The organism is Arthrobacter sp. NtRootA1, assembly GCF_019976975.1.
GTDB lineage: Bacteria > Actinomycetota > Actinomycetes > Actinomycetales > Micrococcaceae > Arthrobacter > Arthrobacter aromaticivorans.
In genome coordinates this window covers 339,012-798,606 of the sequence record NZ_AP024630.1, presented here as the reverse complement: position 1 = coordinate 798,606, position 459,595 = coordinate 339,012, and the positions used below count along the sequence as shown (strand labels likewise).

Sequence of the window (459,595 nt, the reverse complement as noted above, 5' to 3'; positions counted from 1 at the left end):
ATGGCCATGGTGCCAATGCCGCCGGTGGCACCGTGGATGAGCACAGTCTCCCCGGGTTGCAGCTGGGCCGTCATGATGAGGTTCGAGTAGACGGTTGCCGCCACCTCGGGCAGTGCCGCAGCTGTGACCAGGTCCACGCCGTCGGGTAGCCGCAGTACTTGCTCTGCCGGCACGGCGACCTGCTGGGCATATCCGCCGCCCGATAACAGCGCCACCACTTTGTCCCCCACTGAGAAGGCTTTGGTGACTCCTGGCCCGAACGCGGCAATGCGACCGGAAACCTCCAGCCCGGGAATCTCTGAAGCCCCTGGTGGCGGTGGGTAGAAGCCACGGCGCTGCTGGACGTCGGCGCGGTTGAGGCCAGCGGCCACGACGTCGATCAGTACCTCGCCCTCGCCCGGCACCGGAGCCGGTACGTCACGGACTTCGAGGACTTCGGGTCCGCCTGGTTCAGAAATATAGACGGCTTTCATGACGAACTCCCGGTTTCTTGCTTGTAATCCAGGCCCGGGGCAGGGACTGGAGCACGTGATGTTTTGGAACAGCCAACTCCCTATGAAACACTACTAGGCAGGGAAGGTTGTCCGAGCGGCCTAAGGAGCTGGTCTTGAAAACCAGTGTGCGGTAACCCCGTACCAAGGGTTCAAATCCCTTACCTTCCGCCAGCAAATGCCCCGGGTCTACGAACCCGGGGCATTTTTGGCTTAACACCCGGGGCATCTCGGGCTTCAAACCGGGCCAGAAGTTGGGCTGCCATCCGGATCTGAGAACTGACACCCAGAAAATCATTGAAACTGTCATAGCCCCCGCATAGTGTTCTGCTTGTCCTCGCAACCGCCCATAAACAGCCGTAGCTTCCGCCGCGGAACGAACACAGGAGCCTCACTTATGCCTACGCCTGACATCACCCCCGGCGCCCCGTGCTGGATTGATTTGATGACATCCGATACGGAAAAAGCCAAGTCCTTCTACAGCGCACTCTTTGGCTGGACTTACGAGACGGGCGACCAGGAGAAGTACGGCGGCTACATCACAGCTTCCAAAGATGGACGCATGGTTGCGGGCATCATGCAGAAACAGGCAGACATGGGTGCCATGCCTGATGTGTGGTCGACGTACCTGCGCACGGACGACATCAAAGCCACCACTGAGGCAGCTGCCGCCCATGGTGGCCAAGTCCTCCTGGAGCCCATGGAAGTTCCTGAACAGGGCAGCATGGCCATGTATGGCGACTCTTCAGGAGCTGCAATCGGGGCCTGGCAGTTCGGTGAAATGAAGGGTTATGAGGTGGCTGCCGAATCCGGCGCCCCGGCATGGCACGAACTACTCGCGAAGGACTACGAGTCAGCAGTCAGCTTCTACCAGAGCGTCTTCGGTTGGGAAACTGCCGTCATGAGCGATACGCCCGAGTTCCGCTACACCACGTTGGGCGCTGGTGACGATGCCAAGGCCGGCATTATGGACGCTGCCGGTTTCCTCCCGGACCAGGTTCCGTCCATGTGGAGCGTGTACTTCGCGGTGGACGATACTGACGCCACAGTGGAACGGGCCGTAACTCTGGGCGCTACCGTCCTGCAGGCAGCAGAAGATACCCCCTTTGGACGGCTGGCCACGTTGTCGGACCCTACAGGTGCCGCCTTCAAGGTGATCCAAAGCATGGCGCCTGCCAGCTAACCCGTGCACCTCCGGTTCCTGCGGCTGTCTCCTGACCCGAGGCAGCCGGCAGGATCCGGGCGTCCTCCATCCACCACTGGTCCACTTCCTGTTCATTCCGACGTGTTCTGCTATGCCCGATACCCAGGTTTACCCGGAGTAACTTCCGGCATATCGCCCACTTCACAAGAAAGCGGGCGTAGTCCAAAGAGCCCCACAGGGCCCCTAATGAAAGTTAGAGCGGATGCACAAAAAACACTGGAAAACAGCAGCTGGAGCAGCCCTTTCGGTTGGTTTACTTGCTGCCCCGCTGACAGCCGTTCCCGCAATTGCCGCCGACGATCCTGGATCGCCGCCCGGCAACTCCGCAGTAATCATCAATGAGGCCTATCTAAGCGGAGGCAGCAGCGGCTCTGCTTTCAAGAACAAGTTCGTAGAGCTCTACAACTCCTCGGACACTTCCGTCAGCCTGGCAGGGTGGTCGCTACAGTACCGGTCTGCAACCGCCACGGGAGCGCCCACGGGAATCACTCCCCTCACCGGCAGCATCCCGGCCAAGGGCTATTACCTGATCCAAGGGGCTACGAACAGCGGCACCTCCACGGCACCCGCCCTGCCCACCCCGGATCTGCAGGCCACCGGAACCTTGAACCCGGGTGGAACTGCCGGCACGTTGGTCCTGGCGAAGCAGAGCAACGCAGTTTCTCCGCTCGGCGTGGGCTCAGTGACGGACAATGCCGCCATAGCGGATCTCCTGGGCTACGGCGCATCAAACACTTTCGAAACTTCGGCAGCAACTGCGCCCACGGGCAACACTGACGTCAGAAGCCTCAATCGGAGCAACGGTGTGGATACCGGCTCCAATGCTGCCGACTTCAGCTTGAGCGCCACCATCACGCCCACGGCGTCCGCCGGCGGAACTCCGCCCACTGAACCCGAGCCGGCCCCCGGGTTCAAGACGATCGCCGAAATCCAGGGAACCAGCACGGCAAGTCCGCTCGTCGGCAGCACCGTAACCACCCGTGGCAAAGTAACTGCCGTGTACGCTACGGGCGGTTTCAACGGCTACTACGTCCAGACCCCGGGAAGCGGCGGGGAGGATGCAGGGGCGGCCAGGACGGCGTCGGACGCTTTGTTCATCTACTCCACCGCGACGACGGGAACGGTGCAGCCCGGCGACTACGTGGAACTCACGGGGGTGGTCAGCGAGTTCGCCAACCAGACACAGCTCACGGTTGAGGCTGCCGGCCTACAGAAACTGAGCGAAGCTGCGCCGGAGGTAAAGCCCACTGCATTCGAGATGCCCGCCAACGAGGCGGCGCGCGAAGCCCTTGAGGGCATGCTCGTCGCCCCACAAGGCCCTTACACCGTGACAGACAACTATTCGCTGAGCCAGTATGGCGAAATCGGCCTCGCGGCCGGGACATCGCCGTTAGTGCAGCCGACGGCGGTCGCGACCTATGGTTCGCCAGAATATGCCGGCGTGGTGGCAGAGAACGCCCTCCGTGCCATCAAGCTCGACGACGGCGCATCCACCAACTTCCTCAAGGACGCCACCACCAAGGCCCAGCAGCTCCCTTACTTGACTACATCCGATCCTGTTCGGGTAGGCTCCCCCGCCCGGTTCCGGACCGATGTGATCCTGGGCTACGGCAATAATTCGTGGAAATTCCAGCCCCTCACAGCGCTGACTCCCACGAATGCGGACACTGTGCAGCCTGCAAGTTTCTCCGCTTCCCGCCCGGACGGCCCCGCTGACGTCGGCGGAAACCTAAAGCTTGTCTCCTTCAATGTGCTGAACTACTTCACCACCACCGGCGATCAGCTCAGCGGCTGCATTTTTTACACCGACCGGGACGGGAATCCGATCACGGTCAAGGAAGGTTGCAATGCCCGCGGCGCTGCCAATGCTGAGAACCTCCAACGCCAGCAGAGCAAGATCGTCGCTGCGATAACCAAGGCCGGTGCGGACGTCGTATCCCTTGAGGAAATAGAGAACTCCGCCCAGTTCGGCAAGAACCGTGATGACGCCCTGTCCAAGCTCGTGGACGCCCTCAACGTGAAGGCGCCGGGCGTATGGGACTACGTGCGGACACCCGCAAACGCTCCCCCTCCAAGCGATGAGGATATGGTCCGCACCGCGTTCATTTACAAGAAGGCGGTAGCCGAGCCGGTCGGGGAGTCAATCATCCACAACGACACCGTGGCCTTTGCAAGCGCCCGCAAACCGCTCGCGCAGGTCTTCAAGCCGATCGGCGCGGACGAAGACAAGAAGTTCATCGCGATCGTAAACCACTTCAAGTCCAAGGGTTCCGCTGCCACCCCGGATGACACGGACAAGGGCCAGGGCGCCTCGAACATTGCCCGCACAGAGCAGGCTAAATCACTCCTCGCCTTCTCCAAGGACCTCCAAGCCTCCAAAGGCACGGACAAGGTCTTCCTGATCGGCGACTTCAACGCCTATGCCAAGGAAGACCCCATCAATGTCCTGACCGGCGCAGGCTACGCCGACCTCGAAGCTGGTACCGGCAAGCATTCCTACCTCTTCGGTGGCATGGTGGGCTCGCTGGACCACATCCTTGCTTCCCCGGCAGCAGCCGGGATAGTCACGGGAACCGACATTTGGAACATCAACTCTGTGGAGTCCGTGGCGCTGGAATACAGCAGGTATAACAACAATGTCACCAACTACTATGCAGGGGACGAGTTCCGTGCCAGCGACCACGATCCTGTGGTGGTGGGCATGAACTTGGGATCGGATGTGCCGGCCACTGTTGACCTGCAGTTCCTGGGCATCAACGACTTCCACGGCCGGATCGACTCCAACACTGTCCTCTTCGCCGGCACTGTGGAGAAGCTCCGCGCTGCGGCCGCCCCCGGCGCAACAGCCTTCATTTCTGCCGGGGACAACATCGGCGCTTCACTTTTCGCTTCCTCGGTTGCGAAGGACCAACCAACCATCGATGTCCTGAACGCGCTGGAGCTTCGGGCTTCCGCAGTAGGTAACCACGAGTTCGACGGCGGGTGGCAGGACCTGCGCGATCGCGTCATCGCCGACGGTACCAACGCGAAGTTTGCCTACCTGGGCGCGAACGTTTACCAGAAGGGCACCAAGACTCCGGTACTGCCGGAGTACAAGGTCCTGGATATGAACGGCCTGCGGGTGGCCGTCATCGGCACCGTCACGCAGGAAGTTCCGTCGTTGGTGACCCCGGCGGGAATCACGGATCTCGAATTCGGAGATCCTGTTGAATCCATCAACCGCGTAGCCGCCAAGATCAAGTCGGAGAACGCGGCGGACCTGATCATTGTGGAGAACCACGACGGCGCAGCATCGGGCACACCGGAGGGTGCCACACTGGAGCAGGAAGTCGCAGCCGGCGGCCCGTTCGCCAAGCTCGTCAACGAGACCAGCCCTGACGTGGCCGCCATCTTTACCGGACACACCCACAAGGAGTATGCCTGGGACGCACCCTTGCTGGATGCCAACGGCCAATCCACCGGCAAAACCCGTCCCATTGTGCAGACCGGCAACTACGGCGAAAACGTGGGAAGCGTGACTCTCACGGTCGATACCGCTACGAAATCCGTGACGGGCTATAAGGCCGCCGTCGTGGACCGGACCACGGAGACTTCAGAAAGCCTGGCTGCCGCGTATCCCCGGGTGGCGACGGTAAAGGCGATCGTGGATAAGGCACTGGCCGAGGCCGCCGTGATAGGGAACCAGCCTGTTGGCGCAGTGACAGCTGATATCACCACCGCCTTCACGCCGGATCCGCTTGGAGGTGCCCCCAAGCGGGACGACCGCGCGAGCGAATCCACCCTCGGAAACCTGGTAGCGGACTCCCTGGTGGACACGCTCAAGGCGCCCGAACTGGGCGCGGCGGAGATTGGCGTCGTAAACCCCGGCGGCCTGCGCAACGAGCTCTACTACGCCCCGGACGGCACCATCACCTACGCAGAGGCCAATGCGGTCCTGCCGTTCGTGAACAACCTGTGGACTACATCCCTCACTGGCGCCCAGTTCAAGACCCTTCTTGAGCAGCAGTGGCAGACCAACGTTGACGGAACTATTCCCAGCCGCCCCTACCAGCAGCTGGGACTCTCCAAGAACGTCAACTACACCTATGACGCCGGCCGCCCTGCAGGGGACCGCATCACCGGCATCTGGGTGAACGGGACCGTGATGGACCCGGCGAAGCAATACAGAATTGGGACCTTCAGCTTCCTGGCGACGGGAGGCGACAACTTCCGGATCTTCAAGGAAGGCACCAACACGAAGGACACCGGCCTGGTGGACCGCGATGCGTGGATCAAGTACCTCCGTGAGCACAACCCCGTGTCGCCGGACTTCGCGCGCCGGTCAGTTGCCGTGGTTAACACCACCGCCACAGAGGTCAAAGCAGGTGAGCCCATGACACTCGCTATCTCCAAGCTGAATCTCACCTCGATCGGCAGCCCGGCCAACAACACCCTCAATGCGATCTTCGTGGACAGCAAGGGCGCAGCAGTGCCGCTTGGATCGGTTCCAGTAACGGCAGGAGCAGCCACGGTGGACCTCAAGGTTCCCGCTGCGGCAGCTGCAGGTACCGGCACCTTGGTACTGACCGCCGTCGAGAGTGGAACCGTGGTGAAGGTTAGTGTTCAGGTAGCTGATAGCGGGCCCAACCCGCCGCAGTGCACTCCGCCGGTCAAACCGTCTACGTGGTACGACCTCGTGGGCTGGCTCCGCTACGCGTGGGCGTGGCTGGAGTATCAAAAGTGCCTGAGGGGCTAAACAGCCCCTTTCCTTAGGCTGCCCCAGGGGGCACCTCACGGTGATGAATCGTGAGGTGCCCCCCTGGGGTTTGGCAGCTACTTCTTTGCGAGCTCGGGCTCTTCCGCTCGCTTGGCGTCTTTCTCAAGCTCCGCTTGGAACTCCTCGTAGCGAACCAGATGCGCAGGCCGACGACGCAGGATGGACCAGGCCACCCCCAGAATCACGAACCACAGCGGCGTAGCCAGCAGCGCAGCAAAAGTGTCCGGCTGCGTGGTCAGGGTCCAGAGCACGAAGGCAAAGAATGCGAAGACCACCCACACCATCACCACGCCGCCGGGCATTTTGAACGCCGAAGAATCATGCAGGTGTGGCCGCCGCTTGCGGAACGCAAGGTAGCTGGCCAGGATGATGGACCACACGAACACGAAGCAGACAGCAGACACCGTGGTCACCATGTCGAACGCCTTGCCGATGTCCTGCCCTGCATACATGAGAACGACGCCGGACAGCAGCAGGACGCAGGAAAGGAACAGGGCGTTGCGGGGTACTTTGCGTCCTGAGAGCGCGCCGAACACAGCTGGGGCGTCGCCTTCCTTAGCCAGGCCGTAAACCATGCGGGACGTGGAGTAGATGCCGGAGTTGGCGGAGGACATCGCAGAACTGAGCACCACCAGGTTGACGATGGTGGCGGCAGCACCCAGTCCGGCCAGGGAGAACATGGCAATGAAGGGGCTGTGTCCAGCCGCGAACTGGGTCCACGGGGTGACGGACATCAGGATGATGAGGGCGCCCACATAAAAGAGCAGCACGCGGATCGGGATCGAGTTGATGGCCTTGGGCAGGTTCTTCTCCGGGTCCTTGGCCTCGGCGGCCGTGGTGCCTACCAGTTCAATGCCGACGAAAGCGAAGACGGCGATCTGGAAACCGGCGACGAAGCCCATGAATTCATTGGGGAAGAAGCCACCGTGGCTCCACAGGTTGGTGAAGCTGGCCGGTCCGGCGTCGGACTGGAAGCCGCTGAAAATCATGAACAGGCCGACGATGATGAGGGCCGCGATAGCGACGATCTTGATGAGGGCGAACCAGAACTCGGTCTCGCCGAATGCTTTCACCGTAGCCAGGTTCAGGAGCAGCAGGATACCGATGGTGATCAATCCGGGTACCCAGAGCGGAAGGGAAGGCCAGAGCTCCTTGGAGTACCCGGCGATCGCGATGACGTCAGCGATGCCGGTAATGACCCAGCAGAACCAGTAGGTCCAGCCGGTGAAGAACCCTGCCCAGGGACCCAGCAGGTCCGCTGCGAAGTCGCTGAAGGATTTGTAGTTCAGGTTGCTCAGGAGCAACTCGCCCATGGCGCGCATGACGAAGAACAGCATGAAGCCGATGATCATGTACACAAAAATGACAGACGGACCAGCGGCAGAAATTGTCTTTCCCGAGCCCATGAACAGGCCCGTGCCAATTGCACCGCCTATCGCGATCAGCTGGATGTGCCGGTTACTGAGCTGCCGTTCGAGGTGTGGTGAGTCTGCTCGATGCGAGTCGGAGGATGGTGGGCGCTGAATCGTCAAGAGGAACTCCATTGTTCAGGCGGCACTGGGTGCCACGATGATTCGGGTTCCTCCCCGCTCTGTCGTGGACCTGAGAGTTTCCGCAGGAATGGGCCTGCTTGCACCTTCGGTGAGCCCGGATGCCCGGACTGCTTTCCAGAGTTGCCTCGCCGCGGCGGTACATGGGCCTGAGAGATTCCTGGGGAGGGTTTGCTCCTACGGCGCCTGACGGGATGTACCGGCAGGACTCTCCCGCCGCAGATCAAAAGCGCGCACCACTTTGCCGGTGATGCAGCTCACACACTAGCGAAGCGTTGGACTCACCGCAAACGAAGACAGCTAACTGCCCAGAATGCTACGAGCGATTTCGTCGGCATCCCGCAAGGTTCGCTGGCCACTGGCGTAAGCCTTCCCGGTTGCCGGACGCGCCTCCGCAGCAATGGCTGTTCCCCACTGGGTCGCGGACAATTGCAGGCCCAAAACATACATCCCCTGCGTCAGAGAGCCGTTGGACGCCACAGGCCGGTACGGGTGCGGTTCCACATCCAGTCCGGTTGTCTGCACTGGCGTGCCCTCGGCACTCATCATGATTTTGGTTCGCACAAGGCCGTCGGCCATGAGTTGTTCCAGGAGCGGGGAAATATTGATGCCTACTCGGTTGGCTGGCGACATCGCTTCAATCAAAGTGGGCGCCTCCACAGGTCCATCGTGAACCCAAGGCGAGACCGCCCGGAAAACCTTGGCGCTTCTATCCACGCTGAACTTGGGATCGGGTCCAACGAAACCAACGACGCCGGCACGCGCCAAAGCTGCCAACTGCTCAGAACGCAGTGCTGGGGCTCCGCTCGCAAGGCCTTCAACAAACGATTCGAACCATCCCCGCAGTTCAGCGACCCACGATTCGTCCGTGATTCCGCCGTCCGCGACGACAGACTTGAGGATCGCCCTGCCTCTGTGGAGGGCTCCTATGGCCATCTTCACGGGGTCGGCTTCCCCGAGGGCAGAGCGCCGCGCGTCGTCGTCAAGGTAGGCCGTTATTGCCAGGTCCAGCTCCCGGCGGGACGCGAACGTCCGGCCAGCCAACGGCGCAGCGAGCCCGCGGACATTGAGTCGGCGGGAGGCAACCACGTGCTTGTCCACGAGGGCGGCGACGTCACTTTCCCATTTGGCAGTGGTGTGCGCGTGGGGCTGCAAGGCATCCTCGAGGTCCGCGAGGAACTGCGCTGCATCGCGAATGGCGGCGGGCTGCGACCTTGCCAGGGTGGAGTAGTAAGCCCACAGGGCGTCACGATGCAGGAGCGGCCAAAGGTCATGGTCGAATCCTGGCTGGATGCCGGCTGCCCTGAAGCGGTCCACTGCTGCCTCGGTCAGGTAACTCATGGTGATGCTGCTGGGGTAATACCCTGCCAAACCAGCCTTGGCCCGGTACGGGGTTCCGCGCCGGGATGCTGCGATGATCTTGGGTTCCCTGCCTGAGGGCCGGTACTCGAGAACTCCGGCTCCCGGTACGCCGGCTTGCACGAACTTGCCTCCGCGGCCCTCGGTCAGCTGGCCCATGACATCGAAGAAATTCAGTCCCATCCCACGCACCAGGACGGGCTCGTTGTCCGGCACCCGCTGCCAGTCGACGTCGGCCGGCGGTGCAGGCGGGAAATAGAGGAGGCCATGCTCATCGGCGGCCCGTTGGAACGCACGCTGCTCTGGATTCAAACGCGACTCGACGTGCCCCAGCGCGAGGACCACCGAGCCGACGGTGAGCGTAGTGCCGTCGGCCAGTTCGACGTCGAACGCTTGCCCGCCTGTGGTGCCTGAGCTTGCCGGGACCGGGCGCGCCGCTACGGCGGTCGTTTCATGGAAGGTGACCTCCACGCCGTCGGGCATTCGCTGAAGCAGCTCCGCCAAAGTCTGCCGCAGGTACCTTCCATATATGGCCCGGCTCGGAAAATCGTGGGACTCGAGCGTGGCCAACTCCGCCTTTTCGGCGTCATTCAGGCCCTGTCCATCACGACGTCGGGCGGCGCGCCACTGGTCGAAGGAACCGCCCGCGAGGGGCTGCGCAAGCTTGGGATCTTCAGGGATGAGCGTCGGATAGAACGCCTGTGTGTTCATCAGGTACAGCCTGGACTGCTCCGGCTGCCACACATGGCCGGATGCCGGTGGGAAAGGATCTACAACATGGATGTGCAGTGCGCTCCACCCTGGATCGGCCCGGTTCGCACGGCTGGTGGCCCCTGCAGCCCAATTCGCGAGCAGCCGCTCAAGGACACTCGTGCCCCGGGGGCCGGCCCCAATCAGGGCAACACGATTGATTTGCGATTTAGCCACGCTCAAGCCTAACTTCCTGTGACTTGCTTCCAGTTGAAAAGTGTTGCTTGGATGGGGCGATGACCACCACAGAAGCTGATCAGACGCCCCTTCCTGACAATGACACGGATCTGGAGACCACGTCCGGGCCTCGCCACGCTGCGACCATAGCGCCCGAACCCACGGATGAGAACGTGTGGTTGGAGGACATTCACGGCGAAGAACAGCTGGCCTGGGTCGGTGAACAAAACGCGCGAACCGAGGATTTGCTGGAGGACGCAGAGTACGCAGCGGTTGAAGCCGGCATTCTGGAGGTCCTGGATTCCACGGACCGGATTGCCATGGTGAACAAGCGCGGTGATTACTACTACAACTTCTGGAAGGACCAGGAGCACCCCAAGGGCCTTTGGCGGCGGACCACGTGGGAGAGCTACGTTTCCGAGGCACCCGAATGGGACGTACTGCTGGACATCGATGCCCTCGCCGCCGCAGAAGGCGTCGAGTGGGTGTTCCATGGAGCTGGGTTTCTCCGTCCTTTGGACGGGGACATGTACCGCTTCGCGATGGTTTCTCTGTCCCCCGACGGCGGCGATGCCAACCGTCACCGCGAGTTCGACGTCGAATCCCGCACCTTTGTTGACCCTGCCGCTGGCGGATTCGATCTGCCCACGGCAAAAGGCAACGTGAGTTGGCTGGATGCGGACACCTTGCTGGTCTCCAGTACGGCAGAGGGGTTGCCTGCAACCAGTTCCTCGTACGCCCGGACCGGTGTGAAGCTGCGTCGCGGCCAATCCCTCGCCCAGGCAGAGCAGATCTTCGAGATCCCCGAAGACCACATGCTGGCCATCGTCGCCCACGACTCAACGCCGGGCTTCGAACGGACCTTCGCCGTGGATTACATCGACTTCTACAACCGCAGGACGTGGCTGCTCCGCGACGACTCATGGGTTGCGATCGACGTGCCTACGGACGTGAACATCAGCGCCCACCGGGAATGGCTGATGTTCCGCCCGCAGAAGGACTGGGACGTTTCCGGCGTTACCTACGCGGCCGGTTCCTTGCTGGCCGCTGACCTCGAGGGCTACTTGGCTGGATCACGGCAATTTGTGGTGCTGTTTACCCCCGATGATCACACGTCGCTGCAGTCATGGAGTTGGACCAAGGACTACCTGCTGCTCAACCTCCTGCGCGACGTCTCTTCCGAAATCAGGGTGCTGGACCCTTCCCGCGTCGATTCCGACAGCGGCTGGGTTGTCACCGCCCTGGACGCGTGCCCGCCGCTTCACGACGTCAACGCCTATGCGGTGGACGACGAAGACGAATCCGGGGCCGGAAATGACTACTGGTTGGTCGCCACCGGGTTCACTACGCCAACTACCCTCACCCGCGGCACCCTCACGGCTGGCGAGGTTCCTTCATCCGGCGGATCGACTGCCGGGGTGACGAGCCAGCATGCGGTGGTGAAGCGTTCGCCGTCGTTCTTCAATGATGGTGACTATGAGGTCCAGCAGCATTTCGCTGTCTCGGCGGACGGGACCAAAGTCCCCTACTTCCAGGTGGCATCCAAGGACCTGGTCCTGGATGGACAAAATCCCACGCAGCTTTCCGGCTATGGCGGATTCGAAGTTTCCCGCACCCCCGCCTACAGCGGCACCATTGGCAGGGCTTGGCTGGAGCGTCGCACTTCCGCTGCTGCCCTGGCCGACGGTCCCGGCTCGCACACCCGCGGCGGTGTGTACGTTGTGGCGAACATCCGCGGCGGCGGCGAATACGGCCCCTCGTGGCACCGCGCAGCCCTGCAGGAAAAGCGGCACCGTGCCTACGAAGACTTCGCCGCCGTGGCACAGGACCTGATCTCCCGCGGCGTGACCAGCCGCCGTCGACTCGGTTGCGTGGGCGGCTCAAATGGCGGGCTCTTGGTAGGCAACATGCTGACCCAGTACCCCGAACTGTTTGGTGCGGTTTCCTGCGGCGTGCCATTGCTGGACATGCGCCGCTACACCAAACTCTCTGCGGGATATTCATGGATCGCGGAGTACGGAGACCCCGATGTGCCTGAGCAGTGGGAGTTCATCCGTACCTTCTCCCCCTATCACCTGCTTCATGACGGCGTCGAGTACCCCGAAACCTTCATTTGGACCGCGACCTCGGATGATCGGGTAGGCCCCGTCCAAGCCCGAAAGATGGCAGCTCGGATGCAGGCAATGGGTATCCCGAATGTCTGGTTCCACGAAGCACTGGAAGGCGGGCACGCGGGCGCTTCGGACAACAGGCAGGCAGCCGCACTCCAAGCGCGAAGCAACCACTTCCTATGGCGTGTGTTGGCCGGGAGCAACTGAGGTTCCATTTCGATGGCCCGCTGCACGCAAGGCCGTGCGAACGGCTTGGCTGGCAGCGAGTCATCGAAATGGGCAGCGGATCGAAGGCGGTTTTGCACTGAACGGCACGTTCTGCGTATCCTTGGTGGGCTAGCAATAGCAAACGGAGACGTGCCAGAGCGGCCGAATGGGCTTCACTGCTAATGAAGTGTGGGGCACAACTCCACCGGGGGTTCAAATCCCCCCGTCTCCGCGAATGGGTCCCGGTTTTCGAACCGGGACCTTTTGCGTTTAATCCCAAGCCGCCGTAAGTTACCGGCGCTTTGCTCCGTGGCTTACTTCCGCGCCAGCGTGCCGGTGCAGCGTCAGGCTGTCCACTGTGCTGACCAGCATCAGGACAGCCATGGCGATAAATGCCCCTTTGTAGGCCGCTACCTGGTCCGCCCCGAGCACATCCGTTGCCTCGAACAGCCTCAGGAACAACGCGCCCACGGCGATACCTGCCGCAGCCGCCAACTGTACGAGGGTGGCGGAGATGGCGTTGGCCGAGGGCAGCTGCCCCGGGACGATGTCGGCATACTGCACGGAGGCGTAGGCCGAGAAGCCTATGGATCGGAAAGCCCCGCTGAGCAGCAACAACGCGAAAATGAGGGGCTCGGGTGTTTGGGCATTCAGGAACGCACACAAGGCAAACGTCACGGCCGACGCCAACGATGCAAAGACGAGCACCGGTTTGAACCCGAACCGCCTTATCAGGGGTGTGGTGGCAGGCTTGATCCCGATGTTGCCCACGAAGACCGCGGCGACCATGACCCCGGCTTTCAACGGATCCCAGCCAAATCCATCCTGAAACATCAGAGGCAGCAAGAACGGAACCGAGCTGATGGTCAGCCGGTAAATGAAACCGCCCGTGGATGTCGACCTGAAAGTCCTGGTGCCAAATACGCTGAGGTTGAACAGCGGAACCCTTGCTTTGCTCATCCACCAGACGGCGCAAGCCAGGGACACCACGCCGGCAGTCACCACCACAACAGCCAGCAGATTGGATGCGTGTCCGCCCAGCGTTTCCAGCCCCACCACAAGGGAACCCACACCCAAGGTAGTCAGCAGCAGACCAAACCAGTCAAGACGGCGTTTGGCATCAAATTGAGTCCTCGGAACCAATCTCAGTGCCGCAATGAAGGCAGCCAGGCCGAGGGGGACGTTAATGATGAAGATCCAGTGCCACGACAGGAAAGTTGTGAGGGCGCCGCCCACCATGGGAGCCAGAACCGGGGCAAGAAGGCCTGGCCATACCAAATAGGCGGTGGCACGGAGAAGTTCGGACTTGGGCGTGCCCCGCAAGACCACCAGGGTGCCCACGGGAACCATCATGGCGCCGCCCACCCCCTGCGCCACTCGACTCAACGTCAACATGGTCAAGTCGGTGCTTACTGCGCAGAAAAGGGAAGCAATAGTGAACACCGATATAGCCAGGCAAAATATCCTGCGGGCGCCGAACCGCTCGGCAAGCCAACTGCTCAACGGGATCCCCATTGCCACCGTCACCAAATAGGCAGTCATCGTGATGTTGATGTCGGCCGGCGCCGCCCGGAAATCGGCTGCAATGCTGGGGATGGCCGTGGTGAGGATAGTTCCGTCGAGAAACTCCATGAAGAACGTTGCCGCCACAAGCAATGCCAAGCGCGGGCGCCAACTGGTTTCAGTGGCCGCTTCGACGTCGGTGTTGCTCGGTTTTGTGCTCATGGCTCCGGTCCAAGTCTTGTCTGGTGGCCCGCATCGGCAGGCGGGCGTTTTTGCTCGATCCTCGTCTTTGCTCGATCCTATAGAGGCGCGGTGGGAGCGTTCACAACATGACGGTTTTCAGCGCAGTACCCGCCTGCGCGCTAACCCGCCTGAGCCAGGGCGAGCGGTAGCACTGCACCTACCCCGGACCGCCTGAGCGCCCTCGCCGCAACGGTCAGCGTCCAGCGGCTGTCGACGAGGTCGTCCACCAAGAGCACTGGTTGGTCACCAATGCCTGCGAGCGCTTGTGACAGTTCCGGGCCAACCGCCAAACGGTCCCATACTCCCGCGAGCCTGTAAGCGCTGTTCCCGCCACGTGATCCTGTGGGCCCTCCGTGCTCTGGCTGCAGTTGGCCCAGGTAAGGCATCCGCCCTATGCCGGCGATCCCCTGGGCCAGGGAGTCCACAAGTTGTGGCTTGCTCCTTGAGGGAATGCTGACAACGGCCGCCGGGCGCCCCACCCCGCTCCAGGCAGTTCCGCCGTCGGCCCCTGACCATTCGCGCAGCACCTGAACGCAGGCCTGCAGCATAGCGGGGTCCACGGACCGATCGGGTGCCCCCGCAGCAAAGAGCTCGCGGAGCGCACCACCCCAGCCCAAGTCCGTCAGCCTTGCCAGGACACGGCCTTCGGAAATGCTTTCGTCCGGCTTGATCTTGCCTTTGACTCCCACACCCAGCCTGTCCATTCCGCTGGGCCATTGGAGCCGCGGCTCCACCACGATCCCGGCTCGGCGCAGCGTCTGGCCTGCTGCATCAACCGCAGCCGCTGCAATGTCCACTGGGAACCAGCGTCCAGCACAGTTGTCACAACGGCCGCAAGGGGCGGCGGTCTCGTCATCGAGCACCGAGGTGATGTACTCCATGCGACAACCTGCGGTGTCCTGGTAAATCACCATGGAGTCCTGCTCATCCACTCGGGCTTCGGCAATGCGTGCATATCGCTCGGCATCGTAGCTCCATGAGCGTCCGGTAGCCCGCCAACCGCCGCCCACGCGTTCAACTGCCCCGTCAACGGCCAAGACTTTAAGGAGGAGTTCCAGAGGCGTGCGCCGAAGGTCCACCCGGGCTTCCAGCGCCACCGTGGACATGGCGCCGTTAGCCTCACCAAGTACCCTCAGGACGGCGTCGGCCTTTTCGGCTGAGGGCATGGAGGCGGTGGCGAAATACTGCCATATTTCCCGGTCCTCGGAGCCTGGAAGCAACAGGACATCGGCGTTGGCTGCGCCTCGGCCGGCTCGACCAACCTGCTGGTAATAGGCGACCGGCGAGGACGGCGCCCCGAGGTGAATGACGAAACCTAGATCCGGCTTGTCGAATCCCATCCCCAACGCCGAGGTGGCCACAAGCGCCTTGACCTGGTTGTCCTTGAGGAGTTGTTCTGCCCGCTCCCGATCGGCCGGATCCGTCCGGCCGGTATAGGACAAGACATTGTGTCCAGCCTCGGAAAGAAGCCGGGCAGTGTCCTCTGCGGCTGAGACGGTCAGCGCGTAAATGATTCCGCTGCCGGGTAGGTCCGCCAAGTGCGTCAGCAGCCAGCCCAGGCGATCGCGGGAGTCGGACAAGTTGAGAACGCCGAGCCGCAGCGACTCGCGGCCCAGTGCACCGCGGATGGTCAACACTCCGGCGCCGAGTTGTTCCTCGATATCGTGAACAACGCGGGAGTTGGCGGTAGCCGTGGTGGCGAGGACTGGAACCGATTCGGGCAGTTGGGCAATGAGATCGGCGATGCGCCGGTAATCGGGCCTGAAGTCGTGGCCCCAATCCGAAATGCAGTGGGCTTCATCAATAACGAGCAGTCCGGTCCTCCGGATCAGCTCGGGCAACTGGTTCTCCCTGAACGAGGGATTGGTGAGGCGCTCCGGCGACACCAGAAGAACGTCTACCTCGTCAGCTGCCAACTGTGCCAGGACAGTATCCCATTCAAGTGCGTTGGCCGAGTTGATAGCCACTGCCCGGACTCCCGCCCGTGCGGCCGCTGCTACTTGGTCCCGCATGAGCGCGAGAAGAGGGGACACGATCAGTGTGGGACCCGCACCGCGCTGGCGCAGCAACAAGGAGGAGACGAAGTAGACCGCGGATTTTCCCCAACCCGTGCGTTGGACCACCAAGGCGCGGCGCCCCGCGTCCACCAATGCCTCAATGGCCTCGAACTGGCCGTCATGGAAATCTGCTTCAGGGTGCCCCACTAGCTCACGAAGACAAGCCAAAGCCCTCTGGCGGGTAGGGGATTCCACGGAGACAGCGGCATTTGGTGAGGTGTTGGCCATGGACCCAGTATTCCAGCAGCCCCTGACAGCCAGAACCCGTGGCCTTGGCTATGTGGAAAGCGGCTCGCCAGTGGGACTGGTTTTCCACATAACAGGTTCCCCGGTTCATGCTCAATTGCGCTGCCACAGTAGGATTGAGCCCGTGACTAGCGAGCAGAACAAGAACTTCGACCTCTCGGCTTCCTTCAAGGCGTACGACGTCCGGGGCATCGTGGGGGAATCCATCACGGCTGAAATCGTCGAGGCAGTCGGTGCTGCCTTCATCGACGTTTTGGGTCTTGAAGGTGAAACCGTCCTTGTTGGCGGAGACATGCGCCCGTCCTCGCCGGAGTTCAGCCAGGCCTTCGCGAACGGTGCTGCCAGGCGTGGCGCCAACGTCCAGTTGCTGGACCTGATCTCCACAGACGAGCTCTACTATGCCTGCGGTGCCCTGAACGCAGCCGGTGCCACGTTCACCGCCAGTCACAACCCGGCCGAATACAACGGCATCAAAATGGCCAAGGCCGGGGCGCAACCGATTTCCTCCGAGAGTGGCCTGAAGGAAATCCAGGCCCTTGCCGAGCAGTACCTGAACGAAGGCAGCATCCCCGCGGCAGCGGTGCGCGGGCAGATCGGTGTCCGGGACGTGCTGAAGGACTACTCCGAATACCTGCGCCAGTTGGTGGACCTCTCCGGTTCCCGTCCATTGAAGATCGTCGTGGACGCCGGCAACGGCATGGCCGGACTGACCACTCCTGCAGTGCTGGGCAACAAACTCCTCCCGGCCCTGCCGTTCGAGATCATCCCGCTCTACTTCGAACTGGATGGCTCGTTCCCGAACCACCCGGCCAACCCGTTGGAACCCGAAAACCTTCGTGACCTCCAGGCGGCAGTGATCAAGCACGGGGCAGACATCGGCCTTGCCTTCGACGGCGACGCTGACCGCTGTTTCGTGATCGACGAAAAGGGCGAGCCAGTCTCCCCGTCGGCAATCACCGGCATGGTCGCGCGCAGGGAGATCGCCCGAGCCCAGGCATCCGGGGAAGAAACCCCGGTGATCATCCACAACCTGCTCACGTCCAAGGCGGTTCCCGAGCTCGTGACCAAGGACGGCGGCCGGGCAGTCCGGACCCGCGTGGGGCATTCATTCATCAAAGCCGTGATGGCCGAAGAAGGTGCCGTGTTCGGCGGGGAGCACTCTGCGCACTTCTACTTCCGTGATTTCTGGAACGCGGACACCGGCATGCTCGCCGCGATGCACGTCCTGGCAGCCCTGGGCGAGCAGGACGGTCCCCTGTCCGAACTCGGACGCCAGTACGAGCCCTACGTCTCCTCCGGTGAAATCAACTCCGAGATCGACGACAAAGCAGGCGCCGTGGAGCGGGTTCGGGTGGACTTCGAGAACGATGACGTCGAGATCGACCACATGGACGGCAGCACTTTCAGTGCCAAGGACGGCAGCTGGTGGTTCAACCTACGCCCCTCCAACACCGAGCCCTTCCTCCGCCTGAACGCCGAAGCCAAAGACCTCCCCACCATGGAAAAAATCCGGGACCGCGTCCTGGCCCTGGTCCGGGCATAGGGAGTGTCAAACATGAGCGAGCAGCCCATCGACGACACCGGTTCCACCGGGACCATCCAAGAGCGTGAACTCCGGGAGATTCTGGGGACTGCTCTGGGAACTGCCCAGGAGCACATTCTGCAGAACGGCGGCTTTCTCCCCTTTGGCATCACACTTTCGCACGAAGGTGAGGTGCGGATTGTCATGGTTTCTCCAGGAGAGCCGGACGAGGACGGTCACATTGATGCGGGGGCAATGTTGACGGATGTCCAGGAATTACTTCGCCAGGGTCGGAACGACTACCGGGCCGTGGCCATCGCAAGTGACGTCGCGCTGCCCGAGCATGGCTCGGACGGCATCCACGGCACCGCCGAGCACCGGGATGGCGGGGTCATGGCAGCCGTAATCCCCTATGTCCACACAGCCGATGGCTTCTCCTTCGGCGCCCTTGAGCCTGACACCCATGAGCCCTCGCTCTGGGTGGACTAGACCTGACTACGTAAGCTGATGCCATGAAAATCAACGCTTTCGCAGACGTGAGCCTCCGCGCCGTCATGGTGTTGGCGTCCGCCCCTGAGGGTACGTTGCTCACAACCCAGGCTGTTGCCGACGCCGTTGGTACTCCGTATAACCATGTCAGCAAGGCTATGGTCCGATTGCGCAGCCTTGGATTGATTGATGTGGAACGAGGCCGCTTGGGTGGCTCGCGCCTGAACGAAGCAGGACGCCAAGCAACCGTTGGCCAGCTCCTTCGCCACTTGGACAGCCGGCAGGATCCCGCCGAATGCCAGTCCCCCAACCATGACTGCCCCCTCATCACAGAGTGCGCTCTCCGGCACGCAATGAACCGGGCCCGCGAAGCGTTCTATCGTGAGCTCGACATCGTCGTCATCTCGTCCCTGCCCCATGCCCGGCAGATGAATCCGGTCTTCCAAACAATAGGCCTCCGGCCGGAATTCAGGTCCCCCGCAACCCTGCCCTGACGGCATGCGGCCGCAATCGCGTTCAGCGATTTGCACATCTTTTCTACAAGGAGTAGAAATTGAGGTGTAAATATAAGCATCCGAAATGCTTGTATTGTGATGGTTCGAATGACCCAACCGGACCCCTACCCCCAGGAGAATCATGCTCTCGGAAAAATCCCGCCCCATTATTGAAGCCACCCTTCCCCTGGTCGGCTCGCGTATTGGCGACATCACCGCAGACTTCTACAAGCGCCTCTTTGCAGCGCACCCCGAGTTGCTCGATGGACTATTCAGCCGCTCCAACCAGCGCTCGGGCGATCAGCAACAGGCACTCGCCGGGAGCATCGCCGCCTTCGCAACCCATCTGGTGAACAACCCGGGCACGCTCCCGGAAAAGGTCCTGGCCCGGATCGCCCACAAGCACGCCTCACTGGGCATCGCCGAAGAGCAGTACGGAGTGGTCTACGAGCACCTTTTCGCAGCAATCGCGGCCGACTTGGCGGACGTCATTACACCGGAAATCGCCGAGGCATGGACGGAAGTTTACTGGCTGATGGCAGACGCCCTGATCAAGCTTGAGAAGGACCTCTATGCCTCCCAGTCAAACAACAAAATGTGGATGCCTTGGCGCGTGGTTTCCAAGGTAACGGCTGGCAAGGACGCCATGACATTCACCTTGGAACCTGCCGACGACACTCCCGTAACGCCGGCCCTTCCCGGCCAGTATGTGAGCGTCAAGGTCGCCCTCCCTGACGGCTTGCGCCAAGTACGGCAGTATTCACTGTCAGGCGACGCCGGCACCAGCCGGATCTTCACCACCAAGCTAAACGACGGCGGCGAGGTGTCCACCGCCCTGCATACCGCCGTCGAACCTGGCGACGTGCTCGAAATTTCCAACCCCTATGGCGAGATCACCCTCAAAGAAGGCGAGGGGCCGGTTGTGCTCGCATCGGCGGGGATCGGGTGCACGCCGACGGCCTCAATCCTGCGTTCCCTGGCTGAGGCAGGCACTGATCGCCAGGTTCTTGTCCTGCACGCCGAACGCTCCATGGACAGTTGGGCTCTGAGCGGCCAAATGACGGCAGACGCTGCGAGCATTGACGCCGAACTTCAGCTCTGGCTTGAGTCGCCCCAGTCCAGCAACGAAGTGCACCGCGCCAAGGCAGGCTTCATGTCCCTGAGGGAAGTCGACATGCCGGCAGACGCTTCCTTGTACCTCTGCGGGCCGTTGCCTTTCATGAAGAAGATTCGCGACGAAGCGATCGAGGCCGGGATTCCGGCCACCCGGATCCACTACGAAGTGTTCGGCCCTGACGTCTGGCTCGCGAACTAGTCAAAGCAAGAGCCAGGACAAAAGCAACAAGCACGACGGCGGCCCGTCACTTTTCCAGCGAAAAGTGACGGGCCGTCGTCGTTCACTTAAGAACGCCGTTGTCCTTAAGAGGTCTAGCCCAGACGGCTCTTGAGGCCGTCCAGTTCGGACTGCAGCGCCGCGGGGAGGGACTCGCCGAAGTTGGCGAACCATTCCTCGATGGATGCCAGCTCGGTGGTCCATTCGTCGGCATCCACACGGACAGCTGCCTCGACCTCGGCCGGGGTCATGTCCAGTCCTTCAAGGTCGATGCTGTCGCCGGTCGGAACGAAACCGATCGGCGTTTCCACAGCGTCTGCCTTGCCTTCGAGCCGTTCGATGGCCCACTTCAGCACGCGTGCGTTGTCCCCGAAACCCGGCCACGCGAAGCCACCGTCAGCAGTACGACGGAACCAGTTGACCAGGAAGATCTTGGGCAGTCGCTCCGGGTTGGCCTTCGCCGACAGGTTCACCCAGTGGTTCAGGTAGTCGCCTGCGTCGTAGCCGATGAACGGCAGCATTGCCATCGGATCGCGGCGGACAACACCTACGGCGCCAGCTGCAGCAGCCGTGGTTTCCGAGGAAAGCGTGGCACCCATGAAAATACCGTTGGACCAATCGCGGGCCTCCGTGACCAGCGGGATGGTGGTCTTACGACGGCCTCCAAACAGGATTGCCGACAGCTCCACGCCGTCCGGGCTGAAGTACTCCTCGGCGAGCATGTCGATCTGGTCGATCGGCGTGCAGAAACGGGAGTTGGGGTGTGCGGCCGGGGCGTCGGAGTCCGGAGTCCAGGACTCGCCGCGCCAGTCGGTCAGGTGCGCCGGAGTTTCCTCCGTCATACCTTCCCACCACACGCCGCCGTCATCGGTCAGGGCAACGTTCGTGAAGATGCTGTTGCCCTTGGCGATAGCGCGCATCGCGTTCGGGTTGGTTCCCCAACCGGTGCCCGGGGCTACGCCGAACAGGCCAGCCTCAGGGTTGACGGCGCGGAGCTCGCCTTCCTTGCCAAAACGCATCCAGGTGATGTCATCGCCAAGAGTCTCAACCTTCCAGCCCTTGATGGTGGGGTCGAGAAGCGCGAGGTTGGTCTTGCCGCAAGCAGACGGGAAGGCTGCGGAGACGTAGTAGGTCTTCTGCTCAGGCGAGGTCAGCTTGAGGATGAGCATGTGCTCGGCCAGCCAGCCTTCGTCGCGGGCCATCACGGAGGCGATGCGCAGGGCGTAGCACTTCTTGCCAAGCAGCGCGTTTCCGCCGTAGCCCGAACCGAAGGACCAGATAGAGCGCTCTTCAGGGAAGTGGACAATCCACTTGTCCGGGTTGCACGGCCACGCGACGTCGGCCTGACCGGGTTCCAGGGGTGCGCCCAGCGAGTGGAGGGCAGGCACAAAGAATGCATCGGTCTGCGTGATGCGGTCCAGGACGTCCGAGCCGATGCGGGCCATAATCCGCATGGAAGCTACAACGTAGGCGGAGTCAGTGATCTCAACGCCGAACTTCGGGTCCTCTGCGTCCAGGTGGCCCATGACGAAAGGAATGACGTACATGGTGCGGCCGCGCATGGAGCCGGCGAACAGTCCGCGCAGCTTCTGCTTCATCTCCGCCGGAGCCATCCAGTTGTTGGTAAAGCCAGCGTCGCGCTCGTTCTCGGAGCAGATGAAGGTCTGCTCCTCTACACGGGCAACGTCAGCCGGGTCAGAGAACGCCGCGAAGGAATTCGGGAACGTTTCCGGGTTCAGCCTCGTCAGGGTGCCGGCCTCGACGAGTTCGTCGGTCAGCTTCTTGTTTTCTGCTTCGCTGCCATCAACCCAGTGGATGCGGTCCGGCTGAGTCAGCTCGGCAACTTCCTCGACCCAGGCCAGCAGGCGTGCATGCGTAGTAGGTGCCTTCTCAAGCAGCGGCAGTCGCGCCAGATCGCCCATTGCGGTTCCCTTCCTCGGGTTCAGTGGTGTGTCCTAAACGATAGGGGGCGCGGACCAGACCAATTCGTTGTCAGACATCGGACCTTCGAAGGCTGCAAAACGAAAAACCCCTAGAATTCAAGGTTTCAATCTCAGAGAAGGGCGTTTTAAGTGAGGAAGGTCACATAGACCGGTCTAGTTGTGCAGATTACAGCTTTTCGATTTGGAACTTCACATGAACTTCTGTAAAGTTTATTGAGGTTCGAGGGGGTCAGAGAAACAGACCGCCGAGAATCACACGAAATGCGCCCATAGCTCAGCTGGATAGAGCGTCTGTCTACGGAACAGAAGGTCAGGGGTTCGAATCCCTTTGGGCGCACAGATGAAGACCCGCACCGGTTCGCCGGTGCGGGTCTTTTGTTTTCCCGCTCACCCAAGTAAGTAGCAGCAGTGCGCGTTTAGAGCACGCTAAACGCGCACAACTGCGACTCAGTTGGGCCGGCCGCGCGCAGAAACGCAAGGGCCGCCGTCGTACTTTCCGAAAAAGTACGACGGCGGCCCTTGCCGCCAGTGGGAACGCCTACTCCCCCACGGCCTCGCTGATGCGGCGCCGAATGCCGTCGAAATGACGGTTGAGCAGCTCGGCTGCGAGGACCTTGTCTCCCGCTGCAACGGCGGCATAGATATTGCGATGGATTGCGGCGGTCTTTGCCAGGTCCTCATTACCGGCGCCGATCTCTACGTGGATCTTCCGGTACACCTTCCAGAAAACCCCCATGAGGTTGATCAGCAGCTCGTTGTTCAGGGGTTCGAATAGCCGGCGGTGGAACTCGGCGTCGGCGGCCACGAAGTTCTCACCGGCGGCGGCGAGTTCTTCCATTTGCTTCACGGTTTCCTCGATGGACGCGAGCTGCTCCTTGGTCATCACATCGATAGAGGAGCCGATCAGCCCAGACTCCAAGGCCTGCCGCACGTCCACCAGCTGCAAGGCTTCGAGTCCTTGGTGTCGGAGGGAAAGCCGACCCCGGAATGTCAGGCCATCAGCCAAAGCATCGAAGTTGCTGGGCGCCACGAACATCCCGAAGCCATGGCGGATCTCGATCACACCCAGGGCCTGCAGCACTTTCAGGGACTCACGCAACGTATTGCGCCCGACACCGAGGGCGACTGAAAGCTCGTTCTCTGTGGGCAACGGGTCACCCGCCTCGAGCTCGCGCTCAAGGATGAGTTCCATAATGTCCGACTGCAATGCACGCAGCCGGGCCTGTGCACTGAACCGCGCTTGCGGAACGACACCGGAAGTTGTCATGGCGCTCTCCTTGCCGATGCACTCTTCCCAGAGAGGCCTGTGTACCTCGGATGCAGAAGGAGTGCGGTGTTAATATTGAGGCGAGCTTTATGCCCACCACAGATGAGTGACTCGCAACATACAATATCGGATGTCCCACCTCCTTGATAGGTATGTCTTCGGAATTCCTCGAGAATTCCGCCTTCGGGCACCCGGGCAGCGAGGAACCCGCGGGTTTCCAGCTTCCCAGGCAGCCTCACCGTGATCCATTTCTCACTTGACGTCCCCTTGTGACCACCCTTACAGTTTCAATACGAGCATCGGACGTCCTACATCCGATAACCCACGACAGTCGAATGGTGAGGCACCCTATGAGCAAGACCATCAACAGCCTGCCGCTGGTCAATGACGCCAGCCGCCGGAACTTCCTCAAGCTGAGCGGCGCAGTTGGTGCAGCCGCCGCCTTCACGGCGACCCTTTCTGCGTGCGGCGGCGCTGCCAGCACCACCACGGGGAACGCAGCGAACACCGCTGCTGTGAACAAGGACCTCATGATCGAAGCTGGCATCTCCTACGCCCTCTCCACAGGCTTTGACCCGCTGAGCTCCTCGGGAGCCACACCGATGGCAGCCAACCTGCACATCTTCGAAGGCCTCATCGAGCTGCACCCAGCTACCCGCCAGCCATACAACGCCTTGGCAGCCTCGGATCCCAAGAAAATCAACGACACCACCTACCAGGTGACCATCCGCGACGGTGCCAAGTTCCACGACGGCTCTCCCGTCACTACCGACGACGTTGCCTTTTCCTTCACCCGCGTGATGGACCCGGCGAACAAGTCGTTGTTCTCCCAGTTCATCCCGTTCATCCAGGACGTCAAACCCCTGGACGCCAAGACCGTGGAATTTACCCTCAAGTACGCCTTCCCCGGCTTTGGACCGCGTATCTCCGTTGTGAAGGTCGTCCCCAAGGCACTCGCCAGCGATCTGAAGGCCTTCGACGCCAAGCCAGTCGGCTCCGGCCCCTACAAGCTGGTGTCCGCAGTCAAGGACGACAAGATCGTCTTCGAAGCATTCGCCGACTACAACGGCCCCAAACCTGCGCTCGCCAAGGGCATGACCTGGCTCCTTCTTTCGGACGCAGCCGCCCGTGTTACTGCTGTCCAATCCGGCCGCGTCCAGGCCATCGAGGACGTTCCCTACCTGGACGTCGACGGCTTGAAGTCCAAGGTCAAGGTGGAATCCGTCCAGTCCTTCGGCCTGCTGTTCCTCATGTTCAACTGCGCCAAAGCCCCGTTCGACAACAAGTTGGTCCGTCAGGCATTGCATTATGGCCTGGACAAGGATGCCATCATCAAGAAGGCCTTGTTCGGCAACGCCAAAGCCGCCAGCTCCTACTTCCAGGAAGGCCACCCGGACTACGTCAAGGCCAAGAACGTCTATGGTTTTGACACGAAAAAGGCCGAAGACCTGCTAAAGCAGGCCGGCGTCACGAGCCTCGAATTCGAGCTCCTCACCACGGACACCGCCTGGGTCAAGGACGTTGCACCGCTGATCCTTGAATCCTGGAACAAGATCCCCGGGGTCAAGGTCACCGTCAAGAGCCTCCAATCCGGCGCCTTGTACAGCGACCGCGTGGGCAAGGGTGACTACACCGTGGTTGCGGCCCCGGGTGATCCATCAGTGTTCGGCAACGATGCGGACCTGCTGTTGAGCTGGTTCTACTCTGGCGCCACATGGATGGAAAAGCGTGCCTTCTGGACCACCCCTGAGCGCGCCAAATTGCAGGAACTCATGAACAAGGGCTCCCAGGCGTCCGGCGAGGAGGCCAAGAAGGTGGTGGGCGAAATCGTGGATATGGTCTCTGACGAGGTCCCCCTATATCCCGTCCTTCACCGACAGCTTCCCAGTGCGTGGGACGAGAAAAAACTCAAGGGCTTCCAGCCTCTGCCCACCACCGGGTTGTCATTCATCGACGTCGGACGTACCGCCTAGAAACCCGAGTTGCGAGGCCTGCTTTGCGCACTAAATCCCCAAATAGCACGCAGAGCAGGACACCCAACCAAGCAGCACACCCAACCAACCGGAGAACAAATTGGTCACGATATTGCGTCTGCTAGGCCGCAGGCTTGCAGCATTGCCATTGATGATCCTGGGCATTACGTTGCTCGTCTTCCTCGTCCTGCAGGCCGCTCCCGGCGACCAAGCCAGTTCGGCCCTCGGTGACGGCGCCAGCGAGGAAGCCAAGCAGCAGTACCGCCAGGAAAATGGCCTGAACGATCCCCTGGTCCTGCAATACTTCCGTTTCCTTGGGAAGCTGCTGCAGTTCGATCTCGGAGTCACAACCCCGCCGGCGAAGTCGGTGGCATCCATGATCGGCTCTGCGTTCCCGCTGACGCTGCAGCTCACCTTCCTGGGCGTCATTATCGCAATTGTTCTGTCCCTGGCTTTCGGAATCCTCGGTGCCCTCTACCGGGACAAGTGGCAGGACCAGTTGGTCCGCGTCTTCTCGATCGCCGCGATCGCCACGCCCTCGTTCTGGCTCGGCATCCTTTTGATCCAGTGGTTCGCACTCGGCGCCAACCCCATGTTCCCCTCAGGTGGAATTGCGACGCCGGAGTCCGGCTTTGGCGGTTGGCTCAACTCGATGGCCCTCCCGGCACTCGCCCTCGGCATCCCCGTCTCCGCATCACTGATCCGTGTGGTCCGAACCTCCATGGTGGAGGAACTTGACCGCGACTACGTCCGCACCGCCATCGGCAACGGTGTCCCCTACCGCGAAGTGGTTTCCAAGAACGTTCTCCGCAACGCCCTCGTCACCCCGGTGACCGTGCTGGGACTCCGCGTGGGCTACCTACTGGGTGGCGCCGTCGTGATTGAAATGATCTTCGCCCTGCCCGGCATGGGCCAGCTGATCCTCAATGGCATCACCAATCTGGACGTCAACCTGGTCCAGGGCGTGGTTCTCACCATCTCTGTCACGTTCGTTCTGGTGAACATCGTGGTGGACCTTCTCTACCTGCTCATCAACCCCCGAATCAGGACGGTATAGCTCATGCGCAGCAAGCTCGCAGAACGGCTAAGTGCCCCGGGCATTCGTTTCAAGGCCCTGCCCTGGGGCTCCCGTATCGCCCTGCTCTTCCTCGTCATGATCGTGCTCGCGGCCATCCTCGCGCCGGTCATCGCTCCGCACGATCCCCTTGAGACGTTCATCCCGGCAACCCCGCCCGGCGCCGAGCACTTCTTCGGCACCGACCGCTTGGGCCGCGACATCTTCTCTCGCCTGCTCTTCGGCGCACAGTCCTCCCTCATGATCGGCCTCGGCGCGGTTGGCCTCGCCATCCTCGCCGGTGCGCTCCTTGGCTCCTTCGCGGCGACGTCCAGCAAGTCGGTCAACGAGATCATCATGCGGCTTATGGACATCCTCATGGCGTTCCCGGGCATCGCGCTTGCGGCGGTACTGCTGGCCGCGTTCGGCAACTCGGTTCCCACCATCATCATCGCGATCGCCATCATCTACACCCCGCAGCTTGCACGAGTGGTCCGCGCCAACGTGCTCGCACAATATGGCGAAGACTACGTCCGTGCCGAACGCGTGATCGGCGCCGGCCGCTTCTACATTCTGGTCAAGCACATTGTCCGTAACACCGCCGCTCCCGTACTGGTGTTCGCCACAGTGATGGTGGCCGATGCCATCATCCTGGAAGCGTCGCTGTCCTTCCTCGGCGCCGGCGTGCAGGATCCTGCTCCGTCTTGGGGCAACGTGATCTCCTACGGCCGCAACCTTGTGCTCTCCGGCGGATGGTGGGCAACAACCTTTGCCGGCCTGACCATCCTGCTGACCGTGCTGTCCCTGAACATCCTCGCCGAGGGCCTCACGGACGCCATGGTGAACCCGAAGCTCCGCCGCGCCCCCGCGGTGAAGGACGACGACGGCTCCACCGCTGCTGTTGTTGTGGACACCGAAGTTGCCACTTCCGTTGCCCAGCCTTCCGTAGTTGAAGAACACGAGCTCGACGGCGTCCGTGCAGCTTCCGGCGATGCCGTCACTTCCAGTGTGGCAACCTCAGCCGTCCTCACCGATGTGAAGCTCGCCGCCGCCAACCCGCACCTCCTGTTGGACCGCGAACTGGAACTGCTGGCAGCCATCGAGGCGAAGCGCACCGACCGGCTCCCGCAGGTATCTCCGGGTGCCCGCAATGTGCTGGAAGTGAAGAACCTGTCCATCCGCTTCCCGGGCCGGTTCGGCGACATCGCAATCGTGGACAACGTCTCATTCACCGTCCGCGAAGGCGAGACCATGGGCCTCGTAGGCGAGTCCGGTTGTGGAAAGTCCATCACTTCACTGGCCGTCATGGGTCTTCTGCCCAAGACCGCACAGGTCACCGGATCCATCAAGTTCGATGGCAAGGAACTCCTGGACGCAAACACTCAGCACAGCAACCCCAAGGCTTACGAGGGCCTGCGTGGCGAGCAGATTGCCATGGTCTATCAGGATGCTTTGAGCTCGCTGAACCCATCCATGAAGATCAAGGACCAGCTGGAGCAACTCACCAAACGCGGCGGCCGCAAGACACCGGCGGAGCTGCTGGAAATGGTGAAGCTGGACCCTGTCCGGACTCTTGCCAGCTACCCGCACGAGCTCTCAGGCGGCCAACGCCAACGCGTGCTGATTGCCATGGCTCTCTCCCGCTCACCGAAGATCGTAGTGGCCGACGAGCCCACCACGGCCTTGGACGTCACCGTGCAAAAGCAGGTTGTGGACCTCCTCAACGAGCTCCGCGAACAACAGGGCTTCGCCATGGTGTTCGTTAGCCACGACCTCGCGTTGGTGGCCTCCCTGGCCCACCGAATCACGGTCATGTACGCCGGCCAAGTGGTGGAATCCGCACAGGCTTCCGAGCTTCTGCAGAATCCGAAGCACGAGTACACCCGTGGCTTGTTGGGGGCAGTCCTCTCCATTGAGGCCGACGCCGTCCGCCTGCACCAGATCCCCGGCACGGTCCCTTCACCACGGGATTTCGCTGCGGGCGACCGCTTCGCGGCACGCTCATTGCGCGCCGACGCGGATCCCAATCAGAAGCTCGTCCTCACCACGGTTGCGTCGTCCACTGGCGATGATGCGGACCACTACTGGGCCAGCCACTTGAAGGAGGATGCGAAATGAACGCCACGCCCGTGATCGAGCTCAAGGACGTCAAGGTCTACCACCACGCCCGGACCGGCGGACTCTTCCGTCCAAACATCGTCAAAGCCGTGGACGGTGTGGACTTCAGCATCAGCCGCGGCGAAACCGTGGGCATCGTTGGTGAGTCCGGCTGTGGCAAGTCCACCCTCGCTTCAGTGCTTGTGGGACTGCAACCTCCGACGTCGGGCCAGGTCTTGTTCCATGGAAAGCCAGCTATCAAGCGCAACGCTGGCATGCGCAAGCAGTTTGGCCGCTCGGTCTCCGTGGTCTTCCAGGACCCGGCTACGGCGCTCAACCCGCGTATGACCATTCAGGACATCCTCACCGATCCCCTGCAGATCCACGGCATCGGCAATGCGACAACGCGCGCCGCCAAGGTCAAGGAACTGTTGGCCCTGGTTGGTCTGCCGCAATCGGCGGCCGAGGTGACGCCGTCGCAGGTTTCCGGCGGCCAGCGCCAGCGTGTGGCGATCGCCCGCGCACTGGCCCTGGACCCGGACATCATCGTGGCGGACGAGCCGACGTCGGCCTTGGACGTTTCGGTCCGCGCGCAGGTCCTGAACCTGCTGTCGGACCTGAAGACCCAGCTGAACTTGGGCATGGTGTTCATTTCGCACGACATCCAGACCGTTCGCTACGTCTCGGACCGGATCTGCGTCATGTACTTCGGCAAGATCGTCGAGCAGGGCACCGCCGCACAGGTCTTCGACAACCCGAGCAACGATTACACCAAGAAGCTGCTGGGCGCCGCGCCGAGCCTGCTTCACATCTAGTTTTTCCCTTCACAAGTTACAAACAACGGAGATTTCTGTGTCCACTCAGTTCCAGGGCGTCATTCCCCCGGTCATCACCCCCCGCCACGCGGACGGCAGCGTCGACACCGCGTCGCTGAAGAACGTCACCAAGCACCTGATCGACGGCGGCGTGTCCGGCCTTTTCGTCCTGGGCTCCTCCGGCGAAGTCCCCTACCTCACCAATGACGAGCGGGAACTTGTGGTCTCCACCATCGCGGACGCCAACGCAGGAGCGGTCCCGCTCATCGTCGGCGCCAACGAGCAGACAACCAACCGGGTCATCGAGGAAGCCCGAAAAGTGGTGGACCTGGGCGCTGACGCGATCGTGGTGACCTCCATGTACTACGCCATCGGCAACGCCGCAGAGACCGAAACGCATTTCCGCAGCATCCACGAGGCGATCGGCAAGCCGATCTTCGCCTACGACGTCCCCGTCCGCACCCACTTCAAGCTGCCCACGGACCTCCTGGTCCGGCTTGGCCGCGACGGCGTGATTGCCGGCGTCAAGGACTCCTCCGGCGACGACGTTTCCTTCCGCCAGCTGCTGCTCGCGGCCAAAGACATCCCCAACTTCGACATCTTCACCGGCCACGAAGTAGTGGTGGATGGAGCCCTCCTAGGTGGCGCCCAAGGTGTCGTGCCGGGTCTTGGCAACGTTGATCCGGCCGGCTACCGCCGTCTGTTCGACGCCGCGCAGGCTGGCCACTGGGCCCTGGCCGCGCGGGAACAGGACCGCCTGGCCGACGTGTTCGAAATCGTCTACACCCCCAACGGCCGTGTCTCCGGGGGCGCTGCAGGCCTGGGTGCTTTCAAGACCGCCCTGCAGGTGATGGGCGTCATTGAGTCCAACACGATGAGCGAGCCCATGCTGTCCCTCAACTCCGAAGAGACGGCGCTGATCCGCGAAATCCTGGAGCGGAACGGGCTGGTCTAGTCTTCGATGACCGTTTCCCTGACCCATGTGATCGGCGTTGACCTAGGCGGCACCAAGACCGCCGCCGGGGTTGTCTCCTCTTCCGGCGAGGTGATGGTGTCGGAGACCATTCCGACGTTGAACCGGGCTGGTGGCGAGGCAATCCTTGATGCCACTGCAGCGCTGATCTCGGGCTTGGTGGAGCGCGCCGCCGACGCCGGAGTTACAGTTTCCGGCGTCGGCGTGGGCTCTGCGGGGGTCATCGACGCTGCTGCCGGGACCGTTGTTTCGGCGACGGATGCGATTCTGGGCTGGGCTGGAACAAACCTGGCCGCAGGACTTTCCGCCCGTGTGGGTCTTCCCGTCCGGGCCGTCAACGACGTCCACGCACACGCCATCGGCGAAGCGTGGCTCGGTGCTGCCGCGGGGTCCTCAAGTTCACTCATGGTTGCGTTTGGGACCGGCGTGGGCGGCAGCTTTGTCCTTGGCTGGGCTCCAGTTTTGGGGCACCGCTTTGTTGGCGGGCACGTGGGTCACTTCGCATCGCCTTACGCCACGTTTGAGGGTGTTCCGTTGCCCTGCGTCTGTGGTTCGGCCGGGCATGTTGAGGCGATTGCTTCCGGGCCCGCCATCCACGAGTCGTACCTGCGATTTGGTGGTTCGGCCGTGGATGCTGTGGACACGCGCGGCGTGTTTGCGCTCGCCTCTTCTTCCACGCCCGACGGCGGTGCTGCCGCCACTGCCAGCCGAGCCGCTGCCTTGCGTGCCATTGATCTCGGCGCGGGCGCCGCAGGTCAAGCCGTGGGCGGGCTCATCAACATTCTTGATCCTGAAACCGTAGTGATTTCAGGTGGACTAGCCGACGCCGGCGAGCTTTGGTGGGAGCCCATGGAAGCCGCCCTCCGCCAAGAGCTGCTGGCGCCTCTCGCCCAGGTCCCCGTGGCGCGGGCAACCCTCGGCAACACCGCAGCCATTGTTGGTGCCGCGAAACTCGTCCTTTAGAAGAGAGACATCATGATCCTCACCCCCGAAGGCCTCGAAGCCCTCCGTTCCCAGCTGATCGTCTCCTGCCAGGCCTACCCCGGCGAACCCATGCGCGATCCCCGCACCACAGCTCAGGTGGCGGCCTCGGCTGTCATCGGCGGTGCCGCGGCGATCCGCGTCCAAGGGTTAGCCGACATACAGTTCACGCGTGCCGCCGTCGAAGTTCCCGTCATCGGCCTCTGGAAGGACGGGCATGACGGCGTCTTCATCACACCCACGCTCCGGCACGCGCTTGCCGTGGCGAACGCAGGCGCACATGTTGTGGCGATTGACGGTACTCGACGTTCCCGGCCTGATGGTTTGTCGTTCGCGGACACCGTGGCCGGAATCCACGCCGAATCGCACGCACTGGTCATGGCCGACTGTGGCTCCTTCGACGACGCCCTGGCAGCCGTTGATGCCGGAGCGGACCTGGTCGGAACCACTCTGTCCGGGTATACCGGCGAGCGCCACAAGACCGACGGCCCGGATCTGGAGCTTTTGGAGCAGATCGCTGCCGGCGGATTGGGTAAGCCACTGATCGCGGAGGGCCGCATCCATACCCCTGCCCAGGCCCGTCAAGCACTCGATGCAGGGGCATTTGCCGTAGTTGTCGGCACGGCTATCACCCACCCGGCGTCCATCACGGGCTGGTTCAAGGGTGCGATGCACGCCTAGCCCTAAGTTGCGAGGCCCACTCTGGGCCCCAAAACCCACGCCAACCTCGCAGAGCGGGCCTCACAACGCAGAGGTAGCAGTTGTAGGCTTCTCCCATGAATGCCGAGAGCTCCCGTGAATTCGACGTAATCGTGATCGGCGCGGGTGCCGTCGGGGAAAACGTGGCGGACAGGGTGGTTCGTGGCGGACTGACGGCAGTGATCGTGGAAAGCGAACTGGTTGGCGGCGAATGCTCATATTGGGCGTGCATTCCTTCCAAAGCACTCCTCCGGCCAGGCAGCGTGCTCCACGCGGCGCAGGGAATCCCCGGGGCTTCAGAAGCGGTCACCGGAGTCATTGACGCAGAGTCGGCCCTGAAGCACCGGGACTGGTTCACGAACAATTGGCAGGACGGGGGCCAGGTCGAATGGCTGGACAGTGCGGGCATCGAGCTGATCCGTGGGCGGGGGCGCATCACAGGACCACGCGAGGTCCAGGTGGACGGGCTCGATGGCAACAGCTACGCGCTCAAGGCGCACCATGCCGTGGTTGTGGCCACAGGCTCTACCCCTACCATCCCGGATATTGAGGGCCTCAAGGACGTACCGTTCTGGACTACCCGCGGCGCCACTGCGGCAAAAGTCATCCCGCAGCGATTTGCGGTGCTCGGAGGTGGAGTGGCCGGCGTCGAATTGGCCCAGGCTTTTGCCCGCCTTGGTTCGGTGGTGACACTCATTGCTCGTGGTCGCCTTCTGAGCAGCTATCCCGAAGAGGCAGCTGATCTGGTCCTGGCCGGGCTGCGCGCCGATGGGGTGACGGTCCATCTCCACACGGATGTGGACAAAGCAGAAAAGAACGACGACGGCTCGGTGACAGTTACGTTCAACGGAGAGGCCGTCACGGCAGACACACTCCTGGTCGCGTCCGGCAGGCATCCAGCATTGGCCAATTTGGGCCTGGAGAATGTGGGCGTTGAGCCGCAGAACGGAAAACCCCTCCGGCTCACTACGGACGCCAGTGGCCTGGTGGAGGGCCCGGCAAGCGATGGCACCAGTGGACTGTGGCTGTACGCGGCAGGCGATGCCGCGGGCAAAGTATTGCTCACGCACCAGGGAAAGTACGAAGCCCGGGCTACCGGCGATGCCATCGTTGCCCGGGCCAACGGTAAGCTCCAGGGCACGCCCCGGCCCTGGACCGCGTATGCTCACACGGCCAACGAGCACGCCATTCCGAGCGTGGTCTTCACGGACCCGGAAGTTGCCTCAGTGGGTCCCAGCCTGGAGCAGGCCCTTCTTCAAGGCAAGCACGTCACAGGCGTTGAGTTGCCCATCGATGTTTCCGGCTCCCAGCTCTATTCCCGCGACTACAAAGGGTGGGCGCAGATCGTGGTGGACGAGGATCGGAAAGTCATTCTTGGTGCTACGTTCGTCGGCCCCGGGGTAGCTGAACTGCTGCATTCGGCCACGATCGCGATCGTCGGGGAAGTCCCTTTGGACAGGCTGTGGCATGCCGTTCCGTCGTATCCCACCATCAGCGAGGTCTGGTTGCGCCTCTTGGAGAAGTATGGGCTCTAGGGCCTATTTGAACTGACCAGTCAGTTCAGTTAGACTTTCAGCAGACACCATTTCTGCGAAAGGCTCATTGTGCTGTCCGTACAGCAACTCCAGATCAACGGCCGCCGGGACGATCTCCTTCCGGCAACGTCACTCCAGGCCCGTCGTGGCGAACTCTTGCTCGTGGCTGGCGAAGGCCAGGATCAGCGGACCGCCTTGGCCTTGGCACTCAGTGGCCGCATGAAACCCAGCAAGGGCGTCCTCAGTTGGGACAACAACAGCAAGACCAAAAAGATCCGGTTGGCGAGCGCCTTGGTCGATTCGCCCGGCGTCAATGAGCCTGAACAGCACCTAAGCGTTCGCGACCTCGTCACAGAGGACCTCTCCCTCATCCCCCGCCGTTACCGTGGTGCGCTGCTCAGCAAGCCGTGGCTGAAGATCAACAGCTTCGAGGACATCGCCGGCCTGTGGGTTGAACAGCTTCCCGCCGGCCGCCGGCTCGAGCTTCTGACCGCCCTCGCCTTGGCAGATCCAGCTACCGACCTCCTGGTGCTCGATTCGCCCGATCGCCACAGTGCCGATCCCGCGGCGTGGTTGCCCCGGCTTGAGGCTTTGGCGTCCGACGCCGGGCGGCCGCTCGCCGTCGTCGCCGTTGTCAGTGCCCTCCCGGACAACTGGGCTGGCCCTGCTGCGGTAATTGGCAACTCAGTCGCCCACCCGCCGGAACCGGAAACCGTTGAAGTGTCCGAGCCGGCACCGGCGACGAACGAGCAAGCGACAACGAGCCCAATCCCGGCCCGTGAGATTCCAGACGAAGCATCCGAACTTGAATTCCAAGACCTCCAAAGGACTGCAAAGTGACTGTTCTGCGGCTCGCCCGCTCCGAACTCAAGCGCATGACCGGCGGGCTCCTGCCCAAGCTGACCATCCTGGCCCTGACCATGGTGCCGCTGCTCTACGGCGCGGTGTATCTCTACGCCAACTGGGATCCGTACGGCAACCTGAACCAGATCGACGCCGCACTGGTGGTTGAAGACACGGGGGCAACCTCCAAGGATGGCACCGAGCTGCAGGCGGGCAAGAAGGTTGCCGACAGCTTGGTGGATGGTCACGTCTTCAACTGGAAGCAGGTGTCCAGTCCGGAAGCTGCGGATGCCGGCGTCCGTTCAGGCGAATACGCCTTCGCGCTGCGCATCCCCACGGATTTCTCCGCCAACCTGGTCTCCCCCGGCAGTTTCGATGCCGCCAACCAGGCAATGCTCCATGTCACTACGAACGACGCCAACAACTACCTCCTGAGCACCATCGTGGACAAGCTCACCACAGCCGTGCATTCAACGGTCGCCAAGGAGGTGGGCGAGGAAACAGCCAACCAGCTCCTCACAGGCTTCGGTACCATCCACGCCTCCATCGTGAAGGCTGCGGACGGCGCGTCCGAACTCGCCACGGGAGTGGGTCAGCTCAGTGATGGCGCTGCAACCCTGCATGACGGGACCACGCAGCTGGTCACCGGCGCCGATCAGCTCGTCACGGGTCAAACGCAACTCCGCGATGGAGCTGTGCAACTCAATGACGGCGCGAGCCAGCTGAGCTCGGGTCTCACTGAGCTGAAGAACAAAACTGCCACCCTGCCTGCCGATTCCAAGAAACTCGCCGACGGTGCGGCGCAAGTAGCCGCCGGGAACGCCGAGCTGAATGCGAAAGTCCAGGACGTCGTCGGGCAGCTGGATGCGGCAGACAAGGGCCTGCGCAATCGTGTTATCGAGTCCAATGCACGGCTGGTTAGCGCTGGCGTGCTCACCCAGGAGCAGGCCGACAAGGTACTGGCCGATTTCGATTCGACTGCAACTTCCGGCCCGGTTACCGACGCCAAGGCCAAGATCGCGGGCGACGCCGCCAAGATCCAGCAGCTCTCGGACGGCTCAGCTGCGGTGAGCGCGGGCGCATCGAAGCTTGCGGCAGCCACACCAACGTTGACCGACGCGATTTCGCAGGCAGCGGCCGGAGCGGGGCAGTTGAAAACCGGGGCGTCCGCGCTGGCCGCTGGCCAGCAGAGCGCACTGGACGGTGCCATAAAGCTCGACGACGGCGCCCACCAACTCAACGACGGCGCCGGACAGCTCGCCACTGGCGCCGTGAAGGCTTCCGATGGCTCACACACCCTGGCCACGGAACTTGCCAAGGGTGCCGGAGAAATCCCGAACCCGAACGATCAACAGAAGAGCAGCGTGTCCAAGGTGATCGCCGATCCCGTCGCGGTGGACAACGTATCGCAGGCCAAGGCAGGTTCTTATGGCGCCGGATTGGCACCCTTCTTCCTGACGCTGGCCTTGTGGATCGGAGTGTTCATGCTGGTGCAGGCGATGCGCCCCATCACCCAGCGCGCGCTGGCATCCAACGCACGCTCTTGGAAAATCGCCGTCGGTGGCTGGCTTCCGTTCTTCGTCGTCTCGGTCCTGCAGGCCACTATCCTGACCCTCGTGGTGAATCTGGGCCTCGGCTTGAACGCCGCCCACCCCGTAGGCATGTGGTTGTTCATGCTTGCCGCCGTGATGGCGTTCAGCGCCATCATCCAGGGCATCGTGGCGCTCATGGGGACGCCGGGCAAGTTCGTGGTGCTGATCCTGCTGGTCCTGCAGCTTGTGTCCTCGGGCGGTACGTTCCCTTGGCAGACTACTCCCATGCCACTTCATGTGGTGCACGAAGTCCTGCCCATGGGCTACGTGGTTACGGGAATGCGGCACCTGATCTACGGCGGGGAACTCAGCATGATCTGGCCAACAGTTCTCGGCTTGCTTGGATACACTTTGCTGGGAGCGGCACTGTCCACTCTCGCCGTCCGCAAACACAAGATGTGGACACTCAAGACGCTGAAGCCGGAGATTGCCGTATGAGTACCACCCAGCCGGCGGCCCCTTCAGAGCAAGGGCCGGCCGCAGGAACCGCGGAGAAGAAGCTGCGCCCCGGGCGCACCAACGCCACCAAGCAGCGCCTCTTCGAAGCGTCGATGGAGCTGATTGGCGAACGTGGCGCTGCCGGCGTCACCGTGGATGAGATCGCAGCCGCGGCTGGCGTGTCCAAGGGGACGGTCTACTACAACTTCGGCAGCAAATCGGACCTGATCGCGCAGCTGCTTCGGCACGGAGTGGACATCATGCTGGTCCGTCTCCAGGCAATCGAAGGCCAAACCAGCGATCCGCTCGAGTCCATGAAGAACATGGTGGGCCAGGCCATGGAATTCATGGACGAATACCCATCCTTCGCGCGGCTTTGGGTGAGTGAAAACTGGCGGACGCCGGGTGAGTGGAGTGCCGTGTTCGCCGAACTCCGGGCAGAGCTGCTCGCCGTCATCGGCTCTGCGGTGGAACGTGTGGCCGCCGGATACAAGGTGGACGAGTCCGTCGTCCGCGGCAGCCTGGAGGCGGCCATCTTCGGGGCCATCTTCGTGGTGGGGCTCGACCGGCAAACCTACAACCCGGAGCGCACCCGCGAACAAAGCGTCGCCGCGGTCATGACCATTATGCATGGATACGTCATCAAGTAGGTTCACCCTCACGTTGTGAGGCCCGCTTGACGCGCTATGAGTCGCTCTTAACGCGCAAAGCAGGCCTCACAACGGTATCCAACTGCAATCTACGACGGCGTGGCGTGGCCCGCTGGTCGGCGATGATTAGACTCATGCGTCACATGGGGAACAGCGGAAAGCTTGCGGTGGTAGCCGCTTTTATGTCCCTCGGGCTTTTGGTGCTCGCGGCCGTGGTCCTCGAAGAACTGGTCCTGTACCTGTTTCTGGGAGCGGTGCTGACCTGCTATTTGGCTTCGATAGTGCAGGTCTTCAACCGGCGGCGATACCTCGTGGTTCTCCTTGGCGCTGCCGGTACCAGCCTTTTCATCGGCTTCAGCATTGCATTCCTGCGCATGTGGGGCCTCGCGTTCAACCAGGATGCCAATGCCATGGGAAGTGCCGTGAGCACTGAGGACTCAGACATCTACTTCTATCTGGCCGCAGTGGCTGGTGTGGGGACGCTGGCTGTCCTGTTCCTCGGGGCGGTCTGGCCATCGTTTGGTTCCAGTAGGGCCAGGCAACCCACGCCGGCAGCCAAACGAAGCACAACACCAACTAAACGAGCTGCCAGCTCACGTCCAGCCGCGCCTGCCAAACGCCCGACTACATCGACGGCACGTCCTTCGGGCGCTGCCAAGGCCGCTCCGGCGAAGCGTCCCGCAGCACCCCGCACGCCTACAGCGGCGGCCAAGCGTCCGGCGTCGGGCGTTTCCACACAACGCAAACCCGCCTCGAAGCGCTAACGACCCCCAACCCCCTGCGTTGCGGGGCCCGCTCTGCGTGCTTCACGCGCGATTAGAGGCGCAGAGCAGGCCTCTCAACGGGAGTTTCCGTGCGTTTTCGTGATGCGCCGAGCACAGCAGTCGCGACTCCGACCAGCAGGATCAGCCCTCCCATAATTTCGGGCGGCGTCGGGATTTCGTTCAGGACCAGCCAGGCAGCCGTCATACCCACCACCGGAACCAGCAGCGTGAAAGGCACGACGTCGGAACTCGGGTAGAGCGTCAGCAGGCGGTTCCAGATGCCATACCCAACAAGCGAGGCGAAAACCGCAGTGTAGATGGCGCTCAGGATGGTAGGCATTTGGAGGTCCGTGATGGTCGCCCACACGGTGCCCGGGCCGTCCACCACAAGTGACAATCCCGCCAAAGGGAGAGGCACCACGGCCCCGGACCACACCACCAGGCCAAGGCCCGATGCCGCTTTCGAGTGCCGCGCAACCACGTTTCCGATCGCCCAGGACAAGGCCGCGGCCAGCACGATCATGAGAGGCAGGATAGGAGCCACGGCGCTGCGCCCCACCGCGACAACGCCAAGACCCGCGAGGCCGAGCCCAACCCCGAGCATCTGCCTGCGGCTGGGCTTCTCGCCAAGGAACCGCGCCGCGATCAGCACTGTGAACAGCACCTGCGCCTGCAAGACGAGGGAGGCCAGCCCTGCCGGCATCCCCAGAGCCATGCCCAGGTACAGCAGTCCAAACTGACCAGCGCTCATGAAAAGCCCGACGCCGATGATCGCTTTCCAGCTCACGTCGGGTTTGCGGATGAACAGAATGAACGGAAACACGACCAGCAGGAATCGGAAGGCGACGAAAAGCAACGGCGGGACATTGCGACCGTTGGCGTGCAGGCCGAGGTCTATGGCGACAAAGTTCACGCCCCAAAGGACAGCGACGAGGACGGCGAGGGCGGAGTGGCGGAGGTTCACAAGAATCACTCTGGCACTGGAATGGTTTAAGCACCAGCGTTGAATTCAGCATGAAACCAAGTAGATTTACTTCATGATCGACATTTCAGCCTTGCGTGCCCTGGTAGCCGTGGAACAGCACGGATCGGTAGTGGCCGCCTCGGACGTGATGGGTTACAGTCCGTCAGCGGTTTCCCAGCAGATCAAGAAGTTGGAGAAGCAAACCGGGGTGGCCGTCCTGGAGCGCAACGGCCGCGGCGTACTCCTTACGGAACGGGGCCTTGCCCTCGCTGGGTATGGGCGGCGAATCATGGGTGAACTCGAGGAACTGCAGGCAACACTCCTCGCCGATCCCTCGAAGCCTTCCGGGCTGCTGCGGCTCGTGGCGTTCTCCACTGCCTGCCGCGGCCTGGTGGGGCCAATGCTCGGACGCATCGGAACCAGCGATTCTGCACTTGAAATCAGCGTGCTGGCGGAGGACCCACGTGAAGCCGTCCAACGAGTTGCATCAGGCGAGGCTGAACTGGCCGTGGTGCACAACTGGAACTCCGTGCCGCTGGTCATTCCCGAGAACCTGGTGCATGAGGACCTTTGCCTGGACCAGGCCGACGTCCTGCTTAACAGCACCCACGCTCTTGCTGGACGGGCCGTCGTCGAGCGTGAAGACTTACTGGACGAAATCTGGGTCAGTACGCCGGCCGGCGCTATCTGCAACGAAGCCCTCCTGCAGATCTTCGCCGGGCTTGGGCGGGTCCCCGATATCCGGGTCTACGATCCCGATTTCTCCACCCATATCGCCATGGTGGAGCAGGCTGTGGCCGTAGCGCTCGTGCCTCGTCTGGGCAGGCCACCCCTGCCACCCGGCGTCGTTGCCGTGCCGGTCGTCAACCCCGTTCAGCAGCGAGCCGTTGGAATCGTGTACCGAAAGACCATGACTGCCAGCCCCAATATCCGGCATGCCGTCCGGCTCCTGCGCGAAGTGGCGGCCGAGCACGAGCTACCTGTACGCCCTGAACCCAAGTAGCTCGCAATAGGGGTTGTTTTGAGCCCCTTCGAAACAACCCCTATTGCCAGTCAGTTGGGCTAGGTGCGCGGCGACGGCGACGGAGCACCCCGCCTCCGCCGCCGCTCCATTCCAACAGGACTTATAGTGCCGCCAAGCTCTGGTTGTCCGCAGTTTGGCGGTGCCAATCCAGAATCTGCTCCCCCGTCATGAACACAGATCTGGCATCGGCCCGGATATGCGCCAGCGCCTGCTTGAAGTAGGTCAGGCGGTGCGGCGCGGCCATGATGTAGGGGTGGATGACCAGCGCCATAACCCTGGCCGACTCCGCCGAGTCCTCGGCAAGCTGGTCAAACTGGTCCTTTGCACGCTGGAGATATTCACGGGCGGGATGGTGCTGGATGAGCATCATTGCCACGTCATTGCACTCCTGCGTGTAGGGGATGCTGGTGATGGGCTTTGTCCGCGTGCGGAGTTCCACAGGCTGGTCATCCAATACCCAGTCACAGACGTACTCGTAGCCCTCCTCGACCAGAATGTCCGGCGTCTCCCAGGTTTCCGTCAGGCCCGGCCCCAGCCAGCCACGCGGGGCCTTGCCGGTGGCTTGGCGGATGGCGTCGGTGGTCAGCCGGATATCTTCGCGCTCGTCCGGCACTTTCTGCATGTTTTTCTGGCCATAGCCGTGGCCAATAAACTCCCAGCCGCGTTCCTTTGCAGCCGCAGTTATCGCCGGGTAGGACGCGACGGCCTTGCCGTTGACGGCCAATGCCACCGGGATGCCGAACTCATCGAGGGCCTTCAAGAGCCTCCAGAAACCCACCCTGTTTCCATATTCATGCCAGCACCAGTTGGGCACGTCCGGTGTGGGGACGCCGCCGGCCGGAGGACTCAGGACAGTGCGCGGCATCGCCTCATCGTCATTCCACTCCTCAATGTTGACTATCACCCAGACCGCTACCTTCTTGCCGTCCGGCAGAAGTCGCACTGGACGATCAACAATCGCCTCATAGTCGATTCGTTCGCTCGGTTTCATGATTCCTCCTGTTCGGTCACTGCGATGCTCAGTTTTGGAAGGCCCGTAATCTCCACGGAGACCTGGTCGCCGGGAACAATGGCCGAAACGCCCGCTGGGGTACCCGTGTAAATCAAGTCACCCGGTTCCAGGGTGTACAGGGAACTAAGCCGGGAAAGGATTTCCGGAACGGACCAGATCATCAGGCCCAGGCTCGTTCGCTGACGCTCTTTTCCATTGACAGTGAGAACCAAGGTTGCGTTTTCCAGGTCCTGCACCGATGCCGCTGGAAGGATCGGGCCGCAGGGAGCCGAACTGTCAAACGATTTTCCTGGCTCCCAAGGACGCGCTTGGGACACTGAATTTCTTTGCAAGTCCCTGCGGGTCAGATCGATTCCGGCAGCGTAGCCAAACACAGCATCGGAAGTATCCTGTGGCTGGCTGTTGCGAAGCCGCTTGCCCACTGCCACTACGAGTTCACCCTCGAACTGGAAGTCATCGGTTGATTGCGGGTAGGCGATGGCCGCGCCGTCCAGTTCGACGCAATCACTTGGCTTCTGGAAGAAGAACGGATCGTCGCGTTCGTCGCCTTCACGCATCTCGCGAATGTGGTCCACATAGTTCCTCCCCACACAGTAGATGCGGCGGACGGGGAATCCGTGCTCGGAACCGGCTACGGGAACAAGGGCTTGGGTTGTTTTCCAAAGTGTTTGCATTGGTTACTCCTGAGTGGTGGCTACGGGGTCCGGAACAGTGGCTGAAGGGGCCAGCCGACTGAAGTCGGCCGTTCGCAGGGCCAAAGCGAGCAGACCGGACGCCAAGGACAGGCCTGTGATCTGGACCAGGCCGGCGGTGCTCCAGTCGGTACTTCCGACAAGAAGGCTGAAGGCCAAACCGGCGAAACCGGCTGCCGTGTAGATGCACGTTGTGAAGAGTCCTGAAGCGCGGGATGAGTGGGATTCATTCATGCTTTTGACCAGGGAAGCGACGAGCCCAACGTAGAGCCCGGAGCTGGCCACCAAGCCAAAGAGGAACGACCATACGGCCTGCCACGCAACGGTTGCGGGTCCTGCGAACAATGCAGCACCACAAACGGCCTGCGCGACGCTCAACGATGTGATGGCAATTTTGGGAGTCAGGCGATCAACAAGCCAACCCCCCAGGGGAGAGGCGAAAGCGGCAAGTCCGGATAACCCGACGGCAAGAGCTGCATCAGCCTGTTTGAAATGCAGGTGCTCGATCAGGAAACTGGCATACATTCCTATGTAGCCAAAATCTATGAGACCGAACAGCAGCGTGATCACCGCCAGGATCAGGGGATTACGGCTGAAAAAGCTGGTTGCCCCGCCTACGTAATGGGTTGTCTCCTGGACGGAGCGCCGTTCCGTGAATGATGATCGGACGAACACCGCAACCAGAAGCGCGGCTACGATCCCGATGGCTCCGAAGGCAATCATCGGAGCACGCCAGGAATCAAACTCCTGGTGAAGGAAGACTCCGAGGTTTGGCCCCACCAGTGCGCCCGTGGCGAAGGCGACGTTTACTGAACCGATCGCGATGCCACGGTGCCTGGGAAAGGCATGCGTTGCCACAGTAAGAATGGCCACCAACTGCAAGGCTTCACCTACACCGCTGAGGACCCGCCACAGCAGCATGTCCCAGAACCCGGCGCTCAACACCGTGAGTACCGTGGCGATGGAGAAGAGGACTGTTCCCATGATCAGGACGTGTTTCCGGTTTACGCGGCGCAGGGCCATACCAGCCGGGATACCCGTAAGTCCCATTCCCAAGGCGAAGAGTGTGGATTGCAGCCCGGCCTCGGGAAGCCCAAACCCGTATTCTGTCCTGACCTCCGTCAGCAGGACCGGGAAAACCATGCGGTCCATTGCATTGACTGAGTAGGCCAGGAGGATAAGCAGGAACATGAACATGGCTCCGGAGGTGCCGAGCCGTTGGACACGCTCCGCTGACGCCGGAGGCCGTTCCTTGGGCACCGCCGTTGAGTCGTTTTGGCTTATCATCGTTGATTGCCTTCCTGATTGTTGCTGATTTATTTGTCCCAGGTTCCGGCTGCCGTTGCGCGCTGGACCAGGGCGTCGCGCCGCTCTGTGGCCGTATCAATGGCTTGGCGGGCCGTCTGTTGTACCAGTTCGCCATCACGAAGAAGAACGCGTCCATCGCTGATGACGGCGCGGATTGCCGCGGAAGTTCCGTGATAGACGAGGCTTTCGGCAGGATCACCCGTTGGAAGCAGCGAGGTACTTGACCTGTCGAAGACGATCAGATCGGCCCGTTTGCCCTGTCTGATGGATCCTGTGATGCCATCGATGCCAAGATCCTTGGCGGCACGGATGGTAGCCATCTCGAGGGCAATTCGAGGAGTCAGCGTTGCCCGTTTGGTGCGTGCGTGCTCAACGGAGAGCAACGCCCGCAAGCTGGAAAGTACATCTGCGTTTGCCGGCATGGCGAGTGTGTCCACAGAAAGTGATGTCAAAACGCCCGCTTCGAGGAACTCCGTGACCACGGGAAAGCCCATGGTGCGCATTTCCGAAAGTGGGCTCACCGAAATCCTGGTTCCTGTCCGGGCAATGGCTTCAATGTCCTCCGCGCTGGCGTGCACGGCGTGAACCACCTGGACGTCCGGTCCGAGCAATCCCTCACGGTCCAGTCTGGTCAGGCCACACGACTGACAACCAGGTTCCCGCATGCAGCGGTCGCAATGCATGGTGATGGGAACGTTGCGTTCCCTGGCACAGCTCCATTCCCGCGCAGCAAGCTCCGTGGAAGTGCGATAGGGTCCCCGCAACGCCACCCCGAAATGGATCCGCCCGTCAAGGCGGTCGGAAGTCCATCTGTTGATGGCATCGTCCAGACCGTCGAAATCCATCACTTCGTCGGCACCCGAGGAATCCCTTGGCCCGTAGGAGAATCGGCCCCTCAACCCCGAATCCAAATGCGCTTGGATGTTCGCATCTATATCCCCCGCACCGCGGACGTTGTGGTCCCAGTTATGGACGGTGGTGATTCCGTTCTGTACTGCTTCTGCCAGGGCGAACCTGGCGGACCAGTAGAAGTCATCGTCACTAAGGTGGGGGGCAAGGCCGCGCTTCACTGAGAAGTAGTCCCGTCCGGGCCCATCCCCCACTGTTCCCCGCAGAAGTGAATTCCACAGATGCCAGTGCGTGTCTACGAAACCAGGCGTCACCAGGTTTCCGGTGCCGTCTATCTGTTCCACCCCGTCGGGGAGGGCGAGGCCCTGCCCGAGTTTTTCGATAATGCCATCCCTGATCAGGATGTCCGTGGTCCCGTCGGGGACGTCCGGGTCAAGGGACAAAATAAAGGCATTTTGCAGTAGCAAGCTAGTGCGTTGAGGAAGCATGATCCATCCAAAGAACGACGAAAATGACAAGGCCAAAAATGACTACACACCGCCGCAGCAGGACATCCGGAATGCGTCGGCCCAGAACGGCACCGATCCATCCTCCGAGCAGTCCAGCGGCGGCCATCACACATGCCGCGGGCCATGCGACAGTCGCGAAGATACCGAAGAAGACAAGGGAAACAGCGCTCGCGACGGCGGACAGCACACTCTTGAGTGCGTTGAGCCGGGGAAGCCGCTCATCGAGGGTTATGCCCAAAACACCGAGCATCATGATGCCCAGCCCGGCGTTGAAGTAGCCACCATAGGTAGCCACACCCAACTGACCGAGACTGCTGGCATGCAGTCGTTCAGCTCTCACGCTTGAATTCTGAACCCCACCCACGCGTGCGACTGCCCATTTGGTCAAGACGGGCTGCGCTGCCAGCAGCAGGGTCGATGCAAGCACCAGCCAAGGAACCACAGCAACAAATGTCGATTCCGGTCCCAGCAGCAGGAGCGCTGATCCCATTGTGGCTCCAACCACGGTGGTGGTTCCCAGGATCGCGACCCTGCGGGCCTGTCCTTTGAGTTCCCTGCGATAGCCCCAAACGCCGCCCACATAACCCGGGAAGGCTGCCACCGTGTTGATGACGTTGGCCGCGACGGGCGGGTAGCCCAGCGCGAGCAGGGTTGGAAAGGTCACCAGCGACCCGCCACCTGCAACCGCATTGATTGCGCCGGCAGCTGTGCCGGCCAAAGCCATAAGGGCTACAGACCCAATGTCCATGACCACCTCCCACACTCAGCGTACGCATTGCATGCAATGAATGCAATAGGAGTTTTCGCATGCCTTGTATACTTAGGTCATGAGTTCAGACGCGGCAGGAACAGGATCAGCACGGTCAACCTACGACGTCCTGTGGGCCAGATTTCTCGACGGCACCTACACCGCCGGGGACCGCCTTCCGGAGGCAGCGATAGCAGAGGAATTGGGAGTCAGCCGCACACCCGTAAGGGAAGCACTGAGCCGCATGCTTGCCGAGGGCCTGCTCACGCCCGCAGCACGCGGCGTAGTAGTTGCAGGTTTGGACCACGACGCCAAACGCCGCCTGTTTGATCTGCGACGCAACCTTGAAGGATTCGCAGCCGAACTGACAGCCGCGCGGGCCCGCGATGGACAGATCGCTCCCGTCTGGTTCGCGCGGCTGAACGACGCAGCAACGGGCTTCGCGAAAGCCATTGAAAGCGGTGACATACGGGAGTCAACGCGAATCAACAGGCAGTTCCACGACCTGATCGTCGAAGCCAGTGGCAACGAATTCCTGGCCGATGCGCATCGCCGGGCCATAGCCAGGCTTGCGGTTTCCACCGCAGCGAATCTCGGCAAGGATGACTGGGCGCACAAGGCCGCCGAACAACACGTAGAAATTGCCCGGGCAATTGCGGACGGAGACGTAGCGTCTGCCCGCTCACTTTCGGAAGCCCACATAAGTGACGCCCAAAAGGTGGCGGATCTGGCGGCCTAAGGTCGCCGGGGGATCAGACAGCCTGGCGGGAAGTCAGCGACGCGGCACTTTGAAGTGCGTCAGACGGGCGTCCTGCCCATCCAGCTCCGCCCATGGCTTCTCAGTCTCCATCACCGTCAAAGCACTGGTTGGGTACCGTGTGGCGGCATCCATATAGGCGTCATGGTCCGAGTCGCGCGAAGCAAGATGCATGGCCAGGTCCTGGACGCCGGGCATGTGCGAGATCACCATCAAGGTGGTGACGGTGTCAGGGACATGGTTGATCACGGTCAACATCCGGTTTGCCGAGGCGGCGTACAAGCCGTCCTCGAGCTTGGGCGTCGGGGCTTTGTCCCCCAACTCATCGCACACCCACGTGCAGGTTTGGCGGGTCCTCAGCGCAGACGAGCACAGAATGAAGTCTGGAACTACCCCATGCTTGAGCAACCATCGCCCAGCCAGCGGAGCCTCACGGTGTCCGCGTTCCTCGAGGGGACGTTCGTGGTCCGGGACCCCCATGGGCCAATCCGCCTTGGCGTGGCGCATGATCACCAGGCGCCTGATGTGATGGTCACTCATTCAACAACCTTATAGCCGTACATGCTCGCGTCCCGTGATAGCGAAAGCGCCCGCCCCTTTACAGGACAGGCGCTTTCGGCTGCAGCAATAGCTAGATCGAGTATTCCGGAGCGGCCCAGACGATGACCTCAGGGTGCTCGTAGAAGCGGTAGCCCTGCCCACGTACGGTGCGTACGGTGTTGGCGAGGCGGCCCAGCTTGGAGCGGAGGCGGCGGATGTGGACGTCGATGGTGCGCTCGTTGGGCACTTCTTCGGCGTTGCGCCACAGGCCCTCAAGGAGTTCGTCGCGGCCTACCGTGCGGGTACCGTTCTCGACGAGGTAGTTGAGGAGCTCAAATTCCTTGAACGTCAGGTTCAGGGATTCGCCGTCGAGGTGGACTTCGCGGCGGGCGAGGTCGATCAGCACGCCGGAGGGGCGGGCTTCCTGTTGCGGTGCCGGGCGGGCAGCCTCGGTGCGCTGGCGTGCGGCGACCGTGGGGTCACCAAAAGTTGAACGTACGACGTCGAGCGCGGACCCGGGTGCCCCGGCCGGTGCGACGGCGACTGCAGCGTAGCTCTCAGCGCCGGTGACCAGCGACTGGGCGTAGGCCCGGATTTCCTGGGCGAGCTTGGCAATGGAGGTGCCGGCCGCTGCCGCTGTCTCTTCGTCAATACCCATGTAGAGCACGAAACCGCGGGCCACGTTGTCGTTGGCGACGGGGCGGAGGCGGTCAGACTGCGCAATGACGGGAGTAGGCGCCGTCATGGGTGCTGGCTCGTTGGTGGGAACTGCCCGCAACTGGCCATAGGAGTTGGGGTTGTAGCCCTGGGGCACATAGCCGGGAGCCTGCTGGCCGTTGCCCTGGGTGGTGGGGGCGTAGCCGGGGCGGTTGCCGAACCCGGGGCGGAGGCCTGCGTTTGAAGCGGCCTTGTTGGCGTTTCGGACGGAGATGTGGACGTAACCGGATGCAACTGACATGGAGTGATTACCTCAAAAGTGAATAGCCGTCATCGCGGCTTCGAATGCTGGTTGTCCCCGCAATGAGTTTGGGGAAGGGCGCCCAACGCTGGGCTAGGGGGCGAATGCCTGAAACTTCTTTGGGGTGGAAAGTTAGGCTTGCATTCGACAACAGCGGGTCTCGTCGCCAGCGGGTGTGCTGGACCAGATTGCTGCGGCTGCAGGTGCTGTTGAGTTCTTGTTCACATTGGAAGTGTGCAACGTAACAATGGCAACACGCAAGTAACAAAGCGCCAAAACGTCCACATTTTGAGACAAGAGGGTCTATTGTGCTGCAGATCACAATTCTTTCACCATGGAAAATGAACGTCATTTCATTCGGTGGCGATGAGAAATATTCGGCTTGGGGTGAATTTTCTTCGGCGGATAGTGCATGATGCCCTCCCTGATTCCCATCAGGCCCAAAACGACGGAATCTCAAGATCTGAAACACTTGCTGTCCAATCCCAAGCGACTCCAAGCTCGAATTTTTCCCCCAAAATCTGCTACAAGCCGTAGAAACGGCACCTGTTGGGGCGGGCGCGCTCGTGAACGCCTGCCGCCGAACTCCCACGTGGCTAGTGTTGACCTCACAGCGTCCTCACAGGACGGGCAAAGGTTCGGCAAACCAGCAGAATGGAGAGTTGTCACATGGCATCCCCGCACTCCATGACGAACAACCTTCCCCAGCTTTCCCACCCGGACGGCTCCCCTATCCGAGCCTTGGTGGTGGACGACGAGCCGAGTCTGTCCGAGCTCATGAGCATGGGCCTTCGCATGGCCGGCTGGTCCGTCGCGGTGGCAGCCGACGGACCGGAAGCTGTAAAGCTCGCCAAGGACTTCCGCCCCGACGTGCTGGTGCTGGACGTGATGCTTCCAGGATTCGACGGCGTCGAGGTCCTCAACCGGATCCGCGCCTTCGCGCCGGAAGTGCCCGCACTGTTCCTCACGGCCAAGGACGCTGTCCAGGACCGCATCGTAGGCCTTGCCGCCGGCGGGGACGACTACGTCACCAAACCCTTCAGCATGGAGGAGGTTCTCCTGCGCCTGCACCGTCTTGTACAACGCTCGGGTGTTGCGGCCATGGATACAGCGGAACTGGTGGTGGGTGATCTCACCCTCAACGTGGACACACGGGAGGTTTCGCGCGCCGGCGAGGACATCCAGCTCACGGCAACGCAGTTTGAGCTGCTTCGCTACCTCATGGAGAACCCCAAGCGCGTGGTCAGCAAGGCACAGATCCTGGACCGGGTCTGGGACTATGACTTCGGCGGGCAGGCCAACATCGTGGAACTGTACATTTCCTACCTGCGCAAGAAAATCGAAGCCAACCACCCGCCAATGATCCACACCGTCCGTGGCGCTGGCTACGTCATCAAGCCTGCGGACTGAATCTTGTCCACCCCTTCAGGCGTAACCCGCAAGACCCAGCGGAACTGGCTCAATCCCTCCACCTGGCATTTGCGCACGAGGTTGGTCCTGGTGGCGATGGCCTTGCTGGTGGCTATTTGCAGCGCAGTGGGAGTGGTTAGTTACGCCTCCATGGACATGTACTTCAACAAACAACTGGACAAGCAGTTGGAGCAGGCCTCAAGCCGCGCGAATGAATTCGGCAGGCCGCCGTCGAGCTTTCCCTCAAGCGGTCGGCCAGATCCACTGGAGGCCCGTGGCCAAGGTGCCGGGACGCTCAACGCGCGGATCGATGGTTCCGCGGTCATCAACTCGGGCTTCCTCAACGCAAACGGTCGCCGCGTGGCACTCTCGGCAGAAGACAAGCAGGTCCTGCTCTCGCTCCCCCGCGACAAGGGGCCCGTTGACCGTTCATTGTCCAACGGCGACTACCGGTTGGTGGCAGTTGAGACCCCCTACGGCGACATTATTGTGACGGGCCTGCCGTTGGCTGACAAGCAAAACGCCGAGGCCTCGCTGGTATGGACCATGGTGCTTGTTTCCCTTGGCGGCCTGGTGCTGATCGGCCTCGCGGGCACTGTCATCATTCGCAGGACCATGCGGCCACTTGAGCAACTCTCGGAGGTCGCAACCAAGGTATCGCGCCTTCCCCTCGACGCCGGTGAAGTGGCACTCGCGGTGCGCGTACCGCCGTCGGCCTCCCATCCTGGAACAGAAGTTGGCAGCGTTGGCCACGCTTTGAACCAAATGCTCAACAACGTTTCCAGGGCCCTGGAAGCCCGTCAGGAGAGCGAAACCAAGGTCCGGCAGTTCGTTGCCGATGCCTCCCACGAACTTCGGACGCCGCTGACCGCCATTCGTGGGTACACCGAGCTTCTTCGTATGACGGAGAACTTCACGGAGGACGGCAGGAAATCGCTGGCGCGGGTCCAGAGCCAGTCGGAACGGATGACCACGCTTGTGGAGGACCTGTTGCTGTTGGCGCGCCTGGACGAAGGCCAGGCGTTGAAAGTCACCGATGTGGACCTGACGCAGCTGGTGATCGAGACCGTCAGTGACGAAAAGGTGATGGCACCGGACCACATCTGGAAGCTCCAACTCCCTGACGAGCCCATTACAGTGCGCGGGGACGCAACCCAGCTGCATCAGGTGCTGGCCAATCTGCTGTCCAACGCCCGCAAGCACACCGATCCAGGTACCACGGTGGTCACAGGCGTCATGCTCTCCGCGGATGGTAGTGCGGTGGTCACAGTCACCGACAACGGGCCTGGTATTCCCGCTGGGTTCCAGAGCCGTATCTTCTCGCGGTTTGCCCGGGCTGACGCGGCGAGATCGGGGTCGGAAGGAACCTCCGGACTGGGCTTGTCAATCGTCGAATCCATCGTCCAGGCGCATGGGGGAAGTGTGGAAGTGACGTCCCGGCCGGGACACACGGAATTCGCTCTTCTATTCCCCACGGCTTTGAACGAACGCATATAACGAATCGGGCAACATGACGCGCCGTGAACGTGATCTCTGTTACCCAAATGTGACTTAAGCCGAAACCTCCTGTACCTTCGAAAGGGTGGGTCGCCCCTAACTGGCCCGCACCCGGGATGCGCCGAGCTCTGCCACTTCCCGGAGTTCCGTTCTCATTCGAGGCAGAGACGGGGGACCCAGAGTCTCCGGGCACAGTACTTTCCTTGCCCTTGGGGTGAAGCCGCAGCTACGCGCGCGGCCGGATGACCTCATCCGAACCCGACAGCTAACTCCGCAGGCGCTGAGAGGTAATCACACATGTCTGAATTCAACGATCAGACGCGCCCTTCCGCGCGTCACCGTGACGAACACACTGCTCCCCTGACGAAGTCGCAAGCCGTTCTGAAGAACGCTGCACGGCGCGGCAAGACCGGGCAACGAATGTCAGTTGTTGCAGGAGTCGTTGCCGCAGCATTGGGCGTTGCATCGCTCGGCCAGGCCGCAAACGCCGCATTCAATCTCCCCGAAACGAGCCAGGCGTCCGAGACGCAGGCTACCGCCCAGGTCAGCAACAAATCAGCGGAAATCTCTGCGTCCTTGGATGCTGCTGCCAAGAAGGGCGCTGCAGACAGGGCTGCTGCAGACCAGGCGGCTGCGGCACAGGCCGCTGCCGAGAAGGCTGCCGCGGAGAAGGCTGCGGCCGAGAAAGCCGCTGCCGACCAGGCAGCTGCCGCCGAGAAGGCTGCCGCTGATGCAGCCGCCAAGCAGGCTGCGGATGCCGCCGCTGCTGCAGCCGCGGCCGCTGCTGCGGCTCCCAAGGCCGTGGACGATCCCGCTGCTGCCAAGGCATACGCCGCCAGCATCCTTGCCAACTACGGTTGGGGTCCGGGTGAAATGACCGCCCTGAACACACTGTGGGAGAAGGAATCCAACTGGCGGACCACCGCGACCAACACCTCCAGCGGCGCCTACGGAATCGTGCAGTCATTGCCGGCCTCCAAGATGGCAACTGCAGGCGATGACTGGCTGACCAACTACCAGACCCAGATCAAGTGGGGCCTGAACTACATCAAGGAACGCTACGGCTCCCCCTCCGCCGCCCTCGCCTTCCACTTGGCCAACAACTGGTACTAAGCCAACTCAATGAGCACGTTTGAGCCCACCCCAGCGGGCTCAAACGTTCAGGGCATGATTGCCGCCCCGTTTTCCGCCGTTCGCAGCAGGGATTACTGCAGCCAACGGCGGGACCGGGGCGGTTTTCGCGTTTAACCTGCCCTCCCAGGTTTAAGAAATCGGACGACGCCGGCTTGCACCTGACGTTACGTCAGGACTTAGCGTTGTGCTCATGACGGGAACAACGGGATCCGGACCGTGGAGCATCGGTGAACTGGCCACAGCGTGTGGCGTCAGCGTGCGGACGCTCCACCATTACGACGAGATCGGGCTGCTGTCCGCAAGCCAAAGGACACCGTCCGGTCATCGCCGGTATTCGGAGGGCGACTTGCGCCGGCTATACCGGATCAGATCCCTTCAGATGCTGGGGCTTCCGCTCGCGGCCATCGGCAAGGCGCTGCAAACGCCCGAGGATGATCCGGAGTCCCTTCGGGGCCTCCTCCAGCAGCAGTTGGTCCATGTGCAGGAGCACGCCCAGCAGCTCCAAGCGCTCCAAAACCGTTTGGGCGAGCTCTTGTCACGCATGGACGGACACGCCATGCCCACCCCTGAACAATTCATGTCAACGTTGGAGATGATCACTGTGCTCGAAAACAACTTCACAGCCGAACAACGCCAGCAACTCGCGGACAAGCGGGAAGAACTCGGCACAGAAAAAGTCGAAGCCGCCAAGCAGCAGTGGGCTGCCCTGGTGGAAGAAGGATTGGCGCACGTCCAAGCCGAGAGGCCCGTCACGGATCCCTCCGTCCAGGAATGGGTGCGCTCATGGGACGGTATCGGTTCCATGTTCCACTCGAGTGAGGACACCAAAGCTGCAGCGCGTGCAGCCTGGCAGGAAAACAGCCAGGCCATCAGCGCGGGACTGCCGTGGAGCGCTGAGCAGTTGGCCGGGCTGATGGCTTACCTGGAAGAGGCGCGCTCGGCCTTGTAACAGGACGTCGCTATGCTTCCGGTTCGGCCTCTGCCGCACCTCGAACGGCTGCGATGGAGGCAGCGACGTCACCTGCGTCCGTGGACCAGTTACTCACCGAAATCCGGAGGATTTCGCGTCCCCGCCATGAGGAACCTGACATCCACACAATGCCTTCGGCCATGAGTCTCTGGGTGACGCGGTGAGTGCGGTCATCGCTGCCGAAGGCGACCGACACCTGCGTGAAAACGACGTCGTTCAGAATTTCCACGCCCGGGATACCGGCGAGGCCCTCCGCCAACGCGCGGGCGTTTCCTGCAAGCCTGTCCACCATGGCAATGACTCCGGACCGGCCCAACTGTCGCAGGGCAGCCCATACGGGAATGCCCCGGGCCCTACGGGACAGTTCCGGAACTTTGTCGAACGGATCACCCAGTCCGGTCTCCGTTGCGATGAGGTAACTCGTATGGACGCTGAAGGCGCGCCTCAGGGCTTCCGGCCGGGAGACGATGGCCAGGCCACAGTCGTACGGGACGTTCAATGTTTTGTGGGCGTCGGTGGCCCACGAATCGGCCTCCTCTACTCCAGCCAGCCGCCCGCGTAGATGTGGGCTGACCGCCGCCCACAAGCCAAATGCGCCATCCACATGCACCCAAGCCTCGCGGTCGTGGGCTACCGCAATGGCTTCGGACATCGGATCGAACGCTCCGGAATGCAGATTGCCCGCCTGCAGGCACACGAGGGAAGGTCCAGGTTGTTCATCCATGGCATCCGCGAGGGCGTCCGGCAGGATCCTGCCTTGATGGTCCGTGTCCACGGGAACGCATGCTCCCAGCCCCAGATAACGCAGGGCGAGGTCCACGGCGGCGTGCCGTTCGCGGCCGGCAAACGTGGTGATCCGCGGCGCCCCGGTCAGGCCAAGGTCCGCGAGGTCCCACCCTGCTTCGTCCATCAGGTATTGACGCCCGGCGGCGAGGCCCGCGAAGTTGGCCGTGGTAGCGCCAGTGGTGAACCCGACGTCGGATCCTCGCGGAAGATCCAATAGTTCCAGGAGCCAGGCCGCGGCGGATTCTTCGATCGCGGCGGCAGCTGGAGTCGCAAACCTGAGCCCGGCGTTTTGGTCCCATGCCGAGACAAGCCAATCTGCAGCCATGGCAGCCGGCAGCGTCCCGCCCATCACCCAGCCGTAGAAGCGTCCGGACTGGATGGCCATCAACCCCGGCTCAGCCAATGCGGCGAGCTCATCTACTACGTCCGCCGCATCCGTTGCTTCATCGGGAAGGCTTGAGAGGAGACTCGAGGCGACCTGATCGGCGTCGGACGCTGGACGCACAGAACGGCTGGGCACCGATGCAAGCCAATCCGTAGCGTGCGCCATGGCCCGCTCCAGTGCAGCACCATACGCCTCCGGCAACGCAGACATGCGCACAGCCTACTCCGGCTTCGCCGGTCGGAACAGCGGTGGCGAACAGGCTAGAGCGTGAGGGTGATGAGGTGACCGCCGTCGTCGTGTTTCACGGCCGTGACCGTCACGGCCGAGTAGTCCGGGATCCGCCACATACCCGGCTCAAGCTGCCCGCCGGCGTCGCCGACCACCACGGTTCGCATCCCGGCGGCGCGGGCGGCTGCGATACCTGCCGGAGCGTCCTCGAAAACCACGACGTCGGCTGGTTCCGCGCCCAGCAACGCTGCAGCTTTGAGGTAGCCCTCCGGGTGCGGCTTGCCCCGCGTAACACCTTCGGCGGTGACGGCGGTCGATGGCATGGAAAGTCCCGCAGCCTTCATCCGGATGTCGGCAAGGATGCGGTCCGCCGATGTGACGAGCGCGATGGCGTCCTCCGGCAGGGCAGCGAGTAGCGCTTCGGCGCCCGGGAGGGCAAGCACGCCGTCGGTTCGCGTGCGTTCCATCTGGCCAAGCTCGGCAGTCAAGGCTTCCAAATCGGCTCCTGCCGGAGCATAACGCCGCACGGTATCGCCCGCTTGCACGCCGTGGGACGTCCGCAGGATCTCGTTGTAATCGAGGCCGTATCGTTCAGCGAACTCCAGCCATACCTGCTCAACGATCGCCGTGGAGTCAACCAGTGTTCCGTCCATGTCGAACAGGACAGCACGGACAGTCAAGGTTGGCGATCGTTCGGCTTGCGCGGAAGGTGAAGTTGGCTCGGCAGGATGGCTCATAGTTCCATACTGCCGCACCATGCAGGGGTGGGAGCGAAGTGTGACTAGCCGTTGGGCCGGTGCGGAATGTACTGCACAGCCCACTTATTGCCGTCGGGGTCCGCAAAATGGACGAAGTGTCCCCAGTCCTGGACATCGATATCGCTGACGTCCACACCGTTTTCTTTCAGCTGGTCGTGCGCCTTTTGGATATCGCTGACCACGATTTGAAGCGACGGCGCCGTCCCCGGAGGGGCATCATTGAGGCCCTCCCCGATGGCAATGGAACAAGCCGAACCCGGCGGGGTCAACTGCACAAAGCGGAGGCCGTCCATGGGACGCTCATCGTAATCGGCGTTGAAACCAACTTTGTTGACGTAGAAGTCCTTCGCGCGATCGACGTCGGACACAGGGACAAACACCAGTTCAAGTTTCCAGTCCATGCGCCACAGGCTAACGGGACTAGCCGGAAAGCGGTAGGGGCGTGCGGATTAGCCGGCCACGCCATAGAGGCGGTCGCCGGCGTCGCCCAATCCCGGAACGATGTACGACCTCTCATTGAGCTTCTCGTCAATCGAAGCGAGGACTACCTTCACGTTGGCGTCCTGCAGTTCCTCCTCCAACTTGGCGAGGCCTTCCGGAGCTGCCAGCAGGCAGATGCAGGTAACGTCCGAGGCGCCGCGCTTGAAGAGGAACTTGATGGCTTCGCGCAGGGTGCCGCCAGTGGCAAGCATGGGATCCAGCACAAAGATCTGGCGTCCGGTGAGGTCCTCAGGGAGGCGCTCGGCGTAGGTGATGATGTCCAGTGTTTCTTCGTCGCGGGCCATTCCCAGGAAGCCGACCTCGGCGGTGGGGACCAGCTTGGTCATGCCCTCGAGCATGCCAAGGCCTGCGCGCAGGATGGGGACCACCAACGGCGTCGGCTTGGTGAACGCCGTGCCGATGGTCTTGGTGACAGGGGTCTCGATCTCGACTGGCTGCGTCTTGACCTCACGGGTGGCTTCGTAGGCCAGGAGGGTGACGAGTTCTTCAGTGAGTTGCCGGAAGACCGGTGAAGGGGTGTTCTTATCCCGCAGAACGGTGAGCTTGTGAGCGACCAGCGGGTGGTCCACGACGAGTGTGCGCATGCGTTCAAAACTATCATTGAGACATGAGCGCCACCGAGCCGTATCACGCAGAACACATGGCTTGGATGGGCCTTGCCTTGGACGAGGCACGGCTGGCGTTGGAAACGGACGACGTGCCGATTGGCGCGGTTGTCTTAGGGCCCGACGGCGGCGTGTTGGGTTCAGGACGCAACGAACGGGAAGCGCACGGGGACCCAACGGCCCACGCAGAGATCGTCGCCATCCGTGAAGCCGCGGCCGCCCTGCAACGCCACGCCCTCGAATTGGGCGAAGGCGGCGATGGATGGCGCCTCGAGGACTGCACCTTGGTGGTAACCCTCGAACCGTGTGCCATGTGCGCCGGGGCAATTGTCCTGGCACGGATTCCCCGCGTAGTGTTTGGCGCGTGGGATGAGAAAGCCGGGGCCGCAGGTTCCGTGTTCGACATCCTCCGCGAGCGCCGGCTCAACCACTGGGTGGAGGTGTACGCAGGCGTGCGTGAGGAAGAGTGCGCAACGCTCCTCCGGGACTTCTTCGCTACACACCGGGTACCGGCAGCGGAGCACCGCTCATCCGCATGAGCTCTATGCAAAGGAGCCAATCATGACAATCGCTTTCAACCACACCATCGTCTACGCCAAGGACAAGCACGCGTCCGCTGCGTTTCTGGCCCGCGTCTTTGGGCTTCCAGATCCACAGCCGATGTGGTCCTTTGTCACGGTTTCCTTGGAGAACGGCGTCACCCTGGATTTCCTTGAGTCTTCGGAAGCCATAGCGCCCCAGCATTATGCCTTCCTGGTTAGTGAGAAGGAGTTCGATGCGATCTTCCTGCGGATCAGCGCCGAACACATCCCCTATTGGGCCGACCCCGCACGCTCCCGTGCGCAACAGATCAATCACAACGACGGCGGCCGCGGGATCTACTTCTGCGACCCGGACGGGCACTTCCTCGAAGCAATCACCCGGCCGTATGGTTCGGGCTAGTTGTCTCCTTGCAGTCCTAGCGCCCGGCAGCAGCGTCCAGGGCGTCGATCCGCAGCTGCCGCGACGCGGATGAGTCCACATGTCAGCCGAACTCCGCCGGCGGAAGTCAGCCAAGCTCCGAGCAGGCGGCGGGCGCCGTCGTCGTCGATACGGCTGCGGCGAAGGCCCCACCTGGTGTAGGCGTAACGCAGCTGGTGACGGCCCTATTCTGCACCCTCGCCGCTGCCGAGGGCTTTCAGGACCGTTGCTGCTGTGGTGTCCCACCCGGGAAGGTTGGACCGCGCCTGGAGTGCCGCAGTTCGCCACCTGTGTTGAAGCTCTTGGTCGGTGAGCCATCTCCGGAAAGCGCTGGCAAGGGTGTTGGGCTGTGTGAGGTCAAGCGCCGTCCCCGCTCCTGTGTTCCCGAGTGCTTCCACGGCACCGGTCCCCTGCCGGACGACAACCGGGACGCCATGGGCCAAGGACTCCGTCACTACCAGCCCGAACGACTCGGACTTCGAGATGAGGATGCTGAGATCGGCTGCGCGCCACTGATCCTCCAACGGTTTGCCGGTTAACTCCCCAGTCATCATGATGCGGTTTTGGAGTTTGTAACGTTCGACGGCGGCCCTCACTTCTGCCGCGTACGCGGGGTCAGGTTGGTCTGCTCCGATCAGGGCCGCCGTCCATGGCAGGTCTTTTAGGGTAGCGAGCGCTCCCACGAGTTCCGTTTGGCTCTTGTTGGGGAGCAGGGCGGCGAGGGCGATGATGTGCGGTGGTTCCGAGCCCTTTGCTGTTTCAGCCGGTTCAACTCCGGGTTGGGCAACCACGATGTTTTCGAGGCCATGCCTTTTTTCCAATGCGGCAGCAGCATGCTCGCTTGGGCAGATAACACCTGAGGCTGCGGCCAGGGCCCTGGCTTCAAGGTCCGCGTGATCGGCCAGCGCCATGTGGGAAAGAATCCACACCCGGGTTCCTGCCCTTACCGCGCCCGCCACTTCATCCGGGGCCCCACTCGCGACCAAACCGTCGGCAATCACTGTGGTGCCGCCGTCGAGCATTTCGGCAAACCGTTGCCGGTCCGCCGCGCTCCCAACCGGCCAGCCGCCGTCGACGATGACTGTCTCTATCCCCACGCCCAGGGCTGTCAGGTGCTCGGCGAGTTTGGCGTTGTACTTGTTCCCGCCGGAGCCGTGCCGGACGTTTCCCGGCACCAGGAAGCGGATGTGCACTTACTTAACCGGGAGCTCCAGTGAATATCCTGCCCACGCATCCGGATTCTCGCGAAGGACGACGTCGATACCGTTGAGGGCTGCTCCGTCGGGGGTGTCCGTGATGTGCGCGGCAACTGCGTCCGCGATGTGCTTCGCCAATGCCTCCGTGGTGGACAACTTGCCCTTGAAGGCTGGGTGTTCGTCGAGGTTCTTGTAGTTCAGGTCTTCAAGAATTTCCTCAAGAATGCCACCTGCAGCACCGATATCCAGGACGATGGCGTCCTCGTTGAGGTCCGCGCGGTGGAAGGTCACCTCGGCGACGAACGTGGCACCGTGGAGGCCCTGCGCGGGGCCGAAGGCTTCCCGGGGAAGGCTGTGGGCAATCATGAAATGGCGTCGGACGGTCAGGCTGAACATGTCTTATTCCTCCGGCTTTGGATAGGCGACCACGTGGCAAAAGCCGCCGGGCCTTTCAAACAACTTAACGAGGCTGGTGGGCAGATTCTGAAATTGGCACTCGCTGCTGAGGAACGTGTCGAAGACCGGATCCTTCAGGATTGCTGCCGCGAGTTCGAGGCGCTGGGCGTTGGTTCTTCTGTGCCTCCTGGGCAACGCCACGGCCCCCACTTGGCTGGAGCGGATGGTGAGCCTGCGCGCGTGGAAATCCTCGCCCAGCGGCAGGGTGACTTCCTTGTCGGCGAACCACGAAAGCTCGATCACGTCGGAATCGTCGCCGGCAAGTTGGAGGCTCAGTTTGAGTCCCTCGTTGGAAGCGGAGCAGTGGAAAACGATGTCGCAATCGTTCTCCGCTTCGTCCGGGAGTGCGAAGTTGATGTTGAGTTTTTCGGCGAGATTTCTCTTGTCCGCGTCTGCATCCACGAGTTGCAGGCGGCCCAGCGGATACTTCCGGAGGATGGTCGCCAGGACGCCGCCCACCAAGCCACCACCGACGACGGCGACGCGGTCTCCCAGCCTCGGCCCGGCTTCCCACAGGGCATTGATTGCTACCTCCACGATGCCCGTGAGCACGGCACGGCGGGCAGGCACGTCCTCCGGTATGGCTGTGAGCTGGTTCGTCGGGACCACGTAGAAATCCTGGTGCGGATGGAGGCTGAAGACTGTCTTGCCGATCCAGGCGTCCGGGCCTTGTTCCACGACGCCGACAGACAGGTAGCCGTACTTTACCGGGCCCGGGAAGTCGCCCTCTTGGTGCGGCGCGTGCATCAAATCAGCCACACGCTCCGGGACCCGCCCTTCATGGACTACGCGCTCCGTGCCGCGGCTGACGCCTGAGTATAGTGTCCTGACGAGGGCTTCCTGGGGGCCGGGGGTTGGTATGGCCTCCGGGCGCAACTCACCGTGGCCCGACTCAGTGACCCAATAGGCCTGGGCCTCGTGTTCTTGTTCGTGCGAGATAGTCATGATGCTTATGAATCTATCGCTGGGCGGGTGCGGGCGGAAGTTGAGTTCACTTGTCGGCGTTTCCCGGGGGTTCGCTGGGGGTGGCTGGGGGCTCGTTTGCGGGCCGTTTTGGGGAACAGGCCCCAACTCCGGTACCCTATTTCAGTTGGTGACGTGTCCGAGCGGCCGAAGGTGCAACACTCGAAATGTTGTTTGGTGTAAAAGCCAACGTGGGTTCAAATCCCACCGTCACCGCCAATGAGAAAGGCCCTGCTTCCCTTTGTTTATGAGGGAGGCGGGGCCTTTTGCTTTGCCCGGAGGCATGCCAGCCGTCTGTGACGAACTCCGCGCGGCTCCTTTAAGGCAGCTGCAACAGGAGCGGATTGACCGGCTTGAACCGCAGCAATCGGATGGTTTGCGCGAGGATGGCGATGCGGAAAATCAAGCTGAGGACGTTGGGCATCTCCCCTGTGGTGGTTACGACGTCAACAACGTTGATGATGCCAAGGACGAGCTCAAGTCCCACCAAGACCAGCGCCGCGACCAAGGGAGCTTTGGAATTGCTGCGCCGGGTGGCAACGTTCCAGATTCCAACGGCCAGCAGGAAAGCCGTCAAAATTACGTTCTGAGCATCTGCCATTATCAGTTCGGCTCTCTCACCCTCGCTGAAAGCAGCGATTTCTGAGCCAGTTCCGCCATACGCCTGCCACAGCAGCAGCACCCACGCCAGGCCGATAAAAATCAAACCGAGGCCGACAACGGTCCGCCCATTGCGGGATCTCTTCGCTTCAAGGACGCCGGTTTCTGTCTTTGATGGAGCAGGAGACTGCGGAAACTGCATGCTCATATCGGACCCCTGAGGATTCCAGGGAGTACACGATGCGCCCCCATCGAGAACAATGTAGCAGCCTGCGTCTTCTGTCCACGGCCCGGACTGTCCAAAGGGGACCTAGGCTTGCCGCGGTCCTGTGGGCGCCTAAGCCTAACTTCCATTTCGTGACGCTAAAAACTAAAGAATTAATCAAATCCAGACTAGATCCCTAAATGCTTCTTGCGATCAAATACAGAGCGCCAAACCCGATTGTTTGAATCGGAGAAATTCATTACCTTTGAAAATCGTGCATGTGGCGCATCAAACACCCTTAGGAGCGTCATGAACTCGCTGGAACAAGCCGAAGCATCTCCGCCACATTTTCGAGCGCCGAAGCCGGCCAGCATGTCTTCAGCGGCGCTCCGAAATCCTTGATGGATCGCGTTGTCCGTTGGATTGCTGGCCCTGGCGTTCCGGGTGTTCGGCGTTCAGCGGGCAAACGATGTATTTATCGACGAGGTTACCTACGCGGACATGGTCAGAGAAATTACCGATGGGCAAATGCCATCAATTCTCGGCAACCCTTTTCCTCCATCCCCCGGCCTCGTATGCTCTAAACGCACCGCGCACGCTTGTGGCTCGAACTAAGCACCGGTTCAGTCTTCGGGCTGGCAATCGTCACCAAAGACATGACTGCTGTGTTCACTGTCGTCCCGCTCGTGGCCGCCACATTCTGGCGTAGAACCGTTCCACTGATTACAACTCTGGGACGATCCTCCCACCCATAAACGGCGGGTACCGGTGAGGAAGCGGGCGGGAGGCTGAACCTATGATGCGCCGCTCTTCCAGCCAACGATTGACATCATCTGGAAGTTGGCCAACGCATCACGAAGCATGCGGTGGCCCTGCTGCTCAAACCGTTGATCGCCGCCTTGGTAAGCCCATGCAGCGGTAGCGACCGCCTCGCGCAGCAACGCAACATTCCAGAGCTCTCTGTCTCTGGGATCTGAACCGTATCCCTCAAAAAAGGCGCCCTCCAAATGAGGATGGGACCGCCATTGCTGCACAGCCAGACGACAGAAGTCAGTGGCGGCCGGCCTGAACTCATACCTGCCAAAGTCGATGATCCTAAGCTCGGTGCCGTCCATCAGCCAGTTACGTGGTTGCCAGTCACCGTGAGTCGGGACGAGCACCACAGGCTTCGGCTGATATCCGCCGAGGATGGCCTGGACTTTCTCAACGTAAGAGCTCTCGATGCGGTGGGGCGTTCTCAGCCAGGACAACGTTTTGGAAACGGCTATCGCTTCATAGTCTGGGTCAGTCTGCGCTGCTTGCTCGTGGAACGCACGCATTAGGCGCCCGGCTTGCTGATACGTTTCCGTGTCATATTCAGCTTCGGTTCCCTCCACGAGGGAACCCTCCAGATATTCGGTCATCAAAATATTCATGGAACGATCCGAGTGAACGAGCTTAGGGGCGCGGTTATACCGGGCCCACACATTCACCGAGAACTCATGGGCTTCTATCTCACGTCCTATGTGGTGATTCAAAGACCCCGCAGCTTTGACTATGTATTTGTGGTGTTCGTGCTCTACTTCAAGGACCGCCGTATCCATGAGATTCCAGGAGAGATCCTTGCGGAGACGAACACCTGGCAGCCAGCGTTCTACGAGTTCGGCTTGGCTCACGCTCAGCCGGTTGCGGTGCCAGGATTCCATCCCAGCAGACTAATGTCTCAGTCCGCACATTCACATGCGTGTTGTCCCACTCCCGCTAGGCTGGTGACACATAGGGCCGCCACAGGGGGATTTCATGCGTCGCCGTATCGCGTTAGTGTCTATTGCCGTATTTTCGCTGGGAATGCTCACGGCCTGCGCCGTCCCTAACAGCCTCAAGCTGAATCCATCGGAAACCACTGTCGAGTACAGATTCCGCGACAGTTCAGTTCCGCCCAAATACCATCGCAGCTACACCATCAAGGCCTCTGACAAGGAAGCCAGCATCACGGTCGATTCCTACGGCGACGTGCTTCGTCAGGAAACTGCTGCCATGCCCGCAGAGACGTGGACCGAAGTGATGGACCTTGCCCGAAGCCTTCCTGAGCGCACCAAGGACATCCGCGCTCCAAAGCCTGGTTGCGCAGGCGGAACTGCGTCGACGATTGTCGTCCGTGAAGGCGAGCAAGAGCGATACTCCCAGCGAATTGAAGATTGCGGCGGAGACCCTGTCACACCACTCACGGACACAGCTGCGCCGCTCGAAGCACTTTTCGACATGAAGGATCTGCTGAAAACCGGCGCATGAGGTTTAGGTTTGCACCACAAGCGACAAAGCTAAGGCGCCGGGACCAACCTCTCGGTACGATTAGCAGCGGAGGCACCAATGTCCAGGTCAATGCAACGAACCAGCAAAAGCACCGATTACGAGTTCCTCACGGTCTGGAGAGTGGCCGGAACGCCCGAGGAAGTGGTGGATGTCCTCGGTAACGCGGGCACCCTCAAGCAGTGGTGGCCTTCGGTGTACCTCAAGGTGACACCCGTGGCCCAAGGCAACGCGGACGGCGTGGGCTCATCGTTCGATCTCCACACCAAGGGCTGGCTCCCATACACCTTGCGTTGGCGGCTCACCGTTACCGAACCCATTACCCTCCACGGATTTGCGCTGAAAGCAGAGGGCGACCTCAACGGCACTGGCCGCTGGACCTTCGAGACGGACGGCCCTGAAGTCGTCATCACCTACGACTGGCGGGTGAGCACCGCCAAGCCACTGCTCCGGAGGCTGAGCTGGCTCCTGAAGCCTGCGTTCTCGGCCAACCATCACTGGGCCATGGCGCGTGGCGAAGAAAGCCTGAAACTTGAGCTGCGCCGTCGTCGTCCCGGTGCTGATCTCAGCCGCATACCGGAGCCGCCAGGACCAACATTTGTCCGCACGAAGGGCCAACTTTCAACGCAATAAGGGCGGAGTCAACATCCCCGCACCCGCGAAAAGTATCCACATAGGCACCAATCCGAGGCCAGTCGGGCTCCGAACTCCCGATAGAATCAAGACGCTGACAACAGACAGCATCCAGCCAGGCGATCGAGGGAGGACTCCGTGCGCTCATTGCAGCCCCGGGCACCCTTCCATGCACTGCGGTCGGGCGCGATCTCGCTCGTTATCGTGCTTCTGGCAGCTGGGGCTCACGTGATCGGCGGCGGGGAACTTCCCGCTATCCCGGTTCTGTTGGCACTTGTCGCATTGACAGGATTGGCCGCGACGCTTGCCACTCGCTTCAAGCTCAACTTCACCGCCATGACGGCATTGCTGGGAACCAGCCAGCTCGCTCTCCACGAAGCCTTCACGGCTTTGAGTCCAGTAACGGCAACAGCTCCAGGGAACTCGCACCACGCTGGCGAACCTCTGAATCCCTTGCTCTACACGGCGACGCCCCACGTCCATGAGTTGGGCACAACTCTGGGCACTGCGATGTTGGTTGGCCACATCCTGGCGACGATCGGGTCTGCCGTGATCCTGGCCAAGGGCGAGGACGCCCTGTGGCAGTTGGCGGCCTGGCTGCGCCCTTTGGTTGCGCTGCCCACCCTATTGTTCAAGCCCGACGCCGGCGCCTCCCCTATCGCCGTCGACGCACCTGACGTCTTCCTGCCCCGCCCTTGGCGGAACCTGAGGCAAGACAGCCGCCGCGGCCCGCCCGCCGCCGTCGTTCTTCCCTGATTCCGCCCGGCACCAGCGCAACGCACTCAGCAGACGCCTTTGGTGACGGGCCACAAACCCGTACCCGCGCCAGTTCCGGCGCCCCGAAAGGCAATCCCATGAAGAAGTCCGCCCTCCGCCGTACCCTGTCCTCGACCGCTGCCGCTGGCGGAACCGCTGCCCTGATGATGGCCGGTCTTGCCGGAGCATCTGCACACGTATCGGCAGATCCGAACAAGACTGCTGCGAACTCGTACGCCTTGTTGACGTTCGGCATCCCCCACGGCTGCGACACGTTCGGCACAACAAAAGTCGCTATCTCGTTGCCCGAGGAACTGACCGATGCCCAGCCCACGGTCAACCCAAACTGGACGGTTGAGAAGGTGACGGAGACGTTGCCAGGGCCGAAGAAGTTGGCTGATGGCACCACCATCACCAAACGGACCAGCCAGATCGTCTACACAGCCAAGGCCCCGCTGGATCCACATCTTCGTGATGCTTTGGTTCTCTCGGTCAAGCTGCCCGACGCCGCCGGCAAGACGCTCTATTTCCCGACGCTGCAGACCTGCGAGCAGGGCCAGACTGACTGGTCGGAGATCCCGAAGGAGGGACAGGACGAGCACGATCTCAAAGCCCCGGCCCCGTCCGTCACCATCACACCTGCCGAAGCCGAAGGTGACCACCACGCAGCAAACGCGGTGTCAACAGAGCAGGCGTCATCGGTAACCGACGACGGATCACAAGCGCGAAGCTGGGCGGGCCTTATTGCCGGTATCGCCGGTTTGGGCCTGGGCGGCGCCGCATTCTTCCGCGGCCGGTCAGCAAAGACAGCAGCAGCCAAAGTCGACGCCAAGTAACACGGTGGTTGGCGTCCGGAATATCACGATCCGGACGCCAATCCGCTTTCCTTGCCGTGGCTCAATTGACTCACGTCACACCCGGCGCAAGGCTGGTGCCCATGTGGACTCAGCGCATCAAAACCGGACTTGTGACGACGACGGCCGCAGCCTCGCTGCTGCTCCTTGCTGCTTGCGGGCCAAGCCCAAGCCCCGCGGGAAGCAGCAGTGCCCCGCCCACCTCATCTTCGGCATCTCCGACGTCGGCCTCCCCCAGCGCGAGCAACTCGCCTTCGCCGTCCGGAACGGTCACCTCCGCAGCACCTGCCGAAGGTCAATGCAAGGCCGATTCCCTGACTGCCGCCACTGATTCCACTGGCGGCGGCGCTGCCGGAAGTATCTACGAAAAATTGATTCTGACGAACTCCGGAACCACGCCTTGCACCTTGGAAGGTTTCGCGGGCGTCTCCCTGACGGCCGACGCCAACGGTGCCCCTATCGGCGAGCCCGCTACCCGTGAAACCACTACGCCGGTCACCAAGGTCGAGCTTGCCCCGGGGAAATCGGCGTGGGCTGAACTGCGTTACACCCAGGCTGGAAACTACGGCGATTGCACCAAAGTTCCTGCTGCTGGTTACCGCATCTACCCGCCCAACGACACTGCGTCACTGTTCGTCGCTGAGCAACACGATGCCTGCAGCAACGCGGGCATCAAACTCCTGACCATCACTGCCTTCCAGGCTGTCTAACCATCAGCCCACGGCTCGGGCTTATTCTGTCTGAGCCGTGGGGCATGATGGAGGAATGCAGGAGCAGCAGGCGTCCATCGGCGCCATAGGCCGTTTCAGCCAAGCAACCAGGGAATGGTTCCTCGGCGCTTTTTCCGCGCCCACTCCCGCCCAGGATGGCGCGTGGAACGCCATCTCTTCGGGCTCGCATGCCCTAGTAGTGGCCCCGACTGGTTCGGGCAAGACTCTTGCCGCCTTCCTTTGGGCGTTGGACAGGTTGCATTCCACACCGTCGGACGCGTTGCCCGGATTGGAGTCCGTCTCCGACGGAAAGGGTCGCGCGAAACGTCCCAAGACCAAGACCCGCGTCCTTTATATATCGCCGCTCAAAGCACTGGGCGTAGACGTGGAGCGGAACCTGCGGGCACCGCTTATCGGGATCACGCAAACCGCCAAGCGATTGGGGCTTCCGGCACCTCTGGTTATTGTCGGCGTCCGTTCGGGAGATACGACGGCGGCAGATCGCCGCTCGCTGTTATCGAACCCGCCGGACATCCTGATCACCACGCCGGAATCCCTGTTCTTGATGCTGACTTCCCGTGCCCGGGAAACGTTGAGCGAAGTAGACACCATCATCATTGACGAAGTGCATGCTGTCGCTGGCACCAAGCGGGGCGCACATCTTGCGGTGTCCTTGGAAAGGCTGGATGCCCTTCTAGCAAAGCCTGCCCAGCGGATAGGCCTCTCTGCTACGGTGCAGCCGCGTGAGCTTGTGGCCCAGTTCCTGGCCGGCCAGGCCCCTGTGGAGATTGTTGCTCCGCCGTCCAAGAAGAACTGGAATCTCACAGTCACTGTGCCCGTGGAGGACATGTCGGACCTCCAAGGGGCTGCGGGCGCATTTGACTCCGGGCCTGCCTCGGGGCTTCAGCCGCAAGCATCCATCTGGCCTCATGTTGAGGAACAGATTGTCGATCTTGTCCTCTCCAAGCAGTCCACTATCGTCTTCGCCAACTCACGCCGCTTGGCTGAACGGCTAACCGCCAGATTGAACGAGATCCATGCCGAGCGGCAAATGCTGGCCGCGGCCGGCGGTGAGTGGGGTGCTGCCGAAAAGGAAGATGATTCGGGAAGCTGGGGCACCGGGCCGGCCGCCAAGTCTGCTGGGACCGCTCCCGTATCCACTGCGACCCCGGCGCATATGATGGCGCAGGCCGGCAACACGAGTGGAGCAGATCCTGTCTTGGCACGCGCCCACCACGGTTCGGTCTCCAAGGATCAGCGGGCCATGATCGAGGATGATCTGAAGTCGGGCAGGCTCCGCTGCGTCGTTGCCACATCGTCGCTGGAACTTGGCATCGATATGGGAGCCGTGGATCTGGTCATCCAGGTGGAGTCACCGCCCTCGGTAGCCAGTGGCCTGCAGCGTGTAGGGCGTGCCGGCCACCAAGTGGGCGAGATCTCCGAGGGCGTGTTGTTCCCCAAGCACCGGGCTGACCTCCTTCACACCACCGTCACAGTGGAACGGATGCTAAGCGGCCAAATCGAACGGCTAAGCATCCCCACAAATCCCTTGGACATTCTGGCCCAGCAAACCGTCGCCGCTACTGCCCTGGGCAGCATCGACGTCGAGGAATGGTTCAGCACTGTCCGTCGGTCGGCCCCATTTGCGAGCCTGCCCCGATCCGCGTTTGAGGCCACACTGGATCTTCTTGCCGGAAGGTATCCCTCCGACGAATTTGCAGAACTTCGGCCACGCATTATCTGGGACCGCCATGCAGGCACCATCGAGGGCAGGCCCGGGGCACAGCGACTTGCCGTCACCTCGGGTGGCACCATTCCGGACCGAGGTCTGTTCGGCGTTTACATCATCGGCACTGAAGTTGAAGGATCCTCATCCGCCAACGCCGATGGTGAAGGCCCCAGCGCCTCCGCCCGCGCCGCGAAAGGTGGTCGCCGGGTTGGAGAACTCGACGAAGAAATGGTCTACGAATCGCGGGTAGGCGATATCTTTGCCCTCGGAGCCACCAGCTGGAAAATCGAAGACATCACCCACGACCGCGTTTTGGTCTCCCCTGCTTTCGGTCAACCGGGAAAGCTGCCCTTCTGGAAAGGCGATTCGCTCGGCCGTCCGGTGGATCTCGGCCGCGCTTTGGGAGCCTTCATCCGCGAACTCTCCGCGGCCGACCCCGCGCCAGCCATGGAGCGCTGCCAAGCGAGTGGGCTCGATGCCTTTGCGGCCGGCAACCTGCTGCAATACCTGGAAGAACAGAAGCAAGCCACAAACATCGTTCCCAGCGATCGGACCTTGGTTGTGGAACGTTTCCACGACGAACTCGGGGACTGGCGCGTTGTTCTCCACAGTCCGTTCGGAATGCCTGTCCACGCGCCGTGGGCTTTGGCCGTTGGACAACGCCTTCAGCAGCGTTACGGCTTGGACGGTTCAGCCATGGCCGCCGATGATGGCATCGTTCTTCGTGTCCCCATGATGGAGGACGAGCCACCCGGTGCTGAGTTGTTCCTGTTCGATCCCGAAGAACTCGAACAGATCGTCACCGCCGAGGTGGGCGGCAGTGCCTTGTTCGCCTCCCGATTCCGTGAGTGCGCGGCCCGCGCCCTGCTGCTGCCCCGCCAAAACCCAGCCAAGCGCCAACCCCTGTGGCAGCAACGGCAACGCTCTGCCCAATTACTGGATGTCGCCCGGAAGTATCCCTCCTTTCCTATCGTGCTGGAAACCGTCCGCGAATGTTTGCAGGATGTTTATGATCTGCCCGCCCTCAAGGACATTGCGGCATCAGTCGAGCGCCGTGAACTGCGCATTGTGGAGACCACCACCCAGCAGCCTTCACCTTTCGCGAAGTCCCTGTTGTTTGGCTATGTAGCCCAGTTCCTCTACGAAGGCGATTCCCCCTTGGCGGAGCGTCGGGCCGCAGCGCTGGCCTTGGATTCCACGCTGCTCAATGAGCTTCTGGGCAGAGTGGAACTGCGCGAGCTTCTTGACGCCGCGGTCATCGATGCCACGGAACGCGAGCTGCAGCGGCTGGTACCGGACCGTCGCGTGCGCGGAATGGAAGGTGTCGCTGACCTCCTCCGGCTCCTTGGTCCGCTCAGCGTCGAGGAAGTGGCGGAGCGCCTTGAAGAAGGGCCGGACGCGGGCTCGCACCTGGCCGCTCTCCAGAAAGCCAACCGGGCGCTGAAGGTAACGATCGGCGGCGTCGAGCGTTTCGCGGCGGTGGAAGATGCCGCCCGGCTGCGCGACGCCATTGGTGTCCCTCTGCCCATGGGCGTGCCGCTCGCCTTCATTGAGCCCGTCCACGATCCCTTGGGCGACCTCGTCTCACGGTATGCGCGCACCCACGGACCATTCACAGCAGCCGAGGCCGCGTCCAGGCTGGGACTTGGCGTCGCCGTCGTCAATACTGCACTGAAGCGGCTCGCTGCCGATGGCCGTGTTGTGGAGGGCGAGTTCCGGCCACATGCCGTGGCGACGGAGAGCACCCCACTGGAGCCGCTGGACTCCGAGCTCATGTCCGTCGAGGCACCGCCGTCAAGCGAATGGTGTGATGCCGAGGTCCTGCGGAAGCTCCGGCGTCGTTCTCTGGCTGCCTTGCGCGCAGAGGTTGAGCCCGTTGACACTGCCGCCTATGGGCGGTTCCTGCCGGCATGGCAGAACGTGACGGCACCCGGGAAATCCCGGAGCCAGGCATTGCGCGGGCTCGACGGCATCATCACGGCGGTTGATCAACTCTCAGGCGTTCCCATCCCCGCTTCCGCATGGGAGCCATTGGTGCTCTCAAGCCGCGTGGCGGACTACAAACCAGCCATGTTGGACGAACTCATGGCCGCCGGTGAGTTGCTGTGGTCCGGGGCTGGGGCCTTGCCCGGAAATGACGGGTGGATCAGCCTCCACGTGGCCGACTCCGCCGAGCTGACGCTTAATCCTGCTCCGGACTTCGAGCCCGGCGACGCCCAACAACGGCTCCTGGACTATTTGGGGGCAGGAGGCGGTTACTTCTTCCGCCAACTCACTGAAGTGACGGGTGGAATGGACTCTGTGTTGAGCGATGATGCCGTGGTCTCGGCGCTCTGGGATCTGGTGTGGGCCGGCCGCGTCACGGGTGACACCTTTGCGCCGGTGCGGGCCATGATCGCCGGTGGGCGCACAGCGCACCGGCAGGTCGCCAAGGCACCTCGGGCCCGTGCCCCGAGAATGAGCAGGTTGGGGCGGTCCCACGGTACGGGCCTTCTGGGATCCCCCGGGCTAACGGGTGGGCGCTATGGTTCTGTCTCCGGCACCGCTCCCGCCCCGCCATCAGCGGTAGGACGCTGGTCTGCGCTGCCTTCGCCCGAACTTGACCCGACCATCCATGCACGCGGCACCGCCGAGCTTCTGCTGGATCGGTATGGCGTGGTCACCCGGGGCTCGGTCATGGCCGAGAACATCATTGGCGGTTTCGGACTCATGTACAAAGTTCTGGCCCGGCTCGAAGAAGCCGGGCGTTGCCGCCGTGGCTACTTCATCGAGCATCTGGGAGCGGCCCAATTCGCCGTCTCCGCAACCGTGGACAGGCTCCGTTCCTTCACCGAAGATGCGCGCATCACCAAAGCAGAACCCGCAGCCTTGGCACTCGCAGCCACGGACCCGGCCAACCCTTACGGCGCCGCGTTGCCTTGGCCGGCGCTGTCCGTCGACGCCGGTTCCGGACACCGCCCCGGACGAAAGGCCGGTGCGCTGGTAGTGATGGTCGACGGCGCGTTGGTCCTTTATGTTGAGCGCGGCGGTAAGACTCTTCTCACCTTCAGCCATGATGACGCCGTCCTGGCGGTCGCTGCCGAAGCTTTGGTAGACGTGGTGCGACGCGGAGCGGTGGACAAACTTTTCATGGAAAAAGTCAACGGTCACGACCTCCTGGACACGCCGATTGCTGCTGCGCTTGCGGCCGCCGGAGCCTACTCAACCCCAAAGGGGCTGCGGATCCGTGCCTGAGGGAGATTCCATTTGGCGTGCTGCCTCGCGCCTCAACGCCGCCTTGGCAGGACAGGTCATCACAGCGTCAGACTTCCGGGTACCGCGCTTCGCCACCCTGAACCTTGCGGGTTGGACAATGACCGAGGTGGTTCCCCGGGGCAAACACCTGCTCATGCGCCTGGTGGGACCTGCCGACGAGGAACCCGGCGCGAGCAGGAAACCCCGCGAGCTGACCATCCATTCCCATCTCAAGATGGAAGGCAGTTGGATGGTCTACCCGCCGGGAGGCCGCTGGACCAAGCCAGGCCACACCGCGCGTTGCGTGCTACGAACGGCTTCCGCTGACGCGGTCGGGTTCTCGCTGGGCATTCTCGAGGTGGTGCCAACCAGCGAGGAAGATCGGATCGTCGGGCATCTCGGACCTGATCTGCTCGGCCCTGACTGGGATGAAGAAGAAGCCCTCCGCCGGCTCCAAGCTGAACCTGACGTCCCCATCGGCTACGCCCTGCTCGATCAGCGGAAGCTGGCCGGGATCGGCAACATCTACCGCTGCGAAGCGTGCTTCCTTTCCGGAATCCACCCCGCATTGCCTGTGGGCTCGGTGCCGGATCTCGCCAAGACCGTCAACGATGCCAAGAGACTCCTGGGCGAGAATCTGGGCCCAGGCCTGCGGACCACCTTGGGTCCCCGGGCGATGAGACCCGGCTACTGGGTTTACGGTAGGGCTCGCCAGCCATGCAGGCGCTGCGGGACACCTATTCGTCGCGATGTCCTCGCAGCGCCGGATGGAACCGAGGAGCGGGACATCTACTTCTGTCCCAGATGCCAACCACGTCAATAGGACTCGAAACCCTTCAGGAGGGTCAACCATCAGGCGGCCGGCGCGGCCTCCACAGCTTCGGTGGGGGCCGGAGCCTTGGCTGGTTCCGGGACCATGAACTTCGGCAGGAGAACCTGCACAATCGGACCGATTGCCAAGGCATAGACCACCGTGCCGACACCAACGGATCCACCCAGCAGGAAGCCCACGGCCAGGACCACCACTTCAATTCCCGTCCGGACAAGGCGGACAGACCACCCCGTCCGGCGAACCAGTCCCGTCATCAGGCCGTCACGGGCTCCCGGGCCGAGGCGTGCTCCGATGTAGCAAGCGGACGCGATTCCATTGAGGATCACCGCGCCGGCCAGCAGCGCAATTTGTCCTCCCAGATGCGAGAACTCCGGGATCAGCCATAAGCCCAGATCAGCAAAGACTCCCACAAGGATGGCGTTTGCCAAGGTGCCGAATCCGGGCATTTGCCGCAGCGGGATCCAAAGAAGGAGGACGAGGAAGCTGACGGCGATCACCACAATTCCGATGCTGAATCCGGTCTTTCCCGAAAGGCCCTGGTGGAAGACGTCCCAAGGGTCAAGGCCAAGCCCGGCGCGGATGAACATGGCCAGGGAAATGCCGTACATCGCCAGGCCGATCAGGAGTTGAGTGATTCTTCGGGTCATCATGGATCCATACTCGCGAAAAACTGGCCTTGTATTCCATAGCCAGTTTGGAATACTGGTCCTATGCCCGGCTCACTGAATCCCACCGCACTCGTCCGCCTCCTGGGCTCTTGGAGCAACGGAGCGCTACCCGCCTACCGTGAGCTGGCCGACGTCGTGCGTTTACTGGTGATGGATGGGCGCATTCCGCTGGACGTCGCGCTGCCCAGTGAGCGTGCGCTGGCGCAGACGCTCGGCCTGAGCCGCACCACTGTCACCGCGGCTTATGCGAGCCTGCGCGAGCAAGGCTTTCTCACCGCCGGCCAAGGCAGCCGGGGCAGGACGAGTATCCCCCACCGCAACGCCCCAGTGAGCGTACCGGGCCTTGCCGCCCCCGAGGGACTCCTGGACCTGGCCTACGCATCGCTTCCGGCCGCCGGAGAAGTTGTGCACCGGGCGTTTGCCGACGCCCTCACTGAGTTGCCGGCGCTACTGCCCGGTTTCGGGTACGACGCCCTTGGAGTGCCAGCCCTGCGTGAGGCGATCGCGCAGAAGTACTCTGCTGAAGGAGTGCCCACTACAGAGGACCAGATCCTGGTGACGTCCGGCGCGCAGCATGCCCTGAACATCGTTCTCCATACCCTCGTCGGGAAGCAGGACAGGGTTCTTGTGGAACACCCCACCTATCCAAATGCACTGGACGCCATCCGGGCGGCTGGCTGCAAAGTGCTGCCTGTGGCGTTATCGCCTCACGCTTCCTCTGGCTGGGAAATCGACGCGTTCGTTTCCACCATGAACCAGCAGCACCCCTCAATGGCCTACATTGTTCCGGACTTCCACAACCCAACCGGGCGCATCATGTCAGACCTTCAGCGCCGCCAGTTGGCACGGGCGGCTGCTTCTGCCGGGACGGTGCTTGTGGTGGACGAGACGTTGCGCGGGTTGAACCTCGACGGCGTCCGCTCGGCGCCGATGTCAACCTTCAGTCCGAGCGTGGTTTCGGTCGGCTCGCTCAGCAAATCCCATTGGGCAGGCCTCAGGACGGGCTGGATCAGGGCGGAGGAGGCGATGATCACCCGGTTCGTGGCAACAAGGACCACCATGGATCTTGGCGGTCCGGTTGTTGAGCAGTTAGCCGCCGCGCGGCTGGTGAGGTCATTCGCAGAACCGCTGGATGCCCGCCTGCAGGAGTTGCAGCACAACCGGGAATCGCTGCTGGCACTGCTCGCTGAACATCTGCCGGAATGGGAAGCGGAAAGACCACGGGGCGGGCTTACCGTTTGGTGCCGCCTGCCCACTGCATGCAGTACCGCCCTCACCGTGCTGGCGCCGGATTTCGGGCTTCGACTGGCGGCGGGACCGAGATTCGGAGTGGGCGGCGCGTTCGAGCATTACCTGCGCGTCCCTTACACCTTGCCGCCGGCGCAGCTGGAATTCGCCGTGGGTGCGTTGCGAGCGGCCCAGGACAAGCTCGACGCTTCTCCCCAACTCCGCCGGACCCTCAAGGCTGGGCGGCCACCCGCCGTCGCAGTCGCCTAGGCGCTTTTGGCAGGCGCCGCTGCAGCTGAACCCATGCGCTGTTTCGCCGTGTTGCTGCCCGGTCCGACGGGGACATGGGAGGTGGCCTTCGCCAAGCCAAAAAGCGGCATCCCGTTGTACACCACTTCAATGCCCGACGCCGGAACCTGGTACGTCTCGTGCCACACCCCAATATCACCGCTGCCGGCAATCTCCTTCATGAACTTCCGCCACGGACCCAGATGTGGGGAATCACGGTCCGCTGCGAAGCGCCTCAGATGCTCTGGGCTTTCCCAGTAACTGAGCAGGATTGTGGTCCGCCCAAACCATTGCTCGCTGCCAAGCAACCCGGCCTCGGGGTTGGCGGCGAGGTGTCGCATCATCACGGGCATGGCTGATGCCACACGACCCACTTTGCCCATCTTCCACCAACGGTTGGCTCGCATCCCGATCAGGAAGACAGTCACTGTTTCACGCCCGATGTCCGCGGTAAAACGTCCGGGAAAGATCTCCTGTGCCATGTCGCTCCTTTTGGTGGGGAATTTTCGGGATTTCCCAGTTTCGTAACGATGTTATGAAACGATGTTATGAAACACTTGAAGGCATGGCAAGACCCGTCCTTCATGATCAGCACGTCCAGCAACGGCTTCTGGCAGTGACCGCAGAACTTGTGGACCGCGAGGGTCCCGCGCGGGTCACTCTCCGCGATGTTGCCGCAGCCGCAGACACGTCCACCTCTGCGATCTACTCGCTCTTCGGCGGGAAAGCGCAGCTCCTGACGGCCGCCGTCGACGACGGTTTTCGCTCCTTTGGGGAGTCCCAGCAGGCTGCGGCAAAAGACGGACTCCGGGGCCTGGGCAGCGCATACCGCAAGTGGGCCTTGGAGCATCCGGCCCTTTACCGGCTGATGTTCGGTGGTGCACTGGCCGCCTATGTTGATTGCAGCCCGACGCCGGAAGTCGCCTCGGCGTCCATGCTTCCCCTGGTGGAGGCGGTAGTTGCCGCCCAAACGGCCGGGAGGATCCGTTCCGACGATCCCTCCGTCATCGCAATGGCCATCTGGGGGCAGGTGCACGGGCTCGTCAGCCTGGAGCTGGCCCAAGTGGACAATCACGGCACGGATTGGGCGGGAATCTACGAGGCCTCCCTCGAAGCAGTTGCCCGCGCGTGGGCCCCGTAAACGCAAAGTGACTGGCAGTAGCGGTTGTTCCCAGCTCTGGGAACAACCACTACTGCCAGTCAGTTGGGCGGGAAACCCCTACGCATAAACGTTCTCCAAGAACGCGCCCCACGCCTTGGCAGTGAGGTCCGAGTCTCCGGATCCACCGAACTCATGCACGGTCATGCCAACCGGCGCACCGAAGGCGTTCCGGCCGAAGAAACGGTACATGGTGTCCGATGTCCTGAGCCCGAGGAAGTTCCCATTCGAGAAGTCCACCTCCCCGCTCAGCCGGCCCACGCCGTCGACGTCCACCTCAAAAGGTGTGCCGGCGGCAAGACCATCCACGCCCAAAGCCTTTTTCAGCTGCACAAATCCGTCGGGAGTCTGCGATGAAGCAGGCGCCTGGATATCCGTGAAGACCACGGGCTTCCCATCGAAATACTGCAGGTACTGACCCAGGGTGTGGAGGTAAAACTCCGTGTGCTTGCTGGCGCCGTCGTACTGTTCGTCCCAGTTGTCGGCAAAGATCCCGCTGTGGACGTAGTGGAGCTTTGCCCGGCCACCCTCCACAGGCTCCAGGACGTGCTCCAACTGGTTGAACCAACCGTTGGGACCCTCCATCCGCGACACAAGATGGGTGGGATATTCCTCCACCGTTTTCACATCGGGCCACTGATCCGTGGGGAACATCCAGGCCGACGTGTCCTTGGTGACCGCCTGCCACACCCGCTCGGGAGTGCCCGGCAGTTCGGCGTCCGCCACAATTTCGAATTTCCGATTGTCAGTCATTGCCTTGTTCCTTTTCTGCTGATTTTTCCGTTGACGGGGTCTTGAGTGCTGGGTGAAGTACGATGACGAGCCGGTGCTTGCGTGCCCCGCTCGCCACTGCGGCAGCACCGCCGTCGTGATACTTATCGACGAGCCGCGTCACCGCTACGCCCAGCTCTTCTGCGAAAGCGGCGCGTTCCGCGGCTGAACGGAAGGTAATTTCGCCGTCGATCGCGAAGCTTGCGAGCTTCTTTTTGGCGGCGGCAGCACCCGAGATGAGCTTCCCCATTTCCTGGACCGTGCGGGAGGCGAGCGCCAGGAGCCAGAAGGCGGAGAACCTGTCGGCGAAACGCTGCGGATCCGGGGCCACCGAAGCCAGGGCGACGGGTGAGATCAGGTACGAGGCCGCCGTCGCCTGAAGAACGCGTTCGGTGACGTTGCCCTTGCGGCGTTCTTCCACAAGCTCCACCAAGCCATGACGCTCGAGTGCCTTGAGGTGATAATTGACCTTTTGCCGGGGCAGCCCTACCTTGGCGGCCAGTTGAGTGGCCGACCCCGGAACGGCGAGCTCCTGCAGTATGCGCGTGCGGATCGGATCCAGCGAAGCCTCTGCGGCGGCTGCGTCCTCAATCACTTCGATGTCCAACATGCTTCCAGTATGCCTACCGACAATTTTTATTGTCAAGAACTTTTTTATCGTCGGTTTGCAGCTGCGTTGCGGGGCCTGATTTGCGTGCTCCTCGGGCCCAATGCCAGGCAGGGCAGGCCCCACAACGAGAGCCACAGTAGAATTGTCCGGTGATGCAATCCCCCCTTCCCGTGCGCGACGGCGTAAACGCAACCCGCCTGCGCCTCCCGGACGAAGGGCCATGGGATACGGCGATGGACTACATGATGCATCGCTGGGGGCACATCGACCCCCAAGGCATCGAGGACCGCTTCGATGCCGGCGAGATCGTTGGCGAAGGCGGAGTGCGCCTGAACCGAAGCACCAAGCTCGAGGACCACACCTTCATTTGGTATTACCGGACACTCCCTCCGGAGACCCGCCTGCCCGTGGAAATCAACATCCTGCACCAAGACGAAGACATCCTCGTGGTGGACAAGCCGCATTTCCTGCCCACAACGCCCGGCGGCACATACATCCAAGAGTCCGCCTTGGTCCGCCTGCGGAACCTGCTCGACCTTCCGGACCTCATTCCCATGCACCGCCTGGACCGCATGACCGCCGGCATTTTGCTGCTCTCAACCAACCCGGAAACCCGCGGCCGGTACCAGGTGCTCTTTGAGAAGCGCCAGGTCCAGAAAGAGTACGAATGCGTGTCCGCCGCGGCCCCCGCGGACGGCTATCCCGACGTCGAATTCCCTGTGGTGGTCCGCAACCGCATGACCAAGTCCCGCAGCTATCTGCTCGCCGAAGTTATCGACGGCGAACCGAACGCGGAAACGCGCATCGAAAGGGTCAGGACGTTCGACGCCGGTGACGCTACCGATGGCACGGCTACTTCTCCCCGTGCCCTGTACAGGCTTGAACCGCACACCGGCAAAACGCATCAGCTCCGGGTCCACATGGCATCGCTGGGTCTAGGCATCGTCAACGACGCCTTCTATCCGGACCTCCTGGACAAGGCCCCGGACGACTACAGCAAGCCGCTTCAATTGTTGGCCCGCGGCATCACCTTCGTGGATCCCATCACCAAGGAGCGCGTGGAATACCGTAGCCAACTGGAACTCAGCGAAGCCCACGGCTGATCCTGCCCCGGAGGGAGAACCTATTCCTTCAGGTTGGGCCCGGGTCTACCATGATTCTGCTGGGCAGCATCCGGGAGCGTCTCATGGATAGTTTCGTTGAGGTCCCAGGCGATAAGACTGCATCCGTCTTCGCCTACTCTGCCGCTGCGGTAGGCGTGGCAGGGGTTCTTACGCTTGGCGCCATGTTTGCCATTGAAGTGCCCAAGGGCGGCCCCTTCGTGTTTGGGACCATCAACGACGCCACCGGAGCTGTATTCAACGTCCTGGTCATTCCGGTGATCCTCCAAGTGCACAAACGGCTTCCCGAATCCCGTTGGAATGGGCCGTTCAAATGCATCACTGTGGGCGCTTGTGCTGCCGGCGCAGCAAGTTCCGCACTGCTGGTGTTCAAAGTGCTGGACTTCACACCATCTACCGTGGTGTCCGTTGCTGCCATTACCGTCCAGGCCGCATGGTTTTTGGTGGCAAACAACAAACTTCGCAGCGTTGATCGATACCCCCGGGAACTGGCACAACTTGGACGGTTCATCGGGGGTGCACTGCTTGTGGGGCTGCCCGTGGCCGGCCTTGGCTACCTGATACCCGGCCCGGAATGGCTGAAATATGCGCTCATGGGGGCTGGCTTCGTTGCCGGGTCGCCGTCGTGGGTGGCGTGGCCATACTGGTACTTCAAAGCAGGCAGGTTCCTGCGCCATAAAGGCGCGGTCCAACCGGCGGGCGGTGCACCTATGGGCCGTCCCGAACCCGCCTGAACGACGAGCAGCCCAGCGGCCGGTCAGGACTGAAACACAGACCGGAAGACCGCCGTTGTATCCTCGGAAAACAGGACGAACTCCACCAACTCAAGTCCGCTCCCCGTCGCGGCACGTTCTGAAGACGCAGACGAAAACGAGCCCACGGCGTCGAACGCTACTTCCGCGACCTCTCGGGCATCCCAACCATAGATTCCGGCGCTGATCGCCGGAAAAGCGACGGACCGTGCACCCACCTCCACAGCCGTAATCAGGCTTTCCCGGAAGCAAGAGGCGAGCAGAGCAGGATCGGTTTGGCCAGCGCGCCGGTTGGGACCCACAGTATGAATCACCCAGCGCGCCGGGAGCCTGAACCCGGGAGTCACGACGGCGGCGCCGACCGGCAGCCCGTCCGGCACTTTGGTGCGACGAACCTCGCGACAGGCCTCAAGCAGTTCTGGCCCGGCGGCCCTGTGGATGGCGCCGTCCACTCCCCCTCCACCGAGGAGTGACGAGTTGGCCGCGTTGACGATCGCGTCGACGTCGCGCGTGGTGATGTCCGCGTGCATGATTTTGATCCGCATTGCGCCAGTCTCCCGCCGAGCGGCGAGACCGGCAAGTGCGGTACCTTGTGCGAATGGACTTCATCGCCCCCGACACGTGGGGATCCGCGATTTACTTGTGGATCGTTCCCATGGTGCTGGGCGATGCCATCTTCCCGCCGATCCCGTCCGAAATGGTGGTCATCACCGGCGGAGCGCTGGCAGCCGACGGACACGCCAATTTCTGGCTCATCCTGCTGCTTGCAGCTTTCGCGTCCTGGCTCGGAGACATGGCGGTCTACTTGCTGTTCAAGCGGCGGGTGAGCCATGTACTGGACCGCTGGGCGTGGGGCCGGAAAGTCCACCGTGGAATCCACGAGGCCATCGCCAAGGCAGGCCGATCCTCCACTTATGGGGCTATCATCGGCGCCCGGTTCGTCCCTGGCGGCAGGCTCGCGACCTCCTCCGCTGCCGGAATCGCCAACGTCTCCGTCCGCGGTTTCAGCCTCTGCGCCGGACTGGGCGCAGTGCTTTGGGCCGTGTGGCAAGTAGGCCTGGGCTATTTCACCGGATCCGCAACCAAACTGCCGTTCTGGGCCAGCTCACTGATCGGAGTGGGCGTCGGCCTGGTCATCGGCGTAGTGGTGGGGCTGATCGTCACGCGGCGGCGCGGGAACCGCTCCCCTGTTGATGAGCCGTTCGACGGCGACGTACCCCAGCCGGAGTGACCTTTCCCTAGATCGGCGCCCAGCGTCCGCGGCTACGGCGCAGCACGTAGAGGCTCCCGGTCAGCGCAACGCGTTCGACGGCGTCGCGCATCATGGCAGCCGAGGTCCGGGCTTCGTCGTTCTCACCCGAGTAATCGCGGGCATCCACCATGAAGCGGAGGCTGAGCTGCGGGACTCCTCCCACGATATCGAGCTGGTTCGATTCGACATGATGGCGGGTTTCCAAAGCTTCGATGGCCGCCGCCATGACCGACTCGGGAGCATTGCCAGGCTTGAGGCCGGTGATCTTCAACTTGGTCTGGAACGACGGCATCCAACAACCCTAACGCTCAGGCGCAGGTGCTTTAAGCCGGAACGCTCCCCTACCCCGATCGACATTTCGAGGGGTGAGAGAGCGTTCCGGAAAAACCAAGAGGATGTGCGAGAGCGTCTAGCCTGTGTTCCGCAGGCCGGCCGCCACACCGTTGACGGTTATCAGCATGGCGCGCTGAAGGCGTTCATCAATCTCTGCGCCGGACACCGATTCCTCACGCACACGGCGAAGCAGCTCCACCTGCAAGTAACTGATCGGGTCCAGATACTGATCACGGATTTCCAGCGATCGCTTCAGGGTGGGCTGGGCGTCAAGGAGTTCAATCTCCCCGGTCAGTCGCTCGATTTCAGCAACCGTGAGCTCGTACTCGTCCCGGATCATGTGGAACAAGCGGTGCAGTTCCTCAGGAACCAAGGAAGAAACGTAGTGTCCCGCGATTTCCATGTCGGTCTTGGCCAAGGTCATTTCGACGTTGGAGATGACCGAACGGAAGAAATGCCAGCGATCCATCATTTCCATGAGCTGCTCAGCGTCACCGGCTTCCCGTGCCGCTTTCAGGCCTGAGCCCACACCAAACCAGCCGGGAACGATCTGGCGCGACTGCGTCCAACCGAACACCCACGGGATGGCGCGAAGCCCACCCAGGCCAGCACCCGAATCAGGACGCTTGGAGGGTCGCGATCCGATATTCAAGGAACCCAGCTGCTCCACGGGCGTGGACGCCAGGAAGTAGGCCGGGAGATCGGCGTCGTCGATCAATGCCCGGTAGCGTGCAAAGGCAGCATCGGAAATGGTTTCCATAACGTTCGCGTAGCGCTCGCGCTCGTTTTCGGAGGTTCGCGGAGTCCGGTGCAAGGCAGAGCCCTGCATGACGGCTGCCAAGGACAGCTCAAGGTTCTCGCGGGCAAGCTCGGGAAGTGAGTACTTGTCCGAGATGACCTCGCCCTGCTCGGTGAACTTGATTTCGCCCTCGAGCACACCATTGGGCTGGGCCATGATGGCGTCATACGTCGGACCACCACCACGGCCTACGGAACCACCACGGCCATGGAACAGGCGGACCCTCACGCCGTGCTTGGCAGCCACATCGCGCAGCTTCCGTTGGGTCTTGTGGATCTCCCACTGGCTGGTCATCACACCGGATTCCTTGTTGGAATCGGAGTACCCGAGCATGATTTCCTGGACGTCGCCGCGGAGACGGACCAGTTCACGGTAGGAGGGATCCGAGAGCAACTGATCCACAATCTCAGCGGATGCGCGGAGCTCCTCCACGGTTTCCAGCAGCGGTGCAAAGCCGATCTTGGCGTGCGCCTTTTCCCCGAAGAGGTCAATCAAACCGGCCTCGCGTGCCAGCACAGCGGCGGCCAGGACGTCGTCGGCGCCCCGGGTCATGGAAATGATGTATGTTTCCACAACGTCCGGACCGTAAGTGTGCAGGGCCTGGCGGATGCTCCGGAAGACGTCGTAGGTGCCATCCGCGGCGCCGTCGAGCTTGATCGGGTGGCCGGAGAGTGGACGGCGTGAGGCCAGCTCGGCTCCAAGGAATTCGAAACGTTCCTCACGGGTCAAGGAGGCGTATGGCTTCTCGCTACCAAGACGGTCCACGAGCTGTCCGACGGCATCGTGGTGGTAATCGGCATGCTCACGGATGTCCAGGGTTGCCAGGTGAAGGCCGAAGGCTGCGATCGCACGGCGAACACGGGCCAAGGCGCCGTCGGCAACAAGACCCGCAGCGTGGTTCCGGAGCGAGGCTTCGAGCAGGCCGAACTCGGCCAACAGCTCACTTGTGGTGGAGTAGTCCCGCCCGGGCTCATGATAGGTCGAGGCGGAAACTCGGCGGCCCGTATTGATGAGCTTGGCCTTGATACACGTGAGCTTGAGTCGATAAGGCTCCTGGGCATTGAGCTCCAGGATGCGCTTGTCCAGACCGGGGAGGTTCTTGAGGTCCACGTCGATCGAATCCAGCAACTCTTGGTCAGCCCCGAACAACGCGGTGGAGTTGGACAGGACCGAGATCAGCTCGTCGATCAACGCGATGCTGATCCGAACCGCATTCTGGTTCTGCAACTGCAGGATTTCGCGCGTAACTGCCGCGGTAACGTTGGGGTTTCCATCGCGGTCGCCACCGATCCAGGAACCGAAACGCAGCGGCGCGCTGGCAGCCGGCAGGACCACGCCGTGCTCGGCAAGGAGTTCAGAGAGGTCAGTCAGCATCTCCGGCATGGCATCGGTGAGGATGCTGTTCAGGTAATAGATCGCGTTCCGCGCTTCATCCACGGGCGTTGGCCGGACCTGGCGAAGCTCATCGGTCTGCCACATTTGGTCGATGATTTCCGAGAGTTGGCGATCCTGGCGGCGTCGGGCAGAGGTTCCCTCTTCCGTGGGCTGGGCCAAGACGTCAGAGAGCTTGCGGACCTTGTCCAGCACTGAGCGTCGCGAGGCCTCTGTGGGATGTGCCGTGAAAATGGGCCGCACATCGAGCTCGTTCACAACGTCCTGAAGGACCTGCGGGCCAGCCTGGCCGGCAATTTCCGTAACGGCCTTCGCAAGCCAGCCGTCCTTCTCCTGTCGGGTCCTCAGCCCGCGGACCCGGTGGACCTGCTCAGCCGCATTGCTGAGGTGGAAATAGAACGCGAAGGCACGGACCAGATCCGTCGCCTGGTCCAGTGGCAGGGAGGCAAGCAACTCGCGGACCTGGGCTACGACGTCGTGCGCGCTCCATGGACCGGTCGCGTCCGCCCCGCCCCGTGCGGCTTCTTTGGATTCCTTCGTCAGCAGGCGGACCTGCTCCACGAGCTGCAGCAATTCCGGGCCGTGTTGTCGCACCAGGGACTCACCCAACAGGGTGGAAACGCGGCGCACGTCGGCCCGCAGTTCTGCTGCGAGATCGGTGTCTTGATGGGCAGTGTGAACCATGGATACTTACCTTCGGGATCTGGTTTGGCTCGTACACTGCGCTGGATACTGTGAGCCGGGTTACTAATGTTTCCTACGGGATCTTACCCGCACAGGACTCTACTGCGGGAATACGTCTCAGATTTTGGCGTCCCCGGACTGCTGCTTGGCTATCCTGTCGGCCGACGGCGGCAGGACCACCTTCCCGGCGAACAGACTGACCTCTGCGGTGCCGGGGCCGGCTACCAATTTCTCGTGCCTTCGCTGCCGCATCTCCTCGCGGGCTGCCGCGGCCTCAATTTTGGTCGGCGCACCAGTGGACGGCTCGATCATGGAAAGGACACTCCCGAGCGTGCCCGTCGCCCCCTTCGCGGAAACGCCCTTCTGCACCAGCCGCGTGCCAGCCCAAACCGACCCCACAATCAGTGCAAGGCTTACCACTGCCGCCATTACGGATTCCATGCCCATGCGCTCAGGGTACGCCTCGGGATGGGCACCGGACAGACCGTAATTACCGGGCCCAAGCGTTCCGCAAGACCTCCCAATGACCGGCGGTCATGAGGCTTGCGGGCGTCACGGACACGGATGTGGCCCCGCCTCGGGCAGCCTCGCGCAAAGCGGTTTCGAACCTTTCCGGGGAGATCGTGCCGTCATCGGACCAGAGCCCGACAGACAAGGACATGCGGGAGCCCGCGCGGCGGGTCAAGGCTTTTGCGAGATCCTTCGTCTGCGGCGAGCGCTCGGCGTTAATTCCTACGTACTCCCAAACGTGGAGCCGATCGAGCTGCTTGAGCAAGAGGTCGTAGTCATGGCCGCTGTCGGCGCGGTCCGCCGACGGTGAATCCCGCGGCGAGCGCACATCCATCTCCAGCCGGACACCATAAGGTTCGACGGCGGCTCCCACCCTGCGCACGATGTCAGCCATGGCTTCGCTGCGCCACGTGCTGATCCGGGCATCCGATTGGTCGATCCCGCCTTCGCGGTTTCTGGGCCAGTCATCTTCTCCGGTGGTGGCTTTGAAGTCATCGAAGTCTTCACTGCCAAAGGTGAAATCATCGAACATCAATTCCGTGAGATTCACCGCCGTGGGCCGGTACTTCTTCGCGACGGCACCAGCCAAGGAAGCCAGTCGGGCACCGGCCTTGCCGTGCCGCAGGGACGACACACTGGCGAAGGCTTTGGATGGCTCACCAGCGATATTCCGACCCGCCAGGGAGGGGTCCTCACTCAGTGCACGGTCCAACAGGACATCGATCGTGAGGATCACATCACGTTCCTTGCCATTTTTCGCCAATGCTGAGATCGCCTCCCCCACGAAGTCCCTGCCTGTGCGGGAAACCTCATAAGAGATCGCGTCGGTTTGGCCGGACCAGGGAAAGGCCGTCCAATCTGTGCGTCCCACGGAGATCGATACGGCGGTGGCGTCCACAGCTTCCAATCGTTCCGCCAAATCCACAAGGTGCGACGGGTCCTCGTTGATGACGTCCTCAAAGCCAAGATTCACCATGCGGTCCGTAGGACGATGCTCCGGTTCTTCTGCGCATGCAGCGACACCCGTCAACGCAACGCCAAGGAGAACGGAGCCCACCAGGGCAGCACTTAGCCTGGCAACCAGCATCGTGGATCCAAGAGCCTTCATACGCCTGCCTCGTAGCGGGGGCCGGCCTCTGTGGCAGTTACGGAAATAACGCCCGTCCGTTGGAGCTTGTTCCAGACGGCAGGGGTGCCGCGGATCTCCTTGATGATTGCGCTGGCTAGAGCCAGGCCAACGAATACCGAATACAGGGGCCACAGGGGCAGCGTCCATAGAAAGCGAAGGTCCTTCCATGAACGGTTGAGGCCAATGGAGAACACAATCAGAGCCAAGGACACAAACAGTCCCAACCAGCCAAGAATGGCGAGGACTTCAGCGGGTACGGGACCTGAACCGGCAAGGTAGAGGAACGGCAGCACCGCCAAAATGGCAAGTTGCAGCACAGGAATCACCACCATGGTGATGGCGTTGAACAAAAGAAACATGCCAAACAGCCCGTAACGCCGCCGCCCAAGCATCCCGATATGCATCCGGAGCGTCTGGAGCAGGCCCCGCGACCACCGAACGCGCTGCCGCCACAATCCGCCCATCGTTGACGGCGACTCGGCATAGACCAAGGCTGAGGGCTGGAACCTCACCCGGTAGCCGGCCTTATAGACACGCCAAGTGAGCTCAAGATCCTCACCGAGCGTATCCTCGTGAAAACCGCCTACCAGTTGGACTACGTCACGGCGGAAGGCACCTATATTTCCGGAGACGATTGGCAGGCAATGCAACAAGGACAAGGCCCTACGGACCAGGCCTGTCCCGACGTGGCTTAGAACGGCAAGCATCATCGTTTGAACGCGATTCAGGTTAACCGGCCGGTCGTCGCCGCATACCGCTCCCACCTTGGCGTGATCAAAACCCTCGAGCATGCGCATCAGGGTGTCGGGGGCAAATATCCCATCGGCGTCGACAAACATCAGGATGTCTCCATTGGCCTCGGCGATGCCATAGTTGAGCGCAGCGCCTTTCCCTGCATTCGCTTGGGAGAGAAATCGGACCCGATCATACTGATCTGCAAGTCCTGCCATGATGCTGGCGGTGGAATCAGTGGAACCGTCGTCCACCAGAATTACTTCCAAGCGTAAATAGCGGCTGGCAAGTATCGACTCGACGCAACTGGTGATCACCACGGCCTCGTTATAGCCGGGCACGATCACAGAGACCAGGGGCCGGTCAGTGATGACGGAGTAGCGATGCTTGGCAGAGTTGGAACGGTAAAGCCGGTTGAAATACAAGGCCAGTGGAACGTAGACGATCTTGACCACTCCGAAACTGAGAATCAGCACGCCCCCAACCTGGACAAACGCCAGGGCAGCATCAAGAGGTGTCACGCAGGCCTTCCGGTGATTCGACCGGCGACATATCGGTCCAGGACGTTCTCCAGGAGTTCGGGGGCGAACGCACTGTTTGCGCCGAACCGCGCGTTGATCTCCAGTACCACTGGGCTTCCGTCCTGCAGGCGGCGCACGTCCACGTCGATGGGTCCTATCAACCCGAGCGCGGTCACGGCTGAATCAGCCAATTGGGCCACGTCGGCGCTCTCGGCTCCGTCGACCCTCCTGACAGACACGGCATTCCCTACACGCCCCTCTTTGAGTTCCGTCTTCTCCAGCACCACCACAAGATCGTCCTGGCCCGGCTCAGGCCTGTGGCGGAGGACCACGGGCGCGTACTCCGTTCCAGGTGCGAATCGTTGCACAATCCAGGAATCGTCCAAGAAGGACCAGACGTGGGCGGCGTTCCGGCCGCCGTCGGCAGTCTTTTCCAGTACCTGAACCCCGCGTCCCCCGCGGGAAATGCGTGGCTTGACCACTAGGGATCCCCCTAGCCGCGCCATCGCCTGATCGACAGAGGCGAAATCGCCGGGCAACCCGAAATCGGGGACAGCGACGCCTGCATTGGCGAGGCACGTCATGGTGAGGAATTTGTCATTCGCGATTCGAACGGGTGCGGGGTCGGCAATAAGGACCTCGACATTAGGGGCGAAGCCTTGCCGGGCTTCGGAAACCAGGACGAGTTCATCGCTGACGGTGGGCACCACAAGATCGATGCCATGGGCGCCCACAAGTCCCCGCAGTTCCCACAGATAGTCGGGAGAACTGGAGGCCGATACCAAGGAGACCATGTGAGCCGCGGAACCGTTGACCGCTTGCATATCAACGCCCAGGACCCAATGCCCCAGTTCTCTTAGCTGGCGCGCCAAGGAGGAGCCAGCTGGTCCTCCAACGCCTGTTACGAGTACCCGAACCATCAGAACTCCCCTACGGCCGAGCCAAGCAGTCGAACAGGTTCGAAACCCTCTGCATACGTGGTCTTCACTTGCGAGCCCCTGAACGCTGCGAGGCTGCGTACTCTTTCTGCACTCATGTAAGGCTTGCCCTTTTGGTTCCGGTGCATGGCAACGGCGTGAATCTTTACGTCCACATACCCCGCGATATCCACGAAGACGCTGGGATCGAACTGCCGTGTAGATGAGGGACTCTCGAAGCACAGGATGGAGGAGTGCTGGCGGGCTGCCCGCATGGTCGCACTGTGTACGGCCTGATGGTCCTGGTGATAATCGTTACGGGAATGGGTAATCACAACGTCGGGGCGGAAATCGCCCATCACAGCCTCAATCGCCTGGACCATTTCATCCCCATGTTCCGCGAGGCTGGTGTCCGTAAAGTCGTGGACATGCACCTTGGAGGCACCCATGAAATCCGAGCCTGACGCGGCTTCGGTCACACGGATGGCGCTGTCGCCTCCCTTTCCGCCTGAGCTCATCACCATGGTTCGGACTTCATGCCCGGCATCGGCCAATTTGGCGAGGGTTGCACCGCAGGCCAATTCCAGATCGTCAGGGTGGGCTCCTATGGCCAGCACCCTTCGGGGTTGCAAGGCCACACCGTGGTGAATCCTGAAGGCGGGCGCGACAAGAAAGCCCACAATCAACCCCGCTCCTGTGAGCAGGACTACAACCTCAAGCCACGGGCGGTGCGCCGGCTCCATTGCGCATCCCACCAGTGACAGCAGCAACAGGGCGCCCAAACTTGCCATGGCCCATCGGAGGCCATGCGGCGAGCTGAACCTGCGGACGAACCATTTTTGACCGATCGGGACCAAAGCCCAAACCGCCGCCAACGCGCCCAGCAAGCCTGCAACGGCCAACAACGTTGCTTTCATATTTCCCCTAAATTGCACAGATAAAAGGGCGGCTGCCTTCTCAGGGCACCGCCTCTGAGTTAGTGGCCGTCGCAATAGGTTCGTGACGCTGTATCTGGCAATGATTCGTGGTCAGTACTTGTGCACGAATTCGCCCGCTGCAAGACCGCTCCCACTCAAGGAATATGTCAGGACACCGGCGCCCTTTTTACGCTTGGACTGGGCGGACACCTGAAAATGGAGGTCGTTCCGCCGGGCCGAAGCTGTAATGCAGGTGACGGCCGTCCGCCCCTCCATGGAGCAGGACCACCCTTCCGGGGCAAGCAGCGAACTCTCCTGGATCCGTGCATCCATCTCCACTGAGAACACGGCTTTGGCCGGGCCCAGGGACTGTGAGCCGCCGATCCCAAAATCCACCTCCATGGCCGTCATGCCCGCACCACGGTCCTTTGGTATCCGCACCGACGCTGTCACCGCTACAAGTGACGCGGGAAGGGCTGTTGCCGCCGGCGAGGCCGGGTCCGGCGAGGGAACAGACTGTTGAGGCGCCGGCTGGGATTCCACGCCCGACGGTACCGGGGCAGCGACCAAGGGTTCGGCCCCGGCGTTTGACTCCTCGCGTCCAGCGTTTGACTCCTCGGGCCCGCCGTCTGACGGCGCTGGCTCAACCGCGGCTGGTGACACAGGCGATGGCAAGCTCGGTAGCGGGGTCGCCGTGGGAGTTGGGGCGGGGGCCCCTACAAATGACTCCTGACGGGAGGAACTTGTCTCAATGGCCAACTGCTCCACGGGGACATCCGGCGTCAAGCGACCAACGATTCCAACCGCGCCTAGGGCCAGGCCCAAACCGGCCACCGCTACCATGGCCATTACCGCTGGTTGCCCAATAGCCGGCACCACGATCGCCGCCTTGATGGGGACCAGCCCGCCCAGGAAACCTAATCCGGCACCCTTGGCTGCCAAGGTGGCGAGAGGTATGCCAGTTACCAGCGGGATAAGCACAGCCCGCATGGTTCCCTGAACGTCCTTTAGTTCCGAGAGGGCGCCGGTGCATTTCGAGCAACCACTAAGGTGTTGACGCATTTTGCGTTCAGCAATCCTTGAAAGTCCTCCTCGAATGAATGTACCGAGTTTTGATGCGAATCCGGCGCACTCACTGTCCAGTTCTTCCGCCACGTGGGCCTGCAGGTATTGCCGCCTCAGGCCTTCCCGTGCCCGGAGCGCCAGTGCTGACACGGCATTCGCAGACAGACCCAGGAGTGGTGCCACCGCCGCTGGCTTCATTCTTTCCACGTCCAGATACCACAGCACGGCCTGCCACCGTTCGGGAAGGGCGCGAAATGCCTTTGCCACCGTATGCGATTCGAAGGCTTTGACTACGGCGTCGGGATCCGGCAACGTACGGTCAAGAATGGCGTCGTCACTGCTGGGCAGCGACCGCCCGGCCTTCCGGTTCCGATGATGTGACAGGCGGGTGACAGTGGACAGCAGGTACGCCCTGAAGAAGTTGTCCGGCCCCCGTCCCGCAACCAGGCTCTGCAATACGGCTTGGAAAGCCTCGGCCACAACATCCTCGGCGTCGCTTGGATTGTCCACGTTTCGCCGGGCCACTGTGGACGCGACAGACACATGACGTTCATACAGTTCGTCGAATGCGGACATGTCACCGCCACGCACTAACCCGATAAGATGACCGTCGCTCTCAACTCCTGCGCTGGAAGCGTTGTCAGTACCTGTCCCGGATGCCATTTAAGGCACCCCCACAACGTAAAAAATCGTGCCCATATGTACGCAGTGGGCACCAAGCTCAGGTCATGACGCGAATTTGTATAGACTCTTTACCAAAGAGATCCTTATACCGCTTTTCGTCATGAATCCTTATTCGGACGCACTATTCGGATATGACATCGTTCCGGACAAAATCATTCGCTGAATGCACATTTTCCCGACACCTGTTGATGCGCAGATGGCAGACCACCAGCTATCAGCATGGTTGGCGGTTCCCTGCAGACTGGTTCCTGCCCGAGGTCCGGACGGTGGTGACGTCGCTGGCCACCCGGGCCAGTGTTCCACCTCCTACAGCACGGTCCTTGGGCGCGGCGCGAGCCCGGAACGGCGTTGGAATCAGTGAAACCATGACGGACTTCCGCGCCCTCTTCCTTGCAGCAGACCGGAACATGGACATCGAGGCCCTCCAATCCCTGGCTGAAGGATGGGCAGAGGCCGCCGAATCCGCACCGCCGATTTCGTGCACGGACGTTCAGACGGGGCTGGCCACGCAAGCCCATTTCCAGCGGCGTATCCACGAACTCTCCATTTTTGGAACGGCATGTTCCCACCCGTACGCTCTTGCGATCCTGTCACTGCCCCAACCCCTTGAGAGCCGCGGCCATCGCTGGACCCTTCTGGCGCGGCTCGGCGAAACTGTTCAACGGAAGCTGCACGGGACAGGTGCTACGGCCATGTACAAGAACTCCGCTGTCCACGTGCTGTTACCCCTCTCAGCAGGCAATCTTGGGCAGCTCATGGAGTGCAGGACTGCCATGGAAAGCCTGGGTGAAGGAGCTCTCCGGCCCGCGCGCATGCAGTTCTTCCCGTTGGCAAATGCCCCTTCAGAACCAGCGCCTCAGGATTACATTCCCGAAGCAATGTGAGTGAAGCCTGTTGGTGCCGTCACGAACAGCGTCGAGCCGCCACTCACCATGCGACGAGACACGCTTCCGCATTCGAAGGACCATCCAACACATGAAGAATCAGCTCCATCTAAAGTCCGCCTCCCTGGTGGCCGCACTACTGGCTGTTGTGGTGACAGCCTTCGGACTCGCCTGGTCGGCAGGGCCAGCGAATGCTGCCGTGATCCCGGGCGCGGCGGTCACCATCAGCACGGATTCAGTGGTCACGAACCAATGGGACCAAGTAGACCTGACCTGTCAGTGGTCCGTTCCTGACAACTCGCAGCCCGGCGATACCTTCAACCTGCAGCTGCCGCCGGAACTTCGCTGGTTTGGTGCCGCGTCATTTGATCTAGACAACGCCGACGGCGTAACGGTCGCCAAAGCGGCAGCCAACGATGCCGGACAAGTGGTCTTCACCTTGACCGACTTCGTGGCGGACCATCCCAACAACGTGGGTGGGACGTGTAATTTCAGCACGCAATATGCTGTGCAGCCGGGCACCGGCGAAACGACGGAAGTGAACTTCACCGTGGGGTCCACAGTGGTACGCGTGCCTGTCCATGTCGACGGTCCATGCACCCAGGACTGCCATCCCGCTGCCCCTACTTCGGCGGGCAAGTCCATGTGGTGGGCCGACGCTCCGCAAACTGAACTTGAATCCATCTTTTACATGCCTCCAATGCCCTCAGAATCAAACGACGTCGTTGTGACGGACACGCCCGCCGCTGGCATGGAAATCGATTGCGACCACATCACTCCGCGCGTCGGCAGGGTTGTCAACAGCTCCGGAAACATCACCGAGCCAATGGACAACGAGCTATACCCCGCAAATGTCGAGTGCACTCCCCAAGAAGCAACTGTGCGGTGGACGGGCCTGCCCAGGGGTGAACGGGTAGAGCTCTTCGTCGTCACCAAAGTGACGGACAGGAAGCTGGACGTCTACACCAACAGCGGAACCGTAAATATTGCGGGTGAAGAAACCCCTGTCGGTGCCGAAACGCGGCGAACCCGTGCTGACGGAACAGGCGAAGGAACGGCAAGCCCCACGGCAACACCCACACCGACGCCGAGCCCAAGCACCGGAACACCCACAGCAACACCCACACCCACACCCAGCCCGAGCACCAGCACAGCAACACCCACACCCACACCCAGCCCGAGCACCAGCACAGCAACACCCACACCCACACCCAGCCCGAGCACCAGCACAGCAACACCAACACCCACACCCAGCCCTAGCGAAAGCACCGCAACACCCACGCCTAGCCCTAGCGAAAGCACCGCAACGCCTAGCCCTAGCCCCAGCACCACAAGCCCGGTACTTGTAGCCACGGACGAGCCGACTCAGCCCGCAGAGGTTCCGAAACCAGAGCGGCTTGCTACCACGGGAGCTCAAAGCCCGGTGTTCGTCTTCGCAGCCGCTGCACTTTTGGCGTTGGGATCGTTGCTGGGTTTCCTGGGTGTCCGGCGGTCGGCTCGTCGTCAGCACTAAATAGCAAAAGGCCGAGTCCGATGGCACCGACATCCCAATAGCCACGCAAGAATGCAAGACAAGACCGCGAGGACTCACAGGCTCCACCGCGAATGGCGCTCCAAGCGAACGATGGGCCGTGCACACGATGCGCGGCCCATCGTTGTACTCCTCCGGAAGCACGCTCGGGGTTGCACGCTTCCGGGAATGCACCGGTGCGGCGCATAGTTGAGGAGATTGCAAAGCCGCCAACCGCGGCTCACACCTGCCGAGGAGAACCATGAGCTCGCCCACCACTGCAACAGACGCCCAGCTTGCCCGTTGGGAGCGGTTCCGTGCGTCACGGAATGCAGCACTGGCCTCGGATCACGGCTGGCTGACGCTGACGTCGTTTCAGTGGCTCGAGTCGGAGCCGGCAGATGTCGAGTTTGCCCCGGGACTGTGGTCAACGGATGGCACGACTGCAACCCTCACGGCCACCACTGCGGACGGCCTGACCCTCGTTGAGACCGGCGAGAGCGTTGATGGCACAGTGACGGCGACCTTGCAGGATGAAGAGTCCCTCATGTGGGTGCAGTACGGCGGTGCCGACGGGAAGCAGGTGGTGGTGGAGCTTGCGATGCGGGCGGACAAGTATGCCATCCGGACCAGGGACGCGGGCTCGCCCGTTTTTACGGACTTCGATGGGGTTCCCACCTACGATTACAACCCGGACTGGGTGATTCAGGGTCGGTTCGAACCCTATGACCAGCCCGTGGATGTACCTATCGGAACGGCCAACCCTTTGGTGGACGGCGTTCATCGTTCGGTCGGGGAGGTGGTGTTCCGGGTTCCTGGCGTTGCCCATGAAGTCCGCCTCCATGCTGAGGAAGAGAAGCTCGGCGCCTTGAACGTGACCTTCCATGATGAGACCAACGGCGACACCACGGATGAGTGGAGGAAGGTTTTTATCCCCCGCCCACGCCCGGACGGATCCGTGGTGATCGATTTCAACCGCGCCATCAACTACCCGAGCGCTTTTACCCCTTATGGCACCTGCCCGATGCCGGTCCGCGGAAATTCCATTGATGTCCGCGTTGAGGCTGGCGAAAAGATCCCTCAGGAGTAAAGCGCCTGACTATACGATGGCAGAGACCCCCGTTACTGCCCGGCCCACGATCAATGAGTTGATCTCGTAGGAGCCCTCGTACGTGAAGATGGCCTCGGCGTCGGCAAAAATCTTGGCGATTTTGTAGTCGGTGACGATGCCGTTTCCGCCCAGGATGGAACGGCCCAAGGCCACGCTTTCACGCATCCGTGCACTGCAGTAGGCCTTTGCGAGAGCCACTTGTGCCATATCGGCACCGCCGTGCAGGGCACCTTGCGCGTCGCGGGAAATGCCCTCTTGGAGTTGGGCGATCCGCACCATCATCCCCATGCTGGCCACGGCGTTGCCGAGCATGTCCACCAGATGCTGCTGGATCAACTGGAACCTGGCAAGGGGTTTACCGAACTGCAGTCGTTCCACCGCATACTGGCGCGCGACGTCGAAGGCTGCCAGCTGTTGGCCTACCGCCTGCCAGGCAACCATGATCCGCGAGCCGCGCAGCAGATGGTTGGTATCGGCAAAACTGCTGATTCCGCCGAAACGGTCTGATTCTGCAACGTGCACGTCTTCGAAGAGGATGTCGGCGTTCTGCACTGTCCGCAGGGCAATCTTGTTCTCGATCCGGCTCCGAATGATGCCCGGCAACGAGGCGTCCACGATGAATGCCCGCACAGCGCCGTCGCTTTCGTCTTTGGCCCACACCAGCATGTAGTCGCAGAACGTCCCATTGCCGATCCAGCGTTTAGCGCCGTTAATCACCCAGTAGTCACCGCCGTCGGAGGCTGCTCTTTCCACACGCCGGGCTGTTGTCTGCATACCGCCGGCGACATCGGACCCATGCTCTGGTTCGGTGAGCGCGAAGGCCCCTGTGGTACGGAGGTTTGAGGCGTCGTCGAGGTATTTGTCCTGCTGGGCGTCGCTGCCAAAGTCGTAGAGCGACTCAACGAAGAGATCGTGGTGGACCATGAAGAACGTCGCGATGGAGGTGTCTACGCGGGTCATCTCGGCAATGACCAGCCCGGCGAACAGGTGTGTGTAACCGCGCTGGGCCGGGGCACTGAGGCGAAGGGCCGCGAGCTTGGGCAGGATGTGTTCGGGGAACTCGGCTTTGTCCCACCACTGCCCTGCGTAGGGGGCGATCTCGGAGGCAAGGAAGGAGCGGAGTTCGTTGAGTTTCCGCTGTTCCTGGACGCTGAGGAGAGACTCGAAGTCGAAGAAGTCGGCCGTGGGGAGGTCGGCCGCTGAGGCCGGCACCTTACCCACCATGCCGGCGGGTACTGGCCCGCCGCTGTAGTCGCCCATCATTTCAGGCCCATACGGATGGCGCCGTCCAGCCTGATTGTCTCGCCGTTCAGCATGGCATTTTCGACGATGTGTGCCGCTAGATTGGCGTATTCGGCGGCGCGCCCTAGCCGGGCGGGGTGGGGAACCTGCTGGCCAAGGGATTCCTGGGCAGCTGGCGGCAACCCAGCCATCATGGGGGTTTCAAAGATCCCGGGCGCAATGGTGGCAACGCGGATAAGGGAGCGGGCGAACTCGCGGGCAAGAGGCAGTGTCATCGCCGCGACAGCACCTTTGGATGCGGCATAGGCGGGCTGGCCGATCTGCCCTTCGAAAGCCGCTACGGAGGCCGTGTTGATGATGACTCCGCGCTCCGGTCCGCCCAGTTCCGTGGAAACCGGCTCGCTTTCCACCATTGCTGCTGCTGCCAGGCGGATGACGTTGAAGGTTCCGACGAGGTTGATCTGAATGACCTTGTTGAAGGCTTCAAGGGGCAGAACGCCGTCGCGGCCCAGGACCTTGCCGGGCGTCGCGATGCCGGCGCAGTTAACAACTATTCGCAGGGTTCCCAGTGAAGCCGCGGCATCGACGGCGGCCTGCACCTGGGCTTCGTTGGTTACGTCTGCGGGGGCAAAGACGGCCTTGGGATCCGAGCCTCCGCGCGTAGAACCAGTCGCGTTGGCAGAACCAGCACCGTTCAACTCCGCCGCGTAATCCTCACCGGCAGAATTTGGCAGGTCCACCAGCACCACCGACGCCCCGCCGTCGAACAAGCGTTTGGCGGTTGCCGCGCCCAAGCCTGATGCCCCGCCGGTTACCAGCGCCACCGTGCCCTTGATGTCCATCCATCCTCCTTGATGCAGACTCAAATCCGTTAATGCATGTTAACTGGAATTGTGATCCAGCGCACCTCGGACCGCCCGATAGGCTGGTTCAATGCCCACCGAAAGCAACCCCGCCGGCCAGCAACCACCCACAACGGAGGCAGCAGTGTGGGCGATTCGCGCAGACGAGGCCGCCCGTTCCGTCACGCGACTCTTCGGCCGACGGCTGCTTTTCCTCCCAGGCACCCACATCGGCGCCGTCAGCATCCCCTCCCGCGGCATCCGCAGCCTTTTCGGTCCATGGCATTACTGGTGGCAGGCGCACTACGTCGACTGCCTGGTGGATACAGGCCGCCGGGAACTGGCCACCAAGAGAAGGTTCGACGGCGACTCCCACCCGAGCGCGGGACGGCTCGCTTCCCGGCTGGTCACCACCATCCGCCTCCGGAACTTCTTCAGGTTCGTCAACGATTACTACGACGACATGGCCTGGCTGGCACTGTCCACCCTCCGATTGGAAAAGCTGGCCGAGGAGACGCGAAAGCCCGGACGCCGCCGGAATGCCTATATTCGCCGGAAGCTAACGCTCCAATTCGATTCTGCTTCCACGGATGACCTGGGCGGCGGAACATTCTGGAGTACCAAGAGGGACTTCAAGAACACGCCCGCGACAGCCCCGGTTGCCCTGTACTACGCACGAACCGATCACCGTGAGCGGGCCCAAGCCCTGGTGAACTGGCTGAATGGCAAACTCCTTCACCCCGGCCGCGGCCTTTATCTTGATGGACTTCGCATACGGAATGGGGAGATCGTCCTTGAGGACGCGGTCTACACCTACAACCAAGGGCCAATCCTTGGGGCACTCCTGGAACTGGGCGGAGAGGAGAACCTGGAACGCGCCGCCCATCTGATCGAAGCCGTTGCGAGGGAGCTAACGGTGCCGGGCACGCAGGTAATCCATGGCGATGGAACCGGGGATGGGGGCCTCTTTAGCGGCATCCTAATCCGGTACCTGGCGCTCGCTGCCAGGGATCAGCGGCTCCAGGATTCCGCCCGAGACATCGCTAAAGTGCTCGTTCTCAGCACAGCCCAGGCCTTCTGGGATGGTCGCAGGGAGTCCAGCGGTGATCCCAAATCTCCGGGCCTCACCTTCTCCCCCAACCCGTTGCGACCGGCGAGTGAAACGTATCCGGCGGGGACCGCCGTCGAGCTCTCCACCCAACTCCAGGCGTGGATGACGCTGGAGGCAGCGGCCACGCTGGAAACTTAGTCCACGGTAATTACGGCACGCAATAGTTCCGTAATTGTTGTGATCCTCATCACTTAAACCCTCGTAGCTTTGGAAGCATAGGTTTGCCTAACCTACGCTTTTCTCAGCGGGCTCCCCAAACCCGTCCCGCTCACACGGACCCAAGCCCAAACTTGGCAATCTGTTCTTTGTTCGCAGAAAGAAGCCCTCATGAAGCTCTCCAAAAACGCGCTGGCGGGAATCGCCCTGCTCGCTTCCGCCGCCCTTGGCCTCACCGCCTGTGGTTCCAACGCTGGCACTGCTCCCACCGCTTCAGGTTCAGACGCGGCTGCCTCCGGCGAAGGCATCACGGTTTACAACGCACAGCATGAGAGCCTCACCAAGGAATGGGTGGACGCGTTCACCAAGGAAACCGGCATCAAGGTCACCATGCGGCAGGGCTCGGATACCGAACTCTCCAACCAGATCGTCCAGGAAGGTGCTGCCTCCCCGGCAGACGTTTTCCTCACCGAGAACTCACCCGCGATGGCGCAGGTTGAGAATGCCGGACTGTTTGCCGACGTAGACAAGGCGACTCTGGACCAGGTCCCCGCTGAATTCCGGCCTTCCACGGGCAAGTGGACCGGCATCGCAGCCCGCTCCACGGTCCTGGTTTACGACAAGAACAAGATCAGCGAAGACAAGCTGCCCAAGTCGATGCTGGACTTGGCGAACCCGGAGTGGAAGGGCAAGTGGGCCGCTTCGCCGTCGGGAGCCGACTTCCAGGCGATCGTCGCAGCGCTGCTTGAACTCAAGGGCGAAGCCGCTACGGAAGAGTGGCTCAAGGGCATGAAGGAAAACTTCAAAGCCTACAAGGGCAACAGCACGGCAATGAAGGCCGTCAACGCCGGCGAAGTGGACGCCGCACTGATCTACCACTATTACTACTATGGCGACCAGGCCAAGACCGGCGAGAACTCCAAGAACGTCACGCCGTACTTCTTCAAGAACCAGGATCCGGGCGCGTTCCTTTCAGTCTCCGGCGGCGGTGTCCTGAAGTCGTCCAAGAAGGCAGCCGATGCCCAGGCGTTCCTGAAGTTCATTACCGGCAAGAAGGGCCAGGAAGTCCTGAAGACCGGCACCTCATTCGAGTACGCCATCGCCTCGCAGGTGGACGCCAATGACAAGCTTGTCCCGATCAAGGACCTGCAGGCGCCCACGGTTGACCCGGCCAAGCTGAACTCCACAAAGGTCACCGATCTGATGACCAAGGCAGGACTCCTGTAATTCTGTGACCACTGATCTATCGGCTCCCGACCTCCCACAGTCGCCAGGGAGCACGACGACGGCGGGCAAGGGCAAGCGCCCTCGCCCGCCATTCGGCGTTTCCACGGTGTCGTTGTTGGCGGTGTTGATCGCCCTGTTTTCCCTGATGCCCCTGGGCTACGTCATCTTCATGACGGCAGCGACAGGCTGGGACACCGCCGTCGCACTTATCGTTCGCCCACGGGTGGGCGAACTGCTGTTGAACACCATCATGCTGATGGTCCTCACGGTGCCGTTGTGCCTCATTCTGGGTGTTGGCGGCGCCTGGCTGGTGGAGCGCACCAAGCTGCGTGGAAACCGGTGGTGGGCGGTTGCCCTGGCTGCACCGCTGGCCATTCCCGCCTTCGTCAACAGCTACGCGTGGGTCTCGGCTGTACCTTCCCTGCAGGGCATCTGGTCCGGCGTGCTGATCGCCACGTTGTCCTATTTCCCGCTGGTCTATATCCCTGCGGCGGCCACGCTGGGGCGGTTGGATCCGGCGATCGAACAATCTGCCGCATCGCTCGGACTCGGTACCTGGGCCGTGTTCTTCCGGGTAGTGCTCCCGCAGCTTCGTATCGCAATGACCGGCGGCGCGCTGCTGGTGGCGTTGCACCTCCTTGCCGAGTATGGCGCTTTCGCAATGATCCGCTTTGATACCTTCACGACGGCGATCATGGTCCAGTTCCAGTCGACGTTCAACGGCACTGCGGGAAACATGCTGGCCAGTGTCCTGGTCTTCCTCTGCCTGCTTCTTCTCCTTGCCGAAGTCAAGAGCCGGGGCACAGCCCGCTACGCGCGAATTGGCTCAGGCGCCCAAGCGAAAGCAACACGGGCGCCCTTGGGCGGATACCAGGCTCCGGCTCAGCTCGCTTTGCTGGCCCTGACTGCGCTGGCGTTTGGGCTTCCTGTCTGGTTCGTCCTGCGCTGGCTTTCTGCCGGAGGCGCCGAGGTATGGGCCGCCGACGAATTCCTGCCCGCGCTGCTGCAGACCCTCGTGTACGGGGCTGTCGGTGCCGCAGTTACCACGATCGTGGCTTTTCCCATGGCCTACTTGGCAGTCCGGCATCCCAGCTGGTTCAGCAAGATGCTCGAACTGTCCAACTATGTGACCAGCTCCCTGCCCGGCATTGTGGTTGGCCTCGCCTTCGTCACCGTCAGCATCCGCGCAGTCCCCGGCATCTATCAAAGTGCCGGCGTGCTGGTGGCCGCCTATGTCTTGCTCTTCCTTCCCCGCGCACTGGTCAACATCCGCTCCGGGCTGGCCCAGGCACCCAAGGAGCTCGATGAAGCCGCTCAATCCCTTGGCAAAGCTCCGCTGGTGTCCTTCTTCAGGGTGACGCTCCGGCTCACGGCGCCGGCGGCGGCAGGCGGGGCCGCGCTTGTCTTCCTTGCTATCGTCAACGAACTCACGGCCACCCTTCTTCTTTCGCCCAATGGAACCCGCACCCTGGCGACGGAGTTCTGGAGCAAGAGCAGCGAAATCGACTACGCCGGGGCTGCACCTTATGCGCTTTTGATGATCGTGCTTTCCGCCCCGATGACCTACCTTCTTTTCCAACAGTCCAAGAAAGTAGCCGGACAGTGACCGAACAATCTCCCTCCAGGCTCCCGTCACCGCGAGTGGCTCCCTCCATTGTGCCCACCACCAACACGCACTTGGACATCGCTGAGGTCACAAAGAACTTCGGTTCCCAGGCTGTCCTGAAGGGGGTCAATCTTTCGGTGGCCAAGGGTGGAACCACGGCCATTGTTGGTCCTTCAGGCTCCGGCAAAACCACACTGCTTCGCTTGATCGCGGGTTTTGAGCATCCAGACACCGGGACCATTGCGCTGAACGGATCAACGGTTGCGGGCAATGGAGTGTGGTTCCCTGCGCACAAACGACAAGTGGGATACGTCGCCCAGGATGGGGCTCTTTTCCCGCATCTGACCGTGGGACAGAACGTCGCTTTTGGTCTGGATTCCGGAAAGCTCGACGGCGGCCGCCGGGCCGTTGCTTCCCGTGTCCAGGAACTGCTCGAAATGGTGTCGCTGGACGCCTCGATGGCGAAGCGACGTCCGCACCAGTTGTCCGGTGGGCAGCAACAGCGCGTCGCCCTGGCACGTGCGCTGGCCCGCGAACCGGAGCTCATGTTGCTGGATGAACCCTTCTCCGCTCTTGACGCCGGGCTCCGTGTAGCTACGCGCCGGGCCGTTGCCAAGGTATTGAATGCGGCAGGGGTTACCACCATCCTGGTGACGCATGATCAAGCCGAAGCTCTTTCCTTTGCCGACCAAGTGGCCATCATGCGCGGAGGAAAACTGGCACAGATCGGCAACCCCTTTGTGGTCTATACGCGCCCGGCAGACCGCGCGACAGCCGAATTCCTCGGCGACGCCGTGATCCTGGACGCGTGGATGGAAGGATCCCTGGCCACCTGTTCCCTGGGCGGAATTCCGGTCCGCCGGCCACCGGCACAGGGCAAAGTTCAGCTCATGCTCCGCCCCGAGCAGATCCGGATCGCACCCGACGGCCCGATCCGGGGCGTGGTTGTGGACACTGACTACTTCGGTCCCGAGACCACCGTTCGAATACAGCTCTCCGCTTACACCGCGGCTGACGGCGTCTTATCCGGGAATGGCCACCGTTACCCCGGCGGAGGCGAGATCATCACCATCCGGCACTGGAACGCGTCCATCACCAAACCTGGAACTGTGCTCAGCCTTCGCGTGGTGGGCGAGGGTGTGGCGTTCCCGCCCGAGGCATGATTACTTAGGCCCTGACGCTACTGGGGCCCTGACGCCGGACGCTTCTTCTGCGGGTACGGTGCCTCGTGCCGAGCAAGCATCTCCACAAAACCGGCGATCTTGCGCTCCCTCGTGTCTGCCCTCTTGACGAGGTTGGTCCGGTGTATGAGAGCGAAGCGGTTTTGGGACGTCAGGACGTCGAACATGGCCTGCGCCTCGGGAACAGCCGCGATGGCAGCTGCGAGATCATCGGGAACCACTGAATCCGCGGGTCCGGCATAGGCAGCTTCCCATCGCCCGTCGGCTTTGGCAGCGTCCACGGCGGCCCACCCGGCGGCGGTCATTTTCCCTTCCTTGTCCAAGCGGGCAATGTGCCCAACGTTGCGTGCCGACCAGATACTGCGGCGGCCCCGTGGCGTCATGCGCTGGAAGTAGCTTTCGGCGTCGCGGCTCTTGGATTGGCCGTCGATCCAGCCGAAACAGAGCGCCTCGTCCAACGCGGCGTCGTAGTCCAACTCTGTGACGTTCCCGCCCTTTTTGTGCAGGACCAGCCACACGCCAGGACTGTCAACCGCGTGCTCCTCGAGCCACGCCCGCCACTCGGTGGCATCCTTGACGATCAATTCTTCGAGCTCGATAGGCATGGGTTCATTCTGTTGCAAACCGGACGGCATAGGCTGGAGGACGGAAGCCGAAATGCCAGTGAAGCCATGCCAGGAGGACCCATGTTGCGAGCCCGCCCCATCCACTTCACCTCACGCCCGGAACAGTGGGCTGAGCTGCTGGAAGCCTTGGGTCTGGTCTCCACCTTTGAGGACAAGGATTGGTTCGAGTTCGACGCCGGCTCCGGTCGCCTTGCGCTGCGTCGCGTACAGCATGACGCAGCGGCGCACGACCCCGCAGGTCCTCAGGATGGCACCACGGTCTTCGGCGTCGAGGTTGGCGTGCTGGACGAGTTTGCCCGGCGCACGCAGGAAGACGGGACCATCGCAGAGCTCACCGAGGCTTCGCACGGCCAGACCGTTCAGGTCACGGCCCGGGATGGCTTCACATTCCTGGCTGACCCCGCCCAACGAGCCGCGGACGGCACCTGGGCCACGTCGGACAAAGCAGACCCTGCTCTTGCCGTTGTAGCCATCTGGGTGAGTCCCGGCGTCGACGATTCCGCGCAGGAGCTTCGCAACATCGGCGCCCGGCCCCGGAGCTCGGATGACGAATCAGCAACCTTCACAACCAAAAACGGCGGAATCCTGCGTGTGATCCACGGTGCGGCTGCGGAGTCCGGCGACCTCGCTTTTGAATACGACGGCGATCTGGACCCTCTGCTGCTCAGACTCCACGAAGCAGGAATAGAGGCGCGGATCAGCGAGGGCGTGCTGTACGTCGCCAACCCTGATGCTGTGGGCGGCTCCGCGCCGGCGTCAATCGTGGTTGAGCGGACGCCGGACGTGCGCAACCAAACATAGCCAGCAGCTTAATGCGGCAGCACCCGGGGGCCCTGCCACCGAACTTCGGCCTGGGATGGGGTAGAACTTAACCATGAGCGTACGTACACCCGACCCGTATCCAGGCTGGCTTTCCGACGAAGACCTCTTCGAAGCCCGCGGCCGTCTTCCCATGGTTTACGTGGAGGCAGTCCCCGTCCGCCTTGATCCGCTCGGGTACGTCAATGAAGTCGGCTCCCTCCTGCAGGGTGACGCCGACGGCAACATGGTGCGCTACCTCGTCTCCGGGCGTGTCCTCTACCGTGAAACCATCCGTGCAGCCCTGCTGCGGCACATGGAAAAAGACCTCGGCCCCCTTGCATTCCCGCAGCTTCCCATCAGCCCCGTTCCCTTCACTGTGGCCGAATACTTCCCCGCGCCGTCCCAGACGGGATTCACCGACGACCGCCAACACGCGGTGTCGCTGGTCTTCATCATCCCGGTCACTGGGGAATGCGAACCGCGCCAGGACGCCCTGGAACTCACGTGGATGACGCCGCAGGAAGTCCTGAGCGAGGACGTGCAGCAGGAGTTCGAGGGCGGCCGCGGGAACCTGGTGCGCCAGGCGCTGGCTTTCTCCGGCATCGTCCTTTAGCTCGGCATCGTCGTCTAGCTCCGTCGTCGTCCTCTAGCGGGTCCCGACCTCCCTCGGCGGCCGGAGTTTGTAGACTGGACGGCGGACCGCAAGAGAACCAAAGGACTTCCGATGACTCACAGCCCAGCCTCACAGCAATACCGCGAAAAGCAGGCTGGGGACCTGCAACCCGGAGACTTTGTGTTCCTGCCCGGAGACGGGCCCGCCGAGGAAATCGGCACTATCGAGGTCCAGAACGATGATTACGGCGTACCCGCGCTGCTGCTCGTGACAACGGTCGACGGCGCTGCGGTACGGGTCGCTCTGGGGTCCAGTGTGCCCGTGGGGGACGGAGTTTCCGCTGGCTTGGGAACGTCTGACGCTTCCGCAGTTGGTGTTCCAGAATCCGAAGCCGCCACCGGTTCCAGCACCTCCGCGGAAGACGACCTGGACCCTGAAGCTGGGCCCGCCGTCGTCGTCCCGCCGCGCCCGGAGACGCCGCCTGCGCTCGCGCCGGTCCCGGAAGAGCTTGCGCTGATCCCCGAGCCGGAGGGGACGCCTGAAGCTGTGGTCCGGGCCGCCGTCGCCAATCACAAGGGCAAGAACGGCGTCCAGGTGCTCGCCGAGAGGCTGGCCAAGGGTATCAACACCAAGTCTGGAAGCTGCCTCCGGGACCTCAGTAATTTGGCGTTCGATCTCTGCATCGTGCTGCGCGACCCGGATAATGCCCTGAGGGTGGCGGATCTCCTGAACGTGCTCCCCTTTGACGGCAACCCCGACCGCTGGGCGTCGATTGAACGCGCGCTGGCACTCTCCAGTTTTATTTGCCGGGAGGGCGGACAAACCGAACGAGCGGCTGTATACGAGAAATTGCTGCGCGCCCATGAGTCAGAGGAAACGGACCCCTTCAAGGCGCGCATCGCCGCCAAGGTCCGCCAGCGCGCACTGAACGAACCGAATCTGTACGACAAGGAAATCTTCCGCGCAATCGACAACGGCAACCATGAAGCTGAGCGGGAATGGCGCTTCCTTCGCCTGGAATCGCTGCTGTTCCTGCGGGCCCACGGTGGATCCGAAACCCTGGGAGAAGAGGAATTGGGCCGTCGGATCGGCATCGAACTGGATGCAGTGCGCGCCTGAACATTTCAAGACCTGTTTTATGGACGCGAACGGCGGTAGATTCGGGGCCATGACGAACAATCTGAGCGTTGTGGTTAATGCCGACGCGCAGCAGGTTTGGACAATGCTGCGCGAACCCTCGCTGGTGGCTCAATGGCACGGGTGGGAAGCCGATGACCTCGCCGACGAAATCAAACAGATCTACTTCCATCCCGATGTGGTGGAAAATCCGGATCACACCAAGCTGACGGTCCATGGCGGGGATGAATTTGAACTCCATCCCGTTTCCGGCGGCACCGAAGTCAAGGTAACGCGCGCAGCGCTGGACCACGATTCCGAGTGGGCTGAGTGGGACGAGGACATCACCCAAGGGTGGCTCACGTTCCTGCAACAACTCCGTTTCGCCCTTGAGAGGCACCCGCACGGTCAGCGGCGAACGCACTTCGTATCGCTTCCAGGCAGCGGTGGTCCGGCCATCGAGAAGCTGGGGCTGGGCGATCTCCCGCCGGTCGGCGATGACTACTCCCTCACACTTGGCACCGGCGAGAAAATCTCCGGCCGCGTGTGGTTCAAGAGCCGGCACCAAGTGGGCCTCACCGTACACAGCTACGCGGAGCACGGCGATGGGCTGCTAATCGTGGCGGAGCAGCTGCCGATTCCGGAGAAAAGGCCCGACGGCGGCTCCATGGTGATTGCCTCCACGTACGAGTTGGGGGCTCACACCTTGGCGGACATCCGGTCGTCGTGGGACAACTGGAAGGCTGAGAACTACAGCTCCTAGGCGGGCTCCGCAGGTTACCCGCGGTAAAGCTGGCACACTTGGTAGCGTGCCAGCTTCCGCTTTCCTGCCCTCGTCCTCTCCGTCCACTGCCTTGCCGGGTACTTCTTCACGGGCATCCGGGTTCTCCTTTTCGGTGGGCCAGCGCCTGACCGAAACGTGTTCGCCGTCGGACGCGTTGGTCGACGCCAATGGCGGCACTTTCCTGGGCCGAACCGGAACTATCACCACCCCGCACGGAACCATCCAGACGCCCGCGTTTATCGCCGTCGGGACCAAAGCGACGGTCAAGGCCGTGCTGCCCGAGTCCATTGCCGGGCTGGGTGCGCAGGCAGTGCTCGCCAACGCCTACCATCTATACCTGCAGCCGGGTCCGGAGATTCTCGACGCCGCCGGCGGGCTGGGCGCTTTCATGAATTGGTCCGGGCCGACGTTCACGGATTCAGGTGGGTTCCAGGTCATGAGCCTGGGCTCGGGCTTCAAGAAGGTCATCGACATGAAGAATGTGGACACGTCGGGGCCCGATGACGCGGTGGCACCTGGCAAGGAACGGCTGGCACACATTGATGACGACGGCGTGTGGTTCAAGTCGCACCTCAACGGGGACCGGCATCGCTTCTCCCCCGAGATCTCCATGCAGGTCCAGCATCAGATCGGCGCTGACATTATGTTCGCGTTCGACGAGCTGACAACCTTGCAGAACTCCCGGGCGTACCAGGAGGAGTCGCTGGAGCGGACGCGTTTGTGGGCACTGCGGTGTTTGGAAGAACATGCCCGTTTGACTTCCGCCCGCGTCGGGAAGCCGTACCAGGCGCTGTTCGGCGTGATCCAGGGTGCGCAATACGAGGACCTGCGCCGAAAGGCCTGCCGGGACCTCGGGGCCATGCCCTTTGATGGATACGGGATCGGCGGCGCGTTGGAGAAGGAGAACCTGGGCACCATCGTGCGGTGGTGCAATGAGGAACTTCCCGAGGACAAGCCACGGCACCTGCTGGGCATTTCCGAGCCGGACGATATCTTTACGGCAATCGAGAATGGGGCCGACACCTTCGACTGCGTCTCACCCACCCGTGTGGCCCGGAATTCCGCGTTCTATACGCCCTCCGGCCGGTTCAACCTATCCGGTGCCCGCTATAAGGCCGATTTCGGACCGCTGCAGGATGACTGCGACTGTTACACCTGCGGAAACTATTCGCGTGCGTACATCCACCACCTGTACAAGGCGAAGGAGATGGTCTCGGCGACACTGATTTCGATCCACAACGAGCGCTTCGTGGTGAAGATGGTGGACGATGCGCGGTTGGCCATCGAGTCCGGGGATTTCTTCGAGTTCAAAGCTGAGACGCTGGGCCGGTACTACTCGAAAGGCAGGGCGTCGTAGCTTAGTACGGCTAGGCCGCGACTACCCCGTAGCTCGGCTCGCGCTTCTTGATCCAGCCAACAACCATTACGGTGACAGGCACGAACAGGAACTCCACGCCGGTCTTGTAGACGAAGCCCACCAAGACGTAGTTGGCGAACATTCCAAAGTCCGTGATGCCAATGACCGAGGCCGCGATGCTGCAGAAAATCAGGGTGTCCACGAATTCACCCACCACGGAGGAACCCATAAGGCGCGCCCAAAGCGTCTTTTCACCGGTGCGTGCCTTCATCTTCACCAGGATCCAGGAGTTGATGGTCTGTCCGGCGAGGAAAGCCAGCAGCGAGGCAAGGACGATCTGCGGCACGGGTCCAAGCGCCCCCTCGATTGCTGCCTGCTTCGCGGTTCCATATTCGTCGTCGAAGCCGGGCAGCGCGATGATCACCCAGTAGCAAAGCGAGGCGAACACCGAGAGCGCGAACGACGTGACGATGGCTTTGCGCGCAACCTTGAAGCCATAGACCTCGCTCATTACGTCGCCCAGGATGTAGGCCAGCGGGAACAGGAAGAACCCGCCATCTGTGATGATGGGGCCGAGTACCACTCCCTTGGAAGCGCCAATGTTGGACAGGATCAGCACCACGGCCATGATGGCCAACATGATGCCGAAGTATGGGGAGCCGATCGAAGCGAAGCGGGGTGCGGGCTTGCTCAATGTGCTGGAGCCAGAGGGCGAGGTCATGGGTCATCCATTTCGTAGTGGTTCGCGCAGGCGCCCGTGAAGCACGGCGCCCCGCTGTATTAGCACTGTGGTTGGTGAGGCATTCAGCCCGACACCGGTTTTATTGTCCCACCCCCGGATGCTCTCTCACATCCCACACCGTTTTGGCCCATCCCTCTCTCACATAACCGAGGGCTTTTCTGGATCCTCGCTCACATAATCCCCCCGTTTGGCGAATGCTCGTTCATATCACTCGATCACGCCAATGGTCATGAGTGGCGACAATGGAAGTCGAAGTATCGGGGAACCCTGTCCGAGTAGTCAGCGTAGGACTGGCCGAATTCCCGCCGAAGCATCTTCTCTTCCCACAACGTGCCAAAGTGTTCCACCAGGATTCCAGCGGGCAAAGTAGCGAGCGTCCAGGGAGAACCTCTAAAGATCCCCACGCCCGAGTGGATCAGCCACCACCCGAGGTACATCGGATGGCGGCTGGCGGCATAGGGACCGGTGGTGACCAGACCCTCGGGGCGCTCCAACGAAAAGGTGCCGGTCGTTTGGCGCCGACGTTCCGCCACGGCCCACGCGGTAAAACCAACCCCTGCCAGAGCCAAGCCGAGGCCGACGGTTCTGCGCACGGTCCCGGGCGCTTGAACAGGAGCAGGATGCAGACGGTCAAGGGCCGCATCCAGCACCAAGCCAACCACTTGGCCCGGTGGCAGTGGGGTGGTCCGGTAGAGGCTGCCCAAAGCGCGCACTGTCCGGTCGATCGACCCGAGAACGGAGGCCATGCCTGAAGACTAATCGCACCTGGCCCACATCCACCAGCCACTCATTTGTGCTGAAAGGGACTGCCCGAAATCTCGCCCCACAGGCTTCGGAGCAAGCGGCCCTGTGTGAGACCGCATTGCCCCAAAACCGGCGATGATCTGCGAGAGGAACGCCCAAAACCGGTGGTTATCTGCGAGAGGAACGCCCAAAACCGGTGATGGTCTACGAGAGGAACACCCAAAACCGGCGACCACCTGCCAGAGGAACACCCAAAACCGGCGATGATCTGCGAGAGGAACGCCCGAAACCGGTGGTTATCTGCGAGAGGAACACCCAAAACCGGCGATGATCTGCGAGAGGAACACCCAAAACCGGCGATGGTCTGCGAGAGGAACGCCCAAAACCGGGGATCATCTGCGAGAGGATCACTCAAAACCTAAGGAAGTGTTAGGAAATCGCTTCCGGCGTTGGCTGTGCCCTGTATCACCCATAGTTTGGATCATGTCCTCTTCACCCATGGAGGACCTTTCTTAGTCGACGAAGAGCCATGCCCAAGGACGCCATGAGCACGAGCTTCATGGACAGAACGAACTCATGCAAGACACGGCCGCGGCAAAACGCTGCCGTCCAGGAAGGTTCATTGATGAGCACCCAACAAGTTGCGTCCCTCAGCGAGGCCGCACAGACACGCAAGGCCGTGAGCAATATCCTCAAGGGCTCCGCGGGCAACCTCGTGGAGTGGTTCGATCTCTACGTCTATACGGTTTTCGCGGCGTATTTCCAGTCGCACTTTTTCAACTCCTCTGACGATCTGCAGGCTGGCCTTGAAGCGATGGCGGTCTTCTCGACGTCGTTCCTCATGCGTCCCATCGGCAGCTGGTTCTTCGGCCGTTACGCCGACCGCAAGGGCCGCAAGGCCGCTCTGACCCTCAGCGTGACCATGATGTCGGCGGGTTCGTTTGCCATTGCGCTCCTGCCAACCCAGGACGTGATTGGGCTCTGGGCACTGATCCTGCTGGTCTTTATCCGCGTCGTGCAGGGCTTCTCGGTGGGCGGCGAATACGGCACCAGCGCCACCTATATGTCCGAGGCTGCCACTGCCAAGCGCCGCGGTTTCTTCTCCAGCTTCCAGTACGTAACGCTCATTGGCGGGCAGATGCTGGCCCTCCTGGTGCTGGTGATCCTGCAGAACACCATGAGCAAGGAAGACCTGACGGCCTGGGGCTGGCGCATTCCTTTTGCGATTGGTGGCGTCGCTGCGTTGGTTGTCCTCTGGCTTCGCCGGTCCATGGAAGAGACGCTTTCCGCCGATCAGCTCCGCGCCGCGCACGTGAAGGTTGAAGGCGAGGCACAGCCGGGGACCATGAAACTGCTGTTCACCAAGCACTGGAAGCCGCTGCTCATCTGCATTGGTATCACGCTCGGTGGCACCGTGGCGTTCTACACGTACACCAACTTCATCCTGAAGTTCATGAACGATACGTCCGGAATCGCCAAGACCGATACCTCCGTCATCAACTTCTGGGCATTGTTCATCTTCATGTTGCTCCAGCCGGTCTATGGCTTGATTTCGGACAAGATCGGCCGCAAGCCGCTGCTGATTTGGTTCGGCGTTACGGGTGTACTGTTCACATGGCCGTTGCTCTCCACGCTGTCCGGAACCAAGGATCCGTTTATGGCGTTCCTGCTCATGCTGGGCGGCCTGCTCATGGTTGGCGGCTACACCTCCATCAATGCGCTGGTGAAGGCTGAGCTGTTCCCGGCATCGATCCGGGCCCTGGGTGTCGGCCTGGGATATGCGATCGCGAACTCGCTGTTCGGCGGCACGGTTCCGCTGATTGGCGCCGCTCTGCAGAAGGCCGGGCAGGTGGACATGTTCTTCACCTATGTGACTGCCGCGATCTTCATCTCGCTGCTTGTATACATCTTCGCGTTGAAGAACAAGAAAGCGACGCACTTGGACGCCGAGCAGGGAAGCGCCTTCGCCGCGAAGGGCTCTGCCTCGCACGAAGCCGACGAGGACAAGAAGGACCTGGCCAACGCCTAAAACCTGCTGTGCCAGCGCCTAGAACGGCTGGCTTGTGAGGCCCGTTCTGCGCCCTTTGGACACTCCGAGGGGCGCAGAACGGGCCTCACAACGTTAAGCTCGAGTAGCGAACCAGCCCACCAGCCCACCAGCCCCAAAGGATCACACAGTGCACGTGCTCATCGTCGAGGATGACGACGCCATGGCGTCGGCCTTGAGTGCTGCCGTTGCATCCGCCGGCCACAAAGCCACAAGAGTGTCCCGTGGCGAAGACGCACTCCTGGGGCATCGGCACCACGAAGTGATCCTGCTCGATCTGGGACTGCCGGACCTGGACGGCTTGGATGTCCTACGGAAACTGCGCCAGGTAACCCAGGTCCCCATCCTGATCCTGACTGCGCGCGACGACGAGCGCAGTGTGGTCCTGGGCCTTCGATCCGGGGCCGACGACTATCTGGTCAAGCCTGTGAAGCTCGTGGAATTGCTGGCCAGGATCGAAGCGGTGACACGCCGGACCAACCGTGCTGGGCAGGCTGCACCGCACAGCATCGTGGTGGGAAACGTCAGCGTGGACCTCGACCGCCGGAAAGCAGCTGTTGGCGAAAGGGAACTCTCCCTGACCGCAACAGAGTTCGAACTCCTCAGCCTCCTGGCAAGGCACGCAGGATCCGTAGTGACAAGGGAACAGATCCTCGATGCCCTCTGGGGTGACGCTTTCCTCGCAAATTCCCGGTCCTTGGATGTGCACCTCACGGGCCTGCGGTCCAAGCTCCAACTTCCCGGCTTCATCATCAACGTCCGCGGGGTCGGTTACCGCGTCGAGCAGCCGTGAAAATCCGTGTCCTGGCCATCCTGAGCGTGATCTCAGTGCTCATAGTGGTCACCGTGTCCAGCGTGATCCTGACATCGGCCGGCAGGGAGCTCACCCAGGAACTCCAGATCAACCGCGTCACGTCATTGAACCGGTTTGCCCAGCTCGCCAATGACGCTTCGTCGGACAACGACACCACCCAGCTGCAACGCGAAATGGATCGCTATTCCGAGCTCTACGGTGAGGGCATCCTGGTCCGGCTCCAGCAGCAGACAGTGCGCTCAGGGGACCTGAGCGAGGACCGCGCCGAAGTCCGTGACGCCCTGAACCGGGCCAGTTTGAACCTCAGCGACACCACGCTCAGCCCGATCAGGCCCTTCGGATCCGGCACGGAGGTTATCTCGAGGTCCTTCGGCACAGCCAGCCAGGTGCTCGGGGAGGCGGTCCTTGAAGTCAATCCCGAAGCGGCCCGGGAGAAGCTACGGGAGCGGTGGCTCGTCGTCGGGCTTGCGGCGGTTGCGCTCGGGGCGCTCCTCCTGTTGGCAGCGGCCCGCATCACCGGCTGGGTCCTGCGGCCGGTCCATCGACTGAGCCTCGCCGTCCACGAACTTGAGACGACGGGCAAGACGAGCCACCTTCCCGACGCCGGTCCGCCCGAGTTGCGGGAGCTGAGCCGCTCGTTCACCGCAATGGCCAACACAGTGACCGAGAGCATCGATTCGCAGCGCCAACTGATCGCCGACACCTCTCACGAACTACGGAACCCGGTGGGTGCCTTGCGGCTCCGGATCGATCTGCTGCAACTGGCACTGAAGTCGGAGCCCGAGAAAGCCGCCGCGGCAGGCGTGGTTGCTGAGCTTGAGCGTGTGGAGGCAATTCTCGACGGCGTGCTGAAGCTGGCGACGGCGGAACACCGCGCTTTCGAGGGATCGACGCGCGCGGACCAAGAAGCAGAACACAAACACCATTCGGTGATCGACCCGTTCCCAATCCTGCAAGGAGAGGTGGAGCGGGCGATGCCGGCTGCTGAACGCGCGGGTTCCGTGATCACGCTGGCGCAGCCGGAGCAACCGCTCCACCTCGCCTGCAATCCGGACGAGCTAGCGCATATGGTGGGTGAACTTCTGACCAACGCCATCAAGTACGCCCCTGGCTCCCGGATCACAGTGGCAACGAACCAAACAAAAGGAGGGCTCGCCGTCGTGGTTTCCGACGACGGCCCTGGGCTTTCCGCTGAGCAGCGCACCGCATCCACAACGCGGTTTTGGCGGGCGCCGCAGCACAGCAAGATCCCCGGGAACGGCTTGGGCATGACGATCGTGGACCGCCTGGCCCATGCCAACAGCGGCGAGCTTGTGCTGGAAGGAAGACAGCCACACGGATTGACGGCAAGACTTGAATTCCGGCAGCCGTCCGGAGGCGAGGATGGATAGCCGGATCATGCCAAGGCGGGCTGCGCTCAGGGCCGGTCTGTCAGTTGGATTGGCGGGCCTTTTGCTGCCGGTATCAACCGCTTGCACTCCTGACGAGAAGCCGCAAAGGCTGACGGTCGCCGGCGGTGAACCCGGTGGCTTCTACCTGGAGTTCGCAACGTTGTTCGCGGAGTTGCTCCAACGCGAGGGTGTGGCCCAAACCGCCGTGCCGCTGACCACCGGAGGAAGCCTGGAGAACATCCGGCGGGTGTTGTCAGGTGAGGCGACGTTCGCCGTCGCCCTTGCGGATGCAGCTGCCCAGGCTGCGGCCACCCCGCAGCCTGGCGGGAATCTTGTGGCGCTCGGAAAGGTGTACCAAAACTACGTCCACTGCATCGTGCGGGAGGATAGCGGTCTTCGCTCCTTCGCCGATCTCGCCGGAAAGACGGCCGGTGTTGGCGAGGTGGGCTCCGGAACATCGTTGACTGTTCCCCGCATCATCTCCGCAGCCCCGGCTGACATGGGCCTCAAGCAAGTGAATCTCGGGCTGAACCAGGGGCTCGCAGCCCTCCGGGACGGCTCCATTGATGCCCTCTTCTGGTCTGGCGGCGTGCCAACCGCTGCCATCGCGTCCACTGCCAATGAGGTTGGTCTCCGGTTGATCGACTTGTCCGAGCACATCAAGGCCATGCGCGAGCAGTATGGCGTTTTCTACGATCGCGTCCTGATCCCCGCCAAGAGCTACGGGGACGCAGCTGCCACGTGGACCGTGGGCGTGGCCAACCTGCTCCTTTGCCGCAGCGACCTTGCCGATCACGTGGTTTCGGAGACCGTGGAACTGCTAGTGGAACGGGCCCAGGAGCTGGTCCCGAAGACGAGCACGGGCGTGCAGTTCCTCAGCCCCGAGACCCTCATCAACACCGCTGGCGTGCCCCTTCACCCAGCCGCCAAGGCAACGTACCGCCGCCTGCACGGCTAAGGCCGCTGCCAGAATCTGCCGGCAGCGAGGCAACTGGCAAGATGGAAGGCATGACTTCAGCCGTTGCCCCTGCCATTGCCCTGACCATCGCCGGCTCCGAAGCGACCGGCGGCGCCGGCGCGCAGGCCGACCTCAAAACCTTCCAGGAACTGGGAGTTTTCGGCATCGCGAACCTCACGTGCATCGTTTCCTTCGACCCACTGGACAACTGGAACCACCGCTTCGTGCCAGTGGACCAGCAGGTTATTGCTGACCAGTTGGAAGCCACGACGGCGGCCTACGGTCCCGTTTCCGGCGCACCATCTGCCCTGGACACCGTGAAGATCGGCATGCTCGGCAGCCCGGCAACCATCAGCACGGTGGAGAAGGCGTTGGCCGATGGCTCATTCGCGAACGTGGTCCTTGACCCGGTCCTGATCTGCAAGGGACAGGAGCCCGGCCACGCCTTGGACACCGACCAGGCCTTGAAAGCGCAGATCCTGCCGCTGGCCACCTTCGTCACCCCCAACCACTTTGAGGCTGAGTCCCTGTCCGGGCTGACCATCAATGACGAAGAGTCATTGAAGGACGCTGCCATCCGCATCCATGAGATCAGCGGCGCAGTAGTCCTCGCCAAAGGTGGGGTGCGGCTGGAAGGCCCTGACGCCGTCGACGTTTACTACGACGGCGAAACGCTGGAAGTCCTGCGCAGTCCCAAGGTTGGCGACGTCGCTGTGTCCGGTGCCGGCTGCTCCCTGGCCGCGGCGGTGACCGCTGAGTTGGCCAAGGGCGCCACGCCACTGGAAGCTGCCCGCACCGCCAAGGCGTTCGTGACGGCCGGGATCAAGAACCGGGTATCCTCGGGCGCTCCGTTTGATGCCCTGTGGCAGGGCGGGTCCCGCTAGACGGTGTCCGTTAGCGCGAGACCTTGCCCATGAGCGAGGCGACCGGGCGCAGGAACAGCGGGCGAGCCAGGAACCAAGCGGCCGCCGTAAAGACGATTGAGGCAGCGAAAATGCCGAAGCCCCACCAGCTGTAATCGTTGTTCGAGGCGTACATGTGGTTCAGGTTGTTCAGCGCACCCGTGGCCAGGACCAACGTGACGTGGACGATCACGAACGCCACAAAGTAGATCATCACCGGGAAGTGGATCTGGCGGGCGAGTTCGATCGGGTAGAACTTGTTGATCGCTGCCTTCTTCGGCCACGCACCGGACATCCGAAGACCGGTGATGATGGCCAGCGGGGCGGCGATGAAGACGGTGACAAAGTAGGTCAGCAGCTGCAGGCTGTTGTAGTTGTTCCAGCCGTTCTCAATGGGCCAGTTCAGCGAGGCGTACTGCAGCGCTGCGGACAGCGCGTTGGGGAAGACGTCCCAGTTGGTGGGGATGATCCGCAGCCACTGGCCGGTAGCAAACAGCAGGACGATGAAGATGATGCCGTTCAACACCCACAAGGCATCCAGCGTGAGGTGGAACCAGAGATCCAGGCTGATCTTGGACGGCGCATTCTTGGTCTTGATGAACCCCTTGTTGTTCCGGGTCCAGTAAGCCGGCGGCCTTGTGGTGGTCCGGACCTGCCAGCCGGAGCGGATGATCAGAACCAGGAAGAACATATTGAGGAAGTGTTGCCAGCCGAGCCATGCCGGGAAGCCTGTGGGGGTGCCTTCGGGGATCGCTGAGTGTCCAGGGTAGTCCACCAGGAACTGTTGAACGGGTTGCAGCGTCCGGAGCCACTGGGCGATGAGCACCAGGACCAACGCCACCACCAACGCTACGGCGGTAACGACGACGGGTTTGAACCACCTGTTCGACGTGATCCCGGACGACTTGCTTGAAACGGACATCAGGCCGCGTTCCTCTCTGGCTTTGTTTGGCATGCGACCAGTTGGCGCTCTCTCATAGCGATTCAACCAGTTGCAGCGCGACGGTAAAAACGGCACCCGGGTTTCGGGGCGTTTGACGTCAAAAATCGCAGCATTCGGATACATACCGCAACACATATTTCTAGAACAAGCTTCTAAGATTGTTTCCTTTAGTTGATTGATGGTCAAGGGGTTTGAATGCTTTAAGTCGGGGCTTGATGAAGGTACGATTCCAGAAAGAAGCCCGACGACACTCCGGCAAACTGCATGTCGCGGCGAAGGGAGCACCCTTGGTTCGGAAAACATCCAACGCGGCAGTCCCTGCTGGCTCGTGGCAATGGAGCCGGACAGCCGCCACCCGAAGAAACCTCCTGGATGCGGCCAGGGAAGTTTTCTGCGAGCACGGCTTCACCGATGCCAGCATTTCGGACGTCGTTGCCCGTTCCGGCTCAAGCGTCGGCAGCCTGTATCACCACTTCGGGGGCAAGACCGAACTGTTCCTGGCCCTCTGGGATGATTATCAAAACGAGCATGAAAGGCTCGTCGCCGCGGCTGTAGCAAAGGCCAGGAAGTCAGGCGAGAACGATCCGTTGGCACTGTTCAACGTGGGCAGCCGCAGCTACTTCGACTACACCTGGACGCACCGCGCATTGGAGCGGGTGTTCATCGAGGGCGACACTCCCCCGGGGTTCGAGGTACTTCGGCGTGAACGTGGACGCGAGTGGGTTCGGCAAAACTCCGTGCTGCTGGGCGCCAGCGATGACACTCTGGGCAAGCTCACGGTCGCGGTCATCACGGACATCATTACTCTCGCCGGACACGAGGTCGCCTTGAGTTCGTCCAAACGGCAGGCGGACGACGTCGTTGAGGCTGCGGCAGTGCTGGTGGGGCGGCTGGTTCAATAGCCAACGCTCTCTCACATCCTGGCCGGTTCCGGCGGTTCCTCTCTCACATCCCGGCGGGTTCCGGCGGTTCCTCTCTCACATCCCGGCGGGTTCCGGCGGTTCCTCTTGCACATCCCACCCCTCAGCGTGGATCAGCAACCCAACCCGTGAACAACGGCATGCCGGTTTCAACGTGCACAATCTCGTAATGGAACGGGTGGTCGAGGATGATTTCACGATCTGCAATGAGGGCGCTTGCGGCATCCCCGTTGAGCTGGGTCACCGCGGATGCGATGGTTCCCTTTTCGGCAACGGTAATGTTGGCTGCTTGTGCCGCTTGAGTAAGTTGCATTCCCTGTTGGATCGCATCGAAATCGGACTGTGTCGCCAGTGTTTTCCTGAGGCCGAGTGTTTCGAAGACCTTCCGCAGTTCAAAGGTCGTCTTGTGGTCCCATTTGGGTAGGCTGATTTGGACCATGTCCAGCGGCGCGTTTTCCAAGCGTCGGGCAACGTCAGAAAGCACCTCCGCTGAAACCGGAACTGCACCGGCGACACCCGACGCACCGCCGTCGGGCAGTACCAGCCTCATCACGAAACCTTCGGCGTACGGGAGGTCAACGGCTTTCCAGCCCGCGCCTTCGGCGTACGCCATGCTGATGCCTCCGTGCATAGTGGGAACGGAGACGACTTCCCCGCCGGCTTTGGTGAAGGGCTGAGCCGACGTGTCGTTCGGGTCGAAGGGCGTTTGCCAAGCCGCGGCGAAGTAGAGCGCGTTGAGCAAGCTGAAGGTGTTGTCGGGATCGTACTTTGCAGGTGCTTCCTTGATCCTGCCACCCGTGTTGCTGCTGACCCACTGGTCGATGGCAGGTTTGGTCACGGCCTCGTTCTGGAAGGACACCGGGTACACACCCGTGCCATAGTGCTTGGCGAGCGTGGCCAGAAAGTCCTTTCCTGTGGGGATGCCTTTGTCGACGAACAGGCCGTTGGCTGCGTGCATGACAGGTTTGCGCGGCGGGTCGTCCTCGTCCACGCTTCCGGGGTCGCCGTCATACTTTTCCAGTGCAGCGAGTACCGCGTTCATCGCTTCGTCGCGACCCTCGATGGGCAAAGCCAGGGCCGAATCCATCTCAGCGGCAGATTCTCCGGATGCTCCGGCTCGCAGCATGCTGAGCGCGATCAACAGGCTCGCGGGCGACGAAACAACATTTCCATTTGCGGCATCCCCTCCGTCCGCGAGCAGTGTAGCGCCGAGCTTGCGCGCAGAGGCATTCAGCGCCTCGCGTTGGGCAGCGTAATCCGTCGCTTGGACCGAAACCCGCGTAACGCCGTCGGCCTTTAAGAGCCCGACGTCGGCTGGTTGCGGCGCGCAGGCACTGATTGTCTCCGATCCGCTCGCCAACATGGCTGCCGCTACTACCGCGACCACTTTCCGAACTCGATACATGCCGATCCCCCCATTTGATCTTCTCCTCACATGCTGCACGCTTTGCCTTCGGAACTCACGCGATCTGAGAGAGGGATGGCCAAATGTGGCCGGAATGTGAGCGAGCATCACGGAAAAGCAGGTGGGAAGTGAACGAGCATCGGGGGAAACCGGTCAGGATGTGAGAGAGGGTCGGGTCAGCGGGCGGAGTGGGCGGCCAGGAAGCTGTACACCTCGGTTTCGTCCACGCCGGGGAACGCGCCGGGAGGCATGGCAGCCAGCAGGTGCGAATGGGCCCGTGCCGACGGCCAGGCGTTGCCGGCCCACTCGTTCGCAAGCGAGGCAGGTGGCCGCTTGCAGCAGTTCGGGTCCGGGCAGGTAGAAGTAGCACGGGCCGTGGTCTCGCGCCCACGGAACCATTTCACGTGCTGGTACGGCACCCCAATACTCAAAGAAAATTCACCCGCAGCCGAGCGCTCGGTCCGGGCTGTGCACCAGTAAGTACCCGAAGGCGTGTCCGTGTACTGGCTGTATGCGCTGAACTTGTCCGGGACATCGAACACCGCCCGCGACGTCCAGGCCTTGCACGACGGCTGCCCCTCGATTGCGCCCGTGTGATCCTGTGGGAAGGTCACGCCGTCGTTCTCGTACGCCTTGTAGATGATGCCGGACTGGTGTGTCTTCTGGAAGTGCGTGGTGATGCCCAGGTGCTTGGTAGCCAGGTTGGTGAAGCGGTGCGCGGCGGTCTCGTAGGACACAGCAAAGGCATCGCGAATGTCCTCCACGGCGATTTCCTTCGCGGCCTTCGCTTTTTGGAGGAACTCAACGGTGGCCTGCTCCGGAAGCAACAGCGCGGCCGCGAAATAGTTGGTGGCCACTCGTTGTGCCAGGAAATCGCCGTAGTTCCGCGGAGTTTCGTGCCCCAGGACATAGTGGCCGAGCGCCTGCAGAAGCACCGAACGGGGGTCATGGTCCTGGCGTTGGTTCTGCGTCAGATAAATTCTGCGGTTCTTCAAATCGGTCACAGACCGGGTGGAATGGGGCAAATCGCCCACATGGTGCAGGGTGAAACCGAGGTTCTCCGCGATGTCCGCGATGACGTGCTGGCTGAGCGGGCCGGTGGTGTAGCCCACCCCTTTGAGGACCTTCTGCGCCTCCGCCTCATACTCCGGGAAATAGTTACCGCGCTCGCGCATCATGGCACGCAACTCGCCGTTCGCGCGGCGGGCTTCTTCCGGCGTCGCGACCTGCTCGTTGAGTTTGCGTTCGAGCTCCTGAAGCAACCCCACCTGGGACTCCAGCACATCCAGCGGAAGCCGCGAGCTAATGCGGATTTTCGGCAGGTTCAGGGACTCGTACAGGGGTCCACGCTGGTACCGTTCCAGCTCGATTTCCAGGGCCGCGCGGCGGCTGGGCGGCTCGGCCCCCAACAGCTGATCGATGCTCACGCCGAGGGCCGCGGCGAGTTGCTGAAGAAGGCCCAATTTGGGTTCGCGCTTACCGTTTTCGATCAGGCTGAGCTGACTCGGCGCGGTCCCGACGGCGGCACTCAAGTCGTCCAGCGTCAGGCCGGCCTGCTTGCGCAGGTGGCGCACGCGGCGGCCAAGGCTAATGACGTCCAGTTCAGGGGACGTTGTGGAGGACGACGGCGGCGCGACTTCGCGATTCCAGCTCACAGGCGACATTTCTTGAGAATACGCGAAGAAGTGCATTTCTTTCCATAGTTTTCCTCTAGAAAGCCTGTTGTAAGTGCAGAAAAGTAGGTCTTACGAAAAAGAAATACAGACCCCGGGTAAGCCGGCCGATGCAGCAAAGGCGCAGCGGAGGCCGGCCCGGGAGCCCTTGGATATTAGGAGACATGCAATGACCGCATCATTTGAACCAGCAGAATCCGCACAGACTGCAGAGCAGCAGGCAGCAGCGCTGGAACTTGAATGGTCCGCCAACCCGCGTTGGGAAGGCGTCACCCGTGATTACTCGGCCACCGACGTCGTCCGCCTCCGCGGTCGCGTCTCTGAAGAGCACACACTGGCCCGCCGCGGTTCGGAGAAGCTCTGGAAGCAGCTCACCGAGGAAGCACCCACCGGCGGGTACACCAACGCTCTCGGCGCACTGACCGGCAACCAGGCCGTGCAGCAGGTCAAGGCCGGACTCCGCGCCATCTACCTTTCCGGGTGGCAGGTTGCCGCTGACGCGAACCTCTCCGGCCACACCTACCCGGACCAGTCCCTGTACCCGGCCAACTCGGTCCCTCAGGTTGTCCGCCGCATCAACAACGCGCTGCTCCGGGCTGACCAGATCGAATACGCCGAGGGCGTCAAGACCGTTGAGGACTGGCTGGTTCCGATCGTCGCCGACGCCGAAGCCGGCTTCGGTGGCCCGCTGAACGCCTACGAACTCATGAAGTCCATGATCACCGCAGGTGCCTCGGGTGTTCACTGGGAAGACCAGCTCGCTTCAGAAAAGAAGTGCGGACACCTCGGCGGCAAGGTCCTGATCCCCACCCAGCAGCACATCCGGACCCTCAACGCAGCCCGCCTGGCAGCCGACGTCGCCGGTACCCCGACCGTCGTCATCGCCCGCACCGACGCCGAAGCAGCAACGCTGATCACTTCCGATGTTGACGAGCGCGACCAGGAATTCATCACCGGTGAACGCACAGCCGAGGGCTTCTACAAGGTCCGCAACGGCATCGAACCCTGCATCGCCCGCGCCAAGGCCTACGCACCGTACTCCGACTTGATCTGGATGGAGACCGGCACCCCGGACCTGGAGCTTGCCCGCAAGTTCGCCGAATCGGTCAAGGCCGAATTCCCGGACCAGATGCTTTCCTACAACTGCTCCCCGTCCTTCAACTGGCGCAAGCACCTGGACGACACCACCATCGCCAAGTTCCAGCGCGAGCTCGGCGCCATGGGCTTCACGTTCCAGTTCATCACCCTGGCCGGATTCCACGCCCTGAACTACTCGATGTTCGACCTCGCCCACGGTTACGCCCGCGAAGGCATGAGCGCCTACGTCGAGCTCCAGGAAAAGGAATTCGCCTCCGAAGCCCGCGGCTACACCGCCACCAAGCACCAGCGCGAAGTCGGCACCGGCTACTTCGACGACATCGCCACCGCGCTCAACCCGAACGCATCCACCCTCGCTCTGGTCGGATCGACCGAAGAGGGCCAATTCCACTAACCACACCCGACGGCGGGACTTCCGCCGGCCTGCGGACCGGTAATGCTCTGCCTGCTATTCCCCACGTCCCGGTTTCGACCTCGCTGAGCGAGGACGGACCGGGACGCAGGGCCCCTTTTACGCAGGCTGCCGCACCACCGTTCCTCCGGTCTCTCTGGCCCACCTCACGCAAGTGCCGCCGTCGAACATTTTCATAGGAGATTTGAAATGAACAGCTTCACGGACAACTTCACTATCAATGGCATTACTTTGACCGCGCAGCCTATTTGCCGGCAAAACGAGGTCCTCACGCCGGATGCTTTGGAGTTCATCGGCCAACTGCACCGGGCTACTGCTGATCGTCGTCAGGAGCTGATGCAGGCACGGCACGCACGGCGCAATCAGATTTCCAGTGGCCAGGATCCGCGGTTCCTCCCCGAGACCGAGGCCATCCGCAACGACCCGAGCTGGCGTGTTGCTCCCCCGGCCCCGGGCCTGGAGGACCGCCGCGTAGAGATCACGGGCCCGGTGGATAAGAAGATGACCATCAACGCCCTGAACTCCGGTGCCAAGGTCTGGCTGGCCGACATGGAAGACTCCTCCACCCCGACGTGGCGCAACGTCATCCAGGGCCAGCTGAACCTGACCGACGCACTGGAACGCCGCATCGATTTCACCTCCCCCGAAGGCAAGGAGTACAAGCTCAAGCCGGCCGGAGACCTGCCCACCATCGTGGTCCGTCCCCGCGGCTGGCACCTGCCCGAGAAGCACATGCTGATCGACGGCAAGCCCATCGCCGGCGGCATCGTGGACTTCGGGCTGTTCTTCTTCCACAACGCCCGCCGCCTGCTCGCCCAGGGCAAGGGCCCGTACTTCTACCTGCCCAAGATCGAAAACCACCTCGAAGCACGCCTGTGGAACGACATCTTCGTCCTGGCCCAGGACCTCCTCGGCATCCCGCAGGGCACCATCCGCGCCACCGTGCTGATCGAAACCATCACCGCCGCCTTCGAGATGGAGGAGATCCTGTACGAACTCCGGGATCACGCCTCCGGTTTGAACGCCGGTCGGTGGGACTACATCTTCTCCCTGATCAAGAACTTCCGCACCCGCGGACCGCGCTTCGTACTCCCGGACCGCGGCCAGGTGACCATGACCCAGCCGTTCATGCGGGCCTACACCGAACAACTCGTCCGGGCCTGCCACCGCCGCGGGGCCATGGCAATCGGTGGCATGGCCGCAGCTGTCCCGAACCGCAAGGACGAAGCAGCCAACACCGCCTCGTTCGAGAAGGTCCGCGCCGATAAGACCCGCGAAGCCAACGACGGCTTCGACGGCTCCTGGGTAGCCCACCCGGACCTCGTACCGGTCTGCCGCGAAGTGTTCGACTCCGTGCTCGGCGACAGGCCGAACCAGCTGGACCGCAGCCGCGAGGACGTCACCCCGGATGACCGCGCACTGATCGACATCGCCAGCACCGAAGGCACCATCACCGAGGCCGGGGTTCGCCTGAACATCGAGGTAGGCATCCGCTACATCGAGTCCTGGCTCCGCGGCAACGGCGCCGTCGCCATCCACAACCTCATGGAAGACGCCGCAACCGCCGAGATCTCCCGGTCCCAGCTCTGGCAATGGATCCACTCCCACGCCATCACCGATCACGGCGAGATCATCAGCCGTGAATGGGTCCAGGACATGCTGGACGAGGAATACGCCCGACTGGAACGCTTCGACGGAGACCGCTTCGCTGACGCCCGCGCCATCTTCGAAGAAGTCACCTTGGCCGAGGAATTCCCCACCTTCCTGACAATCCCGGCCTACGCCCGTTTCCTCACCGAGGCCCGTGAAGAGGCCACGGAGGAGGAACTCGTCGCCGCCTAGCTGAACTGGTCAGCGACAAACCAAGCCCCGACGCTGGGCTGCCTGCACTCTTCGCAACAAGTGACCCCGATGGTCGGGGAGGCAGCCCAGCAGCGGGGTTTCTCCATGCCACCGCGGGCCCGGAATGCGACCGGCCTCGCACCGATTCGATGGCCAGCTTCACACAAGACGCTTCCTACCGTCTAATGCGCAGCGCACCCCCGAATCGGGTAGGGAAGGACAACCCCGACGGCGGCGCTCACTTACCCCTGTCGGGCCACCCAGCGCACGGACAACGTAACGCACACACAGAACGCGAGCACCGAACCGAGGATCACCAGCAGCGGCACGGTCCAGCCCTCGGACACGCCATGGACGTAGCCGATGACGGTTGGCGCCAGCGCTGCAACCAGATAGCCCACGCCTTGGACGACGGCGGACATCTTCCCTGCCGAGGCTTGATCCCTGGCGAACTTGATGATGGCAATGAACACCACCGTGATGCCGCCACCCTGCGCAATGCCTCCCATGGAAGACCACATCCACCACAAATCAGGCGCCAGGAGCAAGCCCACGGGAACCGTCAGCCATAGCGCACTCAAGGTGACGGCCACCGTCGTCGTGCTGGCGAAGCGGGCCAGGAGCGGCACACCAAGCCCGCCCACAATCGCGAAGATCTGGAACAGTGAGGAGCCTGCGCCGGCCTCGGCGGCGCCCATGCCGAGTTCGTCGGACAGGAAGCTCGGCAGCCACGCTGTGACCCCGTAATAGGAGAACGCTTGACCGGCGAAGCCAAGTGTCAGGCCTGCCGTTAACCAGCCAACTCCTACAACCGCAGTGGACGCGGACCGGTCGGGCGCAGGAACTGCGGCGGGAACCAAGGCGCGGCGGAATCCCACAGTCGGTATCCAGAACAAGATGGCTGCCAACGCCAGAAGGGCACTCGCCGCCAAGGAAAGCCGCCAGCCCACCAGTTCAGCGAGCGGTGCAGTAGCCACAGAGGTGAGGAACGAGCCAATGTTCAGGGCTGCCGTATATACGCCCATCGCCGTAGCTTGACGCCGTGGAGCGAAGTCCCTGCGGATGATGAGTGGCACGGCGATATTGCCGATCGTAATAGCCACACCGATGATGACTGTCCCCACCAGGACCGGCACGCCACCGCCGCTGGACCGGATCACGACGCCGGCCAGTACGCCGAGCAGCGTGAGCATGACGGCAAATTCGGCACCGAGCCGCCGCCCGGCCAGGGACGCCAACGGCGAGGCGAGCGAAAAACAGAGCACGGGGATACCAGTCAGCAGACCCAGTTCAACAGGCGAAAATCCGAGATCGGCCTGCAGCGAATCCACCACTGGGGCCACTGCCACGAACGGCCCACGCATGTTGAGCGCGATCAGGCCGATGCAGGCGAGGATCAACCATCCCCGGGGAACTTTGGCGAGGAACTGGCTCATGGATTGCGCTGGAAGGTGGCGGGAAACGTTTTCATCACCTTCATTGCTATCACGCCGCCACCGGCCATCCGGTCACAAACGGCGCCTATCCCGCTGCTTGGAGCGTGGCTTCAATCACTGCCGGTGAGAGAACGTACTGCGTCACCATCTGGCTGGCGCCCAGGATTGCAGCGCGATCACCGGCCATGGAAATACCGATCCGCAAGTGAGTGGTGGCCAACGGCAGCGAACGCCGGTACACAACTTCGCGAATGCCGGCAACCAGGTGTTCGCCAGCCTCTCCCACGCTGCCGCCGATGACGATCATGGAAGGATTGAGCAGGTTGACCACGGTGGCCAGCACATCGCCGACGTCCCGTCCCGCCTGCCGGAGGGCCTGGATGGCCTGCAAATTTCCCTCGGCTACCAGCCGGAGGACATCAGCTCCCGTGGCCGCTTCGAGACCTTGCGCCTTGAGTTGGCGGGCGACGGCCGGACCTGAGGCGAGTGCTTCCAGGCAGCCGTAGTTGCCGCAACGGCAGAGGACGTCGTCGCCGCGGGGTACCCGCACGTGGCCGAGGTCCCCGGCGGTGCCGTTGGCGCCGCGCTGCAGTTGGCCGCTGCTGATGATGCCTGCGCCGATGCCAGTAGCGACCTTGATGAACAGGAAATTCTCGTGGTCGGGCCAGTAGGCGGTGCGTTCGCCAAGCGCCATGATGTTGACGTCGTTGTCCACCAGAACTGGAACGGGCAGCGAGCGCTGGACATAAGGAACGACGTCGAATCCGTCCCAGCCCGGCATGATGGGTGGCTTGACCGGCCGTCCGGTGGCGTGTTCCACGGGCCCGGGCAGTCCGATGCCAATGCCCGCGAGGTCGCCGGGTTCGCGCCCGGCTTCGCTGAGCAGCTCGCGCCCGGCTTTGATGACCTGGCCAAGCACGATGTCCGGGCCCTCGGCGACTTCCTGCGTCAGCCTGCGTTCGGCGAGGACGCTTCCACCGAGGTCGGTGACGGCGACAATCACGTGGGTGGCTCCGACGTCGACCGCCAGGACGACGCGGGCGGCGGGGTTGAAGGCAAAGCGCGACGGCGGCCTGCCGCCACTGGATGTGGCCTCCCCGGCAGGCCCGACGAGGCCGGATCCGATCAGGGCGTCGATCCGGGAAGCGACGGTGGAGCGGGCGAGTCCTGTGGTGAGGGCAAGTTCAGCGCGGGTCCTTGCTTGGCCGTCCCGGAGGAGCTGGAAGAGGTCCCCGGCACGAGAAAGGTTACCGGCATCCTGCGCGGGGGCGTCTTTTACGCCTTGGTGTCCGGGTGCTGAGGTCATGCAATTAGTGAAGCACGATTGCTTATGCGTGTCATGCAGCAGAAGCTTGTCGGCAATATTTCAACTTTTGCTTGACGCTCGACAAAAGTCCCCCTAGGTTGTGAGGAGCAGCACATCACCCCCTTGGATGCCGGAAATCAACGGCATCAATTTGCCTCCACCCACAACGACGAGGAGAGACAGTGTCATATTCGATCCAGCTCTACACGGTCCGAAAGGCCCTTGAAGAGGATCTGGCGGGAACCATCCAGCGCTTGGCCGACATCGGATTCACCATGGTTGAGCCATACCGTTTCGTTGCCAAGGCCGACGAACTCAAGCGGGCATTGACGGAGAACAACCTCACCGCCCCGTCCGGCCACGCTCCCTTGCTCAGCGATGACCAGGACGCAATCTTTACCGCTGCGCAGCAGCTGGGCATCGGTACTGTCATTGACCCGCATGTCCCGATCGAGCGCTGGAACACCATCGAAGACATCAAAGCAACCGCGGAACAGCTCAATGCGGCCGCCGCCAAGGGAGCCGAATACGGTGTCCGCGTCGGTTATCACAACCACTGGTGGGAAGTTGAATCCGTCATTGACGGCAAAACGGCAATCGAACATCTGGCCGACCACCTCAACCCCGAGGTCGTCCTGGAATTGGACACGTATTGGGTAGCAGTAGGTGGCCAGAACCCTGCCGAGCTCTTGGCCCGCCTTGGTGACCGCGTCAAGTTCATTCACATCAAGGACGGTCCCGTGACCTCGGACCCGTCGAGCCAGCTCGCCGTTGGTGCCGGCCAGATGCCTATTTGGGACGTGTTGGGCGCCGCCGGCTCCCTTGAGGCAGCGGTGGTGGAACTGGACGACTTCCAGGGCGACATGTTTGACGCCGTGGAAGACAGCTACAACTACCTCAGCGCCGGGAAGGTGTCCGCATGAGTAACGCAGCAGGAATGGCCTTTGGTTCCCTGACGTCAGGCCCGGTGGGTTCAGGCCCCGTAGGCGTAGGCATCATCGGCGCAGGTGTCATCAGCAAGCAGTATCTGGACAACCTCACAAGCTTCCCCGATGTTCGCGTTGTGGCGATCGGTGACTTGTTCGAAGAGGCCGCAGCCACCCGCGCCAACGAGTACGGCATCCCCGTGCACGGTGGCATTGATGCTGTCCTCGGCCACCCGGAGGTGGAGATTGTCATCAACCTGACCATCCCCGCTGCCCACGTGGAAGTCGCTACACAGGCTGTCAACGCCGGCAAGCACGTGTGGAGCGAAAAGCCATTCTCGCTGGACCGTGAAAGTGGCCTTGGCTTGCTAAAGGCAGCCGACGCCGCCGGCGTCAGGTTGGGTTGTGCTCCGGACACGTTCCTCGGCGCCGGCCTCCAAACTGCCCGCCGCATGATCGAACGCGGCGACATCGGCACTCCGCTGACGGCACTGACCCTGATGCAGTCCCCGGGTCCTGAATCCTGGCACCCGAACCCCGCATTCCTGTTCCAGGACGGCGCCGGTCCTCTGTTCGACATCGGCCCCTACTACCTGACAACGCTCGTTCAGACCTTTGGCAGCATCCGCAAGGTAGGCGCTTTCGGTTCCAAGTCCCGGGAGGCACGTGTGATCGGCTCGGGCCCCAAGGCCGGCGAGACGTTCGAGGTCACAGTCCCTACTCACGTCAGCTCCATCCTCGAGTTCGAGAACGGTGAATCTGCGCAGAGCATCTTCAGCTTCGATTCCCCGCTCAAACGCGCAGGGTTTGTGGAGATCACCGGTTCCGAAGCCACCATCGCTTTGCCGGACCCGAACAACTTCGACGGCGACATCAGGATTTGTGCGCTCGGTTCCGACGACTGGACAACCGTCCCTTCAGTTGGCTCAACTGCCAGCCGTGGAGCCGGTGTCCTCGAAATGGCCCGCGCCATCCGTGAGGGCCGGCCACACCGTGCCCAGGGTGAACTTGCGTTCCACATCCTGGACACCATGGCCTCCATCGCAGAATCAATCGACAACCGGGCCTTTGTGGATGTGGAAAGTTCTGCAACACAGGTCCCTGCGCTGCCCGAGGATTGGGATCCCACAGCAGCAACGCTTTCAGCCTAGTTTCAGCCAGCACCAGCTCGACGACGAGAAAACCGGAGCATCATGAAGAATCCCATGAAAGTCCTATCGGCAGTTGCCGCGACAGCAGCCTTGGCACTGGGTCTCAGCGCCTGCGGTGGCGGCGGTAGCAGCCCACAAGCAAGCAGCGACACCATCACCTACTGGGCATCGGACCAAGGCAACAGCCTGGACGACACTGCAGCCAAGCTGAAGCCCACGCTGGATCGTTTTACGGAAAAAACCGGAGTAAAGGTACAGCTGGAAGTCATCAGCTGGACTGACCTCTACAACCGCATTCTTACCGCAGTTACCAGTGGCGACGGCCCGGACGTCCTCAACATCGGCAACACGTGGGCCGTGACCCTTCAGGAGACGGGCGCTTTCGAGCCCGTGGAAGGTGAACTGCTGGAGGCCGTTGGTGGCAAGGACCGCTTCCTGAAGACCAGCTGGTCCACCGGTGGCGCAGAGGGCAAGACCCCCACGTCTGTGCCGCTCTACGGCCTGGCCTACAACATGTATTACAACACCAAGCTGTTCAAGGAAGCCGGCATCGAGAAGGCCCCCACAACTTGGGACGAGTTTGTGGCCGATGCCAAGAAGCTCACCAAGGACACCAACGGAGACGGCAAGCCCGATCAGTGGGGCTTCACCGCAGCCGGTGCATCCGTTTCCGCCAACTCGCACCAAGCGTTCGTTCGTGGCCTGCAGAACGGCGGCACCTTGTTCGACGGTGACGGAAAGCCCACGTTCGACAGCGATCCGCAGGTAGAGGGCGTCAAGCAGTTCGTGGACCTGATGGCCACGGACAAGGTGATGTCGCCGTCGGACGCTGAACTGAGCCAAGGCAGCCAGAAGGTGGACAACCTCATCAACGGCAAGGCCGCCATGATGTTTGACCAGAGCCCGCTGAAGAACTTCGCTGCTCGCGACTTCAAGGACTGGGGTGTAGCCCCGATCCCCATGATGACCGCCGGAGCTACCGGTGACCGCGGCACCCAGAGCCACGTGGCCGGTATCAACCTCAGCGTCTTCAAGAACAGCGACAACAAGGCAAATGCCATCAAGCTGGCCGGGTTCCTGACCAGCGACGAAGAGCAGATTGCCCTCAACAAGGCCTATTCCTCCCTGCCGGTAGTCACCGCGGCGTCGAGCGATGCCGCCTTCCAGACCGAAGAGGTCAAGGCCAAGAATGACGCCCTGTCCAACCACTCCCTGCCCATGCCGCTGATCGCCAAGGAGGGTCAGATGGAGACCCTCACCGGCACGGCAATCAAGAACCTCTTTGCCAAAGCGGCAACGGGAACTGTTTCCGAAGACGACATCCGGGCGGCCCTCAAGGACGCCAATAACCAGATGGCCGCGGCCCAGTAACCAGGCCCAGTGAGCGGGGACGCCACCATAAAGTGGTGTCCCCGCTCCGGCAAAGGAGTTTCCATGTCCCATTCAGCATTGGACAGCGGCCCCGCCGCTGCAGGCAGCACCGCTGCCGTTGATCCCGAGCCCGGGAAACCACGGGCCGCAAGCACACCGCCGGTACGTAAACGGCGTCGCTCATTCCTCCCCTACGGCTTGATCCTTCCGGCCGCGATCCTTGAACTCCTGATCCACATCGGCCCGATGCTCCTTGGGATCTGGATTGCGTTCATCTCCCTGACGCAGCTCAACCTCACCAACTGGCTCAACGCACCGTTCGTAGGGCTACAGAACTTCATCAACGGGCTCAACCCGGACAGCACCATCGGCCAGGCCTTCTTCAGCACGGTTGGGCGCACGCTGGGCTACACCATCCTGGTGGTCGGCTTCTCCTGGATGCTCGGCATGGCAGGCGCAGTTTTCCTCTCCTCCAACTTCAAGGGACGTGCTCTTCTCCGTACGTTCTTCCTGGTCCCCTACGCACTCCCGGCCTATGTAGGAACCATTGCCTGGGCCTTCATGTTCAACCAGCGCGATGGTGCGGTGAACCAAATCCTGGTGGACACGCTTCACCTCTTCGGAGACGAACGCCCCTTCTGGTTGCTGGGCGGGAACTCCTTCGGAGCCATGGTGATCGTGAATGTGTGGCAGCTGTGGCCTTTTGCGTTCCTTATGCTCATGGCGGCCCTGCAGAACGTTCCCACCGACGTCTACGAGGCAGCGGCCATTGATGGCGCCACGCTCTGGCAGCAGTTCCGTCGCATCACGTTGCCCATGGTCCGTCCGGCCAATGGGGTCCTGCTCATGGTGATGTCGCTGTGGACCTTCAACCAGTTCAACGTCCCCTTTGTCCTGTTCGGAGCCACTTCCCCCAAGGAAGCTACCCTTATTTCCCCACTGATCTACCAAAACTCCTTCGGCAGTTGGAACTTCGGCCTGGGCGGCGCAATGAGCGTGCTGCTGCTGATCGCGTTGTTCATTGCCTCCGTTTTCTACATCCGCATGGTGCTGCCCAAGGGAGCCGACAATGATTGAGACACGCAACTTCCGGATCCTCAGGAACGTGGTCCTGACCATCCTGTCCCTCTGGGTAGCGGTACCGCTCTTCGTGGTGGTCTCCACCTCGCTGAAACCCCTCAAGGATGTCTCCGGACTCTTCCAGTGGATACCTCGCGAAATCACGGCGTCACCCTACCTGGACATCTGGAGCACGGTCCCGCTGGCCAAGTACTTCCAGAACAGCCTCATCATCACCGTCTGCGCTACAGCCTGCTCAGTGACAGTTGCCGTCCTTGCTGCCTACGCCATTGCGCGGCTGCAGTTCAAGGGAAAGCGTGCTTTCAGCCTGACTGTCCTATCCACCCAGATGTTCCCCGGAATCCTGTTCCTCCTGCCGCTTTACCTGATCTTCACGCAGATCCGTAACATGACCGGCCTGCAGCTTCAGGGCTCCTACCTCGGGCTGATCATCACGTACATGACATTCACTTTGCCCTTCGCCATCTGGATGCTCAGCGGCTACTTCGCCTCGATTCCGAAGGAACTGGAAGAGGCTTCGATGATCGATGGCACCGGCAGGATGGGAGCACTGTTCCGTGTGATCCTCCCTGTTGCCAAGCCTGGCATCATCGCAGTTGCCGTGTATTCATTCATCTCCGCATGGGGCGAGGTTCTGTTCGCATCCGTGCTGACCAACGAGGCCACAAAAACACTGTCCTTGGGGCTCAAGGCTTACGCCAGCGAATCGGATGTGTTTTGGAACCAACTCATGGCTGCTTCGGTGGTGGTCAGCCTGCCGGTCTTGATCGGATTCATCCTGGTGCAAAAACACTTGGTGGCAGGTCTGTCATCCGGGGCAGTTAAGTAGGTTCACTGTTAATAGACCGCAACCGACAGTACGAGCAACACCGAGGAACACCGGGCGATCACCGGGAAGGAAGCCATGTCCTATTCACTCCAGCTGTACACCCTCCGCAACGCCATCCAGGAGGACCTGCCTGGAACCATCAGGAGGGTCGCCGAAATCGGCTTCACGCAGGTGGAGCCGTACAACTTCGTGGCCACCGCTGCCGAACTCGGCAAGGCCTTGAAGGAAAACGGCCTAACCGCCCCATCCGGCCATGCGCCGCTCTTGAGCCAGGACCACGACGAGATCTTCGCGGCCGCTAAGGAACTGGGGATCACCACCGTGATTGATCCTTTCCTCCCTGCGGAACACTGGCAGGACGCAGAGACCATCCAGTCCACGGCCACGGCTCTGAATGCGGCAGCGAAGAAGGGCGCCGAGTACGGCATCGCCGTTGGTTACCACAACCACGCGTGGGAACTGGAGTCCACCATCGAAGGCAAGACTGCCTTGGAGTACTTCGAGGGACTGCTGGATCCGGAACTCGTCCTTGAAGTGGACACGTATTGGGCTGCTGTCGGCGGCCAGGACCCGGTTGAATTGCTGGCCCGCTTGGGCGACCGGGTGAAGTTCATCCACATCAAGGACGGTCCGGCCACCACGGACACCAAGGCCCAGCAGCCCGCTGGCCAAGGAACTATTCCGGTCCTTGACGTGATCGCCGCCGCCAAGTCCCTGGAAGTTGGCGTGGTGGAGTTCGATGACTACTCCGGCGACATTTTTGAGGGCATCACCGAGAGCCTGAGGTATCTGACGGCAGCGGCAAGCGTTCAGGCAGCCGAGGGAACTGTTTCCGAGGAGGCAGGGGCATGAGCTTCACTCCGTCAAACCGCAAGGGTCCGGTGGGCGTGGCCTTTATCGGTGCGGGCAACATCAGCAAGCAATACCTGGACAACCTCACCACCTTCCCGGACATCAAGGTCCTGGTGATCGCCGACCTGTTCGAAGAAGCAGCCAAGGCACGTGCCGAGGAATACGGCGTCCCCGAGTTCGGTGCGCCTGAATTGGCACTGAACCATCCCGACGTCGAAATCATCGTGAACCTGACCATCCCGGCAGCTCACGTCGAGGTTGCAACGGCGGCGGTCAACGCGGGCAAACACGTCTGGACGGAGAAGCCGTTCTCCCTGGACCGGGAATCGGGTCTGGGCCTGCTCAAGGCGGCAGATACCGCGGGCATCCGCCTCGGAACGGCGCCGGACACCTTCCTCGGTGCGGGGTTGCAGACAGCCCGCCGCATCATCGAGCGCGGGGACATCGGCACCCCGTTGACCGGGATGACCACATTCCAGACGCCGGGCCCCGAGTCCTGGCACCCGAACCCTGCGTTCTTGTTCCAGCACGGTGCGGGCCCCCTGTTCGACATGGGCCCGTACTACCTCACCACTCTGGTCCAGACCTTCGGCTCGGTGCGTAAGGTAGCCGCCGTCGGCTCCTCCGCAAAGGCGACCCGGATCATTGGTTCCGGTCCGAAGGCCGGGGAGGAGTTCGCCGTCGAGGTCCCCACACACGTCTCCGCGATGGCGCAGTTCGAAAGCGGTGCGTCCTCGCACAGCGTGTTCTCCTTCGAGTCCCCCCGCCAGCGAATGGGATTCGTGGAAATCACCGGCTCCGAGGCCACGCTCTCGCTGCCGGACCCGAACTATTTCGACGGCGACCTCAGGCTCTGGCGGCCCGGGGCGGAAGAACCCGAGATCATCCCCGCCACCGGACCGGCCAACGGCCGCGGCCTGGGCGTGTTGGACATGGCCCGTGCCCTGCGTTCAGGCACTCCGCACCGCGCCACCGGCGAACTGGCTTACCACGTGCTGGACACGATGGTCTCGATTTCCGAATCCGTGGAGTCGGGCTCGTTCGTAGATGTCACCAGCAACGCGCCCGCCTCCGAACCCGTCCCGGAGGACTGGGCGCCGGAAACCGCCACACTCTAAGAATCAGCGAGGAACCACACCATGACCACCCCAGTCCGCCCATCCGACCAAACGCCTGCCCCGGCACACGGCCCAGCATCTGCCCCGCTGGGTGTGGCCGCCATCGGCTATGCCTTCATGGGGAAGGCCCACTCGAATGCGTGGCGGAACGTGGCCAGCTTCTTCGACGTCCCCGCCTTCGAGCAAAAAGTCCTCGTCGGCCGGGACGCCGAATCCGTCGCGGCGGCCGCCGCCAAGTACGGCTGGGCAGAGTCCGCCACCGACTGGCGCTCGGTCATTGAGCGGGACGACATCCACATCGTCGATATCTGCGCTCCGGGCTGGATGCACGCCGAGATCGCTGTTGCCGCCCTCGCTGCCGGGAAACACGTCCTCGTGGAAAAGCCTCTGGCGAACACGATCGCCGAGGCAGAAGCCATGACCGCAGCCGCGGCCGTCGCCCGCGCGAACGGCGTCCAGTCGATGATCGGCTTCAACTACCGCCGCGTCCCGGCCCTCGCCCTGGCCCGCGAACTGATCGCCGAAGGCCGGCTCGGCACCGTCCGCCACGTCCGGGCCGCCTACCTGCAGGACTGGCTCTCCGACGCCGAATCCCCCATGACTTGGCGCCTCCGCAAGGAAACCGCCGGCTCCGGTGCGCTGGGCGACATCGCCTCCCACGCCATCGACCAAGTCCTGTTCCTCCTGGGCGATGCCGTCACCGAGGTCACGGGCCGCCTGCACACGTTCGTGAACCGCCGCCCCGGAGTGGACGGTCTGGAAGATGTCACGGTCGACGACGCGGCCTGGGCTACGCTGACCCTCGCCTCCGGAGCAATTGCCTCGGTGGAAGTCAGCCGTGTAGCGACCGGCCAGAAGAACTCCCTCAAACTCGAAATCTACGGAGACAAGGGCACCATCCTGTTCGACCTCGAGAATTTGAACGAGCTCGGCTTCCTGGATGCCACTGCCCCTGTCCGCGAGCAGGGTTTCCGGCGGATCCTGGTCAACGAACCCGAACACCCCTACCTCGAAGCGTGGTGGCCGCAGGGTCACATCATCGGCTGGGAACACACCTTCACCCACCAGATCCGCGACTTCCTGCTGGCCATTCGGGACGGCAGCCAGCCATCGCCGTCGTTCGAAGAAGGCCTGAACGTCCAGCACGTCCTCGCTGCCATCGAAGAATCCGCAGCGGCCAAGAGCTCACTGATCCAGCTTTCCCCGAAGCCAACCAGCACCGCTACCGAAGGAGCCTGACATGCCCCGCCCGTACACCCTGTTCACTGGCCAGTGGGCTGACCTGCCCTTCGAGGAAGTCGCCCGGCTTGCGTCGGGCTGGGGCTACGACGGCCTGGAAATCGCCGTCTCCGGAGACCACCTGGACGCCTGGCGCTGGGACGAACCCGGCTACGTCGAGAACAAACTCGCCATCCTGGACAAGTACAACCTCAAAGTCTGGGCCATCTCCAACCACCTCAAAGGCCAAGCCGTCTGCGATGACCCCATCGACTTCCGCCACGAAGCAATCGTCGGGTCCAAAGTCTGGGGTGACGGGGACCCCGAAGGCGTCCGCCAACGAGCCGCCGAAGAAATGAAGCACACCGCACGCCTCGCCAAAGCCCTCGGCGTGGACACCGTCGTCGGGTTCACCGGTTCCTCCATCTGGCAGTACGTCGCGATGTTCCCGCCCGTCCCGGAAAAAGTCATCGACGCCGGCTACCAGGACTTCGCCGACCGCTGGAACCCCATCCTGGACGTCTTCGACGAAAACGGGGTCCGCTTCGCCCACGAAGTGCACCCCTCCGAGATCGCCTACGACTACTGGACCACCGTCCGGACCCTCGAAGCGATCGGCCACCGAGCCGCGTTCGGCCTGAACTGGGACCCCTCCCACTTCATGTGGCAAGGCATCGACCCCGTGTCCTTCATCTGGGACTTCAAAGACCGGATCTACCACGTGGACTGCAAGGACACCAAGCTGCGCCCCACCGGCCGCAACACCGTCCTGGGCTCCCACCTGCCCTGGGGCGACCCCCGCCGGGGCTGGGACTTCGTCTCAGCCGGACGCGGGGACGTGCCCTGGGAATCGTCCTTCCGCGCCCTGGCCGCGATCGGTTACAACGGCCCCATCAGCATCGAATGGGAAGACGCCGGTATGGACCGCCTCCACGGTGCCCCCGAAGCCCTCGCCGCCCTGAAGAAGTTCGACTTCCCCGCGTCGCAGACCAGCTTCGACGCCGCCTTCAGCAGCAAAGACTAGGACAGTACCGACGTGATCCGCACCCTTCAATCCGGCCAGCGCTGCGAGGTGCGGATCGCGTCGGTGACCGGGGAAGCTGAGCTGGTCTACACCACCGACGGGATCCTGCTGGAGGCGCCCAACTGGACCCTGGATGGAAGCTCACTCATCCTCAACGGGGATGGGAAGTTATGGCGTTTGGATCTGGACGCGGGTTCTTTGGAACCTATCCCCCTCACCGGAGTCCAGGACCTGAACAACGATCACGTCCTTGCACCTGACGGTCAGGGCATCTTCGTGTCCGCGAACGACGGCCACATTTACCGTGCTTCACTGGGCGGCGGACCGGCATTGCGCATCACGGAGGACCACGGCTCCTTCCATTTCCTCCACGGCGTCAGCCCGGACGGCAAGGAATTGGCTTACGTGGGGATCGAAGCGGGAGACTTCACGCAGCCAGGTCGCCTGATGACCATAGCGTCAGACGGCGGCGCTACCGCCAGCGTTGAGGTCGGCCGCTTTGATGTCGGTTCAGGACACTGCGACGGGCCGGAATACTCGCCCGATGGGAAATGGCTCTATGTAAACACGGAATCCTTTTCCTCCACACAGGGTCACGCCCAGCTCGCCCGGATTCGCGTGGACGGCACTGGCTTCGAGCGGCTCCTCGCATCCGAAACAGTCGACTGGTTCCCCCATCTCTCCCCCGATGGCCGGTACGCCAGTTACCTTCAGTTCCCCAGTGGAACGGTAGGACACCCCGCGGACCTGTCGGTCGCCGTCGTACTTGTTTCCACGCAGGACTGGGCCACGCCGTTCCATACATGGCCACTTTTCGGTGGCCAAGGTACCCTCAACGTCAACAGCTGGTCGCCGGACTCCCGGCGTTTTGCGTATGTGGCGTACCCGCTTTCTGACTCGACGAAGGACTAAGCACGTGACCCTCAGCAACGGCACCTCCGATGGAACAATCCGCTGGGGCATCCTCGGCACAGGATTTATTGCCGGACTCCAAACGCAGGACCTGAACGAGAACGGCTTTACCGTGCAGGCTGTTGGCTCGCGCTCCTTGGAGTCCAGCAAAGCCTTCGCTGAGCTGCATGGAGTGATGACCGCCCACGGCAGCTATGAGGACTTGGTGGCGGACCCACTGGTGGACGTGGTCTACATCGCCACGCCGCACCCGTTCCATCATGCCAACGCGCTCTTGGCCCTGAACGCCGGCAAGCATGTGCTGGTGGAGAAGGCTTTCACCATGAACGCCCGCCAGGCCCGGGAGATCGTGCACCTTGCCGAATCCAAAGGCCTTGTGGCTCTGGAAGCCATGTGGACCCGATTCCTTCCGCACATGGTCCGCATCCGCGAACTCATCCAGGAAGGCGCCATCGGCGAGGTCCGGAAGGTAGTTGCCGGCCACAATCAGAGCCTTCCGAAGGACCCGGCCCACAGGCTGAATGATCCCGCCCTCGGCGGTGGGGCGCTGCTGGACCTGGGCATTTACCCGATCTCCTTTGCCTTCGACATCCTGGGTGCCCCGGAACGCATTCTTGCCAGTGCCTCGATGACGGCAACGGGCGTGGACCGGCAAACTGCCGCGATATTTGAGTACTCCGGTGGCCGGCAGGCGCTGGTTGACTGTGAACTGGACGCCGCCAGCGCCAACCGCGCCATGGTGATCGGAACAGAGGGCTACATCGACATCGAGCACACCTGGTACAACCAAGTGCCCTTCACCGTTTTCGGGGTCAACGGTGAGGTGGTGGAGCGTTTCGAAGAGCCCGTGAAGAGCCGCGGAATGCAGTACCAGGCGGCCGAACTGGAACGCCTGATCCGCGCCGGTGAGACCGCCGGCACTATCCTGCCCCCGAGTGAAAGCGTGGCCATCATGGCGTCCATGGACGAAATCCGCCGCCAGATCGGACTCAGCTACGAAGCGGACGCTGCCGTTTCAGACGCTGTTGTTTCAGAAGAAGGTGCAACGAAATGACTGAATCTGCCCGCCTTGTCGAGCTCCGCAAGCAGGAGGAAGAACTGGTCTTCGCCAGCTTTGACCACCACGACGCCTGGCGCCTCGGCTCGCTCATTGCCAACCACGCGATCGCTTCCGATTACGGGGTTGCCATCGATATCCGCCGGCACAACCTTGTGCTTTTCCGCTGCGTCCTGCCTGGAGCCACGGCCGACCAGGAAGAGTGGATCCGCCGCAAGTCCGCCTCGGTGCTGCGTTTTGAACACAGCACAGCGCTGCTGACTGAACAATTCTCCGCCCGCACCCACAGCCCTCTCGGAGGCGGCTGGCTTGCCCATGAGGATTACACGCTCGCCGGTGGCTCGTTCCCGATCCGGGTTCGCGGGGCTGGCGTCATTGGCGCGATCACGGTCTCCGGGCTGACCTCGGACGAGGACCACCAGTTAGTGGTCGATGGGATCCGGAATTATTTGAAGACGGTGGCGGGGTAGAGACTAGCCGCCCCGCGCCTTCCGGGTCGCGGCGTCGTTGGCTTTCTGCAGAGCTTCGACCAGTTCGTCCTTGGTCATTTTCGAACGGCCCTTGACGTCCAGTTCCTGGGCACGCTGATAGAGATGTTCCTTGGAAGCGTTGGCGTCCACGCCTCCGGCTGTGGGTTGCGTTGACTCAACGCCCCCTTCTGCGTGCTGATCAGAAGGACCCCGTTCTTCCTTCGCCTCCCAGTGGTCGCCCACCTTCTCGTAACTGTGTTTTACCGCGGCAAAGGCAGTGCGGGCCGCCCGGCTCTCATCGTTGTCGTAGGTCTCCATGGCGGAGTCGTAGGTCTTGGCGAAGGTATCCTGGGCCTTCTGCTCAGAGCGCTGCAGCGTGGATGGGAGTTCGTCTTTGCGGGCATGATCGTTCTTGCCGGTCTTAGGCACGGTACTCACGCTCCTTTGTCAGAAAGCCTGATCATGGACGTGCACCCAGTTTATCAATTGGCCCTTCGGCCAGGCGGGCCGCAACTGCTTGATACCGGCGTTACCGCCCCTTCAGCACATACCTTCTTTCAGGACGCCCGACGCCGTACTTCAGCCTCACTTCCAGCGCACCTTCGTCATGGAGGTACTCGAGGTAACGGCGGGCGCTCACCCGGGAGGTCCCCAATTGCTCTGCAACCTCGGCGGCGGAGACGTCGCCCGGCGCCGATTTCAGCGCGGCCTCCACGAGCTCCAGCGTCTCCACGCTGCAACCTTTGGGCAGCGTACGTTGAGCGGAATCCAGCCCGAATACCCGGTTGACATCCGATTGCTCGGCCACGTCCTTGGAAGCGTCCAGCCCTTGGTAAGCGTTCAAATAGTGTTGCAATCGTTCCTGAAGATCAGCCTGCGAAAAAGGCTTAATGAGGTAATGCACAATGCCGCCGCGCAGCGCCTTGCGAACCGTCTCGGTTTCACGGGCCGCGCTGATCACTAACACGTCAAGGTCCGGGGCAACATCCCGGAGCTGATGCATCAGGTCCAGCCCGTTAATGTCCGGGAGATGGATATCCAACAGCACCAGGTCCGGCTGCAGCCGTTGCGTCTCAAGGATGGCCTGCGCGCCGGTGTGCGCTACACCCACGACGCCGAACCCCGGGGTCCGTTGGATGAACCCTGCGTGGACCTTGGCCACCATGAAGTCGTCATCCACAATCAAGACTTTGATCATGATTACACTGCCCCTTTATTGAATCGTGCGGTGAAGACTGCCCCATGATCGTTGGCTACTGTCAGGTCGCCACCGGACCGATGGCAGATCACCCGCGAGAGCGCCAAGCCGAAGCCGCGGGCATCGCCGGGTCCCGGTTCCTTCGTGGAAAAGCCCTGCCGGAAAATGTCCTCAGCGGAGCCGGAGGGCACGCCTGGACCGTTGTCCCGAACCGTGACTGAAACACCGTCCGCTGAGTTGACCACCAACACACTCACCGCCGCCCCAGCCAGCCCCGTGACGGCGTCGAACGCGTTGTCCACCAAGTTGCCCACCACAGTGGTGAGGTCCCGGGACAGTTCCTCGTTGACGCGCGGGAGCCCGGACTGCGGGTCGATCTGCAGTTCAACGCCGCGCTCAGTGGCCAAACTGGCTTTGGCTATCAAGAGGGCTGCGAGTGCCGGGTCCTGGATGCGGCTGGTCACTTCGTCGTTGAGCCGGGTACGGTCCACGGTGGCGCCGTTGACGAACTGCACCACGGAATCGTATTCGCCAATCTGGATCAGGCCGGAAATGACGTGGAGTTGGTTGGCGAACTCGTGGGCTTGGGCACGCAAGGTGTCAGTCACGGTTCGGGTGGCACCTAATTCACTCTCCAGGGACGACAACTCGGTCCGGTCCCTCAGCGTTGTCACCGAGCCAATGTCGCGTCCACGGGACCTGAGGGCCACCCTGTTCATGACCACCAACCGGTCCCCCACGAGCACCAATTGGTCTGGGTCTGATTGTTCCCGGGTGAGTACCACCTTCAGCGCGCGGTCCACGTGAAGCGAGCCGAGTTTCCGGCCTACACAGTCCGCGGGCAGTCCAAGGAGTTGGCGGGCGCTCTCATTTGCCACGGTAATCCGCTCGTGAGGGTCAAGGGCAACCACCCCTTCCTTCAGGCCTTGCAGCATCGCTTCACGGTTTTCCACGAGTCCGGTGATCTCCCGGGGCTCCATTCCCAGCGTTTGCCGTTTGACGCGACGGGACAGCAGTAGGGAACCCACTACGCCCAGGACACTCGCAACGCCCAGGTAGGTGAGGAGGTTGGGCACCACGTCTTCCAGCCGTTCAAGGGCGGACGGGTAATTGCGGCTGATCGATGCGATGCCGATCATCTTTCCGGAATCGTCAATCACCGGCACATGGGCGGAAAGGACGGCCCCATTTGTTCCGTTGAGGACTCCCGTCCAGGCCCGCCCTTCCATCACCCGGCTCTGGCCCAACGGCAGGGGCCGACCGATCAGCCCTGGGTCCGAAGCAGTGATCACGGTGCCGTCCAGTTTCGCGAGGGCCACGTGGGCGGATCCTGAGACCGTCCGAACGGATTCCGCGACGGCAGGAAGCGCCGAGCCGCCGCGTGGTTCCGCGGAGGGCAGCAATGCGCGCACGGTAGGGTTGTTGCCCAAGGCCTCTGCCGCAGACAAGGCCCGGCGCCCCTCGGTGCGCTCGAATGCGGCAGCCGACTGTGCCAGGGAGATGGCTACAACAGCAACCAAGACCGCCAGGACAATCAACAATTGCAGCACAAGGTACTGCCCTGCCAAGGACATTCCTCTTCGTCGAGTCACTGGTTGGTTCCTTATGTGGCGCCTGCGGGTGGAGCTGCTTGGGGGTGCTCCGCGTGGCGTATCGGAACTATACCCTAAGCGCGCTGAGCACCAGCGGGGCCAGGCCCTATGAGAAGGCAAAGGCGTGAACGCAATGAACTTAAAGATCACTGCGAACACAAGAGTGATGACCGTCACGCCGGGACCTAGCATCAACTCACGAGGGCACAACGCTGATCGCCCTGCACAGAATTTCCATACTGAGAAGAGGAACACCATGCGCCAGATCCGCGCATTGCGAATCGCCGCCGTTGCTGCCGGCATCGCCTTGATGGCCACCGGTTGCGGCGCCACAGGTAAGAGCTCCACTGGTTCGTCCAGCTCCGGCGCCGCAGCCGGCCCGGTCACCGGACTCCAGATCATGGTTCCCAACACTCCCGGCGGCGGTTACGACACCACCGCACGGGCGGCTGCCAAGGTTCTCGACGACGAGAAGATCGCCAATAACACGGAGGTGTTCAACCTCGCAGGTGCCGGCGGCACGGTGGGTCTGGCCCGCGTCGTCAACGAAAAGGGGAACGGGGACCTCACCATGCTCATGGGTCTGGGTGTTGTGGGTGCCAGCTACACCAACAAGTCCGAGTCGAAGCTGACCCAGACCACCCCGCTGGCACGGCTCATTGAAGAGCCCGGCGCCATCATGGTCAGCAAGGACTCCCCGTACAAGACGATCGATGACCTCGTGAAGGCTTGGAAAGCAGATCCCGGATCCATCTCCGTGGGTGGCGGTTCCTCGCCTGGCGGCCCCGACCACCTCCTGCCCATGCAGTTGGCAGGCGCACTTGGAATTGACGCCACGAAGGTCAACTACGTCGCATACGACGGCGGTGGAGATCTTCTTCCGGCCATCCTCGGCAACAAGCTTGGCTTCGCGGCTTCCGGTGCAGGCGAATACCTGCAGCAGATCAAGTCCGGCGAAGTCCGCGTCCTGGCCACCAGTGGCGAGAAGCGTCTTGAAGGTGTTGACGCTCCCACGCTGAAGGAGTCCAACATCGATCTGGTCTTCACCAACTGGCGTGGCATGGTGGCCCCTCCGGGCATCAGCGAGGACGACAAGAAGTCACTGATTGCCGCGCTGGAGAAGATGCACGAATCCGCTGGCTGGAAAGAAGCCCTCAAGACCCACAGCTGGACCGACGCCTTCATCACCGGTGACGAGTTCCAGAAGTTCCTGACGGACCAGGACAAGCGGGTGGCGGACGTGCTCACCAAGCTTGGCTTGGCGTGAGCACTTTAGCAACAGGCCTCAAGGGCCGCGCCGAGCTGGGGGTAGCCCTCCTGCTCGGCGCGGTAGGCGTCCTTGTCTTCCTCGACGCGAACGGCCTGGTAACCCCGTATTCGAAGTCGGACCCCGTAGGGCCCAAGGCGGTTCCCTTCGTCGTTGCCGGCCTTCTGGTGGTCTGCGCAATTTTGCTGGCTATCAATGTTCTCCGCGGCGGCAAGGGCGAGGTGGAAGGCGGCGAGGACATTGACCTCGCACACCCCGCCGATTGGAAGACGGTGCTCCCGCTCGCAGGAGCCTTCATCCTCAACATCCTGCTCATCGACTGGGCCGGCTGGGTCATCTCCGGGACTGTCCTGTTCTGGGGCAGCGTACTGGCACTTGGCAGCCGGCACTATGTCCGTGACGGAATCATCTCTGTTGCGCTCTCCCTGGCCACCTTCTACGGCTTCTACCTCGGCCTTGGCATTGCACTACCCGCCGGACTCCTGGAAGGAATCCTCTGATGGACGTCTGGTCCTCTTTGATGGACGGTTTCGCCACCGCCCTCACCCCCATGAATCTTCTGTACGCCATGATCGGCGTGCTCCTGGGAACGGCCGTTGGCGTTCTCCCAGGGCTCGGCCCGGCCATGACTGTGGCGCTGCTGCTTCCGGTCACGGCCGCCCTTGAGCCCACCAGCGCCTTTATTATGTTCGCCGGCATCTACTACGGCGGCATGTATGGCGGTTCAACAACCTCCATCCTGCTGAACACACCCGGCGAGTCCTCGTCCGTCGTCACGGCTATCGAGGGCAACAAGATGGCGAAAGCCGGACGGGCAGCCCAAGCGCTCGCGACTGCGGCGATTGGTTCCTTTATTGCCGGCACCATCGGTACGGCCCTGCTGGCAGGACTTGCACCGTTGGTGGTTCAGTTCGCCGTGAGCTTGGGCGCACCGAGCTACTTCGCCATCATGATCCTCGCCTTGCTGGCCGTCACCGCAGTCCTGGGTTCATCCCGGCTCAGGGGATTTGCTTCCCTGGGACTGGGGCTGGCCATCGGTCTGGTAGGCATTGACTCCGTTACAGGCCAGCGCCGCCTGACATTCGGCCAGCCGATGCTGGCCGACGGCCTGGACATCGTTGTGGTGGCAGTGGCCATCTTCGCCGTGGGTGAAGCACTGTGGGTTGCCGCGCACTTGCGGCGTTCACCACTTCACATCATTCCCGTCGGACGGCCCTGGATGGGCAAGAAGGACTGGGCCCGCTCCTGGAAACCCTGGTTGCGTGGCACGGCCTTCGGCTTCCCGTTTGGCGCACTTCCCGCCGGTGGTGCCGAGATCCCCACGTTCCTCTCCTATGTCACCGAGAAGCGGCTGACAAAACATCCGGAGGAATTCGGCAAGGGAGCCATCGAAGGCGTCGCAGGCCCGGAAGCGGCCAACAACGCTGCAGCCGCCGGAACCTTGACCCCCATGCTTGCCCTCGGCTTGCCCACGAACGCCACAGCCGCCGTCATGCTCGCAGCGTTCACCTCCTATGGCATCCAGCCCGGTCCGCAGCTGTTCTCCAGCCAAGGTCCCCTGGTGTGGGCGCTGATCGCCAGCCTCTTCATCGGCAACCTGCTGCTCCTTCTGATCAACCTGCCCCTGGCACCCTTGTGGGCGAAACTGCTGCAGCTTCCACGGCCCTACCTCTACGCCGGCATTCTCTTCTTCGCCACGTTGGGCGCCTACTCGGTGAACCTGCAGGCGTTCGACCTGGTGATCCTGCTGGTGCTCGGAGCCTTGGGATTCATGATGCGGCGCTTCGGGCTACCTGTATTGCCCCTCATTCTGGGCGTCATCCTCGGTCCGCGCATCGAAGGCCAGCTACGCAGGACTCTCCAGCTGTTCGCCGGTGACCCCGCCGGGCTGTGGAGCGAGCCAATCGCCGTCGTCGTCTACATCATCGTGGCTATCGTCATCCTCTGGCCGCTGCTCTTCAAGCTGGTCCGCCGCAACCGTCCGGTGCCAGCAAGCGTGGTCCCGGCCCACCCCAGCGAAGTGCTCCTGGGCGAGGACGACGCCATCCAAGCCGACCAAAACAGCACACGGATCCACCACAACAGCCACCACAACAAGGAGAAGCCATGACCATCGTGGTGGGATACGTCCCCACGCCTGAAGGCGAAGCCGCACTGACCCAAGCCATTGCCGAAGCGAAGAAAAGCAACGACACCCTGTTGGTGATCAACTCTTCCAAGGGGGACGCCTTGGTGGATAACCGGTACGCGCAGGAACCGGAAATCCAGACCATCGAGGAGCGCCTTGCCCTCCAAGGCATCCAGCACATCATCAAACAGCCAGTCCGGGGCCATGATGCCGCTGCTGAGGTACTCGACGCGGCCGACGAGCACAACGCCGAGCTGATTGTGATTGGCCTGCGCCGCCGCAGCCCGGTTGGCAAACTCATCATGGGCAGTGTCTCGCAACGGATCCTGTTGGAGGCGGACTGTCCGGTGCTCGCCGTGAAAGCAGACTAAACGCTCGCTTTGACTCCGTGTCCAGCCAATGCCCTTAAGATTCGTTCTTAGGGGCATTAGCTGTCCACAAACTCAGAGAGGGACCACGTGGCAGAGACAATCCGCACAGCAACAGCAGACGACGCCGGAAAGCTGGCCGAGCTTGCGGCCGTCACCTTCCCGCTGGCGTGCCCGCCCGGCGCCTCTGCGGCTGACATCCAGGCCCATCTCGAGAAGACGCTGGCCGAGGCGAACTTCGTGGATTACCTGGCCGATCCGCACATCACAGTTTTGGTGCTCGACGACGACGGACAGCTCAACGGGTACACCATGCTGATTGCCAAGCCGGCAAGCGACCCGGATGTAGCCTCTGTGCTCTCGGCGCTCCCCTCCACGGAACTCAGCAAGTGCTATGTCCACCCGGATCACCACGGCCAAGGAGCCGCATCCCGCCTCATGAAGGCGTCCGTCGCGGACGCTGAGGAAAAGGGCGCGGCAGGAGTCTGGCTTGGCGTGAACAGTGAAAACGCCAAGGCGATCCGTTTCTATGAAAAGAGTGGTTTCCAGAGGGTGGGCACCAAGTCCTTCAAACTGGGCGACACCGTGGAACATGACTTCGTCATGGAGCACACGCTCTAGCCAGCATCCGGGCAGTTAGCCGAACAAGTCCCCAGCCAATGGCGGTCGGGGATCGGAGCGCCGCTGCAGGCCAGCCGGCAATCCCGTCACGGTGCCGTTTCCCGCGGACGCCTGGATCGTGATCCGCGAGCGCCCCAGCAGGACGTTTTCTGCCCTGAACTCCCCGAACGAGTCCGGGAGGATGGGTGCCAGGTGGAGTACTTTCCTGGTGAAATCGGGGTCGAATCGCAGGAGGATGCGAGCCAGCTGAATCGGGGCCGCAGCTGCCCACGCCTGCGGTGAACACGCCGTCGGATAGGGCACAGGCTCCGGAAAGTCCGAGCGGTCAAAGCCGCAGAAAAGTTCCGGAAGCTGACCGCCGAAGTGCTCAGCGGCGTCGAACAATCCGCTCGCCACGCGGCTGGCTTCCTTCACGTAGCCGTAGCGCATGAGTCCGGTGGCCACGAGCGCCGTATCGTGCGGCCAGACCGAGCCGTTGTGGTAGCTGACGGGGTTGTAAGCACCCATGTCCGAACCAAGGGTGCGGATCCCCCAGCCCGTGAACATCTCAGGTGACATCAGTTGCTCCGCCACAAGTGCAGCCTTGTCCTCGTCCACAATGCCCGTCCACAAGCAGTGGCCCATGTTGGACGTGCAGGAATCCACGGGTTTCTTGTCCTTATCCAGGGCAAGGGCAAAATAGCCCTTGTCCGGCAGCCAGAAAGCCTTGTTGAACTCCTCCTTGAGCGCTTCCGCCCGATCCGCACAACGGCGTTCGACGGCGGTATCGCCCGCGGCGCGCGCCAGCAGCGAACGCCCAACATAAGCTCCGTAGGCGTAAGCCTGGACCTCACACAAGGCGATGGGTGTTTCAGCGATCCTGCCGTCGGCGAAGTTGATGCCGTCCCAGGAGTCCTTCCATCCTTGATTGATCAGGCCGTGACTGTTGGGACGTTGGTATTCGATGAACCCGTCGCCATCCCGGTCGCCGTATTTCTCCATCCAGGAGATGGCACGGTCTGCGTGGGGAAGGAGGGAATCGATGATGTCCGCCCCCAGACCCCACCGGCTGAGTTCGCCCAGCAGCGTGACGAAGAGTGGCGTTGCATCGACCGTTCCGTAGTAGGCGGTTCCGCCCAAGGAGAGTCCGGCCGTGACTCCCAGCCTCACCTCGTGGGGCATGCGGCCGGGTTCCTCCTCGGAGTCGACGTCCACTTTGCTGCCCTGAAGCCCGGCCAGTGTTTGCAGCGAGCCAGCCGCGAGTCCAGGGTCCACCATGAGTGACATGTAGGACGCCAGAATCGAGTCGCGTCCAAACAGTGCCATGAACCAGGGCGCCCCTGCTGCGACGGCAGCACGTCCAGGGTGCTCGTGGTCGAAGATCCGCAACGAACCAAGATCGCTCTGGCTTCGTTCCAGGACTTCTTCGACGTTACTGTCCGTGACAGCGATCCGGGGAACGTGCTCCGTCCAGGCCATATGCCGACGGACGCCAATCGTGTGGTGCAGCGCCGTGGTTTCCGTAAACGGTTCGTCCGGCCCCTTTCCATTGATCAGGGGAATGGCAATGACGCTGGTGCTCCATTGGCTACGGGGCGGGATAGTGACGTGGAATGTCAGTCCTTCCGGGTTCGCTTTGGCTCCGGAAGCCCGGAACGCCACTCCCCGGCGTTCCCCGTTCGTGTGAACGGACTCAATATGGAGCTCCTTTTTGCGCGCCGTTTTCTCGGTGGATCCTGCCCTGCTTGCCCTGCCGCCCTTGACGTCGAAGAGGTCGGCGAGGTCGGCGTCGATAAGCAACTCGATCTCGCAAGGCGCCGGCTGGCCCGAGTAGTTCCTGATGGTGAGATCGTCCCGCAGCCCGGCGCCCACATGCCGCTGATGCTGCACAACCAGCGGACTGTCGAAGCGACCATCGCTGGAGCAGGCCCGGCCAACATATTCGGCTTGGAACGCGGTGCGGTTGGTGGTGACCAATGGTTCCCGGAGGGCTCCGTTGATCCTCAGGATCCAACGCGACACGATCCGGGTGTCCTGGTAATAACTGCCTTGGGAGCCTCCGCCGTGAATGTCACCTGAATGTGCGGAAATGCAGAAGGATGAACCTTCGACGACGGTCACGGCACCCAGCTCGGAAGCGCCTGCCTCCGTATCGGCGTTCCAAGCAGTCATGGCCCACGAAGCCTTCCTCGGGAAATGTCCTGCTTATCAGTCACAGGTTGATAGGGGCTTGCCTCTGATTGTCTTGCAACTTGCCGTTACCCGGAAGGCCTCCGGCCTTGAATTCTTCGATGACCGCGGCATAAAGCTCCAGATGGTCCGACGCCATCCGTGCTGCATTGAAATACTCATCCACGGTACGCCGGCACTCCGCACGGCTAAGCCCTTGCACGTCCTGCACAAACCCTGCGAGTTCATTGGTCTGCGCCAGGTATCCCGTGACGCCGTGTTGGACTATTTCCGGGGCGGCACCCATGGGGGTGGACAATACAGGGGTTCCAGTAGCCAGCGACTCGATCATTACCAGCCCGAACGGCTCATGCCACTGGATGGGATTGATCATGGCCATCGCTCCGCCCATGAGCTCGTACTTCTCCGGATCTGAAAGTTCCCCTAGGAATTCTTCCTGTGAACCAAGGACCGGCTCCACGACATCGTGGTAATAGTCCTGCTCATCCTTGGCATGCATCTTTGCGGCGATACGCAGCGGCACCCCGGCCTCGCGGGCAACGGCCACCGCTTCCAGCAGCCCCTTGTCCGGGCACATGCGTCCCACAAAGCACGCGTACCCGCCGGAACCGTCGCCCACGGAAACCGTGGAGAGATCCAGGCCGTGGTGAATGACGGCCGATATTTGCAGATCGGAAATGCGGCTGCATTGGTCATGCGAGATTGCGATGATCCCGGTGTCCTTGGCCATGTCCCGGTACAGCCCTGCGTATCTTGGCGTCAGCGGACCATGCACGGTGGTCACCACGGGTACATCCAGCGGCCGGTGGGCATAGAGAGGTCCGGCAAGGGTGTGGTCGTGGATGATGTCCACGTCCTGCATGCCGGCATATGCCTTGATGACGTGGTGCAGCTCGCTGAGCGTCAACCCCAACTCTTCAGGCTCACTCGGCCCGAAGCCACGCAGCAGCGGAACGGGGCAGGTGCTGTCAGACGCCGCAGCCAGGAGTACGTCATGCCCTGCATCGGATAAGGCACGGGCCAAGGCATCCACAACCCGTTCCGTGCCGCCATACCGTTCCGGGGGGACTGGGAACCATGGTCCAACTATCAATCCAATGCGCATGCTGAAGGCCTCCACAAATATGCGAACCCCACGCACGGGATTCACCTCGTGATCATCGCGGCCCCAGACACACGCGATTCTTGGGGCGAAGAGCGCCCCCACCGGCTAACTGCATAACCTGCTTCACACATTAGGCTGGGCACACCAGCCCCGGCAATGGGTGACGAAAATAACAGACTTTTCCGGAATGCGCGCCAGGCCCTGAAGGTTGACCAAAGCATGAAGATTGAGATCTGGTCCGACGTCGCGTGTCCGTGGTGCTACATCGGCAAGCGCCGTTTTGAGACGGCCCTGGCACAGTTTCCGCACCGTGATTCCGTGGACATCGAGTGGAAGAGCTACCAGCTGGACCCTTCAATCCCGGGACACTATGACGGCACGGAGTTGGACTACCTGAGCAAGCGCAAGGGCATGGCTCCGGAGCAGGTCAAGCAGATGTTCGCCCACGTCACCGAGACCGCCAAGGGCGAAGGCCTGGACTATCACTTCGACAAGGTAGTGGTTGCCAACAGCTTCACGGCCCATCGCCTGATCCACCTCGCCGCAGCCCATGGCCGCCAGGATGCCGCCAAGGAACGCCTGCTCAGCGATCACTTTGAGCACGGCAAGGACATTGGCAACCAGGAGTACCTCACGGAACTTGGCGCCGCTCTGGAACTCCCGGCTAAGGAAGTCGCAGAGCTGTTCACCACCGACAAATATTCGGACGCCGTCAACGAGGACATCAATGAAGCCCGCGCTATCGGCGTCACCGGTGTTCCGTTCTTCGTGATCGACCGCAAGTACGGCATCTCCGGTGCGCAGCCGGCGGCGCTCTTCAGCGAAGCGCTGAACCAGGCGTGGCAGGAAGCCAATCCCCTGATCCCCGTGGGCGCGTCCGATGCCGAGGCATGCGGCCCTGACGGCTGCGCAATCTAGCCAGCCACCCGCCGTCGTACGCGAACCCAACTGAGTCGCAGTAGTGCGCGTTATGAGAGCTCAAAACGCGCTCAAGTGCGACTCAGTTGGGTGCGGCGCTAGTTTTTCACAACCTCAAGCTCGACGACGGCCCAGGACAATGCGGGCAGCGTCAGCCGGAGTTCCGAACCAGTAGCCTTGACGCCTTCCAGCGGCTTCAGGCCGACCCGGCCCTGCTGGTCCTGGGTGTTGGTGGTGAACCTGTCGCCGCCCTCGGGGATCTCCAGGACTTCGGCACGGACAACCTGCCGGGCGTCGAAACCGCGCAGGGCTGCCTCGACGTCGGCCGCTTCCTCCAGCCCGCGATTCGCGAAGAACAGCGCAACGCGCCCTGTTTCCTCGTTCCACGTGGCGCTGACGTCCACAAGGTCCGTGCCGCCGAACCGCTCATTCTCGTACTTGTCCGAGTCCACGGAAAGCCGCAGGATCTGGCCCTTGGCGAGCTCAGCCATCCGGGCGAACGGATGGAAAATGGTCTGCTTCCAGGCCGGCCCGTTCTCTTCCGACAGGATGGGCGCGATGACGTTGACCAACTGCGCCTGGTTGGCGATCTTGACGCGGTCGCCGTGGCGGAGCAGCGAGTTCAGCAGGGTTCCCACCACCACCGCGTCCGTCACGTTGTACTTGTCCTCGATGACACGGGGGTGCTCGCGCCAGCCAGCCTTGATCACGTTGTGAGGCTGGTCCTCAGTGTCCAGGCCACGCTGGTACCAGACGTTCCATTCGTCGAAGGACAGGTTGATGTGCTTCTTGTGCTTGCCCTTGGCCCGGACGGCGTCCGCGGTGGCGATCACTGACTCGATGAAGTAGTCGGTGTCGACGGCGGATGCCAGGAAGCTGCCGACGTCGCCTTCTTCTTCGAAGTAGTAGGCGTGGAGGGAAACGTAGTCCACCTCGTCATAGGTGTGGGTGAGGACCGTTTGCTCCCAGGCACCGAACGTAGGCATCCGGGAGTTGGAACTGCCACAGGCCACCAATTCAATGTCCGGGTCCACGAAGCGCATGGCCTTGGCCGCTTCCTGGGCAAGTCGCCCATACTCCTCGGCGGTCTTGTGGCCGATCTGCCAAGGACCGTCCATTTCGTTGCCCAGGCACCAGAGCTTGATATCGAACGGGTCCTTGTGGCCATTCTTGGCGCGGAGATCCGACCAGTAGCTGCCGCCCGGGTGGTTGGCGTACTCCACGATCTCGCGGGCAGCATCCACTCCCCTGGTGCCCAGATTGATTGCTTCCATGATTTCCGTGCCGGCCTGCTTGGACCAGTCCACAAACTCGTGCAGGCCGAAAGCATTCGTTTCCACCGTGTGCCAGGCGCCGTCCAGGCGGCGGGGCCGGGACTCGCGCGGGCCGATGCCGTCCTCCCAGTTATAGCCGGAGACGAAGTTTCCGCCGGGGTACCGGATGACGGTGGCACCTAGTTCCTTGACGAGCTTCAGGACGTCCTGGCGGAAGCCGTTCTCGTCGGCCTCAGGGTGTCCGGGTTCGTAGATGCCGCTGTATACACAGCGACCCATATGCTCCACGAAGGAGCCGAAGAGGCGCCGGGGTACCTCGCCGATGGTGAAATCGCGATCGAGGGTGATGCGTGCGCGGGACATTTGTCTCCTTGGTTGTGTTTTAGGTCTGGTGATGCGTAAGAAGCGGCCGGTCAGGTGCCGGCGAGTCCCGTCGTCGAGATGCCCTTGATGATCTGGCGTTGGAAGAACAGGAAGACGACGATGAGCGGCAAAGCTGCCAGCAAGGCAGACGCCATGTTCTGCGCGTACTGGACGCCGTAGGCGCTCTTGATGGTTTGCAGACCCACCGGGAGGGTCAGAAGGGAGTCGTCGTTGGTGGAGATGAACGGCCACAGGAAGTTGTTCCACGCACCGATGAACACGAAGATCGCGACGGCGGCCAGGATGGGCCGGGACAACGGCAGGATGATCTGCAGGAAGATCCGGAGACGACTGGCACCGTCCATCACTGCCGCTTCTTCCAGTTCATGCGGGATCTGGTCGAAGAATTTCTTGAGGACAAACACCATGGCAGGGTGAATCACCTGCGGCAGGATGATTGCCCATGAGGTATCGATCATTTTGAACGCGAGCATTTGGTAAAACAGCGGAATCATCAGCACGGGTGGCGGGACAATGATGGCCGCGATGATCACGACCATCAGAACCTTCTTGCCTTTGAACTCGATCCTGGAGAGTGCGTAAGCGATGAGGGCGGAGATCACCAGTGTGATTGCCGTAATGGCCGCGGAGGTGTAGAGCGAGTTCCACGTCCAGAGCGGGATGTTCCCTGCCTGGAACACGTTGACGAAAGCGTCAAAGGTAAAGCCCGACGGCGGAACCCAGCTGATCTTGGACGCTGACGCATCCGCTTCGGACTTGAACGCAGTAACCGTGGCCCAGGCGAACGGGATCAGCCAGAGGACGGCAATGAAGGCGGCGGCCGTGACTGCCGCGATCTTGCCCACTGTCAGTTTTTTGCGCGGCTGCCGTATGACTTGGCGGTTACCGGTGGCTGGGGTCGAACGGGTGAGGGTGGTGATTGCCATGGCTATGCGCTCCTGCGGCGGGTGATGACGAACTGCAGCGCGGAAACCAGCACGATCAGTCCGAAGAAGATGTAGGAGATAGCTGCGGAATATCCCAGCCGGTATCCGGTGAACCCGGTTTCGAAGATGTACTGGACCACGGGACGGGTAGATCCGCCCGGACCCCCGGCTGTCATCTGGTAAATCTGGTCAAAGACCTTCAGGGAAGCCAGGATCTGGAGCAACACAATCATCACGGTGGTGGGCGTGAGCTGCGGAAGAGTAATGGAGAAGAATTGCCGCCAGGCGCCGGCACCGTCCAGTGACGCTGCTTCGTAGTGCTGGACGGGGATGTTCTGCATTGCCGCCAGGTAGAGCAGGAAGTTGAAGCCAACAGTCCACCAGAGTGTCGCGATCACGATTGACCACATGGCCACATTGGGATCGTTAAGCCACCCCACTTTTGCGATGCCGAACTTTGACAGGAAATCGTTGATCAGGCCGAGCTGCGGGTTGTACATCCAGACGAAGAACAACGACACAACCGTGGACGCCAACAGGAACGGGGCAAAGTAGGAGAGCCGCCACAGCCACTGGGCTGGAAGGCCGATGTTCAACAGCGCCGCCATGACCAACGCAACCAGCACCAAGGGAACTGTACTGATGACTGTGAAGTACAACGTGTTGCCCAGTGAACGCCACATGCCGGCATCGGCAAAGGCTTCGGCGTAGTTGGAAAAACCGATGAGAGCGTCGTTGGCGCCTGTCAGGGATTTGCCCGTGAGGCTCATGTAAAAGCCGTACAGAATGGGCCAAACGAGGAAGACGAGGAAGAACACCAGGAAGGGTGCTGCAAATGCCCACCCGTTCAGGGTGTCCCTTCTTCTTCGGAGAGATAGCCCGGACTTGATGCCTGGGCTGGGTGTTGTCCGTGGTTGGCTGGTCTGCCGGGACAGTGTAGAGGAACTCATGAAGGACTCCTTTGTCGCTCGGTGCGCTGGTCCCGGTCAGACCGGATTGGGACGGGATAGAAGGTCGTTGGTGCGGGCCACGAAGCCATCCCACCCGGCGCTTGCTTTGTCACGCCCCAGAAGCACGTTCTGGATATGCTCGGCAAAGTAGGTCTGCCAGTCAGAGCCGGAGCCGCTGAACCACGCCTCGGGATCGTAGGCGATGATGTCCGCCGCGTTGGCGTAGTGGATCTGAGGCGTGAGCTGGCCGTAGGCTGGCGACTGAACCACGGGCTGGAACGCCGGGATATGGCCTGCCTCAGCCCACAACAGCGAACCCTTCAGAACGTCACTGACGAACTTGTACGCATCCTTCCGCTTCACTTCATCCACCACGAGCTGGCGCGGGAGGACGAAGGAATGAGAGTCGGCGTACGAGGCGGGCGTCCCATAAAGAGTCGGGATGGTGACGGCGTCAACCGGCAACTTTGCTTTCTTCATGGTGGGCAGTTCCCAGCCTCCACTGAAGAGCATTCCCGAATCGCCACGGACGAATTCTGCAATACCGGTGTTGATGTCGCCGCTCTTGGCCGCGATGGTGTCGTCGAAGAGCGAGGCCATGAATTCCAGCGATTCGATCGCAGCGTCCCTATCCGCCTCCATCTGCCGTCCGGGCGTGAGGACAATTTCCGCTCCATGCTGCTTATAGAGCGTGTAGAACAGCCGCCACATCTGCGAGCCCAGGTTCAGGTAGCCAAAGGACAATCCATGTGCCTTGGTGACCTTTTGCATCTCCAGTGCCATGGCCTTGAACTCGTTCGGCGAACTGACCTCGTGCAACTGGCCATCGCCTTCCAGGAGCCCCGCTTTGGCGGCGACGTCAGTGTTGTAAAACATGATGAACGGGTGGGAGTCCAGCGCCAGGGAGAAGACTTTTCCGCCTTGCTGGCCCTTTTCCCAGATGCGCGGCGCGAAGTTCTCCGGCGTGATGCCATTCTCCGCCAGCAGCCCCAGATCCCAAGGCTCTATGAGGCCGCCCGGGGCATATCCCGGGACTCGGCTGGCATGCATAATGGCTACCTCTGGAGGTCGGCCCCCGGCAGATGCCATGGCCAGCTTGGTGTAGTACGGCGGGCCCCATGCCAACACGGTGGGGTGCACCTTGAAGCCGGGATTGGCTTGGTTGGCATTGGCGATCATCGTTTGCATCTTGGTACCGTCCCCGCCGGACAAGAGATGCCAGAAGCCGATCTCCCTGACGCCGGTGGCTTGGGCCGCACCTCCACAGCCTGTGAGGCTAGTGGCCAGAAGCCCGCCTCCGAGGAGGGCCGATCCCGTCAATAACTGTCTCCGGGACAACTGTTTCCCGGTCAAAGATTCAAACTGCTTCACCCGTCACTCCTTTGGAAGGGTCCGCTGAAAGGACACAACTGCTGCGCAAATCCGGCTTCGGTGCATCCCCACTGCCGGGTAAAAGGGTGGCCCGGGGGTGACGCGGCTCTCACATTACATCGTTGTAAAAATTGAGGCAAGAGAAATTGTTAGCGCGCACAGTTAAATGTCAGAGACCGCTTAGCGGGTGCTGTCCCGCTCAACAATGGTGTAGTCCACCGTGACGACACGTTGTCCGTGGGTCCTGTCCGCCATGCGCTCAGTGAGGAGGCGCAGCGCTTCGGTGGCGATGGTCCGCTTGTCGAAAGACACGGTAGTCAGCGAGGGAACGGCGTAGCGCCCGTCCGTGACGTCGTCGAATCCGGCCACAGCGATGTCCTCAGGGACACGAACGCCCCTCTTCCACAGCGCATTGAGGGCGCCAATGGCCAGCGAATCCGTGAAGCAAAATAACGCCTCCGGCAGCGGGTTGGAATCCAGATAGCGGGCCAGTGATTCGGCTGCAGATCCAGGCGTCCACAGTCCGCACGAAATCAGCAAGGATTCATCGCGCGGGATCCCGAGGATCTGGAGGGCGGCCTCGTAACCCCGCCTCCGTTGAATCGAGGTGGCAGACTGCCTGGTCTTGTTAATGCCCAACACCGCGATACGCCGACGCCCGGATTTGGCCAGGGCCAACGTCATATCCCGCGCCGCTGCGAAACTGTCCACGTAAACGCGGTCCGCAAGCTCCTGGGCCACTTCACCCAACAGCACAACGGGAGGCAAGGCCACGCCAACCTTGACGGCACTTTCATCCAGCACCACCGGGTTGAGAATTAGCCCGTCGATGAGGTTGGAGCGCGCCCGGGTCATCAGCTCCTGCTCACGCTGCGGATCGGAACCTGTTTCCTCGATCTGGACGCTCCAGCCCTGCTCGTGGGCCACTTCCACAATGCTCTGGGCCATTTCAGCGGAGAACGGAGTTGCCAGGTCCGGCAGCGCCAAAGCGATGACGCCCGAACGGCCGTTGCGGAGCCCGCGCGCGGAAAGGTTGGGAACGTAGTCGAGCTCCTGCATGGCCTGCTCAACCCTGAGCCGCGTTGGAGCGCTGACCGGCACGATTCCGTTCATGACGTTCGAGACGGTTTTCGGCGACACCCCCGCCCGGCGCGCCACATCCTTGACCGTTGCCCGCAACAGTCCCCCTCATGAATTAGTGTCCGGTTCCCACGATGTTACGCGAGTTTGTCTACACCTCATGCTCCCGGGAAGGGGCGGTTTCCAACGATCGTCGCATCAGATTTGCTGTGAACACACATGGTAAGCGGCGAGCTCAAAGGCTACGGGCGCGGCTTGTTGTACGCCATGCTCACAAGAACGGACAGCGCAGTCGGCGAGATACACTTCCGGATGGAGCGACGAGGTTCAGGCGTTACTGTCTGGGCTTCGTCGATTTGATGTTCGGACTGTTCACGGCATGGATAACTGTCGCGAATACGGTTGAGATCAATGGGCAATTCCTGGACTACCAGGCAGCGGGAAAACACGTACCTGTCGGTTGGATCGCAACCGTTGTGGCTGTGATCGTGGGATTCAGTGTGTTGTCCCTTGCGGGCCTCTTCATTGGAATCTGGAATTTACGCGGATTGGGCACGATGAGCCCGGCACCGCTGGTTGCTGCCATCGTCTACTCATTGATGTCCATCGCGATGATGGCGGTGTTCCTCAGCGAATTTGGCGGCACGTTTGGCTTGGTCCTCCTGCATGCTTTGGTGGTCTTCATGACGGTTAGGATCCTTCGTCACGAAGGCATCAAGTCCCTCAGGGACGTTCGCCAGCGAATCGTTTGAAGTACAGAAACCCAGTGGCTAGGCAGTTGGTTTAGCGCTGCCGTCCCGTTGCGGGATCCCTTACCCGACGGTGAATCCAGCGCTGGCGGAGCTGACGTCTCTATTGTGAGCATATGACCGAGCTAGGTCGAGAGGTATCCGTCGAGATCGAGACTTCACAGTCCTGCAGCTTTACGGTCATAAGGGAGTCTTGCTCAAAGACATGCAGGTGGGTTCAGAGAAGGAGCCGGCGCCCGTTGGCGGGATCGCCTATCGGATCAGATGGTCACTTATCGGACTAGAACACGATCGAGTCGAAGACGGCGCGTGCCTCCCTCATCAGCTCCGGATTGATCGATTCGTCGATATGGCTCACCGCGGCGACAGCCCGCTGGCCGTTCAGGTCGACCACCCGGTAGGTTTCGTGTTCATTCCGAGTTAAGTACCAGCGTGAGCAGCGTTGTGTATCTTCTGAGTGGATGCATAACTGACCGCCGTTGCAGGCTGTGATGTCCACGTTGCCCTCGACGGAGTGGTCGAACTCGAAGCCGGAGTAATTGCCTACCATGACCTTGGCGGGAGGGGTGCTTGCCGTTGACGACTGCGCCGCCATCGCGTCAACGAAGGCCTCGGCCGACGGACCGGAATCGGCAAGGGCGCCCCTCCAGGTGCATGCGTCCTTCGCCACATAGTACGCGCGCGAAAGAGTTATGTAGACGGCCCATTCAGCCGGGTGATCCGGGTCGTCCTTGCCCAGGCTGTGGCCGTCGAGAGCAAACCAGCCGTCTGGCACGGTGATCTTGAAAGGTTCCGTGTAGCCGGCGACGGGGACGAGGTATGTGCCGGCGTCGACGTCGCCGCTCTCCGGCAGCGGTGGGACCGTGCCGGTGTCGCGACTCTCTGGCAGCGGCGGGACCGTGCGGGCCTCCGTAGTCGGAGAACTGGCGGACGGGAGGGGGACGTTATCGGGTTCATATTCGCAGCCGCCGAGACATCCAATCAGGGCGACAGTCACCAAGGGCACGAGATGGCGTGACCGCTGAGCGGCCTTTTCGAGCGCTGTCACAGAACTCATTGATCCACCAGCCGCTACAAGGTTCTGTGAGGCCCCGCAGCCGGGTGGCCCCGTGGGCGGCCCGAGATTGGATGCCGTCGCCCCAAGTCTCCTCCGGCAGAGAACCCATGACAATGAAGAACATTTGAGGCAGCTTTCACCGCCCGGGTCTACCTAGCCGGAAAGACCGGCGGTAGGTTACGCGTCGTAACCCTTAGGATTCGAGACGTCTCACTGGCTCAGCGAGCCCGACGGTTGCAGCAGCTCATTTTTGTGACTTTCGGCGATAAGTGGCGGCGCTATTTGGCGCATTAGCTCAGCCCGCTAGCGTGCAGTGGCGCGTCTATCGCTTCGTCGATATCGGTCGCGTTCAGGATGTAGAACCCGGCTACGACTTGACCAGCCGCGTCGTAAGGGCCGTGAGCAGTGCCGGCCAGTCGGACAGTGCGCGCGTGGTCACTCGGCGTGAGCGCCTATTCCGGCTGCCGTGTTCGACCAGTCTCATAATGAAGGGCGCCCTCGTGTTGCAAAGCGAACAATCGGTCGGCAACTTCCTGCGTCTGGGCCTCGCTGGAAGATATAGCGAAGAACCGCGGAGAGATGAAATCAAGAAGGCATCCACGCGCAGCAAGTTCAGATCCTAGAGGCTGCCACCCAGCTTTGGTAGCCGCTGGTTTACGACTCATGTCGGGAAAGAGGTTGACGCCCATTACCCAAAAGCTGTACTGTTTAGTACAGCTTGTACCAATCGATACAACTTAGCTTGCGAAGGAACCCACTATGTCTCGTCCCCCTCTGCCTCCCTATACCGAAGAAACCGCTATCCAGAAGGTCCGTGCAGCCGAGGACGGCTGGAATACTCGTGATCCCGAGCGCATTTCCCTCGCGTACAGCGAGAACAGTTGGTGGCGCAATCGGTCGACGTTTGTGCAGGGTCGCGCCGCCATCGTCGAATTCCTCGCCGACAAGTGGGAGCGCGAGCTCGACTACCGGCTCATCAAGGAATTGTGGGCCTACACCGACGACGTCATTGCCGTCCGCTTCGCGTACGAGTACCATGACGCCGCAGGCCAGTGGTTCCGCGCATACGGCAACGAGAACTGGCACTTCGACAAGGATGGACTCATGACACACCGACACGCGAGCATCAACGACCTCGCCATCAACGAGTCGGACCGCAAGTTCTTCTGGGACACCTCCGGGCCCCGCCCCGCGGATCACCCCGGCCTGAGCGAACTCGGACTGTAATGCCACGCACCCTCCTCGAACGCCCGGACGCCGTGCGCGCCCTCGCCGGTGTCTTCCGCCGGCGAGGGTTTGAGAGCAGCTCCCTGTCTGTCATCCAGCAGGAGGCCGGGATCGGTCGCGGCAGCTTGTACCACTTCTTCCCGGAGGGGAAGACAGACATGGCCAGGGCCGTGCTGGACCAGGTGGGCGACTGGTTCGAGGATGAGGTTTTCGCCCCGCTTCGTTCCGCAACAGACGCCGCTGAGGCGGTCTCGGCCATGACTAAGGCGGTCGCTGACTACTTCGTCTCCCGCGAGAATGTCTGCCTTTTCGCCGCAATGACACTCGGCGAGGAGAAGGAGACGTTCGCCGGTGAGGTCAAGGCCTACTTCGTGGACTGGGTTGACGCGTTGGCCGCCCTGCTGCAGCGCGGCGGGCTTAACGCCGGGGATGCGCACGAGAACGCATTGGACGTCGTTGCCATGATCCAGGGTGGACTCATCATTACCCGGGCCTATGGCGACGAGTCTACCTTCCTGGGGGTCATGGAACGTGTCGAGCGTCGTCTGCTCGCGCACCTCAGCTGACGTCTGGATGCGCCGCCCCATCTCACTTCTTGGAACCCGGACGTCCGGTAAAGGATCGGCTAATGGGCGCGAACTGCTTCGTTGATACCGTGGTCGGATGGGAGAACCGGAACAAACGTGGACCACGCTGGGCCGGCGCGTGTCGCACCAGGGCCGGGTTAGGTTAGTCGAACACACGGTCGTCCTCGCCGACGGATCAGAAGCACGGTACGAGGTCGACGAAAGCATTCCGTTTGCGGTGGCGACACTGGTCGTGGACGGCGACGCTGTCTTGCTCACCCGTCAGTACCGATACCCCATCGGGCGTTGGATCTACGACCTGCCTGCTGGAGCTGGACAAGCAGGCGAGCCGCCACAGTCGGCCGCGCTTCGAGAGCTCGAGGAGGAGACCGGGCTTATAGCCAAGGATCTCCAACCCCTCCACCTCTACTACATGAATCCGGGTCGCTCAGCTTGGCCCGTACACGTTTTTATCTGCACTTCGGGTACAACTGAAGGTCACGCCGACCAGTCTGACCCAGCCGAGCAAGTTCGCCTGGTCCGTAGGCCCGTGCGAGAGCTGGATGCACGCATTGCCAGTCAAGAGATCGTCGATCCGACGCTCATCGTCGCGCGTTCAGCTGCAGCAGCTCAAGGAATGCTGCCACCCGTCCAAGCAATCGCGGCCGGTGAAGGATCCCCTTGTGGGATCCAATGAGTACACGAGCCTGACACCCCTCGGTTCCAGCCTCCATATGCCGAAAAACCTGACAGCAAAGACTCCCTGAATTTCCTCTTGCATCCGAGCCGAGCCCTTGCAATCCCATCAAGGGTCCTCTATCACCCCACAACATTGGTGCGGCTGGGATTCCGCTCGCGCCCTGATAAGTAGCGTCCACAAATAGATCCCGATTCGGACACCGGCACCTATAGATTTTCGGGTCGAAGTCGGAGCTGGGCGTCCGACCGTCCTGGTACCGATCACGGTTCCTCCGTCGCCAACGGCCCTGATCAGATCTGGCTCATCGTCTGGGAAAGCGGCATCCATGGCCGAACCAAACGTTTCTCCTCGGGCGTTCTTTGCAAATGAATGTGCCACTTGTCCCTCGTGGATTCCCCGTGCTGTGAGTTGCAGTCCCGCTCGCAAACGAAACGAATCACAGAAATTTAACGAGGTCAACGGCCTCAGAAACAATGGCTCTCCAAGCGTCCACGCCTTCTCAAACTCTTGACTGTGGCGCATCACACCTTTAGAGTTCTGATATATGAGTCATATGTCACAGTTTGCCGACCTCGACTATAGGTCGTGATCTCGATGGGTCGGCACAAGGGCGCTGGTAACGAAGGCCTTGGCATATGAATCTCGAAAAGCAGTGATACATGACGACGCCGAAATCATCTCGCGTCCCGCGGCCATGTCGGCTGGCATCGAGCCAGCCGGCATCGTCCACCGGGCGCTAAGGGCTGCGGCTGTCCGAGCATCTAAGCAACGGCGCTCTGGTGCCGTCAGCGGTTTGCGCTGAAGCCAGAAGGGAACAAATCTCAATGATCCATCCGACCAAGACGACGGCCTCCGTCGACACCCCCATACCAAAAGAGACCAGCTCCAAGTTCAAACGCCGCTTCATGGTGCGGCTTGTCGCGGTCTTCATCGGCGGGATGTTCCTCGACGGTTACATTCTCGGAATCATCGGCCCTGTCACCGGACTCATGCGGTCAGATCTCCAGCTCGACGCACTATCGCTGGGCATGATCGCTGCAGGCCCACTGGTTGGTATCTTCGTAGGCTCCCCGCTTGCCGGCTGGGCTACTGACAAGTTCGGACGCAAGCCCATGTTCCTCGTTGACATGGGCCTGTTCCTGGTCGCCTCAGCGGCCCAGTTCTTCGTAACTTCCGGAGACGGGGCCGTGATCCAGCTGGCCGCCATCCGGTTCTTAATGGGCGTCGCGATCGGAGGAGAGTACTCAATCGGTGGGCCATTGCTATCAGAGTTCTCCCCTCCGAAGCTCCGCGGGCGTTTGCTCGGGCTGACTCTGATCGCCTGGTACGTCGGTTTCATGATGGCATTCATCATCGGCACGCTCCTGCACGACGCCGGCACCCCCTGGCGCCTAGTACTCGGCACGAGCACGGTACTCGCACTCGTCCTGTTCCTCGCCCGCATGGGCCTCCCCGAGTCGCCGAGCTGGCTCATCACGAAGGGACGGCATCAGGAAGCACTAGCGATCGCACGCAGATACGTCGAATCGCCCCAGATGCACGACAGCATCACCGGAGAGATGGATCTGAGGATGATCCAGGAGGCCGAAGCCGCGAAGAGTGGGACCAAAATCAAGAACGCCTCCTTCGGCATGCTGTTCTCCAGGCAGTACTGGCGCGCCACCGTCTTCACTGCAGGTTTTTGGTTCTGCGCGGTCACTCCGTACTTCGCGATCGCGACCTTCGCCGACGAGGTGCTCAACCAATTCGGCTTCGGCGGCGGCTGGGCCGGTGGAGTCGGCCTGTCCGCACTTGCGGTCGCGGGCGTGGTCACCAGCGTACTTCTGATTGACAAGCTCGGCCGCCGAATCCTCACTGTGCCCGGGCAGTGGCTCTGCGCGGGCATCCTGCTGGTCATCGGAGTCTGGGGGAATGCACCAGCGCTCCTCGTGCTCGTCCTGTTTCTCGCCTTCTCCTACTTCAATGCCGGCTACACCACGATGACCCAGGTCTATCCGGCCGAGGTATTCCCCGGCCACCTGCGTGGCGTCGGCATGGGCTTCGCCGCGTCCTTCAGCCGCATCGGAGCCGCACTCGGCACCTTCGCCCTGCCCTGGGCGATCGCCAACATCGGCATGGGCGCAACCATGGTCGTGGCCGCCGCCGTCGCATTGCTCGGCGCAGTCCTCTCGCAATGGCTCGCGCCTGAGACGAAGGGGCGCACCCTCGCCGAGATCTCAGCAGACTTCTCCCACTGACACCGGGACTGCACGTGACTTCGAGTCAGAGCTAAGAGTCATCATTCTTGCCCTGATTGGGGTAGGCGTGTCTACAGCACAGCTGTAGACACGCCTACGTTCATTTAGACCAACAAACCGGCGGGACTTGGTGACACATCACTGTAAAGTGTCTATATGCCTAGGATCACGGCCGCCACGAATGCTGCCCAACGCGCCGAGACCCAACGCCGTATTCTGACCGCCTTCGGTGAACTCCTCTTTACCCACGGCCTGCCTGGCCTCACCATGACGGACGTCGCGCGCCATGCAGGCGTTGGCCGCACCGCCGTTTATAACTACTACGCAGACATGGAGCAGTTGCTCATTGCGTACGCGCTGGACGAAACCGAGCGTTTCATCGTAGACCTTCGCGATTCGCTGGCAGCTCTTGAAAATCCAGTGGACAGGCTGGCCCTCTATGTCCGCGCCCAGGTGGAGGACCTCAGCCGCCGGCACCTCCCGCCAGGCCCAGCGATGGCGGCCGTTCTTTCCCCGGCCTCGTTCGCGAAGCTCGCGGATCACGTGGGCGACCTCAACCTGCTCCTCCAGGACATCCTGACTGACGGCGTCCGGCAGGGCTACCTCCCGGACACGGACGTCGCCCAGTTGGCGCGGCTCATTCACGGCACACTGTCTGCCAGTGCCGCACGACGCAATCGAACGCCCGACGGCGAGACTCCGGCGCCTGCCCCAGCCTCCGACGTCGAGCTCCAGACGGCGCAAACGGTGCGATTCATCCAGCTAGGTGCGGGAGCGCAGTTCGACGAGGCGGGCAAGCCCGTCCGCGTGGATAGTGCAGTCCCGGACACCTTGGCCGGATAACGCCACAGCAACAGAGCGGCGACACCCAAATCCGGGCATCGCCCACCACTTCGAGTGGCGAAAATCGAGCCGCGCCTCCTACTGAGCCGGGCGGGTGGGGATGATCGGCCACCGGGAGCTATCCGCGATCCTCAGGTCCTCGCGCGGACAGCCGAGCTTGCCTGGAGTTTGATCCACGAGTTGCGGTTCCACCAAGCCTTGATATCCCCGGGTGAGGACGAGGTCCACTGATTCGTCCTCGCGGTTGTCCTGGAAGTAATCCGTTCCGGCCACATTCCGCTGGACGTTGAATGCAGCCGCCTGGCCCTTTACTCCCGAGACCACCACGCCGATCCCCGAGTACGCGGTGTCGCTGTTGTCCACGGATAGGACCTTGTATCCCCGTGCTTTGAACTCGTCGGCAACAGTAGTAGCCAGCCCAGCCCGCGAGGTGGCATTGAAGACCTTGATGTTCACGGTTTCGTTCGGTACGTAGTCGAACGTCGTGGCAGGGCAGAGGCTGGTGGGCGCTTTGCTGGCGATCGCCGTGGGAATCCTTATGACACCGTTCATGATCGCCCAGGCACCAACTGCTCCGGCAGCAATGACACCAACCAGCAGGACAAGGACAATGGCGTGGAAGACGCGGCGCCGGAAACGGCTGCGCTGCGCACGGGCGTCCTCGGCGAACGTCGCGCGAAGCTCAGGTCCGGTCACCACATGGTGCCCGTGCAACTGCGTCACATCTTTGGGACGCTTGGGCTGCCTAGCCATCGATCACCAGCACGCGTGCGTGGATGGCCGTCCTCTGGTGGAGCGCGGTGCGGACTGCCCGGTGGAGCCCATCTTCGAGGTACAGCACGCCCTGATACTGGACCACGTGCGGGAACAGATCCCCAAAAAATGTTGAATCTTCTGCGAGCAATGCCTCCAGATCCAGGGTGCGCTTGGTGGTGACAAGTTCATCGAGGCGAACGGGCCGCGGTGGAAGGGCAGCCCAGTCACGCGGCGCGGAATATCCATGGTCAGGGTACGGGCGTCCCTCGCCCACAGCTTTGAAGATCACCCTGCAAGCCTATGGAAGTTGCTGCGCTAACGGAACTTGTGACCCCCGGCACATGCAGGTTGTGGCCAAACGGTGACTATCGGACGTCAGGCGTCATAGCTGTGATGCACACCTCGGGGACTGACAGAATAGGGGCATGACTCAATCGCTCCAAGGTACCGACCGGACCGCTGCCCATACGGCCCCAGCCCTCGCGCTGCTGCTGGACGTCGACGGCCCCATCGCCAGCCCTGTGACGCGCGACGTCAAGCCGGATATCATCGCGGACCTCGTGGCGCTGGCTTCGGCCGGCATCCCCGTCATCTTCAACACGGGCCGCTCGGACGCCTTCATCAGCGAACAGGTCATGGGGCCGATGATCGAGGCCGGGATGCCGGCCGGGACCATCATCCACGCCATCTGCGAAAAGGGTGCCGTCTGGTTCAGCTACACCGCTTCCGGCCCCGGACCCATCCACGTGGACCACGAGCTCGCCGTGCCCAAGGCATACGGGGATGACATCCGCAGGCTCGTGGCCGAGGAATACTCCGCGCACATGTTCTTCGATGAGACCAAGCGCGCCATGGTCTCCGTTGAGCAGCACGTTGAGGTGGCCAGCGAAGATTACCTGGCCGAGCAAAAACTCTTCGACGCCGATGCCTTGAACATCATGGACCGTCACGGCCTGAACGCAGCCATCCTGGACCACCACGCCCCTGAATCCGATGACACCGTGGACTACCGCCTGGACCCCACCATCATTTCCACGGACATCGAATCCGTCCGCTTGGGAAAGGACCTTGGCGCCAGCCGGGCAGTGGAAATGTTGGCCGCCCAAGGGATCACCCCGCTCTCCTGGCGCACCGTGGGTGATTCCCGTACGGACTACGCCATGGCAGACTGGCTTCACCACAACGACCACGATGTGAAGCACGTGGACGTCCGGCCCGCAGACGGCGTTCCGGTGAAGCCTTACACCATTCTTACCGCCGCTGACCTCGAGCTGGCGGACGACGTCATTCACGACGACGCCGGCGGAGCCTTCCTGCGCAGCTGGCGCGAGGCCCTGGACATCTAGACTCCCGCATTCCCCAGAAACGACTCACAACAGTACGGAGAAAAGCCATCACGCAAGCACAGGTCGATCCGATTTACCACGGCAGCCCCACCGTAGAGGAAGATGCGATCGCCGAGGCGGTCTCACCTGCCGTCGTTGCCCACCTGAAGCACAGGTCCGACGTCGTCCGTCACCGCGGGCGGTACGCCCTGCTTAACGGTGACCTCACGCCCCAGCAGGCAATGGTTGCCGACCTCCTGGCCATCCGCGCCGCTTTGGACGCCGCCGGCGTGGACTTCATCCTGGTTCGCGGCAACGACGAAAGGCCGGTCATCGCGGTCGACTGGGAGTCGCGCAAGGACGTTCGCGAAGCACTGGTTGCCGCCTTCCGCAATGAGCCGTTCTACTCCATGACTGTTGATGCCAAGAAGAAAGCCTCGGTCCTGGTGGCTGACGGCGAACTCTCGGCCAACCGGAAGGCACGGATCTTCCGTCTGTACCGGCCCAGGGTGGAACTCGGCGGCGGGCTTTGGTACGGCCCGGCCCTCGGTGTCCAGTTGGAACTGTGGAGGTTCGAAGGCGACCACCTTGAACTCCCCGTGGAGAATTCCCTGACCCGGCGTACCATGCTGCGCCAGGACGCCGTTCGCGGTACCGTGCAACGGCACGGCCTCACCTGGCCGACCATCGAGAACATGTTTGCGGACCACGCCAGCGACATCGACTTCGACATCGACATCGTCTTCTCGTGGGTGGATGGCAGCGACCCCGAATACATCGCCAGGAGGCGCGCCCAGCAGGCCGGGGCTGTCCTCGGCGAGGGCGACGACCATGAGGCCCGTTTCCGGCAGATCAACGAGCTGAAGTATGCGCTGCGCTCGGTCCACATGTTCGCACCATGGGTCCGCCGGATCTTCATCGCCACCGATTCGCCTACCCCGGCATGGCTGGCCGACCATCCCTCGGTCACGATCGTGCGCAGCGAGGAGTTCTTCGCGGATCCGTCGGTATTGCCCACCCACAACTCGCAAGCAGTGGAGTGCCAGCTGCACCATATCGAGGGATTGTCCGAACACTTCCTCTACTCCAACGACGACATGTTCTTCGGCCGTCCCGTGGGCCCGGACATGTTCTTCACACCCGGCGGAATCACCAAGTTCATCGAGGCTGACACCCGCATTGGGCTCGGCGAGAACGATGCCGAACGCAGTGGCTTCGAGAACGCTGCCCGCGTTAACCGCAAGCTGCTGTGGGAACGCTTCGGACGCATCACCACCAGGCACCTGGAACACACGGCCGCTCCCCTGCGCCGGAGCGTGGTGGCCCAGATGGAGCACGAATTCCCTGCTGAGTTCTCCAAGACCGCGGCCAGCCGCTTCCGTGCGGCGGACAACATCTCAGTAACCAACTCGTTCTACCACTACTACGCGCTGCTCACCGGCAAGGCAGTGACCCAGACCAATGCCAAGGTCCGCTATGTGGATACCACGCTGTGGTCTGGACTCCATTACCTCCCGAAGCTGCTGGCCAAACGGCACATGGATCTCTTCTGCCTCAACGATGGCAGCTTCCCTGAGGTTGAAGCGGACGAACGGGCGGAGCTGGTGACCGACTTCCTGGAGAAATACTTCCCCGTCAAAGCCCCCTGGGAGAAATAGAAGCCCTGGGTCAGTCCCGGTGTCGCGAATGGGAGACGAGTTCCTGCGACGTCGGGGCTGGTACCCGCCGCGAACGGCTCGGAATCCGGATGCCGGCTTCGGTGAGGCGGCGCTGCACTTCGGCCGCGTCCACCGGCTCGCCAACAGTGACGCCACCGGACATGGGGACAACCGAATGCACGATCGTGTGCTCGTAGACGTGCACCATGTTGTAGGACTGGGCACCGTCCCGGCCCCGCTGTCCGCCGGCGCGCACGCCGAGGTCCTGCGTGTAACAGGTCGCCGAGGCAACCGACACCGGGATGCCGGCGAAGCCCGCCGTCGTGGAGTAATGCAGGTGACCGGCCAGGATGGTACGGACATCGGAATTGCGGACGACGGCGGCCAGGGCGGCTTGGCCGCGCAACTCCACCAACACTGCGAGGTCCTGGACGCACGGGACCGGCGGGTGGTGCAGGGCAAGGATGGTGCCGTCCGGGGCGGGAGTGGCCAACTCTGCAGCCAGCCACTGAAGCTGCGATTCGGACAACTCGCCATAGTGGTGTCCGGGGACCGTGGTGTCCAAGGTAATGATCCGGAGCCCATTGACGAAGTAGCTGCGGTCCACGGGATCCTCGGGCCTGCTCACGGCGGAGGCATCCAGGAACGCAGAGCGGAAGTTCGCGCGGTCGTCGTGGTTGCCCATGGCCCAAATGGCCTTTGCTCCCAGCGAATCGCACACCGGCTCAATCATGTCCCGGAGGCGCTTGTAGGCTTGGAATTCGCCCTTGTCCGCAAGGTCTCCCGTGAAAATGATGGCCTCTGGCTTGATCTTGGAGGCAATGATCTGATCGCAGATCTCCTGCAGCCTGGCAGCGCTGTCAACAGACCCGTGGAGCGTGCCTGGACCGGCCACCAGGTGAAGATCGCTCAAGTGCAAAAGCACATGACCTGGTTTGGGGTACTCGGCCTCGATGAGCTCCATAGCTGCCTTAGCGTTTGGTGGGAGACGGTGTCCCCCGTGTCATTCCAGTACTGCCAATCCAACCAGACAGCAAGCCAACAACAGGCTAACTGCTGGCGGAATGTTGGAAAATTACTTTCTCCTTTCGAGATCGACCACTCTTATGACAACGCCTTTTCAACGGCGTCAACCAATTCCTGCGCGTCAGGTTCTACCGCGGAGGGGAACCTTGCAACCAGCTCGCCGTCACGGTTTATGACGAACTTCTCAAAGTTCCACTTGACCTTGACCGGCTGCCCGGATTCATCCCGGGTCAGCTCGGCAAACAACGGATGCTGCTCTTTGCCCAGCACGTTGGCCTTGCTGGTGAGTGGGAATGAGACGCCAAAGTTGCGTTCGCAGAACTCCGCGATTTCCTCGTCAGCTCCGGGCTCCTGGCCACCAAACTGATTGCAGGGGACGCCAAGGACTTCAAGGCCGTCCTCGCGGTACTTCCCGTAGAGCTCCTCAAGGCCCGCATACTGGCGGGTGTAGCCGCATTTGGAGGCGACGTTCACCACCAGGACCGCCTTCCCTTCAAAGCGTCCAAAGTCTGCTTCAGAGCCATCATTGAAGGTGAGGGGAATGCTGTAGAGGGTTCTCATGTGATCGCTTCCTGACGACGTCGTCTGGCGGGATTGCCGCCATCGAGCTTACGGGGAGCTGCCCAAGCCATGAAACGTAGGGGTACCTACTCGCCGGCTTATGACGCGGGAAGGATGAGCGTAGACAACGGCACGATCACGCCGTCCGGCCGCTGGACCATGTCCGGGCCAACGAGGACATATCCAGGCGGAAGGACCACTGCCGGAGTAGTTGATGGAAGCACAGCGACGGGGCTCGGCGCCGGAACAGGAGCCGCCGGCACCGGAGCCACGGGCTCCACGGTCTGAGTGACCGCAACCGGGGCGGGAGCAACCAGCACGGGCTCTGGTGCAACAACCACAGGCGCTGGCTCAACAACCACGGGGGCCGGTGCAACCACGACGGGTGCGGGTGCAGGGGCTACCGGAGCAGGAGCCGGATCAGCGGGCGCCGCTGGAGCGACGGGCGCCACGGGCTCGACGAAGGCTGGCGCGGTGGCGGTGTTGGGAACCGCAGGCGTCGTGCTGGGCGCAGTGGTCGTCGTGCCGGGTGTCGTTGTGGTGGACGTCGGTGTGGGCGTCGGTGTGGAAGTCGCCGTCGGGCTTGGCGTCGCCGTGGCCGTAGGCGTTGGCGTCGCTGTAACCGTAGGCGTTGCCGTGGGTGTAGGTGTAACAGTCTGCGTAGGAGTCGAGGTAGCTGGTGGCGTTTGCGTGGCAGGCGGCGTCTGGGTAGCCGGTGCCGTAGTGCCCGAAGTGGCAGGCGGCGTAGTGCTCGAAGTGCTCGGCTGGGTGGTCACCGGCGGAGCAACGGTCTGTTCGTCGTCGCCACCGATAACGGCCCGATTACTGCTGTCTGACACCGGCACGGCCCACTGCGGCGACGCAGTGACACCTGTTCCAACTCCAGGCTGGTAGTTCACCATGGTGATGTTCTGCAGCGGATCAATCTGCCGGAGAGGCAGATAGATCCAGCCGTTGGGGTTGGTATGCAGGCCGTTGACGATCGTCTCAAAGTGCAGGTGGCACCCAGTGGACCATCCGGTGGTCCCTACCTCGGCGATGACTTCTCCGACGCGCACGGACTGGCCCTGCGTCACACCAATCCCTTGAAGGTGGTTGTAGGTAGTGACCAGGCCGTTGCCATGTTCAATCTCAACACGGTTGCCTCCACCCCAAGGGTGCCAACCGACGGCCCTGACAACACCGGCGTCTGCGGCGTAGACGCGCGTGCCGCATGCGGCGGCGTAATCCTGGCCCCAGTGGAATTCGCCGGGAAGTCCGGTCAACGGACTGTAGCGGTATCCGTATGGAGAGCTCGGATTGAGGACTTCAAGCGGCGCGTAGAGGCTGCCGGCCGGTGGACGCGACAAGCCGGACGAAGCGACCGTCAGGCCGGACGATCCGTCCTTGGCCACAGTCCGGACAAGTGCGCGGTCGAAGTAGACCATGGGCGTGCCGGCCTCTTGGGCCGGCGGCTCGGGCATGGTGTCTATCACTGTGGTTTCGGCTTCCGGCGGCACAAGGCTGCCAAGCGAGAAAGGTCCAACGACGCCTTGCGCCACAGAACCATCCACGGAGCCGGTAGAAACGGAATTTAGGGGTTGGAAACCAAAAGCGAAAAAGGCTACGGCTGCCAGGATTCCGGCGATGAGCATCCGACGAAAGCCGTCGCTGCGCACCAAGTCTACATATCGGTCAGATTCACTATGCTTGCCCACAAGAACACTCCCCAAAGCCAGCGGCACCAAACCCCAGCCTGGCGTGCAAGCACCATTGTTGCGGGAATCAAAATGAAAATAAAGGCTTTCAGGCCCCAGCGAAGCGCAGGGTTTCCTCAGTTTTTGCTCAAGGGATCTTGAGGTTCGGGGAGGACGCCCTACCCGAGGTTTTCCTTGAGCAGCGCACGGTGTTCCACGGCAGCAGATTCATGCAGCGCGCGGCCTGCGTCTGTGAGCTCCAGAAACAGGGAGCGACGATCATCGGCGCACGTCTGGCGGGAGACCAGACCTGCTTTTTCGAGTCTGTCCACCACCTTGGACACAGCGCTTTGGGTCATGGGCGTGCGCTCCCCCAAAGACTTCATGCGGCAAGCGGCGTCCGTGCTTTCGGCGACGAGGTCCAGGATTTCGAACTCGTTCAGGCCGATATCGAACTTGGCTTCCAGGGCGCGGTCGATGGCTCCTGCGGTACGGAAGTAGGAGTCCTGAATGCTGCGCCACTGCTCAACGAGTTGGCGATCACGCGTCGTTGCCATGCCCTGATTCTAGTCCATTCCGCCTTTAGAATCCACGTCATAATATTCCGCGTCATATTCCTTGTCATTCAATGACGTGTCATATAGCTTGGATGCATGACATCACCCACCACCCTTCAAAGATCCGCCGAACCCGTGGTTTCAGCCGTCCGTTGGACGCGCGCCCAGTGGCTCCTGCTGATGGTTGTGTGCACCGTCCTCGCCCTGGATGGGCTGGATGTTTCCATGGTTGGCGTGGCCCTGCCTTCGATCGGACAGGAACTCAACCTCGGAACCGATTCCCTCCAGTGGATCGTGTCCGCCTACGTCCTTGGGTACGGAAGCCTCCTGCTCCTGGGCGGCCGGCTCGCGGACCTGTTGGGCCGCCGTCGCATATTCCTCATCGCCCTGGCGGTGTTCGCCGCAGCCTCACTCCTGGGTGGCCTGGTGGACGATCCCGCGATCCTGATCGCTACCCGGTTCGTCAAGGGCCTTGCCGCAGCGTTCACCGCGCCAACAGGTTTCTCCATCATCACTACCAACTTTGCCGAGGGCCGCGAGCGCAACAAGGCTCTGTCCATCTTCACCACATTCGGCGCCAGTGGCTTCTCATTGGGCCTTGTGGTCGGTGGCCTGATGACCAGCCTGAGCTGGCGGTGGACGTTCCTGGTGTCCGTGCCGATCGCCGTCGCGGTAGTCCTGCTGGGCATGAAGTTCATTCCGAAAGACAAGCCGTCCGCTGAAAACAGCGGGCACGACATCTGGGGTGCCGTGACGCTCGCACTGGGCATGCTCGGCCTGGTCTACACCTTGGTTTCAGCGCCCGAGCAGGGCTGGGGATCTGTGGCAACTATCGCCGGATTCGCAGTATCTGCGGCCATTCTTGCGGCCTTCGCGGTGATCGAGAACAAGGTGAAGCACCCCCTGATCCGCTTCGGCATCCTCAAAGAAGGCTGGGTAGCCAGGGCCAACCTCAGCGCCGTAGGACTCTTCGGTTCTTACCTGAGCTTCCAGTTCATCGTCACCATGTTCCTGCAGTCTGTACTGGGTTGGACGCCCTTGGGCATGGCCCTGGCGCTGCTGCCCGCCGGACTGCTGGTGGCTACGAGTGCACCTTTTGCTGACCGGTTGATCGAGAAATTCGGTGCCACCCAGCTCATCCTCACAGGCCTCACGGCGCTTGGATTGGGCTACGTCCTGTTCCTCCGGGTGGGCACAACGCCCAACTACGCCCTGGACATCCTGCCCTCGGTAATCCTGCTGGGCATCGGGTTCGCCCTGGCCTTCCCGTCCATCAACGTCCAGGCCACCACCGGCATCAAGGACTCTGAGCAAGGCCTGGCTGCCGGTTTGATCCAGACCAGCACCCAGGTGGGAGCAGCATTGGTCCTGGCTGTCACCACAGCATTGGTGAGCGGCCACGGACGGGCGACTGGAACCGTCAGCGCCCAGGCCATGCTGGAACAGTACCGCCCGGGCCTCATCCTCAGTGCCGTCGTCGCCATCGCGGCCCTCCTGGTGGCGGCAGCACCTTCAAGGCGCCGCATCCGCTCCTAGATTGTGCGCGGCTCCTGTCCTTTCGACAGCTTCATGAGGGCAGGAGCCGTGCACAAATTTCTCTGTACAGGTTCCGCGAAGAGCGGTCTCATGGGATGCATGAGGAATTACCTCACCGAGTATAGGTACGACCTGCAACGCACGTTCACGGGAACATCCGGAACGCCACCTGAGTGGGTGCCGCGCCTTGCAGAAGGGAACGACGCCGGATATCACCTTCCCGGCTCGGCCGTCTGGGCTGTGCATGGCTCCATGGCCACCATCGTGGCCGGAATCAGGGTCCTGCTGATGCAGTCCTTGCATCCCGGCGCGCTTGCGGGTGTTTACGAGCACTCCGGCTTCAAGGAGGACCCGCTCGGGCGGCTTGCCAGTACCGTGCGCTGGATCTTCACCGTCACGTATGGCTCCAAAGAGGCCGCTGAGGCAGCAACCTACCGTGTCCGGAAGATCCACGAGCATGTCCGGGGAAGCTATGTGGACGGAACCGGTGCATCCCACCACTACTCCGCCAATGATCCCGAACTCCTCCGCTGGGTCCACGTCACCTACGCGGATTCCTTCCTAAGGGCCAATCGCATCTGGGGCCGCCCGATACCCGGCGGTCCGGACGCCTACGTCCGTGAGTGGGCCCAGGCTGGCCGGCTCATGGGAGTGGAAGACCCACCGCTCACCGAAGCCCAGGTGCGCCAGGAGCTGGAAGCCTGGTATGCCTCGGGGATCCTGCGCTCGGATGAGCGGCTGGCAGAAACCATTGCCTTCATCCGCCGCCCGCCCCTGAGCCCGTTGCTTCAGCCGGGCTACCGGATCCTGTTCGCTGCCGCCGTCGCAAGCCTTGAACCCAAGTACCGGGACATGCTGGGCCTTCGACCTGCCCGGCTGGGTCCGATCCCCCTGCCTGCCGTCACCACCGCCCGTGCTGTTCTGGGCATGGTCCGGCTGGCCCTGGGTTCACACGGGCCCAGCGAACTCGCAGCGCGACGGCGGCTGCAACGCTTGGGATACGCGGTTTGAGATCACCCCGCGAGAGAAGCTCGCACACAGGTGCGGGCTTCTCTTTTTAAAGACAGCCAGGCAGGACGTCGTTATGGACGACGTCCTGCCTGGCTGTCTTTACAATTCCGGCGTGTCTTGGTGGGACTAGATCAGGTGGTCCGAGAGGTGGTTCGGGGTACCGAAGCGGTGTGCCGTAATGGACACGGCCTGCTCGCGCAGGAACGGGAGCATCTCGATGCGGCCGGCCTGCGTCACTTCACCGTGGTAGACAGCAACGTCCGGGCGGCCACCCATGGCTGCGCTCAGCGCGGCGAAGTCGCCACCGATCAAGCGGATCCTGCCGGCGTCGAACTTTGCTGCACGAGCCAGCCACGCGGCGTCGTCCTCGATCCGGACGCTGACGCCCAGGTTCGCGAACACATTCACCACAGCATCGGGAAGCACGACGGCGGTGCTCACCTTGACGGCCGATCCCGCCACTGCACCGGCTGCTACTACGCGCAACAACTCAGCGAGCCGCTCGCCTTCGGACAGGCGGACCGTGACGGGGATCGGGCGGTAGCGGAACACGTTGCGCTCTGCCGTGAGCTCCGAGACGTCCTTGCGGGTGCCGAATTCGGATTCCCAAGCGGCGGCGTCGCTGAAGAGGGCCTGCTGGAGGGTTTGAAGTTCCTCGGCGGTCACGTCAGCGGACTTCGCAGCTGCGAGTACCTGGGCGGCTGCCCCTTGAAGCACCGTGCCACGCTTGGCCTTGGCTTCGGCGGGGAGCCAGCTGCCCAGACCGATGAGGTAGTTCGGTCCGCCGGCCTTGGTTCCGGCGCCAACGGCCGACTTCTTCCAGCCGCCGAACGGCTGGCGCTGGACGATCGCACCAGTGATTCCGCGGTTGACGTACAGGTTCCCGGCCTGGATGGTGTCCAGCCAGACGCCCATTTCAGCGGAGTCCAGGGAGTGCAGGCCAGCGGTGAGGCCGTACTCGATCTCGTTCTGGATGGCGATGGCTTCCTCGAGGGTCTCTGCGGTCATCACGCCAAGGACCGGGCCGAAGAATTCGGTGAGGTGGAAGTACGAGCCACGCTTGACGCCCGAACGGATGCCCGGGGACCACAGGCGGCCTGTCTCGTCCAGGCGCTCAGGCTTGATGGCCCAGGTTTCGCCTTCGCCAAGGGTGGTAAGGGCGTTCAGGAGCTTGCCGTTGGCCGGCTCGATGATCGGCCCCATCTGCGAGGTGGCGTTTTCCGGGTAGCCGACGGTCAGCGATCGGGCGGCATCGATCAGCTGGTTGTGGAAACGTGCACTCTTCGCCACCGAGCCCACCAGGATAACCAGCGATGCGGCCGAGCACTTCTGACCGGCGTGGCCGAATGCGGAGTACACGACGTCCTTAGCGGCAAGGTCCAGGTCAGCGCTCGGGGTCACGATAATGGCGTTCTTGCCGGACGTTTCCGCGAGCAGCGGAAGGTCCTGGCGGAACGAGCGGAACAGCTCAGCGGTTTCGTAGCCGCCCGTGAGGATGACGCGGTCAACGCTCGGGTGTGAGACCAACTGGGTGCCGAGTTCACGCTCTTCAAGCTGCACGAGCGCCAGGACTTCGCGCGGCACGCCAGCCTCCCAGAGTGCGTCCACCATGACGGAACCGGAGCGTCGCGCCTGCTTTGCAGGCTTAATGACGACGGCGGAACCTGAGGCGAGCGCTGCCAACGTGGAGCCTGCGGGGATCGCCACCGGGAAGTTCCACGGTGGGGTTACCACGGTGAGGTTCGCTGGGACGAAGGTGGCGCCGTCGACCTTTTCCAGGTCCTTGGCACGCTCGGCGTAATAGTGAGCGAAGTCGATTGCTTCGCTGACCTCGGGGTCGCCTTGGTCGATGGTCTTGCCGGTCTCGGAGGCCATGACCTCCAAAAGTTCAGCGCGGCGGGCTTCGAGGACCTCGCCGGCGCGGTGCAGGATGGCGGCGCGCTCGGCAGCGGGGCGGGCACCCCAGGCCTTACCGGCATCCACAGCGGTGGCGATGATGCGGTCCAGTTCGGCGGCGTCGGAGACCTTGGTGGATTCCACGATCTTGTTGCCGGCAGTGGACCCGGGGATGCGCTTGAGGATGTCACGGCCCCAGGCGCGGTTTGCCGGGAGTGCCGGGTCCGTGTCCGCCGTGTTGCGGAAGCCCTCCAGTGGGGCCGGCTCGGCTGGCAGGCGGCGGTCCTGCTTGCGGTTGGGACCCGGGACCTCGTCCGTCATGCGGGCCAGGGAGTTCAGGAAACGCTCCTGCTCGCGCTTGAAGAGAGCTTCATTTTCGCTCAGTTCGAAGACCGCGGACATGAAGTTTTCCTGGCTGGCGCCCTCTTCCAGGCGGCGGATCAGGTACGCGATGGCGACGTCGAACTCGCCAGGGTGGACCACCGGTGTGTAGAGCAGAAGGCTGCCGACGTCCTTGCGGACAGCCGTGGCCTGGCCGGTTGCCATACCCAGAAGCATTTCAAACTCAATACCCTCCGTAACCCCGCGCTGCTTGGCGAGCAACCATGCGAAGGCGACATCAAACAGGTTGTGGCCGGCTACACCGATGCGGACGGCGTCGATGTGCTCCGGGGTAAGGGCGTAGTTGATGACGTTCTTGTAGCTGGTGTCCGAGTCCTGCTTGCTGCCCCAGGTCGCCAGCGGCCAGTCATGCAGGGAAGCTTCTACCTGTTCCATGGGCAGGTTGGCACCCTTGACGACGCGGACCTTGATGGGCGCACCACCCTGTGCGCGGCGTGCAGCGGCCCATTCCTGCAGTTCCTGCATGGCACCGAGCGCATCCGGGAGGTATGCCTGGAGCACGATACCGGCCTCGAGGTTCTTGAACTCCGGCATGTCCAGGATCCGCTTGAACACCGCAATGGTCATGCTGAGGTCCTTGTACTCCTCCATGTCCAGGTTGATGAACTTGGGCTTGGGGAAGGATGCAGCGAGCCGGTACAGCGGCGTGAGCTTCTCCACCACGTGATCCACGGCCTCGTCGAAAGCCCATGGCGAGTGCGGTGCCACGGTGGAGGATTCCTTGATGGAAACGTAGTCAACGTCTTCGCGGGCCAGGAGCTTGAGCGTGCCATCCAGGCGGCGCTGTGCCTCGTGCTCACCGAGGACAGCCTCACCCAGGAGGTTCACGTTCAGGTGAACGCCGTCCTGCTTGATTTTGGCGATGGCCGGGCCGAGCTTGGCGTCGGTGGCGTCCACAATGAGGTGGCCCACCATTTCGCGGAGTACCCGGCGGGCGATCGGGATAACTACCTGCGGGACGATCGGAGCCATGACGCCGCCCACGCGGACAGCGCTGCGCATGTACCACGGGAGGAACTTGGGCACCTTCGGGGCCAGCTCGGCGAGCTTGCGGCCGGCGACCGACAGATCCTCAGGGCGGATGACGCCGTCGACGAATCCGACCGTGAAGTCAAGGCCATTAGGGTCCTTCAAGACACCTGCGAGCCGCTGGGCGGACACGTCCACGGGAATCTTGCTGGCTTCAGTAAGCCAGTGGCGGACCAACGCGATGGCTTCCTGTGCCAGTGCATCGAACTGCCCGGAATCCTGGGTGCGCGGGGCGGCGGCAACCGGGAGGGTGCTGGTCATTGGAGCTCCTTCTGAGGCGGAGAAGTTTGTTTGTTTCCATCAGTATGGATCTACAATCACGTTAGGAAAAGCGATCTTTTCTGACGAATATTCATTACCCATTCCGATTCTTTGGAGGCCGCCTTGCTGGACGTCCGCAGGCTGCGTTTGCTGCACGAATTGAAGATCCGCGGAACGCTGGCTGAGGTGGCCGATGCCATGCAGTACAGCCCCTCTTCCGTGTCCCAGCAACTGACCCTGCTGGAGAAGGAAGCAGGCGTCGAACTGCTCCGCAAGGCCGGCCGCCGGGTACAGCTGACACCTCAAGCCGAGATCCTGGTTGCACACACCGCCGCCCTCTTGGAGACACTGGAACGCGCGGAAACCGAGCTGGCGGCGTCACTGTCCACAGTCACGGGAACCGTCCGGCTGGCCGTTTTCCAGTCCGCCGCACTTGCGTTGCTGCCTGACTTCCTCAGCATCATGCGCCAGGAGTACCCGGAAGTGCGCGTTGAAATGACCCAGCGCGAACCCGAGACGGCCCTTTACGAGACCTGGGCGCGCGACTTCGACATCGTCGTCGCGGAGCAATATCCCGGACACGCCGCGCCGCATCACCCGGGGCTGGACCGGGCAACACTGACCAGCGACGCCATCCGGCTGGCAACTCCCCCGTTAGGACTGGGCGGGGAGCTTGTTGCCTCACTGGCAGACACCGCTGACATGCCCTGGGTCATGGAGCCCCGTGGCGCCGCCTCCCGGCACTGGGCCGAGCAGGCCTGCCGTTCCGCTGGCTTCGAACCGGACGTCCGATTCGAAACGGCCGACCTCCAAGCGCAGATCCGACTCATTGAATCGGGAAACGCCGTTGCCCTCATGCCGGACCTCGTCTGGACAGGCCGGACCCGCCCCGTCCAGCTACTGGACCTCCCCAGCCTGCCAGCGCGGACAGTCTTCACGTCCACCAGGACGGCCGGCCGGATCCACCCCGCGATTCTTGCGTGCCGCGAAGTACTGGAGCGCGTGGCCGCGGCGCAGCAAGTGGACGCCGGGCAGCAAGTGGATGCCGGGCAACAAGTGGATGCTGGCTAGCTTCCGAGAACGCAAAAGGCCCCGGTCCAGGGACCGGGGCCAAACGCGGAGAATGGGGGATTTGAACCCCCGAGGGCGTTAACCCAACACGCGTTCCAGGCGTGCGCCATAGGCCGCTAGGCGAATTCTCCTTGCTTCCGAATCGAAAGCAGATACTACTGTACCTGAGAATTTCGGCATCGTGTAATCGGGCCGGCGGGACCTCCAGGCGGGTCGGTCAAAACCCCGCCTTAACGGAAAAATGGACGCCCCCAACGCGCCCATTCTTGCGGTATCACCGTTGAGCTGCCGGGTCCGGCCCCTCGCCCCCAGGCCCCGCAGCTCACAATCTTGAGATTGCCCCAATCGGTGTACATACCCATGGTCCGCTGTGACCCGGAGATATGCAATGGTGTGGACCGCTTTGGAGCCGAAGTTACTGACAGGATGTTCCCATGACGCAGCTCCACGCCCTGGTCGTTTACGTTCCCGAGACCCACACTCCAGCCCTCCTGAAAGCGATCGGGGACGCCGGCGCAGGACGGATCGGCGACTACTCGCATTGCTCATTCACTTCGCCCGGCACTGGCCACTTCACTCCCCTGCCGGGCGCGCAGCCGTTCATCGGCGACGTCGGATCAAGCGAACATGTCCCGGAGACCCGGGTTGAGTGCGTGGTTGAGGAGGACGTGCTCGACGCCGTTGTGCTGGCTCTGCACGCGGCGCACCCCTACGAGGAGCCGGCTTTCATGACATGGCCGGTAAGGGGGTGGCGGTGATACCGGACGAGGTTTTGTTTTCAAGGATTGTCGGCCTTGGATTCCGGGAGTACAGTCGCCCCATTGCCGGAAGTACCTGCCTTGGAGGACCCGATGAAGCTGCGCAAATTCTGGTTGGGGTTCGCTGCCGCACTGCTGTCCATGGGGCTCATGTCCCCGCAGGCTGCAGTCGCCGTCCAATACGACATCGACTCGGCCAACAGTCTCCAGGTTGTGGTCAACAAGCACCGGATACTGAATCCGCCAAGCTATGTCCCGGCGTCACTTACGCGGGTTTCAACTGAACGGCTGCGCTCAGAGGCTGCAACGGCATACAACTCGTTCGTGAAGGCAGCCAAGGCGTCAGGGGTCAACGTCCGGGCCACCAGCGGATACCGCTCCTACTCTCAACAACAGAGTCTCTACGCTGACTACGTCGCGCGATACGGCCAGGAGACCGCCGATACCTTGGCTGCGCGCGCAGGTTACAGCGAACACCAGACCGGCCTGGCCATGGACATCGGCAACGCCAGCGGCGTCTGTGCTCTGCAAGCTTGCTTCGCCGATACTCCTGTTGGACGTTTCGCGGCCACGGACGGTTGGAAATACGGGTTCATCATCAGGTACCCGGCCGGGGCGCAGAGCATCACAGGCTACGAATATGAACCGTGGCATCTCCGGTTCGTGGGCGTGGAGATCGCCACAGATATGAAATCCAGGGGAATCACAACGCTTGAGCGATATTTCGGGCTAGAGGACGCGCCTGACTACCTGTCTTAAGTCCCGCCGGAATCCGGCCCCGACCACCCGTCGTCGAGCGTTTTCCACAGCCCTCTGCGCCGATTCGAACCAATAACCAAGTTCAGGTAAGCTTGTCGACGGCCCCTCATGTGGCGTCATCCTGTTGAACTCCCCCAGGACCGGAAGGTAGCAAGGGTAGATGGGCTCTGGCGGGTGCATGAGGGGTCTCTTATTTAAAATGTCAGTCCCTATAGGTAGGTTTCACTTGTGACTGTTACAACTGCCCTGTATCGAAGGTATCGCCCGGACTCTTTCGCGGACGTTATCGGGCAGGAACACGTCACCGAGCCCCTGATGACGGCCCTGCGGAAGAACCGCGTGAATCACGCCTACCTCTTCTCCGGCCCCCGCGGCTGCGGCAAGACCACCTCCGCGCGCATCCTGGCCCGTTGCCTTAACTGCGCCGAGGGACCCACCGACACCCCCTGCGGCAAGTGCCCCAGCTGTATCGAACTCGCGCGCGGCGGCTCCGGCTCCCTGGACGTTATTGAGATTGACGCCGCCAGCCATGGCGGCGTGGACGACGCCCGTGATCTTCGCGAGCGCGCAACTTTCGCCCCGGTGCGGGACCGCTACAAGATCTTCATCATCGACGAAGCCCACATGGTCACGTCGGCTGGCTTCAATGCGCTCCTGAAGATCGTCGAAGAGCCGCCGGAACACATCAAGTTCATCTTTGCCACCACGGAGCCGGACAAAGTCATCGGCACCATCCGCTCGCGCACGCACCACTACCCCTTCCGGTTGGTGCCGCCCGAGCCGCTCATGAAGTACCTTGAGTTGCTCTGCCACCAGGAGAACGTTCCCGTGGCTCCGGGCGTGCTTTCGCTCGTTATCCGAGCCGGCGGCGGTTCCGTCCGCGATACCTTGTCCGTGCTTGACCAGCTCATGGCGGGCGCAGGACCCAACGGCCTCGACTACGAGCTCGCGGTTGCGCTTCTCGGCTACACGCACGCTTCCTTGCTGGACGATGTCGTGGACGCCGTCGCAGCTGCTGATTCCTCAACTGTCTTCCGTGCCGTTGACCGCGTCATCCAGACCGGGCACGATCCCCGGCGTTTCGTAGAAGACCTCCTGGAACGCTTCCGGGACCTCATCATCGTCCAGGCGATGCCGGAGAGCGCACAGGCCATCCTCCGCGGCGTGCCCGAGGACCAGATTGCCCGGATGCGCAACCAGGCTACAAACCTGGGCGCTGCGGAGCTTTCCCGCGCGGCGGACGTCACCAACACGGCGCTCACGGAAATGACCGGAGCCACGTCCCCGCGGCTGCACTTGGAACTTCTCTGTGCGCGCATCCTGCTGCCAAGCTCCGAGCAGACTGAACGGGGCATTGCGGCCCGGATCGACCGCGTGGAGCGTCGGCTGAACTACGCCGGCGACGCGGGGGTCCCGGCTGCCGCCTCTGGCACACCTTCCGCCGCGGCTTCTGCACCGGCGGTTGCCCCCGTTGCCCAGTCGGCTCCCGCGCAAGCGCCGGCGGCAGCTGAATCGGTCCCGACTGGGGCTCCAGCACCCGCACCAGTTCAGGCACAAGCACCTGCACAAGCACCAGTTCAAGCGCCTGCACTTGCACCTGTGCCGGAAACGTCGTCAACGCCCGTGTCCCGCGAGCAACTTTCCGCGCCCCGCGTCACCACAAATGACTGGCCGGTGGACGAGCCGACGGCTACACAGCGTCCCGGCCAGAATGCTCCCTCGACGAAGCCACCCGCTGCGACGGCCCCTCCCGCCGCACCGCAACCGGCTCCGCAGAGTACACCCGCCCCACAGACTGCACCCGTTTCCCAGCCGGCCCCCACGTCAAAGCCGGCGCCAGCCGCTGGCGGAGACGTCGAAGCACTCCGTCGAGCGTGGCCCGAAGTCCTGCAGACGCTGACCAAGATCAAACGCAGCACCTGGGCCTTGGTTGAACCCAATGCCCAAGTGGCACAGTTCGACGGTCAAGTGCTGACACTCGCCTTCACCACCGGTGGGCTCGCCGGTGCTTTTGGGCGCGCAGATCACTCCGAGAACCTTCGCCAGGCAATCCACAAGACCATCGGCATCGACTGCCAGATCGTCGCAGTGGCTGGCGGCAACAGCTCAGCGAGCTCTGAGCCAAACCCAAAAGCACCTACTAGCCGGGATGTTCCGGCGTCACCTGGCACCGCAGCGCCGTCGGCAGCCCCAGACCCTACCCAGGCGCCTGCCCACGTGCCGGCCGCAGCCCCGAAGCCTGCATCGTCAGTCGACTCTGCCTGGGGCCTGGCCCCCGCTGCCCCTGAGGTAGCAACACCGGTTCCGGCCAGGCCGGAGTTAGCGACCCCAAACGCAGCTATTCCAATCGCAACCATCACCGTCCAGGCAGAATCAACGACGCCGGCATCCTCGCCAGCTCCTGCCGCAGAGGCGGCGGCTTCCGTAGAAACTCCGGCTCCTACCCAGGAACCAGCTGGAGACTACGCCTACCCTAACGAGGATTGGGGTCCTCCGCTCGACGAAGATGCGCCGCCGCTGGACGAAGAACCGCCGATGGATTGGGAACCGTCACCCGCATTTTCCGCCTCGAACAGCACGCCGGCGGCCGCTTCCGGGGAACGTCAGGCTACGTCGGGGTCATCGCAGCCAACGCGTGAGCCGCATGCCGCTGCAACCTCGGCCACTGCAGCTACCACGTCGTCACAGCCATCGGCCTCGCAAGATCCCTGGTCAAGGGCAGTAGAACAGGCACCTGGCACATGGGTAGTTGGCACTGAATCCAATGTGGGCGCCAGGCCCCAGTCACCCATCGAGTCCGACACTGGCGCGTCGAATGTCCCTGTCTATGAACCGGCAGTGGCGCAAGCCCCGGCAAATGACATTCCAGACGCCCCGGCCCCTGCGACCACCACCTATGGCCACGCAACCAACGCCGATCAAAACGGCTCTTTGGGCTGGGACGTCGCCCCGGCGTCGAGTTGGCCCGGCACGGCACCGGCGACCACCCCAGCACCTGCGGCGTGGCCCACTACAGCCACGGAAACCCAGCCCGCTGGCGGCTCCCTTGCGACGCTTGAGGAGGGCACGCCGTCGAGCGCTCCGTCGGCTCGTCAGAGCCTGTACCAGCGCTTGACCAACAGTCCCGAAGCCCAAGCCGGACGGGTGCAGGCGCCCGTGCGGACGCAAGCCAGGCCGGAGCCGGCGCCGGAGGATATCCCCAGCCCGGAGGACGAGACGATCGAGGAATCGAGGGTCTTTGGGCGGGCTGCCGTCGAGCGTATTCTGGGCGGAAAGCTGATCGAAGAGCGCGCCTTGGACGGTTCTCCCCTGCAACCCCGCTGATGACAGCATCAATACCAAACAAACGAGGACATTTTGTACGAAGGTGCAGTTCAAGAGCTGATTGACGAGCTCGGCCGGCTTCCCGGTGTGGGCCCGAAATCGGCACAGCGCCTGGCGTTCCACATCCTTGAGGCAGATCCCGAGGACATGAAGCGGCTCGTTACGGCCATCACCACGGTGAAGGAACGGGTCAAGTTCTGCACTGTGTGCGGCAACGTCACCGAGCAGGAAATGTGCAACATTTGTCGCGATCCTAGGCGGGATCCGTCCGTCATTTGCGTGGTTGAGGAGTCCAAGGACGTTCTCGCTGTAGAGCGCACGCGTTCCTTCCGCGGCCGGTATCACGTGCTGGGAGGAGCCATCAATCCCATTGCGGGCATTGGCCCGGAGCAGTTGCGGATCCGCGAACTCCTCACACGCCTCAACGACGGCGCCATCCAGGAAATCATCATCGCCACGGATCCCAACCTTGAGGGCGAGGCCACTGCCACCTACTTGGCCCGCATGCTCAAGTCGATCGGGATCACCGTCACGCGGTTGGCTTCCGGCCTGCCAGTGGGTGGGGACCTTGAGTACGCCGACGAAGTCACGCTTGGCCGGGCGTTTGAGGGCCGACGGAACGCGCTGACGTAAGGCGGCGCGAGGACAACCAGCGCCCCGGCAGGAGCACCAAGGCAGCAACCGCTGCCTGAATCACGAGGCCAGTGACAGCGACGGGCACCGGAGGCGCAAGCTGATCACTTGATTCCCCTCCGATACACGGAACATCACGGCTCGGTCCATCGGCGGCCCACTGCAAGCCGGACAACACCCATGTCAGTTCATGCTCCTTGGGGAGCGTCTCGGCGGCGATGCTACCGAAGAGCAGGATCGGATTGGACGCTGCCAGCCAAGCAACCCACTCTGTATGCGCCACTTCCACGGGGCGCAGTTGCCCAACGCACTCGTATGCTGTGATCCGTCCTGCATCGTCCCGCTCCACGTTGATGGGCACTGACGCTTGGTCCATCACCGCCGTCCCCGGAATCAGCGCGATGGTAGCCGCTACGTTGCCCAGGCACAGGAATGCCACCAGCGCCGCAGCCAACGCAACACCTGCCGCCGTTCGGCCCGAGCAGGCGCGGGCACCGGCGCCTATGAGTCCAAACAACACAATTTCAAGGACAACAACCACGACGCCGGCACCCGCCAACGCGATCGGCCCGCCGACGGCCATGCCCACGATGAGCAGCAAGATGCCGGACGGCACCGCGAAGGCTGCCCCGCGGAACATTCCGGCGAACAGCACACCTAAGAATGTTCGAACTGTTTGACGGAAGCCCCACACTGCCCCGAGGAGTGCAGAAACGACTGCCATAAAACCGGCCATCAGTATGTACGTGGCGCTTGGCAGACTGGATTCGAACCATCCGTTGGCATCGCCGAAGGCCACCACAGCTGTGGCCATCGCCCAGGCCAGAATCAAGGCGGACGCGCACGCCAACCAGAACCACCACGATTGCAAGGACATGCGGCAGTCAACCCACGCCTCCCGCACAGCGGCTCCAAGAATGCCGGCGATCCCAGGTTGATGGTTCAGCCTGTGTTCACTCCCCGCGGTCCCGTCATGCCGCGGAAACCGGTCGTCGATTACGCCGCCGCCGATCACTTCGTATTCCGATTCGCTGCGCGCCGGCCCCGGGTCCTCCGGGTTCTCAGGAACCCTGGCCATGGCACCACGCAATGCTCATAAAAGGGATCGTACGCCCGGGGACCTGCTGCTGAAACAGACTGTGTGGCCGCCATGTGGTCACAATTCCTACCAGCCCTGCACACGGCGATAAACTGGCCAAATAAGCTACGCAGGCGTGCTCCAATTTCGATTTTGGCATGCCGCGTTCGAACCCTATTGATGCAGTGAGGGTGCGCGCATGACTATGCCCACTACCGAAGTGAAGATCGACGAGCTCTCCGACGGAGCTGCCATTACCAAGCAGCTGATCGTTCAGAAGTTCGGCGGTTCCTCGGTTGCCGATGCTGATGGCATCAAGCGGGTCGCTCAGCGTGTTGTGGATGCGCAGAAGGCCGGCAACGAGGTTGTGGTTGTTGTTTCCGCCATGGGAGACACCACAGACGAACTCCTGGACCTCGCAGGCCAGGTTACGGACTCCGCTCCTGCCCGCGAAATGGACATGCTCCTTTCCGCCGGAGAACGAATTTCCATGGCACTGCTTGCCATGGCCATCAACAAGTTTGGCGCCTCCGCCCAGTCCTTCACGGGCTCCCAGGCAGGCATGATTACCGACGGCATCCACGGCAAGGCCCGGATTATCGACGTCGACCCCCACCGCATCCGCACCGCCCTGGACAAGGGACACATTGCGATCGTTGCGGGCTTCCAGGGCATGAGCCGCAGCACCAACGAGATCACAACGCTGGGTCGTGGCGGCTCGGACACCACGGCCGTTGCCTTGGCTGCAGCGCTCGAAGCCGATGTTTGCGAGATTTACACGGACGTGGACGGCATCTATACCGCCGATCCCCGTGTTGTGTCGTCGGCCCAGAAGATCGACCGCATCTCCAGCGAGGAAATGCTGGAACTTGCTGCTTCCGGCGCCAAGATCCTGCACCTGCGGTGCGTTGAGTACGCCCGCCGTTTCGGCGTGCCGCTGCACGTCCGTTCGTCATTCAGCCAGCACGAAGGCACGTGGGTCATCCCGGGCGCCGATGAAAAGTTCACGATTCAAGAGGGAGTTGCCTTGGAGCAGCCAATCATCTCCGGCGTTGCACACGACCGGTCCGAAGCCAAGGTCACCGTTGTAGGCGTGCCGGACATTCCGGGCAAGGCCGCTGCGATCTTCCAGGTGATCGCGGACGCGCACTCGAACATCGACATGATCGTGCAGAACGTGTCCACCCACGGCACGGGCCGCACGGATATCTCGTTCACGCTTCCCATCGTCGAAGGCGCCGATGCCTTGGCCGCCCTGCGTGCAGCTGAAGACCAAATCGGCTTCGAGAGCATCGAATACAACGAGCACGTTGGCAAGCTGTCCCTGATCGGCGCGGGAATGCGTTCACACCCCGGCGTTTCGGCAACGTTCTTCAAGGCCCTCTCCGACGCCGGCATCAACATCGACATGATCTCCACCTCGGAAATCCGCATCTCGGTTGTCACGAGCGCCGATGCCCTGGATGACGCCGTCCGCGCCATCCACGCTGCATTCGAGCTCGACGGCGACGCTGAAGCTACCGTTTACGGCGGCACGGGCCGCTAGGGCCACCAAGCCTTACAAAACAAGGAGGACCGGAGCAAGTGAACTGGTCCCCGAAAGTTGGACTCTCAAATTGGTGAGGTCTCCACTTTAGCGGCCAGCGACCGGCTCTTCTGAGAAGGCTCCGTCCCCACTTGGGACGGAGCCTTCTTCGCGTGGCGGTATGCCCGTCGTCAACAGGTGCTGTCGGCGGGCGTGTTGGCTGGCATATGCCTCTCTATGTGCTCAGGTCGACACGGTCCGCACCGGGTTGGTCTCACGCCGCAGCGGCGGCGATATCCAGACTTTTCATCCGCACGCCCGCGCTGTTGGTCCTCATCTTGGCGAGCAACCGGCCGGCGATCGGCAGCCGGGCGAGGCGTATCATCGCGGTCCGAAGCAGCAACTCGGCGCGGTTGCCTGGGGTGAAGAAACTGCGCATGTTCACACCGCTGCCGAGGTGGTGGTCGACGAACGGTCGCAGGTGGTCCTCCCAGTCCTGCAGCGCTCGTGGCACGTCATGCGGGTGGCGCTCCAGCATGGTGCCGAGCAGGTCGGCCCCGGCCAGGCCGGTGGATGCCCCCATGCCGGAGTAAACGGTCAGGCACCACGCGGCGTCGCCGACGAGCACCACTCGCCCGCTGTGCCAGTGGTCGAGGTGCACCTGTTCGGCGGAGTCGAACAGGTGGTCGGGGGCCTTCTCGAACTGGTCGAGCAGCCAACCGAGCGTTGAGCCGGTGGGCTCGGGGCCGTAGGCGGCGCGCAGCGAGTCGATGGCTGGCCGGGTGAACTGGGCGTCGACGTCGTCGGTGCGGTAGGAGAGCAGCACCGTCGGCGGACGGTCGGCGAACGGGAACACCCAGGCTGATCGGCCCTCCTCGGCCATGATCAGCCCGTCGTGTAGGCGGTAGCCGGGTACCGCCTCGGGCAGGCTGTACGCGGCGATCATGTAGTTCATTGGACGGATCGGGCTCTGCTCGGGCTCGAACGCAAGACGGCGCACCGTCGAGCGCAGTCCGTCTGCCCCGACCACCAGGTCGAACCGTTCGACGGTCGTCGTCTCCGTCGTCAGGTCGCGGATCTCTACGTCCACCCCGGCGAGGTACTGGTCTAGCGCGCTCGGCACGGTCGCGTACCGGATCTCCACTTCGTCGGGCAGGGCGGTGAAGGCCGCGTCTTCGACGTCGCCCCGCAATACGAGTCGAGACCCGCCGAACACATCGGCGTAGCTTAGACCGCGGCGGCGCCGGTCCGTGCGGTCGACTTCGTAGCTCACGGCTTCCGGAGCGACGCGATTGGGCACGGCATCGGCGATGCCCAGCCGTTCGGCGGCGGCGATCCCGGTCCCGAACAGGGCGATGAAGTATCCGCCGCGGCGCCGCTCGGGGGCCTTCTCCAGCACCACCACGTCCCAGCCCGCGCGATGCAGTCGCAGCGCGGAGGCGGTCCCGCTGATCCCGAGGCCGACCACCAGGGCCCGCTGTCGCAATGTCATGTTCTTGTCCATGGGATTGGGCGCGTCGAACGTCTCTTCAGCAGCAATCATGGGATCTCGTGCCTTTCGGGAGTGGGTGGTTTCGACGCCGGTGCGTTCAGACATGGGGTGTCGGACCCGGTCCAGCCGCGTGCAGGGCCGCGTCGGTGTCCGCTATGGCCAGCATCCTGTTGATGTCGGCCCCGGCCAGTGCGCCGGCCGCTGCGGAGGCCCCGACCTGGGCGGTCAGATCGGTGGCGTTGCCGGCCACCCACACTCCAGGCACCTCTGTGATGCCGGCCGTGCCGGAGGCGAAGCTGCGGCCCTTGTTCGGCAGGTCCTGGTCGGGCAGGTGCAGACCTTCCAGGCCCTGGGCGCGGATCTGCAGCTGCGCGAGGACCGCGAGGATCCGGCGGGCCACGACCTGGCCGTCGGCCAGGCGTACCTCGGCGAGGGCGCCGTCGGCGTCGTTGACGACCTCGGTGACCGGGGTGTCGATGACGCGGATGCCCCGGGCGGCGAAGCGGGCGCGGTTGTCCTCGTCCAGGTCGGTGCCGTGGGTGAAGTAGGTCAGGTCCTCGGTCAGCTGACGGTACAGATACGCGTGGGCGATGGAGAGCGGGCCGGTGGCGAGGATACCGATGGGTTCGTCGCGGACCTCCCAGCCGTGGCAGTACGGGCAGTGCACCACGCTGTGCCCCCAGTGTTCGGCGAGCCCGGGCACGTCCGGCAGAACGTCGGTGAGGCCGGTGGCCACGAGGATGCGGCGGGCGGTGATGCTGCGGCCGTCGGCGAGGGTGACGGTGAACCGCAAATCCCCGTCAGCTGAGGGGGCGGCGGGCTCAGCCGAGACCACCTCGCCGAGGACGATGCGTCCGGCGTAGTGGCGCACGTGCTCCCGTCCCCGTCGAAGGATCTCGGACGGCGGCGTGCCGTCCAGGGCGAGGAGGCCGTGCACGGCTTCCGCTGGCGCGTTGCGGGGGTAGCCGCTGTCGATCACGACGACCGAGCGGCGGGAGCGGGCGAGGATCAGAGCGCCGTTCAGTCCTGCGGCGCCGCCTCCGATCACCACCGTGTCGATAGTGCCTTCGGCCAGTTCGTCACTCGTGAATGGAGGAGTCGTCTCAGTCATGGTTTGGTCAGCCTTTCGGGTTCTGGACGGTTGTCGGGTTGGTTGCGCGGCGAGGGTCGGGTGAGCCACTCGCCACCCATGTCGTGATCCGTTCCGCGATCGCTTCGGGGGCTTCGATGTGCAGGAAGTGGCCGAGGTCGGGGACGACGGCGCGCACGTGCGGAGCGGCGTATCGATGCCGGTCGTCGACGTTCGGGGGGAGGATGCAGTCATCGTCTGCGCCGTGGATGTGCAGCAGGGGCACCGTGATGGGGTGGGAGAGGCGGCGTGCAGCCTTCAGCATGCCCAGGCGGGTCATCGCCCGGTAGTACTTGAGGGGCGCGGGGAAGCTCGCTCCGAGGTGCTCGTGTAGCTCCGCGTGGAGAGCCGGGTCGAGGGTCAGGTTTGGTGACCATTGACGCCAGAGGCGGTCGATGAGGGCGAAGTCGCGGGCTCGGGCGATCATGCCGCTTCCGGGAAGTTGGAAGAAGGCCATGTACCAGCTCCGGCGGAGTTGGGCGGGGCGGGGCCGGCCGATGAATGTGAGGGGGTGGGGGATAGCGAGCGTGACTGCGCGTTTGATGCGCTCCGGCGCGGTGACGGTGGTGTCGTACGTGATGAAGGCGCCCCAGTCGTGGCCAATGAGGTCCACCTGGCGCTGGGGAGACCACTGCTCGATCAGCGCGACCACGTCGCTGGTCAAGGATGCGAAATCGAATGGACCCGCCGTCGGGGACGGGGCGTAACCGCGAAGCCAAGGCGCGAGGACGTAGCGCCCCTGGCGGCCGAGTTCGGCGAGGAACGCCTTCGCCGTCGGCGGGTGGTCCGGGAATCCGTGCAGGAAGATCGTTGGTTGACCTGTGGGGTCACCGCCCTGCAGAGCGTGAAAAGTGCCATGCGGCAAGTCGAAAGTGACGTGTTCGAAGTCCATGCGTGTTGAGCCTGTTTCGAGAGGGGTCGGACGGGAGATGCTGGTGCTGGCTTCGGTGTCAGCCGGCCAGTTGGTTGAGCTTGCGGATCTGTTTGTCGAAGGTGCGCGAGGGCACGAACCGGCGCAGGACGCTCACGCGTCCGGCCATCGAACCGGCGGTGTACCTGGGTGCGGGCTTGGAGTCCGTGGCGGCAGCGACGATCACTTTTGCGACAACATCGGGGTCATCGGCGGTACGTAAAGCGGTGGCCAGTACGTCTCGGGAGACCTCCCGCTGTGCGGAGTAGACCGGCAGTGGCGAGTCCGGTGCCAGGCTGCTCGCCTCGAAACTCGTGCTTGTAAAGGCCGGCTCGACCAGCAGCACCCGGACGCCGTGCTCGCGAAGCTCGTGGTCGACGGACTCCGAGTAGCCCTCGACTGCATGCTTGGTGGCGGCGTAGATAGCCATGAAGGGGGCTGGGATCAGACCGAGTACCGAGGAGACGTTGACCACACGGCCACTGCCCTGGGCGCGCATGTGGGGCAGCACTGCGTTTGTCATCCGCATCAGGCCGAAGACGTTGATGTCGAAGACCTCCTTGGTCTGGTTGATCGAGCTTTCCTCGCCGGCGCCGACGGCGCCCACGCCTGCGTTGTTGACCAGGACGTCGGTCCGACCAAACCGTTCGATCACCTTCTCGACCAGGGAATGGACCGATTCGTCGCTGGCTACATCGAGATCGAGGAACGACACCCCGGCAAGCGGGCGGGCGTTCGCGGCGTTTCGGCTCGTGCCGACCACCGCGAAGCCGGCGTCTACGAGGGCACGAGCTGCTGCCCGCCCGATTCCTGAGGAAGCGCCCGTCACGAGGGCCACTGGGAGAGCTGTCTGCATGTTGGTTCCTTCGACTATAGGCGTGACTTCGCCGCGCCAGATATGGGGAGTCAGACATTTATGTACTGAACAGTCAACAACGCTAGGCGGTTCTGTACTGATTTGTCAATTACGACCTTTCGGCTCTATCTTGTATGTATGGCGAGACCACGAACCTTCGACCGCGACCACGTTCTCCATGCCGCCGAGCGGCAATTTCGCGAGTCGGGCTACAACGGCACGAGCGTCGACGACATCAGCGCAGCAACCGGCCTGGGCCGCGGCAGCCTCTATGCCGCTTTCGACGGCAAACACGGCGTGCTGGTGCAAGCGATGACCGGATACTTCAACCGGTTGGGAAACGTTCCGGCGAAGGTTCTCGCCGGAACGGACGACGGCGCACTGGAACGGCTCCACAGCTACCTGCTCCGCGCCGTCCACGGGGTGCCTCTAGCCGACGATGTGCCTCCAGCTTCCGACCGGGCGGCGGCTGCGTGCTTCGCGGGCAAGATGGCCCTGGAGATCGGCGCCTCAGACGCCGAGGTGCAGCGCCTTGCTGCCGAATGTTTCTCTATGCTCGTGACGGCGGTGGCCGAGTGTGTGCGCGCGGCGCAGCGCAACGGAGACATCGACCCGGATGCCGATGCTGAAGATCTGGCATTCCTCGTGCTAACCGTGATCCGCGGGACCGACATCGTCGGTGCATACGGCCACAGCCCTGCCCGCTTGACCCGGATTGCCGAAAGCGCGTTCGCGTTGCTGCCACGCGTGAGCCGCCGCTGAGGAGGGCGCAGCCGAGCGGCTGAACGCAGCCCGGCGATTTACCAGCAGATATATCGTGCCGCGCTGCTGCGGGTGGCTCCGTATTGAGGATTTGGACGCTGTGGCATATCTTCCCTGAGGTGTCCAAAGAAGTTCTCTACGACGGTTTGTGAGATCTTCACTTTAGCGGTCAGTGATCGGCTCTTCACGGAAAGGCCCCATCCCAAAGTGGGGGACGGAGCCGAGACCGCACCCCGGACGCTTAGCTACCTGCGGATGCTCCAGGACACGCCGTCACTGTCAGGCACTACGAGAAGCACCTCGGACAACGAACTTCTTCCATGCATAAAACTGCTCCCCGGTCCTCCTTGCATTAATGCCCGGATGGAGCCAGCAGGACGTCGATGAGCTGCCTCAGTCCCTCCGCCATGTCCACGTCTTTGTCATAGAGCCACTGCAACTGCAGTCCATCGAACGCCGCAACGACCAATCTGGACAGAATGGCGGCGTCAACGTCGGTCCGGACCTCGTTGGATTGCTGTCGACGGGCGATGTCCTCTGCTATCTCCCGCACCACTGCCTCGTAACGTTCCTTGAAGTAAGGGTGTGAGTCGTGCGCAGGGTGGTTGGCCGTGGCGGACGCTACTGCGTAGAGCGTGGTCAGTCCAGGTTCCGTTCGGTTCCGCTCGGCGATTGCGGGCATCAGGTGTATCCCCACACCTTCGTTACCGCTTGCGGCCAAGGACCGGCGGTCGCGCTCTGCCAGGACTGCGGTAAGAAGCTCCTGCTTGCCTTTGAAGTAATGGAACAGGGTGGCTTCCTTGACGCCGACCAGATCCGCGACGTGCTTAAGGGCTGTGCCTTCAAATCCCTCTGTGGCAAAGACATCGGTGGCCGTCTGGATGATCTGTTCGCGGCGCTCCGCACCTTTCGCGTATTGGCCGCGTGCCCTCGACATTGACATCCGCTCAGTCTATTTCACGCGCCAAAAATCGAGTTGGACTAGATTTATCGCTCAAAAACCTAGTCACGCTAGATTTTTGAGGCTAAAGTCGGTGTCAAGACCCGACGGTCCTGGGACTAGCGCCCGGAGTCTTCAACGCAGTGGACGCGGCCTTCCCCGTCACCCGTATCAAAGGAGTCAAGTAAATGAACCCCACATTGTCGGCCGCAGTCACGGCCCCGCAGGCCGGAGCGCCGGACGCCGAGGCCCGCATCCGGGAACTCGCACAGAGCCTCTCCCTGGAGCAGCAGATCCAACTACTGACGGGAGCGGACGTCTGGGCAACCCATTCGATCCCCGAGATCGGACTGAGCCGCGTCGTCCTGTCCGACGGGCCAGCAGGCGTCCGCGGCGAAGACTTCGACGAGCGGCACGACTCAATCTCCCTCCCGTCGTCGTCCGCCCTGTCCGCGACGTGGAGCGTGGAAACGGCACACCGCTACGGACAGGTCCTCGGCCAGGAGGCCCGCCGCAAGGGCGTCCACGCCGTGCTCGGCCCCACCATCAACCTTCATCGTTCGCCTCTGGGTGGACGTCATTTCGAGTGCATGAGCGAGGACCCGCGGCTCACGGCAACCATGGCCGCCGGGTACGTTGCCGGCGTGCAGTCCATGGGCGTAGGAGCGACTCCCAAGCACTACCTGGCCAACGAGGCCGAGACGGAACGCTTCACTTCCGACTCTGTAGTGGACGAACGCCCGCTGCGGGAGCTCTACCTGGCAGCGTTCGAAGACGCCATCACCGAGGCCCGCGCTTGGTTGGTCATGAGCTCGTACAACTCCATCAACGGCACCACGGCGAGCGAAAACAAGCTGCTCGAGACCCCGCTCTCCACGGAATGGGGCTTCGACGGCGTGGTGGTTTCCGACTGGACGGGAGTGCGCTCGATCGATGCCGCCAACGCCCACCAGGACCTGGAAATGCCGGGGCCTATAGGACATTGGGGCCCCAAGCTTCTGGCCGCCGTCAATGATGGCCGCGTCAGCCGGGAGGCCATCCTGGAAAAGGTCATCCGTATCCTCCGTCTCGCTGCCCGCGTCGGCTCCCTCGAAGGCTTCGAGCCCGCAGTCACCGGGCTCCCCGCCAAACTGGACGGGGCCGCCGTCGCGCGTGAAGTTGCCGTCCGCGGCGCCGTGCTGGTCCGTAACGAAGGCGGCATCCTGCCGCTGGACGCCGCGACGCTGAACAGCCTTGCCGTGATCGGCCACAACGCTGAAGAGGCACGCACGCAGGGCGGCGGAAGCGCCACGGTGATGCCCAAGTACACCGTCTCACCGCTTGAGGGACTGCGCAAAGCACTGCCCGACGGCGTCAAGGTCACCTACGCGCGCGGCGCCAAGGTGGCCGAGGGCCTTCAGGCGTTCCCCCGGACTTCCCTGCACAATCCGGTCTCCAACATCCCGGGGATCCGCGTTACGTTCCTTGCAGAAGACGGCACAGAGATCTCGGGCGAAGACCGCCTGGCGTCACACTTGATCTGGTTCGGCATCGGCATCCCGGAAGGCGCCGCCATCATCCGGATGGAAACCGACTGGACAGCCGACTCTGCAGGTATCCACCACCTCGGAGTGGGCACGGTGGGGCACATCCGTCTCTCATTGGATGGAGCCGAAGTCTTCAACGACGAGATCCAGGATGACACTGACGTCCTGGGTGCCGCCCTCTTCGATCCGCCCAAGACTGTTCACGCAGTTCAGACCGCAGCCCGCCAGCAGGTGCGTATCGAAGCCGAATATCGTCTGCCCAAGGAACAGATCATCCCGTTCACGGCAATCCTGCTGGGTGAAGAAACCGTGGTGGCGGATCCGCGGGCCGAAATCGACGCAGCGGTGGAAGCCGCCCGGGCTTCCGATGTTGCCGTGGTGGTCGTGGGAACCAATGCAGCCATCGAATCCGAGGGCTTTGACCGTAAGAACCTGGACCTCCCCGGGTTCCAGAACGACCTCGTAGAAGCTGTCGCGGCGGTCAATCCACGCACGGTGGTGGTTGTGAATTCGGGTTCACCTGTGGTGATGCCGTGGCTCGGGAAGGTAAACGCGGTGCTGCTGGGCTGGTTCGGTGGACAGGAGTTCGGCAGCGCGATTGCAGACATCCTGCTTGGTGCCGAGGAACCTGGCGGCCGCCTCCCAACCACGTGGCCGGCAGCCTTGGAGGATGTCCCGGTCCTGAACACCACTCCCGTGGACGGCAAAGTGGTGTACTCCGAGGGAATTCACGTGGGCTACCGGGCGTGGCTCAAGCAGCAGGGCGAAGGTGGTCCTGCTCCGGCGCTGCCTTTCGGCTTCGGGCTCGGGTATACGACATTCGAGTTGGGCACCGCCCACGCACCACAGTCGGTCACGGCCGGCAACGATGTGGTTGTGCACGTCCCGGTGAAGAACTCCGGCACGCGTACGGGACGTGAAGTGGTTCAGGTCTACCTCGAGCGCACCGATTCCGCTGTGGAACGTCCGGTCCGTTGGCTGGCAGGCTACGCAGGAACCCACCTTGCTCCAGCGGGGACTGACAGCGTCGAAGTCCGGATCCCGGCAAGGGCTTTTGCGCATTACGACGGCGGCTGGCAGTTTGAGCGTGGAAGCTTCCGCTTGCTGGTGGGTCGCCATGTTGCGGATAGCTTCCAGACTCTGGACATCGAGGTGCGGTAATAATAGAGGGCAATTGGCGCGGCGTGGCGGCCTTTTTTGGGCCGCCACGCACGTGGTTTTCGCCACAAGCGCCGTATCTGGGGTATGGTATGGAATTTTCATGGCATGCTGTACGTTGCATACCCGGTAACCCCCTAACACGAAGAGGCATCAAAAAGTGGCAGCCGACTACGACGAACTCCGTACCGATGTAAAAGAGAACCAGGAGCAGTCCCTCCAGGCGCTCCAGTCCGCCAGCGCCCCCACGGCCAAGAGCGTGGTTCTTGAACTCGACGAAACCGACGGCCTGGACGCCAACGGTCCCGGTGGCGAAATCGTCGCCGAAGAACTGATTATCCAGGTCATCCCCCAGGCAAACGACGAGTTCACTTGTAACTCGTGCTTCCTGGTCCGCCACCGTTCGCAGATTGCCCGCGAAAAGGATGGCGTCGCCTACTGCACTGACTGCGAAGGCTAAAGACGGCCACCACCCCGGCGGAACATGAATCGTCAGGGAGTGCCGCCGTCGGGATTAATTGCGGAAGGACCGGAGCACGTGCTCCGGTCCTTCCGCAATTAACTACTTGTCGCCCGGTTCCTGTCTGCCCTCCTGATCGGGCTCGGACAGTCGCTCCTCGTCGGTGTATTCAGGTGCGACCACCGGCGAAAGAGCGTCACCAAGCAGACCGGCAGCCTCCCTGCCATCCTCTGGAGCAGGCCGGTCCGGCGACTTGTCGTCCTCCAGCGGAGTGTCCGTCATAGCCCGCCTCCTTGTCCGCCGATCATCTTCTGGCGTCGGCGATTGCTCACCCTGAGTTGAAGAATCCGCGCACCGCCGGCCAGCGCCACCAGCACGCCTCCTCCAACAGCTGCGATGAACAGCGTGGTGCCGAGGGCGAGCGCCCCTTCCAATCCGAAGAACCGAACGGTGACCATGTCCTGGTTCTGGACGAAGAAGACGATCAACAGGACCAACACCACCAGGCCCACAGCTACGGCCACCCAGATTGCTGCTGTCCGTGTAGGGCGGGAATTGCCCGGAGCCACCCGCGACTGTGGGTAGTCCGCCCGTCCAGGACCTCCCCGGGCCATTGCGGCATCATCTTGAGCGCTCATTGACAGCCCCCTCATTTCCCAGAACGTATGCGTGCTCACCACATGTCCATGCACTCATATAATAAGCATGCTTATAAGTGGCTCAACAGTGGCCCGGGCATAAGGGCTGCCCTACATAAGGAAGGACCGGAGTTCGCGGTCCGGTCCTTCGGTATTTGGGTGCCGTTGTTACTGTCGGTCACACGCTGTAGTCGGTTGAAGTTGGCCCGGGATCGTCGTTGCGGACGGCGTAGTGATGGCCTTCCGAGTCGGTCTCAACGTCGAAGTGCTTCAAATCTTCCTCGGAAGCCGTTTCGAAGTCGTCGTGCTTATGCACAACAGGGGCATCCGTGTCCCCATGGGTTGCTGGTCCGAATACGGACTGCAGCCGCTCGGTCACGTGCTGAAAGTTTTCCAACTTGCGTCCCATGTTCTTCCACCTCCTTTCAACGGGAGAGAGAAAAGCGGCAGGACGGCGCATGCCGTACCAGTACGCCAATTTTACGCCCGCGGACCAGAAAAGGCGCAGAATCCCAACAGGCGAAAAGGCTTAGCGCAGGGACTTGTCGTCCGGATTACGGGGAACCACGTATGTGCTGCCATCCGGACGGCGAAGGGTTTCCCATTGCTGGGTCTCCGCTTCGCGTTGGGCCAGGAGCCTGCGGTTGGCCTCGGTCATTTCGTGATCAATGGAGCTGCTGTGTGCGGGGCCAAAGATGATCCTCAGCTTTCCGGTAGCGCGCATGAACTTCTGGGTAAACGATTCCTTTGCCACGCGGATCGACTCCTCTTGTAGACGCTTCAACAAGTTCATAGTACGCTAACAATTAGTGCACTAACTAATTGGCGGGAAGGCAGTCATGACCCAGACGGATGAGACAAGCCAGGCCAGCGAAACTGACGACCTCCTTTTGGAGCGCCAGCTGTGCTTCGCGCTGACGGTTGCCTCGCGGAGCGTGGTGGGTATCTACAAGCCCATCCTCGAGCAACTAGGGCTCACCCATCCGCAGTACCTTGTGATGCTTGCACTCTGGGAGCGGAGCCCCAGGACTCTTAAGGACATCAGCGACAGCCTCCTCCACGAACCCGCCACTTTGTCCCCACTCCTGCGCCGACTCGAGGAAGCCCATCTCATCACCCGCGAGCGCGTACCGGGCAACGAGCGGGCTCTTGCCGTCAAGCTGACGGAAAAGGGGGCAGCGCTTCGGGATCAGGCAACGGCGGTTCCTGGTGCAATCCGGGAGCGCCTGCACCTCAGTCGCGAGGAGGTGGCCGAACTCCACGAGGCTATGACCGGCCTCATCGCGGCAACCCAGCGCAGCGGCACCTGAGACCCACCGCAAGGCAACCAAGCGCCGCCCGGGTCCCTGCTCAGCGCGCCAAGGTGAGAATCTCGGCCCCGTCGTCGGTGATGGCTATTGTGTGCTCACTGTGGGCTGTACGGCAACCTGTGGCGCTTCTCAGCGTCCAGCCGTCGTCGTCGGTAATGAGTTCGGCGGTGTCCGCCATGACCCAGGGCTCCAGTGCCAGCAGTAATCCGGGACGCAATTTGTACCCACGGCCCGGCCTCCCGGCATTGGCGATGTGCGGGTCCTGGTGCATCGTCGATCCGATGCCATGACCACCGAACTGGGTATTGATCGGGTATCCGCCCGCACTGAGGACCGAGCCTATGGCATGGGAGATATCACCGATGCGGGCGCCAGGTCCGGCCACGGCTATCCCTGCGCTCAAGGCCCGCTCGGTTGCGTCGATCATTGCCAGGCTGTCCAAGGGCTTTGAATCGCCCACTGTGAAGCTGATAGCGGAGTCCGCAGCGACCCCGTTCTTGGAAACGGCGAGGTCCAGGGATACGAGGTCGCCGTCAGCAAGCGTGTAGTCGTGAGGCAGTCCATGGAGTACAGCATCGTTGACGGACGTGCAGATGTAGTGCCCAAAAGGACCGCGTCCAAAGGACGGCGAATAGTCGACGTAGCAGGATTGAGCCCCGGCATCGATGATCATGGCTTGAGCCCATTGATCAATCTCCAAGAGGTTGACGCCCACCATGCTGCGACCTTTCATCGTTTGAAGGATGTCGGCCACCAAGGCACCGACCTCCCTTGCCCGATGCAGTTCGGTGCGGCTCAGAATCTCGATCATGCGGCGCCTTTCCCCTTCAACCAATAACTATCCCGGCCATATTATCCCGGTATTAGAATTGGAGCCATGGTCAGATTGCCACTCACAGCTGAAGAGGTCGAACGCGGGCAGCGTCTCGGCGCCATGTTGCGTCGAGCCCGGGGAGGGCGCTCCATGCTGGAAATTGCACTTGAGGCCCAGGTTTCACCGGAGACACTGAGGAAAATTGAGTCCGGACGTGTGGCCACCCCGGCATTCCAGACCATCGCAGCGATAGCCGATGTCCTCGGGCTGTCCCTCGATGAGGTGTGGGCAGGGATCAGCCAGCCCGAAAGCATTGCCGCACCGGCATAAAATGGCAGCAACCAAGGAGATTCAATGCGCTCGCGCTTCGTTCGGCCCCTCATAGCCGCGCTGGCCCTCGCTGGCCTGGCCGGCTGCTCGGGCACCCCCGCCCCGGGTGGGTCGAGCAGCGCTACCTCCGCGCCGTCGTCGTCCGTTAGTCCCAGTGACACGCCCTCCAAACCAACGCCAACCCAGGTGCCCACAACCCTCGGCCCCGAAGACACAACACCGGACCCCAGCCTCCCGGCGGTCAAGCCCACCCCGGGACAGGGAAACGCTGAACTCTCCATCACGGTGCTTGAGTCCGCCGACGCAGCACCGCAGCACTACACGCTCGTCTGCATCGATGGCGCCCCGGCAGCCGAAAGCAAACACCCCACCGCGGATGCGGCCTGCACTGCGCTGAAGAATAATCCTTCGCTGCTCAGCCACGCACCCATCAAGAGCGACCAAGAGTGCACGCAACAGTTCGGCGGCCCCCAAACGGCCAAGGTAACCGGCGCGGTTGACGGCATGGAAATTTCCGCTTCCTTCAGCCGCACTGACGGCTGCCAAATCGCCTTGTGGGACGCGGCCAGCGCCATCATCGGTTCCAGTGGTGGAGCAGCTTAGGCCGCAGCACCTCCCCCAAGAGCATTGGCTCGGGTTGGAGGCCGCCCATCATGCACGCGTCGCCCGGTACGCCGACCCCTATTTGGCCCGCCGGTCGGCAGGACAGAAACATCCCGTGGAGGACTTCCTCTTCACCTACTACACCCAGAAACCCGGCCAATTGCTTCGCTGGCATCCCGGCGACGGTGTGGTGTTAAGTGGCGGACGTGCCCTTGAGCGCGCCAACTGGAAGTTCTACCGCATGCTCGACGACGGCGACCTCGCCGCCGTCGGACTGCCGCCAGGTACCCCCGCGGTCACCTTTGACAGGGAGAGTTTCATGGCTCAACGCGCCGAGGCCGTCAGTTTCGCCGGCGTTATCCTCAACGGCACCGCGAAGCGCCCGGGTCAGTTCGGCTGCTTCGGCCTCCATGAGTGGGCAATGGTGTACCGGCAAGAGAAATTCGAGTTGCGGCACGAGTACTTGAAACTGCGGCTTGGCGCGGAGGGCACTGACGCCGTGGTGGAGCAGAACCGTATCCGCTGTTCCCACTTCGATGCGTTCCGCTTCTACACGCCGGACGCCGTCCCGCTGAACGAGCTCACGCCCACCCGTGAGAACCAGCGCACTATGGAGCAACCGGGCTGCCTGCACGCCAACATGGACCTGTACAAATGGGCCTACAAACTGACTCCGGCGCTGCCGAGCGAGTTGGTGATGGACTGCTTCGAACTGTCGTGGCGGATCCGGACAATGGACATGCAGGCTTCCCCTTACGACCTCGAAGAATGGGGCTACCCGCCCATCAGGATCGAGACACCGCAGGGCAAGGCCGAGTACGTTGAGTACCAGCGGGCTTTTGCGGCCGAATCCCAGACGCTGCGGGCCCGCGTGCTTCAGGCAATCCAACCGCTGCTTTAGAGGAGTCGGATCCCCGGGGACTCCTGCCGCCAGCACCGCCGCCACCAGCGAAAGGTAACCATGGTTTCTTCCGACAACAGCGAGTACGACGTCGACCTCACCGTCACGCTGACAGAGGCACCTGGCGCCGCGCCTACTGAGTTCCACCTGCGGTCCGCTAAGGGCATTCTGTCTCAGGAGCCGGGCTCGATCGACTCGAACCTGCCGGACGCCGCCGCGGCCCTTGCCGCCGTCGAGCAGTTCGGCGAGGAAGTATTCTTTCCGGAGCCGCGGCCGGACCGGATCTGTACCCAACAGTACGGGGGCCCGCAGGTGGCCCTTGTGACAGGTTGGTTCCGTGGGCGGAAGGTCCACAGCAAGCTCAGCCGGACCGATGGCTGCGAGATCGCGCGCTGGCGGGCCATGGCACCACTTCTGGGCGGCACAGGAAGATCCACGGGCGCGGTCTGACTTTGTGCGGACGGCTGACGCCCTTGAGATAGGGCGTCAGCCGTCCACAAATTCCACGAACGAGCTAGCTTGCGTTGTTGCTTTGCGTTGGCTCGTCTCCGCGGATCTTGTTGTTCTTCTTTTCCTTCTTCGGGTTTTCGTCATCCGGAACAACCGCGGCACCGCCAGGACTCACCACTACAGTGACGAAGCTGGGTTCGCTGGTGCCCTCGAACGTCAGGCGTCCAATGTAGGAGCCCGGCGTGAGGTTGGTCCAGTTCAACGAGATGGTGCCGGCCTTGCCGTTGGCGAGGCGGATCGGGTTGGGCGTCACCGTGGCGTTGCCCTCGTTGGCCCCCAGGACTGCGGCATCAACTGTTGCCTTGGTGGGCTGGTTGTTGGGGCTCGCGTAAAGGTTGGCGAAAACGTAGTAGTCGCCCGGCTCGGGATCGGGCACCGTGACGGATTCGCTGGCCGAGCCGGTCGCGGACGGGAGCTGCTGACCCGTCGGGGTCAGAACGAGCATGTCGAAGTCCGCTGCTTCGTCGGAGGATATGACCGAGAACTTGGCCAAGGCACTGTTCTCCCCCACCGTTACCTTCTTGACGAAGTTCGAGGCATTGGTCTCGCCGGCAAAGGGACCCGGAACCAATTCAATTGCTGAGGAATCCGCCTTGGACAGCCCATCAACCGTGACTCCCACCGGTGCGTTGGTGCCGGAGACGATGTTGATGGCTGCTGAGCCGTTGGGGCCTGTTCCCGTGAAGGCCATTGCCTTATCCGCGATGACAGATTGCGGACGGACGGCAATGGGCGAGGTGACTGTCTTGTTGGCACCCTGCCAGCTGAGTGAACCCATGGCGAACTCGCCCAGGGCTGCATTGTTGTTCTCGAACTGCACCTTGAACGTTTTCTTTTCACCCGCGGCGGCAAAGTTCAGCACGCTCGGGGTGACCTTGACGTTGACACCGGGAACGTTGACGGAGGCGCGGTAGAGGCCCGGTGTCAGGGCTGTAACTGTCCGTGTGACCTCGATCTTGCCGGCCAGGTTGCCCAGCGCAAACGAGGGGACGTTCATGTCCCGCGGCTGCGTGGTGCCAAGTCCTTCAATGCCGAGGTCCAGGCCCGTGCCCTGAACGAATTTGAGGTAGTCCTCGGTGGTGGCGTCGTAAACCAAACCTGGGCTGAGGACCTTTGCGGGGTCCACCTGGCCTGCGCCGGTGGCGAAGACGTCCTTGTTGACAGCGCCATTGGCCAGCTTCACGGGACCGGCGGTGGTCATCATGGCCGATTTCACGGTTGCCGGTGACCACAGTGGGTTCTTGCCCAGGATCAGGGCGCCGAAACCAGCTACGTGCGGAGAAGCCATGGACGTTCCTGAAAGGAATCCAAAGTTGTCTCCACCGGTTCCGATGGGCGAAACGCCAGCAAGGATAGCGACGCCAGGTGCTGATACGTCAGGCTTCAGAAGATCGGAATCTGTTGCCAGCAGTGGGCCGCGGGACGAGAATCCAGCGATCTGCGGCTGGGGCTCAGCGGGCAGTCCCGTGGTGTCGTGGTCCAGCAGGGATACGGTGATCGCCGGGTCGGCCGTCACCTTGTCCTTGATGGTCTGCGTGGCCGGAGGGTTCACATGGACAGTGGGAACAGCATGCTTGTCCGTGTCCAGCGACGATTCCGTCAGGTTCACGAGGATCATTCCGACGCCACCGCCTCGGAGGACCTCCGCGCTCTTGGCGGTGCGGTCAACCACGCCTCGGTCACACACAACAACCTTGCCGGTGACCTTGGCCGGATCCAGCGAGCCGGGAGCACACAGCGCTGCATTGCCTTCACCGCTTGCCGCGTTGGTGGAAAGCACGACGCCGGCCCCGCTCACCTCGTGGTTCATGATGCTCGCTCCGCGGAATTTGCTGCCATCGGAGAATTCAATGGTGCCTTGCAGTTCCTGCGAGAAAGAGGTCGCAGCCACAGTGGTCAACCAGGGCGCTCCGTGATTCACGGTACTGGGTGTTGGTCCGGAATTTCCGGCGGAGGTTGCCACGAAGATCCCGGCCGACGCAGCGGAAAGGAACGCCAGCGATACGGGATCGGTAGTGGATGTGGTGGAACCGGAGATGGAGTAGTTCAGCACATCAACGCCGTCCAGGATGGCCTGTTCAATGGCATCCACCGAAGCGGAGCCGTAGCAGCCGCCCGTCGTCGGATCTGTGTCTTCCCAACAGACCTTGTAGATGGAGAGCTTGGCGGCAGGAGCGATACCGCTGGTGATGCCGAAGCTGCGGCCGTCCACCACGGCGTCAACGTTGCCGTTACCCGCCGCTGTGCTTGCGGTGTGGGTGCCGTGGCTGTCCACGTCGACGGGCGAGATGACTTCCTCGGGGGCACGGTTTTCCGGGGGGACACTTCCCAGGAAGCCATCCGCGAAGTAGTGGGTGCTGAGGACCTTGGAGTTGCAGGCGCTGCCGTCATAGCTGGCGCCTGTGTCCGTGCCGGGCTGGCATTCGCCGATGAAGGTATCGCCGTCCGCCTTCAGCATCGCGATCTTGCCGTCAGCGGTCCGGTAAGGGACGCCCACCTGGGGGTCGCCGACCAGTGGGCCGACGGGATCGCCGGCGAAAAAGGGATTGGAGGGTGTGTATCCGGTGTCGATGACACCAACGACGGTGCCCTTGCCGGCGTTCTCCTGGCCTCCGTATTGCGTTGCCCAGGTGCCGTTGGGGCCGCTAAGTTTCAGGAAGTCAGTGGTGGAGTAGTCAGGTGCGTACTGTGTGTCCGGTGCGACCATCAGGACCTTGGGGTCCTTGGCCAGGCTGATGGCCTGGTCTGCCGTCAGGTTGGCGCTGAAGCCGTTAACGGCGGTGGTGAAGTCACGTTCAATGGTGACGTTTTCTTGCTGCGCGACTTCCTGCTGCGCCTGTTGCAGATGTTTCTGGTAATCCTTCACCTCCGCGCTGCCGGAATCGAGCTTCTTGCCCTCTTCCGGTTTGGTGGGCGCAAGACCCGGCGTACCGCCGTCGTATGTAGCCGCAGGCTTTTCTGCCAGGACAACCATGTAGCGGCCGTCCTTGTAGGCGCTGGGGTCAAGGTTCTTCTTGACCACGCCTGTCTGGTTCCCGGACTCCTTCTCCGGGGAGGGAGCTGCCTGGGCCGGCAACGCCACGGAAGAGAGCAGCAACGGCAAACCCACGGCGAGGGCCGCTGCCTTTCGAAGCCCCCCGCTTCTGACGAAGCTCTTTCCTTGTGATTTCACGAGTGATAGCACCTTTCACTGAGTGAGGCCCAGGCTCCATCGCCAAGGCCTGTCAACTGGAGATGGCTGCTTTTTTGACAGGTCCTGTCAAAACAAAGCAACCATCCGAGTCACAGAGTACAGAGTGAGAGGCAAATATGACATACAGCACAGTTTGTGAATTTTGTCGCGTCACTGCCGCAAATTCGCGTCACATGACGGCAAAACAGCGGACCGCAGGAAAGTTTCTGCGGTCCGCTGTTTTGCCCAAGCGCTGCGTCTAGCCCTTTGGCGTCACCTGCAGCCGATCAAAGGAGAGCTGCGTACCGTCCTTATCCAGGACCACAACATCGTCACGTCCATTCTTTACATCCGATGGAAGAATGAATTCCACGGTGTTATCCGTGGTGGGAAAGACCCATCCGAGTCGGTAACTGTCCTTGTTCAGATACACGTAGTACCACTGCCCGTATTCCAAGCCCTTCAAAGTCACTTTCTGGCCATTGCGATACTTCTCCCCCGTGCCCAGATCAAACGACGCCGTTTGGCCGTCGAAGTCCTGGACACTCAGCGCGGGCTCCGTGTCCGGCTTTGCGGGCTGGACGTTGAGGGCCAGCGCGGCGCCTTCGGCAGTGGCGGCCACTTCCTTGGTGCCGTTGTGCGCCGTCGCATCGAAAGTTACGGCGGCGAGGCTTCCGGCTGCGACGTCCCCGGCAGTAAGCACATGGACACGCGTGGCCGTCGCAGTGCCGCCAATGGGCAGGGCAGTTTCAGTGATTCCAGACCCCGTAGCCTCAAGCCCCGTCAGCGCCACATTGCCGGCGTTGCCCACGGTGTAGGTGTACGTCACAGGATCTCCTGCGCTGGCGAAGCGGTCACCGTCTGCGTCTTCCCAGACCGCGGAGACTGTTCCTTCAAGCTTCGGTTCGCGGATTTTCAAGTCCACCTCGCCGCCGTCGATCCCGTAGTTCCTTGTGCTCTGGCCCGCCGAGCCGACTTGCCAACTGGTGGTTGGAACGAAGAAGCCCTGGTCGACTTCCTCAGCGGTCACGGTGTGGCGCGGCGTGGCGCACTGGTAGCTCTGCCCGGCCAGCAGGGTGAGGTAACGGCAATTGCCGGGCCCCTCAGGGACGAAGGGGCTGAAGTTGCCGGCGGTGGGCACCACGTTTTCCACGAGCGGACCCGTGTTCTTGACTGTGAACGTGTAGGGGAAAAGGTCGCCTGCCGCGTAGGGCTGGGTTGCGAGGTCACGCCCGACGTCGGTACGCGCCCCGCTGATGTCCGCTGCCACCAGGCCGTCGCGCAGGGCCACCGCAGCGCCGGTGAACGGAACCGTTTTAGTGAGCGACGGCGTCGAGCTGGCTGTGATGGTGAAGCTCGCCTCGGGCACGAAGTAGCCGCGCTCGATGTCCGCGGCCGTCAGCACATGCTTGGGGGTAGTGCAGTTGTAGCTGGCGCCGGCGGCCAGGTTATTGAACCGGCAGTTGGGTGCAGTCGGTGGCAGAAAGCCCGAGTCGAAGCTCCCCGAAACAGGTACGGCGTTTGCCGTGACGTTGGACGTGCTCTTCACAGTGAAGGAATAGCTGAGGGCCTCCCCGGCCTGATACGGGCTGGTCACAACATCACGCGCAGGTGCAGAGCCTGTGATGGCGAGCCCCACTTGCGGGGCCACAGGGACCGTCGCCGTGAAGGTGAACTGCGAAACCCTGCCGTCCGCCGTCGTAAATGCTGCGTTAAGGTTCTGCGGACCGCTGGCGTTCGCCGGAGCGGTCAGCGCTACGTTGACAGTCACCGAGGCACCAGGCGCGACGTCGGGAACCGGCACCGTGGTGGCCGACCAGCCGCTCGGCGTGAAGACGGTGGCGTTGGCGCCGGAGATCGTGGTGGCGTCCTGGTTGGTGACCGTCACGGCGACTTGTTGGGTTGCACCGGGAGCGGTGGTGACGGCAGGGACGGAAAGCGGTGCGCAGACATAGTTCAGCCAGGCGTCGTCGAACTTCGCGAAGGGCATGTTGTCCGTGTAGTTGCCCTCGTAAAGGACGCCGAACTTGCCGTCCTCCGTACGGGTCACCGTGGAGTAGGCGGAGAAGCCGGAACGAATGGTTCGGACGCCCGGCCAGGTGGCGCCGTCGTCACACGATACCCGGGCCGAGACGTTCTCGCGGGCGGTCTTGGAATTTGCGTTGGTGAAGATCAGCTTCCTCGCGTCCGCCGAACCTTGGGCGGCGTTCGGGAACATCCGGGCAATGGCACCGTTGTTGGCCGGATCCGGCAGCTCCGTGTCCTGGGTGACCGGACCGTAAGTGGCACCACCATCCGTGGAGATTGCCACCTTGCGGTAGCCCTGGTTGGCGTTGTCGCGGGAGTTCAGCAGGACCCTGCCATCGGAGAGTTCAACGGTTTTGTTTTCGTCCATGCGGTCACCCACGTTGGCACCCTTGTGCCAGGTGACGCCATGATCGTCCGAGTAGACGCTGTAGGCCTGGATCTTATTGGTACCGTCGGCCTGGCGGACATCGCCCGCGTACTGCTGGATGAGTCGGCCCTTGTGCGGCCCGTATTTGAGCTGGATGCCTTCACCCGAAGAGGCGAAGTTGGAACGTACATCGCCCACCACAGGGTTGCTCTTGCTGGTCCCGGGCTTGGTGACATTGGTGATGAGCCGTGGCTGGCTCCACGTAACGCCGCCATCAGAGGACTCGATAACCGCCGAGGAGATCACGGTCCGGTCTGCGTCGTCGTTGCCGAACTGGCTGCCGCCGAAACCTTGGTCTTTGGAATAGACGAAGAAGGCGAAGACTTTGCCTGCCTCGGCGTCGTAAATGTATGAGGGGTCGCTGTAGCCGTACTTGGGGCCGCTGGCATCGGCGACGTGTCCGGCCGCAATGACCTGCACAGGGCCCCACGTCTGGCCGCCGTCTGTGCTGCGGCGCTGCACGATCGAGTTCGGGTTGGGAGCATCGGCGGCCGAGCCGGGACGGCCATCCCATGCAGCCAAGACCACATTGTTGCCCAAGTAGGTGAGTGCAGGAATCCGGTAGAAGAAGTTCGCGGCTGTGCGATCAGCGGCGAGATTTGCTTCGGCGAAACCGCCAGGGGCGGCTGTGGGGTTGTTCGGTGGAATCGGGGCGGCCGTGGCCGGAAGACCCAAGCTGGCCAGGAGGGCGAGGCTCAGGGCTCCAGTGGCTGCGATGCGTGCGAGCAATTTTGTGTCCTTTCGAAGCTGCGCCGAGATGGCTTTTCGCGCCAATGCTTGGCTCAAACATTGGCGCTATCTGCCATCTCGCGGTGTGCGGGGATCGATTCGATTCGGCGATATACCTCGTATTACGTGCCACGTCGAACGTCCTACAACCATATGGTGCTGGTCGTCACATTGCTAGGGATGAAGTCGGGGAAGCCTCGCGGCCCCATGTCGGGCTAACCTCGTGGACGTACTGGCATTACCTTCTAGCGATGGAGCTGCAGTGAAAATCCTTGTCCCCAACACCATCAGCCTGGATCTTTCCAACTCCGGCGAGGACGTGTTCGTTTACAAGGTGGATGAGCCCGTTCCGGACGAGCACGTTGACGCGGAGGTCCTGGTTGTCTGGCAGAACACCGGCGCCAACCTCGCGGACGCAGCCAAGCGGATGACCGCGCTCAAACTCGTTCAGACCCTTGCAGCCGGACCGGATTCCGTGCTGGCAGCGGGATTTGGAACCAACGTGTCTATCGCGTCAGGTCGCTCACTTCACGACGGTCCAGTGGCCGAGCACGCCTTGGCCTTGATCCTCGCTGCCGTCCGTCGGCTGGACGTACTGCACGACGCACAAAGGACCGCCACATGGGACCGCGCCTACAACGTGGCCCAGTCGGCTGCCGCCACGGAACAGCAGTACACGCTCGACGGCGCAAACGTCACCATTTGGGGGTTCGGCTCCATCGCGGGACGACTCGCTCCCCTGCTGGCAGCATTGGGCGCCAAGGTCACCGGCGTTGCGAACTCTGCCGGCGAGCGCTACGGATTCCCCGTGGTGGCAACCGAGAATCTTCCGGAAATCCTGCACACCACGGACGTCCTGGTCTCGATCCTGCCGGCCGTTCCGGAAACGGAGAACGCCCTGAACGCGGAGATCCTTGAGGCACTGCCCGATACCGCGGTGTTCATCAACGTGGGCCGCGGAGCCACCGTCGATGAGGATGCCCTCGTAGCCGCGCTGCACGAGGGTCGCCTCCGGGCGGCTGCATTGGACGTCACCAAGGAAGAGCCCCTGCCCGCAGACTCCAAGCTCTGGAGCTCCCCAAACCTGATCATCACTCCGCACGTGGCAGGCAACCGCCCCAAGGGCTCAGCACAATTGGTCCTGGCCAACATCTCGGCGCTCCGGGAAGGAAGCGACCTGACCAACCTCGTGGACCGCTGATCCCAACTGGGTCGCATTAGAGCGCGTTTAGAGCCGTCTAAACGCGCTCAGCTGCTACCTAGTTGGGTGAACGTGCGCGAAAAAGTGGGCCCGCCCACCAGGACGGACCCACTTTCGTGAAAGATAAGAGTCAGGCGTGCTCGTAGGTCAGGCAGTCGGCAGCCTCGCGGCCAGGGCCGACCCTGACGTCGTGGGCCTCGCACATGAGGTTGTTGTTGTGAACGCATTCGGACCGCTGGCAAGCACCCACGTGGGCAAGGACCTTGGGAAGGCCGCCCATTGCGTTGGTGTCGATGAATGTGGCGCAGGAAGCGTGGTCCTGCGATCCACCAATGGTGATTCCAAAAGCAGTGCATCCATCATGGTTGAAGCCGCAGCTGCCGACGCTACAGGCGGATACTTCGGCAATGTGTTCGGTCATTGTTCCTCCTGGTTGGATCCGGATTTAACGAAGGGCCTGAACCCCGCGTGTAGTCCCTAAAGTACGCCGCCTTGGCCGGATTTAACCCGAAGGAATAGCGCATTTGTGCGTGCGCTAATGCCGTTATTTGCCTGGTGTGCGGAGCGCGTCGCTGATCTTCGCGCGCGTTTCCTTATCCAACGGGGCTGTCATGTGGTGTTCCCTCGCCGCCTTGTCAGCCTTGATTTTCTGGATGACCATTCGTCCCAGACCCGCAAAAACAGCTGCGACTACGACGCCCAGCACCATCGACCTCGGTTTCTCCGCCATGCCACAATCCTAGTGACGGGCGCCACGCCCGGCGAGTGCCGCCGTCGGGCTTTCATTGCTCCCAATTTGGTGGCGATCGGCGGGGGGTCCTCGCGGAATCCGGCTGAATAGGGTATGCGCGCCCGTCCCGGTAAGATAGGTGTGCAAGCTCGCGGAGCGCCCCCACGCTGTAAGAAACTCAGTTGAACGGCGTGAGACGGCACCTCCGCGGCAGCCTTATTTAAGGTTCACCCAACTCACGCACAGGAGTTACCGGATGCCCCGGATCGTCGTTGACGTCATGCCCAAGCCCGAGATTCTGGACCCCCAGGGGAAAGCCATCGTGGGTGCACTGCCCCGCCTCGGCTTCAACAGCTTCAGCGCAGTCCGTCAGGGCAAGCGTTTCGAACTGACAGTCGACGGCGAGGTGACCGACGCTATCCTGGCCCAGGCCCGTGAGGCCGCAGAGACCCTCCTGTCCAACCCGGTGATCGAGGATGTTGTCAACGTCGAGGTCGTCGAGGCCTGATATGACATCGATCCCCCTGATTGGCGAGGCCGTGGCCGTCGCCGCTGAGCCCCGCTTGGCCGGTGCCAAGATCGGCGTCGTGACCTTCCCCGGCACCCTCGACGACCGCGACGCCGCCCGTGCAGTGCGGCTTGCAGGCGCCACGGCGGTGCCTCTCTGGCACGCAGACACCGAACTCGGAGATGTTGATGCAGTCATCATCCCCGGTGGTTTCTCTTACGGTGACTACCTCCGTGCCGGCGCTATTTCGCGTTTCGCCCCGCTGATGACCAAGATTATCGACGCAGCCAACTCTGACGCGAAGCTCCCGGTTTTGGGTATTTGCAATGGTTTCCAGATCCTGACCGAGTCGCACCTGCTGCCCGGTTCCATGATCAAGAACGACCACCTGAAGTTCATCTGCCGGGACCAGACGCTGCGCGTGGAGAACGCCAACACAGCCTGGACCCTGGACTACGCAGACGGCCAGGAAATCGTTGTGCCGCTGAAGAACCAGGACGGCCAGTACATCGCTGACGAGAAGACCCTGGATGCCCTTGAGGCTGAGGGCCGCGTGGTGTTCCGCTACGTAGGCTTCAACCCGAACGGCTCCCGCCGCGACATCGCAGGCATCTCCAACGCCGCCGGCAACGTGGTTGGGCTCATGCCCCACCCCGAGCACGCGGTTGAGGTCGGTTTCGGACCTGAGTCCCTCGATGGAATCGGTGGCTCCGACACCGACGGCCTGGGCTTCTTCACCTCCGTTTTGAACAAGATTGTGGGAGGCGACAAGTGACCACGGAAACCACCAAGAAGTTCAACATCGATACTGTTGAGCACGCTGCCAAGACCCCGGACACGGAACTCCCGTGGGCTGAGCTGGGCCTGAAGCAGAACGAATTCGACGAGATCGTCAAGGTCCTGGGCCGCCGCCCCACCGGCGCCGAGCTCGCCATGTACTCCGTTATGTGGAGCGAGCACTGCTCCTACAAGTCCTCCAAGAACCACCTCCGCCAGTTCGGCGAGAAGGTCACCGAGGAAATGAAGAAGGACATGCTGGTGGGCATCGGCGAGAACGCCGGCGTCACCAACCTTGGCGACGGCTGGGCCGTGACGTTCAAGATCGAGTCCCACAACTCGCCGTCGTTCGTTGAGCCGTACCAGGGTGCCGCTACCGGCATCGGTGGCATCGTCCGCGACATCATCTCCATGGGCGCACGCCCGGTTGCCGTCATGGACCCGCTGCGCTTCGGCGCGATCGACCACCCGGACACCGCACGCGTCATGCACGGTGCCGTTGCCGGCATTGGTGGCTACGGCAACTGCCTCGGCCTGCCGAACATCGGCGGCGAGATGGTCTTCGACTCCGTCTACCAGGGCAACCCGCTGGTGAACGCACTCGCTGTAGGCGTCATGCGCCACGAGGACATCCGCCTGGCCAACGCCTCCGGCAAGGGCAACAAGGTTGTCCTCTTCGGCGCCCGCACCGGTGGCGACGGCATCGGCGGCGCTTCGGTGCTGGCCTCGGAGTCCTTCGACGACACCAAGCCTTCCAAGCGCCCCGCCGTCCAGGTGGGCGACCCCTTCGCTGAGAAGGTCCTCATTGAGTGCTGCCTCGAGCTCTTCAAGGGCTCGCTGGTTGAAGGCATCCAGGACCTCGGCGCTGCTGGTATTTCCTGTGCCACGTCCGAGCTCGCCTCCAACGGCGACGGCGGCATGGAGGTCGAACTGACCTCTGTCCTGTTGCGCGACCCCACGCTGACCCCGGGCGAGATCCTCATGTCCGAGTCGCAGGAACGCATGATGGCCGTGGTCACCCCCGAGAACATCGAAGCTTTCGAAGCTGTGATGGACAAGTGGGCCGTGGAGTACTCCTGGTTGGGTGAGGTCACCGATACCGGTCGCCTCATCATCACCTGGGAAGGCGAAGTAATCGTCGACGTCGACCCCCGCACCGTTGCGCACGACGGCCCGGTCTACGACCGCCCGTTCGCACGCCCGGAATGGCAGGACTCGGTCCAGGCGAACTCCTTCACCGGTTCCGTCGAGGATGCCGGCCGTCCTTCCGCTCCGTCGGAGCTGGCTGCAGCCGTTACTGAACTGGTCGCTTCGCCGAACATGTGCAGCAAGGACTGGATCACCAACCAGTACGACCGCTACGTGGGCGGCAACACTGCCATGGCCTTCCCGGATGATGCCGGCGTGGTCCGCGTTGACGAGGAAACCGGCCTGGGCGTTGCCTTGGCTACCGATGCCAACGGCCGCTACACCTACCTTGAGCCGTACCAGGGAGCCCAGCTCGCGTTGGCCGAGGCTTACCGCAATGTGGCCACCTCCGGTGCTGTTCCGATGGCCGTCAGCGACTGCCTGAACTTCGGTTCCCCTGAGGACCCGGACGTCATGTGGCAGCTGGCCGAAGCCATCCGTGGCCTCTCGGACGCTTGCATGGAACTCGGCATTCCCGTCACCGGCGGCAACGTCTCCCTGTACAACCAGACCGGCACCACGCCGATCCACCCCTCCCCTGTGGTGGCAGTCCTGGGCAAGCTCGACGACGTCGCCCGCCGTACGCCGTCGGGGTGGCGCGAGGATGGCCAGGCAATCTACCTGCTGGGCACCACCGCAGCAGAACTGGACGGTTCGGAATGGTCCAACCTGCGTGGACACCTCGGTGGCCTGCCGCCGAAGGTCGACCTCGCAGCTGAGCGCCAGCTTGGTGAGATCCTCATCAACGCTTCCCGCGACGGCATGGTTGACGCCGCACACGACCTCTCCGAGGGTGGCCTTGCGGCCGCACTGGTGGAGTCGTCACTGCGCTACGGCGTTGGCGCCCGGATCGCCCTCGAGGAACTCCTGGAGCGCGACGGCGTGGACCTGTTCACCGCACTGTTCTCCGAGTCCCAGGCGCGTGCAATCGTCTCGGTGCCGCGCTCCGAGGAAGTCCGCTTCAAGGACATGTGCACCGCCCGCGGCTTCGCCCACCTCCGGATCGGCGTCGTTGATGCTGCCAGCGCGAAGCTGGAGATCAACGGCGTGGACGAGCTGTCCTTGGACGCTCTCCGCGAAGCACACGAGGCCACCCTGCCGAAGTACTTCGGCTAAGCCTCCCGCCGCTAAGCAACGCGGGGTCACTTACGGCCCATAAATCCCCTCGGGATGGGCCGTAAGTGACTGTGAGGATTGGGGTGGCTGGTCTGGGACTGGCTGGCAGAGTGGTAGTAGTCGTTCTGCCTCGCGGGTGTGACTCTGTAAGTGACTGGCCCTGTAGAGGGTGCCTTTGAGTGGGATCTGTCCGTCCGCGGGGTGGAGCGGCCGGTACCGCCCGGCCCACCTCGGTAACTTGATCAGAAGGTTGTCCGCCCTCAGGCGTGACTCGTCACAGTGTTGTTCCGAAGTGACCTCTACCCGGGACCGGTACCGGCCGTTTTACGGCCCTGACCACATCCGCGAATAGAGGAAGACGCCAGAACCGCCATGACTATCGTCGCGCATTCCCGTCCTTTTGTCGTCGGCGTCGACACGCACGCCAAAAACCATGTCTACGCCATCATCACCGCAGGCACCGGTGAATTGATTGCCACCCGGGCCTTCCCGACCACCGGGGCAGGCATCAACCGTGCCATCGCCTGGGTCGCGCGCCACACCGGCGCTGACCTGGCTGCCTTATGGGTCGTTGAAGGAGCCGCGTCCTACGGCGCCCTGTTGGCCGGCGCGGTCGGCGCCGCCGGCTACGAGGTCGCCGAAGCCGCGCGCATGGATGCACGTCAGGGAACCGGTAAATCCGATCCGCTCGACGCGCACCGGATCGCCGCAGCCGTTCTGCCCTTGGATGAGCAGCAGCTGCGCCAGCCACGGCTGAACGAAGGGGTCCGCGCCGCCTTGCGGGTCCTGGTCTGCGCACGGGAAGCCATGACCACCGACCGTACCCGGGCGGTCAACGCCTTGACCGCCCTCCTGCGCGTAAACGACCTCGGCCTGGATGCCCGCAAACCCCTGACCGGAGCACAGATCGCCGAGGCGTCCCGGTGGCGTTCCCGGGAGGAACCACTGGCACTGACCGTCGCCCGGTCCGAAGGGGTCCGGCTAGCCAAACGCATCAGCGAGCTCGACGCGGACATCAAAACCAACAACCGCCAAATCACAGAACTGGTCCAAATAAGCGAAGCCGCCCCGCTCCTGCAGGAACCAGGCTTCGGTCCCGTCACTGCCGCCATCTGCCTTACCGCCTGGTCCCACCACGGACGGATCCGCTCAGAAGCAGCCTTCGCGTCCCTAGCCGGGGTCAACCCGATTCCGGCGTCCTCCGGCAACACCGTCCGGCACAGACTCAACCGCGGCGGCGACAGAACCCTGAACAAAGCCCTGCACATGGTCGCCCTGAGCAGAATGACCTTCGACCCGGCCACCATCGGATACGTCCACAAACGACAAGCCGAAGGACGAACCAAAAAGGAGATCCGCCGGTGCGTGAAACGCTATCTCGCCCGACGGACCTACCGAACCCTTAACGCCACAAACACGGACCCACGCCACCCTTGACAACCATAGAAGGATCCCCGCGTTGCTGTTTAAGCGGGCCAAGTCTGTTGCCGGGAGAGCTGGTCCGTGAATTCCGGTCCGGGCAGAGGTCGGCCGAAATAGTAGCCTTGTCCGCTCGTGCACCCGATGCTTCGCAGCGCTTCGGCCTGTTCCGCCGTTTCGATTCCTTCCCAGATTCCCTGCAGTCCGCAGGAGCGGATTACCTGTTGGATCGCGGCAAGGAAACCCAACTGGGTACTGTCCTCGCTCAGTTCCTGGACGAACTGCCGGTCCACTTTCACGGCGTCCACAGGAAGTTTTCGCAGGTACCCCATGGACGAGTAGCCTGTGCCGAAGTCGTCGATCTCCAGTCCGACGCCCAAGCGGTGCAGGCTCGCCAAGGTGTAACGGTCCAGCTCGTTGTTCTGGATGATGGCACTCTCCGTAAGCTCCAAAACCAGTGATTCCGGAGGCAGACCCCTCTTGGCCAAAGCGTTCCGCACATCGTCCACAAACTCCAGGCTTTGCAGATCTGCAGCCGACACGTTGATTCGCATCGTGAAGTTGTGTTGTGCCGTGACTGGGTTCTCCCGCCACTGACGCAGTTGCTCCACAGCCGCCCGGAGCACCCATCGGCCCAACTCCGCGATCAAGCCGGTGGCCTCTGCAACGGGGATGAAATGGTCCGGCATGATGAGACCACGCGCAGGGTGGTTCCAGCGGACCAAGGCCTCGCTGCCCTCAATCCGGCCGGTGGCGAGCTCAACGATCGGCTGGTAGAAGAGGACAAGCTGGTCCGAGCGGATGGCTTCCCGGAGCTCCCCCACGATCTGGCGCTGGAGTTGCCGGGCATGAAGCGTGGAGGGATCGAACAACTTGAGCTTGTTCCGGCCCTCGCTCTTGGACTCCTCCATCGCCATATCGGCCTCCTGGAGAAGGTCCTCCACGCTGTGGTGCGGCTCGGCAATCCGCAGGCCCATGCTGGCCCCGCAGCGGACACTGCTGTTCCCGAGGTCGATGTTGGGTTCCAGCGCCGCGAGGATACGGTTTCCCACGGCGGCCGCCCGGTTTTGCGGCGTGGCTGGCAACAGCACGGCGAATTCGTCGCCACCCAGGCGGGTGACGACGTCGTTCTCCCTCACCGCCGAGCGGATCCGCATCCCCACCGTGACCAGAATCTGGTCCGCGGAAGCATAGCCAGCGGACTTCTTGAGTCCCTTGAATCCATCCAGGGTGATGAGGAGGAGTGCGGCCGGGGTTGCGCCCCCGGCCGCAGCCTCCTGCGCTTCAATGAAGGCATCCGTCAAAGCCACGCGGTTGCCAAGTCCCGTGAGGGCATCCGTGAAGACTTCCCGCCGCTGCTCGTGGCGTGCGCGGTGGAGTTCCTCCATCAAGGCCCTGATGTGCCGCTCCAGTTTCCCGATCCGAGCGTCAATGTCGGCCGGGAAGGAGCGGGTGGGATGGATTCCGCTGGGCTGTGTTGCCTTGGGCTGGGTTGCGTTCACGACGCTTCCATGCGACGCAGGGTATCGTCGGCTACGGCTTTCGGTTTGGCGACTGGGTTGCGGCGTTCGTCGAGGAAGAGCCGGTACGAGGCAACATCGAGCCTGCCGTGTCCTTCAATCGGAGTCCCGGCCCGGTACACGTGGGTAATCCATGAGCCACCCAGAATGGCCTCAATCCACGCATCGCATTCAGCCAAAGGAAGGGGTACGCGCGTTCCGGTGTTTCGCCGATGGCCGGCGATGGAGACCGTAATGCAACTGCCCAGGAGGCCCTTATCGGCGGTGAACCATGCAAGGCCCTCGACGTCGGCCACAATGGTTAGGTTTGCGCTGTCATCGCCTACGGACTGGACGGGTTGCATCCGCACAGAACGCCGGGCCACGTTCAAGGCCGCGGGTGTTCCAGCCTGGTACGGAGCACTGGTGATGTCTTGCCGGAAGGCACTCAGTTCCTGGTTGTGCTGGATCTGGATCCGGGTGGTGAGTTCATTGATTGTCATGATCGTGCCTCGTCAGCGATAGTGGCCGCCTGGAGGCGGTCGGCTCCTACAATCCGGTTTCTTCCCTGTGCTTTGGCGCTGTACAGGGCTGCGTCTGCCACCTCGATCATGGAGGTGAGGTCTGTGGCAGCGGTGGTGCTTGCCGTGACTCCGTAGCTGATGGTGGGGAAGGACACGCCCTCCGGAACCTCGGTGGAAGCCATACGGCGGCTGATCTCGACCGCAATGCTTTGGGCCCGCTCCTGCGTGGCTCCGGGCAGGAAGAGAACAAATTCTTCCCCGCCGTACCTGCCGATGAGATCCGTAGACCTGACCGAGGACGTGCAGGCTTCGGCGAAAGCCTTCAAGGCGACGTCCCCTGCGCGGTGTCCGTGGGCGTCGTTGACCAGCTTGAAATGGTCCAGATCAGCCAGGACAACTGCAGCACCGGAATCATTGGCGCGCAGTCGTTTGAGTTCGGTGGATGCCAGATCCAGGAAGGCTCCCCGGTTGAGAAGACCCGTCAGGTGGTCCTTGGTGGCCCGTTCCTTCAGGCCCTTGATCAGTTGGTCGCTGCTTAACGTGGTCATACTGAAGGACACCGTCACCAGCAGCACCAGGGACACCAGGCCCGACGGCGCAGGACCAAAATAGATGCGGAACGTTGCGCTGTCGGGGCCTTCCAGTGCGTAGACCACCCAACGGCCGAGGTAGTAGATCGCCAGAAGTCCGGCAGCCAGGGAGAGTGCTTTGTGCACCTGGGAGTGCGTCGCCTTGATGAACCACAAGTCACGGGCCGCCAGCGCGATGCCGAGGGTCATCATGGCCAGGTACACGAAGCCGCCGGACCATACGTTAGAGCCGGGACTTTCCAGCACGGAGGCCACCGCGGTGATGATGGGAGCGACGGCGAGTTGCCATGGTGCCGCTTTAAGGTCCCGCAGCGTACGGGCACCCGCCCAGACACTGAACGCTCCGGCCACCACCAGGACGTTGCCGAAAGGGTTGGCCCAGTGCTGGGCCGACGTTCCGTTCAGAAGGAACGCTGTGTTTCCCAACATGAACTGCAGCAGGGCCAGGCTCCACCAGCCCGCGTATGGTGACCGGGTGCGGCGGTACGAGGCGAGGAACAGCGCGAAGAGCGTCAATGTGACCACTCCGAGGGCTATCCTCACCGAAAACGAGTCAAGCACCATTGTTCGCTCCTGCCGATTGGTCCCACGCCAATTTCTAACATGTCAGGGTTCCTGTCAAAGCGGAGCCTTTCCACATGTTGGTCGTGCCGGGAACCTTGTAATACCCGCGGATTTCGTAGGTCCAGTTGCCCACAGGCTGAATTCCGGACCTATAGGACTTTCCGGCATTCTTGCTAAGGTCTCCGGTGAATTCCAAAGTCCCGGAGGGGCTGTACAGCTTGATCTCGTGATAGTTTGCGCCTGGAACTTCCGCGAAGGAATTGACATCCACGGCGACCTTGGCACCGTTCGACGAGCAGATCATGACCATGTCTACGCTTGCCGGGGCCAGGAGACGCATGGCCGAGTACTGAGGATTGGCATTCTCGGTAGAAGTGAATGCAGCAAGTGCGGCGGCAGGTGCCGCCAACATGGAAACAGCGACGGCGGTTACGCCCGCGAGTGCGCGCCAGGTATGGTTCTTGCTCATGCCGCCCGCCCCCTTAGCTGCTTCCGGCCCTGCTCTGGTTCCAGTCTGGTCGGGCTGGATCAACTGCGGTGCGACATTTCCTCAAGATTGGCTCAGGATTGCGGTCCGGAGACGTGCCCATAATGAACCATGTGGATCGGTTGGATCGAATTCGATGTGCTCCTGGGCGATGTCCATAGCCTCAAGGAGAAACGCTCGCTCGTGCGGCCCCTCATTGCTGAACTCAAACGCCGCTTCGAAGTGTCCGCAGCCGAGACCGGATTGCAGGACCAATATCGCCGGACCATGCTTGGTGCGGCACTGGTGGCGCCTGACCGCGCACACCTCAAGGAAGTGCTCGACGCCGTCGAACGGTTCGTCGCTGCCCGGCCCGAGCTTGAGCTGCTGAGCGCTAGGCAACGGGAGCTGCACAGCGAGGACTAGGTGTACACAAACCCAGGCGTTAGTAGCCGATTACCGCCAGCCGGGTTGAATCCAGGTGGGCGTCGATCGCTTGATGTGCGGCGTCCAGGCTTCGGCTGCGCAGGGCGTCAACAATCAGCTGATGCTCGCGGAGCACGTCCCCCGCACGGTCTGTCCCCTGTGTGACAGCACGGACACCAATCCTGAGTTGCCGCTGCCGAAGGGAAGCGTAGAAATCGGCCAGGATTGGATTTCCTCCTGCACGGACCATGAGCGTGTGGAATTCGGTGTCCAACTCAATGAACCGGGCGGGGTCCTCCTTAGCTTCGTGCTGCTGGTCGATGATGCGTTGGAACGCTTCGACCTGCCCATCCGGCATGCTGTCCAGTGCTGAGACGGCCCACTTCTCCACTACGGACCGTGCCTGGAGGATGGCCCGGACATCAGGATCCGAGATCGGTGGCACGTAAGCACCCTTGTGCGGGATGCGCTTGACGAAACCTTCCGCTTCGAGTCGCAGCAGGGCTTCGCGGACTGGCGTGCGCGAGGTACCCGTGGACTTGGCAAGGACTGCCTCGTTCAGGAAGGTCTCCTCGTCGCGAGGCAGGGCAGCGATATAGCTTTTCATCCACTGGTACGCCACTTCGGGCTGTGATTGGGCAGTGGCAGACATCTGGATCATGGAGAGCCTTTCTCGCGAAGCCCAGTATACGAGTTGCATTCAAGGTTGAACCCCGGCCACAGCTGGCAAAAAACTTTTTCGTCCGATGTAGACGGGTTGTATACAACTAGTCTACAGTGTTGTTCAGTGACTCCGCTCACGCATTTGGAACCCCTCAATTTCTTGGGATCGGCCTCGCTTCACCGGAAGCCCCGGCCTCTCCCAACCGCAAAAGGATCCCCACAATGACCGATTTGAAGAAAGCAGAACTGAGGCAGCAGAAGCACTCCAGCCTGCCCGTGGTCGCTGCTTCGTCCCTGGCCGGCACGGCCGTGGAATGGTACGACTTCTTTCTCTACGGCACCGCTGCCGCATTGGTTTTCAACAAGCTCTTTTTCCCTACTAATGACCCGCTGGTGGGCACCATGCTGGCGCTGGGAACATTTGCCGCCGGCTTCCTTGCCCGTCCGCTGGGCGCCGTCGTCCTGGGGCACCTCGGCGATAAGCATGGCCGTCGCGCCACCCTTGTAGCCAGCCTCATGCTCATGGGCGTAGCCACCACACTTATTGCGTTCATCCCTTCTTATGCCGCCATAGGCATCGCAGCACCGTTGCTGCTCTTGCTGCTGCGCCTGATCCAGGGATTCGCACTGGGCGGCGAATGGGGCGGGGCCGTGCTCCTCGTCTCCGAGCACAGCAATGACAGTGCACGGCGGGCGTTCTGGGCATCCTGGCCCAACATGGGTCCGCCGCTGGGCAACCTCATGGCCGCAGGTGTGCTGGCAATCCTCGCCGCGACCATGCCCGAAAGTGAATTCCTTGCCTGGGGCTGGCGCCTCGCCTTCGGGCTGTCCGCTTTGCTGGTGATCATCGGCCTCGTCCTGCGTCTCTACGTTCAAGAGACTCCGCTGTTCAAGGAAGCACAGCTGAAGCGCGAGGCAGAAGCCGTCAAGGAACGTAAATTGCCCCTGGCCATTCTGTTCCGCCGCAACTGGCGCCAGCTGCTCATCGCCACCGGCAGCCGCATGGGTGAGAACGCAGGCTTCTACATCTACTCGCTGTTCATCATCACCTACGTCACCCAGATCATGGGCTTGCAGCGGCAGACAGGCCTCACCGCCGTCATGATCGGCCAGGGCGTCGCCGTCGTGGCTATCCCCATTCTGGCGCTGTATGCGGACAAAGTGGGCCGGAAGCCGATCATGATCGGCGCTTCGATCGCCACAGTCATCTGGGCGTTCGCGTTCTTCGCACTGCTGAACACCGGCCAGGTGTGGGGCATCATTGCCGCCGCGGTCGGCGGCCTGTTGATCTTCGCCGCCTACAGTTCCGTGATCGGCGCGTTCTTCTCCGAACTGTTCCCCACGGATGTCCGGTACAGCGGCACCTCGGTTGCGTACAACCTCGCCTCGCTGATCGCCGGCTCGCTGTCCCCCATCATTGCCCTGGCTCTCTACAGCGCCTTCGGCACCGGCTACGCGATCGGCATCTATCTCGCGGCGATGGGCCTGATCTCCATGGTCTCGGTCATGTTCGCCAAGGAGACCAAGGGCCTTCGGCTCAGCGACCTGGACGAGCAGAAATAGTCCCTCGCGAGATGGCACTTCATAACAGTGTTTACCCAAAACATGGGCACGAAGTGACAACTCGAAATACGAAAGTAAGGAAACAACCATGAAAGTCGCACTCGTCCAGGTGGCCAGTCCGGATTCGGAATCCCGTGGGCAGCGGATAGATCGCGTTGAAGCGATTCTTCGCGGCATCGACGGTGCCGAGCTGATCATCCTGCCGGAACTGTGGAGTGCCGGATACTTCCACTTCGATGAGTACCAGTCCCTGGCCGAGACCCTCACTGGCCCCACGGTGTCCATGTGCTCACGGGTGGCGGCAGAGCTTGGTGTGTACCTTCACGTCGGGAGCATCATCGAGGCCGGCGAGGACGGCCGGCTCAGCAACACGTCCATCCTGCTGGGACCGGACGGGAGAATCCTGCACACGTACCGGAAGATCCACGTCTTTGGTTACCAGTCCAAGGAAGCCAGCCTCCTCACCGCGGGATCCTCCCTGCCAGTGGTGGAGTTGCCGTTCGGAGCAACAGCCGGGATCACCTGCTACGACCTCCGGTTCCCAGGATTGTGGATGGAGCTGAGCACCCGGGGCGCGGAAATCGTCATCGTCCCGGCAGCCTGGCCCGCAGCGCGTCGCGAACACTGGCGACTGCTCACAACCGCCAGGGCGCTGGAGCACCAAATCTTCGTCATTGCCTGCAACGCCGCAGGCAGCCAGGAAGGCGTGGAGCTCGGAGGACACAGCCGGGTGGTGGACCCGGCCGGCAACGTACTCGCCGAAGCCGGTGCCGGTGAATCGGTGCTCATGGTGGACATCGATCCTGCTCAGGTCAAGGCAGTACGCACAGAATTCCCGGTCATTGGCGATCGGCTCGCGGCCTACGACGCCCTCGCCGTTTGACCAGTTTGGCCACACTGACCCACCACGATTTAGCCAGCATTCAAGGAGACGGAATGGAAACAACACGGCAAGTCCCACTCACCTTCAGGGTGGTGGGCACGGACAAGACAATCACGGTCTCGGACTTCCACGCAGTAGTGGCCGGTTATACCGGCAGGGATCCCAAGGCCGTGCAGCATCACATCGACGAGCTGGCAGCCATTGGAGTAGCTGCACCGCCGGAAGTGCCCATGTTCTACCGGATGGACTCGCACCTGTTCGATACATCAGGCGAACACGACATCAGCAACAACCTGACCTCCGGCGAAATTGAGCCGCTCTATATTCGCCACAACGGCAAGTTCTACCTCGGCATCGGTTCCGACCACACGGACAGGGACATCGAAGCCCAGGACATTGGCGATTCCAAAAGGGCATGCCCCAAGCCCATCGCGACCGAGGTCATCGAAGTCCCCTCGCTCGAGGACCTGGACCTGGACCAGTGCACCGCCCGCTCGTGGGTGGACGGCGAACTGTACCAAGAGGGTTCATTGGCAGGCCTGCGCAAGCCGGCAGACGTCGTCGAAAAGCTTCTGGCGCGGACGGACATCGGTGACTCCGACTTCATGTGCCTGGGTGGCACTTTGCCACTGCTGAAGGGGAAGTTCGTTGACGGAACTTCCTGGAAAGTAGAGCTCTCGTTCCCGGATGGGACGAGAATCGAACACAACTACAAAATCAAGAAAGGCTCACTTCGATGAGAACCGGAATGCAATACCTTAAGTCCCTGAACGATGGCCGGACGGTGATCCTCGATGGCGAGGTAGTCGGCAACGTCCTGGAACACCCGGCGTTCGCGAAGGTCGCCCAGACCATGGCTGAGCTGTTCGACATCGCAGCCGATCCCAGCAACGGCATGCAGTTCCATTCGGAAGAGATTGATGGACCCGCGAACCGCACGTTCGCTGCTCCGCGCACCCAGGAAGAGCTCGTCCTCCGCCGTCACGCCATTGAAAGGTGGGCCAAGCACACCCATGGCTGGGTAGGCCGCAGCCCCGACCACGTGGGTACCTTCTTCGCCGCCTTCGGCTCCCACGCGGACGTGTTCAAGAATGACGAGCGCGACTTCGCCGGTAACGTGGAGCGGTACTACAAGAAGATCCTTTCCGAAAACCTGTACCTTTCCTACGCGATCATTCCGCCTCAGGTCTCCCGCGCAACCACGGCGTCAGGTTGGGAAGGCGAATACCTGCAGGTCGGCGTCGTGCGTGAAACCGAGGAAGGCATCATCGTCCGCGGTTCGCAGATGCTTGCCACCGGCGCGGCGATTGCCGACGAAGTGTTCGTCACCTGCATCAAGCCGCTGGGTCCGGATGACGTGGACTTTGCCGTCAGCTTCGCTGTTCCCGTGGCGACTGACGGGTTGAAGCTGTACTGCCGCCGTCCGTTCGCGCCGGCAGCCACCAGCGACTTCGACTACCCGCTGACGAGCCACTACGACGAGCCAGACGCACTTGTGGTGTTCGATGACGTGCTCATCCCCTGGGACCGCGTCTTCATCAACCGGAACATCGATACCCTTCGCCGCCAGTTCTTCGATACCGGTGCCCACGCGCTGGGAAACTGGCAGGCCCAGATCAGGTTCTCCACCAAGCTGAAGTTCATTGCTTCTGTTGCCCGCAAGGTCACCCAGGTGAACGGCACGGACAAGATCCCCGGAGTACAGGAGAAGCTTGGCGAGCTCGCCGCGATCGTGCAGTCCGTTGAATCGGCAGTTCTTGCCGCCGAATACACGGCAACGGTTGACGACGCCGGCATGGTGGTTCCCGGGAAGAGTGCCCTTTACGGGGCCATGGGTCTTCAGTCCGAGACTTACCCACGGGTGATTGCGATCCTTCGCGACCTGGTGGGTGGTGGCGTGCTGCAACTGCCGTCCAGCGTCGCCGACATGACCAGCAGTGTGACCCGTCCGGACATGGAACGCTACGTGCAGTCCCCGGGTGTTGCCAGCGAAGAACGCGTGAAGCTGTTCAAGTTGGCCTGGGACATCATCGGCTCGAATTCGCCGGCCGCCACCAGCAGTACGAAATGTTCTACGCGGGCGCCCCGTTCGTGGTCCGCGGAGCCTACACCTACCGGAACTACGGCTACGACGCCCTGGTGGCTGAGCTGGACAAGTACCTTGGTTCCTACAGCATCAACGGCCCAGTAGATGGCAGCGTCAACGGCATGGAAGGAGAATAGCCATGGCAAAGCCCGAATTCGAGTTCACCCCCACCTCATCGGTGGACTTCGCACCCTGCAACCCGCACATTGAGGGCTTGTCCGAGGCTATCCTTGCCCGGGATTCAGACAATGACAGCGTCACGCGCATCCTCAAGTTCGAGCCCGGCACGGATACCTCCCCCAATGGCGTCCTGACCCACGATTTCTGGGAAGAGGTCTTCATCTTTGAGGGCTCGTTCGTGGACCAGCGCCTCGGTAAGACCTTCAAAGCCGGCGATTGGGCCACCCGCCCGCCCGGCATGGAACACGGGCCGTGGGTTTCCGAAACCGGTGCCAAGATGTTCGAGGTCCGGTACTACGCCGATCCGGTACAAGCCGAGCGGAGCAACTGACATGAGCCTCGCACCGCTCTTCACTGTTCCCGATGCCATGGGAATGCGCCGCGCAATGGGCCGCTTCCTCACGGGTGTCGCCGTGGTCACCACCAAGCACGAGGATGAGCTGTACGGGATGACCATCAGCTCGTTGACCTCCATCAGCCTGGAACCGCCCATCCTTATGATCTCGCTGAACTTCGGCACCCGGACCGGTGAGGCGTTGATCGAGAGTGGCAAGTTCGCCGTTTCCATCCTTGGGGCCAAGCAAGAATCCATCGCACGGCGGTTCGCGGTGCGGGGCGGCGACCGGTTCAGCGAGGGCGAATTCGACGTCACCGAAAATGGGCTGCCAGTGATCAAGGGAGCCCTCGCCCAGGCTGACTGCACTGTTGTACAGCAGTACGACGTCGGGGATCACCAGGTCTTCTTCGGCCAGGTGACCACGTGCCGGGACCGCGACGGCGACGTTCTCGCGTTCAAGGCGGGCCGCTTCGGGGCATTCAACGACTTCGGCCACGCGGAGATCCCCTGGATGTTCTGACCCCCTCTTAAAGCAACGCGGGGTCACTTACGGCCCATAAATCCCCTTGGGATGGGCCGTAAGTGACCCCGCGTTGCTTCTATGTCTTGTCACGCGGTCGGAGGGCAACATCCGCATCAAAGCCGTGCACACCCCGGAGCACCTTTCCTTCCTGGTCACCGACGGCGCGTTCGGCGACCAGCCCGGCTACCAGCTCTCCGGTTGTTCTCCGGTGATCTGGGCCGGCCGGACCTGCTGGACGAAGCAGCCGGCGGCGTGGGCACCCGCTTTGAGGGGGCAAATCAGCTCTTTTGCCAGCCTGCGGGATAACTTCCTGACACTGCCAGACTACGTTCAGGTCCACCCAGCGCACGGCGCCAGCAGCGACTGCGGCAAGGAACTCGGGGCCATCCCGTCCCCACGGTGGGCTACGAACGCCTGTACGCCTGGTGGGGCCCCTACCTGGGAGCCAACGACGAGCAAGACTTCATCGACGAACTCCTCGACGGCCAGTCCGACGCCCACGCCTACTTCGGCCGCATGAAACGCGAAAACCGTGAAGGCCCGGCCAGGGTGAGCGCATCCCGCTGCCCAAACTCTCCACCGGGACCGTCTCCGCGGCCCTCACCGCCGCCATCGGCGCAGTTGTAGCCGTCCGGATGCGCAGCAATGACGATCTGCGGGAAACGTCGATGCCCTAGACTCCGCCCCACACCGAGGCCGAGCCAGAGTGGCCGGTCACAACGGCTTCGTAAATCAGGAACAGCCCAGCAAGGACCCCGAGAACGGACGTGGCGGGAACAGCCCAGCGGGCGGCCAGCAGGCGGCCGGCTCTGCGGAGCGGCAGCCAGCGGCTCACGACAAAGGGAAACGCGGCAAGAATCTGCGCGGCGGCCACGATCAGGAAGATCACTGTGACATACCGGAAGAAACTGCCTTGCTCTGCGTGCTCCCGGACGAGATCCGAGGCGGGCTTGGTCTTCTCCAGCTGCTCACCGGCTTCCGCGGTGAGGATGGACAGCGGCACCAAGGCAAGGGCCAGGATACCAAGCGGCCAAGCTAAGTAAGCCCTGCTGCGGCGGCCGAGGGCGAAGACCACCGCCATCAGACCCGCCAGCGGCGCGAGGACAACTACTCCGTGGACCAAGAGAATGTGGGCTGGAAGGCCAGCGATTTCCACCATGCAAAGCTCCTCAGGACTGGGACACCGGATCAGGCGTGCTGGTCTCAGGCTATCCCTGTGGTGCCCAGCAGCAGGCCAACGGCATAGGTGAAGGCCATGGCAAGGGCGCCCCCGATGACCAGGCGCAGGGTGGCCTTCCGTTTCGAGCTGCCGCCGATCCTGGCGCTGACCGTGCCGGTAATGACCAACGCCACCACCACGGCCACGAACGTAGACGGGACCCGGATCTCGGCCGGCGGGAGAAGGATGGCCAGCAGCGGCAGCACCGCGCCGACGGTGAAGGCGATCGCCGAGGCGAAGGCCGCATGCCAGGCATTGACCACCTCTGTCTCGTCGATCTTCAGTTCAGCCTCCAAGTGCGCGCCCAGGGCATCATGCTCGGTGAGTTCGCGGGCCACCGTCCGCGCGGTGGCTTCGGTGAGGCCCTTGGTCTGGTAGATGGCCGCAAGTTCCTCAAGCTCGCCGGCGGGATCATCACGGAGTTCCTGTCGTTCCTTCTCGATCAAGGCCCGCTGGCTATCGCTCTGGCTGCTGACCGAGACGTATTCGCCAAGGGCCATGGAAACGGCACCGCCCACAACGGCGGCTGTGCCCGCCACCAAGATGGGTGTGACATCGTTGGTCACCCCGGCGACGCCGACAACCGTGGCCGCCACGGACACGATGCCGTCGTTGGCTCCAAGTACGCCCGCGCGCAGCCAGTTCAGGCGCGCTGAGATGTTGTCGTCGTGCGGTTCGTTCGGGTGCTGCTTCAGCAACTCAGTCATAGTGAAAAGTAAGTAAAACATCGGCGTCCAGGCCCGGCTATGCCGGACTACGCCCCTGCCGGGACCCAAGACCGCCCCACCCCACTCCAGTTGAGCGCCCCAGCAGGCTTCTCGAAGCGACAAATAGCGTAGCTAGAAAGCCGCCATTTACAGCCACAAGTGCCACCCGACACCGATCCGTTTGGGCTTCTCGGAGGCGAACGTAATGTCTTGAAAAGCTCTAGATTTACAAGACATCAACGAGCGTGTGATGCCGCTGCGAATTGCCCTCTCCTGAAACCTGGCGCTGGCTTCCAATTCTTCGGGCCGGAATACCCTAAGCAACAGCTGCCCGCCGTGTTGTTCTTGATGGCATGGGAAGAAATCAGGTGGCCCTGCGGGCGGTTAAGGCCTTTCATACTCTGGCTTGGTTCAGTATCGAGGCCTGCATGGTCTATCTTCTATATGCGGGATTCCGCGGGAAGACCGACAGGCGAGCCGCCACTGCCGCTGCAGTTGTAGCTGGGGAAACGCTCATCTTCGTGGGCAATGGCTTCCATTGCCCCCTGACCCCCTTGGCGCGACGGCTCGGTGACCCGACCGGCTCCGTCACAGACATCTACCTGCCACGCTGGTTCGCGCATAACCTCCCTGCCATTCACGTTCCTTTACTCGTCCTGGCCATAGTTCTGCACCGGCGGAATTTCAGGAAGCAGCACCGCAAATCCTAGGGTCCCTGGTGCCGAGTTCAGAATGGTCCCTCATCGCAAAGCCCCGCCACCCCTGTGAATCCGTGAGGTGGGCGGGGACTTTGGACTCTGTCGCCGTTTCACTCCTGTGCCTTGTCAGGCCCAGAGCAGCCCGGATTTTCGTCGGCGTCTTCTTCATCATCATGGCCGTGGGCGTCAACGCCGCGCTAAGTATCGCCGCCCCGGAGCAGTTCGTGAAACTCGGTACGGACAGCCCACTGACTCCTCTCTACCGCTGGTTCTTCGAAAATGTTGTCGCTCCAACACCCCAACTCATTGGGATCCTCGCTGCGGCTGGCGAGAGCGCGCTGGGGCTGCTCATTCTCAGCGGGGGCAGACGGGCGAGACTCGGGCTGCTCGGCGCGATCATTTTCCTGATCTTTATCACGCCTCTGGGAATCTGGACGCTGCCCAATCCGGTGCTGGCAAGTGGTCTGGCGTGGCTGCTGACAAAGGAGCACCCGAGGAACCTGTTGAGCGTATTCCGTTCACCACGGCCCAGGACAGCTACCGAGGGAACACTGACATGACATCACAAAATAGGCTCACCATCGCCCTTGAGGATGTGGGAGGCACCTCCTGGTGGGCGAGCATTCTAAGCACCCTCGGCTCCCAATACGGAAACACCCAGCAGCGGTTTGTGGGTCAAGTCGACGGAAAGACCCTTTACAAGAGCCCCACATTTCCTGTAGCACGATCGGTCAATCCCCCTCCGCCAGAGGAAGCATGGGCTCCGGGGATGACGGCAGCACTTGCCGAATTGAGGCGGGACCTAGCCAGAGACGGCTGGGTACAAGTCTCTGAGGATGGGGATCCCCCGTTGCCGGTGTATGAGCGCAAGTGAACCTTCCCCTGTTAGCAGTGGGCGGTGTCTCCGGACTCCTCGCAAACGGGACTACTCTCGGCGCGGCGTCAGCTCCCACACGTTGCCGAGGCCGCCATTCTGCCTTTGGGCTTGCCGTGGGCGCGGTGACAGGAGCTTAGTCCCTGGGACCACGCGGCCTCGACGAAGACGCTGAAAAGTAGGAAGTGAGGTGGTCCCTTGCGTAAGCGATCATCACCAGTGTGTTCCTCGGCCGTATTCTCGTCCGTGTCGCTGGCTTAGTCCTCCTCGCGGCAGTGTTCGTGATCGCGGCGTGGGGTGATCGCGGAGTTGTTCGCCTGGACAGGTGCCAACGGCCCACAGACACCCCTTATCGCCATCTGTACTCCGGCCTACCCTGGCGGCAGGGAAAATCCCTGCCGGGGTGGTCGGGAACTTCTCACACTCGATTTGTAGGTTGGTACCGGCGTCGTTGATGGCGAAGGTGCGGGCGTGAGAGTCCACGCCGATGACGAACGGGCGGGTCTGCGCAACGATAGTCAACGCGGCCACCCTCCTGCTTTCGAACGGACAGGACAGGCCGCAGCACGACCGGCACTGGACTTGGGAAGAGTCACTTCGAGGCAAAGCTATGATGAGCCACAACCTCCAGAGGCTGGGCAAGCCTCTGATCAAGCCACCGACGTGGTAAAGATCAGCACCGGCCGCTCTACCCAGCACGGACAAATCGGGGAAAACACGCCCACGATGGGGCAATTGTTTTTTCGAGTTACGCGCCAAGCAGAACGACCGGCATCAACACCGCCAGCTAGTCCCAGACCAGCCACTGCAAGACTCACAGTTGTTTTTTAGCGGGCGTGTGCTACTTCGAGGTGCCCTGCGAGACCGAACCCTGCAGCTGACGCTGGAAGATAACGTAGACGATCAGGACCGGAACCACCGTGACAGTGACTGCTGCGAAGAGTGCCCCGAAGTCCACGGCGTACCCCATCTGGCCAGCGAAGGCCGCGAGGCCCTGCGAGAGAACGCGCGGCCCGGCAGCGTTGATGGATACAGGGATGAGGAACTGGTTCCACAAGCCCAGGAAGTTGAAGATGGCAACCGAAGCGAGGCCCGGCTTGGCCATCGGCAGCATGACCTGGAAGAACGTGCGCCACTCCCCTGCACCGTCAAGTGCTGCTGCTTCAGTGATTTCGTGCGGCAGCGACTTGAAGAAGGAGAACAGGAAGAACACTGTGAACGGCAGCGCGAAACCCACGTACACGATGATCAGGCCCGGCAGGGTGTTCAGCAGTCCGATGTTCTTCAGCACGAAGAACAGCGGGACCATGGCGAGGAAGATCGGGAACGTCAGGCCGGCCAGCATGAGGTAGTAGATCGCCCGGCTACCCGGGAACGTGTACCTCGCCAGGACGTAGGCGCACATGGCACCGAGCACCATGACGATCACCAGCGCCGAACCCACCACAACCACCGAGTTCAGGAAGTAGCTCCCGATCCCGGCCTCACTCCAGGCCTTCACATAGTTATCGAACCGCCACTGCGAGGGCAGGGCGAATGGGGAGGCGAAGATCTCGCTGGATGTTTTGAAGGAGGACATGAACGTCCACAACAACGGCAGGATCACGATGAGCGACCAAATGGTCAGCGCAGTGTGTGAAACAGCGCCCACGAGTTTGTCCCCGGGCGTAGTGGCGGGCTTGCGCGGCTGGAAGTGCAGCGACTTCATTTCAGGGGTTGAGACTTTTGTTGTCATTAGATGCTCACGTCCTTGTCGCCACCAGTGAGCCGGTTAATCACGAACACCAGGCCTGAGAAGATCAGGGTGGCCACAGCCAGGACAACGCCCATGGCGCTGGCCAGTCCGAATTGCCCCTTGCTGAAAGCTGTGAAGAACAACTGCTGTGCCATCACGAGCGTCGAGTTGTCCGGACCACCGCCGGAGTTCAGTGCCGCCATGTAGACGAACGCGTCGAGCGCCAGGATGCCCATATAGATGTAGGCGGTCTGGATGTTATCCCTGATAAGCGGGATGGTAATGGACACGGCAGTACGGAGCCTTCCCGCGCCGTCGATCCTTGCGGCCTCGAACAACTCAGCAGGAATGCCTTTGATACCGGCCACGAAAAGGACCATGTAGAAGCCAACGAAACCCCAGACAATCACGAACATGGTGGCGGTCATGGCCGTGTTCTTATCGCCCAGCCACGCGAAGTCCTTGAACTGGTCAAGGCCCATGCCGGTCAGGATCCCGTTGAGCAGGCCACCGGATGGATCATAGATCTGGCCCCACATGATGCCGATCGCGATGGCAGGAATGGTGTACGGGAAGAACGAGACAACACGGTAGAAGCTGGAATTGCGTAGGCCCTTGATCTGGCCCTTGCTGCTCCCGCCAACGGTCACCATGGTGGCGAGCACCAGGCTCAGAATGATGGTGACGATCGGCAGCACGATGACCAGGAGGATGTTGTTCCCCATCGCCTTCATGAAGATGTCGTCCGAGAAGATCCTGGCGTAGTTATCAAAGCCGATGAAGTTCTGTGTGGGCGAAAAACCCGACCAGTCCGTCAAGGAATACCCGAAGGCCTGGATGAACGGCCAGATCACGAACAAGAGATAGATCGCCAGCGGCAGGCCAAGGAACACCGCGAAGAAGCTGACCTTGTCCCAGGTCAGCGGCTTGCGCCGGCGCCTCACCACAACCGGTGGGGCCATGGCCGGAACGACGGCGGCCAGGCCGTCGTCGTTCCGGCTCTGCTTGGTTTTCACTACGGTCACTTCACTTCAATCTTCTTGACCGAGCTGTCGTTGCGGACCTTGTCGGTGATGTTCTGGAGGGCGGAGGTCAGCGTCGCAACGTCCGACTTGCCATCGAGGAAGGTGTTCCAGACGACGAGCTGGTCCTTGTTGGTGCCGTACAGGTCGATGAAGTTCCAGGTGTAGATGTTCTCGCCTGCATCGCTGAGCAGCTTTGTCTGGGAGACCAACGCCGTGGAGCCGAAGCCATCGGCCGGGACGGTGTCCTTGACGATGGTGGGAGCAAGCTTGGTCTTGGCAAAGTTGGTAGCAGCTTCCTTGGAGAGCATGACGCGGAGCAATTCCTTGCCGCCGGCAACATTCTTGCCTTGGGAGGGAACCACGTAAGGCTCGCCGGCTGCACTGTGCAGCGAGGCGTACGGCTTCTTGGGGCTCGCACTCACTGAAGGAACCGGCGCACCCGTCATCTTGAAGTCCGCCTTGGTCTGGTCCTTCATCTCGTTTTCGATCCACGAACCGGACGGGTAGAACACTGCCTCTTGGGCATTGCTCCACTGGGCCTGCGCTGCCGTGAACTGGGTGCCAGAACCGCCGGGCTTGAAGTAGCCCGCCTTGATGATCTTGTCCATGGCCGTGAAGACGGACTGGATAGCCGGGTGCGACCAGCAGTCTGCCTTGAGGTTCTCCAAGGCCAACCGGACGTCGTCGCCACCTTCCTTGATAGCGGAAGCGATCGCCATTTCCTGGTAATAAGTGGCAGCTTCCTTGCCCCAGAGGAACAGGTACTTGCCCTTGGCCTTGGCCTGCTCACCCAGTGCGTACATTTCGTCCCAGGTCTTGGGAACGGTCCAACCGTTTTCCTTGAGCAGGGAGTCCGAGTACCACATGGCGTAGACAGTGAGCACATAGTTCAGGGCCGCCAGCTTGCCCTCGAAGGTCCCTGGAGCGAGAACGCCGGTGTACAGGGTGTCCTTGATGACCTTGCCTTCGAGGTTCTTGGCCTCCACCACGCTGGTGAGGTCCTCGAGCTGCGCCAGGATAGTGCTGAAGCCAATGGCCTTTGCACCGGAATTGTCGATCAGGTCCGGCGGGTTGCCGCCGACGAAACGCGGCTGGAGCTCCTGCGCGATGTCCGTGGACGGGGCAATCTTGGCGGTGGAACCCGAGTGGGCCTTTTCGAAGGCCTTGCCGGCGAACTCGACGTAGTCGATGCCGTAGCCACCCTTGAAGATCACGGCATCGACGGTGGACTTATCCGCCATGCCGAAAGGGTTGGTGTCAGAGACTGCGCCCGTGGGCCCGGCGCTGGTACCGCCACCACCTGCTGCACAGGACGCAATGGATCCCCCCATGGGGACGAGCACCGCAGCTGCGAGTGCCCCGCGGAGGAATCCGCGACGGCCAAGGGACTGGTGCTGAACGTTCATTTTCGTAACCCTCCAGTGACTCGTAATGTCGACTGTTGCGGCAGGCGCCGGAAAGTCGGACAGTCTGGGTTGGCCACTCTGCAGTGCCAACCTTCGTGTGACATACTTCACCACGAATGATCGAAAATCAATATTTCTTGCCAGTTTCGATCAACATTTGTCAAAGCGTGATCTTTCTACGGACCTTCCGCGAGGGCCTTTCCGCACTCGGTAATCGCTTCCCGGGCAAGCACCCTTTGCCGCTCAGTTCCCAGTCGTTCCGCCCATTGTTCGGCTAATTGGAACTCCACCAAGGCCTCGGTGAAGCGCCCGTTACCGTGCAGAAACGAACCGAGGCTTGTGTGCAAAACAATCATCCATCGCTTGGTTCGCTCATGATGGGCCGTGGAGGCATACTCGAGGCCGCTCCGCATCCAGGCCTCGGCATTGGCGGTATCCGCAATCGAGAGCATATGCAGCGCGTCCACCGCCAGGAACTCCTCACCGAGGTGGTCAGCCAACTCGGCAGCCTGCTCGAGGAGTGGCACTGCCATCGCGGCGTGCCCGCCGGCGTTCAAAACCCGCCCGCGCTCCAGGAGCACGCGCACGCCCACTGTGGGTTCGTCGCCGTCGATTCCGTCAAGGAGTGCATCGGCTTCCTCGAGCCGGCCCTGCAAACCGATGGCCCGCCCAAGCTGGGTTGTAAGCTCCGCCCGCTCATCGGCGTCGTAGATTTCCTCCAACATGGCTGCGCGAAACCTGGCTTCGGACGCTGCCGGATCGCCAAAGTTCCATAAGTCGTCCAAAGTTCCCTGATCCAGCATCAACCCGCTCCTGACCAGCCTCAGCTGCGCCCGTTGGCTTGCACTATCAATGTAGCCCCATGTCAGCGGCGTGGGGAGAGGGTGCGGGGCTGTGTCAGGCCCGGTCCATTCCGGCTTTAGAGACCAGGACGGTTGACGAGGCGCGCCCAGCCGAGCTGTTCCTGCTGTTTCCGGCTTAGCGTAGCCACCACCAGATCATAGGAGTCCTCCACCATGTCCCGGATCATGTCGTCGGGAAGGGCTCCATCCAGCCGGACGCCGTTCCAGTGGGTCTTGTTCATATGCCAGGCGCCTGTGATCTCGGGATGCGCTGCCCGGAGTTGCTCGGCCAACGCGGGCTCGCACTTCAGGCTCACCGACCAATTGTCAGGATCCATGGCGGAAAGCGCGAACATCTTGGCCTCGTGCCGCGCTCCACCAGCGACGGCGGCCCGCACCTTGAACACGGACGTTTCGGGTCCGAAGGGGAAGTCTTCAAAGGCCCCGGGAAAGCCCAGGCAGATCCGGCGGAGCTGGGAAACGTCCATGGAGAGAGCCTACCCGGGCAGCCCTACGCCACGCCTAGGAAATCCTCCAGCAGCACCACTTCCAGACCCGCGGCCAACTGCGCAGCACGGAAAGCAGCCAGGTCCGCGGCGAACTCGGCACGGAAATGCATGAGCACGATGTCGCCGGGACGCAGCGAGTTACCCACCTGGTAGTCCATCTTTCCGGCGTTCGCCTTGGCCTCCCACGTGATGATCGCCTTCATCCCAGCGGCCGCAACCGCTTGGCGCATGACGTTGGAATAGGCTCCGCCCGGGGGCCGGAACAGCGTGGGACGCCGGCCATAATGCTGAAAGGCGTAGTCCTGCATGCCCACGATGTCGTTCAGCTGCTGCTGATACCCCCACTGCCGGACCATGTTGATGTTGTGCGTGACGGTGTGGTTCTCCACGAGGCTGCCTTGCGCCTTGAACGCGTTGAAGAATGCGGGGTTGTCGGCGATGGTGTCCCTGGTCAGGAACAGGGAAGCCGGGTAGTCGTAGTCAGTCATGAGTTTGACCGATTCCGGGGTCTTAATATTTCCGTCGTCGATCGTCAGGAACACTACTGGGTGCTTGGTTTCGATCTTGGTGATCACTGGCGCAAGGCCGCCAACGATCGGCGGCAGCTGGTAATCGGGGATGAACGTCCGCCGGATCCGCTTCGTGGCGGTGGGCGTTGGGGTTGGCGCTGCACTGTACGACGGCGGCACCTCGCCACCGACGGACAGCGCACCGTTCGGGCCCGGCACCTCGGGCGAGGCAGACGCGGAAGCAGGCGACAGCTCCGGCGTCGTGGTTTCAGGTGCTGTGCTTTCGGGTGCAGCGCAGGCACTCAAACCGGCAACAAGCGAAGCCCCGAATACCCCCAAGACGGCCCGCCTGGCTGGTGTGGAAATGGGCACCGCTGAATGGTCGCCACACATGGCCGTCCCCCAAGGCTAAAAGAATGAGTCAGCTGCAGATTAGCAAAGGAATCGACTTGGCGATTACAGGCCGTAATGCCAGCCTTCACGCGCCGGGCACGAATTGACCACGACGTCCAGACCTGCATCCCTGGCGCGCTGGACGGCGTCGTCGTCAAAGACGCCCAGCTGCAGCCACACAGCCTTGGCGCCGATTGCGATTGCCTGATCAATAACTGCGCCCACCCGCTGGGAGTTAACGAAGCAGTCAACGACGTCAATGGGGTGTTTCTCCGCAGGAATATCCGCGAGCGACTTGTATCCCTTTTCGCCATGGACATCCTCGCCCTTGAGGTTCACGGGGATGATCTCCATGCCCATGCGATCGCGAACGTACAAGGAGACGTCGTATGCGGAGCGCCACTCATTGTTGCTAAGCCCGACGATTGCCCAGCATCCTTTTGTTCGCATCAATCGTTCCACCACGGCCGGATCGTTGACATGCATCATGAAGCTAGCTTAGCGTCCCGCGCCTTTCAGCCGCTGCTTCAGCTTGTCGACGAAGGACTGGGACTGTTCGTGAGCCGGCTTCCCGCCCAGCGATCGGAGAGCCTGGCTTGGTTTATTACCGTCGGCGGGCGCGGGCGTAGCCGGCGCGGCGGTTGGTTCGACAGCCTCGAGGAGACTCGCCTGCCCAAGCACCGCCTCGTAAAGCTTTGCCTCAAGCTTTATCTCCCGAGGTTCTGCTTCTGCAGGTTTCGTCTGGGCGGTTCGAGATAGCTCGCCGGCGACGCTTGAAGCTGGGACGTTTGCGACGGCGTCCGCTTGCGCCCCAGGCCCTGGCTGCGCCCCAGGCCCTGGCTGCACTCCGGGCGCTGGCTGGACTCCATGCTCTGGCTGAACAGGCGTCTGGCCTGACGGTACGGCAGCGTCGGAAGTCCCCGGAATTCGCGGCACCGCGGGTGATTCGGTGGCTGGCGGGAGGGCGGCGGGATCCACTGGGGGCGCTGGTTCGGTGCTGACCTTCGGAGCATCAGGCGTAGGCAGTGCTGGCGCTGCGGCCGAAGGTTGCGGAGCGAAATTGCCCAGCAGTTCATCGACGAACGTAGGCGTACGGGTGAATCCGGAACTGGCAGCGGCCACACCACTTACGCCGAGTCCCATAGCCGCAACCACGGCTACGCTCACCACAGCCGTCCGGTGCTTGTGTCGCCAACGGCGCTTGCTGACTTCATCGTGCGGTCCGGCGAGCATCGCGGCCAGCGCCGCATTCGGGGCGGGTGCTGGGAGGTTCGCGAAGGAACGCATGGAGAGCAGGGCCTGCCGGAGGTCGGGCGCGTCAGTGGGCCCGGCGTCGAGCATGAGCTCGTCGACGATATCTTCGCGTTCCATATCCCTGTATGTCATGAGGACACGTATTCCTTTACTACCGAATGCTCACGGAGCGTCATCAAAGCCCTGCGCTGCAGTTGCTTTACCGCGCCGGCGGATTTCCCCATGATGTCGGCCACCTGCTCCACGGTCAGGCCTGCCACGATCCGGAGGGCCAGGACCTCCCGTTGATCGTCCCCGAGGTGATCAAGGAGCTTCATGACCTCGCGGGGAGCCAGGAGGCCCATTGCCTCGGATTCGGCAGAACCCGATTGGCGGGGATCGCGCTCCGGTGCGAACTCGTGGTGTTCCGGGGCCCTGCTTTGCTTCCGGTGCTCATCCACCATGCGGGCGTGGGCCACTGAAAAAACAAAGGTCCGCAATCCGCCCGCACCGCCTCGGATGTCATCCAAACGGGGCAGGACAGCAAGGAACACGTCCTGTGTGATGGCCTCGGGATCTGAGACGCCTTTAGCCGTCAGGTAGCCGAGAACCGGTCCGGCGTACGCCTGGTAGACGGCGCTGAACAGTTCCGCGTTATTGCCCCTGAGCGCATGGAGCGCTTCGTCGGTCAATGCGTCGGTCACAGTTATGAGACTTTCGATCGGCGGCAGGTCCGGGCTTGGAGCCAGGTCGTCCGCCTTTGCTCGACGGGCAACCCACCAAGGCTATCTGCTCAACCGGGCCACCCCAAGGATGGCCCATCATGTCTCTCAAAATCTCATTAAGAAAGAGAAGAACCGAGCTGGAACATGATGGGGGACAAATTCCAGCTCGGCCCTTTCAAAGACGTAATCGTCGGGGTACGCCAAAGGGTTACGCGAGGTACGAACTTTTTTTTTGAATCATTTCCTGTGGGACCAGTTCGGGCCCGCCGTCAGGCTATGGCCATCAAACCATTGACAGATACAAAACGTTTTGCATAAAGTGATCCAAGGCACATACAAAACGTTTTGCAAAGGTGAGTCAATGACGACCAAGGTCAACATCAAGGACGTAGCGAAGGCAGCTGGAGTTTCCGTCACCACGGTTTCCCATGCCCTGAGCGAGACGCACCGCTCCCGTGTCAACGCTGAAACGGTGGCCCATGTGCAGTCCGTGGCAGATGGGCTGGGCTATGCGCCCAATCGACTGGCCAGCGGGTTGCGGAACCAGCGGTCCCAGATCCTGGGACTGGTGAGCGACGAGATCGTCACCACCCCCTTCGCAGGGGCGATGCTTCAAGGGGCTCAGGATGCGGCCTCGGAGCTCGGCTATCTGCTCATGGTAGTCAACTCCGGTCTGGACAATGAATTGGAAAGGCGCGAAATCCGGGCACTCAAGCAGCACCAAGTGGATGGCATCATCTACGCCCGGATGTACAACCACTCCGTCTCGATCCCTGAAGAACTCCGGGGAAGTCCCATCATCCTGCTCGATGCCACCTGCGATGATCCGTCGGTGTCCTCCGTAGTCCCTGACGAAGTCGGCGCCGGTGTAGCAGGCGCGGAATTGCTGATTGCCGCCGGCCACCGCCGCATCGGCATGATCAACAACCACGACGATATCCCGGCCGCCCACGGGCGCTTGGAGGGGTTCCTCGCGGCGCTGAGCCGCCACGGTTTGTCCTGCCACCCTGATCATTACGTGGCCACGTCGCCCAGTACCGAGGATGCCAGAAACGGCGCCTTGAAGGTGCTGTCGCTCCCTGAGCGGCCCACCGCACTGTTCTGTTTCCGTGACCAGATGGCCATGGGCGCCTACCAAGCCGCCGCTCATCTTGGCCTCAGTGTTCCCAAGGACGTCTCAATAGTGGGCGTTGATAACTTGGACATCGTCGCGGACGGACTCTGGCCAGGCCTGTCAACCATCGCGCTCCCCCATTACGAGATGGGGCGGTGGGCCGTCCGAAAGCTCCTCGAAGAAGTGGAGAACTCCCAGGCGCCCCGTCTGCAGGAAAGGATCTCCTGCCCGCCGGTTATCAGGGCCTCTGTTGCCCATCCCGGCCACTGAATCCAGCTTTCGGTCTCTCCCCTTCCCCAAACTTCAACCCAGCCCATAACCCCGTGGGTCCATGGGCTATCCCCTCATGGAAAGAAATTCTATGAAAACCTCAAAGGAAATACCGTGAGCCGCACCATCACAGCTCGCAGGAAATCGACTCCCAAGCCCACCGCAGCCAATCCACGAAAACCAGTCGCGACACGTTTGAAAAGGGTTCTCCGGGCTTGGCAGTTATACGTGCTATTGACTCCTGCTTTGGTCTACATTCTGATCTTCAAATACTGGCCCATGTATGGGGTCCAGATTGCCTTCCGGAACTACAACCCTGTGGACGGTTTCACCGGCAGTCCTTGGGTGGGCCTTCAGCACTTCGTCCGGTTTGTGAACTCCTACCAATTCGGCCAGGTCCTTGGCAACACGCTCTGGATCGCCGTCCTTGGCTTGCTGGTGGCTTTTCCGATTCCGATCATTCTGGCGCTGCTCGTCAACCAGCTCCAGAGTGAACGGTTCAAGAAATTCACCCAAACTGTCCTGTACTCCCCTGCTTTCATCTCCACCGTGGTGGTGGTGGGCATCATGTTTGTCCTGCTTTCACCCAGATCGGGCTTGGTCAACAACGCGATCCAACTCGCCGGTGGGGAGCCCGTGTTCTTCATGGGCTCAGCAGAGTGGTTCCGGCCTATCTATGTCATTTCGGACGTGTGGCAGAACGCCGGTTTCGCCATGATCGTGTATCTGGCTGCCTTGGCCGGTATCGACCCGGCCCTGCACGACGCTGCCAAAGTGGACGGCGCCAACAAACTCCAGCGCGTCCGGCACATTGACCTGCCGGGGATCATGCCCGTTATCACGGTCCTGTTCATCCTGGCGATCGGCAACCTGCTCAACGTTGGTTTCGAAAAGGCCCTGCTCATGCAAACAAACCTGAACTTGTCCACATCGGAAATTATCCAGACGTACGTCTACCATGCTGGCCTGCAGCAAGCCCAGTTCAGCTACTCGGCAGCCATCGGGCTGTTCAATTCCATCCTCAACCTTGCACTCCTCCTGACCTTCAACTGGGTGGCGCGCAAGGCCAACCAAGCAACCCTCTGGTGATCCGGCTATGACTATAAAAACCGCCTCCGAACCCCAACGCACGCTGCCCGCCTCGCAGACCGTCGCCAAACGCACCTTCTCACTGCGTGACAAATGGGCCGACTCCGCGTTCAACATCATTGCCATCACCGTTCTCCTGCTCTCGATCGCGGCAGTGGTCTACCCTCTGTACTTCATCGTGATTGCTTCGGTCAGCGATCCGAATGCCGTCTACGAAGGAAAAGTCTGGCTGTTTCCCTCGGGCGTTACGCTGGAGGGCTACCAACGCATCTTCGCTGACAGCCGCATCTGGAATGGCCTTGGCAACACTGTGATCTACACCGTGCTTGGCACGGCAGTCAGCGTGACCACCATCCTGTTCGGTGCCTACGCCCTTTCCCGCAAAGACATGCCCGGACGGAAGCTGCTCATGCTTCTGTTCGTCATCACCATGTTTTTCGACGGAGGCCTCATCACCAAGTACCTGGTAGTCCGGGACCTGGGCATGCTGAACACGATCTGGGCCGTCGTGCTGCCGGGCGCGGTCGGAGTCTGGAACCTGATTATCGCGCGGTCATTCTTCGAGCACACCATCCCGAACGAGCTTAGGGAAGCAGCCCAAATGGACGGGGCCAACGACTTCAAGTTCTTCTTCAAAATGGTCCTGCCCCTGTCCAAGCCCTTGATCATGCTGATGATCATGGTCCATGTCGTGGCGCACTGGAATTCCTTCTTCGATGCCCTGATCTTCCTCAACGACGACTCCAAATACCCTCTGCAGCTGGTGCTGCGGAACATCCTCATCCAATCGGATGTCTCCTCTACCGGCACCACCGGTGGCGACATCGAGTCCTACGCCGCAGCACAGCGGATCGCCGAACTCACCAAGTACGCCATGATCGTCGTCTCCAGCCTCCCGCTCATGATCGCCCTTCCCTTCATGCAGAAGCACTTCACCAAAGGCACCCTGATTGGTGCCGTCAAGTAGCACCGGCTATTCCCAACCCCAACCTAGAAAAGGAAAGACCATGGCACACCGCCGCAAACTCGCCGTCCTCGGCGCCCTGATGGCCGGAACGTTGACGTTCACTGCCTGCTCGGGCAACAGCCAGGACAGCACCCCAGACATCAAGGACGCCTCCGCAGATTTCGGATTCCAGGAAACCGGTCTTCCGATCGTGAAAGACAAACTCACGCTGACCTTCTCGGGTACCAAATCCGCCCTGGCCCCCGACTACAACACAATGTCCCTGGTGCAGCAATGGGAAAAGGACACCAACGTCCATGTTCAATGGGAGAACCTGCCCGAAGCAGTCTTCAAGGAAAAGAAGAACCTGATCCTCGCCAGCGGGGACCTGCCCGACGCCTTCTTCAACTCCGGTCTGACCGATTCCGAAATCGCCACTTACTCGGCAAGCGGCACACTCATACCGCTTGAAGGACTCATCGAGAAGAACGCACCCAATCTCTCCAAGCTCCTCGCAGACCGGCCCGACATCAAAGCCGCGATCACCTCTTCCGACGGCCATATCTACTCCCTGCCCTCCATCGAGGAACTCGGACTGGTGCAATTCCCCAACGAGATCGCGATCAACACCTCATGGCTGGCCAAACTGGGCATCCCGATGCCCAAGACCATCGACGAATTCCACGACGCCCTCCTCGCGTTCAAGAAACGCGATGCTTCCGGGACGGGGAAGACCATCCCGCTCAGCTTCATGCCCGGTTCCTGGTGCGGAGACATTGTTGACCTGATCGCCGCCCTCGGTGAGGTTCCGGACAACATGGACCACCGCATCGTCCAGGACGGCAAGGTCATCTACACCGCCACGCAGGAAGGCTACAAGAAAGCCATCCAGACGCTGCACGAGTGGTACCAGGAAGGACTGATCGACCCCGAGTCGTTCTCCCAGGACGACAAGGCATACCTGGCCAAGGGCAAAGCCAGTACTGAAAACCTCGGATCCTTCGTCTGGTGGGAAGTCAAGGAAATGGTTGGCGCGGACCGTGCCGGCAATTACTCACTCGTTCCCGTGCTCGAAGGTGTCAACGGCAAGCACCTCGCCAGCCAATCCAACAACCAGGAGATCGCCCGCGGCGCGTTCGCAATCACCCGGGCCAACAAGTATCCGGCAGCCACAATGCGCTGGGCCGACCATCTCTACGACCCCGTACAGTCTGCCCAGGCCAACTGGGGCCCCATCGGAGAGACACTGCAGAAGGACGCCGCCACCGGCCTGCTGACCCAGATCCCCGCACCGGCAGGCACCAGCGAAGGTGAACGCCGCCAAAAAGTCGCCCCCGGCGGACCGAAGGCCAACACGGCAGAGAACTTCAAGAACGTGGTGGCCCCGGAGCCCCGGGCAGCCGAACGGCAAAAGACCGTTGAGGACAACTACAAACCCTACGCTGCCAACGACGGCTACCCGCCCGTGGCCTTGTCCAACGAGGAACTGCAGCAGATCAGCACCGTAGAGGCCGACGCCGCCTCGCTGGTGAAACAAAACACCGCCAAATGGATCGTCTCCGGCGGCATCGAGACCGAATGGGACGGCTACGTCTCCCAGCTGAAGAACATCGGACTCGACAAAATGATCGAGGTCTACCAGCAGGCCTACGACCGCTATAAGAGCAACTCCTAACCCTCCACGGCCGGGCAGGACAGGCCTGCCCGGCCGCTGGTTGACTTCTTCCGCAGCATAAGAAAAGAGACCTTCATCCATGACCGCCGTATCCGCCCCGACACGTGAAGCCTTCCGACCGGCAATGCACTACGCCAGCAAAGACACGTGGCTGAACGATCCCAACGGGCTGATCTTCCACGACGGCACCTATCACCTCTACTACCAGAACAACCCCTTCGGGAATGTCTGGGGAAACATGTCATGGGGCCACGCCACCTCAACCGATCTTCTCGACTGGACCGAGCAGCCAGTGGCCATTGCCTGCGACGAGGTCGAGGACATTTTCTCCGGAAGCATCGTCCACGACGCCGGGAACACGAGCGGATTCGGCACCGAATACACGTCCCCGCTCGTAGCGGTTTACACCAGCGCCTACAAAGGCTCCTCCCAGCACGCCGGCATCCAGGCACAGTCCCTCGCATTCAGCACCGATGGCGGCTACACGTGGACCAAACATGACGGAAACCCCGTGCTGAACCGCAACTCACCCGAATTCCGTGACCCCAAAGTGTTCCGCTACAACAGCCCGGATGAAGCCTACTGGGTCATGGTCGCCGTCGAAGCTCAGGACCACACCGTGGTCCTGTACCGTTCCCATGACCTGAAGACCTGGGACTACCTGAGCAGTTTCGGACCGGCCAACGCGACCGGTGGCGTGTGGGAATGCCCTGACCTGTTCCCGCTGCCCTTGGACGGCAACGAGGACCAACTCAAATGGGTCCTCACGGTCAACCTCAACCCCGGCGGCCCCAACAGCGGTTCCTCGGGACAGTACTTCGTTGGCCACTTCGACGGCGTGACCTTCACTTCCGAAACCACCGTCACAGACGGGATGCAGGACCCCTTGCGACTTTCCGAGTACCAATGGCTGGACTGGGGCAGGGACTACTATGCAGCCGTGTCATTCAATGACGCGCCCGACGGACGCCGGCTCATGATCGCCTGGATGAACAATTGGCAATACAGCAGCGCCATCCCCACCTCGCCCTGGCGTAGCCCGATGTCCCTGGTCCGCGAAGTCTCCCTTGTGACCGTCAACGGACAACCGCGCCTCAGTCAAGTGGCCGTGTGGGAGAAGGAAGGGTCCCCAACCAGCACCGTTGCCTATGAAGAGCTCGACGTCGACGGCATCCTCCCCCTTGATGGCGGCGCTGCAGTACAACTCATCGACGTGAAGTTTGTCCCTGGCTCCGCCGAGGAATTTGGGCTCATCGTCCGAGGCAACGGCGCCAAAGGAACAAGAATAGGGATCAGGCCCGGCGATGGTCTTATCCATGTGGACAGAACCGCCTCCGGCAACACCGCCTTCCACGAGTCCTTTGCATCAATGGACACCGCTCCCTTGCAGTCCGAAGACGGAACCTATTCACTCCGCATCTTCGTTGACCACTGCTCAGTGGAAGTGTTCGCCCAAGACGGCCAAGTCACCCTCACCGAGCTGATCTTTCCGGCCCCCGACAGTGTGAGTGTATCGGCGTACGCCACAGGGGGTTCAGCGACAGTTCCTTCGTTAGAGCTCACGTCGTTGGCCTGACAGCGGGCATTGCGGAGTTCTGTAGCTGACGCGCCGGCAGGAGTAGGCTGAAAAAACCAACCCTGAGTTCCAAAGGAGAGATGATGACGCTTCCTCCGACTCACGAACCTGAGCCGTTCCCGCCGGAACCGGGACCGGTCCAGCCACCACCGGATCCCACTACCCCGTTCCCGCCCAGCCCTATTCCGAGTCCAAATCCGACGCCCGGGCCGCTCCCGGTTCCGGATCCTGGTCCCGTTCCACCACATCCAGACCCCACACATCAGCCGGATCAGCCGCCAAGTTAGGCTGGTTTTGGATTAACGAGTACGACGGCGGCCGTCACCTACCAAGGTGAAGGTCGCCGTCGTCGCCGTTTCCGCTCCGCTAGCCGACCGCCCTCTTGATCAGCTCGACGATCCTTGATTCAAGCTCCGGGGTGAGCTCAGTCAGGGCATACGATGTTGGCCACATGCTGCCGTCATCGAGCATTGCGCTCTCTTCGAAGCCGAGAGTGGCATACCTGCTCTTGAACTTGTCGGCGCTCTTGAAGAAGACGATGTTCTTCCCGTCTTTGGCATACGCCGGCATTCCGTACCAGGTCTTCGGTGACAGCTCCGGCGCGTGCTCCCGGATCAGCGCGTGGAGTCGCTGCGCAATGGCCTTGTCTGCCGGCGGCATCTCGGCGATCTTTCCCAGGACATCGCTCTCGCCGTCGGCCTTGGAAGCCTTCTTGGTCTTTTTGAGCTCTTGCGAGCGCTCCTTCATCGCGGCGCGTTCGTCCTCGCTGAATCCGTCGTAGGACTTGGTAGTTCCGGTCTCCGTCATGGCAGGCCCCTCTCGCTGCTGGAAATCGTTCGGATATTTCAACGATAGGTCCGGGCCAAGCGCCGGGCTTCTTCAAAACTGCTCGACTTCTTCAAGACTGCTCAGACGCATCCAAGCAGCTCAAGGGAGCACGACGTTTTCGATCGGATGGACGGGCAAATCCCTTGATCTTTTCCTGAGCGAGTGTTGATGGATTGCAGGAGTGGTTCTTGATCCGGGCCCGGCACAGTGTTTCTTGTCAGCCACTCAGGGCCGGCAAACCAAACGGCCGACCCGGTTGCGGTGGCCTCCCGAAAGGACACTGATTCCCATGGCCATCAGCCTCAAGACCACCTCCGGCAAAGTCCTCGCTTCCGTCGCACTGCTCGGCACCGCAGCCGCCGTCGCCGGCATGGGAACCTACGGCGCGTTCACGTCCTCCACCTCGGCCAGCCAGCAAGTCACCGCCGGCACCGTCACCATCGCCCTGGGCACGGGAGCGAACAACACCCTCAACGTCCCCATCGCAGGGCTGCTGCCCGGAGACAAGGTCGAAAAGCTCGTCACCCTGGCCAACACCGGCAACTCGGATTTGAACAACGTCACCCTCACCACCTCCGCCGGGGCCACCGCCTCACTGCTCACCACCGACGTAACCAACGGCCTGCAGCTGACGATCGAGAACTGCTCGGTCGCCTGGACCGGCGCCGCAGCCCCCTACACCTGCTCTGGAACGAAGACCACGGTCATGGCTGCCGCCCCGGTCATCACCGCGAACAAGGTCCTGAACAACCTCACCGCCCTGGCACCGGCCAAAACCGACTACCTCAAGGTCACCACCGCGTTCCCCACCACCGCGAACGACACCTTCCAAGGCGCCACCAGCACCATCGCCTTCGCCTTCACCGGCACCCAACGCACCGAAACCACCAAGTAACACCAGTCTAAGAATCAACAAACAGAGCCCCGCCGCGCCTGATCGGTTTCCTTCCCCCAGCCCGATCAGTCCCGGCGGACTATTTCCCCAACAAACTCCAACGGCCCCGAAACGCTCATGCAGACGGCGTATCGGGGCCGTTGGCCCTTGTTAAGGCGGCTTGTTTAGTTAATGCGGCTTATTAAAGGGGTAAGCGCTAGGAGAAACGTCCTGGCCGGAATGTTGCCAGCATGGGGTGCTTCTTGCCTGTCAGGATCTCTCCGGACAGCAGTTCGCCTGCAATGAGTCCCAACGTGGCGCCCGAGTGTGTGAAGGCTACAAAGCAACCGGGCACTTGGCCCAGTTCACCGAAGACGGGCTCACCATCGCCGGGGATGGGCTTGTAGCCGATCTTCCAGGACGCAGGCTTGAGTTCCGGATTGCCTGCAATCAGCTTGGACGATTCGTCCGCAAGTTCCTGGACAACCTCGTCCGGGATGCTGAAGGAGCCGTCGGCGTGTTCGGTGATCCGGTCTTCATACCAGTCGTGGTCCAGGGCGAAAGTGTTCCCCGGGTTGGGACGAACGGCCGCACGTGGTGTATTCATCACTGCCTTCACCTGGTGCTCCACAGGTTTGGTGACCACCAGCATGGAGACTGGCGAACCATTGGGGATTTCCACCCCTAGCGGTTTCACGACGGCGGGCGTCGCAGCGCCGCAAGCAACGAGGACCACATCGGCTGAGTAGGTCTCGCCGGAAGCAGTCTCGACGCCGCTGGCCCGGCCGCCGTCGAGCGTCACCTGGACTTTACCCGCGTTGAGGACAAGCTGACCGCCGAGGGCGTGGAACTCCTCCATCAGGAAGTTGACCAGGTCCGGCAGGCTGACCCAGCCCTCACCGGGGTTGAAGATGGCGTTCTCGGGAACAGCGCTGGCGTCGATGCCGGGCGTCACCGATGCGATCTCTTCAGGGGCGAGAAGTTTGGAGTCGTACCCAATCGACTGTTCGTAAGCATGGCGGGCCTCCGTCACCTCACGCTGACCGGCCGCGTTCCACATGAGGCCTCCGCCGAACTGCAGCCACTCGCGGGTGGGATCGGCGGCGAACAGTGTCCGGTACCGATCCACGCCGGCCAGCCGCAGCTGGTGGTAAGGGGTGGACCTTTCGCCGGCCGAGTTGAGCCAGGACAGTGAACGGCCCGTGGCCTCGCTTGCCAGGCCCTGCTCGGTAAGGAGCGTCACGGAAGCTCCCCCGCGGAGCAGGTGAACGGCGGTGGAAACGCCCAGGATGCCGCCCCCGATGACGGCGACGTGCTTGGTGGAGGACATAGTTCTCCCTTTCTTTCGTGCTTGTGGATGTTTGGGACGCTCTTGCGCTTACGCGAAGGCGTGGATGTTTTCGATGATTTTGAGCGTTTCCAGAGCCTCGGCCGGGGCGACGGGGAGCCGCCCTTGGCCACGGAGGCAGGCTGCCAGTTCTGCGTAGAACTGCGGGTAGGCGCCCTTTTCTGCAGGTACGGGTGTGGCTGAACCGTCAACTCCCAGAAGCCCCCAAGACTCCTGGGGGTCGTTGCCATAAGAAGCGTCCGACGGCGTGACACCGGCTGCGAGTGCAGGTTCCTGGCTGTCGAGTCCCCATTTGGTGTAGCCCGCTTTTGCTCCGAGGACGTGGAACCGCGGGCCAACCTGGGCCGCCATGCCGTTCATCCACAGCCGGGACCGCACCCCTGACTCGTGGAGTAGGGACACGAAGGCCTCAGTGTCCGCCGCGCCGGGATGGGGGCCATGGTTTGCGGTTTCGCCGTAGCTTTCCTCCACAGGTCCGAACAGCTGGATGGCTTGGTCGATCAAGTGGGCGCCCAGGTCGTGCAGGATGCCACCGCCTTCGGCAAGTGTTGACGTATCGCGCCAGTTCCCGAAGCCTTCGGGCCGCCACCATTCAAACCGTGACTCAAAAGTCCGGACTTCGCCCAGCGCCCCTTCCTGCAGCAGTTTGCGCAAGGTCAGGAAGTCGGCGTCCCACCGGCGGTTCTGGAAGACCGTTAGCTGCACGCCGGCGTCGGACGCGCGCACGGCCAGTTCCTCACCGTGGGCGACGCTGGTGACGAAAGGCTTGTCCACCACAACGTTCAGGCCGCAGGCGATCGCAGTGGCACCGAGTTCGAGGTGCGTCAGCGGCGGCGTTCCCAACACCACGAGATCGAGGCTGCCAGCCAGGGCGAACATCTCCTCCGGGGTGGGCACGATGCGTGCTTGCGGGTAGAGCCGCGCGGCCTCTGCTGCACGTTCCGGGTCCGCCGTCACGATGACGTCCAGCGAATAGTTCGGATCTGCTGCGATCAGTGGGGCATGGAAGACCTTGCCTGAGACGCCAAACCCGACGACGGCGGTCCGGATCGGTGCCGCTGTTGCCTTGTCCATCACAGGATTCCCGCCCATCACAGGACTTCCGAAAGGAAGCGCTGCAGGCGTTCGCTACGCGGGTTGTCGAAGAGTTCGGCCGGGGTGCCGACCTCCACCACTTCGCCCTCGTCCATGAAGACCACTTGATCGGCAACCTTGCGGGCAAAGCCCATCTCGTGCGTGACCACCAGCATGGTCATGCCGCGGCGGCCGAGGCCAGCCATGAGGTTCAAAACACCTTTGACGAGTTCCGGGTCCAGCGCGCTGGTGGCTTCGTCGAAGAGCATGACTTCGGGTTCCATGGCGAGTGCACGGGCGATGGCGACGCGTTGCTGCTGACCGCCGGAGAGGTCGCGTGGCCGGTGGTCGGCGCGTTCGGCGAGGCCCACTTCCGCGAGCCGGCGCTGGGCTCGTTCCCGTGCCTCCTTCTTGGACATTCCCTTGACGCTCCAGAGTGCGAGGGCCACGTTCTCCAAGGCTGTGTGGTCCGGGAAGAGGTTGAAGTGCTGGAACACCATGCCGATGCGGGCGCGAAGGATGTCCGGCTTGACCTTGAGGGCGCTTTCGCCGGCCAGAAGCACGTCCCCGCTCTTGGGTTCGTGCAGACGGTTGACGCCGCGCAAGAGGGTGGATTTGCCGGAACCGGATGGACCGATGATGCACGTGGTGGTTCCCGGGGCAACAGTGAGGCTCACGTTGCGGAGGACGTCGACGTCGCCATAAGCCATGGTTAGGTTCCGCAGTTCCAGGCTGGAGCCGTGGAACGTCTGGACGTCGGCGGCGGGGTTGTTTGAGGCTGACTTGTCCTTGGCGGTTGACTTGTCTGCCGACATGTTGGTGCTGGTGCTGCTGCTGGCAGTATTGCTGCTGCTTGTGAGGTTCACGTGTTGCTCCCGGTGATGAGCGGCGATGCCGCGTCGAGTTCCTTGACTTCCTTCAGCCCGCTGGTTGGGGCTGCGGGACGGCGGCGCCCGGTGCGGAACTTGTTGTCGAAGTAGTTGACCAGGTGGGTCAGGGGCACAGTGATCACCAGGTAGAAGATGCCTGCCATGACCAGCGGTGAGAGGTTGCCTGAGAGCACTGCAGCGTCCTGGCCCACACGGAACAGTTCACGTTCGCTGACCAAAAGCCCCAGGAAGTAGACCAAGGAAGAGTCTTTGACGATTGCAATGAACTGGTTCACCAGGGCGGGCAGCACCCGGCGTACGCCTTGCGGCACCACTACCAGTGCCATGGACTTTGAGTAGCTCATGCCCAGGGCGCGGCATGCCTCGCCTTGGCCTTTGTCCACGCTCTGAATACCGGCACGGAAGATTTCTCCGATGTAGGCGCTGGCGATCAGGCTCAGCGCGATGATTCCCAACGGGTAGGGCGAAGGTCCAAACACTGACTGGCTGAACCGCGCAAAGCCCTGGCCGATCAGGAGGATGGTGAGGATTGCGGGCAGGCCACGGAAGAGGTCTGTGTAGATCCTCGCCGGGATACGCAGCCACTTGGACCGCGAGATCCCCATGACGGCCACCACCATGCCCATCACTACGCCCAGGATGGTTGCTGCGATGGAGATGATCAGGGTGTTGAGGAGTCCAACTCCCAGGAGTTGGGGCAGTACTTCGATCATCGAATCGACATCGAAGAACGTGCGGCTGATGGTATTGAGCCAATCCATTGAGTGCTCTCAGACGTTTGTTGGTTTTTCGGGATGGCCGGGCGGGCTGCGGGTGTGGCCCGCCCGGCCATGTTGTTGAGTTGGCCGTCGCGCTACTTGGCAGCCGTTGGCGACGGGCTGGAGGTCTGCTCGGCCTTGGGCAGGTACTGCTCAGGCATCGGCGAGCCCGGGAACCACTTCTGGTAGAGCTTCTTCCAGGTGCCGTCTTCCATGGCCGCGGCAAGGCCCTTGTTCAAGGCTTCCTTGAAGGCGGGCTTGTTCTTGGCAATGGCAAAGCCTGCCGGGGCGTCGAAGGACGGGATGTCAGCTGCACTGACCAGTCCGAACTGCTCCTGGTACGCCTTGGCTGCCTCGTAGTCCAGGAAGTGGGCGTCCACTGCGCCGCTGTTGACGGCGGAGATTGCGGTGTTGTTGTCCGGGAAGCGGACCAGCTGGGCGGAGGTAAAGTTCTTGACCGCGTAGCCTTCCTGGAGCGTGCCCTGGACGACGCCCAGGCGCTTGCCGGACAGGCCGTTGACGTCCTTGATGCCTGATGTCTTGGTGGTGATGACAGTCAGGTATCCAGCCAGGTAGCCGTCGGAGAAGTCAACGGTTTCCTTGCGCTTGTCCGTGATGCCAATGGCCGCGACGCCGACGTCGAACTGTCCATTGGCTACGGCAGCGAGCAGGCCGGAGAAGTCCTGTCCGGTGAAGACAACCTTGTCCACGCCGGCACGGTGGGCTACGTCCTTGAAGAGTTCAACATCGAAGCCCGTGAAGTTACCCGAGCCGTCCGTGAAGGTATACGGCTTGGCATCGCCGAGGCTTGCGACCCGGATGGTTCCGGGTTCGATCAGGCCATAGGGGTTCTCGGCCGAGCTCGAGGTCCCGGCGGAGGATCCGCCGCAGCCGGAGAGGGCGAGGATAGCCGCCAGCGCTGCTGCTGCGAGCGCTGCCGGGCGGAAGTTCAGTTTGATCACAGCGTTGTCCAATCGTGGGAGGGCCAGCGGTGCTGTCTGGGCCGCTTTTGGGGTCTAACTCGATGCGGGGTCTTGTTGAGTCCGGTCTCAGCCCCTAGGATTGAGACCGGACTCACATCGATTGATGAAAAATGTAGCGGAAGTCACAAGCCGCGTCAACACCACTTCGGAAAGGTGAACATGAGCAGTGAAGGATCCCGACGGCGGGACGTAACGGTTGCCGACGTCGCCAAAGCCGCGCAGGTCTCCAAGGCCCAAGCCGCCCGCGCGTTAGGCAACTATGGTGCTGTCAGCGAGGACGTCCGGGAGCGGGTTCTCGCCGCTGCCGAAGGGCTTGGCTACCGCCCCAACGAGCTTGCGCGAAGCATGAACACCGGCAAATCCAACACCATTGGCGTGGTGGTGGGCGATATCGAAAACCCGCACTTCGGCCTTGCTACGAGGGGCATCACCGACACCGCAAAGAAGAGCGGCTACAACGTCATCCTGATCAACACCGATGAAGAACGGGCCGCCGAGGTGGACGCCGTGCAGGTGCTCTTGGACAAGCGCGTTGACGGGCTGATCGTGGCTCCGGCCTCATCCGTGGAAACCGCACACCTGAAGGAAGTCCGCGACTCTGGCCGGCCCCTGGTTCTGCTGGACCGCGCCGCCGAGGGACTCGATGTCGAGACCTTTGCCGTGGACATGGGCACCATCTCCTACGAGTCCACCAAGTACCTCATCGAAGCGGGCCATCGACGCATCGCGTTCGTCTCAACCGTTCGGACAGAAGGGCCTTACGTAGCGGGGATGCCGCTGGATTCCTCGCAAATCTCGGACCGCCTTGAGGGAATCCGCCGCGCCTTCGAAGATGAAGGCCTCAGCCAGCCGATGGACCTGGTCCGACTCAATGCCGGCGACGCGGATTCCATCATGCGAATCACCCGTGACCTGCTGAAGGGGCCGGATGCTGCCACGGCCATCATTGCCTCCGACGGCCTCATTGCCTTGAGCGTTGTGGAGGCTATCCAGGAATCAGGCCTCTCCATCCCCTCGGACGTATCCCTGATCATGTACGACGATTTCGCCTGGACCCGGCTCACCACTCCCCCGCTAACCGTCATCGCGCAGCCCGTCTACGACATGGGAATGGCTGCCGCTACCGCGTTGATCCGGCAGATTGAGGGCAGGAAATCTTCCTCACCCGCTGGACCGCCGTTGGAGGCACGACTCGTGCGACGCGGCTCAGTCGGTTCACCAAAGGACGTTGGCGTGCTCAGCCAGGCTGGCAGCTAGCCACTGCCAAAAACCCTTGCGCGGCTGCAGAAGACGACCACACTGGAAGCATCAGGTGAGGAAGCTGAGATGCCAAAAGTGGAAGTTGATGTGGTTTCCGTCGTCCCACCAGGGAAAGTACGGGAGGCATTACTGGACTTTAGCCCGCGTCGGCCGGAGATCTGGCCAGGTATTTACCCTCCCATGTACGAGGTTTATCAGGTGGGTGACACCTTCGCGGACATCAGGGAAGGAAGCAAAGCTCCCGGTGGCGTGATCTGGGCAAAGGAACACTACGACTGGGCAAACCCCGACGAAGTGAAGTGGACTGTCCAAGAGAGTAATTTCTGCGCACCGGGAAGCTACGTGAGCGCGCGGATCACATCCAACGAGTCTGGTGGTTCACGCATTCACGTCACGTGGAACCGTAGGCCCACCAGTTGGATGGGGCGATTGGCCACCTTCATGATCGTCGCCACCCGGGGTGCGCCAGTGGCAAGCTCGCTTCGAATGGGCCTGAAGAAGTTGGAAGCGAAAGGCGCCACGTAGTCATGATCAAGTCCGCAGAGAGCGTTGTCATGGCCCGGACACCGGAGGAGGTCTTCCAGTATGTGGCGGACCTTCGCAACGAACCGAACTGGCACGTGGACATTGCCAGCGTGCCGGACCAAACCGACCCTGTTCCAATCGTGGGCAAGACCTACCCGCTGAAGTTCAAACCCTTCATGGGCAAGACCGACGGCACGTTCACGGCCCTGGACGTCAAGCCCGGCTCGCGCTTGGAATATCGAGCCGACTTCGCCGGACTGCAGCCACGCATCACTTATACGGTGGAGCCGGCCGTGGAAGGCGCCCGCTTCACTCGAGCCGTGGAGATGCAACCCAGCGGGCTCAAGATGCTCATGACCCCAATGATGGCGTACATGGTTCCCCGACGAAACAAGGTCTTCGTCCAGAACCTGAAGCGCGTGCTGGAACCCTGACGGCAGGTACCGGCGGTTTCCCTTCGGAAACCACGACGTCGGCAGCCACCCCCCGCAGGGCTGGCCACCGCCGTCGTGATTCCTGGTTTAACTGCCAACCTAGCCAACTTCCGATTGCAGGTTATGCTCGACGACAGCCAAGGTGCGGGCGAGTTCCTCCGTAGGACTGAACTCCACCAGAATGGTCCCCGGATCAAGCTCATCAGTGTGCCCTGGAGGCGTGTAATACGCTTCGCCGGCTTCGACGATCTCGTCGCCATCAGGCAGGTGCATGGTGAGTCGGCCCTTCACGACGTAACCCCAGTGGTGGCTTTGGCACCGGTCATCCGGCAGACCCTTGTAGAACGGCGTGAAGTCGCCTCCCTCTTCGAACCTTTCGAAGGCGATGGTGTATCCGTCCGCCTCCCGATATCGGCCCTCATAGCCGGTCATGCGCTCAACGCGGGCGCTTTCGTCATCAATCGATAGCTTTGCCATTGCCTTGCTCCTTCTTTGTGATAGTGCGGGTTCAGGCCCGCTCCGTGGTTTCTGCCGCAGCGATGAGCCGGCCCAATCCGTCCTTGTTTGCCCGCGCCCACTCGTGCATTGCGAGTGACCTGAGAACAGGAAACCCAAACATGGCCAGGGGACCCGGCAGCCCACTGGCTCGCACCAGCCGGCAGGTGTAGCTGACGTCGCTCTGTTCCGCAGCCGCTTCAATTTCGTAACGGTGGACCAAGAGCCAAGAAGCCTTTGTCCCATGCTTTTTTGACTCCACAGCGGACTCCGTGACCCGTTCAAACATCCAGGGCCGAAGCGCTTCCGTGACCACAGACGAATCCCTCATCCGGCAGATTCGGTCCTCAGCCGTCGAGGTAAACTCCGTTCCGGCGGTTGCCTGCCCTGGAGGGGCCTGCATGGACAGAAGCGTGGATGCCTCGGCCCCTCCCCACAGCATGTGATGGGACAGATTAGCGAGGACGTCGAAAACGATGTCCGCCGGGACAGTGGCATGTTGATGGACTGTCACAGCGATTTCATGATTGAGGACGTTGCCCGCTGTTCGTTGCTGCTTCATTCCGCACCTCCCAATGGTGTTTTGCGGATAGTCAAAGCATGCGGCGACGGCAGCGGGAAAGGATGGGGAGCATCCCCTATTTAAGGGCCCTACTCTTTATGGGATTGACGCAGGGCGAATGCTGCCGCTTCGACCCGGCTGCGCAATTGGAGCTTAGCGAGGATGCTGCTGACGTGGTGCTCGGCCGTCTTGGCGCTAATGAACAGGCGATCAGCAATCTCGCTGTTAGTCAGGGCCTCGGCAAGTAAGCTGAGCACTTCGCGTTCGCGCCGCGATAACAGCCCCAGCGCTTTCGGGCCCGTGCGGGCGGGGCCGCCAAGGGCGCGAAGAAGCACTGCGGCCTTGTCTGCCATACCGCGGGCGCCCGCCTCGTCGAACGCCGCGAGTGCCGCTCCCGCCTCGTGTACGGCCACCCCAGGGTCCGTCTCCCGCAGCGCTGTGGCCAGCGATAGATGGGCGTTCGCGGCCTCAAGGGGCATGTTGAGCTCGCCAAAAACTGAAATCGCTGCGTCCAGCCGTTCACGTGCCAAGGCCACATCCCCCAGGGCGGCTGCGACACGACCAGCGGCGAGGTGCGATGCCGCTAATGACCGGGGCCATTGCGTCTTGGCTGCGACTTCATCAAGGCGTTCGGCTGTTGCCCGGGCCTGGCCATGGTCACCTTGTGCCAACTGGACGTCAATAAGCAACGCGAGTAGCGGCACCGTGAGCAGACCACCGCCGATGTAATGGATCTGGCGATGAAGCAGTGCAGCCGCGACCGCAGTGTCGCCCACCGCAAGCCGGACTGCTGCCGCTGCGCGAAGCGCGTCCGGGCGGTCCTCGAAGCCCGCGAGCAGTCGGTTTGCCTCCTCCACCCGGCCCTGCAGCAGCCGCAGTTCCGCCAGTTTGGCGGCAGGGTGCACACAACGTGCACGATGACCGCCTTGGTCCAATTCATGCAGCGTCTTGGTGAGCCAGCCCTCGGCACTCGCGATGTCACCGGCGGCAAGGGATATCTCCGCGCAACACGTGCCGCAGAATTCCAGCAATGCCGGATGGCCTGTACTGTGCATGAAGCGCAGCAGGGTCTTGTTCCACTGGCTGAGTCGAGATGTATCGCAGGCTTCTTCGCTGGCGCGCGTCACCATGCAGCACACGTCGCCGAAGATCATTTGGTCGTGAACTTCCCCCGCGGTTGCCACTACCATCGCCTCATCAACGAGCGTCATTCCTTCCAGCACGTTGCCGGAGGCTATCGTCCCCAGGCCCAGGAGGGCGAGGGCCATGGCTTCAAGGTCCGGGTCATCCCACTTGCGCGCAAATCCAACCGCGTTCCTGGCATCATCACCAGCAGAGGCTGGGTCGGCCCGTAGCAAACCGCGCGTCAGCGCCAGCCAGCCCCGCTCGACGCCTTCCGGCAAGCGCAACGCAAGGCCCTCCGCCCGTGCCAGCCAACCCCGGCTGACCGCCTCGCTACCCAATGCATCGGCGTACTCGCGGGCCAACCACAAAGCCGTACGAAATGCCGGAGAGTCTTGGCCCAGCCGACGAAAACCGGCGTAAGCAGCTGTACGCTCCGCAATGGAGCGATCAACGTCGCGAAGCCACCACAGCGCGCGCCCCAATCCATCATGCGCTGCAGGATCATCCTGGATCAGCAGCACGGACTCGAAAGCCTTCGCGGCTGCATTCCAATCGGAAGCAGCGAGGAAGTGATCACCCGCAGCCAGGCCTTCAGATACCGAGGCATTGACCATGTGTTCATTCTGCTCTTGGCGGTGGCTGCACCAACAGCCCTGCGGGGTCCCGGCCCGCCCTGCACACGTGCGCCCGTGCACTTCAACCCGTGGTGGAGTTCAGCCGGTTCTGTAGTTCAAACCCGTTCTGGAGTTCAGTCGCCTTCCTCCGGCTCATCGGCAGAGCGCACGGGGCTGTAAATGATGCCCAGTTCCTCGAGTTGCGCGGACATCCCGGCACCGTCCGGAGCATAGATCCAAGGAATTCCCGGCGTTGGCTGGCCTCCGGACTTCGACCTACCGCCGGCGAGCACCGCCTCACCTACTGAGAGCTGCCGGATGGCGATCGCCCTGACATTCTGCGGGTGGCGGTGTGCAAACTCGGAATAGATGGCTTCGTCGTGCTGTCCGTCGTCCCCTACGAGCAGCCACTTGATGCGGGGAAACTCTTCTGCCAAGCGTTCCAGCGAAGTACGCTTGTGCTCCCTGCCGCTTCGGAACCAGCGGTCCGGCGTGGGTCCCCAGTCCGTCAACAACTTGGGGCCCGCGGGATACAAATTGCGCGAGAGGAACCGCGACAACGTGGGCGCCACATTCCAAGCCCCGGTGGACAGGTACAGCACGGGAGCCGTCGGTGCCGTCCTGGCGATCCTTTCGTACAGGACGGCCATGCCCGGAGTCGGTGTCCTCGCATGCTCATTGAGCACGAAGGTGTTCCAGGCAGCCAGGAATGGTCGCGGAAGGGCTGTCACCATCACCGTGTCATCAATATCGGAGACCACACCGAAGTCTGCGTCGTCCGCCACGACTTCCACGGGAGCTTCGACCGTCCTGGAACTCCCGGATTGCAGTGTGATCGTGTGCCATCCGGGGCTCAGGGCTGCCTCAATGCGAACATCGACGACGCCCCCACGATCGGCCTCGACGTCATGGACGGTGCCTGCAATGTTTACCTGCACGGCTGCATGGGCGACCGGCGCGCTGATGAAGTTCCGCCAGCCGCGCATGCTTTCCTGCAAGGGATTGGCGTGGCCCGCAGCGTCCCGGGGGTCGCTGCGGACAACCCTGGCCAGCACCCGCACCCAGGACGTAGTGCCGTAACCGGTGTACGGGATGACCGTTTCCACTCGACCCCGCCGGATGGCGACGCGCGTCTGGAACCTCAGCCACGCGTCGTCGAGCCTGACGGCAAGATGTCGGCGCTTGCCGTTTCCCGGCGTCGGGCCGCTTCCCGGCGTCGGGGGCTGGGCGTCGTCGCTCTTGGGCAAAATGCGCGGTTTCTCAGGACGGGGAAACATGCCTCCAGTCTGGCATGGCCGGGCGTACGCCTACGATACCGGCGTGAGCCAGGTGAGGACGGAACCGTCGCCTTCGATGTGTTCTGCCAATTCGGCGTTGAACTTTCGGCCGTATTCTGCGGTGATGTGCTCTTGGAAGGCTTCCTCGTCGCGGTAGACCTCGAACACGAAATATTCCCGCGGATTTGTTTCCCGGGTGTAGGGAAGGAACGTGACATTGCCCGGTTCTTGCCGGACGTGCCCAGCGAGTTCTGTCATCATTTCAGCGACCTTGGTTTCGCTGCCTTCCTTGACGGTGAATTCTGCGTACAGGGTTTTGGTCATGTCCAGTCCTTTGATCGATTGAATCGGGATTGCTTTAGTCAGTTCCGGGGCAATATCTCGCCGGAGCCCCTGGGGATGAGTTCCGTAGGGACGATATACGTCTGCGGTGCGCGGTCATCGCCGTCGATCCTTGCAAGGATCCGCTCGGCAGCGAGCTTTCCGATGCGTTCAGGGTGCTGGGCAACCACGGTGACCCCCGGCTCCATCATGTCCGCGAGGGTGAAGTCGTCAAATCCGACCAAGGCAACCTCATGCTGCAAACCGAGGGACTTCAGTGCCCGCATGGCACCGAACGTCACCAGGTTCTGACTGGAGAATATCGCCGTAGGGGGGTTCTCTGAAGTGAGTAGTTCGTGCGCAGCCCGGAGGGCCGTTTCCTCGTCGTGAAGATTCTCGCGGACCGCAACGGTGGAGGTCGCGATGCCGGAGCTGCCGATCTCGTTCAGGAAACCTGCCCGCCGTTTCACAGCGGTCTGGATATCGGTCCGGTCCCCAAGGTAAGCCAGTCTGGTGTGGCCGTACTTAATAAGATGCGTGGCTGCCGCCGCGGCGCCCACTTCGTTATCCGTGACTACTGCATCCGCCTCGATGCCCACCGGCTCGCGGTCGATGAACACCAACGGCAGATCCCGGGAGTGTTCCGGGATCATGTAGGCCTGGCTCTTGGCGATCGTGGTCAGCACAAGACCATCCACGCGACGCCCCAGGAAAGCTGAAATCAGCTTTCTTTCGCGGTCCGGATCGTCATCCAGGCTTGCGGCGAAAACTGCAAGTCCCCGGGCACCGAGGGCGTCTTCCATGGCGCGGTGAATCTCGCCGCTAAAGGGGTTGGAAACACTCGGAAGCAAGAGACCGATGGACTGGGTCTTGCGTCCGGAACGCTTGAGGCTGCCGGCTGTGATGTCCAGGTGGTACTGAAGTTGCTCCGTTGCGCGCAGTACCCGCTGACGGGTTTCCTCCGAAACCCCGGGTTCATCGTTCACCACCCTTGAAACCGTCTTGATGCCCACCCCGGCAAGATCAGCAACGTTTTTCATCGTGGGGGGCTTGCGCGCAGGGTCGGGTTGGTAACGATTAGACATCGTTGTCAACGAATTACTCCTCAACTTCAATTAACACTTGACTGCACTGTGTGAGCTTGGTTACATGTTACCTGACAACGTTGTCATGGGGGAATCACTCGCCATGAGCAGCCACAAAAAACAGGAGTTTCAATGTTGAGTTCCAAAGCCTCGAGGTCGGCAAAGACCCGTCTTCTTGCCGCTGGTGCAGTCCTGACGCTGGGCGCACTGAGCCTGACTGCCTGCGGCGGCGGCTCCTCGCCTTCATCCAGCGCGAGCAGCGATGAAAAGATCGGCGTTTCGCTGATCGTGAAGACCACTTCCAACCCGTTCTTCGTCTCGATGCAGGATGGCGCCAAGAAGGCTGCCGAGGCTGATGGTGTTGATCTCAAGCTTGCTGCCGGCAAGGCCGATGGAGATGAGGACACCCAGATCCAGGCCATTGAAAACGCGATCTCCAAGGGTGACAAGGGTATTCTCATCACCCCCAACGGCCCGTCCGTAGTGGATGCCCTGAAGAAGGCCAAGGACGCCGGCTTGTTCGTCATCGCCCTGGATACCCCGCCGGACCCCGCCGACGCCGCCGACATCACGTTTGCCACTGACAACTTCGCCGCGGGTGAGCTGATCGGCAAGTGGACCGCCCAGCAACTGGCGGGCAAGAAAGCTGTGATCGCACTTGTGGACCTCTTCGATGACAAGGTTGTGTCCGTTGACTATAACCGTGACCAGGGCTTCCTGACCGGCTTGGGCATCGACACCGCCGATAAGAAGAAGAACGGCGACGAAGCCAAGACGGGCAAGTACACCGGCGGCAAGGGTGGCGACTACGAGATAGTCGGCAGCCAGGCCTCCCAGGGCGCCGAAGACGGTGGGCGTACCGCGATGGAGACCCTGCTGGCCAAGAACCCCAACATCAACGTCGTTTACACGATCAACGAGCCGGCAGCTGCCGGTGCCTTCGAAGCACTGAAATCCGCGGGCAAGGAAAAAGACGCCCTGATCGTCTCCGTTGACGGCGGCTGCTCAGGCGTGAACAACGTCAAGTCCGGCGTAATCGGCGCCACGGCACAGCAGTACCCGGTGAAAATGGCCGAGCTTGGTGTCAAGGCCATTGTTGACCTCGCAAAGACCGGCAAGAAGCCTGCCAACTCCGAGGGCCTGGACTTCTTCAACACCGGAGTGGAGCTCGTCACAGACAAGCCCGTAGACGGCGTGAAGAGCATCACCACCACCGACGCTTCCCAGATCTGCTGGGGCAAGTAAGTTCAGGAGCAACCTAAAGTGACCCAGCAACAGACAGCCGGCCCCCCGAGCGCCGGGCACGCTGACTTGGCCGAGGAATTCCTCGACCGCCAAACGCCCCTCAGCAGAATCCGCAACATTCTCCACCGCTACCCCGCCCTCAGCCCGGCAATTGTCCTGCTGATCGCGGTGGTGGTCTTCGGACTCCTCAACGACCGCTTCCTTCGGGTAGAGAACCTTTCCCTGATCACGCAGCAGGTCGCCGTCGTCGGGACCCTGGCCATCGCCCAGACCCTCATCATCCTGACCGCCGGAATCGATCTCTCCGTCGGCGCCGTCATGATCCTGTCCTCGATGGTGATCGCGCAGATGGCTGTCGGCAGTGGTGTCCCAGGTCCGCTGGCACTCATCGCCGGCTTGATCGTGGGACTTGCGTCAGGGGCATTGAACGGTTTCCTTGTGACACGCTTCCGGCTCCCGCCGTTCATCGTCACGCTCGGAACCCTGAACATCTTCATCGCCCTGACCCTGCTCTACTCCGGCGGCAGCACCGTCCGCGGATCCGCCATGCCCGGTGTGCTCACCTGGCTTGGAAGCACCTTCCCGATCGGGCCAGTGCGTATCTCCACCGGCGTCGTCATGATGCTCTTGCTCTACATCGCGGTCGCCTTCATCCTGGGCAAAACCGCCTGGGGACGGCACGTCTACGCCGTAGGCGATGACAAGGAAGCAGCCCGTCTGGCCGGTATCCCCGTCAACCGTGTCCTCATGAGCGTCTACCTTGCCGCAGGCGCAGTCCTTGCGGTCGGCGCATGGATCCAGATCGGCCGTACCAACGCCGCAAGCCCCAACGCCGGCGTCGATCTGAACCTGGACTCCATCACCGCCGTCGTGATTGGCGGAACCAGCCTCTTCGGTGGCCGCGGCTCCATCTGGGGTTCCTTGCTCGGAGCGCTGATCGTCGGTGTCTTCCGCAACGGCCTCTCCCTCGCTGGCCTGGATGTGCTCTACCAGACCCTCGCGGTGGGCATCCTGATCATCATCGCCGTGTCCGTCGATCAGTGGATCCGAAAGGTCAAGTCATGACCATGACAGAATTTGAAGCCTCACACACCGAAACCCGCGAGCCCATCCTTAAAGCCAGGAACCTCGTGAAGACCTTCGGCCGGGTGGTTGGCCTCGACGGCGTCAACCTGGACCTCTACCCCGGCGAAGTCCTGGCCATCATCGGCGATAACGGTGCCGGTAAGTCCACGCTCATCAAGTGCCTTACCGGCGCCGAAGTTCCGGACACGGGAGAACTCTTCGTGTCCGGACAGCAGGTGCACTTCAAGCGGCCACAGGACGCCCGGGTCCACGGCATCGAAACGGTCTACCAAAACCTGGCCGTCTCGCCGGCCCTCGATGTCGCTTCGAACCTGTTCCTCGGCCGTGAAGAGCGCCTTCCCGGGCCATTGGGAAGCCTGTTCCGGATCCTCGACACCAAAGGCATGCGCAGAAAGGCCAAGGAAGAGCTCACCCGGCTGGGCATTTCCACACTGCAGGACGTCACTGTACCGGTGGAGAACCTTTCCGGTGGCCAACGCCAGGCAGTCGCCGTCGCCCGCGCCGCAGCATTCGGTTCCAAGGTGGTTGTCCTTGACGAACCGACGGCGGCACTGGGCGTTCGTGAATCCAACCAGGTACTGCAGTTGGTCCGCGACCTGCGCGACCGCGGCTTGCCCGTCATCCTGATCAGCCACAACATGCCCCACGTGTTTGACGTGGCCGACCGGATCCACATCCAGCGCCTGGGCAAGTGCGCGGCAACCATCACGCCGCAATCCCACACCATGACCGACGCCGTCGCCATCATGACAGGTGCGGCCAAAGCCTGACAGGCGCAGCGCACCTTCCGTTCCAAACGGAGCCCCCTTCTCCGTCCGCGGACCTGCCCACAGGTCCGCGGACGGATCCACAGCCGGCCGTCCAGCCGGTACCGACGAAAGAACCGAGATGCAAAAGCCTCCCCCCGGCACCTCCGCCCATGACCAGCTGGATGTCGTTGTAATCGGCGAAGCCCTGATTGACATCGTCAACACCCCCGAAGGATCCATCAGCTATCCGGGAGGATCCCCGGCGAATGTCGCCTATGGCCTTGGCCGGCTCGGCGTATCCACGGGGTTGCTCACAGCAATCGGCGAAGACGACCACGGGAACGCCATCGCCAACCACCTCCAGAGCGCAGGCGTCCGGCTTCTTCCGGGGTCGGCGTCCCTTGAACGCACAGCCACCGCTACCGCAACACTCGCAGCTGATGGCTCGGCCAGCTACGTGTTCGACATTGCCTGGGAGCTGGCTCCGGTAGCGCCTGCCATGATCCCGAAAGTCCTTCACACGGGCTCCATTGCCACATTCCTGGCCCCGGGAGCGTCCACCGTTCGCTCTCTTCTCGAGCAAGGCCACAAGTCGTGCCTGGTCACCTATGACCCCAATATCCGCCCTGCCCTGCTTGGCAGCCATGCCGAGGCAAAGAGTATCTTCGAGGACCTGCTTCCTCTCACGGATGTCGTAAAACTCAGCGACGAAGATGCTCACTGGCTCTACCCGACGTCGTCTCCGGACGAGGTCACGTCCCGCCTGCTCGCCCAGGGTGCGCGCCTTGCCGTCATCACCCTCGGCGCTGATGGCGCCCTCCTCGCCACACAAAGTGCGAAGTTCAACATCCCCTCCGTGAAAACCGAGGTTGCTGACACCATCGGCGCCGGCGACTCCTACATGTCCGCCCTCATCTTCGGCCTTTTGGCGGAGGGCGAAGAAGGATTTGCGCCGGGAGCACTGGAAAGCATTGGACAGACGGCGTCAATGGCCGCAGCAATCACGGTCAGTCGCTCCGGCGCCAACCCGCCCACCGTTTCGGAACTGCAAGCCCGGCTGGGCACGTCCCTCAGCGACCCGCTTCCTGTTGCCCCGTAATTAAGGTCTTTCCCTGATGGCCTGACTCCTGAATAAACGGCCAAATCCCGACGGCGGCTGGTCGCCTTTCGGTTTCGAAGAACCAAGGTTCTTTTGGAACCGTGGCGGCCTGCCGCCGTCGTGCGTTTCCCGTCGGTCAACCTGACAATCCCTCTACAGCAGCCTTTGACGTATCGCAGGTCACATCGTATGATTAATGAATCGATTCAAGAGTTGGATCAATCCACATAGCAACCTTCCTCATGCTGAATGAGCACCGCATTGTTCAGTCCTGGATTGGAAGAGTTTTTGTTCCTTGCCAACGACGACACAGGAGTTCAGCGAATGACCGTCACGCATCGGAGGGATACCCCTTCCACCCAGGACGACACCATCGGCCACGACACCATCGCCCGGAAGGACCCGAAGAAGGCCGCAATGAGCGGCTGGATCGGAAGCGCGCTGGAGTACTACGACTTCGCGCTCTATTCACTGGCTGCGACGTTGCTTTTCCCCACGATCTTCTTCCCCACGGAGAACCCAACCGTGGGTATCATCGCTTCCCTGGCCACCTATGCTGTGGGGTACGTTTCCCGCCCGCTCGGAGCAGTGGTCCTGGGTGCCTACGGTGACAGGCATGGACGCAAGAAAGTCCTCGTCTTCGCAATGCTGCTCATGGGGTTCGCTACTTTCGCGGTAGGACTCCTGCCAACCTATGGACAGGTGGGGCTTCTTGCCCCAGTCCTTCTGGTGATCCTCCGCTTGATCCAGGGCTTCGCCGTTGCCGGCGAACTCGGTGGTGCCAGCGCGATGATCGTAGAGCACTCCCCCGATGCAAGGCGGGGCTTCTTCGCGAGCTTCAGCCTTCAGGGCACGCAGGTGGGCTCCATCCTCGCCACGGCTGTCCTCATTCCACTCGCCGCCCTCCTGCCTGATGACCAGTTCCATTCCTGGGGCTGGCGGCTGCCGTTCCTCCTCAGCGCGGTCGTGATCCTGGCCGGCTACATCATCCGCCGCCGCGTGCAGGAGCCACCCGCATACCTGGCGCAGTCGGAAGAGCCCAGCACCAAACGCCGGTTCCCCCTCGCAGACCTCCTGCGCACCCACCCGTGGGTCCTGGTCCGCTGCGTTGCGATGACCTTCACGAACGTCATCGGCATGGCCACCCTGATCTTCGGCGTATCGTTCGCCACCCAGAAGAGCTATGGCAACGGCTTCTCCAGCAGTGAATTCCTCTGGGTGACCATGGCCGCAAACGTAGCTGCAGTGGTGACTATCCCGTTGTTCGGGGCACTGTCAGACCGGATTGGCCGGCGGACGCTCATGGTTGCAGGCGGGATCGCGGGCGGCTTGCTGACTTTCGTGTACCTGTGGGCGATCGAACAGGGCAGCCTGCCGCTGATCTTCGTCTGCGTCGTCATCGTCCAGGGCATCCTGTTCCAGATGTGGAACGCCACCTTCGCCACGTTCTTCCAGGAGCAGTTCCCCATGCGGATGCGGGTGACGGGCTTCGCAGTCTCGCAGAACATCGGCCTCATGATCGCCTCGTTCTTCCCGAGCCTGTTCACGGCCATAGCCCCTCCGGGATCTCAGAACATCCCGATGGTCATCGGACTGACCACTCTGGGCATCTGCCTCGTCTCAGCGTTGGCAACCCTGTTGTCCTCGGACACCAAGGGAAAGACACTCGAGGACCTTGAGGCCCGCTAGCCCTGGATTCGTCCGGTAGCAGGAATTTCTCCCCTAACGCAGCCCAGATCAGGTCAGAGTTGGATGCCGGTGTATTTGGTTTCCTGGTAGGCCTCCAGGCCTTCGATGCCCCCTTCACGGCCGAGGCCTGATTGTTTGGTCCCGCCGAAGGGCGCGGCCGGGTTGCTGATGAGCCCTCGGTTGATGCCTGTCATGCCTGCATCAATCGCGTCCGCGACGCGCAGCGCCCTGGTCAGGTCCTGGGTGAAGATGTACGAAGCCAGTCCGTAGGGAGTGGCATTCGCTTCGACGATGGCTTCTTCTTCGGTGTCGAAGGTATAGATCGCTGCGACGGGGCCGAAGATTTCGTCTTCCCGGATGCTGGCCTCGGCAGGAATGTCGATTAGGACGGTGGGCTGGTAGTAGTAGCCGGGGCCGTCGACGAACCGGCCGCCGGTGAGGCAGGTTGCGCCCTTGGCGACGGCGTCCGTGACGAGATTGTGGACGGTTGCGCGTTGCTTGTCATCGATAAGTGGTCCGAGGCCGGTGCTGGGATCGTGGCCGTTGCCTACGGTGACGCGGGCGAGGCGTTCTGTGAAGCGTTTGGTGAACTCGGGCGCGATGCCGGCCTGGACATAGATTCGGTTGGCTGCGACGCAGGACTGACCACCGTTCCGGAGCTTGGCGAGGTAGGCGCCTTCGATTGCAGCGTCAAGGTCGGCGTCGTCGAATACGATCAGCGGGGCATTCCCGCCGAGTTCCATGGACGTATTCATAACGTTCTGTGCGGCTTGGGCCAGGAGCACCCGGCCTACTTGCGTGGAGCCCGTGAATGAGATCTTGCGCGTCCGGCAGTCATTCATGATGGCGCCGACCACGTCCCGGGAGTTGTCCGTAACGACGACGTTCACCACACCGGCGGGGACGCCCGCTTCCTGGAGGACCTCGGCGAGCAACAGCGAAGTGAGTGGGGTCTGGGCAGCGGGCTTGAGGACGGTAGTGCAGCCAGCGGCCAAGGCCGGTGCAATCTTCCGGGCGCCCATGGCCAACGGAAAGTTCCACGGGGTGATTAGCAGGGACGGGCCGACGGGTCGCTTGGAGACGGCGATGTGATAGTTGGAGCCAGGTTCCACGCCGAACTGGCCTTCGGTGTGGATACGTCCGGCGGATTCTGCGAACCAGCGGAAGAAACCTGCACCGTAGTCGACTTCCGATTGGGCTTCGGCCCAGGGCTTGCCCATCTCATCCACGATCAGGCGGGCGAAATCGTCGCGGCGGGCGACGATGGCCTGATAGGTGCGGGCGAGGATGTCGGCGCGTTCCCTTGCCGGTGTTGCTGCCCAGGAATCCTGTGCTGCGCAGGCAGCGTCCAGTGCGGTCATTCCATCCTTGACCGTGGCGTCTGCAACGTGCGCAATCACTTCTCCGGTGGCAGGGTTGATGACTGGCAGAGTCGCGCCCGTGGTGGCAGGTATCCATTTCCCGCCGATGAAAAGCTCGGTTCTGGTGAAGTCCAAGGTGGTTCCAGTACTCATAGTGTGTTGCTCCTGTTGCAAGCTTGACGGGAGGGGCGTGCTAGAAGGCGGTGTAGCCGCCGTCGACCGGGAGCACCGCGCCAGTGATGTAGGACGATTCTTTGGAGGCGAGGAAGAGAATGGCGTCGGCGATTTCCTCCGGGGTGGCGAGGCGCTGGAGCGGGATCTGCCCCTCGCGCTGGGCCCGGTAGGCCTCGGGGTCGGGCCTGCGTTGGATTGAAGCTTCGATGACCGGTGTGACGGTCAGACCTGGTGCGACCACGTTGACGCGGACGTTGCGTGATGCCCATTCGATTGCAGCACCCTTCGCGAGCATGATCAGGCCGCCCTTAGCCGCGGAGTAGAGAACCTGATCAGCCATGCCAACCATGCCCAGCCGGGAACTGACCAAGACGAACGAGCCTCCCGTTGCAGGCATCAACGGAGCGAAGTGCTTCATCATCAGAAACGAGCTAAGCAGGTTGCTGTGGAGCACGTTTTTCGCATCCTCGTACGCCATCTCCGTCAGTGGGCCAGTCACCTGCAGGCCGTGATTAAGGACGACGACGTCAACGGTGCCGAACGATTCGGCGGCCCGGCGGGCCAGGCTTTCGACGAACGCCTCGTCGTTGAGATCCCCGGGGACGTACACGTCGTCGGGCTGGGCGCTGTCCAGTTGCTTCCTGCGGCCGGTGAGCAGCAGTCGCGCGCCTTCGCTGCGGAAACGGGAATTTACTGCTTCGCCGATTCCGCTGCTGGCTCCGCTTACCACGGCCGTCGTCTTGTCAAGTCTCAATTCGGACACTCCATCGTGTGATGCTGGTTTGCTTGGATTGCGGCTGGGGGACGGAGATCCCGTCCCCCAGCGGGTCAATTGAGGAATCCGCGGGCGTCTACCCGCCACCGCTCCAGGGAGGTGCCTGTGCTGTCGGTGACGATGTACTCCTCGAAATTAACCACCACCGGGCAGACGTGGTTCGGCACCACTGGCAGCACGGTCCCGACTCCCGGGCAGAAGTCTCCTGCAGGCAGGGGCAGGAATCCGTGGTATTCGTTGAGCCTGGACAGGACAGCCGCGGTGCCTGCGATGCCGCCGTAACCGATCTCTGGGGTGCCTTCGCGGCCGAGGGCTTTGGTGCCTACATCGAGCATGACCTGGTCGGGGACCCAGTCGCTGACCACCGTCCCGGCGAGGAACAGCGCGATCTGGTCCTGGGTGCAGGCCCCGAGCCGGGCGTTGTTCAAGTCATTGAACACGTACTCGCCGGGACGGATCTCGGTGATCACGCTGTTGGTGGCAAACTCTACGGTGGGAGTGGAGCCGGCACTGACTACGAGGGGACTGACGCCCGCCGCGCTGAGGCTGCGTACTGCGGTGGTGAGCGCTGCGTCCTGGTCTTCAGCGGCCCCCTTGCGTGAGCCCGGACCAGCGCTGCCGTGGCCCGGATAGGTGAAGACGCCAACCGGGACCAGCCCGCGGTTGCGGGCGGCGGCCGCTAGCTCGCCCGCGAACTCCGGTGGCGCACCGGAACGACGAGCACCACAATCCACTTCGATGACGACCTCCAACCGGTCTGGTTCGTCACCCATGGCACCAGCGAGGGCATCGATCGCCGCGAAATTATCGACGCCGACCCGCAGCCGTGTGGTCTCCGACAGCTTTCGGATCCGCGGCCCTTTCGTTCCAGCGGGCCAGACCGGGTAGGCGATGAAGATATCGTCGAATCCAGCCGCGGCAAAGACCTCGGCCTCGCCCACATTTCCTGCGGTGATCCCGACAGCTCCGGCTTTGACCTGACGCCGGCCAATCTCGACGCACTTGTGTGTCTTGACGTGCGGCCGCAGATCAAGGCCGTGCTGGGCGGCGAAGCCCTGCATACGGTCGATGTTCTCCTGCATCACGTCCACCAGCACGATCGGTGACGGGGTGTCGATCCTATCGACGAGGGCGTCCAGCGCCTTTTGGAGGCGGTTCACGTTGTACTCCTCTTTTTCTGACTTCTCATTGTTTGTTTCTCTGGTCCGTCGTGCAGATCATTTGAATTTCGACTGGGGAGATGCGCGGTAGCCCCGCGACCCCGATCGCGGTACGTGCATGACGTCCGTTCTCGCCCAATACCTCGATAAGCAATTCACTGGCCGCTTCCGCGACCCGGGACTGCAGGCCAAAGTCGGGGGCGCTGGCCACGTACACCAACATCTGCACGATCCGGACCCGGTCCAGGTCACCCACCGCCTGCAGGGCAGCCGCAAGGCAGTTGAGTGCGGCATGGCGCGCGAGCCCTCTGGCGGTCTCGAGCGTCACCTCCCGACCGACAATTCCTTGACCCAGCAGTTGACCGTCCTTGTAAGGAAGTTGGCCCGAGATGTGGATGACGTCGCCCACCGACCGGTGATCTACGTAATAGGGATTACCCGCGAGGTCAGGGAGCTCCAGCCCAAGGGCGTGGAGCCGATCTAGAGCCGAGAGCGCGTTCACGTGTTCTGGTGCCGCTAGGGTCACCCCAGCGGGGTTCTGCGGCTTGTGTACAAATACCATTTCTCTTCTATCGTTCGTCGATCGTCGACCACAGAAATCTGACGCAGTCATCAATGTTCAGACCGCGATCAGCTGTTGAACCTTTGTGGACGCAGGAAGTCGAGATTGTCGAAGGTCTCCTTGCCCAGGGCTTCGAGGGCTGCCATCTCGCCATAACCGGTGGCCATTTTGAACCCGCCACCTGAGAAGCCGGTCGCGATGTAGATCCTGCTGTCAGCCGTCAGCCGGCCGAGCAACGGATTCCGGTCGGTGGTGAACAGGTCCGGAAATGCGTCCGAGCGGACGATGTTCGGGTACAGCCCCGGAAAGAATTCAGAAACCGTCTCGGTGGTCTCGTTGATCTCCGCCGGAGTGAGTTCCCTGGGAAAGGAATCGGCGCTCTCAGCCGGCGTCGGACGGAAGTTCAACGTTGCTTTGACCGTGGCCCCGTCAACTGCAGGGGCGCCGTACATGGATCGCTCTCCGGAGAGCCGGACAAAGATGGGGAATCGCTGGGGGGAGAAGAGCTCGGGTTCTTTCGCGACGAACCAGGTAAGGAAAACCCTGTTCGGTTGGGTGTGTGCCTGCAGGCTTTCCGGCATGAGCTTCCGGGACCATCCTCCTGAGGAGATGATCACGTTCTCAAACGTCCAGGACTTATCACCGGAGGTGATGACGACGCCGTCGGCGGTTTCGGTGATGCTGTCGATCGGGGTGTTGTTGAGCACGGTGGCGCCGTTTGCTTGGGCTGCAGCAATCGCGGCGGTGACGGAACGGTCGGTGCGCAGTGCACCGCCGTCGGGATCGAATATGGCGACGTCGTCCGGACGCAAGTTGTGCTGCGGGTATCGCTCCGCCATTTCTTCCCGGGAGAGGATCTCGTGAGCGGTCCCGGTCACGGCGGCCGACTGGAGCAGTTGCGGAATGTAGGCGCCGTTCTCGGTACCGATGTAGAGTCCGCCGCAGCGCAGGAGAATGTCCTGGCCCGTTTCTTCCTCAAGCTCAGCCCAAAGGCGCTTGGAGCGTCGCACGATCGGGTCGAAGCCGGGGTTTAGGTTCAGCATGCGGAACAGGCGGGTGTCTCCTCCCACGGCACTGCGTCCGTGGGCAGGGACTTGCGCTTCGAAGCCGACCACGGAATCGGACAGTCGTGACGCCTGCCATAGGGCCATACTGCCAATGGTGCCGAGGCCGATGACGGCCAATTTTCCATCTGTCATTTCAGAGCACTTTCTTGAGGAAGGACTGGGTGCGGGACTCTTTGGGGTTGGCGAGGACTTCCCGGGCGTCGCCCCGTTCGACGACGATGCCTTCGTCCATGAAGAGGAGGCTGTCGGCCACTTCGCGGGCGAAGCCCATTTCGTGGGTGACTACCACCATGGTCATGCCCTTCTTGGCGAGCTCCTTCATAACTGTCAGGACTTCCCCGACCTTTTCGGGGTCCAGTGCAGATGTTGGCTCGTCGAAGAGCATGATCTCCGGGTCCATGGCCAGCGACCTGGCGATCGCGACGCGTTGCTGCTGACCACCGGAGAGTTCGGCGGGGTAGCGGTCACCGAACGCGCCGAGCCCAACGCTTGTCAACAATTCCTGGGCTCGTTTGGCTGATTCCTTCTTGTCCGCGCGCTTGACCAGGACGGGTCCGGACATGACGTTCTCCCGGGCGGTCATGTTCGGGAACAGGTTGAACTGCTGGAAGACCATGCCTACCCTGGTCCGTTGGAGGGCGAGCTTTTTAGGGCTCAGGGCATGGTATGCGTGCTCGGTTTCGTAATAGCCGAAGTCGTCGCCGTTCACTTTCAGGATTCCGGAGTCCACGGTTTCCAGTCCGTTGATGCAACGCAGGAGGGTGGATTTGCCGGAGCCACTGGGTCCGATGATGCAGCAGATTTCGCCGCTGCCGATGTCGAGGTCGATGTCCTGCAGAACCGTTTTGGGTCCGAAGGACTTGCGGATGCGGCTAGCGAGGATCGTGCCGTCGTTGCTCATCGTGCGATGCCTTCCGGTGCGGTCAACACAACTTTTTTGGACTTGCGGGGAACCCGGACCGAGGTGTGGGAGTATTTCTGCTCGAGCCTGGATTGGGGGTAGCTCAGCAGCAGGGTCATGATCAGATACCAGATGCTCGCCACGATCAGTAGAGGGATGGTATCGAAGGTACGCGCGTAGATCAGTTGGGCACTTTGGAGAAGTTCCGCAACACCCAGGACGCTGACCAGCGATGTTTCCTTGAACATCCCGATGACCTGGTTGCCGGTCGCAGGGATGATGGAGGGCATCGCCTGCGGGATGATGACCTTGCGCATCTTCATGGCACCGCTCATCCCCAGTGAGTCCGCAGCTTCGATCTGGCCCTTGCCCACCGCGGAGAACCCGCCGCGGATGATCTCGGCCATGTATGCCGCTTCGTTCAGGGACAGGCCGACCAAGGCGGCGGTGATCGGACCCATGAGTGCATTCGTGTCGATTGCGGTGCCGATGTCCGTGAACGGGATTCCGATATACAGGTTTGGATAGAGAGCGGAGATGTTGAACCAGAAGATCAACTGCACCAGGACGGGTGTGCCACGGAACAAAGTGACGTAGGCACCTGCCGCGAGGGCGACCGGTTTGATCTTCGAGGAGCGCATGATCGCAAGGCCGAGGCCGAGGAGCGTTCCCATGGCCATGCTCGCAACCGTGAGGAAGATCGTGAGCATCAGCCCGCGGAGGATGGATTCGTGTGTGAAGTACTTCCCAACGATGTCCCACTTGAAGTTGGGGTTGGTCAGGACGGAGGCGAGGATCCCGGCCGCGACGAGAATGGCAATGATCCAAGCCGTGTATTCCGCAGGAGTCCGGAGTCTAAGCCGTGGCTTGAGGGTAGCGTCGATGCTGCCAGCCCCCGCCTTGCTTCCTTTGTTGATAACCGTAGTCATGAACGCACCCCGTTAGTTCAGCTTGGCGTCAGTGATGGCACCGAATTCAAGACCCCAGGTCTTGAGTGACTCCTTGTACTCCGGAGTTTCAAGGATCGACTGGATCGCTGCCTGGATAGCCGGGGTCAGGGGTGAGCCCTTCTTCAGGGCGACTGCCGTGATTCCGGACCCACCGACGTTGAGCGGGGGCGTAAGCATTTGGAACGAGCCCGGCTGCTGCGTCTGTGCCCATGCAAGAGCCGTCGTGTCATAGAGGATGCCGTCGATCCGCTTGGAGCTCAGCTGGACCAGGGCCTCTTGGATATTCGGCAGCGTCACGGCGTTGATCGCAGGCTGTCCTTTGGAAGTGCAGGTCATCTCGTTCAGTGCCGGGAGGCGCAACAGCTGACCTGTTGATCCCTGGGTTACGGCGATGCTTTTACCGCATAGGGTCTCGTTGGTCAGTTTTTGCGGGTTTCCGGCATTCACCCCGATGGAGCTGCCGGCCTTGAAGTAGTCGATCATGTCTACGACTTTGAGCCGGTCTTCGGTCTTGGCCATGGTCGAGACGGTGAAGTCGTAGCGGCCGCCATCGAGGCCCGGGATGATCGTGTCGAACTTCGTGTCTACAAACTTCACGTTTACCCCGAGCTTTTTGCCGATCAGCCTTGTAATGTCCGGGTTGAGGCCGATGGGGGTCTTATTGTCCTCGGCGAGGAAGACTGTCGGAGGATAGTGCAGGTCCGCGGCAACAGTGAGCTCGCCCTTGTCCTTGTAGGACTTCGGCAGGAGGCTCACTGCCTTGGGGTCGGGCTGGACGCCCTCGGAGATGTCCCTAAGTCCCAGTTCGGTGGAGCTCGGGGCGGGCTCGCCATTGGCAGCGTTGCCGCAAGCGTTCAGGGTCAGGAGGAGGGCCAGGGCCGCCGCAGTGGCGTGGACCTTATGTTGTGTCTTCATGATGTATTTCCTTGAAATCTTTTTCGGTACGGAATGATGTAGGTCTTGGTTGACGCGGGGATGCCAGAAATCCGTGAATGCCTGGCAGTGGGCACCGATCACCTCACGGGTTTGCCGTCGAGGTCGGCGCTGTAACGAACCGATCGGGGTTCAGGAGCGGGATGGTCTTGTCACTGGTGCCATTGAGGGCGTAGTCCGCAGCAATGTCTCCGAGCGCGGGTGCCAGCTTGAACCCGTGTCCGGAAAGTCCCGCGACGACCGTCAGTCGCTGGTTGCCACCGAGGCGGCCGAGAATGCCGTGACCGTCCGGGGTGTAACCCTCCATGTAGGCATTGACCCGGACCGGGTCCGGATGGAGTGAGGGGAAGGATTCGGCCACGAGTTCCCTGAATGCCCGCACCTCGTCTAGTGGAACCGTCCGGTCGAGGGCGTCCGGGTCAGCCACCGGCCGGTTGACCTTGCCGGACAGGCCCAGCTTGAGCCCGTTCCCGTCCATCGCCGGGAGCCCGTAAAACTCTTCTGGTGCCGTGCGGATAAAGCAGGGGAAATTACCCGGATCAAATGCCCGGCGTTCTTTCCCGACAAACCACGCCGACACGGCCTTGCGCACGTCAACGAGCCCTGCAAGTTCAGGAAGCAACTTCGCGGCCCAGGGGCCGGCAGTGACCACAACGTGATCGTAACGCTCGCTCTGGCCATCAGCACTGACCCAGACGCCGTCGTTCTTGGTCTCGATTCCGTCAACGGGAGTGTAGGTCCGAAGTTGGGCGCCAAGCGACTTGGCTCGTAGTGAGGCATTCAGGACGGCAAGTTCGGGCCGAACATAGCCTCCTTCACGGTCCAGGACAACAACGTCCTCCTCGTGGAAGGGGTGGTTCGGCCAGCGGTTGCGTGCCTCATTGAGCGGAACGAGGGCGGCGTCTATTCCGAACTTCTCAATGGAGGCGCTGACGTTGGCCATCTCTGTGGTGTTATCACCGAGCATGAGATTGCCGGCGAGTTTGAGCAGATCGGCGCCTGTCTCGTCCTCGAGTTGACGCCACATCGCTTTCGCAGTGCGCAGCAGCGGCACGTAGTCAGGATCTTCGAAGTAGGCGGTGCGGAAGATGCGGGACTCACCGCCGTGTGCGCTTCGATCGTGGCCCGTTCCGAATTGCTCGTAGCCAACAACTTCCGCGCCGCGCGATGCCAGGCGCCAAGCGGCCATGCTGCCCGCGGTGCCGAGGCCGATGATGGCCACGCGTTTCTTTCCCAAACTCACTGTGAAACCTCCCGGGTGAGAACAATAAGGAGTCCATCCGCGGCTATCGCGGGGCTCGTTGTGATGATCATGGTTATTCCGGCTTCCTCTGCCCTGAGTTCGTGGACGACGTCACCGAACAGGTTGCTGACTCGTCCGAGCAAGTCGCCTTTCTCGGCGCGCCTGCCGAGTTCCACCAGCGGTTCCCACCAACCGCCAATGGGGGCGTACATCCACGTCCAGCCGTTCACATGTTCGATCTGGTTGGGGGCCTGCTCCACCTCGTAGGGGAGCATGCCCAGACTCGCGGCCACGTTCCGTAGGCCGCGCAGGTGGGTGGCGACAGCCTGTCGATCTACCGTGCCGTTGCCGCCCGCCTCAGCAGTGATCGCCGGGATGCCGGCGTCCGCAGCGGCGGAACTCGTTGTACCCGCCGTAACACGTGCCGCGGCGGGTTGCCTGATAACATGCTGGGTTCCGTAGGCCATGGCGATCCGCCGTGCAGTCTCGTCGACTGATGATTCGTCGTAGATAACTACCGGGTGGACAGTCTCCGGAACGTCCCCGGAGTGAAGATCGATGAGGTAGTCGGCTCCCCGAATGAAGCGTTCGAACACATGGTGTGCGAGCACGTCAGAGTAGGTGCCCTTGGGGTCGCCTGGAAAGCACCTATTGAGATTCTTACCGTCGGCCGGTACGACGAACATTGTCCGGTTTGTGTAGGCCGGCACGTTGACTACGGGAACAGCCGTGATCGTGCCATTTAGTTGCGCCGGGTTGACCTCCGCAACGAATTCCCGCAGGGCAGCCATGCCCGCGTATTCACAGCCGTGCACGCCAGCGAGCAGTGTTAGTCGCGGCCCGGCCTCCCGGCCTTGGATCTCGATGTAGGGCAGATCCAAGATTTCGTCGGGGAGCCCGGTGATCGGCAAGTGGCCGTGAATCACGGTCCCTTGCCTAAGCGGGCTGGCATCCATTGGCGTCCCTTTCACTTAATTGTCGGACAATCGTGTCCGACATCACTGTTTGATACTATCGTCTAGTGATCTAGTGTCAAGGGTCACTCCGAAGAGGGGTGGCTGCCATGAGCTTTAGGGGTGTGGGTAATGGAAAGCAAAGCTTTCTCCGAGCAAGCAAAGACAACTCTCGCGAGAACGCTTGCGCCTCGGGTTGCTGAGCGAACCACGCTTGTGGATCAGGTGGCCAACCGAATTAGGCGGGAGATCATCCTCGGAACCCTCGATCCGGGCCGGCATCTGGTAGAGAAGAGGCTCGCTGAAGACCTATCTGTGAGCAGGGGTACGGTCCGGGAAGCGTTGACGCGCCTCGCATCAACAGGGCTGGTGGAGTTCTCGCCTGGCTCGGGAAATCGGGTTCGCTACTTCAGCGACAGCGACATCGCAGAGATTGGGGAGGTCTTCGCAGCCCTTGAGGGACGAGCGGCGCTGCATGCCGTGCTTCCCCCGTCCCCAGCCGCTGAAAAAGAGCTGAGGGACATTGCAGAACAAATGCGGGGTCTGCGGCTGCCGGACGACGTCGAAGAATTGATGAGGCTTGACCGCGAGTTCCACGGGACGCTGATGAACCAGCAACCCAAGACAAAGCTGGTGGAAGCCTGGCAGAGCCTGGAGTCCCTTCTCGCGGTCATGATGGTGCCGATCATGCGGCGCGGCGTGGGAACGTCCGACAGCCAGGCGGACCGGCATCTCTTGCTGGTGGACGCCGCCATGACCGGAGAGCCCGAACTATTGATCAAGGGTCTGGAACAGCACTACTACCAAATGTAATAGCGGGATGGAGCGGGACGCCCATCATCGCTCAGGCATGGCAGCCCGTCGCCTGAAGATGCATCAGGACGCTTGGGTTGCCCGCCTCCGCAGCCACGCACTGCGCACCTGTTCACGGAGTGTCGTCTGGCTACGGCGGCTGACCAGGACCACGCAAGCGACGGCGGTCAAAACGACTACCGCGCCTCCGGATGCCACGGCCCAGCGGGCCCCGAATTCCGTGCCAATCCAGCCCATAAGAGGCGCTCCGATTGCCGTGCCGCCTTGCAGGATGGCAAGGTACAGGGCAAGGACGCGTCCACGGAATTGGGGCTCAACGGACAACTGGATAGTGGTGTTGCAGCTGTTCAAGAACGTGATGGACGCCAGTCCTACCGGAACAAGCACTGCCGCGTAAATCCAGAACGACGGCGAGATGCTCGCCAGGACAGTAAAGGCGCCGAGGCTCAGTGCACCGCCCAGCATGAAACGGAGCCTTGGGCCGGACCTGCGGGCCGCAAGCAACGCGCCTCCTAGCGTTCCCACGGCCATGATGGAACCAAGGAAGCCAAACTCCTCCGGCCCCATGCCAAACTCCGCCGTGGACATCAAGGCATTCGTCACCTGGAAGTTCATGCCAAAGGCGCCCAGGAGGCCCACCATCAGCAAAATGAGGACCAGGTCAGGGCGTTGACGCACGTATCGGAGGCCCTCGGTCAATTGGTGCTTGCCGCGGGCCACCGGGGTTGCTGGCTCCAGCTCCGAGGCCTTAACCCGGCAGAGGGAAACAATAACGGCCACAAAGCTCGCCGCGTTGAGAAGGAACACCGGGCCTGTGCCAATCCATGCAATGAGCACACCGGCGATGGCAGGCCCCGTCAGCCTGGCGCTGTTGAAGGACGCAGAGTTCAGGGCCACGGCATTGGAGAGCTTGTCCGGACCAACAAGTTCTGACACGAACGCTTGACGGGCCGGGCCATCGATGGCCGCGGCCAACCCCAAGGCAAGGGCGGCGAGATAGACATGCCACAACTGGGCAACACCCATTACCACCAGAAGGCCGACGATCAGTCCGCAGATTCCCATGGCCGTTTGGGTCCAGAGGAGGATCACACGCTTTCGGTATCGGTCGGCCAGGACGCCCGCATAGGGCCCAAGCAGGAGCATGGGCAGGAATTGCAGTGCTGTGGTGATGCCGACTGCCGTTCCGGAGTGATTCGTGAGGACCGTCAGAACCAGCCAGTCCTGTGCCACCCTTTGCATCCAAGTGCCGACATTGGAGACCAGTGCACCACCAGCCCACAGCCGGTAATTAGGACTTTCGAGGGCACGGAACATAGCACTCACTTGGCGCTCATCTCCTGCATGATGCGCGCGGCCCGGCTGAGCGTCAGTCGGTCTTCCTCGCTGAGTCCCGCTACGCGCTGGGCCAGCCAGGCGGTCCGTTGGCTGCGGGCCTCGGCCAGAACTTCCCGGCCTGCGGCAGTGATGCTGATGTGGATCTGGCGACCATCTTCGGGATGGGCCTGCCGAGAGACGAAGCCCTGCCCGGACAAGGCGTTCACGATCCGGGTCATGGACGGCGCCTGGACGTGCTCCAACTCCGCCAATTCCCGGAGGGTCTGCGAACCGGAGTTGAGATGTGCGAGCACCGTGTACTGCCCGGGAGTAATTACATCACCGGTGGCTTCGATGCGAAGCCTGCGGGATGTTCGCATGACCGCGGTTCGGAGGTCGATCGCAAGGAGGTCCGCTTGGATTTCCTCCGCCTGGATGTCCGGGGTTCCTTCATTAGACGGGGTTCCGTCGCTAGGCGGGGTTCCCTCGCCGGCAGGAGTGGCTGTTTTGTTGGCCGCGGTCAATGGAAGGCGCCTCCTGAGGTCGCATAATAGTTAGCAGTGCTAATTAGCTACGCTAACTATTATGCTCCTCCCCCAACCGGCTGTCCACGGAATGTGAGCAAGCTGGCTCAGGCACCAAGCGTCTAACTAGGCGACGAGCCTGCGAACGTTCTCCATGATGGTGGCGCGCCGCCGCGCGGCACTGGGCAGCTTGGCCCGGCTCATTTCGGGAGTAAGCGTGTGCCACGTCATGGCCAGGGCCCGGACGGTTGCCAGGATTTCAATGGGAGACAAGTCGGCCCGCAAACCGCCGTCTTTTTGAGCGCGTTCAATCTGCGCGAGCTTTTCCTTATGGGAGGCAACCAGGGCCTCAAGATCAGCGGCCTGGCCGCGTTCCAAGATGTACCAATTAGTCAGCCGGAGGACGTTGGGGTCGTTCTGGTAAAGGTCGAAGGCCCGGGCGGCATAGCCGGGAAGGTCGCCGGCATCGAATTCAGTCTCCTCCATGATGGCCAGGACCCGCTGGGAGAACACTTCGTCGAACAAGCGATCCTTGCTCTCGAAGTACCGGTAGAGCATCGCTTTATTGGCCAACGCCTCATCTGCTATCCGGTCAACGCGCGCTCCGGCTATGCCGTACCGGGCAAACTCTTCCTCGGCCGCATCCAGGATGCGCTTCTTGGTCGCTTCTGCATCTCTCGCCATGCCCACAGCATAGCAAGTAACCAGTTAGTTGACAGAACCGGCCCCAGCGCGCATTCTTTAAAACGAACCAGTTAGTTACTTAGCGGAAGGCTTGAAACATGTCAGCAACCCAAACCAAAGCCGCCCCTGTACGGGGGCGGTTCGGAAGCCTCACTTTGGCGGTGATCATGGGGTGCCAACTCATGATGGTGTTGGACACCTCGATTGTGACCACGTCATTGCCCCATCTGGAACGTGAACTCGGCTTCACCTCCGCATCCCTTTCATGGGTCCAGAACAGCTATGCACTGGCGTTTGGCGGGCTGCTGCTCTTAGGCGCCCGCGTTGGCGATCTCCTGGGCAGGCGACGGGTTTTCATGGCAGGAGTGGCAGTCTTTACCTTCGCCTCTTTGCTGGCCGGACTGGCAGTCAGCGCGGAGGTCATGATCGCGGCGCGCATCCTGCAAGGGACTGCATCGGCGTTCGCGATTCCGGCAACGCTTGCCCTCCTGGTTCAATCCTTCCCCGAACCGGAGGAGCGCTCCAGGGCAATCAGCATTTACAGTGCCGTGATTGGTGCTGGCGGCAGCGTCGGAATCATCGTCGGCGGGGTGTTCACGGACCTGCTTTCCTGGCGATGGGGTTTGCTGATAAACATCCCCATTGGGATCGTTGTCCTCCTCCTAACCCGCCGCTTCCTCCCGGAAACCGATCGCGTCCGGGGCAGCGTGGACATCATGGGAGCACTCACAGTCACTATCGGGATGTCCGCGCTGGTTTACGGGCTGGTCAACGCAGGCCAGTCAGGGTGGGTCAATCCCACGACGATCATCTCCCTTGCCGTTGCGGTGTTCTTCCTTGTGGCGTTTGTGCTCGTCGAGCGCAGAGCCGAGCGGCCCATAACTCCCCTGCGCCTTTTCGGTGATGCCACGCGCTCCGGCGCCTACGTGATCCGCCTCCTCATCGTGGGCGCGATGTTTTCGACCTTCTATTTCCTTAGCCAGTACCTCCAGAACGTCTTGGGATTCAGCGCCTTCATGGCCGGGCTCGCATACATCCCGCTGACACTCCTCTTCTTCGTCATGGTCTACGCATTGCGGCCCCTTGGTACCCTGATCGGCAAGCCAGCGTTGCTGCTGGGTGCATTGAGCATCGCCGGCCTCGGAATGCTGTGGTTGAGTACCATCGGTCCGGACACGCCATATCTTCCCGGCATCTTGCTGCCACTGATGGCGCTAGGAGTCGGACAAGGGTTCGCCATCATCCTGCTGACCGAGTTCGGCATGTCCAATGTGGCGCCGGCAGACAATGGTGCGGCGTCCGGCCTGGTCAACACAGCCCACCAGCTGGGCGGTTCCATTGGCCTGGCCCTCTTGACGGTGGTGTTCGCTGCCTCGGGGGGACCCGGCGCAGGAACGGTGCAGATTGAAGCGCACGCCTATGCCGCCGTCTTCAGCGCGGCAACGTGGTTCTACGCCGTCGCAATCCCCTGTGCCGCGATCATCCTTCTGGCACACCGCCGGGCCGTCCGGGCAACTCGGTGAGGGATCCGTCGCGGTCCAGCTTGAGCACCAGGCTCAGGTTTAGCCGCGCCAGGAACCCGTCGTCGTGGCTGACCAGGATCACCGCTCCGCGATAGGCATTCAGGGCCTCGACCAGTTGGTCCACGCTATGGATGTCCAGGTTGTTGGTAGGTTCGTCGAGGATGAGGACCTGGGAGGGCGGATCGGCGAACAGGAGCCTGGCAAGGGAAACCCTGAATCGCTCACCTCCGGAGAGTGTACGGACTGGCCGGTTTACGCTGTCGCCGCGCAAAAGGAACCTCGCCAACTGGTTGCGTACGGTTCCCGGTGGGACACCCGGCGCGGCTGCCTGGACGTTTTCGAGCGTGGTGGCAGCTTCGTCCAAGCCGTCCAGCCGCTGGCGCAAATAGCCCGCCCGCTCCGTGAGCAGGCGGCCCGATGCCTTGCCTTCATCGGCCAGGGTTCGGTTGACGATCTGTTCCAGGAGCGTTGTCTTGCCGGAGCCGTTGGCCCCGATAATCGCCACGCGTTCCGGTCCTTGCAGGATAAAGGAGCGGTTTGTTCCCCTCAGCTCCGCAATTTGGCGGCTACGGGGAACATCGGGGTCCGGGAGATCCAACGAGATTCGCTGCTCTTCCCGGACCCTGGAAGAGGCGGCATCAAGGGCGGCTTGGGCTGCGGCCACCTTGTCGTCCAAGCCCGAACGCAACTTCCCCGCAGAGACCTGGGCATCGGATGCCCTCTGATTCATCAGAATCTTCGAGCCTTTCTTGTTGTCGTAGCTCGCTTGCCCCGTCCTGGCCCTTTTTGCGAGCTTCGATTCCGCTTCCTGGCGTTGGCGCTTTTCCACCTTCATGGTTTGCTTGGCGGCCTGGACAGCTTGGGCTGCCGCGCCTTGCTGCTCGTCCAAGTAGGAGCGCCATGCACTGTAGGGGCCACCAAAAACCGTGAGCTGCCCGGCGTGCAATTCTGCGGTGGCGTCCATCGACTCCAGAAGGTCAACGTCGTGGCTAACGACCACCAGCGTCCCCGGCCACGTCGCTAGAAGCTCGTACAGTTTGGTGCGCGCTTCACGGTCTAGGTTGTTCGTTGGTTCGTCCAGGAGGGTAATGCTCGTCCGTTGGAGGCGAAGGCCGGTGATGGCAACGAGCATCGCCTCGCCGCCGGAAATCTCTCCAACTTTCCTGTCCAGGTCCGCGCCGGAGAATCCGATGTGGTGAAGGGCTTCATCCGCCCTGGTCTCGATGTCCCAGTCATCGCCCAGGACATCGAAGTGCTCCACGCCGACGTCGCCGGACTCGATGGCACGCAGCGCCGTCAATTTGTTGCCGATACCCAGGAGCTCCGCCAAGGTTGAGTCGGCACTCAGGGTAAGCGTTTGTGGAAGGTAGCCGATATCCCCGTTGGTGCGGATGTGCCCCTGGGTGGGCGTGAGGACGCCGGCCATCAGGCGCAGCAGCGTGGACTTGCCAGCGCCGTTGGATCCCACCAGTCCTGAGCGGAGGGGTCCGAAGCTACCGGAAATCCCGGACAGGGCGGTTGTGCCGTCGCGCCACTGAAGGCCGACGTCGGTGAGGGTGATGGACGGGTTGCTTGTTGTAGGCATGATGCTTCGAGGCTCCAGGATTCAGCGAATGCGCTGAATCACCGGCCCGCGAGGGCATCAGAAAGTGTCAGCGCGTGGTCAGCGTCGCGAAACCTGCAATGCCCGTCAAAACATCGGCCTAACACTTGGGAACAGAGGAATCCAGTTTCACAAAAGTGCCGCACGAAGGCAAACCACGCACGACGGCGGCCCCCCAGCCGGTTCCTCGGGGAACCTTGGCGACTGCCGTCGTCGTGATTTCACCTGAAAGCAGTGATCAACCGTCGTGCTGGACGGTAACAACGATCTTTCCGCGGGTATGGCCTTCCATGTTGAGCCGGAAGGCGTCCGCAGCCTTCGCCAACGGGAGCGTTTCTGCCACCTCGACCTGGATTTTGTGCTCATCAACAAGATCTGCGAGCTCCTGCAGCTCGGCACCAATCGGCTTCACCCACATCCAGGTGCCGCCGTGTTCCTCTACCTCGCTGTCGGCAATGGAGGCGTGCCTGCCGCCTTCTGCCAGAACCTCCAGGGTTGACTTGAGGTTTCCACCTACGAAATCGGCTACAACGTCTACACCGTCCGGACGCAGGTCCAGTACCCGCGCAGAAAGTCCTTCGCCGTACGACACCGGTTCGGCACCGAGGGAACGAAGGAAATCGTGGTTCCGCTCCGAAGCCGTCGCGATAACCCGCGCTCCGAGCGCCACGGCAATCTGGATGCCAAGGGAGCCAACGCCACCGGAACCACCGTGGATCAGCAGCGTCTCCCCCGGCTGGAGACCGAGGCGCTTGAGGACTTGATACGCCGTCAGCCCTGCCAGGGGAAGTCCAGCAGATGCGTTCCATCCCAGCGATGCCGGCTTTCGGGCGAGGAGCCGCTCAGGCAAGGCAATGAACTCTGCAAAGCTGCCTCCGTGGACATAGTCCTTGCGTCCATAGGCAATGACCTCGTCCCCGGGCTGGAATTGCGGGGCGTCAATTCCCACCGATTCCACAACGCCTGCCACGTCCCAACCCGGAATGGCCGGAAACTGAAGGTCCATAACGGAGTCCAGGTACCCAGCCATGATCTTCCAGTCCACCGGGTTCACAGATGCCGCCCTGACTCTTACCAAGACCATGCCCGGGCCCACTTTGGGCATCGGCTGGTCAGTCAGTTCCAGCACGTCCGGACTTCCGTATTCACTGTAGGTAATCGCCTTCATGCGAGCGTCAACCCCAGCGGTGGTGAAGCTATTCCTATCGGGGCTTAACGTCAGACGGCGCGGGGTGCGTTTTCCAAAACCATGGAAGCCAGTTCCTTGGCCAAGCGGACAGCCCCCGGCTGGGCGTCCAGGTGCGAGTTGGACACCGCTCCGTCATATAGCAGGCGGATGCGCGCTGCGACATCTGCTGGATCGGCAAACCGGGCCTCTTCGCAGAGGGACAGGATTGCGTCGGAAAGCCAACCACGGAACGTTCTCAGGGCTTCAGCCTCGACGCTTCCCGGGAGTGCTTCGGCGTTTGCATTGGCAAACGGGCAGCCCTTGTATCCGGGCGAGGTCACCGCTTCGTGAAGGGAATCAAAGATGGCAAGCAATTTCGCCGTGGGCTCGTCAAGCCCAGCCTGGTGCCTGGCTATCCGCTCACGGCGTTGCTGATCCCGGCCCGCCAAGTAGGCGGAAACCAACTCGTCTTTGCCGGAAAAGTTGTAGAAGAGCGAGCCCTTGGCCACGCCGGCCTCTTCGATAAGACGGTCGATCCCAACTGTGTGTACGCCCTCCGAGTAGAACAGTTTGTCCGCTGCATCAAGGAGGCGTTGACGAGCGGGCACCCTGGTAGTCACCATGCATTCCAGCATATCAGACAGGTCTGTCTAAAAATTCTTGACTTAATTGAACAGACCTGTCTAACTGGGAAGAGTTAGACCAACCTGTCTAAGGAGACTTTCCCTTGCACCGTTCCCTCCCACCCAAACCGGCATTCGCCGGGCTGGCGCTCGTTTTCGCGGCGTTCTTCTTCGCCGCCGGCGCACCCACACCTTTGCTCTCACTACGTCAACAGGAATGGGGATTCTCAGCCGGCACCCTGAGCTTCGCGTTCTCCGTCTACGCCCTTGCGCTGCTCGCCGCCCTCTTGGTGGCCGGCTCGCTTTCGGACCATCTGGGTCGTCGGCCCGTCATGCTTCTGGCCCTTTATGGAGAACTCATTTCCATGGTCATGTTCCTGGCCGCGCCCACCATCACATGGGTGATCCTTGCACGGGCCCTGCAGGGGATCGCCACCGGCCTTGCAACCGGCGCCTTCAACGCCGCGATCCAAGAGCAGGCCCCCGGCTCCCTCAAGAAACTTGCCGGCAATCTCGCTGGCGCGTCCGTAGCGGGCGGTCTAGGCCTGGGAGCGTTGGTGACCGGCGCAGCGGTTCAGTTCACGGCTGACGCCAACACCTTGATTTTTGCCATCCTGGCGGGGGCCATGGTCCTCGGCATCATCTTTGTCAGTTTCACCTCCGAGACAGCCGTGACACGCCCGGGCGCAGTCCGTTCCCTCACCCCGCGTCTGAGCATTCCCGGCAAAATACGCCGGGAGTTCGCCGCAGGCCTCCCCCTTCACATCGCCGGGTGGATGTTTCCAGCCCTCTTCCTTGGCCTCTCGCCGGCGCTGCTCCGGGTCCACTTTGCGCTGGACGGTGGCCTGGTGGCGGGTTTCACCGCTTTCCTTGGCCCGTTCTCAGCCGCGGTGGCAAGCCTTGTATTTGGCCGCTATCCCGCCCGACACAGCTCGCTCGCCGGGGTCTCCTTCATTCTGCTCGGGATCCTTGCGGTCCTCTTCGGAATCAATGCAACATGGCTCCCCGCGGTTTGGGTCGGAGCAGTACTGGGCGGAATTGGGTTCGGCGGATCGTTCGGTGGACAGATCCGACTCATCGCACCGCACATTCAGCCGCATCAGCGCGCCGGGGTATTCGCCAGCATTTACGCAGCCGCATACTTGGCGTTCAGTGTGCCGGTCATCATCGCTGGCCAACTCGCGCCCGTGTGGGGGCTCGTGCCAACCTTGCTGGCATACGGTGTGACCCTCGCTAGCTTCGCTGCCGCGGGCATCGTCATCCAAGCGGCGCTGTTGAAATCTGAATCCACACCCAAGCCTGCCCCAGCGCGATCCCCTGTGACGGCCAACAGCCGGCCGGATTGATACCGTGCCGCTGGCTTTCGGGGAGTACGACGGCGGGCGGCGGCTCATCAGAGCAGCGCCGCCTGCCGCCGTCGAGCGTTTAACGCCGGGTGGTTCACCTGCGTTGACTGGGCGTTTCGGAGGGAGGACGCTGTGAGAAACCCGCACTTGTGGAGGAGGAGTCATGGATCCCCGGGAGGAATTCCTCGCGTGGGCTGAACCTGCCCTGCACGCAGCCGAGGCCGCGCTTGTCAACGGGGACCCCTCGCGTCGCATTGAAATGTGGTCCCACCGCGAGCCAGTAAGCCTGTTTGGAGCAGTGGGCGTCTCGACCACAGGGTGGACCCAGCTGGAACCGACATTTCGGCGAGTAGCAGCCCGGCTTGCGGGAGGCCAAGACGTCAAGTTGGACGTTATGGCGTTCGACGTCGTGGGAGACATGGCGTACACCGCCGCCGTTGTCCGCTTCACCGGCACCATTGACGGAAGCGCTCCCCGCCCGTTCGCCCTTCGCGCCACCAGCGTCTTCCGTCGCGAGGAAGGCGAGTGGAAAGTCATCCACGAACACACCGACTTCGTCAGCCCGGAAGACACGATGCCAAGCGGCGGGTCCTAATCCTGCGACGGCGCAACACCGGTCTTGGCAGCCGTTTGGGCGGCGATGGCGTCGTCCGCCTTGGAAGGCATCGCGACGACGGCGATGACAGTAAGCACGGCACTCACCAGCACGGCCAGGAAGACGGCGGTGGAAGCGGACACCGTTGTTTGCGGATCGGGGCCGCCGCTGGGGCCACCAGCATAAATGGCATTGGCGATCGCACCGTAAACAGCCACGCCAATCGAACTACCGATGGAACGGGCAAAAAGATTTGTCCCGGTAACTACCCCGCGTTCGTTCCATTCGACGCTCGACTGCGCGGCGATCAGGCTCGGCGTCGCGACCAATCCGAGGCCCAGGCCAACAATGAAGCAGGCCACGGCCACCAACAAAACGTTGGGTGATGAGGCTGTGAGGGCAAGCACGGCAGCGCCGATGACCGTCACGGAAATTCCGATCAAAGCCGTCCTCCGGAACCCGATCCGGAGGTAGAACCGGCCAGCCTGGGACGCGCTGATTGGCCAGCCGACCGTCAAGGCCGCCAAAGCGAGTCCGGCAAAGACCGGGGAAGTCGCCAGCGCTCCTTCGAGGAACGTTGGGACGTACGAGGTGAGACCAAGAATGGCTGCGCCAACGCCAAAGGAGATCATCGCCGTCGTCGCCAGCAGGCGGCGGGAAACAACCCACGGTGGGAGGACAGGCTCAGCCGCTCTCCTCTCTACGAAGAGGAAGGCGACGAACACCAACGCACCGACGGCAAACACCGCGATGCTTATGGAGGAGTTCCAAGACCAGGCTTGGCCGCCCTCAAGCGCTCCCAGGATGAGCAAGCTTAGCGAGACTGTTAGGAGCCCTGCCCCCAGATAATCGACCCGGTGTTTCGTCCGCTCGACGTTCTCGTGGAATGTCCGGACCAACATCCATCCGGCCAGAAGACACAGCGGGATGTTGATGAAGAAGATCCAACGCCAAATGCCCAAGGAAGAAAGAATGCCTCCCAATGTCGGTCCAACAACGGACGATACTGCCCAAACGCTGGCAAGGTAGCCCTGTACTTTCGCCCGCTCCGCGAGCGTGTAAATATCCCCGGCAATGGTGATGGACACCGGCTGGATGGCTCCTGCGCCGAGGCCCTGAAGCACCCTGAAAGCGATGAGGGCGGGCATGCTCCAGGCCAGCCCGCACAGGATGGAAGCCAGGAGGAACAGGCCGATCCCGCTGAGGATGATCGGCTTGCGGCCCACGACGTCGGACAGCTTGGCATAGACAGGCACGGAGACTGCCTGCGCCAACAGGTACGCCGAAAAAAGCCAAGGAAAAGACGTGAAACCGCCGATGTCATCCACAATCGATGGCACCGCCGTGGCGACTATCGTCGCATCAATGGCCACCAGCCCGGTGGAGAGCATCAGGGCAATGAGGATGGGTCCCCGGCGGGAACGGAACCCGACTCCGTCAGCAGCAGTTTCTGTAGTCACGTATCCCGTCCCGTCGTCATCTCAGCTTGTTCGCGCACGTAGCTTTCGGCCCCGAATGGCGTAACCGCGCGCGTCGCCGAAATAGTCCCGGGAACGCGCAACTTCTGAGCGAGGCGGAGCAGTGGGTGGATACCAGGGCTAGCGACAACGACGGCGGGCCACCCCAAGGTTCCTGAGGAACCAGCGTTCCAAAGAACCAGGGGTGACCCTCCGTCGTCGTAAATTCAGTAAAACTTAGTCGTTGATCAGATCATGCACAACGATCGTCTGGTCGCGGTCCGGTCCGACGCCGATGGCCGAGAACCGCGTACCGGAGAGCTTTTCCAAAGCCAGCACATAGTTGCGGGCATTCTCCGGAAGGTCCTCCATGGTCCGGGCGCCGGTGATGTCCTCAGTCCAACCGTCGAAGTACTCAAAGATCGGCACCGCGTGGTGGAACTCGGTCTGCGTCATGGGCATTTCGTCGTGGCGGACGCCGTCGACGTCGTAGGCAACGCAGACCGGGATCTGCTCGATGCCCGTGAGGACATCCAGCTTGGTCACGAAGTAGTCCGTGAAGCCGTTGACGCGGGAAGCGTGGCGCGCCAGCACGGCGTCGTACCAACCGCAGCGGCGAGGGCGGCCGGTGTTCACACCGAACTCGCCACCGGTCTTCTGCAGGTAGACGCCCATCTCGTCGAAGAGTTCCGTGGGGAACGGGCCGGCGCCAACGCGCGTGGTGTAGGCCTTGATGATGCCGATGGAGCGCGAAATCCGGGTGGGGCCGATGCCCGAGCCAACGGAAGCACCGCCGGCCGTCGGGTTGGAGGACGTGACGAACGGGTAGGTGCCGTGGTCGACGTCCAGGAACGTGGCCTGACCGCCCTCCATGAGCACAACCTTGCCCTCGTCCAGAGCGTTGTTCAGCTCAAGCGTGCTGTCGATGACCAGCGGGCGGAGACGCTCTGCGAAGGACAGGAAGTATTCCACGATCTCGTCCACCACGATGTCGCGGCGGTTGTAGACCTTGACCAGGAGTTCGTTCTTCTGGCGCAGGGAGCCTTCCACCTTCTGGCGGAGGATCGATTCGTCGAAGACGTCTTGGACGCGGATGCCCAAGCGGGCCACCTTGTCCATGTAAGCCGGACCAATGCCACGGCCCGTGGTTCCGATGGCGCGGCTGCCGAGGAAGCGCTCCGTGACCTTGTCCAGGACCTGGTGGTACGGCGCTACGAGGTGTGCGTTGGCCGAAACGCGCAAACGGGAGGTGTCCGCGCCACGGGCTTCAAGGCCGTCGATTTCCTGGAAAAGGGCCTCGAGGTTCACCACGCAGCCGTTGCCAATAATGGGAATTGCATTGGGGCTCAGAATGCCCGCGGGAAGGAGCTTCAGCTCATACTTCTCACCGCCAACCACCACGGTGTGCCCGGCGTTGTTGCCGCCGTTGGGCTTAACCACGTAGTCAACACGGCCACCGAGCAGATCGGTAGCTTTGCCTTTGCCTTCGTCGCCCCACTGGGCTCCGACGATCACGATAGCGGGCATGGGATCCTCCCCCATTCTTTCGGGCGAGACCAAGCCGGATGGCCAGGACTCGACGCCGTACATGAGAATGCCCCGACTTACCGGTGCAGCCTGCCGCATGGCAGCATACGCAAGAGTTTCGGGGCTCTTACCAGCCAAGTTTAGCCGATGGGGCCTGAAACTCTGGTGTCAAGGAGTGTCCCGGGGACGTTTAGTGTCAGTTTGGAGTACGCCGGTGACGATTCACAGATTGGTGCAGGAACCACCAACACCAGCAATCAGTCCTGCATTGGCCTTGACCGAGACGGGTGTGGACTTCCAACCGGCCGCCGTGACGTAGATATCTACTTGGAACTGCGTGTTGAACCCCAAAATGCCACCAAGAAGCGTGGCTGGAATGTCCGTGGTGTAGCCCGCCGATGTCCCGGTTGTGTTGGCCGTACCTGGATACCCCTGCAGGGTGGTCACCGGGGATCCGGCAGTGATCAGGTGGACATCAATCAGAGCGTCCGCGAGGTCTGGGTAGGCGGCTGGCGGCTTCCAAAATATCCTGACGTAGGCTCCGGCGCCGAGTAAAACCGGATGGTATTCGCAGGCGCCATTGAGCGTTGCGGGCGGAATCGTGATGGTCCCGAAGCTACCCGTGCCGAATTCACTCCGCTGCCAGGACGCCTCCGTCACCGATGGCGGGCTTGAGGCGGAAGTCAGTAAGGCGAATGCCACCGCCCCGAACGCCAGCCACCCGAGCCGCTTCTTCATACTTGCGCACCCCGCAACCGGGCAAGAGCGAACCCTGTGGCGACCGCAAGCACGCCCAGCATCGCTGCGCCACCTAGCCTGGCACCGGTATCAGCCAAGCCAATGGACGACGGCGGCCCGCCCGGACGTGCGGTGACCGCACCGGGGCTGGGATCTCCAACCGCATCGCCGGAACCATGGACACCCAGCACAATCTGCGTGCGGCTCCCCTGGAACTCTGCGGGAACGTCCTCCGCGAGCGCCGCGCTCACCAGGACGTACGACCCGTTGGACCATGTGCTGCCGTCTTTCATGAGGTCGATCCTCAAGCCCTCGGCAAGGTTTAGATCCGTAGGCTCAAGCAAGCTCCGTTCACCGCTCGCACACACGGTGCCATTCCATGGCTGTTCACAGGACCGTAATTGCACGCTGAGGAAGTCCCGGAGCCCGGATTCGCTCTCCGGACCTGCCGTTTCCGTCGGCTGGATCCACACTTCCAGCAAACCGGCGCCCTCACCGCGTGCATGCACATCAACCACCCAATCCGCCGTCCCACCAGGGGTGAGACGGTGCACTTCCCCGGCCGGACCGGCGTCGAGCTCCAGCCAACCGGAAGGTCCTTCCTCAGCGTGGGCGGGTAGGGCGCCCAACAAAAAGAGAGCGAGCAGCCCGGTCAAGGCCCTCAATCTAGGTAGCAGCATGTTGCCCTCTTTTTCGGCGCTGGCCGCGGCCGGATCCGTTTCGGGATCCGTTCCGAGGCCACAGCACCCAGCTCACCAGCGCCGCTACGCAGACGGTGGTCACACCCAGCACCACCGGGTTGGCGGCGGCAGCCAAGGGATAGGCGAGGCCGGGGACGGACCAGAGGACAATTCGGACGCGCTCCACGACGTACGGCGCTGGATCAGCGTCGGCGTTGGCGTCGCCTTTCATTGTGATGGTGCGGGCAGCTCCCTCCGCGGGTCCAACGCTCTGGATCCTGTGCGTGATGGGCAGCTTTCCGGGCCGGTCCACCGTAACAACGTCACCTATTTTGATCTCGGCCGCTGGAATCTCGCGAACCACGGCCAGCGAACCTGCTGGGATAGTGGGCGACATAGAGCCGGTTTTGAACAGGATCAGGGTGATGTTGAACGCCACCGCTAGAACCACTGCCATAAGGCAGACAGTGCCGCCCGCGGCAGCCAGGTTCAGCAGCGTCTCCCGCAAGCGGTGCTCAAACCGGCCAGGCCGGATCCGGGGCCTGCTCATGAGCTTGAGGTGGCAGTGAACTGCCAGGTCGCGCTTGCTGTCTGGCCCTGCAACGCATTGTTTGCCCCCGCCGGAAGCGATACTTCGAAGCAGAATTGCGTCGCTGCCCCCGGCAAGGTCGCCGTGGCCGCCGCCAGCGGATTCACGACGTCGGCAGCCTGGCCCACGGTCAAGGGTTTGACGCCATCGCTACCCACCACGAAATCCGGTGTCCCGGTGAACGATGAAGCGTCACACGTGGCTGAACGCACCACGCGATAACGAAGCGCAGCCCCGAGATCCGCAGTTCCAGTGCCGCTGCTGGTCACCACGGGAACTCCGAGGACCACCTCACCCTCCACGGACGTCGCCTTGGTCCGGACGGCGAACGGGGCAAAGAACACGGTGCCCGGGCTCATCGCGGCGGCATTGAACACCAACGTGGCACCGGGTGAAACGTCGTTGGTGCTCCACGTTCCCAGGGCGTTGTACGGATTGGTGGCGTTGGACTCGGTCACGAAAACGCTCGCTCCGAACGAACCCGTGGCGAAGTCGCTGTCCGTCCAGGAAGCGAGTGTGACGGAGCCGCCGAGTCCCAATGCCAATGCGCCTGCGAGGAGCGCACGGATACGAAGGAAAACTACACCGCGCTTGGTTTTTGCTCGTCGATGACCCATGGATCACTGCGACTGTGCGGCGAATTCCCACGTGGTGGACCCGGTTTGGGCTTGGACAACTGCCCCCGCGGTCACCCGGAAGCAGAGGTTCACTGGTGCTCCGGGGTCGGTACCGGCTCCCTGAGTCAACGGAAAGGTGACGCTCGCCGGCGTCGACCCCAGCGTTTCTCCGGCCGCCACCAACGTTTCCGTGACAGTTTCGGCGCAACCGAAAGCGTCAGACTGCGTGAGCTCGTACGTTAAGCCCGCCAGGGATCCCGTGGATCCTTCCGTGGAGATGGTCACCGTGGCGTCGTAGCTTGACGCCGCATCCAACCTGACAGCGAACGGGGCGGATACGACGTCGCCCGGCGACAGGTTTGTCGGGTTGGTAGTGAATGCCAACGTGGCCGGCGAGCCTACCGGATTCTCTGTGAACGTGGTCCCGTTGACGCTCCCCTGGAGATTGAAGGAGCCTGCTGTGAAGGTGCCTTGGGCAAACTCGGAGCTGTTCCACGCCGCCAGAGTGATCGCCGCACCCACTCCCAGGACAAGTCCACCTGCCAGGATCGCGCGAACCTTTGGTGCTTTTTTGGGACGCTGCCCTGATTCTGCCGACGCCTCTGTTGATACAACCACGTTTGCCCCCGAGGTAGATGATGCGAAAGATGCTGTTGAAGACCGGTGCATGGAGTCGGGGGTTCCAGAACAGGTTCCCCCAAAACCAATAGCCCAATCCATCATTTGTGCAGGTCAAAGTCAACGGCTTTGACCTGCACAAATGGGTTAATGTTCAGGCTCGACGCAGGCCACGTTCCGGGGCAACACGCCGTGTCTCATTTGGGGGCGCGCCGAAACAGGGTGCTGCAGCGCCCATAGTCCGGTAAGGTTAGTTAGCCCCCAACAGCACCCTTTGAGGTTCGGCAGCGGCATGCCCGCGGCCCCTTGGATAGGTGCGCGCAGTAACACCTAGGAGACCAAACCCCTGATGCAAGACCTGGCGACTGAATCACCCGAAGAACTCCTCTGGAACCGCCGTTACGAACCCCACATCGCCGAGGTCAACGGTCTGTGCGATTCCCTGAAGGAACAGAAGCCAGGCAGCGAGGTCCTCTACATCGACCCCGCCCACAGCATGGACGACTGCCGTATCGTCAGCCTTTTCTCCAACCAGCGCACCAATTCGGGCGAGGGCTTCATCACCCCGGGCGACGAGGAAGCAAGCACCCGCATGCTGGGCATGCAGTGGCAGCTGGGCCTCCGCCCCGAGCTCATGATGCCGTGGAACGCGTACCCGTGGATCGAGCCCAACGAGGAACCGGGCAAGCTGACACCGGCAAACATCACCGAAGGCCTCAAGCCGCTCCTGCGCTTGCTGGCGATCCTGCCGCGCACGTCGGCCCTTGTGGCACACGGCAATGAAGCGCACCGCCTTGCCGACCAATTGATGAAGGCCGCCCCCGCCAGCATCGCCCGCCGCGGCTTCAAGACCTTCAAGGTCCGTTCCCTTGGTGGCCGCTCCTTCGCCGGCACACCCGCCCGCCAGCAGGAATACCTGGACGCCATCCACAGCGCCTACGCCGAGGCAATGGCGCGCACGGGCATCCCGCGCAAGTCTTAGTCTCCCCCAACTGAGTCGCATTTGTGCGCGTTTTGGGCCCTCATAACGTTCTTAAGTGCTACTCAGTTGGGTGATTAACAACGACGGCGGCCCCCACCTTTTGGTGAGGGCCGCCGTCGTCGTTTGCTTAAGCAGCGCAGGCCTTAGCTGGCCTCGATCGCTGCCTTGGCCTTCGCGTCTGAGTCGTTGAGGAACTTCTCGATCCGCTCGGGCTCTTCGGGCTCGCCGATTGCAGCGGCGGCACGACCCAGCGCGTAGAGCGCGCGCAGGAAGCCCTGGTTGGGCTCGTGCTCCCACGGGATGGGCCCGACGCCGCGCCAACCGTTGCGGCGCAGCGAGTCCAAGCCGCGGTGGTAACCCACGCGGGCGTAAGCGTACGAGTCGATGGTGCGGCCCTCAGCCCAGGCTTCCTCGGCGAGGATTGCCCACAGAAGAGACGACGTGGGGTTTTTCTCCACGAGGTCCAGCGCTTCTTTGCCGAGAGCCAGGTGCTGGTAGATCTCGGTTTCGGCGGGCAGGAGCGTGGGCTCCGGCCCCATCAGGTTCTTCCGGAATTCGTCGGACATTAGAACGTCTTGCCGACCGATCCGAGCTGCTGGGCGGCTTCGACGATGCGCGCGGCCATGCCGGCTTCGGCGGAAGCGCCCCAGACGCGGGGGTCGTAGGTCTTCTTGTTGCCCATTTCGCCGTCGACCTTCAGGACGCCGTCGTAGTTGGAGAACATGTGGCCGGCAACCGGGCGGGTGAACGCGTACTGGGTGTCGGTGTCGATGTTCATCTTGATGACACCGTAGGAAACAGCGTCAGCAATTTCCTGCTCCGTGGAGCCCGAGCCGCCGTGGAACACGAGGTCGAACGGGTTGTCCTTGCCGATCTTGGCGCCGACCTCGGCCTGGATCTGCTTGAGCAGTTCGGGGCGGAGCTTGACGTTGCCCGGCTTGTACACGCCGTGCACGTTGCCGAAGGTCAGGGCGGTGAGGTAACGGCCGTTTTCGCCGGCACCCAAAGCCTCGATGGTAGCGAGAGCGTCTTCGGTGGTGGTGTAGAGCTTCTCGTTGATTTCGTTCTCAACGCCGTCTTCTTCGCCACCGACGGTGCCGATTTCCACCTCAAGGATGATCTTCGCTGCAGCTGCGCGCTCAAGCAGTTCGCGGCCGATGCGCAGGTTGTCGGTGAGGGTCTCGTGCGAGCCGTCCCACATGTGCGAGTTGAAGATCGGGTCCTTGCCGGCCTTGACTGCTTCCTCGGAAGCTGCCAGCAGCGGGAGGACGAAGTCGGCCAGCTTGTCCTGCGGGCAGTGGTCCGTGTGGAGGGCGATGTTGACGTTGTAGTTCTTGGCAACTTCGCGGGCGAACGCTGCGAAACCGAGCGAACCGGCAACCATGTCCTTGACCGAAGCGCCGGACCAGTAGGCTGCGCCACCGGTGGAAACCTGGATGATGCCGTCGGATTCGGCCTCGGCGAAACCGCGGATCGCAGCGTTCAGAGTCTGCGACGACGTCACGTTGACCGCGGGGAAAGCGAATCCGCCAGCCTTTGCGCGGTCGATCATCTCGGAGTAAATCTCTGGGGTTGCAATGGGCATGGTGACTCCTATGCTGAATTCGTCTGTGGGTTGGTAACCCTGGAGTAGACCGCTTACGGCTAGCTCCCATCCTAGCGATATCCGCCGGGACGCCGTGTTTCGGGTCACTGGGGCTCTTAACACTTCCGCCGAGTTGGCATTTAATGACAATCCTGCGCGCTGACATTGGCATTAAGTGTCACCTCGCGCGCCAGCCACGGCTTTCGAGCGCACGGCGGACCTTATGCACGACGGCGGGTCTCTCACCTTGGAGGTCCTGCTTGGAGATCCGGACTTCCAGCCAGCCGTGGGCGAGGGACTTTTCCTGCCGCTCGATGTCCCTGAGGTGCTGGTCCGCGCCGCCATGATGTTGGCCGTCGTATTGAAGAGAGACCCTGAACTCGCGGTATGCGGCATCCGGCCAGAGCACGGGCTGGCCAAGGGCATCGCGGACAATGTGGTTGAGGACAGGTTCCGGGAGATTCGCATTGACCAGGGCCAGGCGCATCAGAGTCTCCGGGGCAGAATCCGCGCCCACACGAATGAGCTCCAGTGCTGCGCGGGCGTTCCGCACGCCGCGCATGCCTGGATGACGGCGCACTATCTCCGTCAGCTCCTCGATGCTGCACAGCGCGTCCTTGGGCATGGGAAACCCCGGGCCGTGCGAACACACAAGGTGGTCACCCGCTGCGACCAGATCCTCCAAGGGCAGCAGCGCGGCCAAGTCCAGCCACGTCCGCGCGGGCGAGGTGAGCCTGACGCCGTCGTACTCGAGCACCTCCTCCGGAAGAAAGGTGAGGAGGTGTCCGGCCACGTTGACCCGTCGCGGAAAACTGAACCCCCTCCGCCGGGCAAGATGATGCGCCAATCCCCGCTGCGGTTGCCCGGCAAGGGGACATCCCAGATCCGGGCGGCCGATAAGGAAACCAGGGTGGAGGAATCGTCCAGGTCCGTGTAAGCCCTCAAAGCGGATGACCCGGAAGCCCCGGACCCGTCCGGCATCCGGATTCCCCGGGATACCAGCAACAAGTCCTTGGCACGGGTCCGGGACCGGGTCACACCGGCTTTGTCCGATGCACGCACAGAGAAGGAACCCGTGGTCAGATGTTCTGCGCTCGGCGAGATGGCACTTAATGACAATCCGAGCGCGCTTGGATTGTCATTAAGTGCCATCTCGGCGGGAGTTAGACAGGCTGCTGGAACACGTGCCGGCGAACCCACGCGTGCATCGCGATCGCCGCAGCAGAGGCAGCATTCATGGAACGCGTGGAGCCGAACTGCTCAATGGACAACGTAGCAACAGCTGCTTCATGGACCTCGGGTGTGAGGCCCGGGCCTTCCTGCCCGAACACCAGGACGCACTTTTCCGGGAGGTCGTAGGTTTCCAGGGGCACGGAATCCGGGAAGATATCGATGCCGATCACGGCAAGCCCCTCCCCCTGCGCCCACTGGACAAACTCCTCGACGGTGGGGTGGTGGCGGACGTGCTGGTAGCGGTCGGTGACCATCGCCCCGCGACGGTTCCACCGGCGTCGACCAATGATGTGGACCTCTTTGGCGAGGAACGCATTGGCTGTGCGCACAACCGTGCCGATGTTGAGGTCGTGCTGCCAGTTCTCAATCGCGATGTGGAATTCGTGCCGCTTGGAATCCAGGTCCGCGACGATCGCCTCGTGCTTCCAATACCTGTACTTATCCACCACGTTGCGGCGGTCACCATCCCTGAGCAGGTCCGGGTCCCAATGCTCGCCAACCGGCCACTCGCCTTCCCAGGGCCCGACGCCGACCTCCGGTTTCGCTTCAGTCCCGCCTTCTGCCATTGTCCTGTCAACTTCCACGGTTCCGTCAGGGGAATGGGCAGGGGTGGGCAGGGCTGTGTTGGGGGGAAGGTCAGTCACCCCTCAACTTTAGCCCTGCCCGGTCTTTGCTCTTTGCCCGCCGGCTAGACCATCTTCCACTTGTTGATGCGGTACGAGTTGGCCAGCTGCTCCATCAGGCCAGGGTGGGCGTCCCAATAGGTCTTGTGCCCGCTAACGCCCAGCATCTGCGGCGTTCCCCACGGTGTGACCGAGAACAGGTTGACTGCCTGGATTTCTTCCCCACGCGCGTTGGTGCAGGTGAATCCAATGACCACGGCAGCGCCACGACGGAATTCGCGGATCTCGGGCATCGAGGTCTTGAAATCCGAGGTGCACTTGTGGCCAACCAGGTTCTGGGGCAGCTCGGTGGCAGTCATGCCCTTGTACCGGGCCTCGATATCTTCGATCGCGGCCTTGATCTCTTTCGGATCCTTGCCGAACTTGCCTTCGTCGGACTCGGCGAAGAATGCATATGCGAGAGCAATGCCGTCGCCGTCCGCCTCCACGGTGCCTTGGGCCTTCTTCTGAATTTCTTCACCGGTGGTGGGGTCCTTGGTGATTCCGAAGGATTCGTCGTGGGTCCACTCGGCCAGGTACTGGAAGGAAGATTCGCCCGTGACCCACTTGCTGAACAGCGGGTCGCCGTCGGCCGGGACATTCGTCGGGCCAGCGAATTCTTCCCACACGCTGGGCAGCGGGATGGCACCATCCGGAATCTCAGAGGAGGCGGTTGCGTCGCCAGACGGCTCCGCAGACGGGTCATCGGACGGCTCGGCTGCCGCGTCCGACGCTTCGTCGGAGGCACTGGCCGAAGGCACGGGACTCTCTACGGCCACCGGTTTGGTCACCGAAGGAATCAACCATGCGAACACAACTACCAGCGCAATGATCACGACGACGGCGACTCCACCGAGGATCAGGAACAGTGCCTTCTTGTTGTGGTCACCCGGGCCCTGGCTGGGTCCGCCGGGCTGGCCGGGGTAGCCCGGTTGACCTGGATATCCAGCCTGGCCGCTGCCCTGCTGCTCCGGGTAGCCGCTGCCCGGCGGCGGGAAACCAGGCTGACCCTGCTGCGCCTGTGGGTAGCGGTGGACAGTTTCCGCGAACTCGCCGTCAACGTGCCCCTGCTGGGTTGGGAATTGTTGCGCGGGGAAAGCCTGGGTGGGCGCCGGCTGCGTCGGGAAAGCCTCCGTCTGGCCTTCCTGCGCCTGCCCTTCCGGCTGATACATGGGCTGGGTATGGCCCGGCTGATACTGCCGGTATTGCCCCTGCCCGGTGTCGTAGCGTGGCTGCGGCACGCCGTCGGGATTGTACGGGGGCTGCGGCACTCCATTGTTGTTGCTCATGACAGGCCCTTTCAAACGTGTTGAGTACCGGCGTATCTGGGGATATCCGGTTATCGATCCAGTAGTGGGGACCTGCTGAAGTGCGGCGACACAAAAAATCCACCATGTCGATCCCCCGACCCACGGTGGTGGCACGCCTGCGCCGGAACAAGCGTAGTTCAGTCCGTCGAGTAGCGGGCAAGTCACAGCGGTTTTCCACATGGGTAGAACTACCCACATAGCGGAATGCCAAGGATGTTTAGCCGCTCGAATGATGAAAGACTGGGAAGCAGTGCATGACCAATCCCAGCCGGAGGCAAATATGGCAGAAGAATCCTCGCCCCACACGTCCGCATCGGTTTACCGGAACGGCCACGAAATCGAATGCTGGCTCACGGACATGGACGGCGTGCTGGTTCATGAAAACCAGGCAATCCCGGGTGCAGCCGAGCTCATCCAGCGCTGGGTGGATACATCCAAGCGCTTCCTGGTCCTGACCAACAATTCCATCTTCACTCCGCGGGACCTCGCAGCCCGCCTCCGCGCGTCCGGGCTGGAAGTTCCGGAGGAGAACATCTGGACGTCGGCGCTGGCCACGGCCCAGTTCCTCAAGGACCAGGTCCAGTCCTCTGATTCAGGCAACCGCGCCTACACCATCGGCGAGGCCGGCCTCACCACCGCATTGCACGAGGCCGGATTCATCCTGACGGACACGGAACCTGACTTCGTGGTGCTCGGCGAGACCCGCACCTACTCTTTCGAAGCGATCACCATGGCCGTCCGCCACATCCTTGCCGGCGCCCGTTTCATCGCGACCAACCCTGATGCCACCGGTCCTTCCAAGGACGGCCCCATGCCGGCAACCGGCGCAATCGCGGCAATGATCACCAAGGCAACGGGCCGCGAGCCGTACATCGTGGGCAAGCCGAACCCCATGATGTTCCGCTCGGCCATGAACCAGATCGACGCCCACTCGGAGACCACGGCCATGATCGGCGACCGCATGGACACCGACATCGTGGCAGGAATGGAAGCCGGGCTCCACACCGTCCTGGTGCTCAGCGGCATCACCCAGCGCGAGGAAATCGTGTCCTTCCCGTTCCGCCCCAACCAGATCCTGAGCTCCGTAGCCGATCTCAAGAGCCAGATCTAAAGCCAAAGGAGTCCCGTCATGGCTGTGCTCAACCTCCGTCCTCTGGCCGGTGGCCGGATACTGAGGGGGAGCCAACCGTTTGGCCTGGATGCTGCCGCGACATCTGGATTCCTGGCGGAGCACGGCATCCAGGCCATCATGGACTTGCGCAGCGAGCTCGAGCGGTCCTTCGTTCCGTGGCTGGTTTCAAACGGCTCCGCCCCTTTGAATGCAACCAAGCCCGACGGCGGTGGCGGGAGTACCGCCGTCGCCGCGCCCGGCGTCGAGCTCATCCACAATCCGCTGGACCCGAACGCTGTGGCGGGTTCGTTGCAGGCAGTGCAGACGCCGGAGGACCTGGGCAACCTGTATTTGGGCTGGATCCGCGTCCGGCCGGAGTGGGCTGCTGATGCCTTGCGTCCTGTCGCGGAAGGCAAGCGCACACTTGTTCATTGTTCGTTGGGCAAGGACCGGACCGGCGTGGTGTCGGCGATCGCATTGATGGCCGCGGGTGAATCGGACGAGTCCGTAGTGAAGGATTACACGGCCACCACGCGCAACCTTCCGAACCTGCTGCAGGTCATGGCCGAAACGTGGCGGCTCCACGTCCCCTCCACGCCCGCACAATATTTCAGCCCCGACCTCATGATCCTGCAGAGCCCGGAAGCGGCGATCCGGCATTTCCTGGTCGGCTTCGCGCGGGAGTTCGGAGACGCCCGCGGCTTCCTGCGCGAGGCCGGCCTCACCGCCGTCGAGGTTGACGCGTTGCGGGGTTGAAGCACTGGGGACTGAATAAGGCTTCCTGACCCTCTTTGACGCCGCGGGAGCCAAAAAACAACCAATTCACGCTGATTGCGGCCCTGAAAAGGGCCAAACAAGGTCAGGAAGCCACGGCCCCAGCAACGCAAAACCTAGGCCGGCCGGATAACCCGTCCATTTGGCTCCTGGTACGACGGCTCCTGGGGGGCAGGCGGCAGCGGTTCCAGCTCATTCTGGACCCGCTCCAACAGGGGCCGGTAAACATCGGCACTCCACTGCGGGCTGGCGTGTGCTGGCCGCGCACCCTCCGTGCTCAGCACGGGGAGCTTCATGTTCGACGCGAAGACCTTGCTCCACCCCGCCCGCGCGGATTCGTAGTTGACCGTGTTGTCCCTGGAGTTGCCGAGGAATGCCATTTTGGCCGAGCCTATTTTGCCGGCGAAACGCAAGCCGTCGAAGTGGTAGATATACGCAGACTCCGTCTGGATCAGCACGCTGGACGGGGCGATCGGCGAGAGCTGCTCCAGGCTTTGGTCCAGGATCTGCCGCCAAGTGCGCTCGTCCTTGTGGACCACGCGCTCCCCCAGTTCGTAGCCGCCACGCAGGACTGACGGGATGCGGAAGCCATTCTCATAAAGGAACACCACGCCGTCGAACCAGCTCTGATCCAGCACATCAGCGCGGCTGAAGGGACTGGAATCCAGCACGATCAGCTGGGTCTCCACACCATGCAGCTCCAGCAGACGGGCGGCAACTTGCGTGGCGAGCATCCCACCGAAGCTGTGGCCATAGAAATACAGCTTCTCCAGCCCCAGTTCGCGCACGTGAAGAATGACTTCGCGGACGATCTCGTCAACGTCCAGGCCAAGGTTGGAATACCCGACGGCGGCAAGTCGGCCGCGCTGGTGCAGGGCAGGACGCAGTGAGTTCAGGATCCACTGTGCCTCTTCCCAGCTGGTTTTGTACCCGGGAAAGAGGATCCAACTGGCCTTGGGAAAGTAGAGATCCGAGTACGAATCCGGGACGCGGAGGATCTTGGTGGCGCGCCGCTCGGCCTGCACGCGCCGGGTAAACAGCATGTCTCCTGCCAACGCCAGCGAAACCCCTGCAGTGATGAGGAAGTTGCGTCGGGATGTCCGCTTTATCCGCGAAACGTTGGGCAGGATCCGAGCCCAGTCAGCCGGATCGGCAGCATCCCCTGAGACGGATCCGGGCATGGCAGAGCCCGCGCCCGGGAGGTTTTCGTTCACCTCCGGCGGAGCCTGGAGCTTCCCTACTTGAACGTCCACGCAGCTAGCATAGGCTTCGCGGGCACTGCCTTACAGCCCCGTAGTTTGTGCGCAGTTCTTGCCCCTAAAATACGCTTTTAGGGGCGTCGCCCTGTACACAAACTCCCTAGTTGAGGCCCAGTTCGTCCTTGCCGAAGGCAAAGAGGTAGGGCACGCCGGTTTCGGCTTCGATCTTCTCTTTGGCGCCGGTGTCCCGGTCCACGATGACGGCGACGGCAACCACATTGCCGCCAGCCTTACGGACTCCCTCGACGGCGGTCAGTGCGGACCCGCCGGTGGTGGACGTGTCCTCGAGGACAACCACGTTGCGGCCTTCCACCGAAGGACCCTCCACTTGGCGTCCCATGCCGTAGGACTTCTGGGCCTTGCGGACAACGAATGCGTCCACGGCGCGGCCGGCGTCTGCGGCGGCGTGCATGACAGCGGTACCCACCGGGTCGGCACCCATGGTGAGTCCGCCAGCGCACTCAACCGGGATCCCGGCGTCGTCGATCATTGCCAACATGACCTGGCCCACCAGTTTGGAGGCCTCGTGATGCAGGGTGATGCGGCGGAGGTCGATGTAGTAGTCAGCTTCCTTACCGCTGGAGAGGATCACCTTTCCGCGGACCACCGCCAACTCTTTGATGAGTTCAAGAAGGCGTGCACGGGCGGTGGCAGTGTCTGCTGCAGGGGTACTGGTGGAAGTCATGGCTTCTAGTTTAGTGGCGACCGAGCTGGGCGAAGCGCAGGGGCAGCTGTCGTTGAACGAACAACCAGCCTGGGATTCACGATCTGCTCCTCGTTGCCTGCTTCGCTATCCAACTGCTGGAGTACCGCGGACATGCAACGGCGGCCGAGTTCTTCAAAGTCCTGCTTGATGGTGGTCAGTGGCGGCAGGAAGAACGCAGCTTCAGGCTGATCGTCATAACCCACCACGCTGATGTCTTCGGGGACCCGCAAACCGGCTTCCTGAAGGGCGCGAAGGACTCCTACAGCCATTTGGTCGTTCGCGACAAAGACGCCGGTGACAGTGGGCTGATCGTCTAGTTTGCGCTGTTCGATGAGCGCCAGGCCTGCTTCGTATCCCGAAGCCGCATCCCATCCCCCCTGGAGAAGAACGTGGGCCTCCAAGCCAGCGTTGCCAAGAGCCTCCTGCCATCCCTTGATGCGCTCAGCCGCGTCAATCCAGTGCGGCGGACCGGAAATATGTCCGATGTGGCGGTGACCGAGCCCGATGAGATGTTCCACTGCCAACCGCGCTCCCAAACGCTGGTTTAGTGAAGCACCCGTCAGTTGGTTCCCGGTTCCGGCGCCCACGGCCACCATGGGAAACGGGACCACAACGTCGCGGAGGGCAGCAAGGACATCCGGATGCGGAACGAGGATGACTACCCCCTCCACGGATTGATTGCGAAAATGGGCGATGGCGTCGTTGATGCTGTCGCCGGTCACTTCGCGGAGGTTGGCGATGCTGACGAAATAGCCTGCTTCCCGGCCCGCCTGTTCGACTCCGAGCAAGGTGTTGGCAGGTCCGTACTGACCGGTTTCGCAGGCCAGCACGCCTATGGTCCGGGACCGTCGCGTCACCAGGCTGCGAGCCGCCGTGTTGCGCCTGTATCCAAGGCTGGCGATTGCCGATTCCACGCGTTCCTTGGTCTTGCCGCTGACATTGGGGTGGTTGTTCAGGACACGGGAAACGGTCTGGTGCGAGACCCCGGCCAACTTGGCTACGTCCCCCATGACGGGTGGCCTGTTCGGTGTTGCCCCGGGAGACATCCGCACCTCACTTTATGGATTCGTATGGCCTGCTTGGGCAGGATTGGCCCGCATCCGGCTCTTCGCTCTGAGCAGGACAGCTCAGTTCGGAGCGGGATGCAGGCCAATCCCGGGGACTTTTTGCTACTTGGCGTCTACCCGCACAGGTTCAGTCTTGGCAGGTTTGGTAGCTTCGGTTGCCGGAGGCGTGGTCTTCCACTTGAAGCGGCGGCTGAGTGAGGATCCTCCACCAGCACCCGTCCGGTTCTTGTTGAAGATGTCGAACCCGACGGCAAGGAGGAGAACCAGGCCCTTGATGAGCTGCTGGTAATCGGTTCCCAGGCCGAGGATGGACATACCGTTGTTCAGGACGCCCATGATGAGGCCACCGATCATTGCTCCCGCAACGGTACCGATGCCGCCTTGGACGGCCGCGCCACCGATGAAGGCGGCAGCAATAGAGTCCAGTTCAAAGCCGGTACCGCCTGCAGGCTGGGCAGAGTTCAGTCGGGCTGTGAACACCAAGCCGGCCAGGGCGGCGAGGACGCCCATGTTGACGAAGAGCCGGAAGGTGACCTTCTTGGTCTTGATGCCGGAGAGCTCTGCTGCATGCAGGTTGCCACCGATGGCGTAGGTGTGGCGTCCGAAGATGCTGTTGTTCATCAATGCCGAGTACAGGATCACGAGGGCTGCCAGCACGATCAGCACGATCGGCGTTCCGCGGTAGCTTGCCAGGAGGAACGTGATGATGAGCATGAGCACGGCAATGAAGCCGTTCTTGACCGCAAACCATGCCATCGGCTCGTTCTCAAGGTTGAACTTGCGACGGACCCGGCGTTCCTTGATGGCTTGGAAGAGGATGGCTGCGGTGCCGCCAACGCCCAGGATCACGGTCAGCCATTCCAGTACGGATGTGCCTCCGGAGATATCGGGGAGGAAGCCTCCACCGAGGGCCCGCAACTCGTTGGGGAACGGGGTGATCTGCTGGTTCTTCAGGGTAATGAGCGTCAGGCCGCGGAAAATGAGCATGCCGGCCAGGGTGACGATGAAGGCGGGAATGCCCACATAGGCAATCCAATAACCCTGCCAGGCACCCACCAAGGCACCCACCAGGAGACAAGCCGGGATGGCCAGCCACCATGCCCAGCCCCAGTGCACGATCATCACGCCGGCGACAGCACCGATGAACCCGGCGATGGACCCGACGGAGAGGTCGATGTGGCCGGCGATGATGACCATCACCATGCCAATAGCGAGGATCAGGATGTAACTGTTCTGGACCACCAGGTTGCTGACGTTCTGGGGTTCAAGCAGGATGCCGTTGGTCAAGACCTGGAAGAGGATAACGATCAGGATCAGGGCGACGAAGATGCCAACCTGGCGGAGGCGGCTTGTGAGGAAGCCAAGGGATTCTCGTAGGGCGGACATGTTGGCTATTCCTTCTCTTGAGTCATGAAGTGCATGAGGGTTTCCTGGGTGGCCTCGGCAATGGGGACCTCGCCGGTGATGTGGCCCGCGGACAGCGTGTAGATCCTGTCGCAAATGCCCAGAAGCTCAGGCAGCTCCGAGGAGATCACGATCACGGCTTTCCCGGCGGCCGCGAGTTCATTGATGATCGTGTAGATCTCGAACTTGGCGCCGACGTCGATGCCACGGGTTGGTTCGTCCAGGATCAGCACGTCCGGATCCGAGAACATCCACTTACTCAGCACTACTTTCTGCTGATTACCGCCGGAGAGCTTGCCGGTGATGGCTGCCACGGATGGGGCCTTGATGTTCATGCTCTTGCGGTAATGGTTGGCGATGGTGGTCTCTTTATTGCCATCGACCCAGCCACGTTTGGCCAGCTTGTTCAGCGCTGCCATGGAGATGTTCCGTTTGATGTCCTCAATGAGGTTCAGGCCATAGTGCTTGCGGTCCTCGGTGGCGTAGGCAATGCCGTGATCGATCGCGTCGGAAACGGTGGACGTGTCGATCTCTTCGCCATACTTATAGACCCTGCCCGAAACGGCTCGTCCATATGTCCGGCCGAAAACGCTCATTGCCAGTTCCGTGCGGCCCGCGCCCATAAGGCCGGCCAAGCCCACCACTTCGCCCTTGCGGACATTCAGGTTGGCGTTGTGAACCACGATGCGGCTGTGGTCCTGGGGATGCTGAACGGTCCAGTCTTCAATGCGGAGGACTTCCTCTCCGATGTTCGGAGTGCGGTCCGGATAGAGGCTTTCAAGGTCGCGTCCCACCATGCCGCGGATGATGCGTTCCTGGGTGATTTGGCCCTGGTCCAGGCGCAGGGTCTCAATGGACTTGCCATCGCGGATGATAGTGACGGCGTCGGCCACCTTGCGGATCTCGTTGAGTTTGTGGCTGATGATGATGCTGGTGACGCCCTGGCCCTTGAGGTGCAGGATGAGGTCCAGCAGGTGGTCCGAGTCTTCATCGTTCAGCGCAGCGGTTGGCTCGTCCAGGATGAGGAGCTTCACCTCTTTGGAGAGCGCCTTGGCAATCTCCACGAGCTGCTGCTTGCCAACACTGATGTGCTGGATGGGTGTGACGGGGTTTTCGCTCAGACCTACACGGGCAAGCAGCTTGGCGGCTTCGAGGTTGGTTTTCCGCCAATCCACCCAGCCGTTGTTTGCCAGTTCGTTGCCGAGGTAAATGTTCTCAGCGATGGAAAGGTACGGGCTAAGGGCCAGCTCCTGGTGGATGATCACGATCCCGCGCTTCTCGCTGTCCGAGATGCTGTTGAATTCGCAGGGTTCGTTCTCAAAAAGAATGTCGCCGTCAAAGGAGTTGTGCGGGTACACCCCGGACAATACCTTCATAAGGGTGGATTTCCCGGCGCCGTTCTCTCCACAGATGGCGTGGACTTCGCCGCGGTTTACATCCAGGGTGACGTCCTGAAGGGCCTTGACCCCGGGGAAGGTCTTGGTTATTCCTCGCATTTGAAGAATGGGTACGTTCATCGTCAATTCCCACTGACTGGTTGGAACTTGGCCTGGCCGGGGATTCGGCCGGCTCATGGTGGGTTGTGGCCCCGCCCCGCTTTGGCAGCGGGACCACAACCCGAAGGAAGTGCTTACTTGACGTCGGATTCCTTGTAGTAGCCCGAGTCGATGAGTTCCTTCTTGTAGTTGTCCTTGGTGATGATGACGGACTTCAGGAGGAAGGCCGGAACAACCTTGACCTTGTTGTTGTAGGTCTTGGTGTCGTTGGTTTCCGGCTCGTTGCCCTTGAGCACGGCGTCAACCATCTTCACGGCCTGCGCGCCGAGCTGGCGGGTGTCCTTGAAAATTGTGGAGTACTGCTCGCCGGCGATGATGGACTTCACGGAGCCCTTCTCGGCGTCCTGGCCGGTAACTACCGGCAGCTTTCCGGTGGAGTAGCCACCCGTGCTGGTCAGGGCGGAGATGATGCCGATGGAGAGGCCGTCATACGGGGAGAGCACGCCGTCCAGCTTGGTGCCGGAGCTGTAAGCCGAGGTCAGGATGTCTTCCATGCGCTTCTGGGCAACGGGTGCCTGCCAGCGCAGGATGGCTGCCTGCTCGAACTTGGTCTGGCCGCTGGGAACCTTCAAGGTGCCTGCATCGAGGTAGGGCTTGAGGGTGTCCATGGCGCCGGTCCAGAAGAAGTTGGCGTTGTTGTCATCCGGGCTTCCGGCGAAGAGCTCCACGTTGAACGGGCCCTTGCCTTCAACCTTCTTGCCACTTGCGTCCATCAGGCCAAGGCCGGTGAGCAGTGACGTAGCTTGCTGGACACCTACGGTGTAGTTGTCGAAGGTGGTGTAGTAATCAACGTTGGGCGTTCCGTTGATGAGGCGGTCGTAGGCGATGACCTTAACGTTCTGTTCCTTGGCCTTGGCCAGGACGTCCGTCAGCGTAGTGCCATCAATTGCTGCGATGATCAGGGCTTTGGCGCCCTTGGTCAGCATGTTCTCAATCTGGGAGACCTGCGTAGGGATGTCATCGTTGGCGAACTGAAGGTCAGTCTTGTAACCAAGGTCCTTCAAGGACTTCTCAACGTTGGCGCCATCGGCGATCCAACGCTCGGACGTCTGCGTCGGCATCGAAATGCCGACCAGCGAATCGCTGGGCTTGGCGGTGCTGCTGGATTCTGCAGCTCCTCCGCGGCTACCGCAGCCCGTGGCTCCCACGGTCAAGGTAAGGACAACCGCTACGGCGCCCAGGAGTTTCTTTAATCTCACGATGCTCTCCTTCCGCGGCAGCATTGCCGCGAACTCTGATGCAGCCGGAGCATCTGTGCGTCCGGCACGGTGAAGCTGGGATGGCCTGTGTGCTGGGGGCGGCACATGCCACTTCAAAGTGATACGACAGCCATTGTGAACGCTAACAATACCGTGGGTCAAGTGGATTGGATCACAATTTGGTTATACCCCTACTCAGGAGTAATCCTTGCGGAAAATTCTTGACTTGAATCGTTGTTAGCGTTCACAATTTGCGCTCGTCCGTGTCGACGTCGCACACAAGCAAACCCGGCACCGCCTTATGGGCAGTGCCGGGCTTCTGGTGCATCGACCTAGGACCGTGCTCCTTCGAGGGCTGCGACTACCCCCTCCACGATCTTCTCCACGGGTTGGGCGATGTCCACAACGATTCCGGCTTCGTCGGCCTGCAACGGCTCCAGCGTTGCGAGTTGGGAATCCAGCAGCGAAACGGGCATGAAGTGTCCCGGGCGTGCCTTCATGCGTTCATCCAACAACTCCCGGCTGCCGTGCAGGTGCACGAAAAACACGGACGGATCGCCTGTGCGGATGATGTCCCGGTAGGTGCGCTTGAGCGCGCTGCACGCGATGACAAGAGCAGAGTTCGACGCCGTAAAGCGTCTCCCGATTTCGGCCAGCCAAGGTGCCCGGTCCTCATCGTTCAGCGGAGTACCCGAGGCCATTTTGTCGATGTTCGACTGCGGGTGCAGCGAATCGCCGTCGAGGAATTCGGCCCCGAGCCGCTCAGCGACCGCTGCGCCGACAGTGCTTTTGCCGCAACCCGCCACACCCATCACCACGATGTGGTGGCGCTGGTTCAGATCACCAGCCATGCCCGCCTCACCAGTCATGTCCGCTTCACCAATCATGAACAGTGCCGTCCACGAGGCGGTTGTAGGGCAGGTAAGCCTGCTGATACGGGAAAGCAGCGGCGGCTTCCTCGTTGAACTCAACACCGATGCCTGGCTCATCGCCCGGGTGCAGGTAGCCGTCCTTGAACGTCATGGACTGCCGGAAGACCTCGTTGGTCTTGTCCGAGTGCTGCATGTATTCCTGGATGCCGTAGTTATGGATCGCCAAGCCCACGTGCAGCTGGGCGGCGAAGCCCACCGGGGAGATGTCCGTGGGGCCGTGGAAACCGGACTTGATCTGGTACTGCGCGGCAAAATCCATGACCTTCTTCAACGGTGAGATGCCGCCGAAGTGGGTGGAGGCTGCACGGACGTAGTCGATCAACTGTTCCTTGATCAGGGTCTGGTAATCCCACACGGTGTTGAAGATTTCGCCGATGGCCAGCGGCGTGGTGGTGTGCTGGCGGACCAGGCGCAGGCCTTCCTGGTTCTCGGCCGGCGTGCAATCCTCCAACCAGAACAGGTCATAGGGCTCCAGCGCCTTGCCAAGCTTGGCTGCCTGAATGGGTGTCATGCGGTGGTGGCCGTCGTGCAGCAGCGGGATTTCCGGGCCGAACTCATTACGCACGGCCTCGAACACCGTGGGCAAGTGGCGCAGGTACGCGCGGGTGTCCCAATCCTCCTCCAACGGGAAATTCCCACGCCCGGCAGGCTCGTAATCGTACCGTTCCCCCGACGCCTGGGCCTGGGCAGCAACCCCATACACGGCCTTGATACCGGGGACCGCGGTCTGGATGCGGATGGACTTGTAGCCCAGTTCCAAGTGCTCGCGCACCGAGTCGAACAACGACGGGATGTCAGAACCCGAGGCATGCCCATAGGCACGCAGCCCGTTCCGGGAAGCACCACCCAGCAACTGGTAGACCGGCATGCCGGCCACCTTGCCCTTGATGTCCCACAACGCCATGTCCACCGCAGCAATCGCCGCCATGGTCACCGGACCACGGCGCCAGTACGAGCTGCGGTACAGGAACTGCCACGTATCCTCGATCCGGTGCGGATCCTTGCCGATCAGCAGCTGCGCAACATGCTCCTTGAGGTACGCGGCGACGGCGAGTTCCCGGCCGTTGAGCGTTGCGTCGCCGATGCCCGTCACACCGTCCTCCGTGGTGATCCGCAGGGTGACGAAGTTCCGTGAGGGGCTGGTCACGAAGACTTCAGCGGCAATGATTTTCATGGTCGAGGATCCTTCCGATGGATATTAAGCGTGGGAGATGGTGACGGCCAGAGGGTCCTGGAGCCGATGAATCTGCGCAACGAGGGCAGCATCCCTGGCGAGCCCGGGATTGACCAGCGCCAGCAGCGCTGCGGTGCGGTGTTCGCCGTCGAGCGTTTTCGCTTCCCTGATCCCGGCGGCGAGCGGGTCTTGGAAGTCATCTGTGGAGGACAAGTATGCGATCCAGGCTGCGATCATCCGCGCGGCACCGTCTCCTGTACGGCCGGCAGCACGTTCGGCGTCAAGGACCGGCAAAGCCCGCAGGCGAAGCTTGGTGGTCCCGTCCATGGCAATCTGGGATAGATGGTGGGCGATCCGGGCATTTCCGAACCTTTCCAACAGTGCCTGGCGGTATTCCGGAATTTCCAGCGCATCACCGGGAATGTGGTGCGACGCTTCGTCCCAGAAATCTTCCACGGCCTTGCGGCACACCGGATCGGCAAGGGCCTCAGCCACTGTTGAATGGCTCCTGAGCTGCCCGGCATAGGCCAGGATCGAGTGCGCACCGTTCAGCAACCAGAGCTTCCGGTTCTCGTAGGGCTCAATGTCATCGACAAAGACTGCCCCAGCGTCTTCCCACTGAGGGCGGCCCGCTGGAAAGTCGCCGCTGAGGATCCAGTTGTGGAAGGGCTCAGTGACCACCGCAGCTTGGTCCCGGTAACCGCACTGCTCAGCGACTGCGGCCACATCTTCCGGAGTTGTCCGGGGTGTGATGCGGTCAACGGAGGTGCTGACAAAGCTGACGTTGGAATCGATCCATGCCGCCAAGTCCGCATCCTTGGCGCGCGCAAGGACACCGATGGCCTGCCGCGCTACGGTTCCGTTCTCGGCGAGATTGTCGCAACTCACGACGGCGAGTGGTCCCGTCCCAGCGTCCCTGCGGGCGGCGAGGGCGGTCACCAGACGGGCCAACGGCGTCGAGTTGTCATCCATGTCGGAATCAACCGCAGCGTATGCGGCCTCGGTGATGGTGAGCGTGACAATGGCAGTGTCCGGTGCAGCCACCAACTCCGCCAACCGTACGACGTCGGCCCCGTCCACCGCCTCCGCGATGCTGCCGATGACCTCGAACGAGTCGCCTGTGCCGGACCGCTCCACCACTGTGAACAGGCCGTCCTGTTCCGCCAGAACTGCTGCGGCCTCGGGGCGGCGACCTGTGAAGGCGGCGATCCCCCATTGGGCAGAATCGCCGGCATGCTGCGTGTACCAGGCCTGGTGCGAGCGGTGGAACGCGCCAAGGCCCAGATGCACCATGCGCACCGGCGGTTTGGGCACGGGCCTCACGGTACGGTTGAGCCGCGGCAGTTCCGCCGACCGGCCCTGCTCGGCACTCACAGTTTGAACACCCTTCGTGGCGAAGAATCGACGACGTCGACAATCAACTCGTGGGCGCGGTCCTCGCTGATGCGGTGCTCGGCAACGAGCCGCGCGAGGAAGGAAGCTTCGATCCGGCGTGAGGCATCATGCCTGGCGGGAATGGAGCAGAACGCGCGGGTGTCGTCGATGAATCCGGAAGACCTGGAGAAGCCGGCGGTCTCCGTAATGGCCGAACGGAAACGAAGCATGGCATCCGGCGCGTCCAGGAACCACCATGGAGCCCCGATGTACACGGACGGGTAGAAGCCTGCAAGCGGCGCGAGTTCGCGGGAGAAGACGGTCTCGTCCAGGGTAAACAGCACCAGATGGAAGTCCTTCGCTGTTCCGAAGTCCTGCAGCAACGGTCGGATGGCCTCCGTGTAGTCCACGGCAAAGGGGATGTCGTGGCCAGTGTCCGCGCCGAACGCCTCAAAAGTGGGCTGGTGATGGTTCCGATACGAACCGGGGTGGATTGTCATCACCAGGCCGTCCTCCACGGACATCCTGGCCATCTGGTACATCATGTGTGCTTCGAAAACGTCACGGTCCGCGGCTGTTGCTTGGTCGGACCGGGCGCGTTCGAACAATCTTTCCGCCTCAGCAGCGTCCAGCTTGAGCGTGGCCGGGGTGCGGACTCCGTGGTCGGCCGAGACCGCGCCATGCTCCACAAAATAGCGACGGCGCTTTTCCAGGGCCGTGAGGTAACCGCGGTAGCCCGTGCCGCCGTCGGACGCAGTTTCAATGAGGCGCTCAACGTTGGTTCCCCACGACGGATGGGCGATATTCAGGTACGCATCCGGGCGGAAGGTTGGCAGGACCCGTCCATGGAATGAAGGATCAGCCGCGAGCGCACGGTGGCTTGCGAGGGTGTCCAGGGGGTCGTCAGTGGTGGCAAGTACTTCGATGTTGAAGTCTTTGAAGAGCTCGCGGGGGCGGAATCCCGGCTCGGCGAGCTTTGCGGTCATGGCATCGAAGGTGGCATCGGCCGTGTCAGCACTCAAATCGCCCGGCAACCCAAAGACTGTCTCGAACTGGGTCCGAAGCCAGTATCCGGAAGCCGTGCCGTCAAAGAGAGGCCAGGATTCACAGAAGAGCCGCCAGACCTCCCGTGCCCCGGCACCCGGCTGGAGCTGTTCCAGCGGTACCCCAGAAGCGTGGATGAGCCGCGTGACGTAGTGGTCCGGAGTAACAAGCAATGCGGCCGGATCCGGGAACGGGGTGTTCTGCTCGATCACTGCAGCATCAACGTGCCCGTGCGGGGAGATGATGGGGAGGTCCTGGACCCTGGCCAGCAACGTGCGGGCTACGGAACGCGTTCCGGGGTCCGCTGGCAGCAGCCGGTCCGGGTGGGTGGCAAGCGACTCGGTCATGGGTCAGCCTTTCGAGGTGGAGCCGGCGGGAAGGCTTGCGTTGACAGTCAATCCGGCGAGCGAGGCGGTGCGGCGAAGGAACTCCAGGTTGCCCGCTGTGCGCTCTGTGAGTGGAAGGTCGGTGGAGAAGTCCTCCACAGTTACCCATGCGTCATAGCCCACCTGTGCCAGGGCCTTGAAGTACGCCAGGACGCTCCCCTGCCCCTCTGTGAGTGGAGCCCACTCGTTCACCCACACCGCTGCACCTGCCTCGTCACGCTCATCAGCGCGGACCCAACGGGCATTCTTCACGTGGACGTGTGCCAGGTATGGGCCCAACAATTCCAGTGCCGGCAGCGGGGATTCCCAGCCTTCGATCAACAGGTTGCCAAGGTCATGGATGACGCCCACATGATTCGGATCAAGGCCCTCAAGGAGCCTGCGCGCCGACGACGCGGAGGCTGTCACCGTGCCATGGTGCAACTCGATGAGCGCTTTGACACCGTGGTGCGCAGCCCTGCCGGCAACCCATTCATAGTGCTCACGCGTCGCGTCGAAAAGCTCCGGGTAGGACAGCCCACTCGGCTCCTGCCCGCCCATGGTCGAGTTGCCCAGCGGCAGCACGTTGACCCTGACTTGGCGGGCGCCCAAGGCGGCGGTCGCCGCGAGGACCCTTTCGACGCCGTCGTGATCGTCGCACCGTGCGTAGCCGCCCAAGCCGGAGTACTCGAGTCCGGCCTCGGACGTGAGCCGCGCGATCTCAGGAAGCGAGTCCTCGAGGCCAGTCATGGGCCAGGTTGCTTTGTTTCCTGCCCAGAAGCCTGGTTCCGGAGCGTCGGCCTGGTCCGTTACACGCCATTCGATGCCGTGCCAGCCTTGGGCGGACAGTTCCGACACGGCTTGCTGCGGAGTCCAGTCCGGCGTCGAGGCTGTGAAGACGGAGAATTTCATGCCGTAACCTCCTCGAAGTGGCCGTTGCCGGTACGCACCTCAACGTCGTTGTATTTGCCGGCCATGACATCGGCGATCAGGACCGGGCGGCCGAGGGTTGCCGAGACGTACAGTGCCCGGACCGTGGCCAGCGCAGTGACGGCGTCCTGGACGGTGACTCCCGCGGGGCGACCCTGCTGGATAGCGTCTACAACATCGCGGTACTGGCGTATGTGGCCGGCTGGGTAGACAGTTGGGTCGAGGTTCGTCTGCTGTGGGGGTTCAGGGAATTTGGCCAGTTCCTCTTCGGCCTGGTTGCCGCCGCCACGGATGCCCATGGGCCCGCTGTCCGCATCTCCGTTCGGGTCAGCAGCATGGAAGTATTCGAGGTTATCGTTGTCGATCACTGCCGAACCCTTGCTTCCCATGACCTGGAGCCGAACGGTCAGGCCAGGGTAGGCCGCGGTCGTTGCGTGCAGGACAGCGAGCGCGCCGGACTCGAACGTGAGGGTTGCCACGGCGGTGTCCTCCACCTCCAGGTCCGTGTGCGCCAGGAGCGCGGTCTTGGCGCTGATTTCCACAGGCCGTCCGAGGAACCACAGGAGCAGGTCCACGGTGTGCACGCCCTGGTTCATCACGGCTCCCCCACCGTCCATGGCCCACGTTCCACGCCAGGCACCGGAATCGTAATAGCCCTGGCTGCGGTACCAGCTGACGGAAGCTATGGCGGACGTCAGCCTTCCGAAGCGGCCTTCGCGACGGGCCTGGTCCACCACGACGCTCGCGGGATCGAAACGGTGTTGGCTGATGACGCTTGCTACGAGTCCTTTGGCTTCGGCAGCCTTGGCAGCGGCAACGATCTCGTCGGCGTGATCCAGGTTGACGTCGAGCGGCTTTTCGATGACCACGTGCTTACCGGCGTCGAGGACTTCCAATGCCTGCTGGATGTGAAGCCCGCTAGGGGTTGCGATGATGACGAGATCGACGTCGGCACTGGCGAACGCTTCGCCCAGAGTCCGGAAGGTGGCTGGCTTGGCGGAGCCGCCGTCCGCGATCTCCTGGGCTAGCGCATCTGCGGCTTCCGGGATCTCGTCCACCAGTGCGGTGACGCGGAGCTCGGGCAGTTCTCCGACCGCTGCTGCGTGAGTCCGGCCAATAGTGCCGCAACCGGCAATGGCGACGTTGATAACTGGGATTTCCGTGCTCACTTGGTTTCCACTCCTGCTTCATTGACGATCTTGGCGAACGCGCGGGCTGCCATCCCGAAGGCGGTGGGTCCGGAAAACCGCCCAGTCCGTGCGCCCCGGCCAGGTGTGGTTCCAGGCTTGCGAATCCCACGAAGCCATCGGATTTCAGGGCCTCAACGGTGCGCAACACATCGCCGTCGCCCTCCCCTGCAGGAACCACGACGCCGTCGGCGAACCGCGCGTCCTTGACCTGCAAGTACTCAAGGTGCGGGCGGAGCTTGGCGTAGCCTTCGTCGAACGGCTTGACGCCCACCTGCACGAAGTTGGCCGGGTCCCAGGCGACCTTGAGCGCCGGCGACGCCACCGATTCGATGATGTCCAGGACACGGTCCGGGGTGTCCCCGAAGATGTCCTTTTCGTTCTCGTGAAGCAGGACAACGCCGCTTTCTTCGGCCACTGCAGCGAGTGCACGCATCCGCTCAATGACGTCGTCGCGGATGCTCTCCACTGCCACGTCCTCGCCGTAGTAGAAGGAGAAGATGCGGATGTAGCGGGCACCGAGGACGTTCGCTGCATTTGCCGCCCGACGGAGTCGCTCCACCTCGTGTTCCACAGGCAGCGTGACGTCCACCTTGCCGATGGGTGAAGCGATGGCAGACACTCCCATGCCCGCTGCGTCGAGGAGCTTTTTGAGCTCTCCAAGTTGCCCGTCATTGAGGTCCACGATGTTGGTACCCCACGCGCTGCGGACCTCGATGTGGTTGGCGCCCAAGGCCTGAAGTACCGCGATCTGCAGCACGGGGTCGTCGTCGATTTCGTCACCGAAGCCCGAAAGCGTCCATTCGACTGTTGCTGAACCGGTCATTGCTATTTGACTCCTCCGGCGGTAAGTCCGCCCACTAGGTAACGCTGGAAAATCAGGTACAGGATCACGACCGGAGCTGCGCACACGAGCGAAGCTGCCATCATTTGGCCGTACAGCGGGATGGCCCCACCTTCCTGGGAAGCTCCGAAGATCTGCAGTGCGACGGCGGCTGTCTGGCTATCGGGGCGGGTCATGACTGAGGCGAACAGGACATCGTTCCATCCGAGCAGGAAGGCGAAGATGCCCGAGACCACGATTCCGGGCCAGCTGAGTGGAAGGATGATGCGGACCAGTACGCCAAGGTTGCTGGCGCCGTCGATCCTTGCAGCCTCTTCCAACTCGCGCGGCAAGCCGCGCAGGTACGTGACCATCACCCATGTTGAGAACGGCATGGCGAAAGTGAGGTAGGTAATGAACAGGCCCCACTGTGTGCCGATGACCTGGACGCCGAGGTAGCTTGCCGCTGACGAGAAGAGGACGAACACCGGCAGGACCATGAGCGTGCCGGGCACGGACTGCAGCGCCAACAGGCCACGCAGGATACTTAGCCTTCCACGGAACTGGTACCTGACCAGCACGTAGGCGATGGACACGGACATCGCCGCGGACACCACGGCCGTGGCTCCCGCTACGAGCACGCTGTTGGTCAGGCCTTTGGCCAGCCCGACGCTGGACCAGATCTTGGTGTAGTTCTCCATCGAAAACGTGGAAGGCCAGAACTCGCCGCTTGCCACGCCGATATCCGAGTTAACCGAAGCCAGGAAAATGTAGGCGACAGGGATCAGGACGATCGCACACAGAACGGTGAGGATAATCGCCAGCATCGGCACGGGCAGGAGACGGGTTACTTCATGTTGCCGTTTTGAACCGGGCCGGAACGTGGTTGCTGACGCGCCCCGGCTGGCTGTGCCGCGGACGGAGGTAGTTGACGCGCTCACTTCTTGCCTCCAGGCGTCTCGGCGTCGTCCAGCTTGACGGCGCACAGATAGATGAACAGCGGAATGGCGATAAGCACCAGGGAGACAAAGGCCATGGCGGCGCTGAGTCCGAAGCGGAAGCTCTGGAAGCTGGTCACGTACGTGAGGATCGGAAGAACCTCGACGTCGGCGGGTGCCGGAACTCCGAACAGCACGAACGGCAGGGTGAAGTTGTTGATGTGGTGCAGCATGCCGATCAGGAACGCCAGCGCCAGAGGTCCCTTGAGGTAAGGGAAGATGACGTAGCGCAGCTTGTTCCACCACAGCGCACCATCCAACGCAGAGGCCTCATGGACCTCGTGGTCCACAGACTGCAGGCCGGAAAGTGCCAGGAGATAGATGAATGGCCACGAAGCCCAGATCTGGACCAGGATGAGTGTCCAATAGGTCTGCGGCCCATTAAGCCAAAGCCCGGCATCCATCCCGAACGTTCCCAAGGCAGAGTCCACTACGCCGTTGGGCTGGAACATTGTCCGCCACACAGTGGCCACCACGAACGACGGGAGAACGTAAGGGATCAGGAAGATCGATCGGATCACCGCGCGGCCCTTGAACCGGTTCTGGGTTGCCACCGCTGCGGCAATTCCCAGCGGCAAGGTGACAATCATGGCGATCAACGAGTAGCTGACGCTCAGCCACACAGAGTGAAGCAGCGGCGAGTCCGTCAGGGCCTCCACAAAGTTCCCGACGCCGATAAACGGTGCGCTGACCCACTTGCGGAGCGAATACTGGTCCAGGTTGAGGGCGGACATGTAGATGCCAAGGAACAGCGGCAGAACGATGATGACGAACATCAGGAGCCCGCCGGGGATCAGCATCCACAACGGACGGTTGCGCTCGCTCAAACCCTTCCGACGGACGGGTTTCTTCCCGCGTCCAGCTGGCTGGATGGTGCCTGTGCCAGCGCTCGGTGACGTGCCGCCGTCGGGCGCTTGGGCGTTTGTGCCGGACCGGGCCGGCTGCCCTTCGGCAGCCGGGCCGGTCATGGCTTTCATTTCCCTGAAAGAATCAGTGGACATCGGAGATCCTGCCTAGGACTTCGAAGCCCGGTCGAGGGATGCTTGTCCCTTTGCCTGTGCGTCCTTGAGCCGCTGCTCTAGGGCTGCGTCGTCCACGGCGCCCTTGGCCAGCTCCGGAATGGACTGGACGGTGACGTTCAGGAGGCCCAGCTGGATGTCTCCCCAGGCTCCGGTGAAGGGCGTGGCCTTTGACTTGCCCGCGGCATCGGCAATCGGCTTGAGCTTCGGGTCCGTCAGCGAGGCCAGTGCGTCGGCGTTGGCGGGAAGTTCCCCGAAGATCTTCTGGTAGTTCAACTGCTCATCCTTTGACGTGATGAGCTCGATGTACGCGAACGCCAGGTCCTTCTGCTGCGAGTAGTCCGCAACCACCACGTTGTCGCCGGAAAGGATGCTGGCGGCTTTGTCGCCGTCGCCCTTCGGTGAAGTTTCACCCGGTGCCGTAGTGGGCATGATCGAGTATGCGTATTTGCCGGCAATGGCGGACTTGTCCAAGGTTGGGACTGAGCTCGACGTCGTCATCATCAGGTAGCCGGCCTTACCGGAAGCGAAGGCCGCCACAGCGTTGCTGTTGCTCCAGCCAATCGCGGCCGGATCCACCACTTTGTCCTTGGTCAGCCAGCCGAAGTAGGTCTCGTAGGCTTTCTTGACCGTGGGATCATCCATTTTCAGTTTGTCGCCGTCCACCAAGGGGTTGCCGGCCTGGACGGACATGGCCCAAATGAACTTCCACGGGTCAAAGTTGTCCTTGTAGCCGGTGGCGAGGCCGAACGTACCCGTGCTGGCGTTGGTCATCTTCTTGGCTTGCTCTGCGAGTTCGTCCCACGTGGTGGCCGGCTTCTCGATACCTGCAGCGGCAAGAATGTCCTTGTTATAGGCCATGACGAAGGGGCGGCTGACGAAGGGAATGCCCGCCTGGTGCTCAGAGTCCGGTCCGGATATGCCCAGTGCGGCCTGATTGAAACGGTCCTTGCCACCCACCTTCTTCCAGTCATCATCGGAGAGAGTCACGAAGGCCTTGGTGGCGTAGGCGGTGGGCGTAAAGGTGGTGCCCAGGCTGTAGACGTCAGGTCCCTGACCGGAAACTACTGACGTTTGGATACGGGTCAGTTCGTCGTTGGCGGACGCGAACGTCTCGAATTCAACATCCGCGCCCGTCTTGGCCTTGAACTTGGCCGCGATGTCCTTGAACCATTCTTTCTGCTGCTCCGGGTACTGGCTGTTGACTCCCGTCAGGACGCTCAGTTTCTTGCCGGCGCCATCCACGGCACCTCCGGAGCTTTCGGAACTGCTGCTGCTTCCCCCGCAGGCCGTCAAAGCCAGCGCAGCCGTTGCGATGACGGCGGCCAGCTTTGCTGATGGTGCAAACCTCATTGTTTCCTCCTTGGATACCAAGCCCGCAGGTGTGGTGTCGTGCGTCACAGGGGCTTCGTTGTCGAGTCTAGGGAGTTGGCAACCAAAGCGGCAAGCGTTTGCCAAAAGTTGCCAAAAGTGCTGCAATTGCCACATGGCAGATGCAAAAGCCCGTGCGACGGCGGCGCCTCCCACCATCCGTGACGTGGCGGAACTAGCGGGAGTCGCAACCTCAACCGTGTCCCGGGCATTGTCCAATCCCGGCAGGGTGAACCGCGTTACCCGCGAGCGCGTTGAACAAGCGGCAGCCTCGTTGAATTACGTGCCCAGCTCCCAGGCACGCGGGCTTAGTTCCGGACGCACCAACGCAATCGCACTCCTGGTGCCCGACGTCACCAACCCCTTCTACTTCGACATCATCCGGGGCACCCAGAACCAACTCAAAGCCGCTGGCTACACGCAGTTGCTCGTGGACACGGAAGAGTCAGCCGAGATGGAGGCCGATACCCTGCGCAAAATGCAGCGGACGGCGGACGGTTTCATCCTGGCTGCCTCGCGCCTCACGGATGCGCAAATACTCGAAGCAGCCTCCACACAGGCCATCGTCACCATCAACAGGTCCTCTGCCAACGCGCCCACGGTGATGATCGACACCCCCGGTGCAGTGGTTCAGGCGCTGGAACACCTCACTTCGCTGGGACACTCCAAGATCTGCTACGTTGGCGGGCCTGCGTCGTCGTGGTCCAATGCCAAACGCTGGAAGACATTCGAAGACGAGAGCCGCGAGCGTGGACTGATCACCTCGCACGTTGGCCCGTTTACGCCCAAGACAACATCAGGCGCCGCGGCTGCTGACGCTGCGGCACGCACTGGCGCCACGGCCTGCATCGTCTTCAACGACCTCCTGGCCATCGGCATGCTGCAGCGGCTTCGCGAGCGGGGCATCCGCGTCCCCGAGGATATGAGCATCGTGGGCTGCGACGATATCTTCGGCGCGGACTTCTGCAATCCACCCCTGACCACGATCGCCTCGCCCATCGAGCAGGCCGGACGCGTTGCCGTCTCCATGCTGCTCGCCCAACTGGATCCGCTGCACGCCGGCTCCACGCGTCGCCTGGCCGTCATGCCCACTCACCTCACGGTCCGCGGCTCCACGGGCCCGGCCCCGTCCTAAGTCCGCGCGAGGCGATCCTCTCTCACATCCTGCGGCTTTTCGGGGATCGCTCTCTCACATCCGGGCCGCCTTTAGGGATCGTTCTCTCACATCCGGGCCGCTTTTAGGGATCGTTCTCTCACATCCCGGCCGCTTTTAGGGATCGTTCTCTCACATCCTGCACGATTTTAGGGATCGCTCAATCACATCCCGGCCGCTTTTAGGGATCGCTATCTCGCGTCCGGCGCCGCGGCGAGATGGCCGCCATGCGCTAAGCCCCGACGTCGGCACTCACCGGGGGTGGCCGACGTCGGGCGGTGCGACCGCAAGGTTCTTTCTGAGAAGGCATGATGGAGCTTCACGTGGCCATGCCGGACGCTGAACTGCTCGCTGGGTCTCGTTCACCCGGACGCGCAGGGCCTCCGGGAGCAATCAGATCCAGCGGAGGCCGACTCTAGCCGGGATCGGTCACTGCGATGGCCGTCGAAGCTCGGTGGGACGTGAAAGAACATCGCCCAATAACCCGTGGGATGTGAGAGAACGATCCTAAAAAGCCCGTGGGATGTGAGCGAGGAACCGGGAGGCTATTTCCACCACGTGTCAAAGATGGTTACCGGCACTGTGCGCTTGTGGCGCGTACGGAGGTACTTCTGCTCGATGAGCTCCGCGACGCCGTCGGGAACTTCGCGGCCTTCAAGGTAGTCGTCGATTTGGTCGTACGTGACTCCGAGTTCGTCTTCATCGGTACGGCCCGGCTTGTCGTCCAGCAGGTCAGCCGTGGGAACCTTCTGCCAAAGTCGCGCGGAAGCGCCCAGCTCAGCCAAGAGCTCGCGGTTCTGGCGCTTGTTCAGACCGAACAGCGGCAGGATGTCCGCACCGCCGTCGCCAAATTTAGTGAAGAACCCCGTAACGGATTCGGCGCCGTGGTCTGTGCCGATCACCAGGTAGTTGTGTTCCCCTGCGATTGCATACTGGGCAACCATGCGGGCGCGGGCCTTGGTGTTGCCTTTGTGGAAGTCGGAAATTTCAGCGCCGATGGTTTTCTCGAACTCTTCCTCGAACCCGTCCACCGCGCGGGAGATGTTGAACGTCCGTTCGGTCTTGGCCTTGATGAAGTCCAAGGCCGCCTGGGCGTCGTCTTCGTCGTGCTGGATACCGTAGGGGAGTCGGACCGCGACAAAGTTCGCATTGACGCCTTCAGCTTCCAGTTCCTCGACTGCCAGCTGCGCCAGTCGGCCGGCCAGAGTGGAATCAAGTCCTCCGGAAATGCCCAGCACAAAGCCGTTTGTGCGCGTGGCTTTCACGTATTCCTTCAGGAACGTGACCCGCTTGCGGACCTCCTCTTGGGGGTTGATCCGGGGCTGGACGCCCATTTCCTCGATGATCTTGGCCTGGAGTTCGCGCATGTGTCCAACACTAGTCAGCCGCATGACTAAGGCTCAACCATATTGCGCCGTGATTCGGCCCCGCCGTGATTCGGCCCCGACCGCGCCGGACATGAGAGAACGATCCTCAGAAACCCGTCGGATGTGAGAGAGGAACCGTAAAAAACCCGTCGGATGTGCGAGAGGAACCGTAAAAAACCCGTCGGATGTGAGCGAGGATCAGGCGAGGAAGCCGCGCAGCAATGAAGCCGTTCCTTCCAGGTGTTCAATAGTTGCCCGTTCAGCGGCGGGGGCATCGCCGCGCAGGATGGCCTCGGCTATCTCGGCGTGTTGCTCGTTGGCGTGGTCCAGGTTGGTGCTGAGCAAGGGAATCCGGTCCAGGAGTTCGTTGAGCCTTGATCGTGTTTCGGCCACCGCGCCCACCAAGCTTGCGGAGCCGGACAATTCGGCAACTGCGATATGGAAACGGGCATCGCGGGGTCGGTAGCCCACGGCGGGGGAAGCGCTCACTTCGGAGAGACAGACCTGCAGGTGCCTCCGGGCAGCCGCGGAGAGGTCCGCTTTGGCGGCCAAAGAAGCAGCGGCGGGCTCGATGATGGACCTGAACAGCAGGACGTCCTCCACCTCGGCGGGATCGAGCGGCCCTTGGTCCGGCTGGCGCTGGACTGCTGATGCGGAGACGTACGTTCCCCCATACCTGCCGCGCTGGACTTCCAGATAGCCGGCACTCTGCAACTCCCCCAAGGCATCGCGAAGGGTGGCCCGGGAGACTCCCAATTGTTCGGCCAGTTCTCGCTCGGGCGGCAGTTTTTCGGCCGGGGCGAAGATCCCCAGCTTGATCGTCTGCAGAATGTGTTCGATGGTCTCTTCGAACGCGTTGCCGCCCCTGACTGGGCGCAGCATCGAGAACGACGGGCCAAACGGTGAGTCCGGCACGGCATCTCCTTCCACGGAATGCGGGCTGCGCCAATAAGTGAGGCCGTTCACAGGGCGCTGCTGCCTCCATGCTACCCACGCTGACCAATAAAGGTCATCAAAGAAACCATTGGACACGCCTCCAATTGTGATCCAAGTCATCATGTTTTTGAGAAAAGTCTTGACTCCCACCGAAGGAGCCTCCAGACTTTGAAGCACACTTTGGACTGAAAACAGTCCTTTAGGATCTGATTGATCCCCCGCTCGACTTTTCCCAGAAGCATTCCTCAGACGATAGGAACACGCATGGAAACAGTGCACCAGCCGCCCGGCGGCGAGGATGAGTATTTGAAGCACCGGCGCCTCAAACGGGGTGCCGCTGGATGGGTTCTCCTCGCGGGGCTCGGAGTGGCCTACGTGATCTCTGGCGATTTCGCGGGCTGGAACCTGGGCCTGGCACAAGGAGGCTGGGGTGGCCTGCTGATCGCTTTCCTGCTCATGGCCGTTATGTACACCTGCATGGTTTTCGGGCTCGCTGAGCTCTCATCAACGCTCCCGACGGCGGGGGCTGGCTATGCATTCGCCCGCCGGGCACTGGGACCCCTCGGTGGATTCGCGACAGGTATGGCGGTCCTCATCGAATACGCGGTGGCGCCGGCCGCTATTGCCACCTTCATCGGCGGCTACGTAGAGGCACTTGGCCTCTTTGGCCTCACAAACTCATGGCCGGTCTACCTGGTCACGTACGTCATCTTCATCGGCATTCACATCCGCGGAGTCGGCGAAGCCCTGAAGATCATGTTCGCCATCACCGCGGTGGCCACCATCGCTTTGGCCGCCGCCGTCGTCGGCCTCCTTCCCAAGTTCGATGCCGCCCGGTTGTTCGATATTGTTCCCGATGGATCCGCAGGCTCCAGCGCCTTCTTGCCCATGGGCATCAGCGGCATCCTTGCTGCCCTGGTCTACGGCATTTGGTTCTTCCTGGCAGTGGAGGGCGTTCCGCTCGCGGCTGAAGAAACCTCGAATCCCAAGCGGGACATGCCCCGGGGAATCATTGTGGCCGTCATCATCCTGGTCATTTTTGGCGCTCTCATGCTGGTCCTGGTCCCGGGAGCAGCCGGCTCGCAAGCCATGAGCGGATCCGACAACCCGCTTCCGGAAGCCCTGCGCATCGCTTATGGCGGCAACACCTTCCTCGCGGACTTCATTAACTACGCGGGCCTGGCTGGGCTGGTGGCCAGCTTCTTCTCCATCATTTACGCCTACTCACGGCAACTGTTTGCCCTCTCACGGGCCGGATACCTGCCACGCTGGCTCTCCCTGACCGGGAAGCGGCGCACCCCATACTGGGCCTTGATCGTTCCGGGCACCATCGGCTTCCTCCTTGCGGCGATCACCCACGACGGCGCCTTGCTCATCAACATCGCAGTCTTCGGCGCGACCGTTTCCTACGTCCTGCTGAACCTCTCGCACATCGTCCTTCGCAAGAAGGAACCCAATTTGGAACGCGGCTACACGACGCCGGGCGGGATCGTCACGACGTCGATTGCCCTGGTCCTGTCCGCGGTGGCAGTCGTGGCGACGTTCGTCGTCGACGTCTTTGCCGCTTCCATTACGGCAGCGATTTTTGCCGCTGCCCTCCTTTACTACTGGCTCTACAGCCGGCACCGGATCGTGGCGGGCGCACCCGAAGAAGAGTTCGCCCAACTCGCCATGGCCGAGGCCGAGCTGAAGTAACAGCCAGCAGAACCTGACATCCACTCACAGAACCACACTGCGGAGACATCATGAATTCCCACATCCAAGAGTCCAGCCGGAACCGGCAGCTCACCGTCGACGAACTGCGCGAGTCCGTAGCAAGCGGCGAGATAGATACTGTCATCGTCGCCATCACCGACGCACTGGGTCGGCTCCAGGGCAAGCGTTGCGGTGCACGTTCCTTCCTCGAAGACGTTCTTGATCACGGCGCGGAGGGCTGCAACTACCTGCTCGCCGTGGATGTTGAGATGCAAACCGTGGACGGTTACGCGATGTCGTCCTGGGAAACGGGCTACGGGGATATGGTGATGCTGCCGGACGTTTCGACGCTTCGCCGGGTTCCCTGGCTCGAAGGCACAGCCATTGTGCAGTGCGATGTCCTGTGGACGGACCGGACACCGGTGGCAGCATCACCGCGGCAGATCCTGAAGGCCCAGATCGAGCGGCTCGAAAAGCTGGGCTACCGGGCCCATGTAGGGACCGAGCTTGAATTCCTGATGTTCGATGACTCATACAACCAGGCCTGGCAGAAGAACTACACCGGCCTCGCGCCGTCGACGCAGTACAACGTGGACTACTCGCTCCTTGCCACAGCCCGGTTGGAACCAGTGATCCGCTCAATTCGCAACAACATGGAAGCTGCAGGTCTGGTGGTCGAGTCGTCCAAGGGCGAATGCAATCTCGGGCAGCAGGAAATCACGTTCCGCTTCGATGAAGCCCTCGCCGCCTGCGATAAGCACACGTTCTACAAGAACGGGGCCAAGGAAATCGCCGACCAGCACGGCAAGAGCATCACGTTCATGTCCAAGTTCAATGAGCGTGAAGGCAACTCCTGCCACATCCACTTCAGCCTCACCGACCTGGACGGGAACCCCGTACTGGCGGGCGACGGCGAACACGGCTTTAGTCCCCTGATGGAACGGTTCGTTGCCGGTCAACTCGCGGCGCTGCGCGAACTCGCCTATTTCCTGGCGCCCAACATCAATTCCTACAAACGCTTCGTGGAGGGCAGCTTCGCACCAACTGCGATCGCTTGGGGCCTGGACAACCGCAGCTGCGCACTCCGCGTGGTGGGCCACGGCCGGGGCCTCCGCACTGAGAACCGTGTGGGCGGCGGCGACGTGAACCCCTATCTGGCAGTGGCTGCAATGATCGCCGCTGTCATCCATGGCATCGAAAACGATCTCCAGTTGCCGGCAATCACCAAGGGCAATGCTTACGAGTCGGACGCGGACCGCCTCCCCACCACGTTGCGGGACGCGCGGGACCTCCTGGCTGAAAGCAGCATTGCGCGCAAGGCTTTCGGCGACGACGTGGTGGATCACTACGTCCACGCCGCCAATGTGGAGCTCACCGCCTATGACAGCGCCATCACAGATTGGGAGCGGGTCCGTGGCTTCGAACGTCTCTGAAACTTACCGGCCGCGGATCGCGCTCACCAGTTACCTTCAAGAGGCATCTTGGGGAGTGTGGAATACGACGGCGGCGATTCTCCCGGGAACGTACGTGGAGGCGGTGGTCGCTGCCGGAGGAACACCCATCCTGCTCCCTCCGTTGGGCACCGACGAATCCGTGCTGGATCTGGTGGACGGCTTGATCGTGGTGGGAGGTCCCGACGTCGATCCTTCCCTCTACGGTGAGGCGCCCCACCCCGCAACCAAACCACAGCCGCTGCGCGACAGGCACGATTCCGCCCTGATCCGTGCCGCGCTTGAGCGCGAACTCCCGCTGTTCGCGATCTGCCGGGGAGCGCAACTCCTCAACGTCGTACTGGGCGGGACCTTGATCCAGCACATCCCCGACGTCATTCCTGACAGCAAGAGCCAGCCGGCACCTGGTGTTTATGGAGAGGCATCCTTCACCACCACCCCGGGCAGCCTCATCCACCACCTGCTGGGCGGCTCCGCCACGTCCCCCTGCTACCACCACCAAGCCTTGGAGACCGTGCCTGAAGCCCTGCGCGTCACGGCCCGCTCCGCGGATGGCCTGGCCCAGGCCGTTGAAGCAACCGAGGGCGGCTGGGTGCTGGGGGTCCAGTTCCATCCGGAACAGAACCCCGAGGATCTCCGGCTGTTCCGCGGCTTTGTGGAAGCTGCCGCCAGCTACCGCTCAGACCAGACCACAACCATGAAAGCGATGTCCCCCGCATGACAGCAACAGTGTTTGATGTGATCAATCCGGCCACGGAGGAGGTCATCCAGACCGTTCCCTTGGCTGGCCCGGCGGAAACGGACGCCGCCATTGCCAAGGCAGCCGCTGCCTACGAGACGTGGCGGGCCGTTGCCCCCGCGGACCGGGCGCTGCTGCTGCGACGGTTCGCTGCCGCCGTCGACAATGACCTGGAGAACCTCGCGCAACTGGAGGTGCGCAACGCCGGGCACACCATTGGCAACGCGCGATGGGAAGCGGGCAACGTCCGCGACGTCCTCAATTACTACTCAGCCGCTCCGGAACGTCACTTCGGTCGCCAGATTCCCGTGGCAGGCGGGGTCAACATGACCTTCCACGAGCCGCTGGGGGTTGTTGGCATCATTGTTCCCTGGAATTTCCCGATGCCGATAGCAGGATGGGGGTTCGCTCCCGCCCTGGCCGCAGGCAATACTGTGGTGCTCAAACCGGCGGAGGTGACACCGCTGACCGCTATCCGTCTTGGTGAGCTGGCTCTTGAGGCTGGCCTTCCTAAGGGCGTCTTCCAAGTGATTCCCGGCAAGGGTTCCGTGGTGGGCCAGCGGTTCGTGACGCATCCGGCGGTCAGGAAGGTGGTCTTCACTGGCTCGACCGGCGTGGGCAAGCAGATCATGGCCGGCTGCGCGGACCAGGTGAAGCGCGTGACGCTTGAACTGGGCGGCAAGAGCGCCAACATCGTTTTCGACGACGCCGATCTTGAGATGGCTGCGGCCGCCGCTCCCGGTGGCGCTTTCGACAATGCCGGGCAGGACTGCTGCGCACGCTCCAGGATCCTTGTGCAGCGCAGCGTCTATGACCGGTTCCTTGAGCTGTTGGAGCCAGAGGTCCTGGGCATGCGCGTCGGAGACCCTGCAGATCCGGCCACAACTATGGGCCCCCTGATTTCGGCCCAGCAACTCAGTACGGTGTCCGCTTTCGTGCCCGACGGCGCACCGGTCGCCTTCCGGGGGAAGGCGCCGGAGGGGCCGGGTTTCTGGTTCCCGCCCACAGTGCTGACGCCGGACCTGAAAGCTCCGTCATTCACGGATGAGATCTTCGGCCCGGTTGTTGCAGTTGTGCCGTTCGACGACGAAGCGGACGCCATCCGCATCGCCAACAACACCGAGTACGGCCTGTCTGGGTCCATCTGGACCTCAAAGGTGGACCGCGCACTGCGTGTAGCCCGGGGAGTCGAATCGGGCAACCTCTCGGTGAACTCCCATTCGTCCGTCCGGTACTCCACCCCGTTTGGCGGCTTCAAACAGTCAGGCCTTGGCCGCGAACTCGGCCCTGACGCGCTGGATGCCTTCAGCGAGGTCAAGAACGTCTTCATTTCCACCCAGTCAGCCTGATCTTTTTCCACTTTTCAAAGGAGAGCACCAATGCAATCAGTAGTTTCCAACCGTCTCGCCGGCCGCAGCGCAGTCATCACTGGCGGTGCCAGCGGCATCGGCCTGGCCACAGCACGCCGGATGGCCGCAGAAGGCGCCAACGTCGTGATCGCCGACATCGAACCGACCTCCGGGATTGCGGCCGCCAGCGAAGTAGACGGCTTGTTCGTCAAAGTTGACGTGACCAGCGAAGAAGAAGTCCGCAATCTCTACGCCCAGACCAAGGAGACGTATGGCAGCGTGGACATCGCCTTCAACAACGCCGGCATCTCCCCCGCCGACGACGCTTCGATCCTCGACACCGGCATCGACGCCTGGCGCAGGGTGCAGGAAGCGAACCTGACCTCCGTCTACTACTGCTGCAAGTACGCCATTCCCTACATGCAGGAGCAGGGCAAGGGCTCCATCATCAACACGGCATCGTTCGTGGCTGTCATGGGCGCTGCAACTTCACAGATTTCCTACAGCGCGTCCAAGGGCGGTGTTCTCTCCATGAGCCGGGAACTCGGCGTCGAGTTTGCGCGGCAGGGCATCCGAATCAACGCGCTCTGCCCCGGCCCCGTGAACACTCCCCTGTTGAAGGAACTCTTCGCCAAGGATCCGGAAAAGGCAGCCCGCCGACTGGTCCACGTGCCTCTGGGTCGCTTTGCCGAACCGGAGGAACTGGCCGCGGCCGTCGCGTTCCTCGCCAGCGACGACGCTTCCTTCATTACGGCCTCCACGTTCCTGGTGGATGGCGGTATCTCAGGGGCTTACGTCACTCCCCTTTCGTAACTCCCTGGGAAGCTCGACGGCGGGTGCGGACTTTTCGTGAAGTCCGCACCCGCCGTCGGGCTTTAACGCTCTCTCACATCCCAACCGTTTCCCCGATGCTCGCTCACATCCCAACCGTTCCACCCCAAAAAACGGCTATTGACGTTCCGATAGTTACCGATATATCGTTAACTATCGCCGATATTCCTTCGGCGAACCACTACCGAAAGGACGATGCTGTTATGAAAGGCATCAACGAACACGACAACAATTTCCCTGAACACGGCCACGGACATCCCGAGCATGGACATGGTCGAGGTCGCTTCAATCGAGGCAAAGGCCGTCGCGGACCGGGCGGCCACGGCGGGGGCGGATTCGGGCCGGGCTTCGGTCCGGGATTCGGACCTGGCGGGTTTGGCCCTGGCGGCTTCGGTCCCCGCGGCTTCGGGCCGGGCGGTCCACGGCGCAACCGCGGCGACGTCCGCGCGGCGATCCTCTCCCTGCTGGCCGAGGCTCCTTCCAACGGCTACGGACTGATCAAGACCATCGCCGAGAAGACCTCCGGAGCCTGGCGGCCCAGCCCCGGATCCGTCTACCCCACCTTGCAGCAGCTGGTTGATGAAGAGCTCATCACAGCCGCGGGCGAGGGGCGTCGGACGGAATTCACATTGACGGACGACGGCCGCGCCTACGTTGCCGAGCATGAAGAAGAACTCGCCAACGCCTGGAACACCGAGGCGGACGGAAACATGCAAGAGTTCCACCAAAGCATCGGGAAACTCATGGGCGTCGTCCACCAGTTCCGCGGTGCGGCAACCGACGAACAACGCAGGGCGGCAATCGAGAAGCTCGATGAAACCCGGCGCGCGCTGTACCTGATCCTGGCCGACTAATTCCTCCAATCCACCCCCTTGACCTTGACGTAACGTCAACCATTACTGTCAAAGGACAAGCCAGGAACAAGAGGGCCAGGACGGAGGAGACATGGACTGGTCGATCCAGGAAATCGCCAAGATGGCAGGGACCACCAGCCGCACGCTGCGTCATTACGACGATATTGGGCTGCTCAAGCCAAGCCGGACCGGTCATAACGGCTACCGCTATTACGACGGTCCGGCTTTGGTGCAGCTTCAGCGGATCCTCCTGCTCAGGGAGCTTGGACTTGGCTTGCCCGCGATTGCGGACGTGCTTGCCAGGGAGACCGACACCGTCAAGGCGTTGAGCGGCCACCTGGAATGGCTTGGGCAAGAGCAGGACCGCCTGTCGCGGCAAATCGCGTCGGTGCGGCAAACCATTGACACGTTGAAAGGGGATGGAAAGTACATGGCACAGGACATGTTTGACGGCTTCGACCACACTCAGTACAAGGACGAGGTAGAGGAGCGCTGGGGCAAGGACGCTTACGCCACCAGTGACGCTTGGTGGCGCGGTATGAGCGCCGAAGAAAAGCAGCAATGGAAGGAACGCTCCCGGAAACTGGGGAGCGACTGGATCTCCGCTGCGACGTCCGGAATCACACCCGACAGCGCTGAAGCACAAGAACTGGCAAGGCGCCACGTCGAGTGGCTCCGCGGAATCCCCGGCACACCGTCCGCCACTCCCGGTGGAGACGTAAAGGGCTACGTCACAGGCCTCGGCGAAATGTACGTCGCTGACCCTCGATTTGCCGCGAACTATGGCGGGGAGTCAGGAGCGACGTTCGTCCGGGACGCCCTGCGCGTTTACGCAGAAGGAAACCTGTAGTCGTCCGGGATGCGCTGATCCGGGTTTGGCAATAGTCTGACCGAATGGGTACAAGCACCGCAAAGTCCGGCGAACAGGTTGACAGGCAAGCACGCATTCTCGAGGCTGCCTTGGAACTGTTGTCACGCCACGGCATTTCGGGCATCAACATGCGTGCCGTGTCACGCGAAGCCGGTGTGGCGCTGGGGCTCGTGAACTACTACTACGAGGACAAGTCGAGCTTGATCCGCGCGGTGCTGCACCGGATCGAAGAGCACGACCTCATGCTCGTGGAGCCGGAGCCGGCGTCAACCCCTGAGGAGCAACTCCGGGAGTCACTTCGGCGCGTTGCAGACCCCGATCTCCTGACCACTCCGTATCTGTCCCTCCGCCTCCACCTCTGGGCCCTCGCCCAAGCTCACGAGGACTTTGCACGGATCAACGCGGCGGCCTTCGACCGGTATCTGGACGGGCTTGCCACACTCATAGGGAATGCCAAACCAGAGCTTTCCGCCGATGAGAGCAGTGAGCGCGCAGCAGACATCGTCGTCGTGCAAAACGGCATGTGGCTCACCACGCTCCTGGGCATAGACAAGGCGGCCATCGAGCGTGGCATTGCCCGCACGGAGCAGATCGCTTTCGCCCCTTCGCGTCACAGCGACCGTTGAGACGCATGCACACCAGTCCACATGATGGGACGTTTTTGCTCGAATAGTGGACGCACCCTCTAGCCTGCACTGTATGGATGATCGTCGGATAACCTCAGCGGACCTTCCGCCCTTTGTTGATGCCGAATGGCTCAAGGCACACCGAACCAACGTTGTCACCACTGATGTTCGGTGGTACCTCGACGGCGCGTCAGGCCGTGCAGCGTACGACGGCGGGCATCTTCCAGACGCGGTGTTCGTGGACCTGGACTCTTGGCTGTCGGGCAGCTCGGGACCACACGGCCTGAACCCTCTTCCCGACCCCGAAGTGTTCGCACAGGGAATGTCTTCCTTGGGAATCGGCGACTCAACGACCGTCGTCGCGTATGACGACGCGGGAGGAGTCATCGCAGCGCGGCTCGTGTGGATGCTGCGTGCGCTGGGGCATCGGGCGGCGCTGCTCGACGGCGGGATTGCCGCGTGGACAGGACCGCTCGAGACGATACCCGCCAAGCCGACGCCCGCGACTTTCACGCCGTCTCCGTGGCCGAAGGAGCTTCTAGCCCGGCTTGAGGACATTAGCGCAGGGGCTGCCGGGATCATTCTCGACGCCCGGAATGCCGACCGCTTCGACGGAAGCCTGCAGCTGCCCACCGATCCCCAAGCCGGACACATCCCCGGCGCCGTGAACGTCCCGTGCCGTGGGAACCTCGCCCCGGATGGACGCCTGCGCCCGATCGCCGAGGTCCGACGAGCGTTTGCGAAGGTTGGGATCGAAGATGCGACTGCCGTCATCTCCTACTGTGGATCAGGCGTCACGGCCTGCCACAACCTTCTCGCTCTCGAGCATGCAGGACTTGGCCGCGGCCGCCTCTACGCAGGCGGGTGGTCAGAGTACGGAGCCGAGCCCGGCCGCCGGGCCGAGCTTGGCTGACAGTCGCCGCCCATGGGAATCGCCGGTGGTTTGCGTAGCAACACTGCACCCAAACCGCCCCTGCAGAGCAGCCTCCTTACTCCCCGTCAGGGGCCTATTGACCGCGTATTTGGGCGGGTCTAGCGTTGCGAATGGCAGTGGGATCATCCCCCGCCAATCCCATTGGAGGTCCATTATGGCCATTGCAGTAATCATGGATTTCACCGAAGGCACCCTGGAGGATTATGACAAAGTGGTGCAGCGACTAGGACTCGCTCCGGGCGGACCCGGGGCCCCGGGCGGGCTTTTCCATTGGGTATCGGGGACTGACCATGGCGCCCGGATCGTGGATGTATGGCGGACCCGCGAACAAGCCGATTCCTTCTATCAAAACAAGCTCGGCCCAGTTACAGCCGAACTCGGAATCGCGCAGCCGGAGATCAGCTATTTCGATGTCCACAATTTCCAGACGGCGGGACCTGAGGACTGACAGCCTCGCAGAGTCTGACGCGGGACGCCGGCCCCCGCCGTCCCGGTTTTTGAGCTACACCACCTTAAGGAGAAGTCCATGGCACTGTCCGTTGTTACCCACAAAGTGGCTGATTTTGGCGCATGGCATGACGTCTATAAAAGCGTTGCGGATCTGCAGGCCGCGGGCGGCGTCACACAGGAATCTTTCCACCGGAAGGCGGATGACCCCGACACCGTGCTCGTGCTGCACTATTTTGACTCAGTAGAGAAGGCGCAGGCCTTCTTCGCCAACCCCGAACTCCAGGAAGCCATGAAACGCGGTGGAGTCATCGGAGAGCCAAGAATCGAATTCTACGAATAGCCCCTTCGGACCACGACGGCGCCCTCCGGCAACGGGTAGGGGCGCCGTTGTTGTCTGCCCCGGAATGGCAGTAGCAGTACCTAACGCGCAGCCCGAAAATTTTGAACATTTGTTCATACGTACCCTTGAACAGATGTTCAAGATGCACTAATCTCCAATGTATGACCCAAGCCACATTCTCCGAAACCGCATCCACGCTTTTCATCAACGGCTCGTGGGAGCCGGCTGCGTCCGGCGCGGTCCGCACAATCCACAACCCGGCCGACGGCGAACTGGTCGCCACGGTGTCTGAAGCCAGCCGCGAAGATGCCGAGCGCGCCATTTCTGCCGCTCGGGCAGCCTTTGACTCCGGCGTTTGGTCTTCTGTCCCGGCGCCCGATCGCGGTGCGTTCCTGCTGAAGGTCGCCGCGGAACTGCGCGAACGCCGGGAGAAGTTCGCCCGCGCCGAATCGCTGGACACCGGCAAGCGGATCATCGAAAGCCGTATCGACATTGACGACATCGCTGCCTGCTTCGAATATTTCGGAAGGCTCGCCGGGCAGTCGGCGGGCCGGGTAGTCGATGCCGGGGACAACGCCGTCGCCAGCAAAATCGTCTACGAGCCCGTTGGCGTCTGCGGTTTGATCACGCCGTGGAACTACCCGCTGCTGCAGGCCGCATGGAAGATCGCGCCCGCACTGGCCGCTGGCTGCACTTTCGTCCTCAAGCCGGCCGAGCTGACCCCGTCCACCGCAATCCTTGCCATGCAGCTGCTCAAGGACCTTGGCCTGCCCGACGGCGTCGCCAACCTCGTGACTGGCCCGGGCGCCAAGGCGGGCGCACCCCTCTCGGAGCACCCTGACATTGACCTGGTCTCCTTCACCGGCGGATTGGAAACCGGCAAGCGCATTGCCGCCGCCGCAGCCGGCACTGTTAAGAAGCTGGCGCTTGAGCTCGGCGGCAAGAACCCCAACGTCGTGTTTGCTGACGCTGATTTCGACGCCGCCGTAGACAATGCGCTGAACGGGGCCTTTGTGCACTCAGGCCAGGTCTGCTCCGCCGGGGCACGGCTGGTGGTGGAGGAATCCATCGCCGAGCGCTTCGTCGACGAGCTGGTCCGCAGGGCAAAGGACATCCGCCTCGGTGGCCCGTTCGATGAGTCCGCCGAGACCGGACCGCTGATTTCTGCAGCCCACCGCGACAAGGTGGATGCCTACGTCCAGCGTGGCGTGGCGGAAGGCGCACGGTTGCGGTGTGGTGGCGCAGCGCCTGAAGGAGAGAAGTACGACGCCGGCTATTACTACCAGCCGACCATCCTGGATCGCGTCCAACGGGGAATGTCGGTTGTGGTCGACGAAGCCTTCGGCCCGGTAGTAACGGTGGAAACCTTCCGGACGGAAGACGAAGCCGTGGCCACCGCGAACGACACCATCTACGGACTGGCCGGCGCAGTCTGGACCCAGGATGCAGGCAAGGCTCAGCGGGTAGCAGGCCGCCTGCGCCACGGCACCGTTTGGATCAACGACTACCACCCCTACCTTCCACAGGCCGAATGGGGCGGCTTCGGCCAGTCCGGCGTCGGCCGCGAGCTCGGTCCCACCGGACTCGCTGAATACCAGGAAGCCAAGCACATCTACCAGAACACCAACCCGCAGGTAACGGGCTGGTTCGCTGACCGCAGCAAGGAGAAATAGATGCACACCGACAACATTGAGAACCTCAATGACCGAGGGTTCGACTACGTCGTCATCGGCGGCGGCTCTGCCGGCGCTGCAGTGGCCGCACGACTGAGCGAGGATCCTTCCGTTTCCGTTGCACTGGTTGAAGCTGGTCCGGATGACCGCGGCCTCCCTGAGATTCTGCAGCTTGACCGATGGATGGAACTGCTGGAGTCGGGGTATGACTGGGACTACCCAGTGGAACCGCAGGAGAACGGCAACTCCTTCATGCGCCATGCCCGCGCCAAGGTCATGGGTGGCTGCTCGAGCCATAACTCATGCATCGCTTTCTGGGCTCCCCGCGAGGACCTGGACGAGTGGGAGTCAAAGTATGGCGCCACCGGCTGGAACGCTGCTGCCGCCTGGCCCTTGTACAAGCGACTGGAAACCAACGAGGATGCAGGCCCGGAGGCTCCTCACCATGGCGACTCGGGGCCCGTGCACCTGATGAACGTGCCCCCGGCGGATCCCACCGGCGTCGCGCTTCTTGACGCCTGCGAGCAGGCCGGCATCCCCCGCGCAAAGTTCAATGACGGCAGCACTGTCATCAACGGGGCCAATTTCTTCCAGATCAACCGCCGTGCGGACGGGACGCGTTCCTCCAGTTCGGTTTCCTACATCCACCCCATCATCGATCGTGAAAATTTCACGCTGCTGACCGGCCTGCGTGCCCGCCAACTGGTGTTCGACGCAGACAAGCGCTGCACCGGCGTCGACGTCGTCGACTCGGCTTTCGGCCGGACCCACCGGCTCACAGCGCATCGCGAGGTCATCCTGTCCACGGGAGCCATCGACTCTCCCAAGCTCCTCATGCTGTCCGGCATCGGCCCGGCCGAGCATCTCGCAGCACACGGCATCGACGTGGTGGTCGATTCCCCCGGTGTCGGCGAGCACCTGCAGGACCACCCGGAAGGCGTGGTGCAGTTCGAGGCAAAGCAGCCGATGGTGGAGAGCTCCACCCAGTGGTGGGAGATCGGTATCTTCACCCCCACCGAAGAGGGTTTGGATCGCCCCGACCTGATGATGCATTACGGCTCTGTCCCGTTCGACATGAACACCCTTCGGTACGGCTACCCCACCACGGAGAATGGCTTCAGCCTCACCCCGAACGTCACCCACGCCCGTTCCCGCGGAACCGTCCGGCTCCGCAGCCGGGACTTCCGCGACAAGCCGATGGTTGACCCCCGCTACTTCACGGATCCGGAGGGCCACGACATGCGGGTCATGGTTGCCGGCATCCGCAAGGCGCGGGAAATCGCCGCGCAGCCCGCCATGGCTGAATGGGCCGGCCGGGAGCTCTCCCCTGGTATCGAGGCACAGACGGACGAGGAACTGCAGGATTACATCCGCAAAACGCACAACACGGTCTACCACCCCGTCGGCACTGTCCGGATGGGTCCCGTGGACGATGACATGTCCCCGCTGGATCCGGAGTTGCGGGTCAAGGGCGTCACCGGCCTGCGCGTTGCGGATGCCTCCGTCATGCCCGAGCACGTCACCGTCAATCCCAACATCACCGTCATGATGATTGGTGAGCGATGCGCGGACCTCATCAAGGCCAGCCGGACAGATGAAACCACGACGGCGGTGGCGGACTTCAGCTTGACCCCCGCCTGAGCAGGTGGTTGCCACTGAAAGCACCGGTGGAGGGTGCACACCCAGCGCCCCCACCGGCGTTTTCCGTGCCCGCGTTTCCGTGCTCACGTTTCCGTGTCCGCGTTTCCGCGTCCAGGGGCGCTATGCCTGAAAAGGCGCCACATTATCTTGAACATTTGTTCATAACAAGTCTTGAACGCCTGTTCAATCTGAACTAACCTCTTCTTATGACCCACGCCACACCTATACGGTTGCGGCTTGGCGGGCATGGTCCGGACTTCGACCACATCGAAGGCCCAGCCAGCCCCGTAACAACAAATGGGGGAACAGCCGGAGGCACATAGTGGTGCCCGGCCTTTTGATTTCGACTGCGACCAATGGCGGCCGCAGGTCATCACCATTCGGTGCACGTCTGAGTTAGGAGTTCGAATGTCAGAACCCAGCAAATTAGGACCCAGCAAGAGCGATGCAAGCGGCATGGACGAGTTTGGCTACGCGCAAACCCTTGACCGCAGCATCGGCAAGTTCGCCAGCTTCGCCGCCGGCGTCAGCTACATCTCCATCCTCACCGGCGTTTTTCAACTCTTTTACTTCGGCTTTTCCACGGCCGGACCCGCCTACGCGTGGTCATGGCCCATCGTCTTTGTCGGCCAGCTGATGGTGGCCCTGTGCTTTGCCGAATTGGCCGGCCGCTACCCGGTGGCTGGATCTGTGTACAACTGGGCCAAACGGCTCTCAAGCGGAACGTGGGCCTGGTTGGCGGGCTGGTTGCTCCTGCTTTCCTCGATCATGGCGCTGGGATCAGTTGCCTTGGCCCTTCAAATCACCCTGCCGCAGATCTGGAGCGGCTTCCAGCTTGTGGGCGATGGAACCGGCCCTTACGACTTCGCCGTCAACGGTGTCATCCTCGCCAGCATCATGATCGGCATTTCCACACTCATCAACGCTTTCGGCGTGAAACTCATGACCATGATCAACAGTGTGGGCGTATTCGTAGAACTGGTTGCCGCCGTCCTGCTGATCGCGGCGCTGATTTGGCATTCAGTACGGGGACCGGAAGTCCTCCTGGACACTGCCGGATTCGGCGAAGGACATCCCCTGGGCTTCTTCGGGGTGTTCATGATTGCCGCCATGGCCTCCGGCTACGTCATGTACGGGTTCGACACCGCCAGCTCCCTCGGCGAGGAAACCAAGGACCCCAAGCGCACGGCTCCCAAGGCTATCCTGCGTGCTGTTACGGCGTCCTTCCTCTTGGGCGGACTACTCCTCCTTGGCGGAATCCTGGCCGCACCCGATCTGTCCGATCCCAAGCTGGGAGCTGCCGATGGCGGTTTGCAGTACATCGTTCTTTCGGTGCTGGGCGGCCCCTTCGGCAAGGCCTTCCTGGTCTGCATCGTGGTGGCAGTCGTGGTCTGCACGCTGGCCGTGCATGCAGCAGCAATCCGCATGATGTTCGCCATGGCCAGGGACAACAACCTCCCCTTCAGCCGCCAGCTCAGCAAAGTTCACCCCACCCGCAAAACCCCCACGGTGGCTGCCATCGTTATCGGTACAGTGGCGGTGATCCCGCTGATCGTCAACATCTCCCAGCCGGCCATCTTCACGATTCTTTCCAGCATCAGCATCGTCCTGATCTACCTCTCCTACCTGCTGGTCACCGTGCCAATGCTGCGGCGCCGGTTCCTTAAGAAGTGGCCCCTGAAGGACGACGGATCCGAACCGGGGTTCAGCCTCGGCAAATGGGGACTGCCCGTGAACATAGTGGCAGTGCTCTGGGGTGGAGCGATGACGTTGAACCTGATCTGGCCACGGCCGGAGATTTACAACTCAGTACCGCCCTTCGAGTGGTACCTGCAGTGGGGCGGCGTTATGTTCGTTGCTGCGGTGATCATCGGCGGAACGCTCCTTTACCGCCTCCGCATCAGGCACCGGACCGGGGTTTTGGCCGAGCACGCTGCTGCGGCCCCCTCCCCCGAACCAGCCTCCCCGGAGCCAGCCTCGGCAGAGCCTATCCAGGTCCTAACCCGAAGCTAATAGCAGTTTCCAAATGAGGGCATCTCTTCGCCGGCGTTCCGCGGGCGAAGAGATGCCCTCATTGTCGATTTAGACGAACGCCGACTTTCCCGTTACCGCCCTGGCCACGATCATGGAGTTGATCTCGTAACTGCCCTCGTAGGTGTACAGGATTTCGGCGTCGCCAAAGAGCTTGCCCATCTCGTAATCCGTGGTGATGCCGTTTCCGCCCATCAGGGATCGGCCCATAGCCACGGACGAGCGCGCCAAGCGTGTGGTGGTCGCCTTGCACATCGCGGCCTGCACCATTTCCAGCTTGCCCGCTTGTTGGATACGTGCGAGTTCCACCATCAAGGACAGTGAGGCATTGGCGTTGCCCAGGATGTCCGCAAGTTGCTGCTGGATGAGCTGGAACCTGGCCAATTCCTTGCCGAACTGCTTGCGTTCCAGCGCGTAGGAACGGGCAATATCGAAGGCCGCCAATTGGATGCCTGCAGCCTGCCAACCAACCCAGGCCCGCGAATCCCGCAGCAGGTCATTGGCCCGCGAAAACGCCGTGGCGCCGGGCAGCACGTTATCCACGGGAATCCGGACGTCGTCCAGTGTGATGTCCGCATTCTGCATGATGCGGAGGCCGATCTTGTTGGTGATCTTGGTGGCCGAGTAGCCTGCCCGGTCCGCCTCCACGATGAAGCCCTTGATCTGGTGATCAGACACATCACGGGCCCACACCAAGGCGAAGTCGGCAATCGTGCCGGCCCCAATCCAGCGCTTGGCACCGTTGATGACCCATTCGCCGCCGTCGCGTCGCGCCGTCGTCGAGAGTCCTCCGGCGATGTCCGATCCGTGGTCCGGTTCCGTGAGCGCGAAGGCGCCCAACTGGGTAAAGGCCTCCAGCCCCGGCAGCCACTTCCGCTTTTGTTCGGGAGAGCCAAGTTCATGGATCATGCCGACGATGAGTTCGTTATGGATGCCCACCAGCGCGGAAAGCGATACGTCCGCCCGGGCAATCTCGGTGTACATGAGGCCCTTGAACAGCTTGGAGGAGCCGTCGGTCTGCAGCCCGCCGAGCCCATATTTGGCCATCTCGGCCAGGAGCCCGAACGGGAACTCTTCTCGGTTCCAGTATTCGATGCTGGCGGCGCGGATCCGCGTTTGGAGGAACTCCCGCACCTCCGCGTACCGCGCCCGCTCCCCCGCAGGAAGCAGGTCTACCACGTGCATCAGGTCCGCCTCCGGATAAGGAGGGAGGACTTTCTGTGTCGGTTCGCCGCTGGTAACGGTGCCGGCAGCTGCTTTTTCGTCGAGCATTTGACCCCTTCGTCATGTCCAACGCAGGCTCTTCCAAACCCTTGGATGTCCTAGTATATTGCAAGGTGATGTGGACCACTAGGCGGGATGCTCCGGCGACGGCGCCGAGGCAGTATTCCCCAGCGAAAGGCGGACTATGACAGTCACAGAAGACTTCCGTGCGGCCCGTGACCGGCTGCTGGAACTGCGCGAGGACTACAAGCAGGCGCACAGTGAATTCGAATGGCCACGTTTTGACGAATTCAACTTCGCCCTGGATTGGTTCGACCAGATTGCTGCGGATCCGGAACGGGGAAACAAACCGGCACTGGTCATCGTGGAGCAGGACGGCAGTTCCACACGGCGCACGTTCGCGGACCTTTCAAAGCGGTCCTCCCAACTTGCCAACTGGCTGCGCAACGAGGGCGTCAAGCGCGGGGACCACATGATCATCATGCTCGGCAACCAGGTGGAGCTATGGGAGCTCATGCTGGCCGGCATCAAGCTGGGCATCGTCATGATCCCCACCACCACCCTCATGGTCGCCCGGGATCTTCAAGACCGGGTAGAACGCGGCGGCGCAAACTGGGTGGCCGCGGGTAGCGCCAACATTGGGAAGTTCACCGCTGTGGAGGGCGATTACACGCTGATCGAGATCGGCGCGGAACCCTCCAATGCCGAAGCCAAGCAGTATGCAGATTCATTCTCCGCACCGCAAGAGTTCACGCCCGACGCCCCCACCAAAGCGGACGAGACAATGCTGCTCTACTTCACGTCCGGCACCACTTCGCGGGCCAAGCTCGTGGAGCACACCCACACCTCCTACCCCGTGGGCCACCTTTCCACGATGTACTGGATCGGCCTTGAACCCGGCGACGTGCACCTCAATGTCGCCTCCCCCGGCTGGGCCAAGCACGCCTGGTCCAACGTCTTCACACCCTGGATCGCCGAGGCCTGCGTCTTCATCTACAACTACGAACGCTTCAACGCAGCCGCCCTCATGGACCAAATGGGCCGCGAAGGAGTCACGAGTTTCTGCGCGCCGCCAACCGTCTGGCGCATGCTCATCCAGGCAGACCTCACGCAACTGGCCTCGCCGCCCCAAAAGGTGGTGTCCGCCGGCGAACCGCTGAATGCGGAAGTCATCGGCCAGGTGGAGGAAGCCTGGGGCGTCACCATCCGCGACGGTTTCGGCCAGACCGAATCCACCGTCCAGATCGCGAACACGCCGGCACAGCCGGTGAAGATCGGTTCCATGGGACGCCCGCTGCCCGGGTACGACGCCGTCCTTGTGGACCCGCTCACCGGACAAGAAGCCGACGACGGCGAGCTCTGCCTGCGCTTGGACCCCCGGCCCGTGGGGCTCATGAAGAGTTACTTCGGCGATGAAGCGAAAACAGCAGAAGCGTTCCGCGACGGTTATTACCACACCGGGGATATGGCGAGCCGGGACGCCGACGGCGTCATCACCTATGTGGGCCGGGACGACGACGTTTTTAAGTCCTCCGACTACCGTTTGTCGCCCTTCGAACTCGAAAGCGTACTGATCGAACACCCCGCAGTGGCGGAGGCCGCCGTCGTACCTTCGCCTGACCCCGTGAAGCTTTCGGTGCCGAAAGCGTTTGTGGTGCTCGCCGCCGGCTACGAACCCGGACCTGCCGTTGCCGAGGACATCCTGCGATACTGTCGGGAGCACCTGGCGCCCTTCAAACGGATCCGGCGACTCGAATTCGGCGAACTGCCCAAGACCATTTCAGGCAAGATCAGGCGCGTGGAACTACGCGGCACGGAAGTGGCGCGCCACGGCAGCGGACCGCTGCCGGCCGGTCTCGGCCTGGAGTACACCGAGGAAGAGTTCCCGAATCTGAAAGACTAGCCACCCGAGCAACGAAGGAGGCCCATGGGCACCCCACTCCCCCGCGACCCCATCGCCGACGCCCAACGAAACTGGGAACGGCATGGTTGGGGCGATGTTGCCGCGCCCATGGCTGCCATCACAGCGATCATGCGCACCCAGCAGATCCTGCTTGCACGCATCGAGACGGTCCTCAAACCGTTCGGACTGACGTTCGCACGCTACGAACTCCTCGCGCTGCTGAGTTTCGCCCGCAGCGGCGCACTCCCCATGAACAAGGCGAGTGCGCTCCTGCAGGTGCACCCCACCTCGGTGACCAACGCCGTCGATCGTCTCGAAAAGGCGGGCCTGGTGGCCCGTTCCCCACACCCAACCGACGGACGCACCACGCTGATCGAACTCACCGCAGAAGGCCGCACCCTGGCGAAGAAGGCGACGGCGGCCCTCAACTCCGAAGTTTTCGGCAACTCGGGCTTCGGGGCCGACGACGTCGATCACCTCATCCGCGTCCTGGGCACCTTCCGCAGGGATGCCGGGGATTTCACCGAGGAGTGACTGAAGGCGCTCGCGAGCGTATCCTGAGATTCCATTGCCGCAGTGGGGGTGGAGCATGGCCAAGGACCCGGGACAACGCCGCAGCGTACTTCTGCGCCCTTTCCTGTTGGCCATGCTGGGTTCATCCGCATGGATGGTCTGGCTGGCCGGGCCTTCCGCAGCAGCGACGGACATTGTGCCCGTCATTCCGCCGCTGCCCAGCGGCTCCACCTCGCTCACCCAGACTTTGCAGGCCCCGTCGATCACATCCGTTGAAGACGCTGTTGATTCAGTGGCCTCCAGTCTTGAGCCGATACCCGAGGTTCCGGCACTGCCTGAGGTTCCTGTTGTTCCCACGCTGCCTGCAGTGACCGTCCCGGAAGCTCCCGTCGACGTCGTGGTTCCCGAGGTACAGGGGTTACTTCCAGTGGAGGATGTCCCGGGCCTCCTGCCCGAAGTACCTGACATATTCCCGGTGCCCGCGTTGCCGGGCTTACCCGATGCGCCGGAGTTGCCCGGGCTGACTGCCACTCCCCTTCCTCCACCGCAAGGCCTCCTACCGGAGCCGCTGCCAAATCAGCTGCCTAACGCGCTCGACGGCGTTGCCTCGCCTACGGTGCCAACCTTCGGGGAAACCACTACCTCGCCGGCAGGCAGCGCAACGCTGCCCCTCGCCGTCGTACTCCAAACCACGCAGGCCGGGGCACCTCTACTCGGAGGCATCACGCTCCCCGGGCCCTTTTCAATGCTTGACCCAGTGGGCGTCCCGGCCGCCCTAATGCCAGGCCCCGTGAATCCCGTTCCGGACCCGCCACTTCATCCCGCCTTGACGCCAAGTGCTGCAGGCTCATCCGGAGCCCGCGGCCCAAGCACTTCCGCCCCCGGATCATCCGACATCCCGGACGTCCTCTCACCACTGCCGCCGCCGCGAGCCGGACCTGTGACGGACCGGCAGCGAAGCGCAGCACCACAACCTTCGTTCGATCCAGGGTCCCGACCTGACTGATGCGGTGATTCCTGCTTTGGCAGGCATCACCACCTGCGGCGACCGTCGCAGGCATTTCATCAGTCAGGAGGCACTCATGCTTCGCAAGATCCAGATCCCCGCCCGCAACCACGCAAGGGCATCCGCCAGCCAACGCATCGGCTTTTGGCCCGACTTCGTCGGCAACTGGCCGGATCCAATGAATGCGGAAAGGGGCCGGAAAGTCTGCTGAAGGGCACATCGCCCAAGAAACAACGACGCCGGCCGGACAGTCTGACTGTCCGGCCGGCGTCGTGCTGTCCGAAGTCCGCGGTGGCTGCTAGGGTGCGGTACTGATACTTCAGGAGGAAACACGTGGGCTTTGCCGAAGAACTCAAGCAGGAGTGCATCAACAATTGGGACGCCGCGATCAACCATCCCTTTGTGGATCAGTTGCTCGGCGGGAATCTTTCCGACGATAACCTTCGGCGTTACCTTGTGCAGGATTACCAGTTCTGCGACGCCTTCACGGCGCTCCTGGGGCAAGCAGTTGCCTCCGCGCCGTCGTTATCCTCACGGTTGGTGTTCGCGCGGGTCCTGGGCGCATTCGCATCGGACGAGAACACGTACTTCCAAGACTGCTTCAATGAACTAAACGTTGCGGAGGCTGACCGGACCGGGCCCGCACTGGGAAAAGTCACCCGCGACTTCGATGCCCTCATGCGTACCGCCCTGACTACCCGCTCCTACCCGGACGTCCTGGCTGTCCTCCTCGTTGCCGAGTGGCTTTACGGGGATTGGGCTGCGCGGGCCGGGGATCCTGAAATGTGGCCGGCCGCGCCAAAGCACTCGGAGTGGATCCGCCTCCACAACAATCCCGAGTACAACGCCTGGGTGACGTGGCTACGGGAGGAGTTCGACGCCGTCGAGCCTGTAAACCCGGAAGTTCGCGCCCGCGTCACGGAGACGTTCCGCGAGGCTGTGCGCCTGGAGCTTGCGTTCTTTGACGCCGCCCTGGTCCCGTCGGGCGTCCCGGCGTAGAGCAAGGTCCGCCACCCCGGCCTCCACGCGTTCCGGACTCATTCTGCGCTGCTTGCCTAGTCCTGCTTCTCGACGCGCGGCCGCGGCATCGACGGACCGTCCGCCCCCGGCGGTTCCTCCACAACCTGCTCGGGACACGGCTCCGGAAACTCCCCGAGCTGTGTCCAGTGCCAGCCTTCCAGGCAGTCATCGTTATCGCAGAACCCAGCCGTCATTGTGCCCCCACATCGTCGCCAAGCTGTCCCTATTTAAGAGGCGGCAACTACGGGGGTGTGACGGAGAAAGAGTCAGCGAATAGGGAAGGAAACTTGGCTACGGACGGAGTTCAACGGCGTCGGGCCTGTATGCCCCGAAGCTCGACGTACACCTCGTGAGCACAGTGAGAGCATTGGGGATGGCTATTTTCGATCTTCGCACGCTGCCCGCCGGGCACGTGGAGTTACACGACGCGCGCCGCCAACGCCGATGGTCCGTGCAGCTCGAGGCTTTTGATATCGGAGCAGTTCCTGTGACCAAGGCACAGTGGGCGAAGGTCTTGGATGATGTTGACGGCCCGGTTGCTCAATGACATCGCGTGGACGTCCGAGGACGATGTAGAAGACCCTCAGATAGTGGGATCGAAGTGTGCCAATGCTTTTGGATTGCACGACACCCTCGGAAATGTGTGGGAGTGGTGCTGGGATTTTCTTGATCCGGCTCGTTATGGGGACTATCGCGTCTTCCGTGGAGGAGGGTTCGCGGACAAGCCTTGGAGTGTGCGCGCGTCGACTCGGCGGGGAGGCGCACCTGGAATGAGTCACCCTGACGTCGGCCTGCGATTAGCGAAAGGTTCGTTCAGCACAGGGCAGGCAGCGCAAGGGTGGTCAGCAAAGTCGGACATCGAGCGCGGAAGAATAAGCGGAGCGTTGCCTTCAGGGTGGACTCCCCGGCGGCAGTCCTAGCCTTGTTCAGCGTACGCAAACCCCGTGTCATCAAACTGCGGGGACAGTACAGCTAGCCGTCCTCTACTGGGCGTCCCATCGGAACCAGCGGATTCCGATGAAAGAGAACACGACGATGTATCCCAGGCAGGCCAGCAGTGAGTAACCGTCTTGGGCGCTCCATGTGGCTTGGCTCAGCACGCTGGAGAAGAAAGCCATGAGGGCGCCGACTGGTGACCAGTCGCCGATGGTCTTCATAGTGTCACCCAGGATCCCGGACCCACCCAGAAGCCCGAGGAGCAGCAGAATCACGAAAAGGACCCGGCCGATCGCATTGATGGCGGTGGACGATTTCACCACTCCAACCAATGCCTGCCCGATGGCCAGGAACATCGCGGCACCGAGGACGGCAATGGCCAGGATGAGGGCGTACTGGCCCGCGTTGAGCGAGAGGCCGTGGAGGATGGTACCGACGATCATTACGATTGCGGACGCGATCAGATTGGTTGCCACCTGGACCACGAGCCTGCTGGTCATGATCATCCAGGTTGGTGCTGGGGTGACTCGGAGCCTTTGCAGCACGCCCATCTCCCGGTCATGGGCCAGCGTAAGGCTGTAACCCAGCAGGCAGGAGGTGAGCAGCCCAAGGATTAGGGCCAGGCCGATGACGAGGTCCGAGCCGCCAAGGCGTGATTGGGCCTTGCCGAAGGTGGTGACCACCAGGACCACGATCGGCAGCAGGATGCTCAAAACGACCGATACCCGGCTGCGTAGAAGCACGATCGAATCCGCGAGAAGCAGCGATCTCATGGCCAGTGCCAGCGAGGGCCTTGCAGCAGAGTTGCGATCGTCAATCACGGATCTCATCCCCTGTCAGTCCGATGAAGACGTCTTCCAATGTAACGGCGCCGTGTGCGACGGCCAGCACCTCAGGATCGTCCTTGTGTTTGTTGATCAGTTCAGCGGGAGTCCCGAGGGTGAGGAGTTTGCCGTGATCGATAATCGCCACCCGATCGCAGACCGCTTGCGCTTCCTCCATGGAATGCGTAGTCAGAACTATGCTGCTGCCGTCGCCACGCAGTTTCTCAATCCTCTTCCACAGAGTGCGCCGAGACTGCGGGTCCAACCCTGCCGTCGGCTCGTCCAACAACAGCAGCAGCGGGTTGTGGATGGTCGCAATGAACAATGCCAGTCGTTGCTGCTGACCGCCGGAAAGATGCTTAAAGCGCTTGCCCAGTTCCTCGCCGAGTCCGAGAGTACGGATGCTCTCGCGGATCTGGGCGCGTGAGAGTCTTACCCCATAAAGGCCCGCGTACAGCTTCACGATCTGCTCAATGCTCAACTCGGCCTGAAAACTGGAGGACTGCAGTTGCACGCCGAGTAGAGCCTTCGCCTCGATCGGGTATCGTTGGACCTCGACGCCGTTCACGACCACACGGCCGGACAGCGGTTTCACCAGACCCTCCAGCGCGCTGAGCGTGGTGGTCTTTCCTGCCCCATTCGGGCCCAGCAAACCGAAGATCTCTCCGCGGTCAACACGAAAAGCCAGCCCATCGACCACCGTCCGGCTGCCATAGGCGACCCGCAAGTCACTTATCTCCAGCACTGGTGGCTCTACCGACTCATTCATTTCACGCATCGGAACGCATTCCCTCAAGACGGACTGTCCGGCGGGCGCCGTGGCACAAGCATAGGGCAACCAGCTGAGAGCCGAGCTAGGTGTCAGCGAGGCTTCGCGCGAACTCAATCTGATCGCCCGCGTATGGGCATGCCACCGGGACATCGCCCAGTTCGGTCCAGTGCCAGCTGTCCGGGCAGTGGTGGTTATCGCAGAATTGCCACGTCATTTCGTTCCTCAGTCGTCGCCCTGTTTGTCCTTATTTAGGACGGCCCCCGGGCGGAATCGTGACGAGGAAAGTATCGTGACCTTCGTCCTACTAGCGGGCCACCGAAAACGAAAAGATAAGAGCCGATACGAGCGCCAGTGCGGCGATACCGTAACCGACAACCAAGGCACCAACTGCAAGAGCCCGTCCGCGTTCTCCACGCTGCTGGATCTGGTTGAGGGCGACGTGACCTGCACCCACAACGAAAACTGCGATGACGGCCATCCCCGCGAAGAACAGCCCCACGAGGGCCAGCACTGCCATCGCTGCTGCCACGATGGCCTGGCGGTTGATCGGTTGGGCGGATGCTTCCGTTTGGCCGGTTTGAACGATCTCCGTTGACATGTTCTCTCCCCATTTGTCGGTGCCAACGAGTCTATCCTCGTGCATGCCAAAACTACGTTGCGGGGCCTGCTTTGCGCGCTACGAGTCGCGTCAAGGGCGCAAAGCAGGCCTCACAACAACAATCAACTACCGGTGCTTGAACTCGGGCTGCCGCTTCTCGCTGAATGCAGCCATGCCTTCCTTCTGGTCCTCGGTGGCGAACAGTGAGTGGAACACCCGCCGTTCGAAGAGCACTCCCTGTGCCAGACCCATTTCAAACGCAGCATTGACGGCTTCCTTGGCCACCATGGCTGTGGGCTTGGACTTGGAAGCAATGACCTCGGCGGCTTTCACGGCCTCGTCAATGACTTCAGCTGCGGGGACAATCCGGGAAACAAGTCCTGAGCGTTCAGCTTCCTCAGCGTCCATGAACCGGCCGGTGAGGACCATGTCCATCGCCTTGGCCTTGCCAACGGCCCGCGTTAGCCGCTGGGAGCCGCCCATTCCGGGGATAACGCCCAGGTTGATTTCCGGCTGGCCAAATTTTGCGTTGTCCCCGGCAATGATGAAGTCCGCCATCATGGCTAATTCGCAGCCCCCGCCCAGCGCAAAGCCGGAGACCGCTGCAATGACGGGGATGCGGAGTCGCGTGAGGTCCTCCCAGCGGCGGAACCAATCGGCCGCATACATCTCCATATAGCTCTTGGAGGACATCTCCTTGATGTCGGCGCCTGCCGCGAATGCCTTGGCGGATCCGGTGATGACCACGGCGCCGATGTCAGGATCGGTGTCCATTGCGGTGACTGCGTCCACAAGTTCGTTCATGAGTGCTGTGTTCAGCGCATTCAACGCCTGCGGTCGGTTCAAGGTCACCAAACCAACGCGGCCCCGGCGTTCCACCAGGATGTTCCCGTACTGCTCCGTCATTCTTTCCCTCTCACCCAACATCATGTACAGAAACCCTCACACAGACTTGTCGCGTATGTCCGTGATGATGCCGGAGAAGTCACGTCCGGCACCCTCGCCCGCGGCAAAGGCATCGTAGATCCGGGATGCCAACGGTCCCATTTCCGCTGCAACTCCAGTGCTTTCCAACGCATTTACGGCCAGCCGAAGATCCTTGGCCATCAGTGCCCCGGCAAATCCGGGCTGATAGTCGCGGTTGGCCGGGCTGGTGGGGACGGGACCGGGAACAGGACAGTTGGTGGTCAGGGCCCAGCACTGTCCGGAAGCGTTGGAAGCGACGTCGAACAGTGCCTGATGCGTGAGTCCAAGTTTCTCGCCGAGCACGAAGGCCTCCGCGACAGCGATCATGGACACACCCAGGATCATGTTGTTGCAAACCTTGGCTGCTTGTCCGGCACCGTGATCTCCGCAGTGCACGATCCTTTTGCCCATGAGTTCCAGGATGGGTTTGACTGTCTCAAAATCCTCCGGCAAAGCGCCGACCATAAAAGTCAGGGTGCCGGCTTCAGCACCCACGACGCCACCGGAAACCGGCGCATCCACGGAGCGATGGCCCGCCTCCAGAGCAATCACGGCGGCCTGCCGGGCCTCGTCGACGTTGATAGTGGAACAATCCAGGAACAAGGTATCCGGCGCGGCCACGGACAGCAGCCCCGGCCCGTCAACACCACGGTACGCATCCAGCACGTGCTTGCCGCTGGGCAACATGGTCAACACCACGGCCGCGCCGTCCACGGCTTCCTGCGCCGTGGATGCCATGGGAATTCCGTGGGCCTTGGCTGCCTCGACGGCCGCGGGCACGGGGTCATAACCGATCACCTCATGCCCTGCCTTGATCAGGTTGGCTGCCATGGGCCCGCCCATATGGCCGAGTCCGAGGAAAGCGATGAGTCCCGTTGCCGATGCTGCGTTCTCTGTCATGTCGTCTCCTTCAACTGGCTAACAAACTGGCTGAACACGCGGGTGGTCATGTGGCGTCAACACCCAAGGCGGCGAGCCCCAACTCCCGCTCCCCGAGCGGCGCAAAGTAGCCCTCGACGTCGGACTCGCGCACTTCCGCCAATGTGGGAGGCTTCCACTGCGGGTTCCGGTCCTTGTCCACTACCTGCGCGCGGATCCCTTCCCGAAAATCGGGCCCGGCCAGGCAGCGAAGTCCCACCCGGTACTCCTGATCGAGCGCTTCCTCCAGCGACATCCCCCTCACGCGCCGCAAGGATGCCAACGTGACCTTCACAGATGTGGGCGACTTCGCCTCAATGATGTCGGCCGCGGTAGCTGCCTCCGGCGAAGTTTCCCCCAGGGAACGCAAACTCCGTACGATCTCCTCCGCGTCGTCCTGCGCGTAGGCGGCGTTGATCCACTCCTCCTGCGCGGCCAGAGGTGAGTCCGGTGCTGCTTGGATAAAGCGCCCGACGGCGGCCTCCGCCGTCGAGCTTTCCAGCGCTTCCGCCAGTGCGGGCAGGCTTTCGGACGGTACAAAGTGATCCGCGAGGCCGAGGAACAAGGCGTCCGCCCCAGTGAGGTGGGCGCCGGTCAGGGCCGCATGGGTTCCCGCCTCCCCCGGGGAACGTGACAGCAAAAGGGTGCCGCCGACGTCGGGCACGAACCCAATGGTGGTCTCAGGCATGCCTGTGCGCGTCCGCTCAGTAACAATGCGCACCGAGCCGTGCGCCGAAACCCCCACGCCGCCGCCAAGCACCAACCCGTCCATGAACGCGACATAGGGCTTGGGGTAACGGGCAATGAGCGAGTTCAGCCGGTACTCGTCGGCCCAGAACTCCGCCGTTTCCGTTCCGCCCTGCAACATGTCCTTATAGATGGCCACAATGTCTCCGCCGGCGCACAGCCCGCGGTCGCCAGCTCCGCGCACCAGGACGGTTGCTACGGCGTCGTCGTCAGCCCAAGCAGCCAACTGCTGGAGCATGGCTTTCACCATTCCCGCGCTGAGGGCGTTGACTGCCTGGGGCCGGTTGAGCGTCACGATGCCAAGGTGGCCGCGGCGCTCAAAAAGAACTTCTTCTGAGTCCAAAGCCCCCATCAGCTGCCTGCCGGCATGATGAAGCTGGCGCCCTGACGAATGCCGGAGGGCCACCGCGACGTCACGGTCTTGGTCTTGGTGTAGAAGCGGAAGGCGTCAGCGCCGTGCTGGTTGAGGTCGCCGAAGCCAGAGGCCTTCCAGCCGCCGAAGGTGTAGTACGCGATCGGCACGGGAATGGGGACGTTGATGCCCACCATGCCTACTTCGACGCGGCTGGCGAAGTCACGGGCGGAATCGCCGTCGCGGGTGAAAATTGCGACGCCGTTGCCAAACTCGTGCTCGCTGCAAAGCCTGAGCGCTTCGTCATAGTCAGCCGCGCGCAGCACACTGAGCACCGGGCCGAAGATCTCTTCCTTGTAGATCTTCATGTCCTTGGTGACGTTGTCGAAGAGCGTGGGACCAACCCAGAAGCCGCCGTCGTAACCTTCCACAGTGAGCCCCCGGCCGTCGGTGACCAAGGTGGCGCCTTCGTCGACGCCGGACTGGATGTAGCCTTCGATTCTTTCCTTCGCGGAGGCAGCAACCACCGGACCGAAGTCCGAATCTTTCGCCATGCTGTGGCCCACCTTGAGGTCCTTCACACGCTCGGTCAGCTTGGCCACCAACGCGTCCGCGGTTTCCTGGCCAACAGGCACGGCAACCGAGATCGCCATGCACCGTTCGCCAGCGGAGCCGTAGCCAGCGCCAATCAGGGCGTCGGCAGCCATGTCCAGATCGGCGTCGGGCATAATCACCATGTGGTTCTTCGCCCCGCCGAAGCATTGGGCGCGCTTGCCGTGCGCCGCCGCCGTGGCATAGATGTACTGGGCGATCGGTGTGGATCCAACGAAGCCAATGGCCTTGACCCGCGGATCCTCAAGCAGGGCGTCAACGGCTTCTTTGTCGCCGTTGATCACGTTGAAGACGCCGTTCGGGACACCGGCCTCGCTGTACAGCTCGGCGAGCCGCAGCGGAACGGAAGGATCCCGTTCGGAGGGCTTAAGGATAAAAGCGTTGCCGGCTGCGAGCGCTGGGCCCGACTTCCAAAGGGGGATCATGGCGGGGAAGTTGAACGGCGTAATACCGGCAACCACGCCTAGTGGTTGGCGCAGCGAGTGGACATCAATGCCCTGCCCTGCGTTGTCCGAGAACTCGCCCTTGAGCAGGTGCGGCGCCCCTGCGGAGAATTCGACTACCTCGATCCCGCGCTGGATGTCTCCCTTGGCGTCGGCCAACGTTTTGCCGTGTTCGGAGGAGAGAAGCTGGGCGAGTTCGTCCATATTCTCGTTTACCAAGTCCACAAACTTCAGCAGGATGCGTCCCCGGCGTTGCGGGTTCATGGCCGCCCATTCGACCTGGCCCTTCTCGGCATTTGCGATCGCGTTGCGGACCTCGTCTGCGCTTGCCAGCGGAAGCCGCGCCTGCACTTCGCCCGTGCAGGGATCGTAGACGTCGCTGAACCGACCGGACGTGCCGTCGATCCTCTGGCCGTCTACGTAGTGTGAAAGCTCGCGCACCATGGTGGAATGCTCCTTTGCATCGTGAATGACTTACGTGCAGCTGGTTCCAGTAATCGGCAGGAACGCCTCAGCGACTGTGAGCCAGGTCATCTCTGAACCGAATATACTCGGACTTCCTACTAATTTCCAGAGGAGGTTTTCCGGCCGCGGAATAACCCAAACCCTTTCGGTCCCGGGGCAGAGACTAGGCCCCGCTTCGGCTCCTGCTTGCGGAAACAGCGTCGAAATCTTCGCGGAATCTTTCCGGTTCGTTAGCCACCGGGAGGTTGACGGTGTCCTGGACCCCATCCAAGGACCCGTCCCGGTCAGCAGTCAAAGCGTCGAAGACTGGGGTGAGGTCTTCTTGTTCGCGGCCTTGGTCGGCGACGAGCTCCAGCGTCTTGTGGTTGGCAGCTTCGATGCGGAGGCTATCGATGAGGACGCGAGCGATCTGGTCGCGGGCGATGACCCCGTCAGCCGGTGACCCGGCCTGCCGTTTGTCGCCCTGGAGCATGACAATGGTGCGCTGGTCAGGTTGGTTGTAGTCGAACCAGCCTGGCCGGACGATGGTATAAGGGTTGCCGCTGGCCCTGACGAGCCGCTCGCCGCGCAGCTTCCAGATGGCGTAGGCGACCCCGGGCCGGGTGGTGCCGACGGCTGTCATCAGGGCGATCCGAACACGTCGTCCGTTGAGCGCGCGGAGGATGTTGGCGACGCCTGTGTAGTCGTTATCCCGCACGTCCCGTTCACTGGTGGTGGATCCGTGGGTGAGGACGATTGAATCCACGTCTTCAACCGCAGGGCCGAGGGTTTCCGGGCGGGTCAGGTCGCCGACGACGAGCTCGACGCCGTCAGGAAGGATGCGGGCGGCGCGGGCCTGATCGCGAACAAGGGCGCGAACCGTGTAGCCCTGGCGCAGTGCCTCGGTGACGGCGTGGCGTCCGATGCTTCCAGTGGCGCCGGCGATCAGCACCGTGGACGGGCGGTTGTTCATGTGTTCTCCTTTGCCTCGGCCGTGGCCCTGAGGACTGCGACGATGAGGAACTTCCGCACGTCGTCGTTGTGTATCGTGGCGTCCACGCTACGCCGGGACTTCGGGGCCGGGGAGGCACTGGCATTACCCTGTACGTCAGAGACTCCCGCCCCTTGTGGAATGGCGGTTGCATGGATGCATGAAACCTGCACCCACCGCTCCCCCGCACCCCGCAGCGATCCTGGCGATCATTCTTGCTAGCTACTTCATGATCCTGCTGGACAATTCGGTGATCTTCACCGCCCTGCCCAGCCTCCAAGCCGAGCTGCAGCTGACCACGGGCGAGCTGACCTGGGTGCAGGATGCATACACACTGGTCTTCGGCGGCCTGCTGCTCCTCGGCGCCCGGGCCGGGGACTTATTAGGCCGACGCCGCGTGTTCGTGTTCGGGCTGGTGGTCTTTTCACTCGCGTCGCTGCTGATCGGGCTCGCCCCGGCCGGATGGTGGGCAATCGCCGGCCGGGCGGTCCAGGGAATAGGGGCAGCGATCGTGGCGCCCGCGTCGCTGTCCCTGCTGACGGCGAGCTTTCCTGAAGGGCGTGAGCGCACCCGGGCCGTATCCCTCTACGGGGCTACCGCGGGGATCGGCGCCAGCCTCGGATTGGTACTCGGCGGTGCACTGGCGCACTGGATTTCGTGGCGGGCCGGGTTCTTCGTCAACGTCCCGATCGGAGCATTGATGATCGCCCTTGCTCCCCGGCTCCTCCCCGAAACCGGTCGTGCCAGTGGTCAATTCGATGTGTTCGGCGCGCTCAGCGCCACCTTGGGCGTTGGTGCGCTGGTGTTCGGCATCATTCATACCGCCGAAGCGGGCTGGACCAGCCCAATCACTACCACGGCTGTGACCGTCGGGCTCCTTCTTCTGGTCGTTTTCGTGCTGATCGAGCGTAGGGCAACCCAGCCCATCATGCCGCTCAACCTCTTCGCGAGCCGTCGCCGCACCGGCGCCTACGTCGCACGTTTCCTTTACCTGGGTGCCATGATCGGGTTCTTCTTCTTCACCACCCAATTCATGCAGGAAGTCCTCGGCTTCAACCCGCTGCAGGCGGGTCTCGGATTCCTGCCCATGACGGCCGTGAACTTCGCCGTCGCCATGTGCATCCCGCCACTAGTGCGGCGGATGCCAGGCTCGGTGGCCCTGCTGGCCGGCATCCTGATTACCCTCGTCGGCATGTTCTGGCTCAGCCTTGCCGGACCCGGCTCCAGCTATTGGACCGGGGTTGCCCTGCCGATGGTTCTCATCGGTGCTGGCCAGGGCTTTACCTTCGCCCCTTTAACATCGTTCGGGATCGTGGGTGCCCCCGCCTCCGACGCTGGTGCGGCCTCCGGCTTGCTGAACACCTTCCACCAGGTGGGCACGTGCCTGGGCTTGGGCATCGCGGTCGCGGCCGCAGCTACCGTTCCCGCTGGGGGCCCTGCCGCACCACATCTGGCCGCGCAGGTCAGTGCAGCCCTAACTACCGGCAGCATCCTGCTGTTCCTGTCCCTGGCCGTCACCGCGGCACTGATCCTGCCCGCCGACCTCGCCTCCCGCCGACCCCCCAAAACTCCGGTACCAGTGCGCGTATTGGAGGGCGCAAACGCCAGCTGAACCGGAACGCCTACAGGTCCATAGGGTTAGTGACATGCACTCCCTACCGGTCCCTGACCGGTAGGGAGTGAAAACCGCGATGAACAAGGTAAGGAGACCCCACATGCGCACCACACTGGTATCCGACTCCGGAGGAGCAAACGAACCTACTGCCCAAACGCGGCGAGGGAACCCATCGTGAGCAATACATCAATCGGTTCACTCTTTGAGACTATGTGCGAGGCGATGGTGGCCGGTGACATCGAGGAACTGGATGGCCTTCTCGCTGAGGAATTTACACTGACCCACATGACCGGGTACGTGCAGTCCAAGGCTGAATGGCTGGAGGCCATCGCATCAGGCGAGATGCAGTACCACCGGATGGAGACAGTCGAGGCAACTTCCAGCCCGGTGGGGACTGCACCCGGGCTGATCGCCCGGACGCTCACGGACGCAACGATCTGGGGATCAAGGGCCACATGGCGATTGACGCTTCGTTCCTGGTTCGAGCCGCGGGGAGAGGAATGGTTGGTCGCACGAACTGTCGCGTCGACCTGGTAGCCAGGCCTGACCATGGTGGCGGCAGGCTCCACAGGATCCCAGAAGGAATGAGGAGGACTTGATGGAGGGTTTGGAGACCGTTGTGCTTCTGGGCGTCAGTGTGCTCGCGGGGGCCATTTTGGCTCCGCGGCTGCGCATCGCCGCTCCTTTGCTGTTGCTCGTTTTCGGCCTTCTGCTTGGCTTTGTACCGCAGTTGCGCCACATCGAGCTGCCACCGGAAACTGTGCTGTTGATCTTCCTGCCCGTCATGCTGTTCTGGGAAAGCCTCACGACCTCGCTCCGTTCCATACGCCGGGACCTGCGTGGCATCGTCATCATGAGCACCCTGCTGGTGGTCGCTTCTGCCCTCGCCGCAGCGGGTGTGGCACACGTTCTGGGTCTGCCTTGGAGTGCCGCTCTGATTCTCGGAGCAGCCCTCGCTCCGCCGGATGCCACGGCAGTGGCAGCTCTGGGTCGGATGCTTCCGCGCCGTAACTTCATGCTGCTCAAGGCAGAGAGCCTGACTAATGACGGCACCGCCCTGGTCCTGTACGCCATCGCCGTGGGCCTGGCAATGGGCGGCAACTATGTACCGATCGATATTGCCGGCTTGTTCGCGCTCTCGTATCTGGGAGGAGCAGTGGCAGGGGTGCTCGTCGCCGGAGCAGCTTATCAGCTTCTGAAACGGATCAGCGACCCCCTCATCATCAACATTGCCCTGTTGATAACCCCGTTCGCTGCCTTTCTGCTGGCTGAAGCCGTCGGGGCCTCCGGAGTGCTGGCCGTCGTTATGGCGGGGTTAATCGTCTCCTTCACATCCGGGCGGATCAGCACGGCAGCATCCCGCCGCCAGACTGAATCCGCGTGGCCGCTGGGGTCCTACCTGCTCAACGGATCCTTGTTCATTCTCATCGGCATTCAGGTCCAAGCTGCCGTCCACGGGATTGAACCACGGGACGTTGGCCGGCTCCTAGTGTCAACTGTCGCCGTATGGGCCACACTGATCGTGATCCGATTCGTGTTCCAGACAGTGAGTATTGCGCTCATCCGGCTTTTGGACCGACGCCCTTCCCAACGCAAACGCCGAATGTCATATCGCGCCCGTGTGGTCAGCTCCATCGCAGGCTTCCGGGGGGCGGTGTCCTTGGCTATCGCCTTATCCGTGCCATCGCTGCTGAGCAACGGAACCCCGCTGCCCGGACGCGAGGACATCATTTTCATCAGCGCAGGGGTGATCGTACTGACCATGCTGGTCCAAGGGCCGCTGCTGCCCGCGGTGGTCCGCTGGGCCCGGCTGCCCGATGAGCCCGAAGAGGAGGAGCATCGTCTCGCAGAAGTTGCGATCTCCTCAGCAGCGGTCAAAGCCGTTGACGATCTCGCGGAGCATCTCGGAATCACACCCGAGGTCCGGGGCCGGGTGGCGGACGAGTACCAGAGCCACCTGGATGCGGCACAAGCTCTGCACGGTGGCTCTGAGATGGACAACACCACACAGTCGCGGGAGGAGGAGAAGAAACTCCGCCAGGCCCTGCTCGAAACCAAGCGTGAAGTCCTCCTGGCCCTTCGCCTCGCCGGCACCGTCGATGACACCGTTGCACGCCGAATCCAAACCAGGCTCGACATCGAAGAACAACGTCTCACTGGCGTCGAAACCTACGATTAACACAACGGAGCCACAAACGCTCAACAACGGGACGCGCCAGGGTCCAGGCCCTTTTTGCCCACCAGCTAGTGCACCTCTTTGAGTCCCTTGTAGGCCGCTAGGGCATCCTGCCGGGTGGTCTTGAGATCCACGATTTCCTCCGGGTAATCCGGCGTGCCGAACTCCGGGATCCAGCGGGCTATGTACTTTCCCTGGGGATCGAACTTGATGCGCTGGGCCTCTGGATTGAAGATCCTGAAGAACGGCGAAGCATCCGCCCCTGAGCCCGCCACCCACTGCCAGTTGGCAGGGTTGGACGCCGGATCAGCGTCCACCAGCGTGTCCCAGAACCACTGCTCGCCGAGTTGCCAATGGATGCCCAGGTTCTTCACCAGGAAGCTCGCCGCGATCATCCTGACCCGGTTATGCATCCAACCCATCTGCCAAAGCTGGCGCTGCCCGGCGTCGACCAGAGGGAAACCCGTGCGTCCCCGCTGCCAGGCTCGAAGCTCCTCGGCGGCAGACTCGTGACCGGTGTGCGCGTTAGCGGGGCGGGAACCACCGCCATCGTCATTGGGCCAAGCCCAGGGGAAGCGGTCAAACTCCTTGCGCAGGTTCGCTGTGGCAAGATCCGCGTTGTGGAAGTACTGGTGCCAACAGAATTCGCGCCAGCCGAGCTCGGAGGCGAAAATACTTGTGCTCTCCGACCTGTTGGAAGCCAGCGCGTGCCATACCTCAAACGGGCTGAGCTCACCCCACCGCAGGTACGGTGAGAGGCAGCTGCTGCCATCGATGTCCGGGCGATTTCGGCCTTCGTCGTAATTGGTGAGTCCACCCGCCACGAATTCCTTGAGCCGTTGGTGTCCGGCAGCCGATCCGGGCGTCCATGCCTCCCGCAACCCTGCGGACCAGTCCGGGGTGGTGGGCAGCAGGTGCCATGACGCCAGCTCGTCATGGGCCGGCAACGTGCCAGCGTAGCCTCGCCCTTCGTCCGGCACTGCCAACGGGTCCCGAAAGTCCTGGGCTGAGACAGTCCGCCAGAATGGGGTGAAAACTTTGTACGGCCCGCCCGTCTTGGTGGTTACCTCCCACGGCTCATGAAGCAGGGACGCTTGAAAACTCTCCACGTGCATGCCGGCGTCGCGCGCCCAGGCCTTGATGCCGGCGTCGACGGTCCGCTCTGCCACGCCGTACCGGCGGTTCCAGAACAGCGCGCCGGCGCCGATCGCCGTCGTGATTTCCTGAACGATAGGAGCAGCGGATCCACGGCGAAATAGCAGCGGTACTCCGAGCGCCGCAAGATCGTCCTGAAGAGCGGTCAGCGAGTGGTGCAGCCACCACCGCGCGGCACCGCCGAGGGGCCGGATGCCGGGCGATTCTTCGTCCAGGATGTACAGGGCCACCGCCGCACCATCATCGACGGCGGCACGCAAGGCAGGGTTGTCCCTAATCCTCAGGTCGTCGCGGAACCAGATGATGGACGGCTTCAAGTTACTACTCTCTTTCGAGTTTCTATACAGCTGATGCCCCTAGGAAGGCATCCTAAGGGCATCAGCTAACAACAAACTCGGAACTCAGAGCGCTTAACTCAGGGAAGGAACCGAGCGTTCGTCTATTTGGGTCAAGTCTGTCACGCTGGCCTCAGTTTCAGTCCAGACGGGAACGCTGTTCATCACGTAGTCCCTGGCTGCGGGGCCTACCATGTTCAGTCCGGGGTAGATGCGCTGGCCATGATCTTTCCTGGCACGCAGTCCTTCAAGTTCAAGGGCGGTCCTGAAAGCGGAATCAGGAATGGGTACTTTGCGTCCAAGGACGCACCAACTGATATAGAGGCCGTAGAGGGTGTCAAAGTCCAAGCCCTCCTCGGTGTCGTCATCAAACACCACACAGTCACTCAGAAAACTACTGATTTGGGTGTCGGTCATTGCGGGGCCTCCGGTGGCGGAAGAAAAAAGGGGCCGCCGGGCTGCATCAGCGAATGTCCTGTTCCCTCACTATAGCCCTCCTGAGGTTCTCCCGTACCGGAAAGTAGGTTAACGCTGGATTGCATTCTGCGGCGACACGGTCAAACGGACCTTCGGACCTCTGGTGCCCACCGCCGCATCGGCGTAGCTTCGGATACGTCCACACATAACGTCTGCGCGCGGCTCCAGGCGAGCCTGGCAAACGGTTTGCGGGGGCATCGTTCCACCCTGATTGGAGGCACAGACGTGGCTGGATGGAATGCCGATACTGCCGCCGGGCCCCTTGGTTCCGGCACGGTCACGCTGGTGGAGGGCTCGTCATTCTGCATTTCTGCTGCCAATGGAGACATCCGCCCGGAGCTACCGCAGGGTGTCTTCCATCTCGACACCCGGATCCTGTCCAAATGGGAATTGACGGTCAACGGACAACCGCTTGAGCCACTGGCCGCGGAAACCAAGGAACCCTACCGGGCGCTCTTTGCCTGCCGGGTGCCCCGTTCCGATGGATATGCGGACAGTCCGCTGCTGGTGGAGCGGCTGCGCGAGGTCGGGGCCGGAATCCTGGAGAAGATCACAGTCCGGAATTACTCCACCAAAGCGGCGGATTGCCGAATCTTGCTGACGGTCGAGTCTGATTTCGCGGACCTCTTTGAGGTGAAGGAAGCCCGGATCACCCGTCAATGGACAGAGACCCGGCTGCCCGAAGGCAACTCCTTGGAAATTCGCGGCAAATGGGAGGGGATTCGAAAAAGCGTCGTGATCCAGGCCGAAGGTGCCGGCGCGGGCGCAAAGGCTTTGGGCTTCACCGCGAAGATTCCACCTTTCGGGAGCTGGAGTACCCGCGTGAGCGTAGTGCCCACCGTTGATGGGGCCGGGACGCCGGTGCCCTTCACGCATCCAAGCCAGGGCGAGCTCTCCCCCAGCGACAGGCGGAGGCAGGAGTGGGTGGCCAGGATCCCTGCGTTGCAGATCAGCAACCACTCCATCGAAAGCACGCTGCGCCGAAGCTATGAAGACCTCGGCGCCCTCCGGATCCAGGACCCGGAACATCCCGACAGGGTGGTGGTGGCGGCCGGCGCCCCCTGGTTCATGACGTTGTTTGGCCGTGACTCGCTCTGGGCTTCAGAAATGGCCCTGCCAGTGGACCCATCACTGGCTTTGGGTACGCTCCGGACCTTGGCTGACCGGCAAGGCAGCGTGGTGAATACGGAAACCGAAGAAGAGCCGGGGAAGATCCTGCACGAAGTCCGGCTCGACGTCACCAGCGGCTTGGCCATGGGCGGCCAGTCAGCGTACTACGGCAGCGTTGATGCCACACCGCTGTTTGTGATTGTCCTGGGTTCGGTCAGCCGTTGGGGCTTCGGCAAGGAAACCATTTCCGCCCTGCTTCCAAACGCGGACCGCGCTCTTGCCTGGATCCGCGACTACGGTGACCGGGATGGGGACGGCTTTGTTGAGTACGCGCGGCCTAACGAACACGGGCTCATCAACCAGGGTTGGAAGGATTCCTGGGACGGCATCAACTTCGCAGACGGCACCATCGCCGAACCGCCGCTTGCGCTCTGCGAGGTCCAGGCCTACGTGCACGGCGCCTATGTGGCACGGTCCTGGATCGCGTACGACGACGGAGACTTCACCTTGGCCGAGGAAATGCGCGAACGCGCCGATGACCTGAAACGGAGGTTCAACGAGCAATTCTGGCTTCCTGACAAAGGCTATTACGCCGTGGCACTGGATCGCGATAAGCGGCCGGTGGATGCCTGCGCCTCCAATATGGGGCACTGCCTGTGGTTTGGCCTGCTTGACGAGGACAAGGTCCCCTCTGTGGTGGAACACCTGATGTCTCCCGAGATGTTCAGCGGCTGGGGAGTGCGGACACTGGCAAGCAACATGGGCGCGTACAACCCTGCCAGCTACCACAATGGCTCGGTGTGGCCGCATGACAACGCCATCATCATGTCCGGCCTCCTCCGCTACGGTTACATAGAGGAAGCACAGCGCATCGCAACCGCGTTGCTGGAAGCGGCGGAGTATTCCGGTGGCAGGCTCCCCGAGTTGTTCTGCGGCTTTGATCGCTCACAGTTCACAGAACCAGTCCCCTATCCAACCGCCTGCTCACCCCAGGCATGGGCTGCCACTACCCCCATCCACCTGGTGACAAGCCTGATGCGCTACGACACCCACATTTCCTTGGGCGGTATTTGGCTTGACCCCGTGCTGCCGTCGTCCTTCGGGGACCTCCACATCAGCAACGCCCCCATGGGAAATGCACGGATCACGATTGATGCCTCAGGAACGGATGCTGCTGTCCACGGCATCCCGGAAGGTCTCACGGTTCATCGCCGGCAGCGGCCATGGCTCACCGACCTCATAGAAGAGGCGCACCTTAGGAAGCCGGATAACTGAGCCCCAAAAAGGAGCCGCCCGGAAAAGTACCCCTTGAGGGGTATCTTCCGGGCGGCGACCGTTATTGGGCTGAAGGCCTTACTGGATGGCTGCTTTGAGTTCCTTGGCGGCCAGTTCCGGATCAAGGGCGCTGTAGATGGCGCTACCGGCCACGGCTACGTCGGCACCGGCCAACTGCACGGCCTGGATGGTGGAGGCGTTGACGCCGCCTGCAACCGAAAACGGTACGCGGGCTTGTTCGCCGGCATTAAGGAGGCCGCGAAGGTCGAAGCCAGGCTGGGCTTGCTCGTCCAGGCCAGCGTGGAACTCGATGAACTTGGCCCCGAGAGCGCGGGCTTCCTTTGCACGGGTGACCTTGTCAGCAACGCCGATCAGGTCTACCACGATGCCCTTGTTGTGCGTCTGGGCTGCCTTGACTGCACCTGCAATGGTGGAGTCATCCGCCGTTCCGAGCACTGAGACGAGGTCGGCGCCGGCCTTGAAGGCGATGTCGGCTTCGAGTTCTCCAGCGTCCATGGTCTTCATGTCGGCGAAGACGATCTTGCTGGGGTGTGCTTCCTTGATCGCGGTCACTGCGGAGAGGCCCTCTGCCTTGATCAGCGGCGTGCCCAGCTCGATGATGTCGACGTGCTCGGCTACTTTGCCGGCCAGTTCCAGGGCTGCCTCGGTGGTGAGGAGGTCCAGTGCGACTTGAAGTTTCATAGTGTTGTTCTTACTTTCTTTGTGGGTTGTTGGTGAGTTGGTGCGGTCTCAAGTAGGTAGCGGTTGGGCTTACTCGAGGTTGGCGTGACGCAGCCAGAGCTGTTCGGCGGGTTCGTCGGCGGCGTCCCAAAGGGTCTGGAAAACCGACTCCGTGGCAAGGAACAGCGCCTGCTCAAAGAGGCTGCCGGAGTACTGGCGCGAAATGTTTGAACCGTGGTCCGTCTTTTGGGCCGCCGGGATAATCACCACGGCGTCGGCCAGCCCCGCCAAGGGCGAGGAGGCATTGGTGGTGATGGCAGCAACCTGTGCACCTGCTTCAAGTGCGGTTTGGGCAGCTTTGACCACACCGGACGTCGTACCTGAACCGGACGCGACCACCAGAAGGTCTCCGGAACTGATGGCTGGCGTGGTGGTGTCCCCGGCAACGTGGACGGTCAGGCCCAGGTGCATCAGCCTCATTGCCGCCATCCTGAGGACCAGGCCGCTACGCCCGGCTCCTGCAAGGAACACACGCCCAGCCCCCTTGATCCTGTCCGCAAGATGGGCCAACTGAGCGTAGTCAATGCCAGAGGTAGTGTCAGCGACTTCGCCGAGGATCAGAGATACATTGCCGGCTACGTCCGCGCTCGTGGCAGTTGCTGTTTCTGCGGTGACGTTCACATTCACTCCTTCGTGGATAGGTGCTCAAGCCTTTCGGGCCTATAGACAAGTCTTCCGGGCAGTTCGGGTAGGGGGAACGCCGAAAACGAGCAGTTCATACCACCCTTTTGGGTAGTTAACGTGGCGTCACTTCGTTTAGGCTGCATCCATGACCCAGCTGACAGAGAGCAAACGCCGCCCGGATACCGGGGCCCTTCCGTGGCAACTTCTGGACGCCATCGCAGACATCGCGCAGGCACCCCTGATGCGTATTGCAGAGAGCCTGCGTACTGCCCTTGCACCCTTCATCAAGTCCAGCGCCCTGGTGATATTTACCGAGGACTGCACGGGCCGCCCGCAAAAGAAGGCGGGCGAGGAAAGCATTGTCAGCAGGGTTTCCATCCCGGAACTGGACCGCGTAAGGGCCGCGATTCCAGGCGGGGACCCGTGGCGGGCCAAGGCTGTTATCGCGGGGAAAGAGCGGGAGGTACTGGCCTTGGGCTACGCGCCGAGCAACGCACTCCTGGTCCTCACCGATCCTGGGGAAGGCCAGTCAGAAGATGCCGAGCGTGTCCTCTCCTACCTTTGGCGACTCACAGCGGCCCGTATCCAGGAGAAGGTCTCTGACGCGCCGCCGTCGTACCTTCTGGAATCCCGCGCCGCATCAGCGGAGCGGATCCGCGTAACCGCAGAGTTGGTGGATCAGCACTCCACCACATTGGAAACTGTGCTCGCGGCGTTGAGGTCCAACTCCATGGACGACCACGCAGCCCGTACGGCCGTCACGGACATGACCGTCAAGGCCCTGATCAGCCTGCGGACCTTGAACGACCGCACCAGCGATCTTGTGGAGGAACCGGTCAGCACGGCGTTCGAAAGGCTTCGCGAGGACCTCCGTCCCCTGATGCACTTCAGCAACATCGATATCCAGTTCATCGAACCGCCTGCGAACGGCAGGGCATTGCCGGGGGAAGTAGCCCACGCCGCCCGCGCCGTGGTTCGGGGCCTGGTCCTGGCCATCGCCGAGCAACCTGACGTGCATCGTGTCCGGGCACAGTGGGACTGCGATGGCGAGAACCTGCTCATCAACGTCCGTGACGACGGCAGGGGCGAGCTATCCCCCGAGGCTCCCAACATCGAACGCCTGCGCCAACGCGTGCAAGCTGTTAACGGCAGGATGAGCCTGGACGTCATGCAGGGCTGGGGAGCCGACATTTCGGTGGTGTTGCCGCTGGATCCGCCTTCGGCACCGGCAGGGGATGTGGCGGCTTGGGGCCTTGCGGCAAGGGAGCTGGAAGTCCTGCAATTACTGGCGGCCGGCCAACGTAACCGGGCCATCGCCGCTGAACTGAATGTCAGCGAAAATACTGTGAAATTTCATATCCGGAACCTCTTCCGGAAGCTCGACGTCCGGTCCCGCACTGAGGCCATCGCTTTGGCGCACAGTGCGGGACTCCGGTAGTCGGCCGCTTAGTCCTGCTTTAGAAGGGCCAGCGTCTCGCGCTCGGCTCCGATGGTGGTGTTGTCCCCATGCCCGGTGCGCACCACCGTGTGAGCGGGAAGGGTCAGCAGCCGTTCCCGGATGGATGCCAGGATGGTGGGGTAATCGCTGTAGGACCGCCCGGTTGCTCCCGGACCACCGTTGAACAGGGTGTCTCCGGTGAAGACCGTGTCCTGTTCCTCCAGCAGGAAGCACGTGGACCCCGGCGAGTGGCCCGGTGTGTGGATGGCCCGCAATTCAGCTCCCGCGACAGTGAAAATGTCGCCGTCGCTGAGGTACCTGTCCGGCGTGGTGTCCGGATAGACCTGCTCCCACAAAACCAGGTCCTCGGGATGCAGGTAGATGGGTGCTTGAACCGCGTCAGCAACCTCCCGCACGGCCCCAATATGGTCATTGTGGGCGTGGGTCAGCAGGATGGCCAGGACTCTGCGGCCCTGCACCTGCTCGATGATTGCCCGGGCATCGTGCGGGGCATCGATGATGACGCATTCCTGCTCATCCCCAACAATCCAGACGTTGTTGTCCACGTCCCAGGTTCCGCCGTCGAGCGAAAACGTTCCGGAGGTGACCCGGTTCTGTACGGTGACGGCCATCAGAGCGCCACCGCCGGCTCGATTTCCACGACGGAGCGAAGGACTTTGCCCTCCTGCATCCGGGCGAAGGCTTCCTCGACCTGGTCGATCGTGATGCGTTCTGTCACGAAGGCGTCCAGGTTCAGGTTGCCTTGCTTGTAGTGCTCCACCAGCATCGGGAAGTCGCGGGAAGGCAGGCAGTCGCCGTACCAGGAGGACTTCAAGGAACCGCCGCGGCCGAAGACATCCAGTAGCGGCAGCTCCAGTGTGGCGGTGGGCGAAGGGACGCCAACCAGGACAACGCGGCCTGCGAGGTCGCGGGCATAGAAAGCCTGCTTGTACGTTTCGGGACGTCCGACGGCGTCAATCACCAGGTCTGCGCCGTTGCCTCCCGTCAGGGCCCGGATAGCTTCTACGGGATCCTCGATGCTGGAGTTCACTCCGTGGGTGGCTCCCAGGGACTTGGCCATGTCCACCTTGTTGGCATCGATATCCACGGCAATGATGGTAGTGGCACCGGCCAGCTTGGCGCCGGCGATCGCGGCAATGCCTACGCCACCGCACCCGATGACGGCCACGGACTCGCCGCGCTTGACCTCACCGGTATTGATGGCCGCACCGATGCCGGCCATCACGCCGCATCCCAGCAGACCTACTGCAGCAGGATCCACCGAATCATCTACCTTGGTGCATTGACCCGCGGCCACGAGGGTCTTCTCGGCGAAGGCGCCAATTCCCAGTGCGGGCGAAAGCTCGGTGCCATCCTCCAGCGTCATCTTCTGCGTGGCGTTGTGGGTGTTGAAGCAGTACTGCGGCTGGCCCTTGGCACAGGCACGACATTGACCGCACACCGCACGCCAGTTCAGGATGACCCTATCGCCGGGGGCGACGTCCGTGACATCCGGGCCCACCGCGCTGACCACGCCTGTGGCCTCGTGGCCGAGAAGGAACGGGAAATCGTCCGAGATGCCGCCCTGCTGGTAGTGCAGATCCGTGTGGCACACACCGCAGGTGAGGATATCCACCAGCGCCTCACCCGGCCCTGGATCCGGTACCAGGATGGTCTCCAAAGTAACCGGAGCGTTCTTTTCCTTCGCGATGACAGCTTTTACTTTATGAACCACAATCGGTTCCTTTCTCGGGTCGCAGAGAACTGACAGTAGTTTGGATCAGGCAAGGACGACAATCATCACACCCAGACCTGATAACCGGTTGACTTATCGAACAGCCTCCTTGTGGATGCACCGGCAGCTGCGATCCAAAGGACGGAGTCGTCGTCGGACGCCTGCTCCACCACGCCGGTCATGACAAGGTCGTCCGAGAGCCAGACCTCCACTGTATGGCCTGTTAACTGTGCCCAGTCCTTGCGCAGGCCGCGCCCGGTGATTGTCCTGTCCGGCTTCGCCCCCAACATCGCACGTCACCAGCCGCGTTCTGCCAGGCGGTGGGGCTGCGGGATTTCGTCGACGTTGATGCCGACCATGGCTTCGCCCAGGCCGCGGGAGACCTTGGCGATGACGTCGGGATCGTCGTAGTAGGCGGTGGCCTTCACGACGGCGGCAGCGCGCTCTGCGGGGTTGCCGGACTTGAAGATACCGGAACCTACGAACACGCCGTCCGCGCCGAGCTGCATCATCATCGCAGCGTCAGCCGGGGTCGCGATGCCACCAGCGGTGAACAGCACCACCGGGAGCTTGCCGGTGGCGGCTACTTCCTTGACGAGTTCGTACGGGGCCTGCAGTTCCTTCGCCGCAACATACAGCTCGTCCTCGGGAAGGGCTGCGAGCTTGGCGATCTCGGCGCGGATTTGGCGCATGTGGCCGGTGGCGTTGGAAACATCCCCGGTGCCGGCTTCGCCCTTGGAACGGATCATTGCCGCGCCTTCGTTGATGCGGCGCAGCGCCTCACCAAGGTTGGTGGCGCCACAGACGAACGGGACGGTGAAGTTCCACTTGTCGATGTGGTTCACGTAGTCGGCCGGGGTCAGGACCTCGGACTCGTCGATGTAGTCCACACCCAAGGCCTGCAGGACCTGGGCTTCGACGAAGTGGCCGATGCGGGCCTTGGCCATGACCGGGATGGACACGGCGCCGATGATCTGATCGATCATGTCCGGATCGGACATGCGGGACACGCCGCCCTGGGCGCGGATATCGGCGGGTACGCGCTCGAGCGCCATGACGGCTACGGCACCGGCGTCCTCGGCGATGCGGGCCTGCTCGGCATTGACGACGTCCATGATGACGCCGCCCTTGAGCATCTCCGCCATACCCCGCTTAACGCGGCCGGAGCCAGTTAGCGTGATGGGTTCGAAAGGGCGTGGTCTAAAGGTCACGTGATACTCCAAGGGACTGAAGCCTGCGATTTCATCACAAGCGCCCGGAACTGCACGCCCGGCTATGAGCCAGGAGACGCCTGATATCCGGGTGATATATTAGTTAGAGTTCAGTATGCAATCGCCGAAGCGGGGAGTCAATCCCGCCATAACGCGAGGCAAATTCCTAGGCGGCGAAGAGTGCCGTGCGGACGGCGTGCTCAAAGCCCGTGACGTGCTCCTTTGCCAACTCCGCGGCTTTTTCCTCGTCACCATCAATGACCGCGCGCAGGAGGTCCAGGTGTTCGCGGACGTGATGCTCGAGGTCCGGCAGTCGATCCAGGACCATGCACCAAATTCGGGTGGCAAGGTTGTCATAGCGGATCAGGACATCCTCGAGATGAGGATTCGCGGCGGCCGAGTAGATGCCCTGATGGACGCTGGCGTCCAGGCGCAGGGTTTCCACAACCGACGCGCCGGCCACGTCAAAGGCCTCCACGGCCTTCATGACGTCCCGCAGGTGCTCCCTCGTAGCCGCAGAAGCCACCCGCGCCGCGCGTGCTGCCGCCAGCGGCTCCAGTTGCGTGCGGATCTCGGAAATAAAGGCCAAGTCCGTTACCTCAACCCGGGTGGCAAATGTTCCACGGCGCGGATAGGTGACCACGAGGCGGTCCAGTTCCAACCGCTTCAAGGCTTCGCGCACCGGAGTGCGCCCGATCCCGAGGTCCTTCGCCAGCTGTTCATCATTGAGGAGGTCCCCGGGCTTGATCTCCAGCATCAAAAGCCGATCGCGCAAGCGCTCATACGCGACGTCGGCCAAGGATTTCCTACTGGTGTCCTCCGCGATTGCCAGAGTTCCGAATGCCACAGTGCCAGCCCCTTCCGCAGTTCCCGAAAAACCTATTGACCTGTCCTTGAGACCAGTATACGCTGTTTCTCAATCCTAATATATCAGTACAGGACCCAAGAATATATCTAAAGGAGGAGACATGACCCTCGTGGCGACAGACTCACCAACAAGCACCCTGCCGCAGCCCGCGGAGCTCAAAGACGAGCAGGCACAGAAGTTCGTACTCACATTGTCGTGCGTCGAACGCGCCGGAATCGTGCAGGCGGTCACAACCTTCCTGTTTGAGCGCGGCTTCAACATTGACGAACACCAGCAGTTCGACGACGGCATCCGCCAGACGCTGCACCTTCGCACCGCCTTTTCCGGCTCCCCCGAATACTCGGCGGACCGGCTTGAGGAAGAGTTCAGTGCAATAGCTGACCGCTTCGACATGAAATTCAGCTTCCATGACCAGACCAAGAAGCGCGTGCTGGTCATGGTGTCCAAGTTTGGACACTGCCTTAACGATCTCATCTTCCGGTGGCGCGGCGGCAGCCTGGGTGGAGACCTCGTAGCTGTCGTTTCCAACCACGAAACCCACCGCGCCATGGCCGAGGCAGCCGGACTGCCCTTCATCCACATCCCGGTCACCCCTGACACCAAGGCCGAGGCGGAGCAAAAGCTCCTGGAACTCGTGGATGAATACAAGGCCGACCTGGTGGTGCTCGCCCGCTACATGCAGGTACTCTCCGATAACCTGTGCCGCTCCCTCGAGGGCCGGGCCATCAATATCCACCACTCGTTCCTGCCTGGATTCAAGGGCGCCCGCCCCTACCACCAGGCCTATGACCGTGGCGTGAAGCTCGTTGGAGCAACCGCGCACTACGTGACCGCGGACCTCGACGAGGGCCCGATCATCGAGCAGGAAGTCATCCGCGTGGACCACAGCTATGGCCCCAACGCACTCTCAACAGTGGGCCAGGATGCCGAAGCCCTGGCACTGTCCAGGGCAGTCCGCTGGCACTGCGAACACCGCGTGCTGCTGGATCAGACCAGCACAGTGGTTTTCCGGTAAGCCACCCTCCCACCGTCCACACACACGAACTTCAGCAGGAGAAACTTTCATGACATCGACGCCTCGCATTGTCATCATCGGCGCTGGGATTGTCGGCACCAACCTCGCCGACGAACTGGTCACCCGCGGTTGGAACAACATCACCGTCCTGGATCAGGGGCCGCTGAACATGCCCGGAGGGTCCACGTCCCACGCACCGGGCCTGGTGTTCCAGACGAACCCTTCCAAGTCCATGGCCCTGTTCGCCAAGTACACGGTAGAAAAGCTGCTCTCCCTCACCGAAGATGGCCAGAGCTGCTTCAACCAGGTGGGAGGCCTGGAAGTCGCCACTACGGAGACCCGCCTGGCTGACCTGAAGCGCAAGCTCGGCTACGCACAGTCGTGGGGCATCGACGGCAAGATCCTCTCCCGCGAGGAATGCAAGGAGCTCTACCCCCTGATCAACGAGGAAGACATCCTTGGTGGCCTTCACGTTCCCACAGATGGCCTGGCGCTTGCAGCCCGCGCGGTGCAGTTGCTCATCAAGCGCACTGAAGCCGCCGGCGTGAAGTACATCGGCAACACCGAGGTGACTGGAATCGAGCAGTCAAACCGCCGCGTGACCGGCGTCGAGACCGCCGATGGCGTCATCCCCGCGGACATCGTGGTCTCCTGCGCCGGCTTCTGGGGCGCCAAGGTCGGCGAATTGATCGGCATGTCCGTACCGCTCCTGCCGCTGGCTCACCAATATGTAAAGACGACGCCGGTTCCCGCCCAGAAGGGCAAGAACGAACTTCCCAACGGCGCCCAGCTGCCGATCCTGCGCCATCAGGACCAGGACCTCTACTACCGCGAGCACGGTGACCGTTACGGTATTGGCTCCTACGCCCACCGCCCCATGCCCGTGGATCTTGATGAACTCGGCAAGTACGAGCCCTCCAGCATCAGCGAACACAACATGCCCTCCCGCCTCGACTTCACGCTCGAGGACTTCCTGCCGGCGTGGGAAGCCACCAAGCAGATCCTTCCGGCCCTGCGTGAGAGCGAAATCGAAGACGGCTTCAACGGCATCTTCTCCTTCACCCCGGACGGCGGCTCCCTGGTGGGCGAATCCAAGGAAGTTGACGGCTTCTTCGTTGCCGAGGCCGTGTGGGTCACCCACTCTGCCGGCATCGCCCGCGCCGTTGCCGAGGTACTGGTTGACGGCAAGTCGCAGATCGACCTGGGAGACTGCGACATCCACCGCTTCGAAGAAGTCCAGCTGACGCCTGAATACGTCAGCGAAACTTCGCAGCAGAACTTCGTGGAAATCTACGATGTCCTGCACCCGCTCCAGCCCAAGCTCTCCCCCCGCAACCTTCGCGTCAGCCCCTTCCATGCCCGGCACAAGCAGTTGGGTGGCTACTTCCTTGAGGGTGGCGGATGGGAGCGCCCGTACTGGTTCGAGGCCAACGCTGAACTTTTGAAGGAAATGCCTGACGAGTGGCAGCCGCCTGCCCGCGACGCCTGGTCCGGGATGTTCAGCTCCCCCATCGCCGCAGCCGAGGCGTGGAAGACCCGTACCGCAGTTGCCATGTATGACATGACTCCCCTCAAGCGCCTTGAGGTATCCGGTCCCGGTGCCCTGAAGTTGCTGCAGGAACTGACCACGGGTGATCTGGCCAAGAAGCCCGGCGCGGTCACCTACACGCTGCTCCTGGATGAGGCCGGTGGAATCCGAAGCGATATCACCGTGGCCCGCCTGAGTGAGGACACGTTCCAGTTGGGTGCCAATGGCAACATTGACACCGCCTACTTTGAGCGCGCTGCCCGTCACCAGACTGAAAACGGCAGCGCCGGCGATTGGGTCCAGGTTCGGGACACCACCGGTGGCACTTGCTGCATCGGCCTGTGGGGTCCGCTGGCCCGCGACCTCATGAGCAACGCCAGCAGCGACGACTTCACTAATGACGGCCTGAAGTACTTCCGCTCCAAGCAGGTCACCATCGGCGGCGTCACCGTTACCGCCATGCGGCTTTCCTACGTTGGTGAACTGGGCTGGGAGCTTTACACCAGCGCGGACAACGGCCAGCGCCTGTGGGATGCGCTCTGGAAGGCCGGCCAGCCGTTCGGCGTCATTGCCGCAGGACGCGCCGCCTTTAGCGCACTGCGCCTCGAAAAGGGCTACCGCTCGTGGGGCAGTGACATGACCACGGAGCACGACCCCTTCGAAGCAGGCCTCGGCTTCGCAGTAAAGATGGCTAAGGAGAACTTCGTCGGCAAAGCCGCCCTTGAGGGACGCACTGAGGAAAGCTCTGCGCGGCGCTTGCGCTGCTTGACGGTCGACGACGGCCGCAGCCTGGTACTGGGCAAGGAACCTGTGTTCTACAAGGACCAAGCGGTCGGCTACGTCACCAGCGCCGCCTACGGCTACTCGGTGAAGAAGCCAATTGCGTACGCGTACCTTCCTGCCGCTGTTTCGATTGGTGATTCCGTGGAGATCGAATACTTCGGACGCCGTATCCAGGCGACAGTCACCCAGGACCCGCTGTACGACCCCACCATGAGCAGGCTCCGCGGCTAAGGCTGACGGACGCTTTGGTTGGCCAGCGGCCCGGACTCATCCCCTCGCAACGGTGTCCGGGCCGCTGTCTTACCCCGTTCTACTTCAGCCCGGCCTTACTTCGTCAACCAGCCCAGGAAGACACATGATCAGTTCAGAAACCATCAACGACTACCTTGCCAGGCTCGCTTCGCGGCAGCCCACCCCCGGCGGAGGAGCCGCCGCTGCCCTTCACGCTGCCCAGGGCGCAGCCTTGGTGGCCATGGTCGCCAGGTACACCACGGGTGAAAAGTATGCGCAGCATGCAGAACCCGTTGCCCGCATCACCAGCGCTGCAGACCATTTGATTATTGAAGCGCTGCGCCTTGCAGACGCCGATGAGCACGCCTTCCAACGAGTTATTGATTCGTACAAACTCCCGTCCGGGACCGAGGAACTCAAGGCCATGCGCGCCGCAGGCATCCAGGATGCCCTGGTCCAGGCCGCCCACACACCTGCCCAGCTGATCAAGCTGGCCGGTGAGGTGGTGGAACTCGCCACGGAACTCTTTGACATGGCCAACCCCAATGTCATCAGCGACGTCGCGGCAGCAGCCGATGCTGCACGTGCCGCAGCCACGACTGCACGTGTCAACATCGACATCAACGTAGTGGCCATCAAAGATGGCGACGCCCGCTCACGCTTGGCAGAACAGACAGACGGCCTTGAGGAAAAGGTGGTCCTCGCAGCTGATTCCCTCGTTAAGCGCGTACGCGAAAGGATCCTCGCGTGAGTACTGAAGTCCTTTCCGGAAAAGGGTTGGCCGCCCTCATCCAGCAGCGTGCGCAGGATGAGGCCCGCCTCCTCGAGTATGAGGGCCAGCGCCCGTCCTTGGCCGTTGTGGTGGCCACCGACGACGAGTCCACGCACTGGTACGTCCGGTCCATTGAGCGCGCCGCGGAGCGCGCCGGAATAGGCTGCCGGATCCTGGACCTTGGGCATGATGCCACGGAACAGGTGCTGGCGAGCGTGTTGAAAGACCTCAGTGCGGAGCCAACGGTCAACGGCATTATTCTTCAAACTCCGTTGCCCGCGGGCGTTCGAACAGACGGACTCGTGGGGCTGATCGCTCCCGAAAAGGACATTGACGGCGCCAACCCGCTCAGCCTTGGCCGCCTGGCTGTGGGTCAGCCCGCTTTCGCCCCTGCGACCGCACAGGCCGTGGTGGAACTGCTTGAGCATTTCCAGGTTCCGCTCGCGGGACGGAACGTCGCCGTCGTCGGGCGTTCCGCTGTGGTGGGAAAGCCGCTGTCCCTGCTGCTGCTCGAAAAGGACGCCACGGTCACCATCTGCCACTCCAAATCAGGGGCGCTTGAGCGCTACACCCGGCCCGCCGACGTCGTGGTTGTCGCCGCAGGGCGGACCGGACTGCTGACCGGCAGCCACGTTTCGCCGGCGTCTGTAGTGATCGACGTCGGTACGAACGTCCTTCCCGACGGTTCCCTGGTGGGAGACGTGGACGAAGCCAGTGTCACCGGTGTGGCGGCTGCCCTGACGCCGGTGCCCGGCGGGGTGGGCTCAGTAACCACGGCGTTGCTGCTCCTCCACACCGCTGAAGCGGCCCGGGCACAAGCACGGCTTCTGGAGAAGCCAGCCTTGGTTTCGGGAACCGCTGGCTAGCCATGGAAACGGCGATCCGCCTGGAGGTGAGTCCCTCCGCTGACCTTGCCCGGCAACTGCCTCGCGCCTACGCGGCGCCGGGGACGGTCAGCGTGACCTGCCTGCCGCATCACGGTCCGGCCAGGACGGTCGCTGCCTCGATTGAGCTTGCCCGGCTGGGCTACCGCGTGGTCCCCCACCTGGCAGCCCGGAGCATCGCCAGCCAGGCAGAACTGCACCTGTTCCTGCATCAATTGCGCGATGAGGGCGTCCGGGAGCTTTTCCTCATTGCCGGGGACCGCGGTGCGCCTGCCGGCCCGTATTCCTGGAGCGGCCAGCTCATGGAAGACGTCAAGGCTTTCTCGGAAGAATTCTCCCTTGGCATCGCCGGCTATCCGGAAGGCCACCCACAACTGAGCGCAGAACAGTTGCGGAGCGGCCTGGCCGGCAAGTCACCCCTGGCGTCCTCCATGGTCACGCAAATGTGCTTTTCGACGGAATCCATCAGCTCATACCTGCAGGAGCTGCACCAGGCCGGGTCACGGCTTCCGGTGTGGGTGGGCGTTCCCGGGCCCGTGTCCGTGCAGAAGCTGCTGGCCATGGGTGCACGATTGGGTGTGGGACGCTCACTCAAGCTTGCCCGCGGCACAGGAATGGCCAAGGCACTCCTGCACGGTGGTGATGTCATGCACTATGACAGCTCCGGCCTGATCCGGGAAGTTCACCAGGCCCTCGACGGCCATCCGCTGTTTGCCGGCATCCACGTCTACAGCTTCAACGACCTCAGCCGCCTACCGAGATTTGAAGGGAAGATCGCATGGCTTCCAAAGCCCCCCGTGAAAACATCGACGAGTCAAAGCTGACCGTCACCAAACCCAAGACAAAGGCTGTCGGCATTCCAGCCGTTGCCAACGCACTGAAGATCTCGCTGGAGCAAATGGGCCCGGTGCGAAGCGTGCAAACGCTGCTGGCAGTCAACCAGCTCGATGGATTCGACTGCATGGGCTGCGCATGGCCGGAACACGAGAAGCGGAACGCAGCAGAGTTCTGCGAAAACGGAGCCAAGGCCGTCGCCGAGGAAGCTACCCGGCGCCGCGTCACGCCAGAGTTCTTTGCCCAGCACTCCATTGCTGAATTGAAGACCCGCGATGACTACTGGCTGGGCCAGCAGGGCCGGCTGACCCACCCCATGTTCCTCGATGAAGGCGCCACCCACTACACGCCCATCGAATGGGACAAGGCCTATGACCTCATGGCCGAGGAACTCAGGGGCATGGACCATCCCGATCAGGCCGTCTTCTACACCTCTGGGCGCACTTCGAACGAGGCCGCCTTCGTCTACCAACTCCTTGTCCGCGGCCTTGGCACCAACAACCTGCCGGACTGCTCCAACATGTGCCACGAGTCCTCAGGCTCCGCGCTGGTGGAAACCATCGGCATCGGCAAGGGTTCGGTAAGCCTGACCGACCTGGAGACGGCGTCACTCATCTTCGTAGCCGGTCAGAATCCAGGTACCAACCATCCGCGCATGCTCAGCGCCCTGGAGAAAGCCAAGAAGAACGGCGCGATCATCGTGTCCGTCAATCCACTTCCCGAAGCCGGACTCCTGCACTTTGAAAACCCCCAGCACGTAGCAGGCATGGTGGTGGGAACCCAGCTGACGGATGACTTCCTGCAGATCCGTGCCGGCGGCGATCAAGCCCTCTTCCAGGGCCTGGGTAAGTACCTCCTGGAGGCCGAAGCCGCCGGTCGCAAGACTCCGGGCCTGGAAACCGTCCTTGACCACAAGTTCATCGAGGACCACACCGTGGGCATCGACGAATACCTGCGTTTCCTGGAGAAGGTGGAGTGGGACGACATCGTGGAAGCAACAGGCCTCACCCTGGAGCAGATCCACGCCACAGGCGAACGGCTCCTGGCCTCGAACGCCACCATCGTGTGCTGGGCCATGGGACTGACCCAGCACAAACACTCGGTACCCACCCTCCGCGACGTCGTAAACGTCCTGCTGCTTCAGGGAAACATCGGCAAGCCCGGCGCTGGGGTTTGCCCGGTCCGCGGCCACTCGAACGTCCAGGGCGACCGCACCATGGGCATCTTCGAGAAGATGCCGGAGAAATTCCATGACCGGCTGGACAACGAGTTCGCGTTCCTGTCACCACGGGAGCACGGCTATGACACTGTTGCCGCCATCCGCGCCATGAGAGACGGAAAAGTCCGCTTCTTCATGGGCATGGGTGGAAACTTTGTTCGTGCCGCCCCTGACTCGGAGGTTACGGAACAAGCGCTCGCCAACACCGGGTTGAGCGTCCAGATCTCCACAAAGTTGAACCACTCGCATCTGTCCACGGGTCGTCGGGCTTTGATCCTCCCAACACTCGGACGCACGGAGAAGGACACCCAGCGGACCGGTGACCAGAGGGTAACGGTGGAAGACTCCATGAGCGCGGTCCACGCATCCCGGGGACGCCTCAAGCCCGCCAGCGAGCACCTCCACTCGGAAGTTGCCATTGTCTGCAATCTTGCCCACCGGCTCTTCACCGACGGCACCGTGCGCCTGCCCAACGCCCCCAAGGCCGCGTGGCTGTCGATGCGTGATGACTACTCGCTGATCCGCAAACACATCGAGGCCGTCTTCGATGGCTTCGAGAACTTCGAAGAGCGGATCCAGCACCCGGGCGGCTTCGTGTTGCCGCACCCGCCGCGCGACGCCAGGAAGTTCGATACCGCGTCAGGCAAAGCACACTTCACAGGCAACGAGCTTGAATACATCAAGGTCCCGCCTGGCCGGCTGGTGCTCCAAACGCTGCGGTCGCACGACCAGTACAACACCACCATCTACGGCAAGGACGATCGCTACCGCGGTATCCACGGCGGGCGGAGGGTGGTCCTCATTAACGAGTCCGATATCGCCGAGCTGGGCTTTGCTGATGGTGAGATGGTCCACCTGATTTCAGAATTCCAAGGAGTTGAGCGCAAGGCAGAAGACTTCCGCATCGTTTCGTACTCCACTCCCAAGGGGTGCGCCGCTGCCTACTACCCGGAGACCAACGTCCTTGTACCGCTGGACTCGGTTGCGGATACCAGTGGAACGCCGACGTCCAAATCCGTCATCGTGCGACTCGAACGGGCTTGAAAGAGTCTGGACACAGTGTGATACATACCATAGTATGTGACTGATATATCTTTCCTATCGAGTCAAAGATATTAGGAGACCTGGCGCCTAAGCCCGCGCCCACCAAGAGCAATTTGCCCTCATGAAGACATCTATCAATGGAGAAACAATGTCTGATATCACCCAAGTCCAAGCAGATGCCGTACTAGCCGCGGCCCGCGACGCCGCACGCGGAACCGAGACAGCAATGAACATCGCCGTGGTGGACGCCGGAGGCAACCTCAAGGCCTTCACCCGCATGGACGGGGCTTGGCTCGGCAGCATCGATATCTCCATCAAGAAAGCACGCACAGCCCGCTACTTCGACATGCCCACGGGCGCAATCGGCGAGCTTTCGCAGCCGGGGGGACCCTTGTACAACATCGAGGTTTCCAATGGCGGACTCATTACGTTCCCGGGTGGCATCCCCCTGCGAGGGGAGGACGGCACCGTAATCGGGGCGATCGGCGTCAGTGGCAGCACGGTGGAGAACGACCACACCGTGGCGTCCGCAGGAGCAGCAGTAGAGCTTCAGGGCGCGGCCCGGCCGTAAGCAAAGAAAGACTGTCCAATTGTCCGTGAATGGTGCTTCGGTGGCCTGAAACCTGGGGAGGTATTTCCTCATCGAAGCACCGCTCTCGGGCAATTGGGCAGCATTCATTTTCCGTATCACCACATGTCCAAGGAGTGTCCATGTCTGGAAACCGAGCAGTCGCCTACAAGGAACCCGGTGTCGTCGAAATCATCAACACCGACTACCCGACGTTCGAACTCAAGGACGGACCGGGCGTAAACCCGGCCAACGTCGGCCGGAAGGTACCGCATGGCGCGATCCTCCGCACTGTGACAACCAACATCTGCGGTTCGGACCAGCACATGGTCCGTGGCCGCACCACAGCCCCACAGAACCTGGTGCTCGGCCACGAAATCACCGGTGAAGTGGTGGAGGTGGGTCCCGACGTCGAGTTCATCAAGGTGGGCGACATCGTCTCGGTGCCGTTCAACATTTCCTGTGGCCGCTGCCGGAACTGCAAAGAGCAAAAAACCGGTATCTGCCTCAACGTCAACCCTGACCGCCCGGGCAGCGCTTACGGGTATGTGGACATGGGCGGCTGGGTAGGCGGACAGGCCGAGTACGTACTGGTCCCCTACGCCGACTGGAACCTGCTCCGCTTCCCGGACCGCGACCAGGCCCTGGAAAAGATCATGGACCTGACCATGCTCTCGGACATCTTCCCCACTGGCTTCCACGGCGCCGTTACGGCCGGAGTAGGCGTAGGCTCCACGGTGTACGTCGCTGGTGCCGGCCCCGTGGGTCTGGCTGCCGCAGTCGGCGCCCAGTTGCTTGGCGCCGCCGTCGTGATTGTGGGCGACATGAACGAAGACCGGCTGGCACAGGCGCGCTCCTTCGGCTGTGAAACCGTCAACGTCTCCAACGGCGACCCGAAGGAGCAGATCGCGCAGATCCTCGGGGTGCCGGAAGTGGATTGCGGCGTGGACGCCGTTGGTTTCGAAGCCCGCGGACACGGAAGGGACGCCTCGCACGAGGCTCCAGCCACCGTGCTGAACTCCCTTATGGACATCACCGCCGCCGGCGGCTCCCTGGGTATCCCCGGCCTCTACGTCACGGGCGATCCGGGTGGAATCGATGAAGCAGCCAAGCACGGCTCCCTCTCGCTCTCGCTGGGCACCGGCTGGGCAAAGTCCCTGTCCTTCACCACAGGCCAGTGCCCAGTGATGAAGTACAACCGCCAATTGATGATGGCCATCCTCCACGACAAGGTCCAGATCGCCAAGGCAGTCAATGCCCAAGCCATCCCCCTCGAGGACGCTCCCCGCGGCTACGCAGAGTTCGACGCCGGAGCGGCAACAAAGTTCGTACTGAACCCGAACGGCTACGTGAAGGCCTAACAGGCAAAAACACCAGGAAGGGGGGGCATCCATGCTCGCGCAGGAAATCGTCTGCGGCACTTCGCCAACATCCCATGTGCCGTGCGAGCGGATGCCTGCCCCAACGTGGTCTGAAGCCCGGCAACTGGCCTTCGATTGCGCTATTCCGCTCGCCTCAGCGTCAGTGCCACTGGCGGACGCGATCGGATACGTGCTCACCACTGATGTGACGGCGTATCAGGACCTTCCGCACTACGCGTCCTCTGCCATGGATGGCTGGGCCATTCATGGCGGGGGGCCGTGGGAGATCACGACGCCGGGGCTGCCGCTATCACCGGGGCAAGCCAGCGTCATTGCCACCGGTGGCCTGGTTCCAGAAGGTGCCGGAGCGGTACTTCGCAAAGAGAGCGGACAGGTCCTCGACGCCGGATATGGGCTGCAGCTCTCACTGAAACCCGACGCGAAACCCGGCGAGACGCTACCCGGCCGGCATATACGGCCAGCCGGTGAAGAAGCCCGGGCCGGCGACGTCCTCGTACCCGCCGGCACACTCCTCAATCCTGCCCACATTGCCCTCGCTGCCGTAGCAGGCCACGACGAACTGCAGGTACAACGCAAGCCTCGGGTCGCCGTCGTACTTACAGGTTCCGAGGTGGTGACCTCGGGTCAGCCGGCAGCGGGGCAGGTGCGTGACACCTTCGGCCCGCAACTCGGCGCAGTGATCTCCCAGCTTGGCGGGATTCCAGGCAGCCAGCAACGGATCGGCGACTCGTATGAAGAGTGGCTGTCCGCACTTGGCGGCCCGCCCGGAGCCGAACGCCCCGATGTCACGATTACCACCGGCGGCACCGGCAAATCCGGAACTGACCACTTCCGCGCTGCAGTGGCCGCGCTCGGTGGGCACCTGCTGCTCGACGGCGTCGCTATGCGCCCCGGTCATCCTGCCGTATTGGCTGGACTTCCGGACGGCCGCTTCATTATCGGCCTTCCAGGCAACCCCCTGGCCGCCATGATGGCCCTCATGACAATCGGCGAACCACTGCTGGCTGCCCTCCAAAATCAGCCTTTCCGGACAGCTGGCCACCTCACGTCCGGGGCGGACGTAGATCCGAGCCCGGGCCGGACACAACTCATTCCCTGCACCTTTGTCCACGGCCTCGCTTTTCCTGCTTCGCATACAGGCCCCGGCATGATGCGTGGCCTGGCTTGGGCCGACGGCTTCATGGCCGTTCCCCCTGGCGGAGTGGAAGCAGGCAAACCCGTCCCGGTCATGCCGCTGCCCTGGACAAGCGCCTGGTCAAGAACCTGGACAAGCGCCTGGTCGCAGGCGCAAGCAACCATCGATTTCCCCAACCCGGCAGGAAGGTACGCACCATGGCACGGATGACACAGCGCCGGAAGATCCACCGCTTCCATCTCGACGGGACAGGTACCGAATATCCGGTGCGCTTCAAGGAAGACGTCCTGGCTGCCGAGGAGCCCCTGGAAATCCGGATCGGCGGACGCTCCTTCGCGGTAACCATGAGGACTCCGGGAGACGACTTTGACCTGGTAGCCGGGTTCCTGGTGTCCGAGGGCATCATCCGCAGCCAATCCGAGCTGGTCTCCCTGCGTTTTTGTTCCGGCGAGAAGGACGGGACGCAGACGTTCAATGTGGTGGAGGCGCAGCTTCGCTCCGACGTACAAATGCCGGACACCATGCGCCACGTCTACACCTCCAGCTCGTGCGGCATCTGTGGAACGGACTCCATCGAGGCCGTCCGCAAGACCCTCCACTTTGATCCTTCCCAGGACGGACTGCGGGTTCCCGTTGACATCCTGGCCGAACTGCCCGAACGCCTCCGGGAAGCCCAGGCGGTGTTCGACAGGACCGGTGGCGTCCACGCCGCCGGTCTCTTCAGGGTGGACGGAACCACCCCCGAACTCCTCTGTTTGCGGGAGGATGTGGGCCGCCACAACGCCGTGGACAAGGTGGTGGGTTGGGCATTGCGCCAGGATCTGCTGCCCCTGAAAGGCCTGGTCCTGCAGGTCTCGGGACGGGCGTCGTTCGAGCTGGTCCAAAAGGCCGCCCTCGCCGGCATCCCCGTCCTGTCCGCCGTGAGCGCGCCCTCCAGCCTTGCCGCGGACCTCGCCACTGAGACCGGCGTGACCCTGGTTGGCTTCAGCCGCGGCCACAGCCTCAACGTCTACGCCGGCCGCGACAGATTGGTCCGCCCCCGCAAAGCAGCACGTGAGGAGGTCTTCGCCGGGCTCTAACCGCCATTTCTGCCGGTTTGCGTGCAGCTAAAGCCCTGTTGATGCCCGATAGGGAGCATTTGCTGTGCCCAAACTCCCCCCGCGTTTCAGGGCCGGTGTCCGTGTCGGACTAGGATGAGGAAAGACGAGGAGCAGGCTGGGCTTTACAGTCCCGACCGCCTGCTTGGGACAACGACACGAGGCATCATGGCCCCACGCAACAATCCGGACATCGAGAAGGACGCAGACGCCCAAGGCGGCGGCGTCCAATCAGTGGACCGCGCGCTGCAAATCCTGGAAATCCTTGCACGCGAAGGGGACGCCGGCGTCAGTGAAATCGCTGACGAGATGGGCGTCCATAAATCCACAGTGTCCCGGCTTGTGGGTTCGCTGGTTAACCGCGAGCTTGTCCGGCAGAACAGTGAGCGGGGCAAGTACCAGCTGGGCTTCGGAATCCTTCGGCTGGCAACCTCCATCCCCGGCAGGCTGAGCGTCGTGCACGAGGCCAGGGAAGTACTGGAAGCACTCGCGGGTGAGTACAAGGAAACGGTCAACCTTGCCGTGCTCCGATCCAACTACGCAGTCAACGTTGATCAGGCCATGGGCCCCTCAACGCTTGCCACCTACGACTGGGTGGGGAGCCTGACGCCGCTGCATGCCACGTCCAGCGGCAAAGTGCTCTTGGCCGCACTGACGGCCGATGAGCGGAGCCAGGTCCTGAAGACAGTCGGGCTGCCTGCCCGCACGCCCCGCACCATCACCAACCGCGCGGAGCTGGAGAAGCAATTGCTCGACGTCGCGCGGAACGGCTACGCAGTAGTCCATGAAGAGTTCGAGATCGGCCTGACGGCGGTAGCTGTGCCCATCTATAACCACATGGGCAATGTCATCGCAGCGGTGAGCATCTCGGGCCCTGCCTTCCGCTTCACCCCGGAGGAGCATCCAGGGCTCATAGACGCCCTCCGTGAGGCCGGCTTCACCATCAGTGCCAAGATGGGCTACCGACGCCGCTAGGCGCTGCCCCGTCCAATCCAGTCCTTCCCGGCGGCGCGATCCGCGCGGTCCGTTGGCGTAATCCACGCCTTTAAGTACAACTCGCTGCCGTCGCCAGCGTGGCCATTTTTTACCCTGCTGTCGCTTGTTACGCAACAGTAACCACGATGTGCAACAAGGGGCGTGGGTGTCAAGGTCCCCGAAATGGAAAAGAAACACCTTGACATTGACGTGTGACGGAGCGCACTCTGTTGCATAGCGCGAGAACTGTTGATCCTTGCGAAACGTCAGAAGGCGATTCTGCCTAATGGACCCGAACCCCGTTCCCCAACAAAAGAGGTGCAACATGCGTAACGCTTGCCCCACCAGTGAGCTCGCTCCCGGGGAAGCGCTACGGCTCGATACTGCTCCAACAATCGCAACATCATGATCCTCGAATCGGAGGAAGCCCCCATCCTTCCCTCCAACCCTGCCCTCCAGGGCCATGTATAAACCCAAGCCCATGACTCGCCGAGCAAAGGACCCGCTCATGGCTATAAATAGTGATTTAAAGCCCCTAACACCCGAGGAAGTGCCCGCCAACGATAGCCTGGCTGACACTCCTTCATCACCTAAAACGAACCGCCTGGAGAACTCTGGGGACGTCATCAGCGTCTCCCCGGACGAAACCAACCCCGCAGTCCTCGACGATGAGGACGGAGGGCCGGAAGTTCTGCCGGATGTTGAAGAATACGAACAGATCCTGGAAGAACTCCGCAACGCCAAGACCGAGCAAGCCGTTTCGGCTCGCCGGAACCGCAAACTTACGCTCGACAAAGTCACCTTCGGTATCACGGGCGCCATCGCCGTCGCCTTCGTGGTCTGGGGTTTCGTCGGCCGGGACAGCCTTTCCGAAACTTCCAAAGGCGCCCTGAACTGGGTCATGGAATACACCGGCTGGCTCTTCATGGTTCTTGCCTCCTTGTTCGTCGTCTTCGTCCTCTGGCTCGCCCTGGGCAAATTCGGCAACATCCCGCTGGGCAAGGACGGCGAGAAGCCTGAATTCCGGACCGTCTCCTGGGTAGCGATGATGTTCGCCGCCGGCATGGGCATCGGGCTCATGTTCTACGGCGTGGCTGAACCGCTCTACCACTACATCTCACCGCCGCCGGGCACCGTGGACGGCCGCACTCCTGCCGCCATCCAGACGGCCATGGCCACCTCGATCTTCCACTGGACCCTGCACCCATGGGCCATGTACGCAGTGGTGGGCATTGCAATGGCCTACGGCACCTACCGTTTGGGCCGCAGGCAACTGATCTCCACCGCGTTCACGTCCCTGTTCGGGATCAGGATGGTTGAAGGTCCGATCGGGAAATTCATCAACATCCTGGCCATCTTTGCCACCCTCTTCGGAACGGCCGCCTCCCTGGGCCTTGGTGCCCTGCAGATCGGCAGCGGCATGACCTCCAACGGCTGGGTAGGCGAAATCGGCACCCCGGTACTCGTGGTGATCGTGGCCGTCCTGACCTTCTGCTTCGTCGCATCAGCTGTCTCCGGCATCAGCCGCGGCATTCAGTGGCTTTCCAACATCAACATGGTCCTGGCAGTCGTCCTTGCCCTCATCGTGTTCGTTGCCGGGCCCACCCTGTTCATCCTCAACCTGATCCCCTCCGCGATCGGTGACTACGCAAGGGACCTGGCAGAAATGTCGTCCCGGACCGAAGCGGTGGGCGACGAAGCGTTGCGCAGCTGGATGACCAGCTGGACCATCTTCTACTGGGCCTGGTGGATCTCCTGGACGCCCTTCGTCGGTCTTTTCATCGCACGCATCAGCCGAGGCCGCACCATCCGCCAATTCGTCACCGGCGTGTTGCTGGTACCCAGCGTGGTCAGTGTGATCTGGTTCGGCATCTTCGGCGGAGCCGCCTTCCACGTGCAGCAGGAAGCGGACAAAGCCGGCACGGCAGGCTTGGTAACCATGACCAACGGTGTACCGTCCGTCAATTTCGACGGTGCGCTCTTTGACCTCGTCAAGAACCTTGGTATGCCTGGCTGGCTCACGGCCGCGGTGATCGTACTTGCCATGGTCCTGGTGGCGATCTTCTTCATCACCGGCGCCGATGCTGCGTCCATTGTCATGGGCTCGCTCAGCTCCAATGGAGCGGAACACCCCCGCCGTGCAGTCGTCATCTTCTGGGGAAGCCTCACCGGTGCAGTCGCCGCCGTTATGCTTCTAGCCGGCGGCGACGAGCCATCCGAGGCCTTGGCCGGACTCCAAAGAGTCACCATCGTTGCCGCGTTGCCGTTCGTCCTCGTCATGCTGCTGCTCTGTTTCGCCCTCACGAAGGACCTGCGCCGTGATCCTCTGTCACTGCGTAGGCGCTTGGCGACATCCGTTGTTGAACGCGCGATTCGTACGGGCGTGGAACAACATCGGGGCGTTCAATTCGACCTGGTGACCAGGCACGAGTGTGCGGAGGACTGCCCGGATTCCGACTGTCCCGGCGGAACTCCGACCGGAACCGTCCCCACCGTTCAGTCTCCCCGCCCCCAGCCAACCGACAAGTAAGGTGTCCCGCAATGACGCAAACCCATGAACAAGAAAGCATTCTCCGTGTCTCCACCGATTCCGGGGACACCGTGAGCTTCACCTTGGATGCCACGAAGCCCGTAACGGTCAAGCTCCAGGTTGACGGTGGTTGCACTTGCGGAACCACCGCCACGGTCCAGGGCTCCTACGTTGATAGCGACCTAGGCCAGCGATAACCCTTCATTTCCAACAAAAAAGCAGGCGCCGGATCCCGGCGCCTGCTTTTTGTTTGCGGACTTTTTTGTTCGCGGACTGGCAACCTTACTTGGGCATCAGCACGGAGTCGATGAGGTAGACCGTTGCGTTGGCCGTGTGGACACCACCGCAAATCACGTTGGCGCCGTCAACTGTGAGTGAATCTTTGCTGCCACCAACGGTCACTTCGCCACCCTGGACCGTCTTGTGCGTTCCGACGATCTGGTCCGGGCTCAGCTGGCCGGGGACTACGTGGTAAGTGAGGATCTTGCTCAGCAGGGCATCGTCCGTCTTCAGCGTCTCAATGGTTGCGGGGTCAATCTTCGCGAAAGCATCATCAACAGGTGCAAAGACTGTGAATTCGCTGCCATTGAGGGTGGAGACCAAGTCCACTTTCGGGTTGAGCTTGCCTGAAACAGCGGCAGTCAAAGTCTTGAGGAGCGGGTTGTTCGAAGCGGCGACGGCAACCGGGTCCTGGGCCATTCCCACTACCGAACCGGCACCATCCGGAACCTGCGCGGCATAACCGGCACAGCCCGGGCCAACAAGATCACGGGCGGGATCCATGGCGGCGCTGGTCATGGCTGAAGCCGACGGCGACGGTGCCGCGGACGTCATCTCCGGGGCGGCTGACGACGACGAAGGTGTGCTGGAACTGCTTGAACCACCACAAGCGGTGAGTCCGAGAAGGGCGGCTGCAGTGAGGCCAACGAAGGCGAGGGCGGGGCGCTTTGTGGACAGCATGTCATTCTCCTTGTTCGTGGAACCAGGGCGTTGGGTCCATTGGGTGTGGGCACTGGCTCCCCGGCGCTGCATCTGCGTCGCCGGCGGTTTGTGCCTCACCAGCTATTCGGAGGTCGCAGCGGCGTGGATGGGTACGGATTGAAAAAGTTTTTAAACCAAGCCATCGCGGCTTCGGCTCCGAACTGCCTACAGATATCCGGAGCCGGCACCCTTCATGGCCGGTCCGGCGAACGTTGGGAGCCGCAATGCTGCAATTAGCACTAATCGGGCTGCTGGGCGGGTTGATTACAGGCATCTCGCCCTGCATCCTGCCCGTCCTGCCCGTCATCTTTCTTTCCGGAGGCGTACAGGGTGCGCGGAAAGGCCCTGTAAGCAGTTCCGCGGCAACAGAGGTGCCGCGGACCGCCGTCGAGCTTAAGGCCCAATCCCGCCAGCGTCGGCGGGCAGGGTTGCGCCCCTACCTGGTGATCCTGGGCCTGGTGATCAGCTTCAGCACATTCACGTTGGTTGGCTCGTTCCTGCTGACCTTGGTGAACCTGCCGCAGGACCTGCTTCGATGGATCGGGCTGGTGGTGCTGGTGCTCATTGGTTGCGGCCTGATTTTCGATCGCTTCCAGCACATCCTGGAGAAGCCGTTCTCCTGGATCCCGCAGCGAAAGGTAGGCACCGAAAATGGTGGGCTGGTGCTGGGACTGGCGCTCGGCGTCGTCTATGTCCCCTGTGCAGGACCGGTGCTTGCCGCCATTGCCGTGGCCGGTGCCACCGGACAGGTGGGCCCCGAAACCATAGTCCTCACGTTAACGTTTGCTGTGGGCGCGGCCGTTCCGCTGCTGGTGTTCGCGTTGGCTGGGCGCCGCGTCGCAGAGCGGGTCAAGGCGTTCCGCAAGAACCAGCGCAAGATCCGTATTGCCGGTGGCATCATGATGATCGCCCTGGCAATCGGGTTGGTGTTCAACCTTCCCCAGCTGCTACAGAAACTAGTGCCCGACTACACCTCCACACTTCAGGAACAGGTCCAGGACAACGAGGCCGTGAAGAAGGCACTGGACCTGGGCGGCCTGGTAAATGACCAAAACCGCGAACTGGACAAATGCAGCAACGGCGCCACCGAGCTTGAATCGTGCGGCACCGCCCCGGACATCAAGGGCATCCAGGAATGGTTCAACACCCCTGGCGGCCAGGCCGTGAACTTGAAGGACCTCAAGGGCAAGGTGGTCCTGGTGGATTTCTGGGCCTACTCGTGCATCAACTGCCAGCGCTCCGTTCCGCACCTCACCGATTGGTACAGCAAGTACAAGGATTCCGGCTTGGAAATCATCGGCGTCCACTCCCCCGAGTACGCCTTCGAGAAGGAGACCCGCAATGTCATGTCTGGCGCGCAGAACCTCGGGATCACCTACCCCGTGGCCATCGATAACAACCTCTCCACCTGGACCAACTACCGGAACCGCTACTGGCCGGCCCACTACTTGATCGATTCCGAGGGAACAGTTCGGCACATCAAGTTCGGCGAGGGCGGTTACCAGACCACGGAGAAACTGATCCGCAAACTCCTGCAAGAGGCCAACCCTTCAGCGGCGCTGCCGGCACCCATTGAAGCATCCGACGACGGCCCGGTAGCAGGTGCCACCACTCCGGAGTCGTACTTGGGCACCACCAAGAAGGTCAACTATGCGGGCGAGGAACCCTATAAAGCAGGGGTTGGCCTATATTCAATGCCGGCGAATCAGCCCGGTGACAGCTTTTCCTTGCAGGGTTCGTGGGATCTCGGAACCCAATCCATAACCCCTGCCGGCGCTGGCTCTTCGATCGCCCTGAACTACCACGCCAAGCAGGTGTACATCGTGGTCAGCGGTGAAGGCATGATCGAAGTTGTCCGCGATGGCAAGACCACGTCCGTAGCGGTCTCAGGGACGCCGACGCTCTATCAGATCGTGGACGACCCCGGAATACGCGAGGGCAAGCTCGAGGTCAAGATCCCCCAGGGCATCCAGGCGTACTCCTTCACGTTCGGATAACCCCTGCGCCTTGGGAGGCCCTGTCTTGTTCGCTCCACCCAACGTTGTACGCGGGGATGTGCGAACAAGACCGGGAATCCTTGCCTCGGGTGGTTACTTGTTGCCGAAGTACACGGCAAGGAAGATGGCACCACTGATGAAGGCCAGGATTCCCAAAACCTTCCCAGCCGTTGCCTTGACACCATAGCCTTCGGCCTTGCGAGCGGTCAGGAATGCCATGGCTCCAAAAACCACTCCGAAAATAAACAGGCCGACGACGCCAAAAATGATCGAGTTCTTGCGGAATTTAGTCCCCAGGATGAGGTCTTCTTCGGGGCCAACTACATACGGACGCGTGGTGGTCATGGTTCTCCAAACAGTGAGAGCGTGCATCGAGCAATCTGTCGAACACTATTTCGCGGCTTGAGGAACTCCAAATGGCTCGGACACAATGGCGAAGGCTTAGAAATACGGCTTCGTGATCAGCTCCAGCGCGTGGCCAGAGGGGTCCTTGAAGTAGACACCCCGGCCACCGTGCGCCGTGTTGGTCTCGCCCGGACGGATCATCTGCGGGTCCGCCCAATGCTCGACGCCGGCGCTCACCAGACGCTGATAGGCGCGGTCAAAATGCTGGTCGTCAACGAGGAAGGCGTAATGCTGCATCTGGATCTCGACCGGGGGCTCAGCGAATTGGAGCATTACGCCGCCATCCAAGGTCAGGTTGGTGAAGGGGCCCCAATTGGGAGCTTCGTCGGCTTCGAGGATGGACCGGTAGAACTCGGCAGAGACGGCGCGATCGATGGACGCGATGATGGTGTGGTTGAAAAGTGCGGGCATGCATAACTCCTTGTTGTGTGGATTTCGTTCGATGGCATCAGTTCATCGATCCACAAGGAGGTGCCCGCGGGGCAGCCGCGCCTATGACGCAGCAAGGCTTCAGAGGTCGGCCGGGTAGCCAATCCGTGCAGGGCAGGTGCCCGATCCGGTCATCACGTCCGCCAGTCTAACCGAACCAGCGCGAGTAGGAGAGCCAAGCCCGGACAGCCGGGGCACCAGCCTGTTGCTGGTGCCCCGGTTCTGCTGCGCAGGTCGTCCCTTGACAGGGGTAAGTCAAAATGATCCCCCGGTCCGCCTTCCCCGTATTGATGTCGTTGCTTGGAGTTGACGCAGCAGCCTTTAGGCGGGGCCAGAACCGCCCCGCCTTTTGGTCAATTTGCCAGGCGCACGGTTCAACCAGCGCGCGGCGTCTCAGCTTCCTGGGCTGTACGAAGGCGAACGTCCAGCAAGCCTGCGGCAAGTGCAGGCGCGAGTCCCGGCGCCAAGGGCAACCGGGGAACCACCAGGCAGTGCCACAAGTGGTAAATGTCTGCTTTTCCTGACCAGACAGTTGAGGCAACGTTGCCTCGCTCGTCGAGTTCTTGCTTCCAAGAGCCATGCTCGTAGTCGATGAACCAATCGCGGGCGTGATCCCAGATTCGCTCATACCAGTCCGCGTAGGTCTGGTCTCCCGTTGCCATATAGAGCGCAGCAGCGCCCCCGATCGCTTCAACCGGCACCCAACGAATGCGGGACGTGACAACAGGCTTCCCGTCCCAGTCGACCGAGTAGACGAATCCAGGATGACCATCCGGCTCCCAGGCATCGCGGATGGCAGCATCGAAAAGGCCCCTCGCATCCTCCGTCAGCCACGCTGGGACCTCCATGCCCCGAGCCTCAAGGCCGGCACGAAGGTGCAAGAGCAAGCGCGCCCACTCGACCCAGTGGCCAGGAGTTCCGCCGTAAGCACGGAACTGGCTGGCGCGGTCGTCGGTGTTGTACTCGGGAATCGGATTCCATTCCGGGTCAAAGTGCTCGAAAACGCGGTAGTTGTTGTTCCGTGCGAACTGATGAATGAGCACTTCAGCGATGTGGAGTGCGCGTTCAATCCAGCGGTTCTCGCCGGTCACATCGCTAACAATGAGGTACGCCTCAACTGAATGCATGCTGGCGTTTCCGCCGCGGTATGCCTCGGTTTCCATGAAGTCGCGGTTCCAGGAGTCGAAGCACATATTGGCTTCATGGTCCCAAAATTTCGAGTCAGCTATGTGCAACGCCTCGTCGAGCAACTCGCGGGCGCCTGGCCGCCGGGCCGCGACGGCGCTGGCTGCAGCCAGCAGTACAAAGGAATGCTGATAACCGGACTTTGTGTCGTTTACGGCCCCGTTCTCGTCGACCTCCGCGTACCAGCCGCCATGCTCGCTGTCACGGAAGACTCCGTTGAGCGCAGCAATGCCGTGGTCCACCATGGCAGCAGCACCAGGGCGTCCCATCAATGCTGCGACGGCAAAGCTATGAACCATTCGGGCGGTGATCCACAGATGGGTCGGCTTGTCGGCGATCACTTTGCCGTAGTTGTCGAGCCAGCCGAACCCGGTGGCGACCTTTGAACCGGCTGCGAAATTGATGAGCCGATCCGTTTCTGCTTCGAGCCAACGTGCGTGAGCGGCGCTGTTCAGCCACGTCATGTGCATCTCCTCAATAAGTTTTGCGGCCACCGAAACGGGCCTGTTCTGATCCTAACGCCCGATGATCGAATTCCACCAGAGTGAGTTTGATTTCGGACATTGACGGTAAAAACTTGGACGCCAATTGGCGACCTATCAATACAGCGGGGAGCTCGGGCGTCGTGATCCATGGCTGCGGGCGCCCAAGGATCACAGGGTTTCGCGAAAAAGCGTCGGCGAGCGGCCAAGGCGCATCAGGAGCCTCAGGCTCCAGTAGGCAGAACCGCAACTATGCGGTCATGCCGCCACGATGAGTTTCACGTCGGCCGCTTTCAACGCGGCTTCAATTTCCTGTGGCGGGGGCGCATCCGTCACAAGAATGTCAACCGCATCAAATACAGCCAGCTTGGCCAGCGCATACCGCAGCATTTTCTGATGCGTAGCAACCACCACCACCTGCTCGGCCGATGCCATGAGGGCGAGTTTCGTGGCGCGTTCTACATCCCGTTCAATGTAAAACGCTTCGTCGTGGATCCCGCTGACACCAATGAATGCGGTCTTGGCGCGCAGACCTTGTGCGGCGCTGACGGTCATGGGACCGTTGAACGCCTGGCTGTCCAATAACAGTTCGCCACCCAAGCAAATGGTGCGTGCAGACGTCAGCTGCAGGCACCTCTGTATCGCGGGCGCCGAATGGGTGATGATCGTGCCCATGAAAGATGTCGGCAGTTCCTGGGCGATCTGGTAGGTCGTAGTTCCCGCATCAAGAATGATGGCGTCACGGTCAGCCACCAGGTCCACACAGGCCTTGGCGACGCGCTGCTTCGCGTCGGCATCCTCGCGGGCACGCGCCGCGAAGTCAGCGTTCTGCCCGTGGCCCTCCACGGCGCTTACCCCACCGTGGACCACCTTGACCAGCCCGAGCTTGGACAGCGCCCGGGTGTCGCGGCGGACTGTCATGTCAGAGACATCGAACGTTCCTGCCAAGTCCGCGGTGGAAAGGAACCCCCGACGGCCGAGCTCGTCCAGAATGGTGCGCTGACGGGGCGTCAGCGGCGCCTCTTCCCGTGCGATGCTCATGGCCTCCCCTTTCCTCGTGTACACTTGGACGACTAAGGGTGTCGCAAAGTGTTGTAATTCCAACACAATCTTACTTACTTCCGAGCAACAACCTTCGCTGCGTCGAGTTCAATGGCGCGCCCTTCAACAATGGACCGCTCGGCTGCCAAGCCCATCCTGACGGATTGAAGACCATCTGCCACCGTCACATCAACCGAACCTTCACCCAGTATGGCCTTCCGGTAACCGAGGTGCTCATAGTAAGTGGATCCGTGGTGTGCCCCGGCGGCAAGGACTGCTTCATCGACAGGAACTTCATGCTTTTCCGGTCCCAGCGGTGATCGCGGACTGAACTCGACCGTGGCTTCAGTCTCGTCACCCTCAATCCAGTGGTTGGCGGCGACGGGGATGAGGGTCTCGATTTTGGCCGTGTCGCCCACAATCGAGATGCGTTCCTGGAATTTGGACCCCTCAGCGAACATGGACAGCTCCAGCATGGCGCGGCTGCCGCGCTTGAAGTCGACGATCACGTAGGCGTTGTCCACCATGTCCGGGGTGCGGCCGTCGTAGACCTCGTCAAGGTGGTTGACGTCGTGTCCGCCGCTGGCGTAGACGCGGGTTGGCTCGTCCTGAAGGATCAGGCGCATCAGATCGAAGAAATGACAGCATTTTTCTACCAGAGTGCCCCCGGTGCGATCCGCAAACCTGTTCCAATCGCCCACCTTGTGCAGGAACGGAAAACGATGTTCGACGATCGAGAGCATATGGATATTCCCTAGCTTGCCACCGTGTGCGGCCTGAATGATTTCCTGCACGGGCGGCATATAGCGGTACTCCATGGCCACCCACACCGGGGCGGTGTACGAAGCGGCAAGGATTTCCAGCTCGTCAGCCTGCTCCGCACTGGTGCAGACGGGCTTTTCCACCAGGACGGGCAGGTTGGTGCCGCTGGCGAAAATGTCCTTCAAAATTCCCAGGTGTGTGTCGTTCGGGCTCGCGATCACAAGCGCGTCCACGTGCCCCGATGCCAGCAGTTCCCGATGCGAGGAGTACGTCTTCACCTCGTAGCCAATTTCGCCCGACGTCTGGTCGAGGGACGCGCGCGTGGGATCGGAGACCGCGGTAATTCGGCTTCCTGGGATCAAAGCAAGGTTACGCACATGTTCGCGGGCCATGTGGCCGGCGCCGATAAGGCCGTAGCGAATGGTTTGGGCTGTTTCCCCAGAGGGCAATGCCATGAGCTGCTCCGTTTCTCTGCGTTGAGTTGGGGGACCGACGTTGCATCCCAAACATCACTATACAGAATGTGTTGTTTTTCACACATAGCGTGTGTATATTTTTTCAAACCAGCCCAACTACAACGAGGTGGATCGTGCACCAACAGTCATCCGAAACCCTGCTCTTCGTCGGGTGTGCCACTTTGGACTCCATCGCCCTTGTGCAGGACTACCCCAGTGCCGACAGCCGCACCGTGGCTGCCGATTTCGCAACGGCAGGCGGCGGGCCGGCCGCCACTGCGGCAGTAGCGGCAGCCCGTGCCGGAGCCAAGGCGGCTTTTGCCGGCGTCGTAGGGGTAGACGAGGAAGGTGACCGGATCATCAGCGGCCTCGAAGCCGAGGGCGTAGACACGTCGGCTGTCATTCGGAATCCCGGCGTCAGCACGGGCGCCAGCGTGATCGTGGTCAGCAGGTCCACCGAAAGCCGCGCGATCGTCACCCGACCTGTACCTCCGGTCCACTTTCCCGCGGGCAGCCGCTTTCATGAACTGGTACGCCGTGCGGCCTGGGTCCATGTGGACCAGTTGGGCTGGAATGCCGTAGCGAATCTGCCAGGCCTGCGGATCAGTGTGGACGCCGGAAACCCCATCCCTTCCTTCAGCCCGGAAGGTGTAGCACTGTACGTGCCAACGATCGAACGCTTGCGTGCCGAGTACGGTGACGATTTGTCCCCGGAGGCCCTCGTGCAAAAAGCCGTCGACGGCGGAGCTTCCGCCGTCGTGGCCACGGCAGGCTCCGAAGGAGCCTGGGGGCTGGAACGGGGCGGCATTCCGTTCCACGTACCGGCAACACCTGCGGAGATCGTTTCGACGCTCGGCGCAGGCGACGTTTACCACGGCGCCATCCTCGCCGCCGTTGCGGCAGGGCTCCCCCTACGCGAGGCCTCGGCATTCGCAAGCCGCACGGCCTCGGCATCCTGCGCAGGCCTGGACGGGCGCTCCATGATTCCCCGCCAGGCCATAACCCCCGCTTCGACCACCAATCACACTGTCTAGCTGAAAGAAGCAGCCCATGAGCGTTACCGATCTTTCCTCCCTCCAGCGTCCGTCAGGTGCGTTCGCCATGCTCGCTGTCGATCAGCGCGAAGCCATGCGGAACATGTTCGCCGAGCACACTGACCGGCCTGTAACCGACCAGGATCTCCGCGACTTCAAACTCGCTGCGGCCCGGATCCTCACTCCGTACGCCTCCGGCGTGCTCATCGATCGCCAATTCGCACTGGATCAGGCCATTGAAGAGAACGTGGTGGACCCCAGCTGCGGACTCATCGCCTCCGCCGACCACTTCGAGTCTGCCCATGGCGAACTGGTGGGTGAAGTGACCATCGACAAACTGGTTGATCCAGCGAAGTACGCTGCCCTTGGCGCCAAGGCACTAAAGCTCCTGGTGCTCTACCGCCCGGACGAACCCGCCGAGGGGCGGGTGGCGATGGTCCGTGAATTCGTGGAGAGCTGCAAGTCCGCGGGGTTGATCAGCATCATCGAACCCGTCTCCCGTAAGCCTCTGGAAGGGGGAGACTTCGACTGGAACGCCGGCATCCTGGCCGCGGCCAAGGAACTCGGCCGCCTGGGTGCCGATCTTTACAAGGCGGAGGTCCCGTTCAAAGGCCAAGCCCCTGAGGCGGAGGTCCGTGCAGCTTGCGCCGAACTGACTAAAGCCATCGACGGCCCCTGGGTGGTTCTCTCATCCGGCGTACCGGAGGACATATTCCCTGACGCCGTCCGATGGGCATGTCTGGAAGGGGCCAGCGGGTTCCTGTCCGGACGAGCCGTGTGGGCGTCCTGCATCGGCTCCGCCGACGTGGTCGAATCCTTGTCCACCGATGCTGTCAGTCGGCTGCAGCGGCTCTGCGCCGTGGTCGATGAGGTGGTATCCGCACAACGAACCACCGCTTGATCCGTCCCGGAGGCCGTGAAGGCGCCCCCCCGTTCCAAAAAACTAGGCACAGCAACACTCAATGAGGAGAATTTTGTGAGTCAGATTTCACGCAGGCAGGCAATGGCCGTTCTTGGTGCCCTGGGTCTCGGCGCCACCGCCGCGGCATGCGCAGGACCTGGCGGTTCCACAACCCCGGGTGGCTCCACCGGGCCGGTTGCTCCGGCAACCGGTGATATCACCGGCAAGGTGTCCTTCGCTCACTGGCGTGGCGAAGACAAAGCAGTGTTCGACGAGCTGATCAAGCGCTTCGTTGCAAAGAATAACGGCGTGGAGGTCGCCCAGGACATCTCGACTTCCAACGACTACAACGCCCAGGGTTTGCAGAAGGTCCGAGGCGCGGCCATCGGGGACGCGTTTGCCACGTTCCGGGGCGCTCAGTTCAAGAACTTCGGCGAGGCCGGAATCTACACCGAGCTTAAGAACAGCAAGGCCGTTGGCAACTACCAGAAAGGCTTGCTCACGGCCGGGCAGTCTGGAGACAGCCAATTGGGCTTGCCCTATCAAGTGGTCTTCCCCATGCCCATGGCCAACACGGACCTGTTCGACAAAGCCGGGGCCGAGCTCGCTCCGAAGGACTGGAATGCCTTCCTCAACATGTGTGAGAAGCTGGCGGCCTCCGGCGTAACGCCCATCTCATGGCCCGGCGGCGATGTAGGAAACGGTGGCCAGCTCTTCAATTGCATGATCGCCAACAACGCGCCCGTGGATGATATGTGTTCCCAAATCGAGCAGGGTAAGCTCAAGTGCACTGACGACTGGTTCATCAAGATGCTGAACCAGTACAAGGACTTGGCCCCCTTCCTGCAGCCCAACGCCACGGGCACCGCGGTAGAGCCCGCCCAGAACCTGTTCTCACAAGGCAAGGCGGCCATGCTGGCCACGGGGTCCTACCACATTGCCGCGGTCCGCAACCTGGGGGCTAAATTCCCCATCGAGCTGGTATTCCCCAACACGTCCACCGAAGGGAAAGCCAAGTACGAGGGCGCCTACAACGCCACGTTCATCCTCGGCGTCAATTCTGCAAGCAAGCACCAGGCCGCGGCGGCAGCATGGATTGATTTCCTGTCCGAACCTGAAAATGCCGCCTACTACGCCAACCAGACGGCTCAGCACGTTTCCGTCAAGGACGTCGAATACACCAACGCGGACCTCAAGCGTTTGAGCCCATGGCTGGATAAGAGGACGGCGCTGGCAGCCCGCTTCCAGTTCCAGAACCTGGACGTACGTAACGCCGTGGAGGCCAGCGCAACGGCTGTCATCTCCGGCACGAGCCCTGAGCAAGCGGCCGAAGCTGCCCAGAAGATTGTGGATGAACGGCTATGAGCACCCACACCGGAATGGCTGCCAAGCGAAAGGCGCCGGACAGAAGGATGGAAAGTGCGACGAAGAAGCGCCGGTCCCCTACCCGCGTTAATCCTGCGCTGTACCTCTTCCCGCTCCCCGCCGTCGCGGTCATCGCATTCTTCCTCGTGATGCCCACCCTTCAGGCTTTCCAGTATGCCGTTACGGACTGGAACGGCTTCTCGGCGGCGTTCGACTACGTGGGCGTGGACAACTTCATCCGGGCGTTCACCAAGGACTCGTTGTTCACCAACGCGCTGACCAACAACCTGAAGTTCGTACTGCTGGTAGTCATAGCCCAAACGGCGTTCTCGCTTGTGCTGGCCCTGCTCCTGACAAAGAACTCGCGTGGCGGCATCCTGCTGCGGGCGTTGTTCTTCTTCCCAACCATCCTGTCCTCAGTGTCCGTGGCCTTCATTTGGAAGTTCATCTACGATCCCAACTTCGGCCTGGCCAACTCGGTGCTGGGTGCCACGGGACTCCAAGGACTCCAAGGGTCCTACCTCGGTGACAGCAACCAGGCGCTCTACTGGGTAGCCGTTACCCAGGTCTGGTTCCATGCCGGACAGATGATGGTGGTCTACATCGCAGGCCTGCAGTCCATACCGCGGGAACTCTACGAGGCAGCGGAAATGGACGGTGCCAACAAATGGCAGCAATTCAAGTCCATCACCTGGCCTTTCGTGGCCCCTGCAACATCCATCGTCGTGGCCTACACCACCGTGCAATCGTTCAAGGCTTTCGACCTGATCCTGGGCATCGCGGGCAACCCGCCGAAGAGCTCGCTGGACATACTCTCCACCCGCATCTACAGCACTTTTGCCAACTCGGAGTTCGGCTACGCCGCCGCCCAGTCGATCATCTTCATGGCGATGATTGCCTTGGTCACGTGGATTCAGCGCCGGTTGCTCCGGCTGACCCCAAAGGGGGAATGACAGCATGCTCGCTTCAATAAGCCGCCGCGCCATCCTCGGCATCTACGCGCTAATCATCATCATTCCGCTGACCGTGGTAGGTTTCGGCAGCTTCAAATCCACGCAGGAATTGTTCGAAGGCCCGTTCAGCCTGCCGCGTTCCCTCTCCCCCGCCAACTACGCCGAGGTGATCGGCGGCCAGGACCTGGGTTCCTCCTTCTGGAACAGCGTCATCGTCACCGCCGTCTCCGTACCAGTCACGCTCTTTATTGCCAGCCTGGCCGGTTACGCCGTGTCCCGCCTCAAGGGCTTCGTGTCCTGGGCCATCTTCGGCTTCCTCGTGCTCGGTATGGCCATCCCCGCCCAGGCCAACATGGTCCCGCTTTACGTACTCTTCGGACGGCTCGGACTGCTGGACAACCTCCAGGGATTGATCTTGGCCAACGTGGTCTCCACGCTGCCGATCGCCGTGTTCATCCTTGGCGGTTTCATGCGCACACTTCCAAAAGAACTCTACGAAGCGTCCTCCATCGACGGAACCGGCCCGTGGAAGACCTACGCCTCGATCGCACTGCCGCTCTCCACACCATCAATCGCGGCGGCGGCCATCTTCTTGTTCGTCATTCACTGGAATGAGCTGCTTTACCCCCTCTTGTTCATCCAGTCCCCCGGAAACCGCACCCTCCCGTTGGCTTTGCTGAGCTTCCAAGGCGAATTCCAAACCAACTACCCGCTGTTGTTCGCAGGAGTCATGCTTGCCTCCCTGCCGGTGGTGGTGGCCTACATCTTCCTGCAGCGCTACTTCGTGGCGGGCATCACCGCCGGTGCCAGCAAGGGATGAACACCTCCAAACTTCTTCCAGCCAACGAAAGGCAATACACGTGAACCTGAAATCGGCACAGCATCTGATCAATGGGACCTGGCACTCGGCCGGAACGTTCAAGGACGTCACCGATCCCGGAAACGGGACCACCGTGGGCGAGGTGGCTTGGGGAGGCACGGAGGAAGCGACCAAAGCCGCGGATGCCGCTGCAGAGGCGTTCAGCAGCTGGTCCCGGACCACAGCCCGCACCCGGGCCGACCTGCTCCACAACGCCGCAGGTCTACTGGCCGAGCGCCGTGACGAACTGGCCCACACCTTGGCGCTGGAAGCCGGCAAACGACTCCCTGAAGCTCAGGGCGAAGTGGAATTCTCGGTGGAATACCTCCGGTGGTTTGCTGAGGAAGCACGCCGCACCACCGGAACGGTCAACCCACCGGAACTCCGGGGCCGCCATCATCTCAGCAGCCGCAAGCCAATCGGCGTCGCCCTCAGCCTCACGCCGTGGAACTTCCCGGTTTCCATCCAAGCCCGAAAGCTCGCAGCCATGCTCGCAGCAGGCTGCACCGTGGTGGGTCGAGTCTCCGAAAAGGCACCCCTCGCCGCTACTGGACTGTTCGAGATCCTGCACGATGCAGGGTTCCCGGCCGGCGTCGTAAATCTGGTCCACGGACCATCCCGGGACATTACCGGAGCGCTGCTTAAGCACCCCGCAGTGCGGGCGGTCAGCTTCACCGGCTCCACCGGCGTCGGCCGGCAAATCATGGCGTCTGCCTCCGAACGGGTGGTGAGGCCGCTGCTCGAACTGGGCGGCAACGCACCGTTCATCGTCTTCGAGGACGCCGACCTTGATGCCGCGGTTGAGGGCGCAGTGCTTGGCAGGCTCCGTAACACTGGCCAGTCCTGCGTAGCTGCCAACCGTTTCCTGGTCCAGGACTGCGTGGCAGACGAATTCGCCCGCAAGTTGGCTGCGCGATTTGATGCGATGACCATTGGGCACGGCGTTCCCGACGATGACACTCCCGTTCCGGATCTTGGTCCGGTGATCGACGCCGAAAGGGCGGCTGCCGTACAGGCTTTGGTGGACGATGCCCTCAGTCGCGGCGCCCGCCGGGTCACCGAGCGAACCCACGTTCCTGGACAAGGTTCCTTTATGGCCCCCACGCTCCTGGCAGACGTTCCCGACGACGCCCCACTGGTGAGCGAAGAAGTCTTTGGACCCGCCGCCGGGGTGGTCACCTTCTCATCGGAAGAGGAAGCAATCCGCAAAGCAAATGCCACAGAAATGGGGCTCGCCGCGTACGTGTGGACCAACAGCCCAAAGCGCGGCTGGGACATTCCCGAGCAGCTGGAAGCCGGCATTGTCGGAGTCAACGATCCCCTTCCGTCTGTGGCTTTCGCACCCATGGGCGGCGCCAAGCAGTCCGGCCTGGGCCGGGAAGGATCGAGCCTCGGCCTCGAGGAATTCGAGGAGGTTCAGTACATTGCCTGGAAGGCGTAAATGCTGACCACCGGGCTGGTGCTGGGCGCCGTCGTCATGGGCGCCGGGATGCAGCGCGTGACCGGGATGGGATTCGCACTGGTGGCGGCCCCCTTCCTGGTTCTGCTGCTGGGCCCGGTGGAGGGTGTGGTGCTGGTCAACGTCTGTGGAGCCGTGACGGCCGGTGCCATCATCTTCCGCGTCGTGCGGGATATTGACTGGAAGCGATACATGGCACTGGCCGCATCAGCACTCCTGGGGATTGTCCCCGCGGCCATCCTCATACGGTTCATGCCGCCCGCTGTCCTGGAGATCTCGATAGGCGTCATCCTCGCTGTCGGGCTCACGGTACTTCTTGTCATGAAGTCGGCAGTCCTGCCTAAACGGCGCCGATACCTCTTCACCGCCGGAGGTCTCAGCGGTTTCATGAATACTGCGGCAGGAGTGGGAGGACCGGCCGTCAGTATGTACTCGATAGCGACGCGGTGGCAGCACAAGTCGTTCGCAGCCACGATGCAGCCGTATTTTTTCACCATCGGCTCGTTATCGCTCATCTCCAAGGCGGTCACCGCGCCGGAATCGTTTCCCGTTCTGCCGATCACCATGTGGCTGGCTGTGGCCGCTGCGTGCGTCGTGGGACTCGTCCTGGGCGACCTCGCGTCCAAGCGGGTGTCAGCGCGAGCCGCGCAGATACTGCTGATCGTGCTGGCCTACCTCGGCGCAGCCGCCACCATTGTTCGAGGCGTCCTGGACGCCGTCGGCTGAGCCCGCTCGCCAACCCATAACCGACCAAGAGGACCACCATGTTTGACGTTTCATCCGAAGAAAGCACCCTGCGGGTTTCCACCAATAGCGGCGAAACCGTCTCCCTCACACTCGATGCAACGGCCCCAAAGTCCGTCCGGCTTGAAATCGCCACTACTTGCGGTTGCAGCGAAGTCCCTGGCCGACGCGTCGGTTCATATACGGATACGGACTTCGGCATCCGATAGGCTTTTGTTGTTATTCGAACATTAAGCGTTCGCTTCCTCTCAAAAGGTGCCCTCAAGGAGACTTATGGATCTGTCCTCGTCATTCAAGGCCTACGATGTCCGCGGCATAGTCGGCACTACACTGACCGATCAGATCGCACGAGCCATCGGTGCCGCGTTCGTCGACGTTCTGGGCCTTGCGGGGAAGACCGTGTTCTGCGGCGGTGACATGCGTCGTTCATCCCCCGGGTTTGTCGAGGCATTTTCGCAGGGCGCCTCCACCCGGGGTGCCGATGTGTACGACCTCGGATTGATTTCGACCGACGAACTCTACTTTGCCTGCGGATCGCTCGACGCGGCGGGCGCCATCTTTACGGCCAGCCACAACCCAGCGCAGTACAACGGAATCAAAATGGCCAAGGCTGGAGCCATCCCCATCTCATCCGATTCAGGACTGTTCGATATCAGGGATCTCGCCCAGCGCTACCTGAATGAAGGTATTCCCGAGGCCGAATCAGTGGGGACTGTGAGCTCACTCGACGTCCTTAAAGAGTATGCCCGCAAGCTGCGTTCCCTCGTAGATCTTTCCGGCATTCGTCCGCTCAAGGTTGTTGTCGACGCCGGAAACGGAATGGCGGGAATGACAGTTCCCGCGGTGCTGGACAGCCAAGTTCTACAGGCACTGCCGCTGACCATTGTCCCCCTGTATTTTCAGTTGGACGGCAACTTCCCCAACCACCCGGCCAACCCCCTGGAACCGGAGAACCTCCGCGATCTGCAGGCAGCCGTACTCGCCCACGGCGCCGACCTTGGGCTGGCGTTCGACGGCGATGCGGACCGCTGCTTTGTTGTCGATGAGACCGGACAACCCGTCACACCCTCCGCCATAACGTCCATGATTGCAGTGCGTGAAATTTCCAAGGCTCGAGCGGCCGGGGTTGTGGAGCCCGCCGTGATCCACAACCTGATTACGTCGCAGTCGGTTCCAGAGTTCATTCAAGCCGCTGGCGGTCGTCCGGTACGTACACGGGTGGGCCACTCGTTCATCAAGGCCCGCATGGCCGAAGAGGAGGCTGTGTTCGGTGGTGAACATTCCGCCCACTACTACTTCCGCGACTTCTACAACGCGGACACCGGCATGCTCGCCGCAATGCACGTCCTCGCCGCCCTTGGCGAACAGCCCTCGCCGCTTTCCAGCCTTGCACGGCAGTACGAACCGTACTCCTCAAGCGGTGAAATCAACTCAGCCGTGACGGACGGTGTCCGGTTGATTGCAGACATCCAGGCACTCTACGAACAGGTGGACGGATCTCTCATTGATGATTTGGATGGTCTAACCGTGACCGCGGAATCAGGAGACTGGTGGTTCAACGTCCGGGCTTCAAACACGGAAGAACTGCTGCGGCTCAACGTCGAGGCTAAGACTGCCGGGACTATGACCCTCGTGCGTGACGCTGTCCTGGAAATTATCAGGAATTAAGGTCCGGCGCGTCGGGGCGGATGACAGGATAGGCCGCATGGCAATCGAAGTTCGGCCCGCAGCGGTGTTCGAGGACGTGAAAACCATCGTCGGCCCCAAACGTCCTGACGCCAACGTGTGCTGGTGCCTGAGTTACCGGATTCCCTCGAAGCAGAACCTTGCGCTCCAGCGGGAGGAGCGGGGAAAGTTCGTGGAAAAGCTGCTTGCGGAGGATCCGCCGCCAGGCGTTCTCGCTTACGAAGGCGGCGAAGTAGTTGGGTGGGCTGCCGTCCACCCCCGCGCCGACACGAGCTTCGCTACGAATCGGAAGATCCCGCACGTGGACGACGCCGAGGTGTGGTCTGTCTGGTGTATTCGCGTGCGGCCCGGGCATCGCGGCAAGGGCATCTCCCATGCACTGCTCCAGGGCGCGATCGAGTTCGCAAAGAGCCATGGCGCGCCGGCCATTGAGGGCTACCCCGTGGACAACAAAGGCAACAAAGTGGACCTGACCATGGCGTACGTGGGCACGCGCCGGCTCTTCGAGAAAGCCGGCTTCACAAAAGTCGCAGAGACAACGTCCGTCCTCAACGGTTTCCCGAGAGTGCTGATGCGGCTGGAGCTGCGATAACCCAACTGAGTAGCAGATGATGCCGTTTAGAACGCTCAAAACGGCATCATCTGCTACTTACTTGGTCAGCCTTGCAGTTTCGCGGTCATCCGGTGAGCTTCCTCAAGCAGCAATTTGCCGAGGAATTCCTGTCGATCAGGGCGGAACCGAGGTTCGATCCCCGTTAGGGAAAGGGCCCATGCGGGCCGCCCTTGTTGGTCAAAAACTGCCGCGCCCATCCCCCAACTTCCTTCAAGGATCAGCCCCGGATTCACCGAGTAGCCCGTCAGCCGGGTCCGCTCAAGGTTGTCCCGCACCACATCGGCCCGATGCCCAACGGCAAAGTCGCCAGCGTGCGCCGGCCAGTCCTCCAGCAGCCCTTCCTGCTCCTCCCGAGAAAGGAAGGCCATGATCGCAGTCCCTGCCGAGGCAACACCCAGCGGAAAACGTACCCCCTCATGCAGCACGAAGGACCTCACCGGAAACGAACCTTCCTCGCGCAACACGCAGACGGTTTCATTGCCTCGGCGGATCGAGAAGAAGGCGCTCTCACCCGTCTCGGCAGCGAGCCTGCGCAGGGACGGCCTGGCGATGTCCTCCATGGGGAAGCGTGCCGCCGCTACGGATCCCAGCAGGAAGATCTCAGGTCCAAGAACCCACTTTCCGGCGGCGGAATCGTGTTCCAGCAGACCCTCCGCGGCCAGGGACGTCAGCAGCCGGTGCACGGTGGGTCGCGTCAGCCCCGACTCGCGTACCAATCCGGCCAACGATGTTCCCTCGGGTTTGCGCCCAACAAGCCTCAGCAGCAGGGCAACGCGGCCCACAACTTGGGCACCCTGCACGGGGTTTGCACTTGTCTTCTCTGCCACCAAAACAGCCTCCACATGAAGATTCATCCACAATATGGACACCATTGAGCCTACAGTCCACACCGTGAGTAGCCAAGGAGTGGCGCCATTGACCGCAGAAAAGATCAAACCTAGGCTCCTCTACAGGCCACAAGTCCACAACGTGGATATGTCCATCACAAAGGCTCAAAGAGGAGTTCCAATGCCGAAGATGCACGCCAGCGCAACCCAAGCGCTTCAGGACCTGATGGCGGACGGCCTGACGATCGCCGTCGGGGGTTTTGGCCTGAGTGGCATCCCTGCAGACCTGATCGATGCCGTGCGGGAGTCGGGCGCCAAGGATCTCACCATCGTCTCCAACAACATGGGAGTGGATGGCAAGGGGCTCGGCGTCCTGATCGAGGCAGGCCAAGTCAGGAAGGTCATCGCTTCCTACGTCGGCGAGAACAAGCTCTTCGCCGAGCAGTATCTGGCGGGCAAGCTCGACGTCGAATTCACTCCGCAAGGCACCCTCGCCGAGCGCCTTCGCGCAGGCGGCGCCGGCATCCCCGCCTTCTATACACGGACCGGCGTGGGCACGCTGGTTGCCGAGGGCAAGCCACTGGAAGAGTTCGACGGCGTGACGTACGTCCGCGAGCGCGCCATCACCGCCGACGTCGCGCTTGTCCACGCCCACACCGCGGACACGGACGGAAACCTGATCTACCGCTACACGGCGAGGAATTTCAACCCGGTCGTCGCCACTGCCGGCAAAGTCACCATCGCCGAAGCAGAGGTCATCGTTCAGCCGGGCGAGCTGGATCCCAACCATATCGTCACTCCCGGCGTCTACGTCCAGAGGCTGGTGCAGGCCACCGCGCGGGTTAAGGACATCGAACAGCGAACCGTCCGCCCCCGCGAAGCGGTAGGGGCCTAAAGAAGCGATATCGGTTTACACAACAAGGAGCACACATCATGGGCTGGACACGAGACCAGATGGCCGCCATTGCGGCTGAAGAATTGAACGACGGCGACTACGTCAACCTCGGCATCGGCATCCCCACGTTGGTGGCCAACAACCTGCGCGACGGCGTGCGGGTGGTTCTCCAGAGCGAGAACGGGTTGCTCGGCATGGGCCCGTTCCCTTATGAGGGCGAGGAGGACGCGGATCTGATCAATGCCGGCAAGCAGACCGTCACCATCACGTCGGGTGGAAGTATCTTCGATTCCGCTACGTCCTTCGGCATGATCCGCGGCGGCCATGTGAAGGTGGCGATCCTGGGTGCCATGCAGGTGTCCGGCCGCGGGGACCTCGCCAATTGGACCATCCCGGGAAAGATGGTCAAGGGTATGGGCGGCGCCATGGATTTGGTGGCCGGGACACCGCGGGTCGTGGTCCTCACCGAGCACAACGCCAAGGACGGCTCGGCCAAGATCGTCACGGAATGCACGCTGCCGCTCACCGGGCTGAAGTGCGTTGACCGGATCATCACAGACCTCGCCGTCTTCGACATCGTGCCGGACGCTGAAACGTTTGGTCCGGACGCAGAAAAGCACGACGGCGGCACCCGCCTCCTGCTGACCCGCCTCGCCCCGGGCGTCACGGTGGAAGAGGTCCGCACCAAGACAGAGGCGGAGTTTACGGTGGCGATCAGCACCGACGCTCCGGACCCTGCAGAAACAAACACTTTCGAAGGAGCCAACGCATGAGCCTGAAAGACCAGTTCGGCAAAGACATCCTGCTCACCGGGTGGGGCCACAGCAAATTCGGCAAGCTGACGGATCACACCCTCGAATCACTGATTGTCCAAGTGGCCGGTGAAGCAATCCGCAATTCCGGGGTTGAGCCCAAGGACATCGACGAGGTCTATCTCGGCCAGTTCAACTCAGGCATGCAGCCGCTGGGGTTCACGTCGTCGCTTGCACTGCAGCTCTCTGCAGACCTGGCCAATGTCCCTGCAACGCGCACGGAGAACGCGTGCGCCTCCGGTTCTGCAGCGTTCCAGCAAGGCGTGAAGGCTGTGCTCGCCGGAACCGCCCGCAATGTCTTGGTGATCGGCGCGGAAAAGATGACCGACGCCGGAGCAGACGTTGTGGGGGCTGCCTTGCTTGGTGCCTCGTACGAAATGGCGGGCAAGGCGTCCACCACAGGGTTCACGGGGTTGTTCGCGGAGGTGGCGAAGCATTACGGGAAGCGCTACGGCACGGGCATAGACGCAGCCAACTACCCCGGAGGCCTCGGCGATGTCCTCGGTTCCATTGCAGCCAAGAACCACCACAACGGCATGGACAATCCCTACGCCCAGATGCACCGGGACTTTGGCGAGGAATTCTGCCGGACTATCTCGGACAAGAACCCCATGGTCGCGGACCCCTTGCGCCGTACGGACTGTTCGCCGGTCTCGGACGGTGCGGCCGCCGTCGTGATTTCAACGTCGGCTACCGGCGGCGCAACCGCACCTGTGCGCCTGGCCGGATTCGGTCACGCGAATGACTTCTTCCCGGCGGAGAAGCGTGATCCCACCGAGTTCGCCGCTACCCGCGCATCGTGGGAGCGTGCCTTGGGCATGGCGGGCGTGGGCATCGACGGACTGGACTTCGCCGAAGTCCACGACTGCTTCACCATCGCCGAGCTCATCATGTACGAAGCGATGGGCCTGACTCCCCGCGGAGAGGGTTCGCGCGCCGTCCAAGAGGGCTGGGTATACAAGGACGGCAAACTTCCCGTGAACGTATCCGGCGGCCTGAAGGCCAAGGGGCATCCTGTGGGCGCAACGGGAGTGTCCCAGCATGTGATTGCGGCCATGCAGCTCACCGGGACCGCGGGAGACATGCAGCTTCCCAATGCCCGGCGAGGCGCGGTCCAGAACATGGGCGGCGTGGGCATCGCCAACTACGTCAGCGTGCTCGAGGCGGTCTAACCCACCCAACTAAGTCGCAGCAGTGCGCGTTTTGAGGCGTCTAAACGCGCACAACTGCGACTCAGTTGGGTTAGCGGTTCCGAATCAGCGCCGCGATCTCCGTGAACCCGAGCCGCTCTGCGTTCTGCAGGGCGGTTCGGCCTTGGGGGTCACGGATATCCGGATCGGCTCCCGCGGCCAGCAGCTGCCGGACCACGTCCTGCTGGTTCTGCCCGCCGTTGTTGAGCAGGATGGCCTCCTGCATGGCCGTCCAGCCCAGGTTGTTCACGTGGTTCACTGGCACGCCCGCGGCGATCAGGATGCGAACGGTGTCCGTATGCCCGTGCTCGCTGGCGGGGATCAGGGCCGTGCCACCGTATCTGTTGATGCTGGCGACGTCGGCCCCTGCCGCCAATGTCAGTTGGAGCACCTCATTGAAGCCCTCCGCACCCGCGTAGAGGAACGCGGAGTCCTGGATGTCATCCTTGGCGTTGACGTCGCCACCTGCCGCGATCAGTTCCCGCACCCGCACGGGATCGTTGGCTTTTGCGGCGAGGATCAGGAGCCGGTCGGTTTCCAGTTGGTCCTCCGGGGACAGTCTCGTTGGGGACGGGGACGACGACGGGTCCGGACTGGCGCTCGACGCCACAGCTGGGGTGGAGGCTGCTTGAGTCGGCGAACCCGGTCCGCAGCCAGCCACGAGTCCGGCGATTAGCAGCGCCGACCCCGCAGCCACGCCGCGCACCTTCCACAAGCTCATGGCTTCGAGGCTACTTTGCATCTACGCCCAGGGCTTCGGCAGCAGCAGTCGCGCATGCCTCGTCCAAGGCGCCGTCGGGAGCGCCACCGACGCCGATGCCAGCCACGGATACGCCGTTGACCTTCAACGGGACGCCGCCAGGCAGGAAAAGCGTGCCGGGAAGGTCCGCGATGGACGGGCCGGTGCCGTTGATGCGCTTGGCGAGCTCGCTTGTGGGGGCACCAAAGGCAGCCGCAGTGTAAGCCTTCTGCTTGGCGGCCTCGATGGTGTGCTCGGCGGCGTTGTCACCGCGGAGGAGGGCCTGGACGGTGCCGAACCGATCCACCAGGGCCACGGTCACGAACGGAAGCTTGTCTGCCTGGCACTTGGCAAGCGCGGTATTGACGGCCTTGCTGGAAGCACCCACTGTGATCCGGTTCTGGGCCACCACATTCTCAGGAGCCGGTTGCACTTCGGCAGTCACCGGCGCTGCGGGAACGTTAACAGGCGCGGCACCAGGGGCCACGGCATTGGCTACTGCGGTAACCCCGCCGGTAAGCAACAGCGCTCCAGCAGCGGCGGCGGCAATCATCTTGTTGGACTTCTTCATGGAGTTCTCCTCGTGGCAAGCAGTGGCAATTTCGGGTACATATCCATGCTTCCGGGGGCAGCCCCGAGGACGCATCGGCCGTGCGCCGGTTCCAAGCTCAGCCTTTCCGCCAGCTGTATCAGCCAAAAGGTGGAGAGACCAGCAACCACGCGGGATCTAGCATGGAAAGAGCGCCTACCACGGACAGAAACGGAAACAGGAACCACCCAATGCCAGCAGCCCCTCAACGGCCGGATCCCAGCAGCCGGATCGATACCCGCATCGATGCGGTGGTGCACCTGGGCTTTGCCGTGCTGATGGTCGCCTCTGCTGTCCGTTACGTCATGCGCCACTCCCCCGCGGACAACTTGTGGACCGTGGCCTTGGCGGTGGCCGTGTGTGCTCTGTACGTCGTGACAGCGTTGCTGGCCCAACACGGCCAGCTCACCCAACACCGCAATCCCATGCAGAGCCGACCAAGCCAAAACCGCGAGCAGTGGATGTTTGCCCTGGTAGCGGCCTGGGCGGCTCTGGTGATCGCTGCGCCCAGCTTCGCGTGGTGCTCCTTCGCCATTTTCTTCCTCAGCCGCACCGCGTTCCGAGGGTGGGCCGCGTATCTGGCCGGCGGCGCGACGGCGGCGGCCACCGCAGTCGGGCTTTTCCGTATGAGCGGATGGACGGACGTCGCCATGCTGCTCGGACCGCTCGCTGCCGGCGCCCTGCTCACGTTGATTTACGACAAGATCGAGCGCGACGCCGCCCTCCAGCGAAAGCTCTTCGAAGATGTAACCCAAGCCCAGGAACAGCTGGCGGCGAGTGAACGGACAGCAGGAATCGCGGCGGAACGCGAGCGTGTTTCACGTGAAATCCACGACACCATCACCCAAGGCCTCGCGAGCGGCTTGCTCCTCCTCGAGGCAGCCCAACGTTCCTGGCCCGATCCTGCGGCGCAGCAGGACGTCAGCAAAGCAGCCAGCCTCCTCCGCGGAAATCTCGCCGAAACCCGGAGCCTGGTGCACGAGCTCTCGGCGCCTGGCCTGGAAACCGCGCCCCTTCACGAGGCCTTGGAACGCGCCGCCCGGAAGTATCTGGACCACGTCCACGTGCAGGTCACCGGCGAGACCCGTCCCATCCCGTCCGAGGTTCGGCACGCCCTGCTCCGCGTGACCCAGAGCGCCGTAGCCAACATCAAACTTCATGCCCACGCGGACAACGCCAGCGTGACACTTGGGTACTTGCCGGACGCGATCACCCTTGACGTGTTCGACGACGGCCGCGGCTTTGATCCCGGAGCGGTACCTCCGCCGTCGGAAACGGGAGGATACGGTCTGCGCGCCATGCGGCAACGCATTGAGCAGCTGGGCGGAGAATTGTCCGTGGAGAGCACTCCGGGCGAAGGTACGATCATCGCGGCCCAGCTGCCGCTGCCAGCTCTGCCCGAAGCTACGTCGCCCTCATATCCATCGAAGGAGTCCCTGTGACCACCATTTCCGTACTCCTTGTGGACGATCACACGGTGGTCCGGAGCGGGCTGAAGGCGTTGTTGGGCACTCAGGCCGATATCGTCGTCGTCGGCGAAGCGGCGTCCGGGGAGGAAGCGTTGGAAGCGGCACAACAGCACTCACCGGCAGTGGTTCTCATGGACCTCGCCATGGGTGCAGGAATGGACGGCATCGAGGCCATCAAACAGTTGCGGCAGCGCAATCCCAAGCAGGCCGTGATCGTTTTCACCACTTACGATTCAGACGCCGACATCGTCCGTGCCGTCGATGCCGGCGCCATGGGGTACCTGCTCAAGGACGCCGCACCGGAAGAGATTTTCGCAGCTGTGAGAGGCGCGGTGCAGGGCAAAAGCGTGATGAGCGCGCCGGTTGCGTCCCGGCTTTTCCAACAGCTGCGGAACCCGGACGAAATCCTTACACCCCGGGAGGCGGAGCTCCTGAGCCTCCTGACGGAGGGCCTCAGCAACCGCGATCTGGGCAAACGCCTCTTCATTTCGGAAGCAACAGTCAAAACCCATCTGGCCCATATCTATGCCAAGCTCGGCGTGGAGACGCGGGCGGCGGCCATCGCAACCGCGATCCGTCGCGAGGGCATGCGGTAGGCCAGCCGCGCCTGGCGATTCAGGGCTCATTGCTATATATCCTCAGCCCGCATTCCGTTAAGCTGGCACTATGTCCGACGCTTCGGAACGCAAGATGTTTAAACATTCCGGAACTGCCCTCCTGTTCCGCGGAATCCTTGCCGTGCTCTTTGGTCTTTTAGTCGCATCTTTGCCCGTCGCTACGGTTTTCGGGCTGGTTTTCGTCTTCGGCGTCTTCGCACTCGTTGACGGCCTCACCAACGTGGCCCACTACTTCTATGACCCTTCACGCCATTCCGGCTGGACGATGGTGGGAGGCTTCATCTCCATTGCCGCCGGTTTGGTGGCGCTCGCGTGGCCGGGAATCACGGCTGCAGCACTTGGCATCCTGATCGGGCTCTGGGCCTTGGTCCTCGGGCTTTCCGAGATCGTCTTCGCGTTTGCTGCAAGGAACTCCGTCAATGGTTGGGGAGTCTGGTTGCTGACCGGTCTTGTGACTGCGGTTTTTGGCCTCTTTGTCCTGGTCAATCCCGGCTTTGGGTTCCTGGGTGTTGTGGGTTTGCTGGCAGCCTTCTCCGTTGTTGCCGGGCTGCTGCTGATCGTCTGCGGCGTCAAGATGCGCAGGGGCGCATCGTCTTCCTTCATGTACGCCCACTAATACTTGCCTCAACACGGACGTCACGCCCAGCAATCCTTCATGAGGGGATGCGCTTGGCGCCAAGTTCGGTAAGTTAGTGGCTGTGAAGATAGCTACCTGGAATGTGAACTCCCTCCGTGCCCGTGCCGACCGCGTGGAAGCGTGGCTTGAGCGCAGTGACTGTGATGTCCTGGCCATCCAGGAGACCAAGTGCAAGGACGATAACTTCCCGTGGGAGCTCTTTGAGCGCATGGGCTACGAGGTTGCGCACTTCGGCGTGAACCAGTGGAACGGCGTCGCCATTGCGTCCCGCGTTGGGCTGGAGGACGTAGAACGCACCTTCCTGGACCAGCCGATGTTCGGTAAGGCCGGCAAGGACCCCGCGCAGGAAGCCCGCGCTATCGCCGCCACCTGCGGCGGCATCCGCATCTGGAGCCTCTATGTTCCAAATGGCCGCTCGCTGGACGACGAACACATGCCGTACAAGATCAAGTGGCTTGATGTCCTTCAAGGCAACGCCGCGGAGTGGCTAAAGTCCGAGCCCACCGCCCAGGTGGCGCTCATGGGCGACTGGAACATTGCTCCCTTCGATGACGACGTCTGGGACATCGAGCTGTTCCGCAACAACAACTTCACGCACGTCAGCGAACCCGAGCGCGCCGCTTTCCACGCCTTCGAAGCTGCCGGTTACACCGACGTCGTTCGACCCTACACACCCGGCCCTGGCGTCTATACCTACTGGGACTACACGCAGCTGCGCTTCCCCAAGAAGGAAGGCATGCGCATCGACTTCTGCCTGGCTTCCCCCGCCCTTGCGGCCCGGGTCACCGGTGCCTCCATCGACCGCGAAGAGCGTAAGGGCAAGGGCGCTTCAGACCACGCTCCCGTGATCGTGGAGCTTGCAGACTAATCACCGCTGATGGACGAAAGGGGCCGGCTGGAGATGACTGGAAACCTGTATAGGGGCCAGGCAGGACTGCCGTTCTCTTCGTCCCTGCGCGTTTACGAGCCCCTTGAGGCGTTTCCGCCTGAGCAGCAGCGCCAACTCGTGGCGGACAGCAGCAAGATACGTTCCCGGGCCGCCGTCGAAAATGCGGAGCTCCAGGCCTCACTGGGCCGCATCACCCGGACCGGCGGGGACCCGTTCCCCACCGGCCGGACTGATTTGGTGCGAATGACGCGTGTCCCTGGCGGGCGGCACACCGCGGCGGACGGTGCCACAGACGCGACCACTGGCGCGTCGGCCCAGGATAAGGACACCCCCGACGCCGGACGGCTGCTTTACTGCCCCAGCCAGCTGGTGATTCGGGCAGGGTTGGCAGCGAATGCCCTCATGGATGGTGTCCACAGCCCGCTGGCCGATCTGCTGATTCCGGTATCGCAGCGGGACAAGCATCAAGCCAGGATCGATCGCATCAATGCCGGGGAAGAAGCCAAGCGTGTTCACACCCGGGCCTCCACCTGGGGTATCCCCTTCAGTTGGTTCTCGCTTTTCGCTGAGTCCGACCGCAAGGATGTGGTGGAGTCGGATGGGCACATCCTCACTGTCCGCGTGTGGACGCCGTTGACGGAGGCCCTGGACAGGGCGCGCTTTGCCGTAGCCCACCTGGCCTTGGCAGCCCCGGACCTGGACATGCTGGACGATCTCACGCAGCTCACCGAGTGGCTGGAGTTGTTCCATGTCCAGTCCATGGTGGAGCTGGATTACGGGGCCGTGGCGGACAAGGTGTACCCGGACGAATCCCCCATGGATGTGCGCCTCGGAATCGAATGCCTGGCCGAGGGTGATATGACGGGCGCGGCCGCAGCTTATCGCCGACTGGCCTCGCGCTGGATCCCCATCCGGCAGTTGGCGCGGGCCTCGTAGGCTGTCATCACCGGCATGGTGGTGCTGTTGTCTCCCGGACAATCAGCTTGTGCGGTGCTACCTCCGAATGCACGGCACCGGCAATGCCATCGAGTTCGTCCAAAAGCATCTTGGTGCCCAGTTCGGCTTGGTCGTCCGGCCGCTGACCCACCGTTGTCAGGCCCAATGCCTCGGAGAAGTCGTGATCATCGATTCCGATGACTGAGAGGTCCTCTGGCACGCGAACGCCGTGACGCGTGGCTTCGAAGATGACCCCCATGGCCATCTCATCGGAGGAACAGAAAATGGCCGTAGGCTTTCGGCCGGGCTGGTTCCAGAGCCGGTTGAATGCCTGCTGCCCGCTGGCAACCGTGAAGTCACCCCATTCGTCCCATTCGGGACGGACTTCCAAGCCGGCATCGGTCATGACGTCCTGGAAGGCGCGGATCCGGACGCGGGGAACGTCGAAGTTCAGGTCTGTCTCGTCGTCGCCATGGAGCAAGGCAATGTCCTTGTGTCCCAGGTCCAGCAGGTGCCGCACGGCGGTGGTCGCGGCGTCGTAATCGTTGATGCCGATGTAGGCGCAATCCTCAACGTGTCCGCCAACCACCACCAGCGGAATGTCGATCTTGTGGAGGTGTTCCAGCTCGTCCTCGCTGAGTGCCATACACAGCACCAGCAGCGCGTCGATCTGTTTGTAAACCATGGTGGAGCTAAAGAGCCGCTCGCGGTTGCTGCCATGGCCACCGAGGTTGAACAGGGAGAGGTTGTACTTGCGTGAGTGCAGTTCCCTGTCCGCGCCTTCGATTGCTTTGGAGAAGAACCAACGGCTGACGAAGGGCGCCAGGACCCCGATGGTGCGCGTGCGACCAGTGGCCAGTCCCGAAGCCGACGACGACGCAACGTAGCCCAGTGACGCCGCGACTTCCAGGATCTTTTCACGCGTTGCTGGCGAAACCCGAGGCAATCCCCTGACGGCCCTGGAGACGGTGGCCGTGGACACTCCTGCTGCTGCTGCGACGTCCTCGATGCTGACGCCTGTATGACCACCGCGCTGGGACCTACCCGTTGTTCGTGTCACAGGCCCCCCTCTCCGGCTGCCTTCACTTCGCCGTTTTCTGTCCCACGGCGAAGAATCAGTCTATTTTGTGCAGGCCTTGGTTACGCAGCGGAGTCGTCCGCTGCGTAACCAACGCTGCAATTGTCTAGCCCTTGAGACCGCCGGACAGCAGGCCTCGGACGAAGTACCGCTGCAGGCCGAAGAACACCAGAAGCGGGATGATGATCGAGACGAAGGCCGCAGCCGGGTTCAAGTAGTCCCTGGCACCGCGCGTACCGGAAATCTCGGCCAGACGCTGGGTAATAGGCGCTACATCGGCCGTTCCGCCGGAGAACACCAGGGCAACCAGCAGATCGTTCCAGACCCACAGGAACTGGAAGATCGCCAGCGAAGCCAGGGCCGGAACGGAAAGCGGCAGGATGATCCGCCAGAAAATGGTGCTGTGTCCCGCACCGTCCACCCTCGCCGCCTCGATAACTTCACCAGGGATCTCGGAGATGAAGTTGTGGAGGAGGAAAATACCCAGGGGAAGGCCGAACATGGTGTGGGCGATCCACAGCTGCGCATACGAACCCGCCGGCAAATGCAGGGTTTGCGTAAAGAGTTGCAGGAGCGGAATCAGTGCCATCTGGAGCGGGATGATCTGGAGGGCAAAAACGAAAATGAAGAGTGCGTCCCGGCCCTTGAACTTGCCCCAGGCGAAAACATAGGCGGCCATCGACGCCAGCACCAGCACAAAGATGGTGACTGGAATGACGATCGCCACGGAGTTGATGAAGTACTGGGAAAGGTTGGCAGACTGAGAGCCCGCCGGGGTAAGAACGTCCGTGTAGTTCTTGAAGGTGAAGTCCCAGTCAACGAATGCATTCCACCAGCCGTTTGAGCGGGGGCCCACTTGCTTCGGCGCGGGACGGAACGAGGTGACAAAGAGGCCAAAAGTCGGGATAGACCATACGACGGCGATGATGATCGCTGCCGCTGTTGCCCACTTGGAAGTGAGCTTGGTCTTGACCCGGCGCATGATCGGCTGGGCGTCCTCCGTGGGATCGGATCCAGGACGCTGCCGGGTTGTGGCCTTGGAGGCCTCTTTCGGGGCTGGCGTGGCTGTCAATGGATCTCCCTTTGCTTGCGAAGGACTCGAGCGTTGTACACGACGATGGGCAGCACCATGAGGAACAGGATCAGGGCCAACGCTGCACCTCGTCCTGGCTCACCGGCACGGAAGGCCTGCGTATACATTTCATTGGCCACTACCGATGTGTCGTAGTTTCCGGCGGTCATGGTTCGGACAATGTCGAAGACCTTCAGCGTTGCGATCGTGATTGTCGTCAGGACCACCACCAAGGCCCCGCGGATGCCCGGGACCGTGACGTTGCGGAACTGCTGCCAGGCGTTGGCCCCATCCAAACGGGCTGCCTCGATGAGTTCCACCGGGACACCCTTGATGGCCGCGGAGAGAATCACCATGGCAAAACCGGTTTGGATCCAGACCATGACGATGATCAGGAACACCGTGTTTTCCGGGGCGTCCAGGAGGAACTGCTTGGGGTTCATTCCCAGCGCGTCACGGATAAAGTTGATGACACCCGTCTGTTCAATACCGGGGCCGCGGTAGTCGTACACGAGCTTCCAGATGATACCGGCGCCTACAAAGGAGATGGCCATCGGCATAAAGACCAAGGACTTCAGCACCCGCTCGCCGCGGGCCTTATCGATGAAGACCGCGTAGGCCAGCCCGAATCCCGTTGACAACAGGGGAACCAGGATAGTCCAGATGACCGTGTTCCGCAGCGTGGTCAAAGCTTCAGGCTGCGTAAACATCCAAACAAAGTTGTCGAATCCGTTGCCTTGGCCGCTGGCGTCCGTGAAAGCCAACATTGATGTTCGGACCGCGGGATAGACAAGGCCCACCAGCATCAGGATTCCAGCCGGAGCCAGGAATCCTGCCACCGTAACTTTGTCCTTGACTGATTTCGGTGCCCTATCCACCACCAGCATGAGGATGCCGATGATAGCGGCAAAGATCGCCAGGGCGATCACTACTTGAAGGAGCTTTCCTCCGATAAATTCCATACCCAACCTCCGGGGCGTGAGTGAATCACTAAGTTCCGGGAAAAACGCTGCCTCCCCGGCTGGGCAAACCAGCCAGGGGAGGCAGCGCTTTCGGAGTTAGCCCTTGGGCCAGCTGGACTCGATGCTGTCAGTTACCTGCTGGGCGGAGCTGCCGTTGATCCAAGCAACGATGCCCTTCCAGAACGAGTTGGAACCCACGGCGCTCGGCATCAGGTCCGAACCGTCAAACCGGAAGACGGTCTTGGGATCCTGAAGGAGCTTGATGGACTGCTTATCCAGGGCCGACTGTGCATTGTTCGGGTCAAGGCCCTTGTTTGCACTGATGGCCCCGCCGAGCTTCACACGGTTGTTGGCGAAGTCCGCGCTAGCCATGAATGCCAGGTATGCCTGGACTTCAGGGGTGTCCTTGTAAGCGGCAACCGACTCGCCACCACCGGTGATGGCTGTGCCCTTGGATTCATCCACCGGAGGTGTCATGAATGCCCAGACGTCGCCGTCCTCAGCCACGTTGGTACCAGCAGGCCAGTTGGCCGCCTGGAACGATGCCTGGTGGTGCATGGCGCACTGTCCGTCCAGAACCGGCTGACCAGCCTGGGCAAAGGCGGTGCTCAGGATCGACCGGGGGTCACCAAAGCCGCCGTTGACATAATCCGGGTTGAGCAGGATGTCGCCAACCTTATTGAAGGAGTTGACGATCTTGGGGTCATTGAACGGAATCTGGTGTGTGATCCACTGGTCATAGACTTCCGGGCCTTCGGCACGCAGGACAACGTCCTCGATCCAGTCAGTACCCGGCCAACCCGTGGCTTCGCCCGATTCAAATCCCGCACACCATGGCTTCATGGTCTTGTCGTCGGCGATCTTCTTGGTCAGGTCCATCATTTCGTCCCACGTCTTGGGGACCTGCCAACCCTTGTCCTTGAAGGTCTTGGGCGAGTACCAGACGTATCCCTTGACGTTCGCAAGCATCGGGGCGGCGTAGAAGGTGCCGTCCACCGTGCCGTACTTCTTCCAGTCTGCGGACCAGTTCTTGTCCACAAGATCGGACACAGCCTTGGGAGCGGGCTTCAGGTAGCCGGCTTTGGCCTGCGTGGCCAGAAGACCGGGCTGCGGGAAGATCGCGACGTCAGGGGCTGTACCGGACTGGGCCCGGACACCGATCTGTGTCTCGAACTCCTTGCTGCCCTCGTACTTGACGGTAATGCCCGTGCACTTTTCGAACTGTGCCCAGGATTCCTCGAGGTTCGTCGCTTCGACGTCGACGATGGTGGAGTACACGGAGACTGTCTTGCCGTCGTGCTTGCCGTAGGTATCGTATGCGGAACAGTCGTCCGACGCGGTGCTTCCCCCGCCGCCGCCGCTGTTTCCGCTACATGCGGACATGGTAAGTGCCAGAACGCCGGCCGCTGCGACCGGGAGCAGGTACTTGGTTTTTTTCATGCTGAAGACTCCTCGCTGAGTACAAGAAAATCGTGGCGCAATTGATGTGGTGGCCCTCACACTAGTCATGATCGGGGCAGGAATGCAAGCGCTTACACCTAATGTAACCGCAACGATACAAAGTAACCTTTGCATCGCACTGGATGGACTAGGCTGAGTCGGAACCACCCGCCGTCGACGTCTCGGATCCGCAGCTTTCATCAGCCGCGACCGGTCCAGTAGGCACGTCATGAGATTTGGTTGCCCAGTATTGCCTATGCAACAGTGGGAAGTGTGGATGAACTTGAAGCACTCCAGACTATCGGCCGCCTGATCAAAGAAGAACGGCTGGCCCAGGGGTTGAGCCAAGTGCAGTTGGCCAAGCAGGCTGGAACGGCAATCAAGACCGTACGGACGCTGGAATCCGGCACGCGGCGCACCCAGGAAATCAATCAGCGCAAGCTCGAGCACGCCCTGGGGTGGCGCGCTGGATCAATGTCTGAAGTTCTCAAGGGAAAATCCAGCTTCGCTCCAGACCAAATCACCCCGGACGACATGCGGAGCAGCGGCGAGCCACGCCAGTACCCGGGGCCTCACGTCACAGTGCCGGCAGCCCCTATAGCCCGGGCCTCGCATCTTTCAGACGAGGAACTGCTCGCCGAACTGACGTACCGGATGATGCACCGCAACAGGGGCTAGCTGGTTGCTGACAGTTGCTGCCGGCGCACCATCTCGTTGATCCAGACAGGCGCGAACGGAGAGGTGCAGTTGGGCGGAGTTGGGTAATCCTTCAGCACCTCCAGGCGCTCACCAATACTCAATGCGCGGGCGCGATGCTCCGGATGTTCGATGCCGATCTGGGCAAGACAGGTGTTCATCGCCCACTGGAGGCGGTCCGGGGCTTCCCTCATCCCGGCCTCGATAGTGTCCAGCAGCCCGGTGAGGTCCAGGCCGGCCGGGTCCTTGACGACACGCTCTGATGTCAGCGCCCAACCGGCACTCGCCACCAAGGGATCCTTGTCCGCAAACCAGGCGACCCGCAGCTCTTCGGCGTGCGGATTTTTCTTGACCACGTAGTTCACCAGCCAGTCATGGACTTTGGGGGTTCGGGCCTCGCGCAGCATGGTGTCAAGATCGTCGGATCCATAGGACTTAGGCCGGCAGATCAGCAGCGCCAGCAGCTTCGCCGCGGTGTCATCCGTCTCCCAAAGCTCGCGTGAAAGTTCCGGCTGTATCTTCAACCGCTTGGCAATCGCGCGCAACTTACTGAGGTTCACACCGTGATCGTCACCGTGTTTTTCGTTCACCTCGCGCGACCTCGGGTCTTCCAAGGCGGTCAACTCGGCCATCACTCCAGCCAGCGTGGTCCCAGGTGCAGTTGTACCAGTCGCAGTTTTCCCGGCCACTGCAGCCTCCCGTCCATCGCGTGTGAAGCTCAGCCTACTAGGCGTAGGCGTGGACGTGATGGATCGCCTTTTAACCGCAAGCGGGATTGCAGCTCAGGGGGTGCGCTCCCGCACGTTCCTGAACTGCAATCCTCGCGCTATGCGGGTGGGGCTACTTCCCGCCCTTGAACAGGCCTGCGATCTTGGAGCCGAGGCCCTTCACATTTTCGGTAACATCTCCGGCGATTTCCTTGGATTTCTCCGCAACGTCACCAACCAGTTCCTTGGCATTTTCCCCAACGTCACCGGAGAAGAATTCCTTGACATTTTCTGCGGCATCTCCAGCGAATTCCTTAACGTTTTCGGCAGCCGCACCGGCGAACTCCTTGACGTTTTCCGCAGCCTCGCCGGCAAATTCCTTGGCATTTTCAAGCGTCTCGCCAGCTACATCCTTGGCCTTGCCCGCAGCGCCTTCTACTGCTTCCGCTCCCGTGGTTTCTTCACTCATGGTGCTCTCCTTCGTGACGGTTGGAACGCTGATCGCTCGAGGCATTTGTCCTGCAAAGCAATCAATCGCATCAGGGAGCTTTCCCCCTCTACTTTCAAACTATTGGCATACGCGCGGGTTAAGCAACGCAAAACACCCGGAGTGAAATATTCGGCAAAATTAGCCAGGGCAGTTAGCGAACCCGCTCAGCTTTTGTAAATTTCGCACGGGCCCCTGATGCCATATGGACCAATACGGGGGTCTTCTTACCGATTACCAGGTCCAAGGCTTCAACCAGGCGTGAAATTTCGGCAGCAAGGAGGTGCGGCGCCACTCCCTGCCGGGGCTGGATGCGCACTCGCAATCCGGGCTGGCCTTTGACCTCATACGTGGCTACAGACGCGCCCGCCAGGTCCGGCCGATCTGCCAAAGCTGCCCGGAGCGCCTGTTCTGCGACGCCGCCACCGATCTGGACCTCACCCTCCACATGGCTCTCGTCGTCGCTGGCCACCAGAAGGTTGGCCCTGCCTTTACCCTGTTGCGACAGCCACGCGACCATCGCAATTATGATGGCCACCAAAACCACCCCGGCCACAATCCACAGCCAGCTTTCCTCACGGCCCGGGAACCGGGTTTGCTGGAATGCATCCTCCGCACGGGCCCACATGTCCGCGGCCCAACCATGCCACCACGTTGCTACGGCCGGGACAGTCGCCAGCAGGAGAAGAAGTAGCCCAATGGCCAGGAGTTTCACGCCAATGATGAAGAGAAGCACCCGGTTAAGGGCACGCGGTGTTTCGTTCATGCGCCCACCACCCCCGACGTTGAGAGGTTCACCCGAACAGCGGGCATGGGTACGGGGGACATTTCATCGAGCTCGGACTGCACTGCTTTTAGGACGGCTTCTTCACTGACCCTGCTGCCGGACGTCGGCCGGACGTTGACCACCACCGATTGCCTGGACACAATCACCATGACCTGTTCCGGTGTCACGTTGGCGGCAGTGCGCGCGCGACGCGCAAGTGCCGAGGCCAGCACTTCGTCATCAACGACGACGGCGGTGCGTGGGTCCCGCAGCAAATGCCGGGCCCGTCTGCCTGGTAATACGGCGTGAAGGAGAAAAAACAGTCCGACCATGGCAATGACAGCACCGCTTGCGCCAAGCAGAAGCGGCGGGATGCCCGCCGGAAGTGCGATGATGCGCTCCGCTGCCGTGCTTGGGTCAACAAGCCATGGCGGTTGGCCGATGGCCCGGAGCGCAGATTCCAGAAGCGCGATGACACAGAAAATGATCACCAGCACGGCGGCGATGCTGGCTGCTCCTGCCCGGGACGAGTGCGTTTCCCTGCGCAGGACACGGCTCATGGCTGGGTCTTCGCCGGCGATGGGGCTGGCTCCGGAGCCCGCGTCAGACGGTTCAATGGTTGTTTCTTGGTCTTGTGTCACCGGACGCGGCCTCCCTCTGAAACGTGGGCTCCACTGATTCTGATGTCCACCCTGCTTAGGCGGAAACCACTGAGCCGGGTGACACGCTCCAATACTGTTGCCTTTGCGGCCACGGCACGGTCCCAGATGGAGCCACCGAAGCCTTGGACACGCTGCGGATTTCGCAGTACCTCACTCAAGGCGGGGATGCTGATAGGTGCCACGATGGATAAAGCCAGCATGCCGTCGTCGTCCGACCAATCGGCGCGGATGTCGCTGGGTTCCACGCCGAGAGCCTCGGCGGCCGCGGCCTGTGCCAGCGATGTCAAAGCCTGGGTACTGATCCGGTTATGGCCGGCCAGGCTGGTGGTAGGTTCCACAGCCTCAGCCACGCTCATGACGAAGAGCGCCGGCCCGTAATGGCGTCCAGGACGCTGCGAAGATCAAGTTTGCCTTCGGCTGCACGGCCCAGAAGGGCGCCTATGCCCATAAAGAGCAGCGAGATGAGGAAGCCCCACAGCCCGAACTGGAAGGACATGAACGCCACGAAGGCCCCAATCGCGATTCCCACAACGGTCATGCTCATTGCAGTGCCTCCCTTTCGACCACTACGGTTTTGGGCTTGGGTGGCGGGGCCACATAGACATCGTTGATCTCGATGTTGACCTCGATGACCTGGAGCCCGACGAGTTCCTCCACAGCCCGGTAAACAGCAGCGCGGACCTGGTTGGCGACGCTGTGCAAGGGATGCCCGTAGACAGCCACCAGGTTGATGTCCACCGCTACCTGGGTCTCGCCCACTTCGGCGCGAACACCCGCGGCATGGTCCGAACTGCCAACAGCGTCACGGATAGCGCCAAGCGCGCGGGATGGACCTGAGCCCAGGGAGTAGACACCTGGAACCGCGCGTGCAGCGATGCCAGCTACCTTTGCCACTGCCGCCTCGGAGATGATGGTGCGTCCGGTACCGAGAACCTCGCCCTCAGGCGCAGGGTCGATCTGCAAGTTCTGATCTGACATCGAAGCACTCCCCTTCTCTTGAGTACCACCCTAGCGTCTAGCTCCAACGCTTTGTGAGAGAAGCGAGTGTGCGCGGCGGCTACTTGCAGTTCTTATCCATCCAGTCCTGGATCGGCTTCATGAGTTCCTCGAATTCGGGCTCCCCGTACTTGCGGAAATCCGTCCCCGCCGACTCCGTATACGCCCTCAGCTTCTCAAAGCTCGGCTTCAGTTCGTCAGGCACTTTGCCCTGCATTTGCGACAGTTCTTCCTTGGCCTTCTTGATATCGTCGGGGTTGCCGCCCACCAAGGCCGCCAACGGAAGGATGGTTACGCTCAGCATGGTGGCACTGACCGAGATGCACGCTTCAGACAACGATGTGAATTCGCCGTAGACGCCGCCCGTGCCTGTGGTCGCATCCGGGTTGGTGATCTCCGCGGAGGGCTCGGCATTGGATTGTGGGGCGCTGGACTGTGGGGCGCTGGCTGTTGCGGCGTTCGACGACGCTATTGGCGTGGGCTGTGCAACCGGCAGCGGGAAAGAGCAGGCACTGAGCGCCAAGGTTCCGGAGAGAAGACACCCAAGCAACAGCGGGCTAACGGGCCGCCGGCGGGCACCTTTTCCGCGATTTCTGCCAAGGAGCCTGGACGTGCTGAAGCGTGTGGTTTCAATCATGGTGTCCCCCGTTGGATTGCGTGCGATGACGAACCGGCGAGGGCAAGAATACGCCCGGCGGAAGGCAGTGAACAGAGGTTGAGTTATCCACAGGCAGTGCTCTTCGAGAGGGTCCTTGGAGCCCGCGCCACCTAGACTGGCCGACACATCACCAAACAGCCGCTGGGGAGCCTGTCATGCCACGCCTTTCGTTTGCCTCTTTTTCTGTTGCTGCCGTCCGCGTCGCCGCTGCTGGCGTCGGGGTTTCGTTGCTTCTGAGCGGTTGCCAGGGCGGCAACCCACCGGGCAGCCCACCTTCGGAATCAAGCTCGACGACGGCGTCCCCCACCTCCGGCGCGACCGGCTCACCTTCTCCCGTTGGTCCATCCGCGACCACGGCTCCTTCCGGTGTGTACAAGCCCGCGGATGCTAAGGGCAAAGCGCAGAACGTGCCCGTGCCGGTGATGCCAGAGTTGGCGAAGGAGAACTCCAAGGCGGGGCTGGAGGCGTTTATAGGGTATTGGTATGCGCAACTGAACTACAGCTATGAGTCTGGTGAGACAGGAACGCTTCGGCCCCTCAGTGCCGCGAACTGTTCTTGGTGCACCTCACTTCGCGAAAGTGTTGAGGCTGCATGGCAGGACGGCCGGTGGGTCACTGGGGCTGGAATACGTACCGCTGCGGTGGAAATGGATTTCGATCCTGCAAGGTCCTCCCAAGTGGCCATTGTTCAGGTAATACAAGAAGCTGTCGAAATCAGAAATGACGACGGGTCCCTGTATCAAGACCCCACGCCAGCGACGAATTCAGCCAGTCGGGCTGAATTCGAGTTCACAGATGAACGTTGGATCATGGTCGATCTCGGCCTGATTCGTTGAGCCAATGGTCATCACACCTTGGCTCCGCGCATCGACTTTTGTCACTGCTGCGGCGGTTATCCTCCTCCTGCAGAGCCCCGGTGCCACCGCCAAGGAGCCCAAGATTGACATCGGGTACGTAGACAATGGGCTTAACCTGACAGCCACGCACTGGAGTGAGGACCCTGCGACGGGAAGCTTGGTGCCGAACCTGGACAGCCTGTCCGCAGCTGAAGATCCTAACCAGTACATGGCCGATGTTCACTGCCGCTCGGGAGGGACGGACACTCCTGACAAAGGCTGCCTAACTATGGAATGCCCACCTAAGACACCCGGCGGTGAAGAAGGAATACCGGTGATCTGGAGGCAGGCTCCGAAGTCAATCTCGAATCCGCAGTGGACAGACTATCCGCCGATCAGCGGACCCATGTGCCTGTACGACGCCAAACCCGAAAACGTCCTGGCCAACATCGCCACCCGGATCCTGAACGACTTCCGCCAACTCCCCGTCAACCCGGGAACCCTCCAAGCCCAACCCTTCCCCCACACCCTCAAAGGCGGACCAACAAACTTCTACACCACCGCCACCGAACAAGCCTTCAACGTCACCATCCTCGGCCAAACCGTCCACCTGACAGCCACCCCGGCCAGCTTCACCTACACCTTCGGCGACGGCACCAGCCTCGGCCCCACCCCGGCAGCCGGCTACCCCATCCCCGAAGCCGACTGGCTCCTCAACCAAACCCGCACCAGCCACACCTACACAGCAACAGGGAACTACCCCGCCACCATCACCACCAGCTACACCGGAACCTACTCCGTGAACAACGGCCCACCCCTGCCCATCAACGGAACCCTGGACCTCACCACAGAACCCAAAACCATCCAGGTCTGGAAAACAGAAAAGGCCCTCGTCGCCGACACCTGCCAGGAAAACCCCACATCCTGGGGCTGCCCCAACGCCGAAAAATGACTGAGCCCGTGGCTTCCTGACCTTCATTGAGACGAGATAGGGACCCAAATCGCCCGAAAAGTGCAGCTTTGGGCCCCAAACAAGGTCAGGGAGCCACGGAGCGGAAGGGATCACTGGCTAGGCCGGGGAACGCTGCAGCAACGGCAAGGCCATGACGTGGGCTGCTGCGAGGGGTTCGCCCAACGCAGCCAAGACTTCCCGGGCAGTGCGACGTCGTTGACGCAGACCCCATCGACTCCGAGCCGGACCGCCGCACGGATTTCATCGCCTGTCTCCAGCGTCCAAGGAAACACCTTGAGTCCTGCGGAATGAGCTTCGGCGACCAATCCGGCGTCGAGAATTCCAAAAGCGGGCGCCAGGGCGGAAGCCCCGGTTGCCAAAGCAGCGGTCACGAGTTCCTTAGCGGCGGAAGGATAGAGGCCTACCGACCGGACGGGGCTCTCCCTGCTCAGCGATACCAACGGAACTCCAGGCAACATCCCGGACATTGCCCGGATGATTTGAGGATCAAAGCTGCGGACGCGCAAGGCCTGTTCGTCCTGGTGAGCCTTCAGCACCTTGGACAATTCAGTCACTATTCGGTGGCCATACAGGTCCCAGGCCGCACCGTCAGTCTTGACTTCAATGTCCAGAACGACGCCGGTGGCATTGGCGAAGCGCAACAGGGCAAGGGTCTCCGACAGCGACGGCGCACGTGTTTCAGGATCGACGTCGGTAATCGTGGCAGGGTGTTTCTCAACTACGGCTTGAAGCATGGTCTCCAACCTGATGTCGGCGGATCCGATGACGGCGTCGTGTCTCAATACCAGTTGCATGTCCGACGTCAGCCAGACATCGACTTCGATGGCATCTACGCCAAGGCGAAGTGCCTCGACGAAGCTCGCCAGTGTATTCCCGTGCCGTGTAGCCAGAACGCCCCGATGGCCCTGAATCTCGATCATTTGAGCTTCCTATTCCGTTTCGTCCACGAGGGAAACTTCAGTGACAGTGGTGAGTTGAGACAGTTGGGCGACGATGTCCGACGCTGCCATGGTGCCTTCAATCTCCAGCTCTATCTCAATGAGGTCAGCTGCGGCGGCGGTTTCCGTAGCTGTCATCAACCGGTCCATCACGCCCTTGGACTCGGCGGAACCCCGCGTCGTAGCGAAGCCCTGAACACGGAATCCTTGCTCGGTGCACGTTCGGAGCACGTCCCTCAGGGCTCCGACACCGTCCATGTACGTCACTTTCAACAGCCATTGGCTTGGCAAACCAAAGCGGAGCTTCGCGGTCACCACGGGATAGACGTAGACGATCACGAAGTGGGCTGCGGTGACGAAGACGGCGGGAAGCAAGAGGCCTGCCCCGGCGGACGTTCCGACTGCTGCGGTGACCCAGATGGAGGCTGCTGTCGTCAATCCGCGGACTTGATTGCGCCGCACGAACACCAGTCCCGCCCCTATGAAGCCAATGCCGGAGACCACTTGAGCCGCCAGCCGGGAGGGATCCAGCCTCACCAGGTCCACCGCCAGTACGTCGCTGAAGCCGTATTTGCTCACGACCATAAACAACGCGGCTCCCAATCCAACCATGGCATGTGTTCTCATGCCCGCAGACTTGTTCTTGCTCTGGCGTTCAAACCCTATGGCCGTGGACAGGACGAGTGCTGCGGCCAAGGCCAGACACATCTGCCACCACTGTGTATCCGCGCTGAAGATCACTTAGTGCTCCGATTCGGTTATCAACCCCCTTCTTCTGTCCTCTATGTGGAAGATCCAGTCCGATACGGATGTCCCATGCAAAGCAGCTCAAGGTAGACACGACGCGAGCCGGTCCTCCCGCTCATTCTTCAAGCAAAGGAACGTTGCAGTCAACGCTTCTGCACATTCGTGCAAAATGATCGGTCACATTTGTTAAGACGTATTAGCATGATATTTCGAAGAGCGGTTTGGCTGCCGAAATACCCAACAACAAGCCATAGAAGCCCATTTCCACCATCACGGAATCGGGTCTTGTGATCGATCATCTTTATGTGTAGGTTGACCAATGACCTGAAGTTAGGTTGTCAGGTCAAATGTGAAACAAATGCTTTTTTTGCAAGTGCTAAGTCGCCCGGACAGCGATGACGAGGGGGTCAACGTGAGGGTTTTCCATGGGCAGATTAGATACAAGTGATGCGCAAACCAGCAGGGCACCGGTCCACAGACCGCCACTAAGCATCCCGAAGAACCGACGGTGGAATCGGAGAACACGTAGGGACGCATGGGTTTTTGCCGCTTTCGCGGCACCCAATGTCCTGCTCATCCTCCTCTTTACCTACCGTCCGCTGGTCACCAACTTTTACTATTCCACCCTCGACTGGACGCTCGGGGCAGCCACAGCAACGAATGTGGGGCTGGGTAACTATGTGGAATTCTTTACCTCCCCCGACGCTTCCAGCGTGCTGGGCGTAACAGCCATATTTACGATCACCACCGTTGGCGGTGCGATGATCCTGGGTCTGCTGGTGGCGTTGGCTCTTAACCAGAGACTGAAGGGCACAACATTCGCCCGGGCAGTGGTTTTCGCGCCCTACGTCCTTTCCGGCGTCGGCGTCGGCTTGGTGTGGTTGTTCATTTTCGATCCTACGTACGGCGTCCTTTCATGGATTCTCCGCACAGTTGGCCAGGCGAGTCCCCAGTGGGTCAACGATCCTAAGCTCGCGCTGCTCATGGTCATCATCGTGTACGTGTGGAAGAACCTCGGCTATTGCGCAGTGGTGTATCTGGCAGGGCTGCAGTCCGTTCCGGCCCAGCTCCTGGAGGCTGCCTCGTTGGATGGCGCCAGTAGCCTGCGGCGCTTCACGTCGGTGGTGCTTCCCCTTCTTTCCCCCACCACCTTCTTCCTCCTGATCACCTCACTGCTGAGCTCCCTGCAGGCGTTCGACATCATCCGCATCATGACTCCATCCGGCAACGGAACCAGCACCCTGATCTTTGACTCCTACCTGCAGGCATTCGGCTCCTACAACCGGGCCGGATACTCCGCGGCCATCTCGGTTGTGCTGTTCGCTGGATTGCTCGTCATGACGGCTGTGCAGTTGCGCTTCGTGGAGCGAAAGGTTCACTACTCATGAGCACCAACACCCTTGAAACCACAGCACCTCGTGACCGTCCACTTTCCTGGCAAAACCTTGGCAAGACGATTGCCGGGGGTTACGTCCCCCTTCTGCTGGCAACCCTGGTGGTCTTCGTGCCCCTTCTGTGGATGATGTTGTCTTCCCTCAAAGCGCCCGGCGAGATCGTGACAACAAACCTGACTCTGCTGCCGAAGAACCCAAGCCTTCAGAACTACGCAGATGCAGCATCTACCGTGCCCTTCGCGCGATTCTTCCTCAACAGCGTGATCGTCACAGTCATCGGGTCCACCATTAAATGCGTACTTGCAGTCTTCACGGCCTACGCACTCGTGTTTATCCGTTTCCCCTTCAAGAGGGTGATCTTCCTCCTGATTCTGGTTGCGCTCATGGTCCCGCCGCAGGTTTCCGTGCTTCCCAACTACGTTTTGATCGCAGGCATGGGAGGGCTCAACACCTATTGGGGAATTATCCTTCCAGGCTTGGGAACGGCGTTTGGCACCTTCCTCCTCAGGCAGCACTTCCTCACACTGCCGCCGGCAATCCTGGAATCGGCGGAAATCGACGGTGCGGGCCACTGGCGCAAGCTCTGGAAGATCGTTGTCCCGGTGTCCGTGCCGAGCATCGCGACCGTTGCATTGGTGACCATCGTTTCTGAATGGAACGAGTACATCTGGCCGCTGATCGTCACGGACCATCCGGACATGATGACCCTTCCTGTGGGCTTGACGCAACTGGTCAACAGCGATGGCAGCACCCAGAACTGGGGCATGCTCATGGCCGGTGCGGTGATCGTCCTCCTACCGATCCTGCTCATCTTTGCCGCGCTGCAGCGGTACATCGTCTCCGGGCTCACTCAGGGCTCGGTTACCGGCTAAAACTCCACCCTTTGAGGATGCTTGAGCACCTCGATCACTAGAAAGGCACTTCCCCTATGTCAAAAACACTTTCCCGGAAGCATTTCCTCGGCTTGGCTGGAGCCTCAGTCACCGCCGTCGCGCTTGCAGCCTGCGGCGGCCCCTCGACGGATGCCGGAAGCACATCAGCAAAGGCGCTCTCTGCGGAGGATTGGTCCAAGGTCAAACCTGCGCCAAGCATCAGTTTCATGTCCAGCCATCCCGGTAAGTCCCGGGATACCGAGCAGAAACTGATAGAGGCTTTCCAAGCGGCCAATCCGGATATCAAGGTCAACCTCATCACCGGAGGCTCAAACTACGAGGAAGTGGCGCAAAAGTTCCAAACTTCCCAAGCCGGGAGCGAAGTACCGGACGTGGTTGTGGCATCGGATGTGTGGTGGTTCCGTTACGCGGTCTCAGGTGCCATCCTTCCGATCAATGCTCTTCTCAAAGCTGTCAACGTCAGTTCCTCCGACTACAAGTCCGGGTTGATCGCCGATTACGAATATTCTGATCAGCTGTGGGCAGTCCCCTACGCCCGTTCAACCCCGTTGTTCTACTTCAATAAGGACCACTTCAAGGCGGCCGGCGTTCCCGAGCGCGCGCCAAAAACCTGGGAAGAGTTCGCCGAATGGGCCCCCAGGATTAAGTCGGCAAATGCCTCAGCTTCCGGATACCAAAACGCCTACCAGTACCCCGCGATCGCAGGTTACGCCGGGTGGACCCTTCAAAACGTGCTGTGGGGCCAAGGCGGCGGTTGGTCCAAGGAGTGGGAGATTACGGCAAATTCAAGCCAATCTGTTGCCGCGATGCAGTGGGTGCAGGACTCCATTGTGAAGAATGGCTGGGCCGGGGTCTCCTCCAAGAATGCCATTACCGACCTTCAAGCCGGTGCAATCAGCGCCACGATCAGCTCGTCCGCCGACCTCGCAGCCACCCTCAAGGCGGCGAAGGAAGCAAACATGAGGATCGACGTCGGGTTCTTGCCGGGTGGGTCGGCTGCGGCCTCGCAGGTTTGTCCCACGGGCGGTTCCGGTTTGGTGATCGCCAGCAAAACGTCACCCGAACGGCAGCTTGCAGCGGCTAAGTTCGTCACCTTCATGACGAACGCGCAGAGCACGTCTACGTTGTCTGCTGCAACCGGCTACATGCCCGTAGCCGAGGCGGCAGATATCTCGGCGATTGTTGCCCAGACACCGGAATTCCAAACTGTCGTAGACCAGCTCAAGGAGACGCGCACCCAGGACTTTGCCCGAACGTTCCTCCCCGGCGGAGATCAGGAGCTGGCCAAAGCAGCTACCAGGATCATGAATGAAAAGGCCGATGTGCAGGCAACGCTGACCGAGTTGAAGGGAACGTTGGAGGCCATCTACAACAAGGATGTGAAGCCGAAGCTGAAGTCGTAAGCCCCGGTGCGTAAGCGTAGGCATCGTTGGGGGTGCCTACGCTTACGCACGAGGACTAAAGCTCAAGACCTTTCCTCCCAGATGGCCCCGGGAACCGGATTGCTGCCCTTTCCGGGGCGCCGCGGGGCTTGTATGCTGTGGAGCGGAGAGCCGGGAAGCCTGGTCGGCCCGTGGCTGAAAGCCGCGGAACGCCCTGGCATCCGCCGGTCGCGTTCGTCTGTGGACCCGAGGAGCGGACCGGCCATGAACGCATTAGCCCACCCCATCATTGAATCGACGGAGCTCACCAAAGACTTCGGCCGGACACGTGCCTTGAACGATCTCAATCTCAAAGTCTCCGACGGGGAGATCCACGGATTTCTTGGTCCCAACGGGGCCGGAAAATCCACGACGCTCAGGGTGCTGCTGGGACTGATCCGCCCTTCATCGGGAACCGTTCGTGTCTTCGGGCGCGATCCTTGGGTGGAACCGGTCCGTGCCCGCCGGGATATCGCCTACGTTCCCGGCGACGTCTCACTGTGGCCGAACCTCACCGGCGGTGAAGTCATTGACCTGCTTACAGGTCTGCGAGGCGGGGCTGATGAGGCTTTGCGCAGACGACTCATCACCGACTTTGAGTTTGATCCGCGGAAAAAATCGCGAACTTATTCCAAGGGCAACCGCCAAAAGGCGGCGCTCATCGCCGCCTTCGCGCGCACCGCCCGGCTTTACCTGCTCGATGAACCCAGCTCCGGGTTGGACCCCATCATGGATGCAGTGTTCCGTGCTGAGATTCAACGGGTCCACCAGGAGGGCGCCACCATCCTGCTCTCCAGCCATATCCTCAGCGAGGTCGAACAACTGTGTGACCGGGTCACCATCATCCGGTCCGGCACGGCCGTCGAAACAGGGACCTTGGCAGACCTCCGGCACCTAAGACGCACCCGCTTCCGGGTGACTGGCCTGACCGAGCCCGATCGACTGGCTTCGCTTCCGGGAATCCATGAACTGAGCATTGACGGAACGAGCGCTGAATTCGATGCTGACGCCGGCGACGTTCCCGCTCTCCTCGCCGGGCTATCTGCCTTGGGATTCGATGGCTTCTCCGCCTCGCCACCTTCCCTGGAATCGCTGTTCCTGGGCCACTATGGCCAAGCCACTCCGGAGATGCAGTGATGTCCGGCCTGCTGCAGCTGGTGCGCTTCCAAGCCCATCGGGACAAACTGGTGCTCCCCTTATGGGTCGGAGGCATAGCGGTGCTGGGGTTCGCAACCGCAACAGCGGTCGCCACTCAATTCGGAGACACGCCCTCACGCACCGCGATCATCACGGTGGCCACGTCAAGTCCGGCCTTCCTTTTCGTCCGGGGTGTCCCGGACGGTACCAGCACCGGCGCGGTCGTATTCTTTCAGGGTTATGCATTCACAGCCGTCCTCGCCGCGCTGATGAGCACCTTCCTGACTGTGCGGCACACCCGCACGGATGAAGAGCTCGGACGCGCAGAACTCCTGGGTTCCACACCACACTGGAGGTCCGCGCCGTTGATCGCCACACTGGTACTGGCTGCGGCTGCCAACCTTGTGCTTGCGGGGACGGTGGGCGCGGGATTCATCGCTGCCGGGCTACCGGTACTTGGTTCCCTGATGGCCGGGGCAGCTGTGGGCTCTGTAGGGCTATTCTTCGGCGCGGTCGGCGCAGTGGTTGCCCAGGCTATGCCATCAGGGCGCAGCGCCAACGGGGCAGCTGCTGCCCTGGTGGGTGTGTCTTACCTGATGCGCGGTGTCGGGGATGCCGTGGGCACTCCCGGCGCCGATCTGCAGCATGTGACAAGCTCGTGGATTTCGTTGCTGTCGCCAATCGGGTGGGGCCAACGGTCCCGGCCTTTCACCGCTGCCGATCCACTGCCTCTGCTGGTACTTCTGGCGGCGGCTGTCCTGTTGGCCTCCGCCTCCGTTCTGGTGAGGGAACGCCGGGACCTCGACGCCGCTCTGCTAAGCCGGCGTTACGGGAAGGAAAGAGCGGGCCTGGGAGGCGGGTCCTTGTTTGGTCTGACTTGGCGGTTGCAGCGCTCCACCATCGTGGGCTGGTGCGGGGGAGCGGGAGTACTGGGTGCCCTGGCCGGGGCTTTTGGACCCATCGTCAGGGATGCCATGTCAGGCAGCTCAGCCCTCCAGGATCTGATCTCCCGGCTTGTCCCCGGCGTCCATGTTGATGCGGTGGACCTTTTCATCACAGCTTTGTTGGGAATCGTGGGGGTACTGGCTGCAGCGTCAGGGATCCAGGCCGTGCTACGCATGCGAGCCGAAGAGACAGAAGGCAGGGCTGAGTTCCTACTCTCAACGCCCCAGTCCGTGGAACGCTGGCTCGGCGCCAACGTGCTGGTGGCGGCCGGGTCAGCCGTACTGGTGACGATAGCTGGCGGAACGGCGGCCGCCGTGGGTCTTGGGCTCTCCGGGACGGCTCCTCAGCGGGCAGGCTACCTGCTGCCCGCGGCACTGGCGCATGCCCCGGCGGCGTTCGTGTTCCTGGCAGTCACCGCGTTGGCATTCTCAATCGCCCCACGGCTTAGCGTCCCGCTGGGCTGGGGAATCCTTGCCGTCTCGTTGGTGCTGGACCAGTTCGGGGACTTCTTCGGGGTGCCCGGATGGCTTGTGAGCCTAAGCCCGTTCCGGCACTCCTCGGCGATGCCAGTGGAGGATTTCAACGTCGCGGGTGCCATCGCGTTAACGGCGGTCGCCACCGCACTCGCGTTGTCTTCCGTCGCGCGGATCCGACGCCGGGACCTCACCGCATGAACAGACCGTCACCCGGACTGACGATGTCTGTGATGCCTTGAATAATTGTCAAACACCTCCAGGGATGTCGTCCCAGGATGACGGAATCTGCCGCGAAGAACCGTTGCGAGATCTTCCAAAGCTGCCTCCAGCATCCGTCCGGCAAACTGGAGTTCCCTGTTCTCACTCGCTTTGGCTCCCGACGCGAGGTGATGGGCATACACGACAGTGGCCGGCAGGGAGCCCCTGGGCTCGACTTCATGGAAGTAATAGGTTTCGTGGAAAGAGAGCATGTCCACGCTTACGGACGCGACGCTTCTGGCCAGCGATTCGAGCAGTCCCGCGGCATGGCGCGGATCCATTGAAGATGCGCCGGCAGGGCCTGCAGCTTCCCTGAACAGGTTCAGTTGGTGGGCAAGAGCCCGACGGCGGTTCAGGGCAGGGTACATCTGAAGGATCCAAGAGACCGTGGCCGTCAGCAACCCGAAACCCGTGACTGCCTCGGAGGCAGAGACCAGCCTGAGCAGAGGACTGCCTGCCACGACGTCTCCGAATCCCACCGTGGAAAGCGTAACCATCGAGACGTAGACCGCTTCGAAGAAATCGCTCTGCTGCGGCACCCCGGCTTCGTAAACGAAACCCTCCGGCAGATGCGGTAGGTAAAGCAGAGCCCAGCCTACGACTACCAGGGCTGCCCAAGCGCCGATAACTGCAGCCATTGCCACGGGAGCTGCCAACGAAGAGGCCCGTCCCCTGATTCGTTTGGAAAGAAGCCAGAATCCGCGCATTATCATCCTGCTCACCGGCCCCGAACCGTGCGGATAAAGTAGCGTGTGGAAGACGTCGACGAGCATGAGCAGAATCAGCCCGGCTCCCAACACGGTCCACAACACGTCCCCGAAGTCCATGCCTCATCATAGATTCCTCCCGGCTCAGCGGCGGTGCTGTGGTCCGCCGGACCGCGCTGATCCTCGCGATCGGCCCGGTCTGCAGAGACCATTTCTCTACGGCGGTCTCGCGTGCGGAAAGGGCACCGACCTTCTACCAGGGGAATATCAGGTCTTTGCGGGTTATAGGACAAAACGTGTGTATTGGTTGGGCCTGCTTTCCAGCGCTGGCGGGCGAATTCCGGGATAGCTAAGCTTTTGGAGCTTAGGGTGGCTGGGGTGCTTGCATATCTGGGGAATGTTTGGTCTGCGGCCAGACGCTGGTACGGAACGGGAAAACGGCAGCGGGCAAACAGCGCTACCGGTGCCTGAACTGCGGGGCGAGCCGTTCCGGTCAACGTCCGGATGTCAGCCGTCGCGCTGAGCTGGAGGCGTTTCTTGGTTGGTTGTTAGGCACTTCAGGCCAGTCGTCGCTGACCATGTTCGGCACGGCCCGGTCCTTCCGACGGCGCACGGCCTGGTGCTGGAACATCGCCCCGCGCATTCCCGTGACCGGGGAGGTCCATGACCAGATCCAGGTCGATGGGATCTTTGTCGGGTCGTGGTGCTGCCTGATCGCTGTTGCCGGTGATTACGTGCTTGGCTGGCAGTGGTGCGACACCGAGAAAAAGGCCGCGTGGGCGGCGCTGCTGCAACGGTTCCCTGCCCCTCGCGTGGTGATCACTGACGGCGGTTCGGGGATCGCCGCAGCCCTGTCGGAGTGCTGGTCAGAAACCGCGGTCCAACGGTGTCTGGTCCATGTCCAACGCAATGTCCGGACCTACCTGACCAGCCGGCCCCGAACGGATGCGGGCAAAGCATTGCTGCGGCTGGGACGGGCGTTGACCAGGATCAAAGCCCCCGCCGAAGCAGCCGCCTGGCTCGCGGGTCTCAATGACTGGCATCAGGAACACGGGCATCTGGTCAAGGCCCGCACCTACCGCACCGCTACGGCCATGGCTCCGGGATGGGTCCGGGCCAACCAAACCTGGTGGTACACCCACGACAGACTCCGCAAGGCCTACCGGCTGCTGGAACGACTCGGCCAAGCCGGGACCCTCTTTACCTATCTGCAGGCTGAATACACCGGACTGGATATCGCCTCGACGACCAACCGGATCGAAGGAGGCACCAACGCGCAACTCCGATTGATCCTGCGGGCCCACCGGGGCATGAGCGAGGACCACCAAAAACGCGCCATCGAGTGGTACCTCTACCTCCACAGCGACCAACCCCGGCCCCCGGCGAAGCTCATCGAAAACCGGCACTACAAACCCGGCAGGACCAACGCCAGCACAACCACAGAACCGGAGCCCGGCCCCGAGATCTACAGCACCGGCCTCAGCCCCGATGAAGGCCTCTGGCACCGCGCAGGCTGGGCCGGACGATCATGACACACCCGGGATTTACACACGTTTTGTCCTATAACCCGTCTTTGCTTCAGATTTCTCCCGAGCGGGCCAGATCGAGTCTTTCCGGGGAGCATGGAGGACGTAAAGAAAAACCCCGCCCTTTCCCTTTTATTGCTGGGAAAGACGGGGTTTTCGCTGGTGGCTCCGACCGGCGTCGATCCGGTGACCTTTCGATTTTCAGTCGAACGCTCTACCAACTGAGCTACAGAGCCTAGGTGACAAGTCACCTTGAGAACCGAAATTACTTCCGGCGCTCAGAGCGACCCTGACGGGACTTGAACCCGCGACCTCCGCCGTGACAGGGCGGCGCGCTAACCAACTGCGCTACAGGGCCTTGCGTTTGCAGTATCTCTACCGCGTTTTTTTCAAGGCTTCTAGCTTACCAGACTTTTTTCATCCGATTTACCACTTGCCTTGCGTACCCCCAACGGGATTCGAACCCGTGCCGCCGCCGTGAAAGGGCGGTGTCCTAGGCCGCTAGACGATGGGGGCCTGAACTCAATTCGGATTATGCGAGGAAAAACAACACTTTATGCGTTCTTTTCGGTTCTCACCCGTCCGAACTGGACTCTAAAACTTTAGAGCATAGATAGCGATATTCCCAAATCGAGGTCTGGACTCCCCTCAAAGGGAGGTTACCGGACGTGTTCAAGGAGGTCGCCAACCTGGCAGTCGAGCGCCTCGCAGATGGCCGTGAGCGTAGAGAAGCGGATGGCCTTGGCCCGGTCGTTTTTGAGGACGGACAGGTTGACGAGGCTCACCCCAACGCGACGGCTGAGCTCCGTCAGTGTCATCCCGCGGAGCTCCAGCAACTCGTCCAGCTTGCAGTGAATGGCAGTTATTTCTTCGGCAGGCATCAGACAAGGCCTTCGGTGTCGCGCTGTAGGCGTCGTCCAAACTGGAAGACGCCCGCAAGCAACACCAACGCTCCACCAGCCACCAAATGTGCAGGGTTGAACTCGGAAATGTAGAGCAACGTTTCCCCGGCCCTTGCCGGCGCGGCTCCAAGCTCTTCTGCCAGCCGGTTCTTGGCGGTGGAATCCAGAATCTGGGCTGCGCTTCCCGAAATTGCCAGGAGCATGCCGGCGGACCCAACGATGACGGCAGTGCGCGGGCCGAACAGCATGCTGCTCGTAAGTCGATAGGCCAGCAGAACCAGGAGCAAAACGACGCAGAGGACGGCCACCAGATTCATGGCTGCCGACCAACCCAGGAGTGAAGCCTCATATTCAGGAAGGACGGGGACGCTTACCTGCACTTGCGAGACGCGGGCAACAGCACCGAGATCCAGCGCTTCCGACTCCCGAGTGGAGGGGTCAAGGGGCAGCCGCAGGACCACCTCTCCGGAGCCATTGCTGATGATCGTCGAGGCTGTTGAAACCGAAGCGGCAATGGCCACCGCCACGGAGACGACAATGAGTACGGCCGAATCCACTCTCGAGAGCACACTCACGCGCGCCAACGAATCAATGATCTTTCTTTTTGAACCCACGATTCCCCCAATGGTTATCGACATTCGTTAATATCGAACATCGATAAGATAACTCCGCAGACCACGCGGCGTCAAACATTGGCAGCTTATTGCCGTGACGCGTCCGAAAACCGCCAGCCGAGCCAGCCTCCCCGGCACTAGATTGGCTCTATGACAACCACCACCCCGGCCGAACCCGGCCAGCCGTCCCCGGGCATGCAACCGCGCAACACCCCCGCGCCTGCAGCGCCCATCAGCAAACTCGGCATCGCCGCCGTCGTCGTCACCGTAGTCCTGTGGGCTTCAGCGTTCGTCGGCATCCGCGCTGTGGGCCCAAGCTTCTCCCCCGGTTCCTTGACGCTCGGACGGTTGGCGGTTGCCGCCGTCGTTCTTGGAATTGTGGTGCTGCCTACCCTGAAAGTCTGGCCGCGGGGCAAGGAATGGTGGCCCATTGTGGCGTACGGGGTGATGTGGTTCGGCGGTTACAACGTGGCGCTGAACGCCGCGGAGCACATGCTCGACGCCGGTACCAGCGCCATGCTGATCAACGTCTCGCCCATCCTCATTGCAGTCCTCGCCGGAGTGGTCCTTAAGGAAGGCTTCCCGCGGTGGTTGCTGATCGGGAGCGCCGTTGCGTTCGGTGGCGTGGCGATGATCGCCCTCGGTTCGGGACAGCGTTCGACGGCGGATGTCGCCGGGGTGTTGTTGTGCTTGCTTGCCGCCGTGCTCGCCTCTGTCAGCGCGATCCTCCAGAAACCGGTCCTGCGGAAGTTTACTGCCGGGCAAGCCACGTGGTTCGGCATCATGGTGGGCGCTGTTTGCTGCCTCCCGTGGACAGGGCAATTGATCGCGGAAGTCCAGTCAGCGCCGCTGCCGGCCACACTCGGCTTGGTCTATCTGGGCATCTTTCCTACGGCCATCGCCTTCACAACGTGGGCGTACGCGCTGTCCCTGATTTCGGCCGGCAAATTGGCGGCCACGACGTACCTTGTCCCAGGCACCACTATCCTCATCTCCTGGGCTGTGCTTCAGGAAGTCCCAACGATCTGGGGACTGATCGGCGGCGTGGTGTGCTTGATCGGCGTGGCCCTGACTCGGCGCACGCCAAGGGTTGCCCGGCGCACGCCAGAGGTTGCTGCCGCGCGGACCTCGAAGGTTGCACGGCGGACAGCCAAGTGAGCTAGCGGGCCATACCCGCAAGGAGTTCTCGGTGGGTGGGCGGATTGGCACCCGGACGGCCGACAGTAATGGAAGCTGCCATGGATGCCGTGGTGCCGATCCGCTCCAGGACCGTGGGCGCCAGGCCGTCGCTGCCACGCAGGAGCAGGCCCATAATGAGTGCAGACATGTATGAATCCCCGGCGCCGATGGTGTCGGCCACGTTCGAGGGAATGGCGGGGACGGTGAGTTGTATGTGCCGGGTGGCCATGAGCGAACCGCTGGAGCCCTGGGTCACTACTGCGAGCCCAGTGCCCAATGCCAGGAGGTGGTTCGCAGTGTCCTCAAACTCCTTGCCCGGGTATAGCCAACGGGCGTCGTGGGCGCTCATTTTCACGACGTCCGTCAATGGCACCAACTCCTCGAAAAGGGAAAGTGCCTCGTGGTGGCTGCCGAGGAGATCGACGCGGATGTTGGGATCGTAAGTAATCATGCAGCCGCCCTGCGCCTGCTCCAACAGGCTCCGGACAACGCTGGCTCCAGGTTCAAGGAATGTTGCGATCGAACCTGTGTGCAGGATTCTTGGGGCATACGGCAGCGCGAGCGGAGCAAGTGCCCAATCAATCTCGAACGTGTACTCAGCCGAACCGTCCGCAGCGATCCGGGCGGTGGCTGTCGCCGTCTTGCCCAGCGACTTTGATCCCGGCAGCAGTACCACGCCCGCGCCCTGAAGGTGCGCGGCAATGGCGTCGCCCCGCTGGTCCCGTCCGATGGCGGTCAGCAGGCCCGCCTTCACGTCCAGGCGCCCGAGCCCGTAGGCAACGTTGGCCGGTGAGCCTCCGGGATATTCGATCTGCCCATCGGACGACTCCACGATGTCGATGAGCGCCTCGCCTACCACGACGACGTCGAGGGGCTCAGATGCGGAGGTAGGAGTGGCGGTCATGCGGTTCCTGTTCGTTCGTTGGTGAGATGCGGAGGCTTGCCTACGGAATGCCGTTCGACGAGCTCGCATTCGAACAGTTCAGCATGATCTGGGGACGGTGCACCAGCGAGCATCACCTCCAGGGCGTCAATGTTCCTTGTCGGGACTAGAGTCGGATCATGTCCGCGAATCTCCCTCCCGGCCTGCCCATCGTTCCCGACGGCGATCTCCCGTCCTCTCCGCTTCCGGAGCGGACGGCAGTGCATAGCCCAATCGAGCATGCCCCCACTGGATTGGCCGGAGTTGACGCGGACTTTCCTGCCGCACCGTTCCAAATGTCGCCGGAGGAGTTCGAAGAAGCTGTGAGCGACGCTTTGCAGCTGATCCCGCCCAAAGCTGCCAGCGCCATGGACAACGTGGCGATCTTCATCGAGGACGACTACACCCCGCGCCCAGATGAAGATCCGGACACCGTGTTACTTGGTTTGTACGAGGGCGTGCCGTTGACCGAACGCGACTCCTGGTGGGAAGCGGGCTCATTGCCGGATCGGATCACTATTTTCCGGCAACCCATCCTGGACATCTGCGCCACCCGCGAGGAAGTCATCGACGAAGTGGCCATAACGGTGATCCACGAGATCGCCCACCACTTCGGAATTGACGACGACCGCCTGCATGAGCTCGGCTGGGGCTAGCCTTGTAAGCATGGGGCACGATCACAACCACTCCCACGGAGTAACGGCAACCGGCAAACATCGCAAACGGCTGATTGCCGTCCTGGCCATCACCTTGGGTGTGGTGGGCATCCAGGTAGTTGGCGCACTCATCTCCGGATCGCTGGCGCTGCTGGCCGATGCAGGCCACATGCTGTCCGACGCTGCAGGCGTATTCATCGCGTTGATGGCGGCCTGGATCGCGACCCGCCCGGCGAGCGATCAACGGACTTACGGATATCAACGGGCCGAGGTCCTCGCGGCCTTGGCTAACGCCCTTGTACTCATCGTCATCGCAGTCGTCATCATGATCGAGGCCGTCCGCCGCTTTGGGGAGTCGCCGGAAATCCATACGGACGTCATGCTGTGGGCGGCGATCCTGGGCGCCGTAGCCAACCTCATTTCGCTGATGATCCTGCAGGGGGCCCAAAAAGAAAGCCTCAACGTCCGCGGGGCCTACCTTGAGGTGCTTGGCGATCTTCTCGGCTCGATCGCCGTTATTGTGGCAGCCATCGTCATCATGACCACGGGCTTCACTGCCGCCGACCCCATTGCCTCTGTCCTGATCGCCCTCATGATCATCCCCCGCGCCTGGCACCTGCTCCGCGATGTTGTGGACGTACTTCTGGAAGCTACCCCCAAGGGCGTTGACGTAAACATGATCCGCGAGCACATCCTTGCCGTGGACGGCGTAGTGGAGGCCCACGACATCCACATCTGGACCATCACTTCCGGGGTGCCCGTGTTCTCCGCCCATGTTGTTGTGGAAGACGAGGTCCTTAACGCCAGCGGCGCAGACAGCATCCTGGACCAGCTCGGATCCTGCTTGGGGCGCCATTTCGACACCGAGCACTGCACCTTCCAGCTGGAACCTGTCAGCCACTCCGAGCACGAGTCACACCAGCACGCCTAGCCGGGCGCGTCACCTGGTGTCGTAGTTACCGTTCCTGCTGCTCCATCCACCGTGATGATCTGGCCTGAGCTGATCCGCAGGGTTGCGTCGGGCACGCCCACCACCGCCGGTATGCCGTATTCGCGGGCCACCACGGCGCCGTGGGAGTTGGGACCGCCCATTTCCATGACAAGGCCGCCCGCGGTGAGGAACAGGGGCGTCCAGCCGGGGTCGGTGGAGGGCGCCACGAGGATTTCCCCAGGTTCCAGATGGGCGCCAACGGGGTCCAGGATGACCCGCGCCGGGGCTGTGATGACGCCCGCCGATGCCGGACTGCCGGAGAGGGCTCCGGGAGAAGCTGGACTGCCACCTGCAGCAGTCGCTTCGGGTTCCGTCCCGTCTGAGAGCAATACCCGCGGAATATGCCGACGCCTCAGTTCCTGCGCGTAGTCTGCGCGGCGATCTGCCACGAGTTGGTGGAGCTTGTTGCCGGCCAAGGCGGTTTCTACTTCGTTGAGGTCAAGGAAGAAGACATCCTCGGCAAGTTCAATCCGCCCTGCCTCTGCCAGTTCTGCTCCGACCAGCGATAGTTGTTCCCTTGCCGAAGCCAAGCCGAGGACGAGGTTGTACTTGGGCAGCTCCCGCATTCCGGCAAACCTGCGCGTACGGTCCAACGCTGTACGGACCAGCTTGGCGTGGAGTGGACTCTTGGCCCTTGCCCGCGCAACCAACCTGGCAACCTGTTCATCTGCCTCCCGGGCAGCTTTCGCGAACTGCTGGTCGGGTGCGTCAGAGGTGTGCTCGAGCCGCAGATAGTTGACCACTACGCCAAGTATGTGGGTTGGGTCATCCGACCATCGGGGCATGCCGAGGTCGATCTCAGCCACAGCCCGGTGCCCATAATTGCGCAGGAAAGCTTCAAGCCCGGATTGGGCAACTGCTGGAAGTTCCCTGTCCTTGAACTGCTGAACGAGTTCTTCGAGTGTGGGATAACCCAGGAACGCCAAGGCCTCCGGATCTTCCCTGATTTCCCTTGCAAGCTGCCACAGTGCAAGGTCCATCTCGGTGGTGACATTGTTGGGCAGCCCGCGAATCACCGTTTGGAGTTGATCCAAGGGAGCTTGCTCACCCAGCACTTTCCGGACGAGCCCAAGCATCGCAAAGCCCAGAACGGGAAGGGGCAGGACTTGGGGCACCGTTGCGAATACTTCCTCCCCAAGGATTCTCTGCACGTGGGCGATCCGCTGATGGGCGGTAATACCCTCCGGCACCCTGAGTGCCTGATGGAGCTCTGCCCCGAGCTGCTCTTGGCGCTTCATTGCGGCGTCGGGACGGAAAAGACCCCGGAGTACCGTCTCTGGAACACGGTATTTAGCGGCAACGGGCGCAACGTGCCTGATGAGTCTTAACGGAGTTTTGATGGCGACGGCGAACCGGGGGTCATCGAAAAGGCTACGAATCACCGCCGCAGAACGGGCCTCCATGATGTCAAAGATGCGCGGCACAATGGCCCGGCCCACCTTGCTGCGGAGCACGGATGTGAAGTCGAAGAAGATCCTCTGCCCGGCCTCATAGTAGGGCGATGGTCCCGAGCGTGGATCGGGGACATCGAAAGCCGCCCTGCGGGCAACGCTGGAGGCAATCAGGCGGATACCCGCCAGACCCATGGGCGTCAGAGGCCTGGTGAGGCCTTGGGCGAGACTGAAGTTCAGGAACGCGTGCGCGCCGGGAGTCGCCGGCACTCGCGAGGTCAGCGGATAGAGGGTAGTGATGGGTCTTGCCTGCGTGAGCCACAATTTCCCGGACGAATCGATCGCCCATTCTGTGTCCTGCGGGGCTCCATATTGGGCTTCGACGCGCCTCCCCAGATCGGCCAGCGCACGGATCTGGTCATCGCTGAGGCACGGCTGTACAGAGTAGTTTTCGGTTGCCGCGGCATGGTTTTCGGTTGCCGCGGTATGACCGGCCCGCTCAATTCGTTCGGTGCCACCACCGGCAAGCGATCGGATCTCTACCTGCCGGTCACCAAGTGTCCGTTTCAGGATGGCGTTGCTCTGCGTATCAACTACGTACTGATCGGGATTAACGGCGCCTGACACTACGGCTTCGCCCAGGCCAGGGCTGGCATCGATCACAGCTTCACGCCGCCGCCCCGTAACCGGGTTGGCCGTGAACATCACACCGGCCGTCGCGGAATCCACCATCTCCTGGACAACGACGGCCAGCGTCACCGTGGCATGGTCAATACCGTTGGTTGTCCTGTAGCTCACTGCCCGGTCCGTCCAGAGCGATGCCCAACAGCGGCTTACAGCGTCCAGGACTGCGTCTTCTCCGACCACGTTCAGGAAAGTGTCCTGCTGCCCGGCAAAACTGGCGAAGGGCAAGTCCTCGGCCGTGGCTGAGGACCTCACTGCGACGGGGGCAGCGTCTCCCAACTTCCGATACGCCGCCCGTACCGACTCAGCGACGTCGGTGGGAACTCCGGCGTCGAGCACCAAGGACCTTGCCCGGGCGGCGAGCCTATTCAGTTCGTCAAGGTCAGAAGCTCCGGCGTCTTGCAGAAGTGCGAAGATCTCCTCCATACCAATCGCTGAAAGGGCGTACCGGTAAGCGGACGTTGTGAGGCAAAAGCCTGGGGGCACTGGAAGGCGGGCGGCATTCAACTCGCCGAGATTGGCGGCCTTGCCACCTACCTCGGGGAGCATGTCCGCCCGGATGTCCGCGATGTCCCGAATGAACACTTGACCGTTTACATCCGGGCCCGTGCTGTCTTCCTGCCTATGCTTCCCATGCTGCTGGTTATCCATGGACGGTGTGCGCCATGGCCCTAAGCCGCGCCGAGCATGGGTCCGAATTTTGGCCGGTCTGCCAGCCGCGGATCCTCGCGGTCCGGAACAACGAGGACCGGGCCCTTGGCGTGATGGAGCACCCCATCAGAGGTGGATCCAAGGAGCATGCCCGCGAAACCACCCCGGCCACGCGTACCCAGGACAACGAGCTCCACGCCCCGGCTGGCCTCAACCAACACGTCGACTGGTGAGCCGTCCCTGAGGTCTGTTTCCACGGACAGCTGCGGGAAGTGGCTGCGGAGCCAGGCGACACCTGCATCCAATTGGACTTTGATGTCCGCGAACAGGGCATCGCGGTCCAACGGTGCCGGCACCCACGCCAATGAACCGCTGTACTGCGGGACTGCGCAAATGACGCGCAGTTTGGCGCCCATCCGCTGGGCTTGTTCGGCTGCCTCAAGGACAGCGACTCGGGCCTGCTCCGAACCGTCCACACCAACGGCGACGACGTTTTCCACGGTGCGGGGCCCTGACTTGGCGTGCTCAGCCTTGATGTGCTTGTCCTCGGTGTTCTCGCCCAAACGGTCTGCGCAATACAGCGGGACCGTTACGGTGGGGCATTTTGCGTGGGCCGGCAAGGCGCTGCTGACCGAGCCCAGGAGACGCCCGACAAAGCCACCACGGCCACGGCTGCCGAACACCAGAAGGGCAGCGTCCGCGGAGAGGTCAAGGAGGACACCCGCGGCATCACCATTCTCCACTGAAGCGTCGACGTCGATGTTGTAACTGGAGACCTTATCCATGGCCTGCTTGACGATTGCTTCCGCGCCCTCGCGGATCACGGAATCGTCCACAGTGGCGTATCCGCCGTCGAGGCCGGAGGCTGCGAAGATCGGCACCGAATAAGCCGTGACTATATGCAGGGGAAGTTGGCGCCGGTCCGCCTCACGCGCAGCCCATACAAGGGCGCATTGACCGTGCTCGGAACCATCCACTCCGACGACGATTCCGCCAGGCGCCACAGCCTGGTCCTCGCCGTCCCGCGGTTCTTCAACGTGTCTGCCGTGCTGGTCCATGGGGCCCGCCTCTCCACCTACTGCTTGATGTTCCGGCCATTCTGCCAGAGGTTCTCCGTACCGGTGTTTCCTTGCTGGTGTGCAACCAAATAGCCAGGGCGAAGAACCCGTGGGGTTCTCCTTCCAATGCCCACTATTCTCGGTTGGCAATGCCGAATCAAGGCGACTATCGGGTATGTGGATAACGGTCCGGGCTCGGTTTTTGGCACGCTCTCCGTCCTTCAGGTTGCGCTGCGGATGAACATCCAAAACACGCTGTCGCGGAGGCTATCCATGGCAGAAAAAGTTCGGTAGTGTTCGAGTCACCGAATGGCCGGCAAAAGTGTCCCAGGACACAACCCGGCCATTTATTTGCGGCCGCTTGGGGAACTCGGACGCGATCCCACGCGCTGCCGAAAGGCACACACGTCAAGGAGGAACCCAAGCAGTGTCACTCACTCCTGATTCCGTCACGGAACGGACTACTACCGTAGTGATCGGCACCGGTCTCTCCGGCTTGGCTGTTGCCAGCGAACTCAGCCGCTATGGCGTAGGTTCCATCGTGCTGGATGGCTTTGGTACTTTATCGGCCACCGGACCAGCGGTGCACACAGGAATGATCCAGCGCTGCGACGTAGCTGACCCCGCGGCAATGCAGGAACGCAACGAAATCCTGCGCCATTTGCGCAACTACGCCGCCAGCCATCACTTGGATGTCCGCACCACCACACGCGCTGTTCGTCTTGACTTCCTCGGTGGCGACTCGTCCTCGCAGCTGGGATACGGACCCGTCGCAAGCCTGAACACGGCCAGTCTGAAGGCTGGGCTGAGCGTCTACGGCCCCCTTGAATCCACCCCGCGGCAATGGGCCGTGCATACAGCCAGCGGAGTTCTCCTGGCCGACCACATCGTGGTGACGCGCTGCGCGCAGAGCCAGCTGCGCCGAATGCTTGCCGACCTGGGAATCGCCATAGGCCAGAACTTCGCGGCAGCCATGCGTGCCGTCGGGATGCACTTGGTGGGCGTAGGGGAACTTATTACGCCCACGCCCAAGGAAGTGCTGCGGCAAGCCAAGGCAGTGGGGCAAGCGATCTCATCCAAGGTGGCCCTCCCAGCCGGGCAAGGCATCGCCCTTGCCTAGAACTCCTAGGACTAGAACCTTGGACTAGAACCTAGGACTAGAACCTAGGACTAGAACCCTTGGCCTGGAATTCTGGCCCGGAACCGGAACGTGGAAATGGTCGAGCCAACCGAAGCCTGTTCCTGAAACGAACAAAAATTAACTCAGAAGGCCGGTACCTTCGAAGACGTGAGTCCTCGAAGGCACCGGCCTTTGAGTTGGAGCGTGAAGCTTAGGCGCCAGCGCGTACGTACGTGATGGGGCCGGTTGCGGTGAGCCAGCTGATCGGGTGGATGCCCGTCTGGTTGCCGTTGATGCCACCGCTGATAGCCTGGCCGTTGCCGATGTAGATGGCTACGTGGCCGGACTGGACGATCATGTCACCGGGCTGGGGGTCGCTGACAACCTTGCCGTAGTTCAGGAACTGCATGGGTGCGAGGTCCCCAACCGGGATGCCTGCGGAGCCGAGGGCCCTTTCCACCATGGCGGTGCAATCCTGCATGATGCCGATCTGGGCATAAGCCGAGGCGACCATGGCAGCGTTGACGCCACCAACAGCCGGAGCTGCAGCGGGAGCAGCCGCAACAGGAGCGGTAGCCGTAGTGGTTGCAGATGCCTGGACGGTGGTCGTTGCCGCGGCCTTCTTAGCAACCGGAGCCGGAGCAACGGGAGCCGGCTTTTCAATGACGGGAGCCGCCACGGAAGCAACCGCGGGGCGCTCGAAGTTAATCGTGGCCGTGGATGCGGCCGTAACAACCTTGGTGGGACCCTCAGTTACGGTCTCGGCGACAGTAGCGGGGCTGGAGTCGCGCTGGACAGGGGTCTCTGCTGCGTGGGCAGCAATGGAGCCTGTCAGGACGAGGCCTGAAGCTGCTGCGATGACAGCGGCCTGGCGACCTGCGCCAGATGCGTTGCTGGCAACAGCCTTGGAGATGGAGATGAACGGATTAGGACGTACGCTGTCCGCCTTACGACGGCCGCGAAGAATGCGTGAAGACATGAAAGAGCCTCTCCCGATGCCTGCGAGGTTAGCTGTCGGATTCGGATGGGAGTCACCCGGCCACTATCCCCCGCTGTGCAGCGGAAGCTTCGTGACTTCACCCCAAGGCGCGCTCTGAAAGCGGGCCAAAATGGGTTCCCCGTCTCTGCCGTAGGTTTGTCTGCGAACGGATTCCGGACTGCGGCAGAGCTAGGCAATCAGGCCGGAAATGCCCATTACGTGGAACAGGCACAGGTACAACCGTACGGGAAGATCACCCCAAAGTCACATTTACGTAACGAGCAGTTCGTTTTTGGCGTGTCGCGGTGACCGTTTCGAGATCTTCGCAAGTATGTAGAAAACCCTGCTATTCCGGGGAATTTTCGCCATCCGGCTCGCTGGGAGCCGCGAGCTTCTTCCGCGCGGTAACGGCGAGGAAGATCACAAGAGCGATCGCCACCACAGCGAGGCCAACGATGCTCCAGGGGAAGGGTTGGGAAGCTGCCGGAGCCGGCTCAGTATTTTCCGTACCGGGAGCGGCTGTGCCCGCCGTCGGAACAACCGCCGAAGCCGAAGGGGAGGCACCTGCTGAGCCGCCCGCCGTCGTCGTGCCTGTCCCGGAAGCTGTGAACTTGAAGGTTCCCTCGATTGGGTGGGAGTCTGAACTGACCACGCGCCACACCACCGTGTATTCGCCGGCAGGAGCACCCGGACGCAGCTTCTGAACAGCCATGTTGTCGATGATTTCCACTGCGCCATCTGCCCAGTTTTCGCCCCCAGCGGTGACAGTCACGCCCGAACCGATGGCAAGTGGCCGGTTGTTGAACGTGATGGATACCGACGCCGGCACTTCAGCCACCCGGGCACCGTTGGCCGGAGTTGTTGATTCGGCGACGTCGTGCGCGGAGGCCGGGGCCGCGCCAAACAGCAACGCGGAAGCGAAAGCGATAGCGGCTACGACGGCGGCCAGAAGCGGGCGGATGGTACGCATGGGGCGGTTTCTCCTAGTGTTGGCTTCCTTACAGACTAGGCGAATCGTTCCAGCAGCCCACATTGGCGGGCATAGGATTTGAGAGCAAACTCCCCCGATCCCCGGAGACCTTCATGCTTAAACAAGGTTCTGCAATCGACCGCTACTTCAAGATCTCCGAGCGCGGGTCCACATACTCGCGGGAAATTCGCGGCGGCTTCGCAACCTTCTTCGCCATGAGCTACATCGTGGTGCTGAACCCGCTGATCCTCTCCGGGGCAGACTCGAGCGGAGCATCACTCGGCTTCACGGCCGTAGCGGCAACCACTGCCTTCGTAGCGGGCATCCTCACCATCCTCATGGGCGCCTGGGCCAAGCACCCCTTCGCCGTGGCAACTGGCCTGGGAGTGAACGCATTCGTCGCCGTGACGGTTGCCTCCCACCCGGGGCTGACATGGCCGGACATGATGGGGCTGGTGGTGCTTTCGGGTCTCACCATGCTCATCTTGGTACTGACTGGATTCCGCACAGCCGTTTTCAGGGCCGTCCCGGAAGCGCTCAAGACGGCGATCGTAGTAGGGATTGGCCTCTTCATCGCCTTGATCGGGCTGGTCAACGCTGGTTTCGTCCGACGCATCCCGGATGCCGCCGGCACCACGGTCCCGCTCGGCCTTGGCGTGGATGGCAAGCTGATGGGCTGGCCAACGTTGGTGTTCGCCGTCGGCCTGGTCCTGACCATCGCGTTGGTGGTGCGAAAGGTCCGCGGGGCAATCCTGATCGGCATCGTGGTGTCCACGGCCCTGGCCGCCATCCTTGAATTCACCCTTCATATTGGTCCCAGCTTCGACGGTAAGAACGTCAACCCGCGCGGTTGGTCACTGGTGGCTCCCAAGCTTTCCGAATGGGGCGCGCCGGACCTCTCCCTGATCGGCAAAGCCAACCCCTTCGGAGCCTTTGAACACCTCGGATTTGTGGCTGCTGCGCTGTTGGCGTTCGTGATCCTCCTCAGCATCTTCTTCGACGCCATGGGCACCATGGTGGGCCTGGCCAACGAGGCAGGAACGGTGGACGAGCACGGCAACATTCCCAATGTGGACCGCGTCCTGCAGGTTGATGCCCTGGGCGCAATCGTCGGTGGCGGTGCCTCCGTTTCGTCCAACCAGATCTTCGTTGAGTCGGGCGCGGGTATTGGCGAGGGTGCCCGCACCGGGCTGGCCTCCATTGTCACGGGCCTGCTCTTCCTGGTAGCCATGTTCTTCACGCCGCTCATTAACCTGGTTCCGTTCGAAGCCGTGGCGCCTGCGCTTGTGGTGGTGGGCTTCATGATGGTGTCCCAGGTTGGCAAGATCGACTGGCAGGACTGGGGCGTTGGCATTCCTGCGTTCCTGACGATCGCCCTGATGCCATTCACGTACTCCATTGCCAACGGCCTCGGCGCAGGCTTCATCTCCTACGTCCTGATCCGCACTTTCCAGGGCCGGGCACGTGAAGTCCACCCCCTGATGTGGGCAGTGGCAGCCGCCTTCCTGCTGTTCTTCGGCATCGGAACTGTGGAGGAGTGGTTGGGCATCAAGTAGCGATGTCCGGCATCTCAGACACCGCAACACGCTGTAGCTGTTTTTTGGAACGCAGGTGGGGTGTGCTTAAAGCATGGCCCCAAACACGAGCACAAACCCCTCCGTAGACGTCCTTCCCACGCCATGGACCGGCCGCTTTGACGGCGACGGCGACGAACATCGCCGCTGGTGGCAGGCCGTAGCACCCCTTACTTCCTCTGCCGCCGCTGGTGCCTCGCGTCCCGCCGTCGTGCTGGGTTTCTGCAGCGACGCCGGAGTGCGGCGTAACAAAGGTCGCGTGGGTGCCGCCGCGGCTCCGGCCGCCATCCGCTCGGCGCTGGGTCCGCTGGCTTTCCACCTGGACCGTGACGTGTTCGACGCCGGCGACGTAGTTGTGGAGGACGACTCACTGGAAGAAGGCCAACAGCGCGCCGGACGCGCCATTTCGGAACTGCTCGACGCCGGAAACCTCACCGTGGTGCTGGGCGGCGGCCACGAGACCGCATTTGCCAGTTACCTGGGGGTTGCCGGATCCAATGCGGTGCGCAGCGGAAAGCGCTTGGGTGTCTTGAACCTGGACGCCCACTTTGACCTGCGCGGTGAGCCAACCCCCAGCTCCGGCACGCCGTTCCTCCAGATGGCCCAGGAAGAGACCGCCGCTGGACGCGAACTGCAGTACGCCGTCGTCGGAATCTCGGAGCCCAACAACACCCGCACGCTCTTTGACACCGCTGACCGGCTGGGCGTGAAGTATTTGCTGGACGAGGACTGCTCCGCGGAGCGCGTCGAGACGTTCGTAGCCGACTTCGTGGCTGGAATCGATGTGCTGTACCTGACGATCGACCTGGACGTACTGCCTGCGTCGGTGGCACCGGGTGTCAGTGCCCCCGCCGCCTATGGGGTGCCGCTTGCCGTGATCAATGCCGTTTGCCGCCAAGTGGCTGCGAGCGGGACGCTGCTGCACTTGGACATTGCCGAATTGAACCCGGAGTTCGATATTGATGGACGAACCGCGAAAGTGGCAGCACGGCTGGTAAACACGCTCTTGGCGTAGGGCCCTGTTCTTAGACGCCGCCCTCCGTTTAGCCTGTGTGGAGGGAAGGACGGCGATGGGCGCAACTCCTGTGCAGGACAACTGGGCCTGGGTGGCCGGACCCGTCGCTGTCGCTTTGGGTCTTGCCGCACACGTCATTTCCGGTGGGGGTGCCCCGGCGATGCCCGTCCTGCTGGCCGTTGTTGCCCTCTCTGCCCTGGCCGCGCAACTGATTGCCCGCTGGATTCACGGGCCCATCCTGTTGCTGCTGCTGTCCGGAGTGGCCCAGCAGTTGCTGTTCTTCGGTTTCGAAGCCTTGGGTGGCTCGTTTCCCGGCGCCGGATTCCTTGACCATCTGCACGGGCAGCCCCAGCAACCAGTGGCCGTTCCTGCGGACAGCCAGCCGGGTTCAAGGGAAGTGCATGCTGCTGACCTGATGCTCTACACCCACGCAGCGGCCGCCATTCTCACTCTGCTGGTGGCTGCGGGCGTTTCGAGGCTGGCCCGGCGGGGGCATCACCAAGGGCAACGTTCCGCAGCTCTTCCGTAGTCGGGCCTCCGCGAGATGGCGGTTAATGGCAATGTTTTGTTCAGACACTGTCAGCAACTGCCGTGTCGCGGGAGTGCCATCCCGCGGCCTTTAAGCGATCATGAAATGAGGCGCATGGACTTTGCCGACCGCAGCAGTACGGCCGCTCCTTTGCGCAGCGGAGGCGCAGCGACATGGCACCAATTACGGAGCCGGCGGACCGATTCCTGACCGACTACTACGAGCACGTCACGGACGACGACGTCCGCAGCTACACGCGCGAAACCTTATTGGAACGGGCACGCTATCACCGCTCGTTGGCAGAACGCCGCGAACCTGGACAAGCAGTCATCGGGGTCCTCAACGAAACAGATACCAGCTTGGTGGCAATCGTCACCGATGACATGCCCTACCTCCTTCCCTCCGTAACAGCCGAGATCTCTCGTGACACCGCTTCCATCCGGCTTCTGGTGCACCCCACTTTCAGCATCACGCGGGACCCCGCCACCCACCGCCTGATCGATATCCGCAGGGGGCCTCACCGCGCGGGGCTGCCCACCGGCGTCGAACGTTCCGAGGATCATACGCGGGCGACGGCGGCACCTGGCCCTTCGGCGGACGGGCACGACGACGGGCCACTCACGGAGGCGTGGATAGCGATCGAGATCCCCCGGATTCCGGACAACGCGAGCGCGGAGCTACTGGTGGGCAGGTTGAACAAGGTCTTAAGTGATGTCCGGGCCGCGGCCGAGGACGCCGATGCCATCCACGAGGAACTGCTACACGAAATCGGTGCGCTGGAGGGGCCCGCCGCAAAAGACCCGACGGCGCGTGAAGCGCAGGAGCTGCTGCGGTGGCTGGATGACGGGAACTTTGTGTTTCTGGGATTTCGCGGGCGTCGCGGGCTCGGGCTCCTCCGTGATGGGGCCGGTCCTGCGGCGCCAGACGAAGTTCCCGGCAAGGTGCTCACGCTCACCAAATCCGCGCTTCGTTCAACGGTCCTTCGCCGTGCCTACCTCGATGAGATCAGCATTGCCACAGCGGACGGGAACGGCACCAGCACCAGCGGCTGCACTTTTGTTGGGCTCTTCTCCCCCAGTTCAACAGCCCGCTTGGCGCAGCAGATCCCGGTCATCCGGGACACAGTGGAGGAAGTGCTGCGGGCCTTCGGCTACCCGGCATCGTCGCATCATGCCAAGGAGCTCCTTGCGGTTTTGGAGGCTTATCCGCGGGACGAACTGTTCCACATTGATGCCGGGCAGCTGGCCATCCGTGCGCGCGAGATCCTCCGGCTCCAGGAACGCCACAGCACCCGGCTCTTTCTACGTCCGGACTCCTTCGGCCGGTTCATGACAGCACTGGTTTTCCTCCCCAGGTACAGGTACAGCACGGCCGTCAGGCTCAACATCGAGCGCGAGTTGCGCGAGGCGTTCGGCTCGGACGCCATAGAGTTCGAGCTTCGGTTGGGCGAATCCGCCATGGCCCGGGTGTTCTTCCGGATCCTCTTGCCACAGGAACCCTCGCGGCACCAAGGTGCTCCGGCGGTGGTGGACGCAGCAGCCCTTGAGCAGAGGATCATCGCCGCTACAAGGTCCTGGGCGCAAGGCCTGGACGAGGCCCTCCAAACGAGGTACCCACGGGAGGAATCGGCGAGGTTGTCCAGGCAGTGGGCGACCGCGTTTCCGGCCAGCTACAAGGCCGATTATGAGGTGGAGGACGCAGTTGAGGACATTGCCAGGTTCGAAAGCTTTCCGGGGGTTCCAGCCGAGCCGGGTTCTGCAGGTGAAGCAGATCCCCTCCTCACTGTCTACCAGCGTCCCGGCACGGCAGTCCTCAGTGAGGATGCCCGGATCCGGCTTTACTTAACGCGCCCGCAGAGCCTGACTGAGATCCTCCCGTTCTTCCATGACCTGGGCTTGAAGGTCCTGGACCAGCGGCCTTTCGACGTTCAGCGTGCCGACGGGCGGCAGTTCTTCCTGTATGACCTCGGCCTGAAATATCCGCGAGGGGTTGACCCTGTGGGCACTGGCGATCTGCTGGCCGGTGCGTTCTGTGCCGCGATGCGCGGTGACGCCGAGTCGGACGCTTTGGACGCATTGGTCATCAAGGAGGGCATCGACTGGCGGGGGGTTGCCATCCTGCGCGCGTATGCCAAGTACCTGCGGCAACTCGGGAGCACCAACTCCTATGGCTTCATCGCTGACACACTCCGCGGAAACGCCATGGCCACCCATGCGCTGCTTGAATTGTTCGAAGCGAAATTCAATCCTGACCGCTTCGCTCCGGACTTGTTTGATCCGGAACTCCTCAATTCCGGTCACGAGGAGCAGAGCCTGGCCAGGGGCGATCTGTTCGAAGAGGGAAGCAGCGAACTGAGCCACAGGACGCAGGCCGTTCATAGAGCCCGGACCAACCTGATGGAAGCCATCGACGCCGTCCCTGTCCTGGACGCCGACAGGTTGCTGCGCTCCCTGGCAAGCCTGGTAGACGCCACGCTGCGCACGAACTTCTATCTCAACAAGCCCTTCATCAGCTTCAAACTCAACCCTGCCAGCATCCCGGCTGCCCCTGCACCCCGCCCGAAATTCGAGATCTGGGTCTATTCGCCGCGCGTTGAGGGCGTGCATCTGCGTTTCGGTCCGATAGCCCGCGGTGGCCTTCGGTGGTCGGACAGGAGGGAAGACTTCCGGACGGAAATCCTGGGGCTCGTGAAAGCCCAGACGGTCAAGAACGCCGTGATTGTTCCCACTGGAGCAAAGGGCGGGTTCTTCCCCAAACGACTCCCCGACCCCGCAGAGGACCGTGCGGCCTGGCTCGCGGAAGGCCAGGAAAGCTACCGGACATTCATCCGCGGATTGCTGGATATCACGGACAACCTGGTACCGGATCCCGACGGCGGAAGCAGCGGCCGCGTACTCGCGCCGCCCCGGGTGGTGCGGCACGATGCCGACGACTACTACCTCGTTGTGGCCGCCGACAAGGGAACGGCAACCTTCTCGGACATCGCCAATGCCGTTGCCGGAGAGTACGGCTTCTGGTTGGGCGACGCCTTCGCTTCCGGGGGCTCAGTAGGTTATGACCACAAGCAGATGAGGATCACGGCCCGGGGTGCCTGGGAATCCGTGCGGCACCACTTCAGTGAACTCCTGATCGATTGCCGTGCTGAGGATTTCACGGTAGTTGGCATCGGAGACATGAGCGGAGATGTCTTTGGCAACGGCATGCTCCTCTCCCACCACATCAAGCTCGTGGCCGCCTTCGATCACCGGCACATTTTCCTGGACCCTACGCCCGACCCCGAGGTCTCTTACGCCGAGCGGGAACGGCTCTTCAAACTGCCGCGCTCCTCCTGGGCCGATTATGACCGCACCAAACTGAGCGAGGGCGGCGGCGTCTTTGCCCGGACGGAAAAATCCATCCTGCTCACGGAACAAATCCGCCTCGCTTTGGGGTTGGATGAAGGCACCGATGCGAATGGCCAGCTGGCAATGAGCCCTCATGAGCTTCTCCGCGCAGTTCTCACTGCCCCGGTGGACCTCCTGTACAACGGCGGAATCGGGACCTATATCAAGGCATCCACGGAGTCCCATGCCGATGTGGGAGACAAATCAAACGACGCCATCCGGGTCAATGCCGAGGATCTGCGCGCGCACATCATCGCCGAGGGCGGCAATCTTGGAGTAACGCAGCGCGGCCGGATCGAAGCAGCTTTGGCAGGCGTGCTGGTCAATACCGACGCGATCGATAATTCAGCTGGCGTGGATTGTTCGGACCACGAAGTGAATATCAAGATCTTCCTTGACCGGATGATCTCCGCAGGCAGGATGTCTACGGCAGAAAGAACCGGATTCCTGCACTCACTCCAAGACGAGGTTGGACGGCTCGTCCTCAAAACCAACGATGACCAGAACGTCCTGCTCCTCAATGACAAGCAATTGGCGCTGAAATGGAGTCCCAGCTTTGAACGGACCATGGATTGGCTCGAGTCAGTCACAGATCTGGACAGGGAACTCGAATGCCTTCCCAGCAACGCCGAACTTCAGGCGCGGGTCCTGACCGGCAAGGGACTGACCACTCCGGAACTCGCCGTGTTGGCCGCCTACGCCAAGATCGAACTCGCCCGCGAACTCACAGAGGGCGGTTTGGCCGATGATCCCTGGTTTTCTCAAACCCTTCGAGCCTATTTCCCCAAGCAAGTCTCACAGCGGTTCGGCGAACACCTCTCCACGCATCCCCTGCGCAGGGAGATCGTAGCCACGGTGGTGGCCAACGACATGATCAACATGGGCGGCATAGCCTTCGCCTTCCGCGCGATGGAGGAAACCACGGTTTCTGCCTCCGCAGTTGCCCGCGGGTTCGTGGTGATGCGGAAAATCTGGGACTTTGACGCCGTCACGGGCGCCATCGCCCAATTGCCGCCGAGCACTCCCCGTGAGCATGGGGCCGCCGTTGCCCTGGACATGCGGCGACTGCTGGACCGGTCAGTCCGCTGGTACGTGACCCACGATTTCCGCGACAAGCCCATTGCCGATGCCTTGGCCCGGCTTGAGCAGCCTATGTCCTTGATGCGGGCGAACTTCACGAGCTTCCTTCATGGAATCAACCTTGCCCACTCGCAGAAACGAATAGCCCATACGGACTCGGTGGGCCTACCCCACGATCTGGGCATAAGGGCCTCCGAACTCTTGGTCAGCTACGGCCTGCTGGACATTTCCGCTATCGCAGAAGAACTTCAAGAGCCAGTGGAGGCAGTGGCTGAGGTGTACTTCGCAGTCTTCGAACGGATCTCGGCCATCCCCCTGTTGGAACACATCACCATGCTCCCGAGGGACACCCACTGGGAGTCGCTGGCACGTGCGGCTTTGCGTGATGACATGTACCTTGTGCTCGCGGACATGACCAAAGCGGTAGTGCGGCATACCCCCCGGATCTCTGGTGCCGTGACTGCCACTACGTCCGATCCAGTGGAGCGAATCATGGACTGGGAACGTGGAAACATCGAACAACTGGCCCGCGTCCAAGAGACCATCAAGGAGGCCATAAGGCCAGGTCCGATGGACATTGCAGCGCTCTCTGTGGCCGTAAAACTGCTTCGCGCCATGGTGCGGAGATGAGTCGCCGGTCACCAATACTGCCGGTCATCTTACAAATTTAGCGTCAAACGTCCTATGATTGACGGGTCGCCCTCGCATGCGGCAAGTAATAGGAGGCACCCAAATGACCGCTGCAATGACTGCAGAACGCGAAATTCGCCTGTCCTTTTCCAAGGCAGACGAGATCCACGACGGACTTGAGCGCGCCGTGGATGCTTTGATCAAGAATGCAGCAGCAGATGCCAATTGCGGCATTCTGGTGACCCGGCACGAGCCCGGCACCTACACAGTGGCCCTGGACGAATCCGTTCCCTTCGGTCAGACCCACGAAGTGCTCGCTGCCTGATTGCCACTGCTGGCAGCATCCAGGCCAGCGCACAAAAAACCGGGGCCCGTTCCTCTTCCGCATCTACTACCCGCGGAAAGGGAACGAGCCCCGGTTCTGTTTAAGCTGCACTCACCCAAGGCTGCGCTCACCCAAGTAGGTCGCAATTGTGCGCGTTTTGAGTGGTCTAAACGCGCACTAATGCGACTCAGTTGGGTGGGGTTACGCGCGGCGGAGGGTCACGCCGTCGGACTTCATGAACAGTTCCTTGCCTTCCTCGGTGACGCCGGGCCCCGAGTGTTCAAGCCACACCACATTTCCGCTGCCTGAGACTTCCTCGATCAGCCCGGCGGCGATCACGTGGGCGTACTTGACTACCTCCACGCGCTCGCCAACCTTGAGTTGCCTCCAGTCCGAAACCGTAACTGAGTGTGCGTTTCGTCTGGAGAGGACTGCTCCACGTGCCTTCATTGAACTTCTACCCCTTTGTGGATGTTCGCTGTTGTGTATTGAGTTATGAACGGTTGACCGTCAAGCCCACAACACCGTTGTTGTGGACGTGACGTACACCATAAGTTCTACTACATTTGCCGCGCCCCGGCCCCTGCGTTGCGAACAAAGACCGGGGCGTGACAAATATGCCCATCAAATGAGCGTTTTATTCGACGTCAGGCCAAAATCCCGACGGCGGATTCGGCAGCCGCACGGACCGCACCGGAGCCTACCAGGCGGTCAGCCGCTTCGAGTTCGGGCGACAGGAACCGATCGGTTCCCGGTCCCTGGACCACTTCGCGAAGCACCTCGAGCACAGCTGTACCGGCCGGGCCCGGGGTCAGTTCGCCGTCGGACATCTGCGTGCGCATGTCGATAGCGCGGGCGCTGGTGACCAGCTCCACAGCCAGGACACGGCGGAGATTCTCCACGGCCTTGCGAAGCTTCCGGGCAGCATGCCAACCCATGGACACGTGGTCTTCCTGCATTGCGGAGCTCGGGATGGAGTCCACCGATGCCGGCACGGCCAGGCGCTTGTTGTCAGAAACGAGGCCGGCCTGCGTGTACTGGGCGATCATGAGGCCGGAGTCGACGCCGGGGTCCCCTGCGAGGAACGCCGGGAGACCGTGGGAGCGGGCGGGGTCCAACATGCGGTCGGTACGGCGCTCGGCGATGGAGCTGAGGTCCGCGACGGCGATCGCAAGGAAGTCCAGGACGTAAGCCACGGGCGCACCGTGGAAGTTGCCGTTGGACGTGACGCGGCCGTCCGGCAGGACAACGGGGTTGTCGATCGCGGCGGCCAGTTCGCGGGAAGCGACCAGTGCAGCGTGGTCCACCGTGTCGCGGACAGCGCCGGCAACCTGAGGGGCGCAACGCAGCGAGTAGGCGTCCTGGACCTTGGTGTCGTTGATCCGGTGGGAAGCGACGATGGGCGAGTTGGACAGCACGCGCAGCATGTTGTCCGCGCTGGCAGCCTGCCCGGGGTGCGGACGCAGGGCAGCGTGGAGCTCCGGCAGAAACACTTGGTCGGTGCCTAGCAGGGCCTCGACGCTGAGCGCCGCGGTGACGTCCGCCGTCGCGAGCAACAAACGGATGTCGGCGATGGCCATCAGCAGCATGCCGAGCATGCCTTCGGTGCCGTTGACGAGGGCGAGGCCCTCCTTTTCCGCCAGCGTGACCGGCTCGATGCCGTGCTGTGCGAGCAGCTCAGCGACCGTCTGCTTACCGGGCACACCGTAGAGTTCGCCGTCGGGACCGGTTGCTTCGCCTTCGCCCATCAGCACCAGGGCGCAGTGGGACAGCGGCGCGAGGTCGCCGGAGCAGCCGAGGGAACCGAACTCGCGGACCAGCGGGGTAATGCCTGCATTGAGGACATCCACCATGGTCTGCAGGACCACGGGACGGACACCCGTGCGGCCGGAGGCGAGGGTCTTGGCGCGGAGGAACATAATGCCGCGGACCACTTCGCGTTCCACCGCCGGACCCATGCCCGCTGCGTGGCTGCGGATCAGCGACTTCTGCAGCTGCGTACGGAGGTCGTTGGGGATGTGGCGGTTGGCCAACGCGCCGAATCCCGTGGAAATACCGTAGGCGGGGACGTCGCTTGTGGCGAGGCTATCGATGTGTGCGCGGACCTTGGCGACGTTGTCCAGGGCGTCCTGGGAGATGGTCACCTTGGCATCGTGGCGTGCGACGGCGACGACGTCTTCCGGGGTCACCCCACTGGAGCCGAGGGTAACGGTGAGGGGTTCGTGGGTTGTAAGAGTCACTTGTGTTGCCTACTTCTCGTTCATGGGGATGCGGACGCCGCGTTCGTTGGCGACTTCGACGGCGCGGTCGTAGCCGGCGTCGACGTGGCGGATGACGCCCATGCCGGGGTCGTTGGTCAGGAGCCGTTCGAGTTTCTCCGCGGCGAGGTCGGTGCCGTCGGCGACGGAAACCTGCCCGGCGTGCAGGGACCGGCCGATTCCGACACCGCCGCCGTGGTGGATCGAGACCCAGGTAGCGCCCGAGGAGGTGTTGATCAGGGCGTTCAGCAGCGGCCAGTCAGCAATCGCGTCGGACCCGTCGGCCATGGACTCGGTCTCCCGGTAGGGCGAGGCGACGGAACCGGAGTCCAGGTGGTCACGGCCGATCACGATCGGGGCCTTGACCTTGCCCTCGGCGACGAGCTGGTTGAACAGCAGGCCGGCCTTGGCGCGTTCGCCGTACCCGAGCCAGCAAATACGTGCCGGCAGGCCCTCGAACTCCACCCGGTCCGCGGCGGCGTCGAGCCACTTGTGCAGGTGCGTGTTTTCCGGGAACAGTTCCTTGATCGCCGCATCTGTCACGGCAATGTCTTCGGGGTCCCCGGACAGGGCCACCCAGCGGAACGGGCCAAGGCCCTCGCAGAACAGCGGACGGATATAGGCCGGGACAAAGCCGGGGAACTCGAACGCCCGCTCGTACCCGCCCTTGCGTGCCTCATCACGGATGGAGTTGCCGTAATCAAACACCTCAGCACCGGCGTCCTGGAACTCCACCATCGCCTGCACCTGGCGGGCCATCGACGCCTGGGCCTTCTTGGTGAACCCTTCCGGATCCGCCTCAGCCTCCGTGTGCCACTCGGCCACGGTGATGCCCTCCGGCAGGTAGCTTAGGGGATCATGCGCGCTGGTCTGGTCCGTGACCACATCAAACGTGACTTCCCCGGCCTTGTGGCGGCGGAGCAGTTCCGGGAACACCTCCGCGGCGTTGCCCACGTACCCGACGGACCAGCCACGGCGCTCGGCCTTGGCCTTGAGTACCTTGGCGATCGCGGTGTCCAGGTCGGTTTCGACCTCGTCAAGGTAGCGTTTGCCGGCGCGCCGGCGCAACCGGGTTTCATCCACGTCCACAATCAAGCACGCGCCGTCGTTCAACGTCACCGCCAGCGGCTGCGCACCGCCCATCCCACCACAACCACCGGTCAGGGTCAGCGTCCCGGCGAGCGGACCCTCGGTGGAGCCTTCCGCGGCCGGTGCCGGATGCCTGCCCTCCGCAGCGAGCTTGTTCCCGACCGCGGCGAACGTTTCGTAGGTGCCCTGCAGGATGCCCTGCGTGCCGATGTAGATCCAGGACCCCGCGGTCATCTGCCCGTACATCATCAGGCCCTCGGCCTCGAGACGGCGGAACTCAGGCCACGTCGCCCAGTCCCCCACCAGGTTCGAGTTCGCCAACAACACACGCGGAGCCCACTCGTGGGTGCGGAACACACCCACCGGCTTACCCGACTGCACCAGCAGCGTCTCGTCCTTCTCCATGGTCTCCAGGGTGCGGGTGATCGCATCAAACGCAGCCCAGGAACGCACGGCACGGCCGGTGCCGCCGTAAACCACCAGGTCATCCGGGCGCTCAGCAACCTCGGGATCCAGGTTGTTCATCAACATGCGCAACGGCGCCTCGGTCTGCCACGACTTGGCAGTAAGCTCAGTACCCCGCGCGGCCTTAACCGGACGGGCACCAGTAGTGAAATCAGCGGGTGCCATGATGACTCCTTCGTCTTTGGGAAGTGTGTAGTGGAAAGTTCTTCTGCTTCTACTAAAGCCCCTTTGCAAGGCCCCAGGAACGGCTTTTCAGCTGGTGCTGTCCGGGATTACAGACGCACGCCACCCTTCGTCGCTCCTCCGCTCGGGCGTCGTGGTGAAGCCAGGAAACTCCCTCGCATTCGTGCGGGAAGGAGCGCATGCTGGACCCATGGCAACGTTCCGAGTAACTACCCTTGTTGCGGCTCCGCCGGAGCGCGTTTTCGCGACCTGGACCGATCCGGACCGGTTCCCGGAATGGATCGGCGGAGTCACCCGCGTGACCGATCGCACTGGCTCGATAGACCAGGCCGGCAGCCGCTACACGGTGTGGTTCGGACGGATGGCAAGCCCCACAGAGATCCTCGCCGTCGAGCGGCCTTGGCACATCCGCACACGGTTCGGCAACGCGATCCTGAAGGGCGAATCAGACGTGAGGTTTGCTGCCGAGGGAGGCGGTACGCGCATCCATCAGGAGTTCATGACCCGAGGATTCGTTTCAGCGGTCTTCGGGCGGATTTTCTCCACGGGATCGTACCGGGGCAGCTTCCGAGGTGAGCTGGAGACCTTCCGGAGACTCGTCGAGCGCGAAACCACGGAGCCGGGCAGCCTGAAGCCCGGCGAACCCAAGCCGCGTGGCGACTAGGGCGAGATGACTATGCCAACGGCCTAGCCAGCCGGGCGTCCGTGAATGCGTACCGACAATTCGTCGGCAGCCTTGCGGATGCGCGCAGCCAGTACCGGCCATTGCTCAGCCGGCACTTTGTCCTCCAGGAACGTGACGGCGACTGCCGCCGTCGGCCATCCCACGTGGTCCGTCACAGCGGCGGCTATTGAGCCGAATCCAGGCGTAATCTCGCCATTTTCCGTGGCATAGCCGCGCTGCCGCACCTGGTCCAGATGGGAGGACAAGGCGGAGTACTTCATGATCGGGAACTCCACTTCGTGGCGCGATGTGAAGGCGGCGGCATTCGGGTACAGGGCGCGAACCTGTGACTTCGGCAGCGCGGCCAGGATCGCGCGGCCCGACGCAGTGAGGTGGCTGGGCAGGCGGACTCCGACGTCGGTCACCAGGCTTGGGCGGTTCTTGGCGCGTTCCTCCACAATGTAGAGGACGTCGCGGCCGTGAAGCACGGCCAGGTGCGCGCTTTCGCCGATTACGTCCACGAGCGAGGCAAGCATGGGCCGCCCGAGACGCGACAAGGGCTCCTGCCGCGAATAGGCCGAGCTGAGTTCGAAGGCGCTGATGCCGAGTCCATAGCGCTGCTCTTCGTGCAGGTGCAGGACGAAGCCGTTGGCCTCCATGACGCCGAGCAGGTGGTAGACGCTGGATCGGGGCAAGCCGAGCGCCGTCGCAATGTTCGACGCCGCCATCGGCCCTCTCCGCGAGGCCAGCAGTTTCAGGATGCGCAGCGTATTTTCGGCGGCAGGGACCTTGGACGTGGCCTTGCCTGGTGCCAGTGGCGTGGTTGTCATGGTTCCTCACTGCTCAAGACTGCTGAAGCGGACACCGTCCAGCCTCTCCCCCCGATGTGTCCGGTATCCCGTACTCAAGCGTGCCCTCTTACGCTGCCCGGCGCCAGCCCATTCGCTCCATGCCGTGTCTGAAATGCCAGACTTAACTGCTGTCCTTTGTTGTTAGGGCCCGGACAGGCGCTAGCGGCGGCTGTTCCAGATCAGCGGGGCCCGGCGGATCCAGGCGTTGTTCTCGACGGTGTCCAGGAGGAAGCGAGCCACCTCGGATCGGCTGACGGTGGGGCCGTGCTTGTCCTGCCCGGCTTCTGCGGCGTGGAGTGGGCCCGCAGGGGGCTTGTTGGTCAGGGCGGTGGCGCGGACGAGGGTCCAGTCGACGTCGGAGTCACGGACGAGCCGTTCGACGCCGTTGTGGTCGTCATACCCGTTCTTGATGCTGGACACGTTCACCAAGGTCTTGAAGATCGGGTTCACCACACGCCATGAGTCCCCCACCCCGAGCGCGGAGGTGATCACGATCCGGCGCAGACCGTGGTCTGCCATTACGGTGAGGGTGTCGCGGACTGCGTCAGTCATGAAGGACGGCGGGCTGACGGGCTTGGCCCAAGGGTTGTCCGAGGCGCGCGCGTTGTTGAGTGCGACAACGACGGCGTCGGTTCCCTCGGCCGCGGCGCGAATGTCGTCGATGTTTGCCGGCGTCCCGGGGACGAGCTCAACGCCCGGGAGCGCGGGTATGACATCGGGATTGCGCACGAGTGCGCGGACCCGGACGCCCCGTTGGGAGGCCTGTTCGAGGATGTGCTGGCCGAGGCGGCCGCTGCCGCCGAGCACGAGCAGTCTGGACATGGGTTCCTTTCGATGGTTACCGTGAGTGCGGTAACGGTTTCTTCGTTGGGTATAGGGGTTGGTCATCGTGGCTGAGCGGACGCTCGCGGGGCCTTGCACGGCGTGGCCTCAGGACAGTGCCTTCATTCGTGAGGTGCTCGACCGCATCGGCGATAAGTGGACGGTGCTGGTGATCAGTACGCTGGGTGCCGGGCCGCTGCGCTACTCCGACCTGCAGGCCAGCGTCCCTGGCATCTCACAGCGGATGCTTACCCTGACCTTGAAGGAGTTGGAGAGGGACGGCTTGCTGACGCGGACCGCCTTCCCTGAGGTCCCGCCACGGGTGGTCTACGAGCTCACCGATCTGGGCAGGTCACTTCACGAGGCGGTCTTGTCATTGGCCGGGTGGGCGGCTGGTCATCACGGCGAGATCGCCGCGCACCGCCGCGCCCATGAAGAAAGCGGAGTTGGCCGCGCCAAGACCAACCAGCTTCTCAGGAAGCACTGACCTGGTCGTCGACCGGGGTGCTCGCCGGGCTGGTGTCTTCAGGCAGGTGACACACACCGGTTTCGGGATCGCACCACCCTGCCGGTTCTGAGGCAGCGAACTGCAGGGGGACGGACGGTGTGGTCATTGCGCACCCATGGGCGTAGTCAGTGGGGCCACCTGCTCGAGGATCTGTTCGTAGACCTCCACGGATTGCGCCCCCGGCGCTGCGACCCGTCGGTCGAACACCACGAAGGGGACGCCGCTCAGGCCCAGTTCCTGGCCTTCGCGCCGATCTGAGTGTGCGGCCTCGGCGTAATCCTGGCCCGCCATTACCTCAAGCACGCGATCGACGGCCAGGCCTACCGTGCCGGCGGCCTGGGTGAGCGCATTGGGGTCGAACGGGTTCAACTCGCCGGCGAAGAAGCGATCCTGGACGTGGGAGAAGAACTCCAGGCCGCGTCCTTGCTCGTTGGCGTGCTGCAGGATCCGGTGGAAGTCGAACGTGTTCGCGTTCAACCGATCCAGCGAGAAAGCGAGCCCCTCACGCTGGGCGATCCCCTGGATCCTCCGTTCGGCTGACAGCACTGCCTCGGCGTTGCCTCCATGGGACCGGGTGAAGGCGCTCTCGATAGACTCCGGCTCACGCGGCGCGTCCGGGTTTAGCTCGAAGGAGCGCAGCTTGATCTGGAACCGGTCTGCGTCGGGTCGCCGGTCGATCGCCCGCTGCAGCCGGTGCTTGCCGACGTAGCACCATGGGCAGCCCAGATCGGTCCACAGTTCGATCACCACCGGCGCACCACGGCTTTGCGAGCCCTCCGCCCGAATGCTTGTATCGATCCGAAGCAACGACATGAACCTCTCCTTCCGGTATACGAACAATTTGTTCGTAACACCATGATGAATGCGTTGGAGAGGGCTTACAAAAGGCACTTTGCTGTTCGCAGCACCCCAGAGATCCTCCGCCCGCGCACCGCCCCACAACAGCACTGGGAGACGCACTTGGGGGCGGTGATGTCTTCGTTGAAGGGGTCCGGCGCCGAGCGCGAAAGGGTGTGGTGCGGGTGTTCAGACCGTGCCAACCTCCCGGCGGCGTACGGCAAGGAACGCGAACGTCACAAGCGCCGCTCCAATCCCGAGCATCCAAAAGCCGCCGCTCCAATCGGTTCCGGTATTGGTAACGACTGGCGTGTGCGTGAATGGCGAGAGGTCCCTAAGTGACTTGTCGAAGCCCAACATTCCCCCATAGATACCCAGCACGACGCCCAGGGCCAGCAACGCCCAGCCGATCGGAACAGTGGCGCGGGGAACGGTAACAAAAACGGCAGCAGGCGCAGCCAGGTAGAGCAGCGCAGCCGGGATTTGAGCCCCTGCGGTTTCCCATAAATTGCTCACTTCAACGGCTGATTCACCGGAGACCAATAAGGAATACCAAGCACCGAAGGCCGCGAAGACCATAACGAGCACCACCGAGACCGCACCGAGGCCCAGAAAGCTGCCAAACCAACGAATGCGGCCGAGCGGTTGCGAGAGCACAAGTTCTGCAGTGCCCGCCACTTCTTCCTGCCGCAATCGCAGAACGGCCTGGAGTCCGCAGGCCGCCGCCAGGATGCCACCGATTTCAAAGAGGACAGCGATGACCAACTGCGTCATGGATGTCCCTTGCGCCTCGATCATGGCCCTAAGGATCGCCGTGACCGAGGAATTCGCGATGCTGACCTGCTGGATGGCAGCGCCGAGGGCGCCGGTGAGCAGGCCTGCAATAAACCCGCCAATGCACCAGCTGACAATCGCGCCCTGCTGGAGTCGTAGCGCCAGGGCGAAGGGCCCGCGGAGCGAGGGGCGGGCATCCGTCCGGCCTCGTCGTCCGGCCAGCACGCTCGCGCCTACATCGCGCTTGGACATGATGACGGCAGTCAGTGAGACGCAGATGATGCCAAGGCCCAGCGGAAGCAGCAGGGGCCACAATCGGTTTCCCGTGTAGGCAAAAGTCTGCTGGCCCCAACCGATGGGCGAAACCCAGCTCGGCCATGCTGCCGTGACAGTGAGGCCGTCCTGACTGACCTCGCCGGTCGCGTCCCCGAAGCCACGTAGAAGATAGGCGGCGACCACTACCCCTGCCGCCGCTCCGTTTGCCCCACGCGAGGTACTCATGAACTCGGACGCGAGCAATCCGACCGTGAGAAACGCCAATCCAGTGGCTCCGACCGCAAGACCTGCAACCAGCGAACCGGCGGCGTCGAGCCCGCCGGCGATAAAGCCGAACGTGACTGCCGCGGCCACGAGTACGTTTCCAACGAGCCCATGAGTCACGGTCGCCGCCAAAGGCATCCAACGGCCCGCGGCCGTGGATGCGACGAGTTCAGCCCGGCCCGCTTCCTCTTCGGCGCGCGTATGCCGCACTGCCAGGAAGGTGTTCATCAGCCCGGCAAGGACACCCAGGAAGGCGAAGATCTGGAAAAACGTAAATGCATCCAGAGCGGGGCCCCTGACCAGTCCGCGGAGGATCAAAATGGCAGGCGTCGCCGTGGCAACATGCAGGATTTCAGTGCGGGAAGCATCGTCGCCGTACGCTGAAGCCACTGCTGTTGTGGCGAAAAAGGCTAGTGCACCGATGGAAGCAACCCAGCTCAGGAGTTGCCAACGGTCGCGGCGGAGTCGCTGCCAATACAAGTCAAAAAAGCGGCTCATCTCAAGCGCCCGTCCCCGCGGGCGGGCGGCTCCGCCCATGGTGAGTGCCGCCGTCGGGCTTCGCTTCTTCTGATTGCGGCGGAAGGGCATCCCCATAGTGCCGGAGGAACAACTCTTCCAGCGACGGTGGAGCGACCAGCAGGCCCTGTACGCCCAGACGGCCAAGAATCGGCAGGACCTCGTGGACACGGTCGGAATCGGCGTTGAACTTGATCCGGCCTGCGGCCACGGTGAGGTCGTGGACCTGGGAAAGGCCTTGGAGGGCTTGGACGTCCACCTGGTCCTGCGCGAAAGAGATCCCTGTACGGGTCAGGTGGCGCAGGGAGTCCAGTGTCCCGCCGTCAACGATCCGACCTGCCCGGATGATGCTGACACTATCGGCGAGCTGTTCCACCTCTGAGAGAATGTGGCTGGAAAGAAGGACAGTGGCCCCTTTCTCACTGACGAGCCTCCGGATCTCGCGAGTAAAGACGGCCTCCATGAGTGGATCCAGACCGCTTGTCGGCTCGTCCAGAAGGTAGACCTCACAGTCGGCAACCAGGGCTGCGATAAGCGCGACCTTCTGGCGGTTTCCCTTCGAGTAGGCACGGCCCTTCTTGGTGGGGTCAAAGTCGAAGAGCTGGCACAAACGCTCCTTGTTGCGTCGATACCCAGCGCGATCTGCCCCGCCGTCCCGAAGCCGCGAGAGGAAATCAATGGCTTCTCCGCCTGACAGGTTCGGCCAGATGCTGACATCGCCCGGGACGCTGGCAACACGCCGGTGGAGTTCAACGGCGTCGGTCCATGGGTGCAATCCAAGGACTCTTGCAGCGCCCGACGACGCCCGTGCCAGGCCAAGCAGGATGCGCAGCGTAGTGGACTTCCCTGCACCGTTCGGGCCGAGGAAGCCGTGGACTTGCCCCGCCGTGACTTCGAGGTCGAGGCCGTCCAGTGCCTTGACCCGGCCGAAATTCTTATGCAGATCGACGGTCTGGATGACAGGGTCCATGGAGCCGAGGTTACGCAGGATCAGCGGCCCTGTGAAGGAATGGAGCTGGTCCGGCCCGGAGCGAGGCTGTGACTCCTGTCGCACTGTCTGCGATCAAAGACACCAAACCCCCGTGAGGCCAATCACAAGGCGGCCAAAAGTGATCTGCTGGATAGCGATCCCCTCCCAAAGACGAGAAGGTTTTACCATGCAACAAACCACGCTGGCTTCGAAGGACACCGTCCTCCAAGCCGCCGGTACGGCACTCAGCCGTGGCCTCAACGTCCGTCACATCCGCTTTATGGCACTCGGATCCGCGATCGGCACGGGACTGTTTTACGGTTCTGCGTCCGCCATACAGAAAGCCGGCCCGGCAGTCCTCCTGGCCTACATCATCGGCGGCGCAGCCGTCTTCATGGTGATGCGCGCCCTTGGCGAAATGGCCGTCCGACACCCCGTGTCCGGCTCATTCGGCCAATACGCGAGCAAGTACCTTGGACCGTTCGCCGGTTTCGTTACGGGCTGGACGTACGTGTTCGAGATGGCCATCGTTGCGATAGCCGACGTCACAGCCTTCAGCATCTATATGGGGTTCTGGTTCCCGCAGGTGGACCGCTGGATCTGGGTCCTCGCGATCATCCTGTTCCTGGGCGCCATGAACCTGTTGAGCGTTAAGGTCTTCGGTGAACTGGAGTTTTGGTTCTCGCTGATCAAGGTGGTGGCCATCATCGCCATGATCGTCGGAGGCGCAGCAATCGTCGTGTTCGGCTTCCAGACGGGCGACGGCGGCGGCGTGGCACCGGGGTTGGGGAACCTGGTTAACCACGGCGGTTTGTTCCCGAACGGCTTCGAAGGGCTCCTGGCTGCGTTCGCCGTCGTGATGTTTGCTTTCGGTGGGATCGAAACAATCGGCATTACCGCTGGCGAAGCCGCCGATCCCAAAAAGGTCATCCCGCAGGCAGTGAACACTGTGCCAGTCCGCGTCCTGCTGTTCTACGTCCTGACCCTGGGCGTGTTGATGAGCATCTTCCCGTGGAACGAAATCGGCAGCGGCGGCAGCCCCTTCGTGCAGATCTTCGACGGCTTGGGCATCCCTGCTGCGCCGCACATCCTCAATGCCGTGGTCATCACTGCAGCCCTTTCCGCTATCAACAGCGACATCTTTGGTGCTGGCCGCATTCTGTTCGGACTTGCCCAGCAAGGTCATGCTCCGAAGAGCTTCGGCAAGATCTCCAGGCATGGCGTCCCTTGGATGACCGTGGTGATGATGGGCGGAATCCTGCTTGTGGGCGTTGTGCTGAACGCTGTGATCCCGGAGGACGTGTTCGTGCTGATCGCCTCGATAGCCACGTTTGCCACAGTGTGGGTGTGGGTGATGATCCTTGCTTCGCATGTTGCCATGAAGCGGGAGATCAAGCGCAAGGGCCTTCCGGCGTCGGAATTCGGTTCACCCCTGTGGCCGGCAGCATCCATTCTCACCATGGCGTTCATGGCCCTGGTGATCGTGATCCTCGGGGTCTTCGAGGACACGCGGGTAGCCCTGTATGTCGGCGGTACCTGGTTGATCCTTCTGTTCGTCGCCTACAAGCTATGGGTTCGCGGTGGTGGCCTGCGTCGTGCAGAGCTCGTGGACGAGACCGCGTCGATCCCCTTGGTGAAGGTTCCGTAGCTCCGCCGTCCAAGTGACAGTTAATGCCAATGTTCGCGCAGAACATTGGCATTAATTGTCACCTCGCGGACCAGCTATCGAGCCGACCACCCGCCGTCCATTGTGTAGCTCGCTCCGGTGACCATACCGGCGTCGTCCGAGGCCATCCAGGCTGCCAACGACGCGACTTCCTCAACCTCCACCAGCCGCTTTACCGCCGACTCCGTCAGCATTACTTTCGTCAGGACCTCTGCCTCGGGGATGCCGTGGAGCCGGGCTTGATCGGCGATCTGTCGCTCCACCAAGGGCGTGCGGACGTATCCGGGGTTGATGCAGTTGGACGTCACGCCGTGTTCGCCGCCTTCCAGGGCGGTGACTTTGCTGAGCCCTTCGAGGCCATGCTTCGCCGAGACGTACGCGCTTTTGTAGGCCGAAGCCCGGAGCCCGTGAACCGAAGAGATGTTGATGATCCGTCCGAACCCATTGGCGTACATGTGTGGGAGCGCGGCCCGGATGAGGAGGAACGGGGCCTCCAGCATCAGGGTCAGGATCCGCCTGAATTCAGCAGGTTCGAACTCCTCGATCGGCGCTACTTTCTGGATGCCGGCGTTGTTGACCAGGATGTCGCAGTCGAGGCTGAGGGCGGCCAAGGCATCGACGTCCAACAGGTCCACGGTCCACGCCGTGCCGCCCAGCTCGTCGGCGAGGGCCACGGCTCCGGAGGCATCGACGTCGGCCACTACAACTTTCGCACCGCGGGCGGCGAGCGCGCGGGCGCAGGCTGCCCCGATTCCGCTCGCACCGCCGGTGACCAGTGCTTTGCGCCCGTTCAAGGAGTTGTCCATGGAATCAGCCCTTCGCTGCGGTGCCGGCAGATGAAGTAGCGAGTCCATGCCGCAAAGCGTCGGCTTCGTCCACGTCCTGCAGCGCGATGCCCTTGGTTTCCTTCAGCGAAACGACGGCGACGACCGTGATGGCGCAGGCGATCACCAGGTAGATCGCCGTGGGGAGCCAGGAACCGGTGTCCTTGAGCCACTGCGTCGCCAGCAGCGGAGCGAGTGACCCTGCGAAGATCGACGTAACCTGTGAGCCGAGCGAGACGCCGGAATAGCGCATGCGGGTGGGGAAGAGCTCGGACATGATGGCCGGCTGGCCTGCGTACATGAATGCGTGCAGGCACAGGCCGATGGTCACGGCGAGCACGATCACCGCGGCGTTCTTCGTATCGAACATGGGGAAGGCAAAGAACGGCCATGTGGCGCCGGCGATTGCTCCCACCAGGTAGACGGGCTTGCGACCCCAGGCGTCAACAAGACGTCCAACCTGCGGGATGACGAGGAAGTGGATGACGTGCGCAATAAGCAATGCCAGCAGCAGCGATGACGTGTCGTACTTGTGGACGCTCTTGAGGTAGACGATCGCGAAGCTGACCACCAGGTAGTACATGATGTTCTCGGCGAAGCGGAGGCCCATGGCCTGCAGGATGCCCTTGGGGTATTTGCGGATGACTTCGCCAACGCCGTAGCTGACAGCCTTCGACTCCTCCACCTGTGCCTTGGCCTCGAGGAAGATGGGTGCCTCGGTGACGTGGGTGCGGATGTAGTAGCCGACGAAGACGATCACTGCGGACAGCCAGAATGCGACCCGCCAGCCCCAGCCGAGGAAGGCCTCGCTGCTCAGGGTGGTGGACATGATG

The 459,595-nt window shown here is 62.2% G+C and carries 429 protein-coding genes, 8 tRNA genes, 1 other RNA gene, 3 pseudogenes and 3 riboswitches (2 of these 444 only partly in view); of the genes and pseudogenes, 223 read left to right on the top strand and 218 right to left on the bottom strand.

Annotated features, from left to right (window positions below):
• Positions 1–473 carry the beginning of an NAD(P)H-quinone oxidoreductase gene (locus LDN90_RS03855; protein WP_223947986.1) on the bottom strand. 511 nt of this gene lie to the left of the window's left edge, so the window shows 473 of its 984 coding nt (coding positions 1–473); the start codon lies at positions 471–473; its stop codon lies off the left edge, out of view.
• 101 nt (positions 474–574) lie between these two features.
• Here LDN90_RS03855 and LDN90_RS03850 point away from each other — a divergent pair.
• From LDN90_RS03850 to LDN90_RS03840, 3 genes are all read left to right on the top strand, one after another.
• Positions 575–665, top strand: a tRNA-Ser gene (locus LDN90_RS03850).
• Between the two features lie 223 nt (positions 666–888).
• Complete coding sequence (locus LDN90_RS03845) at positions 889–1,674, top strand: VOC family protein (RefSeq protein WP_216921323.1); 786 nt, start codon at positions 889–891, stop codon at positions 1,672–1,674.
• 223 nt (positions 1,675–1,897) lie between these two features.
• Positions 1,898–6,430, top strand: coding sequence for an ExeM/NucH family extracellular endonuclease (locus tag LDN90_RS03840; RefSeq protein WP_223947985.1), 4,533 nt, complete (start codon positions 1,898–1,900; stop codon positions 6,428–6,430).
• Between the two features lie 77 nt (positions 6,431–6,507).
• Here the strand turns inward: LDN90_RS03840 and cycA are convergent, their stop codons facing one another.
• Together cycA and LDN90_RS03830 are read right to left on the bottom strand one after the other, a co-directional pair.
• On the bottom strand, positions 6,508–7,995 hold the full coding sequence (gene cycA / locus LDN90_RS03835; protein WP_216921327.1) for a D-serine/D-alanine/glycine transporter: 1,488 nt from the start codon (positions 7,993–7,995) through the stop codon (positions 6,508–6,510).
• A gap of 133 nt (positions 7,996–8,128) precedes the next feature.
• A riboswitch (glycine riboswitch) is annotated at positions 8,129–8,227 on the bottom strand.
• Positions 8,228–8,301: 74 nt separating this feature from the next.
• Positions 8,302–10,287 (bottom strand): FAD/NAD(P)-binding protein, encoded by a 1,986-nt coding sequence (locus LDN90_RS03830; protein ID WP_223947984.1) that lies wholly within the window; start codon positions 10,285–10,287, stop codon positions 8,302–8,304.
• Between the two features lie 59 nt (positions 10,288–10,346).
• Between LDN90_RS03830 and LDN90_RS03825 the strand changes: the two genes are divergently transcribed.
• On the top strand, positions 10,347–12,605 hold the full coding sequence (locus tag LDN90_RS03825; protein ID WP_216921331.1) for a prolyl oligopeptidase family serine peptidase: 2,259 nt from the start codon (positions 10,347–10,349) through the stop codon (positions 12,603–12,605).
• Positions 12,606–12,749: 144 nt separating this feature from the next.
• Positions 12,750–12,837 (top strand) — tRNA-Ser (locus LDN90_RS03820).
• Positions 12,838–12,896: 59 nt separating this feature from the next.
• On the opposite strand, the gene LDN90_RS03815 is transcribed toward LDN90_RS03820, so the two are convergent.
• Both LDN90_RS03815 and LDN90_RS03810 read right to left on the bottom strand, forming a co-directional pair.
• The gene (locus LDN90_RS03815) at positions 12,897–14,330 is read right to left on the bottom strand and encodes an MFS transporter (RefSeq protein WP_223947983.1); all 1,434 of its coding nucleotides are present in this window, start codon (positions 14,328–14,330) and stop codon (positions 12,897–12,899) included.
• 140 nt (positions 14,331–14,470) lie between these two features.
• Entirely contained in the window at positions 14,471–16,636 is a 2,166-nt protein-coding gene (locus LDN90_RS03810; protein ID WP_223947982.1) for a RecQ family ATP-dependent DNA helicase, read from the bottom strand.
• A 142-nt stretch (positions 16,637–16,778) separates the two neighbouring features.
• Between LDN90_RS03810 and LDN90_RS03805 the strand changes: the two genes are divergently transcribed.
• The 4 genes from LDN90_RS03805 (at position 16,779) to LDN90_RS03790 (ending at position 20,474) form a co-directional block, all read left to right on the top strand.
• Positions 16,779–18,197: a phosphomannomutase/phosphoglucomutase gene (locus LDN90_RS03805; protein ID WP_223947981.1), complete on the top strand. Its 1,419-nt coding sequence runs from the start codon at positions 16,779–16,781 to the stop codon at positions 18,195–18,197.
• Between the two features lie 12 nt (positions 18,198–18,209).
• Positions 18,210–18,665, top strand: a complete 456-nt coding sequence (locus LDN90_RS03800) for a hypothetical protein (protein WP_223947980.1) — start codon at positions 18,210–18,212, stop codon at positions 18,663–18,665.
• A 23-nt stretch (positions 18,666–18,688) separates the two neighbouring features.
• Positions 18,689–19,159 (top strand): Rrf2 family transcriptional regulator, encoded by a 471-nt coding sequence (locus LDN90_RS03795; protein WP_223947979.1) that lies wholly within the window; start codon positions 18,689–18,691, stop codon positions 19,157–19,159.
• A gap of 142 nt (positions 19,160–19,301) precedes the next feature.
• Positions 19,302–20,474 carry a globin domain-containing protein gene (locus tag LDN90_RS03790; RefSeq protein ID WP_216921345.1) on the top strand — a complete coding sequence of 391 codons (1,173 nt, stop codon included), beginning with the start codon at positions 19,302–19,304 and terminating at the stop codon, positions 20,472–20,474.
• Between the two features lie 113 nt (positions 20,475–20,587).
• Here the strand turns inward: LDN90_RS03790 and LDN90_RS03785 are convergent, their stop codons facing one another.
• A complete protein-coding gene (locus LDN90_RS03785; protein WP_223947978.1) occupies positions 20,588–22,414 on the bottom strand; it encodes a phosphoenolpyruvate carboxykinase (GTP) in 1,827 nt (608 codons plus the stop codon).
• A gap of 284 nt (positions 22,415–22,698) precedes the next feature.
• Between LDN90_RS03785 and LDN90_RS03780 the strand changes: the two genes are divergently transcribed.
• Positions 22,699–22,772: transfer RNA gene (locus LDN90_RS03780), tRNA-Arg, on the top strand.
• 201 nt (positions 22,773–22,973) lie between these two features.
• Here LDN90_RS03780 and LDN90_RS03775 read toward each other — a convergent pair.
• Positions 22,974–23,702, bottom strand: a complete 729-nt coding sequence (locus LDN90_RS03775) for a FadR/GntR family transcriptional regulator (RefSeq protein WP_216921348.1) — start codon at positions 23,700–23,702, stop codon at positions 22,974–22,976.
• A 335-nt stretch (positions 23,703–24,037) separates the two neighbouring features.
• Here LDN90_RS03775 and LDN90_RS03770 point away from each other — a divergent pair, with 335 nt between their 5' ends.
• From LDN90_RS03770 to LDN90_RS03715, 12 genes are all read left to right on the top strand, one after another.
• The gene (locus LDN90_RS03770) at positions 24,038–25,675 is read left to right on the top strand and encodes an ABC transporter substrate-binding protein (RefSeq protein ID WP_223947977.1); all 1,638 of its coding nucleotides are present in this window, start codon (positions 24,038–24,040) and stop codon (positions 25,673–25,675) included.
• A gap of 151 nt (positions 25,676–25,826) precedes the next feature.
• Positions 25,827–26,732: an ABC transporter permease gene (locus LDN90_RS03765; RefSeq protein WP_263426288.1), complete on the top strand. Its 906-nt coding sequence runs from the start codon at positions 25,827–25,829 to the stop codon at positions 26,730–26,732.
• Between the two features lie 3 nt (positions 26,733–26,735).
• Positions 26,736–28,847 carry a dipeptide/oligopeptide/nickel ABC transporter permease/ATP-binding protein gene (locus LDN90_RS03760; RefSeq protein WP_223947975.1) on the top strand — a complete coding sequence of 704 codons (2,112 nt, stop codon included), beginning with the start codon at positions 26,736–26,738 and terminating at the stop codon, positions 28,845–28,847.
• Complete coding sequence (locus LDN90_RS03755) at positions 28,844–29,641, top strand: ATP-binding cassette domain-containing protein (RefSeq protein ID WP_223947974.1); 798 nt, start codon at positions 28,844–28,846, stop codon at positions 29,639–29,641. Before LDN90_RS03760 ends, LDN90_RS03755 begins: the two co-directional genes overlap by 4 nt.
• Before the next feature lie 37 nt (positions 29,642–29,678).
• Positions 29,679–30,596 carry a dihydrodipicolinate synthase family protein gene (locus tag LDN90_RS03750; RefSeq protein ID WP_223947973.1) on the top strand — a complete coding sequence of 306 codons (918 nt, stop codon included), beginning with the start codon at positions 29,679–29,681 and terminating at the stop codon, positions 30,594–30,596.
• 18 nt (positions 30,597–30,614) lie between these two features.
• Positions 30,615–31,577: an ROK family protein gene (locus LDN90_RS03745; protein ID WP_223949229.1), complete on the top strand. Its 963-nt coding sequence runs from the start codon at positions 30,615–30,617 to the stop codon at positions 31,575–31,577.
• 12 nt (positions 31,578–31,589) lie between these two features.
• A complete protein-coding gene (locus LDN90_RS03740) occupies positions 31,590–32,276 on the top strand; it encodes an N-acetylmannosamine-6-phosphate 2-epimerase (RefSeq protein WP_223947972.1) in 687 nt (228 codons plus the stop codon).
• Positions 32,277–32,371: 95 nt separating this feature from the next.
• A complete protein-coding gene (locus LDN90_RS03735; RefSeq protein ID WP_223947971.1) occupies positions 32,372–33,829 on the top strand; it encodes an NAD(P)/FAD-dependent oxidoreductase in 1,458 nt (485 codons plus the stop codon).
• A gap of 69 nt (positions 33,830–33,898) precedes the next feature.
• Positions 33,899–34,669, top strand: a complete 771-nt coding sequence (locus LDN90_RS03730) for an ABC transporter ATP-binding protein (protein WP_223947970.1) — start codon at positions 33,899–33,901, stop codon at positions 34,667–34,669.
• Positions 34,666–36,702, top strand: a complete 2,037-nt coding sequence (locus tag LDN90_RS03725) for a YhgE/Pip domain-containing protein (protein ID WP_223947969.1) — start codon at positions 34,666–34,668, stop codon at positions 36,700–36,702. The genes LDN90_RS03730 and LDN90_RS03725 overlap by 4 nt, the downstream gene beginning before the upstream one ends.
• Complete coding sequence (locus LDN90_RS03720; protein ID WP_223947968.1) at positions 36,699–37,352, top strand: TetR/AcrR family transcriptional regulator; 654 nt, start codon at positions 36,699–36,701, stop codon at positions 37,350–37,352. Before LDN90_RS03725 ends, LDN90_RS03720 begins: the two co-directional genes overlap by 4 nt.
• A 143-nt stretch (positions 37,353–37,495) precedes the next feature.
• Complete coding sequence (locus LDN90_RS03715; RefSeq protein ID WP_223947967.1) at positions 37,496–38,116, top strand: hypothetical protein; 621 nt, start codon at positions 37,496–37,498, stop codon at positions 38,114–38,116.
• A gap of 52 nt (positions 38,117–38,168) precedes the next feature.
• On the opposite strand, the gene LDN90_RS03710 is transcribed toward LDN90_RS03715, so the two are convergent.
• Positions 38,169–39,089, bottom strand: a complete 921-nt coding sequence (locus LDN90_RS03710) for an EamA family transporter (RefSeq protein WP_223947966.1) — start codon at positions 39,087–39,089, stop codon at positions 38,169–38,171.
• 64 nt (positions 39,090–39,153) lie between these two features.
• On the opposite strand from LDN90_RS03710, the gene LDN90_RS03705 reads away from it, so the two are divergent.
• The gene (locus LDN90_RS03705; RefSeq protein ID WP_223947965.1) at positions 39,154–40,083 is read left to right on the top strand and encodes a LysR family transcriptional regulator; all 930 of its coding nucleotides are present in this window, start codon (positions 39,154–39,156) and stop codon (positions 40,081–40,083) included.
• Positions 40,084–40,204: 121 nt separating this feature from the next.
• Here the strand turns inward: LDN90_RS03705 and LDN90_RS03700 are convergent, their stop codons facing one another.
• Genes LDN90_RS03700 through LDN90_RS03680 form a run of 5 tightly spaced genes read right to left on the bottom strand, consistent with a single transcriptional unit; the run spans position 40,205 to position 45,222 of the window.
• Positions 40,205–41,095: a polysaccharide deacetylase family protein gene (locus LDN90_RS03700; RefSeq protein ID WP_223947964.1), complete on the bottom strand. Its 891-nt coding sequence runs from the start codon at positions 41,093–41,095 to the stop codon at positions 40,205–40,207.
• Positions 41,092–41,790 (bottom strand): fumarylacetoacetate hydrolase family protein, encoded by a 699-nt coding sequence (locus LDN90_RS03695; RefSeq protein WP_223947963.1) that lies wholly within the window; start codon positions 41,788–41,790, stop codon positions 41,092–41,094. Before LDN90_RS03695 ends, LDN90_RS03700 begins: the two co-directional genes overlap by 4 nt.
• Positions 41,791–41,793: 3 nt before the next feature.
• On the bottom strand, positions 41,794–43,095 hold the full coding sequence (locus LDN90_RS03690) for an MFS transporter (RefSeq protein ID WP_223947962.1): 1,302 nt from the start codon (positions 43,093–43,095) through the stop codon (positions 41,794–41,796).
• Positions 43,096–43,124: 29 nt separating this feature from the next.
• Positions 43,125–44,408 (bottom strand): amidohydrolase family protein, encoded by a 1,284-nt coding sequence (locus LDN90_RS03685; protein WP_223947961.1) that lies wholly within the window; start codon positions 44,406–44,408, stop codon positions 43,125–43,127.
• 25 nt (positions 44,409–44,433) lie between these two features.
• Positions 44,434–45,222: a sulfite exporter TauE/SafE family protein gene (locus tag LDN90_RS03680; protein ID WP_223947960.1), complete on the bottom strand. Its 789-nt coding sequence runs from the start codon at positions 45,220–45,222 to the stop codon at positions 44,434–44,436.
• 79 nt (positions 45,223–45,301) lie between these two features.
• Here LDN90_RS03680 and LDN90_RS03675 point away from each other — a divergent pair, with 79 nt between their 5' ends.
• Positions 45,302–45,961 (top strand): GntR family transcriptional regulator, encoded by a 660-nt coding sequence (locus tag LDN90_RS03675; RefSeq protein WP_223947959.1) that lies wholly within the window; start codon positions 45,302–45,304, stop codon positions 45,959–45,961.
• Between the two features lie 33 nt (positions 45,962–45,994).
• Here the strand turns inward: LDN90_RS03675 and LDN90_RS03670 are convergent, their stop codons facing one another.
• Together LDN90_RS03670 and LDN90_RS03665 are read right to left on the bottom strand one after the other, a co-directional pair.
• The gene (locus LDN90_RS03670; protein ID WP_223947958.1) at positions 45,995–46,519 is read right to left on the bottom strand and encodes a histidine phosphatase family protein; all 525 of its coding nucleotides are present in this window, start codon (positions 46,517–46,519) and stop codon (positions 45,995–45,997) included.
• A gap of 91 nt (positions 46,520–46,610) precedes the next feature.
• Entirely contained in the window at positions 46,611–47,477 is an 867-nt protein-coding gene (locus LDN90_RS03665; protein ID WP_216921402.1) for a winged helix-turn-helix domain-containing protein, read from the bottom strand.
• A gap of 669 nt (positions 47,478–48,146) precedes the next feature.
• Between LDN90_RS03665 and LDN90_RS03660 the strand changes: the two genes are divergently transcribed.
• The 4 genes from LDN90_RS03660 to LDN90_RS03645 all read left to right on the top strand — a co-directional run bounded on the left by LDN90_RS03660 (position 48,147) and on the right by LDN90_RS03645 (position 52,467).
• On the top strand, positions 48,147–48,887 hold the full coding sequence (locus LDN90_RS03660; protein WP_216921404.1) for a response regulator transcription factor: 741 nt from the start codon (positions 48,147–48,149) through the stop codon (positions 48,885–48,887).
• 3 nt (positions 48,888–48,890) lie between these two features.
• Positions 48,891–50,384, top strand: a complete 1,494-nt coding sequence (locus LDN90_RS03655; protein WP_223947957.1) for a HAMP domain-containing sensor histidine kinase — start codon at positions 48,891–48,893, stop codon at positions 50,382–50,384.
• Between the two features lie 109 nt (positions 50,385–50,493).
• Positions 50,494–50,678: riboswitch (cyclic di-AMP (ydaO/yuaA leader) on the top strand.
• A 3-nt stretch (positions 50,679–50,681) separates the two neighbouring features.
• The gene (locus tag LDN90_RS03650) at positions 50,682–51,497 is read left to right on the top strand and encodes a hypothetical protein (protein ID WP_216921411.1); all 816 of its coding nucleotides are present in this window, start codon (positions 50,682–50,684) and stop codon (positions 51,495–51,497) included.
• A 211-nt stretch (positions 51,498–51,708) separates the two neighbouring features.
• Positions 51,709–52,467, top strand: coding sequence for a MerR family DNA-binding transcriptional regulator (locus LDN90_RS03645; protein ID WP_223947956.1), 759 nt, complete (start codon positions 51,709–51,711; stop codon positions 52,465–52,467).
• A 10-nt stretch (positions 52,468–52,477) separates the two neighbouring features.
• On the opposite strand, the gene LDN90_RS03640 is transcribed toward LDN90_RS03645, so the two are convergent.
• The 4 genes from LDN90_RS03640 to upp are packed head-to-tail and all read right to left on the bottom strand — an operon-like array spanning position 52,478 to position 55,730.
• Positions 52,478–53,869: an aminotransferase class V-fold PLP-dependent enzyme gene (locus LDN90_RS03640; protein ID WP_223947955.1), complete on the bottom strand. Its 1,392-nt coding sequence runs from the start codon at positions 53,867–53,869 to the stop codon at positions 52,478–52,480.
• Positions 53,870–53,919: 50 nt separating this feature from the next.
• On the bottom strand, positions 53,920–54,624 hold the full coding sequence (locus LDN90_RS03635) for an HAD-IA family hydrolase (RefSeq protein WP_223947954.1): 705 nt from the start codon (positions 54,622–54,624) through the stop codon (positions 53,920–53,922).
• A 44-nt stretch (positions 54,625–54,668) separates the two neighbouring features.
• Positions 54,669–55,046 carry a VOC family protein gene (locus LDN90_RS03630; protein WP_223947953.1) on the bottom strand — a complete coding sequence of 126 codons (378 nt, stop codon included), beginning with the start codon at positions 55,044–55,046 and terminating at the stop codon, positions 54,669–54,671.
• Positions 55,047–55,094: 48 nt separating this feature from the next.
• Positions 55,095–55,730, bottom strand: a complete 636-nt coding sequence (gene upp / locus LDN90_RS03625; RefSeq protein WP_216921426.1) for a uracil phosphoribosyltransferase — start codon at positions 55,728–55,730, stop codon at positions 55,095–55,097.
• 23 nt (positions 55,731–55,753) lie between these two features.
• Here upp and LDN90_RS03620 point away from each other — a divergent pair, with 23 nt between their 5' ends.
• On the top strand, positions 55,754–56,290 hold the full coding sequence (locus LDN90_RS03620; protein ID WP_216921429.1) for a nucleoside deaminase: 537 nt from the start codon (positions 55,754–55,756) through the stop codon (positions 56,288–56,290).
• 22 nt (positions 56,291–56,312) lie between these two features.
• Complete coding sequence (locus LDN90_RS03615) at positions 56,313–56,693, top strand: VOC family protein (RefSeq protein WP_223947952.1); 381 nt, start codon at positions 56,313–56,315, stop codon at positions 56,691–56,693.
• 203 nt (positions 56,694–56,896) lie between these two features.
• On the opposite strand, the gene LDN90_RS03610 is transcribed toward LDN90_RS03615, so the two are convergent.
• Genes LDN90_RS03610 through LDN90_RS03600 form a run of 3 tightly spaced genes read right to left on the bottom strand, consistent with a single transcriptional unit; the run spans position 56,897 to position 59,308 of the window.
• The gene (locus LDN90_RS03610) at positions 56,897–57,904 is read right to left on the bottom strand and encodes a glycosyltransferase family 4 protein (protein WP_223947951.1); all 1,008 of its coding nucleotides are present in this window, start codon (positions 57,902–57,904) and stop codon (positions 56,897–56,899) included.
• A complete protein-coding gene (locus tag LDN90_RS03605; protein ID WP_223947950.1) occupies positions 57,905–58,303 on the bottom strand; it encodes a 6-carboxytetrahydropterin synthase in 399 nt (132 codons plus the stop codon).
• 3 nt (positions 58,304–58,306) lie between these two features.
• Positions 58,307–59,308 (bottom strand): zinc-binding alcohol dehydrogenase, encoded by a 1,002-nt coding sequence (locus tag LDN90_RS03600; RefSeq protein WP_223947949.1) that lies wholly within the window; start codon positions 59,306–59,308, stop codon positions 58,307–58,309.
• Positions 59,309–59,455: 147 nt separating this feature from the next.
• On the opposite strand from LDN90_RS03600, the gene LDN90_RS03595 reads away from it, so the two are divergent.
• Positions 59,456–59,545: transfer RNA gene (locus LDN90_RS03595), tRNA-Ser, on the top strand.
• A 100-nt stretch (positions 59,546–59,645) separates the two neighbouring features.
• On the opposite strand, the gene LDN90_RS03590 is transcribed toward LDN90_RS03595, so the two are convergent.
• Together LDN90_RS03590 and LDN90_RS03585 are read right to left on the bottom strand one after the other, a co-directional pair.
• Positions 59,646–60,134, bottom strand: coding sequence for a hypothetical protein (locus LDN90_RS03590; RefSeq protein ID WP_223947948.1), 489 nt, complete (start codon positions 60,132–60,134; stop codon positions 59,646–59,648).
• A gap of 791 nt (positions 60,135–60,925) precedes the next feature.
• Entirely contained in the window at positions 60,926–61,816 is an 891-nt protein-coding gene (locus tag LDN90_RS03585) for a phosphotransferase (RefSeq protein ID WP_223947947.1), read from the bottom strand.
• 94 nt (positions 61,817–61,910) lie between these two features.
• Between LDN90_RS03585 and LDN90_RS03580 the strand changes: the two genes are divergently transcribed.
• From LDN90_RS03580 to LDN90_RS03550, 7 genes are all read left to right on the top strand, one after another.
• Positions 61,911–62,402 carry a hypothetical protein gene (locus LDN90_RS03580; protein WP_223947946.1) on the top strand — a complete coding sequence of 164 codons (492 nt, stop codon included), beginning with the start codon at positions 61,911–61,913 and terminating at the stop codon, positions 62,400–62,402.
• A gap of 78 nt (positions 62,403–62,480) precedes the next feature.
• Complete coding sequence (locus tag LDN90_RS03575; protein WP_223947945.1) at positions 62,481–63,053, top strand: SRPBCC family protein; 573 nt, start codon at positions 62,481–62,483, stop codon at positions 63,051–63,053.
• Positions 63,054–63,191: 138 nt separating this feature from the next.
• Complete coding sequence (locus LDN90_RS03570) at positions 63,192–63,809, top strand: hypothetical protein (RefSeq protein WP_223947944.1); 618 nt, start codon at positions 63,192–63,194, stop codon at positions 63,807–63,809.
• A gap of 98 nt (positions 63,810–63,907) precedes the next feature.
• Entirely contained in the window at positions 63,908–64,645 is a 738-nt protein-coding gene (locus LDN90_RS03565) for a YcnI family protein (protein WP_223947943.1), read from the top strand.
• A gap of 101 nt (positions 64,646–64,746) precedes the next feature.
• Positions 64,747–65,373, top strand: a complete 627-nt coding sequence (locus LDN90_RS03560) for a DUF4232 domain-containing protein (protein WP_223947942.1) — start codon at positions 64,747–64,749, stop codon at positions 65,371–65,373.
• A gap of 55 nt (positions 65,374–65,428) precedes the next feature.
• On the top strand, positions 65,429–70,336 hold the full coding sequence (locus LDN90_RS03555) for an ATP-dependent helicase (RefSeq protein WP_223947941.1): 4,908 nt from the start codon (positions 65,429–65,431) through the stop codon (positions 70,334–70,336).
• Positions 70,329–71,159, top strand: coding sequence for a DNA-formamidopyrimidine glycosylase family protein (locus LDN90_RS03550; protein ID WP_223947940.1), 831 nt, complete (start codon positions 70,329–70,331; stop codon positions 71,157–71,159). The genes LDN90_RS03555 and LDN90_RS03550 overlap by 8 nt, the downstream gene beginning before the upstream one ends.
• A gap of 29 nt (positions 71,160–71,188) precedes the next feature.
• On the opposite strand, the gene LDN90_RS03545 is transcribed toward LDN90_RS03550, so the two are convergent.
• A complete protein-coding gene (locus tag LDN90_RS03545; RefSeq protein ID WP_223947939.1) occupies positions 71,189–71,818 on the bottom strand; it encodes a hypothetical protein in 630 nt (209 codons plus the stop codon).
• Positions 71,819–71,878: 60 nt separating this feature from the next.
• On the opposite strand from LDN90_RS03545, the gene LDN90_RS03540 reads away from it, so the two are divergent.
• Entirely contained in the window at positions 71,879–73,333 is a 1,455-nt protein-coding gene (locus LDN90_RS03540; protein ID WP_223947938.1) for a PLP-dependent aminotransferase family protein, read from the top strand.
• On the opposite strand, the gene LDN90_RS03535 is transcribed toward LDN90_RS03540, so the two are convergent.
• The gene (locus tag LDN90_RS03535; protein WP_223947937.1) at positions 73,330–73,833 is read right to left on the bottom strand and encodes a DUF4188 domain-containing protein; all 504 of its coding nucleotides are present in this window, start codon (positions 73,831–73,833) and stop codon (positions 73,330–73,332) included. The genes LDN90_RS03540 and LDN90_RS03535 overlap by 4 nt on opposite strands.
• A gap of 83 nt (positions 73,834–73,916) precedes the next feature.
• Between LDN90_RS03535 and LDN90_RS03530 the strand changes: the two genes are divergently transcribed.
• Entirely contained in the window at positions 73,917–74,492 is a 576-nt protein-coding gene (locus LDN90_RS03530; protein WP_223947936.1) for a TetR-like C-terminal domain-containing protein, read from the top strand.
• 78 nt (positions 74,493–74,570) lie between these two features.
• Here the strand turns inward: LDN90_RS03530 and LDN90_RS03525 are convergent, their stop codons facing one another.
• Both LDN90_RS03525 and LDN90_RS03520 read right to left on the bottom strand, forming a co-directional pair.
• Positions 74,571–75,263: an SRPBCC domain-containing protein gene (locus LDN90_RS03525; RefSeq protein ID WP_223947935.1), complete on the bottom strand. Its 693-nt coding sequence runs from the start codon at positions 75,261–75,263 to the stop codon at positions 74,571–74,573.
• Entirely contained in the window at positions 75,256–75,891 is a 636-nt protein-coding gene (locus LDN90_RS03520) for a helix-turn-helix domain-containing protein (RefSeq protein WP_223947934.1), read from the bottom strand. Before LDN90_RS03520 ends, LDN90_RS03525 begins: the two co-directional genes overlap by 8 nt.
• Positions 75,892–76,043: 152 nt before the next feature.
• Between LDN90_RS03520 and LDN90_RS03515 the strand changes: the two genes are divergently transcribed.
• Together LDN90_RS03515 and LDN90_RS03510 are read left to right on the top strand one after the other, a co-directional pair.
• Positions 76,044–76,994: an RluA family pseudouridine synthase gene (locus tag LDN90_RS03515; RefSeq protein WP_223949228.1), complete on the top strand. Its 951-nt coding sequence runs from the start codon at positions 76,044–76,046 to the stop codon at positions 76,992–76,994.
• An 83-nt stretch (positions 76,995–77,077) separates the two neighbouring features.
• Positions 77,078–77,746: a hypothetical protein gene (locus LDN90_RS03510; protein WP_223947933.1), complete on the top strand. Its 669-nt coding sequence runs from the start codon at positions 77,078–77,080 to the stop codon at positions 77,744–77,746.
• A gap of 23 nt (positions 77,747–77,769) precedes the next feature.
• Here the strand turns inward: LDN90_RS03510 and LDN90_RS03505 are convergent, their stop codons facing one another.
• Positions 77,770–78,309, bottom strand: a complete 540-nt coding sequence (locus LDN90_RS03505; RefSeq protein ID WP_223947932.1) for an O-acetyl-ADP-ribose deacetylase — start codon at positions 78,307–78,309, stop codon at positions 77,770–77,772.
• 53 nt (positions 78,310–78,362) lie between these two features.
• Between LDN90_RS03505 and LDN90_RS03500 the strand changes: the two genes are divergently transcribed.
• On the top strand, positions 78,363–78,995 hold the full coding sequence (locus LDN90_RS03500) for a VTT domain-containing protein (RefSeq protein WP_223947931.1): 633 nt from the start codon (positions 78,363–78,365) through the stop codon (positions 78,993–78,995).
• 7 nt (positions 78,996–79,002) lie between these two features.
• On the opposite strand, the gene LDN90_RS03495 is transcribed toward LDN90_RS03500, so the two are convergent.
• The 8 genes from LDN90_RS03495 to LDN90_RS03460 all read right to left on the bottom strand — a co-directional run bounded on the left by LDN90_RS03495 (position 79,003) and on the right by LDN90_RS03460 (position 88,591).
• Complete coding sequence (locus LDN90_RS03495) at positions 79,003–79,308, bottom strand: hypothetical protein (RefSeq protein ID WP_223947930.1); 306 nt, start codon at positions 79,306–79,308, stop codon at positions 79,003–79,005.
• Between the two features lie 117 nt (positions 79,309–79,425).
• Entirely contained in the window at positions 79,426–82,224 is a 2,799-nt protein-coding gene (ppc, locus tag LDN90_RS03490; protein WP_216921595.1) for a phosphoenolpyruvate carboxylase, read from the bottom strand.
• A gap of 117 nt (positions 82,225–82,341) precedes the next feature.
• Positions 82,342–82,671 carry a hypothetical protein gene (locus tag LDN90_RS03485; protein WP_216921598.1) on the bottom strand — a complete coding sequence of 110 codons (330 nt, stop codon included), beginning with the start codon at positions 82,669–82,671 and terminating at the stop codon, positions 82,342–82,344.
• A gap of 43 nt (positions 82,672–82,714) precedes the next feature.
• Positions 82,715–83,842 (bottom strand): hypothetical protein, encoded by a 1,128-nt coding sequence (locus LDN90_RS03480; RefSeq protein WP_223947929.1) that lies wholly within the window; start codon positions 83,840–83,842, stop codon positions 82,715–82,717.
• Positions 83,839–85,116 carry a glycosyltransferase family 2 protein gene (locus LDN90_RS03475; RefSeq protein ID WP_223947928.1) on the bottom strand — a complete coding sequence of 426 codons (1,278 nt, stop codon included), beginning with the start codon at positions 85,114–85,116 and terminating at the stop codon, positions 83,839–83,841. The genes LDN90_RS03480 and LDN90_RS03475 overlap by 4 nt, the downstream gene beginning before the upstream one ends.
• The gene (locus LDN90_RS03470) at positions 85,113–86,036 is read right to left on the bottom strand and encodes an ATP-grasp domain-containing protein (RefSeq protein WP_223947927.1); all 924 of its coding nucleotides are present in this window, start codon (positions 86,034–86,036) and stop codon (positions 85,113–85,115) included. Before LDN90_RS03470 ends, LDN90_RS03475 begins: the two co-directional genes overlap by 4 nt.
• Positions 86,036–86,950, bottom strand: coding sequence for a PIG-L deacetylase family protein (locus tag LDN90_RS03465; protein ID WP_223947926.1), 915 nt, complete (start codon positions 86,948–86,950; stop codon positions 86,036–86,038). The genes LDN90_RS03470 and LDN90_RS03465 overlap by 1 nt, the downstream gene beginning before the upstream one ends.
• A gap of 111 nt (positions 86,951–87,061) precedes the next feature.
• Positions 87,062–88,591: a sigma-70 family RNA polymerase sigma factor gene (locus LDN90_RS03460; RefSeq protein ID WP_223947925.1), complete on the bottom strand. Its 1,530-nt coding sequence runs from the start codon at positions 88,589–88,591 to the stop codon at positions 87,062–87,064.
• Between the two features lie 296 nt (positions 88,592–88,887).
• Here LDN90_RS03460 and LDN90_RS03455 point away from each other — a divergent pair, with 296 nt between their 5' ends.
• The 3 genes from LDN90_RS03455 to LDN90_RS03445 all read left to right on the top strand — a co-directional run bounded on the left by LDN90_RS03455 (position 88,888) and on the right by LDN90_RS03445 (position 92,183).
• On the top strand, positions 88,888–89,583 hold the full coding sequence (locus LDN90_RS03455; protein WP_223947924.1) for a hypothetical protein: 696 nt from the start codon (positions 88,888–88,890) through the stop codon (positions 89,581–89,583).
• Positions 89,584–89,674: 91 nt separating this feature from the next.
• The gene (locus LDN90_RS03450; RefSeq protein ID WP_223947923.1) at positions 89,675–91,096 is read left to right on the top strand and encodes an Ig-like domain-containing protein; all 1,422 of its coding nucleotides are present in this window, start codon (positions 89,675–89,677) and stop codon (positions 91,094–91,096) included.
• Between the two features lie 259 nt (positions 91,097–91,355).
• Positions 91,356–92,183, top strand: coding sequence for a DUF1684 domain-containing protein (locus LDN90_RS03445; protein ID WP_223947922.1), 828 nt, complete (start codon positions 91,356–91,358; stop codon positions 92,181–92,183).
• Positions 92,184–92,192: 9 nt separating this feature from the next.
• Here LDN90_RS03445 and LDN90_RS03440 read toward each other — a convergent pair whose 3' ends face one another.
• Together LDN90_RS03440 and LDN90_RS03435 are read right to left on the bottom strand one after the other, a co-directional pair.
• Entirely contained in the window at positions 92,193–93,428 is a 1,236-nt protein-coding gene (locus LDN90_RS03440; protein ID WP_223949227.1) for an acyl-CoA dehydrogenase family protein, read from the bottom strand.
• Between the two features lie 35 nt (positions 93,429–93,463).
• Entirely contained in the window at positions 93,464–94,288 is an 825-nt protein-coding gene (locus LDN90_RS03435) for an SDR family NAD(P)-dependent oxidoreductase (protein WP_223947921.1), read from the bottom strand.
• 91 nt (positions 94,289–94,379) lie between these two features.
• Between LDN90_RS03435 and LDN90_RS03430 the strand changes: the two genes are divergently transcribed.
• The 4 genes from LDN90_RS03430 to LDN90_RS03415 all read left to right on the top strand — a co-directional run bounded on the left by LDN90_RS03430 (position 94,380) and on the right by LDN90_RS03415 (position 99,551).
• Positions 94,380–95,537, top strand: a complete 1,158-nt coding sequence (locus LDN90_RS03430; protein ID WP_223947920.1) for a glycoside hydrolase family 76 protein — start codon at positions 94,380–94,382, stop codon at positions 95,535–95,537.
• 189 nt (positions 95,538–95,726) lie between these two features.
• The gene (locus tag LDN90_RS03425) at positions 95,727–96,782 is read left to right on the top strand and encodes an iron ABC transporter substrate-binding protein (protein ID WP_223947919.1); all 1,056 of its coding nucleotides are present in this window, start codon (positions 95,727–95,729) and stop codon (positions 96,780–96,782) included.
• Between the two features lie 4 nt (positions 96,783–96,786).
• The gene (locus tag LDN90_RS03420; protein WP_223947918.1) at positions 96,787–98,388 is read left to right on the top strand and encodes an iron ABC transporter permease; all 1,602 of its coding nucleotides are present in this window, start codon (positions 96,787–96,789) and stop codon (positions 98,386–98,388) included.
• Positions 98,385–99,551 (top strand): ABC transporter ATP-binding protein, encoded by a 1,167-nt coding sequence (locus tag LDN90_RS03415; RefSeq protein ID WP_216921631.1) that lies wholly within the window; start codon positions 98,385–98,387, stop codon positions 99,549–99,551. Before LDN90_RS03420 ends, LDN90_RS03415 begins: the two co-directional genes overlap by 4 nt.
• Before the next feature lie 17 nt (positions 99,552–99,568).
• Here the strand turns inward: LDN90_RS03415 and LDN90_RS03410 are convergent, their stop codons facing one another.
• Complete coding sequence (locus tag LDN90_RS03410) at positions 99,569–100,174, bottom strand: YdeI/OmpD-associated family protein (RefSeq protein ID WP_223947917.1); 606 nt, start codon at positions 100,172–100,174, stop codon at positions 99,569–99,571.
• Positions 100,175–100,255: 81 nt separating this feature from the next.
• Between LDN90_RS03410 and LDN90_RS03405 the strand changes: the two genes are divergently transcribed.
• The 5 genes from LDN90_RS03405 (at position 100,256) to tgt (ending at position 104,866) form a co-directional block, all read left to right on the top strand.
• Entirely contained in the window at positions 100,256–100,996 is a 741-nt protein-coding gene (locus LDN90_RS03405) for a hypothetical protein (RefSeq protein WP_223947916.1), read from the top strand.
• A 73-nt stretch (positions 100,997–101,069) separates the two neighbouring features.
• Positions 101,070–101,609, top strand: coding sequence for an NUDIX hydrolase family protein (locus LDN90_RS03400; protein WP_216921639.1), 540 nt, complete (start codon positions 101,070–101,072; stop codon positions 101,607–101,609).
• A 111-nt stretch (positions 101,610–101,720) separates the two neighbouring features.
• Complete coding sequence (locus LDN90_RS03395; protein WP_223947915.1) at positions 101,721–102,728, top strand: DUF6707 family protein; 1,008 nt, start codon at positions 101,721–101,723, stop codon at positions 102,726–102,728.
• Positions 102,729–102,777: 49 nt separating this feature from the next.
• Positions 102,778–103,488 carry an SRPBCC domain-containing protein gene (locus LDN90_RS03390; protein ID WP_223947914.1) on the top strand — a complete coding sequence of 237 codons (711 nt, stop codon included), beginning with the start codon at positions 102,778–102,780 and terminating at the stop codon, positions 103,486–103,488.
• Between the two features lie 46 nt (positions 103,489–103,534).
• The gene (gene tgt / locus LDN90_RS03385; RefSeq protein ID WP_223947913.1) at positions 103,535–104,866 is read left to right on the top strand and encodes a tRNA guanosine(34) transglycosylase Tgt; all 1,332 of its coding nucleotides are present in this window, start codon (positions 103,535–103,537) and stop codon (positions 104,864–104,866) included.
• Positions 104,867–104,876: 10 nt separating this feature from the next.
• On the opposite strand, the gene LDN90_RS03380 is transcribed toward tgt, so the two are convergent.
• The gene (locus LDN90_RS03380) at positions 104,877–105,587 is read right to left on the bottom strand and encodes a queuosine precursor transporter (RefSeq protein ID WP_223947912.1); all 711 of its coding nucleotides are present in this window, start codon (positions 105,585–105,587) and stop codon (positions 104,877–104,879) included.
• A gap of 248 nt (positions 105,588–105,835) precedes the next feature.
• Positions 105,836–106,354 (bottom strand): isoprenylcysteine carboxylmethyltransferase family protein, encoded by a 519-nt coding sequence (locus tag LDN90_RS03375; protein WP_223947911.1) that lies wholly within the window; start codon positions 106,352–106,354, stop codon positions 105,836–105,838.
• Between the two features lie 623 nt (positions 106,355–106,977).
• Between LDN90_RS03375 and LDN90_RS03370 the strand changes: the two genes are divergently transcribed.
• From LDN90_RS03370 to LDN90_RS03350, 5 genes are all read left to right on the top strand, one after another.
• Entirely contained in the window at positions 106,978–108,381 is a 1,404-nt protein-coding gene (locus tag LDN90_RS03370) for an MFS transporter (protein WP_223947910.1), read from the top strand.
• A gap of 148 nt (positions 108,382–108,529) precedes the next feature.
• Complete coding sequence (locus LDN90_RS03365) at positions 108,530–109,192, top strand: response regulator transcription factor (protein ID WP_216921659.1); 663 nt, start codon at positions 108,530–108,532, stop codon at positions 109,190–109,192.
• A complete protein-coding gene (locus LDN90_RS03360) occupies positions 109,189–110,604 on the top strand; it encodes a HAMP domain-containing sensor histidine kinase (RefSeq protein ID WP_223947909.1) in 1,416 nt (471 codons plus the stop codon). Before LDN90_RS03365 ends, LDN90_RS03360 begins: the two co-directional genes overlap by 4 nt.
• Before the next feature lie 7 nt (positions 110,605–110,611).
• Positions 110,612–111,562: a TAXI family TRAP transporter solute-binding subunit gene (locus tag LDN90_RS03355; protein ID WP_223947908.1), complete on the top strand. Its 951-nt coding sequence runs from the start codon at positions 110,612–110,614 to the stop codon at positions 111,560–111,562.
• 41 nt (positions 111,563–111,603) lie between these two features.
• Positions 111,604–112,446: a hydroxymethylpyrimidine/phosphomethylpyrimidine kinase gene (locus tag LDN90_RS03350; RefSeq protein ID WP_216921668.1), complete on the top strand. Its 843-nt coding sequence runs from the start codon at positions 111,604–111,606 to the stop codon at positions 112,444–112,446.
• A gap of 10 nt (positions 112,447–112,456) precedes the next feature.
• On the opposite strand, the gene LDN90_RS03345 is transcribed toward LDN90_RS03350, so the two are convergent.
• Positions 112,457–113,386, bottom strand: a complete 930-nt coding sequence (locus LDN90_RS03345; RefSeq protein WP_223947907.1) for a cytochrome b/b6 domain-containing protein — start codon at positions 113,384–113,386, stop codon at positions 112,457–112,459.
• Positions 113,387–113,694: 308 nt separating this feature from the next.
• On the opposite strand from LDN90_RS03345, the gene LDN90_RS03340 reads away from it, so the two are divergent.
• Complete coding sequence (locus LDN90_RS03340) at positions 113,695–114,309, top strand: TetR/AcrR family transcriptional regulator (protein WP_223947906.1); 615 nt, start codon at positions 113,695–113,697, stop codon at positions 114,307–114,309.
• A gap of 121 nt (positions 114,310–114,430) precedes the next feature.
• Here the strand turns inward: LDN90_RS03340 and LDN90_RS03335 are convergent, their stop codons facing one another.
• Positions 114,431–115,732 carry a serpin family protein gene (locus LDN90_RS03335; protein ID WP_223947905.1) on the bottom strand — a complete coding sequence of 434 codons (1,302 nt, stop codon included), beginning with the start codon at positions 115,730–115,732 and terminating at the stop codon, positions 114,431–114,433.
• Positions 115,733–115,908: 176 nt separating this feature from the next.
• Positions 115,909–117,423: an XRE family transcriptional regulator gene (locus LDN90_RS03330; RefSeq protein WP_216921681.1), complete on the bottom strand. Its 1,515-nt coding sequence runs from the start codon at positions 117,421–117,423 to the stop codon at positions 115,909–115,911.
• Between the two features lie 151 nt (positions 117,424–117,574).
• On the opposite strand from LDN90_RS03330, the gene aceA reads away from it, so the two are divergent.
• Both aceA and aceB read left to right on the top strand, forming a co-directional pair.
• Positions 117,575–118,897 carry an isocitrate lyase gene (gene aceA / locus LDN90_RS03325; protein ID WP_223947904.1) on the top strand — a complete coding sequence of 441 codons (1,323 nt, stop codon included), beginning with the start codon at positions 117,575–117,577 and terminating at the stop codon, positions 118,895–118,897.
• Between the two features lie 207 nt (positions 118,898–119,104).
• Positions 119,105–120,757 (top strand): malate synthase A, encoded by a 1,653-nt coding sequence (gene aceB / locus LDN90_RS03320; protein WP_223947903.1) that lies wholly within the window; start codon positions 119,105–119,107, stop codon positions 120,755–120,757.
• A gap of 242 nt (positions 120,758–120,999) precedes the next feature.
• Here aceB and LDN90_RS03315 read toward each other — a convergent pair whose 3' ends face one another.
• Together LDN90_RS03315 and LDN90_RS03310 are read right to left on the bottom strand one after the other, a co-directional pair.
• Positions 121,000–122,193 (bottom strand): MFS transporter, encoded by a 1,194-nt coding sequence (locus LDN90_RS03315; protein WP_216921689.1) that lies wholly within the window; start codon positions 122,191–122,193, stop codon positions 121,000–121,002.
• Positions 122,194–122,278: 85 nt separating this feature from the next.
• Positions 122,279–123,499, bottom strand: coding sequence for an ROK family protein (locus LDN90_RS03310; RefSeq protein ID WP_216921692.1), 1,221 nt, complete (start codon positions 123,497–123,499; stop codon positions 122,279–122,281).
• Between the two features lie 182 nt (positions 123,500–123,681).
• On the opposite strand from LDN90_RS03310, the gene LDN90_RS03305 reads away from it, so the two are divergent.
• The 12 genes from LDN90_RS03305 to LDN90_RS03250 all read left to right on the top strand — a co-directional run bounded on the left by LDN90_RS03305 (position 123,682) and on the right by LDN90_RS03250 (position 135,507).
• Positions 123,682–124,422: a sugar phosphate isomerase/epimerase gene (locus LDN90_RS03305; RefSeq protein ID WP_223947902.1), complete on the top strand. Its 741-nt coding sequence runs from the start codon at positions 123,682–123,684 to the stop codon at positions 124,420–124,422.
• The gene (locus LDN90_RS03300) at positions 124,419–125,576 is read left to right on the top strand and encodes a Gfo/Idh/MocA family oxidoreductase (RefSeq protein ID WP_223947901.1); all 1,158 of its coding nucleotides are present in this window, start codon (positions 124,419–124,421) and stop codon (positions 125,574–125,576) included. The genes LDN90_RS03305 and LDN90_RS03300 overlap by 4 nt, the downstream gene beginning before the upstream one ends.
• 54 nt (positions 125,577–125,630) lie before the next feature.
• Positions 125,631–126,947 carry a sugar ABC transporter substrate-binding protein gene (locus LDN90_RS03295; RefSeq protein ID WP_216922784.1) on the top strand — a complete coding sequence of 439 codons (1,317 nt, stop codon included), beginning with the start codon at positions 125,631–125,633 and terminating at the stop codon, positions 126,945–126,947.
• 63 nt (positions 126,948–127,010) lie between these two features.
• Positions 127,011–128,024 (top strand): sugar ABC transporter permease, encoded by a 1,014-nt coding sequence (locus tag LDN90_RS03290; protein WP_216921710.1) that lies wholly within the window; start codon positions 127,011–127,013, stop codon positions 128,022–128,024.
• Positions 128,017–128,856 (top strand): carbohydrate ABC transporter permease, encoded by an 840-nt coding sequence (locus tag LDN90_RS03285; protein ID WP_216921713.1) that lies wholly within the window; start codon positions 128,017–128,019, stop codon positions 128,854–128,856. Before LDN90_RS03290 ends, LDN90_RS03285 begins: the two co-directional genes overlap by 8 nt.
• Positions 128,857–128,931: 75 nt before the next feature.
• Positions 128,932–129,708 (top strand): sugar phosphate isomerase/epimerase, encoded by a 777-nt coding sequence (locus LDN90_RS03280; protein WP_223947900.1) that lies wholly within the window; start codon positions 128,932–128,934, stop codon positions 129,706–129,708.
• Entirely contained in the window at positions 129,705–130,826 is a 1,122-nt protein-coding gene (locus LDN90_RS03275; RefSeq protein WP_216921719.1) for a Gfo/Idh/MocA family oxidoreductase, read from the top strand. Before LDN90_RS03280 ends, LDN90_RS03275 begins: the two co-directional genes overlap by 4 nt.
• A 21-nt stretch (positions 130,827–130,847) precedes the next feature.
• Positions 130,848–132,065 carry a Gfo/Idh/MocA family oxidoreductase gene (locus LDN90_RS03270; protein WP_223947899.1) on the top strand — a complete coding sequence of 406 codons (1,218 nt, stop codon included), beginning with the start codon at positions 130,848–130,850 and terminating at the stop codon, positions 132,063–132,065.
• 1 nt (position 132,066) lies between these two features.
• A complete protein-coding gene (locus LDN90_RS03265) occupies positions 132,067–133,068 on the top strand; it encodes a sugar phosphate isomerase/epimerase (protein WP_223947898.1) in 1,002 nt (333 codons plus the stop codon).
• Between the two features lie 12 nt (positions 133,069–133,080).
• Positions 133,081–133,980: a biopolymer transporter Tol gene (locus LDN90_RS03260; RefSeq protein ID WP_223947897.1), complete on the top strand. Its 900-nt coding sequence runs from the start codon at positions 133,081–133,083 to the stop codon at positions 133,978–133,980.
• 4 nt (positions 133,981–133,984) lie between these two features.
• Entirely contained in the window at positions 133,985–135,034 is a 1,050-nt protein-coding gene (locus LDN90_RS03255; RefSeq protein ID WP_223947896.1) for a Gfo/Idh/MocA family oxidoreductase, read from the top strand.
• Positions 135,031–135,507 (top strand): heme-degrading domain-containing protein, encoded by a 477-nt coding sequence (locus tag LDN90_RS03250; protein WP_223947895.1) that lies wholly within the window; start codon positions 135,031–135,033, stop codon positions 135,505–135,507. Before LDN90_RS03255 ends, LDN90_RS03250 begins: the two co-directional genes overlap by 4 nt.
• Before the next feature lie 3 nt (positions 135,508–135,510).
• Here LDN90_RS03250 and LDN90_RS03245 read toward each other — a convergent pair whose 3' ends face one another.
• The 3 genes from LDN90_RS03245 to LDN90_RS03235 all read right to left on the bottom strand — a co-directional run bounded on the left by LDN90_RS03245 (position 135,511) and on the right by LDN90_RS03235 (position 138,279).
• Complete coding sequence (locus LDN90_RS03245) at positions 135,511–135,936, bottom strand: ChaB family protein (RefSeq protein ID WP_223949226.1); 426 nt, start codon at positions 135,934–135,936, stop codon at positions 135,511–135,513.
• A gap of 100 nt (positions 135,937–136,036) precedes the next feature.
• A complete protein-coding gene (locus LDN90_RS03240; protein WP_223947894.1) occupies positions 136,037–136,705 on the bottom strand; it encodes a response regulator in 669 nt (222 codons plus the stop codon).
• Positions 136,706–136,707: 2 nt separating this feature from the next.
• The gene (locus tag LDN90_RS03235; RefSeq protein WP_223949225.1) at positions 136,708–138,279 is read right to left on the bottom strand and encodes a sensor histidine kinase; all 1,572 of its coding nucleotides are present in this window, start codon (positions 138,277–138,279) and stop codon (positions 136,708–136,710) included.
• Positions 138,280–138,553: 274 nt separating this feature from the next.
• On the opposite strand from LDN90_RS03235, the gene LDN90_RS03230 reads away from it, so the two are divergent.
• From LDN90_RS03230 to LDN90_RS03210, 5 genes are all read left to right on the top strand, one after another.
• Positions 138,554–139,564 (top strand): tripartite tricarboxylate transporter substrate-binding protein, encoded by a 1,011-nt coding sequence (locus LDN90_RS03230; protein ID WP_223947893.1) that lies wholly within the window; start codon positions 138,554–138,556, stop codon positions 139,562–139,564.
• Positions 139,561–140,064, top strand: a complete 504-nt coding sequence (locus LDN90_RS03225) for a tripartite tricarboxylate transporter TctB family protein (protein WP_216921747.1) — start codon at positions 139,561–139,563, stop codon at positions 140,062–140,064. Before LDN90_RS03230 ends, LDN90_RS03225 begins: the two co-directional genes overlap by 4 nt.
• Positions 140,064–141,674 carry a tripartite tricarboxylate transporter permease gene (locus LDN90_RS03220; RefSeq protein WP_216921750.1) on the top strand — a complete coding sequence of 537 codons (1,611 nt, stop codon included), beginning with the start codon at positions 140,064–140,066 and terminating at the stop codon, positions 141,672–141,674. The genes LDN90_RS03225 and LDN90_RS03220 overlap by 1 nt, the downstream gene beginning before the upstream one ends.
• Positions 141,671–142,063 (top strand): universal stress protein, encoded by a 393-nt coding sequence (locus tag LDN90_RS03215; protein ID WP_216921753.1) that lies wholly within the window; start codon positions 141,671–141,673, stop codon positions 142,061–142,063. Before LDN90_RS03220 ends, LDN90_RS03215 begins: the two co-directional genes overlap by 4 nt.
• Positions 142,064–142,150: 87 nt before the next feature.
• Positions 142,151–142,681 carry a GNAT family N-acetyltransferase gene (locus LDN90_RS03210; protein WP_223947892.1) on the top strand — a complete coding sequence of 177 codons (531 nt, stop codon included), beginning with the start codon at positions 142,151–142,153 and terminating at the stop codon, positions 142,679–142,681.
• A 15-nt stretch (positions 142,682–142,696) separates the two neighbouring features.
• On the opposite strand, the gene LDN90_RS03205 is transcribed toward LDN90_RS03210, so the two are convergent.
• Complete coding sequence (locus tag LDN90_RS03205) at positions 142,697–144,832, bottom strand: glycogen debranching N-terminal domain-containing protein (protein WP_223947891.1); 2,136 nt, start codon at positions 144,830–144,832, stop codon at positions 142,697–142,699.
• 40 nt (positions 144,833–144,872) lie between these two features.
• The gene (locus tag LDN90_RS03200; RefSeq protein ID WP_216921762.1) at positions 144,873–145,955 is read right to left on the bottom strand and encodes a glycosyltransferase family 4 protein; all 1,083 of its coding nucleotides are present in this window, start codon (positions 145,953–145,955) and stop codon (positions 144,873–144,875) included.
• A 219-nt stretch (positions 145,956–146,174) separates the two neighbouring features.
• Here LDN90_RS03200 and LDN90_RS03195 point away from each other — a divergent pair, with 219 nt between their 5' ends.
• Positions 146,175–146,873, top strand: a complete 699-nt coding sequence (locus LDN90_RS03195; RefSeq protein WP_223947890.1) for a DsbA family oxidoreductase — start codon at positions 146,175–146,177, stop codon at positions 146,871–146,873.
• Positions 146,874–146,971: 98 nt separating this feature from the next.
• On the opposite strand, the gene LDN90_RS03190 is transcribed toward LDN90_RS03195, so the two are convergent.
• From LDN90_RS03190 to LDN90_RS03170, 5 genes are all read right to left on the bottom strand, one after another.
• A complete protein-coding gene (locus LDN90_RS03190; protein WP_223947889.1) occupies positions 146,972–148,510 on the bottom strand; it encodes an alpha-N-arabinofuranosidase in 1,539 nt (512 codons plus the stop codon).
• Between the two features lie 50 nt (positions 148,511–148,560).
• Positions 148,561–149,457: a carbohydrate ABC transporter permease gene (locus LDN90_RS03185; protein WP_223947888.1), complete on the bottom strand. Its 897-nt coding sequence runs from the start codon at positions 149,455–149,457 to the stop codon at positions 148,561–148,563.
• A gap of 2 nt (positions 149,458–149,459) precedes the next feature.
• Positions 149,460–150,407: a sugar ABC transporter permease gene (locus LDN90_RS03180; RefSeq protein WP_223947887.1), complete on the bottom strand. Its 948-nt coding sequence runs from the start codon at positions 150,405–150,407 to the stop codon at positions 149,460–149,462.
• Positions 150,408–150,443: 36 nt separating this feature from the next.
• Positions 150,444–151,778: an extracellular solute-binding protein gene (locus LDN90_RS03175; RefSeq protein ID WP_223947886.1), complete on the bottom strand. Its 1,335-nt coding sequence runs from the start codon at positions 151,776–151,778 to the stop codon at positions 150,444–150,446.
• Positions 151,779–151,958: 180 nt separating this feature from the next.
• The gene (locus LDN90_RS03170) at positions 151,959–152,891 is read right to left on the bottom strand and encodes a LacI family DNA-binding transcriptional regulator (RefSeq protein ID WP_263426278.1); all 933 of its coding nucleotides are present in this window, start codon (positions 152,889–152,891) and stop codon (positions 151,959–151,961) included.
• Positions 152,892–153,217: 326 nt separating this feature from the next.
• Between LDN90_RS03170 and LDN90_RS03165 the strand changes: the two genes are divergently transcribed.
• Positions 153,218–153,610 carry a hypothetical protein gene (locus LDN90_RS03165; RefSeq protein WP_223947884.1) on the top strand — a complete coding sequence of 131 codons (393 nt, stop codon included), beginning with the start codon at positions 153,218–153,220 and terminating at the stop codon, positions 153,608–153,610.
• A gap of 277 nt (positions 153,611–153,887) precedes the next feature.
• On the opposite strand, the gene LDN90_RS03160 is transcribed toward LDN90_RS03165, so the two are convergent.
• Positions 153,888–154,664 (bottom strand): hypothetical protein, encoded by a 777-nt coding sequence (locus LDN90_RS03160; protein WP_223947883.1) that lies wholly within the window; start codon positions 154,662–154,664, stop codon positions 153,888–153,890.
• 759 nt (positions 154,665–155,423) lie between these two features.
• Between LDN90_RS03160 and LDN90_RS03155 the strand changes: the two genes are divergently transcribed.
• From LDN90_RS03155 to LDN90_RS03135, 5 genes are all read left to right on the top strand, one after another.
• Positions 155,424–155,891: a nuclear transport factor 2 family protein gene (locus tag LDN90_RS03155; RefSeq protein ID WP_223947882.1), complete on the top strand. Its 468-nt coding sequence runs from the start codon at positions 155,424–155,426 to the stop codon at positions 155,889–155,891.
• Positions 155,891–156,457: a TetR/AcrR family transcriptional regulator gene (locus LDN90_RS03150; RefSeq protein ID WP_223947881.1), complete on the top strand. Its 567-nt coding sequence runs from the start codon at positions 155,891–155,893 to the stop codon at positions 156,455–156,457. Before LDN90_RS03155 ends, LDN90_RS03150 begins: the two co-directional genes overlap by 1 nt.
• 97 nt (positions 156,458–156,554) lie before the next feature.
• Positions 156,555–157,154 carry an NUDIX hydrolase gene (locus LDN90_RS03145; protein ID WP_223947880.1) on the top strand — a complete coding sequence of 200 codons (600 nt, stop codon included), beginning with the start codon at positions 156,555–156,557 and terminating at the stop codon, positions 157,152–157,154.
• A gap of 827 nt (positions 157,155–157,981) precedes the next feature.
• A complete protein-coding gene (locus tag LDN90_RS03140; protein WP_216921822.1) occupies positions 157,982–159,394 on the top strand; it encodes an MFS transporter in 1,413 nt (470 codons plus the stop codon).
• Positions 159,395–159,550: 156 nt separating this feature from the next.
• Positions 159,551–160,237, top strand: a complete 687-nt coding sequence (locus LDN90_RS03135; RefSeq protein ID WP_223947879.1) for a TetR/AcrR family transcriptional regulator — start codon at positions 159,551–159,553, stop codon at positions 160,235–160,237.
• Between the two features lie 78 nt (positions 160,238–160,315).
• On the opposite strand, the gene LDN90_RS03130 is transcribed toward LDN90_RS03135, so the two are convergent.
• Positions 160,316–160,960, bottom strand: coding sequence for a LytR C-terminal domain-containing protein (locus tag LDN90_RS03130; RefSeq protein ID WP_223947878.1), 645 nt, complete (start codon positions 160,958–160,960; stop codon positions 160,316–160,318).
• Positions 160,961–160,982: 22 nt separating this feature from the next.
• Positions 160,983–161,282: a type II toxin-antitoxin system VapB family antitoxin gene (locus LDN90_RS03125; protein ID WP_062069994.1), complete on the bottom strand. Its 300-nt coding sequence runs from the start codon at positions 161,280–161,282 to the stop codon at positions 160,983–160,985.
• 136 nt (positions 161,283–161,418) lie between these two features.
• Between LDN90_RS03125 and LDN90_RS03120 the strand changes: the two genes are divergently transcribed.
• Both LDN90_RS03120 and LDN90_RS03115 read left to right on the top strand, forming a co-directional pair.
• Positions 161,419–162,339, top strand: coding sequence for a hypothetical protein (locus tag LDN90_RS03120; protein ID WP_216921846.1), 921 nt, complete (start codon positions 161,419–161,421; stop codon positions 162,337–162,339).
• Between the two features lie 107 nt (positions 162,340–162,446).
• On the top strand, positions 162,447–163,976 hold the full coding sequence (locus tag LDN90_RS03115) for a stealth family protein (protein ID WP_223949224.1): 1,530 nt from the start codon (positions 162,447–162,449) through the stop codon (positions 163,974–163,976).
• A gap of 10 nt (positions 163,977–163,986) precedes the next feature.
• Here the strand turns inward: LDN90_RS03115 and LDN90_RS03110 are convergent, their stop codons facing one another.
• From LDN90_RS03110 to LDN90_RS03095, 4 genes are all read right to left on the bottom strand, one after another.
• The gene (locus tag LDN90_RS03110) at positions 163,987–164,940 is read right to left on the bottom strand and encodes a phosphodiesterase (RefSeq protein WP_216921849.1); all 954 of its coding nucleotides are present in this window, start codon (positions 164,938–164,940) and stop codon (positions 163,987–163,989) included.
• Between the two features lie 140 nt (positions 164,941–165,080).
• Positions 165,081–165,563, bottom strand: a complete 483-nt coding sequence (locus LDN90_RS03105; protein ID WP_216921852.1) for a glutathione peroxidase — start codon at positions 165,561–165,563, stop codon at positions 165,081–165,083.
• A gap of 98 nt (positions 165,564–165,661) precedes the next feature.
• Positions 165,662–167,221: a M23 family metallopeptidase gene (locus LDN90_RS03100; protein WP_223947877.1), complete on the bottom strand. Its 1,560-nt coding sequence runs from the start codon at positions 167,219–167,221 to the stop codon at positions 165,662–165,664.
• Between the two features lie 197 nt (positions 167,222–167,418).
• Positions 167,419–167,796, bottom strand: a complete 378-nt coding sequence (locus LDN90_RS03095; RefSeq protein WP_216921859.1) for a MarR family transcriptional regulator — start codon at positions 167,794–167,796, stop codon at positions 167,419–167,421.
• A 96-nt stretch (positions 167,797–167,892) separates the two neighbouring features.
• Here LDN90_RS03095 and LDN90_RS03090 point away from each other — a divergent pair, with 96 nt between their 5' ends.
• Positions 167,893–169,332 (top strand): MFS transporter, encoded by a 1,440-nt coding sequence (locus LDN90_RS03090; RefSeq protein ID WP_223947876.1) that lies wholly within the window; start codon positions 167,893–167,895, stop codon positions 169,330–169,332.
• A 90-nt stretch (positions 169,333–169,422) separates the two neighbouring features.
• Positions 169,423–170,343, top strand: coding sequence for an oxygenase MpaB family protein (locus tag LDN90_RS03085; protein WP_216921865.1), 921 nt, complete (start codon positions 169,423–169,425; stop codon positions 170,341–170,343).
• Between the two features lie 126 nt (positions 170,344–170,469).
• Here LDN90_RS03085 and LDN90_RS03080 read toward each other — a convergent pair whose 3' ends face one another.
• Entirely contained in the window at positions 170,470–173,931 is a 3,462-nt protein-coding gene (locus LDN90_RS03080) for a bifunctional proline dehydrogenase/L-glutamate gamma-semialdehyde dehydrogenase (RefSeq protein WP_216921867.1), read from the bottom strand.
• A gap of 123 nt (positions 173,932–174,054) precedes the next feature.
• Here LDN90_RS03080 and LDN90_RS03075 point away from each other — a divergent pair, with 123 nt between their 5' ends.
• Positions 174,055–175,002, top strand: a complete 948-nt coding sequence (locus tag LDN90_RS03075; RefSeq protein ID WP_223947875.1) for a LysR substrate-binding domain-containing protein — start codon at positions 174,055–174,057, stop codon at positions 175,000–175,002.
• Positions 175,003–175,048: 46 nt separating this feature from the next.
• Here the strand turns inward: LDN90_RS03075 and LDN90_RS03070 are convergent.
• A tRNA-Ser gene (locus LDN90_RS03070) sits at positions 175,049–175,133 on the bottom strand.
• A gap of 303 nt (positions 175,134–175,436) precedes the next feature.
• On the opposite strand from LDN90_RS03070, the gene LDN90_RS03065 reads away from it, so the two are divergent.
• The 5 genes from LDN90_RS03065 (at position 175,437) to recR (ending at position 180,476) form a co-directional block, all read left to right on the top strand.
• Positions 175,437–175,760: a hypothetical protein gene (locus LDN90_RS03065; protein ID WP_223947874.1), complete on the top strand. Its 324-nt coding sequence runs from the start codon at positions 175,437–175,439 to the stop codon at positions 175,758–175,760.
• Between the two features lie 36 nt (positions 175,761–175,796).
• Complete coding sequence (locus LDN90_RS03060) at positions 175,797–176,519, top strand: M15 family metallopeptidase (RefSeq protein ID WP_223947873.1); 723 nt, start codon at positions 175,797–175,799, stop codon at positions 176,517–176,519.
• A gap of 97 nt (positions 176,520–176,616) precedes the next feature.
• An RNA gene (gene ffs, locus LDN90_RS03055) (signal recognition particle sRNA small type) lies at positions 176,617–176,713 on the top strand.
• A gap of 34 nt (positions 176,714–176,747) precedes the next feature.
• The gene (locus LDN90_RS03050) at positions 176,748–179,843 is read left to right on the top strand and encodes a DNA polymerase III subunit gamma and tau (protein WP_223947872.1); all 3,096 of its coding nucleotides are present in this window, start codon (positions 176,748–176,750) and stop codon (positions 179,841–179,843) included.
• Positions 179,844–179,876: 33 nt separating this feature from the next.
• Positions 179,877–180,476 (top strand): recombination mediator RecR, encoded by a 600-nt coding sequence (recR, locus tag LDN90_RS03045; RefSeq protein WP_216921891.1) that lies wholly within the window; start codon positions 179,877–179,879, stop codon positions 180,474–180,476.
• On the opposite strand, the gene LDN90_RS03040 is transcribed toward recR, so the two are convergent.
• A complete protein-coding gene (locus LDN90_RS03040) occupies positions 180,430–181,554 on the bottom strand; it encodes a hypothetical protein (protein WP_223947871.1) in 1,125 nt (374 codons plus the stop codon). The two genes, recR and LDN90_RS03040, sit on opposite strands and share 47 nt — an antisense overlap.
• A 199-nt stretch (positions 181,555–181,753) precedes the next feature.
• Between LDN90_RS03040 and LDN90_RS03035 the strand changes: the two genes are divergently transcribed.
• Positions 181,754–183,100, top strand: a complete 1,347-nt coding sequence (locus LDN90_RS03035; RefSeq protein WP_223947870.1) for an aspartate kinase — start codon at positions 181,754–181,756, stop codon at positions 183,098–183,100.
• 253 nt (positions 183,101–183,353) lie between these two features.
• Here the strand turns inward: LDN90_RS03035 and LDN90_RS03030 are convergent, their stop codons facing one another.
• From LDN90_RS03030 to LDN90_RS03015, 4 genes are read right to left on the bottom strand one after another with little or no spacing between them, the layout of a single operon-like run.
• Positions 183,354–184,622, bottom strand: a complete 1,269-nt coding sequence (locus tag LDN90_RS03030; RefSeq protein ID WP_223947869.1) for an FAD-dependent monooxygenase — start codon at positions 184,620–184,622, stop codon at positions 183,354–183,356.
• Positions 184,623–184,668: 46 nt separating this feature from the next.
• On the bottom strand, positions 184,669–185,682 hold the full coding sequence (locus LDN90_RS03025) for an NAD(P)/FAD-dependent oxidoreductase (protein ID WP_223947868.1): 1,014 nt from the start codon (positions 185,680–185,682) through the stop codon (positions 184,669–184,671).
• 7 nt (positions 185,683–185,689) lie between these two features.
• The gene (locus LDN90_RS03020) at positions 185,690–186,592 is read right to left on the bottom strand and encodes an alpha/beta hydrolase (RefSeq protein WP_223947867.1); all 903 of its coding nucleotides are present in this window, start codon (positions 186,590–186,592) and stop codon (positions 185,690–185,692) included.
• A gap of 58 nt (positions 186,593–186,650) precedes the next feature.
• The gene (locus LDN90_RS03015; RefSeq protein WP_223947866.1) at positions 186,651–187,466 is read right to left on the bottom strand and encodes an oxidoreductase; all 816 of its coding nucleotides are present in this window, start codon (positions 187,464–187,466) and stop codon (positions 186,651–186,653) included.
• 138 nt (positions 187,467–187,604) lie between these two features.
• Between LDN90_RS03015 and LDN90_RS03010 the strand changes: the two genes are divergently transcribed.
• Positions 187,605–188,228: a TetR/AcrR family transcriptional regulator gene (locus LDN90_RS03010; RefSeq protein WP_223947865.1), complete on the top strand. Its 624-nt coding sequence runs from the start codon at positions 187,605–187,607 to the stop codon at positions 188,226–188,228.
• Between the two features lie 352 nt (positions 188,229–188,580).
• On the opposite strand, the gene LDN90_RS03005 is transcribed toward LDN90_RS03010, so the two are convergent.
• Positions 188,581–189,171, bottom strand: coding sequence for a TetR/AcrR family transcriptional regulator (locus LDN90_RS03005; protein ID WP_223947864.1), 591 nt, complete (start codon positions 189,169–189,171; stop codon positions 188,581–188,583).
• A 185-nt stretch (positions 189,172–189,356) separates the two neighbouring features.
• Between LDN90_RS03005 and LDN90_RS03000 the strand changes: the two genes are divergently transcribed.
• Positions 189,357–191,855 carry a glycoside hydrolase family 3 C-terminal domain-containing protein gene (locus LDN90_RS03000; protein WP_223947863.1) on the top strand — a complete coding sequence of 833 codons (2,499 nt, stop codon included), beginning with the start codon at positions 189,357–189,359 and terminating at the stop codon, positions 191,853–191,855.
• Between the two features lie 157 nt (positions 191,856–192,012).
• Positions 192,013–192,312, top strand: a complete 300-nt coding sequence (locus LDN90_RS02995; protein ID WP_216921958.1) for a DUF4193 domain-containing protein — start codon at positions 192,013–192,015, stop codon at positions 192,310–192,312.
• Between the two features lie 102 nt (positions 192,313–192,414).
• Here LDN90_RS02995 and LDN90_RS02990 read toward each other — a convergent pair whose 3' ends face one another.
• The 4 genes from LDN90_RS02990 to LDN90_RS02975 all read right to left on the bottom strand — a co-directional run bounded on the left by LDN90_RS02990 (position 192,415) and on the right by LDN90_RS02975 (position 193,704).
• Positions 192,415–192,594 (bottom strand): hypothetical protein, encoded by a 180-nt coding sequence (locus LDN90_RS02990; protein WP_216921960.1) that lies wholly within the window; start codon positions 192,592–192,594, stop codon positions 192,415–192,417.
• A complete protein-coding gene (locus LDN90_RS02985; RefSeq protein WP_223949223.1) occupies positions 192,591–192,926 on the bottom strand; it encodes a LapA family protein in 336 nt (111 codons plus the stop codon). Before LDN90_RS02985 ends, LDN90_RS02990 begins: the two co-directional genes overlap by 4 nt.
• Positions 192,927–193,128: 202 nt before the next feature.
• On the bottom strand, positions 193,129–193,359 hold the full coding sequence (locus LDN90_RS02980) for a hypothetical protein (RefSeq protein WP_216921968.1): 231 nt from the start codon (positions 193,357–193,359) through the stop codon (positions 193,129–193,131).
• A 120-nt stretch (positions 193,360–193,479) separates the two neighbouring features.
• Positions 193,480–193,704 (bottom strand): hypothetical protein, encoded by a 225-nt coding sequence (locus LDN90_RS02975; protein ID WP_216921971.1) that lies wholly within the window; start codon positions 193,702–193,704, stop codon positions 193,480–193,482.
• Positions 193,705–193,789: 85 nt separating this feature from the next.
• Here LDN90_RS02975 and LDN90_RS02970 point away from each other — a divergent pair, with 85 nt between their 5' ends.
• Positions 193,790–194,260 (top strand): MarR family transcriptional regulator, encoded by a 471-nt coding sequence (locus LDN90_RS02970; RefSeq protein ID WP_223947862.1) that lies wholly within the window; start codon positions 193,790–193,792, stop codon positions 194,258–194,260.
• Between the two features lie 40 nt (positions 194,261–194,300).
• Here LDN90_RS02970 and map read toward each other — a convergent pair whose 3' ends face one another.
• Entirely contained in the window at positions 194,301–195,071 is a 771-nt protein-coding gene (gene map / locus LDN90_RS02965) for a type I methionyl aminopeptidase (RefSeq protein ID WP_223947861.1), read from the bottom strand.
• A gap of 66 nt (positions 195,072–195,137) precedes the next feature.
• On the opposite strand from map, the gene LDN90_RS02960 reads away from it, so the two are divergent.
• From LDN90_RS02960 to LDN90_RS02945, 4 genes are read left to right on the top strand one after another with little or no spacing between them, the layout of a single operon-like run.
• Positions 195,138–195,404, top strand: a complete 267-nt coding sequence (locus tag LDN90_RS02960; protein ID WP_223947860.1) for a helix-turn-helix transcriptional regulator — start codon at positions 195,138–195,140, stop codon at positions 195,402–195,404.
• A 24-nt stretch (positions 195,405–195,428) separates the two neighbouring features.
• A complete protein-coding gene (locus tag LDN90_RS02955; RefSeq protein WP_223947859.1) occupies positions 195,429–196,007 on the top strand; it encodes an SSI family serine proteinase inhibitor in 579 nt (192 codons plus the stop codon).
• On the top strand, positions 195,994–196,908 hold the full coding sequence (locus tag LDN90_RS02950) for a 3-methyladenine DNA glycosylase (protein ID WP_223949222.1): 915 nt from the start codon (positions 195,994–195,996) through the stop codon (positions 196,906–196,908). Before LDN90_RS02955 ends, LDN90_RS02950 begins: the two co-directional genes overlap by 14 nt.
• Before the next feature lie 60 nt (positions 196,909–196,968).
• Positions 196,969–197,358: a serine protease inhibitor gene (locus LDN90_RS02945; protein WP_223947858.1), complete on the top strand. Its 390-nt coding sequence runs from the start codon at positions 196,969–196,971 to the stop codon at positions 197,356–197,358.
• Positions 197,359–197,422: 64 nt separating this feature from the next.
• Here the strand turns inward: LDN90_RS02945 and LDN90_RS02940 are convergent, their stop codons facing one another.
• Together LDN90_RS02940 and LDN90_RS02935 are read right to left on the bottom strand one after the other, a co-directional pair.
• A complete protein-coding gene (locus tag LDN90_RS02940; protein ID WP_223947857.1) occupies positions 197,423–200,590 on the bottom strand; it encodes a S8 family serine peptidase in 3,168 nt (1,055 codons plus the stop codon).
• Positions 200,591–200,849: 259 nt separating this feature from the next.
• Entirely contained in the window at positions 200,850–203,774 is a 2,925-nt protein-coding gene (locus LDN90_RS02935; protein WP_346347001.1) for an exo-alpha-sialidase, read from the bottom strand.
• Positions 203,775–204,036: 262 nt separating this feature from the next.
• Here LDN90_RS02935 and LDN90_RS02930 point away from each other — a divergent pair, with 262 nt between their 5' ends.
• A complete protein-coding gene (locus LDN90_RS02930) occupies positions 204,037–204,975 on the top strand; it encodes an NAD(P)-dependent oxidoreductase (RefSeq protein ID WP_223947856.1) in 939 nt (312 codons plus the stop codon).
• A 130-nt stretch (positions 204,976–205,105) separates the two neighbouring features.
• Here the strand turns inward: LDN90_RS02930 and LDN90_RS02925 are convergent, their stop codons facing one another.
• Both LDN90_RS02925 and LDN90_RS02920 read right to left on the bottom strand, forming a co-directional pair.
• Positions 205,106–205,396 (bottom strand): DUF1540 domain-containing protein, encoded by a 291-nt coding sequence (locus tag LDN90_RS02925; RefSeq protein ID WP_144650113.1) that lies wholly within the window; start codon positions 205,394–205,396, stop codon positions 205,106–205,108.
• A 123-nt stretch (positions 205,397–205,519) separates the two neighbouring features.
• On the bottom strand, positions 205,520–205,705 hold the full coding sequence (locus LDN90_RS02920) for a hypothetical protein (protein WP_216921986.1): 186 nt from the start codon (positions 205,703–205,705) through the stop codon (positions 205,520–205,522).
• A gap of 256 nt (positions 205,706–205,961) precedes the next feature.
• Here LDN90_RS02920 and purS point away from each other — a divergent pair, with 256 nt between their 5' ends.
• The 4 genes from purS to LDN90_RS02900 all read left to right on the top strand — a co-directional run bounded on the left by purS (position 205,962) and on the right by LDN90_RS02900 (position 210,731).
• The gene (gene purS, locus LDN90_RS02915) at positions 205,962–206,213 is read left to right on the top strand and encodes a phosphoribosylformylglycinamidine synthase subunit PurS (protein WP_011773385.1); all 252 of its coding nucleotides are present in this window, start codon (positions 205,962–205,964) and stop codon (positions 206,211–206,213) included.
• Between the two features lies 1 nt (position 206,214).
• A complete protein-coding gene (gene purQ, locus LDN90_RS02910) occupies positions 206,215–206,988 on the top strand; it encodes a phosphoribosylformylglycinamidine synthase subunit PurQ (protein WP_223947855.1) in 774 nt (257 codons plus the stop codon).
• On the top strand, positions 206,985–209,294 hold the full coding sequence (gene purL, locus LDN90_RS02905) for a phosphoribosylformylglycinamidine synthase subunit PurL (RefSeq protein ID WP_223947854.1): 2,310 nt from the start codon (positions 206,985–206,987) through the stop codon (positions 209,292–209,294). Before purQ ends, purL begins: the two co-directional genes overlap by 4 nt.
• 372 nt (positions 209,295–209,666) lie before the next feature.
• On the top strand, positions 209,667–210,731 hold the full coding sequence (locus LDN90_RS02900; RefSeq protein ID WP_216927813.1) for an IS110 family transposase: 1,065 nt from the start codon (positions 209,667–209,669) through the stop codon (positions 210,729–210,731).
• 29 nt (positions 210,732–210,760) lie between these two features.
• Here LDN90_RS02900 and LDN90_RS02895 read toward each other — a convergent pair whose 3' ends face one another.
• From LDN90_RS02895 to LDN90_RS02880, 4 genes are read right to left on the bottom strand one after another with little or no spacing between them, the layout of a single operon-like run.
• The gene (locus LDN90_RS02895) at positions 210,761–212,215 is read right to left on the bottom strand and encodes a bifunctional diguanylate cyclase/phosphodiesterase (RefSeq protein WP_223947853.1); all 1,455 of its coding nucleotides are present in this window, start codon (positions 212,213–212,215) and stop codon (positions 210,761–210,763) included.
• A complete protein-coding gene (locus LDN90_RS02890; protein WP_223947852.1) occupies positions 212,212–212,715 on the bottom strand; it encodes a hypothetical protein in 504 nt (167 codons plus the stop codon). Before LDN90_RS02890 ends, LDN90_RS02895 begins: the two co-directional genes overlap by 4 nt.
• Positions 212,712–213,890, bottom strand: a complete 1,179-nt coding sequence (locus LDN90_RS02885; protein ID WP_223947851.1) for a GGDEF domain-containing protein — start codon at positions 213,888–213,890, stop codon at positions 212,712–212,714. Before LDN90_RS02885 ends, LDN90_RS02890 begins: the two co-directional genes overlap by 4 nt.
• 34 nt (positions 213,891–213,924) lie before the next feature.
• A complete protein-coding gene (locus LDN90_RS02880; RefSeq protein WP_223947850.1) occupies positions 213,925–214,359 on the bottom strand; it encodes a hypothetical protein in 435 nt (144 codons plus the stop codon).
• A gap of 129 nt (positions 214,360–214,488) precedes the next feature.
• On the opposite strand from LDN90_RS02880, the gene LDN90_RS02875 reads away from it, so the two are divergent.
• Positions 214,489–214,782: a DUF503 domain-containing protein gene (locus tag LDN90_RS02875; protein ID WP_223947849.1), complete on the top strand. Its 294-nt coding sequence runs from the start codon at positions 214,489–214,491 to the stop codon at positions 214,780–214,782.
• Positions 214,783–214,801: 19 nt separating this feature from the next.
• On the opposite strand, the gene LDN90_RS02870 is transcribed toward LDN90_RS02875, so the two are convergent.
• Entirely contained in the window at positions 214,802–215,443 is a 642-nt protein-coding gene (locus LDN90_RS02870; RefSeq protein WP_223947848.1) for a GntR family transcriptional regulator, read from the bottom strand.
• Positions 215,444–215,667: 224 nt separating this feature from the next.
• Between LDN90_RS02870 and LDN90_RS02865 the strand changes: the two genes are divergently transcribed.
• The 8 genes and pseudogenes from LDN90_RS02865 to LDN90_RS02835 all read left to right on the top strand — a co-directional run.
• On the top strand, positions 215,668–217,008 hold the full coding sequence (locus LDN90_RS02865) for an MFS transporter (RefSeq protein ID WP_223947847.1): 1,341 nt from the start codon (positions 215,668–215,670) through the stop codon (positions 217,006–217,008).
• Positions 217,009–217,096: 88 nt separating this feature from the next.
• Positions 217,097–217,891, top strand: coding sequence for a carbon-nitrogen family hydrolase (locus LDN90_RS02860; RefSeq protein WP_223947846.1), 795 nt, complete (start codon positions 217,097–217,099; stop codon positions 217,889–217,891).
• Positions 217,892–217,944: 53 nt separating this feature from the next.
• Positions 217,945–218,631, top strand: a complete 687-nt coding sequence (locus LDN90_RS02855; protein ID WP_223947845.1) for a DUF2848 family protein — start codon at positions 217,945–217,947, stop codon at positions 218,629–218,631.
• Positions 218,628–219,872: pseudogene (locus tag LDN90_RS02850) on the top strand (4-hydroxyphenylacetate 3-hydroxylase N-terminal domain-containing protein); the annotation flags it as partial. The gene LDN90_RS02855 and the pseudogene LDN90_RS02850, both read left to right, overlap by 4 nt.
• Positions 219,873–219,958: 86 nt before the next feature.
• Positions 219,959–220,114: a hypothetical protein gene (locus LDN90_RS24280; RefSeq protein ID WP_346347000.1), complete on the top strand. Its 156-nt coding sequence runs from the start codon at positions 219,959–219,961 to the stop codon at positions 220,112–220,114.
• A gap of 2 nt (positions 220,115–220,116) precedes the next feature.
• Positions 220,117–220,488 (top strand): cupin domain-containing protein, encoded by a 372-nt coding sequence (locus LDN90_RS02845; RefSeq protein WP_223947844.1) that lies wholly within the window; start codon positions 220,117–220,119, stop codon positions 220,486–220,488.
• A 1-nt stretch (position 220,489) separates the two neighbouring features.
• Positions 220,490–221,014, top strand: a complete 525-nt coding sequence (locus tag LDN90_RS02840; protein ID WP_223947843.1) for a flavin reductase family protein — start codon at positions 220,490–220,492, stop codon at positions 221,012–221,014.
• Positions 221,015–221,111: 97 nt separating this feature from the next.
• A pseudogene (locus LDN90_RS02835) lies at positions 221,112–221,610 on the top strand (MBL fold metallo-hydrolase); the annotation flags it as partial.
• Positions 221,611–221,690: 80 nt separating this feature from the next.
• On the opposite strand, the gene LDN90_RS02830 reads toward LDN90_RS02835, so the two are convergent.
• Positions 221,691–222,176, bottom strand: a complete 486-nt coding sequence (locus LDN90_RS02830; protein ID WP_223947842.1) for a hypothetical protein — start codon at positions 222,174–222,176, stop codon at positions 221,691–221,693.
• Between the two features lie 44 nt (positions 222,177–222,220).
• Positions 222,221–222,943, bottom strand: coding sequence for a VIT family protein (locus LDN90_RS02825; protein ID WP_223947841.1), 723 nt, complete (start codon positions 222,941–222,943; stop codon positions 222,221–222,223).
• Positions 222,944–223,296: 353 nt separating this feature from the next.
• Between LDN90_RS02825 and LDN90_RS02820 the strand changes: the two genes are divergently transcribed.
• Together LDN90_RS02820 and LDN90_RS02815 are read left to right on the top strand one after the other, a co-directional pair.
• Entirely contained in the window at positions 223,297–223,653 is a 357-nt protein-coding gene (locus LDN90_RS02820; RefSeq protein WP_223947840.1) for a hypothetical protein, read from the top strand.
• Positions 223,654–223,733: 80 nt separating this feature from the next.
• Positions 223,734–224,201, top strand: coding sequence for a hypothetical protein (locus tag LDN90_RS02815; RefSeq protein WP_223947839.1), 468 nt, complete (start codon positions 223,734–223,736; stop codon positions 224,199–224,201).
• 1,155 nt (positions 224,202–225,356) lie between these two features.
• On the opposite strand, the gene LDN90_RS02810 is transcribed toward LDN90_RS02815, so the two are convergent.
• The 6 genes from LDN90_RS02810 to LDN90_RS02785 form a co-directional block, all read right to left on the bottom strand.
• Positions 225,357–226,250, bottom strand: coding sequence for a carbohydrate ABC transporter permease (locus LDN90_RS02810; protein ID WP_216922004.1), 894 nt, complete (start codon positions 226,248–226,250; stop codon positions 225,357–225,359).
• Positions 226,250–227,275 carry a sugar ABC transporter permease gene (locus LDN90_RS02805; protein ID WP_223947838.1) on the bottom strand — a complete coding sequence of 342 codons (1,026 nt, stop codon included), beginning with the start codon at positions 227,273–227,275 and terminating at the stop codon, positions 226,250–226,252. The genes LDN90_RS02810 and LDN90_RS02805 overlap by 1 nt, the downstream gene beginning before the upstream one ends.
• Positions 227,272–228,681, bottom strand: a complete 1,410-nt coding sequence (gene ngcE, locus LDN90_RS02800) for an N-acetylglucosamine/diacetylchitobiose ABC transporter substrate-binding protein (RefSeq protein ID WP_216922006.1) — start codon at positions 228,679–228,681, stop codon at positions 227,272–227,274. The genes LDN90_RS02805 and ngcE overlap by 4 nt, the downstream gene beginning before the upstream one ends.
• Before the next feature lie 176 nt (positions 228,682–228,857).
• The gene (locus LDN90_RS02795) at positions 228,858–229,484 is read right to left on the bottom strand and encodes a hypothetical protein (RefSeq protein WP_223947837.1); all 627 of its coding nucleotides are present in this window, start codon (positions 229,482–229,484) and stop codon (positions 228,858–228,860) included.
• Between the two features lie 116 nt (positions 229,485–229,600).
• Positions 229,601–230,011, bottom strand: coding sequence for an MmcQ/YjbR family DNA-binding protein (locus tag LDN90_RS02790; protein ID WP_223947836.1), 411 nt, complete (start codon positions 230,009–230,011; stop codon positions 229,601–229,603).
• A 23-nt stretch (positions 230,012–230,034) separates the two neighbouring features.
• A complete protein-coding gene (locus LDN90_RS02785) occupies positions 230,035–230,607 on the bottom strand; it encodes a polysaccharide deacetylase family protein (protein ID WP_223947835.1) in 573 nt (190 codons plus the stop codon).
• A 43-nt stretch (positions 230,608–230,650) separates the two neighbouring features.
• Between LDN90_RS02785 and LDN90_RS02780 the strand changes: the two genes are divergently transcribed.
• Positions 230,651–230,953, top strand: coding sequence for a hypothetical protein (locus LDN90_RS02780; RefSeq protein WP_223947834.1), 303 nt, complete (start codon positions 230,651–230,653; stop codon positions 230,951–230,953).
• A gap of 44 nt (positions 230,954–230,997) precedes the next feature.
• Here the strand turns inward: LDN90_RS02780 and LDN90_RS02775 are convergent, their stop codons facing one another.
• From LDN90_RS02775 to LDN90_RS02765, 3 genes are read right to left on the bottom strand one after another with little or no spacing between them, the layout of a single operon-like run.
• Positions 230,998–231,423, bottom strand: a complete 426-nt coding sequence (locus LDN90_RS02775) for a CoA-binding protein (RefSeq protein ID WP_216922015.1) — start codon at positions 231,421–231,423, stop codon at positions 230,998–231,000.
• Positions 231,424–231,432: 9 nt separating this feature from the next.
• Complete coding sequence (locus tag LDN90_RS02770) at positions 231,433–232,320, bottom strand: hypothetical protein (protein ID WP_223947833.1); 888 nt, start codon at positions 232,318–232,320, stop codon at positions 231,433–231,435.
• The gene (locus LDN90_RS02765) at positions 232,317–232,871 is read right to left on the bottom strand and encodes a sigma-70 family RNA polymerase sigma factor (protein WP_223947832.1); all 555 of its coding nucleotides are present in this window, start codon (positions 232,869–232,871) and stop codon (positions 232,317–232,319) included. Before LDN90_RS02765 ends, LDN90_RS02770 begins: the two co-directional genes overlap by 4 nt.
• A gap of 382 nt (positions 232,872–233,253) precedes the next feature.
• Between LDN90_RS02765 and LDN90_RS02760 the strand changes: the two genes are divergently transcribed.
• The 5 genes from LDN90_RS02760 to LDN90_RS02740 all read left to right on the top strand — a co-directional run bounded on the left by LDN90_RS02760 (position 233,254) and on the right by LDN90_RS02740 (position 239,562).
• Positions 233,254–234,276: a LacI family DNA-binding transcriptional regulator gene (locus LDN90_RS02760; RefSeq protein WP_216922024.1), complete on the top strand. Its 1,023-nt coding sequence runs from the start codon at positions 233,254–233,256 to the stop codon at positions 234,274–234,276.
• 114 nt (positions 234,277–234,390) lie between these two features.
• On the top strand, positions 234,391–235,365 hold the full coding sequence (locus tag LDN90_RS02755) for an ABC transporter permease subunit (RefSeq protein WP_223947831.1): 975 nt from the start codon (positions 234,391–234,393) through the stop codon (positions 235,363–235,365).
• Between the two features lie 7 nt (positions 235,366–235,372).
• On the top strand, positions 235,373–236,332 hold the full coding sequence (locus LDN90_RS02750) for a carbohydrate ABC transporter permease (protein ID WP_216922026.1): 960 nt from the start codon (positions 235,373–235,375) through the stop codon (positions 236,330–236,332).
• Positions 236,333–236,372: 40 nt separating this feature from the next.
• On the top strand, positions 236,373–237,986 hold the full coding sequence (locus tag LDN90_RS02745) for an ABC transporter substrate-binding protein (RefSeq protein ID WP_223947830.1): 1,614 nt from the start codon (positions 236,373–236,375) through the stop codon (positions 237,984–237,986).
• Positions 237,987–238,065: 79 nt separating this feature from the next.
• Complete coding sequence (locus LDN90_RS02740; RefSeq protein ID WP_223947829.1) at positions 238,066–239,562, top strand: glycoside hydrolase family 32 protein; 1,497 nt, start codon at positions 238,066–238,068, stop codon at positions 239,560–239,562.
• Positions 239,563–239,928: 366 nt separating this feature from the next.
• Here LDN90_RS02740 and LDN90_RS02735 read toward each other — a convergent pair whose 3' ends face one another.
• Positions 239,929–240,369 carry a DUF1801 domain-containing protein gene (locus tag LDN90_RS02735; protein WP_223947828.1) on the bottom strand — a complete coding sequence of 147 codons (441 nt, stop codon included), beginning with the start codon at positions 240,367–240,369 and terminating at the stop codon, positions 239,929–239,931.
• Positions 240,370–240,679: 310 nt separating this feature from the next.
• Here LDN90_RS02735 and LDN90_RS02730 point away from each other — a divergent pair, with 310 nt between their 5' ends.
• Positions 240,680–241,285 (top strand): TasA family protein, encoded by a 606-nt coding sequence (locus LDN90_RS02730; protein WP_223947827.1) that lies wholly within the window; start codon positions 240,680–240,682, stop codon positions 241,283–241,285.
• 196 nt (positions 241,286–241,481) lie between these two features.
• On the opposite strand, the gene LDN90_RS02725 is transcribed toward LDN90_RS02730, so the two are convergent.
• The 5 genes from LDN90_RS02725 to LDN90_RS02705 all read right to left on the bottom strand — a co-directional run bounded on the left by LDN90_RS02725 (position 241,482) and on the right by LDN90_RS02705 (position 246,296).
• On the bottom strand, positions 241,482–242,594 hold the full coding sequence (locus tag LDN90_RS02725; protein ID WP_223947826.1) for an FAD-binding oxidoreductase: 1,113 nt from the start codon (positions 242,592–242,594) through the stop codon (positions 241,482–241,484).
• Between the two features lie 48 nt (positions 242,595–242,642).
• Entirely contained in the window at positions 242,643–243,704 is a 1,062-nt protein-coding gene (locus LDN90_RS02720) for a Gfo/Idh/MocA family oxidoreductase (protein ID WP_223947825.1), read from the bottom strand.
• Entirely contained in the window at positions 243,704–244,501 is a 798-nt protein-coding gene (locus LDN90_RS02715) for an amino acid ABC transporter ATP-binding protein (protein WP_275964099.1), read from the bottom strand. The genes LDN90_RS02720 and LDN90_RS02715 overlap by 1 nt, the downstream gene beginning before the upstream one ends.
• 47 nt (positions 244,502–244,548) lie before the next feature.
• The gene (locus LDN90_RS02710) at positions 244,549–245,337 is read right to left on the bottom strand and encodes an amino acid ABC transporter permease (RefSeq protein ID WP_216922046.1); all 789 of its coding nucleotides are present in this window, start codon (positions 245,335–245,337) and stop codon (positions 244,549–244,551) included.
• A 92-nt stretch (positions 245,338–245,429) separates the two neighbouring features.
• Positions 245,430–246,296, bottom strand: a complete 867-nt coding sequence (locus LDN90_RS02705; RefSeq protein WP_223947824.1) for an ABC transporter substrate-binding protein — start codon at positions 246,294–246,296, stop codon at positions 245,430–245,432.
• 180 nt (positions 246,297–246,476) lie between these two features.
• Here LDN90_RS02705 and LDN90_RS02700 point away from each other — a divergent pair, with 180 nt between their 5' ends.
• From LDN90_RS02700 to LDN90_RS02690, 3 genes are all read left to right on the top strand, one after another.
• Positions 246,477–247,574, top strand: a complete 1,098-nt coding sequence (locus LDN90_RS02700) for a LacI family DNA-binding transcriptional regulator (protein WP_223947823.1) — start codon at positions 246,477–246,479, stop codon at positions 247,572–247,574.
• Between the two features lie 69 nt (positions 247,575–247,643).
• Positions 247,644–248,102: a hypothetical protein gene (locus tag LDN90_RS02695; RefSeq protein ID WP_223947822.1), complete on the top strand. Its 459-nt coding sequence runs from the start codon at positions 247,644–247,646 to the stop codon at positions 248,100–248,102.
• A 2-nt stretch (positions 248,103–248,104) separates the two neighbouring features.
• Complete coding sequence (locus tag LDN90_RS02690; protein WP_223947821.1) at positions 248,105–248,536, top strand: SRPBCC family protein; 432 nt, start codon at positions 248,105–248,107, stop codon at positions 248,534–248,536.
• Positions 248,537–248,635: 99 nt separating this feature from the next.
• Here the strand turns inward: LDN90_RS02690 and LDN90_RS02685 are convergent, their stop codons facing one another.
• From LDN90_RS02685 to LDN90_RS02660, 6 genes are all read right to left on the bottom strand, one after another.
• On the bottom strand, positions 248,636–249,013 hold the full coding sequence (locus LDN90_RS02685; protein ID WP_223947820.1) for a hypothetical protein: 378 nt from the start codon (positions 249,011–249,013) through the stop codon (positions 248,636–248,638).
• Between the two features lie 31 nt (positions 249,014–249,044).
• Positions 249,045–249,593 carry a hypothetical protein gene (locus LDN90_RS02680; RefSeq protein WP_223947819.1) on the bottom strand — a complete coding sequence of 183 codons (549 nt, stop codon included), beginning with the start codon at positions 249,591–249,593 and terminating at the stop codon, positions 249,045–249,047.
• Positions 249,594–249,682: 89 nt separating this feature from the next.
• Positions 249,683–251,332 carry a LuxR family transcriptional regulator gene (locus LDN90_RS02675; protein WP_223947818.1) on the bottom strand — a complete coding sequence of 550 codons (1,650 nt, stop codon included), beginning with the start codon at positions 251,330–251,332 and terminating at the stop codon, positions 249,683–249,685.
• 134 nt (positions 251,333–251,466) lie between these two features.
• The gene (locus LDN90_RS02670) at positions 251,467–252,609 is read right to left on the bottom strand and encodes a phosphatase domain-containing protein (protein WP_223947817.1); all 1,143 of its coding nucleotides are present in this window, start codon (positions 252,607–252,609) and stop codon (positions 251,467–251,469) included.
• A gap of 30 nt (positions 252,610–252,639) precedes the next feature.
• Positions 252,640–252,933, bottom strand: a complete 294-nt coding sequence (locus LDN90_RS02665; protein ID WP_223947816.1) for a putative quinol monooxygenase — start codon at positions 252,931–252,933, stop codon at positions 252,640–252,642.
• 38 nt (positions 252,934–252,971) lie between these two features.
• The gene (locus LDN90_RS02660; RefSeq protein WP_223947815.1) at positions 252,972–253,970 is read right to left on the bottom strand and encodes a LacI family DNA-binding transcriptional regulator; all 999 of its coding nucleotides are present in this window, start codon (positions 253,968–253,970) and stop codon (positions 252,972–252,974) included.
• Positions 253,971–254,147: 177 nt separating this feature from the next.
• Between LDN90_RS02660 and LDN90_RS02655 the strand changes: the two genes are divergently transcribed.
• The 5 genes from LDN90_RS02655 to LDN90_RS02635 all read left to right on the top strand — a co-directional run bounded on the left by LDN90_RS02655 (position 254,148) and on the right by LDN90_RS02635 (position 259,883).
• Positions 254,148–255,260 (top strand): substrate-binding domain-containing protein, encoded by a 1,113-nt coding sequence (locus LDN90_RS02655; RefSeq protein ID WP_223947814.1) that lies wholly within the window; start codon positions 254,148–254,150, stop codon positions 255,258–255,260.
• Positions 255,261–255,278: 18 nt separating this feature from the next.
• Positions 255,279–256,325, top strand: coding sequence for an ABC transporter permease (locus tag LDN90_RS02650; protein WP_223947813.1), 1,047 nt, complete (start codon positions 255,279–255,281; stop codon positions 256,323–256,325).
• Positions 256,322–257,116, top strand: coding sequence for an ATP-binding cassette domain-containing protein (locus tag LDN90_RS02645; RefSeq protein WP_216922080.1), 795 nt, complete (start codon positions 256,322–256,324; stop codon positions 257,114–257,116). Before LDN90_RS02650 ends, LDN90_RS02645 begins: the two co-directional genes overlap by 4 nt.
• 118 nt (positions 257,117–257,234) lie before the next feature.
• Positions 257,235–258,194, top strand: coding sequence for a carbohydrate kinase (locus tag LDN90_RS02640; RefSeq protein WP_223947812.1), 960 nt, complete (start codon positions 257,235–257,237; stop codon positions 258,192–258,194).
• Positions 258,195–258,518: 324 nt separating this feature from the next.
• The gene (locus tag LDN90_RS02635) at positions 258,519–259,883 is read left to right on the top strand and encodes an MFS transporter (RefSeq protein ID WP_223947811.1); all 1,365 of its coding nucleotides are present in this window, start codon (positions 258,519–258,521) and stop codon (positions 259,881–259,883) included.
• Between the two features lie 53 nt (positions 259,884–259,936).
• Here LDN90_RS02635 and LDN90_RS02630 read toward each other — a convergent pair whose 3' ends face one another.
• The 10 genes from LDN90_RS02630 to LDN90_RS02585 all read right to left on the bottom strand — a co-directional run bounded on the left by LDN90_RS02630 (position 259,937) and on the right by LDN90_RS02585 (position 269,935).
• The gene (locus LDN90_RS02630) at positions 259,937–261,397 is read right to left on the bottom strand and encodes an NAD-dependent succinate-semialdehyde dehydrogenase (RefSeq protein WP_223947810.1); all 1,461 of its coding nucleotides are present in this window, start codon (positions 261,395–261,397) and stop codon (positions 259,937–259,939) included.
• A gap of 40 nt (positions 261,398–261,437) precedes the next feature.
• The gene (locus LDN90_RS02625) at positions 261,438–262,181 is read right to left on the bottom strand and encodes an SDR family NAD(P)-dependent oxidoreductase (protein ID WP_223947809.1); all 744 of its coding nucleotides are present in this window, start codon (positions 262,179–262,181) and stop codon (positions 261,438–261,440) included.
• A 65-nt stretch (positions 262,182–262,246) separates the two neighbouring features.
• Positions 262,247–263,353 (bottom strand): alanine racemase, encoded by a 1,107-nt coding sequence (locus tag LDN90_RS02620; protein WP_223947808.1) that lies wholly within the window; start codon positions 263,351–263,353, stop codon positions 262,247–262,249.
• A gap of 25 nt (positions 263,354–263,378) precedes the next feature.
• Positions 263,379–263,915 (bottom strand): RidA family protein, encoded by a 537-nt coding sequence (locus tag LDN90_RS02615; protein ID WP_223947807.1) that lies wholly within the window; start codon positions 263,913–263,915, stop codon positions 263,379–263,381.
• 68 nt (positions 263,916–263,983) lie between these two features.
• Positions 263,984–265,114 carry an FAD-dependent oxidoreductase gene (locus LDN90_RS02610; RefSeq protein WP_223947806.1) on the bottom strand — a complete coding sequence of 377 codons (1,131 nt, stop codon included), beginning with the start codon at positions 265,112–265,114 and terminating at the stop codon, positions 263,984–263,986.
• A 1-nt stretch (position 265,115) separates the two neighbouring features.
• A complete protein-coding gene (locus LDN90_RS02605; RefSeq protein ID WP_223947805.1) occupies positions 265,116–265,883 on the bottom strand; it encodes an amino acid ABC transporter ATP-binding protein in 768 nt (255 codons plus the stop codon).
• Positions 265,880–266,812 (bottom strand): amino acid ABC transporter permease, encoded by a 933-nt coding sequence (locus tag LDN90_RS02600; protein ID WP_223947804.1) that lies wholly within the window; start codon positions 266,810–266,812, stop codon positions 265,880–265,882. Before LDN90_RS02600 ends, LDN90_RS02605 begins: the two co-directional genes overlap by 4 nt.
• A gap of 12 nt (positions 266,813–266,824) precedes the next feature.
• Positions 266,825–267,748, bottom strand: a complete 924-nt coding sequence (locus LDN90_RS02595) for an ABC transporter substrate-binding protein (RefSeq protein WP_223947803.1) — start codon at positions 267,746–267,748, stop codon at positions 266,825–266,827.
• Positions 267,749–267,851: 103 nt separating this feature from the next.
• Positions 267,852–269,009 carry an N-methyl-L-tryptophan oxidase gene (gene solA, locus LDN90_RS02590; RefSeq protein WP_223947802.1) on the bottom strand — a complete coding sequence of 386 codons (1,158 nt, stop codon included), beginning with the start codon at positions 269,007–269,009 and terminating at the stop codon, positions 267,852–267,854.
• Positions 269,006–269,935 carry a succinylglutamate desuccinylase/aspartoacylase family protein gene (locus LDN90_RS02585; RefSeq protein WP_223947801.1) on the bottom strand — a complete coding sequence of 310 codons (930 nt, stop codon included), beginning with the start codon at positions 269,933–269,935 and terminating at the stop codon, positions 269,006–269,008. Before LDN90_RS02585 ends, solA begins: the two co-directional genes overlap by 4 nt.
• Before the next feature lie 159 nt (positions 269,936–270,094).
• Between LDN90_RS02585 and LDN90_RS02580 the strand changes: the two genes are divergently transcribed.
• The gene (locus LDN90_RS02580) at positions 270,095–270,775 is read left to right on the top strand and encodes a GntR family transcriptional regulator (RefSeq protein ID WP_223947800.1); all 681 of its coding nucleotides are present in this window, start codon (positions 270,095–270,097) and stop codon (positions 270,773–270,775) included.
• Between the two features lie 63 nt (positions 270,776–270,838).
• Here LDN90_RS02580 and LDN90_RS02575 read toward each other — a convergent pair whose 3' ends face one another.
• From LDN90_RS02575 to LDN90_RS02565, 3 genes are all read right to left on the bottom strand, one after another.
• Positions 270,839–272,101, bottom strand: coding sequence for an MFS transporter (locus tag LDN90_RS02575; protein ID WP_223947799.1), 1,263 nt, complete (start codon positions 272,099–272,101; stop codon positions 270,839–270,841).
• Positions 272,098–272,472, bottom strand: coding sequence for a MarR family transcriptional regulator (locus tag LDN90_RS02570; protein ID WP_223949219.1), 375 nt, complete (start codon positions 272,470–272,472; stop codon positions 272,098–272,100). The genes LDN90_RS02575 and LDN90_RS02570 overlap by 4 nt, the downstream gene beginning before the upstream one ends.
• 270 nt (positions 272,473–272,742) lie before the next feature.
• Entirely contained in the window at positions 272,743–273,300 is a 558-nt protein-coding gene (locus tag LDN90_RS02565; RefSeq protein ID WP_223947798.1) for a TetR family transcriptional regulator, read from the bottom strand.
• Positions 273,301–273,398: 98 nt separating this feature from the next.
• On the opposite strand from LDN90_RS02565, the gene LDN90_RS02560 reads away from it, so the two are divergent.
• Positions 273,399–274,823 (top strand): DHA2 family efflux MFS transporter permease subunit, encoded by a 1,425-nt coding sequence (locus LDN90_RS02560; protein ID WP_223947797.1) that lies wholly within the window; start codon positions 273,399–273,401, stop codon positions 274,821–274,823.
• Here the strand turns inward: LDN90_RS02560 and LDN90_RS02555 are convergent.
• The 3 genes from LDN90_RS02555 to LDN90_RS02545 form a co-directional block, all read right to left on the bottom strand.
• Positions 274,780–276,408 carry an ABC-F family ATP-binding cassette domain-containing protein gene (locus tag LDN90_RS02555; protein WP_223947796.1) on the bottom strand — a complete coding sequence of 543 codons (1,629 nt, stop codon included), beginning with the start codon at positions 276,406–276,408 and terminating at the stop codon, positions 274,780–274,782. The genes LDN90_RS02560 and LDN90_RS02555 overlap by 44 nt on opposite strands.
• 256 nt (positions 276,409–276,664) lie before the next feature.
• Positions 276,665–277,594 (bottom strand): NADP-dependent oxidoreductase, encoded by a 930-nt coding sequence (locus LDN90_RS02550; protein WP_223947795.1) that lies wholly within the window; start codon positions 277,592–277,594, stop codon positions 276,665–276,667.
• Positions 277,595–277,644: 50 nt separating this feature from the next.
• Positions 277,645–278,217 (bottom strand): TetR/AcrR family transcriptional regulator, encoded by a 573-nt coding sequence (locus LDN90_RS02545; RefSeq protein WP_223947794.1) that lies wholly within the window; start codon positions 278,215–278,217, stop codon positions 277,645–277,647.
• Positions 278,218–278,321: 104 nt separating this feature from the next.
• Between LDN90_RS02545 and LDN90_RS02540 the strand changes: the two genes are divergently transcribed.
• Positions 278,322–279,563 (top strand): MFS transporter, encoded by a 1,242-nt coding sequence (locus tag LDN90_RS02540; protein WP_223947793.1) that lies wholly within the window; start codon positions 278,322–278,324, stop codon positions 279,561–279,563.
• Positions 279,564–279,726: 163 nt separating this feature from the next.
• Positions 279,727–280,158 carry a DUF4440 domain-containing protein gene (locus LDN90_RS02535; RefSeq protein ID WP_223947792.1) on the top strand — a complete coding sequence of 144 codons (432 nt, stop codon included), beginning with the start codon at positions 279,727–279,729 and terminating at the stop codon, positions 280,156–280,158.
• Here LDN90_RS02535 and LDN90_RS02530 read toward each other — a convergent pair.
• From LDN90_RS02530 to LDN90_RS02500, 7 genes are all read right to left on the bottom strand, one after another.
• Positions 280,155–281,549, bottom strand: coding sequence for an MFS transporter (locus LDN90_RS02530; protein WP_223949218.1), 1,395 nt, complete (start codon positions 281,547–281,549; stop codon positions 280,155–280,157). The two genes, LDN90_RS02535 and LDN90_RS02530, sit on opposite strands and share 4 nt — an antisense overlap.
• Before the next feature lie 303 nt (positions 281,550–281,852).
• Positions 281,853–283,142, bottom strand: coding sequence for an adenylosuccinate synthase (locus tag LDN90_RS02525; RefSeq protein WP_216922102.1), 1,290 nt, complete (start codon positions 283,140–283,142; stop codon positions 281,853–281,855).
• A 222-nt stretch (positions 283,143–283,364) separates the two neighbouring features.
• Positions 283,365–283,880, bottom strand: coding sequence for a hypothetical protein (locus LDN90_RS02520; RefSeq protein WP_223947791.1), 516 nt, complete (start codon positions 283,878–283,880; stop codon positions 283,365–283,367).
• The gene (locus LDN90_RS02515; protein WP_223947790.1) at positions 283,877–284,536 is read right to left on the bottom strand and encodes a hypothetical protein; all 660 of its coding nucleotides are present in this window, start codon (positions 284,534–284,536) and stop codon (positions 283,877–283,879) included. Before LDN90_RS02515 ends, LDN90_RS02520 begins: the two co-directional genes overlap by 4 nt.
• A 10-nt stretch (positions 284,537–284,546) precedes the next feature.
• The gene (locus LDN90_RS02510) at positions 284,547–285,110 is read right to left on the bottom strand and encodes a signal peptidase I (RefSeq protein ID WP_223947789.1); all 564 of its coding nucleotides are present in this window, start codon (positions 285,108–285,110) and stop codon (positions 284,547–284,549) included.
• The gene (locus LDN90_RS02505) at positions 285,107–285,766 is read right to left on the bottom strand and encodes a SipW-dependent-type signal peptide-containing protein (protein WP_223947788.1); all 660 of its coding nucleotides are present in this window, start codon (positions 285,764–285,766) and stop codon (positions 285,107–285,109) included. Before LDN90_RS02505 ends, LDN90_RS02510 begins: the two co-directional genes overlap by 4 nt.
• A 3-nt stretch (positions 285,767–285,769) precedes the next feature.
• Positions 285,770–286,384 (bottom strand): SipW-dependent-type signal peptide-containing protein, encoded by a 615-nt coding sequence (locus tag LDN90_RS02500; RefSeq protein WP_223947787.1) that lies wholly within the window; start codon positions 286,382–286,384, stop codon positions 285,770–285,772.
• 349 nt (positions 286,385–286,733) lie between these two features.
• Between LDN90_RS02500 and LDN90_RS02495 the strand changes: the two genes are divergently transcribed.
• Positions 286,734–287,366, top strand: coding sequence for a uracil-DNA glycosylase (locus tag LDN90_RS02495; RefSeq protein ID WP_223947786.1), 633 nt, complete (start codon positions 286,734–286,736; stop codon positions 287,364–287,366).
• Positions 287,367–287,509: 143 nt separating this feature from the next.
• On the opposite strand, the gene LDN90_RS02490 is transcribed toward LDN90_RS02495, so the two are convergent.
• The 5 genes from LDN90_RS02490 to LDN90_RS02470 form a co-directional block, all read right to left on the bottom strand.
• The gene (locus tag LDN90_RS02490; protein WP_223947785.1) at positions 287,510–287,932 is read right to left on the bottom strand and encodes a DUF3151 domain-containing protein; all 423 of its coding nucleotides are present in this window, start codon (positions 287,930–287,932) and stop codon (positions 287,510–287,512) included.
• The gene (gene fbaA, locus LDN90_RS02485; RefSeq protein ID WP_216922110.1) at positions 287,932–288,951 is read right to left on the bottom strand and encodes a class II fructose-bisphosphate aldolase; all 1,020 of its coding nucleotides are present in this window, start codon (positions 288,949–288,951) and stop codon (positions 287,932–287,934) included. The genes LDN90_RS02490 and fbaA overlap by 1 nt, the downstream gene beginning before the upstream one ends.
• 178 nt (positions 288,952–289,129) lie before the next feature.
• Positions 289,130–289,744, bottom strand: coding sequence for a hypothetical protein (locus LDN90_RS02480; protein ID WP_223947784.1), 615 nt, complete (start codon positions 289,742–289,744; stop codon positions 289,130–289,132).
• A 370-nt stretch (positions 289,745–290,114) separates the two neighbouring features.
• Complete coding sequence (locus tag LDN90_RS02475; protein ID WP_216922113.1) at positions 290,115–290,828, bottom strand: TrmH family RNA methyltransferase; 714 nt, start codon at positions 290,826–290,828, stop codon at positions 290,115–290,117.
• A 44-nt stretch (positions 290,829–290,872) separates the two neighbouring features.
• On the bottom strand, positions 290,873–292,135 hold the full coding sequence (locus LDN90_RS02470) for a hypothetical protein (RefSeq protein WP_223947783.1): 1,263 nt from the start codon (positions 292,133–292,135) through the stop codon (positions 290,873–290,875).
• Positions 292,136–292,436: 301 nt separating this feature from the next.
• On the opposite strand from LDN90_RS02470, the gene LDN90_RS02465 reads away from it, so the two are divergent.
• Together LDN90_RS02465 and LDN90_RS02460 are read left to right on the top strand one after the other, a co-directional pair.
• Positions 292,437–293,267, top strand: coding sequence for an HAD-IIA family hydrolase (locus LDN90_RS02465; protein ID WP_216922814.1), 831 nt, complete (start codon positions 292,437–292,439; stop codon positions 293,265–293,267).
• 18 nt (positions 293,268–293,285) lie between these two features.
• On the top strand, positions 293,286–294,023 hold the full coding sequence (locus LDN90_RS02460; protein WP_223947782.1) for a tyrosine-protein phosphatase: 738 nt from the start codon (positions 293,286–293,288) through the stop codon (positions 294,021–294,023).
• Positions 294,024–294,157: 134 nt separating this feature from the next.
• On the opposite strand, the gene LDN90_RS02455 is transcribed toward LDN90_RS02460, so the two are convergent.
• From LDN90_RS02455 to LDN90_RS02380, 16 genes and pseudogenes are all read right to left on the bottom strand, one after another.
• On the bottom strand, positions 294,158–295,294 hold the full coding sequence (locus tag LDN90_RS02455) for a thioesterase domain-containing protein (RefSeq protein WP_223947781.1): 1,137 nt from the start codon (positions 295,292–295,294) through the stop codon (positions 294,158–294,160).
• A 106-nt stretch (positions 295,295–295,400) separates the two neighbouring features.
• Positions 295,401–295,985, bottom strand: coding sequence for an orotate phosphoribosyltransferase (gene pyrE, locus LDN90_RS02450; protein WP_216922127.1), 585 nt, complete (start codon positions 295,983–295,985; stop codon positions 295,401–295,403).
• 5 nt (positions 295,986–295,990) lie between these two features.
• Positions 295,991–297,016 (bottom strand): LacI family DNA-binding transcriptional regulator, encoded by a 1,026-nt coding sequence (locus LDN90_RS02445; protein ID WP_223947780.1) that lies wholly within the window; start codon positions 297,014–297,016, stop codon positions 295,991–295,993.
• Between the two features lie 159 nt (positions 297,017–297,175).
• Entirely contained in the window at positions 297,176–298,459 is a 1,284-nt protein-coding gene (mmsB, locus tag LDN90_RS02440) for a multiple monosaccharide ABC transporter permease (RefSeq protein WP_223947779.1), read from the bottom strand.
• 5 nt (positions 298,460–298,464) lie between these two features.
• Positions 298,465–299,994 (bottom strand): multiple monosaccharide ABC transporter ATP-binding protein, encoded by a 1,530-nt coding sequence (gene mmsA / locus LDN90_RS02435; RefSeq protein WP_216922134.1) that lies wholly within the window; start codon positions 299,992–299,994, stop codon positions 298,465–298,467.
• A gap of 113 nt (positions 299,995–300,107) precedes the next feature.
• A complete protein-coding gene (chvE, locus tag LDN90_RS02430; protein ID WP_216922137.1) occupies positions 300,108–301,256 on the bottom strand; it encodes a multiple monosaccharide ABC transporter substrate-binding protein in 1,149 nt (382 codons plus the stop codon).
• Positions 301,257–301,564: 308 nt separating this feature from the next.
• The gene (locus tag LDN90_RS02425; protein WP_223947778.1) at positions 301,565–302,101 is read right to left on the bottom strand and encodes a gluconokinase; all 537 of its coding nucleotides are present in this window, start codon (positions 302,099–302,101) and stop codon (positions 301,565–301,567) included.
• 7 nt (positions 302,102–302,108) lie between these two features.
• Positions 302,109–303,338, bottom strand: coding sequence for a D-mannonate dehydratase ManD (gene manD / locus LDN90_RS02420; RefSeq protein WP_216922140.1), 1,230 nt, complete (start codon positions 303,336–303,338; stop codon positions 302,109–302,111).
• 24 nt (positions 303,339–303,362) lie between these two features.
• Positions 303,363–304,712, bottom strand: a complete 1,350-nt coding sequence (locus tag LDN90_RS02415; protein ID WP_223947777.1) for a mannitol dehydrogenase family protein — start codon at positions 304,710–304,712, stop codon at positions 303,363–303,365.
• Positions 304,709–306,103, bottom strand: a complete 1,395-nt coding sequence (gene uxaC, locus LDN90_RS02410; protein WP_223947776.1) for a glucuronate isomerase — start codon at positions 306,101–306,103, stop codon at positions 304,709–304,711. The genes LDN90_RS02415 and uxaC overlap by 4 nt, the downstream gene beginning before the upstream one ends.
• Positions 306,104–306,106: 3 nt before the next feature.
• Positions 306,107–307,033: a sugar phosphate isomerase/epimerase family protein gene (locus tag LDN90_RS02405; RefSeq protein WP_223947775.1), complete on the bottom strand. Its 927-nt coding sequence runs from the start codon at positions 307,031–307,033 to the stop codon at positions 306,107–306,109.
• The gene (locus tag LDN90_RS02400) at positions 307,030–308,220 is read right to left on the bottom strand and encodes a Gfo/Idh/MocA family oxidoreductase (RefSeq protein WP_223947774.1); all 1,191 of its coding nucleotides are present in this window, start codon (positions 308,218–308,220) and stop codon (positions 307,030–307,032) included. Before LDN90_RS02400 ends, LDN90_RS02405 begins: the two co-directional genes overlap by 4 nt.
• A pseudogene (locus LDN90_RS02395) lies at positions 308,217–309,064 on the bottom strand (sugar phosphate isomerase/epimerase family protein). The gene LDN90_RS02400 and the pseudogene LDN90_RS02395 overlap by 4 nt, the downstream one beginning before the upstream one ends.
• Positions 309,065–309,066: 2 nt before the next feature.
• A complete protein-coding gene (locus LDN90_RS02390) occupies positions 309,067–310,002 on the bottom strand; it encodes a carbohydrate ABC transporter permease (RefSeq protein WP_216922153.1) in 936 nt (311 codons plus the stop codon).
• Entirely contained in the window at positions 309,999–311,060 is a 1,062-nt protein-coding gene (locus LDN90_RS02385) for a sugar ABC transporter permease (RefSeq protein ID WP_223947773.1), read from the bottom strand. Before LDN90_RS02385 ends, LDN90_RS02390 begins: the two co-directional genes overlap by 4 nt.
• A 12-nt stretch (positions 311,061–311,072) precedes the next feature.
• Positions 311,073–312,431 carry an extracellular solute-binding protein gene (locus LDN90_RS02380; RefSeq protein WP_223947772.1) on the bottom strand — a complete coding sequence of 453 codons (1,359 nt, stop codon included), beginning with the start codon at positions 312,429–312,431 and terminating at the stop codon, positions 311,073–311,075.
• Positions 312,432–312,564: 133 nt separating this feature from the next.
• On the opposite strand from LDN90_RS02380, the gene LDN90_RS02375 reads away from it, so the two are divergent.
• A complete protein-coding gene (locus tag LDN90_RS02375) occupies positions 312,565–313,584 on the top strand; it encodes a LacI family DNA-binding transcriptional regulator (RefSeq protein WP_216922161.1) in 1,020 nt (339 codons plus the stop codon).
• Between the two features lie 563 nt (positions 313,585–314,147).
• Here the strand turns inward: LDN90_RS02375 and nadE are convergent.
• Positions 314,148–314,969: an ammonia-dependent NAD(+) synthetase gene (gene nadE, locus LDN90_RS02370; RefSeq protein WP_223947771.1), complete on the bottom strand. Its 822-nt coding sequence runs from the start codon at positions 314,967–314,969 to the stop codon at positions 314,148–314,150.
• 198 nt (positions 314,970–315,167) lie between these two features.
• Positions 315,168–315,884, bottom strand: a complete 717-nt coding sequence (locus tag LDN90_RS02365) for a GntR family transcriptional regulator (RefSeq protein WP_223947770.1) — start codon at positions 315,882–315,884, stop codon at positions 315,168–315,170.
• A 285-nt stretch (positions 315,885–316,169) separates the two neighbouring features.
• Between LDN90_RS02365 and eat the strand changes: the two genes are divergently transcribed.
• The 14 genes from eat (at position 316,170) to LDN90_RS02295 (ending at position 331,372) form a co-directional block, all read left to right on the top strand.
• Positions 316,170–317,600, top strand: a complete 1,431-nt coding sequence (eat, locus tag LDN90_RS02360) for an ethanolamine permease (RefSeq protein WP_223947769.1) — start codon at positions 316,170–316,172, stop codon at positions 317,598–317,600.
• 50 nt (positions 317,601–317,650) lie between these two features.
• Positions 317,651–319,033, top strand: coding sequence for a glutamine synthetase family protein (locus LDN90_RS02355; protein ID WP_223947768.1), 1,383 nt, complete (start codon positions 317,651–317,653; stop codon positions 319,031–319,033).
• On the top strand, positions 319,014–319,772 hold the full coding sequence (locus LDN90_RS02350) for a gamma-glutamyl-gamma-aminobutyrate hydrolase family protein (RefSeq protein ID WP_223947767.1): 759 nt from the start codon (positions 319,014–319,016) through the stop codon (positions 319,770–319,772). The genes LDN90_RS02355 and LDN90_RS02350 overlap by 20 nt, the downstream gene beginning before the upstream one ends.
• Positions 319,769–321,139, top strand: coding sequence for an aldehyde dehydrogenase family protein (locus LDN90_RS02345; protein ID WP_223947766.1), 1,371 nt, complete (start codon positions 319,769–319,771; stop codon positions 321,137–321,139). The genes LDN90_RS02350 and LDN90_RS02345 overlap by 4 nt, the downstream gene beginning before the upstream one ends.
• 30 nt (positions 321,140–321,169) lie before the next feature.
• The gene (locus LDN90_RS02340) at positions 321,170–321,952 is read left to right on the top strand and encodes a 3-oxoacyl-ACP reductase (RefSeq protein WP_223947765.1); all 783 of its coding nucleotides are present in this window, start codon (positions 321,170–321,172) and stop codon (positions 321,950–321,952) included.
• Between the two features lie 221 nt (positions 321,953–322,173).
• Positions 322,174–322,824 (top strand): PadR family transcriptional regulator, encoded by a 651-nt coding sequence (locus tag LDN90_RS02335; RefSeq protein ID WP_223947764.1) that lies wholly within the window; start codon positions 322,174–322,176, stop codon positions 322,822–322,824.
• A 91-nt stretch (positions 322,825–322,915) separates the two neighbouring features.
• Positions 322,916–323,674, top strand: a complete 759-nt coding sequence (locus LDN90_RS02330) for a MerR family transcriptional regulator (RefSeq protein WP_223947763.1) — start codon at positions 322,916–322,918, stop codon at positions 323,672–323,674.
• A 44-nt stretch (positions 323,675–323,718) separates the two neighbouring features.
• Positions 323,719–324,321, top strand: a complete 603-nt coding sequence (locus LDN90_RS02325; protein ID WP_223947762.1) for a TetR/AcrR family transcriptional regulator — start codon at positions 323,719–323,721, stop codon at positions 324,319–324,321.
• A gap of 73 nt (positions 324,322–324,394) precedes the next feature.
• On the top strand, positions 324,395–325,234 hold the full coding sequence (locus tag LDN90_RS02320) for a sulfurtransferase (protein WP_223947761.1): 840 nt from the start codon (positions 324,395–324,397) through the stop codon (positions 325,232–325,234).
• A gap of 175 nt (positions 325,235–325,409) precedes the next feature.
• The gene (locus tag LDN90_RS02315) at positions 325,410–325,703 is read left to right on the top strand and encodes a hypothetical protein (RefSeq protein ID WP_216922182.1); all 294 of its coding nucleotides are present in this window, start codon (positions 325,410–325,412) and stop codon (positions 325,701–325,703) included.
• A 78-nt stretch (positions 325,704–325,781) separates the two neighbouring features.
• Positions 325,782–326,045, top strand: a complete 264-nt coding sequence (locus LDN90_RS02310; RefSeq protein WP_216922184.1) for an antibiotic biosynthesis monooxygenase — start codon at positions 325,782–325,784, stop codon at positions 326,043–326,045.
• Between the two features lie 161 nt (positions 326,046–326,206).
• Positions 326,207–327,718 carry an aldehyde dehydrogenase family protein gene (locus tag LDN90_RS02305; RefSeq protein WP_223947760.1) on the top strand — a complete coding sequence of 504 codons (1,512 nt, stop codon included), beginning with the start codon at positions 326,207–326,209 and terminating at the stop codon, positions 327,716–327,718.
• Positions 327,719–329,359, top strand: a complete 1,641-nt coding sequence (locus tag LDN90_RS02300) for a GMC oxidoreductase (protein ID WP_223947759.1) — start codon at positions 327,719–327,721, stop codon at positions 329,357–329,359.
• 408 nt (positions 329,360–329,767) lie between these two features.
• Positions 329,768–331,372, top strand: a complete 1,605-nt coding sequence (locus LDN90_RS02295; RefSeq protein ID WP_223947758.1) for an APC family permease — start codon at positions 329,768–329,770, stop codon at positions 331,370–331,372.
• Positions 331,373–331,441: 69 nt separating this feature from the next.
• Here the strand turns inward: LDN90_RS02295 and LDN90_RS02290 are convergent, their stop codons facing one another.
• Complete coding sequence (locus LDN90_RS02290) at positions 331,442–332,662, bottom strand: acyl-CoA dehydrogenase family protein (protein WP_223947757.1); 1,221 nt, start codon at positions 332,660–332,662, stop codon at positions 331,442–331,444.
• A 136-nt stretch (positions 332,663–332,798) separates the two neighbouring features.
• Between LDN90_RS02290 and LDN90_RS02285 the strand changes: the two genes are divergently transcribed.
• From LDN90_RS02285 to LDN90_RS02265, 6 genes are all read left to right on the top strand, one after another.
• Complete coding sequence (locus LDN90_RS02285) at positions 332,799–334,517, top strand: AMP-binding protein (protein ID WP_223947756.1); 1,719 nt, start codon at positions 332,799–332,801, stop codon at positions 334,515–334,517.
• Between the two features lie 24 nt (positions 334,518–334,541).
• Positions 334,542–335,051: a MarR family transcriptional regulator gene (locus LDN90_RS02280; RefSeq protein WP_223947755.1), complete on the top strand. Its 510-nt coding sequence runs from the start codon at positions 334,542–334,544 to the stop codon at positions 335,049–335,051.
• 55 nt (positions 335,052–335,106) lie between these two features.
• On the top strand, positions 335,107–336,036 hold the full coding sequence (locus LDN90_RS02275) for a hypothetical protein (RefSeq protein WP_223947754.1): 930 nt from the start codon (positions 335,107–335,109) through the stop codon (positions 336,034–336,036).
• Positions 336,037–336,369: 333 nt separating this feature from the next.
• Entirely contained in the window at positions 336,370–337,035 is a 666-nt protein-coding gene (locus tag LDN90_RS02270) for a TenA family protein (protein ID WP_223947753.1), read from the top strand.
• Between the two features lie 394 nt (positions 337,036–337,429).
• Positions 337,430–337,603, top strand: coding sequence for a hypothetical protein (locus tag LDN90_RS24275; RefSeq protein WP_346346999.1), 174 nt, complete (start codon positions 337,430–337,432; stop codon positions 337,601–337,603).
• Complete coding sequence (locus LDN90_RS02265) at positions 337,575–337,976, top strand: SUMF1/EgtB/PvdO family nonheme iron enzyme (RefSeq protein ID WP_346346998.1); 402 nt, start codon at positions 337,575–337,577, stop codon at positions 337,974–337,976. The genes LDN90_RS24275 and LDN90_RS02265 overlap by 29 nt, the downstream gene beginning before the upstream one ends.
• A 63-nt stretch (positions 337,977–338,039) precedes the next feature.
• Here the strand turns inward: LDN90_RS02265 and LDN90_RS02260 are convergent, their stop codons facing one another.
• The 9 genes from LDN90_RS02260 to LDN90_RS02225 form a co-directional block, all read right to left on the bottom strand.
• Complete coding sequence (locus tag LDN90_RS02260) at positions 338,040–338,813, bottom strand: ABC transporter permease (RefSeq protein WP_223947752.1); 774 nt, start codon at positions 338,811–338,813, stop codon at positions 338,040–338,042.
• Entirely contained in the window at positions 338,806–339,594 is a 789-nt protein-coding gene (locus LDN90_RS02255) for an ABC transporter ATP-binding protein (RefSeq protein ID WP_223947751.1), read from the bottom strand. The genes LDN90_RS02260 and LDN90_RS02255 overlap by 8 nt, the downstream gene beginning before the upstream one ends.
• 76 nt (positions 339,595–339,670) lie before the next feature.
• Complete coding sequence (locus tag LDN90_RS24175) at positions 339,671–339,802, bottom strand: hypothetical protein (RefSeq protein WP_256449674.1); 132 nt, start codon at positions 339,800–339,802, stop codon at positions 339,671–339,673.
• Positions 339,803–339,892: 90 nt separating this feature from the next.
• A complete protein-coding gene (locus LDN90_RS02250) occupies positions 339,893–340,186 on the bottom strand; it encodes a DUF4190 domain-containing protein (protein ID WP_216922199.1) in 294 nt (97 codons plus the stop codon).
• A gap of 126 nt (positions 340,187–340,312) precedes the next feature.
• Complete coding sequence (locus LDN90_RS02245; protein WP_216922200.1) at positions 340,313–341,092, bottom strand: enoyl-CoA hydratase; 780 nt, start codon at positions 341,090–341,092, stop codon at positions 340,313–340,315.
• Positions 341,093–341,128: 36 nt separating this feature from the next.
• Positions 341,129–342,052 (bottom strand): 3-hydroxyisobutyrate dehydrogenase, encoded by a 924-nt coding sequence (gene mmsB, locus LDN90_RS02240; protein WP_223947750.1) that lies wholly within the window; start codon positions 342,050–342,052, stop codon positions 341,129–341,131.
• Positions 342,053–342,098: 46 nt separating this feature from the next.
• Entirely contained in the window at positions 342,099–343,169 is a 1,071-nt protein-coding gene (locus LDN90_RS02235; protein WP_223947749.1) for an enoyl-CoA hydratase/isomerase family protein, read from the bottom strand.
• Positions 343,169–344,668: a CoA-acylating methylmalonate-semialdehyde dehydrogenase gene (locus tag LDN90_RS02230; RefSeq protein WP_223947748.1), complete on the bottom strand. Its 1,500-nt coding sequence runs from the start codon at positions 344,666–344,668 to the stop codon at positions 343,169–343,171. Before LDN90_RS02230 ends, LDN90_RS02235 begins: the two co-directional genes overlap by 1 nt.
• 184 nt (positions 344,669–344,852) lie before the next feature.
• Positions 344,853–345,641, bottom strand: a complete 789-nt coding sequence (locus LDN90_RS02225) for an SDR family oxidoreductase (RefSeq protein WP_223947747.1) — start codon at positions 345,639–345,641, stop codon at positions 344,853–344,855.
• A gap of 178 nt (positions 345,642–345,819) precedes the next feature.
• Between LDN90_RS02225 and LDN90_RS02220 the strand changes: the two genes are divergently transcribed.
• From LDN90_RS02220 to LDN90_RS02210, 3 genes are all read left to right on the top strand, one after another.
• Positions 345,820–347,271 carry an MFS transporter gene (locus tag LDN90_RS02220; protein WP_223947746.1) on the top strand — a complete coding sequence of 484 codons (1,452 nt, stop codon included), beginning with the start codon at positions 345,820–345,822 and terminating at the stop codon, positions 347,269–347,271.
• Positions 347,272–347,448: 177 nt separating this feature from the next.
• Positions 347,449–347,811: a nuclear transport factor 2 family protein gene (locus LDN90_RS02215; RefSeq protein WP_223947745.1), complete on the top strand. Its 363-nt coding sequence runs from the start codon at positions 347,449–347,451 to the stop codon at positions 347,809–347,811.
• Positions 347,812–347,872: 61 nt separating this feature from the next.
• A complete protein-coding gene (locus LDN90_RS02210) occupies positions 347,873–349,453 on the top strand; it encodes a Na+/H+ antiporter (RefSeq protein WP_223947744.1) in 1,581 nt (526 codons plus the stop codon).
• A gap of 65 nt (positions 349,454–349,518) precedes the next feature.
• On the opposite strand, the gene LDN90_RS02205 is transcribed toward LDN90_RS02210, so the two are convergent.
• Positions 349,519–350,922, bottom strand: a complete 1,404-nt coding sequence (locus tag LDN90_RS02205) for a deoxyribodipyrimidine photo-lyase (RefSeq protein WP_223947743.1) — start codon at positions 350,920–350,922, stop codon at positions 349,519–349,521.
• A 93-nt stretch (positions 350,923–351,015) separates the two neighbouring features.
• Positions 351,016–351,357: a hypothetical protein gene (locus tag LDN90_RS02200; RefSeq protein ID WP_223947742.1), complete on the bottom strand. Its 342-nt coding sequence runs from the start codon at positions 351,355–351,357 to the stop codon at positions 351,016–351,018.
• 285 nt (positions 351,358–351,642) lie between these two features.
• Here LDN90_RS02200 and LDN90_RS02195 point away from each other — a divergent pair, with 285 nt between their 5' ends.
• On the top strand, positions 351,643–353,802 hold the full coding sequence (locus tag LDN90_RS02195; RefSeq protein WP_223947741.1) for a glycogen debranching N-terminal domain-containing protein: 2,160 nt from the start codon (positions 351,643–351,645) through the stop codon (positions 353,800–353,802).
• 78 nt (positions 353,803–353,880) lie between these two features.
• On the opposite strand, the gene hxlA is transcribed toward LDN90_RS02195, so the two are convergent.
• On the bottom strand, positions 353,881–354,504 hold the full coding sequence (gene hxlA, locus LDN90_RS02190; protein WP_216922209.1) for a 3-hexulose-6-phosphate synthase: 624 nt from the start codon (positions 354,502–354,504) through the stop codon (positions 353,881–353,883).
• A 69-nt stretch (positions 354,505–354,573) separates the two neighbouring features.
• Positions 354,574–355,164, bottom strand: a complete 591-nt coding sequence (gene hxlB / locus LDN90_RS02185; protein WP_216922211.1) for a 6-phospho-3-hexuloisomerase — start codon at positions 355,162–355,164, stop codon at positions 354,574–354,576.
• Positions 355,165–355,312: 148 nt separating this feature from the next.
• Here hxlB and LDN90_RS02180 point away from each other — a divergent pair, with 148 nt between their 5' ends.
• A complete protein-coding gene (locus LDN90_RS02180) occupies positions 355,313–356,605 on the top strand; it encodes a response regulator transcription factor family protein (RefSeq protein WP_223947740.1) in 1,293 nt (430 codons plus the stop codon).
• A gap of 8 nt (positions 356,606–356,613) precedes the next feature.
• Here the strand turns inward: LDN90_RS02180 and LDN90_RS02175 are convergent, their stop codons facing one another.
• The 5 genes from LDN90_RS02175 to LDN90_RS02155 all read right to left on the bottom strand — a co-directional run bounded on the left by LDN90_RS02175 (position 356,614) and on the right by LDN90_RS02155 (position 360,398).
• On the bottom strand, positions 356,614–357,237 hold the full coding sequence (locus LDN90_RS02175; protein ID WP_223947739.1) for an MBL fold metallo-hydrolase: 624 nt from the start codon (positions 357,235–357,237) through the stop codon (positions 356,614–356,616).
• Positions 357,237–358,340, bottom strand: coding sequence for an S-(hydroxymethyl)mycothiol dehydrogenase (locus tag LDN90_RS02170; protein ID WP_216922217.1), 1,104 nt, complete (start codon positions 358,338–358,340; stop codon positions 357,237–357,239). The genes LDN90_RS02175 and LDN90_RS02170 overlap by 1 nt, the downstream gene beginning before the upstream one ends.
• 65 nt (positions 358,341–358,405) lie before the next feature.
• Positions 358,406–358,630, bottom strand: coding sequence for a hypothetical protein (locus tag LDN90_RS02165; protein WP_216922220.1), 225 nt, complete (start codon positions 358,628–358,630; stop codon positions 358,406–358,408).
• 6 nt (positions 358,631–358,636) lie between these two features.
• Complete coding sequence (gene pdxS / locus LDN90_RS02160; RefSeq protein WP_275964097.1) at positions 358,637–359,485, bottom strand: pyridoxal 5'-phosphate synthase lyase subunit PdxS; 849 nt, start codon at positions 359,483–359,485, stop codon at positions 358,637–358,639.
• Positions 359,486–359,717: 232 nt separating this feature from the next.
• Positions 359,718–360,398 carry a GntR family transcriptional regulator gene (locus LDN90_RS02155; RefSeq protein WP_223947738.1) on the bottom strand — a complete coding sequence of 227 codons (681 nt, stop codon included), beginning with the start codon at positions 360,396–360,398 and terminating at the stop codon, positions 359,718–359,720.
• A gap of 121 nt (positions 360,399–360,519) precedes the next feature.
• On the opposite strand from LDN90_RS02155, the gene purU reads away from it, so the two are divergent.
• From purU to LDN90_RS02090, 13 genes are all read left to right on the top strand, one after another.
• On the top strand, positions 360,520–361,434 hold the full coding sequence (gene purU / locus LDN90_RS02150; RefSeq protein ID WP_223947737.1) for a formyltetrahydrofolate deformylase: 915 nt from the start codon (positions 360,520–360,522) through the stop codon (positions 361,432–361,434).
• Between the two features lie 49 nt (positions 361,435–361,483).
• A complete protein-coding gene (locus LDN90_RS02145) occupies positions 361,484–363,976 on the top strand; it encodes an FAD-dependent oxidoreductase (RefSeq protein WP_216922227.1) in 2,493 nt (830 codons plus the stop codon).
• Positions 363,977–364,100: 124 nt separating this feature from the next.
• Positions 364,101–364,727 carry a cyclodeaminase/cyclohydrolase family protein gene (locus LDN90_RS02140; RefSeq protein ID WP_223947736.1) on the top strand — a complete coding sequence of 209 codons (627 nt, stop codon included), beginning with the start codon at positions 364,101–364,103 and terminating at the stop codon, positions 364,725–364,727.
• A complete protein-coding gene (locus LDN90_RS02135; protein ID WP_216922231.1) occupies positions 364,724–365,614 on the top strand; it encodes a bifunctional 5,10-methylenetetrahydrofolate dehydrogenase/5,10-methenyltetrahydrofolate cyclohydrolase in 891 nt (296 codons plus the stop codon). The genes LDN90_RS02140 and LDN90_RS02135 overlap by 4 nt, the downstream gene beginning before the upstream one ends.
• 2 nt (positions 365,615–365,616) lie before the next feature.
• Positions 365,617–366,456, top strand: coding sequence for a methylenetetrahydrofolate reductase (locus LDN90_RS02130; RefSeq protein WP_223947735.1), 840 nt, complete (start codon positions 365,617–365,619; stop codon positions 366,454–366,456).
• Positions 366,411–368,729, top strand: coding sequence for an FdhF/YdeP family oxidoreductase (locus LDN90_RS02125; protein ID WP_216922235.1), 2,319 nt, complete (start codon positions 366,411–366,413; stop codon positions 368,727–368,729). The genes LDN90_RS02130 and LDN90_RS02125 overlap by 46 nt, the downstream gene beginning before the upstream one ends.
• A 148-nt stretch (positions 368,730–368,877) precedes the next feature.
• Complete coding sequence (locus tag LDN90_RS02120) at positions 368,878–369,300, top strand: heme-binding protein (RefSeq protein ID WP_223947734.1); 423 nt, start codon at positions 368,878–368,880, stop codon at positions 369,298–369,300.
• A 140-nt stretch (positions 369,301–369,440) separates the two neighbouring features.
• Positions 369,441–370,658 carry a formaldehyde dehydrogenase, glutathione-independent gene (gene fdhA, locus LDN90_RS02115; protein WP_216922239.1) on the top strand — a complete coding sequence of 406 codons (1,218 nt, stop codon included), beginning with the start codon at positions 369,441–369,443 and terminating at the stop codon, positions 370,656–370,658.
• 91 nt (positions 370,659–370,749) lie between these two features.
• Complete coding sequence (locus tag LDN90_RS02110; protein WP_223949216.1) at positions 370,750–372,024, top strand: molybdopterin molybdotransferase MoeA; 1,275 nt, start codon at positions 370,750–370,752, stop codon at positions 372,022–372,024.
• Positions 372,012–372,893 (top strand): formate dehydrogenase accessory sulfurtransferase FdhD, encoded by an 882-nt coding sequence (fdhD, locus tag LDN90_RS02105; RefSeq protein ID WP_223947733.1) that lies wholly within the window; start codon positions 372,012–372,014, stop codon positions 372,891–372,893. Before LDN90_RS02110 ends, fdhD begins: the two co-directional genes overlap by 13 nt.
• A gap of 186 nt (positions 372,894–373,079) precedes the next feature.
• Entirely contained in the window at positions 373,080–373,886 is an 807-nt protein-coding gene (locus LDN90_RS02100) for an IclR family transcriptional regulator (RefSeq protein WP_216922245.1), read from the top strand.
• A 508-nt stretch (positions 373,887–374,394) separates the two neighbouring features.
• Complete coding sequence (locus tag LDN90_RS02095) at positions 374,395–376,416, top strand: BCCT family transporter (protein ID WP_223947732.1); 2,022 nt, start codon at positions 374,395–374,397, stop codon at positions 376,414–376,416.
• An 11-nt stretch (positions 376,417–376,427) separates the two neighbouring features.
• Complete coding sequence (locus tag LDN90_RS02090) at positions 376,428–376,613, top strand: hypothetical protein (protein WP_216922249.1); 186 nt, start codon at positions 376,428–376,430, stop codon at positions 376,611–376,613.
• 85 nt (positions 376,614–376,698) lie between these two features.
• Here the strand turns inward: LDN90_RS02090 and LDN90_RS02085 are convergent, their stop codons facing one another.
• A complete protein-coding gene (locus tag LDN90_RS02085) occupies positions 376,699–377,376 on the bottom strand; it encodes a fasciclin domain-containing protein (protein ID WP_216922252.1) in 678 nt (225 codons plus the stop codon).
• A gap of 245 nt (positions 377,377–377,621) precedes the next feature.
• Between LDN90_RS02085 and LDN90_RS02080 the strand changes: the two genes are divergently transcribed.
• Positions 377,622–379,394, top strand: coding sequence for a cytochrome c biogenesis protein DipZ (locus LDN90_RS02080; RefSeq protein WP_223947731.1), 1,773 nt, complete (start codon positions 377,622–377,624; stop codon positions 379,392–379,394).
• 93 nt (positions 379,395–379,487) lie between these two features.
• Here LDN90_RS02080 and LDN90_RS02075 read toward each other — a convergent pair whose 3' ends face one another.
• The 5 genes from LDN90_RS02075 to LDN90_RS02055 all read right to left on the bottom strand — a co-directional run bounded on the left by LDN90_RS02075 (position 379,488) and on the right by LDN90_RS02055 (position 384,153).
• Positions 379,488–379,739, bottom strand: a complete 252-nt coding sequence (locus LDN90_RS02075; protein WP_223947730.1) for a hypothetical protein — start codon at positions 379,737–379,739, stop codon at positions 379,488–379,490.
• Positions 379,740–379,835: 96 nt separating this feature from the next.
• A complete protein-coding gene (locus LDN90_RS02070; RefSeq protein ID WP_223947729.1) occupies positions 379,836–380,210 on the bottom strand; it encodes a VOC family protein in 375 nt (124 codons plus the stop codon).
• A gap of 392 nt (positions 380,211–380,602) precedes the next feature.
• The gene (locus LDN90_RS02065) at positions 380,603–381,877 is read right to left on the bottom strand and encodes an AGE family epimerase/isomerase (protein ID WP_223947728.1); all 1,275 of its coding nucleotides are present in this window, start codon (positions 381,875–381,877) and stop codon (positions 380,603–380,605) included.
• 276 nt (positions 381,878–382,153) lie between these two features.
• Positions 382,154–382,936: a DeoR/GlpR family DNA-binding transcription regulator gene (locus tag LDN90_RS02060; protein ID WP_223947727.1), complete on the bottom strand. Its 783-nt coding sequence runs from the start codon at positions 382,934–382,936 to the stop codon at positions 382,154–382,156.
• A gap of 74 nt (positions 382,937–383,010) precedes the next feature.
• Positions 383,011–384,153, bottom strand: a complete 1,143-nt coding sequence (locus tag LDN90_RS02055) for a Gfo/Idh/MocA family oxidoreductase (RefSeq protein WP_223947726.1) — start codon at positions 384,151–384,153, stop codon at positions 383,011–383,013.
• Between the two features lie 134 nt (positions 384,154–384,287).
• Between LDN90_RS02055 and LDN90_RS02050 the strand changes: the two genes are divergently transcribed.
• The 10 genes from LDN90_RS02050 (at position 384,288) to LDN90_RS02005 (ending at position 393,746) form a co-directional block, all read left to right on the top strand.
• Positions 384,288–385,187, top strand: coding sequence for a PfkB family carbohydrate kinase (locus LDN90_RS02050; protein WP_223947725.1), 900 nt, complete (start codon positions 384,288–384,290; stop codon positions 385,185–385,187).
• Positions 385,188–385,203: 16 nt separating this feature from the next.
• Positions 385,204–386,088, top strand: a complete 885-nt coding sequence (locus tag LDN90_RS02045; RefSeq protein ID WP_223947724.1) for an aldolase — start codon at positions 385,204–385,206, stop codon at positions 386,086–386,088.
• 75 nt (positions 386,089–386,163) lie between these two features.
• Entirely contained in the window at positions 386,164–387,453 is a 1,290-nt protein-coding gene (locus tag LDN90_RS02040) for an extracellular solute-binding protein (protein ID WP_223947723.1), read from the top strand.
• Positions 387,450–388,406 carry a sugar ABC transporter permease gene (locus tag LDN90_RS02035; protein WP_223947722.1) on the top strand — a complete coding sequence of 319 codons (957 nt, stop codon included), beginning with the start codon at positions 387,450–387,452 and terminating at the stop codon, positions 388,404–388,406. The genes LDN90_RS02040 and LDN90_RS02035 overlap by 4 nt, the downstream gene beginning before the upstream one ends.
• A gap of 4 nt (positions 388,407–388,410) precedes the next feature.
• Complete coding sequence (locus tag LDN90_RS02030) at positions 388,411–389,226, top strand: carbohydrate ABC transporter permease (RefSeq protein ID WP_223947721.1); 816 nt, start codon at positions 388,411–388,413, stop codon at positions 389,224–389,226.
• Positions 389,227–389,266: 40 nt separating this feature from the next.
• Complete coding sequence (locus LDN90_RS02025; RefSeq protein WP_223947720.1) at positions 389,267–390,706, top strand: NAD-dependent succinate-semialdehyde dehydrogenase; 1,440 nt, start codon at positions 389,267–389,269, stop codon at positions 390,704–390,706.
• Positions 390,707–391,450, top strand: coding sequence for a sulfite exporter TauE/SafE family protein (locus LDN90_RS02020; protein ID WP_223947719.1), 744 nt, complete (start codon positions 390,707–390,709; stop codon positions 391,448–391,450). It begins immediately after the preceding gene.
• A 38-nt stretch (positions 391,451–391,488) separates the two neighbouring features.
• Entirely contained in the window at positions 391,489–391,677 is a 189-nt protein-coding gene (locus LDN90_RS02015; RefSeq protein ID WP_223947718.1) for a hypothetical protein, read from the top strand.
• 64 nt (positions 391,678–391,741) lie between these two features.
• Positions 391,742–393,136: a phosphomannomutase/phosphoglucomutase gene (locus LDN90_RS02010; protein WP_223947717.1), complete on the top strand. Its 1,395-nt coding sequence runs from the start codon at positions 391,742–391,744 to the stop codon at positions 393,134–393,136.
• A gap of 37 nt (positions 393,137–393,173) precedes the next feature.
• Positions 393,174–393,746 carry a GNAT family N-acetyltransferase gene (locus LDN90_RS02005; RefSeq protein ID WP_223947716.1) on the top strand — a complete coding sequence of 191 codons (573 nt, stop codon included), beginning with the start codon at positions 393,174–393,176 and terminating at the stop codon, positions 393,744–393,746.
• A gap of 65 nt (positions 393,747–393,811) precedes the next feature.
• Here LDN90_RS02005 and LDN90_RS02000 read toward each other — a convergent pair whose 3' ends face one another.
• Complete coding sequence (locus LDN90_RS02000) at positions 393,812–394,594, bottom strand: IclR family transcriptional regulator (RefSeq protein ID WP_223947715.1); 783 nt, start codon at positions 394,592–394,594, stop codon at positions 393,812–393,814.
• Between the two features lie 181 nt (positions 394,595–394,775).
• Between LDN90_RS02000 and LDN90_RS01995 the strand changes: the two genes are divergently transcribed.
• Genes LDN90_RS01995 through LDN90_RS01985 form a run of 3 tightly spaced genes read left to right on the top strand, consistent with a single transcriptional unit; the run spans position 394,776 to position 397,473 of the window.
• A complete protein-coding gene (locus LDN90_RS01995; protein ID WP_223947714.1) occupies positions 394,776–395,489 on the top strand; it encodes a CoA transferase subunit A in 714 nt (237 codons plus the stop codon).
• Between the two features lie 38 nt (positions 395,490–395,527).
• The gene (locus tag LDN90_RS01990) at positions 395,528–396,262 is read left to right on the top strand and encodes a CoA transferase subunit B (protein WP_223947713.1); all 735 of its coding nucleotides are present in this window, start codon (positions 395,528–395,530) and stop codon (positions 396,260–396,262) included.
• Complete coding sequence (locus tag LDN90_RS01985) at positions 396,259–397,473, top strand: acetyl-CoA acetyltransferase (protein WP_223947712.1); 1,215 nt, start codon at positions 396,259–396,261, stop codon at positions 397,471–397,473. The genes LDN90_RS01990 and LDN90_RS01985 overlap by 4 nt, the downstream gene beginning before the upstream one ends.
• Before the next feature lie 70 nt (positions 397,474–397,543).
• Here the strand turns inward: LDN90_RS01985 and LDN90_RS01980 are convergent, their stop codons facing one another.
• Positions 397,544–398,212, bottom strand: a complete 669-nt coding sequence (locus LDN90_RS01980; protein WP_223947711.1) for an ankyrin repeat domain-containing protein — start codon at positions 398,210–398,212, stop codon at positions 397,544–397,546.
• 10 nt (positions 398,213–398,222) lie between these two features.
• Positions 398,223–398,801 (bottom strand): heme-binding protein, encoded by a 579-nt coding sequence (locus tag LDN90_RS01975; RefSeq protein WP_223947710.1) that lies wholly within the window; start codon positions 398,799–398,801, stop codon positions 398,223–398,225.
• 209 nt (positions 398,802–399,010) lie between these two features.
• On the opposite strand from LDN90_RS01975, the gene LDN90_RS01970 reads away from it, so the two are divergent.
• From LDN90_RS01970 to LDN90_RS01950, 5 genes are all read left to right on the top strand, one after another.
• Positions 399,011–400,261: a sensor histidine kinase gene (locus tag LDN90_RS01970; RefSeq protein ID WP_223947709.1), complete on the top strand. Its 1,251-nt coding sequence runs from the start codon at positions 399,011–399,013 to the stop codon at positions 400,259–400,261.
• Entirely contained in the window at positions 400,258–400,884 is a 627-nt protein-coding gene (locus LDN90_RS01965) for a response regulator transcription factor (RefSeq protein WP_223947708.1), read from the top strand. Before LDN90_RS01970 ends, LDN90_RS01965 begins: the two co-directional genes overlap by 4 nt.
• A gap of 70 nt (positions 400,885–400,954) precedes the next feature.
• On the top strand, positions 400,955–401,521 hold the full coding sequence (locus LDN90_RS01960; protein ID WP_216922279.1) for a DUF308 domain-containing protein: 567 nt from the start codon (positions 400,955–400,957) through the stop codon (positions 401,519–401,521).
• Between the two features lie 82 nt (positions 401,522–401,603).
• Complete coding sequence (locus LDN90_RS01955; RefSeq protein ID WP_216922281.1) at positions 401,604–402,410, top strand: exodeoxyribonuclease III; 807 nt, start codon at positions 401,604–401,606, stop codon at positions 402,408–402,410.
• A 33-nt stretch (positions 402,411–402,443) separates the two neighbouring features.
• The gene (locus LDN90_RS01950) at positions 402,444–403,367 is read left to right on the top strand and encodes a hypothetical protein (RefSeq protein ID WP_223947707.1); all 924 of its coding nucleotides are present in this window, start codon (positions 402,444–402,446) and stop codon (positions 403,365–403,367) included.
• Between the two features lie 7 nt (positions 403,368–403,374).
• On the opposite strand, the gene LDN90_RS01945 is transcribed toward LDN90_RS01950, so the two are convergent.
• The 4 genes from LDN90_RS01945 to LDN90_RS01930 form a co-directional block, all read right to left on the bottom strand.
• Positions 403,375–404,427, bottom strand: coding sequence for a LacI family DNA-binding transcriptional regulator (locus LDN90_RS01945; RefSeq protein WP_223947706.1), 1,053 nt, complete (start codon positions 404,425–404,427; stop codon positions 403,375–403,377).
• Positions 404,428–404,551: 124 nt separating this feature from the next.
• Positions 404,552–405,517 carry a carbohydrate ABC transporter permease gene (locus tag LDN90_RS01940; protein ID WP_216922287.1) on the bottom strand — a complete coding sequence of 322 codons (966 nt, stop codon included), beginning with the start codon at positions 405,515–405,517 and terminating at the stop codon, positions 404,552–404,554.
• Positions 405,514–406,479 carry a sugar ABC transporter permease gene (locus LDN90_RS01935; protein ID WP_216922289.1) on the bottom strand — a complete coding sequence of 322 codons (966 nt, stop codon included), beginning with the start codon at positions 406,477–406,479 and terminating at the stop codon, positions 405,514–405,516. The genes LDN90_RS01940 and LDN90_RS01935 overlap by 4 nt, the downstream gene beginning before the upstream one ends.
• Before the next feature lie 96 nt (positions 406,480–406,575).
• Positions 406,576–407,919: an extracellular solute-binding protein gene (locus LDN90_RS01930; protein ID WP_216922291.1), complete on the bottom strand. Its 1,344-nt coding sequence runs from the start codon at positions 407,917–407,919 to the stop codon at positions 406,576–406,578.
• Positions 407,920–408,192: 273 nt separating this feature from the next.
• On the opposite strand from LDN90_RS01930, the gene LDN90_RS01925 reads away from it, so the two are divergent.
• A complete protein-coding gene (locus tag LDN90_RS01925; RefSeq protein ID WP_223947705.1) occupies positions 408,193–408,597 on the top strand; it encodes a helix-turn-helix transcriptional regulator in 405 nt (134 codons plus the stop codon).
• Here the strand turns inward: LDN90_RS01925 and LDN90_RS01920 are convergent.
• The 8 genes from LDN90_RS01920 to LDN90_RS01885 form a co-directional block, all read right to left on the bottom strand.
• Positions 408,594–409,247, bottom strand: a complete 654-nt coding sequence (locus tag LDN90_RS01920) for a DNA alkylation repair protein (protein ID WP_223947704.1) — start codon at positions 409,245–409,247, stop codon at positions 408,594–408,596. The two genes, LDN90_RS01925 and LDN90_RS01920, sit on opposite strands and share 4 nt — an antisense overlap.
• Positions 409,248–409,455: 208 nt before the next feature.
• A complete protein-coding gene (locus LDN90_RS01915; protein ID WP_216922295.1) occupies positions 409,456–409,791 on the bottom strand; it encodes a hypothetical protein in 336 nt (111 codons plus the stop codon).
• Between the two features lie 172 nt (positions 409,792–409,963).
• Positions 409,964–410,575, bottom strand: coding sequence for a hypothetical protein (locus tag LDN90_RS01910; RefSeq protein WP_223947703.1), 612 nt, complete (start codon positions 410,573–410,575; stop codon positions 409,964–409,966).
• Positions 410,572–411,216 carry a DUF6286 domain-containing protein gene (locus tag LDN90_RS01905; RefSeq protein ID WP_216922299.1) on the bottom strand — a complete coding sequence of 215 codons (645 nt, stop codon included), beginning with the start codon at positions 411,214–411,216 and terminating at the stop codon, positions 410,572–410,574. The genes LDN90_RS01910 and LDN90_RS01905 overlap by 4 nt, the downstream gene beginning before the upstream one ends.
• Entirely contained in the window at positions 411,213–411,593 is a 381-nt protein-coding gene (locus LDN90_RS01900; protein ID WP_216922301.1) for a hypothetical protein, read from the bottom strand. Before LDN90_RS01900 ends, LDN90_RS01905 begins: the two co-directional genes overlap by 4 nt.
• Positions 411,590–411,781, bottom strand: coding sequence for a hypothetical protein (locus tag LDN90_RS01895; RefSeq protein WP_216922303.1), 192 nt, complete (start codon positions 411,779–411,781; stop codon positions 411,590–411,592). Before LDN90_RS01895 ends, LDN90_RS01900 begins: the two co-directional genes overlap by 4 nt.
• A complete protein-coding gene (locus LDN90_RS01890) occupies positions 411,778–412,215 on the bottom strand; it encodes an Asp23/Gls24 family envelope stress response protein (protein WP_223947702.1) in 438 nt (145 codons plus the stop codon). The genes LDN90_RS01895 and LDN90_RS01890 overlap by 4 nt, the downstream gene beginning before the upstream one ends.
• Positions 412,216–412,294: 79 nt before the next feature.
• A complete protein-coding gene (locus LDN90_RS01885; protein ID WP_223947701.1) occupies positions 412,295–412,870 on the bottom strand; it encodes a hypothetical protein in 576 nt (191 codons plus the stop codon).
• A 389-nt stretch (positions 412,871–413,259) separates the two neighbouring features.
• Here LDN90_RS01885 and LDN90_RS01880 point away from each other — a divergent pair, with 389 nt between their 5' ends.
• Both LDN90_RS01880 and LDN90_RS01875 read left to right on the top strand, forming a co-directional pair.
• Complete coding sequence (locus LDN90_RS01880; RefSeq protein ID WP_263426277.1) at positions 413,260–413,727, top strand: DUF6318 family protein; 468 nt, start codon at positions 413,260–413,262, stop codon at positions 413,725–413,727.
• 4 nt (positions 413,728–413,731) lie between these two features.
• Positions 413,732–414,679 (top strand): hypothetical protein, encoded by a 948-nt coding sequence (locus LDN90_RS01875; protein WP_223949383.1) that lies wholly within the window; start codon positions 413,732–413,734, stop codon positions 414,677–414,679.
• 110 nt (positions 414,680–414,789) lie between these two features.
• On the opposite strand, the gene LDN90_RS01870 is transcribed toward LDN90_RS01875, so the two are convergent.
• Complete coding sequence (locus tag LDN90_RS01870) at positions 414,790–415,620, bottom strand: glycerophosphodiester phosphodiesterase (RefSeq protein ID WP_223947699.1); 831 nt, start codon at positions 415,618–415,620, stop codon at positions 414,790–414,792.
• 9 nt (positions 415,621–415,629) lie between these two features.
• Positions 415,630–416,379 carry an MgtC/SapB family protein gene (locus LDN90_RS01865; protein ID WP_223947698.1) on the bottom strand — a complete coding sequence of 250 codons (750 nt, stop codon included), beginning with the start codon at positions 416,377–416,379 and terminating at the stop codon, positions 415,630–415,632.
• Positions 416,380–416,810: 431 nt separating this feature from the next.
• On the opposite strand from LDN90_RS01865, the gene LDN90_RS01860 reads away from it, so the two are divergent.
• The 5 genes from LDN90_RS01860 to LDN90_RS01840 all read left to right on the top strand — a co-directional run bounded on the left by LDN90_RS01860 (position 416,811) and on the right by LDN90_RS01840 (position 422,849).
• Positions 416,811–417,773: a sugar ABC transporter permease gene (locus tag LDN90_RS01860; RefSeq protein WP_223947697.1), complete on the top strand. Its 963-nt coding sequence runs from the start codon at positions 416,811–416,813 to the stop codon at positions 417,771–417,773.
• Complete coding sequence (locus LDN90_RS01855; protein ID WP_223947696.1) at positions 417,770–418,651, top strand: carbohydrate ABC transporter permease; 882 nt, start codon at positions 417,770–417,772, stop codon at positions 418,649–418,651. Before LDN90_RS01860 ends, LDN90_RS01855 begins: the two co-directional genes overlap by 4 nt.
• Positions 418,652–418,707: 56 nt before the next feature.
• Positions 418,708–420,075 (top strand): ABC transporter substrate-binding protein, encoded by a 1,368-nt coding sequence (locus tag LDN90_RS01850; RefSeq protein ID WP_216922318.1) that lies wholly within the window; start codon positions 418,708–418,710, stop codon positions 420,073–420,075.
• A 243-nt stretch (positions 420,076–420,318) separates the two neighbouring features.
• Positions 420,319–421,230 carry an ABC transporter ATP-binding protein gene (locus tag LDN90_RS01845; RefSeq protein ID WP_223947695.1) on the top strand — a complete coding sequence of 304 codons (912 nt, stop codon included), beginning with the start codon at positions 420,319–420,321 and terminating at the stop codon, positions 421,228–421,230.
• Positions 421,230–422,849, top strand: a complete 1,620-nt coding sequence (locus tag LDN90_RS01840; RefSeq protein ID WP_223947694.1) for a polyketide antibiotic transporter — start codon at positions 421,230–421,232, stop codon at positions 422,847–422,849. The genes LDN90_RS01845 and LDN90_RS01840 overlap by 1 nt, the downstream gene beginning before the upstream one ends.
• Positions 422,850–422,857: 8 nt before the next feature.
• On the opposite strand, the gene LDN90_RS01835 is transcribed toward LDN90_RS01840, so the two are convergent.
• Complete coding sequence (locus LDN90_RS01835; RefSeq protein WP_223947693.1) at positions 422,858–423,736, bottom strand: potassium channel family protein; 879 nt, start codon at positions 423,734–423,736, stop codon at positions 422,858–422,860.
• A 281-nt stretch (positions 423,737–424,017) separates the two neighbouring features.
• Here LDN90_RS01835 and LDN90_RS01830 point away from each other — a divergent pair, with 281 nt between their 5' ends.
• The gene (locus LDN90_RS01830; protein WP_223945982.1) at positions 424,018–425,148 is read left to right on the top strand and encodes an IS1249 family transposase; all 1,131 of its coding nucleotides are present in this window, start codon (positions 424,018–424,020) and stop codon (positions 425,146–425,148) included.
• 154 nt (positions 425,149–425,302) lie between these two features.
• On the opposite strand, the gene LDN90_RS01825 is transcribed toward LDN90_RS01830, so the two are convergent.
• The 5 genes from LDN90_RS01825 to LDN90_RS01805 all read right to left on the bottom strand — a co-directional run bounded on the left by LDN90_RS01825 (position 425,303) and on the right by LDN90_RS01805 (position 426,601).
• A tRNA-Phe gene (locus tag LDN90_RS01825) sits at positions 425,303–425,378 on the bottom strand.
• A 48-nt stretch (positions 425,379–425,426) separates the two neighbouring features.
• Positions 425,427–425,500 (bottom strand) — tRNA-Asp (locus LDN90_RS01820).
• An 85-nt stretch (positions 425,501–425,585) separates the two neighbouring features.
• Positions 425,586–425,658, bottom strand: a tRNA-Glu gene (locus LDN90_RS01815).
• Between the two features lie 143 nt (positions 425,659–425,801).
• Positions 425,802–426,023, bottom strand: a complete 222-nt coding sequence (locus LDN90_RS01810; RefSeq protein WP_223947692.1) for a helix-turn-helix transcriptional regulator — start codon at positions 426,021–426,023, stop codon at positions 425,802–425,804.
• A complete protein-coding gene (locus LDN90_RS01805; protein WP_223947691.1) occupies positions 426,023–426,601 on the bottom strand; it encodes a hypothetical protein in 579 nt (192 codons plus the stop codon). The genes LDN90_RS01810 and LDN90_RS01805 overlap by 1 nt, the downstream gene beginning before the upstream one ends.
• Positions 426,602–426,808: 207 nt before the next feature.
• Here LDN90_RS01805 and LDN90_RS01800 point away from each other — a divergent pair, with 207 nt between their 5' ends.
• Complete coding sequence (locus LDN90_RS01800) at positions 426,809–427,816, top strand: DMT family transporter (protein WP_223947690.1); 1,008 nt, start codon at positions 426,809–426,811, stop codon at positions 427,814–427,816.
• Between the two features lies 1 nt (position 427,817).
• Here the strand turns inward: LDN90_RS01800 and LDN90_RS01795 are convergent, their stop codons facing one another.
• The gene (locus LDN90_RS01795; protein WP_223947689.1) at positions 427,818–428,741 is read right to left on the bottom strand and encodes a carbohydrate kinase; all 924 of its coding nucleotides are present in this window, start codon (positions 428,739–428,741) and stop codon (positions 427,818–427,820) included.
• Positions 428,742–428,899: 158 nt separating this feature from the next.
• Between LDN90_RS01795 and LDN90_RS01790 the strand changes: the two genes are divergently transcribed.
• Together LDN90_RS01790 and LDN90_RS01785 are read left to right on the top strand one after the other, a co-directional pair.
• Positions 428,900–429,415: a metallopeptidase family protein gene (locus LDN90_RS01790; RefSeq protein WP_216922330.1), complete on the top strand. Its 516-nt coding sequence runs from the start codon at positions 428,900–428,902 to the stop codon at positions 429,413–429,415.
• A gap of 10 nt (positions 429,416–429,425) precedes the next feature.
• Positions 429,426–430,346 carry a cation diffusion facilitator family transporter gene (locus LDN90_RS01785; protein ID WP_223947688.1) on the top strand — a complete coding sequence of 307 codons (921 nt, stop codon included), beginning with the start codon at positions 429,426–429,428 and terminating at the stop codon, positions 430,344–430,346.
• On the opposite strand, the gene LDN90_RS01780 is transcribed toward LDN90_RS01785, so the two are convergent.
• Positions 430,343–433,132: a PEP/pyruvate-binding domain-containing protein gene (locus LDN90_RS01780; protein ID WP_223947687.1), complete on the bottom strand. Its 2,790-nt coding sequence runs from the start codon at positions 433,130–433,132 to the stop codon at positions 430,343–430,345. The genes LDN90_RS01785 and LDN90_RS01780 overlap by 4 nt on opposite strands.
• 20 nt (positions 433,133–433,152) lie before the next feature.
• Positions 433,153–434,190 carry a universal stress protein gene (locus tag LDN90_RS01775; protein WP_216922335.1) on the bottom strand — a complete coding sequence of 346 codons (1,038 nt, stop codon included), beginning with the start codon at positions 434,188–434,190 and terminating at the stop codon, positions 433,153–433,155.
• A gap of 427 nt (positions 434,191–434,617) precedes the next feature.
• On the opposite strand from LDN90_RS01775, the gene LDN90_RS01770 reads away from it, so the two are divergent.
• A complete protein-coding gene (locus LDN90_RS01770) occupies positions 434,618–435,310 on the top strand; it encodes an FAD-binding protein (protein WP_223947686.1) in 693 nt (230 codons plus the stop codon).
• Between the two features lie 211 nt (positions 435,311–435,521).
• Here LDN90_RS01770 and LDN90_RS01765 read toward each other — a convergent pair whose 3' ends face one another.
• Together LDN90_RS01765 and LDN90_RS01760 are read right to left on the bottom strand one after the other, a co-directional pair.
• Positions 435,522–436,289, bottom strand: coding sequence for an NlpC/P60 family protein (locus tag LDN90_RS01765; RefSeq protein WP_216922340.1), 768 nt, complete (start codon positions 436,287–436,289; stop codon positions 435,522–435,524).
• A 3-nt stretch (positions 436,290–436,292) separates the two neighbouring features.
• Positions 436,293–436,485: riboswitch (cyclic di-AMP (ydaO/yuaA leader) on the bottom strand.
• A 150-nt stretch (positions 436,486–436,635) separates the two neighbouring features.
• Positions 436,636–437,259 carry a copper resistance CopC family protein gene (locus LDN90_RS01760; RefSeq protein ID WP_223947685.1) on the bottom strand — a complete coding sequence of 208 codons (624 nt, stop codon included), beginning with the start codon at positions 437,257–437,259 and terminating at the stop codon, positions 436,636–436,638.
• 113 nt (positions 437,260–437,372) lie between these two features.
• On the opposite strand from LDN90_RS01760, the gene LDN90_RS01755 reads away from it, so the two are divergent.
• From LDN90_RS01755 to LDN90_RS01735, 5 genes are all read left to right on the top strand, one after another.
• On the top strand, positions 437,373–438,815 hold the full coding sequence (locus LDN90_RS01755) for an NCS2 family permease (protein WP_216922344.1): 1,443 nt from the start codon (positions 437,373–437,375) through the stop codon (positions 438,813–438,815).
• A gap of 73 nt (positions 438,816–438,888) precedes the next feature.
• Positions 438,889–439,848, top strand: a complete 960-nt coding sequence (gene hutG, locus LDN90_RS01750) for a formimidoylglutamase (RefSeq protein ID WP_223947684.1) — start codon at positions 438,889–438,891, stop codon at positions 439,846–439,848.
• A gap of 55 nt (positions 439,849–439,903) precedes the next feature.
• Complete coding sequence (locus tag LDN90_RS01745; RefSeq protein ID WP_223947683.1) at positions 439,904–440,377, top strand: hypothetical protein; 474 nt, start codon at positions 439,904–439,906, stop codon at positions 440,375–440,377.
• Between the two features lie 173 nt (positions 440,378–440,550).
• The gene (locus LDN90_RS01740; RefSeq protein WP_223947682.1) at positions 440,551–445,470 is read left to right on the top strand and encodes an NAD-glutamate dehydrogenase; all 4,920 of its coding nucleotides are present in this window, start codon (positions 440,551–440,553) and stop codon (positions 445,468–445,470) included.
• Between the two features lie 103 nt (positions 445,471–445,573).
• Positions 445,574–445,795 (top strand): hypothetical protein, encoded by a 222-nt coding sequence (locus LDN90_RS01735; RefSeq protein WP_216922352.1) that lies wholly within the window; start codon positions 445,574–445,576, stop codon positions 445,793–445,795.
• 201 nt (positions 445,796–445,996) lie between these two features.
• Here LDN90_RS01735 and LDN90_RS01730 read toward each other — a convergent pair whose 3' ends face one another.
• The 3 genes from LDN90_RS01730 to LDN90_RS01720 form a co-directional block, all read right to left on the bottom strand.
• Positions 445,997–446,245, bottom strand: a complete 249-nt coding sequence (locus tag LDN90_RS01730) for a hypothetical protein (RefSeq protein ID WP_216922354.1) — start codon at positions 446,243–446,245, stop codon at positions 445,997–445,999.
• Between the two features lie 197 nt (positions 446,246–446,442).
• Positions 446,443–448,035: a histidine ammonia-lyase gene (gene hutH / locus LDN90_RS01725; RefSeq protein ID WP_223947681.1), complete on the bottom strand. Its 1,593-nt coding sequence runs from the start codon at positions 448,033–448,035 to the stop codon at positions 446,443–446,445.
• 9 nt (positions 448,036–448,044) lie between these two features.
• Positions 448,045–449,772 (bottom strand): urocanate hydratase, encoded by a 1,728-nt coding sequence (locus tag LDN90_RS01720; RefSeq protein WP_223947680.1) that lies wholly within the window; start codon positions 449,770–449,772, stop codon positions 448,045–448,047.
• 208 nt (positions 449,773–449,980) lie between these two features.
• On the opposite strand from LDN90_RS01720, the gene LDN90_RS01715 reads away from it, so the two are divergent.
• Positions 449,981–450,454: an SRPBCC domain-containing protein gene (locus LDN90_RS01715; protein ID WP_223947679.1), complete on the top strand. Its 474-nt coding sequence runs from the start codon at positions 449,981–449,983 to the stop codon at positions 450,452–450,454.
• Between the two features lie 23 nt (positions 450,455–450,477).
• Here the strand turns inward: LDN90_RS01715 and LDN90_RS01710 are convergent, their stop codons facing one another.
• Positions 450,478–451,284, bottom strand: a complete 807-nt coding sequence (locus tag LDN90_RS01710; protein WP_216922359.1) for an IclR family transcriptional regulator — start codon at positions 451,282–451,284, stop codon at positions 450,478–450,480.
• A gap of 180 nt (positions 451,285–451,464) precedes the next feature.
• Entirely contained in the window at positions 451,465–452,127 is a 663-nt protein-coding gene (locus tag LDN90_RS01705; protein WP_223947678.1) for an NAD(P)H-binding protein, read from the bottom strand.
• A 64-nt stretch (positions 452,128–452,191) separates the two neighbouring features.
• Here LDN90_RS01705 and LDN90_RS01700 point away from each other — a divergent pair, with 64 nt between their 5' ends.
• Complete coding sequence (locus LDN90_RS01700) at positions 452,192–452,614, top strand: helix-turn-helix domain-containing protein (protein WP_216922840.1); 423 nt, start codon at positions 452,192–452,194, stop codon at positions 452,612–452,614.
• A gap of 123 nt (positions 452,615–452,737) precedes the next feature.
• Here the strand turns inward: LDN90_RS01700 and LDN90_RS01695 are convergent, their stop codons facing one another.
• From LDN90_RS01695 to LDN90_RS01685, 3 genes are all read right to left on the bottom strand, one after another.
• Positions 452,738–453,448 (bottom strand): DsbA family oxidoreductase, encoded by a 711-nt coding sequence (locus LDN90_RS01695; RefSeq protein ID WP_223947677.1) that lies wholly within the window; start codon positions 453,446–453,448, stop codon positions 452,738–452,740.
• A 213-nt stretch (positions 453,449–453,661) separates the two neighbouring features.
• Positions 453,662–455,284, bottom strand: coding sequence for a hypothetical protein (locus LDN90_RS01690; RefSeq protein WP_223947676.1), 1,623 nt, complete (start codon positions 455,282–455,284; stop codon positions 453,662–453,664).
• Position 455,285: 1 nt separating this feature from the next.
• A complete protein-coding gene (locus tag LDN90_RS01685; RefSeq protein WP_223947675.1) occupies positions 455,286–456,272 on the bottom strand; it encodes an ABC transporter ATP-binding protein in 987 nt (328 codons plus the stop codon).
• Between the two features lie 187 nt (positions 456,273–456,459).
• On the opposite strand from LDN90_RS01685, the gene LDN90_RS01680 reads away from it, so the two are divergent.
• Positions 456,460–457,920, top strand: coding sequence for an amino acid permease (locus LDN90_RS01680; protein ID WP_223947674.1), 1,461 nt, complete (start codon positions 456,460–456,462; stop codon positions 457,918–457,920).
• A gap of 74 nt (positions 457,921–457,994) precedes the next feature.
• Here LDN90_RS01680 and LDN90_RS01675 read toward each other — a convergent pair whose 3' ends face one another.
• On the bottom strand, positions 457,995–458,744 hold the full coding sequence (locus LDN90_RS01675; RefSeq protein WP_223947673.1) for a 3-hydroxybutyrate dehydrogenase: 750 nt from the start codon (positions 458,742–458,744) through the stop codon (positions 457,995–457,997).
• 4 nt (positions 458,745–458,748) lie between these two features.
• Positions 458,749–459,595, bottom strand: the 3' portion of a protein-coding gene (locus LDN90_RS01670) for an MFS transporter (RefSeq protein ID WP_223947672.1). The gene runs 551 nt beyond the window's last position; 847 of the gene's 1,398 nt are visible here — the last part of the coding sequence; the start codon falls outside the window, past its right edge — the gene reads right to left on this strand; the stop codon is at positions 458,749–458,751.

Coding starts and splice junctions, on each gene's coding strand:
- LDN90_RS03400 (WP_216921639.1), top strand. CDS start 101,070: ATGAGCGTACGTACACCCGACCCGTATCCAGGCTGGCTTTCCGACGAA.
- LDN90_RS02130 (WP_223947735.1), top strand. CDS start 365,617: ATGGAAACGGCGATCCGCCTGGAGGTGAGTCCCTCCGCTGACCTTGCC.
- LDN90_RS03565 (WP_223947943.1), top strand. CDS start 63,908: ATGAAGAAGTCCGCCCTCCGCCGTACCCTGTCCTCGACCGCTGCCGCT.
- LDN90_RS02345 (WP_223947766.1), top strand. CDS start 319,769: ATGACAGCAACAGTGTTTGATGTGATCAATCCGGCCACGGAGGAGGTC.
- LDN90_RS03240 (WP_223947894.1), bottom strand. CDS start 136,705: ATGATCAAAGTCTTGATTGTGGATGACGACTTCATGGTGGCCAAGGTC.
- LDN90_RS02080 (WP_223947731.1), top strand. CDS start 377,622: ATGCTGCAATTAGCACTAATCGGGCTGCTGGGCGGGTTGATTACAGGC.
- LDN90_RS03090 (WP_223947876.1), top strand. CDS start 167,893: ATGACATCACCCACCACCCTTCAAAGATCCGCCGAACCCGTGGTTTCA.
- LDN90_RS03585 (WP_223947947.1), bottom strand. CDS start 61,816: ATGGAATCCTGGCACCGCAACCGGCTGAGCGTGAGCCAAGCCGAACTC.
- LDN90_RS03170 (WP_263426278.1), bottom strand. CDS start 152,891: ATGAACGGAATCGTGCCGGTCAGCGCTCCAACGCGGCTCAGGGTTGAG.
- LDN90_RS03025 (WP_223947868.1), bottom strand. CDS start 185,682: ATGACTGAGACGACTCCTCCATTCACGAGTGACGAACTGGCCGAAGGC.
- LDN90_RS03345 (WP_223947907.1), bottom strand. CDS start 113,386: ATGTCCGTTTCAAGCAAGTCGTCCGGGATCACGTCGAACAGGTGGTTC.
- LDN90_RS03470 (WP_223947927.1), bottom strand. CDS start 86,036: ATGGTTCGGGTACTCGTAACAGGCGTTGGAGGACCAGCTGGCTCCTCC.
- LDN90_RS03505 (WP_223947932.1), bottom strand. CDS start 78,309: ATGCGGATCAAAATCATGCACGCGGACATCACCACGCGCGACGTCGAC.
- LDN90_RS02175 (WP_223947739.1), bottom strand. CDS start 357,237: ATGGCCGTCACCGTACAGAACCGGGTCACCTCCGGAACGTTTTCGCTC.
- LDN90_RS02180 (WP_223947740.1), top strand. CDS start 355,313: ATGACCCAGCTGACAGAGAGCAAACGCCGCCCGGATACCGGGGCCCTT.
- LDN90_RS02735 (WP_223947828.1), bottom strand. CDS start 240,369: ATGACGGAGACCGGAACTACCAAGTCCTACGACGGATTCAGCGAGGAC.
- LDN90_RS03145 (WP_223947880.1), top strand. CDS start 156,555: ATGGGAGAACCGGAACAAACGTGGACCACGCTGGGCCGGCGCGTGTCG.
- LDN90_RS02505 (WP_223947788.1), bottom strand. CDS start 285,766: ATGGGTCATCGACGAGCAAAAACCAAGCGCGGTGTAGTTTTCCTTCGT.
- LDN90_RS03295 (WP_216922784.1), top strand. CDS start 125,631: ATGAAAGTCCTATCGGCAGTTGCCGCGACAGCAGCCTTGGCACTGGGT.
- LDN90_RS03455 (WP_223947924.1), top strand. CDS start 88,888: ATGCGCAGATGGCAGACCACCAGCTATCAGCATGGTTGGCGGTTCCCT.
- LDN90_RS03410 (WP_223947917.1), bottom strand. CDS start 100,174: ATGCCTATCGAGCTCGAAGAATTGATCGTCAAGGATGCCACCGAGTGG.
- LDN90_RS03140 (WP_216921822.1), top strand. CDS start 157,982: ATGATCCATCCGACCAAGACGACGGCCTCCGTCGACACCCCCATACCA.
- LDN90_RS02325 (WP_223947762.1), top strand. CDS start 323,719: ATGGGTACAAGCACCGCAAAGTCCGGCGAACAGGTTGACAGGCAAGCA.
- map (WP_223947861.1), bottom strand. CDS start 195,071: ATGATCGAGATTCTGAGCCGCACCGAACTGCATCGGGCAAGGGAGGTC.
- LDN90_RS03665 (WP_216921402.1), bottom strand. CDS start 47,477: ATGTCAGTTGCATCCGGTTACGTCCACATCTCCGTCCGAAACGCCAAC.
- LDN90_RS02275 (WP_223947754.1), top strand. CDS start 335,107: ATGGCCAAGGACCCGGGACAACGCCGCAGCGTACTTCTGCGCCCTTTC.
- LDN90_RS03485 (WP_216921598.1), bottom strand. CDS start 82,671: ATGGGCATGGAATCCGTAATGGCGGCAGTGGTAAGCCTTGCACTGATT.
- LDN90_RS03180 (WP_223947887.1), bottom strand. CDS start 150,407: ATGAGTTCCTCTACACTGTCCCGGCAGACCAGCCAACCACGGACAACA.
- LDN90_RS02695 (WP_223947822.1), top strand. CDS start 247,644: ATGCCAAAAGTGGAAGTTGATGTGGTTTCCGTCGTCCCACCAGGGAAA.
- LDN90_RS03280 (WP_223947900.1), top strand. CDS start 128,932: ATGTCCTATTCACTCCAGCTGTACACCCTCCGCAACGCCATCCAGGAG.
- LDN90_RS02425 (WP_223947778.1), bottom strand. CDS start 302,101: ATGACTGGTGAGGCGGGCATGGCTGGTGATCTGAACCAGCGCCACCAC.
- LDN90_RS03300 (WP_223947901.1), top strand. CDS start 124,419: ATGAGTAACGCAGCAGGAATGGCCTTTGGTTCCCTGACGTCAGGCCCG.
- LDN90_RS01705 (WP_223947678.1), bottom strand. CDS start 452,127: ATGTCCAGACTGCTCGTGCTCGGCGGCAGCGGCCGCCTCGGCCAGCAC.
- LDN90_RS02530 (WP_223949218.1), bottom strand. CDS start 281,549: ATGCTCTCCACCGGGCTGGTGGCCATTGATGCGACGATAGTCGCCACG.
- LDN90_RS02335 (WP_223947764.1), top strand. CDS start 322,174: ATGAAAGGCATCAACGAACACGACAACAATTTCCCTGAACACGGCCAC.
- LDN90_RS03815 (WP_223947983.1), bottom strand. CDS start 14,330: ATGAGCACAAAACCGAGCAACACCGACGTCGAAGCGGCCACTGAAACC.
- LDN90_RS03250 (WP_223947895.1), top strand. CDS start 135,031: ATGACTGAATCTGCCCGCCTTGTCGAGCTCCGCAAGCAGGAGGAAGAA.
- LDN90_RS03690 (WP_223947962.1), bottom strand. CDS start 43,095: ATGATAAGCCAAAACGACTCAACGGCGGTGCCCAAGGAACGGCCTCCG.
- LDN90_RS02675 (WP_223947818.1), bottom strand. CDS start 251,332: ATGGTCAATGCCTCGGTATCTGAAGGCCTGGCTGCGGGTGATCACTTC.
- upp (WP_216921426.1), bottom strand. CDS start 55,730: ATGCGCACACTCGTCGTGGACCACCCGCTGGTCGCTCACAAGCTCACC.
- LDN90_RS03580 (WP_223947946.1), top strand. CDS start 61,911: ATGCGTCGCCGTATCGCGTTAGTGTCTATTGCCGTATTTTCGCTGGGA.
- LDN90_RS03085 (WP_216921865.1), top strand. CDS start 169,423: ATGGGATGCATGAGGAATTACCTCACCGAGTATAGGTACGACCTGCAA.
- LDN90_RS02555 (WP_223947796.1), bottom strand. CDS start 276,408: ATGCCTACAACAAGCAACCCGTCCATCACCCTCACCGACGTCGGCCTT.
- LDN90_RS01895 (WP_216922303.1), bottom strand. CDS start 411,781: ATGAGCATGACCGTTGTGGGAATCGCGATTGGGGCCTTCGTGGCGTTC.
- eat (WP_223947769.1), top strand. CDS start 316,170: ATGGAAACAGTGCACCAGCCGCCCGGCGGCGAGGATGAGTATTTGAAG.
- LDN90_RS03155 (WP_223947882.1), top strand. CDS start 155,424: ATGTCTCGTCCCCCTCTGCCTCCCTATACCGAAGAAACCGCTATCCAG.
- LDN90_RS02075 (WP_223947730.1), bottom strand. CDS start 379,739: ATGACCACCACGCGTCCGTATGTAGTTGGCCCCGAAGAAGACCTCATC.
- LDN90_RS02280 (WP_223947755.1), top strand. CDS start 334,542: ATGGGCACCCCACTCCCCCGCGACCCCATCGCCGACGCCCAACGAAAC.
- LDN90_RS03315 (WP_216921689.1), bottom strand. CDS start 122,193: ATGAGCCAGTTCCTCGCCAAAGTTCCCCGGGGATGGTTGATCCTCGCC.
- LDN90_RS03520 (WP_223947934.1), bottom strand. CDS start 75,891: ATGTTGGACATCGAAGTGATTGAGGACGCAGCCGCCGCAGAGGCTTCG.
- LDN90_RS03740 (WP_223947972.1), top strand. CDS start 31,590: ATGATCCTCACCCCCGAAGGCCTCGAAGCCCTCCGTTCCCAGCTGATC.
- LDN90_RS02920 (WP_216921986.1), bottom strand. CDS start 205,705: ATGGCGGAGAAACCGAGGTCGATGGTGCTGGGCGTCGTAGTCGCAGCT.
- uxaC (WP_223947776.1), bottom strand. CDS start 306,103: ATGACCGAGTCGCTTGCCACCCACCCGGACCGGCTGCTGCCAGCGGAC.
- LDN90_RS02720 (WP_223947825.1), bottom strand. CDS start 243,704: ATGGGCGGGAATCCTGTGATGGACAAGGCAACAGCGGCACCGATCCGG.
- LDN90_RS02830 (WP_223947842.1), bottom strand. CDS start 222,176: ATGGTGGAAATCGCTGGCCTTCCAGCCCACATTCTCTTGGTCCACGGA.
- LDN90_RS01985 (WP_223947712.1), top strand. CDS start 396,259: ATGAGCCTGAAAGACCAGTTCGGCAAAGACATCCTGCTCACCGGGTGG.
- LDN90_RS01780 (WP_223947687.1), bottom strand. CDS start 433,132: ATGGATAACCAGCAGCATGGGAAGCATAGGCAGGAAGACAGCACGGGC.
- LDN90_RS03630 (WP_223947953.1), bottom strand. CDS start 55,046: ATGGACTGGAAACTTGAACTGGTGTTTGTCCCTGTGTCCGACGTCGAT.
- LDN90_RS01990 (WP_223947713.1), top strand. CDS start 395,528: ATGGGCTGGACACGAGACCAGATGGCCGCCATTGCGGCTGAAGAATTG.
- LDN90_RS02255 (WP_223947751.1), bottom strand. CDS start 339,594: ATGCGTGAAATGAATGAGTCGGTAGAGCCACCAGTGCTGGAGATAAGT.
- LDN90_RS02560 (WP_223947797.1), top strand. CDS start 273,399: ATGTCAGCAACCCAAACCAAAGCCGCCCCTGTACGGGGGCGGTTCGGA.
- manD (WP_216922140.1), bottom strand. CDS start 303,338: ATGAAAATCATTGCCGCTGAAGTCTTCGTGACCAGCCCCTCACGGAAC.
- LDN90_RS24275 (WP_346346999.1), top strand. CDS start 337,430: ATGGCTATTTTCGATCTTCGCACGCTGCCCGCCGGGCACGTGGAGTTA.
- ngcE (WP_216922006.1), bottom strand. CDS start 228,681: ATGAACGTTCAGCACCAGTCCCTTGGCCGTCGCGGATTCCTCCGCGGG.
- LDN90_RS02990 (WP_216921960.1), bottom strand. CDS start 192,594: ATGACGGACACTCCGCTGGAGGACGACAAGTCGCCGGACCGGCCTGCT.
- LDN90_RS03310 (WP_216921692.1), bottom strand. CDS start 123,499: ATGACCTCAGCACCCGGACACCAAGGCGTAAAAGACGCCCCCGCGCAG.
- LDN90_RS03190 (WP_223947889.1), bottom strand. CDS start 148,510: ATGTCCCGCGCACGCATCACCCTCGATCGCGATTTCACCATCGGCGAG.
- LDN90_RS03755 (WP_223947974.1), top strand. CDS start 28,844: ATGAACGCCACGCCCGTGATCGAGCTCAAGGACGTCAAGGTCTACCAC.
- LDN90_RS02035 (WP_223947722.1), top strand. CDS start 387,450: ATGAGCACCCACACCGGAATGGCTGCCAAGCGAAAGGCGCCGGACAGA.
- LDN90_RS02770 (WP_223947833.1), bottom strand. CDS start 232,320: ATGACATACAGGGATATGGAACGCGAAGATATCGTCGACGAGCTCATG.
- LDN90_RS03355 (WP_223947908.1), top strand. CDS start 110,612: ATGCCAAGGCGGGCTGCGCTCAGGGCCGGTCTGTCAGTTGGATTGGCG.
- LDN90_RS01900 (WP_216922301.1), bottom strand. CDS start 411,593: ATGAGCGTGGCTGAGGCTGTGGAACCTACCACCAGCCTGGCCGGCCAT.
- ppc (WP_216921595.1), bottom strand. CDS start 82,224: ATGGTTCACACTGCCCATCAAGACACCGATCTCGCAGCAGAACTGCGG.
- LDN90_RS02945 (WP_223947858.1), top strand. CDS start 196,969: ATGGTTTCTTCCGACAACAGCGAGTACGACGTCGACCTCACCGTCACG.
- LDN90_RS02875 (WP_223947849.1), top strand. CDS start 214,489: ATGTGGATCGGTTGGATCGAATTCGATGTGCTCCTGGGCGATGTCCAT.
- LDN90_RS03020 (WP_223947867.1), bottom strand. CDS start 186,592: ATGGACTTCGAACACGTCACTTTCGACTTGCCGCATGGCACTTTTCAC.
- LDN90_RS02655 (WP_223947814.1), top strand. CDS start 254,148: ATGTTGAGTTCCAAAGCCTCGAGGTCGGCAAAGACCCGTCTTCTTGCC.
- LDN90_RS02165 (WP_216922220.1), bottom strand. CDS start 358,630: ATGTTGGGGGCGAAGCCGGACAGGACAATCACCGGGCGCGGCCTGCGC.
- LDN90_RS01835 (WP_223947693.1), bottom strand. CDS start 423,736: ATGGACTTCGGGGACGTGTTGTGGACCGTGTTGGGAGCCGGGCTGATT.
- LDN90_RS03040 (WP_223947871.1), bottom strand. CDS start 181,554: ATGGCCAGGGTTCCTGAGAACCCGGAGGACCCGGGGCCGGCGCGCAGC.
- LDN90_RS03705 (WP_223947965.1), top strand. CDS start 39,154: ATGATCGACATTTCAGCCTTGCGTGCCCTGGTAGCCGTGGAACAGCAC.
- LDN90_RS03035 (WP_223947870.1), top strand. CDS start 181,754: ATGACTATGCCCACTACCGAAGTGAAGATCGACGAGCTCTCCGACGGA.
- LDN90_RS01960 (WP_216922279.1), top strand. CDS start 400,955: ATGTCCGACGCTTCGGAACGCAAGATGTTTAAACATTCCGGAACTGCC.
- LDN90_RS02465 (WP_216922814.1), top strand. CDS start 292,437: ATGGCAGAAGAATCCTCGCCCCACACGTCCGCATCGGTTTACCGGAAC.
- LDN90_RS02690 (WP_223947821.1), top strand. CDS start 248,105: ATGATCAAGTCCGCAGAGAGCGTTGTCATGGCCCGGACACCGGAGGAG.
- LDN90_RS03480 (WP_223947929.1), bottom strand. CDS start 83,842: ATGAAGGCTCTTGGATCCACGATGCTGGTTGCCAGGCTAAGTGCTGCC.
- LDN90_RS02985 (WP_223949223.1), bottom strand. CDS start 192,926: ATGGCCCGGGGAGGTCCTGGACGGGCGGACTACCCACAGTCGCGGGTG.
- LDN90_RS02120 (WP_223947734.1), top strand. CDS start 368,878: ATGTCTGATATCACCCAAGTCCAAGCAGATGCCGTACTAGCCGCGGCC.
- LDN90_RS03350 (WP_216921668.1), top strand. CDS start 111,604: ATGGAAGGCATGACTTCAGCCGTTGCCCCTGCCATTGCCCTGACCATC.
- LDN90_RS02225 (WP_223947747.1), bottom strand. CDS start 345,641: ATGAACAACCGCCCGTCCACGGTGCTGATCGCCGGCGCCACTGGAAGC.
- LDN90_RS02970 (WP_223947862.1), top strand. CDS start 193,790: ATGACCCAGACGGATGAGACAAGCCAGGCCAGCGAAACTGACGACCTC.
- LDN90_RS03495 (WP_223947930.1), bottom strand. CDS start 79,308: ATGCCGTCGTTCCAGACCAAGTTGAAGATCACCGGCCTCAAGCCTGGC.
- LDN90_RS02315 (WP_216922182.1), top strand. CDS start 325,410: ATGGCCATTGCAGTAATCATGGATTTCACCGAAGGCACCCTGGAGGAT.
- LDN90_RS02460 (WP_223947782.1), top strand. CDS start 293,286: ATGGCTGTGCTCAACCTCCGTCCTCTGGCCGGTGGCCGGATACTGAGG.
- LDN90_RS01740 (WP_223947682.1), top strand. CDS start 440,551: ATGGCACCAATTACGGAGCCGGCGGACCGATTCCTGACCGACTACTAC.
- LDN90_RS03405 (WP_223947916.1), top strand. CDS start 100,256: ATGTTGCGAGCCCGCCCCATCCACTTCACCTCACGCCCGGAACAGTGG.
- LDN90_RS03440 (WP_223949227.1), bottom strand. CDS start 93,428: ATGGTGGGTAAGGTGCCGGCCTCAGCGGCCGACCTCCCCACGGCCGAC.
- LDN90_RS02340 (WP_223947765.1), top strand. CDS start 321,170: ATGCAATCAGTAGTTTCCAACCGTCTCGCCGGCCGCAGCGCAGTCATC.
- fdhD (WP_223947733.1), top strand. CDS start 372,012: ATGGCACGGATGACACAGCGCCGGAAGATCCACCGCTTCCATCTCGAC.
- LDN90_RS01870 (WP_223947699.1), bottom strand. CDS start 415,620: ATGATCGAGATTCAGGGCCATCGGGGCGTTCTGGCTACACGGCACGGG.
- LDN90_RS01845 (WP_223947695.1), top strand. CDS start 420,319: ATGAACGCATTAGCCCACCCCATCATTGAATCGACGGAGCTCACCAAA.
- LDN90_RS01765 (WP_216922340.1), bottom strand. CDS start 436,289: ATGTCTTCACGCATTCTTCGCGGCCGTCGTAAGGCGGACAGCGTACGT.
- LDN90_RS03330 (WP_216921681.1), bottom strand. CDS start 117,423: ATGCACTTCTTCGCGTATTCTCAAGAAATGTCGCCTGTGAGCTGGAAT.
- LDN90_RS03375 (WP_223947911.1), bottom strand. CDS start 106,354: ATGGCCTCCGTTCTCGGGTCGATCGACCGGACAGTGCGCGCTTTGGGC.
- pyrE (WP_216922127.1), bottom strand. CDS start 295,985: ATGACTTCCACCAGTACCCCTGCAGCAGACACTGCCACCGCCCGTGCA.
- LDN90_RS03810 (WP_223947982.1), bottom strand. CDS start 16,636: ATGGCCAACACCTCACCAAATGCCGCTGTCTCCGTGGAATCCCCTACC.
- LDN90_RS01715 (WP_223947679.1), top strand. CDS start 449,981: ATGGCAACGTTCCGAGTAACTACCCTTGTTGCGGCTCCGCCGGAGCGC.
- LDN90_RS03080 (WP_216921867.1), bottom strand. CDS start 173,931: ATGACCAGCACCCTCCCGGTTGCCGCCGCCCCGCGCACCCAGGATTCC.
- LDN90_RS01720 (WP_223947680.1), bottom strand. CDS start 449,772: ATGGCACCCGCTGATTTCACTACTGGTGCCCGTCCGGTTAAGGCCGCG.
- nadE (WP_223947771.1), bottom strand. CDS start 314,969: ATGCGCGAACTCCAGGCCAAGATCATCGAGGAAATGGGCGTCCAGCCC.
- LDN90_RS02845 (WP_223947844.1), top strand. CDS start 220,117: ATGGCAAAGCCCGAATTCGAGTTCACCCCCACCTCATCGGTGGACTTC.
- LDN90_RS02615 (WP_223947807.1), bottom strand. CDS start 263,915: ATGGTATTTGTACACAAGCCGCAGAACCCCGCTGGGGTGACCCTAGCG.
- LDN90_RS03635 (WP_223947954.1), bottom strand. CDS start 54,624: ATGAGCCATCCTGCCGAGCCAACTTCACCTTCCGCGCAAGCCGAACGA.
- LDN90_RS03230 (WP_223947893.1), top strand. CDS start 138,554: ATGCGCCAGATCCGCGCATTGCGAATCGCCGCCGTTGCTGCCGGCATC.
- LDN90_RS03795 (WP_223947979.1), top strand. CDS start 18,689: ATGAAAATCAACGCTTTCGCAGACGTGAGCCTCCGCGCCGTCATGGTG.
- mmsB (WP_223947750.1), bottom strand. CDS start 342,052: ATGACAGAGAACGCAGCATCGGCAACGGGACTCATCGCTTTCCTCGGA.
- chvE (WP_216922137.1), bottom strand. CDS start 301,256: ATGCTGCCGCGGAAGGAGAGCATCGTGAGATTAAAGAAACTCCTGGGC.
- LDN90_RS02725 (WP_223947826.1), bottom strand. CDS start 242,594: ATGTCCTCCACCAAGCACGTCGCCGTCATCGGGGGCGGCATCCTGGGC.
- LDN90_RS02680 (WP_223947819.1), bottom strand. CDS start 249,593: ATGAAGCAGCAACGAACAGCGGGCAACGTCCTCAATCATGAAATCGCT.
- LDN90_RS01930 (WP_216922291.1), bottom strand. CDS start 407,919: ATGAAAAAAACCAAGTACCTGCTCCCGGTCGCAGCGGCCGGCGTTCTG.
- LDN90_RS03220 (WP_216921750.1), top strand. CDS start 140,064: ATGGACGTCTGGTCCTCTTTGATGGACGGTTTCGCCACCGCCCTCACC.
- LDN90_RS01980 (WP_223947711.1), bottom strand. CDS start 398,212: ATGAGCTTGTGGAAGGTGCGCGGCGTGGCTGCGGGGTCGGCGCTGCTA.
- LDN90_RS03450 (WP_223947923.1), top strand. CDS start 89,675: ATGAAGAATCAGCTCCATCTAAAGTCCGCCTCCCTGGTGGCCGCACTA.
- LDN90_RS01840 (WP_223947694.1), top strand. CDS start 421,230: ATGTCCGGCCTGCTGCAGCTGGTGCGCTTCCAAGCCCATCGGGACAAA.
- LDN90_RS03110 (WP_216921849.1), bottom strand. CDS start 164,940: ATGGAGCTCATCGAGGCCGAGTACCCCAAACCAGGTCATGTGCTTTTG.
- LDN90_RS03735 (WP_223947971.1), top strand. CDS start 32,372: ATGAATGCCGAGAGCTCCCGTGAATTCGACGTAATCGTGATCGGCGCG.
- LDN90_RS02685 (WP_223947820.1), bottom strand. CDS start 249,013: ATGGCAAAGCTATCGATTGATGACGAAAGCGCCCGCGTTGAGCGCATG.
- LDN90_RS02060 (WP_223947727.1), bottom strand. CDS start 382,936: ATGAGCATCGCACGGGAAGAGGCGCCGCTGACGCCCCGTCAGCGCACC.
- LDN90_RS03105 (WP_216921852.1), bottom strand. CDS start 165,563: ATGAGAACCCTCTACAGCATTCCCCTCACCTTCAATGATGGCTCTGAA.
- LDN90_RS01885 (WP_223947701.1), bottom strand. CDS start 412,870: ATGATTGAAACCACACGCTTCAGCACGTCCAGGCTCCTTGGCAGAAAT.
- pdxS (WP_275964097.1), bottom strand. CDS start 359,485: ATGGCGGAGATGCTCAAGGGCGGCGTCATCATGGACGTCGTCAATGCC.
- LDN90_RS01755 (WP_216922344.1), top strand. CDS start 437,373: ATGCTTAAACAAGGTTCTGCAATCGACCGCTACTTCAAGATCTCCGAG.
- mmsB (WP_223947779.1), bottom strand. CDS start 298,459: ATGTCCGCCCTACGAGAATCCCTTGGCTTCCTCACAAGCCGCCTCCGC.
- LDN90_RS03235 (WP_223949225.1), bottom strand. CDS start 138,279: ATGTCCTTGGCAGGGCAGTACCTTGTGCTGCAATTGTTGATTGTCCTG.
- LDN90_RS03150 (WP_223947881.1), top strand. CDS start 155,891: ATGCCACGCACCCTCCTCGAACGCCCGGACGCCGTGCGCGCCCTCGCC.
- LDN90_RS02030 (WP_223947721.1), top strand. CDS start 388,411: ATGCTCGCTTCAATAAGCCGCCGCGCCATCCTCGGCATCTACGCGCTA.
- LDN90_RS03435 (WP_223947921.1), bottom strand. CDS start 94,288: ATGGACATCAAGGGCACGGTGGCGCTGGTAACCGGCGGGGCATCAGGC.
- LDN90_RS02495 (WP_223947786.1), top strand. CDS start 286,734: ATGCAAGACCTGGCGACTGAATCACCCGAAGAACTCCTCTGGAACCGC.
- LDN90_RS03265 (WP_223947898.1), top strand. CDS start 132,067: ATGCCCCGCCCGTACACCCTGTTCACTGGCCAGTGGGCTGACCTGCCC.
- LDN90_RS03015 (WP_223947866.1), bottom strand. CDS start 187,466: ATGCAGACAGCTCTCCCAGTGGCCCTCGTGACGGGCGCTTCCTCAGGA.
- LDN90_RS03165 (WP_223947884.1), top strand. CDS start 153,218: ATGTTCGGACTGTTCACGGCATGGATAACTGTCGCGAATACGGTTGAG.
- LDN90_RS03845 (WP_216921323.1), top strand. CDS start 889: ATGCCTACGCCTGACATCACCCCCGGCGCCCCGTGCTGGATTGATTTG.
- LDN90_RS02790 (WP_223947836.1), bottom strand. CDS start 230,011: ATGGACGTTTCCCAGCTCCGCCGGATCTGCCTGGGCTTTCCCGGGGCC.
- mmsA (WP_216922134.1), bottom strand. CDS start 299,994: ATGAACGTACCCATTCTTCAAATGCGAGGAATAACCAAGACCTTCCCC.
- purU (WP_223947737.1), top strand. CDS start 360,520: ATGACCCTCGTGGCGACAGACTCACCAACAAGCACCCTGCCGCAGCCC.
- LDN90_RS02065 (WP_223947728.1), bottom strand. CDS start 381,877: ATGACGTGGCTGAACAGCGCCGCTCACGCACGTTGGCTCGAAGCAGAA.
- LDN90_RS01810 (WP_223947692.1), bottom strand. CDS start 426,023: ATGCCTGCCGAAGAAATAACTGCCATTCACTGCAAGCTGGACGAGTTG.
- LDN90_RS01795 (WP_223947689.1), bottom strand. CDS start 428,741: ATGACCGCCACTCCTACCTCCGCATCTGAGCCCCTCGACGTCGTCGTG.
- LDN90_RS03700 (WP_223947964.1), bottom strand. CDS start 41,095: ATGAAACCGAGCGAACGAATCGACTATGAGGCGATTGTTGATCGTCCA.
- LDN90_RS01995 (WP_223947714.1), top strand. CDS start 394,776: ATGCCGAAGATGCACGCCAGCGCAACCCAAGCGCTTCAGGACCTGATG.
- LDN90_RS02090 (WP_216922249.1), top strand. CDS start 376,428: ATGACGCAAACCCATGAACAAGAAAGCATTCTCCGTGTCTCCACCGAT.
- LDN90_RS03030 (WP_223947869.1), bottom strand. CDS start 184,622: ATGATTGCTGCTGAAGAGACGTTCGACGCGCCCAATCCCATGGACAAG.
- LDN90_RS03270 (WP_223947899.1), top strand. CDS start 130,848: ATGACCACCCCAGTCCGCCCATCCGACCAAACGCCTGCCCCGGCACAC.
- LDN90_RS03560 (WP_223947942.1), top strand. CDS start 64,747: ATGTGGACTCAGCGCATCAAAACCGGACTTGTGACGACGACGGCCGCA.
- LDN90_RS03545 (WP_223947939.1), bottom strand. CDS start 71,818: ATGATGACCCGAAGAATCACTCAACTCCTGATCGGCCTGGCGATGTAC.
- LDN90_RS01690 (WP_223947676.1), bottom strand. CDS start 455,284: ATGAGCCGCTTTTTTGACTTGTATTGGCAGCGACTCCGCCGCGACCGT.
- LDN90_RS02385 (WP_223947773.1), bottom strand. CDS start 311,060: ATGTCCACTGATTCTTTCAGGGAAATGAAAGCCATGACCGGCCCGGCT.
- LDN90_RS02740 (WP_223947829.1), top strand. CDS start 238,066: ATGACCGCCGTATCCGCCCCGACACGTGAAGCCTTCCGACCGGCAATG.
- LDN90_RS02235 (WP_223947749.1), bottom strand. CDS start 343,169: ATGGGGGCTTTGGACTCAGAAGAAGTTCTTTTTGAGCGCCGCGGCCAC.
- LDN90_RS02630 (WP_223947810.1), bottom strand. CDS start 261,397: ATGAGTACTGGAACCACCTTGGACTTCACCAGAACCGAGCTTTTCATC.
- LDN90_RS03120 (WP_216921846.1), top strand. CDS start 161,419: ATGACTCAATCGCTCCAAGGTACCGACCGGACCGCTGCCCATACGGCC.
- LDN90_RS01790 (WP_216922330.1), top strand. CDS start 428,900: ATGTCCGCGAATCTCCCTCCCGGCCTGCCCATCGTTCCCGACGGCGAT.
- LDN90_RS03600 (WP_223947949.1), bottom strand. CDS start 59,308: ATGACTATCTCGCACGAACAAGAACACGAGGCCCAGGCCTATTGGGTC.
- LDN90_RS02470 (WP_223947783.1), bottom strand. CDS start 292,135: ATGAGCAACAACAATGGAGTGCCGCAGCCCCCGTACAATCCCGACGGC.
- LDN90_RS03675 (WP_223947959.1), top strand. CDS start 45,302: ATGAGTTCAGACGCGGCAGGAACAGGATCAGCACGGTCAACCTACGAC.
- LDN90_RS03715 (WP_223947967.1), top strand. CDS start 37,496: ATGGGGAACAGCGGAAAGCTTGCGGTGGTAGCCGCTTTTATGTCCCTC.
- LDN90_RS02870 (WP_223947848.1), bottom strand. CDS start 215,443: ATGATCCAGATGTCTGCCACTGCCCAATCACAGCCCGAAGTGGCGTAC.
- LDN90_RS01685 (WP_223947675.1), bottom strand. CDS start 456,272: ATGGACCCTGTCATCCAGACCGTCGATCTGCATAAGAATTTCGGCCGG.
- LDN90_RS03285 (WP_216921713.1), top strand. CDS start 128,017: ATGATTGAGACACGCAACTTCCGGATCCTCAGGAACGTGGTCCTGACC.
- LDN90_RS02070 (WP_223947729.1), bottom strand. CDS start 380,210: ATGCCCGCACTTTTCAACCACACCATCATCGCGTCCATCGATCGCGCC.
- LDN90_RS03720 (WP_223947968.1), top strand. CDS start 36,699: ATGAGTACCACCCAGCCGGCGGCCCCTTCAGAGCAAGGGCCGGCCGCA.
- LDN90_RS02405 (WP_223947775.1), bottom strand. CDS start 307,033: ATGAAATTCTCCGTCTTCACAGCCTCGACGCCGGACTGGACTCCGCAG.
- LDN90_RS02795 (WP_223947837.1), bottom strand. CDS start 229,484: ATGCTGGATCAGGGAACTTTGGACGACTTATGGAACTTTGGCGATCCG.
- hxlA (WP_216922209.1), bottom strand. CDS start 354,504: ATGAAACTTCAAGTCGCACTGGACCTCCTCACCACCGAGGCAGCCCTG.
- LDN90_RS01745 (WP_223947683.1), top strand. CDS start 439,904: ATGGGCGCAACTCCTGTGCAGGACAACTGGGCCTGGGTGGCCGGACCC.
- LDN90_RS03335 (WP_223947905.1), bottom strand. CDS start 115,732: ATGTATCGAGTTCGGAAAGTGGTCGCGGTAGTAGCGGCAGCCATGTTG.
- LDN90_RS01910 (WP_223947703.1), bottom strand. CDS start 410,575: ATGAACGAAACACCGCGTGCCCTTAACCGGGTGCTTCTCTTCATCATT.
- LDN90_RS01785 (WP_223947688.1), top strand. CDS start 429,426: ATGGGGCACGATCACAACCACTCCCACGGAGTAACGGCAACCGGCAAA.
- LDN90_RS01975 (WP_223947710.1), bottom strand. CDS start 398,801: ATGAAGAAGTCCAACAAGATGATTGCCGCCGCCGCTGCTGGAGCGCTG.
- LDN90_RS02140 (WP_223947736.1), top strand. CDS start 364,101: ATGATCAGTTCAGAAACCATCAACGACTACCTTGCCAGGCTCGCTTCG.
- LDN90_RS02750 (WP_216922026.1), top strand. CDS start 235,373: ATGACTATAAAAACCGCCTCCGAACCCCAACGCACGCTGCCCGCCTCG.
- LDN90_RS02810 (WP_216922004.1), bottom strand. CDS start 226,250: ATGACAACAAAAGTCTCAACCCCTGAAATGAAGTCGCTGCACTTCCAG.
- LDN90_RS03500 (WP_223947931.1), top strand. CDS start 78,363: ATGGACTTCATCGCCCCCGACACGTGGGGATCCGCGATTTACTTGTGG.
- LDN90_RS03620 (WP_216921429.1), top strand. CDS start 55,754: ATGAGCGCCACCGAGCCGTATCACGCAGAACACATGGCTTGGATGGGC.
- LDN90_RS03425 (WP_223947919.1), top strand. CDS start 95,727: ATGAAGCTCTCCAAAAACGCGCTGGCGGGAATCGCCCTGCTCGCTTCC.
- LDN90_RS02640 (WP_223947812.1), top strand. CDS start 257,235: ATGCAAAAGCCTCCCCCCGGCACCTCCGCCCATGACCAGCTGGATGTC.
- LDN90_RS03790 (WP_216921345.1), top strand. CDS start 19,302: ATGCTCTCGGAAAAATCCCGCCCCATTATTGAAGCCACCCTTCCCCTG.
- LDN90_RS03525 (WP_223947935.1), bottom strand. CDS start 75,263: ATGACTGACAATCGGAAATTCGAAATTGTGGCGGACGCCGAACTGCCG.
- LDN90_RS02520 (WP_223947791.1), bottom strand. CDS start 283,880: ATGAAGAAGCGGCTCGGGTGGCTGGCGTTCGGGGCGGTGGCATTCGCC.
- LDN90_RS02125 (WP_216922235.1), top strand. CDS start 366,411: ATGGCTTCCAAAGCCCCCCGTGAAAACATCGACGAGTCAAAGCTGACC.
- LDN90_RS02890 (WP_223947852.1), bottom strand. CDS start 212,715: ATGACAATCAATGAACTCACCACCCGGATCCAGATCCAGCACAACCAG.
- LDN90_RS02780 (WP_223947834.1), top strand. CDS start 230,651: ATGAACGTCCGCCGGATCCGCTTCGTGGCGGTGGGCGTTGGGGTTGGC.
- LDN90_RS03765 (WP_263426288.1), top strand. CDS start 25,827: ATGATCCTGGGCATTACGTTGCTCGTCTTCCTCGTCCTGCAGGCCGCT.
- LDN90_RS02490 (WP_223947785.1), bottom strand. CDS start 287,932: ATGTCCGACGAATTCCGGAAGAACCTGATGGGGCCGGAGCCCACGCTC.
- LDN90_RS02265 (WP_346346998.1), top strand. CDS start 337,575: ATGATGTTGACGGCCCGGTTGCTCAATGACATCGCGTGGACGTCCGAG.
- LDN90_RS02110 (WP_223949216.1), top strand. CDS start 370,750: ATGCCTGCCCCAACGTGGTCTGAAGCCCGGCAACTGGCCTTCGATTGC.
- LDN90_RS02745 (WP_223947830.1), top strand. CDS start 236,373: ATGGCACACCGCCGCAAACTCGCCGTCCTCGGCGCCCTGATGGCCGGA.
- LDN90_RS01735 (WP_216922352.1), top strand. CDS start 445,574: ATGACCGCTGCAATGACTGCAGAACGCGAAATTCGCCTGTCCTTTTCC.
- LDN90_RS01680 (WP_223947674.1), top strand. CDS start 456,460: ATGCAACAAACCACGCTGGCTTCGAAGGACACCGTCCTCCAAGCCGCC.
- LDN90_RS03510 (WP_223947933.1), top strand. CDS start 77,078: ATGGATAGTTTCGTTGAGGTCCCAGGCGATAAGACTGCATCCGTCTTC.
- LDN90_RS03825 (WP_216921331.1), top strand. CDS start 10,347: ATGACCACCACAGAAGCTGATCAGACGCCCCTTCCTGACAATGACACG.
- LDN90_RS02200 (WP_223947742.1), bottom strand. CDS start 351,357: ATGACCGACACCCAAATCAGTAGTTTTCTGAGTGACTGTGTGGTGTTT.
- LDN90_RS02535 (WP_223947792.1), top strand. CDS start 279,727: ATGGATCCCCGGGAGGAATTCCTCGCGTGGGCTGAACCTGCCCTGCAC.
- LDN90_RS03290 (WP_216921710.1), top strand. CDS start 127,011: ATGTCCCATTCAGCATTGGACAGCGGCCCCGCCGCTGCAGGCAGCACC.
- LDN90_RS01860 (WP_223947697.1), top strand. CDS start 416,811: ATGGGCAGATTAGATACAAGTGATGCGCAAACCAGCAGGGCACCGGTC.
- LDN90_RS02020 (WP_223947719.1), top strand. CDS start 390,707: ATGCTGACCACCGGGCTGGTGCTGGGCGCCGTCGTCATGGGCGCCGGG.
- LDN90_RS02145 (WP_216922227.1), top strand. CDS start 361,484: ATGACATCGACGCCTCGCATTGTCATCATCGGCGCTGGGATTGTCGGC.
- LDN90_RS02525 (WP_216922102.1), bottom strand. CDS start 283,142: ATGCCCGCTATCGTGATCGTCGGAGCCCAGTGGGGCGACGAAGGCAAA.
- LDN90_RS03465 (WP_223947926.1), bottom strand. CDS start 86,950: ATGAAAGCAACGTTGTTGGCCGTTGCAGGCTTGCTGGGCGCGTTGGCG.
- LDN90_RS02605 (WP_223947805.1), bottom strand. CDS start 265,883: ATGAGCAACGACGGCACGATCCTCGCTAGCCGCATCCGCAAGTCCTTC.
- LDN90_RS02980 (WP_216921968.1), bottom strand. CDS start 193,359: ATGGGACGCAAGTTGGAAAACTTTCAGCACGTGACCGAGCGGCTGCAG.
- LDN90_RS01730 (WP_216922354.1), bottom strand. CDS start 446,245: ATGAAGGCACGTGGAGCAGTCCTCTCCAGACGAAACGCACACTCAGTT.
- LDN90_RS02595 (WP_223947803.1), bottom strand. CDS start 267,748: ATGAAGACACAACATAAGGTCCACGCCACTGCGGCGGCCCTGGCCCTC.
- LDN90_RS02855 (WP_223947845.1), top strand. CDS start 217,945: ATGGAAACAACACGGCAAGTCCCACTCACCTTCAGGGTGGTGGGCACG.
- LDN90_RS03065 (WP_223947874.1), top strand. CDS start 175,437: ATGACGCAGCTCCACGCCCTGGTCGTTTACGTTCCCGAGACCCACACT.
- LDN90_RS02955 (WP_223947859.1), top strand. CDS start 195,429: ATGCGCTCGCGCTTCGTTCGGCCCCTCATAGCCGCGCTGGCCCTCGCT.
- LDN90_RS02565 (WP_223947798.1), bottom strand. CDS start 273,300: ATGGCGAGAGATGCAGAAGCGACCAAGAAGCGCATCCTGGATGCGGCC.
- LDN90_RS02220 (WP_223947746.1), top strand. CDS start 345,820: ATGAAACCTGCACCCACCGCTCCCCCGCACCCCGCAGCGATCCTGGCG.
- LDN90_RS01950 (WP_223947707.1), top strand. CDS start 402,444: ATGACTGGAAACCTGTATAGGGGCCAGGCAGGACTGCCGTTCTCTTCG.
- LDN90_RS03670 (WP_223947958.1), bottom strand. CDS start 46,519: ATGAGTGACCATCACATCAGGCGCCTGGTGATCATGCGCCACGCCAAG.
- LDN90_RS03555 (WP_223947941.1), top strand. CDS start 65,429: ATGCAGGAGCAGCAGGCGTCCATCGGCGCCATAGGCCGTTTCAGCCAA.
- LDN90_RS02300 (WP_223947759.1), top strand. CDS start 327,719: ATGCACACCGACAACATTGAGAACCTCAATGACCGAGGGTTCGACTAC.
- LDN90_RS03135 (WP_223947879.1), top strand. CDS start 159,551: ATGCCTAGGATCACGGCCGCCACGAATGCTGCCCAACGCGCCGAGACC.
- LDN90_RS02900 (WP_216927813.1), top strand. CDS start 209,667: ATGACTATCGTCGCGCATTCCCGTCCTTTTGTCGTCGGCGTCGACACG.
- LDN90_RS02760 (WP_216922024.1), top strand. CDS start 233,254: ATGACGACCAAGGTCAACATCAAGGACGTAGCGAAGGCAGCTGGAGTT.
- LDN90_RS01920 (WP_223947704.1), bottom strand. CDS start 409,247: ATGGCCGAGTTGACCGCCTTGGAAGACCCGAGGTCGCGCGAGGTGAAC.
- purS (WP_011773385.1), top strand. CDS start 205,962: ATGCCCCGGATCGTCGTTGACGTCATGCCCAAGCCCGAGATTCTGGAC.
- fbaA (WP_216922110.1), bottom strand. CDS start 288,951: ATGCCCATTGCAACCCCAGAGATTTACTCCGAGATGATCGACCGCGCA.
- LDN90_RS01875 (WP_223949383.1), top strand. CDS start 413,732: ATGGTCATCACACCTTGGCTCCGCGCATCGACTTTTGTCACTGCTGCG.
- LDN90_RS02865 (WP_223947847.1), top strand. CDS start 215,668: ATGACCGATTTGAAGAAAGCAGAACTGAGGCAGCAGAAGCACTCCAGC.
- LDN90_RS24175 (WP_256449674.1), bottom strand. CDS start 339,802: ATGACGTGGCAATTCTGCGATAACCACCACTGCCCGGACAGCTGGCAC.
- LDN90_RS02570 (WP_223949219.1), bottom strand. CDS start 272,472: ATGCGAACATCCCGCAGGCTTCGCATCGAAGCCACCGGTGATGTAATT.
- LDN90_RS03380 (WP_223947912.1), bottom strand. CDS start 105,587: ATGACCTCGCCCTCTGGCTCCAGCACATTGAGCAAGCCCGCACCCCGC.
- fdhA (WP_216922239.1), top strand. CDS start 369,441: ATGTCTGGAAACCGAGCAGTCGCCTACAAGGAACCCGGTGTCGTCGAA.
- LDN90_RS01935 (WP_216922289.1), bottom strand. CDS start 406,479: ATGGAATTTATCGGAGGAAAGCTCCTTCAAGTAGTGATCGCCCTGGCG.
- LDN90_RS03840 (WP_223947985.1), top strand. CDS start 1,898: ATGCACAAAAAACACTGGAAAACAGCAGCTGGAGCAGCCCTTTCGGTT.
- LDN90_RS03695 (WP_223947963.1), bottom strand. CDS start 41,790: ATGCAAACACTTTGGAAAACAACCCAAGCCCTTGTTCCCGTAGCCGGT.
- LDN90_RS02885 (WP_223947851.1), bottom strand. CDS start 213,890: ATGGTGCTTGACTCGTTTTCGGTGAGGATAGCCCTCGGAGTGGTCACA.
- LDN90_RS03530 (WP_223947936.1), top strand. CDS start 73,917: ATGGCAAGACCCGTCCTTCATGATCAGCACGTCCAGCAACGGCTTCTG.
- LDN90_RS02550 (WP_223947795.1), bottom strand. CDS start 277,594: ATGAAGGCGATTACCTACAGTGAATACGGAAGTCCGGACGTGCTGGAA.
- LDN90_RS02840 (WP_223947843.1), top strand. CDS start 220,490: ATGAGCCTCGCACCGCTCTTCACTGTTCCCGATGCCATGGGAATGCGC.
- LDN90_RS02330 (WP_223947763.1), top strand. CDS start 322,916: ATGGACTGGTCGATCCAGGAAATCGCCAAGATGGCAGGGACCACCAGC.
- LDN90_RS03275 (WP_216921719.1), top strand. CDS start 129,705: ATGAGCTTCACTCCGTCAAACCGCAAGGGTCCGGTGGGCGTGGCCTTT.
- LDN90_RS02230 (WP_223947748.1), bottom strand. CDS start 344,668: ATGGTGCGCGAGCTTTCACACTACGTAGACGGCCAGAGGATCGACGGC.
- purQ (WP_223947855.1), top strand. CDS start 206,215: ATGACATCGATCCCCCTGATTGGCGAGGCCGTGGCCGTCGCCGCTGAG.
- LDN90_RS02010 (WP_223947717.1), top strand. CDS start 391,742: ATGGATCTGTCCTCGTCATTCAAGGCCTACGATGTCCGCGGCATAGTC.
- LDN90_RS03460 (WP_223947925.1), bottom strand. CDS start 88,591: ATGTCCGCATTCGACGAACTGTATGAACGTCATGTGTCTGTCGCGTCC.
- LDN90_RS02610 (WP_223947806.1), bottom strand. CDS start 265,114: ATGACAGATGGAAAATTGGCCGTCATCGGCCTCGGCACCATTGGCAGT.
- LDN90_RS03650 (WP_216921411.1), top strand. CDS start 50,682: ATGTCTGAATTCAACGATCAGACGCGCCCTTCCGCGCGTCACCGTGAC.
- LDN90_RS02580 (WP_223947800.1), top strand. CDS start 270,095: ATGGAAAGCAAAGCTTTCTCCGAGCAAGCAAAGACAACTCTCGCGAGA.
- LDN90_RS02775 (WP_216922015.1), bottom strand. CDS start 231,423: ATGATGCATGTCAACGATCCGGCCGTGGTGGAACGATTGATGCGAACA.
- LDN90_RS02545 (WP_223947794.1), bottom strand. CDS start 278,217: ATGGTGACTACCAGGGTGCCCGCTCGTCAACGCCTCCTTGATGCAGCG.
- LDN90_RS02860 (WP_223947846.1), top strand. CDS start 217,097: ATGAAAGTCGCACTCGTCCAGGTGGCCAGTCCGGATTCGGAATCCCGT.
- LDN90_RS03640 (WP_223947955.1), bottom strand. CDS start 53,869: ATGTCTGCGTTGCCGGAGGCGTATGGTGCTGCACTGGAGCGGGCCATG.
- LDN90_RS01850 (WP_216922318.1), top strand. CDS start 418,708: ATGTCAAAAACACTTTCCCGGAAGCATTTCCTCGGCTTGGCTGGAGCC.
- hutG (WP_223947684.1), top strand. CDS start 438,889: ATGGCCCCAAACACGAGCACAAACCCCTCCGTAGACGTCCTTCCCACG.
- LDN90_RS02660 (WP_223947815.1), bottom strand. CDS start 253,970: ATGAAAAACGTTGCTGATCTTGCCGGGGTGGGCATCAAGACGGTTTCA.
- LDN90_RS03445 (WP_223947922.1), top strand. CDS start 91,356: ATGAGCTCGCCCACCACTGCAACAGACGCCCAGCTTGCCCGTTGGGAG.
- LDN90_RS02670 (WP_223947817.1), bottom strand. CDS start 252,609: ATGTTTCCCCGTCCTGAGAAACCGCGCATTTTGCCCAAGAGCGACGAC.
- LDN90_RS03185 (WP_223947888.1), bottom strand. CDS start 149,457: ATGGCAATCACCACCCTCACCCGTTCGACCCCAGCCACCGGTAACCGC.
- LDN90_RS03575 (WP_223947945.1), top strand. CDS start 62,481: ATGTCCAGGTCAATGCAACGAACCAGCAAAAGCACCGATTACGAGTTC.
- LDN90_RS02445 (WP_223947780.1), bottom strand. CDS start 297,016: ATGGGGGACGTAGCCAAGTTGGCCGGGGTCTCGCACCAGACCGTTTCC.
- LDN90_RS03095 (WP_216921859.1), bottom strand. CDS start 167,796: ATGGCAACGACGCGTGATCGCCAACTCGTTGAGCAGTGGCGCAGCATT.
- LDN90_RS01710 (WP_216922359.1), bottom strand. CDS start 451,284: ATGACAACCACGCCACTGGCACCAGGCAAGGCCACGTCCAAGGTCCCT.
- LDN90_RS03785 (WP_223947978.1), bottom strand. CDS start 22,414: ATGGGCGATCTGGCGCGACTGCCGCTGCTTGAGAAGGCACCTACTACG.
- LDN90_RS02510 (WP_223947789.1), bottom strand. CDS start 285,110: ATGAGCAGGCCCCGGATCCGGCCTGGCCGGTTTGAGCACCGCTTGCGG.
- LDN90_RS02250 (WP_216922199.1), bottom strand. CDS start 340,186: ATGTCAACGGAGATCGTTCAAACCGGCCAAACGGAAGCATCCGCCCAA.
- LDN90_RS03760 (WP_223947975.1), top strand. CDS start 26,736: ATGCGCAGCAAGCTCGCAGAACGGCTAAGTGCCCCGGGCATTCGTTTC.
- LDN90_RS02310 (WP_216922184.1), top strand. CDS start 325,782: ATGGCACTGTCCGTTGTTACCCACAAAGTGGCTGATTTTGGCGCATGG.
- LDN90_RS03005 (WP_223947864.1), bottom strand. CDS start 189,171: ATGTCAATGTCGAGGGCACGCGGCCAATACGCGAAAGGTGCGGAGCGC.
- LDN90_RS01695 (WP_223947677.1), bottom strand. CDS start 453,448: ATGTCGTTGCTTCGGATCGATACAAGCATTCGGGCGGAGGGCTCGCAA.
- LDN90_RS02085 (WP_216922252.1), bottom strand. CDS start 377,376: ATGCTGTCCACAAAGCGCCCCGCCCTCGCCTTCGTTGGCCTCACTGCA.
- LDN90_RS02100 (WP_216922245.1), top strand. CDS start 373,080: ATGGCCCCACGCAACAATCCGGACATCGAGAAGGACGCAGACGCCCAA.
- LDN90_RS03800 (WP_223947980.1), top strand. CDS start 18,210: ATGAGCGAGCAGCCCATCGACGACACCGGTTCCACCGGGACCATCCAA.
- LDN90_RS02700 (WP_223947823.1), top strand. CDS start 246,477: ATGAGCAGTGAAGGATCCCGACGGCGGGACGTAACGGTTGCCGACGTC.
- LDN90_RS02645 (WP_216922080.1), top strand. CDS start 256,322: ATGACCATGACAGAATTTGAAGCCTCACACACCGAAACCCGCGAGCCC.
- LDN90_RS02375 (WP_216922161.1), top strand. CDS start 312,565: ATGGCAGATGCAAAAGCCCGTGCGACGGCGGCGCCTCCCACCATCCGT.
- LDN90_RS03395 (WP_223947915.1), top strand. CDS start 101,721: ATGACTCACAGCCCAGCCTCACAGCAATACCGCGAAAAGCAGGCTGGG.
- LDN90_RS02290 (WP_223947757.1), bottom strand. CDS start 332,662: ATGCTCGACGAAAAAGCAGCTGCCGGCACCGTTACCAGCGGCGAACCG.
- LDN90_RS02285 (WP_223947756.1), top strand. CDS start 332,799: ATGACAGTCACAGAAGACTTCCGTGCGGCCCGTGACCGGCTGCTGGAA.
- LDN90_RS03615 (WP_223947952.1), top strand. CDS start 56,313: ATGACAATCGCTTTCAACCACACCATCGTCTACGCCAAGGACAAGCAC.
- LDN90_RS03370 (WP_223947910.1), top strand. CDS start 106,978: ATGAGCACCCAACAAGTTGCGTCCCTCAGCGAGGCCGCACAGACACGC.
- LDN90_RS03205 (WP_223947891.1), bottom strand. CDS start 144,832: ATGACTGCTTGGAACGCCGATACGGAGGCAGGCGCTTCCGAGCTGGGT.
- LDN90_RS24280 (WP_346347000.1), top strand. CDS start 219,959: ATGTTCTACGCGGGCGCCCCGTTCGTGGTCCGCGGAGCCTACACCTAC.
- aceA (WP_223947904.1), top strand. CDS start 117,575: ATGACCGCATCATTTGAACCAGCAGAATCCGCACAGACTGCAGAGCAG.
- LDN90_RS03200 (WP_216921762.1), bottom strand. CDS start 145,955: ATGCGCATTGGATTGATAGTTGGACCATGGTTCCCAGTCCCCCCGGAA.
- LDN90_RS02960 (WP_223947860.1), top strand. CDS start 195,138: ATGGTCAGATTGCCACTCACAGCTGAAGAGGTCGAACGCGGGCAGCGT.
- LDN90_RS03590 (WP_223947948.1), bottom strand. CDS start 60,134: ATGAGCATGCAGTTTCCGCAGTCTCCTGCTCCATCAAAGACAGAAACC.
- LDN90_RS02320 (WP_223947761.1), top strand. CDS start 324,395: ATGGATGATCGTCGGATAACCTCAGCGGACCTTCCGCCCTTTGTTGAT.
- LDN90_RS02825 (WP_223947841.1), bottom strand. CDS start 222,943: ATGACTGAGTTGCTGAAGCAGCACCCGAACGAACCGCACGACGACAAC.
- LDN90_RS03535 (WP_223947937.1), bottom strand. CDS start 73,833: ATGGCACAGGAGATCTTTCCCGGACGTTTTACCGCGGACATCGGGCGT.
- LDN90_RS03195 (WP_223947890.1), top strand. CDS start 146,175: ATGAAGATTGAGATCTGGTCCGACGTCGCGTGTCCGTGGTGCTACATC.
- LDN90_RS03540 (WP_223947938.1), top strand. CDS start 71,879: ATGCCCGGCTCACTGAATCCCACCGCACTCGTCCGCCTCCTGGGCTCT.
- LDN90_RS03660 (WP_216921404.1), top strand. CDS start 48,147: ATGGCATCCCCGCACTCCATGACGAACAACCTTCCCCAGCTTTCCCAC.
- LDN90_RS03645 (WP_223947956.1), top strand. CDS start 51,709: ATGACGGGAACAACGGGATCCGGACCGTGGAGCATCGGTGAACTGGCC.
- LDN90_RS02305 (WP_223947760.1), top strand. CDS start 326,207: ATGACCCAAGCCACATTCTCCGAAACCGCATCCACGCTTTTCATCAAC.
- LDN90_RS01915 (WP_216922295.1), bottom strand. CDS start 409,791: ATGAGTGAAGAAACCACGGGAGCGGAAGCAGTAGAAGGCGCTGCGGGC.
- LDN90_RS01775 (WP_216922335.1), bottom strand. CDS start 434,190: ATGGACCAGCACGGCAGACACGTTGAAGAACCGCGGGACGGCGAGGAC.
- cycA (WP_216921327.1), bottom strand. CDS start 7,995: ATGGAGTTCCTCTTGACGATTCAGCGCCCACCATCCTCCGACTCGCAT.
- LDN90_RS03770 (WP_223947977.1), top strand. CDS start 24,038: ATGGTGAGGCACCCTATGAGCAAGACCATCAACAGCCTGCCGCTGGTC.
- LDN90_RS01855 (WP_223947696.1), top strand. CDS start 417,770: ATGAGCACCAACACCCTTGAAACCACAGCACCTCGTGACCGTCCACTT.
- LDN90_RS02600 (WP_223947804.1), bottom strand. CDS start 266,812: ATGACTACGGTTATCAACAAAGGAAGCAAGGCGGGGGCTGGCAGCATC.
- LDN90_RS02210 (WP_223947744.1), top strand. CDS start 347,873: ATGGAGGGTTTGGAGACCGTTGTGCTTCTGGGCGTCAGTGTGCTCGCG.
- LDN90_RS02095 (WP_223947732.1), top strand. CDS start 374,395: ATGGCTATAAATAGTGATTTAAAGCCCCTAACACCCGAGGAAGTGCCC.
- LDN90_RS02055 (WP_223947726.1), bottom strand. CDS start 384,153: ATGGCATTGCCCTCTGGGGAAACAGCCCAAACCATTCGCTACGGCCTT.
- LDN90_RS02820 (WP_223947840.1), top strand. CDS start 223,297: ATGGGAAGAAATCAGGTGGCCCTGCGGGCGGTTAAGGCCTTTCATACT.
- LDN90_RS03160 (WP_223947883.1), bottom strand. CDS start 154,664: ATGAGTTCTGTGACAGCGCTCGAAAAGGCCGCTCAGCGGTCACGCCAT.
- LDN90_RS02715 (WP_275964099.1), bottom strand. CDS start 244,501: ATGTCGGCAGACAAGTCAACCGCCAAGGACAAGTCAGCCTCAAACAAC.
- LDN90_RS01970 (WP_223947709.1), top strand. CDS start 399,011: ATGCCAGCAGCCCCTCAACGGCCGGATCCCAGCAGCCGGATCGATACC.
- LDN90_RS02925 (WP_144650113.1), bottom strand. CDS start 205,396: ATGACCGAACACATTGCCGAAGTATCCGCCTGTAGCGTCGGCAGCTGC.
- LDN90_RS02045 (WP_223947724.1), top strand. CDS start 385,204: ATGAGCGTTACCGATCTTTCCTCCCTCCAGCGTCCGTCAGGTGCGTTC.
- LDN90_RS02880 (WP_223947850.1), bottom strand. CDS start 214,359: ATGAGCAAGAACCATACCTGGCGCGCACTCGCGGGCGTAACCGCCGTC.
- LDN90_RS01800 (WP_223947690.1), top strand. CDS start 426,809: ATGACAACCACCACCCCGGCCGAACCCGGCCAGCCGTCCCCGGGCATG.
- LDN90_RS03430 (WP_223947920.1), top strand. CDS start 94,380: ATGCCCACCGAAAGCAACCCCGCCGGCCAGCAACCACCCACAACGGAG.
- LDN90_RS03775 (WP_216921348.1), bottom strand. CDS start 23,702: ATGACAACTTCCGGTGTCGTTCCGCAAGCGCGGTTCAGTGCACAGGCC.
- LDN90_RS01890 (WP_223947702.1), bottom strand. CDS start 412,215: ATGTCAGATCAGAACTTGCAGATCGACCCTGCGCCTGAGGGCGAGGTT.
- LDN90_RS03215 (WP_216921753.1), top strand. CDS start 141,671: ATGACCATCGTGGTGGGATACGTCCCCACGCCTGAAGGCGAAGCCGCA.
- LDN90_RS02005 (WP_223947716.1), top strand. CDS start 393,174: ATGGCAATCGAAGTTCGGCCCGCAGCGGTGTTCGAGGACGTGAAAACC.
- LDN90_RS02015 (WP_223947718.1), top strand. CDS start 391,489: ATGTTTGACGTTTCATCCGAAGAAAGCACCCTGCGGGTTTCCACCAAT.
- aceB (WP_223947903.1), top strand. CDS start 119,105: ATGAACAGCTTCACGGACAACTTCACTATCAATGGCATTACTTTGACC.
- LDN90_RS03680 (WP_223947960.1), bottom strand. CDS start 45,222: ATGGACATTGGGTCTGTAGCCCTTATGGCTTTGGCCGGCACAGCTGCC.
- LDN90_RS03390 (WP_223947914.1), top strand. CDS start 102,778: ATGACGAACAATCTGAGCGTTGTGGTTAATGCCGACGCGCAGCAGGTT.
- LDN90_RS02380 (WP_223947772.1), bottom strand. CDS start 312,431: ATGAGGTTTGCACCATCAGCAAAGCTGGCCGCCGTCATCGCAACGGCT.
- LDN90_RS01760 (WP_223947685.1), bottom strand. CDS start 437,259: ATGCGTACCATCCGCCCGCTTCTGGCCGCCGTCGTAGCCGCTATCGCT.
- LDN90_RS03000 (WP_223947863.1), top strand. CDS start 189,357: ATGAACCCCACATTGTCGGCCGCAGTCACGGCCCCGCAGGCCGGAGCG.
- LDN90_RS02710 (WP_216922046.1), bottom strand. CDS start 245,337: ATGGATTGGCTCAATACCATCAGCCGCACGTTCTTCGATGTCGATTCG.
- LDN90_RS02635 (WP_223947811.1), top strand. CDS start 258,519: ATGACCGTCACGCATCGGAGGGATACCCCTTCCACCCAGGACGACACC.
- LDN90_RS02295 (WP_223947758.1), top strand. CDS start 329,768: ATGTCAGAACCCAGCAAATTAGGACCCAGCAAGAGCGATGCAAGCGGC.
- LDN90_RS02245 (WP_216922200.1), bottom strand. CDS start 341,092: ATGACGGAGCAGTACGGGAACATCCTGGTGGAACGCCGGGGCCGCGTT.
- LDN90_RS03515 (WP_223949228.1), top strand. CDS start 76,044: ATGCAATCCCCCCTTCCCGTGCGCGACGGCGTAAACGCAACCCGCCTG.
- LDN90_RS03010 (WP_223947865.1), top strand. CDS start 187,605: ATGGCGAGACCACGAACCTTCGACCGCGACCACGTTCTCCATGCCGCC.
- LDN90_RS02730 (WP_223947827.1), top strand. CDS start 240,680: ATGGCCATCAGCCTCAAGACCACCTCCGGCAAAGTCCTCGCTTCCGTC.
- LDN90_RS01675 (WP_223947673.1), bottom strand. CDS start 458,744: ATGGACAACTCCTTGAACGGGCGCAAAGCACTGGTCACCGGCGGTGCG.
- LDN90_RS02355 (WP_223947768.1), top strand. CDS start 317,651: ATGAATTCCCACATCCAAGAGTCCAGCCGGAACCGGCAGCTCACCGTC.
- LDN90_RS02665 (WP_223947816.1), bottom strand. CDS start 252,933: ATGACCAAAACCCTGTACGCAGAATTCACCGTCAAGGAAGGCAGCGAA.
- LDN90_RS03605 (WP_223947950.1), bottom strand. CDS start 58,303: ATGTTCAGCCTGACCGTCCGACGCCATTTCATGATTGCCCACAGCCTT.